Origin of the sequence: Maritimibacter alexandrii, from assembly GCF_005871115.1 — a bacterium.
GTDB lineage: Bacteria > Pseudomonadota > Alphaproteobacteria > Rhodobacterales > Rhodobacteraceae > Maritimibacter > Maritimibacter alkaliphilus.
Genome location: NZ_SWKQ01000013.1, coordinates 1 through 459,434, shown reverse-complemented (window position 1 = coordinate 459,434; position 459,434 = coordinate 1). Strand labels below are relative to the sequence as shown.

Here is a 459,434-nt window from a genome sequence, read left to right as displayed (position 1 = left end):
AAGCAGGCCCGTGACCACCATCCAGAACACACCGACCATGGGGTTGGAGGGTGCAGCATCGCTTGCGTCCGACATGGCGACAAGTGACCCGGAAGCGCGCCGGGGTGCAAGCGCGAAACCGCGATTGACTAATCCGACTGAATTTGTCAGATTTGACTCGTGATCCCCTCCAGCCACCCGCAACCCTCGTCGGGCCAGCCAGAGGTCAGACCGAGGAAAGATCATGAGAAACGCGCAAGAGGCCCGCTCGACGGGCGTGATCGGTGGGGGTGACGGACACCGCGCCCGCACGGAAATCATGGAATTGCTCGCCGAGGCGGGCCTTGGACAGGGATACGGGTTCGAATGGCTACTCGACCGCCTGACGACGACGGAGATGAGCCGATGAACGCGATGTCCAACGAAACCCTCCGCGAAGCGCCCTGTCCGCTCCACCGGGCCGAGGAACTGACGCTGGGCGGCCGGACCGCCAAGATCATGCTGGGCGACGCGCTCTATACCCTGCGCATCACGCGCGCGGGCAAGCTCATCTTGACGAAGTGAGGCGCGGATGGACGGGTCGGTGATCCCCCGTGGCGGCGCGGCCGTCGGCCTGCTGGACGAATTGGGGGCGGTCGAGGCCGGCGCGGTCCTGTGCCTCAGGCTCGTCGGAGGCGCGGCGGATGCGTCGGAGCGACAGGCGTTCGAGGCCGAAACCGGCCCCTACGGCGGGCGCGAGGCGATGTCTGCCATCGGATCGCTTTGCGAGTTGTGCCACCTCTATGGCCGCCGTCCGCTGATGCGCCACCACTTGACGTGCAAATGCCTCGGCGGTGACGAAGCTTGTATCGCGCAGGTCGTGAGTGCCGCGCTCGCAGGCGACCGGGACGATGCGATGCTGATGGCGACCCTGCTGGTGCGCGCCGATCTGGCGCCGAGCCTCGTCTCGCTCGCCGAACGCGCGGGCGTCGCCCTCAGCCGTCTCGCCGCGACGCCGGTGTCGGCGGGTCAGGTGCACTGACCGGGCGGCTGCGTCCGGGTGAACCGGGTCAGGGCAGCGACACGAACTCCTCATCGTCGCCCGGCGGCAGGCGGAACTTGTCCTTGGCCCAGGCCCCCGTCGCCCAGGCCATCTTGGCCTCTTCGATCTTGTCCTTCGACGACGAGACGAAGTTCCACCAGATGTGGCGCGGGCCGTTCAGCGTCTCGCCTCCGAGCAGCATAAGCCGCGCACCCTGCGGCCCTGCCGTCAGTGTCATCGCGTCCCCCGGCCGGAACACCATCATGCGCCCGGCCTCATAGACCTCGCCCGCGACCGCGATGCTGCCGGACAGCACATAGGCCCCCCGATCCTCGTGTTCGTCGGGCAAAGGGATCTTCGCCCCGGCCTCAAGCGTCACATCGGCATAGAACATGTCGTGGAACATCGTCACCGGCGCCCGTTCGCCCCAGCCGCGCCCCATGATGAGCCTGAGCGACTTGCCTTCGCCCTCCAGCACCGGAAGCGCGCCCTCGCCATGATGCTCGAACGAGGCATCGCGATCCTCCTCTTCTTCCGGCAAGGCCACCCATGTCTGAAGCCCGAGCAAGCTCGACGGCGCCGCGCGCGTTTGCGGCGTCGTGCGTTCGGAATGCGCGATGCCGCTCCCCGCCACCATCCAGTTCACCGCTCCGGGCCGGATCATCTGCCGGGTGCCGAGCGAGTCGCGATGCTCGAACTCCCCCTCGACGACATATGTCACGGTGCCGAGCCCGATGTGGGGGTGGGGCTGCACGTCCATCCCGTCGCCGGTGACGAACTCGACCGGGCCGAAATGGTCGAAGAACACGAACGGCCCGACCATGCGGCGCCCGGCGGCGGGCAGGGCGCGGCGCACCTCGAACGGGCCGATGTCACGGCTCCGCGGCACGATTACCGTCTCGATATCGTCCGGCGTCGGGCCGGTGGGCAGGGTGGGGTTCCAGCTCATGTTTCTCTCCTCTCGACTGCTCCCAAAGTGGGGCCGATACGCGAAAGGGAAAAGAAAAACCGGCGCACAGGGGCCGTGCGCCGGTTCGGATGTTCGAAAACGACCCTGACGATCAGAGTTGTTCCATAACCTCGTCGGGGGCCTCGAAGTTGGTCGTCACGCGCTGAACGTCGTCGTCATCCTCAAGCGCGTCGATCAGCTTCATCAGCTTCTGCATCGACTCGAGGTCCATCTCGGTCGTGGTCGTCGGCTTCCAGATCAGCTTGGTCGACTCGGATTCACCGAGTTCCGCCTCCAGCGCCGTCGATACCTCGTTCAGATCCGTGTCGGCGCAATAGATGATATGCCCGTCCTCCGAACTTTCCACATCCATAGCGCCCGCTTCGATCGCGGCCATCATGACGGTATCGGCATCGCCCACCGAAGCCGGATAGACCACTTCGCCCATCCGGTCGAACATGAACCCGACCGATCCGGTTTCGCCCAGGTTCCCGCCGTTCTTCGAAAAGGTCGAGCGTACGGTGGACGCGGTCCGGTTGCGGTTGTCGGTCATCGCCTCGACGATCACCGCCACCCCGTTCGGGCCGTATCCCTCGTACCGGATCTCTTCGTAATCGTCGCCTTCACCGGCCTGCGATTTCTTGATCGCGCGGTCGATCACGTCCTTCGGCACCGAGTTCGACTTGGCTTCCTTCACCGCGAGCCTGAGGCGCGGGTTCTTGTCCGGGTCCGGGTCGCCCATCTTGGCGGCCACGGTGATTTCCTTGGCGAGCTTCGAAAAAAGCTTCGAGCGCGCGGCGTCCTGCCGCCCCTTGCGGTGCTGGATATTCGCCCATTTTGAGTGGCCAGCCATGCATGCCTCCATGCGTATTCATTGCGTCGCGCCTCTATATGTCACCACCCCGGTGGCTCGCAAGCCCGCGTCCCTCTTCTTCGTTTCAAGAAAACCTCGGGAGGTCCGGAGGGCTGGCCCTCCGGTCCCGCACGCGCCACAGGCACAACGACCGGGGGGTGGCGACAGGCCGCCACGGGCTTGGCCGAGCGCAGCGAGGCCCGCCGCGACGGGGCGCAGGCCCCGGCGCAACCCCTCAGCCGCGCTCGTCCTTCGGAGTGCCCACGACGACATGGGTGGTCAGCTGCCGCACGCCGTCCAAGGCACTCACCACATCCGTATGGATCGCCTTGTAGGCGGCAAGATCCGCCGCCTCGACCCGCAGCAGGTATTCCGCCGTCCCGGTTATGTTGTGACACTCGGTGATCTCGGGGCAGGCCAACATGGTACGTTCGAACCGCTCCAGCGCCTTCTTGGAATGATCCGACAGCCCGACCATCAGGAACGCCACGAACCCGGTGCCCATCTTCGTGGGGTCGGTCACAGCGCGGTAACCGCGGATGACGCCGGATTTCTCCATCGCCTGCACGCGGCGCAGGCAGGCCGAGGGCGACAGCCCGACTCGCTCCGCCAATTGTGTGTTGGCGATCCGCCCGTCGCGCTTCAGCTCGCGCAATATTCGATGATCCAGATGGTCCATAGCTGACAATTATTGCAAGGAAATCGCGTTGGAAACACGTATTCGCAATCCCTGGGCGGTCGGCCGATGAAATCATTGCGCCATGACGCACGAACTCCTCATCGCTCTCGTCGGCTTCGCGGCCGTCTCGTCCCTCACACCGGGGCCGAACAACCTGATGCTCATGGCCTCGGGTGCGAATTTCGGATTTCGGCGCACCCTGCCGCATATGCTGGGCGTCGGGGTCGGGTTCACGGTGATGATCGTGCTCGTCGGCGCGGGCCTCATGGCGCTTTTCGACCGCTGGCCGATCCTGCACGATCTGCTCAAGGTCGTCGCCGTGCTCTACCTCGGTTGGCTCGCGTGGAAGATCGCCCATGCCGCCGCGCCGACACAGGCGGGGCAGGAGGCACGGCCGATGACCTTCCTGCAAGCCGCGGCCTACCAATGGGCCAACCCGAAAGCCTGGTCGATGGCGCTGACCGCCATCGCCGCCTATGCGCCCGAGCGCACGCTCGTCGCGGTCGTGCTGGTCGCGCTCGTCTTCGGCGCGGTGAACCTGCCTTCGGTGTCGGTCTGGACCGTGCTGGGCGGGCGGGTGCGCCTGTGGCTGACGGACGCGCGGCGGCTGACGGTCTTCAACTGGACCATGGCCACGCTGCTCCTCGCCTCGCTCATCCCGGTGGTTATGGCGTGACCCGCGCCGCCCGAGGCGCTAAGCCTTTGGCATGACTTTGGATCAGATCATTCTCTTCGGGCTGTTCGTCGGCGTCTTCGCTCTCCTGCTCTGGGGAAAATTCCGCTACGATATGGTCGCCTTCGGGGCCCTGATCCTCGGCGCGATCATCGGCGTCGTGCCCAAGGACGAGGTTTTTTCCGGCTTCGGTCACCCCGCCACGCTCATCGTCGCGCTGGTCCTCATCGTGTCGGCGGGCCTCGTGCGTTCCGGCGCGGTGTTCCTCATCACCCGCACGCTGGTGGACTCGTCGCGCAAGCTCGGCGCGCATATCGCCGTAATGGGCGCGATCGGCGGCGTGTTGTCGGCTTTCATGAACAACGTCGCCGCGCTCGCGCTTCTGATGCCCGTCGACATCCAGACCGCGCGCAAGGCGGGCCGCGCGCCGGGCCTCAGCCTCATGCCTCTCAGCTTCGCGACGATCCTCGGCGGCATGGCCACGCTCATCGGCACCCCGCCAAACATCATCATCGCTTCGATCCGTGGTGAAAGCCTGGGCGAGCCGTTTCGGATGTTCGACTTCGCCCCCGTCGGCGCCCTGACCGCACTGGTCGGCCTCGTCTTCGTCGCCTTCATCGGCTGGCGGCTGATCCCCAAGGCCGAGCAGGGCGGGGCGGCCATCGACCCGATGCAGGATTATTCCGACTACACCGCCGAACTGGTGGTTCCCGACGAGGCCAAGATCGTCGGTAAGCGGGTCGAAGAGATCTACGAGGACGCGGAAAGCAACGACGTCGTGATCCTCGGCCTGATCCGGGACGGCAAACGCAAATACGGCACCCAGCGCACGACCAAGATCGAGGCAGGCGACATTCTCGTGCTCGAGGCGACGCCCGAGGCGCTGGACGAATTCCGCGCCTCCCTGTCCCTCGGCTTCGCCGACACCAAGCGAGAGGAACGGTTGCGCGCGGACGGGGCCGGCCTGTCCAAGATCGAAGTGGTCGTGACCGACGACAGCCGCATCAACGGCAAGACCGCGCAGGCCATCGGTCTGAACTGGCGGCGTCATGCGGTCCTGCTTGGCATCCGCCGGTCGGAAAAGAAATTCCGCTCCAAGATCGCCAAGACCCCGGTGAAAGCCGGCGACATCCTACTCCTCCTCGTCCCCTCGGGGCAGGAGGCCGCTGTGACCGAGTGGCTGGGTGCGCTCCCACTGGCCGAACGTGGCCTCGCCGTGACGCAGGAGCGCAAGGTCTGGCTCGCCATCGGCATGTTCGCCGTCGCGGTCGCGCTGGCCAGTTTCGGCCTCGTCTATCTGCCCGTCGCGCTGGGCGCGGTCGTGATCGGGTTCGTTCTGACCGGCATCGTGCCGTTGACCGAGGTCTACGATCACGTCGAATGGCCCGTCGTCGTCCTCCTCGGCTCGATGATCCCGCTGGGCGCGGCGCTGGAAGCCTCCGGGGGCACGCAACTCATCGCCAATGGTCTCGTCTCGATCACGAATGGCCTGCCGCCCTGGGCCGTGCTCACGCTTTTGATGGTCGTCACCATGTCGTTGTCAGATGTGCTGAACAACACTGCGACGGCCATCGTCGCGGCCCCTGTGGGCATCCAGATGGCGGCGGCGCTCGACAAGAACCCCGACCCGTTCCTGATGGCCGTGGCGGTGGCGGCGTCCTGCGCCTTCCTGACGCCCATCGGGCACAAGAACAACACGCTGATCCTTGGCCCCGGCGGCTATCGCTTCGGCGATTACTGGCGGATGGGCCTGCCGCTCGAGGGTATCGTCGTGGCGACCTCGATTCCGCTCATCCTGATCTTCTGGCCGATGTGACACCCAATGGAATACGCCGATCTCGTCGAAACCATCCTGAAACGCGGCAACCTGACCCTGACGCCCGACGAGGCCGCCGTGCTGGAAACCGCGCCCGACGATTACCTGCCCGCCCGCCGCATCCTCGGCGCGCACGCCTTCAACACCGGCGACACCGCAAAGGCGGTCGAGATCACGCGGGCGGTCTATGAGCTTGAACCCAACCGCGAAAACGCCTCGAACCTGATTTCGGCACTCACCCGCGCCAACCTCGTGGACGAGGCGCTTGCGGTCGCGGGTGATGACAGGACGCCGATCCCCGATGTGCTTCGGGCGAGCTATATGTCCGAGTTGAACGGGCGAAAGGGCAATCTGGAAGAGAACAGGCGCTGGTCGATCCGGGCGCTCGAATTGAAAGAGACCGAAGCGCCGGTCCTTGGCGACCGCCCCGCGCCGGTCACGCATCGCTTCGACCCCGAACGACCCGAGCGCAACATCATCGCCTATTCGCTATGGGGCAATGGCGCGCGATATCTTGAGGGCGCGGTGCGCAATGCCATCGTCGCGCGCTATGTCTATCCGGGCTGGACGCCCCGCTTCTATATCGACGAGAGCGTGCCGGAAGCGGCACGCAAGGAGCTTCGCGCGAACGGTGCCCAGCTTCGCATGGTGCCCTCGTTGCCCGTGAACCGCTACGGTCTGTTCTGGCGCTTTCTGGTCGAGGACGACCGGGACGTGGATATCTACGTCTGCCGCGATGCCGACAGCGTGCCCACGATCCGCGAACGCGTGGCGGTGCAGGACTGGCTGAACTCCGGTCAGCCGTTCCACGTCATGCGCGATTTCCTGACGCATTCCGAATTGGTCCTCGCGGGCCTCTGGGGGGCGCATCGCGGCAATATTCCCGGCATGGGCAAACGCATCCTCGCCTTCGCCAAGTCGCGCGAAAAGGTGCTGAACTCCCGCGTGGACGACCAGTTGTTCCTCCGGCGCGAGGTCTGGCCGTGGATGCGCGACCGGGTCTTCGTGCAGGACAGCGCCTTCGGCTACGGCGAAAGCGCGCCGTTCAGCCCGGATTACCCGCTGCCGGGGCGGATGCACGTAGGTCAGGACGATTATGCCCACCGCGAAGCTCAGGCGCAGCTTCGTGCCGCGAAGGCGGCGGGCTACAGGGTCCGGCGCAAGGATGCGGACGGCTGAAGTCCGGGCCACCACCTTGTGAATAGACAGCGCGGGCCGGCCCCCGCCATGCTGCGGGAATGAAAACGCTCGCCTTGCTCGTCGCCCTGATCCTGTCCGCCACGCCGCTTCGTGCGCAGCCGATCCTCGTCGATCTGGAACTGGCGCTCATGGTCGACGTGTCGCGGTCGGTCAGCTATCACGAGCTGGAAATCCAGCGGCGCGGCTATGCCGCCGCCCTCCGGTCGGATGCGCTGGCGGAAGCGGTGGGTTCGGGCGCGATGGGGCGGATCGCGATCACCTATGTCGAATGGGCGGGCAGTCAGCGCGAGATCGTGCCCTGGACGCTCATCGAATCCCGCGAAGACCTGCACGCCTTCGCCGATGCGCTCACCGTCACCTTCAACCCGACCATGCGCCGGACCTCGATTTCCGAGGCTTTGGCCTACGCGACCGCCGCGATCAATTCGAACGACTACGACGGGATCAGGCGTGTCATCGACGTCTCCGGCGACGGGCCGAACAATCAGGGACGCCATGTGGAAGAGATGCGCGACGCCGCGATTTCGCAGGGCATCGTCATCAACGGCCTGCCGCTTCTCACGCAGGACGGGCTGTGGAGCCTGTGGAGCATCGACGACCTCGACGTCTATTACCGCGATTGCGTGATCGGCGGGCCGGGGGCCTTCGTGGTTCCCGTGCTCGGGTGGGAGGATTTCGCGGATGCCGTGCTGCAAAAGCTGGTGATGGAGGTGTTCATCGGGTCGATCCCGCCCGCCGAACAGATCATCCCCGTGCAATACAACGAAGGCGAAAGCTACGATTGCCTGATCGGGGAAAAGATGTGGGCGCAGCGGTCGCAGGACTGGAACATGCCCTGAACGAAAAGGGCCGAGCGTTGGCCCGGCCCCTTGTTCTGTCGTGTCTGATAAATCCTAGGCGCGAGCGGCGCGGACGAGCTTCAGGATATCCTTGGCCGCTTCGGGGATGTTCGTGCCCGGCCCGAAGATCGCCTTCACCCCTGCTTTCTTCAGGAAGTCATAGTCCTGCTGCGGAATGACGCCGCCGCAGATCACGATGATGTCGCCCGCGTCCTGCGCCTTGAGCGCCTCGATCAGCTTGGGGGCGAGCGTCTTGTGACCCGCCGCCTGTGACGAGATGCCGACCACGTGCACGTCGTTTTCCACCGCGTCCTGCGCCGCCTCTTCCGGCGTCTGGAAGAGGGGGCCGACGTCCACGTCGAACCCGATGTCGGCGAACGCGGTCGCGATGACCTTGGCCCCCCGGTCGTGCCCGTCCTGACCCATCTTGACGACGAGCATACGCGGGCGGCGGCCTTCTTCTTCGGCGAAGGCCTCGACGTCTTTCTGGATCGCGGCGAAGCCCTCGTCGCCCTCGTAGGCCGCGCCATAGACACCGGCCAGCGTTTTGACTTCCGCGCGGTGACGGCCGAATTCCTTTTCCATCGCCATCGAGATTTCTCCCACTGTGGCCCGGGCGCGCGCGGCTTCCACCGCGGCTTCGAGCAGGTTGCCGCCTTCCTTGGCGCGGCGGGTGAGTTCATCCAAAGCCGCGTCGCAGGCGGCCTGATCGCGTTCGGCGCGGATACGCTCCAGCGCCTTCACCTGACCCTCGCGCACGCGCACGTTGTCGACGTCGAGAATGTCGATCGGGTCTTCGTGGTCCTTGCGATACTTGTTCACGCCCACGATGACTTCGGTGCCCCGGTCGATGTCGGCCTGACGCCGCGCCGCGGTCTCCTCGATCCTGAGTTTGGGCATACCGGAGGCGACGGCCTTGGTCATGCCGCCCATCTCTTCGATCTCTTCGATCAATTCCCACGCCTTGTCGGCCAGTTCCGCCGTCAGCGCCTCGACATAGTAAGAGCCGGCGAGGGGATCGACCACGTTGGTGATCCCGGTCTCTTCCTGAAGGATAAGCTGCGTGTTGCGCGCGATCCGGGCCGAGAACTCGGTCGGGAGCGCGATGGCCTCGTCGAGCGCATTGGTGTGGAGCGACTGCGTGCCGCCAAGCGCGGCCGACATCGCCTCATAGGCCGTGCGCACCACGTTGTTGTAGGGGTCCTGCTCCTGCAAGCTTACGCCCGAAGTCTGGCAGTGGGTGCGCAGCATCTTGGAGCGATCGTTCTTGGCGCCCACCTCGGTCATGATCCGGTGCCACAAGAGCCGCGCGGCGCGCAGCTTGGCGGCCTCCATGAAGAAGTTCATGCCGATCGCGAAGAAGAACGACAGACGGCCCGCGAACTTGTCCACGTCCATCCCGGCGTCCATCGCCGCTTTGACGTATTCCTTGCCGTCCGCCAGCGTGAACGCCAGCTCCTGCACGAGGTTCGCGCCCGCTTCCTGCATGTGGTAGCCGGAGATCGAGATCGAGTTGAACTTGGGCATTTCGTTGGACGTGTATTCGATGATGTCCGAGATGATCCGCATCGAAGGCTCGGGCGGATAGATATAGGTGTTGCGGACCATGAATTCCTTCAGAATGTCGTTCTGAATGGTCCCCGACAGCACCGCCCGGTCATGCCCCTGCTCTTCGCCGGTCACGATGAAGTTGGCGAGGATCGGGATCACCGCGCCGTTCATCGTCATGGACACGGAGACTTGATCGAGCGGGATACCGTCGAACAGGATCTTCATGTCCTCGACACTGTCGATGGCCACGCCCGCCTTGCCGACGTCGCCCACGACGCGTTCATGGTCCGAGTCGTAGCCCCGGTGAGTGGCCAGATCGAAGGCGACCGAGACGCCCTGCTGACCGGCGGCCAGCGCCTTGCGATAAAAGGCGTTGCTCTCTTCCGCGGTCGAGAAACCGGCGTATTGGCGAATGGTCCAGGGCCGCCCGGCGTACATCGTCGCCTTCACGCCACGGGTGAACGGGCCGAAACCGGGGAGGCTGCCCATATGCGGCAGATCCTTCACATCGTCGTGGGTATAGACCGGTTTGACCGTGATCCCCTCGAGGGTTTCCCAGTTCAGATCGTCTACGGCGCGGCCCCGCAATTCCTTTTCGGCCAGCGCTTTCCAGTCGTTCTGGTCGCTCATTGGCTAACTCCTTGCATTGCGCCGGAAATCCGGCTCTTTGTTCGCGTGTCTCCCGCCCCTATATTGAGGGCAGAAGGAGAAGAGATGTTCAGAACCGCTGCCTTGGCCGGGCTCGTGATGCTCGCCGCACCTGTCGCCCATGCTGCCGAAGAGGCACCGGAACTGCCGATCATCGAGGCGGGCGAGCACACGCTGTCCGAATTCAAGTGGGAAGCGCGCCCTTTGGTGATCTTCGCCGACAGTCCGAACGACCCCCGGTATCTGGAACAGCTTGCTTTCATCGCCGACCGGCCCGAGCCGCTGATCGAGCGGGACGTGGTCGTCATCACCGATACGGACCCCGACAACCTGTCGCCGATCCGCAAGGAGCTTCGCCCCCGCGATTTCATGATCGTGCTCATCGGCAAGGACGGGCAGAAATACCTGCGCAAACCCTTCCCTTGGGAGGTGCGCGAACTGACCCGTTCCATCGACAAGATGCCGGTGCGGTTGCAGGAAGTGCAGGACCAGCGGCTGGTGCGGTAACGGCGCATCATGGCTCCATCCCCTCGGCCCAGACGAAACGGCTGTGGGGAAGAAGCGTGGGAATCCACGCCTCAAGCGCACCCGTCAGCATCGCCACATTGTCTGGCGACGTGGCGTAGAACGAGACAACGTAGCCGCCAAGGAACCCGCCCGGAATGGTCAGTTGGAACTCGCCTACCTTGACCCAATCCGCGCCGATCCCGTCCTCGAACCAGTGGTCATAGACCAGCGCGACGGGCACGTCGTATTTCGCGGTCAGATCGCCGGTCCAGCCCGGCACCGGGGCGGTGGTGCGGATTTCGCGCGCTTCGGCTGAGGCGAGACCCCAAAGGTCCAGCACATAGTTGTCGTTCTGCCATGCGACATAGCCCAGATCGTTCACGGCCACGTCGGTCTGCAGATAGTCCTTCACGAAACGCGCCATCTGCCCCTGCTGCGTATGGATCGCGCGGGCCGAGGGCGGCAGTTCGAAGAAATGCATGGGCAGGCGATAGGCCAGCGCCCCGCCAAGGATCAGCGCCGCAACCCCGCCGATGGCCAGCGGCGTCACCGCGCCTTGGGTGGCCTTGGGCAGAAGCGCGAGGAACCCGGCGGCGGTCATGACGAGGATGTAGTGCTCATAGCGGTTGAGCCAGCCGATCTGACCCGCCAGCAGATGCGCGGCGGCGGCGGCACCGATGACCAGCACCAGCGCTCCCCAGCGCGTGCCCTTGAGCGGTGTCGCCCGCCACATCAGGAATGAGGCGAGCGCGAGGACGGCGACGAACATCCCGCCCGGCTCGCGCAGGTTCACAAGGAGGATCGCGAGACGCAGCTGGATGAACCCCGGCTCGTCCCCCGGATCGGTCATGCTGAGTTTCGTCTGCACCGACGACGGCAGGGGGTCGAGGCCCTGCGAGACGAGGAAGCCCATGAACATCAGGATCGGCAGCACCGTCGCGGCGGCGGTCGCCAGCCCGTTCCGGCGGCTGCCCGTCAGGAACAGCGCACAGGCGGCGATCAGCCCCGGCGCCAGCCCTTCGATGCGGAACGCGGCCCCGAAGAAGGCGCCGACAAGTATCAGGCCAACCCCGCCATTATCGGAAAAGTGACGGTGGAGGCCCAGAAGCAGCGCCAAAGTCGCCGCCGCATGTAGGGAATGTTCCATTCCGACGAAGGCGACCATCGGCATCATCACGGCGATGGGGCCAAGCACGGCGGCGGCCAGCCCCAGCCAGCGCCATTCGGCGCGCCCATAGCCCGCCTCGACCAGCAGGCGACCCCAGAGCCATGCGGCAAGGATCAGGCCGACGCCGCTCCAGATCAGGGGCAGGTAGCGGTGAAACTCGGTCCCGGCGAAGGGGACCAGCAGAAAGGGAAACAGCGCGGACGAACCGGGGGAGGCGGCTTCGCCAAGGTTCACGCCGTATTCGCCCTCAGCAATCACTTCGGCCAGCGCGAGGTGGATGTAGGGGTCGTCGAGCGGATAATCGAAAACGCCGCCGGTCAGCGACAGGACGATCCCCTGCATCACGGCGAAGATCAGAACCGCGCTCGCCACCGACAGCGCCGAAAGCGGCCAACGGCCTGCGGAAAAGGTCTGCCCGTCGTCGGTCAGGGTCATGCTCATGCCTCGTGCCATTCGTTTTTGGCGCAAGCTAGCACGGTGCCGGGACGCAGCCAGTGACGGGCGCGGCGAAAACCGTGAGGCGCGGCCAAATGGCCGCACAGGTTCACGGATATGTCGCCGCGCCCAGCCATAGGATCATTCGAATTCCATGATCACTTCGTCGACCGCCAGACTGTCGCCGGGGCCTGCGTTGATCTTGGTCACGACCGACTTTTTCTCGGCGCGCAGGATGTTCTCCATCTTCATCGCCTCGATGGTGCACAGCGCCTGACCTTCCTGCACCTCCTGACCCTCTTCCACGTCGATCTTCACGACGAGGCCGGGCATCGGGCAGAGCAGCATCTTCGACGTGTCGGGTGCCACCTTTTCCGGCATCAGAAGCGCAAGCTCGTGGGTGCGCGGAGTGCGCACATGCACGGCCAACTCGGCCCCGCGCGTGCGGATCTTGAAGCCGTTGGTGATCTTGCCGACCTTCAGCACGACCGGCTCGCCGTCCACATCGACATGGGCCAGCTGATCGCCCGGCGTCCAGTCGGACGCGACACGCATCGCGCTGCCATCGTCGAAGTTCACGGTCGACCCCTCGCGGTCCGCGTCGATGGTCACGGGATAGACGGCATCCTGAAGCGACACGACCCAATCGCGGCCCACGGTGCGTTCGTGGTTGTCCATCGTGCCGGAAATGCGCGTGCGCCGGATCTCGGTCACGCGGAACATCGCGGCGCAGGCGGCGGCGATGCGCTTGAGGTGCGCCTCGTCCAGCGTCACGCCTTCGAACCCTTCGGGGTATTCTTCCGCGATGAAGGCGGTGGTCATGTCGCCCGACACGAATTTCGGGTGATCCATCACGGCCGACAGGAACGGCAGGTTGTGCCCGATCCCCTCGACCTCGAAGCTGTCCAGCGCCACGCGCATCGCTTCGATCGCTTCGGCCCGCGTCGGCGCCCAAGTGCAGAGCTTGGCGATCATCGGATCGTAATACATGCTGATCTCGCCGCCTTCGTAGACGCCGGTGTCGTTGCGCACGGCGGTCTCGCCCTCGGGCGCGTCACCTTGCCATTTGCCGTTGGTGACCAGCGGCCCGGCGGCGATTTCCTCGGGCGGGCGGTAGCGGGTCAGACGCCCGATCGAGGGCAGGAAGCCGCGATAGGGGTCTTCGGCGTAAAGCCGGTTCTCGATGGCCCAGCCGTCGATGGTCACGTCGTCCTGCGTGATCGTCAGCTTCTCGCCGTTCGCAACCCGGATCATCTGTTCGACCAGATCGACGCCCGTGATGAGCTCCGTCACCGGGTGCTCCACCTGAAGGCGCGTGTTCATTTCGAGGAAGTAGAAATTCTTGTCGCCATCGACGATGAATTCCACGGTGCCGGCGCTCGCATACCCAACGGCCTTGGCCAGCGCGACGGACTGCTCGCCCATCGCCTTGCGGGTGGCTTCGTCAAGGAAGGGCGAGGGGGCCTCTTCCACGACCTTCTGGTTGCGGCGCTGGATCGAGCACTCGCGTTCGTTCAGGTAAATGCCGTTGCCGTGGGCATCGCAGAGCACCTGAATTTCGATGTGGCGCGGCTGCGTGACGAACTTTTCGATGAAAATCCGGTCATCGCCAAAGCTGTTCGCGGCCTCGTTCTTGGACGACTGAAAGCCTTCGCGCGCCTCGGTGTCGTTCCACGCGATCCGCATCCCCTTACCGCCGCCCCCGGCGGAGGCCTTGATCATCACCGGATAGCCGATCTCGTTCGAGATTTTCACGGCTTCCTCGGCGTCCTCAATGAGGCCCATGTAACCGGGCACGGTCGACACGTTCGCGTCCTGCGCGATCTTTTTCGACGTGATCTTGTCGCCCATCGCCTCGATCGCGCCCTTCGGCGGGCCGATGAAGGCGACGCCAGCGGCCTCGAGCGCCTCGGCGAACTTGGCGTTCTCGGACAGGAAGCCATAGCCGGGGTGCACGGCTTCGGCCCCCGACTGCTTGATCGCGTCCATCACCTTGTCGATGACGATATAGGACTGGTTGGCGGGCGGCGGGCCGATGTGGATCGCCTCATCCGCCATCTGCACGTGCAGCGCGTGGCGGTCCGCATCCGAATAGATCGCGACGGTCTGGATGCCCATTTTCTTCGCGGTTTTCATCACGCGGCAGGCAATCTCGCCCCGGTTCGCAATCAGGATCTTCTTGAACATCTCCTGTCCCTCTCTCTTACGTCTCGTTGGCGGCGCTGCCGCGGGTATGGGGAAGCGGTCGCTCGACGCCAAAGGGCGGAGCGGCAAAGAAAACCCCGGGTTGGCCAGGGGAGGCCAACCCGGGCAGAAGGGGAAGGGTAACGGTTTGACTAAACCAGGCAGAACACCGGGATAGAGCGTCTGCCATGTGTGTGACGGTGCCAGAGGTTTTCGGGGCCGAACAGCGCGAAACGCGCGCCGCGGCCCGATGCGCCAAACCTTGCGCAAATCCTTGGAGGGGAAGCGAAAAGTTGCTCATTCGTCGTCCCAGCCCTCATCATCGAACGCGTCGTCCTCGAACCCGAAATCCGCATCGTCGCTGAAGATTTCGGGGAAACTCGCTTCGGCCACGCGCCGGTCGATCCTGAGCATCGCCTCGTAGCTTTTCGGGTCGAACGGGTCTTCGGCGGCCACGACTTCGCGGCCAAAGAGCCATGACAGGCGCCCCGCATCCAGATTGCCGCGCTCGAACGGCTCTTCGCCGAAATAATCCCACAGCGCGGCCATGAACCCCATGTCGGCGCGCTTGTCGGCATGTTTGCGGTCCGCGAACCGTTCGCGCTTGATAAGCGGGGTCGCGCCCTTCTTGTTCGCGCGGCGCACGGTGAACTGGAAATCCGTGCCCGGCAGACGGCCCGGAAAGCCGCGATGCTTGGTCATGTAGGGCAGGGCCATCAGAACATCTCCCAGATGCAGGTGCCGTCGCGGTAGGAATAGGCTTCGAAAATCTGTGTCACGTCCGGGTCAGGCTCGCCGAATTCCACGGGACGGTCCGAGATGGAAATGACGATCTGCTTCGGTTGCGGCCCTGTGCTCGCGATCCGCTCCAACGCGAAGAACTCGCACAGATACTGCGTGTCCTCGGTCGCGTCGATCACCCCTTCGGCGTCCTTTCTGCCGGGAAGCTCCGGGTCGAGGAACCGGAACCGGATGGTCAGCCCCGCAGGCCCCGGTTCGCCCCAGATGAAGTCGTGGTAGGTCACGGCAGAGCCGGAGGGAAGCGCGATCTCCTCCTGCGCCACGGCGGGCAGCGCGAGCGAGGCCGCAAACGCGGCCAACATGCATCGGACTGACACTGCCAGGCACATCACGCTTCCCTCCCGACATCCCTCAGAGCGGGATGTTGTCGTGTTTCTTCCAGGGGTTCTGGAGCTTTTTGTTGCGCAGCGATGCGAAAGCGCGGCTCACCCGTTTGCGGGTCGAGTGCGGCATGATCACCTCGTCGATAAAGCCCTTCTCGGCGGCGACGAAAGGGTTGGCGAAGCGGTCTTCGTAATCCTTCGTGCGGTGCGCGATCTTGTCCTTGTCGCCCAGTTCCGAGCGATACAGGATCTCGACCGCGCCCTTGGCCCCCATCACCGCGATCTCGGCGGTGGGCCAGGCGTAGTTGAAATCGCCGCGCAGGTGCTTGGACGCCATAACGTCATAGGCCCCGCCATAGGCCTTGCGGGTGATGACCGTGACCTTCGGCACCGTCGCCTCGCCGTAAGCGAAGAGCAGCTTCGCGCCGTGCTTGATGACGCCGCCGTATTCCTGCCCGGTGCCGGGGAGGAAGCCGGGAACGTCCACGAAGGTCAGGATCGGAATTTCGAAGGCGTCGCAGAAACGGACGAACCGCGCGGCCTTGCGGCTGGAGTCGATGTCCAGACACCCGGCCAGCACCATCGGCTGGTTCGCAACCACGCCCACGGTCTGACCCTCGAGCCGGATGAAGCCGGTGATGATGTTCTTCGCGAAATCTTCCTGAATCTCGTAGAAATCGCCTTCGTCCGCGACCTTCAGGATCAGTTCCTTCATGTCGTAGGGCGAGTTCGCGTTGTCCGGCACCAGCGTATCGAGCGACTGATCCAGCCGCCCCGGTTCGTCGAAGAACGGGCGCACCGGCGCCTTTTCGCGGTTGTTGAGGGGGAGGAAATCGACAAGGCGGCGCACTTCGAACAGCGCCTCGACGTCGTTTTCGAACGCGCCGTCCGCGACCGAGGATTTGCGGGTGTGAGTCGACGCGCCGCCCAGTTCCTCCGCCGTCACGACCTCGTTCGTCACGGTCTTCACCACGTCGGGGCCGGTGACGAACATGTAAGAGGTGTCTTTCACCATGAAGATGAAGTCGGTCATGGCGGGCGAATAGACCGCGCCGCCCGCGCAGGGGCCCATGATGACGGAAATCTGCGGTACGACGCCGGAGGCCATGATGTTGCGCTGGAACACGTCCGCATACCCGGCGAGCGAGGCGACGCCTTCCTGAATCCGCGCACCGCCGGAATCGTTCAGACCGATGACGGGCGCGCCGTTCTGAACCGCCATGTCCATGATCTTGCAGATCTTTTCAGCGTGGGTTTCCGACAGCGAGCCACCGAACACCGTAAAGTCCTGCGAAAAGACATAGACGAGACGCCCGTTGATGGTGCCCCAGCCGGTCACGACGCCATCGCCCGGATACTGCTGTTCCTCCATGCCGAAGTCGGTGCAGCGGTGCGCCTTGAAGGTGTCGAATTCCTCGAAGCTGCCCTCGTCCAGCAAAAGCTCGACCCGCTCGCGCGCGGTCAGCTTGCCCTTGGCGTGCTGGCTGTCGATCCGCTTCTGGCCACCGCCCATGCGCGCGACGTCACGGCGATCCTCGAGTTGTTGCAGGATGTCTTTCATGGGGCGGCCCTCCTAGATTTTCGCGCAACCTATCCTTATGCCTTCGCTTTCCCAAATGGAATCCGGCGTATTTGCAAAGCTATTGTGACAGCCGTTTTGCGAATTGAATAATTGCAAATATGTTTGCCCGTGGCGGGCCTGCGTCGATCTTCGGCAACTTCCCGCCGGGATGGCGTGAACACGCCTTTGCGATCCGTTGGGGACTGTGGCCCAAAGGCTTTGTGCGATAAACCCCCGACGTTCGATCATCCACAGGACCGTATGCCCACACAAGCCGACATCATTCAGGCGCTCCAGTTCCCCGGTCTTCATGCTTTGGGCCCGGTGAACACGACGGCAAGCCCGCGCCGCACCGTGACCTACCAGTTCGAGGTGAGCCAGCCGGGCGACCTCTGGTATTCGTATTCCGGGTGGACGGCCTTCTCGCTGGACGAGAAGTCGGTGGTGCGCTTTCTTCTGGAAACGGTCGAGACCTTCCTCAACGTGGATTTCGTCGAGGTGTCGGGGAATCGCGATCCCGACCTCAATTTTGGCAAGGTGACGATGTTTCCCGGCACCGCCGGATTGGGTGGCCCGCAGTATTCCAGTTCCGGCACCCGGATCACGGCCTTCGACGGCTTCGCGGTCTTCAACAACACCATCGACCTGTCGTCGGGTCGACAGAACCTGATCCTGCACGAACTCGGTCATGCGATGGGCCTCGACCATACGTTCGAGGGGGCGCGGCTCGATCCGGCATACGACAACCTGCACTACAGCCTGATGTCCTATGACGCAGATCCGACCCCCAGCATCGACGCCACGATCCGCATGATGGCCTATGACATGCTGGCGCTTCAGGACATCTGGGGCGCGGCGACCTACAACGAAGGGGCCACGAGCTATACCGGTCCGCGTCTCGGGGCGGGCAAGGTGGACGTGGTCTGGGACAGCGGCGGAACCGACTGGATGGATGCCTCCGCATGGGGGCGCCCGGTCCTTCTGGATCTCGGCGAAGGCATGTTTTCGCGCTGGTTCGGCACCGAGGATATGGTCGTGGCCTTCAACACGGTGATCGAGAACGCCCGCGGCAGCGCCTTCGCCGATACCGTCATCGGGAACGATTACGCCAATCGGCTTTACGGCGGCGGTGGCGGCGACCTCGTTCGCGGGCGAAAGGGGGCCGACACCGTCTATGGCGATGCCCAGAACGACGAGGTGCGCGGCGGCTCGGGCGACGACATCGTCTATGGCGGCGACGGGAACGATACGGTTAAGGGAACGCCCGGCGATGACCGGGTCTATGGCGAGGCGGGCGACGACCTCGTGCGTGGCGGGCCGGGCAACGACAGCCTGTTCGGCGGCGCCGGGTCCGACGACCTCAGGGGGTGGCGCGGCAACGACCGGCTCGACGGCGGGCCGGGGAACGACAGGTTGCGCGGCGGCGTGGGCGACGACACCTTCGTGTTCAAGCCCGGATACGATGCCGACACCATCACCGATCTGGGCAAAGGCAACGACCGCCTGATCGTCACCGGCTTCGGAAACGAGGCCGCAGTCATGGCCCTTGCGGTGAAATCCGGCTCGGACGTGGTGATCGACTTCGGCGGCGGTGACGTGCTGACCATCGAGGGCGTGACCCTGTCGGCGGTCGAGACTGCGCTCGACACCTGAGGCACGGAACCTCTCAAATTTGAATGACATTGCCGGGCCCGGTTTGAGGCCCGCTTAACCCCTTTCGCCTTACCCCGTCGCCACGCGGCGGGCGGCTTCCCCCGGTTCGTCCGCGTCGAACCAGAGGAAGAATTCCATGGCGACACCGGCGAAATCGACGATCCTTCAGGCGCTGCAATACCCGATCTTTCAGAACGCGAACGCCATCAACGGCAATGCGCCGGGCAGCCGACAACAGATCACCTTCGCCTTCAACGACGCCGCCTCGACCTTCAGTTTCCTGAACGCGAGCGGTGCTGTCGCCTTTTCCGGTTTCGAGGCGTGGCAACTATCCGAAATACTGGCGGTCCGCCGGGCGCTTGCCCATATCGAAACCTTCCTGAACGTCGACTTCGTCGAAGTGTCGGCATCGACGAACCCGGACATGGACCTCGCCTTCGCCGAATTGGATGACGGCACGGCCGGGTATGGTGGGTGGAAAGCGGACACTTCGGGCAGCCAGATCACGGCCGTCGACAGTTTCGCCGTTTTCGACAGGGATTTCGATATCGTCACCGACCGCTACGGCGTCGTCCTGCACGAGATCGGTCATGCGCTGGGCCTGCGCCACACGTTCGATTCCGACCTGTTGCCGGATCGGTTCGATACGAACAAATGGTCGCTCATGGCCTATGACCGCCATCCGGGGTCGGGCGTTGCCTCCGATGCGATGGGCGTCTTCGACATGCTGGCCTTGCAAGACATCTGGGGTGCGGCGCGCTATGCCGACGACGACACCACATATGTCGGTTCGCGCACCGCCACGACCGACACGATCTTGGACACGGGCGGCACCGACACGTTCGACGCGACCGGCACGCCCCACCGGGTGAAGCTCGACCTGCGCGAAGGCGCGTATTCGCGGTTCGGCCCGGCCTACGAGGATGTCGTCGTCGCCTTCGGCACCGTGATCGAAAACTCGCGCGGCGGGGCGGGCAACGACCGGCTTGCGGGCAATCCGGCCTCCAACCGGATCGAGGGAAATCAGGGCGACGACATGCTGAACGGCAAGCAGGGCGACGACATTCTGCTCGCCGGGGACGGGGACGACCGGCTACGTGGCGGCAAGGGCGCCGACTGGATCAACGGGGGGCCGGGCGACGACATCCTGCGCGGCGGCCCCGGTGCCGATACCTTCGTGTTCAACGGTGGCCGTGACGAGATCCGGGATTTTCAGGACGATTTCGACCGCATCAAGGTGCAGGGTTTCGGATCGGTCGCGGATATTCTGTCCGACACGGATCAGCGCGGCGCGGACATCTGGATCGATCTGGGCGGCGGCCATAGCCTGCTTGTGCATGACGCCACGCGCGCGGACCTGATGGACGGCGATCTTTTCGTCTAGTCCATTGTGCAGGAATGCAGAGCCGGGTCGCGTCTTTCCGCGTTCTGACGCACCGTTTCACCTCGACAGGCGTGAAGCGCCACCGTAACCCTCTCGCATGAGCAGTGCGCCCGAAGTCAGATTTCTCGACCCTTCGACGCCCCCCCACATTCTGACGCTGACGCTGATGACGGGGCTGGCCGCGTTGTCGATGAACGTGTTCCTGCCGTCGCTCCCCGACATGGCGGAGTATTTCGAGACCGACTACCGCGTCATGCAGCTTTCGGTCGCCGTCTACCTTGCGATGAACGCGGTGCTTCAGATCATCCTCGGCCCGGTGTCCGACAGGCTCGGCCGTCGCCCCGTTCTGTTGGCCAGTTTCACCGTCTATGTCGTCGCCACCGTCGGGTGCATCTTCGCGCCGACGACCGGTATATTTCTCGCGTTTCGGATCATGCAGGCCTTCGTGGTCACGGGGCTTGTCCTCAGCCGGGCCGTGATCCGGGACATGGTGCCAGCCGACAAGGCGGCCTCGATGATCGCCTATGTCACGATGGGCATGTCGCTGGTTCCTATGGCCGCGCCCGCCATCGGCGGTATCATGGGGCAGGCCTTCGGATGGCAGTCGACGTTCTGGCTTCAGGCCGTTCTCGGTGTCGCGATCATCTGGCTGATGAGCCGCGACCTTGGCGAAACCCATCCGCGCGGCGAGGGCACTTTGCGCGACCAGTTGCGCGCCTATCCGGAACTGCTGCGCTCGCCTCGGTTCTGGGGCTACAGCGCCGCCGCGATGTTTTCCTCCGGCGCCTTCTTCGCCTATCTCGGCGGTGCGCCCTTCGTCGGGAACGAGTTGTTCTCGATCGAGGCGGGGATGCTCGGCCTCCTCCTTGGGATGCCCGCGGTCGGATACCTCTTCGGCAATTACATCGCCGGGCGGTATTCACCCAAATTCGGCATCAACGCGATGATCTTGGCGGGCGCCATCACGGTTGTGGCCGGCCTGTCGGTCGTCCTTTTGGCCCTGTTCCTCGACCTCGCGACGCCGTGGTTCTTCTTCGGCATGATGAGTTTCGTGGGGCTCGGAAACGGCATGGCCTTGCCCAATGCCAACAGCGGCCTTCTGTCGGTCCGCCCGGAACTGGCCGGCAGCGCCTCGGGACTGGGCGGGGCGATGATGATCGGCGGCGGCGCGGCCATCTCGGCGTTCGTCGGCACGCGGCTGACCCATGAAAGCGGCCCTGACCCTCTGGTGTGGCTCATGCTTGCCTCGTCGGTCTTCGCGGTCCTGTCGGTCGTCGTGGTGATCCGCCGCGAAAAAAAGCTGGCCCTGTCCGCCTGAGCCTTGCCGCGCGCTTTTGCAAAGCGTAACGCTTTTCTTTGCAAAGGGAGGGCGAGATGGCGACACAAAAGCTTTATGCAGGCGTCAAACTGCGTGAGACGCGCACGCGGCTGGGCCTCACGCAAAAGGCGTTCGCGGAAAAGCTGGGCGTCAGCCTGCCGTATCTCAACCAGATGGAAAACAACAACCGCCCCGTTTCGACGGGCGTGGTGCTGGCGCTGGCCCAGGAATTCGGCTTCGACGTGGCCGAACTCTCGACCGGCGACGCCGAACGATTGGTCACCGACATGCGCGAGGCGCTGGCCGACCCGGTGTTCGCCGATGCGGCGCCCCCCATCGCGGACCTGCGCCTCGTGGCCTCGAACGCGCCCGCACTGGCCCGCGCGTTCCTCGAAATCCATCGCGCTTATCGGCAGGGGCACGAACGCCTCGCCTCCCTCGACGAAGCCCTCGGGCGCGAAGGCGGAACCGTGCAGGCGAGCCCGTGGGAAGAGGTCCGCGACTTCTTTCACTACTGCGACAACTACATCGACGCGGTCGACCGAGCGGCCGAGCATTTCGTCCGCGACGCTGCACCCGAAGCGGCGGCCGAGGCCTATCTCGCCCGGCGCGGCGTGTCGGTGGTGCTGTCGGACACCGACCGCATCCGCGGCTACGACGCCGCAGCCGGTGTCCTGACGCTCTCGGCACTCGCCTCGCCCGCGACACGCCGCTTTCAACTCCTGCACCAGATCGCGCTCATCGCGCAGAACGACCTGTTGGAAGCGACGCTCGATTTCGCCCGGTTCCAGTCGGACGAGGCGCGCGCCATCGCCAAGATCGGCCTCGCCAATTATTTCGCCGGGGCCGCGCTGTTGCCATATGCCCGGTTTCTCGAGGCCGCGCAGGCGACCCGCCATGACCTCGAAAGGCTCGCCGATCTGTTCGGCGCATCCATCGAACAGGTGGCGCACCGCCTGTCCACGCTGCAACGACCCGGTGCCAAGGGCATCCCGTTCTTCTTCGTGCGCGTCGACCAGGCCGGGACGATCACCAAGCGCCACTCCGCCACCCGGCTGCAATTCGCGCGGTTCGGTGGGGCCTGCCCCCTGTGGAACGTGCACCGGGCGTTCGAGACGCCGGGGCGGTTCCTGCGCCAACTGGCCGAGACGCCCGATGGGGTCCGCTACATCTCGCTCGCGCGCGACGTGTCGAAGTCGGGCGGCAGTTTTCAGGCCCCGATCCGGCGCTATGCGATCAGCCTCGGGTGCGAGGTGAAACACGCCGGATCGCTCGTCTACGCCGACGATCTCGACGTGACCAACGCCACCGCCTTCGAACCGATCGGCATTTCCTGCCGCATCTGCGAACGCCCCGACTGCCACCAACGCTCGGTCCCGCCGCTGGAGCGAAAACTGCGCGTCGATCCCGATCTTCGCGGCACCCTGCCATACGAGATCGCGCGGTAAGGCGGCTTTACCCTCCGTCGCCCGCCCTCTAGTTTCGGGGCAACGAACAGGGAGCGACATCATGGAAATGTCTGGAAGCCGCACGATTGCGGCAGACCGCGAAACCGTCTGGACCCACCTCAACTCCGCCGAGACGCTCAAGGCCTGCATTCCGGGGTGCGAGGAACTGACCGGAACGCCCGACGAAGGGTTTCAGGCCGTGGTGAAGCAGAAAGTCGGCCCGGTGAAGGCGACCTTCAAGGGCGAGGTGACGCTCGAGGACGTGAACGCGCCCGAAAGCTACCGGATCGTGGGCGAGGGCAAGGGCGGGGTCGCAGGCTTTGCCAAGGGCGGCGCGAACGTGACGCTGACCGAGGTCGAAGGCGGCACGGAGCTGAGTTACGAGGTCGACGCCAAGGTCGGCGGCAAGCTGGCCCAGCTTGGCAGCCGCATCGTCAACGGGTTCGCGAAGAAGATGGTCGACAGCTTCTTCGACCGCTTCAGCCAGATCGTCGAAGAGGGCAAGTCGCCCGACGAGGTCGAGGCCGAATGAAAAACCCCGGCACAGTGGCCGGGGTTCGTTCGTTCATCTGCACCGATCCCGATCACGCGGGCGCGGTCAGCATCCGGTAAAGTTCGTCCTTCAGGCGCGAGCGTTCCTTGCGCATGTCCTCTTCCGCGAACTGATCGGTCGGCTCGACATTGGTCTCGGCGCGATGGATCGCGCGATTGATGTCATGATACGCGTCATGAAGTTTCGCGAAATGCGGGTCCGAGGTCTTGAGCGCCGTGATCTTTTCGGCGTGCTCCGGGAATTCCTCGTGAAGTTCGTGCGGCGTATGGGCCATGTCTGTCTCCTGTCAGCGTGTGGACCGAGACTAGGCCGCTATGTGGTCACTCACTTTGACCCGGATCAAGTCAGTGAAAATTGTCGCCATAGTTCAGGATGAGCGGCACGACGACATCCTCTTCATCGGTCAGGTGCCGGTCGAGGAAGCTCTGGAAATCGCTCTGAACCCCATGAAGCTTGCCCGCCGGATCGCGCGCGTCCTCGCCGTTCTGAAGCGGGCGCAGCACCGCGTTCGTGGCGTCCGCCAGCGCGTTCATGTGATGGGCGAGGGCATGGTGATCGGCGTCCAGCACATCGAAGGCGCGGGCCACGCGGGCGTCCAGTGCGACCATTTGGGGGAAATAATGATGATCCTCGATATTGTGGTGCCCATGCAGCCCTTCGAGGAAAAAGCCGGTGTAACGCGAGGTCGCGGCGCCGAACCGCATCGGGTCTTCTTTTGCGTCCAGATACGCCTGCGTCAGGCCCAGAAGCTCGGTCTGGACCGAGCGGAACTTGCCGTGCATCTGAAGCCAAAAGGCGGTGAGGCCCGAGAAATTCGGGTGCCCCTGCCACATCTCGCGGGGGTAATCGTCAAGCAGCACCTTGAGCTCGGGCGGCAGCCCGTCGCGGGCGTCGAGGGACAGATCGTCGGTCATGTTCCCTAGCTAGGTCAGCGTTGCGCCGTCCGCCAGTCCGGATTGATCCACGACCCCCGGTTGTCGCGCGGAAGGGGTGTGCGCCCGAGCACATGATCGGCGGCCTTTTCGCCCACGAGGATCGAGGGCGCGTTGGTGTTGCCGTTGGTGATACGCGGAAAGATCGAACTGTCGGCCACGCGCAGCCCCTCGACCCCGATCACCCGGCACTCCGGGTCGACCACGGCGTTCGGGTCGTCCTTCGCCCCCATCCGCGCGGTGCCGCAGGGGTGATAGGCGCTTTCGGCATGTTCGCGCACGAAGGCGTCGATCTCGCCGTCCGTGTCGCCGCCGCCCGGCTGGATCTCATGCTTGACGAATTCCTCCATCGCAGGCTGGCGGAAAATCTCGCGCGTGAGCCGCACGGCCCGGCGCCAGTCCTGCCAATCCTCGTCATGGCTCATGTAGTTGAAGGTGATCCTGGGCGGCGCCGCCGGATCGGCCGAGGCCAGCGTGACCGCGCCCCGCGACTTCGACCGCATCGGTCCCACATGCGCCTGAAACCCGTGGCCCTCGGCAGCGGCCTTGCCGTCGTAACGCACGGCGATGGGCAGGAAGTGGAACTGGATGTCGGGGTATTCGACGCCCGCCTGCGACCGGATGAAGGCGCAGCTTTCGAACTGGTTCGACGCGCCGTGCCCCGTCCGGGTAAAGAGCCACTGCGCCCCGACCCAGGCTTTGCCCAAGAGGTTCCAGTAGCGATAAAGCGTGATCGGTTTCTTCGAGGCATATTGCATGTAGACCTCGAGATGGTCCTGAAGGTTCTGCCCCACGCCGGGCCGATCCGCCCGCACCTCGATCCCGTGATCGCGCAGGTGCGCGCCCGGCCCGATGCCCGACAGCATCAGGATTTTCGGCGTGTTGATCGACGATGCGGCGAGGATCACCTCGCGGTTGGCGCGAATGGTCTCGTCCGTGCGCCGCGCGATCTCGACTCCGACCGCGCGGCCCCCCTCGAACACCACCCGTTTGGCCAGCCCGTTGACCAGCGTCACGTCCCACTTCGCCATCGCGGGCTTGAGGTAAGCATTCGCCGCCGACCAGCGCCGCCCCTGCCAGACGGTCATGTCGAAGGCGCCGAACCCCTCCTGCTGGTGGCCGTTGTAATCCTCCGTCACCGGATACCCGGCCTCGCGTCCTGCCGCGACGAAGGCGTGAAACAGCGGGTTCCACTGCCGCGCCTGCTGGACGTGAAGCGGCCCTTGGGTGCCGCGCCAGTCGCTGTCACCTTTGCCGTGCCAATGCTCCATCCGCTGGAAGTACGGCAGCACATCGGCGTAGCCCCAGCCCGCCGCGCCGCTCTCGGCCCAGTGGTCGTAATCCTTGGCATGCCCGCGCACATAGACCATGCCGTTGACGGACGACGACCCGCCGACCACCTTGCCGCGCGGAACGGCCATGCGGCGGTTGTTCAACTGCGGCTCCGGCTCGGACGAGAACCCCCAGTCGTAGCGCGGCATGTTCATCGGGTAGGACAGCGCCCCCGGCATCTGGATGAACGGCCCCGCGTCGGTCCCGCCATGTTCGATCACGATGACGGAATGCCCGGCTTCGCCCAGCCGATACGCCATGGCGCAGCCAGCCGATCCGGCACCGACGATCACATAGTCCGCTTGCATTTTTCAGGCCTTTCGATGCCTAGAACGGGGCTTCCACATCGCCCATCCGCACGTAAACCGACTTCACCTCGGAATAGTGGTTGATGGCTTCCTTGGAGTTTTCGCGCCCGACGCCCGAGGCTTTCACACCTCCGAAAGGTGCCTCCACCGGCGCGTCGTTATAGGTGTTGATGTAACAGGTGCCCGCCTCGAACCCGGCGGCCACACGGTGCGCGCGGGTCAGATCACGGGTGAACACGCCTGCCGCCAGCCCGTATTCCGTGGCGTTCGCACGGGCCATGACCTCGTCCTCGTCCGTGAAATCGAGCACGCACATGACGGGGCCGAAGATCTCCTCGCGCGCGATGGTCATATCGTCGGTGACGTCGGCGAACACGGTGGGCTCCAGATACCAGCCGTCCCGGTCCGCCCGCTTGCCGCCCGCGACCAGCCGCGCCCCTTCCTCGACACCCTTGGCGATGTAGTTCATCGCGATGTTCATCTGCCCTTCGCTGACCATCGGGCCGAAGTTCGTGGCCTCGTCCAGCGGATCGCCCATGACGGCGGTGCCGAGCCGTTCAGCGAGCCGCGACAGGAACGCCTCCTTGATGTCTGTGTGGACGAAGACGCGCGTGCCGTTGGAGCAGATCTGGCCCGACGAATAGAAGTTGCCCAGAATGGCACCCGAGATGGCGTTCTCGATATCCGCATCCTCGAACACGATCATCGGGGACTTGCCGCCAAGCTCCATCGTCACGTGCTTCATGCCCGCCGCGGCCGCCTGATACACCTTGCGCCCCGTCGGCACCGATCCGGTGAGCGAGACCTTGGCGACCCGCTCGTCGCCCACCAGCGCCGCCCCAACCTCGCCCGCGCCGTTCACCACATTGAACACGCCGTCGGGCAGGCCCGCCTCTTTCAGGATTTCCGCCACTTTGAGGGCGCAAAGCGGCGTCGTCTCGGACGGCTTGAACACCATCGTATTGCCGCAGGCGAGCGCGGGCGCGGCCTTCCAGCAGGCGATCTGGGTCGGATAGTTCCACGCGCCGATGCCGACGCAGACGCCAAGCGCCTCGCGCCGGGTGTAGACGAAATCGCCGCCCGGAAGCTGGATATGCTCGCCCGTCAGCGCCCCGGCCAGCCCGCCGAAATACTCAAGCGCGTCCGCGCCCGAGGTCGCGTCGGCTACCAGCGTTTCCTGCAACGGCTTGCCGGTGTCGAGCGTCTCGAGCTCCGACAACTCGCGATTGCGCGTGCGGATCAGGTCGGCGGCTCGGCGCAGGATGCGCCCCCGCTCGGTCCCGCTCATCGCGGCCCATTCCGGCTGCGCGCGTTTCGCGGCGGCAATCGCCCGGTCGACGAGGGTAGGGGTGGCGGCGTGAACGCGGGCGATTTCCTCGCCTGTCGCCGCATAGATCACCGGGATCGGCGTGCCGCTGTCGTCCTCGACATAGGCCCCGTCGATGAAATGGCTGGCGGTCGGTTTCGGGTCGATCATGTCATTCTCCTCGCGGAAAGCGCTGGCTTTCCTCGACTTCGTTCAGGTCCATGTGGTTGCGCATGTAGCGTTCCGAGGCGCGTTGCAGCGGCTGGTAATCCCACGGGTAATAGCTGCCATTGCGAAGCGCGTCGTAGACGACCCAGCGCCGGGCCTGGCTTGCGCGCACATCGGCGTCGAACCGCTCCAGATCCCACGCCGCATCCGCCATCTTGCGGAACTCGGCAAGGAACGGGTTGTCGGGTTCGGTCTCGGCAAGGTTCACGCGTTCCTGCGGGTCGGCCCCCAGATCGAAGAACTGGTCCGGGTCCAGCGCGCAGCGGGTGTATTTCCAGCGGCCCTGCACCAGCGCCACGAGCGGCGCATAACTCGCCTCGGCGGCATATTCGATCTTCACCGGCGTCTCGCGCGCCTGATGATAGGCGACCGGGCACAGGCTTTGCCCATCGACCCACGGCAGAATGTCCGACAGGTCCAACCCGGCAAGCTCGCCCAGCGTCGGCGTCACGTCGAGCGTCGAGACCGGCGTTTCTTCGAGCCGCGGCTCGAACTGGGGCGCGGAGATCATCAGCGGCACGCGGGAGGAGCCCTCGAAGAAGCTCATCTTGAACCACAGCCCACGCTCGCCCAGCATATCGCCGTGGTCCGAGACGAAAAGGATCGTCGCCTCCTGCCGTGTCGTTTCGAGCGCGTCCAGAATTTCCCCGATCTTGTCGTCGAGGTAGCTGATGTTGGCGAAATAGGCGCGGCGCGACCGACGAATATCGTCGTCCGAAATGTCGTAGCTGCGCCAGTCGTTCGCGTCGAAGATGCGTTGGGAATGGGGGTCGTGGTCCGCGTAGTCCATCGCGGGCACCTCGGGCAGCAGATGCGCGCAGTCCTCGTAAAGATCCCAGTATTTCTTGCGCGCCACGTAAGGATCGTGCGGATGCGTGAAGCTGACCGTCAGGCACCATGGCCGGTCGTCCTTGGCGCGGGCGAGGTCATAGACCTTCATCTTGGCGAAATGCGCGACCTCGTCGTCGTATTCCATCTGGTTGGAAATCTCGGCGACGCCCGACCCCGTCACCGATCCCATGTTGTGATACCACCAGTCGATCCGCTCACCGGGTTTGCGGTAATCCGGCGTCCAGCCGAAATCGGCGGGATAGATGTCGGTGGTCAGCCGTTCCTCGAAGCCGTGAAGCTGATCCGGGCCGACGAAATGCATCTTGCCGGACAGCGCGGTGTAATAGCCCGCGCGCCGCAGATGGTGGGCATAGGTGGGAATGTCCGAGCGAAACTCGGCGGCATTGTCGTAGACGCCGTTCCGGCTGGGCAACTGCCCCGACATGAACGCGGCCCGCCCCGGCGCGCAGAGCGGCGAGGCGGTGTAGGCGTTCTTGAACCGCACCGATTTTGCGGCGAGCCGTTTCAGGTTCGGGGCGTGAAGCCAGTCGGCAGGACCATCGGGAAACAGCGTTCCGTTCAACTGGTCGACCATCAGGATCAGGATGTTCGGCTTGGTCATTTGGCCTCCAACAGACGGTCGAGCACGTCGGTCACGCGGGCGACGGCAGAGACGCCATCGGGCGGGGTGCCAAGCGCGTGGCGGATGTAGACGCCGTCGATCAGCGCGGCGAGCGTTTCGGCAATGTCCGCCGCCCGGTCGCCCGCGAGGGGGCGCAGATCATGGATCAGGTTCGACCGCAGACGTGCGTGATAGATCCGCAAAAGCCGCGCCCCGCCCGGATCGCCCTGCGCGTGGACGTAGAAATTCAGCCACGCCGCGATCACCGCAGGCTCGAAATTCCCGGCTTCGAAGGACGCGCGGATGATCGCCTCCAACCGCGCGCGCGGCGTGGTCGCCTGCGCCAGTTCCACGCGCACCCAATGGCCATAAGTCGTCAGGATGTGCTGCATCGCGGCCAGAAGGATGCGGTCCTTGGACCCGAAGTAGTGATGGGCAAGGGCCGGAGACATGCCCGCGCGTTTGGCGATCTTGCTCACCGTCACGTCGAGCGAGCCCATCGCGCCGATTTCAGCAATCGTTGCTTTCACTAGCGCCTCCCGGCGAATAGGCTCCATTCCAACCTTTGGCATAACTCACCCTTGTAACGCGGGCGCCAAAGTGTTCTTCTTTGATTGACTCGTCAATCAATAAAAAACAGGGAGCTATAGAATGACCATCAAGACGACCCTTTCCGCGCTGGCGATCTGTGCCGCTGCGGCCCCGGCTTTCGCGCAATGCGACGAGGTCACGTTTTCGGACGTCGGCTGGACCGACATCACCGCGACCACGGCTGCGACGACCGTGATCCTCGATGCGCTGGGCTATGAAACCGACATCAAGGTGCTGTCCGTGCCGGTGACCTATACCTCGATGGCCGAAGGCGACATCGACATCTTCCTCGGCAACTGGATGCCCACGATGGAAGGCGACATCGCCCCCTATCGTGAGGCCGGCACGGTCGTGACCGTCCGTGAAAACCTCGAGGGCGCGAAATACACCCTTGCCGTGAACAAGGCCGCCATGGACCTCGGCATCGCCGACTTCGGCGACATCGCCAGCCAGCGCGAGGCGCTCGAAGGCAAGATCTACGGCATCGAACCGGGCAACGACGGCAACCGGCTTATCATGGACATGATCGAGGGCAACGCCTTCGACCTCGAAGGCTTCGAAGTGGTCGAAAGCTCCGAGCAGGGGATGCTGGCGCAGGTCGACCGGGCCACCAAGCGCGACGAACCCATCGTGTTCCTGGGGTGGGAGCCGCATCCGATGAACGCCAACTTCGAGATGGGCTACCTGACCGGCGGTGACGAATTCTTCGGCCCCGATCTGGGCGGCGCGACGGTCTATACCAACACCCGTGCCGGCTATGTCGAAGAATGCCCGAACGTCGGCGCGCTTCTCGGCAATCTCAAGTTCACCCTCGCCATGGAGAACGAGATCATGGGCGCGATCCTGAACGATGGTGAAGACCCGACCGATGCGGCCTCCGCCTGGCTGGCCGCGAACCCGGATGCCTGGAAGCCCTGGCTGGACGGCGTGACCACCAAGGACGGTGGCGATGCGGTCGAAGCCGTGACCGCCGCGCTCGACTAAGACCGGACGGGCGGCGGGGGAACCTGCCGCCCTTTCCATATGCGCGCGATCCTCGTCTCACTGCTCCTGTCGTCACCTGCCATGGCGGCCTGTCCGACCAAGGCCGATCTGGCCGAGGGCGTGACGCTCGTGCGCGCCTCGCCCTTGTTCAAGGTGATGTATCGCGAAGAGGATGGCGTTCTGACCGAATACCGCCAGATGTCGCGGCTGGAGGGCGAAGTGCGTCGGGCCTCGACCTACGCCAACGCGCTTGCCGTTGAACAGCAGGAAAGCGCGAACGGCATAATCTCTTTCGACTACATGGCCGATATGGATGCCGCGTTGAAGGTCGACGAGACCGGGGATTTCGCCGCCATGTTCGGGCTGATCGTCGACGGAAAACGCTTCGGCACGGGTCACTATCGCCTGTTTTACGAGGGCGAGGGCCGGGTCAGGATCGGCGACTGCGTCTACGACACATGGGTGCTGCGAAACGAGAACGCGATCGAAGGCATGGAGCCGATCCATTTCCTGTGGGACTACGCGCCCGATCTGGGCGTCGTCGTGCGCACGGAACAGGTCGATCCGCGTGGCCGCACGCTTTCGGTCGTCGAATACGACGGCGCCGTGGTGGGGGAGATCGAATGAAACGCATCACGACGCTCGCCCTGATCGTCGCCGCCGGTCCAGCGATGGCGACCTGTCCCACGCGGGCTGACCTGCGTGAGGGGATCGTGCTGGTTCAGAACGAACCGATCTTCATCCGCGCCGATATCGAACTGCGCCCCGACGGGTTCAACGAAGTGCGCCTCATCACCGATGCCGACGAGGTGAAATCGGTGGTCACCCTGACCTACGACCATGCGCTTGCACCCATGTCGGTGAATGAGGGCGGCGAGGTGCGGCTTCTGTCCTATACCGGCGACACCGGGGCGCTCGACGATCTCGCCCGTCTTGGCGATGTCTCGCTCTCGTTGACCGAGGTTTCGATGGGAGAGGAAACGACGCGCCCGGTGCTGTTCAACCATGTCGGCGACGGCACGCGCGGCATCCTCGACTGCACCTATGACACCTGGACCATCCGGGTGATGGAGGCGGGCGCGAGCGGCGAGATCGACACCCGCGAGGTCGAATATGCGCCCGAGATCGGCGCGATCCTGTCCGAACGGCGGATCACGCCGGACGGGGACGAGACACTTTACGACTACACTTGGATCGGCACATCCGCCGACGTGGCACGATAGGGGGCACATGGACTGGCTCGAAGATACGAAAATCCCGGTCGGCAAGGTGGCGCGCGACGTCTTCGACTGGCTTCAGGACGTGGGCGGCCCGGTGTTCGACTGGATATCCGTCGCGGGCGAAACCATGATCGACGCGATCCTCTGGGTGCTGCAAACACCGCCGCCCCTGTTGATCGTGGCCGTCTTCGCGGTGCTGACGTGGTTTCTGCAAAAGAACTGGAAGATCGTGGTCTTCGTCGTCCTCGGTTTCCTGTTCATCATGAATCAGGGGTATTGGGAGGAGACGACCGAAAGCCTCACCCTCGTCCTGTCGGCCTGCGTGGTCTGCATGGCGATCGGGGTGCCCATCGGGATCGCGGCGGCGCATCGGCCGAAACTCTACGCCGGGATGAGGCCCGTCTTGGACCTGATGCAGACGCTGCCGACCTTCGTCTACCTGATCCCGGCCATCGTGTTCTTCGGCATCGGCATGGTGCCGGGCCTCTTGGCCACCGTGATCTTCGTGCTCCCCGCGCCGATCCGGCTCACGCACCTCGGCATATCCTCGACCCCGATGGCGCTGAAAGAAGCCGCGCAGGCCTTTGGCGCGACGGGGCGGCAACTTTTGTGGAAAGTCGAACTGCCCTACGCGCTGCCGCAGATCATGACCGGCCTCAACCAGACGATCATGCTGTCGCTGTCGATGGTGGTCATCGCGGCCCTTGTGGGCGCCGACGGTCTGGGCGTTCCGGTCGTGCGCGCGCTCAATCAGGTGAACACCGCGCTGGGGTTTGAAAGCGGCTTCGTCATCGTCGTCGTCGCCATCATCCTCGACCGAATGCTGAGGATCGAACGCAAATGACCAATGCCGTGGAATTCGACAACGTCTCGATCGTGTTCGGCGACCAGCCGGATCAGGCGCTTCCGCTCATGGACGAGGGGCAGGACCGCGCCGCCGTGCAGGAAGAGACCGGGCAGGTGCTGGGCGTGCACGACTGCAAGCTCGACGTGGCCGAGGGCGAGATCCTCGTGCTCATGGGGCTGTCCGGCTCCGGCAAGTCGACGCTCTTGCGCGCCGTGAACGGGCTGAACCCGGTGGTGCGCGGTTCGGTGCGCGTGTCGGACGGCGGACAGATGGTCGATGTGACCCATGCGGACGCGGCGACCCTGCGCCATATCCGGCTCAACAAGGTGTCGATGGTGTTCCAGCAGTTCGGGCTGCTCCCGTGGCGCACCGTGCGCGACAACGTCGGGTTGGGGCTGGAACTGGGCGGACAATCGCGGGCCGAGCGCACGGCCAAAGTGGACGAACAGTTGGAAATCGTGGGGCTGACCGACTGGGCCGACCGGATGGTGGGCGAATTGTCGGGCGGGATGCAGCAGCGCGTGGGCCTTGCTCGCGCCTTTGCCACAGGCGCGCCGATCCTTTTGATGGACGAGCCCTATTCGGCGCTCGACCCCCTGATCCGCACCCGGCTTCAGGACGAGCTTCTCGACCTTCAGGAACGGTTCAAATGCACGATCATCTTCGTCAGTCACGATCTGGACGAAGCGTTCAAGATCGGCGACCGCATCGCGATCATGGAGGGCGGGCGCATCGTTCAATGCGGCACCCCGCGTGAGATTTTCACGGCCCCCGCCAACGATTACGTGGCCGATTTCGTGGCCCACATGAACCCGCTCGGCGTGCTCACCGCCCGCGACGTGATGGAGCCGGGCGAGGGCGAAGGGCAGATCGACGCCGCCACCAAGGTGGGCGAGGTGATGGAACGTCTGGGGCAGGGCGGCCCGCTCTCGGTGGTCGAGGACGGCGCCGTGCTGGGCCGCGTTTCGCAATCCAGCGTCCTCGCCCGACTGGTCGATCCGCGCGGGCGCTAGGCACACGGGAAGGTGGGCTTTCATCCGGCGGGGAATCGGTTACGGTTTCCCGACGAGCAGTTCCGAGGTCCTTCGTGCGCAAAACACTTCTGTTTACTCTTGCCGCAACGGTCCTGGCCTCCGGCTGCGCGCGCACCCTGACCCCGAACGAGACCGTTTTCGCCAAGAACCTTTTCGGCGACACGCTGGAGATCGAGGGGATCGAGGTGCTGGCGGGCGCAGGCGTTCTGCCGCTGCCGCGCGACTATCCGGCGCTGCGCGACCCGTCCGAACCGGTCGAGGCGGCCCCGCCGCCGCGCAAGGCGCCCGATGACCTTTGCGTGCGCAAGCCCTCGCCGCGCCGCTACTGGGATTGGCCCGCCGCCTTCGTCCTCGACGACAACATCTATTTTTCCTACCGCTGGTATCCCGAAGATGCCTTCGCGGGCCTGCCCGACAGCGCGCTTTACCCGGTCGCACCGATCATGGCGCATGAGCTTGTCCATGTCTGGCAATGGCAGAACCGCGCGCGCACGAACTACTCGCCGCTGGTGTCGGCCGGCGAAAGCATCGAGTCGAAAGACCCGTATTTCTGGGTGCCGGAAGCGGGGCGCGAGTTCCTGACCTACGGATATGAACAGCAGGCCGCGATGGTCGAGGATTTCGTCTGTTACGTCCTCTTCGATCCCAAGGATGCCAAGGTCGATGAATTGGCCGACATCCTGCGCCCGATCCTGCCCGTCGACACTTTCATCGCCGCCTACGCGCGCTAGGTCGTTTTCGCACCGCGAAGCGTCGGGCCAAATTGCCCGCTTTCCCACGGTTGCGCCATTTTGGGCGCGGACATGGAAGGGAGTCGCGTGATGGCGAAACAAGTGAAAGCTCTGGTTGTCGGGGGCGGTGCCGTGGGCACCTCGATCGCCTATCACCTAGCAAAAGCGGGCTGGTCCGACGTGGCGCTTCTGGAGCGGGACGAGCTGACCTCGGGCTCGACATGGCACGCCGCCGGGCTTCTGCCGCTCTTCAACATGGGCTACGCGACCAGCCACATCCACGACTACTCGGTCAAGTTCTACAAGACGCTGGAAGAGGAAACCGGGCTGGACGCGGGCTTTTTCGTCGTCGGCAACCTGCGCATGGCGCAGACGCAGGACCGGATGGACGAATACCAGCTTTATGCCTCGACCGCCGACACGGTGGGCATACCCTACGAATTCCTCTCGCCCGCCGAGATCAAGGACCGCTGGCCGCTTTTGCGCACCGAAGACCTGATCGGCGCGCTCTTTCACCCGACCGATGGCTACATCAACCCCGCCGACGTCACCATGGCGATGGCCAAAGGCGCACGCCAGCGCGGCGTCGAGATCATCCGCAAGCGGCAGGTGGACAGCTACGAATGGGCGGGCGACCACTGGATCGTGCACGGCACGGTGATGGGCGAGCGGGGCGGGAACCTCGTTCCGACCGATGAAACCTTCGAAATCCATGCCGAGCATGTGGTGACGGCCACCGGCAACCACGCGCAGCGCACCGCGCAGCTCTTGGGCATCAAGATGCCCGCGATCCCGGTCGAGCATCAGTTCATCGTGACCGAACCGGACCCGGCGCTGGTTGAATACCGCAAAACCCAGCCGCAGCATCCGGTGCTGCGCGACGCCGACGCCAAATGGTACGTGCGCGAAGAGCGCGGCGGCTGGATTCTCGGCCCCTATGAAGAAGGTGCGCCCGCGCGGTTCGAGCACGGCGTGCCCGACAGCTTCCGCGCCGATCTGTTCCCGCTCGACCTCGACCGGATCGAGGAAGAATACATGTCGATGATCCACCGCATCCCGTCGTCGGAAACGGTCGGCCTCAAGGACGATTTCAACGGACCGATCTGCTACACCCCCGACGGCAACCCGCTGGTCGGCCCCGCGCCGGGCCTGCGCAATATGTGGCTGGCCGAGGGGTTTTCCTTCGGGATCACCGCCGCGGGCGGTACCGGATACTACCTTGCCCAGATGATGGTCGAGGGCGAGGCCGAGATCGACATGGCCGCGCTCGACCCCAAGCGGTACGGGCAGGACTGGATGACGACCGAATATGCGGCCCGCAAGAACGAGGAATGCTACGACCACGTCTATATCCTGCACCACCCGGACGAAGAGCGCCCGGCCTGCCGCCCGCTGCGCACCGCGCCCGCCTATGACCGGCAAAAGGCGCTGGGCGCGCAGTTCGGCTGCGTGAACGGGTTCGAGCGCCCGAACTACTACGGCCCGCTCGACGCGCCCGACGATTTCGACCACGACGCGCGGTCCTTCCGCCGTGGCGGCTGGTGGCACTACGCCAAGGCCGAAGCGCAGGCGATCCGCGACACCGCAGGGCTGATCGACGCCTCGGCCTTTGCCAAGCACCGTATTTCCGGCCCCGGCGCGACCGCGTTCCTCGACTGGTTCACCACCAACAAGCTGCCGAAAGTGGGCCGGATCAACCTGACCTATGCGCTGACGTCCACGGGCACGACCCGCACCGAATACACCATCGTGCGCGAGGCCGAGGACAGCTATTACCTCGTCTCCGCCGGTGGCGTGCACGCCTATGACGAGGACTACCTCTACAAGGCCATCGAGGACAAAGAGGCCGAATTAGGTCGCATCAACCGCGAAGACGTGACCACCCGTTACGGCGTCTTCGCGCTGGCCGGACCCAACGCCCGCGACATTCTCAAGGAGCTGATCGTGGACGCCGACCCGAACACGGCGCTGTCCAACAAACGCTTCCCGTGGCTCTCGATGCGCAACATCGAACTCAAGATGTGCCCGGTCATGGCGATCCGCGTCGCCTATACCGGCGAACTTGGATGGGAGCTTCACCACCCGATCGAGATGCAGAATTACCTGTGGGATCAGCTGATGAAGGCGGGCGAGAAGCACGGGCTGAAACCCGTGGGTGCCCGCGCCCAGAACTGGCTCCGGCAGGAGAAAAGCTACCGCGCCTTCGGCACCGAATTGGGCCGCGACGCGACCCCGATTGAGGCCGGGCTGGACCGCTTCGTGGACATGGACAAGGACTTCTACGGCAAGGCCGAGATGGCGGCGAAAGGCATCCGGTCCATGTGCGTCACGCTTCTGATCGACGGGCCGGAGGATGCCGACCCGTGGGGCCGCGAGGCGTTGTTCGACGGCGACACCAAGGTCGGGCGTCTGACCTCGGGCGGCTACTCGGTCGCCTTCGGCAAACAGATCGGCATGGGCTATGTGAAGCCCGAACTGGCCAAGGTCGGGACCAAGCTGAAGGTCAAGATGCAGAACCGGCTGTGGGATTGCGAGATCGTGGAGGACAGCCCGCACGACCCGACCAACGCCCGCATCCGCGTGGATGGCTGATGGGTTTCATGGTAGCCTTCGGGGGGTATCCCCGGAGGCGGCCATGCCCGACGACGACCTCATAACCTGCTCCTGCCTGTGCGGCGCGGTTCGGTTCGAGATCACCCGACCGCCGAAGCTGAATTCCTGCAATTGTTCGGCTTGTAGAAGATACGGCGCCCTTTGGGGCTATTCTCCGCCCACGAATGCGCGATTTCTGCAAGGCGAAGACCACACGGTTCCCTATCTGCGCGGTGAGAAATCGCTCGCCTTCCACCATTGCGCGACCTGCGGCTGCATCACCCACTGGCAGGGGCAGGCCGACAATAACCGCGCGTTCAACCTGCGTCTGGCTGACGACCCAGCCGCGATCGACGGCATCCGCATCCGCCAGTTCGACGGGGCGGACAGCTGGACCTTTCTGGACTAGCGAAGCTCGCCCGCCGGAAAAAGCAGCCGCCCGGCAAATCGCTCCAACGGCGTCGCGAGGGTGCGCACGAATTTCACCGGATCGCGGCGAAAGCGCGGGACATGGCCCGCCAGCCCCTGCGCTGCGAGGATGCGGGCGAAGACGGGTATCCAGAACCGGAAGGGCCACGCCGGATCGCCGGTCGGAAAGGCAAGCGCGGCCCCGCGCGCCCAATAGCGGTGCGCGAAGGTCGAGGGTTCCGCCCGAAATGCGGCGCGCTGGGCACGCGGCACGACGAGCGCGAGCACGGGGGCGAGGCCCCAGAGACGCCAGCCGAACAGCCCGTAGTTGACCACCGTCGACGCGTTGCGGTGCGTCGCATGGGCCGCCGGACGGTGCGCCGCGTAATCCGCCAGCGTCCGCGCCACCGCATCCGGCACCTCGCCCGCCTCGGGCGGAAACCCGAAATCGACCGCCAGAGCGGTCACCGCGGGGTCGTCGGCACCAAGCCCGGCGACGGCAAGGTGATAGGCGTGCGCTTCGAGCGCCGCGTCGTTCTGCCCGGCCAGCCCCGGCACGATGTCGGCGGGCGTGAAAGCCGCGCGCCGAAAGGCTGCCGACGCCTGCCGCCAGAACGCATCCCGATCCGATTGCGACCGGGTGCGCACATCGGCAAAGGCCTCGCGGAAGAAAATGATTTCCAGAAATTGCGTCATCGCCACGTTCAGATGCGCGCGCAAAGGGCTCGTGCGGTCGACCGCCCCGGCCTTGTCGAAGCTGTCCACCACCAGCGAGAGGTTTTGCAGAAGGCGCGCGTTGTCCTCCATCGTGCGCGCCCGCCGCATCGTCGACTGCGCCCGCTGGCGATAGCGCGTCGCCTCGACAGCGAGGAGCGAGATCCGGTCCGCGTGCAACAGCGCCTCGACCACGAAAGGCCTCTCCTCCATCTGGGTCAGGGCGAACCGGATACCGTGGTCGTCCAGAAAGGACCGGCGATAGAGCCACAGCCAGAAGTGCCAGCTTTCCAGAATGAAGGGATCGTCGGCCAAGGCGATGCCCGCGCGCGTTTCGGAAAACCGCCGTTCTGCCTCGTCAGGCACCAGCCGCAGCGGCTGGCCCGCTTTGCGCTCCACCGCGTGATACAGCTTTCGCCCGCGCACCATGTCGCTCGCGGTCGTATCGGCGAGCGCGACGGCCCGCGACAGAAAGCCGGTGTCGGGCATCCAGTCGTCGCCGTCGATGAACCAGACATATTCGCCCGTCGCCACCTCCAGCGCCCGGTTGCGCGCAAAGCCCTGTCCGACGTTCTCGGTCAGAACCATCGGCCTGATCCGGGGATCGTCGGCGGCAAGACGGTCGATCACCCGTTGCGCGTCGTCGGGGGACACGTCGTTGACCGTAATGATTTCCAGCGACGCCAGATCCTGCGCCTGAACCGAAGCGATACAGTCCTCGATATAGGCCTCGACCCCATGCACCGGGATAATCACCGAAACGCGCGGCCTATCGGTCTGCCCTGTGTCCGTCGCCATGCGCCGGTGACTCCCTTGTCCCTCGCCAGAACGTCTAGTGGAGCGGGACCGCAAGGCCAAGTCGGGCGGCCCTGTCGGGGCCACGATCCAGACAGCGGCTGCCCATTTTTGCACCATCGCCGCGCATTTGTGCGCCATTGTCGTGCCCGCGCCCCGCAGCGTTCGGTTCTCGGTTGACGCGGAAAACGCGCTAGCGCTCACCTTGACGGGCAGGACGCTTAGGGTTCCGCCGCGCCAAAACGCGGGTCTGGTCCGAGAAGCGTCACCTCTCCGGCAAATTCCGAAGGGGCACACGGCGGGCCAAAATCCCGGGAGACATACTGCGCTGGTTTCGTCCGCGCCCAATCTCTTTGTTCCGCCAGTGGACCGGAACCCGACCAGTCAAAGGCGGGACGCAGAACGGGGAACATCATGACCAAAACGAACATCCTGTCCGCTTGGGCGCTCTCTCTCGGCGTCCTCGGCGCATCTCTTGCTCCGGCTCAAGCCGAGGAAAAGACCGAGTTCAAGGTAGCGTGGTCCATCTATGTCGGCTGGATGCCGTGGGGCTATCTGGAAGACAGCGGCATCATGGACAAATGGGCCGAGAAATACGGCATCGACGTCGAGATCGTGCAGATCAACGACTACGTCGAGTCGATCAACCAATACACCGCAGGCGCCTTTGACGGCGTGTCGGCCACCAATATGGACACGCTCTCGATCCCGTCGGGCGGCGGCGTGGACACCACAGCACTCATCATCGGTGACTATTCCAACGGCAACGACGCGGTGATCCTGAAGGGTGAGGGCACGATCGAAGACCTTGCGGGCAAACCCGTGAATCTCGTCGAACTCTCCGTGTCGCACTACCTGCTCGCCCGTGGCCTCGACAGCGTCGGTCTGGCCGAGCGTGATCTGGACGGGGTCATCAACACCTCGGACGCCGACATGATCGCGGCCTATGCCACCGACGATGTGCAGGCGGTCGTGACGTGGAACCCGCTGGTGTCGGAAATCCTCGGCAGCAATCCCGACGCGACCAACGTGTTCGACTCGTCCGCCATTCCCGGCGAAATCCTCGATCTCATGGTCGTGAACTCGGAAACGCTGGCCGACAACCCGGACTTCGGCAAGGCGCTGGTGGGCGCGTGGTACGAGGTCATGGGTCTGATGGCCGCAGGCGACGAAGAGGCGCTGACCGCGATGGCCGAAGCGTCCGGCACCGATCTTGAGGGCTACAAGGTGCAGCTCGCCGCGACCGAGATGTTCTATGACCCGGCAGATGCCGTGGCGCAGGCCTCGTCCGCCGATCTGCCGACGACCATGACCAACGTCGCCGAGTTCCTGTTCGACAAGGGCATCCTTGGCGAAGGCGCACCAAGCGCAGACTTCGTCGGCGTCGCTTATCCTGACGGTTCGACGAGCGGCGACGCGAACAACGTCAAGTTCCGCTACGACGCCACCTACATGCAGATGGCCGCCGACGGCGAGTTGTAAGCACGCGTCGCGGGGCCGTTCGCGCGGCCCCGCCTTGTCCCAAGGCTGACCCATGCGTCTCATCAACCGATCCCCGGCCCGGCCCCTCGCGGTCGCCCTCGCAGCGGCGCCTTTCGTGGCCGTCGCCATCGCCTATGCCATCGGGTCCGAGATCCGTCTGGCGGCGAACCCTTCGGACAAGCTGCTGCCCGCGCCCGGCACGATCCTCGACACTGCGATCCGGCTCTTCACCGAACCCGACCGCCGTTCGGGCGAGATTCTGCTGTGGCGCGACACCGCCGCCTCGCTGCTCCGGCTCTTGGGCGGTGTGGGGATTGCGGCGCTGATCTCGCTCATCGTCGGGATGCTTATCGGCCTTCTGCCTTATGCCCGGCGCAGCTTCTCGGGCTTCGTCGCGGTCCTGTCGATGGTGCCGCCGCTCGCGCTGCTACCGATCCTGTTCATCGTGTTCGGCCTTGGCGAAACCTCCAAGATCGTGCTCATCGTCATCGGCATCACGCCCTTCATGACCCGCGATCTCAGCCAACGCGTGCTCGACATCCCGCACGAACAGATCGTCAAGGCGCAGACCCTCGGCGCCTCCACATGGGTCATCGCCGCCCGCGTGGCGCTCCCGCAAATTCTGCCGCGCCTCATCGCCAACGTGCGCCTGTCGCTGGGGAGCGCGTGGCTCTTTCTCATTGCCGCCGAAGCCGTCGCCTCGGACGTGGGCCTCGGCTATCGCATCTTCCTCGTCCGCCGCTACCTCGCGATGGACGTCATTCTCACCTACGTCATCTGGATCACGCTCCTGGCCTTCCTCATCGACTGGGCGCTCAGGCTCCTGACCCGCAAGGCGTTTCCGTGGATGGAGGCCGGGCTATGAGTTTCGTCTCCGTCCGCGATGTGTTCCAAAGCTACGGGGGCCGCCCGATCCTCGAACGTGTGAACGTCGAGGTGAACGAGGGTGAGTTCATCTCGATCGTCGGGGCCTCCGGCTGCGGCAAGTCCACCTTCCTGCGCATGTTGCTGGCCGAAGAGCAGCCGACGCGCGGCACGATCACCATCGACGGGGGAGAACCTGCTGTCGAACCGGGGTTGGAGCGCGGCGTGGTGTTCCAGAAATACTCGGTCTTTCCGCATCTGACCGTGCGCCAGAACATCGTGGCGGGCGAGGGATTCCAGACCGCATCAGGCCGCTTGCGTGGGGCCGCGCGCCGCGCCGCGCTGGAACGCGCCGACGCGATGCTCGACCGGATCGGGTTGAACCATGTGGCGGACCAGTATCCGGCGAGCTTGTCGGGCGGCATGCAGCAGCGGCTTGCCATCGGGCAGGCGCTGACCGCGAAGCCGCGCATCCTGCTACTCGACGAGCCGTTCGGCGCGCTCGACCCCGGCACCCGGCTGTCGATGCATCAGTTCCTGACCGAACTGCGCGCCGAAACCAAAATGACCGTCTTTATGGTCACGCATGATCTGGAAGAGGGCTTCAAGCTCGGCGACCGGGTTCTGGTGTTCGACAAGCCGCGCTGGGACCCGCACGATCCCGGAGCCTTCGGCGCGACGATCACTTACGACTTCGACGCACGCGACCGGGGCATCCCGTTCCAGCGCATCCTCGACCTTTACCCTTCGCTGGCGAAAGCCAGTTGACCCGACACGGCACGCGCCCCCGGGCTCCGCGTGTCGCTGAAACCAAGGCCCGCGACTGACGCCGCACTCCGGCATGACGACAGGAGACAGCAATGTTTTCGCCCAAACGCACCCGATCCCACCACCCCCGCGACCTCGCCGCCGCGCATGACGCCCGCGACCGGCGCGCCCATCACCCGGACCTCACCAAGCTTGGCGGATGGAAGGCGATGCAGGCCGAAGCCGACATCGATGGCGACCGCTGGGAGGAAGAAAAGAAATGGGCTCTGCGGATGGGCCTGACCGGCGCGGACAGCATCGAGGACAAGTCGATCCCCACCTTCGCGCGGGGCGAGTTGCCACATTACGCGGGCATCAACACGTTCCTCAAAGCGCCCTATGCCGAGGACGTGCTGGAGGTCGCCCACTACGACGCGACAGTGCTGGGCATCCCCTTTGACGGTGGCACGACCTATCGCCCCGGCACCCGGTTCGGCCCCCAAGGCGTGCGCAAAATCTCGGCGCTTTATACGCCCTACAACTACGAGATCGGCGTCGATCTGCGCGAACAGATGACGCTCTGCGATGCGGGCGACGTGTTCACGATCCCGGCGAACCTTGAGAAGTCCTTTGACCAGATCACGCGGGCGGTGAGCCATGTAGCATCTTCCGGCAGCTTCCCGATCATGATCGGCGGCGACCACTCCATCGGCTTTCCTTGCGTGCGCGGGATCGCCGAGGTGACGTCGAAGAAGATCGGCATCGTCCATTTCGACCGTCACGCCGACATTCAGGAAAAAGACCTCGACGAACGCATGCACACGACACCTTGGTTCCATGCGACCAACATGCCCAACGTGCCGCCCAAGAACCTCGTCCAGATCGGCATCGGCGGCTGGCAGGTGCCGCGCGAGGCGGTGAAGGTCGCGCGCGAGCGGCAGACCAACATCATCACGATGGCGGACGTGGAGAAGATGGGCATCGACAAGACCGTCGAGATGGCGCTGGAGATGGCTTGGGACGGTGTCGACATGGTCTATATGTCCTTCGACATCGACTCGATCGACTGCGGCTTCGTGCCCGGCACCGGCTGGCCCGAACCCGGCGGTTTCCTTCCGCGTGAGGCGCTGGCGCTCGCCTCCGGTGTCGCGAAAGAGGGGCTGTGCGGGCTTGAGCTGGTTGAGGTTTCGCCGCCCTACGACACATCCGACATCACCGCCCTCATGGGCACCCGCGTGATCGTCGACGTGCTCGGCGCGATGGTCAGCCACGGCACGCTGGGCAAGCACAAGGCGATGATCGACAAGCCCGTGCAGTTCCCGCATGGAGAGTTCGAAGGCAAGCGCTGGTCGAACCCGCATCCGCACAAGGTGGGGGGCTGATCCATGCCGCATGACCACCCGCACTATCACGCACACGGCCATCACCACGCACCCGGCCACAACCACCCGCATGACGCCGACCACCTGCATTCGCACATGCACCACCCTGACGAGGCGGCGGACCTTCAGGTGCTCGCCGCCCAGTTCATCGACGGGTTCGTGAAGGCCGCCGACAAGACGAGTTACCTCAAACTCGCGGGCGTGCCGTTCGAGCGTCCGGGGCAGGGCGGCGCGAAGGCGCTGAAACTCGTGGATGTGGAACTGACGACCGACTGGCAGGTCGGCACCGCGTCGCCCAGTTTCGGGTCGCGCGAACTCAGCTATCTGCCGTTCCCCGGCGAAATGGTGCGCGAGCGGACGAACATGTCGCTGATCTACGTCTCGATGGACGAGAAATCCGTGCTCGACTTGCGCGACTTCCTTCATGCCCGCAAGCACGAGATCGAAGCCTGACCTTGCCCAAGGCCCTGCCGACCGCAATAGTGGCAGCGGGGCCTGACGGGACATGGGCATGACGATCAGCGAGACGAGCGGGCTGGGGCGCGACCCCGACACCGAGTACGAAGAGATTTGCCGTTGGCTCGGCGCGATCGAATTCGCGTGGGACATCGAAAAATCGCTCGAATTCGCGCTCTTCCGCACCTACGCGGTGCCGTCGATCTCGGGCCTTCTGGTGCGCACCGGCAAGTTCGAAACCGAGCCGCGCAAACGCTACGACGACACCGAGCTTCTGCTGTCCGAACCGATGGAACACGGGCTGGACTCGGATCGCGGAGCCGAGGCGGTGGCGCGGATCAACGCGATCCACGGCCGCTTCCGCATCTCGAACGACGACATGCTCTACGTCCTGACCACCTTCGTCTGCGAACCCGTCCGCTGGTGCGCCAAATACGCCAAGCGCCCGTTCAGCGACGACGAAGTGCGGGCTTGGACCAACTACTACCGCGCTCTGGGCGCACGCATGGGCATCTCCGGCATCCCGGCCGATTACGCCGCCTTCGACGCTCTCAACCGCGCCTATGAAGGCGCGCAGTTCCGCTACGCCGAGAGCAACCACCGGATCGCCGTCGCCTCGCTCGACCTGCTGCTGGGCTTCTACCTGCCGCGCCCGCTTTTCTCTCTCGCCCGGCCCGCCGCCCTCGCCCTGATGGACGGTCCCCTGCTCCTCGCGATGGGGTTTGAGCCGCCCTCGCGCGGGGTGCGCAAGACGGTGGAGCGGGCGATGGCGGCGCGCAAATGGGTGCTGGGCAAGCTTCCACGCCGCAAGACACCGCGCCTCATCACCGCGCGCCGCCGCCCGACCTATCCCGGTGGCTACGTGATTTCGGAACTGGGCAACGGCCCCCTGCGCGCGGCGGAGTAGGGGCGCTTCAAAACTCCATCCAGATCGTCACCGGCCCATCGTTCACCAGCGACACTTTCATGTCCGCCCCGAACCGCCCTTGTGCGACCTCGATTCCCTGCGCGCGCAACTGCCCTGCGAAATATTCGTACAGCCGCTCGCCCTCGTCGGGTCGCGCCGCCGTGGAAAACCCCGGACGATTGCCCGAGCGCGTGTCGGCGGCCAGCGTGAACTGGCTCACCACCAGCGCCGCCCCGCCCGTGTCCAGAAGCGAGCGATTCATCTTGTCCGCATCATCCTTGAAGATCCGCAGCTTCGCGACCTTGGCGGCCAGCGTATCGGCATTCGCCTCGGCATCGCCATCCATCGCACAGACGAGGATCAAAAGCCCCGCGCCGATCTCACCGACGACCGCGCCATCCACGCGAACGGCGGCCTCGCTCACCCGCTGGACCAGCGCCCTCACAGCTCGTTCGCCCACGGCGGGTTGGCCCCGGCCCGCGACACGGTGATCGCCGCCGCGCGGTTGCCGAGGTCCAGCGCGGGCTTCACCTTGGCCTCGTCCAGTTGGGCCAGCGCCGTCCTGTCGAGCAGCCCGGCCTGCGACAGGCCCGCCAGAAGCCCCGCGTTGAACGTGTCGCCCGCCCCGACGGTATCGACCACCTGAACCCGCTGCGCCTCGGCCCGCACCGAGCCGCCGCGCCAATGGCCGACGACCCCTTTGGCCCCTTCGGTCACGCAGACCAGCGCCGCGCCGTTCGCCAGAATCTCATCCGCATCGGTGCCGAGCCAGTCCATATCCTCGTCCGAGATCTTCACGATATCGGCCACCGCCAGCATCCGTTCGATCCGCGCCCGATAGGCGCGTTCGTCGGTGATGAAACCGGGTCGGATATTGGGGTCGATCATCGTCACCCGCTTGCCCGCCTCGCGCAGCATCAGCGCCTCATAGGCTGCGCCGCAGGGGTCCACGACCAGTGAAATTCCGCCAAAAAACAGGGCCTCGGCCTCGGTGACATCGGGCAGGTCGGCGGGGGTGAGCATCCGCCCCGCCGTGTTCTCGTCATAGAACGCATACCGCGCCTGACCGTCCACCAGCTTGACGAAGGCCAGCGTTGTCGGCCGGTCCGAGCGCACCGCGACGCTCGCATCGACGTGCGAGGCCCCCAGCGCCGTTTCCAGCATCTCGCCGAACAGATCCCGCGACAGGCCGGAGAAGAACGAGGTCTCGACCCCGAGCCGGCCAAGCGCGATGGCGGTGTTGAACACGGCGCCGCCGGGGTAGGGCGCGAAGGCGGGTTCGCCGCCCGTGCTCTCACGCGGCAGCATGTCGATCAGCGCCTCTCCACAGCACAGGATCATGGCAGAACTCCGGGTCGGTTGTTAGCGGTATCAGTCCTAGCGGCCCCGCGCGGATTGCGCAATCACCCGCGCCAGTCGACCCAGTCGTCCAGTGGCGCGCGCGCCGTGCGGAACCCGTTCGCCGGGTGCGCGGTGTCGCTGTAGCCGAACGAGATCACGCACAGCGCCAGCCGATCCTCGCCCAGACCGAAAAAGTCGTGCAGGGCAGGCGAGAATGCCGCCGGGGCCGCCTGTGCGATCGTGGCGATCCCCCGTGCCTCTGCCGCGAGGGTGAAGGCGGTGATAAACCCGCCCGTATCCAACGCGCCGTAGCTGCCCAACTCGCGGCCAGATGAGATCATCGCGACATGCGGTGCGCCGAAGAAGCTGTAGTTCTTCATCATCTCGCGCGCGGACCCCGCCCGGTCGCCCTTTTCGACGCCCACCGCCTCGTAAAGCTGCCAGCCGCAGGTGCGCCGCCGTTCCCGGTGATCGCCCGTGTAGCCTTCGGGAAAGGGAATATCCGGCGCGGGTTTGCCTTTGGCGACGGCAGCACCAAGCGCCTCGCGCAGCCGCTCGGTCTCATCGCCCGAGGTCACGGACACCTTCCACGGCTGGGCATTGCACCAGGACGGCACGCGCTGCGCGGCCAGAAGGATCGCCTCGATCTCTTCCCGCGCGACCTGATCCGGCTTGAACGCGCGGCAGGAGTGGCGGCTTTTCAGGATGTCGAACAGGGTGTCGTAACGGTTCATCTGGTCCTCTCAACGGCACGGCTGCGCGGGCGGCGGTTTACTGCGACTGGCTGGCGAAATATCCCACGACCCCCGCCACGATCAGACCCAGCACCACCGCGATGGTGATCTTGATCCACGACCACGGGCGTTCGCCCTGCACCTTCCCGGTCCGTCCGTTCACCACGAAGCGATAGGTCTTGCCGCGATACTTGTAGGCGGCGAGCCAGACGGGAAGCAGAATGTGTTTGAACGTCACGTCGCGCACGGTGGTGTTCACCGAATGCACCCGCTGGCGATCCCCGCCGATGTCGAATTTCACGTCGCGCAGGATCACCTGATCCATATAGCGCCGCGCCTCGTCATACCCGTCCGGCAGTTCCACCGAATAGCCCTCGGCCCGGTAACCGGCGAGGTATTCCGGGCGATACGGCTCGAGCGCGGCCAGATCCCACGGCGCGAGGTTGTCGGTGAAGCTCTTGGGTAGCGAGCGCGAGGCGAGCACCAGAACATCGTCGAAGAACCGCTTCACGGTCCCCGTCGCAGGCCGCCAGCGCACGCGCTGTTCCTGCACCTGCACCTGCTTGCCGTCGCGCATGACCGTCTTGGTCACGTAATAGACCGTGCCGTGTTCGCCCGTGTACCGCGACTTGGTATCGGCGTCGAAGGTCCAGTAGGGCACGTAGATACCCGACATCCGGCGACCCTTGCGGGCGTATTGCTGCAAGCCGTTGGGGGCGAACCAGAGCTTGCCCAGCCACTTGTTCATCGCCTCATGCGCCGCGCGCTCCTCGACCCCGAAGGGCAGTAGGCCCTTGGGTTTGATGTGGCGATGCACGCCCGTATCCGTCACCACCGGCGTCGCACAGAACGGGCATTCCTTTGCGTGCGTCTTTTCGTCGAACTCCACCTGCGCCCCGCAGTTGGGGCATTTGGCGACGCGGGTTTCCTCGATCTCGGCCTCGGGCAGCTTGGCGTCCAGTGCGGCGCGGAAGTCGAGCTCCTGAATGGCGCTCACATGGCCGCCGTGGCCCTCGATCTTGGTGACGTTGCCGCAATGGTCGCAGACCAGTTCGCCTGCCGCCGCGTTGAACCGCATGTCGGCCCCGCACTGGTCGCAGGGAAAGCGATGCTCTTCCATCGGGCTTACGGTGTCGAGCGGGTTGGTGTCATCCTGCATGGTCGAAACTCACGATATGGGCGATCTGTCGGGCCGAGGCCGAGGTGAAGCGGATCACGTGGCAGAAGATGCGGGGGGCCTCGCCCGCGCGTTGCAGACGGCCCGAAACCGACCCCGCCTTGCCGTGGCTCACCACCTCGGAAATCTCGATCCAGTCGTGATCCGGCGTTTCGGCCCGCGCGGCCTGTATGGCATCGCGCCCGGTGATCCCGGCCCCGAAGCGGTCCCACGACGCGCCTTCGGCCAACAGACCGTCGTCCAGCGCCCCGACCCCCATTAGGGCAAGCGCGATCGCCTCGGTCGTCTGGTTCTTGGGGCTGTTGCCGCAATCCGGCGAGCGGGCGATCCGGGTCATCTGGGCGGCCTGCCTGTGTCTGAGATCGAAAGCATCGGAAAACCTGCGCGCGGGTGTCGTTCGCGACAGGGGTAGCATGGGGGCGCCGAGGCGCAAACCGTCATTGCCGAGGTTGTTGCATGTGGGCGAGGCCCGCCTATCCTGAGCCCAGCCCGAGACCGGAGACCCGATGCGCACCGCCCTGATCCTCGCCCTGCTCGCCACGCCCGCAAGTGCTTTCGCCGAGGACGCGATCTACCGCTTCACATGGCAGGGCGCGGGGGGCTACGCCTTTGAGGGGGCGATGTCCTTCGACGCCGCGAAACTGTCGCTCGCGCGGATTTACGAGGGCGACGTGCAGTGCTTCGTCATCGAAGGGCGCAAAGGCGACCTGCCCGTGGGGCGCTGGGCGCTGGGCATGCTGATCCCCGAAACGACGTGGATTCTGACCTTCGACACCGAAGCCGAGCGGTTCGTTCCCTTCGGTCCCGCCGATCCGATGCCGCAGGCCTGGAACATGGACGGCTACGGCACCGACTGCGGCCCCGAAGGCTTCGGGTTCAACATCGGCAACTACGCGCAGGACATCTGCATCGACGGCACCCTGATCGCCGACAGCCAGATGCCGCCCGCCACGCCGTTTCCCGCCGAACGGGTCGAGAGCTACGATTTTCCCGCGGATGCCTGCCGCCCGTCGATGCTCATGAGCGAGGGGCGCGCGTCGGGTGGTGGGTTTGGCCCCACCCGACAAGCCAAACGCCCGTAGGGTGGGTGCCAACCCACCGATCGTTGCGACGCCTCAGACCGCCGGCGGCGGGGGCGGCGGCATGACCGTGAACAGGGTGGCGAGGTCGGCCACGTCCTCGGCCTTCATCCAGCCATCCTGACCGGCGGTCCAGACCATCGTGTCGCGCGTGACCTCACCGGCCCCGGCCTTTTGCCCCATCGTGGCGCGGCTGAACGGGCCTTTGGTCTCGCCGTTCTCGGCGATGTGCCAGACCTTTTCGGCCGGCGGCGGGGGCGGCGGAGCGGGGCGGGCGGCGGCGGGCGCGGGGGCGGCGCCCCACGGCCCCTGCATGGTCCCGGCACCCTGCGCCATCGCCATGCCCAGACCCATGCCCATCGCCGCGCCCATGCCTTCGGAGGCGGCACCGCCCTTTTGCAGCGCCTCGGCGGCCGACCATTTCATGTGCTCGTCGAGATTGCCCGCCAGCCCGCGCGAGGTGCGCTTGTCCAGCGCCTCTTCGACCGCCGGGGGAAGCGAGATGTTCTCGATATAGAATTCGGGGATCGCGAGGCCGTAATCCGCCACGATCTTGGTGATCTCGTTCGCCACCATCTTGCCCAGTTCCTGCGTGTTCGCCGCCATGTCGAGCACCGGGATGCCCGACCCTGCGATCACGCGGGAAAAGCTCTGCACGATGATGTTGCGGATCTGGAAGCTGACCTCGTCCATCGTGAACTCGCCATCCGTGCCGACGATTTCCTGAAGGAACAGGGCCGGGTCGGTCACGCGCACGGCATAGGTGCCGAAGGCGCGCAGGCGCACCGGGCCGAACTCGGGGTCGCGGCACATGATCGGGTTCTTCGTGCCCCATTTGAGGTCGGTGAACCGGGTCGTGTTGACGTAATAGATTTCCGACTTGAACGGCGACTTGAACCCATGATCCCAGTGCTGAAGCGAGGTCATGATCGGCATGTTGTTGGTTTCGAGCATGTAAAGCCCCGGCGTGAACACATCCGCCAGCTGCCCCTCATGCACGAACACCGCCGCCTGACCCTCGCGCACGGTCAGCTTCGCGCCGTACTTGATCTCGTGGCCTTCGCGCTCGAACCGCCAGACCATCGTGTCGCGGGTATCGTCCGTCCAGTGAATGACGTCGATGAATTGCCCGCTCAGGAAATCCAGAATGCCCATTGTCCCATCTCCCTATACATTGCCGCCCATCAGGTCCGAGGCGATCCGCTCGACGATCGGTCGCGCCTCCCCCTCGGACATGCCGGGGCGCAGGCGTTCATCGTAGAGCATTTCCAAAAGTTTTTCGTCATGAGTCGTGAGGAGGCCGAATTCCTCGTCGTCGTTGAAGATCGACGGGCGGGCCAGCGGATAATCGTTCGAAAGCCCCAAACCCTGCGCCACCTCTTCCTGAATGCAGGACGCGCGCAAGAGGTCGGGGTGTTCCGCCCGGATGATCGCCACGGCCTGATCGTAGGTGCCATCCTGTTCGGGATCGGTCGCGAAGGCGAGGCAGTAGGTCGATTCAGGCAGGTTCAGAACCGTGTTCAGGGCGGTGCGCGAAATGTTCGGCATGATCCGCCGCAGCGTCGGCTCCATCGCGCGGCGTTCGCTTTCCGACAGGATGAAGACGTGGAAATTGCCGCCCCGCCCGACCGAGATCGGGTGGCCGGTGATGCGGCCCAGACGGTTGGCGAAGGCGGCGAGTTCGTTGGAATCGCGCGTGCGTTTCGCCGGACTGACCGAGGGGCCGAACTCCAGCGTCAGGCGCACGGGCTTGGTCCAGCGATGCAGGCGCGACGCGCTTTCGCGGGCGACGAGCGTGCCGCCCTGATCCGCATATTCCTCGTAGAACGCGATGCGCAGGAAATTCCGGGTCAGGTCACGCGCGGTGAACGGCGCGTCCGGCCCGCCGCCATCGGTGCGCAGCAGACCCTGCGAAAGCAGCCCGTTCTGCAACCGCGCGTAGTAGGAGACGAGTTCGGGCGACAGCCCATCCGCCTCGGGCACGTTCGAGGCATCGGGGCGCGGCTCCGGGGCTGGGGCCGTGCGCACGGCCCCGCTGCCCGGCATGTCGCATCCGGACAAAAGACCCGCCGCGACCAGCGCGGCGGGCAGAATGGCTGACTTCAGTTTCAATTCGGTACGGACTCGCCCATGTTATGCCCCGACGCGGTGTCGCGGGCCTTGGCCGACGCGAGCGTTTCTTTCAGCTCGGTCTCCATCTTCTTCAACTCTTCCTCGGCGGCAGCACGTTTCGCCTTGCCTTCGTCCGCGATCTGGAGGCTTTCTTGAATCGTGGCGATAAGTTCGGCGTTCGCGGTCTTGATCGCCTCGATATCGAACACGCCGCGTTCCATCTCCTGCCGCACGACCTTGTTCGATTCGCGCAGGTTCTTGGCATTCGCCGTGAGCAGCTCGTTCGTCAGGTCGTTGGCCTCTTTCACCGCGGCCGCCGCTTCGGCGGACCGCTGGATCGTCACGGCCTGTGCAAGCTGCGTCTCCCACAACGGGACGGTGTTGACCAGCGTCGAGTTGATCTTCGTGACGAGGCTCTTGTCGTTCTCCTGCACCAGCCGGATCGAGGGCAGCGATTGCATCGTGACCTGACGGGTGAGTTTCAGGTCATGCACACGGCGTTCCAGATCGTCGCGGGCCGCGCGCAGGTCGCGCAATTCCTGCGCCTTCATCACGCCCTGTTCCTCGGGCGCGGCATCGACCTCGGCCGCCTTGGCGGGAATCGTCGTCTCGTCCAATTCCTTGATCTTGGCCTCGCCCGCCGCGATGTAGAGCGCGAGTTCGTCGTAGAAATCGAGCGTCTTGTCGTACAGCACGTCGAGCGACTTGATGTCCTTCAGCAGCACATGCTCATGCTTGAGCAGGTTGTCCGTGATCCGGTCGATCTGTCCCTGAACGTCCTCGTAGCGCGCCGCGAACTTGGCCGCGGGCGCGGCCTTGCCGATGATCCGCTCCCAGAAGGTGCGCTTGCGGCGCATGTCCAGCTCGCTGACCGAAAAGCCCCGGATCGTCGTGACGATATCGCGCAAGCTGTCGCCTGCCGGGCCGACATCCTTGTTGCGCACGCCCGACAGCATTTCCTGACTGATGGTCTGCAATTCGGCCTGCGCCGACGAGCCGAATTCGATGATCGACTGGGTGTTGCCCATGTCGAGCTCGCCCATCCGCTTGGTGATCTCGGCCTTCTGGCCCGCATCGGCCGCCTCGAGCGGCACCAGTTCGGTCGAAGGTTCCCGCAGGACCACCGCCGTCAGATCTTCGACGGCCTTGGTTTCGGTGCCCGCTTCCTTGAATGTCTTGTCGTCCATCGCCCTGTCCCTGTTTTAAGAACTGACCACGCCTTCGCGGGCCAGCCGTTCACGCAGCACGTCGATCTCGATGTTCAGATCGGCATGATCGTCGGTAAGCATCTTCTGTGTCCGCGCCGTGAAATTCGTCTCCAGATCGTCGAGAAGCCGCACGTAATCCGCCCGCGCCGCACTGTTGCGCGACTGGCTGTAGATGTCGGCGAACTTCACCGTCGCGTCGCGCGCGCCCATCAGATAGACCGTCAGATACTTCCGGGCCGCCGTCAGATCGCGCGGGTCGTCCTCGATTGTGCGGAACATATGGCGCGCGGTGGCCTGAAAGCTGTCGACCCGGCGCTCGAGCTCGCGGTCGCGGGCACGCAGGATCGCGTCCTTCATCGCGGCAAGCAGTTTCTCGGCCTCGCCCACGGCACGCGCCACCCGGTCGGTCTGGAACTCGTCCACCCCTTCCATACCCTTGTTCTTCATCGGGTCGGGACCGAAGGCCATCACGTGAAGCGCGGCCCCCAGCACCCCGAAGATGACGGCGTTCATCACGCCGCCGCCCATGAACCCCGCGAGCGCGAGACCGAGCCCGGTGGTGACCGACCCGAGGATCTTGCGCGGCGCAGCAGGGCGGCGCGCGATCTTGCGCGCGTCATAGGCCTCGTGTGCCAGCACCCCTTCGCGGGTGAGCCAGGCCGCGAGGATCAGCAGGCCGAAGGCGACAAGGCGCAGGGCCAGACCCGCCGGGTCGAGAAAGAAGGCCGACACCGCAAGGGGCAGGGGGGCCAGAAAAAGGAAGTTCACCCGCCCGCCCGCGCGCGACCGGGTCTGCCCGTCGAACGGGTTTTTCGGCGCGGGCGACGCCTTGTCCGTCCTGTCCGGGCTGTATTTCCCGCCGTACCGTTGGGCCATCAGCCACCCCCCGTGACCGCGACATACAGAATGAGCGCGAGCAACAGCAGGTAGGACAGTTTCTGCAAACCGGAACCGGACACCACGACCCCCTCGGCCGGAAATTCCCATGACTTGTGATAGATATAGGGGCTGCGGGGCCTGCGGGCCAGATGAATCCCGAAAAGGCGGGGAACCTTGCCGATACGCGACGCTCCCAAGCGGAGCGGGCTTGCGCCCGCGCAGGTTTTGCGCGTTTTCGCCGCTGGCGAAACCGCACGGGTGAAGGGGGCCAGCCCCCTTGGACGCATTTGCAGGGCAAATGCGCCCCACCCCCGAGGTTTCTGGAAACAGAGAAGGGATCAGCGTTTGCGCGTCGGCTTACGGCGGCGCACGGGTGTCTTTTTCGCGGTCCCCGTCGGGTCTTTCGGCGCCTCAAGCCCAAGCTGGTCGCGCAACACGCGCCCCTTGACCTCCTCGACCGCGCCCGCCTTGAGCTCGCCCAGACGGAACGGACCATAGGAGATGCGGATTAGCCGGTTCACGGTCAGCCCCACGGCTTCCATCGCGCGGCGGATCTCGCGGTTCTTGCCCTCGCGCAGCCCGATGGTGAGCCAGGCGTTCGCGCCCTGCTGGCGGTCCAGCGTTACGGACATGCCCTGAAACGCCTCCCCGTCCACGGTGATACCCTTGCGCAGTTTCTCGAGCACCGCCTCTTCGGGCTTGCCGTTCACCCGCACGCGGTACTTGCGCACCCAGCCGGTCGAGGGCAGCTCCAGCTTGCGCTTGATGCCGCCATCATTGGTGAGGAGCAAAAGCCCTTCGGAATTGAGGTCGAGCCGCCCGACGCTCATCACCCGTGGCATGTCCTCCGGCAGCTTGTCGAACACCGTCTCGCGGCCCTTCTCGTCGCGCTCGGTGGTCACGAGCCCGGTGGGCTTGTGGTAAAGCCACAGGCGCGGCGCTTCGGGTTTCTCGACCAGCGTGCCGTCCACAGTGATCTTGTCGCGCGGCGTGACGTTCAGCGCCGGGCTGTCGATCACCTTGCCGTTCACACTCACGCGCCCGGCCTCGATCATGCGCTCGGCCTCGCGGCGCGAGGCGACGCCGGCACGCGAAAGCACCTTGGCGATCCTGTCGCCGGGAGGGGTCTTGTCGGTCATGGTCCCCGGATAGGGCGCGGGCCACCCCTTGTCCAGCGGCGCGCGGCGCGCGATGAAGGGGCATGACCGGCTTTCGCTCATACATGGATGCGGCCCTGGACGAGGCGCGCGCCGCCGCCGACCGCGGCGAAGTGCCCGTGGGCGCGGTGCTGGTCGGCCCGGACGGCACCATCGTCGCGCAGGCAGGCAACCGGACGCGCGAATTGTCCGACCCCACGGCCCATGCCGAAACGCTGGTGATCCGCGCGGCCTGCGCCGCCGCAGGATCTGAGCGCCTCCCGGATCACGACCTCTACGTCACGCTCGAACCCTGCCCGATGTGCGCCGCCGTCATCTCCTTCGCGCGCATCCGCCGTCTGTATTACGGCGCCTCCGACCCCAAATCAGGCGGCACCGCCCACGGCGCGCGCGTCTTCAACCACCCGCAGTGCCATCATGCGCCCGACGTCTACGACGGGATCGCCGCCGCCGAGGCCGAGACGCTCCTCAAGACCTTCTTCGGCAAAAAACGCTAAACACCTTTCCGGTCCGAAATATCCCGGAGGGGGTCTGGGGGAGGCTGGCCTCCCCCAGCGGGTCGTGGCGGGCTTGCCCGCCGCGAAACCTCAGATCTCGATGGCTTGCATCACCTCGGGCTCGATCACCTCGACGCCCTTCAACTCGCCCTTCATCACCTCGGCCGACTGCTCGAGCAGCGGGAAGGTGCGGTAATGGCACGGGATCACGGTCTTGAAGTCGAAATACCGCTTCGCCGCGTAGGACGCGCGCGCCATATCCATCGTGAAATGACCGCCCGCACACAGGATGCCGACGTCCGGTTTGTGGATGTCGCCCATCCACTCCATGTCGGCCATGATGTCGGTGTCGCCCGAGACGTAGATCGTGTGACCCTCGCCCGAGATCATATAGCCCGATTCGTTGCCGAGGTAGCGCGGGCCGTCCGCCGTCTGCTCGGACGAGGAATGGGTCGCGTTCACCATCGTGACCGCCACGTTGCCCAGCTTCACGGTGCCGCCCTTGTTGAAGCCTATGACCTCCAGCCCGTGCTTTTTCTCCCAGAACCCCATCAGGTCGAAAATGCCGACGCAGGGGATGCCCTTGTCGCTGCAGATGCCGACCGCCGAATTGGCGTGGTCGAAATGCCCGTGGGTGACGAGCACATGGGTCGCGCCCTCGGTCGCGGCCGCCCACTGGTCTTCGGGCAGCATCGGGTTGCCTTCGAGCCACGGGTCGATCAAGAGAACCTGATCCTCGATTTCGATGCGGAAGCTTGCGTGTCCGTGCCAGATGATCTTCATGGGGATACCTCCTGTTTTGGACGGGAGCGTAACAGGATGGGAGGGGATGTCGATGGACTGGACCGCGCAGATCGACGCCTATTGCGAACGGGTGGGGTTCGGGTTCTGGGCCGAGCCGATCAATGCCCTGACCAACATCGCCTTCCTGATTTCGGGGTTCGTCATCTGGCGCAAGGCACAGGGGCGCGGGCTGCCGCTGGCCGAGGCGATGGCGATCGTGCTTTTCGCCATCGGGATCGGGTCGTTCCTGTTCCACACCTTCGCGACACGCTGGGCGGGGGCGATGGACACGGCGCCGATCCTGATCTTCGTCCTGCTCTTCACCTTCGCGGCCACCTGGGATCTGTTCAGACAGTCGCTGCCGATGGCCGCGATCATAACGCTTCTGTTCTTCCCGTTCATGGCCGTCGCCTATCCCATCGGCAACATCGCGCCGTGGCTCGGCTCGTCGGCCGGCTATATCCCCGTGCTTCTCTGGATCGGCCTGTTCGCGATCATGGCCTCGGGCCAGCTCGCGTGGGATTTCTGGACAGGCTTCGCGCTCCTCGCGCTCTCGGTCACCTTCCGCAGCCTCGACGAACGGGTCTGCGGCCAGCTTCCCATCGGCACCCATTTCCTGTGGCACCTGCTGAACGCTTTCCTTCTCGGCTGGTTCGCCAGTTTCTACATCCGGCACATGCTTGCAGCTAAGGCCCGCCAAGGCTAAACCGCCACGGACGTTTACGGAGGCAGATATGTCGATCGACAAGGACACCGCGCGCAAGGTGGCGCATCTCGCCCGCATCCGGGTCGAGGATGACGCGCTCCCCGCGCTGGCGGACGAATTCAACACCATCCTGGGCTTCATCGAACAGTTGAACGAGGTGAACGTGGACGGGATCGAACCGATGACCTCGGTGACCCCCCAGCGCCTCAAGCGGCGCGAGGATGTCGTGACCGAAGGCGATCAGGCCGACAAGATCCTGCGAAACGCCCCCGATGCCCGCGAGGGCTTTTTCGCCGTGCCGAAGGTGGTTGAATAATGTCCGATCTGAACAAGCTGACCATCGCCCAAGCGCGCGACGCGCTGAAGAAGGGCGACGTGACGAGCGTGGAACTAACCGAGGCCTGCATCGGCGCCATCGATGCTGCGGGTGCGCTCAATGCCTTCGTGCACAAGACGCCGGATATCGCGCTGGAGCGCGCCAAGGCCGCCGATGCGCGCTTGAAAGGCGGTGACGAGGCCCCCGCGATGTGCGGTATCCCGGTCGGGATCAAAGACCTGTTCTGCACGCAGGGCGTCGAAAGTCAGGCGGCGTCGGGCATCCTCGAAGGTTTCAAGCCGGAGTATGAATCGACCGTCAGCCAGAACCTGATCGACGCGGGCGCGGTCATGCTGGGCAAGCTGAACATGGACGAATTCGCAATGGGCTCGTCCAACGAGACCTCCGTTTACGGCAACGCCGTGAACCCGTGGAAGGTGGACGACCGCCAGCTCACGCCCGGCGGCTCGTCCGGTGGGTCGGCCTCGGCCGTGGCCGCCGACCTTTGCCTTGCCGCCACCGGCACCGACACCGGCGGTTCGATCCGCCAGCCCGCCGCGCTCACGGGCACCGTCGGCATCAAGCCGACCTATGGCCGCTGCTCGCGCTGGGGCATCATCGCGTTTGCCTCGTCGCTGGATCAGGCCGGGCCGATGACCAAGAACGTCCGCGACGCCGCGATCATGCTGGAAGCCATGTGTTCGCATGACCCCAAAGACTCGACCTCGGCGGACATTCCGGTGCCGAACTTCGAGGCGATGCTGACGGGCGACATCAAGGGCAAGGTCATCGGTATTCCCAAGGAATACCGGATGGACGGGATGCCGGAAGAGGTCGAAAAGCTCTGGGCCGACGGCACCGCGATGCTGAAGGACGCAGGCGCCCGGATCATCGACATCTCGCTCCCCCACACGAAATACGCGCTGCCCGCCTATTACGTGATCGCGCCCGCCGAGGCGTCCTCGAACCTCGCCCGCTATGACGGTGTGCGCTACGGCCACCGCGCATCGCTCGCCAAGGGCGAAGGCATCGTCGATATGTACGAAAAGACCCGCGCCGAGGGCTTCGGGCATGAGGTGCAGCGCCGTGTCATGGTCGGCACCTATGTTTTGTCGGCAGGCTTCTACGACGCCTACTACAACCGCGCCCGCCGCGTGCGTGCGCTCATCAAGCGCGACTTCGACGAGGCGTTCGATCAGGGCGTCGACGCGATCCTGACCCCCGCGACCCCCGGTCCGGCCTTCGGTCTGGGCGAAATGTCCGAGGCCGATCCGGTCGAAATGTACCTGCAGGACGTGTTCACCGTGACCGTGAACCTTGCGGGCCTTCCGGGCATCTCGGTGCCTGCGGGGCTAGACAAGCAGGGCCTGCCGCTCGGCCTGCAACTCATCGGGCGTCCGTGGGAAGAGGGTGACCTGCTGAATGTCGCCTACGCCCTCGAAGGCGCGGCCGGTTTTGTTTCCAAGCCGGAAAAATGGTGGTAAACGGCCGGAAATCCCTCCGGAGACCCTGAAAACATGCGTAACGCCGCACTCCTTACATCCGTTCTGGCACTGGCCGCCTGCGCCGGACCGATCCCCGACAGCGGGGCGCAGAGCGCGAACGAGGCGACGCTCCCCGGCGCGGCCACGGTGTCGAGCCAGCCGATCGACAGCGAAGGCGCGGCAATCGCGGCGGAAACCTCGCAGGTTCTGGGCCTGAGCGGCCCGGCGACGACGACGACCACTACAGGCGCGCCCCTCAGCGCGATGTCGTCCAGTGCGACGGTGAATGCGGGCACCGCCACGGTGCCGCCCGTCACCTCCGGCGCGGCGGTCGAAGACGGGGCCGTGGCGAACACGGCCGTGATCTCGGACGAGAACAACTTTCAGGCCGTGTCGGAACGGGAATCGATCCAGTCCGACGCCGAGCGTCTGGCCGAGAACCGCGCGCAATACGTGGTGATCCAGCCCACCGAGGTGCCGCAGCGCGAAGGCGGCAACGGCGCATCGGTCGTGAAGTTCGCCCTCGCGACGAACAATGCACGCGGCCAGCAGCTTTACAGCCGTTCGGGCTTCAACGCGCAGGCCCGGTTCGAGCGGAACTGCGCCAAATATTCCCACAGCGATCTGGCGCAGGAGGCGTTCCTGAACGCCGGTGGCCCGAACCGCGATCCGCAGGGGCTCGACCCCGATGGCGACGGCTTCGCCTGTTACTGGGATCCGGCCCCGTTCCGCGCCGCCCGTCAGGGTGCGCCCGAGGTCGTGACCGAATACACCGACCGGGAGACGCTGGGCGATACCCCGCAGTAACGCGATCTGGCGTCCGTCGCCCAATTTCGGGGATCGCCGCGACGGGCTGGTCCCCGAACTCATCGTCATCCATTACACCGCCATGGCCAGCGCCGAGGCCGCGTTGGAGCGGCTTTGCAGCCCGGAACACGAGGTGTCGTGCCACTACCTCATCGCGCAGGACGGGGCGCTGTGGCAGATGGTCGAGGAAGACCGGCGCGCATGGCACGCGGGCCAAGGCGACTGGGGCGGGCGCGGTGACGTGAACTCGCGCTCCATCGGCATCGAATTGGACAATTCCGGCCTCGTTCCGTTCCCCGAACCGCAGATGGCGGCGCTCACCACGTTGATTTCCGACATCCGGGGCCGCTGGTCCATCCCGCTCCACGGCGTGATCGGCCATTCCGATTTCGCGCCCCTGCGCAAGTCCGATCCGGGCCGCCGGTTCGACTGGCGCCGTCTCGCACGCGAAGGTCAGGCGGTCTGGCCCGACCCGACCGATGAGGGGGCGCAGCCCCGCGAAGAGGCGTTTCTCGCCGCGGCCCGGACCTTCGGCTATCCGGTGGGCGAGGGCTTCGGTGCCGTGCTGGACGCCATGCGCCAACGCTTCCGGCCCTGGGCGCGCGGGCCGCTCGACGGGCGCGACATGGCCATCATTCGCGATCTGGCCGACCGCTTCCCCGTTGACCGGGGCGCGCCCGCCGCCTAGATGACCCTCGCGCGGATGGCCGGACGGTCGCCGGTGGCGGGGGCAACTCCGCTACGGGAGGAAAGTCCGGACTCCACAAGGCAACGGTGCCGGGTAACGCCCGGCCGGGGCAACCCGAGGGAAAGCGCCACAGAGAACAAACCGCCCGGGTCAATCGCTGACGCGATGAACCCCGGGTAAGGCTGAAACGGTGGGGTAAGAGCCCACCGCGGGACGGGCAACCGGACCGGCACGGCAAGCCCCACCGGGAGCAATGCCGAATAGGGACCTCGCGCCCCGCGAGGGCAGGGCCGCCTTGGCCCGGAGGTCCGGGTTGGCAGCTCGAGCGGTTCGGTAACGGATCGCCTAGAGGAATGATCGTCGGCACCGGGGCGACCCGGCGTCACAGAATCCGGCTTACAGGCCGTCCGCGTATATCCACGTTTTCCGCGATCAAAAGGCGCGGGCGCACGCCTGCACAGGATGTGCACCGCCCCGGCTGCGCCGGGACGCCGCGGTGGCCGCCCTTGCCGCGCGTCGGTCGTGGCGTGATCCCTGCGGCCTTTGCTGGGGAGGCGTCTGAGGGGCAGGTCTGCCCCCTCAGAGCGCCTGTTCGAGCATGATGCGAGTCGTCTGCGCGTCAAGGACGAGCCACGGCCAGGGCCGTGGTCGCTGGCGCGATCCTTGACCCACAGAAGACTCGCGGGTGCGGGGTGCGAAAAGTAGTGGAAGGGTGGTTGACTCAGGCCCCCGTTTCTATAGAAGGCGGGCTTCAAGGATTTACCCGGGCGGCTTTGCTGCGCCCGATGAGGAGCTGGAAACATGGCGAAGCCGACGACGATCAAGATCCGCCTGAACTCGACCGCGGACACGGGCCACTTCTACGTGACCAAGAAGAACGCACGCACGATGACCGAGAAGATGACCGTACGCAAATACGATCCGGTCGCGCGCAAGCACGTCGAGTACAAAGAAGGCAAGATCAAGTAAGCCCTTCTTGAGCCAAGACGAAAAAGCCGCGCGACCCACCGGGGACGCGCGGTTTTTCTTTGTGCAGACGACATCCGCCCGGACCCCGTTCCAACGACACGAACGAGAGGACCGACAGGATGATCCACCATTGCGAACCCGAAGCGGGGCAACGCCATTCCCCGACGCTTCCCCCCTTCACGCTGCGCCGGGCGCAGCCGGACGACGAGGCCGCGCTGACACGGCTTCTGACCGAAAGCTACCGCGTCCTGCTTGCCCCCGATTACCGGCCATCGGTGCTGGCACAGGCGGTTCCCAAGATCGGCCGGGCGCAGCCGGACCTGTTGATGGCGCCGGGGTATCTGGTGGCCGAGACCGGCGGCGGCGCGCTGATCGGGGCAGGGGGCTGGACCTGGCGCGGACCGGCGGGCGGGGCCGCGCCGCTCGACTGGGGCCATGTCCGCCATGTCGCGGTGCATCCCGATCACGCGGGGTCCGGGGTCGGGGCCATTCTTCTGGAGACGGTGATCGAAGACGCCCGTGACGCGGGCGTCCGGGTGCTTTCCTGCCTGTCGACCCTCACCGCGCGGGGCTTTTACGTCCGCATGGGGTTCAGCGACCAGGGCGAGGTCGATCTGGCGCTGGGACCGGGTCTCAGCTTTCCGGCGGTCCAGATGCGCCGGGTGTTGTAGAACGGCGAAAGGCCGCGCGGGGTCCGCGCGGCCTTTCGTTCGTGTCCGGGTGAGATCAGGCTTCCGAGCCCTGCATCTCTTCCAGGCGGCGTTTGTTCGCGGTGCGGCTCATGACAAGATACATGAGCGCGACGCCGGAAAAGAATGCGCCGACGCCGACAAGAGTGATGGTGGTCATAGTAATCCCTCGTTTACCAAGTTGCCCCTCAGGGTTGCGTAGTTGGTAAATGTGGCGGGAATTGGTCGCCAAAAGGGTGTCATCACGTCGATTGATGCCAATCCATGCAAAAAGGGCCGGTCGCTTGGACCGGCCCTTTGGGGTGTTCTCCGCCTGCGGTTACTCGCGATTGCCGAGGAACTGGAGCAGGAACATGAACAGGTTGATGAAGTCGAGGTAGAGGTTGAGCGCCCCCATGATCGCCGACTTCGCCAGCCATTCGCTGTCCATCGCATGGGCGTGCTGGATGTAGTCGTTCTTCAGCTTCTGGGTGTCATAGGCCGTGAGACCCGCGAAGATCAGCACACCGATCGCCGAGATCGCGAAGTGGATCGCGGGCGACCCCAGGAAGATGTTCACGATCGAGGCCAGGATCAGGCCGATCAGACCCATGATAAGGAACGACCCCCAGCCGGAGATGTCCTTCTTCGTGGTGTAGCCCCAAAGCGACAGGCCCGCGAAGGCGATTGCCGTGATGAGGAATGTCTGCGCGATCGAGACCCCCGTGAAGGCCATGAAGATCCACGAGATCGACATGCCCATGACGGCGGCGAAGACATAGAAGAACAGCTGTGCGCCGGCGGCCGACAGCCGGTTGATCGCGGCGCCGAAGGCGAAAACCATGACCAGCGGCAGGAACATCACGATCCAGCCGAGGATGTTCGGCGACAGCGTCACCGGGTCGCGCAGCAGCGCCTGAAGCGGTTCAGCCGTGCCGAACGCCCATGCCACCCCTGCGGTGACCAGAAGACCCACGGACATCAGCCCGTAGATCTTGTTCATATGGGCGCGAAGGCCCTCGTCGATCTGTGCCGCGCGGGCACCAACACCGGCGCGGACCGTTCTTTGTTCAGCCATTAGCTGCCTCCATGAAACCAAAATCCCAGTCGGGCGACGTAAACCCGAACTCCAGATGAATATTGGCAAGCATGGCAAGGTTTTCAAGCATTTCCGGGGGTCAAATCGACCCCCGGGCTGACAAGTCGGTGAAGTTACCAGTGGTGGCGGGACGGAAGCTCCCAGAACGGCCGGTTTGTTTCCGACCACGCCTGTTTGTGCGTCACGCCGATGTCGTCCAGCAGATGCGAGTCGAGCTTGCCGAGTGCCCGGCGCTGACGGCGCGTGGCGTGCATGGCGAAGAGGACATTCAGGATCGAAACCCTGCGCAGGGGGGCAAAGCCGATACGGCGGCGGGCGATGGACATGGCGTGTTTCCTTCTCGAAATGTAATGCTTTCTGGTCGTTTCATTACGATGCTTGATATCTGCACCGCTTTCGTGAATTATGGAAGCGAATGATTTTGACGATATCCATCAAGGATCGTGATATGGCCCGAAACCTCGACCTGACCGCCCTGCGCGCCTTCGTCACCGTGGCCGACGTGGGCGGCGTGACCCGCGCCGCCGGGCTCCTGCATCTCAGCCAATCCGCCGTGTCGATGCAGCTCAAGCGGTTGGAGGAGTCGATCGGCCAGCCGCTGTTCGACCGGTCCGGGCGATCCATCGAACTGACGGGCGAGGGGGAGCAGTTGCTTTCATACGCGCGCCGGATGCTGGAACTGAACGATCAGGTCTGGGGCAAGCTCACCGACAACGCGCTCGAGGGCGAGATCACGCTGGGGGTGCCCCATGACATCGTGATGCCCGCCCTGCCGCCGGTGCTGCAACGCTTCCATGCCGAGTTTCCCCGGATGAAGGTCACGCTCATCTCGTCCTTCACGCGGGCGCTGAAGCAGGAATTCGTGCGCGGGGCCTGCGATGTCATCCTGACGACCGAGGAGCGTGGCGAGGGCAACGGCGAAACGCTGTGCCATCTGCCGCTCACATGGGTCGGGGCCCCCGGTGGCCGGGCGTGGAAACAGCGCCCCCTACGCCTCGCCTTCGAAGAACGGTGCAAATTCCGCGCCGGCGTGCAATCGGCCCTGGACGCTGCGGGCATCCCCTGGGAAATGGCGGTGACGAGCGAGATGAGCCGCACCATCGACGCAAGCGTGGTGGCCGACCTCGCCGTTCATGCCCGGCTCGCGGGCACCCAGATGGACCCGCTCGAGCCCATCGACCACGGCGGCGCGCTGCCCGATCTGCCGATCAACAACGTCAATCTCTATGTCGCCGAAAGCTGCCGGGGCGAGGCGCATCAGGCGCTTCTGCACATGCTCCGGCAGGCCTATTCGACGATGGCTCAGCCGCGACCCGTGGTGACGACGACCTTGCCGGTGGACTTGCGCGAACGCATGAGCTCATAGGCGTCCCCCGCCTGTTCGAGCGGCAAGGTGGCCCCGACGTGCGGCTTCAGCTTGCCCTCGTCATACCAGCGGATGAGCGTCGCCATGCTGTCCGTCAGCACCTCGGGTTTGAAGCGGTTATAGCCGCCCCAGTAATACCCCATGATGTTGAGGTTCTTGACCAGCAGGTGATTGGCCGGGATCTGCGGAATGTCGCCCGAGGCGAAGCCGACGACCAGAATCCGCGCCTCGGGGTTCGTGGCCCGCATGGCGGCGCGGAACTGATCGCCCCCGACCGGGTCATAAATGACATCGGCGCCCCCGGCGGCCTTGACCGCCTCGCGCAGATCGTCGGTTTCGCTGTCGATCAGCACGTCGGCCCCGGCGCTCTTGCAGACGTCGAGCTTTTCCTGGCCGCGGGCGCAGGCGATGACCTTGGCACCCATGAGCTTGCCGATCTCGATGGCCGTCATGCCGACGCCGCCGGCCGCGCCGAGCACCAGAAGGTTCTCGCCCGGCTGCAACCGCGCGCGGTAGTCCAGCCCGACATGCGACGTGCCATAGGCCACCTGAAACGCCGCCGCATCGGTGAAGGACATCGAATCGGGGATGCGGATCGCCTTGGTCGCCGGGAAGGTGCCGAAGTCCGCAAGTCCGCCGGACCCGCCGCCGACAAGCACGCGCATCCCCGGCTCGAACCCCTCGACCCCTTCACCGACCTCGCGGATGGTGCCGGCCACCTCCATGCCCAGAGTAAAGGGAAGGTCGGGTTTCTCCTGATACTGCCCCTTGGCCATCAACAGGTCGCCGAAGTTCAACCCACAGGCTGAAATCTCAAGCAAGATTTCGCCATTTACGGGAGTTGGCGAATTTGTTTCCACTAACTCAGGGTTTTTGTCGTAAGATACAACTTGATACGCGCGCATGCCGCCCTCCTGTTTGTCGCTCACGCTAACGGCGGCTGCTTTGCAAGGCGAGGGCGACGCTGCGTGATATCGCATGACGAGTTGTCGGGGCCTGTCTTGGCGGCCGGAACGGGGATGGTTTTTGAGAGGGAATCGGTCGACGACGGGTTCCAAAAGCGACTTAAGCCGGTGTTTGCAATTTGCAATACACGTATAAGGCGAAAAATTGAGGGTAAAGGGTTAACCATAGGGTTAGCACGTGACGAGCTGAAATTTCTTTAAGTATCTGGAATAAAACCAGTTTTTAGGCATCCTTGGGCGTGGCCAAAAAGACAGGTTGTGGTTGAATGGAAACTGTAGCTTTCTAATGGGGTTGCGGAGCGTGTTTGTTGGGAGACGTCATCGATGAAGCATCCAGTGGATGTCCATGTGGGAAAGAGAATACGTCATCGCCGCTGGATGGTCGGTATGACGCAGCAACAGCTTGCCGAAAAGGTCGGGATCAAGTTCCAGCAGATCCAGAAGTATGAGACCGGCATGAACCGTGTGTCCGCGTCCCGACTCTGGGATATCTCGGACGCGCTTTCGGTGCCGGTGAGCTTCTTTTTCGAGGGTCTGGAAGGCGGCGCCGAGCGGGAGGCGGAACATGCCTTGCCCGACGACATCCTTGCGGACAAAGAGGCGCTCGAACTCGTGCGCAGCTATTACGCGATCCCCGAAAACCAGCGGCGTCGGCTGTTCGAACTCGCACGCGTGCTGTCCGACGCGGCCTGAAAGCCTTGACGCGCTTGGGGTGACGTTCTACCGCCGAAGGGTGAACCTTTCGGTGCGGGTGACGTGACTTTTTCCGAAGAACAATCCGATCTGATCGCCACGGCTCACGCGATGGCGGATGCCGCGCGGGCCGCCATCCTGCCGTGGTTTCGCAGCACCGCGCTGGTCTCCGACAACAAGCTGGACGACGGGTTCGACCCGGTGACGGAAGCCGACCGGGCCGCCGAGACCGCGATGCGGGCGGTGCTGGCGGATCGGCGTCCCGACGACGGCATTCATGGCGAAGAATTCGGGCGTCAGCCCGGCACCAGCGGTCTGACATGGGTTCTCGACCCCATCGACGGCACGCGCGCCTTCATTTCCGGCTCTCCGACATGGGGCGTTCTGATCGCCGTCGGCGGCGCGGGGGGGCCGGACCTCGGCATCATCGACCAGCCTTACATCGGCGAACGGTTCGTTGGCGGTTTCGGTCTGGGCGAGATGACCGGGCCGCTGGGCACCCGCCCGCTTGCCACCCGTGCCACCGAGGGTCTGGAAGAGGCGACGATCTTCACCACGTTTCCCGAGGTCGGCAACAAGGCCGAGCGCACCGGGTTCCACCGGCTCGCCGGCCATTGCAAGCTCACCCGCTACGGGGCCGACTGCTATGCCTATGCGCTGCTGGCCGCCGGACACATCGACCTCGTGGTCGAAGCGGGGCTGAACGCCTACGACATTCAGGCACCCATCGCCGTGGTCCGTGCCGCAGGCGGGATCGTCACCGACTGGAAGGGCGGGCCGGCTCACGAAGGCGGCCGCGCCCTTGCCGCCGCGAACCCCGCGATCCATGCCGCCGCCCTTGCGATCCTGTCGGACGCCGATTGATGGCGGACTTGACGATCCGCAACATCACCACCGTCCTGACCATGGACGATGGCCGGTCCGAATTGACCGATTGCGACATTCGCATCACCGACGGGATGATCGCAGCGGTCGGTCCCGACCTCGATCCGATGGGCGAGGTGGTGGAGGCGAAAGGCTGCCTCGTCACCCCCGGTCTCGTGAACACGCACCACCACCTCTACCAGACCCTCACCCGTGCCGTGCCGGGCGGGCAGGACGCGCTGCTCTTCGGCTGGCTCAAGACGCTTTACCCGATCTGGGCGCGGTTCGGGCCCGAGGAGATGCGGATTTCGGCCCTCACGGGACTTGCCGAACTCGCGCTGTCGGGCTGCACGCTGACCTCGGATCACCTCTACCTCTTCCCGAACGGCGCGCGTCTTGACGACACGATCGACGCGGCGCGTGAGATCGGGATGCGGTTCCACCCCACGCGCGGCTCCATGTCCATCGGGGAAAGCGCGGGCGGGTTGCCGCCCGACAGCGTGGTCGAGCGCGAAGAGGATATCCTGAACGACTGCATCCGCGTGATCGACGCGCATCACGACGCCTCCGAAGGGTCGATGATCCGCGTCGGCGTCGCGCCCTGTTCGCCCTTTTCGGTGAGCCGGGAACTGATGCGCGACGCGGCCCTCCTTGCCCGCGACAAGGGCGTGATGCTGCACACCCACCTCGCCGAAAACGACGAGGACATCGCTTATTCCGAAGAGATGTTCGGCTGCCGTCCGGGCCAGTATGCCGAGGATCTGGGCTGGACCGGGGACGACGTCTGGCACGCCCATTGCGTCAAACTGGACGGGGCCGAGATCGACCTGTTCGCCCGCAGCCGGACCGGCGTCGCCCATTGCCCCTGTTCCAACTGCCGCCTCGGCTCGGGCATCGCACCAGTGCGTGCGATGCGCGACGCAGGCGTTCGCGTCGGACTGGGCGTCGACGGATCGGCCTCCAACGATGCCGGAAACCTCGTGGCCGAGGCGCGGCAGGCGATGCTCCTGCAACGGGTCGCGCGAGGGGCCGACAAGATGTCGGCGCGCGAAGCCCTTTGGATCGCGACACGGGGCGGGGCCGAGGTGCTGGGCCGCGACGATTGCGGGCAGATCGCGGTCCGCAAGCGCGCCGACATCGCGGTCTGGGACGTTTCGGGTGTGGAATCCGCCGGAAGCTGGGATCCGGCGGCGCTCCTCCTCGCCGGGCCGACACGGGTGAAACACCTGTTCGTCGAGGGGCGTCAGGTGGTGCGCGACGGGTATCTGACGACCATCGACCTGCCCCGCGTGATCGAGACGCAGAACCGGCTCGCCACCGCGTTGGCGCGGTAGCCGGTAAAGTTAGTTTCCGCAGATAACATTTTGGTTTCCCTTGCCATCGTGCCATAGTGCGCGCGCAAGGGGAACGGGATGAGCTACGCGACTTTGGATCACCTCGTGGTCACGACGACCACGTTGGCCAGCGGTGTGGACCATGTGGAGCGGACGCTGGGTCAGCCCATGGACGGCGGCGGCGACCATGCCTCGATGGGCACGCACAACCGCCTGCTCTCGCTCGGCCCCGCCGACTATCTCGAGGTGATCGCCGCGAACCCCGACGCGACTTCGCCCGGTCGGCCTAGGTTCTTCGATCTCGACAACCGCACCGGGCCTCCGCGTCTGACCAACTGGGTCATGCGGGTCGACAATCTGGCCGAAGGTCTGGCCATGGCGCCCAAGGGCACGGGCGAGGGGACCGCGCTTGCGCGTGGCCCCTATTCCTGGCGCATGGCGATCCCGGCGGATGGAAAACTCCCCTTCGACGGGATGTTTCCCAGCCTGATCCAGTGGGACAGCCCGCATCCCGCCCCGGCCATTCCCGACGGTGGTGCGCGCCTTGTCGCGCTGACCCTGTCCCATCCCGACGCCGGGGCCCTGCGCGCCGCCCTCGCGCCGTTTCTGGACGATGCCCGCGTCGAGGTGGTCGAAGGTCCGGTGGGCATGGCGGCCCGTATCCGCACAGGCGAAAACGAGGTCGTTCTGACCTGAGTTTCGCCTGTCTTGCCGGTGTTATCTCTGATTAACTGCCCCCATGTCGCTTTGGACCCGCATCACCGACGCGCTCTCGGCCCTCACCTCCGGCGAAAGCCTGTCGGAGGTGTTTTCGCGCCTGCGCACCCCGCCGGAACGTTCGGCCGGCTTCGCCATTGCCGTCATCGCGCTCGGGGCCAAGATGGCCAAGGCGGACGGCCTCGTGACCCGGAACGAAGTATCGGCCTTTCGTGAGGTGTTCACGATCCCGCCGGAGGAAGAGACGAACGCGGCGCGCGTGTTCAACCTCGCCCGGCAGGACGTGGCGGGGTTCGAACAATACGCCGAACGGATCGCGGGCATGTTCGGGCGTGCCGATCCGGCGCTGTGCGACCTGATGGAGGGGCTGTTCCACATCGCCATGGCCGACGGTCAGTATCACCCGAACGAAGACGCGTTCCTCGAACAGGTGGCGGGGATATTCGGCATCGACGAGCGCCGATTCAAATCCCTGCGCGCCCGCTTCGTGCCCGACGCCGCCCCCGATCCGTATGAGGTTCTGGGCGTCACCCCGGACACGCCCTTGTCCGAAATCCGCAAGGCATGGCGCGCCGAGGTCCGGGCTTCGCACCCCGACCAGCTGATCGCGCGCGGCGTGCCCGAAGAGGCGCTGAAGCTGGCGGAAAAGCAATTGATCGCGGTCAACCGCGCCTGGGAAGAAATCAACGCGGGCCGGGCCTGATGGTCCGCATCGCGACCTATAACGTCGAATGGTTCGACGGGCTGTTCGACGATGCGGGCGGGATGTTGGAGGATGGCGGCTGGTCTGGGCGCCACGACGTGACGCGGGCCGATCAACTGACTGCGCTCGGCATCGTCTTCACCGCGATGGATGCGGATGCGGTGATGATTATCGAGGCCCCGGACGACAACCGCACCCGTTCGACCGTGCGCGCGCTGGAAACCTTCGCCCATGCCTATGGCCTGCGGGCGCGCAAGGCGCTATTGGGCTTCCGCAACGCCACGCAGCAGGAAATCGCGCTGCTCTACAATCCCGACGTGTTCGAGGCCCGCCATGATCCGCAGGGCGACGAGACCGGCAAGAAGGGCACGCGCGATGCCCCCCGGTTCGACGGCGTGTTTCGCTTCGACCTCGACATCGACGCGACCCCCGACCTGATCCGCTGGTCCAAGCCGCCGCTCGAAGTCGCGCTCACGAACCGCGAGAACGGGCGTGTCCTGCGGTTGATCGGCGTCCATGCCAAATCCAAGGCCCCGCATGGTGCCTCCGCCCCGGACGAGGTCATGCGCCTCGCCATCGAGAACCGGCGCAAGCAGATGGCCCAGTGCATCTGGCTGCGCCAGCGGGTGAACGACCACCTCGACGCGGGCGACAGCCTGATCGTGATGGGCGATTTCAACGACGGTCCGGGGCTGGACGAATACGAAAAGCTCTTCGGCCGTTCGGGGATCGAGATCGTGTTGGGCGAAGCCGGGCAGACCGAGCTTTACGACCCCCACGCCCGCCTTGCCGTGTCGCGCCGTGTGGGCGCGATGCCTGTCACAGCAAGGTTCTGGATTCACTCGGAAAAACGCTACCTTCAGGCGTTGCTCGACTATATTATGGTGTCGCCCGACTTGCTGGCCTCGAAGCCCGACTGGCGCATCTGGCACCCGTTCGACGATCCGGTGTGCTACCGCACGATCGAATTGCGCGAAGCCCTTCTGACCGCCTCCGACCACTTCCCGGTTTCGATCGACATCGACCTGTGACCCTTGGCAGGCGGGCGTGCCGCGCCCATATCCTTGGGCATGAAACGGATCACACCCCTCGTCCTCGCCGCGCTTATCGCGGCCGCCCCGGTCGCCGCTCAGGACGACACGGAAAACCGCGAGCTTCGTGAAGGGGCCGAGATGATGTCGGAGGCCTTCAAGCTTCTGCTCGACGGCCTGTCGAAAGAGATGGAGCCGCTGGCCGAAGAGTGGCGCGAGTTCATGGAAGAGCTTGGGGATCTGCGCAACTACGAAGCGCCCGAAAAGCTGCCAAACGGCGATATCATCATCCGCCGAAAGACGCCCGAGCCGGAAGAACCCGAAGGCACGCCGCTCTGATCCGCCTCAATCCTTGATCGTGACGAACGGGTTCGCGCCAAGCGACAGCGCAAGGCTCTGGAACCGCGCTTCCGCGACCTCTCCGAACAACCCGGCCGCCTCGGACTTGATCGTCAAGTGCAACTCCTTGCGTTTCGGGCGCAGGTTGAGCGAGGCCACCTTGTGCGGCTCGTTCACCGCGAACATCGCGCCGAACCGCATGGCCTTGCCGATGGTTTCGGCGCGTTGAATGTCGCGCTCGGTGAGGATCGAAAACGTCTCTTCGAACCGGCAATCCTCGCGGCTGTTCTTGTAACGGTGCAAGAGTGCGAGGCCGAGGAACACGCGCTCCTGATGGGTCAGCCCGCCAAGGTTGGCGCGGGTCACGTTGTCGAAGCACACCTCGTGCCGATAATCCGGGTGCGCCCGCCATGTCACGTCGTGAAGCAGGCAGGCCGCCTTGACCAGCCGCCGCCGCGCGTCCGGCTCATGCGCGACCAACGGTCGGATGAAGGCATAAAGCGATTTGCCGAATCCCGGCATCCGCGCGTCTTTTTTCTCGGAGAACCGGCAGGCTTCGATCAGCGGGTCGCGCTGGCGCAGCCGGTCGGGCATCTGTTCGTAAAGCAGGCCCTCGCGAATGCCATAGGACGACACCGCGATTTCCTTGGGGCGGAAGGTCGTCACCAGCCGTTTGAGCACCTCCGACGCCGTCGGCACCAGCGCCATGCGGGTGGATGACGTGCCGGTGTGGCTGCGCACCTCGTCCAGATCGACCTTGCCGATCCATTTGAGCGTGGTGGCCAGCGTCTTGGGCGCCATGCGGTATTCGTGCAGAACCGTCAGCGGATAGTCGCGCCGATACATATCGAGCCGCGCAATCGCCCGCCACGAGCCGCCGACGAGGTAGAGCCGCTTGTGGCCCGTCCCGATTTCTTCGGCGAGTTCGGCCAGCACGTCGTTGATGTGCTGGCGCATGGCCTTCTTGCCGCCCTTCATGCCCTCGAGCTTGAGCGGACCAAGGCCCGACGAAACCCGCCGCCCGACCTCGCCGTTTTCGATCACGGCAAGCTCCATCGACGACCCGCCGATGTCGCACATCAGCCCGTTCGCATCCGGCCAGCCGAGCAGAACGCCCTGCGCCGACAACCGCGCCTCTTCGCGCCCGTCGATGACGTGGATGTGCAGCCCGGTTTCGCGCAGCAGTTCCTCGCGAAAGTCCGGCCCGTCCTCGGCGTCGCGCACGGCGGCGGTGGCCACGGCGGTCAACGGCGGCAGGTTCATGCCCTTGGCCAGCAACTGAAACCTGAGGATCGCCTTCAGCGCGCGCACCCGGCCTTCGGGGTTCAGACGCCCGGTCTGGTTGATGCCGGCCCCCAGCCCGCACATGATCTTTTCGTTGTAGAAATAGGCAGGCGAACGCGCGGCCCCGTCGAACACCACCAGCCGGACCGAGTTCGACCCGATGTCCACAACGCCCACACGGCTCAGACTGCGGGCGGCTGCATCCTCGAACAGCGGGCGTCCGAAGGGGCCCCAGTTCCGTTCTTCGCTGCCGTCCATCTCACGCTCCCGTGTGGCTCTGTCCGGTTATGGCCTCAGGGGTCCGCTCGCCGCAACCCCTCTCTGACCTGAACGACCCGGGTCCATCGGGGTTCCGGTCGTCCGGTCACATTGGAGCGGGATAGTGGAATTTGTCGATGAGGAAACGCTCGCGCTCGGCCACGGCGGCCACAAGCTCCGGGGTGTAATAGGTGGCAAGCTTGCTTTCGCTCGAAAGGGTCGAATTGCTCCGGGTCGCGCCGACCTGCGTCAGCGCGGCTTCGGCGTCCCCGATCGCACCGATCCGCGCCAGAGTGTCGACCAGATCGGGCATCAGATTGGCGGTCTGAACGAAATGATCGACGTAGCACTGTTCTTCTTCCCAAGCCTTGAGCGCGTCCAGCGTGGCGAGCTTGCGCGAATGCAGGGTGGCGGAATCGAAACACAGAAGTTTGCAGTAGCGATAGGTCAGCAGGCCGGAATGGCGAACCATCCCGCTTTGGCTGAACACGCCCGAGATGAAGGTCGCCCGCTTCGGGTCCAGAATGATCGGAAGCCAGTTTCGGAACCTCTCGACCTCCATCGCGCCATACAGCCTCTCGTGCGCAGTCTTCCAATCGTAGGACAGACTTTGCGCAAGGTAGGTCGGGATCGACAGGGCGGCGGCGCCCCGGTTGATCGACCCGCCCCGCCCGCCGAGCGGGTTGAATTTGGTCAACCGCGTGTAGGGCCCCGACAAGGTGGCGTGCGTCACGCCATAGGCCCAGAGCGAAAGATAGAACGACCACGGATCGCGGATCGTCGCGAACACCTTGCGCGACTGCACATCGGCCTTGGTCGGCTTGCCGTGGTGTTTGTATTTCTGCGGCTTGAACCCGAGCGTCCCAAGCGCCTTTTCCACGGCCACGGTGCCTGTCTTGTTCAGATCGACGTAAAGGAAATCCTCGTGAAGAAACATCTGGCGCTCCAAATCGTGCCGCACGGGGCCGGCGCCCACCATAGAAAAGGGTCTTGGGGGTCGCAACGGGCCATTTGACGAGCGGCCCAGCGTGATCTCAGTCGTGGCTGTGCGCCAGTTCCGGCACGTCCGACGCCCCGGCCGATCCGCGACCCGACAGCGACGGGTATTCCATGAAGAAGCGGTGACAGTTGAACGGGGTCTCGTTTCCGGCAAGGTCGGGCCGCGCGAAGCTGCCGTCCGGCTGCATCACCCAGCTTTGCGCCACATCGTGCATGTTCGCCGCCATGATCTGACTGACGATCTGCGCCTTCACCGTGGGGTTCGTCGTCTCGACCAGCGTTTCCACGCGGCGGTTCAGGTTGCGGCCCATCCAGTCGGCGGAGGACATGAATACCCGGGCCTTTTTCGAGGGCAGGCCGTGGCCGTTGCCGTAGCAGACGATCCGGCTGTGTTCGAGGAACCGGCCCACGATGGATTTCACCCGGATATTCTCGGACAGCCCCTTGATGCCGGGGCGCAGACCGCAGATGCCCCGGATGACGAGGCTGATCTTCACGCCCTTCCGGCTCGCCGCATAAAGCGCGTCGATCACGTCCTCTTCGACGAGCGAGTTCATCTTGGCCCAGATTTCCGCCGGACGCCCGGCTTCGGCATGGTCCGCCTCGGCCTCGATCAACTCGATCAGCTTGGCCTTGAGCGTCAAGGGCGAGATAGCGAGTTTTTCCAGCTTTTCGGGCTGGGCATAGCCCGACAGGTAATTGAACACCCGCGTCGCATCGCGCCCCAGCGCCTCGTCGCAGGTGAAAAGGCTCAGGTCGGTATAGATGCGCGCGGTGATCGGGTGATAGTTCCCGGTGCCATAATGCGTGTAGGTGACCAGATCGCTGCCCTCGCGCCGCACCACGGCCGAGATCTTGGCATGGGTCTTGTAGTTCATGAAGCCGTAGACGACATGTGCGCCCGCGCGCTCCAACCTGCGCGACTGGCGGATGTTCGCGGCCTCGTCGAACCGGGCCTTGAGTTCGACAAGTGCGGTGACCGATTTGCCGTTTTCCGCCGCCTCGCACAGCGCCGACACGATCGGGCTGTCGCGGCTGGTGCGGTAAAGCGTCTGCTTGATCGCCACCACATTCGGGTCCAGCGCGGCTTGGTTCAGAAACCGCACAACGGTGTCGAACGTTTCGTAGGGGTGATGCAGCAGCATGTCCTTCTGCCGGATCGCGGCGAACATATCGCCGTCGTGATCCTGCACCCGTTCGGGGATGCGCGGCGTGAACGACGGCCACAACAGGTCGGGCCGGTCGTCGACCACCAGTTCGGACAGGTCCGAAATGCCGATCAGCCCGTCGACCTCGACGACCTCGTCATCGGTGACATGCAGTTCCCGCTTGATGAGCGTCAGAAGCTCCGATGGCGCATCGGCCGAGATCTTCATCCGAACGACCTCGCCCCGGCGGCGGCGTTTCAGCGCCGTCTCGAATTCGCGAACGAGGTCTTCGGCCTCTTCCTCGACCTCCAGATCGCTGTCGCGCAGCACGCGGAAGGCACAGTGCCCCTTGGCCGCGTAGCCGGGAAACAGGCTCGTCAGATGCAAAAGCAGCAGGTCTTCGAGCGGCAGGAACCGGAGCGCGCCGTCGCGGTTGGGCAGGCGGATGAAGCGGTCGATCTGGTGCGGGATCGGCAAGAGCGCCTGAAGCTTGCGCTTGTCGCCCTTGCGTTCGAGTTGCAGCGCCAGCGCGAAGCCGAGGTTCGGGATGAACGGGAACGGGTGCGCCGGGTCGATGGCCAGCGGCGACAGCACCGGAAACACCTGCCGCAGGAACACGTCGTCGAGAAAGGCGAAATCGTCCTCGTCCAGCGCGTCGCGGGTGCAGATGTGCATCCCGGTCGACGCCATTTCCGACGCGATCGTTTCGAACACCTCCTGCTGGCGCGCCATCAGGTTGCGCGCATCCGCGTTGATGAGCACGAGTTGTTCGGCAGGTGGCAGCCCGTCGGCGCCCGGCGTCGTGTGCCCGGTGTTGGCCAGTTCACGCAGACCCGCGACGCGCACGGTGTAGAACTCGTCGAGGTTCGAGGCGGAAATCGACAGGAACCGAAGGCGTTCGAGCAGCGGAACCCGCAGGTTCTCGGCCTCTTCCAGCACGCGCCAGTTGAAGCCGAGCCAGCTCAGTTCCCGGTTGAAAAAGCGTTTCGGGCCGTCGATGTCGACCGGGTCCATCGTCACGGGTTCGGGGAAGTCCGACTCTAGGAAGTCGGCCAAGATCGGTTGGTCTGTCATATGCGCGGTATCGGGCACTTTCGTAACCTTTCTGTGACGTTATGCGCCCGCGCCCGCATCCTTGTCCAGCAGACGGGCGGCCAGTGCCCGCGTCACGTCGCGTTTTTCCGCCAGCGCCACATCGTCGAGCCGGGCGACGAAATCGCGGGCAGCGGCAAGGGATCGGGGCAGGCGCGGGGCCAGATAGGCGACCAGATTGGGCGAGACGGCGATCTGGCGGTCATCGAACAGCTTGACCAGAACCGCCGAAATGAGCGCCTCGTCGGGGGTTTCGAGCGCCACCATGCTTGTCCCCTCCATCCGGCTGGCAAGGTCGGGCAGGTCCAGCCCCCAGCGCGTCGGCGCCGCGCGCGAGGTCAACAGCAGCGATCCCCCCTCGGCCAGCACGAGATTGTGGAGGTGGAACAGCGCCGCTTCGGCCTCCGGCTGGCCCGCGACGCGGTCGGCGTCCTCGACCGCGACCGAGCGCCCGGCGAGGGCGGCTGTGTCCAGCGTGGCGAGCGTTCCGGCGGGCACGATCTCGGCCCCGGTCAGGGTCGCCCAGACCTCGACCAGATGGCTTTTGCCCGACCCGTCCGGCCCGGTCAGCACCATCTTCGCAGAGGGCCAGTCCTTCCACCGCTCGACGGCGGCCAGCGCCACGGCGTTGGAGTCGGCGATGAAGAAATCCCCGCGGTCCCGCGAAGTCCGCACGGGCAGGTCGAACGTCAACTGATGGGCCATGTCAGGCGTCGTCCTGATCTTCCGGCAGCAGCGCCCCCTCGGACAGGCCCTTGTAGAGCCGCCCCTCCTTGTAGCGCTGGATCAGATAGCGGGTGACCACGCCAAGGGCCGCGGCCACGGGCACGGCGACCAGCATACCCACGAAACCGAAGACCGTGCCGAAGGCGGAGAGCGCGAAGATCAGCCAGACCGGGTGCAGCCCGACCGAGGTGCCGACGAGGTTCGGGGTCAGGATGTTGCCCTCGAAGAATTGGCCGACCATGAAGATGCCCGCGACGATGGCGATGTGCCACCACTCGCCCCAGAACTGAAACAGGGCGAGCCCGATGGCCAGTGCCCCGCCCACCAGCGCGCCGATGTAGGGGATGAAGGTCAGCGCCCCCGCGACCGCCCCCACGATCAGGCCGAACTGAAGCCCGGCGAGCATCAGGGCGACCGCGTAGAAGGTGCCAAGGATCAGGCAGACGGTGCCTTGCCCCCGGATGAACCCCGCCAGCGTCCGGTCGATCTGGCTCGCGAGATCGCGGATCACCGGCGCATGGTCGCGCGGCAGCAGGTCGTCGATGGCCGCGACCATCCGGTCCCAGTCCCACAGCAAGTAGAAGGTCACGACCGGCACGATCACGAACAGAAGCGCGATGTTCACGATCCCCATCGCCGACGACAGCACGGCATCCACAAGCTCGGCGCCCCGGTCCTGAATGGTCTTGCCGATCTGGTCGAGCGATTGGCGCAGCACGCTGTCCTGATCCACCACGTCGGGGAACCGCTCGATCAGGAAGTCGCGCAGGTTCTGCGCGATCTGCGGGGCGAGGTTGATGAGCTGCCCGGCCTGATTGACCAGCGACGGCACGATCAGCAGGATCAGGATCACGAAGACGATCAGGGCGAGGATCGAGATCGTGATCGTCGCCCAGATCCGCTTGAACCCCCAGGCCTCAAGCTTGTCCGCCACCGGGTCGAGGAAATACGCGATCGCCCCGCCGATCAGGAACGGCATGATAACGTCGCCCAGGAACCAGAGCAGCACGAAAAAGACCACCGCGGCGATGGCCCAGTACCGAAATTGCGTGCCGACCGGCAATGCCATGTGTGGTCCCTTGTTCGTTGGCCACAGTCTTGGCGGGTTTGGCCCTGAGGATCAAGCACCGAGGTCGGCTTGCCGCCCGCCCGCCGCCAAGGCTATGTGACGGTATGGAGATCGTGCTCATACACACAGGCGGGACCATCGGTATGGTGCCGTCGCCAGACGGGCTGGTGCCGGAACGCGGTCGCGTCGAACGCGCGGTCGAGGCGCTGATGCCCACCGGCGCGCGGCTCACCACCCACCTGTTCGACCCGCTTCTGGACAGTGCCGACGTCGGCCCCGACGACTGGAACCGGATGCTCGACCTGATCGACGCCCACCCCGACGCCTCGATCCTCGTCACCCACGGCACCGACACCATGTCCTTCACCGGGGCGGCGCTGGCGCAGGCGCTTGCCGGTCGCGACGTGCGCGTGATCCTGTGCGGGGCGATGGCGCCCCTCGGCGCGGGCGAGGGCGCGCGCGCCAACCTGACGCTCGCCGTGGCCACGCTCATCGCCCCCGGCTGGACCGGCGTGAAATGCGCCTTCGCGCAAAAGATCATGGAGGCGGGCGGGCTCATCAAACACGACACGCGCGGCGACGATGCCTTCCGGTCCGTGCCACAGGATCCGGTGGGGCCGCCCGAAACCAGCCGCTTCGACCCAGACCGCAGACTGGCGGTGCTCGCCCTGACGCCCGGCCTGCCGGCTTCCGCGCTCTCGGGCGCGCTGGCGGCGCTGGATGGCGCGGTCCTGCGCGTCTTTGGCGCGGGCACCGTGATGCATGACGCCGAGGTTCACGCGGCCCTCGCAGGTGCCGTCACCCAAGGCAAACGCATCCGCGCCGTCAGCCAGTGCGAGGGCGGCGGACTGGCCCCCGGCCACTACGCAGCCGGCGCCGCGCTCTGGGCCGCCGGTGTCGAAAACGGCGGACGCGAAACGCCCGAGGCGGCGCTCGTGAAACTCTGGTTGGCTGGCTGGCGAAGCTAAAAGGAGCGGACCTCTGGGAAGAGGCCCGCTCCAATGCCGGGGCGGGGACCCCGGCTGGGACAGTCATGGGACTGTTTATCAGACGCGCGAAACCCGGAATGGTTCCCGTTGCCCGTTCGGATTCCCGAAATACCGCTCACCGCCTGGACGAAATCCCGGTCCGGCCCAGAAAAAAAGGAGCGGATCTCGGGTGAGATCCGCTCCGGTGCCGGGGTTAGGGTGCCCCGGCTGGGACAGTCATGGGACATATCCACGACGCATAGACCCCGCCAATGGTTCCCGCCTTCCGGCCCATCTGTCCGCCGCCCCGCCGAAAACGGCCGAAATCCGCCGGTCGTCAAAGCTGCGCCGCGATGGCGTCGGTGTCGATCAGCGACCAGACGCGGCGGATTTTCCCCGCCTCGACCTCGTAAAACACGTTCTCCGTGAACCGCACGCGCCTGCCGTTCACGGGCAGATCGAACAAAAGACCCGCGGGTGTGACGTCGAAGACAAGCCGCGCCGCCACCGTGTGCGGATCGCAGACCAGAAGCGCGATCACGAACCGCAGATCGGGGATCGCCGCCACATCCCGCTCCAGCATGGCGCGATAGCCCTCAAGCCCGATCCGGGTGCCGTTGTAATCCACATCCCTGTCGACGAACGCGCCGAGCCGTGCCCAGTCGCGGGCGTTCAGGCAATCGATATAGCCACGATAAAGCGGTTCGGTGGTCTCGGTCATGGCCCGACTGTGGCGCGCGGTTGCGCGGAAGGAAACCGGACCCGCCAAAGAAAAAGGAGCGGATCTCGGGGGAGATCCGCTCCGATGCCGGGGTTAGGGTGCCCCGGCTGGGACAGTCATGGGACGTCTACACTACGCACGGGGGGCAAAGTTGGTTCCCTCGTGCAGGAAAAAAAAGTTTACGAGTCCCAGTTCTCGTCAGCAGGACGCGCCTTCGCCCGGCATGATGACCGTGTCGATGACGTGGATCACACCGTTGTCGGCGTCGATGTCCGCGCTCACAACCGTGGCGGTGTTGCCCATGCCGTCGGTCAGGGTCACGCCGCTGTCCGAAGCGGTCACGCACAGCGTCGCACCGGCCACGGTTTCGACCGCCGTGGTGCCCATCGCGATGTCGCCCGACATCACTTCGGCGGGCACGACATGGTAGAGCAGGATGTTGGTCAGATCGTCCTTCATATCCGGCTCCAGCAGGCTTTCGACGGTGCCGTCCGGCAGCGCGTCGAAGGCGGCGTTGGTCGGGGCGAACACGGTGAACGGCCCGTCGCTGGCGAGCGTTTCGACCAGACCGGCGGCATCGGCCGCGGCCACGAGGGTCGAAAAGTCGTCATTGCCCGATGCGATCGCGGCGATGGTGTCGGCATTGGCCGCACCAGCGGTGAGAACGGCAAGGGCAGCAGCAGTGGCGAGGGTCTTCATGACAGGTAACCTCCATGTTTGTCTGTCGTCTATGCGAGGCTTACGGCCCGTCAGAACGGCGGGATCATGGCAGTCACGGCTCTGTCACCGGACGTGATGAACCTGTCAGGACACACGCTCCAGAATGACATGGCTGTCCTTCACGGTGTCGATCTCGCCGTCCGGTCCGGTGACCTCGCGGGCCGACAGGCCGACCTCGATTTCGCGCCAGACGTGGCCGCTTTTGGCCGTCGCGGCGCGATCTTCTTCGGGGGTCGGAAAGGCGGGCCGATGGTCGTGATCCGCCATCCGCCATCTGGGCGCGGTGTTGTGCGCGGCGATGACGAGCAGCCCGCCCGGTGCGGTCGCCCGCGCCGCCAGTTCCAGAACGCTCGCCCGGTCGAACGCCATCGGGCTTTGGAAGAACAGCGCCGAGACCAGATCGAAGCTGCCGTCGGGAAACGTCTCGGGCAGCGTGTGACGCTCGAACGTGATGCGGTCGGCAAGCCCGGCTGTCCTCGCGCGGTCCGCCGCGATGTCCAGCGCGGTCTGGGACACGTCGACGCCGGTGACGGTCCAGCCCTTCGCCGCCAGCCAGAGCGCATCGTCGCCCCGCGCGCAGCCGATGTCGAGCGCGCGGCCGGGCACCCGCCCGGTGGCGAGCCGTTCCAGCACCCCCGAAGGTTTGCCGTTCGTCGGGTCGGTCATCGCGCCATAGCGATCTTCCCAGAAGGTTCTCAGGTCTTGCGTCTCGGTCATGTCGGCTCCTTTTCGCTTCTCGTGACTTCATATGTAACGTGAAATCCGTTCCGTCAATATCACGCAACCTCTTTTGTTGCGAAAGCGGGCGCGGTAAGGTGGCGCCATGCGAACCGACAACCGCCTGTCGCGCGTGCTCCACGCGCTCCTCCACCTCGACCGGCACGACGGTCCGGCCACTTCGGACGAGATCGGCCGGATGCTGAACACGAATGCCACGGTGGTGCGCCGCACGATGGGCGGTCTGCGCGACGCGGGCATCGTGGGCTCGGTCAAGGGACACGGCGGCGGCTGGACACTGGCGCGCCCGCTCGACCAGATCACGATGCTGACCATCTACGACGCGCTGGGCGAGCCGTCGCTCTTCGCACTGGGACAGGCGCAGGACGCGCCCGGCTGCCGGCTGGAACAAGCGGCCAACACCGCGCTCGGCAAGGCGCTCGACGGCGCAAGGCGCCGGTTTCGCAAGGAGTTGGAGCGGGTGACGGTCGCCGACCTCAGGGACGAGGCGGGGCCGCCCGACTTTCGCCTCCCGTCCTGAGCTTCAGTTCAGCGCGGCCGCCAGCGCGGCTTTCATCCGCGCCACATAGTCCTTGGACACCGGCGCATCCTTGCGCACCGCGGCGAACCCGTGGAACGCGCCCTCGACCTCGTGAAAATCGACGGGAATCCCGGCGGCGGCGATCCGCGCGGCATAGCCGCGCACCTCGGCGTGGAACAGATCCCGCGTGCCCACCCCGATCCACGCCGGCGGCAGCCCCGCCGGGTCCGCGAGCCGCGAGGGCGACGCGGTGGCGGGCACCGGGCCGTCCACGTCGCGCAGATATCCGTCCCAGGCCCATGTGTTGATCGCGGGGTTCCACATACGCATCGTCTCGGGGTCCGGCGCGGGCCGTGTCCGCGTCGCCTCGTCCAGCATCGGTTCGTGGAGCAACTGGAAGCGGACCGCAGGCCCGCCCCGATCCCGCGCCAAGATCGCAAGGGCCGCGGCCAGCCCGCCGCCCGCGCTGTCGCCGCCCACGGCGATCCGGGCCGGATCGACCCCCGGCGCGGCGGCCAGCCACTCCAACGCGGCATAAGCATCTTCGATCCCGGCTGGATAGGGCCGCTCCGGCGCGAAGGCATAGGTCGGAAGCGCAACCACCGCCCCGATCTCCGCCGCGACCTGCCGCGCGAAATCGTGCTCGGTCACCGGGTTGCCGAAAATCAGCCCGCCCCCATGCAGCCACAGAAGGGCAGGGTGCGGCCCGTCGCCCTCGGGCCGGTAGACCCAGATCCGCCGCCCGCGCGATGACACGGCCTGTTCGACCCGCCGCCCGACAAGCCAGCCGCCGAGCGCCAGCAAAAGACGATAGACGCGCAGCGTGCCCGGCCGCACCGCCTGTTTCGTCAGGCGATCCACATTGCCGAAATCCGGGTGAAACCCGCTCATAGGCCGCCTCCCGCGCCGATCAAACCGCGCGCGGCGTCCCGGCGCAAGCCGGTGTCACTCCACCGGCTCGGAAATCCGACCAGACGCCTCGATCACCAGCGTCTCCAGCCCGGCACCGCCCGCCGCGATATGGTCGAGCAATTGGCGCCGCATCCGGGGTTCCCAGAAATCGTTGATATGGGCCGCGAACCGGTCGAGCTGGTCGTCGCCCGGCTGGGTCTTGAAGAATGTGGCGATCTGGTTGGCCATGATGACCATTTTCTCAGGCGACATGGGTGGCTCCCGCTGTGATCCGGTGCGGATGGGAATAAAGGTCGAAGCTCTCGCCGCGCGCGAAGGCGGCAAGGGTGATCTGCGCGTCGTCGGCCAGACGCAGGGCGTGCGCGGTCGGGGCCGAGGCCGCGACGATGACGGCACACCGGGCTTGGGCGGTCTTCTGCACCATCTCGACCGAGATGCGGCTGGTCAGCACCATCGCCCCCGTGGCCGGGTCGATCCCCGCCCGCGCCAGCGCGCCGATGAGTTTGTCGAGCGCATTGTGCCGCCCCACATCCTCCCGCGCCATGACGATGCCTTGGCCGGGGACCATGAAGCCCGCGGCATGGACCGCCCGCGTCAGATCGTGCAGCGGCTGATGGCGACGCAGGTCATCCGTGGCCCGCGCCACCTCGTCGCGGGCAAAACGCGGGTCCGCATCAACGGCGGGCAGGGGCGGCAGCGCCCCCTCCAGCGAGTCGATGCCGCAAAGACCGCAGCCCACAGGCCCCATCAGCGCCCGCTGGCGGCTGCGCAATTGCTCGGACCTGTCGTCGCGCAGAAGCATCCGCGCCTCGATGCCCCGCTCGAAGGTCAGAACCTCCAACTCCTCGATATCGCCGGGCCGTTCGATCACGCGCTCAGTCAGAGCGAACCCCACCGCGAAATCCTCAAGATCCGCGGGCGAGGCCATCATGACGGCCAGCGTCGTCCCGTCGAAAGTCATCGCCACGGGCGTTTCCTCCGGCAAGGTCCGGGTCACAGTCCGCGCCCCGGTGGACGAGACCGCAAGACCCGGACGGGATTTCGCCGCGTCCGACATGATTACTCCGCTGCGGGCAGAATGCGCCGCGATTGCTCGGCCTGCTCGTTGTACCGCTCCTGCCAGTCGGTGGGCCCGTTGGACGGGCTGACCTGCACCGCCGTCACCTTGTATTCCGGGCAGTTCGTCGCCCAGTCCGAGAAATCGGTCGTGATGACGTTGGCCTGCGTGTCGGGGTGGTGGAACGTGGTATAGACCACGCCGGTCGACACCCGGTCGGTCAGCGTCGCGCGCAGCGTCGTCTCCCCGGAGCGGCTGGCGAGTTTGACGAAATCGCCCTCCTTCACGCCACGCACCTCGGCGTCATGCGGATGGATCTCCAGCACGTCCTCCTCATGCCAGGTCGAATTCGCGGTGCGCCGCGTCTGTGCGCCCACGTTGTATTGGCTCAGGATACGTCCGGTGGTCAGAAGCAGCGGGAAACGCGGCCCGGTCTTTTCGTCCGTCGCCACGTATTCCGTGACCATCAGCCGCCCCTTGCCGCGCACGAAGCCATCGACATGCATCAGCGGCGTGCCCTCGGGCGCGCTGTCGTTGCAGGGCCACTGGATCGACCCCAGCTCGTTGATCCGCTCATAGGTCACGCCGGCGAAGCTGGGCGTCGTCGATGCGATCTCGGCCATGATCTCACGCGGGTGGGCGTAATCCCAATCCGCGCCCATCGCCTGCGCCAGAAGCTGCGTGACCTCCCAGTCGGCATACCCCGCCTTGGGCGCCATCACACGGCGCACCATGTTGATGCGCCGCTCGGCATTGGTGAAGGTGCCGTCCTTCTCGAGGAAGGACGAACCCGGCAGGAACACATGCGCGTAATTCGCCGTCTCGTTGAGGAACAGGTCATGGACGATCACGCATTCCATCGCGGCCAGACCGGCGGCGACGTGTTTCGTGTCGGGGTCCGATTGCAGGATGTCCTCGCCCTGACAGTAAAGCCCCTTGAAGGTGCCATCTACGGCGGCGTCCAGCATGTTGGGGATGCGCAGACCCGGCTCCGGGTCGATGGTCACGCCCCAGGCGGCCTCGAAGGTTTCGCGCACCTCGGGCAGCTTCACATGGCGATACCCCGGAAGCTCATGCGGGAAAGACCCCATGTCGCACGACCCCTGCACGTTGTTCTGACCGCGCAGCGGGTTCACGCCCACACCGGGGCGCCCGATGTTGCCCGTGAGCATGGCGAGGTTCGCGATCCCCATGACGGTCGTGGACCCCTGACTGTGCTCGGTCACGCCAAGGCCGTAGTAGATCGCGCCATTGCCGCCACGGGCGAAAGTGCGGGCCGCTTCGCGCAGCGTCTCGGCCGGAACGCCGGTCAGCATCTCGGTGGCTTCGGGCGAATGCCGCTCCGCGCTCACGAATTCCGCATATTCGAGGAACTCGTTCCAGTCGCAGCGCTCGCGGATGAACGCCTCGTCCATCAGCCCTTCGGTGACGATCACATGGGCCAGCGCCGTGACCACGGCCACGTTGGTGCCGGGCCTGAGCGGCAGGTGATGCGCCGCCTTGATATGCGCGGATTTCACAAGGTCGATGCGACGCGGGTCGATGACGATCAGCTTGGCGCCCTGACGCAGACGCTTCTTCAGGCGGCTGGCGAAGACCGGGTGCCCGTCCGTCGGGTTGGCCCCGATCACGATCACCACGTCGGTGTGTTCGACCGAGTCGAAATCCTGCGTCCCGGCGCTCGTCCCGAAGGTCTGGCCCAGGCCATAGCCGGTGGGCGAGTGGCAGACCCGCGCGCAGGTGTCGGTGTTGTTGTTCATGAACACGCCACGGGCGAGCTTCTGGACCAGATAGGTCTCTTCGTTCGTGCAGCGTGAAGAAGTGATGACCCCCACCGAACGTCGACCGTAAGTTTTCTGTAACGATTTCAGACGTTTCGCGGCGAAACCTATGGCCTCATCCCACGACACTTCCTGCCAAGGTTCGTCGATCGACTCCCGGATCATCGGGCTCAGGATGCGGTCCTTGTGCTCGGTATAGCCATAGGCGAAGCGCCCCTTCACGCAGCTATGCCCCCGGTTCGCCTTGCCGTTCTTGTAAGGCACCATCCGGACAAGTTGATCGCCGTTCAGTTCCGCCTTGAACGAACACCCGACCCCGCAATAGGCGCAGGTCGTGACCACCGACCGCGTCGGCGTGCCCAGTTCGGCCACCGATTTTTCCTGCAAAGTCGCGGTCGGGCAGACCTGCACGCAGGCGCCGCAGGATACGCAGTCCGACGACAGGAAGTCATCCAACGCGCCGCCCGCCGACACACGGCTGTCGAAACCACGACCCTCGATGGTCAGCGCGAAGGTGCCCTGCACCTCTTCACAGGCCCGCACGCAGCGCGAGCAGACGATGCATTTGGCCGGGTCATAGGTGAAATAGGGGTTGGACTCGTCCTTCGGAATATAGCGGAAATTCCCGTCCCCCTCGCGCCGCTTGGCATCGGCCATCGACAGCGCCCCGGTCCCGGTGGGGTCGAAATGGTTGTCGCCCGGCTCATAGCGCACATCGCGAAGGCCTACGGCACCCGCCATGTCCTGCAACTCGCAATCGCCGTTCGCCGAACAGGTCAGGCAGTCGAGCGGGTGGTCCGAGATGTAAAGCTCCATCACCCCCTTGCGGATCTTCTGCACCTTGGAGGATTGGGTATGCACCACCATCCCCTCGGCCACCGGCGTCGTGCAACTGGCGGGCGTGCCGCGCCGCCCCTCGATCTCGACCACGCACAGGCGGCACGACCCGAAGGCCTCCACACTGTCCGTCGCACACAGCTTCGGCACGGTGATCCCGGCTTCATAGGCGGCGCGCATCACGCTCGTCCCCTCGGACACCGTGATCGCGGCCCCGTCGATGGTCAGCGTGACGGGCGCGCCGGTCTTCGCGGGCGTGCCCATGTCGGCGTCGTTCCACGGAATGATGAAGTCCTTCATGGTCTCATCCTTTCTTCGCAAGCGCATAGGCGACGATGGCGTTCGCATGCCCGTGCCCCAGACCGTGCTCGGCCTTCAGCCAGTTCACGATCTCCATATGTTTCATGTCGCCCTTTTCGGCGACCATCCCCAGCCAATGCCCGATCGGCTGGCCGTATGTCTTTTCGATCGACGGAAAATAGGACGCCGGCCCCTTAACGGTCTCGCTCATGCGCCGCGCTCCCGTCTTTCCGGTCCGAAAATATCCCGGGGGTGCGGGGGCAGCGCCCCCGCGCGGGTCGGCTGCGTCAGCAGACGAAACCGGATCATTCCGCCGCCTCGCGCGCACCTGCGAAATCCTCGGGAAACAGCGTCATCGCGGACATCACGGGGTAGGGGGTGAACCCGCCCAAGGCGCAAAGCGACCCATCGGTCATGGTCTCGCACAGGTCCGTCAGCAGCTCTTTCGCCGCCATGTCGCCCGCGGCGATCCGGTCGATGGTTTCGACCCCGCGCACCGCGCCGATCCGGCAGGGGGTGCATTTGCCGCAGCTTTCCACCGCGCAGAACTCCATCGCGAAGCGCGCCATGCCGAGCATGTCGGCGGTGTCGTCGAACACCGTTAGGCCCGCGTGACCGATGAGGCCCCCGGCGCCGTCGAATTCTTCATAGCCGAAGGGCGTGTCGAACTGGTGCGGCGCGAAGTACGCCCCCAGCGGCCCGCCGACCTGCACCGCCTTCACGGGCCGGCCCGAGCGGGTGCCGCCCGCGATGTCGTTCACGATCTCACCCAACGGCAGACCAAAGGCGATCTCGTAAAGCCCGCCGTATTTCACGTTCCCCGCGATCTGGAGCGGGATGGTCCCTTTCGACCGGCCCAACCCGAAATTCGCGTAATGCGCCGCGCCCTTCTCGAAGATCACCGGAATGGTGGCGAGCGAGATGACGTTGTTCACGACCGTGGGCTTGCCCAGAAACCCTTCGAGCGCCGGAAGCGGCGGCTTCGCCCGCACGACACCGCGCTTGCCTTCGAGGCTGTTCAAGAGCGAGGTCTCTTCGCCGCAGACGTAAGCCCCGGCACCGACCCGGATTTCCATGTCGAAGGCCGGGCCTTTGCCCAACAGGCTCGCCCCCAGCAGGCCGTTCGCGCGGGCGACCTCGACCGCGGCCTTCATCACCCGGATCGCGTCGGGATATTCCGAACGCAGATAGACATAGCCCTTGGTCGCGCCCACGCCGACCCCGGCGATGGCCATGCCTTCGATGAGCGAGAAGGGGTCGCCTTCCATAATCATCCGGTCGGCGAAGGTGCCCGAGTCGCCCTCGTCGGCGTTGCAGACGATGTATTTCTGATCGGCTTCGGCTTTCGCCACCGTCTCCCACTTGATCCCCGTCGGGAAGCCCGCGCCGCCGCGACCGCGCAAACCGCTGGCCTTGGCTTCCTCGACCACGCCCAGACCGTCCATATCCAGCGCGCGTTCAAGACCCGTCAATCCGCCGTGCGCCCGGTAGGCGTCCAGATCGAGCGGGTCGATCACGCCGCAGCGCTGGAAGGTGAGGCGGGTCTGGTTCGCGAAGAACGGGATCTCTTCGGTCGGGCCGTGGCCGTCGAGCGTGCCGGCCAGCAGCGCGGGCACGTCCGAAACCGTGACCGGACCGAAGGCATGGCGTACCCCGTCGATCTCGACCTCGGCCAATGGTTCCAGCCATGTCATCCCGCGCGAGCCGACGCGGATCAATTCGACGTCATGTCGGGCGAGCTCGGCGGCGACCTCGTCGGCGCCCAGTGCGCGGGCGACCGCATCCTGCGACAGATAGATCTTCATGCGCCCGCCTCCGAAATCACGCGCTCCAGCTTGGCCTCGTCCAGCGCGCCCACGACCTTGTCACCGATCATCGCGGCAGGGCCGTTGGCACACAGGCCAAGGCAATAGACCGGCTCGATCGTCACCGCGCCGTTGGGCGTGGTGCCGTGCCATGAGATGCCGAGTTTCGTCAGCACCGCGTCCGCCAACCCGTTCGCGCCCAGCGCCTGACAGGCCTCGGCCCGGCAGATTTTCACGATATGCCTGCCTGCGGGCAGGGTGCGGAAATCGTGGTAGAAGCTGATGACCCCATGCACTTCGGCCCGCCCGATGTTCAGAGCGTCCGCGATGGGCTGCACCGCATCCTCGGGCACGTGATCGAAAGCCTCCATCATCGCGTGCAGGATCGGCAGGAGCGGCCCTTCGAGATGGGTGTAGGCCTCGATGACCTCTTGAATCGCGCCGAGATCGGGCGCGGATGCTGGCGAGTTGGCTTGCATGGGTCCTCCGAAGTTGGCGGAGCCATCTCACCGAATGCGCGGTAAATCAATATCGCAGTTCCGTCGGTCGATAGGGTTTTTCTATCAATCGGACAACGCCCGCGCCTCGTCCAGCAGGGCCTGAAGCACCGGGGTCTGCGGTTCCTGATAGGGGGCGACCAATCCGACGCTCGGCCCCGGACGGTCGGACCGGATCGGAACGACGGCCACGTCGCGGCCCAGCGACAGCGAGGCGGCCATGTCGCCCGGCAGGACGGTGGACCAGCCACCCTGTTCGACATGGCTGACCAGCACCACGGTGGAGTTCGATTCCATGCGCACGTTGGGGGTCTGCCCGGCTTCCATGAAGGCGCGGTTGATGATCCGGCGGTTCTGCATGTCGGGGGTGAGCAGGCACAGCGTCCGCGTGCCGATGTCGGTCCACCCGATGTCCGTGCGCCCCGCTGCCGGATCGTCCGGCGCGCAGACCAGCGCGTAATCCTCGCGGTAAAGCTCCTGCACCTGCACCCGGCCCAGGGGTTCGTTGTCGAGGTAGCTCAGGCCCACGTCCGCCTCGAGGTTTTCGAGCATGTTCAGGATCTGGATCGAGGTGCGTGACAGGATGGTGAAGGTCACGTTGGGATGCGCCGCCGAGAACCGGGCCGACAGGCGCGAGGCCCAGGTGAGCGCGGTGGGAATCACGGCGAGGCGCAGGTGTCCGGTCAGCCCTTCGCGCGAGAACCGCATCTCGTCGCGCAGCCGCCGCGCATCCCCGACGATCTGGCGCGCCCAGTCGAGCGCGCGCGCGCCTTCGGGTGTCAGGCCGCCATAGCGTGACCCGCGCTGCACCAGCTTCACGCCGAGTTCGGCTTCGAGTTGCTTGATCCCCGCCGACAACGTGGGCTGCGTGATGCCCAGACTGTCGGCGGCACGTCCGAAATGCTGCTCCTTGGCGAGCGCGATGAACATTTCGAGCTTGTTCAGCATGTTGGAAAAGTAGCATGGAACCGGGCGATATCCATAGGCATTGGCTATCGGGTGCGGGTTTCCTGATCTGTCGCGCGTCCGGCTGCGTAGATAAGGATAGGGACGAATCATCATCCGCCACTATGGTGGGAGTCCGGCTTGGGGGCTGGGAGAGAAACGTATGTCTATATCGCCCGCGCGCCTTCTGGCCGCGCTCATCCTGTCCCTCGTCGCCGGCGCCGTTTCGGCGCAGGATCGGTCGTGGACCTATCTGGGTTGGGCGAACATCACTACGAACGACGGCACGGGTGATTTTCAGGACCGCTGGCAGAGCTTTTCGACCTCGACATCCTTTCTGTTCGGACCCGAGGGCACGCGGGAGCTGCCCTATGCGTTCGGTGACCTGATCGAGGTTCGGCTGGGCACCCAGATCGTGACGCCGGCCAACACCCTGACGCCTGCGCCCGGCGACCGCCGCGCCGCAGGGGCGCTACGGGCCGGTCTGTTCACGCATTTCGCGCGAGGCGGCTGGGATTTCGCGCTCGGCGCCGGGGCCGAGGCCGTCGGCCCGTCGACGCAGGTTCTGGCGCTACAGGACCGGTTCCACAGTGTCGCGGGCTTCGACCGTCTGGCCCCCGGTGTCCTCGCCGGGCAGATCGGCAACGCCGTGCGCCCGATGGGTCACGCCGAAGCGGCCTATGCCATCGCCATCGGGGACGAGATGACGTTCCGCCCCTTCGCCGAAGCGCATGTGGGGCTCGAAGCCTATGCCCGCGTCGGGTTCGATCTGCTGGTCGGGCCCGGCTACAGAAGCGGGGTGATCGCCCGCGATTACGTGAGCGGCCAGCCCTATCAGATCCTGAAGGACGTGAACGAACCCGGCGTGTCGTTCCTGTTCGGCGCCGATCTGGCGCGGGTGTTCTCATCCGCCCTGCTGCCCGAACCCGCCTATACGCTCACGCCTGCGCGCGCGCGGGTGCGTGGCGGCCTTCTGGTCGATGGCGAGGTGGGCAGCGTGTTCTATGGCCTGACCTATCTGTCGCCGGAATTCACCGCCCAGCCCGAGGGGCAATTTGTTGGATCCGTGCAAATCCGCCTCAAGTTTTAAGGCGCGACAGGCTGGCGCAGATCGGGATTGCACAAAATAGTTAACAATTCCCGGCATCCGTGCTATCCCGGCGAATGTGTAACAAACGGTTCGTTCAGAGACCGTGGCACATGAGCAGAAGGCAGGCATACAGGCATGAGAACGGGCATATTGGGCTCGTTCGTCATCTCCTGGTCTCAAACGGAAGTAGACGGTCTCGCACAGGCACCGCGAGACGCGCTGGGCGTTGGGGCAAGCTGGCGGTGGAGCGGACGGGCGATGCGGGTCGATGGACCGCAGGACGTCATCCGGCTGGACCTCGGTGGGAGAGAGGCGGACCTACGTAAACGGGCGGCGCGCAAGGTGCGTCGGTTTCTGAATTCCTGTGACGTTCCCGAGGCGGAGATGCCCAAGGACGACACGCTCTTCGATCTGGGCTTCGTGGTCACGGACGGGTTCGAGAGTTGGCCGGTGATGCTGGTCGATGGCGCGTCGGCCCATGAAACGCTTCTGATGTTTCTGGACGGGCTTCCGCCGTCGGACTGCGATCTTTGGGTCGTGCAGGCGACGATGGAGGCGGCCGAGACGAACCGGTTGACCGACCAGCCGACCGGCGTCATCTGTTTCACCCCCGGCACCCGCATCCGCACCGGCGAGGGCGACGTGGCGGTCGAGGACATTCGCGAAGGCGCCCGCATCCAGACCAAGGACAACGGGTTGCAGGAGGTGCTTTGGGTCGGTGAAAAGCGTATCTCCGGCGCGCGGCTGTACGCCATGCCGGAATTCCGCCCGATCCGCGTGCGCCGGGGTGCGCTGGGCGTCGATCGCCCGGACGGCGACCTGATGGTGTCGCCCGCCCACCGTATGCTTCTCAAGGGCCGCAAGGCGCAGGCGCTGTTCGGCACGAACGAGGTGCTGGTGGCGGCCCGCGACCTGATCGACGACCGGATGGTGACGCGCGATCACACGGTGACGCAGGTGACCTATATCCACCTGCTTCTCGCCAACCATGAAGTCGTCTTCGCCAACGGGCTCGAGACCGAAAGTTTCCTGCCCGAGGGCGAGGCGCTGGAGGCGGTCGAGCAGGTTCAGCGCGAGCGCCTGTTCGGTGCGATGCCGTCGCTTGAAACGCGGCCCGAGGGCTATTCCGCCCCGGCCCGACGTCTTCTTTCGCAGGCCGAGGCGGCGATCATGGGGGCCGGGGTCTGACCTAGCGGCGGTTCGGCTTTTCGTTCACCACACGCTTCACGTGCCGGGCGAAGCCTTTCTCCCGTGCTCGCCGTTCGGCGATGCTTTCGCTGTTGTGCATTTCCTCGGCGGCGAGCTTGCGCCAGCGGGTGAGCCTGTCGGGGTCGAGGTCGCCCGCCTCGATGGCGGCTTTCACCGCGCAGCCCGGCTCGGTCTCATGCGCGCAATCTCGGAATCGGCAGCGGGTCGTCAGCACCTCGATATCCGCAAAGACCGCCGCGATCCCGTCGGCCACGTCCGAAAGCTGGATTTCCCGCATTCCCGGCGTGTCCAGCACCACCGGACCGCCCGCGATGACGTGCAATTCCCGGTGCGTGGTGGTGTGGCGCCCCTTCGCGTCGTCTTCGCGGATGCCCTGCGTCTCGATCAGGTCGCCGCCCGCCAGTGCGTTGGTCAGGGTGGACTTGCCCACGCCCGACGACCCCAGAAAGGCGACGGTGCGCCCCGGCTTGGTCCAGGGGGCGAGCTTTTCGCGCGGCGCATCGCCCCGCGCATCCAGCGCCACCACCGGCACGCGGTCGGAAATGGCGGTGGCCTGATCGACGTAATCCGCCACATCCTCGGCCATGTCGGCCTTGGTGAGCAGGATCACCGGGTCGATCCCGGCCTCGAAGGCGAGGGCCAGATACCGCTCCAGGCGCGCGACGTTGAAATCGGCATTGCACGAGGTGACGATGAAGGCGGTTTCGATATTGGCGGCGATCAACTGCTGGCGCACCTCATGCCCCGCCGCGCGGCGCTGGATCAGGCTTTTGCGGTCCAGAAGCCGGCTCGCCCCCGGTCGTTCGGCGTCATAGAGCAGCCAGTCGCCCACCGTCACCTCGGCATCGGGGGGCAGAACGGCCTCGATCCCGTCGCCGCGCACGGCAAGCCCGCTGCGATGAACGGCGGTGACGCGGACGGGGGGATGCGCCTGCATGTCATCGGCGTCGATCTGTGCGGAAAAGAACGGCTGCCAGCCCAGTGCCTGAAGCGGCGACAGGGCAGGGCGGGGCGCAGGGGCGCCACCGAGAGAGAACTTTGAATAGTCCCGTGTCATTGTCTTGGGGTCTTTCGATACGAAAAGAAGGGAAGGTTTCGCGCACCCCCACCGGGCCACCGATCACCGGCGGCTTGATCTTCGGCGGTCTGTGCACCGGGAGGCCCTTTGCCTCCCTGCCGGATCAAATCATCAAAGCTCCATCGTATCCGGGGTGAGGATAGCCGATCCGCGCAAAAGGTAAAGCGTGGCGCGAAGGCGTTGACTCCTGCCCAAACACGGCTATAAGCCCGCCATTCGGCCCTTTCGGGGGCCGTATTTCATTGGTGTTGGTGGACCCCGCGAGGGGAAACCTGTCAACCCGGATCGCTGGACCCGCAAGGCCCAGTCCGGGGAGAGGACAACGCCCTTTAAAATCGGCCCCAAGACGGGTCCGACGACAAGGCCCACCGGGTTGAGCGACCACCGCGTCCGCAACCCGAAAAGTGGGAACCGGTTTTCGGGGACGTTGCGGAGCCACCTATAAAGGAGATCAGCCGTGACCAAACGCACGTCTGCCAAGTACAAAATCGACCGCCGCATGGGCGAAAACATCTGGGGCCGTCCGAAATCCCCGGTGAACCGCCGCGAATACGGCCCGGGCCAGCACGGCCAGCGCCGCAAGGGCAAAATGTCCGACTTCGGCCTTCAGCTTCGCGCCAAGCAGAAGCTCAAGGGCTACTACGGCGACATGACCGAAAAGCAGTTCCGCCGCATCTTCGCGGAAGCCGAGCGTCTGAAAGGCGACACCGGTGAGAACCTGATCGGCCTGCTCGAGCGCCGCCTCGACGCCGTCGTCTACCGCGCCAAGTTCGTGCCGACCATCTTCGCCGCCCGCCAGTTCGTGAACCACGCGCATGTGATGGTGAACGGCCAGCGCGTGAACATCCCGTCCTACCGCGTGAAGGAAGGCGACGTGATCGAGGTCCGCGAGAAGTCCAAGCAGCTCGCCATCGTTCTGGAAGCTTCGCAGCTGCCCGAGCGTGACGTGCCCGACTACCTCGAAGTCGACCACTCCAAGATGAAGGCGACCTTCGTGCGCACTCCGGGCCTCTCGGACGTGCCGTACCCGGTCATGATGGAACCGAACCTCGTCATCGAATTCTACGCTCAGAACTGATCTGAGCCGACCCGAATGCGAAAGGGCCGCCCGGTTGGGGCGGCCCTTTTTCGTGGCGGCTGGTCCTGTTCGTCATCGGGTCCGGCCCTTCCCCCCGCGGCCCGCATTTGCCATACGGGGGACCAACCCGTGATCGAAGGAGTGCCCATGTCCCACCCCATCTACGCCCGCATCGACGGCCCCGTCATCATGATCGGTTTCGGCTCAATCGGGCAGGGAACCTTGCCGCTGATCGAGCGCCACTTCGAGTTCGACGCATCGAAGCTCACGATCGTCGAACCGAATGAGCCGAACGGGGCGGCGGCGCGGGAGACGGGCTATGCCCATGTCGCGGAAACGCTGACGCGGGACAATTACAAGGTCGTGCTGGGCGGGCTGTTCGAGGACGGCAAGGGGTTCGTCGTGAACCTGTCGGTCGATACCTCGTCGCTCGACCTGATGAAATTCTGCCGTGAACACGGCGTGCTTTACATCGACACCGTGGTCGAACCCTGGGCGGGCTTCTATTTCGATACCGAGGATAACGCGGCGCGCACAAACTATGCCCTGCGCCAGAAGGTGCGGGACGAAAAGGCGGCCAATCCCGGCGGGACGACCGCCGTGTCCTGCTGCGGGGCGAACCCCGGCATGGTGAGCTGGTTCGTCAAGGCCGCGCTTCTGCGGCTGGCCGAAGACCTCGGGGCCGAAGCCGACCCCAAGACGCGCGGCGAATGGGCGGCGCTGATGCAGACGCTCGGCGTCAAGGGCGTCCATATCGCCGAGCGCGACACGCAGGTGCGCACCGAGCCGCGCCAGCCGGGACATTTCGTCAACACATGGTCGGTCGAGGGCTTTATCGCGGAAGGGTTCCAGCCCGCCGAACTGGGCTGGGGCACGTTCGAGCCGTGGTTCCCGCCGAACGGACACCGCCAGAAGACCGGCTGCAAGTCCGCGATCTGGCTGGAACAGCCCGGCGCGAACACCCGCATCCGCACGTGGTGCCCCACCCCCGGCCCGCAGTTCGGTTTTCTCGTCACCCATAACGAGGCGGTGTCGATTGCCGACTATTACACCGTGGGCGCGGGCGACGACCCGGAGTTCCGCCCCACCGTCCACTATGCGTACCACCCCTGCGACGACGCCGTGCTGTCGCTGCACGAGATGTTCGGCTCGGGTCAGGTGCAGGACGTGCATCATATCCTCGACGTGGACGAGATCGAGCCGGGCGGGATCGACGAGTTGGGCGTGCTTCTCTACGGGCACGCCAAGAACGCCATGTGGTTCGGCTCGCGCCTGTCCAACGAAGAGACCAAGGGGCTTGCCCCCAAGCAGAACGCGACCGGGCTTCAGGTTTCCTCCGCCGTGCTCGCGGGCATGGTCTGGGCGCTCGAGAACCCCGAGGCGGGGATCGTCGAGACGGACGAGATGGACCATCGCCGGTGCCTTGAGGTGCAGATGCCCTATCTCGGCCCGGTCGAGGCGCATTACACGGATTGGACTCCGCTGACCGATCGGCAGAGCCATTTCCCCGAAGAACTTGTTGAAAGCGAACCTTGGGCCTTTGCCAACGTGCTGGAACGGATGGGCGCCTGAGGGCGCGCGGTGTAGGGGCTCAGGCCCCGCGCGGCGCGAACAGGATGACGCCCGCGCCGGCGAGGCACAGGGCGGCACCAAGGATATCCCACCGATCCGGGGCCTGACGTTCGACGAGCCACAGCCAGCCCAGCGAGGCGAGGATGTAGATCCCGCCATAGGCAGCATAGGCCCGCCCGGCGAAGCCAGCGGGCGACAGGGTCAGGAGCCATGCGAAGAGGGCCAGCGACAGGATGCCCGGCGCCAACCACCAGACCGGCGCCCCGGACCGTGCCCAGGCCCAGATCGCGAAGCATCCGGCGATTTCGGCGAGGGCGGCGGCAAGATAAACGGCAAGTGTCATGTCTTGGTCCCGATCCGGTGAGGCGCCCTAAAACATTCAAAAAACTGATTGGGTCTTTTCCGGCGGCGCCCGCGTGCTTAGGTGCCGTGAAACAGATCACAGGAGAAACCCGATGAAAACCGAAGACGTGAACGGCAAGACGCTGGAAACATGGACCCCGCAGGAGGTGGCGCAGGGACTTGCGGACGAGACCATCGTGCTGATCGACGTGCGCACCCCGGCCGAATACATGTTCGAAAGCATCGAGGACGCGCTTCTCGCGCCCATGAGCCATATCTCGAAAAAGGCGCTGCCAGCGGGGCTTGGCAAGCATGTCGTGCTGTATTGCGGCTCCGGTATGCGCTCGCGCAAGGCCGCCGAAATCTGTCTGAGCAAGAAATTCGAGAAGATCGCGCATCTCGAAGGTGGGTTCGCCAACTGGAAACAGGCAGGCCAGCCCTATCTCGGGACCGATATGTCCACGGGCGCGCCGCAGGTGAAGACCTCCTGAGGCTCCAAGCCCACAGTCGGCGGGTCGTCTGGCCCGCCGCCCCCCCGAATAGTCTGGCCCCGCGCCCGGATGGTCGCTAAGACAGGGGCCTCAACCCCGGGGATGGAAATGACCAAGACACCCAAGCCGCAGCCCGGCATCATGGACATCAAGCTTTACGAAAGCGGCGCGTCCAAAGTCGATGGCGTCGACAACGTCGTGAAGCTTTCGTCGAACGAGAACCCGCTGGGTCCGTCCGAGAAAGCCATCGAAGCCTATGGGCGGTCCGGTCACTACCTCCACCGTTATCCGAACACGGACCACGCCAGCCTGCGTTTCGCCATCGGCGAGGTGCATGGGCTGGACCCCGAGCGGATCATCTGCGGCGTCGGTTCGGACGAGATCATCACGTTCCTCTGTCAGGCCTATGCGGGTCCGCGCGACGAGGTGATCTACACCGAGCACGGCTTTTCGATGTACAAGATTTCGGCCCGCGCAGCGGGGGCGAAGCCTGTCGAGGTGCCGGAGCGCGAGCGCGTGGTGGACGTGGACCAGATCCTGCGTGCGGTGACCGCCAAGACCCGGATCGTGTTCATCGCGAACCCCGCGAACCCGACCGGCACGATGGTCGGGCAAAAGGAACTCGCCCGTCTTGCGCGTGAACTGCCCGGCAATGTGGTGCTAGTGCTCGACGGGGCCTATGCCGAATATGTCGAGGGCTTCGATGGTGGTGCCTCGCTGGTCGAACGTCACCCGAACGTGGTGATGACGCGCACCTTTTCGAAGATCTACGGGCTGGGCGGCCTGCGCATCGGCTGGGGTTATGCCCAGAAAGAGGTCATCGACGTGCTGAACCGCATCCGCGGCCCCTTCAACCTGTCCTCGACCCAGCTTGCGGTGGCCGAAGCCGCCGTGCGTGACCGCGCGCATGTGGACAAATGCCGCGCTGAGAACGCCCGCCTGCGGGCCTGGATGGCCGAGGCGCTGGCGGAACATGGCGTCCCCTCGGACACCTCCTGCGCGAATTTCGTGCTGGCGCGGTTCACCGATGAGAAAGAGGCCGACGCGGTCGACAACTATCTGAAAGCGAACGGAATCATCGTGCGCAAGGTGGCGGGATACAAGCTGCCCCATTGCCTGCGCATCACCGTGGGGGACGAGCCGTCCTGCCGCCGGGTCGCGCATCTGATCGGCGAGTTCAAAGGGAGCGTGGCCGATGCCGGCTGACGCGCCGATCTATGACCGGGTCGCGCTGATCGGCCTTGGCCTGATCGCCGGGTCGATGGCCCATGCCATGCGGCGGGGCGGTTTGGTGGGCGAGATCGTCGGAACGGCGCGATCTGCCGAAACCCGCGATGTGGCGCGCGAAATCGGCCTTGTGGACCGCGTCGTCGACACCGCCGCCGAAGCGGTCGCGGGGGCCGATCTGATCGTCCTCGCCGTGCCGGTCGGCGCGATGGGCGCGGTCGCGGAAGAGATCGCGCCGCATCTGGCCCCCGGCGCCACGGTGACCGACGTCGGTTCGGTCAAGGGCGCGGTGATCGAGGCCGTCGGCCCTTACATTCCCGAAGGTGTGCATTTCGTCCCGGCTCACCCGCTGGCGGGCACCGAACATTCCGGGCCCCGCTCGGGCTTCGCGTCGCTCTTCGACAACCGCTTCACGCTGATCGTGCCCGCCGAAGGGTCGGACAGGGATGCGGTGGCGCGGCTCGATGCCCTCTGGCGCGGCATGGGCGCGAACACGGAAGAGATGGACGCCGATCACCACGACCTCGTCCTTGCCGTCACCAGCCACACCCCGCACCTCATCGCCTATACGATGGTGGGCGTGGCTGACGATCTGCGCCGCGTGACCGACAGCGAAGTCATCAAGTATTCCGCCGCCGGTTTTCGCGACTTCACCCGGATCGCGGCATCGGACCCGACCATGTGGCGCGACGTGTTCCTGAGCAACAAAGAGGCGACGCTGGAAATCCTCGGCCGCTTCACGGAGGAGCTTTTCGCGCTGCAACGGGCGATCCGCACCGGGGATGGCGAGCTTCTGTTCGACTATTTCACGCATACGCGGGCGATCCGGCGCGGCATCATCGAGGCCGGTCAGGACACCGCCGCCCCCAACTTCGGACGCGAACCGACGACATGAGGTGGGGCAGGGGGATAACCGCGGCGCTCACCGCCGCGCTCTTCGCGACCAGCCTCGCCGCCGAAGCCCCCACGCGCTCGCCCGTGCCGCCACCGCGCCCCGGCGCAGCCACGCCACCCCCGGCGCAGACCCCGAACGACCCGATCGCGAATTTCGTGAACGAGGTGTTCAAGCCCCGCGCGCGCCCCGGCCAGAACACCCGCGTTCAGCAGATGACCGCGGCCCAGTCGCAAAGCTACACCCGCCTCGCGGTCGCCCAATCGCTGATCCCGCCGCGCCGCCCCGACAACCTCGTGCGGCGCAACACCGTTCAGCGCACCGGCATGGCCCAGTCCGGCGATCATGCCCGCGCCGTCACCTCGGCCGCCGGGTCGGTCTGCGGACGCCCCGAAATCAAGGGCGTCAAGCTTCAGTCGATCCCCGGCCGCGTCAACGGATGCGGCATCGAAGAACCGGTCAAGGTCACCTCGGTCTCCGGCGTCGCGCTCTCGACCCCGATCACGGTCGATTGCCAGACCGCCGTGGTTTTCAATGCCTGGGTCGGTCAGGCGCTCGTGCCGCTGACCAAGAATCTGGGCGGCGGTGTGCGCGAGGTGAACATCATGGCGAGCTACGCCTGCCGCAGCCGGAACAACCAGCGCGGCGCGAAGATCAGCGAACACGGCAAGGGTCATGCCGTCGACGTCGGCGGCTTCACCCTCGCCAACGGGGTCAAACTCACCGTCCTCGACCACTGGAACCACAGCCAGCACGGCGACCTGATGAAGCAGTTGCACCGCGTCGCCTGTGGCCCCTTCGGCACCGTGCTCGGCCCGAAATCCGACCGTTTTCACCAGAACCACTTCCATTTCGACACCGCGCGGTATCGCTCCGGCTCCTACTGCCGGTAAAACCGCTCGCATGTGCCCCGCGAAACGCGGTATCTCACCCGCGACACATATGACGGAGGCACAGATGGCGCTGCGCAACGATATCGACCCCGACGGTCTGCTCGAATTTTCCGTGGTCTTCACCGACCGCTCCCTCAACCACATGTCCGCGGCCTTCCAGCAGGTGATGCGCGACATCTCGGCGGGGCTGTGCGAGGTCTACAACGCCGACGCGGTCGCCGTGGTCCCCGGTGGCGGCACCTACGGGATGGAGGCCGTCGCGCGCCAGTTCGCCACAGGCAAACGCGCCATGGTCATCCGCAACGGCTTTTTCTCATACCGCTGGTCCCAGATCTTCGAGATGGGCGCGATCCCGGCGGAAGAAACCGTGATGATGGCGCGCCGCACCGGCAATGACGCGACCGCGCCTTTCGCGCCCTGTCCGCTGGACGAGGTAATCGCCAAGATCGAGGCGGAAAAGCCCGAGGTCGTCTTTGCCCCGCATGTGGAAACCTCCTCCGGCATCATCCTGCCCGATGACTACATCCGCGCCGTGACCGATGCGGTCCATGCGAACGGCGGCCTCTTCGTGCTCGACTGCATCGCCTCGGGCACGATCTGGGCGGATATGAAGGCGCTGGGGGTCGACGTTCTGATCTCGGCCCCGCAAAAGGGCTGGTCGGCGCAACCCTCCGCCGGGTTGGTGATGATGAACGACACCGCGCTCGCCGCCGCCAAGGCCACCAAATCCACCAGCTTCGCCATCGACCTTGGCAAGTGGATCGCGATCATGGAGGCCTATACCAACGGCGGTCACGCCTATCACGCCACCATGCCCACCGACGCGCTGCGCGCCTTCCGCGACGCGATGGTCGAGACCCGCTACTACGGTTTCGACAAGCTGAAGGACGCGCAGTGGGAGCAGGGGCGCCGCGTGCGGGCGGCCCTTGCCGAACGCGGCTTCAAATCCGTCGCCGCACCCGGGTTCGAAGCCCCGGGCGTGGTCGTGGTCTACACCGACAACCCCGAGTTCCAGACCGGCAAGGCGTTTCTGGGCCAAGGCGTCCAGATTGCGGCGGGTGTGCCGCTGATGGTGGGCGAGGGCGAGGGCTACAAGAGCTTCCGTCTGGGTCTCTTCGGCCTCGACAAGCTCTATGACGTCGATGCCTCGGTCGCGCGCCTCGAGGCCGCGCTGGACGCCGTCACCTAATTGCGCATCCGCCAGAGCGCATAGACGACCAGAGCGATCACCACCTCGGTCACGAAGACCAGCCCGGCGGGCCCGGCGACGACGATGCCCATGAGGGCGAAAACGACGACGAGCGCCGACATCAGGAATGTGGCGCTCGCGATCTGGTCTTCGGAAAGGGGGGCCGCGTCGGCGCGGGCCTTGGGGCTTGGGTCAGGCATGGCAGTGCTCCTTTGCTTCGGAACACCGGGCGACGGGCTTCGGTTCCCTACTTCCCGACCGACAGGGTGATGAGGATCACGAACATGATCGGCGTCACGACGACCATGGTCATTCCCACGCCGGGAAGCCCGAACAGCACGAAGGCAAGGACGAGAACGACCACCACCGCCAAGGCGATGAGAAAGCCCCAGATCGCCTGACGGCGTTCGGTCTCGGCGGATTGCGGGTCGGTCATTGGTCTCTCCTGTCTGATCCTGGCGCGGGCTTTCTTCTGACGCAAAATTCCGACATCCGAAATGCGCATTTGTGCCGCGCGTCAGGCGGTCGCAGGTCTTCTCTGTTTCCGGAAACCTCGGAGGGGACGGATTTGCCTGCAAATCCGGGGGAGGCTGGCCTCCCCTCACCGCGACGGCCTGCCATTGGCAGGGCGGCGCAAATCCTGTGCGCCGCAGGCGCGCGATCAGGTCGCCGTCAGACCGGGCCGAGACCTGCGCGCATCACGCCGCGCCGGACCGGGGCGATGTCGTGGACGGCGCGAAGCCCCATCAACCGGACCGCCTGAATGCCGGCCTCGCCGGAGCCTGCGACGCGGTTGAACACGTCGATGACCCGCGCGCGGCGGGCGATGTCGGCGCGCCGCGCGGCGTCGTATTCCGCCAGAACCTCGGGCGCGCCGGGGTCGTCGGGCCGCTTCACCGCGGCCTCCAGAAGTGCTGCGATGTCGTTTAGCGAGGTGTTCAGCCCCTGCGCCCCGATCGGGGGCAGGGCGTGCGCGGCTTCGGCCACGACGGCCACGCGCCCCTCGACCAGCCGGTCGGCGGTCTGCGTGATGATCGGCCAGATCGAGCGGTTGCCCTTCAGGCTCATCCAGCCCAGAAGCCCGGTGGAGCGTTCGAACATCACCTGCTCGAACGCGTCGACCTCCATCTCCATCAACTCGACCGAGCGCGGCCCCTTGTTCATCCACACGATGGCCGAGGCGGGCTGACCGTCCACATCGCCCAGCGGCACGATGGTGAACGGCCCGCCCTCGTTGTAAATCTCGGTCGACACGTTCTCGTGCGGCAGGTCGTGTGTCACGGTGAAGGCAAGAGACTTTTGCCCGTAACGCGTGGTCGTCACGTCGATCCCCGCCGCTTCCCGCAGGGCCGAGAACTTGCCGTCCGCCGCAATCGCCAGTTTGGCGCGCACGGTGGAGCCGTCGGTCAGGGTCACGATGGTTTCGGTCGTCCGGTTCACCAGCCGTTTGAACCCGGTGCCGTACAGCGCGGTGATGCCCGGTGCGTCTTGCAGGTAGCGCCACAGCTCGCGCCGCACGACCCAGTTCATCAGGTTCCATCCGAAAGGTTCGTCCGACATCTCGGAGGCCTGGAAGACCCTGCGCTCGCGCTCCACGGGCGGCCAGCCGGTCGTGTCGATCACGGCCAGCCGGTCGAGCGAGGTCGACAGCGGTTCAAGCAAAGGCCACAGCCCGCAGGCCGCGAACAGGTCGCGCGCGGGTTGCAGAAAGGCGGTGGATCGCAGGTCCGAGCCGTCGAGGTCGGCCTCGGTCACGGGCGGCACCGGATCGGCCATGACGACGGAAAACCCGCGTGCGGCGAAGACGGCCGCGGCCACCTGACCGGCGATCCCGCCGCCCGAAATGAATATGTCTGCGCTGCGTCGTTCCATGCTCAGGATGTAGCCCCGTCACGCGCCGCCGCCAAGCCGCCAAGCTGCGACAGGAAGTCCGACAGGTCGTCGGTATGGTGGTGAATGTGGGCGGCCTTTATCGGCGCCGGGGCGACGTGGACCGTTCGCATCCCCAGTGCGTGCGGGACGGCAAGGTTCCGTGCGTCGTCCTCGAACATCGCGGCGGTCGCCGGGTCCAGCCCATCGGCGGCGAAGACGGCATCGAAGGCCGCGCGGCGCGGCTTGGGCTGAAAGCCCGCGTGCTCGACGCCATAGACCGCGTCGAACACCTCCGACAGCCCGCGCGCGGCGAGCACGTTGCGGGCATAGGGTTCGGTCGCGTTGGTATAGACGATCCGCCGGCCCGGCAGCGCCGCGATCCGGTCCGCCAGAACCGCGTCCGCCTCCAGCCGGTGAAACGAGATGTCGTGAACGTCGTAGAGATACCCGTCCGGGTCGATCCCGTGGACCTCCATCAATCCGGCGAGCGTGGTGCCGTGGCTGTCCCAGTAAAGCGCGCGCAGGCGGTCGGCCTCGGCCCGGTCCACGTTCAGCGTGCGCATCACCCAGTCGGTCATCTTGACTTCGATCTGGTCGAATAGCCGCGCGGAGGGCGGGTAGAGCGTATTGTCGAGGTCGAAGACCCAGGTCGTCACGTGCGAGAAACTGTCGGCTACCATGCCCCCTAGATAATGCGGCACAACGTCGCCCGCGACCCCGAAAGCGCCCCCGCGCTTGATTGTGAGCGCTGACAGGTCATAGTCACCGGACGAACAGGAGGACGCGCGCGTGAAAGAACCCCGAAGCGGGCCCAAGGATGCCTATGAGCTGATCCTCGATGCGATCGACGAAGGTCTCTACAAGCCCGGCGACCGTATGGTGGAAAGCGAGCTTGCCGACCGCTTCGGCGTGTCGCGCACCCCGATCCGCGAAGCGTTGCAGCGTCTGGAGACCCAGAGCCTGCTCAACCGGGATGGCCGTTCGCTGATCGTGGCTTCGCTCGACCATACGCAACTGGCCGAGCTTTATGCCGTGCGGGCCGAGCTCGAAGGGCTGGCCGCGCGTCTTGCCGCGCAACATGCCGCGCCGGAAGAGCAGAAGGTGCTGCGCGCCATGGTCGAGGAAGATCGCGGGCTGGTCGGCGACCCAGCGGCGCTGGCGCGGGCGAACCGTCGGTTTCATCGCCAGATCCACCTCGCCTCGCACAACCGCTATCTGCTTTTGCAACTGGACCTCGTGCACCGGACCATGGCGCTTCTGGCGACCACGTCGCTCGCCGCCGAAGGGCGGTCCGAAGTGGCGCTGGCCGAACACGATGCCATCGTGCGCGCCATCGAAGCGCGCGACGGCGATGCAGCGGACGAGGCGCTGCGCCGCCATATCTCGAAAGCGTTCGAGACCCGGCTTACGATCGACTCGAAATCGGGATGACCTGAGCGGACTGAACCGGGGCAGGCGAGAATTTCGCAAGGGTTTCTTCGACGAGATCGTCGTGGCCGTGCTGGGTCTTGTCCCAGAAGAACGGCTTGCGCACGATCTCGCCCAGCCCCTTGAGCGCGGCGAGCGAGGCGAGCGGGAAGTAGACGTGCAGGGTCGGCACCCAGAGTTTCAGAAACCGTCGCCCCGGTGTCGAGACGGCGATCATCCCGACCGCGATGTTGATCGCCTCGGCGGTGAGGAACGTGGCGAACATGGCCCAGACCACCCAGCCCGGCATGACCTCGGCCAAGGGGTGCGGCAGGCCGAAGGCCAGCAGCCAGTAGGACCAGAGCACGGGGGCGAGGATCAGATGCGACAGGGTGCCGAGGAACACGATCTGCACGCCCCAGAACCTGCGCGCCCCCAGTTCCCGCCACAGGCGGCGCGGGTCGCGCATGTGGACGCCATAGGTCATCGCGTAACCCTTGATCCAGCGTGACCGCTGCTTGATCCACGGCCAGACCCGGCAGTTCGCCTCTTCCTTGGTCACGGTTTCGACCAGCTCGGTGGTATAGCCGAGCCGGGCGAGCCGGATGCCGAGGTCCGCGTCCTCGGTCACGTTATGGGCGTCCCAGCCGCCCAGTTGTTCCAGCACGCCCCGGCGAAAGAACAGCGTCGTGCCCCCCAGCGGCACGGCGAAGCCCATCTTTTCCATGCCCGGCAGGACGATGCGGAACCATGTGGCGTATTCGATGGTGAAACAGCGGCTGAGCCAGTTGGTGCGCGCGTTGTAATAGTCGAGCATCCCTTGCAGGCAGGCGACGCGCGGCGGGGCTTCGGCGAACCGGGCCACGATCCGGTCGATCTGGTCGGGGTCCGGCGCATCCTCGGCATCGTAGACCCCGATGATGGTCCCCCGCGCGAAGTCGAGCGCGAAGTTCAGGGCGCGGGGTTTGGTGCGCACGCCGCCGCGCGGCACGGTGATCTGGCGCATCCACGCGGGCAGGCGCGCGTTTGACAGCGTCTCTTGTGTGAGCGTGTCGTCCTCCTCGACGATCAGGCAAATGTCCAAAAGCTCGCGCGGATAGGTCAGCCGGCCGAGCCGCTTGACCAGACGCCCCGCGATCTCGCGCTCGCGGTAGAGCGGGACGAGGATCGACACCACCGGGCGACGGCGTGGATCGTGCGGCCCGACCACGCGGATCGGTGGCGCGTGCCGATGGCGGCGCGTGTGGACCACGGTCGCGGCCAGCTTGACGCCCGTGTTCACGATCAGCGTCAGGATGGCCCAGCCGGTCAGCATCGCCCACGCGGCGGTCGGCGCGGTGAGGAGGAGGAGCGCCACGGCACCGGCGAGCGTCAGCCACAGACGCGCCGCACCGACCGTATCCCACGTCCGGCAGGACATATCCTCGGCGACCCGCGTTTCGGCCTGAGCGACCATCCGGCGGTGGCGCAGCGATACGAGGGCCGCGTCGACCTCGTTCCCCTGAGCCACGACCATGCGGCACGCCCCGAAGCTCTCTGGCAGACCGGACCGAATGCGAGCGAAGCGATCCGGGCAGGCGCAGGCGATGATGGTGGTGTCGCCGACCCGCTTCCACGGGACGAAGCCAAGGCGCAGGCAGGCGTCCAGCCCCACAGCGTCGATCAGGCGCACGTCCGGCGGATCACGGCGCAGATCGACGAGGGTGGTGTCGTAGACCTTGGCCAGCGCGCGGGCGAGCGTATAGGGCGTGACGAAGCCGCGCGCGAGCAGGACATCCCCAAGCCTGAGCGCGGTGCCGGCCCGTGCCTGCCGCGCCGCCAGCAGGTCTTCGGGGCGCAAGATGCCCATGTCCACCAGCTTCTCGCCCAGCCCCGACTTGCGGGGCGGCGGTTCGAGCATCGGTTCGGGCAGCAGTTCGAGCCGGGGACGATGGATCAGGCGCAGCCGATCCAAGGGGCGCATGGCGATGATCTCGGCACCGTCATCGGTCCGAGGCAGGAATTTCCGCGCCACCTCCGCAAAGGCGAAGCTTCTGTGGGAATTGTCGGTCATCGTTTCCCCGCAACAGCGGGGTCATCCTGAGACCGCTTGGTTAATGTTCGGTTAACACGCGCCCGCCGGGCCGCTGTCAGGCCCGCGCCTGCATCGCGGCCGCAAACCGTTCGAACAGGTAGTAGCTGTCCATCGGGCCCGGGCTCGCCTCGGGGTGATACTGCACCGAATAGACCGGGCGGTCGTCCATCGCGATCCCGCAGTTGGACCCGTCGAAGAGCGACACGTGGGTCTCTTTCACACCGGCGGGGAGTGACTGGCTGTCCACCGTGAACCCGTGGTTCATCGACGTGATCTCGACCTTGCCCGTGGTCAGGTCTTTGACCGGGTGGTTCGCGCCGTGGTGGCCGTGGTTCATCTTGATCGTCTTGGCCCCGAGCGCGAGGGCGAGCATCTGGTGGCCGAGGCAAATGCCGAAGACCGGCATATCGGTGTCGTTCAGCACCTTCTGGATCATCGGCACGGCATATTCGCCCGTCGCCGCCGGATCGCCGGGACCGTTCGACAGGAACAGGCCGTCGGGCTTGTGCGCCATGACTTCGTCCGCCGTGGCGGTGGCGGGCAGAACGGTCACGTCGCAGCCCGCCGAGGCGAGGCAGCGCAGGATGTTGCGCTTCGCGCCGTAGTCGATCGCGACCACCTTGTATTTCGGCTGCTCCAGCCGGGGGTAGCCGTCAGGCCAGGCCCACCGCATCTCGTCCCAGCGGTAGCTTTGCGCGCAGGTCACGTTCTTGGCGAGGTCGAGGCCCACCAGACCGGGGAAGGCCCGCGCCTTGGCGACCAGCGCCTCGAGGTCGAAGTTGCCGTCCGGGTCACGGGCCAGCGCGACATGCGGCGCGCCCTGTTGGCGGATGGCGCGGGTCAGCCGCCGGGTGTCGATCCCGCCGATGCCGATGCGGCCGCGCTTTTCCAGCCAGTTCCACAGCGGTTCCGCCGCGCGCCAGTTCGACGGCTCGGTCGGGTCCCACTTGACCACCATGCCCTCGGCCACCGGATCCTGCGTTTCGTCGTCTTCCGGGTTTACGCCCACGTTGCCGATATGCGGGAAGGTGAAGGTCACGACCTGCCCCGCATAGGAGGGGTCCGTCATGATTTCCTGATACCCGGTCATCGCGGTGTTGAAGCACAGTTCCGCGGTCGTCACGCCCGTGGCCCCGAACCCTTTTCCGTAGAAAACGGTTCCGTCTGCAAGGGCGAGGCAGGCGGTCGGCTTGGTCTTGGTCGGCATGGCAGGCTCCCGGATCGGATCGCGAGAGGTGTTACGGGGGCGGCCCGTCAGCGTCAAGGGGATCGGGCGCTTGTTTCTGCCCCTGCGAAGGTGTAATTTCGGGGCTTCGTGACTGGAACTTTGAAGGGTTTTCACCACATGCGAAACCGGCTGAGCGAAGCTCTGAAGACGGCGATGAAGGAAAAGGATACGAAGCGTCTTTCGACCCTGCGCCTCATCAATGCCGCCATCAAGGACCGCGAAATCGCCATGCGGGGCGAGGGCGAGGACCCGTCCGACCTGACCGATGACGTCATTCTCGGCATCCTCGGCAAGATGGTGAAGCAACGTCAGGAATCGGCGCGCGCCTATGAAGAGGGCGGGCGGCTGGAACTGGCCGAGGCCGAGCGGGAAGAGATCAAGGTGATCGAGGAATTCCTGCCGCGCCAGTTGTCCGACGCCGAGGTCGACAAGGCCGTGGACAAGGCCGTCGCCGAGGTCGGCGCGACGTCGATCCGCGACATGGGCAAGGTCATGGGCGTGCTCAAGGGCAAGTATACCGGGCAGATGGATTTCGGCGCGGTCGGCCCCAAGGTCAAGGCACGGCTGGGCTGAAACCCAAACGGGGGCTTTCGGGTGCCGCGCGTGATCTAAGGTCTTGAAACGCGCGACAATTCGGCCTTCGGAGTGCCGAAAGCTTGACAGGCTGCGGCGCGTTGCGCATTGGCTTTCGGATGACGGACACACAGCGGCATCAGGGGGCGCGTGCGCCGGGCGCGTTTCGGCACGTCCTGCGGCTTGTCGCGCGTGCCGGTCGCGGTCTGGCCCGATCCCCCCGCCGCACCCATGCCGACGATCAGGCCCGCCGGATCGACGACCTGACGCGGGCGACGCAGCGTCTGGAACGGGCGCTGGCCGAACAGGTCGAGGCGACGCGACGGGTCGCCGAGGTGGCGACCCGGCTCGACCGTGTTGAGGGGCTTGCCACGGACGCGATGGAATTCGCGCAGGCCGCCGCCGGAAACAGCGCCGTGGCCGCGCGCCTCGCCACGACGGTCGTGCGGGACGGCCAGCCCATCCGCGTCGGATTTCTGGTTCACAACTACGAGGCTTGGGGCGCGCTCAGGCGCATCCATGCGCTGATGGTCGCGGATGAGAAGTTCGACCCCGTCGTCTTCACGATTCCACGCCGTTTCCCGGGCGCAGACACGTTTCGCGACGAGGACGGCAACAGCGCGGGGCTAACCGCGGAAGGCGTCGCTCACGTTCGGTTGAACGACCCCGAACCCAGCGTCGATGTGAGCCGGATCAAGTCCTTCGACCTCGAAGTGATTTTCCGTCAGTCGCATTGGCAAAAGGACGTGCCGGGCGTGTTCCGCACCGATCTGTTGTCCTTCGCCAAACAGTATTACGTGCCCTATGCCATCACCTCGCTCATCACCGAGGGCGGTGGCATCGTCGAGCATACGCGCAAGGATGTGCTGGCCCGGCAATTCGTGGCGGGCGCCGTCGCCCGTTCGATCGTGGCCAGCCACGACCGGCTGGGCGGCGCCCGGATCACCCTGTCGGGCCACCCGAAGGTGCGCGAGATCCGGACCGCCGAGCCGCACTGGCCCATCGCTTCGACCAACACGACCCGGATCATATGGAGCGCCCATCACGCCATCGACGGGCGCTGGAACGGCTTCGGCACCTTTCCCGAAGTCTGCGACGAAATGCTGGCGCTTGCCCGCAGGCGGCCCGACCTCGACATCCTGTTCAGCCCGCACCCGGCGCTCATCACCCGCATCGACGGGATGACGCCCGCGCGGCGCGCCCGGTTCGACGCCTTTTTCCGGGCATGGGATGCGCTGCCGAACACCGGGCAGTTGCGCAGTGGGCAATACCTCGGCCCCTTCGCGGCCTCCGATCTGCTTGTTGTCGACGGTTTGAGTTTCCTCATGGAATACCAGCTTCTGAAAAAGCCGGTGATCTACCTGTCCCGGCCCGGCAGCTCGCCGTGGAACGCCATGGGCGAGATGGTGGTGGCGGGGACACATGAGCTCCCCTCCGCGCGGATTTCGGGGATCGAGGCGCTGATCGACGGGCTGTGCGACGGATCGGTGCCGCGCAAGGACGCCGCGCAACAGGCGCTGATCGACGAGTTGACCCCGCGTGACGATCCGGCACGTTTCATCGTCGATACGATCCACGACGATCTGCGCGCAGAGGCCCGTCGGGACGAGACCGCGGCAGGCTGACGCCGCCGGTCGGTTCGCATCGGCACAGAAACGCTAATCCACTGTGCATCTTTGCCGCAGGCTTTTCGCCCGCGCGAAAGCGGGGCAGGTTGACACGCGAAGGCCCGCGCGCGATGCACCCGGCATGGGCCGGGACGACCGGCCTTTTTGTTTTTAAGCGTTCAGGACGTCCCATGCCCAGCGATACGATGACCCCAGGCCTTTCCGACGCGCCGGTCGCGCCGGACCATTCCGCGCGCAACCGCGTGGTGATCCTGCTCCTTCTGGTCTCGACCTTCACGATGATCCTGAACGAGACGATCATGTCGGTCGCCTTGCCCCGGCTCATGTCCGATCTCGGCGTGACGGCCAATGCCGCGCAATGGCTGACCACCGCGTTCCTTCTCACCATGGCCGTGGTGATCCCGGTCACGGGGTTCCTGCTGCAACGGTTCCACACGCGCACGGTGTTCATCGCGGCGCTGAGTTTCTTCAGCTTCGGCACGCTTCTGTGCGCCATCGCGCCGGGCCTGCCGCCGCTGGTTCTGGGCCGGGTCGTGCAAGCCTGCGGCACGGCGATGATGATGCCGCTGCTGATGACGACGGTGATGAACCTCGTCCCGCCGGACAGCCGGGGCAAGACGATGGGCAATATCTCGATCGTCATTTCGGTCGCGCCCGCCATCGGTCCCACCTTGTCGGGGATCATCCTGAACCTGCTTGGCTGGCGCTGGATGTTCTGGCTGATCCTGCCCATCGGGCTGATCTGCCTTGCCGCCGGGCTGGCCTGGCTCAAAAACGTGACCGAGCCGCGCAAGGTGCCGCTCGACATCCTGTCGGTGCCGCTGGCCGCCATCGGCTTCGGCGGGCTGGTCTATGGCCTGTCCACCATTGGCGAGGGCCATGGCGAAGAGGGAGGCATGCCGCTGTGGCTGCCGCTCGCCGTGGGGGGCGCCGTGCTGATCGCCTTCATCCTGCGCCAGATCGCGCTTGGCCCAAAGGAGCGGGCGCTGCTCGACCTGCGCACCTTCCGGCACAAGATTTTCACCGTCGCCGTGGTGATGATGGGACTCGCCATGATGGCGCTCTTCGGGATGATTATCCTTCTGCCGCTCTACATGCAGAACGTGCTGGGGATGGAGCCTGTGCAGGCGGGCCTGATGCTTTTGCCCGGCGGTCTTCTAATGGGGCTTCTGGCCCCGGTCGTCGGCCGCCTGTTCGATGCCCACGGTGCGCGCAAGCTGGTCATCCCCGGCTCGGTCGCGGTGGCGGTGGCGCTGTGGCTGATGACGACCTTCACGCCCGAGACCGGGATCGCGATGGTTCTGGCGAGCCATATCACCCTGTCGGCGGGCCTTGCGTTCCTGTTCACGCCGCTCTTCACCTCGAGCCTCGGGTCGCTGCCGCCGCAGCTTTATTCCCACGGCTCGGCGCTGATCGGCACGATCCAGCAGGTCGCAGGCGCGGCGGGGATCGCGCTGTTCGTGTCGGTGATGTCGGTGCGGTCCGCCGCCGGGATCGCGGCCGGGCTGGACGAGGCTCATGCGTTGTCGCAGGGGCTTCAGGCCGGGTTCATGTGCGGCGCCATCGCATCGCTCGGCATGATCGCGGCCAGCTTCTTTGTCCGCCGCCCGCCGGACATGCAGGACGGGGGCGCCCCGATGGGGCACTGAGAGACAATACAAAGGCGCGCCACGGACAAGCCGGCGCGCCTTTTTCGTTTTCCTATGCGGGGCGGGGGAGCCCCGGTCAGTTCCCCGGCCCGCGCCGCGACTTCGCCAGCACCAGCGCCCGCTCGAGCTCCTCGCGCAATAGGGGGCGTTCGTCTTCGGACAGGAACGATCCGATCTCGACCTCGCGGCCATTGCCCTTGAGCGTCAGGTAGTGCTTCACCGGCCCGCCGTCCTTGTGGACCTGCACGCTGACCCAATGCGGGTTGGCGTCCCATTCGGCGTGTTGGCGGCGCGGCCCGGTGCGGCTGAGGTGCATCCGGTCGGTCCAGATCGTCAGTTCTTCGAGGATCTCACCGTCGCGGTAGCTTTTCCCGATGAACCACCAGAGCCCGAAAATCGCGATCAGGCCGGGGCCGAGCAGCCACCACAGCGCCAGCGTGCCGACGAAAGCAGATAGCGGGATCATCAGCATGACGTAGGCGAACCCGATGGCGAATGCGAAGCCGCGTTTCGGGAGCGAGCGATAGGGCCACAGGTGCAGCCGCGCGATGGGCGCACCGCCTTCGGCTTCGCCGGGCGCTTCGAAGGCGGGGGCCTCGCGGATCGGAATGTCCCATTCGTAGGGCATCAGGCGCGCCCCCGGATGCGGCGGAGGAGGGGCCGGAGCACGATGGTCAGCACCAGCCCGGCGACGCCTGCGAGGAAGACGAAGGCCCCGACCTCGCCCACGGTGCCGAACAGGGCGACCCGGTCGGCAGGCGGGATGGTGACGGGGACGAGGCTCGCCGCCCCGCCGATCAGCATCATCAACCCCGACACGACCGTCGGCATCCGGTCCGCGCGCCCCAGCCGTTCCTTGATCGCCTGCGCCACGGTCGCGACGAAGGCCACGGCGATCAGGCTTTGGACGAAAACGGCGAACCCGACGACATAGTAGCTGTCGGTCGCCGACGCGCCGCCCTCCTGCGGCCAGGCGAGCGCCAGCACCATGTAGGCGATCGCGCCCAGCAGCCCGGCCCCGAGCACCAGCGACGCGCGCAGGCCCAAGATGGCCGCGACGAGCGCGGGCAGGGGGATCAGGATCAGAAAGGCGGGGGCAGGCAGCATGGTCTCTCTCATGAAAAAGGCCCCGGCGTTTCCACCGGGGCCTCAGGTCTCAGGTCGTCAGGCCCTTAGTGAGCGTGCGACCTGTCCCAGTCCTCGCGCTTCGGGAGCTGTTCGAAGGTGTGCTCCGGCGGCGGCGAGGGCAGCGTCCACTCGAGCGTGTCCGCGTATTCGTTCCAGTAGTTCTTCTCGGTGATCCGGCGACCGGCGGTCAGCGTGTAGATCATGATGCCGAAGAAGAAGATGAACGAGGCGAAGGACAGGAACGCACCCATCGACGAGATCTTATTCCAGTAGGCGAAGGCCTCCGGATAGTCGATGTAGCGGCGCGGCATACCCTGACGGCCCAGGAAGTGCTGCGGGAAGAAGGTGAGGTTCACACCGATGAAGAACAGCCAGAAGTGGAGCTTACCGGCCCATTCCGGGTACTGACGGCCCGACATCTTGCCGATCCAGTAGTAGATCCCGGCGAAGATGGTGAAGGCCGCACCCATCGACATGGTGTAGTGGAAGTGCGCCACGACGTAGTAGGTGTCGTGGTAGACGCGGTCGACACCGGCCTGCGACAGCACCACGCCGGTCACGCCGCCGATGGTGAACAGGATCAGGAAGCCGAAGCCGAAGAGCATCGGCGTCTTGAACTCGATCGAGCCGCCCCAGAGGGTCGCGATCCACGAGAAGATCTTGATCCCCGTCGGCACCGCGATGACCATCGTCGCCAGCATGAAGTAGGACTGCTGCTGGAGCGACATGCCCACGGTGTACATGTGGTGCGCCCAGACGACGAAGCCGATGACGCCGATGGCGATCAGCGCCCAGACCATCGGCAGGTAGCCGAAGACGGGCTTTTTGGCGAAGGTCGCGAAGACGTGGGACACGAGGCCGAAGCCCGGCAGGATCACGATGTACACTTCCGGGTGGCCGAAGAACCACAGGATGTGCTGGTAGAGGATCGGGTCACCACCGCCCGACGGATCGAAGAAGGTCGTCCCGAAGTTGCGGTCCATGAGCAGCATGGTGATGGCACCGGCCAGAACCGGCAGGGCCAGAAGGATCAGCCATGCGGTGACGAAGATCGACCACGAAAAGAGCGGCACCTTGAACATGGTCATGCCCGGGGCACGCATATTCAGGAAGGTCGTGATCATGTTGATCGCACCGAGGATCGACGAGGCGCCCGAGACGTGGACCGCGAAGATCGCGAGGTCCATCGAATAGCCGCCTTCGGTTGTGGACAGCGGCGGGTAGAGCACCCAGCCCACACCGGAGCCGAGCTGGTCGTTGCCGCCCGGAGCGAGCAGCGAGGCCACACCCAGCGACGTGCCGGTGACGTAGAGCCAGAACGACAGGTTGTTCATCCGCGGGAACGCCATGTCCGGCGCACCGATCTGAAGCGGCATGAAGTAGTTGCCGAAACCACCGAACAACGCCGGGATGACGACGAAGAACATCATCAGGACGCCGTGATAGGTGATCATCACGTTCCAGAAGTGGCCGTTCGGCGTACATTCCGCGCCCGCATCGGCGAACAGGCGGAAGCCTTCGAGACACATATGCTGGACGCCGGGGTCCATGAGTTCCAGGCGCATCAGCACCGTGAAGCTGACCGAAATCAGGCCGACGAGCGCCGACGTGATAAGGTACAGGATGCCGATATCCTTGTGGTTGGTGGACATGAACCACCGGGTGAAGAACCCGCGGGTATCTTCGTGGTCATGGCCCTGGATGGCTGCGTCCGCCATTGAGGTCTCCCTTAGCTGTCCAAATCCAGGGGGATTCCCCCCACGGAATTGGGACGTGTTTACTGCGACATTTTGAACAGAGCAACGCTCAGGGCGATCAAATCTTCGCCTTTCTGCATGTATTGCAACGGGAAAAGCGCCTTGAGAACAGAGCCTCACGCCGATTTCGGGCAATTTGTCGCATGGGGCCTTGTTTGATCCGGGTCAAGGACGGGACCGAGACCGGGCGCCCACGTGATCCGCGATGAGGGCCGCGATCGGCTCCAGCAACGGCCGCGGAAGTTCATGGCCCACGCCCTCCAGCGGTTCGAGCCGCGCGCCGGGGATGTTGCCAGCCAGCGCCCTGCCTTTCGCGAAAGGCAGGATCGGGTCTTCGGTGCCGTGAATGACCAGGGTCGGGAGCGTGATGCGCGCATAGGCGCCTGCCCAATCGGACACCACTTCAAGCGCCGCATGGTTGAAGAGGGTCTCGAACCCGTCCCGGCGGCCCAAGTCTCGCGCAATCCGGGCCGAGATGTCATCGCGCGCGAACGGATAAGCGGACCCGGCGCAAAGCCTTGCGATTTCAAGCAGGAACGCACCAACCGCGGCCCGGTCCGCGATGTCCAATGTCGCCAACCCGACGAAATGCGCAAGAAATGCCTCCGAGATCGGGGGCAGGTCGGCGCCGTCCCAGCCCAGAGGCTCGGACGCGATCAGCGTCAGGGTCCGCACGCGGTCCGGGTGCCGCTCGGCGACCATCTGCGCGATGTAGCCGCCCAGCGACATGCCGATGAGATCCGCCTCGGCGCACCCGTAGGCGTCCAGAATGGCGATGATATCGGTGGCCATGTCATCGACGGTGTAGCCGGGATCACCGGCGGGAAACTGCGACGACTGTCCGGTGTCGCGGTGATCGAAGCGGATCACGAACCTGCCGTGCGCCGCCAACGCCTTGCAAAACGCTTCCGGCCACTCGAACATCGAGGCATTGGCCCCCATGATGAGGAGTAGCGCCGGGTGCGCCGGGTCGCCGAATGCCTCGGACGCCAGTCTGACGGGACCATTTTCAACGATCCTGATGTTCACGTGCGCCTCGCTTGGTTGGGCCGGATGTCGGATTGGACGCCGCCCATTCGTCATCCGTCAAGTCGCAGGGGCCACGGGTTTCATCACCCGACACGAAAAAGCCCCGCCGGGGTGTCGGCGGGGCTTTCGTTGGCCGTCAGGGCAGGGAGAAGATCAGGAGCCTTCGCCCTCTTCCATTTCGCCTTCCGAGAAGGTGGCGAGGTAGGCGGCGACATCTTCGCCGTCCTTCAGCTTGAACGTCATCTTCGACTTCGCGCCGTCATCTTCGAGGTAGGCCTGAAGGAAGGCTTTCGGGTCGGCGAGGTATTCGACCATGTTGGTCGTGTCCCACACGAGGCCCGCTTCACCGGCGGCCACGATGTCGTCGCCGTAGTTGAAATCTTCATACGACCCGGCGGTGCGGCCGATCACGCCGTAGAGGTTCGGGCCGGTGCGGCCACCCTTCACGATGTCCTCGTCCGCCGACGAGATGGCGTGGCAGGATTTGCACTTGCGAAAATCGCCTTCGCCCGCTTCGGCGTCGCCCATCACGGCGTGGCTTTCGGCAAAGGCAGCGGCGCCCGACAGGGTCAGGATGGCGGCGGTGGTCAGGATGGCTTTCATGGCGTTCCTCGTGGTTTGCGTTCGCAGATGGTCCGGGGATTCGGTGCACCGGTCTCCCCAACCTTGGCCGCACCATGCAAATGTTGCAATTGTCTCGCAACCGGGCGGTTGGTCGCAGTGGCGGCTTATGGCCTGACGCGGCTTGGAGTTGGGCCAACGGATGACAGCGGCGGAGAGTTCCAGACCCGATCGCTCCCGTCGCCACCGGCCCGCAGGCCCGGGCGACGCGGACGCCCCCATAGACCCAGCCCCGGAAGTCGCGTAAATCAGAGAGTGGCGGTCTTGGATCGCGGTATTTTATGCAAGTCTATCTCAGGAATTGATATGCGCACCTTCGTCGCCCTTCTGCCCTCCGCCCTCGCTCTCGCCGCCTGCTCGTCGCCGTTCACGAACGCGGCCATCGGATACAATGCGATCCTGAACGAGATATCGGCGGCCCAGCAATCCGCCGACCAGTTGCCCGTGTCCGGCACGGCCACCTATGCGGGTTACCTGCTGCTCGCGGCCTATGACAACACCGGGGCGTCGGACGATTTCATCGGCGATGTCGACATGGACGCGACCTTCACCGCCGCCGGCGCGACGCTCGACGGGCAGGTCACGAATTTTCAGGACAATGCCGATGAGCAACCCGTCGCGGGCACTCTGCGGCTCAACAACGGGGTGTTGGACCGCACCGCGTCGCTGACCAACCCCGACAATCCGGGCACCCAGCACAGCTTTTTCGTGAATGCGGATGGGACGCTGACCAATCAGGCGGGCGATACCTTCGCCTTCGACTCGGTGATCTACGGCGACGTGGTGGGCACGGACGGGAGCCTTCTGACCGGGCAGGTTTCGGGCGACGCGGTCATCAACGGCGTGACCGAAAGCGCGGGCGGCACCTTCGCGGCGCGCGCCGAATAGGCGCCTCAGGCCGCCGGGGCCCCTTCGAACACCGTATCGAACGTCGCCTTCAGCGCCACGTCCAGATCCTCCATCGTCACCGGAAGGCCCAGATCGACGAGCGAGGTGACACCGTGTTCGGTGATCCCGCAGGGCACGATCCCGGTGAAATGGTCTAGGTCGGGGTCCACGTTGATCGAGATGCCGTGGAAACTCACCCATTTGCGCAGGCGCACGCCGATGGCCGCGATCTTGTCTTCGGCCTCCTGCCCGGTGACCGTCAGCGGCTTGTCGTCGCGCACGACCCAGACGCCGACGCGCCCGTCGCGAATTTCGCCGGTCACGTTGAACTGGTCGAGCGTCGCGATCACCCAGGTCTCCATCTGCTTGACGAAGGCCCGCACATCGCGCCCGCGCGCGCCGACGTCGAGCATGACATAAACCACGCGCTGACCGGGGCCGTGATAGGTATATTGCCCGCCGCGCTTCGTCTCATAGACAGGGAAGCGGTCCGCATCGACAAGATCGGCCGGCTTGGACGAAGTGCCGGCGGTGTAGAGCGGCGGATGCTCGACCAGCCAGATCAACTCGCCCGCCTCGCCCGCGGCGATGGCGGCGGCTCGCGCCTCCATGAACGCGACCGCCTCGTCGTAATCGGTCAGCCCTTCGGTGATCTTCCATTCGACCATGCGCGTTACGGGAGAAGCCCCGCCTCCTTCACCGCTGGCACATAGGTCCGGCTCACCGGAATGTCACGCCCGTCCGAGAGCGTCAGGATCGCCCGCGCCCCGTCGCGCCGGGCCGCCGTCACCTCGCCCGTCGCGACCCAGTGCGAGCGGTGGACCTGCATCCCGGCCACGGCCCCCGTCTCGTCCATCGCGTCGGAGAGCCGCATCAGGAGCAGATCGGTCCCCGTGCTGGTCGCCACCTCGACATAGTGATCCTGCACCGAGATCGAGATCAGCCGCCCCCGTTTTTCCAGCGGCAGCCGGGCCAGCAGGCGGGGCGGGGCCGGGCTGGCCGTGGCCGCCGCGCCCTTCATCTGGCCCTCGGCCGCGCCCGTCACATGGCGCTGGATGCCGACGAAGGCCGCCGCGATGATGATCGAAATGACGATGACGTTGGTGCCGAGGATCAGGATCGCGTCCAGTTCGAAGAATTCGGTGCCGAAGACCGCGCCGTTCAGCACGATGAGCAGGGCGAAATTCACGAAGCCCGCGACCGCGCCCGCGACGATGACCGCCGGCCACATGCCAACGCGCCGCGCCCGCAGGGTTTCGGCCACGATCGTCGCCGATCCGCTGCCCGCGAAGAACCCGATGGCCGCGATCACCACCCAGTAGACCAGCCGGGGCAGGGTGCGCATGACGTCTTCGGTGCCGAACGGCCCCGCCAGACCGAGGATCAGGCCGACCGCCACGATGCCGATCCACGCGCCCCGGCTCGTCACCAGCATCTGCAACTCGCGCCGCGCAATCTGATAGGGGGTCTCGCTCAAACCATCCGTGCCTCGTGTCGTCCGGGCGCAGTTTCCCCGCTCGGGCAGGCGGAGACAAGCGCCGATCCCTTGCGAACGGCCCCTCGTGTTGTATCACGGGGTCAGGGCGAGGGGATCAGGACAGTCGATGAGAATCTACATCCAGACGATCCCGAAATCCGGCACCTATTTCATGGCGGCGTTCCTGAGCGAGCTCGGGTTCAACGACACCGGGCTGCACGTGGGCCTCGACCATGTGCTGCGCACCAAGGATTTCGACCTCAAGACCAATGTCGAAACGCCGGGCCGGACCCGCGCGATGCAGCCCTATGCGCAGACCATCCTCGGCCTTGCCCCCGGCGACGCCGCGTTCGGCCACATGCCAGTGGGCCTGCATCCGATCAAGTTCCCCCGCGTGTTCTTCGTCTGCTGCTATCGCCACCCGCGAAAGACGCTGGTGTCCGAGTTCGTCGATTTCCGCTTTCGGCGTCAGGACGTGCCGTGGATCAAGCCGTCCGAGATTGCCGACGACCGCGTGGCCTTCGCGACCTACCTGCGCAAATGCGGGCCCGAGCAGATGGACAAGTGGCGCGACCTTCTGCGGGTCAGGCGCCTCGTCACCCTTCGCTGGCCGGGCTTTTCCGCGCGCCGCTATGCCTTCGTCAATTTCGACGCGATGCTCGCCGACCCCGCGGTGCCGCGTGCGCTGGCTGAACGACTCGGCGTCGATCCCCAACGCGTGCCCGACGCGATGGCGGCGGCGCGGACGGCCGAGACCAAGACCAAGGCCACGGGCCTCACACTCGACCGCAACGCCTTTTGGTCGGACGAGGCGGAGGCGGCCTATGCCGCGCTCAGGGCCGAGGCGCGCGTGCGGCGGGCCAAATCGCTGGGCCTGACGCTCTGACGATTGCATTTCACGCTTCGTGAACCGCAAAACCCCTGATTTCACGACGCGAGAGCGCCATTCACGCAAGCGAACTGGCCCGGTGCAGCGCGGCCTGTCACCACCGTCTCCAGACGCAAACCAACGCAACCGGAGATACCAGATGTTCGACCTGACCCCGCTTCTCGAAGCCCCGACCGCCGTCCAGATTCACGCCTTCGCGGCGCTGGAGGCGGTGCTGCTGACCCCCATCGTCCTCTTTCGCAAGAAGCGCGACATGATCCACCGAATCTCGGGCTATATCTGGGTGACGAACATGCTGATCGCGGCGTTTTCGTCGTTCTGGATCATGGAAATTCAGCTTGTCGGCCCGTTCAGCCCGATTCACGCCTTGTCGCTTTACGTGATCTTCAACGTGGTCAACGCGGTCCGCCACGCGCGGCGCGGCAACATCCGCGCGCATATGGGCATCATGCAGGGCACCGCGCTCTGGGGCCTCGGGATCGCGGGCGCCTTTACGCTGTTGCCGGGCCGCCGGATGAACGAGGTCATTTTCGGTCCGAGCATCGACGACGGCGTCAGCCTTGCCGTGCTGGCCTCGGTCGTGATGACGGTGGGGGCTGTGATCTACATCGTCCGGCGCGCCCCGCGGGCCGCGACGTGAGGGCGGGGGAGGGGGTTTTTCGCAGAACCTGCACTTACCCCCTTCACATCCCCCGAATCCCACGCTATGCAGCGCGCCACCAAGCCAAGACATTGCGGTCGTGGCGGAATTGGTAGACGCGCAGCGTTGAGGTCGCTGTGGGGTAACTCCCGTGGAAGTTCGAGTCTTCTCGACCGCACCATCTCTCCCCCTCGGGGAGAACGACAAAGCCCCGCCATTGGCGGGGCTTTTGGTTTTCCAGGGCTCGCCCGCTCAGTGCAGGTTGTGCCGCCGCTGCGTCTCGTTCGCGATCCAGGCGTAAGTCTTTTCCATGCCCGCGCGCAGCGTCTCGGTCGGCTCCCACCCCAGCTTTTCGCGGATCAGCCGGTTGTCGGAGTTGCGCCCGCGCACGCCTTCGGGGCCGGGGATGTTGTGGATGTCGATGGATTTGCCGGACAGGTCGATCACCATCCGGGCGAGATCGTTGATCGAAATCATCTCTTCCGACCCGATGTTCACCGGACCCTCGAAGTCGGACCTGAGCAGCCGCGTGGTCCCCTCGACGCACTCATCGACGTAAAGGAACGACCGGGTCTGAAGCCCGTCACCCCAAACCTCGATCGTGCCGCCCTCGGGTGTCATCGCGACCTTGCGGCAGAGCGCGGCCGGGGCCTTTTCCTTGCCGCCGTCCCAAGTGCCTTCGACGCCGAAAATATTGTGATAGCGCGCGACGCGGCATTCCATCCCGTAGTTGCGGTTGTAGGCCAGATAAAGCCGTTCCGAGAACAGCTTTTCCCACCCGTATTCGCTGTCGGGATTGGCCGGATAGGCGCTGTCCTCGGCACAGTTCGGGTTGTCGGGGTCGAGCTGGTTGTGTTCGGGATACATGCAGGCGGACGAGGAATAGAACACCCGCTTGATGTTGCGCTTGTGGCAGGCGTCCAGCACGTTGAGGTTGATCGTCGCCGAGTTGTGCATGATGTCGGCGTCGTTCTCGCCGGTGAAGACATAGCCCGCGCCGCCCATGTCGGCGGCGAGTTGATAGACCTCATCGAAGCGTCGGTCGATGACGCGGCGCACCACCTCCTGCTCGCGCAGATCGCCGATCACGAAATCGTCCGCTTCGGTCTCGGCATGTTCGTGGAATTTCAGATCCACGCCGCGCACCCAGAACCCTTCCCGCTTCAGGCGTTTGACCAGATGCCCGCCGATAAAGCCGCCGGCGCCGAGAACGAGTGCAGATTTCATGATGTCCGTCCAGATAATGAATAATTTGATGGGCGAGAGTAGTGCGTTCTGCGGCAAGCGCAAGGTTGTATGCGCGGGGGAGGGATGGCGCGCGCGGGGCCGTTAAGTATTTGTGATCGGCGGCGCACTCTTATATTTCCATCCGGGACCGCTCGTGTGTTCGATTTATATTTCGGGTGCCGCCGTCATGCGCGTAGCGGGGCAGGGGTTGTGGTTCGGTCTGATTCCCATTGCCTTTACGGCCTTGGTGAGTTGAAAATGGTTAATATTTGGTTAACGTCATCTGAATAATTTCGCCTGTCGTTGCAAGTTTTTTCGCGGCCCAGATGTGTGGCGCGAAAAACTTTCTAAAATTCAATCGATCACGTTGACCATCCCGAATATATACGCCAGCCTAGGTGTGGGAGCAGCCGGGGTGAGTCATCTCATCGGGCTTTGACATTTGGATATTCTGAACATTCTGACACGGGTGCGGTCGCGTGGCGCCGCGTTCAATATCAGTGGGCTTCGGCTTCTCGACGACACCGAAACGCAACCGCGCGGGGCACGGACGACCGCGCAGCCGCAGACGGTTACGACGCCTCTTCCCCGGATCAGGCCCGAAGGACGACCGGGTATCAGCCTCGTCTCCTGCGTGCGCAATCGGATCGACAACCTGAGCGAAGCGGTGAAAACCTGGATCGCGCTCGACGAACTCGACGAAATCCTGATCGTTGACTGGTCGTCGGACGAACCCGTCGCCCGCGCACTGGCCCGCCGCCGCATCCGCGACAAACGCCTGCGGATCGTGCGTGTCGAGGGGGAGGACAAGTGGACCCTGTCCTATGCCTATAACGTGGGCTTCCGGCTTTCGCGTCACGACCGGATCGTCAAGGCCGACGCGGATATTCAGATCGAGCGGGAATTTTTCGCGCGCAACCCCTTGCCGGACAAGGGGTTCGTCGCGGGCAACTGGCGGCGCGTGCCCGAGGATCAGGCCCATACCAACGGTTTCTTCTATATCGACCGCGCGCATCTGGCCCGTGTCGGCGGTTTCAACGAATTCATCACGTCCTACGGCTGGGACGACGACGATCTTTATCGGCGTCTGGACGAGGGTGGGCTGACGCGCATCGACGTGGACCCGATCACGATCCATCACCTGCCGCATGGCGACGCCGAGCGTCTGGACCGCGACGTTGCCCCGGCAGGTGATACGGCGCTCGACCAGATCCGGCATGACCCGCATTTCGGCATCCGCCGCAACCAGCATCTCGTCGAACTCATGCCGATGTGGCGCTCGCACCTCGCGCCGCTGCCGATGTCGCATACCGTCGCCTCGGACGGGACGGAAACGCTCGAACGTCGCGCGCCGCATCCGAATGCCGTGCCGCCCTTCGTGAACCAGCGGGTCGACGATTCCGCGCTTCGGGTCATGGCGTCGTGGCGGTTCGGGCCGGGGGTGCTTGGCCTGGACGAAACCGCGCTGACACGCCTGCTGGCAAGGCCCGCCGCATCCATCACCGCCGAGACGGTGAGCGAAGCCCTCGCGTTGCAGGAGGCCGCGCTGCGCGACAACCCGTCGCCCGCCTATGTGCCCCACCGCACGCGGCTGTTCATCGACACCCAGCACGGCCTCGGCAACCGCCTGCGCGCCATGGCCTCGGCCGCCACCATCGCCGATGCGACGGGGCGCGAACTGGTCGTTGTCTGGCACCCCGACCACCATTGCGAAGCGCGTCTGACCGACCTTTTCGACTATGACGGCGCGGTGATCGAAGACAGCTTCATCGACGACGCCACCCGACTGGGCGCCCATGTCTACAACTACATGGAGATCGAGGAGGGCGCTGAAAAGAACGTGCCTGTGGACCTGAAATGGTCCGGCGACATCTATGCCCGCTCGGCCTTCGTCTTGAACTGCGAGGTCGCGAATTGGGAGGCCGAGAACGCCTTACTGCGCGCCATGACCCCCGCGGCGCATGTCCGCGATCTGGTCGCCGGGGTCCGCGCACCGAACGATGTCTCGGTCCACGTGCGGATGGTCGGCGGCGCGAAAGACGCGCATCTCAGCTACGAATCCGGGGAGGAGTGGAATGCCGAAAGTCAGGCGACCATCGGGTTCTGGCGCGAGAAAAGCCATTTCTCGGCTTTCCTCAAGCGGGTGGAGGCGCTTCGGGCCGAGGGCGAGGCCGACCGGATCTTCGTCGCCGCCGACTCGCCCGAGGCCTATCGCGCCTTCACCGACACTTTCGGCGAAAAGGTCGCCTACCTTCACCGCGATCTCTACGACCGCTCGCCCGACCAACTGGCCTATGCTCTGGCAGATGCGATCCTGCTGGGTCGCGCGCCGCGCCTGCTTGGCTCGACCTGGAGTTCCTTTACCGAGCTTGCCCTCCGGCTGGCGCCCGCAAGGCCGGTGCAGGAAATGAGCGGAAAGGATTTCTGATGCTTCTCGCCAACCAAAGGGTCATGCGGCCCACCCGGATGGACCGGTCCACGCACCCGCGCTACCATGGGGCAACCGCCCCGGCACCGGAGGGCTCGCCATGCTGACCCCCGTCGCGGACCGTCGTGTCCGCCACCTCAAACCGCCCGCGTTCATCCATCTGTTTAAGGCGGCGGGCACGTCGATCCAGATCCAGATGCGCACGGTTCTGGGAACCGACGCGGTGCCCAAGATCAACGATTCCCGCAGCTTCGTCGCCGATGTCGGGGCCGCGCTCGACGATCCTTCGGTCGAAATCATCTGCGGCCACTTTTCGTTCGCGCGGATCAATCAAGCCTATCTCGCGGCCAACAAGGGCTCGCCCGTCTGCTTCACCTTCCTGCGCGACCCGGTGGACCGTCTGGTGTCGAGCTACAATTACTTTCGCGAAACGGCGGGCGAGAAATGGCACGATCAGGCCGCCGCCATGAGCCTTGACGATTTCGCGCTGTTCCTGCTCGACAACGATCCACGCGCGATCTGCAATCACCAGTGTCAGGAATTGTCCGCCGACCATACCCCGACCTTCGCCGCCGCCCGCGCCAATATCGAAGCGCATTTCGCCTTCGTCGGCAGCGTCGATGAGATGGAGGCCGCCAATCGCGTCGCGCAGGACTGGCTCGGCCTCAGATGGGATGCGGGCAAGCGGCTGAACGTGTCGAGCCACGGGGTCACTCGCCGGCGCCTGTCGCCCACGGTGCGCGCGCGTGTCGCGGCGGCCACCGCCGAGGATCAGGAACTCATCGCCTTCATCCGCGATCGCGGCTGTTTCGTGGGGCAGGCGGCCGAACGGACCGCGAAAAGCGCCTGACGATCAGGTCGCGGCCAGCACCGCGCGCGCCTTGGCGCAGTCGTCGTCCATCTGTTCGATGAGCGCGTCGAGGCTGTCGAACCGTTCCTCGGGCCTGAGATAATCGACCAGCGCGACCGAAATGTGCTCGCCGTAAAGATCGCCTTTGAAGTCGAACAGGAAGGTTTCGATGTTGGGAAGGTTCTCGCCGAAGGTGGGCCGCACGCCGATCGACGCGGCCCCGCCGTATTCCCCCGCATGGGGGCCGGTCAGCACGTCGGCCTTGACCGCGTAGACCCCGAACCTGGGCGGGTGCAGCCCGGCGATGGACATGTTGATCGTCGGATAGCCCAGATCGCGCCCCCGCTGATCGCCGCGCACGACAGTGCCGTCGATCCGGTGCCAATGCCCCAGCATTCGCGCCGCATCGCGGGGCCGACCCTCGCTCAGCGCCTGGCGGATCGCGGTCGACGAGATTTCGACGTCGTCGTCATGCATCAGCGGCGCGACGGTCACGCCGAACCCCATCTCTCGCCCCAGCGCGACAAGCGTGTCGACATTGCCCGCGCGCTTCGCCCCGAAGTGGAAATCCGCCCCGACCACGACGTGCCTCAGGCCGAGCCCATCGACGATGACCCGACGGGCGAAGTCCTCGGGCGTGAGCGCCGAGAGCGTGTCGTTGAAAGTAAGTTCATACAGCTTTTCGACGCCCAGCCAGTCCAGCCGGTTCGCCCGCGCTTCGGCATTCATAAGCCGGAACGGATCGCCGCCGGGCGCGAAATACTCACGCGGATGCGGCTCGAACGTCATCACGCCGAGCGACGCGCTCAAGGCCGCCGCCTCGCGCCGCGCGATGTCGATGACGAACTGATGGCCCCGATGCACGCCGTCGAAATTCCCGATGGCCACCGAAGCGCCCCGGTCCTGCTGTTCGACGAACTGAAAATCCCGAATGATCCGCATATGTTGGGAGTAGCCGCGCCGTGCGTGCCCCGCAAGCCGCAAAAGGCGCACGGCTTGCCCCTTCTCTGTTTCCTAAAACCTTCGGGGGGCGCGCGAAGCGCGCGGGGGCAGACAGCCCCCTCGCACCTCACCGCCGACCCGATCCGGCGAGGTCGCCGCCCGCGAGCGTAGCGCGCCACCGCGACGGGGCGTCAGCCCCGGCGCAATCCTTCAGCTCAGTTCCGACAGCCGCGCCAGCGCCTCGCGCAGCTTGGCGGCCTCGTCCTCGCGGGCGTCGAGGTTGCCTTGCGCCTCGGCCACCACATCCTCGGGGGCGTTCTCGGCAAACTTCGGATTGTTCAGACGGCCCTTCAGCCCCCCGATCTCCTTCTCGAGCTTGCCGATGCTCTTCTCCAGCCGCGCCTTTTCCTCGTCCACGTCGATGATGTCCGCGAGCGGCAGGGCGAAGGTGCCGCCCTCGACCGGGATGGTCACGCAGCCCTTGGGCAGGTCGGCCATCTCGGTCACGCTGTCGATCCGCGCGAGCTTGAAGATCAGTGTCTCGTTGGTGGCGAAGGCGGCCCGACCCGCGGCGTCGAGATCGCGCAGGATCATCGGGATCTTGAGCCCCGCCGGCACGTGCATCTGGGCGCGGGCCGAGCGCACGTCTTCGATCAGCTTCACGACCCAGTTCATCTCCCGGTCCGCATCCGCGTCGATCAGGCCGGCGCCGTATGTCGGCCAGTCCTGATGGACGAGCAGCGTGTCGCGCGTGGCGATCTGGCCCCAGAGCTCTTCGGTGATGAAGGGCATGATCGGGTGCAGCAGGATCAGGCACTGGTCGATGACCCAGGCCATCGTCGCCCGGGTTTCGGCCACGACCGCCGCATCATCGGATGCCAGAAGCGGCTTGGCGAATTCCAGATACCAGTCGCAGACCTTACCCCAGACATAGGCGTAAAGCCCGTTGGCCGCGTCGTTGAAGCGGTAGGCGGTGATCGCCTCGTCCACCAGTTCGCGCACCCGCGCGGTCTCGCCCACGATCCACTTGTTCACGGTCGCGTTCACGCTGGCCGGATCGAACCCCGGCACCGGCTTGCAATCGTTCATCTCTGCGAACCGCGCCGCGTTCCACAGCTTGGTGCCGAAGTTGCGGTAGCCCTTGATCCGCTCTTCCGACAGCTTCAGCACGCCGCCGATCGCCGCCATCGAGGCGTTGGTGAACCGCAGCGCATCCGCGCCGTATTCGTCGATGATTTCCAGCGGGTCGATGACGTTCCCGGTCGTCTTCGACATCTTCTTGCCCTTCTCGTCACGCACGAGCTGGTGAAGGTAGACGGTGTGGAACGGCTCTTTTTCGACCACGGCAAGCTGCATCATCATCATGCGCGCGACCCAGAAGAACAGGATGTCGAAGCCCGTGACCAGAACGTCCGTGGGGAAATACTTCGCCAGTTCCGGCGTCTCTTCGGGCCAGCCCAGCGTCCCGATGGGCCACAGCCCGGACGAGAACCAGGTGTCCAGCACGTCGGGGTCGCGCCAGACCGGATAGACCAGCTTGGAGGGGTCCTGATCGACGGTATAGGTGGCGAGCGTTTCGGCCAGCACGTCGATGGCCTCTTTCTTGTCGGCCACTTCGACGATGCGCATGTGGCTGATCGGAACCGGCGTGTCCGCGATCTCGTCCATGAAGGCATCGACGACGCCGTCGAAGCTTTCGGCGGCGTGATGCACCTCGCCCCGGTGGACGAGGCCGCCCATCAGCACCTTGAGCATTTCGATCTCGTCCAGATCGCCGTCGGCGCTGACATAATCCTCATAGGACAGGTCGAGCCCGTACCAGACCGGGATCTGATGCCCCCACCAAAGCTGGCGCGAAATGCACCACGGTTCGATGTTTTCGAGCCAGTGGTAATAGGTCTTCTCGCCGCTTTCGGGGATGATCTTGGTGCGCCCCTCGCGCACCGCGTCCAGCGCCGGGCCGACGACCTTTTCGGCGTCCACGAACCACTGGTCGGTCAGCATCGGCTCGATGACCACTTTCGAGCGGTCCCCGAACGGCTGCATGATCGGCTTGTTCTCGACGTAAGGCACCGTCTCGCCTTCGTCGTTGGTCGTCGTGACCGCCAGCCCCTCGGCATTGATCTGCTCGACGACGCGCTCGCGTGCCTCGAACCGGTCCAGACCGCGCAGATCGTCGGGGACGAGGTTCAGGGTATCGACTTCGGCCCCGGTGAAAGCCGCGCCGTTCGCGATCTCCTGCGCGCGGGTCGCACAGGTTGCATAATCCTCGCCATCCGCGCGCATCTGCCCGGCCATATCCATGAGCCGGTACATCGGGATGCCGCCGCGCGTGGCGACGCCGTAGTCGTTGAAGTCATGCGCGCCGGTGATCTTGACCGCGCCCGAGCCGAAGGTCGGGTCCGGGTAGTCGTCGGTGATGATCGGGATCAGGCGGCGATGCTCTTTCGGCCCGACCGGAATTTCGCACAGCTTGCCCACGATAGGCGCGTAGCGTTCATCCTTGGGATGGACCGCGACCGCACCGTCGCCCAACATAGTTTCGGGCCGGGTCGTGGCGATGGAGATATAGTCGCGCTCTTCGGTGAGCACGACGTTCCCGTCCTCGTCTTTCTCGACGTATGTATAGGTCTCGCCGCCCGCGAGCGGGTATTTGAAGTGCCACATGTGGCCCTGCACTTCGATGTTCTCGACCTCCAGATCGGAAATCGCGGTTTCGAAATGCGGGTCCCAGTTCACCAGCCGCTTGCCGCGATAGATGAAGCCTTTCTGATACATATCGAGAAAGACCTTGATGACCGCGTCATGGAAGTTTGGCGAGTTCTCGTGCCCGGTGCGCGGGTCGCCATCGGCCCCGGCCATGGTAAAGGCGTTGCGATCCCAGTCGCAGGAGGCGCCGAGGCGTTTGAGCTGTTCGACGATGGTGCCGCCGTATTGCCCCTTCCACTCCCACACCTTGTCGAGGAACGCCTCGCGCCCAAGTTCCCGGCGCGAGGGCTGTTGCGTGGCGGCCAGCATCTTTTCGACCTGAAGCTGCGTGGCGATGCCTGCGTGGTCCTGACCGGGCTGCCACAGCGTGTCGAACCCGCGCATCCGGTGCCAGCGCACGAGGATGTCCTGAAGCGTGTTGTTGAACGCATGGCCCACGTGCAGCGCGCCCGTCACGTTGGGCGGCGGGATCATCACGGTGAAGGTCTCATCGCGCGAGGCATTGGCACCGGCGGCAAAGGCTTTCGCCTCTTCCCACTGTGCGGAAATACGCGGCTCGGCGGTCTTGGCGTCGAAGGTCTTGTCCATGGCCATGGGTTCATCCCCGTTCTTGGGTGGCTTCGGTCGCAGGCGTGATAGCGGCTGGCGCGGCCAAGGGGAAGGCGGCGTTGCCAAATTGTGCGGGCTGGCGCCCGCGCTGCTTTGTGGTGCCTGTGGGCTTGGCAGCGCGATCAGCCGGGTGGCGGCAGAGGCGTTGGCCGTGGGCTCACCTCAACGGCGGCAGGTAAGGCTGCGCGTCGGCGCGGGATATTCCGCGCCGGAAGGTGCTCAGGTGATGACATCCGGGGCGTCACGCCCGGTGCGTTTTTCAAGCTCCGCGATCTGATCCGCCGCGCGCGCCACCCGTTCGAGCGCCTTTTGCGCGTCTTGGGCGAGGTTGCCGGCGGGTTCTTCGTGGTTTTCAAGGTAGAGCCGGATCGTCGCGCCCTGCGTGCCGGTGCCGGAGAGGCGCAGAACGGCGCGCGCGCCGCCTTCGAAATTCAGAATGATCCCCTGTGCCGTGGCGCGCGAGCCGTCGACCGGGTCGGTATAGTCGAAATCCTGAGCTTCGATTACGGTGAGGCCTGCGAAGCTTTTGCCCGGCAGCGTTTCCAGCCGGCCGCGCAGGTCGTCCATCAGCGTGTTCGCCACGTCGCTGTCCACCGCCTCATAGTCGTGGCGCGAGTAATAGGTGCGGCCGTATTCGGCCCAGTGATCGTCCATGATCTCCTGCACCGACTGTTTGCGGGCGGCGATGATGTTCAGCCACATGAGCACGGCCCAGAGCCCGTCTTTCTCGCGCACGTGGTTCGATCCGGTGCCGGCGCTTTCCTCGCCGCAGATCGTGGCGCGGCCCGCGTCGAGGAGGGTGCCGAAGAACTTCCACCCCGTCGGGGTCTGATGCGCTTCGACGCCGAGTTTCGCGGCCACCCGGTCCGCCGCGCCCGAGGTCGGCATGGAGCGGGCGATGCCCGCGATGCCGCCTGCATAGCCGGGGGCGAGGTGGGCATTGGCCGCGATCACGGCGAGGCTGTCGGAGGGCGTGACGTAGATGCCGCGCCCCATAATCATGTTGCGGTCGCCGTCCCCGTCCGAGGCCGCGCCGAAATCGGGGCCGTCCGGGTCCATCAGGTGATCGACGAGATCCTTGGCCCAGACCGGGTTCGGGTCCGGGTGGCCGCCGCCGAAATCGGGCGAGGGGCGGCGGTTCACGACGCTGCCGTGCGGTGCGCCGAGACGCCGTTCGAGGATCTCGGCCGCGTAAGGCCCGGTGATCGCGTGCATCGCGTCGAATCGCAGCGTGAAGCCGCGCGAGATCAGGTCGCGGATCGCATCGAAGTCGATCAGCGTCTCCATGAGCGCCGCGTAGTCGGCCACCGGGTCGATGACCTCGATTTCCATGTCGCCCAGTGCGAAGCGCCCCTCTTCGGTGATGGAGGGGGCGTCGTCCTGCGCGATGTGGTATTCTGTAAGCGTTTTCGTCTGCTCGTAGATCGCGTTGGTGATCGCCTCGGGCGCGGGGCCGCCGTTGGGGATGTTGTATTTCAGGCCGAAGTCGCCCTTGGGGCCGCCCGGATTGTGGCTTGCGGAGAGGATGAAGCCGCCATCGGTTTCGTACTTGCGGATGAGGTGGGAGGCGGCCGGGGTCGAGAGCAATCCGCCGCGCCCGACGATGACCTTTTTCACGCCGTTCGCAGCCGCCATCCGTAGCATCTTGGCGATGGCCACATCGTTGAAGTAGCGCCCGTCGCCGCCGATGACATAGGTCTTGCCCGCCGGTTCGACCACGTTGAACATCGACTGGACGTAGTTTTGCAGGAAATCGGGCTGCGAAAAGACCTCGGTTGTCTTGCGCAGGCCCGAGGTGCCGGGCTTCTGTCCGTCGATCGGTCGGGTGGCGCGCGTCTTGATCTGCATGGTCCTGAAATTCCCTGTCAGCCCGAGCGTTGGATCTTTGTAGACAGGTGTATCAACGTCTCTGACCCTTTTACACCGTCAATCTCGCCGATGACGTCCAGCGTGCGGTCCAGCGCCGCCGTTGTGGGCGCGGCGAGCGTCAGCACCAGATCGGCGCGGCCAGAGGCGGTGTGCGCCGCCTCGACCTCGGGCATCCGGTCGAGCCGTTTCACGACCGCAGGCGTCGCGCGCGGGTCGAGCGACAGAAGGACGGTCGCCCGGATCTGACCGGCCCGCACCGCGTCGCCCAGCCTGAGAGCGTAACCCGCGATCACGCCGGTTCGTTCCAGCCGTTCGAGCCGGGCCTGCACGGTCGAGCGGGCGAGACCGAGGTCACGGGCGAGCGTGGCCACTGGGGTGCGGGCATCCTCGCCGAGCCGGGCGAGGAGGTGGCGGTCGGTTTCGTCCATCTGTCGGCCTTTTCGTCGTTATGACGGAAGAAAACCACGAAACGCCCGATGTGTCGCTATGAATCGACGGAATTCGGCCCCACGCTTTTGGGTAGAAAAGCGAACAGGGGCAACGACATGAGCAGGTATTCCCGCATCTGGGCGACAGAGATCGACCATCTGCGCGCCACCACGCCGGATCATCCGGTTCTGTATTTCTCGCCTGAAACGCTGGCCGAGACCGCGCGGCGGTTTCGCGAGGGGTTTCCGGGGCTGGTGACCTATGCGGTCAAGGCGAACGACAATCCCGGCGTGATCGACACGCTGGCGCAGGCCGGGGTGACCAGTTTCGACGTGGCGTCGCCTGCCGAGATCGCACTGGTGCGCGAGGTCGTGCCCTTCGCCACGCTGCATTACAACAATCCGGTGCGCAGCTTTCCCGAGATCGAGGCGGCGGTCGCGGCCGGCGTCGCGTCCTATTCCATCGATGGGTTCGGAGAGCTGGAGAAACTCAAGGGCCGTGTGCCGCGAGGCGTCGAGGTTTCGGTGCGTCTGGCGCTGCCGGTCAAGGGTGCGGCCTATGATTTCGGGGCCAAGTTCGGGGAGCCGCCCGAGGGTTGCGTCGACCTGCTGCGGGCGGTCGTGGCGGCCGGATACGTGCCCGCGATGACGTTTCACCCCGGCACCCAATGCGAAGATCCGGCGGCCTGGGCGCGTTACATCGAAACCTGCGGCGAGATTTCGCGACAGGCGGGCGTGCCGCTTGCCCGGCTGAACGTCGGCGGAGGCTTTCCCTCCGACCGCGGCACGGGTGCCCGGCTGGAACCGATCTTTGCCGAAATCGCGGGGGCCGTCGCCGGGGCCTTCGGCGACACCCGGCCGCATCTGGTGTGCGAGCCGGGGCGGGCGATGGTGGCCGAGGCATTCTCGCTCGCCGTGCGGGTCAAGGCGATCCGGGGCTGCGGATCGCTGTTTCTCAACGACGGGATTTACGGACTTCTGGCCGAGGTGCCGATCATGGGGCCCTATGGCCGGATGCGCGTCGTCGCGCCGGACGGGACGCCGCGTCGGGGCGCGCCGTCGCCGCGTGTTCTTTACGGGCCGACCTGCGATTCCCTCGACCGGCTGCCGGGCGAGGTGGCCTTGCCCGCGGACGTTTGCGAAGGCGATGTGCTGATATTCGATGGCATGGGGGCCTATTCGACCGCGACCAACACGCGGTTCAACGGGTATGGTGCACATGAAATCGTGACGGTGCGCCGGGGTGGACATCGCGCCACGCAAAGCTAGTGTCACCCGCGTAGTCGCGCGGGAGTCACCATGGAAAAGTTCGGCAAGGCCCAATCCTTCACTCGGCTTGAGGATGTTCGCTTTCTGAAAGGCGAAGGGCGGTATATCGACGATGTCGCACCCGAAAACGCGTATTTCGGATATTTCCTGCGCTCTCAGGTCGCCCATGGCACGATTGCCGAGCTGGGTCTGGACCACGCGCGCGACCTGGACGGTGTCCATCTGATCCTCACCGCCGACGATCTGGAGGCGGCGGGCGTGGCGCTCGATATGTGGTCTTTGCGCATGACCAATGTCGACGGGACCAAGGGCGCGGCACCGAAACGGCCGCCGCTGGCAAAGGGCAAGGTGCGCTTCGTGGGCGAGGCGGTGGCGTTCATCGTGGCCGACAGCATCGACGTGGCCAAGGACGCCGCCGAGATGATCGAACTCGACATCGACGAACTGGACCCGCATCTGGAAATCGCGCCCGGCGGCCCGCTGGTGCATGACGACGTGCCGGACAACCTCGCCTATGACTTCGGGATCGGGGATCGCGACGCGACCGAAACGGCGATTACGGACGCCGCCCATGTGGTGACCTGCGAGGTGGCCGATACGCGGGTCGCCGCCGTGTCGATGGAGCCGCGCGGGGCCTATGCCGAGCCGATCGAGAACGGCCGGATGCATTTCGCGTTTTCGGGTCAGGGTGTCTGGGGCCCCAAGGGCCAGATCGCCAAGGCGCTGGGCATGGACGAGGACGATCTGAAGGTGACGACCCCCGACGTGGGCGGCGGTTTCGGCATGAAGGGGCAGATGTATCCCGAATACATCGTGCTGGTTCATGCCGCGCGCGTGCTGAACCATCCGGTGCGCTGGATCGCCGATCGCTCGGAATCGCTGCTGACCGACAACGCGGGCCGGGCATTGACCCACACCGCGACACTGGCCTTCGATACGGACTTCAGGATCACCGCCTACAAGGTCGAAAGCCTGTCGGACCTCGGCGCCTACAACGGCCAGTTCGGTCAGGGCATTCAGGCGCAATTGTTCTCGCGCGTGCTGACCGGGGTCTATGACATTCAGACCGCGTGGCTGAACACCAAGGGGATCTATACCAACACGGTTCAGGTCGACGCCTATCGCGGGGCGGGGCGGCCCGAGGCGATTTACCTGCTCGAAACGATGATGGACCGCGCCGCGCGCGCGTTGGGCATCGACCCGTGGGATATCCGGCGCCGCAACTTCATCGCGCCCGAAGCCTTCCCCTATGACACGATCGTCGGCGAGACCTATGACGTCGGCGAGTTCAACAAGGTGCTGTCGCGCGTGGCCGACGAGGCCGATCTTCAGGGCTACGCCAAGCGGCATGAGGACAGCGAGAAAGCGGGCAAGCTGCGCGGAATCGGGTTGTGTTACTACATCGAGTCGATCCTCGGTTCGCCCGAAGAGGACGCGACGCTCGAATTCACCGAAGACGGGCGGGCGCTTTTGTATGTCGGGACGCAGTCGAACGGGCAGGGGCATGAAACGGTCTATGCCAAGTTCCTGTCGGACCAGACCGGCATCCCCGTGGACCGGATCGAGATCGTGCAGGGCGACAGCGACCGGATCGCGCGGGGCGGCGGCACCGGGGGGTCACGCTCGGTCACCGTGCAGAACAACGTGACGCTTCAGACGGTCGCCAAGGTCGTCGAAGGGTTCAGCGCGTTTCTGGCCGAGGTCGAAGAGGTCGCGGTCGAGGATGTGAGCTTCGATGACGAGGTGTTCCGCATCAAGGGGTCGAACCTGACGCCGACGATGCTTGACGCGGCGGCGCTGGCGAAAGCCAAGGGCCGCGACGATCTGCTGCGCACCACCGAGACGGCCAAGCTGCCCGCGCGGTCGTTTCCGAACGGCGCCCATGTGGCCGAGGTCGAGGTGGACCCCGAGACCGGCGTCACCCGTCTGGATCGCTACACCGTGACGGATGACTTCGGGAACATGATAAACCCGTTGCTCGTTGAAGGTCAGGTGCATGGTGGCGTGGTTCAGGGCATGGGTCAGCTGATGATGGAGCAACTCGTGACGGATGAAGACGGTCAGGTTCTGACCGCCTCGTTCATGGACTATGCCATGCCGCGTGCCGACAACACGCCGTTCATGAAATTCACCACCGAACCCGTGCCCTCGACCGCCAACGTCATGGGGATGAAGGGCTGCGGCGAGGCGGGCACGGTCGGGTCGATGGCCGCTATCGGCAACGCGATCACCGATGCGCTGTGGCAGCGCGGTGTGCGCGATCCGCAGATGCCCTATACGCCCCTGCGCGTCTGGCAGATGCTGAGGGACGCCGAGTGATGGTTCCGGTGCGGTCATGTCGCTGAAGACCCGCCTCAACCGGGCGCTTCACGGGCTGACCGACGGCGGGTTCACCCGCTTTCGTAAATGGCTGCGCGGCCGGGTGCTGTCGGCCAGCGCCGACACGCCGGCACGCGAACCCGTCACCCATGTCATTGTACTCGATGGCACCATGTCCTCGCTCGATCCGGGGGAAGAGACCAACGCGGGCCTCGTCTATCGCTTGATGGACGAGGTGCGGCGGTCCGGGCATGGCGCCAAGATCTCGGTCTACTACGAGGCGGGCATCCAGTGGCGCGGGTGGAAATCGGCGTGGACGGTCGCGACCGGAAAGGGGATCAACCGGCAGATCAGGCGGGCCTACGGCGTGCTGGCAAGCCGGTATCGTCCGGGCGACAAGATCTATCTCTTCGGGTATTCGCGGGGCGCCTTCGCGGTCCGGTCGCTGTCCGGCCTGATCGGGCGAGTCGGGCTTTTGAAGGCCGAACATGCGACCGAGCGCAACGTGTTGCAGGCCTATCGCCATTACGAGGCCGAAGAGATCAGCGACGCCTCGCGCGCGTTTTCTCAGGCCTATTGTCACGAAAGCACGACCATCGAGATGATCGGCGTCTGGGATACGGTGAAGGCGCTGGGCCTGACCTGGCCGCTGATCTGGCGGCTCTACGAGAACAAGCACAAGTTCCACGACGCGAACCTCGATCGCCACGTGCTGCACGGCTATCACGCGCTGGCGCGGGACGAGACGCGGTCGGCCTATGAACCGCTCATCTGGGAGACGACGGGGGAATATCCGGGCCGGGTCGAACAGGTCTGGTTCCCCGGCAGCCACGGCGACGTGGGCGGGCAGATCGGCACGTTCAAGGCGGCGCGCCCCCGGTCTTTCGTGTCTTTGCACTGGATGCTGGGCAGGGCGGAAGCGGTCGGGCTGACGTTGCCCGAAGGCTGGCGCGCGCGGTTCCCGCCGAACCCGGACGCGCCGTCGATGGGCACGTTTCACGGCTGGGGAAAAATCTTCGTCCTGCGCGCGAAACGCAAACGGGGCCGCGATCCTTCGGAGCGGGACTGGGACCCCGAGATGCCGGACCCGATCGACCCGATCACGCCCGAGGCGACGCAATCTGCATGACGATGCAGGTGGTCGATCCGGTGGCATAGAGCTTGCCGTCCGCGACCCCACGGATTTCGCCGTTCGCGACGCCGGTGGAGCGGCCGCTGTGCTGGGTGGTGCCGATCGCCTCGATCTCGGTGCCGAGAGGGATCGGGCGCACGATGTTGATCTTGTATTCGAGCGTCGTATAGGTCGACCCTTGGGGCACCGTGGTCATCACCGCGCAGGCCATGCAACTGTCCAGCAGCGTGCCATACCAGCCGCCATGCACCGTGCCCATCGGGTTGCAGAAGTCGAAGGTCGGGGTGCCGCGAAACACCACGCGGCCCGCGTCGACCGCGTGCAGTTCATAGCCGAGGGTGGCGCCGATGGGCGGGCCAGGCAGGTCGCCCGACAGGATACCGCGCATGTAGTCGAGGCCCGACATCGACAGGGCCTTGTCGGGGGTCACGAGGTCTTCGATCCGGGTTGCGCGGTTCATGGGCGGTCCTCCTCGGCACAACCTTTCGGGATCGGATCATGCGGGCAAGTCTGACGTGGGGTCGCGACCCGGTCATTCGTCCGGGAAGGTGCCCAGATCGGATTTCACGATATGGTCAATCAGGATCGGCACCACGCCGTTCAGGCTTTGCTGTCCGATGAAGTTCGCGCCTGCCTCGCGCAGGACCGCCATGATCGGCTGGCCGTCCCATTCGATCATGCCGCGCAGGTCCATACGGGCGTTGCCATAACAGCCGCCGCCCGAGCGTTCGGCGTCGATGAAAAGGTGCAGGGTCGTCTTGGCGTCGTCGCCTTCGGTGAAAGCGATCCCCTGACCTTCCAGCGCCGCCTTGGCGATCCCCGCCGCGTCGGCGGCCGATGTCCAGCATCCGTCCTCGGCGGCGTCCTCATAGGAAAAGCCGACCGGGCTGATGTTGGCCTTGGTATAGGGGTGAACCTCTTCGTTCTGGGCGAAAGCGGGCAGGGCGAGGGCCGTGAGGCCGGCAAAAATAAGAACAATTTTCATTGGGCAAATCCGTTCGGGTTGAATGTCCTGCCCAGTTTCCATAGGTCTCGTGCCGCATGTCAATCGCGGGGGCCTTCCCTTTGCAGGTGCAGCGAAAATTTTTCGCACACGACACGTTGACAGGTCCGTTTCACACCCCTAGCTATGCGCCGTTAGCACTCACCCCCGGTGAGTGCTAATACCGGACAACGAGAGTTGAGGAGCCTCTGAAATGGCATTTACTCCCCTGCATGACCGCGTGCTCGTCGAGCGCGTCGAAAGCGAAGAAAAGACCGCTGGCGGCCTGATCATCCCCGACAGCGCAAAAGAAAAGCCCGCTGAAGGCGTGGTCGTGGCCGTTGGCGCCGGCGCCAAGGACGAAGATGGCGACCGCATTTCGATGGACGTCAAAGAAGGCGACAAGATCCTGTTCGGCAAATGGTCGGGCACCGAGATCACGCTCGACGGCAAGGAAATGCTGATCATGAAAGAATCCGACATCATGGGCATCATCGCCTGATCGTCGGACCCGGATATTCAAGGATAGGAGCTAATCATGGCTAAGGACGTCAAGTTCGATACCGATGCCCGCAACGCGATGCTGCGCGGCGTCAACACGCTCGCCAACGCTGTCAAAGTGACCCTCGGCCCCAAGGGTCGTAACGTGGTCCTCGACAAGTCGTTCGGTGCCCCCCGCATCACCAAGGACGGTGTGTCTGTCGCCAAAGAGATCGAGCTGGAAGACAAGTTCGAGAACATGGGCGCGCAGATGGTCAAGGAAGTGGCCAGCCGCACCAACGACGAAGCCGGTGACGGCACCACGACCGCCACGGTTCTGGCTCAGGCCATCGTGACCGAAGGGATGAAATCGGTTGCCGCCGGCATGAACCCGATGGACCTCAAGCGCGGCATCGACCTCGCCACCACGAAAGTCGTGGAAGCGATCCAGGCGGCTGCCCGCCCGGTCAACGATTCCGACGAAGTCGCTCAGGTCGGCACCATTTCGGCCAACGGCGAAACCGCCATCGGCCGCTTCATCGCAGACGCGATGCAGAAAGTGGGCAACGAGGGTGTCATCACCGTCGAAGAGAACAAGGGCATGGAAACCGAAGTGGATGTCGTCGAAGGCATGCAGTTCGACCGTGGCTACCTGTCGCCCTACTTCGTCACCAACGCCGACAAGATGATCGCCGAGCTGGATGACTGTTTCATCCTGCTGCACGAGAAGAAGCTGTCGTCGCTTCAGCCGATGGTTCCGCTGCTCGAGCAGGTGATCCAGTCGCAGAAGCCGCTGCTCATCATCGCCGAGGACGTGGAAGGCGAAGCCCTCGCCACGCTCGTCGTGAACAAGCTGCGCGGCGGTTTGAAAATCGCTGCCGTCAAGGCTCCGGGCTTCGGCGATCGCCGCAAGGCCATGCTTCAGGACATCGCCGTTCTGACCGGCGGTCAGGTGATCTCGGAAGACCTCGGCATGAAGCTCGAGAATGTCACGATGGACATGCTCGGCACCGCGAAGACGATCAACATCTCGAAAGAAGAGACCACCATCGTCGACGGCGCTGGCGACAAGGCCGAGATCGAAGCCCGCGTGGCCCAGATCCGCACCCAGATCGAAGAAACCTCGTCGGACTACGACCGTGAGAAGCTGCAGGAACGCGTGGCCAAACTGGCTGGCGGTGTTGCCGTGATCAAGGTCGGCGGCATGACCGAAGTCGAAGTGAAAGAGCGCAAGGACCGTGTGGACGATGCTCTGAACGCGACCCGCGCTGCCGTGCAGGAAGGCGTGATCGTGGGCGGCGGTGTCGCTCTGGTTCAGGGCGCCAAGGCGCTTGACGGTCTGGAAGGCGCGAACAGCGACCAGAACGCCGGTATCGCCATCGTGCGCCGCGCGCTGGAAGCCCCGCTGCGTCAGATCGCCGAGAACGCCGGTGTCGACGGTGCCGTTGTCGCGGGCAAGATCCGCGAAAGCGACGACGTCAAGTTCGGCTTCAACGCACAGACCGAAGAATATGGCGACATGTTCAAGTTCGGCGTCATCGACCCGGCCAAAGTGGTTCGCACCGCTCTGGAAGACGCGGCCTCGATCGCTGGCCTGCTCATCACCACCGAAGCGATGGTGGCGGACAAGCCGGAAGAAAAAGGCGCCGGCGGCGGCATGCCCGACATGGGCGGCATGGGCGGCATGATGTAAGACGTTTTTCCGCTCAAGCGGAAAAGCGGCTCGCGAGAGGTGTGCGGCGCTGGGCGCCGTGCACCGGAAGCGTCCAGACTGATTTCGGAAAGGGCCGGGCACTCGCTCGGCCCTTTTTCGTTGCGCTGCGTCATTTTCGCGGACGTCTTAAAACCGTCATCGGCAATGCCTATGTGAAGGCGTGTAACATTCAGCACGGGGGACAGACCATGCTTAGACAATTCATTCTTCTGGCGGCCATCGCTTTGGCGACGCCCGCGGTCGCGCAGGACGGCGGCAGTTTCACGCTGGGCGGCGACGCTTATCAGGCCGGGCGCACGGTGGACGTGGGCGGCACGGTGGACGGCGACCTGTTCGCAGCGGGCAACCGGGTCGAGGTCGACGGCGAAGTGACCGGCACGGTTCACGCCGCAGGCCGCGTGGTCGCGCTCGACGGTGCGGTGGGCGGCAACGTCTATGCCGCCGGTATGGACGTTGAGGTCGACGGGCCGGTGGCGGGCAATGTCACCGCCATGGGCAACTCGGTCACGCTGGACGACGAGATCGCGGGAAACGTGCGCGCCATGGGCGGTGACGTCACCGTGGGCGGCACCATCGCGGGCAGCGCCATTCTTGGCGGCGAAGCCATCGTCGTGGATGGCGAAATCGCGGGCGACCTGTCGATTGCCGGGGCCAATGTGGACTGGGGCGATGCCGCCACGGTCGGCGGCACGATCCTGTATTATGCCGAGGATGCGGACGATGTGAACGTGCCCGAAAGTGTGGCCCCCGCCGAACGTGTCGAGTTCCGGTCGATGGAAGGCTGGGAAGACGACATCGAGGAAGCGACCGAACAGGCCCGGCCCGGCTTTTGGGCCAAGCTTTCGGGCCTCTTCGGTGGTGTGATTCTGACGACGCTGGTGGCCACGCTTGTCGCCGCTCTCGCGCCGAACTTCACCATGACGCTGCGCGAAGGTGCGCTCGCCTCGCCGCTCAGGAGCCTTTGGATCGGTGCGCTGGGGCTGTCGGCGGCCATCGGCTCGACCGTGGTGCTCGCCATGACCGGGATCGGCATCTTCATCGCGCCGCTCGCCATCGCTCTGGCGGTCGCGCTGGGCTTCATCGGCTACGTGATCGGCGCGTATCTGCTGGGGGTCTGGGCCGTGGACGCGGTGGGGCAGGGCCTGCCGGACAGCACGCTCGACCGGGCCATCGCCGCCTTCGTCGGTGCCGCGATCCTCGCCCTTGTCGTGCTGATCCCGTTCATCGGCTGGCTCGCGGTCTTTGCCGTGCTGCTGATCGGCGTCGGGGGCCTGATGATCCGGCTGTTCGGCCCGCGCTTCTACGCGGAGGCCTGATGACACGGCTCGCCACCCTTGCCCTGATCCTGTCCGCGCTGGCCCTGCCGGCGCGGGCAGAGTGCGTTGTGCTTCTGCATGGCCTCGCCCGCACGCCCAACTCCATGCTGGTCATGGAAGAGGCGCTGACCGAAGCCGGGTATCAGGTGGTGAATCAGGACTATCCGTCGACCGAGGCGCCGATCGCGCAGCTGGTCGAAGAGGCCGTGCCGCCCGCCGTCGCCGCCTGCGGCGACCAGAAGGTGCATTTCGTGACGCACAGTCTGGGCGGTATCCTCGTCCGGGCCTGGCTCGAGGACAATCGCCCGAACGACATGGGCCGCGTGGTCATGTTGGCCCCGCCCAACCAAGGGTCCGAGATCGTTGACCGTTTCGCGGATTTCGAACCTTACGGCTGGCTCATGGGGCCGGCCGGTCTGCAACTCGGCACCGGGCCGGACGCGACGCCGAACCGGCTGGGCCTGCCGCAGTTCGAGCTTGGCGTTATCGCAGGCAACCGTTCGCTGAACCCGATCCTGTCGTCGATGCTGGCGGGCGAGGACGATGGAAAGGTCACGGTGGACAGCACGCGGATCACGGGCATGGCGGATCATATCGTGCTGCCGGTCACGCACACGTTCATCATGTCGAACCCCACGGTCATCGCGCAGGTACTGCTGTTTCTGGAAAACGGGGCCTTCGATCACGACATGACCTTCGTCGATGCGGTCGAAGAGATCGTGGACGAGATCGAGAACAACTGAACACCCCGTCGCTTGACCGCCATGACGCCGCCCGATAGGGCCAAGGCGACCCAAAGGAGTGACCGACATGCCCACATGGACCGCGCTGACCACGCTGGAAGGCAAGACGAATGCCGACGCGCTGGGCGAGGCGATGGAAGCTCTGACCCCCGAGCCGACCGGGGTCGGCGTCTTCGAACTCGAAGACGACAGCGGGTTGTGGGAGGTCGGCGGCTATTTCACCGAGGAACCGGACCGGGCCGGGCTCGCGCTTCTGTCCGCGATGCACGGGGCGCGGGATTTCGTGGTGTCCGAACTGCCCGAAGTCGACTGGGTGGCTCATGTGAAGCGGGAATTGCAGCCGGTCGAGGCGGGGCGCTTCTTCGTCTACGGCGCGCATGATGCCGACCGCCTACCGCAAGGCAAGGTCGGGCTGAAGATCGAAGCGTCGATGGCCTTCGGCACGGGGCATCACGGCACGACGCTGGGCTGTCTGCTGGCTCTGGACCGGATTGCGAACCAGGGTGTCGTCGCGCGCAACGTGGCGGACGTCGGGGCGGGCACCGCCGTGCTCGCCATGGCGGCGGCGAAGATCTGGCCGAACCCGGTCATCGCCTCGGATATCGACGAGGTCGCCTGCGACGTGGCGCGGGCCAATGTCCATGCGAACGGGGTCGAGGATCGTGTCCATGTGGTCGAGGCGGCCGGGTTCGATCACCCGGACCTGAAATCGGCCAGCCCCTTCGATCTCGTCTTCGCCAACATCCTCAAAGGGCCGCTCATCAGCCTTGCCCCGGACATGAGCGAAGCGGTCGCACCGGGCGGGCGGGCGATCCTGTCGGGCATCCTGAACCCGCAGGCGGACGAGGTCATCGCGGCCTATGACGCGGCGGGGTTCAGCGTCGACCGGCGCGACGAACATGGCGACTGGACCACGCTCACGCTTTTGCGATCCGCGTAAAATCGGACCGTTGCTGTCATATTGCAGCCTGAATTAAACGTATGATCCAAGGCTGTAACATTCAGCGCGAAGGCAGACCGCCATGGCGGACATGCAGCAAAAACATTTCTCCGATCGCGTCCAGCGCATCGAAAAGGGTCACCGCAACCTGAACAGCGGCTACGTTACGCTCGTGGAGCGGAACGGCGTTCTCGTGCCCGTCAAAAAGGTCCGGGCGCGGCGCGGCTTTCCGTGGCGGGGGTTGTTCCTCGTCCTCATCGTGTTCCTGCTGTTCAAGGCGTTCCTGCTGGCCTACCTCGGCCCGGTCACCTACATCGACCAGCACGCCAAACTCGAAGCCGGCGGGCTTGTGGAACAGGCGGGCGCGTGGCTTTTGCGGCCTGATGCGGCGACCGTGTATCTGTCGGGCGTGCTGGCACCGTTCGTGGAGATCGCTCAGGGCTTTCTCGCCCTGACGTTCTGACAGGCTACGACAGGTCGATTTCGACCAGCCCCAGCTTGCGCGCGCTTTCCGTCGACAGGATCGCGGAATTCAGCCCCTCGGAAATCTGGAAGGTGCGGATCGCCTGACGTGTCGCCTCGTCGAGTTCCCCGTGCGGATAGTCGGCATAAAGCCCGCGCGCGGTCAGGGCGCGCTGGATGGATGCGATGAATTCGGGCGTCCAGCGGGGAGGGCAGGGGGTTTCGAAATAGATCTGCTCACGCCCGTCGACGATCCGCGCCTCGGTGACGGTTTCGTATTTGGCGGGCGTGATGATGTTGCCGTTTTCGGCGATCTTGGCCTCTTCCACCAGCCGGTGTTCGGTGACCTGCTCGACCGTGGCGGGGGTCACGTCCTTGCCGTAGCAGGCGCCGGGGCGCGCGCCGGGCGGGCCCATGGTGAAGTCGGTGATGATCTGTTCGTCGCCGAAATCGGCGCGCGTCACCTCTTGGCGCGGCCCGGTCTTGGCACAGGCGGCCAGCGTGATGGACAGGGCCAACATGGCCCCGGTGGTGCGGACTGTTACGCGATTCATACTGCTCGTGGTCCCGTTTGCGGGTTGTTTGGCCGGACAATAGCGCGATTTGTGGAATCGGGCTAGCCCCGCTGAACCTTCCCCCCGACCTCCCATGCCTCGGTGCGGACCGGGGTGGAGGCAGGCGGCAGGGCGAGGCTGTCGAGCATCCACGAAATATCCTCGACCGTGTCCGCGACCACGTGACCCACGCCGCTTTGCCGCTGGATCTTGCCGGTGACACGCAGGCAGCGCCCGGCGACCACGGCGCGGCGGAAGCGTTCGTAGACGGCACGCCAGACGACGATGTTGGCAATCCCCGTCTCGTCCTCGAGCGTGATGAACACCACGCCGTTCGCCGTGCCGGGGCGCTGGCGCACAAGGACGAGGCCCGCGACCGTGACCCGCGCCCCTTCATGCGGACGGTCGAGCATCCGGTGGGGCACCGCATGGGGCGGGCGCGGCCAGTCGCGGGGGCCGAAGCGGGACAGGAGCGGGGCGGCGGTCATGTGAACAAAATAAGAACAAAGACGATCTCGGTGCAAGGTGAAACTTGGGCGAACCGGGCTGGACCCTCGTCCCGCCCTTGGCTAGAACACCGCGGACTGTGCATTCGGAGACCAAGATGGCGAAGATCACCTATATCGAGCACGACGGCACCAAGCACGAGGTCGACGTGGCCAACGGGCTGACCGTGATGGAAGGCGCGCGCGACAACGACATTCCGGGCATCGAAGCCGATTGCGGCGGTGCCTGCGCCTGCTCGACCTGCCATGTCTACGTGGCCGAGGAATGGGTCGGAAAGCTCCCCGCGAAAGAGGCGATGGAAGAGGATATGCTCGACTTCGCCTTCGAACCCGACCCGAACCGTTCACGCCTGACCTGCCAGTTGCAGGTGACCGACGCGCTGGACGGTCTGGTCGTCCAGATGCCGGAAAAGCAGATCTGATCCTGCGAAGCGGAGCGCGCCGACGCGCGCGCTCGGTCTCTCGGCCCCGAGGGCCTCGGGCCGCCCGGACCGGCGGTCACGTTTGCGTTGAGGGGCCACGCGACGCTGGCGTTTCGACAGGCGCCTTGGCACTGAAGACAGAGATCATCGGGAGGTCGTCATGAAAGCCATCTGGATCGCGCTCGCGCTTTCGGTGTCCGGTCCGGCCATCGCCAAGGAGATCGCGGGGGCGCGCTATGTCGAACCGACCGATGCCTATGGCCATGGCGCGGTGAAGAACGGCGAATATGCCGGGCTGAGGATCGACTATGACGACGGCACCCACAACGTGATCCGGTTCGACGGTGCCGTGTTCGAAGACACCGCGCCGCGCCTGCATGACTTCGACGCGGACGGCACGCCCGAGGTGGTCGCGGTGCTGTCGGGCTTTCGCGTGGGCGCGATGGTGCAGGTGTTCGATTTCGACGGAGACTGGGCACGGCCCATCGGAAACACCAATCCGATCGGCCAACGCCATCGCTGGCTCGCCATCGCGGGCATCGCCGATTTCAACGGCGACGGGCATGACGATATCGCCTATGTCGACCGCCCGCATCTGGCGCGCACCTTGCGCATCGTGACCGTCGGCATGGCGGGCGGGGCCGCAACGCTCGCGCCCTATGCCAGTGCCGAGGGGCTGTCGAACCACCTGCTCGGCACGCCCGAGATCGAGGGCGGTGTGCGCGACTGCGACGGCGCGGTGCCTGCGGTCCTCACCGCGAATGCCGACTGGACCCAGGTGGTCGAGACGGTCTGGCAGGACGGGCGGCTGATGTCGACCGAGGTCGGCCCCTATCGAGGGCCTGAAAGTTTCACGCCACATCTTGCCTGTGAGTGATTTCGCCCCGGGCTGACGCCCGGGACGACCCGCTGGAGGGGCATCGCCATTGTCTCTCGGACCAATGGCGCGACACTGGCGATCCCTCCAGACCTCCGCACGACAGCTGGAGGGGCCAGCCCCTCCAGACCTCCCCGAGGTATTTTCGGACCAGAGAAGATCAGGGGCGGGTCGTGTCGTGGGCGTGCATCTCTTCGAGCGTCGTGGCGAGTGCTGCGGCCTTGACCCGCGGGCGTTTGCGCCACGGCCAGTTGCCGTAGGTCAGGATCGCGCCCATCGCCAAGAGCACGATGGTGGGGATCGCGGCCGTGGCGAGACGCTCGCCGGAGACGCCGGTGGCCAGCATAGAAATGCCCAGAATGCTGCCGAAGAGGAGCGTGCCCAACCCGATGAGGAACATGCCCCAGCGCCCGCCGCGGATCACGCCGAGGGCCACGAGTTGTCCGGGCCGGGCCTGATCGAGGGCGCGCAAGGTCGCGGCACAGGCGGCAAGGTGGGTGCGTGCGTCGGGATCGGCGCGGTAGACGCGGGCCGAGGCGTTGTAGCCCAGCGAGCAGCGTCCGTCGGCCGTGTAGAGGTCGAGCCGGACGATCCGGTTGCCCTTCAGGACCTGATTGACGAGGGCGGCGTCCTCGACATCGCGCAGGTCGAGCGTCCAGTCACCGTCGAGCCGGGCGGTCGTACCATCGAGCGTGAGCGTGTCCTGTTTCGCCAGCAGCGCGGGCTTCCAGGTGAAGCTCTGCGCGGTCATCAGAGCGCGCGCCAGCCGATGTCGGAGCGGTTGAACCCCTCGGGCCAGTCGATCCTGTCGACTATGGCATAGGCCGTGTCGCGCGCCTCTTGCAGGCTGTCGCCGCGCGCCGTGACGTTGAGGACGCGGCCGCCGTTCGCAGTGATCTTGCCGTCCACGTCGCGGGTGCCGGCATGGAATACCATCTGTTTCGACGTCTCCTCGATCTTGTCGAGGCCGGAGATGACCGAGCCTTTTTCATAGGCACCGGGGTAGCCGTTGGCGGCCATCACGACCGTCATGGCGTGGTCGTCGGCCCAGTTCACCTGACGATCCGCCAGACGCCCTTCGGCACAGGCCAGCATCAGGTCGAGCGCCTGCGCACCCAGCCGCATCATCAGCACCTGACATTCCGGATCGCCGAAGCGGACATTGTATTCGACGAGGCGGGGCTGGCCATTTTCGATCATCAGCCCTGCGTAGAGCACGCCTTTGTAGGGCATCCCGCGGTCGGCCATGACGCGCATGGTGGGCGCGATGATTTCGTCCATCGCCTTTTGCGCGATCTCATCCGTCAGGACCGGGGCGGGGGAGTAGGCACCCATGCCGCCGGTGTTCAGCCCGGTGTCGCCGTCGCCCACGCGCTTGTGGTCCTGCGCCGTGCCGATGGGCAGCAGCGTTTCGCCGTCCGACAGGATGAAGAACGAGGCTTCTTCGCCCGTCATGAATTCTTCGATCACGACCTCGGCCCCGGCGGCCCCGAATTCGCCGCCGAACATATCGTCGATGGCGGCAAGCGCGGTGTCTTCGTCCATCGCGACGATCACGCCTTTACCGGCGGCCAGACCGTCGGCCTTGACCACGATGGGCGCACCCCGTTCGCGGATGTAGGCCTTGGCGGGAACGGCATCCGTGAACCGGGCATAGGCGGCGGTGGGGGCGGAGGCTGCATCGCAGACCTCTTTCGTGAAGCTCTTGGAGGCTTCCAGCCGTGCGGCGGCCTGTGACGGGCCGAAGGCGAGGATGCCAGCGGCCTCAAGCGCGTCGGCCACGCCTGCGGCCAATGGCGCTTCGGGGCCGATGATGACGAAGGTGATCGCGTTCACGTTGCAGAAGTCGACGACCTTTTCGCCGTCTTCGATGTCGATCTTGGCGCATTCGGCGATCTGGGCGATCCCGGCGTTGCCCGGTGCGACGATCAGCTTGTCGCATTTCGGGTTCTGCATCACGGCCCAAGCGAGCGCATGTTCGCGGCCACCGCCGCCCAAGATGAGAATGTTCACCGCAAATCGTCCTTCTGCTAGTCAGTGGGGGAATACCCATGCCGGGGCCGAGGGGCAAGGATGCGAAAGCGCCAGTTGTATGAGCGGATTTCGATGCACGATTTCGGTCCGGACGGGCGCCATGCCTTCGAGGCGCTGCTCGGCGCGCAGGAAAAGCTGGGGGAGCGGGAGGCGGCGCTCTGGGTGCGCGAATACCTGCGGTTCGTCTATCTGACCCAGTTGACCAATGCGCCGCTGACGCCATCGGTCAGGGTGGATGCGGTCTGGCATCTGCACCTGTCGCAGGCCGAGGAGTATTGGGAACGCTTCTGCGCCGGGGTTCTGGGCAAACCGCTGACCCATCGCGAGGCGACGGGGGCTGGGGAGGCCAAGCGGCATGGCGAGCAGTATCTTCATACCCTTGCGCTTTACGAGCAGGAGTTCGGGGAACCGCCCGACACGATCTGGGCGCGCAAACGCGCGCGGCGCTACGTGTCGCCTTTGCTGATCTTCGGCAGCGGTGGGGTCCTGCTGTTTGTCGTGGGCGCGGGCGTCGGCAACGGGCCGATGATCGCGGCGGGCGTCGTGGCGCTGGCGGTGGGGGCGGTGCTGGCGACCCGGCACCGCGACAGGCGCGGGCCCGCGAGTTGTGCGGCGGCCTGTGGCGGGGCGAGCTGCGGCGGGGCCGACTGCGGCGGCGACTGAAGGGCGGCGAACCGGCGGCGATCGGCCGGGTGCATCGCGGGGCCGGAACAGACCGCCGCGACTGTCCGTTGGTGTGGCGACACGAACGAACAAAGGAGGACGTCATGTCCGAACTGAACGGCAAGAAAATCGCCATCCTCGCCACCAACGGTTTCGAGCAGTCCGAACTGGAAGTGCCGCTGGAAAAGCTGAAAAAGGCCGGAGCCGAGGTCCATGTCATTTCGCCGGAAGCCGAGGAAATCATCGGCTGGGACGAAAAGGACTGGGGCCGCGCGGTCAAGGTCGACAAGGTTCTGGGCGACGCCAAGGCCTCGGACTACGACGCGCTGGTGCTGCCGGGCGGTCAAATCAACCCGGACCTTCTGCGCCTGAACACCGAGGCGCTCGCATTCATCCGCGCGTCCTTCGCGGGCGGCAAGACCATCGCGGCGATCTGCCATGCGCCGTGGCTTCTGATCGAGGCTGGGATTGCCAAGGGGCGCCACATGACCTCGTACCCGTCGGTGCGCACGGATGTCGAGAATGCAGGCGGCAAATGGGAAGACAGCCCGGTCGTGACCGACAACGGGATCGTCACCTCGCGCAACCCCGACGACCTCGACGCCTTCTGCGACAAGATCATCGAAGAGATCAATGAAGGCACGCACCACCGTCAGGCCGCGTGATCTTTCCTTCGGCGTGCGGGTCGGGCATGGTCTGCCCATGTCCGACCTGATCGAAGATTTGGAACCGGGGGGCAATGCCCCTGAATTCACCGTCTCGGAGCTGTCCGGGGCGGTGAAACGCATGATCGAGGGCGAGTTCGGCCATGTCCGGATTCGCGGCGAGGTCGGGCGCGTGTCGCGGCCCCGGTCTGGGCACATCTATCTGGATTTGAAAGACGATCGCGCGGTGATTTCCGGCGTAATCTGGAAGGGCGTGTCGGCACGGCTTGTCACCCAGCCCGAAGAGGGGATGGAAGTGGTCGCCACCGGGCGGCTCACCACGTTCCCCGGCCAGTCGAAATACCAAATCGTTATCGACGACATCGCGCCTGCGGGTGCCGGGGCGCTCATGGCGATGCTGGAAAAGCGCAAGGCGGCGCTGACGGCGGAGGGCCTGTTCGCGCAGGAGCGCAAGAAGCCGATCCCGTATCTGCCGGAGATCATCGGCGTCGTCACCTCGCCCTCGGGCGCGGTGATCCGCGACATCCTGCACCGCTTGCGCGACCGCTTTCCGCGCAAGGTGCTGATCTGGCCGGTGGCCGTGCAGGGCGAACGCTGCGCGCCCGAGGTGACGCGGGCGATCCAGGGCTTCAACGCGCTGACGCCGGGGGGCGCTCTGCCGCGCCCGGATCTCATCATCGTCGCACGTGGCGGCGGCTCGGTCGAGGATCTGTGGGGCTTCAACGAGGAAAGCGTTGTGCGCGCGGCGGCGGCGTCGGACATCCCGCTGATTTCCGCCGTGGGGCATGAGACCGATACGACGCTGATCGACTACGCCGCCGACCGGCGCGCGCCCACGCCCACGGCGGCCGCCGAGATGGCGGTCCCGGTGCGGCGCGAGCTGATGGCGTATACGGCCGAGTTGGGGTCGCGCCTGACCTCGGCTCTGACGCAGGGCATCACGCGGCGGGCGCAGCGGCTGACGGACATGTCGCGGGCGCTGCCCCGCGCCGAGACGCTGCTGGAGACGCCGCGTCAACGGCTCGACCGGGCAGGCGACCGGCTGCCTGCGGCGCTGATCGCCAAGGTGCGCGGGGAAGAGGTTCGGCTGAACCGGGCATCGGGCGGGCTGCGCCCCTCGGTGCTGACGAACCGGGTCACGGTGCTGCGTGAGCGAGTCGCGGATCGGGCTGGGCGGCTGGGCTATGCGCTCGCGCGTCCGGTTGAGGCGGGCAAGCGTGATCTGGCGCGGCTGGCACCACGGCTCGACCCCGCCCGGATCGACGAGGCGCGGTTGCGCAAAGAGCGGGAGTTCGAGGCGCTGTCCGCGCGGCTGTCGCGGGTCGGCACCGGGCAGATCGAAGGCTGGCAGAAACGGCTGGATGCGTTGGAGCGGATGCGAGTGACGCTTGGCTATACCGAGACGCTAAAACGCGGCTATGCGGTGGTGCGGGGCGATGGTGACGTGGTCACGACGCGCGAAGCGGCGGCCCATGCGGGAGCGTTGGAGATCGAGTTCCATGACGGACGGCTCGACGTGATCGGCGGGGGCGGCGGATCCGCCAAACCGACGGCAAAGACGAAAAAGTCCAAGGATGAGCCGCCGGAGCAGGGCACGCTCTTCTAAAACATCGGAAAAGTGCTAGGCGCGCGCGGCGGCGAGGGCCTGCGGCAAGGCCTCGGCGAAAGCGTCCATATCCTCGGGGTGGCCGACCGACACGCGGATGCAGCGATCCTCGGGCGCGGCGAAGGGCATCCGCACGAAGATGTCGCGGGCGACCAGTTCGGCCAGAACCCGGCGCGCGAAATCGCCGTCCGCGCCACAGTCGATGGCGACGAAATTGGTGGCGGAGGGAAGCGACGTCAGACCGTTCTCGCGCGCGATCTCGGCAAGGCGGTCGCGGGCGGCCGACACTTTACCCTGCACCTGCGCCAGCCACGCATCGTCATGAAGCGCGGCCAAGGCACCGGCCTGTGAAATGCGGGCCATGCCGAAGTGATTGCGGATCTTGTTGAACGCGGTGATGAGCGGCTCGGCCCCGATGGCGTAGCCCACGCGCGCCCCGGCCATGCCGTAGGCCTTTGAGAAGGTGCGCATACGGATGACGCGGGCGTCGTCCGGGTCGATGGCGGGGGCCGTCCCCTCGGGCGCGAATTCGAGATAGGCCTCGTCGAGCACCAGAAGCGTACCGTCGGGCACCGCGTCGATCATGCGCTGGATCGTGGCCGCATCGTGCCACGTGCCCATCGGATTGTCGGGGTTGGCGATGTAGACGAGCTTGGCCCCGACCTCGGCCGCCTTGGCGATAAGCGCCTCGGGGTCTTCGTGATCGTCACGGTAGGGCACCGTCACCAGTTCGCCGCCGAAGCCGGTCACGTGGTAGTTGAAGGTCGGGTAGGCGCCGAACGACGTGACGACCTTGTCGCCTTCGCCCACGACGAGCCGGACGAGGTAGCCCAGAAGCCCGTCGATCCCTTCGCCGACGATGATGTTGCCCGCGCCGACGCCCAGCCGGTCGGCCAGCGCCATGCGCAGGTCGTAGGAGAGCGAGTCGCCGTATTTCCACGTCTCGGAGGCTTCGCGCGACATCGCTTCGATGGCCTTGGGCGAGGGGCCGAAGACGCTTTCGTTCGCGCCGATGCGGGCCTTGAACGGTCGGCCCCGCTCACGCTCGGCGGTCTCAGGCCCGACGAAGGGGACGGAGGCGGGCAGACGGTCGACGAGTGCGGTGTAGCGGGGGCCTTGTGTCATGGCGGCATAATCGTTGAACCGACAGCCAACGGCAAGCCGTCGCGTGCGCGCCCGGTGTCGGATCGACCCCCGAAAAGCGGTGGCGTCAGTCGAACTTCTTCGACGGGGCGAGCACGGTGGCCTCGCCCTTCAACACCGGTTTGCCCGCGACCGTGCATTCTGTCTTGAGCTGCACCCGGCGTTTGCCGTGGTCGATCTCCATCACCGTCACTTCGGCGCGCACCACATCACCGGGACGGACGGGACCGAGGAACTTGAGGCTCTGGCCCATGTAGATCGTGCCGTGGCCTGGAAGCTGCTCACCGATCACCGCCGAGATGAGCCCGGCGGTCAGCATCCCGTGGGCAATACGCCCTTCGAAGATCGTGTCCATCGCATAGGCATCGTCGAGGTGCACGGGATTCCGGTCGGTCGAGACTTCGGCAAACAGCTCGATATCGCGATCCGTCACCTCTTTCATGAGGTGGCGCGACATTCCGATTTCGAGGTCCTCGATGCAAATCGTGCCTCGGGGGAAGTTGTCCAACATGGAATCCTCCGGGTAATTTTAGACGCGCTTTTTGCGACGCTCGGCAACAATATTACTTTGCGGGTGCAGAAACAAGAGCGAAAAGGCCGCAGTTCCGGACCTGCTGTCGCAAGCCGAACGCGCTGGTCGCCGGAAAAGTTCGCAGGTTTGCTTAACGCAACATGCCGATGGCGAAGGTCGGAGTGACCCGCTCGCCCTCGACATAGGCGGCAAGCGCCTGCGCATCCGGGTCGGTCACGGTCCTGGTTTCGGCCCGCGCGAGCCCCCCGGTGATGAAGAGCGAATCGATGTCTTCGCCCAAAGCACCCTTGATGTCGGTCTGAATCCCGTCGCCCACGGCGAGCATCCCTTCCGGGCCGACGTTCCGTCCGAGCGCGGCGAGGCGCCGGCGGGCGAGATCGTAGATCGGCGGATGCGGTTTGCCGAAGTAAAGGCTCTCGCCCCCCATTTCGGTATACATCCGCGCGACGGCCCCCGCGCACCATTCGCGCACCTCTCCCCGGTCCACCACAATGTCGGGGTTGGCGCAGAGCAGCTTCAGCCCCTTCTGCTTGGCATAGAGCAGATCGGGCCGCCAGGTCTCGGGATCGGCGGAGGGGTCGTCGGGGCCAAGGCAGACCAGCCCTTCGGCCTCGGCGATGCCGACACGCTCGACCGCGACCGGGTCGTCGATGATCTCCATCTCGCGGAAAAACCCGTCGCCGGGCTGTTCGCCCATGACATGCACCTTTTGCCCCACGGCGCCGGTGAAAAGCGCGGCGCGCGCGGCGTCACCGGAGGAAGCGATGGTGTCCCAGCAATCATCCGGCAGGCCGAACCGGGCCACCTGTACGGCCACCGCGTGACGGTCGCGGGGCGAGTTGGTCAGCAGCACCACGATCTTGCCAGCCGCGCGAAAGGCGCGCAGGGCCGGGATCGCCTCCGGATAGACCTTCACCCCGTCGTGGACGCAGCCCCACAGGTCGCACAGCAGCACGTCGTAACGGTCGGAAATGTCGGTGAGCGACTGGATGATCTGGGTCACGGGGATTGGCCTCGTCCGGGTTGCGTCACGGCGATGGGTAAGGGGCGCGCTTCGGGGGATCAAGCGCATTGCGCCCCGGCCCGTGGCGGATCGCCGCAATCGGGGGCAGGGGATACACTTCGGCGCGGGCAAGTCATATCTAGGAAAGTGAATATGATTTGGAGGCCAAGATGGCAGACACAACAAGACGCTTCGTGATGATCGGCGGGGCCGCCGCGGCGCTTGCCGCCGTGACCGGAGTTTCGCTTATCGCCGGCGGCAAGCCGGGCTTCGAGCAGCGGTTCATGACGGTGGACGAGATGAAAGCGACCGGCGGGCTGATCGTCGACATCCGCACCCCGCCGGAATGGGCCGAGACGGGCGTGATCGACGAGGCGGTGCTTCTCACCTTCACCGACCCGGACCGCTTTCTGGCGCAGGTCGGCCCCGCGCTGGCCGATGGGCGCGACCTGATCCTGGTCTGCCGGTCGGGCAACCGGACGCGCGCGGCGGCGCAGGCGCTCGAGGGGCGGATCCCGAACCGGATCGTGTCGGTCGACGGCGGGATGAAGCGGGTGATCGCGGGTGGTTACCGGACGGTCGCGCCGGGCTGACGCGCCAAAGAAAAAGGGCGCCACACCGGGCGCCCTTTTGGGGCTCTGACCGACCGCCTCAGAGGGCGAGGTTCGGGATGATCTGCTTCTTGCGGCTCACGATGCCCGGCAGAACCGCCGTGTCGCCGGACACGGAGGTCGAGAAGCTCTTTTCGCACAGCGTCTTGACCAGATCGTTGGGAACAAGCAGCGTCGCCTCTTCCTTGAGGATGTCCACGACGAAGAGCAGCACCTGATCGACGCCGTCTTCTTCGGCGACCGTCACCATAGTCTCCATCAGGCTGTCCTTGCGGCCCATCGGAATATCGGGCGCGGTGGTTTCCAGAACCGAGACGCGGAATTTCTTGCCGCCGACTTCGTATTCCTTCGAGTCCATGCGCAGGAGTTCCGCGTCGGAATAGGCCGACACGTCCGACTTGGCCGCGAACATCTCGGCGGCATAGTCGGGGATCGACACACCGAGTTCGGAGGCGAGCGTCTTGGCGACCTCGATGTCACGGTCGGTGGTGGTCGGCGAGCGGAATTCCAGCGTGTCCGACAGGATGCAGGACAGGGCCAGTGCGCGGATTTCGTCCGGCATCTTGGCGGTGTCGTCGCCCATCAGGTCGTACATGATGGTGGCGGTGCAGGCGACCGGGCGGATGGTGATGTCGATCGGACCCTTGGTTTCCAGCCCGCCGACCAGCTTGTGGTGGTCGATGATCTGCACGACGTCGGCGTCGTTGATCGCGGCCGGAAGCTCGGCGGGGTTGTTGGTGTCGACGATCACGCAACGCTGGCCCGGCTCGACCTCGCTGATGATGTCGGGCGTCGACTGGCTCCAGCGCTCCAGCACGAAGGCGGCTTCGGTGTTGGGCTGACCCAGCAGTACGGCCTTGGCCTGCTCGCCCTTGATCTCGTTGAGGTACCAGGCCCAGATGAGCGGCGAACCGGTGGAGTCGGTGTCGGGCGATTTGTGACCGAAAACGAGGGTTGTCATACGGGTGCATCCCTTTGAGCGTTGAAAATTTCGCGCGACCTATAGCGATGTGGCCCGCGGATGTCACGACCCCCTTTGCCGCATGGGCCGCGCAGGGTATCACGGGGCATGGGCAGGGTGACTGAGACGGACCTATACCCGCCGGTCAAGGCGTGGCTCGAGGCGCTGGGATACGAGGTGAAGGCCGAGATCGGCCCGGTCGACGTGATGGCGGTGCGCGCAGGCGGCGATCCGGTGGTGGTCGAGCTGAAGGCGGGTTTCTCGCTGACGCTTTTGCAACAGGCGGTGGCGCGGCAGTCGGTGACCGATATCATCTACGTGGCCGTGCCGCGCTGGTCGGGCAAGTCCGGTTGGCGGGCGTTCAAGGGCAATGTGGGTTTGTGCAAGCGTCTGGGGGTCGGCGTCCTCTCGGTGCGGCTCGAAGACGGGTTCGTGCAAGTCCACGCCGATCCGACCGAGTTCCGCCCGCGCAAGTCCAAGACCCGGCGCGACCGGCTTCTGTCCGAATTCGCGCGGCGCGAGGGCGACCCAAATCTGGGCGGCAGCCGGGGTCGGGTGATGACCGCCTATAAACAGGAATGCGCCCGGATCGCCGCGCATCTGGCCGCCTCCGGCCCCTGCAAGGGCGCCGAGATCGCCAAGGCCACGGGCGTCACGAAAGCGACCAGGATCATGTATGTGAACCACTTGGGTTGGTTCGCCCGCGTCGACACCGGCACCTACGACTTGACCGAAAAGGGGCGCGCCGAGCATTCCGCCTGACGCGCCCCTCTTCTCTGGTCCATAAATAACTCGGAGGGGGTCCGGGGGAGGCAGGGCCTCCCCCGGCGAGTCGACCGCTTCAGCGGTCGAAACCTCAATTCGTGATGATCGTCTTCACGTTCACGAATTCCTTCATGCCGAAGCCGCCATGCTCACGGCCATAGCCTGAATCCTTCACGCCGCCGAAGGGCATGTTCGGGGTGGCCACGTTGAAGCCGTTGATGAAGACCATCCCGGTGTCGAAATGCGACCGGGCGAGGTTCACGGCATAATCCTCATCCTGCGAGAAGATGCCGCCGCCCAGGCCGAAGCGGCTGTCGTTGGCGATGTGCATCGCCTCCACGTCGTCCTTGGCGCGGATGACGCTGGCGACGGGGCCGAAGAGTTCCTCGTTATAGGCGGGCTGCCCCGGCTTCACGTCGGTCAGAACCGTGGCGGGGTAGTAATACCCTGTGCGATCCGGGATCTCGCCGCCGCATGCGATGGTCGCCCCCTTGTCGACCGACTTGGTCACCTGCTCGTGCAGCGTGTCACGCAGGTCGCCGCGCGCCATCGGGCCGAGTTTCGTGGATTTCTCGCGCGGATCGCCCATTTTCAGCGCCGACATCGCCTCGACATAGGCCTTCACGAAGGCGTCGTAGTTCTTCTCGGTCACGATGAACCGCTTGGCGTTCACGCAGGTCTGGCCGTTGTTGTAGATGCGCCCGACGACGCAGGTCTTCACGGCAAGGTCCAGATCGGCGTCGTCCAGCACGAGGTAGGCGTCGTTGGAGCCAAGCTCGAGCACGGTTTTCTTGATCGCGCCGCCTGCGATGGCCGCGACCTTGGCGCCCGAGGCGGCAGAGCCGGTCAGGGTCACGCCGCGCACGCGGTGGTTCTTGATGATCTCGTCCGAGGTGTCGTGGTCGATGACCAGCACGGTGAACAGGTGTTCCGGCAGGCCGGCCGCCTCGAAGACGTCGCGCAGGAACAGGCCCGATCCGGTGCAGTTCGACGCGTGTTTCAGAAGCACGCCGTTCCCGGCCATGAGGTTCGCGATGGCGTAGCGCACCGCCTGATAGGCGGGGAAGTTCCACGGCTGGATGCCGTAGATCACGCCCTGCGGCTGGTAGGTGATGACACCGCGCTCGCCATTGGCGACCTCGCGCACCTCGTCGGCCAGCTCCTCGGGCCCCTGTTCGGCGGTCCAGTCGCAGATCGCCGCGCATAGCTCGATCTCGGTGTGGCCGTCTTCAAGCCGTTTGCCGGTTTCGTCGGTCATGAGCGACGCGAAGTCGTCCGAGCGATCGCGCAGCGTGGCGCCGATCTTCGAGATGATCTCGGCACGGCTCTCCTTGCTCGTCTCGCGCCAGTGGAGGAACGCCTCGTGGCAGCGTTCGACGGCGGCCAGCGCCTCCTCCCGCTCCATGATCGGATAATCTTTCAGGGGTTGCTCGGTGGCCGGGTCGACCGTGGTGATATAGCCGGATTTGGCAGCGTCTTTCATGGGCGTGGTCCTTTCGGGTTGCCTTGGACCTGCCAACGGAAAAAGGCCGCGCCCTGTTCCGGGTCGCGGCCTTCACGTGTTCCTGAGCGGGTCGGGTCAGGCGACCTGTTGCAGCGCCACCTTGGGCGTCACGCCCAGCGCGTGAACGATGTCGCGCGTGATGTCGGTCTTGTTCAGCGTGTAGAAGTGCAGGTCTTCCACGCCTTCTTCCATCAACTCGGTGCAAAGCTCGGTCGTCAGCGAAATCGACAGCAGCCGCTCGCGCCCGTCGCGCTCGGCGCGCAGGAAGGCATCGTCGAGGTAACCCGGCACCGGCGTGCCGCAGCTTTTCGCGAAGTTCTTGACCCCGGTCCACGACTGGATCGGCAGGATCCCCGGAATGATCGGGGCGTCGATCCCGGCTGCCGCGCATTTGTCGCGGAACCGAAGAAAGGTTTCGGCCTCGAAGAAGAACTGGGTGATCGCGCTGGTCGCGCCCGCGTCGATCTTGCGCTTGAGCCAGTCGACGTCCGCCGTATCCGACGCCGCCTCGGGGTGCGGGTCGGGGTAGGCGCCGACGCGGATCTTCATGTCGCCGCGCGCCGCGATGGCTTCGATCAGTTCGACCGAGTTCGCGAAGCCGTCCGGATGCGGGACAAAGCCGTTCGACCCTTTGGGCGGGTCGCCCCGCAGCGCGACGATCTCGGACACGCCGACACGGGCGTAGTTGTCGATGATCTCCATCGTCTCGTCGCGGGTCGCGTTCACGCAGGTCAGGTGCGCCGCGACGTTCAGGCCGTAGTTCTTGTGGATCGTCGCGACGACATCGTGGGTCAGTTCGCGCGTCGTGCCCCCGGCGCCATAGGTCACCGACACGAAAGACGGGTCGAGCGGCGCGAGGTCACGCACGGTATCGGACAGGCGAAAGGTCGATTCGATGTTCTTCGGCGGGAAGAATTCGAACGAGATGCGGGGCGCTTTCATGGCGATAGATTCCTCTTGGTGTTGAGGTGAACCTAGGGCCTTGGCCTTCGTGAGACAAATTCATAATATTCAGAAAGAATATGAGGATCGCTCACAATGTATCTCGAATTTCGTCACCTGCGCACCATCCGGGCCATTCACGAGGCTGGGGGGCTGGCCCGCGCCGCCGACATGCTGAACATCACGCAGTCCGCTTTGTCCCATCAGGTCAAGGGGTTGGAGGAGCAGGTCGGGATGGAACTGTTCCAGCGCCGGTCGAAACCGATGAAGCTGTCGCCGGCGGGCATGAAGCTGCTCCGCCTCGCCGAACGAATCCTGCCGGAGATTTCGGCGGTCGAGGAAGAGTTTCGCGCGATGCAGTCGGGCCGGTCGGGGCGTATGCACATCGCAATCGAGTGCCACGCCTGTTTCGACTGGCTCTTCCCCGTGCTCGACGGGTTCCGCAGCGCCTGGCCCGAGGTGGACGTGGACATCCGGATGCGGCTGGCCTTCGACGCGATCGAGGCGCTGAGGCGGGAAGAGGTGGATTTCGTCATCTCCTCCGATCCGGTGAGCCTGCCGGGCGTCACCTTCACGCCGCTCTTCGACTATGAGCCGATGTTCGTCTGCGCCGCGAACCATCCGCTTGCAGACCGCACGTGGATCGAGGCCGGGGATTTCGCGGAAGAGGTCGTGCTGCATTACCCGGTGGAACGGGCGAAGCTCGACATCTTCACCCAGCTTCTGACCCCGGCGAGGGTCGAGCCGAGGGGCACGCGGGGCGTGGAACTGACCGAGGTGATCCTGATGCTCGTCGCCGCCGGGCGCGGAGTGACGGTGCTGCCCGACTGGGTGCTGGGCAAATACCGCTCGAACCCGGATTACGCGGTCCGGCCGATCACCGAAGCGGGGCTGAACAAGCGGATGTATGCGGCGACGCGGGACGAGGACGTGTCAAAACCCTTTATCGCGCACATGATGCGGCTGGCGCGGACCGAGCCGGTAAAACTTCAACGGGCATAGGGGCTTGGCCGCATAGGGGCGCTGCGGCTGGGCCTAAGCGGGCGCTTAGACCGGCCCGACTAAGCCCCCCGCCAATGGCTCGCCGCGGGTGATCGGCAAATCTGGAGGGGACCGGCGGGCGCTGTGCCTGTCGGGCCACCGAAAGGACCCACACGATGAAAAAGATCACTCTCACCCTCGCCGCGCTCGCTATCGCTGTGCCTGCCGTCACCTTCGCAGCCGACGATGACGACGCGTCGATGGCGACGATGCCGGATCTCGCGGCGGGCACGATGCTCGGCACCGACGAGGCCTCGATCCGCAACGCGCTGACCGCACTGGGCTTCGACGTGCGCAAGATCGAAAAAGAGGACGGCCGCATCGAAGCCTACGTGGTCAAGGGCAAGATGACCGCCGAGGTCTATGTCGACCCGACCACCGGCGCGGTCGTGCAAGGCGGCGACGATGACTGAGGTCGCTTCGACGACCTCCGGGGCGCGTGATCGGCGCGCCCCGGACGGGGTGACCACCGTCAAGGTCTGGGACCCGGTCGTGCGCATCACGCATTGGGGCGTGGCGGCGGCGGTTCTGGGCTGTTCCTTTCTGTTCGAGCCCGAGGGCAAGAGCGCGGGCCTGCACCAGCTTTTCGGCTACGTCGGTGTCGGGCTCGTCGTCCTGCGGCTTTTGTGGGGGCTCGTCGGGCCACGCCATGCGCGGTTGTCCAGCTTCCCCCCGAACCCGATGGCGGCCCTCAGGCATCTGACGGACTTGCACCGGGGGCGGCGTCACGTGCATCTTTCCCATAACCCTGCCGGGGCGCTCATGGTCTATAACCTCTGGGCCTCGGTCATCGCGATGGGAGTGACGGGATACATGATGGGGACGGTCGCCTATTTCGGTATCGACTGGGTCGAGGAAGCGCATGAGGTGATCTATGGCTGGATCATGGTTTCGGTGGTGCTTCACTTCGCGGGTATCGTGCTCGATACCGTGTTGACGCGCGTGCCGCTGGTGCCTGCGATGATAACGGGCCGCAAGCGCGTGCCGACGGATCGCCTCGGATGACGGCGGTGGCCGTCAGCGATCGCGCCAGAACGGGGCGGCGGGCAGCGTTGCTTTCCGCCGTCATCGTCGTCCAGACGCTCTGCGCGATCTTCTTTCTGGGCGACGTGATCGGCGACCTTGTCGGCGACGGACAATTCGAAGGGCCGCACAAATGGGTCGAGATCGTCGCGGGGCTTGCGATGGTCGGCGGTGTGGCCTTTCTGATCTTCGAGCTGCGCCGGGTGATGAACCGGGTCGCGATCCTCGAGAACGCCACGCGGGCCGCGCAGGGCGAGATGGCCGAGGTCATCGGGGCGTTTTTCGACGAGTGGAACCTGACGGCGAGCGAGCGGGACGTGGCGCTGCTGATGCTCAAGGGCATCGAGAACGACGAGATCGCGCGCATTCGCGGCACGGCCTCGGGCACCGTGCGCGCTCAGGGCGCGGCGGTGTTTCGCAAGGCGGGGGTGGACGGGCGGCCTCAGCTCTTTTCGATTTTCATGGAGGAGTTGCTGGCGGGCGAATGACCGTTACGTCGCCGGGTGCAGAAGCCGCCACCAGATGAGGGCGGCGAGGGCGGCGAGCAGGCCCACGGATATGGCCGCGCTGATCCATTGCGACCGGGCGGCCGCCTTTTTCTCATAAAACGTGCGCGGCGTGATGCCCCGGCTGGCCATGACCGCCTGAGCGGCAAGGTTCACGCAGACCACGTTCACGGCGAGAAGCGTCGCGGCGCCCACGGCAAGGGTGGGCTGGCCAAAGCCCACGAACAGTCCGATGGCCGCGGTGGGCGGCAAAAGGGCGACGGCGACCATGACCCCGACAAGGGCCGACGACAGGCCGGATACCTGCGAAAGCGCGGCAGCGGCACCGGAGGCCAGCGCGATGGCCATACCGTCGAACCCGACCTCGGACCGGCTCATCAATTCCTTCGCGGCGAGGTCCGGGGGCCAGATCAGCCCGATGGCGAGGCTGAGCGCCAGCACGATCGCGACACCGACGAGGTTGGTCATGAGCGCCTTGCCCATCAGCTTTCCGTCGCCAAGGGCGATGCCCACGGCAAGGGCGAGGTTGGGGCCGAGCAGGGGGGCGATCACCATCGCGCCCACGACCACGGCCACGTTGTCGGCCAGCATCCCGAAGGCGGCCACGATTGTCGAAAGCACGACGAAGGTGATGTAATTCCGGTCGGCACGCGCATTGCGCCAGACGCTGTCGTAAATCTCTTCGCGCGTGCGGCCCGTCGAGGCGAATTCGCGCCGTTCCTTGGGCTCTTCCTTTTCGTCCTCCTCCTCGACACGGGGGATCGTCGCTTCGATGGGCAGCAGGGTGATGCGCCAGTCGTCTTCGTTCTCCGGTCCGAACACCGCCTGCATCCGGTCGAGCAGGGTCTGGCGGTCGTCGTCATCGGCGAGGATCAGAAGAACGGGATCGCCGGGCGGATCGGTCGCCTCCAGCACGCGCAGGTCGATGACGCCCACGTCGCGGATTGCCCGCACAAGGTAGGTCAGCGTGGATTTCGGTGCGGTGACGAGGATCTGGCGCGTGGTCATGGGGCGACAGTAGCCAAGCCCCGGCCACTGTCCACCTTCCGCGTGGCGTCAGGCCTGCGAGACCTCGCTGATCCCGAACCGCTTCCGGTCTTCTTCGGTCAGTTGTTCCACCAAGGGGCCGATCTCGTCGTCGATGTAGTAGGTCCTGGGTTCGTCCGCGAAGGCGGCGTCTTCGAGCGGCGCATCGCACAGGATGTCGAAAACGCGGGTCTCGACCATGACGGTGCCCCCGATCTTGAACGTGACCTCGATCTGAAACGTCTTGTCTTTGCCCTTGAACCGGCACGGCTCCTTGAAGGTGAGCGTGTCGCGCCGTTTCATCGGGGGCGGCGGGGGTTTGCGCTCTATCTCGCCGATGGGAATACAGCCCTTGCCGCACTGTGGCACGGCGGCGTTGCGCGCGGTGAGTTTGCGATTGATCTGGGCCAGAAGCTCGGCGGCCATCGTCTCCCGCGTCTTGGACGTTTCGATGACGAGCCGTTTGGCTTCGATGGACGGTGGCACGATCGGAACGTACCGCTCATCCAGCACCAGATCGCCAACCACTTTCTGTCTGTAATGTATTTTCGGTGTGCGGCAGTCAGCGGCCATTTTCAAATCCCCCATTCTCCAAAGAATGAGCGAAGGATAACACGGAAATGGCTTGTTCGCCTATTTTGGCCCCGGCGCGCCCCTTGGCATCGCGCCCGCCCGCGCGTATAGCGCCCTCTGAACCAAGGAGCCCCGGACATGCAAGGCAGCGCCAATCTCAACGTCATGATCAAGGCCGCGCGCAAGGCGGGTCGGTCGCTGGTCAAGGATTTTCGCGAAGTCGAGAACCTTCAGGTTTCGATGAAGGGCGCGGGCGACTTTGTGAGCCGTGCGGACATCGCCGCCGAAGAGATCATCAAGAACGAGTTGATGGAAGCGCGCCCGAACTACGGCTGGCTCGGCGAAGAGGGCGGCGGCGAAGAGGGTAAAGACCCGACGCGGCGCTGGATCGTCGATCCGCTCGACGGGACCACGAACTTCCTCCACGGCCTGCCGCACTGGGCGGTGTCCATCGCGCTCGAGCACAAGGGCGAGATCGTCGCGGGCGTCGTGTTCGACGCCGCGAAGGACGAGATGTTCTTCGCCGAGAAGGGCAACGGCGCATGGCTCAACGACCAGCAGCGTCTGCGGGTGTCGAGCCGTCACAAGATGATCGAGTCGATCTTCGCGACCGGCGTGCCCTTCGGCGGGCGGGGCGATCTGCCCCAGACCTTGCAGGACCTCGCGCGCCTGATGCCGACCTGCGCCGGTGTGCGGCGCTGGGGGTCGGCGGCGCTCGACCTCGCCTATGTGGCGGCGGGGCGCTACGACGGGTTCTGGGAACGGCGCCTGAACGCATGGGATATGGCGGCGGGCCTTGTCATCCTGCGCGAAGCGGGCGGTCTGGTCGAACCCATCGACCCCGAGGGCGACATCCTGTCGGGCGGTGACGTGATCGGCGCGAACGAAGCGATCTTCGACAGTTTCGCCAAGATCATCCGGGACTGACCGGCCCCGAACGTCCGTTTTACCACGTCTTAGGCATCACTACGGCACAATTGCGCCGCGTTTTGACGCCATCCTGTCTCGAAGCAATTCGAAGGGGATGTGTTGCAATGCGTATCGCAAGAAGGCTGCTGCGGCCTTTTTTGAAGGAAGAGGATGGGGCTGTCACCGTCGATTGGGTCGCACTGACCGCCGCGATCCTGATGCTTGGCCTGTTCGCAGGCTTTTCCGTCACCAGCTCGGTTCCGACGCTCGCCAACAAGCTGAGCGAATTCGTCTCTGGTCGGTCGGTCGGGCCGGAATAAGAACCGGGCCTGACCCCTGACTATCGCCGGCGGCGGACCGCAGGCACGCTCGATGATGAGAAGCGATATTGCGCGTCGGGATGCGGCGGGTGCCCGTGCGTGCGGCGCCAGAACTCCGGCCCGCCTTCGCGCAGCCACTTGGGCAGCACCCAGACGAACCCTACGATGAACCCGCCGACATGGGCCATATAGGCCACCCCGTCGCCCGGCATCGTCGCGCCGTTGAATAGCTGGAGCGCGAACCACAGCCCAAGCATGATCCACGCGGGCATCGGGAAGATCTTGAAGAAGACGATGAAGATGAAGAGCACATCGACCCGCGCCTTGGGAAACAGGAGCAGGTAGCCGCCCATCACCCCGGCGATGGCGCCCGATGCGCCGACCATCGGAATGCCCGAGGACGGATCGGGCAGGATCTGGAACATCGCCGCCCCCACACCGCTGGCGAGGTAGAAGACCAGAAAGCCGAAATGGCCCAGCTCATCCTCGAGGTTGTCGCCGAAGATCCACAGAAACAGCATGTTGCCCGCAATGTGCCAGAAGCCCGAATGCAAGAACTGCGAGGTGATGAGCGTTTCCAGCCCGTTGCCCGACGTGATCCGCTCCGGCACGACGCCCCAGGTCCAGAACGCCTCGCCCAGCGCCCGGTCGTCGAGGCCGAGCTGGCCCAGAAAGACGACCACGTTGATCGCCACGAGGATGTAGGTGACGAAAGGCGTGCGTTCGGACGGGTTGTGATCGCGGATCGGAAACATGGGTGCAGATGGCCCCATGCGCGCGGGGGCGTCAAGCGGCTCGCGCGTGCGTGACTTGACGGGATCGTCCGTGCGGCGGACGGTTGGACATGCGGTTTCTCGTTCCACTCCTCGTGGCGACACCGATCTGGGCCGATACCTGTCCCGAAGGCCCCGATACCGGCGACGCGCTGGCGGCCCTGATCGCGGAAGGGCAGGCCGCCCAGACCTATATGGTCGCCCGCGACGCGCTGCGCGATATGTGGTCGCTCTGGCAGGCGCCGCCGGACAAATGGTCGGGCGAGCTGCTGGACGTCGGCCTCGAACGGATGCGCGTGGCCGATTACGAGGGTGCGCAGAAGGCGTTCGACGCGCTGGTCGAATACTGCCCGACATGGGCCGAGGCGTGGAACCAGAGGGCCTTCGTCTATTTCCGGCAGGAAGACTACGCCGCCTCACTTGAAAATATCGAGCGGGCACTGGAGATCGCTCCGCGCCATATTCCGGCGCTGTCCGGCAAGGGTGTGACGCTTCTCAAGCTGGGGCGCGAGGACGAAGGGTATGATGCGCTGAGGGCGGCCGTCGATCTTCACCCCTGGTTGCCGGAACGCGGTTTGATCCCCGAGCTTTACGGCGCGCCGCGTTAGGGCGCGAGAATCATTGCCCCGACCCCCCATGTCGGGTTTTCGTAATCGCCACCACGAAGGGGAGGCGGCGATGGACAGCACGGCACCGGCATCGGATGGGATCGAGGGCGTCCGCCTGAACGACAGCCCCGGCTGGCATTACCTGCTGCATGAATTCGAGGCGCTCTATCGCCACGGCTCGGCGGGCGGGTCCAAGGCGATCCGCAGCCACCGCCGCAAGGTGCGTGAAACGCTGTCGTCTGTGGTGGATGGCAACCCGCTGGTTCATCCGCGCCCGCCCGAGACCAAGCCGGTGACGGCGCATCTGCACCGGGCCTTCGACCTTGGCGCGCGCACGCCGATGTTCGGACTGAGCCGCGCGTTGGAGCGGATTTCGCCGCTGCTCACGTGGGAATACGGCTATGCGAAGGTGCCGCCGCACCTCGCCCGGAAATACGCCTATTGCGAGGTGCTGGGGCCGCGCGGCCCCGTCGTGACCGAGCGGATCACGCTGGGCTTCGTCCTGTTCGCGCCGCGCACAACCTATCCCCAGCACAGCCACCACGACATCGAGGAAAGCTATATCTCCATCGCCGGCGCTTGGTCGGAAAACCAGCTTGCGGTCTATGCCCCCGGTTCGCTGATCCTGAACAGGCCGGGCGAGGAGCATCGGATCACCACGGGCGACGACGACCCATGTCTTCTGGCCTATGCCTGGGTCGGGCCGACCGACCGGCTGACGGACCCCGGCATGAAGTTCTCGAAAGCCCGCAAACGCGCCGAACAGGGCATCTGACGGCCTTTCCTCGCCCGCGCGGCTGGGCTACGGTCCGCGTCGCTGGCCCGCGTGGTGGAATGGTAGACACTGGGGACTTAAAATCCCTTGGCCTGAGTGCCGTGCCGGTTCGAGTCCGGCCGCGGGTACCAGCGATATCAAAGGTTTGCTTCCATTCCGCTCGTCGCGGCGCCGCAAGAGGGGCCGCATTTGACATCCGCGCGCTCGGTCACCACCTTCGGCCCATGTGCAATGATCGACTGCCCCCAAGCGCCGCGGCCACCGTTCCGGTCGGTGCGCCCCGACTGTTCGCCGAAATGACCATGCGGGGGGTGCGATAATGGAAGCGCGCACGATCGCCCTCATCTTCATCTCGCCCTTCGTCGTGGCCTTCATCTATGCCGGTATCCACGAATTCCTGCGCTACAAGTCCGAAGGCCGCACGAATTACGGCCTCGTCTACGACGAAGAGACGGGCACGACCCATGTGACCGGGATCGCCGAGGACGAAGAGCCCTACGACCCCGAAGATTTCGACCCGAGCGACTACAACGACCCCGAGGTCGGCGCGGGACCGGAGGATCGCAAGACCTAGCCGATGTCCTCGTGACCGACGGTCGCGTGATGCCCCGCCCTTTTGCGCCGCATCTGCGCGAAGGTGGAGAGCGCCACGATCAAAAGCGCGGCCAACCCTGCCGTCAGCGCGATGGGACGGGTCAGGAACACGCCGAAATCACCGTCGCTCAGCAGCAGCGTCCGCCGCAGATTCTCTTCGATGGGGGCGCCGAGGATCAGGCCAAGGATCAGCGGGACGACATCGAACCTCAACAGGATCAACGCGAAACCGGCGAGGCCGAAGACCAGCGTCATCCAGAGGTCGAAGGTGGAGTTGCCCACGCTCATCACACCGATGCAGGTGAAAAGCACGATGCCCGGAAACATGAGCGGGTAGGGGATTTGCAGGAGCCGCACCCAGATCCCGATCAGCGGGATGTTCAGGGCGACGAGGATGACCATGCCGATCCAGAAGCTGACGATGAGCCCCCAGAACAGTTCCGGGTGGCTGGTCATCACCATCGGGCCGGGCTGAATGCCCTGAAGCATGAGGGCCGCGAGCAGCAGCGCCATGACCGCATCGCCGGGGATGCCCAGCGTGAGCGACGGGATGAACGCGGTGCCGATCCCCGCGTTGTTGCAGGCCTCGGGGGCGGCCAGCCCCTCGACCGCGCCGGTGCCGAATTTCTCGGGCGTCCTCGAGACGCGCTTCTCGACCGCATAGGCGATGAAGGTGGCCATGCCACCGCTGGTGCCGGGAAGCGCGCCGAACGCCGCCCCCAGCCCCGAGCCGCGCAGCATCGCGGGCCACGAGGCGCGCCATTCGGCACGGGACGGCAATTGATCGCGCAGGCGAAGGCGTTGCTTGACCGGCGAGACGGCGGACTTGCCGATGCTCGACATGACTTCGGTGAGGGCGAACAGGCCCATCGCCACCGGGATCAGCCCGACGCCGTTCGACAGTTCGGTCATGCCGAAGGTGAAGCGTTGCAGCCCGGTGTTCACGTCGGTCCCGACCGTGGCCAGCAACAGGCCCAGCACCACCATCGCGAACCCCTTGAGCGGCGAGCCGCGCCCCACGCTGGCGGCGGCCACGAGGCCCAGAACCATGAGCATGAAATACTCCGCCGGGCCGAATTTCAGTGCGAAGGCCGACAGGGCCGGGGCGAAGAGCATCAACAGGATGATGCCGACGGACGACCCCCAGGCGGAGGCGATGCACTTGATGAACAGCGCGACACCGCCGCGCCCCTGTTTGGCCATCGGGTATCCGTCGAGCACATCGACAGCGGCCGCCGGATGCCCCGGCACGCCGATCAGGATCGAACATGTCCCGCCCCCGAAATCCGCGCCGAAATACACGCCCGCCAGCATGATGAGGGCACCGTCCACCGGCAGGTAGTAGGTGAACGGCAGAAGGAGCGAGATCGTGATGAGCGCGCCCAGTCCGGGCAACACGCCCACGAGCGTTCCAAGCAGCACGCCGATGAAGCAATACCACAGGTTCGTCAGCGTGAATGCCTCGCTGAACCCGAGCAGGAGATGATCGAAGAACATGGTGATCTTTCCGGTGCGTCAGAACGCGAAGGCGCGCAGCGGCATCCCGAGGGCGACGATGAAGACGAGCCAACTGATCCCGGCAAGGCCACCCGCGAGAAGGACGAGTGTCAGAGGTTTGGTGCGCGGGTCGGCGAACCCCGCCGTCAGCACCAGCAGGAAGGCGGCAGGCACCATGCCGAGCGGGCGGATCGTCAGCGCGAAAAGCGCGACCGACAGGGTGACGAGCGCCACGGCACGCACGTTGACGCGCGGCACCGCCGCTTGGTCGAGTGATTTGCCGAGGGCCGCGGCGGCCACACCCAGCCCGCACAGCGCAAGGCAGACACCGAGCACGACGGGAAAGAAGCCCGGCCCCATGTTCGCGGGCGTTCCGATGTGTTGCGAGGTAAGCGCCTTGAGCGCCGCCCCACCGCCCAAGAGGGCGAGCAGGGTGCCGCCCGCCAGTTCACGCGCCCGTTCGACGGTCACGGTCATGCCGATGTCTCCTCCCCTTCCTTGGCGCGGGTGGCGAGCCAGCGCGTGACCCGCGCCATCGCCTGACCTGCCGCATCGAACCGATACTTGGTGAAGCCGTGCGGCATCTCGGCGAACACGTCCAGCGTCACCGGGCATCCGGCACTTGCGGCGCGTTCGGATGCGCTCAGGGCTTCGCTGAACAGCCCCTCGCTCGCGCCCACGATAACATGGATCGGTGGCAGGTCGTCGAACCTTCCGAACACCGGCGAGGCCCGCCAGTCGGCCCGGTCCGCGTCGCCCATGTAAAGCGCGATCATGTCGTTGCCCATCTCGCGCGTCGCGATGTCCTTGCCTGCGTTGAAGTCCCAGCTTTCGCCGGACAGGGTAAGGTCGACGAAGGGGCTGATGCAGCTGATCGCGAAGGGCATGGGCCTGCCTTGGTCCCTGAGCGTCATCGCGGTGGACAGGACGAGCCCGCCGCCCGCGGATTCCCCGACCAGCGCAAAACGCCTGCCGTCGGCCCCCAATGCGGATGCCACCGCGACCGCGTCTTCGACGGCGGCCGGGAAGGGGTTTTCGGGCGCCTGCCGGTACGCGGTCGCAAAGACGCGGCACCCGGACCCCAGCGCGATCTCGGCCGCATTCGCGCGGCCAAGGTCGAGGCTGCCACGAATGTAGCCGCCGCCGTGAAAGAACACGAGCACGTCGTCCGAGGCGTCGGGGCCGGATATCCATTCGCCTTCCACACCACCCAGCGCGCCGGGTTCGACGGCGACGCCCGCCGGAACGGGCCGGAAGAACGGGTTCTGCACCATCTTGGCGGTGGCCGCGCGCAGGGCCGCGATATCGCCGCTCGCCCGGTAGCTCTGAGCGAACTTCACGTCTTCGAGCATCTTGCGCACGACCTCGATATCCCCGTCGGTGACGGGGATATCGGTCCTGATGATCTTGGCGCTCATTGCGCGAGGCTCACGCCGAGGCTTTCGATCAGATCGGCTGCGGCCGGGGATTCGTCCGCGATGAAGCTCGTGAATTCCTCGGGTGTGCTCAGGACGGCCTCGTAGCCGTTCGGCACGACGATTTCGGCTTCGAAGGCGGGGTCCGAGATGACCTCGGCAAAGGCCTCGTAGATCGCCATCTTGATTTCGGACGGCGTGCCGCCCGGCACCGCGATCCCGGCGATCGAGTAGATTTCCAACTCGGGAAAGCCGACCTCGGCAAAGGTCGGGACGTCCGGCAGCGCCGCCTGACGTTCGGCCCCGTTCATCGCGAGCATCCGCAGCTTGCCGCCTTCGCCGAACCGGGTGGCGAGCACGGTGCTGGCCACGGTCGCGTCGATCTGACCGCCGAGCATGTCCTGAAGCATCTGGCCGCCGTTGGAATAAGGCACGTGTTTCATCTCGATCCCGGCGGCGGTGTTAAGCTTCTCCATCCCGAGGTGCATGATGTGTCCCACCCCGAACGATCCGAAGGTGCCGGTGCTTTCCTTCATCTGCGCGATGAACTCGTCCGCAGTCTGGGCCTCGATGGACCCGCGCACCAGAAGGCCGAACTGGACGTTGAACAGCTGGCTGACGGGTTCGAGGTCGGTGGCCGGATCGTAGGGGAGCGACGCGTAGAGCGCCGGGTTGTTCAGGAAGGTCGATTCGGTGCCGGCGAAAATCGTGTAGCCGTCCGGGGCGGCCTGCGCGACGGTGTTGGCCGAGATGACCTCGTTCGCGCCGGGGCGGGTGTCGACGACGACCGGCTGGCCCCATTTTTCCTGAAGTTTCTCGGCTGCGGCGCGCATGACGGCGTCGAAGGCGAAGCCCGGATAGGCGTGAATGATGGTCACGGGCTTGGACGGATAGTCCTGCGCGAAAGCGGCAGGGGCGATCAGCGTCGCGGCGACGGCGGCGCGGACGATCTGTGTGAACGTGCGTTTCATGGTGGTTCCTCCTGAGGGGCGAGCCGTCCTCCCGGTCTCGCTTCGGCCTCGGACATTAGCGGGACTCGGATGGGTCTTCTTGACATTTTGGGACAGGCGGTCAGGTGCCCGCCCGCGCCGCCGCCCGGCTGTCGCGCGGCGTCTGGCCCATCGCGTCGCGATACCACCGGCTGAAGACCGCCGGGCTTTCGAACCCGACGAGCAGCGCGATCTCGGCCATCGAGCGATCCGTGCTCACCACGTATTGCTGCGCGAACTCCCGCCGCACGTCATGGAGCAGGCCCGAGAACGTCAGCCCCTCGCGCGACAGCCGCCGATGCAGGGTGCGCCGGTCGATGCCGAGAAGCCCGGCGATCCGGTCCGCCCGCGCCTCGCCCTGCCCAAGCGTGAGCACGATGAGCTGGCGCACGCGGTAGAGAAAGACCTCGGGCGCGCTTTGCACATCCGCGAGGATGGCGCGCGCATCCTTGTCGAAGGCCGGGGCCGCCCGTTTGAGCGACAGCGACAGGTCCGCGCGTTCCAGCACGATGGCGTTGTATTCCTGCTCGAACTCGGGAACCTGCCCGAAATGCGCCAGATAGGTTCGCTCCGGCAGCACGCGGGCATGGCGAAACAGGATGCCCGCCGGGCGCCAGTCCGGGCCGAGAATCCATCGAAACATCTCGCGCACCCCGGCCACGATCATCTCGGCGCTCTGGCGCGACAGGCGATGGTCGGTGGTCAGCAATTCGATGGCATGGACGATGGTGTCGCCCATGTCGATATTGGTGAGGTAAAGCGCGTTCGAATGCAGGTGAAACGCCTGCGCGATGGTTTCCAGCACGTCGCCCAGCGTTTCCTTTTCCCGCAGGAAAAGCGCCACCGGCCCGAGGTCGGGCATCTGCCGGAATTCGGCCAGCCGCAGCCCGAAATCGGGCATGTCGAGCATCCGCGCGGCGGTTTCCAGAAGCGCCGTCGGCACCTCGACCGGCACACGGGTATCGCGATCCAGCGCGGATTCGAGCGGATAGCCCGCCGCCGAAAAGACCTTGGCCGGGTCCTGACCGAGATGGGTCAGGAAGCGCGTGTAATCGAGAACGAGGGTGCCGCGGATATTGGCCGACATGGCGCGATCATGACCGGGCGGCGCGCCCGCGTCAAAACGCATCGGCCTATGGCGTGACTTGGCGGTAGCTTGGGAACGGTCCAACTCGGCAACAGTCGCGGAAAACAGCAGCGCCACGCCGGCAGGGCACTGGCGGGCCTGCCGGGAATACGACACTACTGACGATCGGGATGGAACCTCTGCGCGCCGGTGATCCGGCCGCGTCGTTCGAAGGAGCGCGGGTGAAATGTTGACCTATCTGCGCGGGATCGCCGTGGCGATTGCCGTGACCCTTGCCGCCGCGACGCTTCCGGGTGCGGCCCGTGCCCAGATCTCGGGCCTGTGCGATCAGGTGACGGTCGAGTATTTCAGCAAGTTCTGGCACATCAAGCCGCCCATCCTCCGCCCGCTGAACGAAGAGATGAACGCGCGGCAGATCGCCTGCGGCAACGTCTATCGCCTGTCGCCGGAGTTCGATCTGGTGGTGTCCTACGGCGGGATGGTGTTCCTCAACAGTTTCAACGCGCAGTCCTTTTCGCTGGGCGTGAATTTCGAGGTCCAGTATCGCCCCGATGTCCTTGGCGATTTCGGCCTGTATGGCGGTTTGGATGCCGGGTTCATCTACGGCTATCAGGGGTTCCTGCGCCCCGACCTTCTGATCGGTCCCCTGCGTGCCGGGGCGATCGCCAAGGCCGGGTTCCTGTATGACGTGCCTGATACGAACCTGACCGCTTTCGCCGGAGTCCGTTACGTGCCCGCACGCGGGCGCAACGGCAGCGGCATTTTCGCGCCGGGGATGGGCCTGACCTACCACTTCGACTGACGCGGGCGACCCGGTCGGGGTCATCCGTCCCGGCGGGCGCGGGCGCTGCGTCAGCGTGGGCCTTTGTGGGCCGGCCCTCCGCGCGGTAGGATGGGGCGAGGCAAGCCGGCTCCGGGCCTTCGCTCGGCAAGGCTGCGGCGAAGGCGAGGGGACGCGCCATGAAGGATGCCCCGAAAGATGCCCGCGCGGGGGCCTACGCGGTCGCCGCGACGCTTGCGGCGGTGGCCGAGGAACTGGACGCCTTGCCGGACCATCGCGGTGCCCGCGTCCATGTGCTCTTCGCCCACCTCTACCGCTACACGACCGCACGATGGCTGGGCGCGCTGGACGGTGCGGTCGAGGCAGAACTGGCCTACCGCGTCATCGGGCGGTTCTACGATCTCTACGCTTCCGGGGTGCTGGTCTGCCGCGATGCGCCGCTTGGCGAGGTGCCGAAGCCGTGGCGGAAATACCACCGGGTCGCAAGGCGTCTTACCCTGTCCTCACCGATCTTCCTGCACCTCGTTCTGGTCTCGCTCGCCGCGCGGGCGCATATCCGGCACGACCTCGGCCCAGCGATCCATGCGGCGGTGAGCGGCTTGCCGGAGGGGCCGGATCGGGCGCGGCAGGTCGAGGCCCTGTTGCGGTCGCGCGCGTCGGGCGAGGCGTTCATCGCGGCGGCCCGCGATTTCATTGCGCATTTCGCGGATCATCCCAGCCGCTGGCGGCGCATCTGGCTGCGCCTTTATGACCGTGGAATCGTGGGGCTGCGGCCCATCTGGCTGTCCACGCTTCAAGGTTGGCGGCAGCGTTCTTATGCACAGACCACGAAAAATATTGAACCAGATCAAAGTGGCGTCGCACCATATGGCTAGGATGGCCACATGGCGAACGGGATGAACAGGGTCTTTCACACCACCGCAATCACCAAGGTCTACAGGACCGGGGAGGTGGACGTGCACGCGCTGCGTGGCGTGGATGCAGAGCTTTACACGGGCGAATTCACCGTGTTGCTCGGCGCGTCGGGGTCGGGCAAGTCGACACTTCTCAACATTCTGGGCGGCCTCGACCATGCGAGCGCCGGGCAGGCGTGGTTCCGCGATCAGGAATTGACGGCGATGAGCGAGCGGGAGCTGACGCGCTATCGCCGCGAGCATGTCGGGTTCGTCTTTCAGTTCTACAACCTCGTGCCCTCGCTGACGGCGCGTGAAAACGTGGCGCTCGTGACCGAGATCGCCAAGAACCCGATGAAACCGGAGGAGGCGTTGGAGCGGGTGGGGCTGACCCACAGGCTCGACCACTTTCCGGCGGAAATGTCGGGGGGCGAGCAGCAGCGTGTCGCGATTGCGCGCGCGATCGCCAAACGGCCCGAAGTGCTCCTGTGCGACGAGCCGACCGGGGCGCTGGATTCGAACACCGGGGTTCAGGTGTTGGACGCCTTGGCGAAGATCAACGCCGAGCTCGGCACCTCGACCATCGTCATCACCCATAACGCGGGCATCCGAAAGATGGCGCACCGCGTCGTGCATTTCGCGGACGGCAACATCGCGCAGGTGGTGACCAACGACAGCCGCATCGCCCCGTCCGAAATCGAGTGGTGACGATGCGCGCGCTGGACAAGAAGCTCTTTCGCGACATCCGCAGGCTCTGGGCGCAGGCGCTGGCCATCGCCGCCGTGCTGTCGGTGGGGGTCATGATTATGGTCATGGCCTTCGGCACCCAGCGCAGCCTGACCGAGACGCGCGACACGTTCTACGATCGGGCGCGGTTCGCCGATATCTGGTCCTCTGCCGCGCGCGCCCCGAAAACGCTGGTCGAAGAGATCGCGTCCATTCCCGGTGTCGCGCGGGTCGAAGCCCGGATCAGCCAGTTCGCGGTGCTCGACCTGCCGGATATGTCCGATCCGGCGATGGCGCAGATCCTTTCGATCCCGGCCTCGGGCGAGCCCGTGATGAACGCGCTCATCGTCAAGGAGGGGCGGCTGCCCGGTTTTGGCCGTCGCGACGAGGTCGTGGTGAACGAAGCCTTCGCGCTGGCCCATGACTATGGCCCCGGCGACGGTTTCTCGGTCACGCTGAACGGCCAGAAGCGCGACGTGCGCATCACCGGCGTCGTCCTCAGCCCCGAGTTCATCTACACCATCGGCCCCGGCTCGATCATGCCCGACGACGAACGCTTCGGCATCCTGTGGATGGCCGAAGACGTGATCGCGGCGGCCTTCAACCTGTCGGGTGCCTTCAACTCCGTGACGCTGTCGGTCACCCGCGGCACCGATCTGGAGCCGGTCCGGGACGACCTCGAAGCCCTGCTGAAACCCTATGGCGGCACCGGGTCTTATGCCCGCGATCAGCAGGTCTCGAACGCGTTTCTGGACGGCGAGTTGGAGCAGCTCGACGTCATGGCGCGGATCGTGCCGCCGATCTTCCTCGTCGTGAGCGCGTTCCTCGTGAACATGGTGCTGGGCCGGCTCATCCAGTTGGAGCGCGAACAGATCGGGCTATTGAAGGCGCTGGGTTATTCCACCGGCGAGATCGCGGCGCATTACCTGAAACTGTCTCTGGGGATCGGGGCCATCGGCGTCGTCATCGGCTGGCTGATGGGGCTGGCCGCGTCACAGGCGATGGCGTCGGTCTATGTCGAATACTTCCACTTCCCCTATCTGGTCTTCGTGCAACGCCCGAGCGTCTACGTGATCGGGGCCGCCGCCGGCCTTCTGGCCGCGCTCGTCGGCGCGATGATGGCGGTGCGCCGCGTCGTGGGCCTGTCGCCCGCCGTGGCCATGTCGCCGCCCGCGCCCACGCGGTTCCGCCGGGGCCTGTTCGACCGGCTCATTCAGGTCATGCGCCCGCAGCAGCCGACCATGATGATCCTGCGCGCCATCGGGCGCTGGCCGCTCAGGGCCGCGCTGACCAGTCTGGGGATCTCGATCTCGGCGGCGATCATCGTCGCGGGGCTTTTCATGTTCGACAGCTTCGACGAGCTGCTCGACGTGGCCTTCGTGCAGGCCAACCGTCAGGACGCGATCCTCGAATTCGCCATCGAACGCCCCGAGGCGGTGCTGGACGCGGTCGAGAACCTGCCCGGCGTGATGCGGGCCGAGGGCAGCCTGTCGATCCCCGTGCGTCTGCACCACGGCCACCTGACCCGCACCATCGGGATCGAGGCCGCGCGGCCCGGCAACGACCTTGTGCGCGTCTTCGACGGCGACGACCGGGTCGAAGTGGCACCGGAGCACGGGCTGGTGCTGGCAAAACGTCTGGCCGATCATCTGGACGCCGACATCGGCGACATCCTCGAGGTCGAGTTCCTGCAAGAAGGCGACACCCGCTACCGCGTGCCCATAACCGGCACCGTGGCGCAGTTCTTCGGCCTCTCCGCCTATATGGACCTGGAGACCGCGAGCGGGATACTCGGGCACATGCCGCGCCTGAGCCTCGCCAATGTCGAGATCGACGACGCGCGGCGCGAGGAATTGTTCGAGGCGATCAAGGCCAGCCCCGCGATCTCGGGCATCACCTATATGTCCGAGGTGCGGCGCGGCTTCGATGAAACCATCGCGGAAAGCGCGGGGATCACGCTGACGGTCTATACCTTCATGGCCGCACTCATCGCCATTGGCGTGGTCTACAACTCGGCCCGTATCCAACTGTCGGAACGCGCCCGCGAACTGGCGAGCCTGCGCATCCTCGGCTTCACCAAGGGCGAGGTGAGCTACATCCTTCTGGGCGAATTGTTCATCCTCACGCTGGTCGCGATCCCCGTGGGCCTCGTCATGGGCTACGGCATGGCGGCGGGCATGGTCGAAAGCTTCAAATCCGACCTCTATGCGCTGCCGCTCATCGTGACCGATACAACCTACTGGCGTGCCGCGGGCGTGGTGGCGGGGGCCACCATCGTCTCGGCCCTGATCGTGCGGCGGCGGATCGACCGCATGGACCTCGTCGCCGTGATGAAAACAAGGGAGTGACCCCATGAAACTGAGAACCATCGTAATCGGCGCCGTGGCCGTGGCGGCCATCGGAGGTGCGGTCTGGGTGTCGATGCAGCCTGAGATCGTTCCGGTCGACATGGCCGAGGTGACGGCGGGCCCGATGGAAGTCACGGTGAACGCCGACGGCACCACGCGCGTGCGCGACGTGTTCGAAGTGGCGGCCCCCGTATCGGGCACCGTCGGGCGCTCGCCGGTCAAGGTCGGCGACACGGTCATCAAGGGCGAAACGGTCATCGCGCGGATCGAACCGGGCGAGCCTGCGTTCCTCGACGAACGCGCCCGCAAGCAGGCCGAGGCGGCGGTGGCACAGGCCGAAGCGGCGCTCGCGCTGGCGAAGACCCAGATCACCGTGGCCGAGGCCGATCTGAACAACGCGCAGCGTCAGCTCAACCGCGCCTTCGATCTGCACGAACGCGGAACCACGTCGGATGCGGCGCTCGAAACGGCCGAAACCGCCGTCGACATCGCCTCGGCGCAGCTCGACAGCGCCCATGCCACGGCGGACATGCGGATGAGCGAGGTGGCGGCGGCGCGCGCCGTTCTCACCCAGCCCGGCGAGCGCACCCTCGACGAAGAAGAGGCCTGTTGCGTCGATATCCGGGCACCCGTGTCGGGCAAGGTGCTGTCGGTCACCTCGACGTCGGCCCGGCCGGTGACGGCGGGAACCACGCTCCTGACCATCGGGCCGACCGACGATCTGGAAATCGTCGTGGAACTCCTGTCGACCGACGCGGTGCGCCTCGCCGCGGGCGCGCCCGCCCATATCGAACGCTGGGGCGGGGACATGGCGCTCGACGCCGTCGTGCGCGAGATCGAGCCTGCGGCCTTCACCAAGGTCTCGGCGCTGGGCATCGAAGAGCAGCGCGTGCGCGTGGTTCTGGACTTCGCGGACGGCGTGGATGTGCCGCCGCTCGGCCACAACTTCCGGGTCTACGCCCGGATCGTGGAATGGTCCGCCGACAATGCCCTGCGGCTCCCGATTTCGGCGCTTTTTCGCGACGGGGCCGACTGGGCGGTCTTCGTCGTCCGGGATGGCACGGCGCACCTGACCTCCATCGACATCGGTCAGCGTAATTCGGACGAGGCCGAGGTTCTTTCGGGTCTCGAGGCGGGCGACAGGGTCATCACCCACCCCTCCGACCGTGTCGCGCAGGGCACGCTGGTCGAGGCGCGCGCGGCAGGCAACTGACCCCGGTCCACCTCTTCTCTGTTTCCCAAATACTTCAGGGGGTCAGGGGGACTGGTCCCCCTGCCGCGGCGTCCTGCCGCAAGGCAGGGCGGCGCTAGACCTGTGCGGGCGCAAGCTCGCTCTGATCGGGAACGCGGCCTATGGGCAAGACCCACGCTGCTGTGGCAGGGTCGCGCCATGACACGTCTCGACACCGCCCGCGATATCCTCGCCACGCTCATTGCCTTTCCGACCGTCTCGTCGGACAGCAATCTCGACATGATTCACTGGATGGCGGACTACCTCGAACGCCATTTCGCGCGGGTCGAGGTGCTGACGAATGCCGACGGCACCAAGGCCAACCTTTTCGCCACCATCGGGCCGGAAGGCGACGGGGGCATCGTGCTTTCGGGTCATTCCGACGTGGTGCCGGTGGCGGAGCAGGACTGGTCCTCGGACCCGTTCGAGATGCGCGAGGCGGACGGTCTGCTTTATGGGCGCGGCACCTGCGACATGAAGGGGTTCATCGCCTGCGCGCTCGCCATGGCGCCCTACTACGCGGCCCGCGATCTCGACCGTCCGATCCATTTCGCCTTCACCCATGACGAAGAGGTGGGCTGTCTCGGGGCCGCCGATCTGATCGCCGCGCTCGAGGCGCGGGGGGTGAAACCGGCCATGGCGATCATCGGCGAGCCGACCGAAATGCGGATCATCGAGGGGCACAAGGGCTGCTGCGAATACACCACGCGCTTCACCGGGCTAGAGGGGCACGGGTCCGACCCGGATCAGGGGGTGAACGCGGCCGAATACGCCGTGCGCTATGTCTCGCGCCTTTTGGAAATCCGCGAAGAGCTCAAGACCCGCGCGCCCGAGGGCAGCGCGTTCGAGCCGCCTTGGACCACGCTCAACATCGGCGGCGTTCATGGGGGCGTCGCCCACAACGTCATCGTCGGCAAGGCCGAGGTGGAGTGGGAGTTTCGCCCCGTTGTGAACGAGGACATGGATTTCGTGAAATCCGAGATCGAGGCTTACGCCCGTGACGTGCTGCTCCCGGCCATGCAGAAGGTCGAGCCGCGCGCGCGTATCCAGACCGAGGTGATCGGCGAGGTCGCGGGGTTCGAGCCGATGGAGCGCAACGCCGCGCGCGATCTGGTCATGAAACTCACCGGTGCGAACACCGCCGGGCTCGTGCCCTTCGCAACCGAGGCTGGGCTGTTTCAATCGCTGGGCTGCGATGTCGTGGTCTGCGGCCCCGGGTCCATCGCGCAGGCGCACAAGCCCGACGAATTCGTCGCACTGGACCAGTTGACCGCCTGTCTGGACCTGCTCGACCGTCTGATTTGAGGATTCCGTTAACCAATTTGGCGGACAGTGGACCTAATGGGGGAGGAACGTCGTTCGGATAGGTCATGTCCCGGATCGTTTGTGTCTTGATCGCCCTTGTTTTTGCCGTGCCGGCCCTGTCGCAGTCACGGGAAGACGGGCCTGCGGTCGAAATCTGCGCCATGAACCCTGTGGGGCATGTGGTGCCGGACGGCCTCCACCCCGCGTCAGAGCGGTTTCGATCCCCGGACAGATGGACCCTGTGCCCGGACTGCCCGGCACCCACGGACGAGGGCGTTCAACCCCTAGCCTCTGCCGACGCAGCGACAGCGGTTCTTTTCAAACCGGGCGGTGCGCCCTTGGCGCCTTTCGCCCGTCCGGTCGAGCGGGACTGCCAAAGCTACGATCTGGGCGTGGTCCCGTTCATCGCGCCGCATCCTTCGGCGGATGCCGAATGGACGCTTGAGGAGAGCCGCCGCAGGCTCGAAGCGCGGTATTGTCCCTATGACACCGAGGACGGAAAGCTGTGCCTGTCTTTCGTCTGCACGCCGGAGGAAGAACAGTGGATGCTTCTGGCCGAAGGATCGGTCGAGGGGCTCGACGTCACCGAGGCGCTTGAACTGGAACTCGACGTCCGGGTCGATGGGGCCTTGGCCGGGTATCTGACCCTGTCGGCGCGCGCCGGGTTCGAGAACGCGTTTTTCGCCGTCTACGTGCGGCAGCTCGACGACGAGCTTCTCGGCGCGCTGCGCAGGGGGCAGGCCGGGACGTTCCGGGTTCGGGCCATGAAGCAGGAGCGTGAGCTGGGCATGACGCTGGATGGCTCGTCGCGGGCCTTGGGCGCGGTTCTGGGCAATTGCGGCGATCTTCAGCGGCTCGCGACGCCCGACACCGCGCCGGACCGCTTCGTTCTGTTGAACGGCCCCTCGACCGAGGCGGCGATGGACGCGGCCCGACAGGCGCTGGACGACCGGATCGGTCGGCTGCTCGCGCTGGAGGGGGCACCGGACCCCGACGTGCGCCGCGCGGTCGCCGTCCAGTTGCCGGACGGGTGGCGGTTCGTGGATGCGCTGGTCGGTCCTTCGCCGGAACTGGGATACTCGAATTTCGCGCGATACTTCCTCGTCAAACCGCCGAACCGCGATTGGGTCGTCTTCGATCCGGTCGAGAACCCGCCCCGCATCTACATCGACCGAAAGCGCCCGATCGGGGCCTGGCCCAACCTGCTTCTGACCACGGCGGAGCGGGATCTCACGATCTACGAGCGGTGGTATTGGGACGGCTCGAATTACCTTTACCGCGAAACCATCCCACAGTAGCCACGCGGCCCCTGGTGCGGATGCGACATGGCCGATGTCGCGGGCTGACCTTGCGTCACCTTGCGGCCCGGCCTGAGTCTCACGGGAAATTCATGTCGATTCCGTGCGCATCGCGGGCCGCCGCCGCAACAATGCACAAGCCTAGGGCAGGGCATGAGAAACTTCGTGTCGCTTTCGGTATCAATAGGTTCGTGTCTGAGCAAACGCTCATTTAATGCCCAAAAGCCTGTTGAAATCCCGAGGTCAATCGTGTTGGCTTTGATCAAAACCAAAAACAAATGAAATCCGACAGGGATGTAAGGGGGTCTTTTGGCCAGCCAAGAGGGAAACGACGGTTTCGTCGTATTTGATCGCGTTCAGAAATCCTATGACGGCGAAACGCTCGTCGTGAAGGATCTGAACCTGTCCATTGGGAAGGGCGAGTTCCTGACCATGCTGGGGCCCTCGGGGTCTGGCAAAACCACCTGCCTGATGATGCTCGCGGGGTTCGAGACGGCGACGCACGGGGACATCCTCCTCGGCGGTCAGCCGATCAACAACATCCCGCCGCACAAACGCGGGATCGGGATGGTGTTCCAGAACTACGCGCTGTTTCCGCATATGTCGGTGGGCGAAAACCTGTCGTTCCCGCTGGAAGTGCGCAAGATCGGCAAGTCCGACCGCGAGGAAAAGGTCAAACGCGCGCTGGACATGGTTCAGATGGGCGATTTCATCAACCGCCGCCCGGCCCAGCTTTCGGGCGGTCAGCAGCAGCGGATCGCACTGGCCCGCGCGCTGGTGTTCGAGCCCGAGCTGGTGCTCATGGACGAACCGCTCGGCGCGCTCGACAAGCAACTGCGTGAGCACATGCAGTTCGAGATCACGCGACTGGCCCACGACCTTGGCATCACCACGGTCTACGTGACCCACGACCAGACCGAGGCGCTGACCATGTCGGACCGCGTGGCCGTGTTCGACGATGGCCGCATCCAGCAGCTCGATCCGCCCGATGTTCTGTACGAAGAACCGAAGAACAGCTTCGTCGCGCAGTTCATCGGCGAGAACAACACGCTTGAAGGCGTCGTCAAGGAAATCACGGGCGATACCTGTGTCATCCAACTGGACGACGGCGAAGTGATCGACGCCAAGCCCGTGAACGTGTCCGAGGTCGGCCAGCGCACGCAGGTGTCGATCCGCCCCGAACGCGTCGAATACAACAGCGAGCGTCTTCAGAAAGGCGCCCATACGCTCAAGGCCGAAGTGCTCGAGTTCATCTACATGGGCGATATTTTCCGCACGCGGCTGAGGGTCGCGGGCAACGAGGATTTCATCATCAAGACGCGCAACGCGCCCGATCAGGTCAAGCTGAAGCCGGGCGAGCAGATCGAAATCGGCTGGTTGCCGGAAGACTGCCGCGCGCTCGATTGATACCGAGACACCCCTGCGCCGCTCGGGCGCGGGTGGGATGGAGGGCGGGCTCGCCCGGCTCTGCCTCTCCGGAAACCCAAAAAGGGCGAATGACTGGGAGTAACTCTATGCAACTCAAGACCCTCCTTCTGGGCTCTGCCGTGGCAAGCATCGGCGGTATGGCCGTCGCTCAGGACATGACGTTCGTGTCCTGGGGTGGTGCCTATCAGGCGAGCCAGCAAAAGGCCTATGTCGAGCCTTACCTGGCCGACCATCCCGATATGTCGATCACCTGGGACGAAAGCTCGGCCGAAGCCGTGGCCAAACTGCGCGCCATGAACGAAGCCGGTAACATCACCTGGGATCTGGTCGACGTCGTGGCCGCGGACGCCATCCGCCTGTGCGACGAAGGCCTCGCCATGGAAATCGACTTCGACGAGATGCTCGCCGAAGGTGACGACGGCACCTCGGCCGAGGACGACTTCGGCGATCTTCTGGTGTCGGACTGCTTCATCCCGCAGATCGTCTATTCGACGACCGCGGCCTACCGCCCCGACCTTCTGCCCGAAGGCGCGCCCGCGCCGGAGTCGATCTGTGCGATGTTCGACACCGAGACCTATCCGGGCAAGCGCGCGCTCGAGCAGCGCCCGATCAACAACATGGAGTGGGCCCTGCTCTGTGACGGTGTCGCCAAGGAAGACATCTACGACGTTCTCGAGACCGAGGAAGGTCAGGATCAGGCGTTCGCCAAGCTCGACACCATCAAGGACGACATCATCTGGTGGTCGGCCGCCGCCGAGCCGCCGCAGCTTCTCGCCGACGGCGAGATCGTGATGGGTTCGTCCTACAACGGCCGCTGGTTCTCGGCGATCGAAGAGCAGGATCAGCCCTTCGAGATGCTCTGGGACGCGCAGGTGTTCGACCTTGACGGCTGGATCATCCCGGCCGGTCTGCCGGAAGAGCGTCTCGAGCCGGTGCTGGACTTCGTGCGCTTCGCGACCGACACCCAGCGTCTTGCCGATCAGGCCGCCTACATCTCCTACGGTCCGGCCCGTCAGTCGTCGGCGCCGCTCGTGGGCGACCACGCCGAGCTGGGTATTCCGATGGGGCCTCACATGCCGACCGCACCGGAGAACTCGCAGAACGTGTTCGTCTACAACTACACCTGGTGGGCTGATTACCGCGACGACCTGGACGCCAAGTTCCAGGCCTGGCTCGCCCAGTAATCTCACCTGACACCATCGGGGAGGGGCTTTCGGGCCCCTCCCACCCCAAACGCCAAGGACAAAGATCATGAGCGACGCGACCGAGACTTCCGGCCCGATGCTAGCCGCCGACGGGCGGCCGCTGAAGGCGAGCCTCAACCGGGCCCTGCGTCGGCAGAAATTGCGCGCCCTGATGCTGATCGCGCCGCTTCTGATCTTTATCCTCGTGGCCTTCATCGCGCCGATCGCGGACATGCTGTTCCGCTCGGTCGAGAACGGGATCGTCGCGGAAACCCTGCCGCGGACCGTCGAAGCGATGGACGAGTGGGACGCCGATGCAGAACCCGTGCCGGGGGAAGAGGTCTATTTCGCGCTGTTTCGCGATATGTTCGTGGCCTCGGAAAAGAAGATCCACACCCGGCTCGGCTCGCGGCTCAACTACGAGACGACGGGGATTTCGTCGATCTTCCGGCAATCTGGCCGCGAGGTCGAGGACATCGCCGAAATCTATGAGGATCAGTTCGACGATCTGAACGAGAACTGGACCGAAGAAATCTTCTGGGCCGAACTCATGGGCGATCCCGACTGGTTCGCCGAAGCTTCGGCCACCGAGGACGGTCCCGGCCCCGATTTCGTGCTGAAAGAGGGGATGGAGGACCGGCTCCCGCTGACGACCGAAGCCTATCTGGCTTTTGCCGAATTCACCCAGACCGAGGACGAGGACAATCCGGCGTCCGAGAATGTCTGGCCACTGGTTCACGCCATGCTCTATCACGACCTCACCGGGGATGCCGCGATCGACGGATACACCGGGTTCGGGTCGGAAGAGTTGCAGGCGGCGAAAGAGGCGGTCGCGGAATTCGAAGCCGTGAACTACAAGCAAGCCTTCCTCGACATCGACGAAGACTGGGGCAGCGCAGATGTGATGCAGACCATCAAGGTCTACTCGCCCACCTATACGCCCGGCTATTTCCTGACCGCCGTCGATCTGCAACTGAACCCGGAAGGGGTCGAGGCGCAGCCGGACGATCAGGCCATCTACCTCAAGCTGTTCTGGCGCACGGTCTGGATGTCGCTGACCATCACCGTAGCGACGATCCTTCTGGGGTATCCGGTGGCGTTCCTGCTCGCCAACCTGCCGATGCGCGTGTCGTCGCTTCTGATGATCCTCGTGCTCCTCCCGTTCTGGACCTCGCTCCTAGTGCGGACATCGGCCTGGAAAGTGCTGCTGCAACAACAAGGCGTCATCAACGACGTGCTCGTCTGGTCCGGGCTGATCAACGAAGCCGGGCGACTGGTGATGATAAACAACCAGTTGGGCACGATCATCGCGATGACGCACATCCTGCTGCCGTTCATGATCCTGCCGCTCTATTCGGTGATGGCGACCATTCCGCCCAGTTTCGTGCGGGCGGCGAAAAGCCTTGGCGCGACCAACGTGACCGCCTTCCGCCGGGTCTATTTCCCGCAGTCGGTGCCCGGGATCGGGGCGGGGTCGATCCTCGTCTTCATCCTCGCCATCGGCTACTACATCACCCCCGCGCTGGTCGGCGGCACGACGGGTATCTTCATCTCGAACCGGATCGCCTATCACATCTCGTCCAGCCTCAACTGGGGTCTGGCGGCGGCGCTCGGGACCATCCTTCTTGCCGCGGTGCTCATCCTTTACTGGGCCTATGACCGGATCGTGGGCATCGACAACGTGAAGCTGGGGTAAACCATGACGGACGCGACTGTGAACGACACCGGCGACGAGCTGATCCTGGACAAGGGCGAGCCGCCCATGTGGGGCTTCACCGTCCCGGTGGTGGCTGTCTTCGGGGGCTTCTTCGGCTTTCTCGCGGGCAACACCAACGACGCGGGCCTGATGGGCTTCATCCTCGGCCTGATCTACGGCGGCGCGCTTGGGTTCATCCTGAACAGCTTTGTGCCGAACCGGACGGCCGGGCGCTGGGTGGTGATCGGGCTGACCGCCGTGCTGGGCTTCGTCCTCGGAAAATGGGGCGGGGCCGCCGCAGGCGCCATCGTCGGCGCCGTGATGAGCTGGGTCGCCTACTGGATCGGGCGCGGGCATTACCGGGACGGCGTGCCGATCTACGCCACCGCCGGTCAGACGCTGTGGCACAACACCTATCTGTTCATCTGCGGCTTCATCTTCTTCTTCTTGATCGCGCCGATCCTCACGATCATTCCGCTGTCGTTCAACGCCGAGAACTTCTTCACCTTCACGCCCGAGATGCTGTCTCTCAGCCCCGAAGGCTACAGCCTGAAACACTATCAGGACTTCTTCACCAACTCGGACTGGCAAAGCGCCATGTGGAACTCGCTCAAGATCGCGCCGATGGCGACGATCCTCGCGGTCGGGTTCGGGACGCTGGCGGCCATCGGTCTGAGCCAGCCGCACGTCCCGTTCCGCCGGGCGATCATGGCGATCCTCATCAGCCCGATGATCGTGCCGCTCATCATCTCGGCCGCCGGGATGTATTTCTTCTACAGCCGCGTGAACCTTCAGGGCACCTATCTGGGGGTCGTGCTGGCCCATGCAGCACTCGGTATCCCCTTCGTCATCATCACGGTGACCGCGACGCTCGTGGGTTTCGACCGGTCATTGACGCGGGCCTCGGCCAACCTCGGGGCGGACCCGGTGACCACGTTCCTGCGCATCCAGATGCCGCTCATCCTGCCGGGCGTGATCTCGGGCGGCCTGTTCGCCTTCATCACCTCGTTCGACGAGGTGGTCGTGGTGCTCTTCGTCGGGTCCGCGCAACAGAAGACGTTGCCATGGCAGATGTTCATCGGTCTGCGCGAGCAGATCAGCCCGACCATCCTTGCCGTCGCCACGATCCTTGTCGTGATTTCCATCGCGCTGCTCACCACCGTCGAGCTTCTGCGCCGCCGGTCTGAGCGGATGCGGGGCCTCGCGCCGAGTTGATCGCAACGGTTTCTTAACCTTTCTGACGCATGCCGTTCACCATGGGGCGGGGGGCCTTGAAGCCCCCCGGAACCATGACTAGGCTCTTGTAGACGAGCCGTCCGGCTCGCACGAACGGGCCGTCCGGCCCAGGGAACAGTCAGAGGCAGGCGACCATGAAAGACCCCATTGATACCTATATGAACACCCTCGTACCGATGGTCGTGGAACAGACCAGCCGGGGCGAACGGGCCTATGACATCTTCTCGCGCCTGCTGAAGGAGCGGATCATTTTCCTCAATGGACCGGTGCACGACGGCATGTCGTCGCTGATCTGCGCGCAGCTTCTGTTCCTCGAGGCCGAGAACCCGTCGAAAGAGATCGCGATGTATATCAACTCGCCCGGCGGCGTGGTGACATCGGGTCTCTCGATCTACGACACGATGCAATACATCCGGCCCAAGGTGTCGACCCTCGTGATCGGTCAGGCGGCGTCCATGGGGTCGCTTCTGCTGACCGCAGGCGCGCCGGGGATGCGCTTTTCGCTGCCCAACAGCCGGATCATGGTGCACCAGCCCTCGGGCGGCTATCAGGGTCAGGCGACGGACATCATGATCCACGCGCAGGAGACCCAGAAGCTCAAGGACCGCCTGAATTCGATCTACGTCAAGCACACCGGCCAGAAGCTCAAGGCCGTGGTGGACGCGCTTGAGCGTGACAATTTCATGGACCCCGAGCAGGCGAAGGACTGGGGCCTGATCGACGAGATCCTGGAATCGCGCGGCGACGCGCCGGAATAGGATTGTTTCGCCCCCGCGACCGTGACCAGAATCGCATTGCGGGGGCAGGGACGCTGCCCTAGACTTGGGCAAACCAGGATGGAACGGCCCTAATTATGGGGCAATGAGGAGCGGGGCATCGGCCCCCGAAAGGCGATATGGCGAACAATTCCTCCGGTGGTGACAGCAAGAACACCCTCTACTGCTCGTTCTGCGGAAAGAGCCAGCATGAGGTGCGAAAGCTGATCGCGGGTCCGACGGTGTTCATCTGCGATGAATGCGTCGAGCTCTGCATGGATATCATCCGCGAGGAAACCAAGGGGTCCGGGCTGAAATCGACCGACGGTGTGCCGACGCCGCAGGAAATCTGCGGAGTTCTGGACGACTACGTCATCGGTCAGTCCCACGCGAAGCGCGTGCTCTCGGTCGCGGTGCACAACCATTACAAACGCCTCAATCACGCCGCCAAGCATGGCGACGAGATCGAACTGGCGAAGTCCAACATTCTGCTGATCGGCCCCACGGGCTGCGGCAAGACGCTGCTCGCGCAGACGCTCGCCCGTATCCTCGACGTGCCCTTCACCATGGCCGATGCGACCACGCTGACCGAAGCGGGTTACGTGGGCGAGGATGTCGAGAACATCATCCTGAAACTGCTTCAGGCGTCGGAATACAATGTCGAGCGGGCGCAGCGTGGCATCGTCTATATCGACGAGGTCGACAAGATCACGCGCAAGTCCGACAACCCGTCCATAACCCGCGACGTGTCGGGCGAAGGCGTGCAGCAGGCGCTTCTGAAGATCATGGAAGGCACGGTTGCCAGCGTTCCGCCGCAGGGCGGCCGCAAGCATCCGCAGCAGGAATTCCTGCAAGTGGACACGACGAACATCCTGTTCATCTGCGGCGGCGCTTTCGCCGGTCTCGACCGGATCATCGCGCAGCGCGGCAAAGGCTCGGCCATCGGCTTCGGTGCCGACGTCAAGGACGAGCAGGCCCGCAAGATCGGCGAAGTGTTCCAGGAACTCGAACCCGAGGATCTGCTGAAATTCGGCCTGATCCCTGAATTCGTCGGTCGTCTGCCGGTGATCGCGACGCTGGAAGACCTTGATGAGGACGCGCTGGTCACGATCCTGACGCAGCCGAAGAACGCGCTGGTCAAGCAATACCAGCGCCTGTTCGAGATTGAGGATGCCAAGCTGACCTTCACCGACGACGCGCTGCTGGCGATTTCGAAGAAGGCCATTCAGCGCAAGACCGGCGCACGCGGCCTGCGGTCGATCATGGAGGACATCCTGCTCGACACGATGTTCGATCTTCCGGCGCTCGAAGGTGTGGACGAGGTCGTGGTGAACGAAGAGGCGGCGAACACCGACGCCAAGCCGCTCATCATCTATGCCGAGGACCGCAAGGAAGGCGCCAGCGCAGGCTGAGGATCGCCGAACCGAGAGTTTTCAGGGCCACCCGAAGCCGGGTGGCCTTTTTCGTGGGAGAGAACATGGACCGCAAACACATCACTTCCGGCTCGCCCTTCGAAGCGCAGATCGGCTATTCCCGCGCGGTTGCGGTGGACGGCTGGGTCTTCGTCTCGGGGACGACCGGCTACGACTACGCCACGATGGAGATGCCCGCCGACGTGGCGCAGCAGGCCGCCAACGCGCTGGCGACCATCGGCAAGGCGCTGGCCGAGGCCGGAGGGAGCCTCGACGATGTCGTGCAAGTGAAATACATCCTGCCCGACGGTAACGATTTCGAAGCCTGCTGGCCGGTTTTGTCCAAGGCCTTCGCGACCGCGCGACCCGCCGCGACGATGATCGAGGCCCGGCTGATGAACCCCGAGATGAAGATCGAGATCGAAGCGGTCGCGCGGGTCAGTCGGTAAGCGAGACGAGGATCGTCCGGGCGCGATCCGTCACGCCGTCCGCCAGCCGATCCCATGCCACCATCACCTTTTCATAGGCCGAAGCTTCGCCGTCGGTTTCCTGCGAAAAGGCGCCGAGGTCGGCGTAGGCCTGCATGGTGTCGTCGGTCATGTGGCGCGCCGATACGGTGACCACTCTGGCCCCCGAAATCTGAATATCGCCGGTGTTCAGCCCGGTTCCGCCGAGCTGGAAGGCGCCGATGAGAACCGCACCTGCGGTCAGGGCACCCAGATTGTGAAACTCGAACATTGGGGTCTCCTTAAAAATACAGATAAAATGCGGGAAAAACTTGCGCGACAATCTTGCCCAAATGATGGCATTGTCGCGAAAATTGAACGAAACGGTCCAGCGGCGTCCGCTTGGCGACCTTCGGCCCAGAGCGGCCAATCGGGCTGGACCTTCCCGGGTGTTTGAGCCATACGGGAAAGGCAATATCGGAGGCATCCCATGCGGTTCATCCTGTCCCTTCTGACCTGGTGGCACGAAGAAACACTCGGCACCCGTCTCTACACCTGGCGCAAAGGCGTGAAGGTGGGCGAAGACGCGCAAGGAAACGAGTTCTACCGCAACAAGGACGACAGCAAACGCTGGGTCTGCTACGCGGGCGAACCCGAGGCGAGCCGCATTTCCGCCGACTGGCACGGCTGGCTGCACCGTACCTTCGACGACAACCCGGCGAACAGCCCGCTGGCCCACAAGGATTGGGAAAAGCCGCACGTGGACAACATGACCGGCACCGCGATGGCCTATGTGCCCGCCGGGTCCATCCGTCGTGAAAAGCCCGTGGAACGGTCCGACTACGAGGCGTGGCAGCCGGAATGAGCCGCCCCGCGCGGGGTCTGGGGGATCACGCATGATAAGCCGCAGCGAGATTGCCGAAACCGTCACCGGCGGCGTCGTTGTGGCCGTGGCGATCGGGTTCCTGATCTACGCGGGCGGTGCGATCGGCTGGTTCGGCGCGGGCGATGCGACCCAGAACTATCGCGTGTCGCTGGTATCGGCCAAGGGCATCAACGTGGGCTCGGACGTGCGCGTCGCGGGCGTCAAGGTGGGCCGGGTCAGCTGGCTCGCCCTCAACCCCGAAACCTTTTCCGCCGAGACCGAATTGACCGTGGACCCGAAATTCGCCTTTCCCGAAGACAGCCTTGCCGTCGTGTCCTCCGAAGGGCTGCTCGGCGGCAATTACGTCGAGATCATTCCGGGCAATTCCGCCTTCCCGCTCTCGACCGGCGGGCGGTTCCGCACGGCGGCGCCCGACATGAACCTCATGGATTTCATCATCGACCAGCTTGGGAGGCAGTGATGCGCCTGACCTTGGCCCTTGTTGCCGCAGTGCTGATAGCCGCGGCCCCGACGCTTGCTCAGGATGACGGGCAATTCGAACCGCTCGACGTGATCGAAGGCGAACCGCCCATCGACACGCCCGAGGATCAGGTGTTCGAAGAGGACGTGCCGTTCGACGAATATGGCAACCCCATCGACCCCAACGCACCCCTGCGCGAGGGCGAGGGGGACACGGTTACGACCGTGCAGGAGGGCCCGGAAGTGACGCAGGGCACCGGCGCGGTTCTGCGTGGGCTCGACAAGCTTGCGGGCACCTCCATCGACCTGAACCTCGCCACCGGCGAGACCGGCGAACTGGGCTGGCTACAGGTGACGATGGCCGAATGCCGCTATCCCAACGACAACCCGCAGGGCGACGCGTTCGCCCATCTGGTCATCCGCAACGGAAACGACGAAGAGCCGCTGTTCGACGGTTGGATGATCGCCTCGTCCCCCGCGCTGTCGGCGCTGGATCACTCGCGCTTCGACGTCTGGGTGATGAACTGCACCACCGAGTGAGGGTCGGGCAGGGGGCGCGACAGGATGTCGGCTTCACCGTCCGAAAGCGCGGCATCGAGCATGGCGTGATAGCGGGCCCGCGGCACTTCGATGCCGCCGAGCGTGGCCAGATGCTTGGTGATGAACTGCGTGTCGAACAGGGTGAAGCCGGTCTGGGCGAGGTGCACCACCAGCGTCGCCAGAGCGATCTTCGACGCGTCCCGGCGGCGTGAGAACATCGACTCGCCGAAAAACGCCCGGCCCAGCGTGACACCGTAGACCCCACCGACAAGCGCCTCGCCCTCCCACAACTCGATGGAATGGGCCCGGCCCATGGCGTGCAGTTTGCGGTAGCCGTCGAAGATCGTGGGGTTGATCCAGGTGGTCTCACGGTCCGCGCAACCCTCGACCACACCCTCGAAAGCCTCGTCGAGCGAGGCCCGGAACGGCGCTTTGCGGATCGTTCGGGCAAGCGAGCGGGACAGGCGGAACCTGTCCAGAGGCAGAATGCCTCTGAACCGGGGGTCGACCCAGAACACGGTATCGTCGCCCGCGTCTTCGGCCATGGGAAAGATGCCCGAAGCATATGCGTGCAGGAGAATTTCGGGTGTCAGCCTGTCCCTGGGACCGGCCATTCCGTCAGCTCATGTTCTCCGCCAGCCAGTGCTCCAGCCAGTGGATGTCGTAGTTGCCGGTGAGGATGTCTTCCTCGCCCAGGAGCGCGTGGAACAGCGGAATCGTCGTTTCGATCCCGTCGATCACCAGCTCGCCAAGCGCGCGGGCCAGCCGCGCCAGCGCCTCGGGCCTGTCGCGGCCGTGGACGATGAGCTTGCCGATCAGGCTGTCGTAATAGGGCGGAATGGAATAGCCGTCGTAAAGCGCCGAATCCATGCGCACACCCAGACCGCCGGGGGCGTGATACTGGGTGATCTTGCCGGGGCTGGGCGAGAAATTGGGCAGCTTCTCGGCATTGATGCGGATCTCGATGGCGTGGCCGTTGATCTGAAGATCGTCCTGCGTGAAGGACAGGCCCAGACCCTCGGCGACGCGGATCTGCTCGCGCACGAGGTCGACGCCGAAGATGCCTTCGGTCACCGGATGCTCCACCTGAAGCCGCGTGTTCATCTCGATGAAATAGAACTCGCCGTCTTCGTAGAGAAACTCGATGGTGCCCGCCCCGGCATAGCCCATCTCGGCGATGGCGTCGGCGCAGATGCCGCCGATGCGCGCCCGCTCTTCGGGGCTGATCGCGGGGCCGGGGGCCTCTTCGAAGACCTTCTGATGGCGGCGCTGGAGCGAACAGTCCCGCTCGCCCAGATGGACGCCGCCGCCCTTGCCATCGCCGAAGACCTGCACCTCGATATGACGGGGCTTCTGGAGATACTTCTCCATATAGACTTCGTCGTTGCCGAAGGCCGCCTTGGCCTCTGACCGGGCGGTGCGGAAGGCGTGTTCCAGCTTGGCCTCGGACTCCGCGACCTTCATGCCGCGGCCACCGCCACCGGCGGTCGCCTTGATGATGACCGGGTAGCCCATCTCGGCTGCCACCTTGCGGGCGGTCTCGATGTCGGGCACGCCGCCAGCGGAGCCGGGGACGACCGGGATGCCGAGTTTTTCGGCGGTTTCCTTGGCCGTGATCTTGTCGCCCATCATGCGGATATGCGCGGCGGAGGGACCGATGAAGGTCAGGTCGTGATCCTCGACGATCTGCACGAAGTTCGCGTTCTCGGACAAAAAGCCGTAGCCCGGATGGATCGCCTGCGCGCCGGTGACTTCGCAGGCCGCGATGATCGCGGGGATATGCAGGTAGCTCTGGCTGCCGGAAGCCGGGCCGATACAGACGCTTTCATCGGCCATGCGCACGTGCATCGCGTCGGCGTCAGCGGTGGAGTGGACCGCCACGGTGGCAATCCCCATCTCGCGGGCCGCGCGAATGACGCGAAGGGCGATTTCGCCCCGGTTGGCGATCAGGATCTTGTCGAACATCCGAAACCCTTACTCGAGGATCATCAGGGGCGCGCCGTATTCCACGGGCGACCCGTCCTCGACCAGAATGCGTTTGACCGTGCCCGCGCGCGGGGCGGGGATCTGGTTCATGGTTTTCATCGCCTCTACGATGAGAACCGTGTCCCCCTCGGCCACCTTGTCGCCGACCTTGACGAAGGCGGCCGCACCGGGTTCGGGCGAGAGATAGGCGGTGCCGACCATCGGCGAGGTGACGGCACCGGGATGCTTGGCCGGGTCGTCCTCGCCACCCGACGACGGGGCGGGCGCGGCTGCGGGGGCTGCGGGTGCATGGGCGGCGGGGGCCGGGGCCGGCGCGGGGGCTGCCGCGTACTGCGTCACGACTTGTCCACCACGGGCCACGCGGACGTTGAGCCGGTCGGCCTCGCCGTATTCGCGTTTCACTTCGAGTTCGGTGAGGTCGTTCTCACGCAGAAGCTCGGCAAGGGCCTGAATGAAGGCCACGTCGCTATCATGGGAATTCTTGGTCATACCGTCCTCGAGCCTGGTTCCCCCATCTGTCGCGGGGGCATATCACTCCTGCTTATAGGACGGCAGGCGGGGGGAGAAAAGCACCCCCATGCGTTTTGGTCGGAATAGGCGGCACGAAACAGGGGCCGACGCGCGGGTGGCGACGGGCCGCAAAAGGCGCTCTTGGGTCAGTCGGCCGTGTCGTCGCGCACCGCTTCGGTCTCGTCAGCACCGGCGGGCTCATCAGCGGCGGGCGGTGTTTCGGCTTCGGCCTGCCCCTGCACGGCGGGGGAATCGCGTTCCTGCGACCGTTCGGCCTCCATCCGGGCGAGTTTCTGTTTCAGATCGCTTTCGACTTCGAGCAGGCTCACCTCGAACGACGGGGGCGGTCCGGCGGGCCGCTGTCCCTGCGCGACAGCGCGCCTTAGTGCGATGATGTCGCGCGATGCGCTGGCCTGACTGTCCTGCTCCGGGTGATCGCGTGCCTCCGACCGCGCGTCCGACAGGGTCGGCTTCGCGTCGATCTTGTGGATGGCCACCGGGCGCACGTCATGCACCGGCATCGCGAATGCGGCTTTTGCGCCCAAGGGGGCTGGTCCGGAAATCTCCATTTCCATGCTCCGACTACGGTGCCCCCACCGTATGCGTCTTCGCATACTTTGCCTGCCAGCTGTCCTTGTCCACAGAATCCGGCGTGGGTGGTTAACTGTTGGTTAACGCGTCGGAGTCAGGGCGGAGCGGTAGAGATGCGTCAGAAAACGGCGTGCATCGTCGAAATGGTCCGAGTTGCCGGTCTGCAGGATGCCGCGCACCTGAATGTCGAAATCGGCATAATGCTGCGTCGTCGCCCAGATCGAGAAGATCAGGTGGTGGGGGTCGACGGATGCAAGTCGTCCGGCGTCGGACCACGCCCGGATGACCTTGGCCTTTTCGTCCACCAGCTCTTTCAGCTCGCCCGTAATCATGTCCATGATACGCGGCGCTCCCTGCACGATCTCGTTCGCGAACAGGCGGCTTTCGCGCGGCAGTTCCTGCGCCATGTCGAGCTTTCGCAGCGCATAGGCGAGGATTTCCTCGACCGGATCTCCGGCCTCGTCGAGCGCGCGCAGCGGCTCCAGCCAGTCGGTCATGAGGTGAGAGAGCAACTCGCCGTGGATCGCCTCTTTCGACGGGAAATAATACAGCAGATTGGGCTTCGACAGCCCCGCCGCCTGCGCGATCTGATCCAGCGTCGCCCCCCGGAATCCATGCTGCGAGAACACGTCGAGAGCAGCCTCGCGAATGGTTTCGCGGTTCCTGCGCTGGATGCGCGTGACAGGCTTGGCTTGGTTCATCGATGTCTCCGTGGTCCCGGCCGGAAGGATAGATTGCATGGATTTGACCAGATGATCAACGACTACGGGACTTTACGGACTGGCGCGTGGCGCGGTGGACGCATAGGCTCTGCCGTCGGGAGGACGAGGATATGAACCTGGCATTGTGGTTGGAGCGGGTCGCGGCGGTGCATGGCGACCGGCCGGCGTTGTTCACGGGCGAGACCTGCGTGGCCGACTACGCGGCCTTTCGCGACCGGGCTGTTGGCGTGGGCGCGGCGCTGACCGAGCGGGGGATCGCGCCCGGTGACCGGGTGGCGATCTTCATGAAGAACGTGCCGGAATACCTGATCGCGCTTTACGGCATCTGGGTCGCGGGGGCGGCGGCGGTTCCGATCAATGCAAAGCTCCACCCGCGCGAGGCAGCCTATATCCTCGACGATTCCGGGGCACGGGCGGTGTTCGCGACCGACGGGCTGGCCCAAGGGCTGGCCGAGGCGACCGCCGTGCCGATCATCGCGATGGACGATCTGTCGGCGATGGCCGTGCATGCGCCACGTGCCATCGAGCCGCGCGCGGGCGACGACCTTGCGTGGCTGTTCTACACCTCCGGCACGACGGGCAGGCCCAAGGGCGTCGTGCTCACCCATGAGATCCTACAGGTCGTCTCGCTGTCCTATCTCGCCGATGTGGACGAGGTGTCGGTGGAAGACGGGGCGTTCTACATGGCACCGATGAGCCACGGCGCAGGGCTTTACGCGCTGGTTCACGTGCTCAAGGGGGCGCGTCACATCTGTCCGGCCTCGGGCGGATTCGAGCCGGCGGAATTGCTTGATGCGGCGCAACGGATGGGACCGCTTCACATGTTCATGGCGCCGACGATGGTCCGGCGGATCACCGATGCGGCCAGCGCGGCGGGGGACCGCGCCGAGGGGATCAAGACGATCGTCTACGGCGGCGGGCCGATGTACGTGTCGGATATCGTCGAGGCGGTCGACTGGTTCGGACCCAAGTTCGTGCAGATCTACGGGCAGGGGGAATGTCCGATGGGGATCACGGCCCTGTCGCGCGACGAGGTGATGGACCGCACGCACCCACGCTGGCGCGAACGCCTTGCCAGTGTCGGCCGAGCGCAATCGGTGGTCGAGGTGGCCATCGGCGACGCGGAGGGAAGCCCGGTTGCACCTGGCGACACGGGCGAGATTATGGTGCGGGGGCAGGTGGTGATGCCGGGCTACTGGCGTAATCCCGAGGCCACCGCGAAAACGATCCGAAACGGCTGGCTGATGACCGGGGACATGGGCACTCTCGACGCGGACGGGTATCTGACGATGAAAGACCGCTCGAAGGATGTCATTATCTCGGGCGGGACCAATATCTATCCCCGCGAGGTCGAGGAGGCGCTGCTCACCCACCCCGCCGTGCGCGAGGTGTCGGTGATCGGCAGGCCGAGCGCGGAATGGGGGGAGGACGTGGTCGCCTTCGTCGTCGCGACGGGCGTGGACGAGGCGGCGCTCGACGCGCATGTCCTTGCACAAATCGCGCGTTTCAAGCGGCCCAAGGCGTATTTTTTCACCGATGACTTGCCGAAAAACAACTATGGCAAGGTTCTGAAAACCGAGCTGCGGGAGCGGCTGAAGGAGATGACTTGATGACTTCACTGAACGGAAAAACGGCGCTTATCACCGGATCGACCAGCGGGATCGGGCTGGGCATCGCGCTGGAACTGGCCCGCGCCGGGGCGCGCGTCGCGCTCCATTCGCTGCCGGGCGACAAGGCCGCCGACGAGGCCGTGAAGCAGGTGCAGGCCGCCGGATCGCCGGAGGTGAAGTTCTTCGGCTCCGACGTGTCCAAGGCGCAGAACGTGCGCGACCTGATGGAAGAGGTCGAAGGCTGGGGGCCGATCGACATCCTCGTGAACAACGCGGGCATTCAGCACACCGCCCCGATCGAGGATATGCCGGACGAGAAATGGGACGCGATCATCGCGATCATGCTGTCGGCCTGCTTCCACACGATGAAGGCGGCGCTGCCGAAGATGGCCGAACGGGGCTATGGCCGTGTCGTGAACATCGCCTCGGTTCACGGGCTGGTCGCGTCCAAGGAAAAGACGCCCTACGTCGCGGCCAAGCACGGGCTGGTGGGGCTGTCCAAGGTGGTGGCGCTGGAATACGCCTCGAAGGGTGACCCGAAAAAGGGCGGCGTGACCGTGAACTGCATCGGACCGGGCTTCACCGAAACCGCCCTGATCGAAAGCCAGATACAGGCGCGGGCCGATCTTCACGGTGGCGACCGGGACGAAGGCATTGCGGACCTTCTGTCGGAAAAACAGCCGTCGCTGCGCATGACGCAGACCTCGGACCTTGGCGCGCTCGCCGTGTTCCTGTGTTCGGACGCGGCCCATAACCTGACCGGCGTCACGATCCCGGTGGATGGCGGCTGGACCGCGCAATAACGATTTCATTGAACCGAAACGGGTGCCCGTCGCACTCTCTCCCATGAAAGGAGAATAGCGGCGATGGACACCCGTATCCGGGCGCTCGAGGCGTATCTCGTCGCCTCGGCCCGTGCCGGGGACACCCGCGCGCTGTCGCGGCTGGTCGAGCTTCGCGGTGGGCGGCTCATGGCTCATGCCGTGCGGCTTCTGGGCGACCGGGAGGTTGCGCGCGACGTGGTGCAGGAGGCGTGGGTGGAAATCCTGCGGGGGCTTCGCACCCTGCGCGACGACCACGCGTTCCTGCCTTGGGCGCTCAGGATCGTCACCCGCCGTGTCGCGCGTGAGATCCGGCGGCGCCAGCGGGGCCGGGCGTTGGAGGCGGCGGTGGCGTCGGAAACCGATCTGTCGGTGGACGAGGCCGGACCCGTCGCGTCGGACGCGGCCAAGGTGCGGGCGGCGATTGCCGCGCTCCCCCGCGATCAGGCGGCGACCGTCGCGTTATTCTACCTCGAAGACCTGTCGGTGGGCGAGGTCGCCACGGCACTCGACGTGCCCGTGGGGACCGTGAAGACCCGCCTCATGCATGCGCGGCGCAAGCTGCGCGATCTCTTGGAAGGAGAGGATGATGAACAAGATTGATCGGATGATCGAAGAGGCGCTGTCCGAAGAGGATCGCGCCATTGCCGAGGCGACGGCGGAACGCGGCTGGTTCGCGCTCGCCCTCGGCACGTTCCGGGGCAAGTTGGGCTGGATCACATGGGTCGTGATGATCGTTCAGACCACGATGTTCGGCTTCGCGGTCTGGTGCGGCTTTCGCTTCTACGGCGCGACCGATGTGCTGACGGCGGTGAAATGGGGCATCACGGCCGCGGTGCTGGCCCTCATGGCGACCGTTCTGAAACTCAGCCTCATGCCGCAGATTCAGGCGGATCGTATCCTGCGCGAACTGCGCCGGGTCGAGTTGATGATCGCGAAGCGGGACGTGGGCCAGTGACCCAGACCATCGCCTTGATCGCCGGGCCGTATCTGATCGTCACCGCGATCGGCTTCCTCGTGTCGCGCGGGTTTTATGAGCGCATGGTGCTTGGCAATGCCAAGGCCGACCCGGTGCTTCTGAACCTGTCCGGTGCCGTGCATTTCGTCGTCGGGATGGTGATCCTGGTCAATCACTGGCAGTGGAACGGCCTTGGCGCGATCCTCGTGTCGCTCCTCGGTGTTGCCGCCGTGGCCAAGGGGGCATCGCTGATCGCCGTGCCGGAGCTGACGCTCAAGACCCCCAAGACGGTGGGGCCGACCCTGACGATGAGCGCGGTTGGCTTCGCCCTGTGGGGGGCCGCACTGTTGTGGGTCGCCATCGCGACATGAAAACCCCCGATCCGTCAGACGGGTCGGGGGCGTGCACTCTAAAGCAAAAGGGTCCTGAAATGAGTGTCGAAACACTTAAGTGATCCGACACCTCTCAATATTACACGATTCTTACCATTCGGTCAAGAAATGAGCAACCTTACGTCCGGTTGGCCCGGGGTCGCGAAATAAAATGACCGGCGCATGAGGCCATGCGCCGGTCGGTGGCGTCGGAATGACGCCCGCGAGTGGTCTTGGTCTTACGAACCCGAAGCGGCGCGCAGGCTCGACGTGGAGTCGATGACTGTGGCGGTTTCGCTGTCGAATTCTTCCATCGCTTCAAGATCGGCTTCGGTGTAGCCGGTGATCATGAATTCGGTGACTTCACCTTCGTCGGAGGTTTCGTTCACCGCGAGGTGCTCGAGGTCGATGGCGACGTCATGTTCGCCGATGCCCAGGAACCCACCGATACCGATGACGGCCCAGACCTTGTTGTCGAGCATGTAGAAGTTGTCGACTTCGCCGACGTCGTTGCCGTCCTGCGACACGACGTTCACGCCGATGAGCGAGGAAATCTCGACGTCAGCAGCGGCTTCGAGGTCGGAGTCCATGGCGCTGGCATCGGCCGACATTTCGCCGTCGATTTCGCCATCGACTTCGGCTTCGGCGTCAGCCGCCATTTCTTCCATCTCGTCGCCGGCTTCTTCGGCGGCGTTCTCGGCGTCGGCGGCCAGTTCTTCGGCGCCTTGCTCGATGTCCTCAGCGGTGTTCTCGGCCGCATCGGCCACGTCTTCCGCCGTGTTTTCGATCGCTTCGCCGGTCTCTTCAGCGGCGGTCTCGATGTCCGATTCCAGCTCGGTCTCGGTGTCCATCTCGGCGTCGGCGGTCATGTCGTCACCGGTCGCCTCCATGTCGGTGGAGGTCGAGGTGTCGGAGTTCATGGTCGTGCCTTCGGTCGCCACGTCACCGGTCACTTCGGTGTCGGTCGAAACGTCCTGCGCAAAGGCCGAGCCGGCCACGAGGACGAGCGCGGCAGCAGACGTCATCAGGGTCTTGTTCAGCGGTTTCATATTCAAATCTCCTAGTTGTCGTGGCGCGCTCACGCGCCTTGTCACTCCAATGCGATGGTTGCGAGATTTGTTCCGGCCTGAAAAAGATTTGCGATTAGTCACTTAGAAATCGAATTTTTTCAAATGGTTGTGAGTTTGTCGCGAGCAACGGCGGGGTGCCTTGGGGGATGTCACAGACGAAAAAAGGCCGACGCGCGAAGCGTCGGCCTGAAGGTGAGACCCCGCAGAACGCGGGGCGCTCGGGGAGAGGGTCAGTCCGGCTTGCGGTTCGCGATCAGCTCGTCCACCACCGAAGGGTCGGCCAGCGTCGAGGTGTCGCCAAGCGCGCCGTAGTCGTTCTCGGCGATCTTGCGCAGGATGCGCCGCATGATCTTGCCGGAGCGGGTCTTCGGCAGCCCCGGCGCCCACTGGATGTAATCCGGCGAAGCGATGGGGCCGATCTCGGTCCGGACCCAGTTGCGCAGCTCGGTCTTGAGATCGTCGGTGTATTCCTCGCCTTCCATCAGGGTGACATAGCAGTAGATGCCTTGCCCCTTGATCTCGTGCGGGAAGCCGACGACGGCGGCCTCGGCCACCTTGGCATGGGCGACGAGGGCGCTTTCGACCTCGGCAGTGCCCATCCGGTGACCAGAGACGTTGATGACGTCATCCACCCGGCCCGTGATCCAGTAGTCGCCATCGGCGTCGCGGCGGCAGCCGTCACCGGCGAAGTAGTAGCCCTTGTAATCCGAGAAATAGGTCTTCACGAACCGCTCGTGGTCGCCGTAGACCGTGCGCATCTGGCCCGGCCAGCTATCGGCGATGCAAAGCACGCCCTCGCAGGGGGACTCGGCGATCTCGGTCCCGGCCTGCGGGTCGAGCACCACGGGCTGCACCCCGAAGAACGGCTTCATCGCCGCGCCCGGTTTGGTCGCATGGGCGCCGGGCAGGGGGGTCATCATGTGGCCCCCGGTTTCGGTCTGCCACCACGTATCGACGATGGGGCAGTTCCCCTTGCCGACGACGTCGTTGTACCAGTTCCAGGCTTCCGGGTTGATCGGCTCGCCCACGGTGCCCAGCACCTTGAGGTCGGACAGGTCGTATTTCGTCACCCACTCGGTCCCCTGACCCATGAGCGCACGGATCGCGGTCGGGGCGGTGTAGAACTGGTTCACCTTGTGCTTTTCGCACACGGCCCAGAACCGGCCCGCATCCGGGTAGGTCGGCACGCCCTCGAACATCAGCGTCGTCGCGCCGTTGGCGAGCGGGCCATAGACGATGTAGCTGTGGCCCGTGACCCAGCCCACGTCCGCCGTGCACCAGTAGATGTCGCCGTCGTGGTAGTCGAACGTCACCTCGTGCGTGAGCGCGGCATAAAGCAGGTAGCCGCCGGTCGTGTGGACGACGCCCTTGGGCGCGCCGGTCGAGCCGGAGGTGTAAAGGATGAACAGCGGATCTTCGGCGTTCATCGGCTCCGGCGGGCAATCGGCCGAGGCGTTCGCCATCAGCGCGTTGTAGGAGTGATCCAGCCCGTCCTTGAGGCCGACATCGGCGCCCGTGCGCTCGACCACGAGGGTCTGAACCTCGCCGCAATGCTCGCGCGCCTTGTCGACATTCGCCTTGAGCGGCGTGGCGCGGCCCCCGCGCGGGGCCTGATCGGCGGTCACGATGAGCTTGGCGTCACAGCCGGACACGCGGGCGGCCAGCGCCTCGGGCGAGAAGCCCGCGAAGACGATGGAATGGATCGCACCGATGCGCGCGCAGGCCAGCATGGCATAGGCGGCTTCGGGGATCATCGGCATGTAAAGCACGACCCGGTCGCCCTTGCCGACGCCCAGCGACTTGTAGACGTTGGCGAGCTTGTTCACCTGCTCGGACAACTCGTTGTAGGTGATGTGCTTGTCGACGTTCGGATCGTCGCTTTCCCAGATGATCGCGGTCTGGTCGCCGCGGGTGGCAAGGTGCCGGTCGACGCAGTTCGCCGCCACGTTGATCTCGCCGTCTTCGAACCACTTGATCGAGACGTTGTGGTAATCGAACGAGGTGTTCTTGATCTTGGTCGGCGTCTTGATCCAGTCGAGCCGCTTCATGTGTTCGCCCCAGAAAGCGTCGGGGTCGTTCACCGATGCGGCATACATCTCGTCATACTTCGCCGCATCGACATTGGCGTTCTTTACGAAGTCATCGGATGGGGCGTAGGTCTTGTCGGACATGGTCGGTCCTCCTCCTGCCGGTCGTGTTCTTGGAACGGGCGCCCGGAACAGGCGCCCGTGATCTGGCGGGTGCGAAGCGCCCCTCCCGGCGCGTCGCGGGTCCGGCTCAGATGGCCAGGTATTCGTGACGCAGAGCTTCGTTGTCGAGCACCTCTTTCGCGGTGCCGTCGAAGACCACGGTGCCGGTGTCGAGGATCACGGCACGGTCGGCGAGTTCCAGCGCCCGAACCGCGTTCTGTTCCACCAGCACGGTCGTGATGCCCTGCGCCTTGATGACATTCAAGGTCTTCTCGATCTCGTCGACGATGACGGGGGCGAGACCTTCGTAGGGCTCGTCAAGCAGCAGAAGTTTGATATCGCGCACCAGCGCCCGGGCGATGGCGAGCATCTGCTGTTCGCCTCCCGAAAGCGTGGTGCCTTCCTGCTTGCGGCGTTCGCCGAGGCGCGGGAACAGTTCGTAGACGCGTTCCAGCGACCAGCCGATCGGCGGTGCGATCTGGGCCAGTTGCAGGTTTTCTTCCACCGTCAGACCCTGAATGATGCGACGATCTTCGGGCACGAGGGCGAGGCCGTTCTGCGCCGCCTCGTGGCTTTTCATCTGGTGCAGCGGCTTGTGGTCGAGCCAGATTTCACCCTGCGTGACCATCGGGCTGCCGGTGCGCGCCAGCGCCCGCAGCGTCGAGGTCTTGCCGGCGCCGTTGCGGCCCAGAAGGGCGAGGATTTCGCCTTCGTGGACGTTGAAGGTCACGCCTTGGACGATGTAGCTCTCGCCATAATAGGCGTGAATGTCCCAGCAGGAAAAGAAGGCCGGGGCCGTGCTGGCGTGGTTGGCGTTGTTCGAATGATCCACGGGCTCGCGGCGCTTGGCCTCTCCGACGACTTGTTCGTTCATGTCCTTCATCCCCCTTACGCGGCCTCACCGAGATAGGCTTCTTTCACCTTCGGATGGCCCTTGATGTTCTCGGGCGTATCCTCGACCAGCGGCGTGCCTTGGGCCAGCACCGTGATCCGTTCGGCGAGCGAGAAGACGACGTGCATGTCGTGCTCGATGATCGCCATGGTGATGTCCCGTTTTTCCTTGATCTCCTTGAGGAGGTCGATGGTGTTGTTGGTGTCGGCGCGCGCCATGCCCGCCGTCGGTTCGTCGAGCAGCAGAAGCCGGGGTTCCTGCGCCAGACACATCGCCATCTCGAGCCGCCGTTTGTCGCCGCGCGACATCGAGGCCGCGTGCATGTGACGCTTGTCGATCATGTTCACGTCGGTGAGCATCTGCTCGGCCTGTTCGACGATATCGCGCTCATGCGCCACGGTTTCGAACGGGTGCATGCGGAACGCGCCGTCACGCTTGGCGAAGCACGAGATCATGACGTTTTCCATCACGGTCAGGTCGCCGAAGATCTCGGGCGTCTGGAACACGCGGGAAATGCCCATCTGGTTGATCTGGTGCGGCTTGAGACCCAGCACCGACTGGCCGTTGAACATGACCGATCCGGTGTCGGGGATCAGCTTGCCCACGAAGCAGTTGAGCAGGGTGGACTTGCCCGCGCCGTTTGGCCCGATAATGGCGTGCACCGTGTTTTCCTGAACCGAGAGGTTCACGTCCGAGAGGGCTTGCAGACCGCCGAAGCGTTTGCCCACGTTCTTGACTTCAAGGATACCCATTGGAGTTTCTCCTTATTCCGCGGGCTGCGTCTGGGCTTCCGCCCCGTCGCCCTTGGAGCGACGGTTGCGGACGGCCTTGGCGATGCGCTGGCCACCTTCGACAAGGCCACCGGGCAGGAAGATGACGACGAGCATGAAGAGCAGGCCGAGCGTCAGGTGCCAGGATTTGCCGACGAAGAAGTGGCTGAGGCCGATGAGGAAATCTTCGATCCCGTCCGGCATCCACGCGAACCACTGGTGCAGCATGTTGTCGTTGATCTTCGAGAAGATGTTCTCGAAGTATTTGATGAAGCCTGCGCCGAGGATCGGACCCATCAGGGTGCCGGCCCCGCCGAGGATGGTCATCAGCACGACTTCGCCGCTGGCGGTCCACTGCATCCGCTCGGCGCCCGCAAGCGGGTCCATCGAGGCCATGAGCGCACCGGCGAGCCCGGCATACATGCCCGAGATCACGAAAGCGGCAAGGGTGTAGGGGCGCGAGTTGAGGCCGGTGTAGTTCAGGCGCGTCTGGTTCGTCTTGATCGCGCGCAGCATCAGGCCGAAGGGCGACCGGAAGATGCGGAGCGACAGGTAGAAGACGAGGATCGCGACGATGGCGCAGAAGTAGTAGCCGTTGTTGAAGGTGAACTCCCACCCGCCGACATTGAGCTTCGCGCTTTCGTTCATGACGATGCCGAAGAAGTGCGGCGAGGTCGGGCTGTTCTCGCCCATCAGGACCTGCGGATCGTTGGTATAGACCTGAAGGCCGGTTTCACCGTTGGTCAGCGGCGTCAGCACCGAATAGGCGAGGTTGTAGCTCATCTGCGCGAAGGCGAGCGTGAGGATCGAGAAGTAGATCCCCGAGCGGCGCAGCGACACGTAGCCGATGAGCAGGGCGAAGAGGGCCGAGACGATCACCGCCAGCAGGATGCCGGGGACCACGTTGTAGCCCAGAAGCTTGTACATCCACACGACCGAGTAGGAGCCGACACCCAGAAAGGCCGCGTGGCCGAACGAGAGGTAGCCGGTAAGGCCGAAGAGGATGTTGAAGCCGATGGCGAAGATGCCGAAGATCGCGAACCGCTGCATCAGGTCCGGGTAGCCCGCGTTGAACGTGGCCATGCCGGAGCCTTCGGGAAACGGCTGGAGCAGGATCGGCGTGACCAGCGTCAGGAAGACGACGATCAGCAGGAAGGTGGTGTCTCGTTGTGACAGACCGAGCATTTTCATGGTCTTATTCCTCCATCACGCCGGCACGGCCCATGAGGCCCCGCGGACGGGTGAGCAGAATGATGATGGCGACGAGGTAGATGATGACCTGGTCGATGCCGGGAATGAGCGACTTGATTTCGTTCATCGAAGCGAAGCTTTGCAGGACACCCAGCAGGAACCCCGCGGCGACGGCGCCGGGCAAGCTGCCCATGCCGCCGACGACGACCACGACGAAGGAGAGCACGAGGAAGTCCATCCCCATGTGATAGTTCGGTGCCAGAATGGGCGTGTACATCACCCCCGCCATGCCCGCGACCGCGGCGGCGAGGCCGAACATCAGCGTGAAGCGTTTGTCGATGTTGATGCCCAGAAGCCCCACCGTCTCGCGGTCGGCCATACCGGCCCGCACGACCATCCCGAAGGTGGTGAACTGGAGGAACGAGAACACCGCGCCGATCACGATGGCGGCGAAGAGGAAGTAGACCAGACGCCAGTAGGGATAGATGATGACGTTCGGGTCGAAGCCGAGCAACACGCCGAAATCCATCGACCCGGAGAAGGCATCCGGTGCCCCGGTCTGGATCGGGTTGGCGCCGAAGAAGTACTTGATGAGCTCCTGAAGCACGATGGCAAGGCCGAAGGTCACGAGGATCTGGTCGGCATGCGGGCGCTTGTAGAAGTGCTTGATGAGGCCGCGTTCCATGACGAAGCCGACGAGCAGCATGACGGGAATGGCGAAGATGATGGCCAGCGGCACCGACCAGTCGATCAGCCAGTCACCGACATCGGCGCCGAACCAGGCCTCGACGTAAGGAACCTCGACCTTGAGCGGGTTGCCCAGGAAGTCCTTTTTCGTCGGGTCGATCTGTTCGAACGACAGGTTGAAGATCCGCTGAAGCGTGACGGCGACGAAGGCGCCGATCATGAACAGGGCACCGTGGGCGAAGTTCACGACGCCGAGCGTGCCGAAGATGAGCGTGAGCCCGAGGGCGATCAGCGCATAGGCCGAGCCCTTGTCGAGCCCGTTCAGAATTTGAAGAATGATGGCGTCCATTGTCCCCACCGGTGCTGCATAAGGGTGTGTGAAACGAACGCGGCGCGGGTCTTGCCGCCCACTGCCTGCGCATGAGTGTAGGGCGGGGATGTCCCCGCCCTACGAAGGGTCTGACGATTACGCGCCGTCGTTGCACTCGCCGAGCGAGGCTTCGTCGCCACCGAACATCGGGTGGTTCGGCTCGTACATGACCTGATCGACCGGCGTGACTTCCACGATTTCGAGGGTGTCGTACTCGGTGGTCGGGTTCTCGGCGCCTTTCATGACCAGCACGTCCTTGAAGCACTGGTGGTCTTCGGCGCGGTAGAGCGTCGGGCCGTTGCCCATGCCGTCGAATTCGAAACCTTCGAGGGCTTCGGCCACGGCGCAGGGGTTGAACGAACCGGCACGGGTCACGGCGTCGGCATAGAGCAGCGTCTGCACGTAGCAGGTGTGCGCCGAACCCGACGGCGGACGGCCGTACTTTTCACCGAACGACTTGACGAAGGCCTGCGTGCCCGCGTCTGTCAGCTGCCAGTTCCAGTTCATCGAACCGTACACGCCCTTGATGTTCTCGCCGGCACCGGCGGCCATCAGTTCGGAGTAGAGCGGAACCACGATTTCGAAGTTCTTGCCGTTGGCTTGCGCGTCGCGCAGGCCGAACTGGATCGACTGGGTGAGCGAGTTCACCATGTCTCCGCCGTAGTGGTTCAGGATGAGCACGTCCGCGCCCGAGTTCAGAACCGGCGTGATGTAGGACGAGAAGTCGCCCGCGCCGACAGGCGTCATCACGTTGTTGACGGTTTCCCAACCCAGCGCCTCGGTGGCGTTCTGGATCGACTCCTGCTGGGTCCAGCCCCAGGTGTAGTCGGCGGTCAGGTGATAGGCGCGACGGTCGGTACCGTAGGCGTTCTTCAGCACCGGAGCCAGAGCGGCGCCCGACATGTAGGCGTTGAAGAAGTGACGGAAACCGTTGGCCTTGCGGTCCTTGCCGGTGGTGTCGTTGGAGTGGGTCAGACCCGCCATGAAGATGATGCCGGCTTCCTGGCAGAGGCCCTGAACGGCCACGGCCACGCCCGAGGACGAACCGCCGTTGATCATCACGACGCCGTCTTTTTCGATCATCGACTTGGCCGAGGCGCGCGCGGCGTCCGACTTGGTCTGGGTGTCGCCGGTCACGAAGGCCGCTTTCTTGCCCAAGATGCCGGTCCCGTCGAGCGCCTTCGACGAGAAGGTGTTCAGCATGCCGCCGTCGCCTTCGCCGTTGATGTGCTGGATGGCGAGTTCCTGCGCGCGCAGTTCGTCGAGGCCTTCTTCTGCGTAGGGGCCGGTCTGCGGCACGTTGAAGCCGAAGGTCACGGTGTCACCGGTCGGCTCGTTGGTGAACGCCATCGCGCCGGAGGTGAAGATCGTCGGCATCGCAAGGCCGGCGCCGGTCACGGCACCCGTCTTGAGAAGCCCACGACGGGTGAAGTTCGATTTGGACATGAATATCCTCCCGTTTGGAAATGACGACATGGCCTCCCCGCACATGCCGTGTGCCTTTTTACAGGCTGTGGGCATTATGACGTTGGGTCAGAAAATTCCGCAACAAATGGTTCAGATGTAACAATTTTTTTGTAAACAAATGAACTGATACCATGGTATACCTGTAAACAAATTTTCGCGCAGGTGCAGAAAGCATCGGAAAACCAAGGAAAATTTCATGCCTCAGTCCCGCCTGACCGGAAGCCGGATCCGCGAGCGTCGGCTGGCGCTGGGCACGCGTCAGGCCGACTTGGCCCGCGCCGTGGGGGTGTCGCCCGCATACCTCAATCTGATCGAACACAATCGCCGCAGAATCGGCGGCAAGTTATTGGTCGATCTCGCGCGCGAACTGAACACCGAGCCCGCGCAACTGTCCGAAGGCGCGGGGCAGGCGCTCGTCAATGCCCTGCGCGATGCCGCCGCCCGGTTCGAGAACGTCACACCCGAACTCGACCGGGTCGAGGAGTTCGCGGGCCGGTTCTCGGGCTGGTCGGCGCTCGTCGCGACGCAGGCGCGCCGGATCGAGGATCTCGAACGGGTGGTCGAGACGCTGTCGGATCGGCTGACCCACGATCCGCACCTTGCGGCCTCGCTCCACGAAGTGCTGTCAACGGTGACCGCGATCCGGTCGACCGCCGCGATCCTTGCCGAGACCGAGGACATCGACCCGGACTGGCAGTCGCGGTTCCTGCGCAACATGCGCGAAGAGGCGCAGCGCCTGTCATCGTCGGCCGAAGGGCTGGTGACCTATCTTGAGGCGGGCGCGGATACCCGCGAGATGCAGGTCTCGGCGGTCGACGACCTTGCCGCCTATGTGGGCGAGGCGGGCTATCATTTTCCCGAGCTCGAAAAGCCCGCCGTGGGCGAGGGCGAGATCGGGCTGATGCTCGAAAAGGCCGGGCCGCTGAGAGACAAGGGCGCGCGCGACCTCGCCCACCGGATGCTGGTGCGCTATCTGGCCGATGCCCGCGCCATGCCGTTGAGCGCGTTTCGGACCTCGCTCGCCAATACGGGCGAAGACCCGGCGCGGGTCGCCGACGGCTTCGGCGTGGGGCTGGACGCGGTGCTGCGGCGCATGGCCAGCCTGCCGACGGCCGATGACGAACCGGGGCGGGGCCTCGTGGTCTGCGACGGGTCGGGAACGGTCACGCTGCGCAAACCGCTCGAGGGTTTTCCGCTGCCGCGGTTCGGTGCGGCCTGTCCCCTGTGGCCCCTCTATCAGGCGCTGGCCCGCCCGGCGCAACCCATCGCGCGGGTGGTCGAAATGCCGGGCACGGACCCGAAGCTGTTTCTGTGTCGCGCCCTCTCGGTTCCCCGCCCGGCGGCGACTTTCGACGCCCCACCCATTCATGAGGCGACGATGCTCATCGAACCCGTCGAGCACACCTCCGGCCCGGTGCTCAGGGTCGGCGCGTCCTGCCGGATCTGCCCGCGCGAGACCTGTTCGGCGCGGCGCGAACCGTCGATCCTGGGCAAGCAGAGCTAGCCGGTCTTGGCCGTCCCCGCTGCTCGTGCGCACGGTATCGCGCGGCACCACGCGGTCGCCACCGTCCCAAGCCCCTGTTCTGCTTTGACTTTGCACCACCCTGAGGCGATAAACGAGAAACGCGGGCTCAGGGGGAGGGCCCATCGGGGGAGTTTATGGCGAAACAAGTTCTGCTGATCGAGGACGAGCCGAACATCATCGAAGCGATCTCATTCATCCTCAGCCGTGATGGCTGGTCCGTCTCGACCCATGCCAACGGCGAGACGGCGATGGATGCGGTGCGACGGCACACGCCGGATGCGCTGGTGCTCGACGTGATGCTGCCGGGCCGCTCCGGATACGAGATTTTGCAGGATCTGCGGGCCGACCCAGAGATGGGCACGCTGCCCGTGCTGATGCTGACCGCGCGCGGCCAGAAGAAGGACCGGGAATTGGCCGACAAACTCGGCGCGACGCGGTTCATGACCAAGCCGTTCTCCAACGCCGAGGTCCTGACCGTCTTGCGCGAGATGACCGGCGGGGCGTGAGGCGCGGATGACGCGACGCCCGACAACCTTCCTTGCCCGTGACACCTACCGCCGTCGCCGCCTGATCGACGCGCTTCGCGTGCTGCCGGTGCTGGGGCTGCTTCTGTTCCTCGTGCCGCTTCTTGGCTCCGGCACCTCCGAACGGTCGACGGCCTATGCCGGGATGTATTTGTTCGCCGCGTGGCTGGTGCTTATCATCGGGGCGTCTTTGCTGGTGCGTGCGGTGGCGCGCTCGCCCGGTGGCGTCGCCTCGGACCCGCTCGAGCCGGGATCGGTCGAGGACGAGGACTGAGCATGGTCGGCTTCAACCTGCTGATCGCCGTCAGTCTGGCCTATGTCGGTTTCCTGTTCCTCGTCGCGTTCTGGGGCGACCGGCAGGCGCGGACCGGGCGCGGCGGCTGGCTGCGTGCGCCGATCATCTACACCCTGTCGCTTTCGATCTATTGCACGGCCTGGACGTTCTATGGCGCGGTCGGCTACGCCGCGCGGTCGGGGCTGGAGTTCGTGACCATCTATCTCGGCCCCACCATCGTCATGGTCGGCTGGTGGTGGGTTCTGCGCAAGCTGGTCCGCATCGGGCGCGCGCAACGCATCACCTCGGTCGCGGACCTCATATCCTCGCGCTACGGCAAGTCGAACCTTCTGGGCGTGATCGTCACGCTGCTCGCCGTGATCGGCACGACGCCCTATATCGCGCTTCAGCTTCAATCGGTGGTCCTGTCCTATTCGGTCTTCGCCCAGCAAGGCGGGGATGCGGCGGCCGATCCCGAGGCCACCGCGCTTTGGGTCGCTGTCGGTCTTGCCGCCTTTACCGTGCTTTTCGGCACCCGGAACCTCGACGCGAACGAGCGGCATCACGGCGTGGTCACCGCCATCGCGGTCGAGGCGGTCGTGAAACTCGTGGCCCTGCTGGCGGTCGGCATCTTCGTGGTCTGGGGCGTGACGGGCGGCCCCGGCGCGATCGCCGAGACGATCCATGCCTCGCCCATCGCCACGTGGGAACTGGACGGACCGCGCTGGGCCACGATGATCTTCCTGTCCGCCGCCGCGTTCCTGACCCTGCCGCGCATGTTTCAGGTTCTGGTCGTCGAAAACGTGGACGAAAAACAGCTCGCCACCGCAAGCTGGGCGTTTCCCCTGTATATGTTCCTGATGAGCCTGTTCGTGGTTCCCATCGCGGTCGTGGGTCTGAGCGTCCTGCCGGCTGGCGCGAACCCGGACCTTTTCGTTCTGACGGTGCCCCTGCATTTCGATCAGGGCGGGCTGGCGATGCTCACCTTCCTCGGCGGATTCTCGTCCGCGACCTCCATGGTCATCGTGGCGGCCATCGCGCTGTCCACCATGGTGTCGAACCACATCGTCATGCCGATCTGGCTGTCGGCGCGCATGGGCGGGGCGGCGATGTCGGGGGATGTGCGCCATGTCGTTCTGGTGTCGCGCCGCTTGTCCATCGCCGCCGTTCTCGGCCTCGGCTGGTTCTATTACCACCTGTCGGGCGGGGGCGAGGCGCTGGCGGCCATCGGCCTGATCTCGTTCGCGGGCGTGGCGCAGGTGCTTCCGTCGCTGATCGGCGGGCTGTTCTGGCGCGGGGCGACCCGTGTGGGCGCCGCCGTCGGCCTGATCCTCGGCTTCACGATCTGGGCCTACGCGCTTTTCCTGCCGTCCTTCGGCGAGGGCGTGATGACCGCGCGCTTCATGGCCGAGGGGCCTTGGGGCATCGACTGGCTGCGCCCGCAGGCGTTCTTCGGCATCGAGGGGATGGACCCTGTGGTTCATGCGATCTTCTGGTCGATGGCGCTCAACACCGGCGCGTTCATCGCCGGGTCGCTGGTGTCGTTTCCGCGCCCGATGGAGCGGCTTCAGGGCGCCCAGTTCGTCAATGTGTTCGAACACAGCCGCACGGCTCAGGGCTGGTCGCGCGGCAATGCCGAGGCCGAGGATCTTCTGGTCATGGCGCAACGGATCATGGGCGCGAGCGAGGCGCAGAACCTGTTCCATGCCGAAAGCGCGCGGCAGGGCAAGGAAGGGTATCTGCCCGATACCACGCCCGATTTCCTGCGCATTCTCGAACGGGAACTGTCCGGCTCGGTCGGGGCCGCCACGGCGCATGCGATGGTCGGCCAGATCGTCGGCGGTGCCTCGGTCTCGGTCGACGACCTGATGGCCGTGGCCGATGAGACGCAGCAGATTCTGGAATATTCCTCGCAGCTCGAAGCCAAGTCGGAAGAACTGGTCCGCACCGCTCGCCAGTTGCAAGAAGCGAACGAGAAGCTGACGGCCCTGTCGATCCAGAAGGACGCGTTTCTGAGCCAGATCAGCCACGAACTGCGCACGCCCATGACCTCGATCCGGGCTTTTTCCGAGATCCTGAAGGAAGGCGGGATGGAGGATGCGGATACCCGCAAATATTCCGGCATCATTCAGGACGAGGCGATCCGCCTGACACGGCTGTTGGACGATCTTCTGGACCTGTCGGTGCTTGAGGCCGGGCAGGTGACGCTGAACATGCAGCCGGGCAACCTTCAGGCCGTGCTGGACCGGGCGGTCTCCGCGGGCGCGACCGGGCGGGATGGCCGCACGCTCGACATCCGGCGGACCCCGGCACGCGAGGATGTGACGATCGAAACGGACACGGACCGGCTGAGTCAGGTCTTCATCAACCTGATCGCGAATGCGCGCAAATACTGCGATGCGGCCCATCCGCGTCTGACCATATCGGTCGCGCAGAACGCCAAGCGGGTCGAAGTAGATTTCATCGACAATGGCACGGGAATTCCGGCCGAGAGCCAATCCATGATCTTCGAGAAATTCTCGCGCCTGTCGGATCAGCAAAAGGCGGGCGGGGCCGGTCTGGGCCTTGCGATCTGTCGTGAGATCATGTCGAAGCTCGGCGGATCGGTCACATACCTGCCGGGGCAAGGCGGTGCTGCCTTTCGCGTGACCCTGCCGCGTTAACCTTCACCCTTTGTCAACCTTGTGCTGCGAGTGTCGGGGACGGACACCTTTGCCCGTGGCACAGGATATGAACACAGACGAACGCCCCAGCGCGATGCAGCGCAAGGCGGGGGCGGGACGACCGCCGCCCGAGATCGGCGCGCCCACGGCGGCGCGTATTCTGCGCACGGCCATCATGCAGGCGGGCGAGGATGTGGCGGGACTGTCCATCGTCGCGGGCCAGCCCGATGAGGTGCGCACGACCCTTGCCCCGATCGTCGAGGGGATCGGGGAACACGCGCTCATCGCGCTGATCGAGGGGCCCGAGGGTCGCTATGGCCTGATCCTCGTCGATCCGGACACGCTTGCGGCATTGATCGAGATACAGACCACGGGCCGGGTCGTTCCGCGCCCCGCGACCGCACGACCGCCGACCCGGACGGACGCCATCATGTGCGCGGATTTCATCGACCGCGTGCTGGAATTGCTCGAAGACCGGACGGCGGAGGCGGATATCGACATCGCACCGGCGCTGGGCGGGTTTCGCTACGCGCTCGCCCTGTCAGAAGCGCGGGCGATACCGATGACGCTGGACGACGTGCCCTACCGGCGGTTCCACGTCTCTCTCGATCTCGGGCGCGGAGCGAAACAGGGCACGCTCGATGTGATCCTGCCGTTCAATGCGGCCCCGTCGGGTGCCGCTGCGGCGACGAACGCCGACCCGGCGGGGTTCACGCAGGCTCTGGCCGAAGTGGTCGGTGAGGCGGAAGTGCTGCTGCGCGGCACGCTTCACCGTTTGCAGATGCCGCTGGCCGAGGTGGCGGGGCTTTCCGTGGACAGCGTCATCCCCATCCCGCGCGAGGCGCTGGGGCAGGTCGCGATCGAGGATATCGACGGGCGCACCGTGAAACACGGGCGGCTGGGCATGTCGGGTGGCCATCGCGCGATCCGCATCGGCGCGGTCGCCGAGGCGGAACCGCAGATGGACGCGCCCGCGCGCCCTGCGAAACCCGCCGCCCTGCCGCCGGTCGACTCGTTGCCGGACCTGCCGGAAGGTGGCGATGTGCCGGATTTGGGGGATGTCGCGGATCTTGGCGCGCTCGGTGACACTGGCGATCTGCCCGATCTGCCTGATCTGCCGGACTTACCCGATTTGCCGGACCTTGCGGACCTGCCCGATCTGCCCGACTTGTCCAATTCCGACAACCCGCTCGACCTTTCCTGACCGTCTGGCAATCCCGTCTTGACCAAGATCAAGGCGGCGGGACAAACTTGGGCTATTGATGCTCCTGTTTATAGGGGAGACACCATGCCCGACGTCGCGAAATACCGCCCAATACTCGAAGCCCGCCTCGCGGAACTCGACACGCGCCTGCACGAGATCGATGATGAACTCGACAGCCACCAGTCGAAGGACTGGGAAGACCTGGCGACGGAACGGGAAGAAGACGAGGTGCTCGAGCAGATGGGGCAATCCGGTCAGGCCGAGATTGCCCAGATCAAGGCCGCACTGACCCGTATGGACGAAGGCGAATACGGCTATTGCGTGCAATGCGGGGCCGAAATCGCCGAAGCGCGTCTCGACCTCGTGCCACAGGCGCCGCTCTGCGCGACCTGCGCGTCCAAGACAGGCTGACGCAACTATTTTGCTGCTTGGTTCAGAGGAAGGAACCGGGAGGATACTATGAAGGACGAATTGATGAACACGGCCCGCACGCTGATGGACGACATCGCGGCGGACCCGGTGAACTGGCGTATGTGGGAGGACCGCCTGCGCCAGACCATCGCGATGCATGCCGAATACGGGCTTGAGCTTCCGGCACAGCTTCGGGTCTATGCCGATTGGCTGCGGCAGGACGACGACGAAGACCTGTTCGAGAACATGCCGGTCTGACGGCGGCCTTCGGATTACGAAAAATTTGCATTGGAGCCGCCTGCGGCCTAGTTTGCTGTAACAATTAGGCAAATCGGAGCGGTAGCGCCGCATGGACGCGGGACCGTCAGGGGCAGAGAAGGTCAGGTGGGAACGACGCGAAGGCGTCGCGGTTCTCACTGTCGCCAATCCCCCGGTCAACGCGCTTGTCCAGCCGGTGCGCGCGGCCCTGCTCGAAAGCGTCGAACGCGCCGAAGCCGACCCCGACGTTTCCGCCATTCTGATCCAGGCCGAAGGGCGCACCTTCCCCGCTGGCGCCGATGTGCGCGAGTTCTCGGTCGCGGCCGGGGAGCCGACGCTTGCCGACCTGTGCCGGACGATCGAGGACTGCACGAAGCCCGTGGTCGCGGCGATCCACGGCACGGCACTGGGCGGCGGACTGGAACTGGCGCTGGCCTGTCATTACCGCATGGCGCTCCATGACGCGCGGTTTGGATTTCCCGAGGTGTCGCTGGGGCTCGTCCCCAATGCCGGTGGCACCCAGCGTTTGCCGCGTCTCGTCGGAGCGCGGGTGGCGCTCGACCTCCTGACCACCGGCAAGCCCATCGACGCGAACCGTGCTCTTGCCGCCGGGCTCGTCGACAAGATCGTTCAGAAAAACCTCGACAAGGCCGCCTTCGGGTCGGCCCGCAACTTCGCCGAAAGCGGCGTCCCACCGCGCCCGACCCGCGACCGCACCGAAGGGTTCGGGCAGGCCAGACCCTATCTCGAAGCCGTCGCCGCCCGGCGTGCCGCGATGCAGGGCAGTGCGGGCGAGGCCGGGATCAGGGCCGTGGAACTGGTCGAGGCCGCGCTTCTCGTCCCGTTCGACGCCGGGCTGGAGATGGAACACGCGGCCTATGACGACCTCGTGAATTCCGATGCGGCGCGGGGTCTGCGCCACGCCTTCCTCGCCGAACGCCGGGCCGGGCGGTTTCCGTCACTGGCCGGGGTGGCGGCGCAGCGGGTGTCGTCCGTGGGGGTGGTGGGCGCAGGGGCGCTGGCCCGAGATGTGGCGATGGCCGCCCTCAAGGCCGGGGTGCCGGTGACCGTCGCGCTGGAGGACGACACCGCGATCACGCGTGTCCGGGGCCGGATCGAACGCGCCTTCGGCGACGCGGTCGAGGCGGGAACGCTCAGTGGCCGGGACCGCGACGACCGGCTCAGGCGGTTGAACACGGCAGACGACTACGGCGCCCTCGACGACATGGACGTGATTATCGAGGCATTGGCCGAGGACAGCGTGCGAAAGACACAGGCGCTGGGCCAACTGTCGCAGATCGCCGCGGGCCATACGATCTTCGCCAGCTCGACGGCGGAATGCGATATCGAAACCCTCGCAGGCGCGTCAGGGCGCCCGGATCGGTTCGCCGCGATGCATTTCATCGCACCCGCCGATGCCAACCGGCTGGTCGAAATCGCACCGGCGCGGGGCACCCGGCCCGAGGCGCTGATGACGCTGATCCGGCTGGCCCGCGCGATGGGCAAGGGGCCGGTGCTGACCGGGGCGCGGCAGGGGCTGGTCTACAACAGGATGCGTCAGGCCTATTACGCGGCGGCGGCTTTGGTGGTCGAACAGGGTGCCTTGCCCGCCGAAGTCGATCTTGCCATGCGCGGCTACGGGATGCCGCTTGGCCCGTTTCAGGCGCAGGACGTCGCCGGGATCGAAGCGGTCTGGGGCCTGAACCTCGATGCCTGCCCGTCGGAACTTCCCGCACGGATGATCGAACAGGCTTGGTATGGCCAGCGCACCGGACAGGGGTTTTACGACTACCGGGGCGAGGACGGGGTGGGGCGACCCTCGACTGACGTGACCAACATGATCCGGGCATTGCGCGATTATCGCGGGATCAGGCCACAGGTGTTCGAGAAAGAGGACATTCGACGCCGCTGCCTGTTCGCGATGGCGAACGAAGGGGCGCGGCTCGCCGCGGCGCGGGTCGTGGACCGGCCCTCGGATATCGACGCGGTGATGCTGCTGGGGCTGGGGTTTCCCCGCGAAAAGGGTGGCCCGATGCTGGCCGCCGACCTCGCCACACCGCTCGAGGTGCGCAAGGACTTGTCGGCCTGGGCGTCCGAGAACCCGTTCTGGACACCGGTCCCGCTGTGGGACGAGCTTGTGAAGCACGGGCGCCGGTTCGAGACGATCGGAAAGGCCTGAGGCCGGTTCAGGCGAGGATGACGCCGACCACGACGAGGATCAGCCCGAAGGCTGACAGCATCAGCGAGCCGAAGTTCAGGATCATCGCGCGGCGCACGGTTTCGCGCAGCGCCTCGTCGTCCTGCCCGGAGCGTTTCGCCTTGAGCACGCGCAGGGCGCTGAGGATCAGGCCGACAAGGCCCACGGCGGAGATGACCGCACCGATGATGATGAGAAGTTCCATGCGCTGCCTCTAGCGTGGGCAAGGCGCTGCCGCAAGCGAGAAGGGGTCTTGATGGGCGGTGGCGATGCGACTAGCAAGAGGGTCCACCAGACCGAGCGAGGACAGCATGATGGACGTGATGGACGAGACCGAAGGCACCCCGAGCAGCTACCGCGTGACGGCGGACGAGTTGCGCCAGTTCATCGAGCGGTTCGAGCGTCTGGAGATGGAGAAAAAGGACATCGCCGACCAGCAGAAAGAGGTGATGGCCGAGGCCAAGGCCCGTGGCTACGACACCAAGGTCATGCGCAAGGTGATCGCGCTGCGCAAGCGCGAGCCCGACGACATCGCCGAGGAAGAGGCGGTTCTCGACATGTACAAGCAGGCGCTCGGCATGAGCTGATCCGCGATCCGGTCGGTCGGGCCCGGTGCGCCGGACGACCGATCAGGCGGTGATGAAATTCACGCCGGGAATCCGCGCGATTTCCAGCATGTCGTCTTCGTAGGAGGCCGAAAGCTCCTCCACCAGTTCCGCGGTCCAACCCGGCAGATTGATCTCTTGCTCGACCGCGTCTTCGATCGCGTATTTGTCGAGAAAGGCGGCGAGCACCCGGCGGCGCTGGATCTCGTTGGTCGGCTGGTTCTCGGCCATGTAGGCGCGCAGGCGCTTGACCCCTTCGCGCTCCATGATCTGCGCGATGATGTCCAATCCGCCCTTGAACAGCACGCGCATGTCGATGGCGGTGATTTCGTGCATGACCTCGGGCCAGATCAGAGGCGTATCCTCGTTGCACCAGACGGTGATCTGGCAGTCCGGGTTCTCTTCGCGGATGTCCTTGATGATGTCGGACCAGACCATGCCCATCGGGTTCAGCTTCGACATGACTTCGCCCCGGTCGATGTCGGTGTATTTCGTCAGAAAGGCCGGAACGAAGGTCGCGGGGTCGCGCACGGCAAGGAAGAACTCGACCTTGTGGTCGGGGAAGAGGTTGTGGAGCACGCGCGCCTTTTCGGCCGCCGCCGGATAAAGCATTCCATCCTCGAGCGCGCGGCGCGGGCCGCTGATGAAATTGTCGAAGGAAAACACCAGCCGATCCGGGTCCGTGCCGTCGAGGATCTGCTCGAGCACCATGTCCTGCGTTTCGAGCGACGCGGGCTTGCCGGCGAGCTTGACCGCCACATCGGCCAGAAGCTTGCGGTAGCGTGACGGACCGGGAACGGCGACGCCCTGTTCGGTGAAGATCTGGTTGTTCTTGACCAGCGATTTGACGAGTTGATCTTCGTCAGTGCAATGGGCACCGATGTGGAATGCAATCTGCATGAGTGGTTCGGGCCGTCCTTTCGGTAGTGGGCCAATTTATAGCGGGAATTCTGGACAGTTAAACCGGAAATGGGATATGCGGACCGGGCGATGGTTGAGCGAAATGGTCAAGTTCTGACGCGCCCGAAAGGCCTGCGAATGCCCAGCCGGTGGTCGGTGGGGGCCGTGCTGATCGGGCTGCTTGTCGTCGGCCCGATCCTTGCGGTGGTCTGGATGGCGTTCAACCCGGCCGAGAACGTCTGGCCGCATCTCATCTCGACGACGCTTCCACGCTACTTCACCAACACCGTGATCCTCGCCCTGTCGGTCGCGTTCCTGTCCGCCGCTGTGGGCACCGGGGCCGCGTGGCTGATCGTCATGTACCGGTTTCCGGGGAGCCGTTGGCTGGAGTGGCTGCTGCTCTTCCCTCTGGCGATCCCCGCCTATGTCGGGGCCTATGCGCTTGTCGATTTCCTCGAATATTCCGGCCCGGTGCAGACCGCGTTGCGCGGACTGTTCGGGTGGGAGAACGCGCAGGCCTATTGGTTTCCTGAGATCCGCTCCATCGGCGCGGCGATCATCGTCCTGACCGCCGCCCTGTCGCCCTATGTCTACCTTCTGACCCGCACCGGGCTGCGCGAGCAATCGGGCGGGGTGTACGAGGTGGCGCGGGCGCTGGGGTCGGGCCCCTTCGGGCGCTTCTGGCGCGTCGGGCTTCCGCTGGTGCGCCCCGCGATTGCCGCCGGGTCCGCCATCGTGATGATGGAGACGGTCTCGGATTTCGGCACCGTCGATTTCTTCGCGGTGCAGACCCTGACCACGGGCATCTTTACCACATGGCTGGAAATGGGCAACGCGGGCGGGGCCGCCCAGATCGCCATGGTCATTCTGGGGCTCGTCCTCGTGCTGGTCGCCATCGAAAAGGTCAGCCGGTCGAAAAGCCGGTTCTACCGGCTCGAACGCCAGCAACGCCCCGTCGATCCGGTCGCCTTGACCGGCTGGCAGGGGTGGCTTGCGACCCTGTTCTGCCTTGTCCCCTTCGCCGTCGGCTTCATCCTGCCTGTGGGCGTGCTCCTGTGGCACGCGGCGCACAATGCCGAGGAATGGCTGTCCGCCGGGCTGTTCCGCGCCCTCGGGCATACGGTGGCGGTCGGCGGCAGCGCGGCGGTGGTGACGGTGACGCTTGCGCTGTTTCTGGTCTATGGCGTTCGCCTGACCGGGTCGAAGCTGCCGCGCATGGTCATGCCGGTCTCGACGATCGGCTACGCCGCGCCCGGTGCCGTTCTGGCGGTCGGCATCCTGATCCCCTTGGCCGCGCTCGACAACACGGTCGCCGACGCGGTCTATGGCCTGACCGGGTTCGATCCGGGCCTGCTGTTGACCGGCACGGCCTTTGCCATGGTCTTCGCCTACTGCGTCCGGTTCTTCGCCATCGCCCAGAACGCGGCGGATGCCGCGATGGGGCGGGTGTCGCCATCGCTGCCGATGGCCGCGCGGTCGCTGGGCCGGTCGGCGGGCGGGGCGCTGCGCGAGGTCTATGTGCCCCTGATGCGCGGCTCGGTTGGGACCGCGCTTCTGCTCGTCTTCGTGGACTGCGTGAAGGAGTTGCCCGCGACGCTTCTTCTGCGCCCGTTCAACTACAACACGCTCGCTACGCGGGTCTATGAAAAGGCCTCGCTGGAACAGATCGGGCAGGCGGCGCCCGCGGCGATCCTCGTCATTCTCGTGGGGCTCGTGGCGGTCGGTTTCATGGCGCGCGCGAACCGCTGATCGCGGATTGACAGCGCGACGGGGCGGCCCTATCTGCGCGACCGATGCGCCAGCGAGCGCAGCGTGACGCCCGCCGCGTGGCCGACCGGCAGATGAGTGGGCCCCTTGGATGAAAACCGATGGCAGGAATGCTGTTTCCCTCGGGCGACCCCGCCGCCGACCGGCGCGCGAGCTATGCCGAGACAATGGCCCATCTGGGCGATATGGACGCGGCGATCGACGTGTTGTCCGGCGCCCTTGAGATCGCGCCGGGCTGGGCGGCAGGCTGGTTCCGGCTGGGCGAATTTCACGACCTTGTCGGAGATGGCGACGCCGCCGTGACGGCATGGGGCCGGGCCATGACGCTCGATCCGACCGACCCGTTCGGGGCGGGCCTGAAGCGCGATCTGGCGCGGGCTGTTCCGCTGGTCGACACGATGCCGCCAGCTTTCGTGGAACTGCTGTTCGACCAATATGCGCCGCGTTTCGAGACGTCGCTGGTCGAAAAGCTGGACTATCGCGGGCCGGACGAGATCATGTCGGCGCTCGCCGTCGCAGGTTTGGACCGGGTCGAAAGGGCGCTCGACTTGGGCTGCGGGACCGGGCTTATGGGCGAGCGACTGCGGGGGATCAGCGGTTGGCTCGAAGGCTGCGACCTGTCGGCCCGGATGCTGGCCGAGGCGGACGCCAAGGGCATTTACGACCGGCTCGAAAAGCGCGACATCGGCGCCTTGGACCTTGGCGGTGCGCCGTTCGACCTGATCGTCGCCGCCGATGTGTTTGCCTATCTCGGCGCGCTCGAACGGGTGGTCGGCTGGTGTGCGGGGATGCTGGCACCGGGCGGGCGGCTGGCGTTCACCGTCGAGAAGGCCGACACGGGCGTCGTCCTGCGCGAAAGCCGCCGCTTCGCCCATGGTCCCGACTACATCGCCCGCCTGCTGGCCGATGCCGGTTTCGCCCATTTGAGGATCGAAGATTGCGTCGTCCGTCTGGACCGGGGCGCGCCCATCGCCTCGCTCTGCGTCGTCGCCACGGGGTTGGAGGCGAGCCGCAACGCGGGCGAAGAGGATCGCGCGTCGCTCCCGGCCTGAGCGACCGGGCGGTGCGGGCTTGCGCCCGCGCGGTTTTTGCGCCGCCCCGGCGAGGCCGGGTCGACGCGGTGGGGGAGGCCAGCCTCCCCCAGCCGGCCTTGCGGGGCAAGTCCGGCCCCCTCCGAGGTTTCTTGAAACGAAGAAGGACGCGGGTCAGGCGTGGAGCGCGCGGATCGCCGTCGACAGATCGACGGTGCCGATCAGCTTGCCGGTCTCGTCGGTGACGCCGACGGTGCGGTCCGGGGCTTCGTTGATGACCGGCATCGCTTCGTCCAGCACCATGTCGCCGTCGACGGTCGGCCCGTCGAACCCGTTCGGGGCGGCCGTGGCGAGACCGTAGAGGCGGATCACCTTGGCGCGGTTGATGTCCTTGGTGAAGTCCGCGATGTAGTCGTCCGCCGGCTTCAACACGATCTCCTGTGCGTCGCCCTCTTGGATGAGCGCGCCGTCGCGCAGGATGGCGATGTTTTCGCCGAGGCGCAGCGCCTCGTCGAGATCGTGGGTGATGAAGATGATGGTCTTGTGAAGCTCGTCCTGAAGCTCGAGCAGGATCGACTGCATGTCGAAGCGGATGAGCGGGTCGAGGGCCGAGAAGGCTTCGTCCATCAGGAGGATTTCCGCATCGGTGGCCAGCGCGCGGGCGAGACCCACGCGCTGCTGCATCCCGCCCGATAGCTGGCCCGGATAGTGGCGTTCGTAGCCCGACAGGCCAACGCGGTCGATCCAGTGCTGGGCGCGTTTCTTCGCCTCGCTCTCGTCCACGCCCTGAATCGTCAGGCCGTATTGCACGTTCTCTTCGACCAGCCGGTGCGGCAGGAGGCCGAATTTCTGGAACACCATCGACATCTTGAACCGTCTGAGGTCGCGAAGCTGGTCGTCGGACATCTTCATCACGTCCTCGCCGTCGACGAGGATTTCGCCCGCCGTCGGTTCGATCAGGCGGTTGACGTGACGGATCAGGGTGGACTTGCCGGACCCCGACAGGCCCATGATGACCTGAATGCGCTTCTCCGGGATATCGAGCGACACGTCCTGAATGCCCAGCACGTGATTGTGCTTGTCCAGAAGCTCGGGCTTGCCCATGCCGTCCTTGACCAGCGGCAGTACCTTTTTCGGGTTGTTGCCGAAGATCTTATAGAGGTTCCGGATCTGAACCTTGATGTTTTCCTCAGTCATTGCCACGTCCCGTCCGATAGGCCTGAAGCCGTTTGCCGTAGGTCTGCGAGACCCGGTCGAAGATGATCGCCAGCGCCACGATGGCGAGACCGTTCATGAGGCCGAGCGCAAGATACTGGTTCGAAATGGCGCGCAACACCGGGACGCCGAGCCCCTGCACCCCGATCATCGAGGCGATGACGACCATCGACAGCGCCATCATGATGGTCTGGTTCACGCCCGCGAAGATGTTGGGCAGCGCCAGCGGCACCTGAACGCCGAAGAGTTTCTGCCGGGGCGAGGCGCCGAAAGCATCGGCGGCCTCCATCACGTCGGCATCGACCAGGCGAATGCCGAGGTTCGTCAGGCGCACGATCGGCGGGATCGCGTAGATGCACACGGCGATGAGGCCCGGCACCTTGCCGATGCCCAGAAGCATGACGACCGGGATGAGATAGACGAAGGACGGAATGGTCTGCATCACGTCGAGGATCGGCGTGATGATGGACTGCATCCGGTCCGAGCGCGACATGAGGATGCCGATGGGAATGCCGATGGCGATGCAGAGGATCGTGGCGACCGAGATGATGGCGAGGGTGGACATCGTATCCTCCCACATCCCGAACACGCCGATCAGGACGAAGGCGACGACCGAGCCGATCGTGATCTTCCAGTCCCGCGCGCCAAGCCAGGCCAGCCCGCCGATGACGAGCAGGATGATGGGCCATGGCGTCGCCTGAAGCAGATCCTCGAACCAGACGAGGAATTTCAGAAGCGGATTGAAGAACGCTTCGAGCGCCTCACCCGTGGCGCGCGTGAATTCGCGGAAGTTGCCGTCGATCCACCGGCGCATGGCCGACAGGTCGGCCCGCCCGAGCGACGGGAATTCTGTCAGAAATTCCATCCCTGTTCCCCTTCTGAGGTCATTGTTCTTGAATTGAAAAAGGGCCCGCGTCCGGCGCGGGCCCTTTTCCTGTCACGTCGCGATCAAAGCGCGTCCTTGACCTTGGCGGCCACGTCTTCGCCGACCCACTGGGTCCAGATGTCTTCGTGGGTCATCAGGAATTCGAACGCGGCGTCTTCGCCGGTCGCCTGATTTTCGTTCATGAACACGAGCATGGCGTTCATCACGTCACCCGGGAACACGCGGGCCTTGAAGTAGTCGGCCGCGACGCCGCCCTTTTCCATGAAGTCGTCGGTCACGACCGTCTCGACCTCGGACACCGTCCATGCGGTCGGCTGCGGGTCCTGACAGTCCTGCTCGGCCAGCGCGATGCAGCCGTCCCAGTTTTCGCGGCCGGCGAACTCGGCCTCGAACGGCAGCATGACCATGTTGTATTTGCCGATCATCGAGGTGGGCGACCAGTAGTAGCCGAACCACGGCTCGCCCCGGTCGGCGGCTTTCGCCATCGACCCGTCGAGGCCCGCGGCCGAACCCGGATCGACCAGCACCCAGCCTTTTTCTTCCATGTCGAAGGCGCGGAAGAGGTTGGCGTTCACGAGCTGACAGCCCCAGCCCGCCGGGCAACCCACGAAGGCGCCTTTGCTTTCGTCTTCCGCGTAGGGGAAGAGGTCGGGGCGTTCGAGCAGTTTCTCGACGGTGTCGAGTTCCGGGTGCTCTTCGGCGAATGCGGGCGTCACCCACCAGCCTTCGCCAAGGCCGGTGATCGGGCCGTCGTTCAGCGCGACGAGCGAGCCTTCTTCCTTGGCGGCCGACAGCGGATCGCGCACAGCGTTGATCCAGAGTTCCGGTGCCACGTCGGGCTCGGCCTTTTCGCTCATCGATGCGAAGGTCGTGGTGGTCGCGCCCGGGATGAGCGAGACGTCGCAGCCATATCCTTCTTCGAGGATGATCGCGTCGACATTGGCCATGAGTTCGGCCGAGGCCCAGTCCATTTCCGCAATCGACACGTCTCCGCATTCCTGCGCGAAGGCGGCCGAGCCGAAGCAGACCGAAATGCCGAGCGCGCCAAGCACGCCGAGTGTTTTGTTAGTCATGAGGGTCTCCCTGTGAAATCGTTCGTTTGGGTGTCTCTTCCCGTCCCAAAAGCGACATCATCTTCTCTTCATGTCGCAAACAGATCATAGGCCTTTGGCATTGTAAACAGCCCGTACACTGGCCTGTTTGCGCTATCCGGTCATTTGGGCACAGGCTGGGCAAATTTTCAAAGGAAACGTGAGGTATCGGCAAGAGCGCGGACTTGATTGCGCGCCGCACTCGGTCTAAATCGCGCAAGGCGCCCCTATAGCTCAGCTGGTAGAGCAACTGATTTGTAATCAGTGGGTCGGGAGTTCGAGTCTCTCTGGGGGCACCATTTATTTCTAATAAGTTATTGAAAAAAGAGGGTTATGGACTTTGGCGCTCCTTGAGTCCCCCTGTCAGTCCCCCCCACAGGTCCGCGCTGTCGCCTGGTTTTGGGTCCATCTCGAGTAACGCGAAGGCGAATTGATCGGCGAAACCCAGCTCCGCTTCAGTGGTCAATTCCCAGACCCGAGCCCAAAATCGTTAGCAGGTTTTGCGGTGAATCCTTTTCGGGCGGCCGCGCGGTACCCCTCCAGGCCCAAGTCCCAGCCCAGCGGCGCTCTGATTTTGTCGACCTTTCGCGCGGCCCGGTCGTAGCTCTTTTCTCGCTGAGAAGGGTTGTCCTTCACGTGCCCAGCGCCGAACGTCCGGCGCCCGGTCGTCTGTCACGGTGTTCTTTGTGTTCCAGTGTCAGTGTCGTCCGCTTCCGAGCCCGCCCATCGCTCACCTCCGGTTTTGCCGAAATCATAAGCCAGTTTTGACTACGATCCATTGTGGAAAGTCAGCTTTCGACCCGAAGAAATCTTTCGGGACGCGTTTACGGCAAATGGAAGCCTTTGCTCTGAAGTTGTTCGACCACCAACCTTGCGCCGGATGCGTTGAAATGGCCGTAGTCCCACGTAAGCGGGTAACCGGACGGAGAGAACAAAGTGCAATTGTCGTCAGGGCATACAGCTTCGATCACCGAGTAATACTCCACAGGAATATCGGACAGACTCCGGGCCATGTGCTCGTCAATTTTCTTGATTTCCGCCCACCGTGACATGAAGCCCTGAATGTCGGAACTACGCCGTGGCAGATACTTGGCCAAGAGCAGCTCAGGAAGCGGATGGTCATATTCAACGGTTTGCCCCAACACGACCAAACGATCCGCGTAAGCTCCTAGTGCGGCAACCGTTGGCTCAAGGTTCTCATATTGACCATTGCGCCATCTGGCCGACAGCACGATTGCATCGAACCGATGGTCGGGAAGCACGTCGCGAAAGAATGCGTCATACATTTCAACGCAGTTCTTGCGCCCGACGGACGCAACAATCGGACGACAACCCGACCTTATGAGGGTGCTTACTTTGACTGCCGGGAACGCATCCTTGATCGCCCAAACCAGATGATCTGCATGGCTGTCGCCCATGACCAAGACATGTTCTTCGTTTTTGGAAAACCGGTCGCACTCTGCACCAGTCTCGATCACCACCTTAAAGTCACAAAAGACCGATTGGTCGTCTGCTTCTTCTCGATCCAGCTTCTTGGACAGCTCTCTTCCGGCCTCTGAAATCCGGGCTGGCGCTCCATCGGACAGGACGAAGCCGAGCGGGATTAAGGCCACCATACAGACCACCCCTGCCGATGTGACCAGAACCTTCGAATTTCCGGTGCTTTTCTGTCGGAAAGGCTGTTCGACAAACCGCCAGCTCAATTGAGCCATTGCCCACGCGAACAGAAACAGAAAAATGCTTTGAACCAACGATAAGCTGGCACTTTGGCTCCATGTCAGGAGCAACACCAAAGGCGGCCAGTGCCAAAGGTAAAGGGAGTAGGAGATTTTACCAAAGTAACGTAGCGGGCGAATGCTCAGGAGGTCCGCGACATACGTCCTTCGGTCCGAAGGCCAGATCAGCAGGGCCGCTCCGACGGTCGGCAGTAGCGCCGAAAAGCCGGGATAAGAGGCGTCCGGTTCTATGAGGAGGATGGCGGCAAGAATGAAGAGGAGTCCGGCAGCCTTCAATACACCCGGCCATCTATGACCGTGGAGGCTGGGCAGGAACACCAGAAGCCCGCCCGTCGCCAATTGCCAAGCCCGTGTGGGAAGCATGAAAAACGCGAAGGTTTCGTAATCTCCGGTAAGAATGCGGATGCTGCCAAAGCTCAGAGCAATGAACAATCCAATGACCAAGAGCGCGGGCTTTCCCCACAGGCCCCAATTGCGATGAAGCAAAAGCAGCGCCATCGGCCATAGAAGATAAAACTGCTCCTCGACGCCGAGTGACCAAGTGTGAAGTAGTGGCTCACTATGGGCTTCGCGCGAAAAGTATCCTGACGTCAGCCAAAAGTAGACGTTCGACACGCCGAAAAGGGCAGAGATGGCTTGCTTGCCAAGTAAGACAAGAGTTGGGGGCGATAGAAGGACAAGGCCGCCTGCCACTGTGAAAAGCACGACCGCGACCAGAGCGGGTATGATGCGACGCGCCCTTCGGGCGTAGAAGGCTGAGAATTGGAACTGACCGGCAACGATCTCGCGTGCGATTATGCGGGTTATCAGGAAGCCGCTGATTACGAAGAAGATATCGACGCCAACAAAACCCGCAGTTCGACCGTTGCTGTAGTGAAAAAGGATTACGGCAAATACCGCCAGAGCGCGAAGGCCTTCGACGTCTGGCCGGAAACTGGTGTCGAGCTTTGGAGGCGCCATTGCACGGTTTCCTTTCATTACCAATCATCGCGCCGGGAGCCATGTGGCTGGCTTGATCGAGTATCAATACGCGATAGTGGGTCACTGGCCGAATACAACGCCCTATGCAAGTTCCTGCGCTGGCCGATGGTCTCAGTTTTCGGCGCATATCTGCATTGACCGAGTTGAGTCTGAGCACCCGCCTGAGGGCGTATAGATATGCCCAAGAGCGCCTTTGCCTTCTAGGACGCTTTTGGATCGACCTCTAGGCCAAGCGCCGCCGCGTAACGCATGACAATGGAAAGACGATTCACCGCCTGCCACGTGGTGTCGGCCTTGTCGTGCCGGATGGGCGAAACGATGTCGCGAAGGTCACGTTGGTCGATCTCGGAAAACGGCATCTTGCCCAGCTTGGACAGAACGTGGAGTTCGAGCAGGCTGAAACACCGGCCCGCTTTCCGGTCGCGCTTCAATTCGGCCTTGCGGCTTTCGAATGCATCGCGGGCAAAGTCTCGCAAGACATTCTGATTGCTCTGGGCGACCGCCTGTTGCCGCTCACGTTCTTTGATAGCGTCCTTGCCGCTTCGATCATCGCACCGATGCCGACACGGGCCCCGCGACAAAATATTAAGGCCAATCGGCGAAGCCCGATGCGCGGCTTTCGGCGGTGCCGGCCTGTGCGAGCGCCTGTTTGCGGAAGGCGCCCGGCGTTTCTCCGGTCATCGACTTGAAGACGTGGTTGAACTGACTGGACGACGAGAAGCCGAGCATGACGGCGATGCGTTCGGCGGACAGCGCGGTGCGTTGAAGCAGGACGCGCGCTTCGTGGATGGAGCGTTCGCGGATCAGGCGGGCAGGGGGTTTGCCGACGGTTCGGACGCACAGGTCGTGAAGCCTGTCGTAGGTGATCCCCATCGCCTCGGCATAGTGCTGCGCGCTCCACCGGGCGCGGAAATGCGCCTCGACGAGATTGCGGAAGCGGTTGATGTCGCCGATGCCTTGCCGACGCGCGCTCTGGGGCGTCACGTCGCGGTCGACGCTGCGCCAGAACAGCACGAGGAGAAGCCGGATATAGGCTGAGACGGCGATTTCGCTGCCGAACTGGGGCGTCGTCGCCTCGGCGGTGATGCGCCCGAACAGAGCGTCGAGGCGCTGGCCAAGGGAATCCGACCGCTCGAACGTGGCGACGAGGTGCTGGGCCGCGAACATGCGCAGGTCCGGCCCTTCGGCGGCGAGGCCGATGGCGTCCTCGAAGATCGGGGTACCGAAGAACAGGTAATACCCGGCCCCGCCCGCGCCGATCCTGAGACGGGTGTGTTCGTCCAGCGGCCCCCACCGCATCGCCGGGCCGGACATCTCGAATTCGCCGTCCTGCGTTTCGGCGACGGCCTGCCCGCTGTCGAGGTAGAAGACGAACCAGTCGTGCTGCGCGGCGGTCGACCGGGCGGCGACGACCCGTTCCTGAAGCCCGCATTCGATATGCCCCGCGCGGAACCGTGAGAGCGGCGAATCGAACATGGGCGTCTCCAAAATCTGCGTTTCGGACCCATCTTACCCATTTTTTGATAATTCATGCCCATTTTTCAGCATTATTTTTCTGCGAAAGCTCGGTCATGCTGTCTGTCACGGTCACGGTGGGGAACGCTGCCGGACCCAGGGAGGATTATGTTCGAAGCCAAGCTTCATATCCGCAGCGCGGGTGTCGACGCACGTGACGGCGCCGTTTTCGAGCGGCTGTCGCCGGTCAGCGGCAACCCGGTCACGCGCGCCGTGGCCGCCGGGCCGCGCGATGCGCAGGACGCCGCGAATGCCGCCGCCGCCGCCTTTCCGATCTGGCATGCGATGCCGAACGACGAAAAGCGCGCGCTCATGGGCCGGGCGAGGGACGCGCTGATCGCCCATACCGAGGAATTCGTCGAAATCGCGCGGGAAGAGCTGGGCTCCACCCCCGACTGGATTCGCTTCAACGTCGCGATTGCGGCGGATGTATTCAACGAAGCGATGGCGATCCCCGACCTCGTGACCGGGTTCGAAGAGGTGTCGGAGCGGGATGGCGTGCGGTCCACCACGATCCGCGAGCCGGTGGGCGTCGTGCTGGCCATCGCCCCGTGGAACGCGCCGGTGACGCTGGCGGTGCGGGCGATCGTCTGGCCGCTCGCCTGCGGCAATACGGTGGTGTTCAAGGGCAGCGAGCTTTGCCCCATGCTGCATTCGCGGATCGTCGACGTGCTGTGCGAGGCCGGGTTGCCCGAAGGGGCGCTGACTTCGGTGATCCACGCCCCGGAAATGGCGGAAACCGTGGTCGACGCGCTTGCCGCGCATCCGGCGGTGCGGCGCATCAACTTCACCGGTTCCTCACGGGTCGGCCGCCGGGTGGCCGAAATCGGGGCGCGCTACCTCAAGCCGTGCCTGCTCGAGCTGTCCGGCAAAGCCTCGCTCATCGTGCTGGAGGATGCCGATATCGAGGCGGCGGCGCTGGCGGCGACCTACGGCGCCTATTTCAACCAGGGCCAGATCTGCATGACGACCGAGCGGGTCGTGGTGGTGGACGAGGTGGCGGACCGCTTCCTTGCCGCGATGGAGGCGCAATGCGCCGACCTGCTCGCGCGGCGCAACGGGGCCAAGGTGGGCGATCTCATCAGCGCGGATGCGGCGCGGCGGGTCGGTCGGTTGATCGACGACGCGCTGGCGCGTGGTGCCACGCTTGTCGTCGGGGGCGAGGTGTCGGGGGCCTATGTGCAGCCCACCCTGCTCGACCGGGTGACACCCGAGATGCAGATCTATTCCGAGGAAAGTTTCGGACCCATCGCCGCAATCGTCCGGGTCGAGGACGAAGCCGAAGCGGTCTCGGTCGCGAACGACACGCAATACGGCCTCGTCGCCTCGGTCTTCACCGCCGACGAGGCGCGCGGACGCGCCATCGCGCGGCGGCTTGAAACCGGGGTCTGCCATATCAACGGGCCTACGGTCTACGACGACCCGTCCAAACCATACGGCGGCGTCAAGACATCCGGCTATGGCCGCTTCGGCGGGACCACGGCCATTCAAGAATTCACCGAGCTCCGGTGGATCACCGTCCAGGAGCCAAGATCCGATTACCCGTTCTGGACGTAATCAAAACGCGCGGGATGCGCGAACTCAGGGAGGAGACACATGAAACGGAGAACTTTCTTCAAGGTGACGACGACGCTGGCCGCGACGCTGATGGCCGGTGCCGCTTTCGCACAGGACAACATCATCGTAGGCGCGGTCGCGCCCAAGACCGGTCCGCTGGCCGGGGGCGCCGCCGTGACCCATTGGCCGAACATCAAGCTCTGGGTCGACGAGGTGAACGCGCGCGGCGGCCTGAACGTGGGTGGCGAACAGCGGATGCTGGAAGTCATCGAATATGACGACCAGACCAACCCGGCTGAAACGATCAAGGCGGTGCAGCGTCTCGCGACGCAGGACAATGCCGACATCATCCTCGCGCCCTATTCCACCGGCCTGAACATCGCCGCTGCGCCGATCTTCGATCGTCTGGGCTTCCCGCAGATCACCTCGTCGGCGGCGACCGACCAGATCGGTGAGCTGTCGGGCCAGTTCAACGACATGTTCTTCCTGCTCGGTCGCTCCACCGACCTTGCCGAGGACGCGGTCGAGGTGCTGTCGGACCTGCGCGAAGCCGGCGAGATCGGCAACCGCGTGGCGATGGTCAACGTGGCCGACGCCTTCGGGATCGAGCTGATGGCGGTCGCCAAGCCCGCGGTCGAGGCTGCGGGGTTCGAACTGGTCTATGAGACCTCGTATCCGCTGGGCACGCAGGATCTGTCGCCGATCATGAAGGCGGTCAAGGGCGCGGACCCGGATGCCTTCGTCGCATGGTCCTATCCGCCCGACACCTTCGGGCTGACGGAACAGGCGATGATCGAAGAGCTTGACGTCAAGGCGTTCTACACCGCCGTCGCAACCGCCTTCCCCGCATTCGCCGGACGCTTCGGCGCCGCGGCCGAGGGGGTCATGGGGATCGGTGGCGTCAACACCGCTTCGCCGGAGTTCATGGACTATGCCGCGCGTCACGAGGCCGCGACCGGGGCCAAGCCGGACTACTGGGCGTCGGGCATGATGTATGCCTCGCTCCAGATCCTCGAAGAAGCGATCGAAACCACCGGCACGCTCGACATGGCCGAGGTGACCCAGTTCATCAAGGACAACGCGTTCGAGACCGTGATGGGCACCATCGACTTCGACGATCAGAACTCCAACACCGCCTACTGGACCGTCGGTCAGTGGCAGGGCGGCGAGTTCAAGGGGATCAAGGAAACGGGCCGCGATGGCGCCGTCGAGCCGATCCTCAAGACCGGCTGGGAATAACCACTCACGACATTGGCGGGTCCGGCGCGTGCCGGTCCCGCCTCTCTATTCGGAGACGTCATGGACATCCTCATCACGGGTCTCATCCTCGGCGGCACCTATGCGCTCATCGCGCTGGGGCTGAACCTGCAATACGGTGTGTCGCGCATCATGAACCTCGCCAATGGCGAGATGCTCGTGATCGGCGCCTTCGCCGCCTTCACTCTGTTCACCGTGGGTCAGGTCAGCCCGCTCTTGACCATCTTTCTGGTCGCGCCGCTGGCCTACGTGCTGAACTGGCTGATCTACCGGATCATGCTGCGGCCCTTGGTGAAACGCGCCAAGAACCGCGGGATGCTCGAGGTTGACGCGATCCTGACCACCTTCGGTCTGTCCTTCGTGATGGTCGGCATCATGATCTGGGCCTTCGGGGGCGACTATTTCAGCTATTCCTATCTGGCGCGGCCCATCACCGTGTTCGGTGACAACTACGGCCTGAACCGCGTGGTGGCCTTCGTCTGCGCCGCGATCCTGTGCGCGGCGCTGTTTCTGTGGCTCAACGTCTCGCGCGCCGGGATGGCCATTCGCGCCGTCGCCGTGTCGCCGGAAAACGCGCGGCTCGTGGGTATCGACGTGCCCAAGCTATCGGCCCGCGCCTTTGCGCTGGGCGGCGCGGTGACCGCCGTGGGCGGGGCCGTGATCTCGACCTTCCTGACGCTCGACGCCTCGACCGGCGTGATGTTCACCATGAAGGCGCTCATCATCGTCATCATGGGCGGGGTGGGCGACGTGCGCGGCACGATCCTCGCCGCGCTGGTTCTGGGCGTGGGCGAAACCTTCGTCGCCTCCGTCATCGACCCCGGCCTGACGCTCGTCGCGGCCTACGCTCTCTTCATCCTGATCCTGCTGTTCCGTCCGCAGGGCTTCTTCGGAAGGAAACCGACATGAAGACGCAGGATTGGAAAAACCTCGGCTGGAGTGCCGCGCTTCTGGTCGTCGCCGCGCTCCTGCCGCTCACGAACGACGGCTACCTGATCTCGCTCGGCGTCTCGATCGCGATGTATACGGTGCTGGCGACAAGCTGGGCCCTGTTCTCTGGCCCGACGCATTACATCTCGCTCGCCACCGCCGCGTTCTTCGGGATCGGCACCTATGTCATGGGGTCGGGGATCGAGCATCTGCCCTACTGGGTGCTTCTACCCATCGCCGGACTGATCGGCGGCGTGATCGCCGCGCTCGTCGGCCTCGCCACCCTGCGGCTCTCCGGCGTGTATTTCGTGATCTTCACGCTAGGGCTGGCCGAAATGACGCGCCAGGCGGTGACCTGGTATCAGAACCAAACCGGGCACAAGGGCACCTATGTTCTGACCGAACTCACCGATCCCGACATCTACTGGCAGCTTCTGGGCCTCGCCGCGCTCGTGTTCCTGCTCGGCTGGGCCATCGGCCGCTCAAAGCTCGGCTTCGCGTTGCGCATCATCGGGGATGATGAGGATGTGGCGCGGCATGTGGGCATCAACACGGCGCTCTCCAAGATCGCGCTCTTCGTCGTCTCGGGGGCCACGGCAGCCATCGTCGGTGCCATGATCGCGCCGCGCTATATCTACATCGAACCCGCCACCGCCTTTACGCCTATGCTCTCGTTCCAGGTTGTCATCATGGCGCTTCTGGGCGGCACCGGGCGGCTCTGGGGTCCGCTCGTCGGCGTCATTCCCTTCACGCTGTTGTGGGAGGCGATCTCGTCCTCCTTCCCGAACCAGACGACGCTTCTTCTGGGCCTCAGCTTCCTCACCATTGTCTATCTGCTGCCCGGCGGCTTCGTCGGCCTCTACGACCGGCTCAGGGGCCGCGCGAAAAAGCGGAGTGCGATGGCATGATGGCGAATACGGTCATATCGCTGCGCGGCGCGACCAAGCAATTCGGCGGTCTGGTCGCGGTCGACAACGTCAGCTTCGACGTGCGCGAGCATGAGGTGCTGGGTCTGATCGGCCCGAACGGGTCGGGCAAGTCCACGACGCTGAACCTCATCTCCGGCGCGCTGCCCGCGACGGATGGCGAGATCAGCTTGCGCGGCGGCACCATCACCGGGCTGCCCGCCCGCCAGATCGCGCGCAAGGGCGTGTCGCGGACGTTCCAGCTCGTGCGGCTCCTGCCGTCGATGAACGTGCTTGAAAATGTCATGGCGGGCGGCGTCTTCGGCCACCGTCGCCGCTGGGGGCAGTCTGCCGAGCGTCACGCGATGCAGGTGCTCGAAAAGATCGGCATGGCGGACAAGGCCAAGGCGCATGTCGGCCAACTGACCTATATCGACACCAAGCGGGTCGAACTGGCCCGTGCGTTGTCGGGCGAGCCTGAGGTGCTCTTGCTCGACGAATGGCTCGCGGGGCTGAACCCGACCGAACTCACCGAAGGCATCGACCTGATCCACCGGCTGCGCGACGAGGGGCGCACGATCATCCTTGTCGAGCACGTCATGGATGCGATCCGCTCGCTTTGCGACAACTGCGTGGTCATGTCCTCGGGCAAGAAAATCGCGGAAGGGACGACGGACGACGTGCTGTCGGACCCCGAAGTCATCCGCGCCTATCTGGGGGACGACGATGCTTGAGGTGAAGGGACTTTCCGCCGCCTACGGCCAGCACCCGGCGCTGAACAAGGCCTCCGTGCGCGTCGGCAAGGGCGAGATCGTCGTCATCCTCGGCGCGAACGGCGCGGGGAAATCGACGCTTTTGAAGGCGATCAGCGGCATCTGCGAGGGCAAGGTTACGGGATCGGTCCGCATGAACGGGCATGAGCTCGTCGGGATGAAGCCAGACCGGATCGTCGAAGAGGGCATAGCACTGGTGCCCGAAGGGCGCGGCATTTTCGGTGATCTGACGGTCGAGGAAAACCTCACGCTCGGAGCCTATTCCGAACGGGCCAAGGATGCCGAACGCACCAACCTCGACCGGGTCTATGCGCTGTTTCCCAAGCTTCTGGAGCGGCGCAGACAGGTCGCGCGCACCATGTCGGGGGGTGAGCAGCAGATGGTCGCCATCGGCCGCGCGATGATGTCGAACCCGGCTATTCTGACGCTGGACGAACCCTCGCTCGGCCTGTCGCCGCTCTTGTCGAAGGAGCTGTTTCAGAGCCTTGGGGCGGTGCGCGACACGGGGATCGGGATTTTGCTCGTCGAGCAGAACGCCAAGGCATCCCTCGCCATTGCGGATCGGGGATATCTGCTCGAAAACACCGAGATCATTCATGAGGATGCGGCGGCGAGCCTCGCCAAAGACCCGGCGGTGCAAAAGGCCTATCTGGGCGGTGCGGCGGCCAAGGGCGGGGCGGGCAAGGCCAAGCCCCAGGCCAACGCCATGCCTGCGCCAAGCGCCCCGCGCCCGGCAAAAGGCCCGTCGCCCTCGGATATCGCGGCTCAGGCGATGAGTGGTCTGGCCCCGGCGCGGCCCGCCAAGCCCGCGCCCGCGCCGGAACCCGCCCCGCGCCCGGCACCGCCACCGGCCCCGCCGGTCGCCAGACCCGCGCCACGGCCCGCGCCCGCCGCGACGCCAACGGCCACAGGCATCGACACGGCCAGCATCGTCGCCAAGGCGGCGAGCCAGTCGTCGCGAAAGGGCGGCGCGCCCGCGCTTCCGCCGCGCCCCGCACCGATGCCGGAGCCTCCGAAACCCGCCCGCGCAAGCCAACCGACCCGGCCCATGCCGGACCTCGGCCATCACAGCGACCGGCTGCGCGAAGTGCTCACCGAAATCGAAACCGCCGCCCAACGGGCCCGCGACCGTTCGCGCACCCGCACCCGCGGCAAACCCTAAGGGAGAGGAGGCATCATGCTCGACAGTCCCAACACCGCGCCCAACATCAAGGGCATGTATATCGACGGCCAGTGGACGCCCGCGTCCCGCACCTTCGACGACCTGAATCCATCCGACAATTCGCTCTACGCCCGCATCCCAGACGGCTCGCCCGAGGATACGCGGCGCGCCATCGCGGCGGCCAAGGCGGCGTTCCCGGCGTGGTCGGGCCTCGCCTTCCACGAGCGCGCGCACTACCTGCTCAAGATCGCGGAGGTCTGGGACCGGCGTCAGGGCGACTTCATCAACGCCGCCGTGCAAGAGGGCGGCGGCTGGTTCGGCAAGGGCGTGTTCGAGGCAGGCTACGTGGCCGAAGTGTTCCGCTCGGCCTCGGCGCTATGCTATCAGAACATCGGGGAAGTGCTCCCCTCCGAGCACCACAAGTTCATGATGGCCACGCGCTTTCCGCTGGGGGTCGTCAGCGTCATTTCCCCGTGGAACATGCCCGGCATCCTGACCTCGCGCGGCTTCGCGGCGGCGCTGGCGGTGGGCAACACCGTGGTTCTGAAACCGTCCGAAGATACGCCATACGCAGGCGGATTGTATTTCGCCGAAATCCTCGACGAAGCGGGCATCCCGCCGGGGGTGTTCAACGTCGTGACCTGTAGCCGCGAAAGCGTGGGCGCCGTGGGCGACGAGATGATCGAGAACCCGACCGTGAAAGCCGTGTCCTTCACCGGATCGACCGCCGTGGGCCGCCACATCGCGGCCAAGTGCGGGGCGCATCTGAAAAAGGCCTGCGTCGAACTCGGCGGCAAGGATTCCATGATTATCATGGATGACGCCGACCTCGACCACGCCGCCAAGGCCGCCAATTTCGGCTCGTTCATGCATCAGGGTCAGGTCTGCATGTCGACCGAGAAAATTCTGGTGCAGGAGGGGGTCTATGACGACTTCATGCGCCAATTCCTCGCCCGTGCCGCCAAGCTCAAGACTGGGCACACGAAGGACAAGGACAACGTGATCGGCCCGCTGGTGAACACGCGGCAGGCGCTGCGGGTGAAAGCCCTGATCGACGATGCCGTTGCCAAGGGCGCGACCGTCGAACTGGGCGGTAACGCGTGGGACAATTTCGTCGAACCCACGGTGCTGACCAACGTCAACGCCGACATGGACATCTGGCATGACGAAACTTTCGGCCCCGTCGTCATCGTCGCCCCGTTCCGCACGGAAGCCGAGGCGATCGCGCTCAACAACGACACCGAATACGGGCTGACGGCGGCGATCATGACGCGGGACGAGGCCAAGGCCCTGCGCATGGCCGAGCATATCGAAACCGGCATCTGTCATGTGAACTGCCAGAACATCAACGACGAGCCGCACGTGCCGTTCGGCGGCACCAAGGCCTCGGGCGTGGGTCGCTATGGCGGGCGCTGGTCGCTCGACGCGTTCACCGAGTTGCGCTGGATCACCCTCGACCGTGGCGGGCGTCATTTCCCGCCGGTCTTCTGAGAAAGGATACGCCATGACTGCGATTGGATGGATCATCCTCCTTGTCATCGTCGCCGCCATTCTGATCGCGCTGGCCGCGTGGTTCTATGAACGGGCGACGAACGAGATCAGCCTTGTGAAAACCGGGGTCGGGGGGCGCAAGGTCGTCATCGACGGCGGCACGCTGGCGATCCCGTATTTCCACGAGATCAACCGCGTGAACATGCAGACGATCCGCATGGATGTGGTGCGGCGCGGCAATTCCGCGCTTATCACCAAGGATCGGATGCGCGTCGACGTGGGGGCCGAGTTCTATGCGTCGGTCGTTCCCGAGCCCGAAGCCATCGCGCGCGCGGCCCAGACCCTTGGGCGGCGCACGTTCCAGCCGGATGAGCTTAAGGCACTGATCGACGGCATGATGATCGATGCGCTGCGCACGGTCGCGGCGCAGATGACGATGGACGAGTTGCACGAAAACCGCGCCGAGTTCGTGCGCGAGGTGCGCGACATTCTGGGCGAAACGCTCGGGCGCTACGGGTTGCAACTCGACAGTGTGTCGCTGACGGATTTCGACCAGACGCCGTTCAATACGCTGGATGAGACGAACGCCTTCAACGCGGTCGGGATGCGCAAGCTGGCCGAGGTCATCGCCAAGTCGAAACGCGAACGCGCCCAGATCGAGGGCGACAGCGAGGTCGAGGTACGACGCACCGCGATGGAAGCTTCGCGCCGTAAGCTGGAGATCGATCTTGAGGAACGTCGGGCCGAGATCGCGCAGGCGCAGGAGGTCGAAACGCTGATGGCCGCGCAACTGGCCGAGGTGGCGAGCCGCAAGGCCGATGCCGAACGCTCGGCCGCCCACGCGCGCATTCGGATGGAACAGGAAATCCAGTCCGCCGACATCGCGCGGGAACTGGCGATCCGAGAGGCCGAGATCGCACAGGAGCGCGCGCTTCAGATTGCAGAGCAGGAGCGGCAGATCCAGATCTCCGCCAAGTCGCAGGAAGAAAGCCGCGCCCGTGCCGAAGCCGACACGGCCCGCGCCGAGGCGGTGAAGGCCGAAGAAGCGATCCAGACCGCGCGCCAGATGGCCGAGGCCGAGCGGCGCAAGGCCGTCGCGCTTCTGGCGGCCCAGCAGGACGCCGAGACGGCTGCGACCCGCGCCCGTATCGCGGCGGAAAGCGACAAGGCGACCGCCAAGGACCGGACCGAGGCCAAGCGCGAGGAAGCCGAAGCGATGAAGCTTCTGAAACTCGCTGAGGTCGAAGCCGAAGCCGCGCGGATCAAAGCCCAGAACGCCCGCTCCGACGCGCTCGCCGCGCTGGAGATGGAGAAGATGCGCCTCGACGCCATGCCGGGCATCGTAAGCCAGATGGTGAAGCCCGCCGAAAAGATCGACAGCATCACCATCCACAACGTGAACGGCCTTGGCGCACGCGGGCAGGGTGGCGGCGAGCGCACCGAACCCGGCTCGCCCGTCTCGCAGATCGTGGATTCCATCCTCGACCTCGCGGTGTCGGCCCCGGCGATGAACCGGCTGGGCGAGGTGATCGGCGGCCATGTCGCCAGCAAGGACGACACCGGCAAGGGGAACTAGGAAAGGGTCGGGGGAGCGGGCCGCGCAAGCCTGCTCCCCCGCTTCATAGCTACATCCATGTCTTGAGGGCGCAGTGCAACTGGCGGACGAGCAAAGCCGCCTTGTCCACGCCGAGACGTCGCCCTAACGCCCCTGATAGACGGGCTTGCGCCGTTCCATGAAAGCACGCGGCCCTTCGCGGGCGTCTTCGGTGGCCATCACGCGATCCATCGCGCGGGTTTCCAACGTGTAGCCCTCCGCCAAGGGCCTTCCGATGGCTTCCGTCACCACCTGCTTGATCGCTTCGACCGCGACCGGGCCGTTCGCGGCGATCCGGTGCGCGATGTCCAACGCGGCGGGCAGCACCTCGGCGACGGTAACGACCCGGTTCACCAGCCCGAACGCCGCCATTTTCGCGACCGGCACCGTGTCGCCGGTCAGGAGCATCTCCATCGCCAGCGGTTGCGGCAATTGCCGCGTGAACCGGGCGAGCGCCCCGGCAAAGGGAATAAGCGCGTGCTTGGCTTCGGGCAGACCGAACACCGCGTGGTCGGCGGCGATGCGAATGTCGGTGCCGAGCATCAATTCGAAGCCGCCCGCCAGACAATGCCCGTTGATCGCCGCGATGACGGGTTTGGGAAACGTCTCGCCCTTCAGACTCGCCCGGAACACGAGCGAACGGTCGGCGATGATCCGGTCGTCCCATTCGGTTTCGGGCGCACGCGCCCCCGACAGCAAGGGCAACGACAGCTCGAGGTCGCCACCGGAGCAGAAAGTCTTGTCGCCCGCTCCGGTCAGAACGACCACGCGAACGGCATCGTCTTTCGCCAGTGCATCGAACAGGTCGGCCAGCCGGCAGATCAACTCGGGCGACAGGGCGTTGTGCCGCTCAGGCCGGTTCAGCGTGGCGACGGCGACCCCGTTTTCGATCTCACAGGTCAGAACGCTCATGCGCCGGTGACCGTGAAACTGATCGGCATCCCTTCAAGCGCGGCGCGCATATCGTCCAGCCGCGCGGCGGGGACGGTGACGCGGGTGTCCAGCTTGTCGCCCACCTCGATCTCAGGGGTCAGGCCCAGCTTCTCGCCCGCGCTGGCGATGGCCCAGCGGATCGCCTCGGCGCGGAGCGTGGGCTTGAAGATCTTGCCGACCGGGGTCAGCGGCATGGCATCCACCGTGCCGATCCGTTTGGGCAGCGCCACCGGGTCTTCGATCCGGTCTTTCAGGAACGCGATCAACTCGCCCTCGCCGGGGGTCCATCCGTCGCGGGTCATCACGAAGGCGACGGGCAACTCGCCCGCGTAGGAGTCCGGCATCCCGACGGCGGCGGCGGCTTCGACATTCGGGTGGGCCAGAAGCGCGTCTTCGATCATCTGCGGGTCGATGTTGTGCGCGCCCCGGATGATGACATCCTTCTTGCGACCCGTGATGAACAGCCGCCCGTCGGCGTCGAGCGTTCCGAGGTCGCCCGACACCAGCCAGCCACCGTCCAGAAACGTGCCCGCGTTCCGGCTTTTCTCGGAATACCCATCCGCCACGTTCGGGCCGCGCACGGCGATGATCCCGGTCTCACCGGGCGCGAGGATCTTGTCCGGGTCCGCCTCGCCGTCGGTTTCACCGAAGATCGCAACCTCGGAGAAGGGCAGGCGCAGACCGCAGGATTGCGGTGTGCGGGGGCCGTGCACGGGTTCGACCGCGATGGCGCCCGCGCTTTCGGTCATGCCAAGAATGTTGCGCACCGGCACGCCCAGCGTCGCCTCGGCCGCATCCGCGAGTTCCGTCGGCAGGGGCGATCCGCCTGCAAGGAACCAGCGCAGGGACGAAATGTCGGCGTCCACAGGCTGGCCCTTGACCGCGCCCAGCAGCGTCGGCACCAGCCCCAGAACGGTGATGCGGTAGCGTTCGACCTGCTGCCAGATCCGGCCCATGAACGCGGTGTTGCGCATCCCCAGACGGCCCGGAACGATCAGCGTTCCGCCCGCCGACAAGGTGGACAGGCCATAGACAAACGCTCCGGCAACGTGGAACAGCGGATAGCCGTTCACCACCACGTCATCCGGGCCCAGATCGTGCATCAGCACGCAGGAGCGGGCGACATGCGCCTCGTTCAGTCTAAGGTGCTGCACCATCTTCGGCGCGCCCGTGGTGCCGCCGGTGTGGTAATAGGCGGCAAGGCTGCGCTCGTCACCGTGCACCTCGATCGGCTCGCCGGGTTCCGCGATCAGGTCTTCAAGCACCCCGTCCGCGCCGGGCGAGGGGGCGTCCGCATCGCAGGCGAGGATCGGCAGGTCGATCCCTTCGGCGCGCAGGGCAGGGACAAGGGTGGACCAGTATTCAAGCTCGTCGTTCACGCCCATGACCACCACGCAGGCGGCGTTTGCAGCGCGGATCAGGGCGGCGACGTGATCCGGTTTCAGCATCGGATTGATCGGGCAGGCGCGCCCCGCGATCTGCGCGCCCCAGAGCGCGACCTGACCGCTGATGCTGTGCTGCGTCAGGATCGCGACCGACCGATCCGGCGTGACGCCCAGCCCGCGAAACACCCGCGCGGCTGCCATGATCCGATCCGCGAATTCGCGGTAGGTCACGACAGTATCGCGCGCCGGGTCCGAGGCGTCGTTCACATAGCGGACCGCGAAGGCGTCGGGCCGTTCCTCGGCCTGCGTGCGGATCATGTCCCACGGCGTGCGCAGGGGATAGACCGCGTCGAACCCGCGCGCCTCGAGCGCCTTGATGTCGTCCAGCGTCGCGATCATGACGCACCTCCGAAATTTGCCCTCAGGGTCCGGTCCACGCGGGCGAGCAGGTCAAGAAGTGTCGCCTTTTCCGCCGGCGTCAGATCGGCGGTGACCATCGTCTCGTGCGCCGTCACCTCGTCCTCCAGCCGGGCGAGGTTCTCGGCCCCGGCTTTCGTCAGGAACACCCGGCGCACCCGTTTGTCGGTGGTCGATTTCTTGCGCTCGACCCAGCCTTCGCGGGTCAGCGTTTCAAGGATCGGGACGAGAGACGAGCGGTCCAGATAGATCGCCTCGGCCAGCCGGGTCTGGGGGATGCCGGGGTTCGCCTCGACGATCTTGAGCAGACCGAAATAACGCGGGGCCGACCCGTGGCTCGACATTTGCTGTTCGAAGCTCTTGTAGGATGCGATCTGAAGCAGACGGATCTGGTATGACACCGAGTTTTGCAGCATCCCCGGCACCGTCAGTTCGGCCACGTCTCGCATCAGCGTCTCGGGCATCAGTTCATGCTCCCCGGCAGGAACAGCACCAGCGCCGGGAAGGCGATGAGCAACAAAAGGCGCAGGACGTCGACCGTGACGAAGGGCAGGACGCCCTTGAAGATGGTGGGCAGGCTCACCCGGCTGGCGATGGAATTGATGACGTAGACGTTCATTCCCACGGGCGGCGTAATCAGCCCCAGTTCCACCGTCATCACCACGATCACGCCGAACCAGACCGGATCGAAGCCAAGCTGGGTGATGACCGGGAAGACGATGGGTACCATGAGGATGATCATCGCCATCGCGTCCAGAAAGCAGCCCATCACGAGGAACAGGAGCAGGATCAGGAAGAGCGTGCCGTAGCGCCCGCCGCCGATGTCGACGAGGAATTGGGTGAACTCCTGCGGGACGCGGGTGATGGCAAGGAAGTATCCGAAAAGCGTCGCTCCGATCAGGACCACGTAGATCGCGACCGAGGTGCGCAGCGCCTCGACCAGACTGTCGAGAAGTGTGGCCCAGGTCAGCCGGCGACGCAGGAAACCGATGATCGCGGTCAGGAGCGCCCCGGCAGCGGCGGCCTCGGTCGCGGTGACGATGCCGAAATAGATCGACAGGATCACGGCGATGAACAGAAGCCCTACGGCCCAGACACCGCGGAGTGACGCCATCGCCTCGGCAATCGTGAACGGCTCGGCGGCGGGCAGGGTGCGGCCATACCAGAACCGGACCGTGAGCATGTACATGAGGACGGCCAGAAGGCCCGGCACGATCCCCGCGATGAACAACGTGCCGATGTCGGTTTCGGTGATGAAGCCGTAGATTGCCAACACCACGGACGGCGGGATCAGGATGCCCAGCGTGCCGCCCGCGGCGATGATGCCCGTTGCGGCCTCGTCGCCGTAGCCTGCGCGCTTCATCTCGGGATAGGCGATCTTGGTCATGGTGGCGGCGGTGGCCACGGACGAGCCGCAGATCGCCGCGAAACCACCGCAGGCCCCGACCGAGGCGAGGCCGAGACCGCCGCGAAACCCGCCCAGCCACGCGCGCCCTGCGCGGAACAGTTCCGACGACATGCCGGAATTGGTGGCGAGCACGCCCATCAGCACGAAGAACGGGATAAGCGTCAGGTTGAAATCGGTGATGGTCGAAATCGGGGATTGCGCCAGCAGGTTCAGCGCTGGCTTCATGTCGATCACCACGGCGAAGCCGCCGATGCCGACGATGCCCATCGCGATCCCGATGGGAACGCGCAGCGCCATGAGGGCGAAGAGGACGACGAAACCGCCGCCTGCGATCAATTCGTTGCTCATGGTTTCTGATCCTCGAGAAGCTGTTCGTCGATCCCGTCGAACTCCCCAAGGTCCGTGCCTTGGCGACCGATCAGCCAGAGCCGGACCAGCGTGGTGAACAATGCGGCCATGAGGCCGACCCAGATGGCGAGGAAGAAGGGCCAGTGCGGCAGGCGCAGGTCCATCGTCGCGTCGCCGCCATTCATGGCCGACATCACGCGGCCCCAGATCTTCCAGCACAGAAGCGCGGTAAAGCCGGCCAGCACAGCCCATGCGAAGCCGTTGATCCAGCGGCGCGTGCTGCGCCCGACGGCCTGAGCCAGCAGATCGACCTTGATATGCGTGCCGTGAAAGCCAAGGCTCGCCATGCCCCAGCCGATCGCGACACCCAGAAGCAGCCGCGACACGTCGAAGGCGTCCGGCAGGGGGCGCGCGAAGCCGTAGCGGCCGATGGCCGAGGCGACGATCAGGATCGTGACGAGGCCGAGCAGGGCCCCTGCGATCCGCTCGATGAACAGGATGGCCCGACTGAGGCCGCGGGCGGCGCTGGTGGAATCTGTCTGCATGATGACCTGCAAGGTTCGGGCGCGCGAGGAGGCCCCGCGCGCCCGGTTTCGCCTTAGTAGTCGGCGCCCATTTCGACCAGCTTGGCCTTGTAGGCTTCGAGGATCGCGTCGGCGTCATGGCCACGGTCGGCCACGGCGGCCTTCCACTCGTCGATGAGCGGCGCGGCGGCTTCACGCCATGCGGCGACCTCTTCCTCGGTCGGCGTGTTGAAGGTCTGGTTCTCGTCCGCCATCAGCTTTTCCTTGGCGGCCATGTCGTCGTCGTACCAGCCCTGCGCGACCTTGCCCGACCATTCCGGGGTGCAATGGTCGTCGATCACGGCCTTGTTCTCGTCCGACAGCGAATTGTAGCTGTCGAGGTTCATGATCAGAACCTGCGCCGACAGGTAGAACGGCATGTCGAGGTGCACGGGCACTTCTTCGGTCAGGTTGAAGTCGTACATCGACCCCCACGGGAAGGTCACGGCCTCGGCCGCACCTTTCGACAGGGCTTCACGCACTTCCGGGGCGGGCACCTGCACGGGGCCACCGCCAAGCAGCGACACGAAGCGCGCCATCGTGGCGTGGGCCGGGCGCACGTTCTTGCCCGAAACGCCGTCCGGGCTGGTCACGTCGACCTGCGTGTGGAGCGCGCCGGGGGCGTGCGGGTGAACGAAGCAGACTTTGACGTCGCCCATTTCCTGCTCGGCCCCGTTGGCGGCATACCATTCGTGGATCGCCATCGCGCCCTTGACGCTGTCGTCGGCCATGAAGGGCACTTCGGTCAGCGCGTAGATCGGGAAGCGGCCAGCGGTGTAGCCGGGGTTGACGTAAGACAGATCGACGATGCCGTCCTTGGCCATGTCATAGTGATCGGGGGCGCGGCCAAGCTGCTGGGCCGGGTAGATGTCGATCTGGATGCGACCGTCCGAGGCCTCCATCACGGATTCGGCCCAGGGATTGATCCCCTTGGTCGCCGGCGAGATGGTGGGCGGCACCCAGTGCGACAGGCGGAGCGTAACCTCCTGCGCGGTCAGGGTGGCCGGGGCCATAACGGTCAGGATCGCGCCAAGCGCGACGTAAGTCTTTTTCATGATATCCTCCCTACGAGTCCGGATTCTCGGATCTCAAGAATGATGGATATCAAACAAACTCCAAAAATCAACAGGAATTGCGCGGGCTACCCGTCGAGGCGTGTTCAGAAATGCGCCTTGGGTTCGTCCGGTTTTCCGGCGGCGAGGGCGAGCAGCCCGCCCACCAGCGCAAAGCCGATCGGGAACATGGTGAAGACGCCGAAGCCGAAGGCGTAATACATCAGCCCGCCCGCGACAATCAGCAGGATGCCGCCCCACAGCGCGCGCACCTTGGCCATCGCACCGCCCGCGATGGCAAGCAGCGGGGCCACGAAGCTGGACATACGCAGAAATTCCTCGTTCTGAACGAAACCGAAGGCCTCGCCGATCTCGACATTGGCGCGAACGACCTCGGTGTAGCCGTAGTTGAAAAACCCCACCACCATGGCGATCAAACCGCCGATAATCCCCAGCATCAGGGCTGCGTTGCGCATCGTGCCTGCCTCTTTCGTTCTGTTCGATGGGCTATGAGATAGGGATTGCCTGCGGGCGGTATCAAGGTTTGGCGGGCGAGGTCACCCGGCGGCCAGCGGGTCGGCGCGGCTGTCCTTGACGGTCAGCGCCCGCGTCCCTGCCGTGCCCGCCCGCCGCTTCCAGTCGGCGGCCCAGGCGAGAACGACCAGCGCCACGGTGCCCGCTGGGATGTAGAGCCACGGGATCAACACGTTCTCCGGCTGCCACGCGATCAGGGTCTGGCCGACGTAGGACAACAGCGCACCGGCGGAAAAGATCAGGAGGCCCTGACGGCCCATGACCCGTAGCGGTTCCCCCCAGCGTTGTGCGGTGAGGGTCGTGACCACGGGCAGGCAGGACACCACGTAGACCAGCGCAAGCGCATGGGTCATGCGCAGGAACGGCAGATATGTCTTGTCGTGGGACGTGATGTGGAACGGAAATCCCTGACCGGCGAGCCATGCCATCCCACGGTTCATCGCAGGCCCGAACTCCGGCACGTAGCGCCAGGCGAGCACAAGGGCGAGCCAGCCCGCCGCGATCCAGAACAGCGCGCGATTCACCGGCACGAAGCGTTCGCCCCGGCGGAACGCGATGCCGGTCAGCAACCCGACGACGAAGATGAGCTGCCACGCGAAAGGGTTGAAGAACCAGCCGCCCGCGTTCGGATAGGCCGGAAGGTTCCAGCGCCAGAGCCCCGTGGCGAACCACAGAAGAACCGAGCCGACCAACAGCAGGCGCGGCGCACGCTGGCCGATCAGGATCGCGAAGGGCGCGGCCAGCAGCAGCACCGAATAGGCCGGCAGAATGTTCATATAGCCGATCTGATGTCCCAGCGTGACTATGCCGATGATCGCCTGCGCCGTGTTCTGGAACACCTGCTTGAGGTTGTTCTTGGTCAGAAGCTCGACCAGCCCCAACGCCTCGGCCCCCAGCGCGAAGATCGCGATTCCGGCCACGGTGAGGAAGATATGCGACAGGTAGAGCACCCAAGATCGCTTCCACATCGGCGCGATCGCGGGCCACAGCCCGGTGTCGCGCCATGTGGCGAAGCGGCCCGAATAGGCGATCCCGGCGGCGATGCCGGAGATGATGAAAAAACTCTCGGCGGCGTCCGAGAACCCCCAATTGCGGATCGTCGCCCAGTGCTCATAGGGATTGCCGGGCACGTGATCGACGAAGATCATCCACAGCAGAAGGCCACGGAAGAAGTCGATCCGGCTGTCGCGCGGGCGGCGCGTCTGTGTCTCAGGCCGGGACATGCCGCCCCTCCGGTTCTGCCTGTGTCACCGGGGCTTTCCGATCTTCGATGCCAGCCCGCCAGCGCGCGTGAATGGCGCGGTAGTCGGCGACGACGCGCGGCACTTTCCGTTCTTCCGGCACGCCGAAATGCAGACCGCCCACGGGTTGCGACGACCACGAGATCAGGACCGGGGCCGCGATCATCGGCAGCGTGACGGGGAGGAGCCAGAGCATGAGCGTCGGCGCGAAGGATGCCGTGGCGAGAAGGGCGGCAAGCCCCGTGACCTCGATCCAAGCGGACGACCGCAGCGCCTGTCCGAGTGTCAGGGCACCTTCGCCGCGCGCGTGCGATGGCCAGCCGCCATCCTGCCCGGTCACGACCTGAAGCACCGCGCGGGTCTGGAACATGAGCATGATCGGGGCGAGGAGGGAGGTCAGCAGGATCTCGAACAGAACCGACCCCGTCGCCCGCGCCGCACCGCCGAACCCGCGCGCGCGGCCCGTCGCGATGGATTTCACAAGGATCGCCACCTTGGGCATGATGAGCAGCCCGACGATACCAAGCACCAGTGCGGTGATCTCGCGTGTGCGGTCGGACGGGAACACCGGGAACAGCTGATAGGGGTCTGGGAAATAGTCCGGCTCGGGCGCGAACACCGTACCCGCGACGGTCGAGATCAGGAACAGCGCCCAGAGCACCGAAACGAGATAGGCGAAAATGCCTTGCAGGAACACGTAGCGGCTCCACCCCGCAAGACCGGGGGCGGCGAGCAAGCGGATGTGTTGCAGGTTGCCCTGACACCAGCGCCGGTCGCGCTTGGCATAGGCCAGCACGTTTTCAGGGCCTTCCTCGTATGACCCTTCGATCCGGCTGTCGGCCTTCACCTTCCATCCGCCACGGGCGAGCAGCGCGGCCTCGACGTAATCATGCGACAGGATGTGACCGCCGAAGGGGGGCTTTCCCGTCAGTTCGGGCAGACCGCAGGAGGCCGCGAAAGCCGAGACGCGGACAATCGCGTTATGGCCCCAGTACGGCCCGGTCGCGCCCTGCATCCGTTCCAGCCCGCGCGTGAAGACCGGGCCGTGGAAGGCGGACGCGAATTGCATGGCGCGGCCAAAAAAGCTTTGCGCCCCCACGATGCGCGGCAGGGTCTGGAGCAGGCCGAGCCCCGGGTCCGCTTCCATCCGCGCGATCATCTCGCGCAGCGCCGCGCCCGACATCAGGCTGTCGGCATCCAGCGTCACGGCATAGTCATAAGCCCCGCCGGAACGCCGGATGAAATCTTCGACATTGCCTGCCTTGCGGCCCCGGTTGTCGCTTCGGTTGCGGTAGAAGATGCGGCCCGCGCCCTGCGTTTCCGCGATCAACATGCGAAACGCCGCCTGCTCGGCGGCCTGTCCGTCCTGCGACCGGGTATCGGACAGGATCACGATATCCAGATCGAGTGCCGCATCGCGGATCGACCCGTCCATGGCGGCGATCCGTGCGAAGGTGGAGACCGGGTCTTCGTTGCAGATCGGGACGAGCACGGCGGTACGCGGCGTCGTGGTGAGCGCGGGCGCGGCCCCCGCCCTGCGCGGCCACAGGCCCATCAGCGCCAGCGCCGCGCCCCATGCCAGCCATCCGGTCGTGACGAGGATTAAACCGCTGCGGATCGCGTCCCAAATCTGGAACCCGTCCTGCAACGCCGCATCCGTCACCAGCACCGTCGCGGACACGGCCGCCAGCACCGTAAAGCCTAGGGCCACGGCGCGCAGCCGGACCGTTGTCGGGTCCGGCGGGAGATGGGTTCGGGGTGTCATGGGAAAACGTCGTTCAGATGCGCTGGCGCGGAAGGATCATCCTGAAGATCTGACCCAGATCCAGTCGCACCACGGGGGTTTCAAGAACCTGCGGGGGCATGTCGAGCGGGGCTTCGGGCGGCGCCCAGCCCTCTGGCTCGTCCGAAATCATCGCCCGGACCGGCCCGTCGTTTTCCCACACGTCTTTCATTCGCTCACCCATTGGTACAGCCATGTCTCGCTCAAGATCCGCCCATAGCCCGTGAGGACCGCCTGCAACTCCATCGAGCCGTCGCCCGGCACCGCCTCGATCACCAGACGCCACAGGTCGGTGCCCTCGACCGGAGACAGGATCGCCTGCGAAAGCTCGCCGCGCAGAACCGTCACTTTCGGCTCAATGTCCGCATCGCGGGGAAGTTCCGCCAAAAGCCCGCCGTCGAAGTCGATGACGAACTTTTTGCGGTCCGTGGTGCCCTTGACGCCCGCGACGCCGCCTTTTCCGACACGGGTGCGCAAAACGCGGGCACGCTCGGAAGCGCGGTCGCCTTGGGGCGCCAGACCCCAGTGCAGACGATAGCTGAACTCGAACGCGTCGCCCTGACGTGCCGGACCATCCGGCACCCAATAGGCGACGATGTTGTCGTTCCCTTCGAGATCCGAGGGAATCTCGAGCAGCCGGACGGACCCGCGGCCCCAGTCGCCGAGCGGCTCGACGATCAGCGACGGGCGGCGCTCGTAATGCGCCTGTGCGTCCAGATACTGATCGAAATCCCGCTCGCGTTGGATCAATCCGAACGATGCCGGGTCTTGTGCGGCCAGATAGGAGTTGCCGAGGCGCGACGGGTTCACCAGCGGGCGCAGGTAAGTGTCGCCCGCGCGGGTGTTCAGGATCAGGTGGTCGCTGTCGTGAACGGCGGGCCGGAAGTCGTCGAAGGCCCCGGGATCGGCCCCGCCGAACAGGAACATCGACGTCAGCGGCGCGACGCCAAGCTGCTGCACGTTCTCACGCATGAAAAGGCGCGCGGTCACGTCCACCGTCGTCGTTTCGCCCGGAGTCAGGACGAAGCGATAGGCCCCCGTGACGGATTTCGACCGAAGCGCCGCGTAGAGCGTGACCGACGCGTCACCTTCTGCGGCTTTTTCCAGCCAGAACTCGGTGAAACGCGGAAACTCCTCGCCGTCCGGCATTCCGGTGTTCACGGCCAGACCACGCGCGGACAGGCCATAGACGTTGCCCCGCCCCAGTGCACGGAAATAGCTCGCGCCCAGAAAGGCCGCGAGTTCGTCATAGTGATCGGCGCGGTTGAGCGGCGTCATCAGCCGGAACCCCGCGACGCCCGCCATCTCGAAATTGTCGGGGATCTCGGTCTTTACGTCCGAATAGTCGAAATCGGCGGTCGTGAAGCGCATCGGCACGGCCTGACCGTCCGTGACCTCGTACAGATGGACGGGTTCGTTGAAGAGCCAGCCGAGATGGAAAGCGTTCAGATGGAAGGGCGCGTTCTCGGTCTCGGTCCACCGCGTCCGGTCACGCCGGAAGCGCACCCGCTGGTAGTCGTCGTAGTCGAACTCGGTCAGGAACCCGGTGATCTGTTCCGGGGCCTGCGGCGCGCCGGTCGCCGCCGTCTGCATTCGTTCCGAAAGCCAGTCGAAGCTGAAGGGCGTGGTGGGTGAGGCCTCTGGCACCGCCTCGACGGCGTCTTGGGCAAGGCTCCGCAAGGGCCATGCCATCGGTGCGAGGGCGGCGGTCGACAGCAGTCCGGTCAAGACCTGGCGGCGTGTGCTGCGGGCGCGAAGGCCGCGAATCGCCTGGGTCAATTCTCACTCCACAACTTCCTGAGTTAGCGTAGGAAATTCTAATGCCGCAGTGCGGAACGCAAGGGGCATTTTGTGGAGGGTGGCGAGAGTTGGCGAGTTTTTGATCGCAATTCGGCGGAGGTCTGCCTGTTTGCTGGGCAAAGGCTGCGGCGCGTGACAGCAAGGGCCCGCGCCGCCACCGTTGTCAGTTGAGCCTGTGGCCTGTTTCCGGTTCGAAATACGACACTTTGGCAAGGTCGAAGGCGAAGGTGTGGACGTTGCCCGCCGCCGCCTCGGTCTCGGAATGCATCCGCGCCGTGACGGGTTTGCCGCCCAGATGCGTCATCACATAAGTGTCGGCCCCGGCGGGTTCGACGATATCGACGCGGCAGTCGGCCTGTTGCACCGTCTCGCCATGGCGGAACCCCGGTTCTGCGATGTCCTCGGGCCTCAGCCCCACGATCACGTCTGCAGGCAGGTCTTTTGCGCGCGGGTCGTTCAGCACGATCGGTTCGCCTTCGCGCCGCGCGATCTCGATGGTGGTGCCGCCCCCGTTGGTGCGCGCCTTGGCCGGGATCAGGTTCATGGCGGGCGAACCCATGAAATCCGCGACGAAGAGGTTCGCGGGCCTGTTGTAGATCTCGGACGGCGAGCCGATCTGCTGGATCACGCCGGCTTTCATCACGACGATCTTGGTGGCCAGCGTCATGGCCTCGATCTGGTCGTGGGTCACATAGACCATCGACGCACCGAGGTTCTGGTGCAGCGACTTGATCTCGGTCCGCATCTCGACCCGCAGCTTTGCGTCGAGGTTCGACAACGGCTCGTCGAAGAGGAACAGCTTCGGATCGCGCACCAGTGCACGGCCCATCGCGACGCGTTGACGCTGCCCGCCCGACAACTGGCCGGGGCGGCGGTTCAGAAGCGGTTCGATCTGCAACTGTCGCGCCACATCGGCGAGCTTACGGTCCTGCGTCGCCTGATCCACGCCGCGCACCTTCATCCCGAAGGTGATGTTCTTGGCGACGCTCATCGTCGGGTAGAGCGCGTAGGACTGGAACACCATCGCGATGTCGCGGTCCTTGGGGCTGACATTGGTCATGTCGTCCCCGCCGATGGCGATGGACCCGCCGGAAATCGGCTCCAACCCCGCGATGCAGTTCAGAAGCGTGGACTTGCCGCAGCCGGAGGGGCCGACGAGAACAAGAAAATCGCCCGGCTCGATCGCCACGTTGATGTCCTTGAGGATCTCTACCGAGCCGTAGTTCTTGTAGAGATTGCGGATGTCGAGAATGGGTGCCATTGGGTCAGCCTTTCACGGAACCGGCGGTCAGACCGCGGATGAAGTATTTGCCTGCGACGACATAGACGAGAAGGGTGGGGAGCGCGGCGATGATCGCAGCGGCCATGTCCACGTTGTATTCCTTCACGCCCGTCGTTGAATTGACGATGTTGTTGAGCGCCACGGTCACGGGTTGCGTGCCCGCCTGACTGAACGAGACCCCGAAGAGGAAGTCGTTCCAGATCTGGGTGAACTGCCAGATGATGCTGACCACGATGATGGGCAGGCTGAGGGGCAGGAAGATCGACCAGAAGATGCGCAGGAACGTGGCCCCGTCCACCTTGGCGGCCTTCACCAGCTCCTGCGGGATCGTGACGTAGTAGTTGCGGAAAAACAGCGTCGTGAAGCCGATGCCATAGATCACGTGGACGAAGATCAGCCCCGGGATCGTCCCGGCGATGCCCATCATGCCGAGCAGGCGCGCCATGGGCAGCAGAACCACCTGGAACGGGATGAAGCAGCCGAACAGCATCAGCGCGAAGATGATGTTGGCCCCCTTGAACCGCCATTGCGCGATGACATAGCCGTTCACGGCCCCGAGCAGGGTCGAGATGACGACACCGGGCACCGCGATCAGCACCGAGTTCCAGAAGTAGGGGCGCACGCCCTCGCACTGGATGCCGGTGCAGGCCTCGGACCAGGCCGTGCGCCACGCGTCGAAGGTGATTTCGCGGGGCAGGGCGACGAGGTCGCCGGTGCGGATCTCTTCGAGGCTCTTCAAGGACGTGGTGACCATCACGAAGAGCGGCAGAAGGTAGTAGACCGCGAACAGCGCGAGGATGATGTAGAGCCCCCAGCGCAGGGCGGACTTGCCAAGCGCGCTTTGCCTGCGGGCGGGAGAGAAAGTCGCATCAGTCATGCTTCGTCACCCTCAGTTCCGAGTAGAGGTAGGGCACGATGATCGCGAAGACGACGAGCATCATGATCATGGCCGAACTTGCCGCCTGACCGATGTCGCCGCGCGAGAACGCCATGGCATACATATACGTCGCGGGCAGATCGGTGGCGTAACCCGGTCCGCCGCCCGTAAGCGCGATGACGAGGTCGAAGCTCTTGATCGCCAGGTGGGCGAGCACGATGAAGGCCGACAGAAAGATCGGAGCCATCGAGGGAATGATGATCGCGGTATAGACTCGCCATGTCGGAATGCCGTCGACCTGCGCGGCCCGGATGATCTCGGTATCGACCGATCTGAGACCAGCGAGGAACAGCGCCATGACGAAGCCGGAGGATTGCCATATGGCCGCGAGTATGATCGCGTAGATCGCCCTGTCCGGGTTCACCAGCCAGTCGAAGGTGAAATTCTCGAACCCCCAGCCCTGCACCATGTTCTGCACGCCCAGACCGGGGTTCAGGATCCATTTCCACGCGGTCCCGGTCACGATCATCGAAAGCGCCATCGGGTAGAGATAGATCGTGCGGATCGCGCCTTCGGTGCGGATGTTCTGGTCCAGCAGGATCGCGAGGATCAGGCCCAGAACCATCGAGATGCCGATGTAGAGGCCCCCGAAGATGTAAAGATTGGTGATCGCCGTGTCCCAGCGCGGCGAGTCGAACAGGCGTTCATACTGGATGAAGCCTTCGATCTCGTATTTCGGCAGGAGACGCGAGCGGGTGAGCGACACCCAGGCGGTCCAGCCGATGAAGCCATAGACGAAGATCAGGACGGCGATGAAACTGGGCGCCAGCACGATCTTGGGCAAATGGGATTCGAACCACTTGGCCATGTATTCCTCCCCCTGAATGAACCCGCCCCCGAAGGGGACGGGTCCGGTGTTCGGGTGATGTCAGATCACATCGAGTTCGCGACGGCGTCGGCGAGCATCTGCACCGCTTCATCCGACGACATGTCGGAGTTGAAGTGGGCCGTCACCACGTCGGTGATCGCACCGGCCTGCGCGCCGCGCAGCGCCATGCCATGCGCGTAGCTGGGCAGGAGCGAACCGCTTTCGGACGAAGCCGCCATATCCTCGGACGAGGTCACGGCGCAGCTGTCGAACTCGTCCAGCGACACGTCGGTGCGGGCCGGGATCGAACCTTTGTTGAGGTTGAACACCTTCTGGAAGTTCTGACCGACGATCAGCTCGGCCAGAAGCTCCTGACCCGCGCGCTTGTCGTCGCCGTCCACTTCGAACATCGCGAAGCTGTCGACGTTGTAGAGGAAGCCGTCACCGGGGGTGGAGGCGCAGAGGAAGTCTTCGCCCGGCACTTTACCGGCGGCGAGGAATTCGCCCTTGGCCCAGTCACCCATGATCTGGAACGCGGCTTCGCCGTTCATGACCATCGCCGTGGCGAGGTTCCAGTCGCGGCCCGAGAAGTTGTCGTCGACATAGCCGCGCAGGGTGCGCATCTGGTCGAAGACGGCCTTCATCGTGTCCGAGGTCAGCGCCTCGGTGTCGAGGTCGACCAGCGCGGACTGAAAGAACTCCGGCCCGCCAAGGCCGAGCACGACGGTTTCGAACACGGTTGCGTCCTGCCAGGCCTGACCGCCATGGGCGAGCGGGGTGATGCCCGCGGCCTGAAGCGTTTCGGCGGCGGCGTTGAATTCTTCCCAGGTCGTCGGCATTTCGATGCCGTTGGCTTCGAGCACTTCGGCATTGGCCCAGATCCAGTCCACGCGGTGGACGTTCACGGGGGCCGCGCACCAGGTGCCTTCGCATTTCATGTGGTTGGCGATGGAGGCGGGCAGCACGTCGGCCCAACCCTGTGCCTCGGCGACGCTCGAAATATCGGCCAGCACGCCTTCTTCGTACCACTCCTGAATCGCCGGGCCCTTGAGCTGGACGGCGGTCGGCGCGTTGCCGGCGAGCACGCGGGCGCGCAGAGCGGTCATGGCGGCGTCGCCACCGCCGCCCGCGACGGGCATGTCGGTCCACGTCCCGCCGTTCTCGGCGAATTCTTCCTGAAGAACGGCGACCGATTTGGCCTCGCCGCCCGAGGTCCACCAATGCAGGACTTCGGCCTGCGGTTCGGCTTGGGCCATGCCCGCGACGGACAGGGCGACGGCAGAGACGGCCGCGAATGCGGTGTATTTCATCTTGAGTTCCTCCCAGATATCGCTGCCCTCCATGACAGCGCTATCATGTATCCTGCGCTCGGCGCCGTGCCCCGATCAAGGGGCCGCTCCCGCACCCGATGTTGATTTCGGCGCGGTTTGTTACAGGCTGTTACGCGGGCGTTGCATTTGGTGCAGGCTGGCCGGAAAGATCGCCGGGGAGGAGGACGCACGGTGACGATACCCAGACTTCTCGTCGTGGACGACGACGCCGACATGCGCGGGATGATGACCGAGTTTCTGCACAAACACGGCTTCATCGCCCACGGCGCCAATTCGCGCGACGACATCAAGGCCGCGCTCGCGGCGGGGCGGGTCGACATGATCCTGCTCGACGTGATGCTGGGCGACGAGAACGGGGTCGAGATCTGCCGCGATCTTAGGCGGGACGAAGACGTGCCGATCATCCTCGTCTCGGCGCTCTCGGCGGACCATCAGCGCATGGCAGGGTATGAGGTCGGGGCCGACGACTATATCGCCAAACCCTTCAACCCGGATCTTCTGATCGCCCGGGTCAAGGCGGTGCTGGCCCGCACCCGTCGCGCGGCGTCGCTCTCGCATCGGCGGCGGACCAAGGTGTTTCGTTTCGCGGGCTGGACCTATGACGCCAAGCGCGACGAGGTCATCTCGCCCGATGGATATCAGGTGTCGCTGTCGCGGCGCGAACACGCGCTGCTTCAGGCTCTGCTCGCCAATCCGTTCATCCCGCTGACCCGGGCCGAGATCGCGGCGACGCTGGACGTGACCGGCGAGGGCGTGCACGAGGACGAGGCATCGGGGCGGGCCATCGACATGCTCGTGGGTCGTCTCAGGTCCAAGATCGAGGATGATCCCAAGGCCCCCGTCATGCTGCGGACGGAACGGGGGGTGGGCTATGTGCTGGCCGTGGACGTGACGGCGGAAGACGCGTGAGCCTGATCCGGCCCAGCCTGCGCAACGGGGCGGTCGCGATGGTCTTTGCCGCCTTCGCGATCGGGCTGGTCGCCGCCTGGATGTGGTCCACATCGAACCGGAACTGGACCGGATACCTCGACCGCGCGCGCGTGACCGGCGTGCTGCTTTACGACACGCTGACCGACGGACTGCCGCCGCCGAACGGCCTGAGCCTCGAACGCCTCGCGCCGGAAGATGCCGCCCGCGCCGACGCGGGTGACTTTTCCGCCCTCAGTTTCGCCCCCCGCCCGACACGGGTGTCGCTCGCCTCGATCCTGCCGGACACCACCGAGGATGCCGGACGGGCCGGTCTGAGCCTTGCGGTCCTGTCGCGCGACGTGCGCTATCAGGTCAGCGACATCACCAAGTCCGAGGGCCAGAGGTCCGCCGAAACACTCGGGCTGCTGGTCCGCCTAGTCGCACGCTATTGCAGTGACGCGGTGATCCTCGCGCGCGCCGGGGCCGGGCCTTGGGTCGCCGTATCCGGCGACGGGCTTTGGACCTGCGACGCCGCCCCGACCGACCTGCGCCTTCCGGCCGTGTTTCTGTCGGTGGTGACGCTTGCGATCCTGTTCACGGTCTCGGTCAACACGGCGGGGCAGTTCACCGCCTTCGCGGACCTGCTGAAAGGACGACGAAGGATCGGCGAGCGTGACCTTTACGAGATCGAGGGGCCGCAGGAACTGCGCGAGATCGTGACCTCGGTGAACGCCTATCTCGACGCCGAGCGAAAGCAGTTGGAGAACCGGGCGGTTGTTCTGTCGGGCGTCAGCCATGACCTTGGCTCGCCCGCCACGCGCCTGAGACTGCGCGCGGCGCTGATCGAGGACGAGGCGTTGCGCGGAAAGTTCGAAACCGACATCGACCGCATGACCGGGATGATCGAAAGCGTGCTCACCTACACCCGCGCCGAGATGGACGCCGAGGATGCGCGCCAGTTGTCGCTTCTGTCGCTGGTCGAGGCGACCGTGGCGGATTTTCAGGATGTCGGCCATCCCGTGACCTTCGAGATGGAGGAGCCGACGGCCGCCGCGACCCGGTCCCTGTTCACGGGCAAGCAGGGGCGGGGGGCGCTGACCGAACGCCAGCGCGTTCTCGTCACGGGGCGCCCCATCGCGCTTGCCCGTGCGCTGTCCAACCTGATCGACAATGCGCTGAAATACGGGCGCCGGGCACACGTCTCGCTCGCCGTCGCGTCGGATCGCGTCGTTCTGACGGTCGAGGACGAGGGCAGCGATATGTCGGTCCCGGATGTCGAGGCGGCCGTGGCCCCGTTCAAGCGCGGCACGAACACCGAAACGATTTCGGGCTTCGGCATGGGGCTGACCATCGTCGCGACCGTGGCGGAACAGCACGGCGGTCGGCTGTTCTTCGAGCGCGGAGAACGCGGTCTGCGCGCGCGGTTCGAGATCCTGCGCGCTTAGGTGGTTTGGTCATACCGAACCAGTTCTTGCGAACAGGTGAGTCCGTTAGGTGTCTCGCTTGAAATAATCGAACATTCTCGGGAACAGGGACGACCTCGCGGGCTTATCGCGAAGCCTCCGTTCCACGCGACGGGTCTCGCTGCAAGAACCACCGAAGCTGGGGATTCCACATCACGTTCTGCTGAATCCCGTTCGGCAGGCTTGGCGCATGGCGCAAGTCCCGTAAAATGGCTGCGATAACAACGATTCACCCAAAGAGGGGATCGGGGAGGTCGGAGCATGGGACAGTCGCATTCGATCTGCGCGCACGAGGGGTCGGCGCTTGCCTCGCATTTCCCGAAGAAGCAATTTTCGCGACCGCGATATGAATGGAGTTTTTATGTTTGACCAGATCACCCGGCGCGCATGTGGGGCTGCGGCGGGTTGCTTGATCGCTTTGGTGGCGCACGCTGCCGTCGCCGAAGGGATGACCGAAGCCGATGCCGCGACGCTTGCCGCCCAATGGGAGACCTACAATCAGGACTCGGTCGGGTCGGTCATCGAAATGGCACCGATGCGGACGACACAGGAAACTGTCGCGGCGGATGGGACCACCTATCGCCTGACCTCGCTGCATCCGGGCGTGAACCGCTGGTATCTTCTGGAAATTCAGGCCGAAGGAGCGGGTGCGCAACGGTTTCATTTCGAGAACGCGGATGCGCAGACCTGGACCCTGACGCTGACCGACGGCGATCAGCCCGCACTCAGCATCGCGGGCCTTGGCAGTCAGGACAGTTGCACGCCTTGGACGGGCGAACCTTCGGCGCTCGCGACAGCGGCGGGGAGCGGGCTGCCCTATGCGCCGCTCTGCGGGCAGAAAATCTACCTGCGCAACAAGGTGTCGGGCAGCCGCACCAACCGCGAGGCCGTGTCGGATTTCCTGCGTGAAAACGTGGTGTTCGGCGACAAGCTGGTGAACCTCATCAAGGGCACGTTCTTCGAGGACGCGTTTCTCGAAAACGCCGAGACGGTCGAGGATGGCGATGCGGGCGATGCCGTCGCCGCGCTGGGCACGGCGGCGCTGGACCGTCAGCCGGTCATGCGCCCCAACATGTCGATCGAGGTCGAGGGTGCCGAGGGCGGCATGGAAGCCGGGGCATGGTACGCGGTCGAGGGCAACGAGGGCGTCTATTCCAGCGTGATGAAGCCCGCCTATATCGCCAACAGCATTCTGTCCGAACGCAACGGCGCCAACTGGCTCGACGGGGTCGAACAGAACGCCGACGTCTACCTCGTCGCCTTCGATCTTGGGAAATTCGAGGTCGGGTATGAATTGGGCACCGATCACCCGGGCCTTGGCTGGTCCTCCCGCCCGTCGCGGTCGGGCAGCGACTGGCAACTGGCGGGACCCGACGGATTCAACCGCCCCGACCCGCTGGTGCGTAACGGGATGCTGTCGCCGTCGCTGACCAGCCGCGCGGTCGCGGCCTTCGCCGGGGGGTTCAAACGCGATCACGGCGCCTACCGCTTTTCCGACTACGCGACCTTCAACCGGGGGCACCATTACGGCTTTCTGTCGAACGGCGTGACCTTCAGCCGACTGATCCCGAACCTCGCCACGCTCTATGTCACGCTCGACGGCGAGGTGGGCATGAAGACGTGGACCGAGGCCGACAACGAAATGGTCCCGAACCTGATCTATGCCCGCCAGAACGGCGTGGCCGTCGTGGACCGCGACCCCGAAACGGGGCAGGCGGTGCCGGGCGACCGGGTGAGTTCCTGGGGCGGCGGCAACTGGTCCGGCTCGGCGGATGCGCAACTGCGCACCCTGCGGTCGGGCACCTGCCTCAAGACCGCCGGCGGGCGTCAGTTTCTGCTCTACGCTTATTTCTCGTCGGTGACGCCCTCGGCGATGGCGCGGGTGTTTCAGGCCTATGACTGCGACTATGCGATGCTTCTCGACATGAACTCGCCGGAGCTCACTTACCTCGCGGTCTACAAGCAGAATGCCAATGGTGACGGTCTCGAACCGATGCACCTGAACCGGTACATGGCCGAAAGCGATCCCTGGGGCGACAACGGTCGCATCCCGCGGTTCGTCGGCTTCGCGGACAACCGGGATTTCTTCTACATACTGCGAAAGGAATAGGAAGATGCGGAAAGCGATTGCGGCGCTGGGACTGGCTCTGACGGTATTTGCGGGCGGTGCCGGGAGCGCCGCGACGTTGGCCGAGAACAACGAGGCGATGTATCGCCTCATGATGGAAAAGCGCGGTGTGACGGCCGCGCAGATCTCGCGCATCCGCCAGATTTTCAATTCCACGGGCCGGACCGGGCAAGGCAACCCGGCGGTCACGCGCCACCCGATGACGCCGCAACAGGCCGCCGCCAAGGTGCCGGGCGACCCGTATCAGTATTACCGCAACGCGCAATTCGAACGGATCTGCGGGCGCAAATACATGGCACCGCTTTACGATCCCGCGACGCAACGGCCCGAGGATGCGACGGTCTGCGTCGATATGTTCGAATACCCGAACGTCCCGATGGCCTACCCGGTGACATGGATTTCGGCCCGCAACGCCGCGCTGACCTGCGCTGCGGAGGGCAAACGCATGGGTGACGCCCATGAGTGGGAGGGGGCTGCGGCCGGTGCGCTTTTGGAGCCCGATTACCGCTTCGACCTCGGGTCACACGGTGCGATGCGGTCCTGGCACAACGCGAAATGGGGCCAGTCGAAGAACTGGACCTATGGGCCGCAGTGGCGGCGGGGGATCTGCGCGCAGGCCTCGTCCAAGACGCCGGGATGCAACGGGGGCAGCTGGTCGGGCTGCGGGTCGAACACCTATCCGGTCGGCAGCTTTCCGAACTGCAAATCGGCGCTGGGCGTCTATGACCTCGAAGGAAACGCGGCCGAGCACATGAACCTGCCGCTCAACCCGAGCCAGATGGCGAGCCGGGGGTCGCAGACGCTGGGCGTGACCGAGATGAAGGGAAGCTGGTTCATCTGGGACAGCGTGCGCGCGCATGAGGAATGGGCGCGTTGGCGCGCGCCGTTCTGGCACGGCACGCAGGTGATGTCGAACGGCAGCCACTCCAACTACCACCTCGGGTTCCGGTGCTTCCGCGATATTCGCTGATCGGGCGTTAAAAAATGGAGCGAGCTTCGCTCGCGCATGGGGAGCCCGTCGCCTGCGGCGCCGGGCGATAGGGGGCGCTGCCCCCCGCCGCTGCGCGGCGTCCCCCGAGGTTTTTTGAAACAGAGAAGAGGGACGGGGCTGGCGGCCCCGAACGAAGAAGGCCGCGCTGGTGTGGCGCGGCCTTCGTGCGTTCTGGTGTCTAGCGTCAGCGCGAGGCGACGCGGATCACCGGGCCCGGCATCGGGCCGTCGCTGTTCAGCAGATAGGCATAGCGGCCCGAAGACAGCAGGTCTTCGAGGTCGACCGCGCGCCCGTTCAGATAGGCGGTGCGGCTGACCAGACGAATGCCGTGGCTGTAGTCGGCATAGCTCGCCCCGTGGACCGTCGACACCGGCTGGATCGGATTCCCGTTCGAGCGGTGCCAGCCGTAGATGGCGACGCGCCCCGGGTTCGAGGCCATGCGGTTGGCCATGACCACGTCTTTCTTGTGGCCCGAGATCAGGCCCATCCGACCGCCACGCTGGGCTTCGATGGTCTGGTTGTGCTGCACGAAATAGGACGTCGACGACATCTGCGGCCCGGCCTGCATCGGCTTGGGGCTGAGTTTGACCGACGCCTGCGCGTAGATCGCATCGACCATGCGCGAGGTGGGCAGCATCATGCCGAAGCGCCCGGCGATCGAAGCGGCCGCAGGCAGGCCCAGCGGCACGCGGACGAAATCGCGGTCGGAACCGAGCGCGAGGTAGTCGGGCGTCACGCAGACCACGATCTCGGTCGAGGCCCCGCGCGAGTCCTTGCCGCGGATGACGACCGGACGGAGGTCTTGCAGGAAGCTCGGCATGTTGCCGCGCGCAAGCTCGTTGATGATGGCGTTGTCGCGGTTGCCGCCGCTGCCGTTGCCGACGGCGGCCATGAAGTCACTTCCGGTCGGTGCGCCCGCACGGCGGTTCGGCATGTTGCGGGCGTGGTTGCGGCCGCAGCCGTTGCCGGAGACGCGCGACGAGGCGACGAAGGACGGATCGGGTTCCGGCGTCGGTTCCTGCGCCTGCTGGCGGGTCGGCGCAAAGGCCGTGCGCAGCGCATCGGGCAGCGCGCGGGGGCGCGGCGACGACGGCACGGCGAGGACCGAGGTCGAGTTCATCGTGGAGGTGGTGAACCCGTCGAGGTCGTTGTCGGCACCGGCCACCTGAATGACCTCGGCTGCGGGCGCCTCCGGTGCCGCCACCGGCGCGAAGCCTTCGGGGCGCAGGCGCGGGCGGATCGAGGCGGTCACGGCAAGGTCGGACGGGTCGACCAGCATCGCGGCATCGGCAAGATCGGTCGCCGGCGCGGCCGGAACCGGATCGGGCACCTCGGCCGTGGCGACCATGCGGTCGGCCGGCGCGGGCTGTTCGTTGGCGTCCTCGGTCATCGCGACTTCCCGCTCAGGCTGGACGAGCGACGACCCGGCGCGGGTGTCCGCGTCGGTTTCGCTCAACCGGGCGAGGTCTTGCGGCGACGGCGCGGCGGCCTCGGCTTCCGGTGCGGGAAGTTTGGGCGCTTCGGCCGCTTCGGTAAAGCCCGCAAGTTCGACCTGCGGTTTTTCCGGTGCGGTCCCTTCGTCGAGGCGAAGCCCGCTCAGAACCCGCTGGGTCTGGGAGGCGAGGTCGCTGTCGACGACCTGCGGCGCGGAGGCGGCCGGCTCGGTCACGACGAAGGCCGAGACATAGGACGGATAAAGGGTATGGACAGCGAACAGGCTGCCCCAGGCGGAGACGACCAGGCCAGCCAGAACCCCCACAGCGGCAAGCGCGTGGACGGGTTGAGGACGCATGCGTACAGGCGCGGTGTCTTTAACATCGTGTGTGTGTCGGATCATGGTCCGCGCTCGTACTGTCCCTTCGTTAAGATGACAATAAAGCGGGTTCCGCCGATGTGGGAGATTTTTGCCGACTGGGCGGAATCTTGCCTCGATGAGTGGCTGATAAGCAAATCACCGCACCGAACTGCGACAGGCCGTCGCAGCTTGGGCCGCATTTCCAGTCGATCGCGCCTAGGCCAGCACGCCGACGGCGAAGAGAACGGCGCAAATCGCCACGAGATATCGACTCGCCCGGTCTGTCAGGGCGAAAACCACGGGATCTTCGTTCACGAGGCCCCGGTGGGCGAGAAGAACGATTCGGCTGATCCAGAACAGGAGCACCAGACCGACACCCCAGAGGGCCATAGGCTCGGCATACTGCGCGCGCACCTCGGCGGTGTCGAGATAGAGCGCCAGCACCAGCACGGCGATGAAACCCGATGCGGTGGCGATCATCGCGATGATCGGGCGATCCTCGACCGTATAGGCGCGACCTGCGGCGGCCTTGGCGGCCCCGCGTGCGTCAAGCTCGACGAGTTCCGCCAGACGTTTCACGGCGGCGAGCGAGAGGAACAGGAAGATCGAAAAAGACAGAAGCCAGACCGAGGGATTGATGTCGGTCGCGGCGGCGCCCGCCACGATCCGCACCGTATAAAGCATCGCGAGCACGACGATATCGAGCGCGAGCATCCCCTTCAGCTTCATCGAATAGGCCGTGGTTAGCACGAAATAGCCCGCAAGAACGATGGTCAGCGCCGGGGTCACGAGAACCGCGATGCCGAAGCCCGTGACGAGAAGCGCGATCAGCATCGGCGCGCCGAACCTGACGGGAAGCCGCCCCGAGGCGAAAGGGCGATTGCATTTGGTCCGATGCTTCCGGTCCGCCTCGAGGTCGGCAAGGTCGTTCAGCACATAGACCGCCGACGCGACGAAACCGAAAGCGAGGAAGGCGAGCAGGGCGCTCAGAAGCGTGTCCGGCGCAAAGGCATGGGCGGCCATGAGCGGCAGAAAAACGAGGATGTTCTTGACCCACTGATGCATCCGCATTTGGCGAAGGATTTCGCTCAAGAGCGTGATGGCGCGCTCTCGCGGCACGTCGCTTGCGGGCGCGTGGCCGGTCTGGGTCCGGTCGAAGGCCTTGAGATGCGACGCAACGGGGCCCGCGAGTTCCGGCATTCCGGCGTCGGCCAGAACGACCTCGCGCCCCTCGGCGCGCGCCGCCTTGCAGCCCGCGATCACGTCGGGGTCGTAGGGCAGGCGCTTGGGGTTTGGGTAACGGCGGTGCTTGCGCAGATGCAGGCTGCGGATGTCGCGCGAGACGTTCCACCAGAACACCTCGGCCCCCAGATTGCCCCGCAACAGGTCGCGGTCGAGGTCCACGATGAACGGTTCGGTCGACGGGCGGAGTTCTTTCTGCATGGTGCCGTGGCTTGTCTTGAATCGCTCATTCGACTGTGGCCAAGCCGTTTTGAGGTGACAATCTCATAACGAGCGGACACCCTGACCGGGGGCGTGGTGTAGACTTGGTGTCACGGTCCGGTTAGCAATTTAGTGTCATTTCATAGGGGATTGTCGTCTTGAAAGGTTTCGCAGTCATCGTCGCCGCAACGCTGACCATTCCGGGGGTCGGTTATTCGCAGGACACGCCGGACGGGTCGGACGAAAAGACCCCGTCGGTTCAGGTCGGCGACACGACGGCGGAGATGACAGGCGGTGTGGCCGCCGGGGGGGATGACGCGCCCTCTGCGAGCGGGGCGAACACGGCCAAGGATCGCGATGGCGAAGGTCCGGCGGCGCCGACGCTCGGCGGGCCGCAGGTTCAGAAAACGGACGCGGCACCGGACCGTCCGTCGGGCATCTTGAACGGCGTCGAGCCGCGCCGGGCCGACAAGGATGGTGCCGATGTCGCGGCCTCACCCGATGTGGATGGCGAGACCGAGGCGGGCGATGCCGATGTCACGGTGACGGGTGGCGAGGAGGCGGTCGCGCAATCCGCCGACGATGCAGAAACCGACGTGGAAGCCGCGACGGACATGACGCCTGACGCCGCGGCGCAGGCCGAGGCCCCGGAGCAACCGGACACCGAGGCCGAGGCGAGCGTGGAGGACGAGGCCCCCGAAAACCCGGCGACCGAGAGCGCGGAAGAAGTCACCGAGGCCCCCGAAGACGCGGCGACCGAGAGCGCGGACGAAGTCACGGAGGCCCGCGAAGACGCGGCGACCGAGAGCGCGGAAGAAGTCGCGGAGGAACCCGAAGCGGCGCCCGAACCGGACCGCTACGACATCGCCGCGCAGGAATGCATCGACATCGCAGGCCCCGCGAATGCAGGTGTTCCTGCCGCTGCGGTCGATGCCGCATCGCAAAAGGAAACGCTGGCACGGGCGGCAGAGGCCTGCCTGATGGCGGCCGAAGCGGAAGATGCCGATCCAGAAGTTTTGTTTCACGCCGCATCCATCGCACAGGCGCGCGGGCAGGCGGGGGCGACCTTCGACCTGCTCACCCGGTCCGCCGAGGCCGGGCTGGGCGCCGCCGAAACCCGGCTGGGGGACTATTTCCTGTTCGGCGTCGGCCCCGAAGGTCAGGACATCGCCAAGGCGGTCGGACATTATCAGGCCGCCACCGAGCGGGGCGACGCCGCTGGCATGACGACGCTGGCCCTTCTGTATCAGGTGGCGCGCGGGGTTCCGCGCGACCCGGCGCGCATGGTCGAACTGATGACCATGGCCGCCGACAAAGGCTATCATTTCGCGCAATACCGGCTCGCCCAGACATACCTGAACGGTGACGGCATTCCGGGACGGGCCGACGCGGCGCTGGGCATTCCGGACACGACGCGGGCGGTCAGGTATTACACGATGGCGGCGGATGCCGGGAACCTTTCGGCGGCGCTCGAACTCTCGTCGCTCTATGCCGATCCCAACTCCGGGTTGCCCGACGACCCGGAGGAGCAGGTGCGCCTGACCCGAATGGTGTCCCAGACCGGCCATCCGCCCGCAATCGCGATGATGGGCGTGTTCTATGAAACCGGGCGCGGCGTCGAATATGACCCGGCGATTGCCGCCGGGCTTTATGTGCGGGCGATGGAAAGCGGCAAGCTGGACTTCGGTGACCTTCGCAACGGCGCGCCCGGCACCTGGGACCGCGACACCGCGCTGGAATTCCAGAAGATCCTTCAGGCGCGCGGCCTTTACGATGGCGCACTCGACGCGATCGTGGGGGGCGGAACGGCGGCGGCCGCCCGCAAACTGGCAGGGAACTGAGCGACAGACGCCCGGACGGGCCATATGTGGTGGCCGCCTTTGCGCGGCCCGCTACATTATGCCCTGGGCGCTACATCCTGCTATCCCGTTCTAAACAATCGCATATCTCGAGTAAATTTTGAGGGAATCACTTTTTGGGGTTACCCTTGGGTCAGGTCCCGGACCTTTTAGAACGCTACTTTATTTCAACATGCCGTTTCAGGGGGGAAATCGCATGGGCAAGTCCAATAGTAATTCCAAGAAAAACGACAAATCCAACCGGCGCGACGACGACCACCACCAGTCCCGAAACGGCCACGACGACCACGACGCACGGGGGCGCGAGGCCGACCACGACAGACGCGGACCGGAGATCGAGATCGGCACGCGCCACGATGACGTCATCGACAAATCGGACGCTTCGCGCGGGCAGGTCATCGTGGGACGTCAGGGTGACGACGACCTGACCGGGTCGGATTTCCGGGACATCATAAACGGCAACCGCGGCGACGACCGGGTCGAAGGCGGCGGCGGCAACGACTTCATGAATGGCGGCTCGGGCACCGACACCGCCGTCTTCTCAGGCTCGATCCTCGACTACACGATCAACTCGAACTGGTGGCGCAATGTCATCACCGTGCGCGGGCCGGACGGCTGCGATACGCTCGTCGGGTTCGAGATTCTGGAGTTCGACGATTACACGTTCGAGATCGGGGGGGAGAACCCGCCGCTCGTGGTGTTCGATGACGCGAGCGCGCCCGAAAACGGGACGACCACGCTATCGGTCTCGGTCTACGACATCGGCGGAACCGGCGCGACGATCCTGTCGGCGAGCCTGTCCGACACGGACGGCCAGCCGGGAACCGGCACCGTCACGGTCGGGGCCGGAACCCCCATCCCGACCTCGGGCGGTATGGACGCCCAAAGCTATGACCTGACCTTCGATCCGGGCACGGCCTTCGACTACCTGTCCGCCGGGGAAAGCGTCGTGGAGCAGATCACGCTGGTCATCGACGATGGGAGCGGGGGGACGACGACGATCACCTCGGACCTCACCATCGAAGGTCTGAACGACGGCATTTCGATCACCTCCGGGCCGCAAGGCGCCACCGTGACGGAGATCGCCGACGGTGCGCCGGGCGAGGGGACCGCGACGCTGAACGCCGCCGGGTCCATCGACTTCACCGATGTCGATCTCAACGACAGCCATGTTGTGTCGGTCGTGCCGGGCGCGTCGGGCTATCTGGGGGCCTTCGCGATCCTCCTTACGGATTCCACGGGGTCCGGGGCCGGTTCGGTCGGGTGGAGCTTCGATGTCGCCGATGCCGCGCTCGACGGGCTCGCCATGGGCGAGACGCTGGTGCAGACCTACGCGGTGACGCTGGACGACGGGCAGGGCGCTACCGCGACCGATACCGTGACGATCACGCTCGTCGGTGAAAACGACGCACCCACGCTGGATGCGGGCACTGCCGAAGCCTTCGAAGGGGGCGGGCCGGTCGATGTGGACCTCGCCGCGCTGGCGGATGACGTGGACAGCGACGACGACGCGACGACGCTGACCTACCTGCTGGGCGCCTTCGCCGGGCCGGGCAGCGTTTCGCTGGTCGGTTCGACGCTGACCTTCGATCCGGGCAGCGACTTCAACGCGCTCGCCAACGGGGAAGAGGCCGAGGTCGATGTCGAGGTGATCGTGGTGGATGCCCACGGCGCCAGCACCAGCGCGACCGTCACCGTCACCGTGATCGGCACGAACGAGGCGCCGACGGCACTCGCCGACACGGCCAGCACCGATGAAGACGACGCCGTGCTGGTGTCGGTGCTCGACAACGACAGCGACCCGGATGCGGGCGACACCCTGAGCGTGATCGCCGTGTCGGTCACCTCGGGCGGGGGAACGGCCGGCATCGTCGGCGATCAGGTCGAATGGACGCCGGAGGGTGACTATAACGACCTTGCGGTCGGTGAAACGGCCACGGTGGAGCTGTCCTACACCATCGCGGATCAGGCGGGCGAAACCTCGACCGCGACCGTGACGATCACCGTCTTGGGCACCAACGACGGCCCCGTCGCGGTGGACGACGCGGCCTCGCCAACGCCGATCCTCGAAGACACCGTGGATGTGTCGTTCAGCCTGACCGCCAATGACAGCGACCCGGATGGCGATCCGCTGTCGATCCTCGGCATCGACGACACGGGAACGCTGGGCGACGTGAGCGTTGATGCCAACGGGACGGATGTCACCGTCGGGATCGCGGGCAACTTCGACTTCCTCGCGGTGGGCGCGACCTACATCGACAGTTTCGACTACACGGTGACGGATGGAAACGGGGGGACCGATACGGCCACCGCGACCGTCACGGTCGAAGGCGAGAACGATGGGCCGGTCGCCAATGACGACAACCGCACGCTGGGAGAATCCGGCTCGATCTCGGTCGCGGTGCTCGCCAACGATACCGACGTCGATCTGGGCGATACCCTGTCGGTCATCGGCGGCGTCAAATACACGCCGGGCGGCACCGGCGATATCGTGGGCGATCAGATCACCTTCGATACCTTGGGCGACTTCGAATACCTCGGCGCGGGCGAAAGCGTCGACGTGCTGATCGGCTATGTGATGGAGGACAACCACGGTGCCAGCGACAACGCGCTGGTCACGATCACGGTCCTTGGCGAGAATGACGGTCCGACGGCGAATGACGACACCGCGACCGTCAACGAAGACGACCTCGTCGCCACGGCGATCAACCTGACCGGAAACGATACCGACGTCGATCTCAGCGACGATATCGAGGTTCTGTCCATCGACACCACCGGCACGTCGGGCATCGTCATTTCGACCGGCGATGGCGATACCTTCACCTATGATCCGTCGGGACAGTTCGAGGCCTTGGGTGCTGGCGAAAGCGCGGTAGACACCTTCACCTACACGGTGACCGACGGAAATGGCGGGCAGGATAGCGCCACGGTCTCGGTCACGGTGATGGGTCAGAACGACGGACCCTCGGCCGTGAGCGACAACAACGCCGGCGCTGCGGTGGTCGAGGCCGGCTACGCCGACCCGGTCGGACAGGACAGTGCCGCGGGCAATATCCTTGCCAACGACAGCGACGTGGATGCGAATGACGTGCTCGCCGTCGTGCAGGTGTCGTCCGGAACCGGCGAACCGGGGTCGGACATGCCCGTCACGACCTTCGTGCAACTCGTTCTGGGGCGCTACGGCCTTCTCGCCATCGGGCCGGACGGTGATTGGACCTATACGCTCGACAATACGGATTCCGATACCGAAGCCTTGGTTTCCGGCGAAATCGCGCAGGAAACTTTCACTTATACGATATCGGACGGGAACGGCGGAACGGATACCGCCACGCTGACCATCGACATCAACGGGGCCGATGATAATCAGGCGCCCGTCGCGAATGACGACGTCTATTCGACGGACGAGGATTCCCCGGTCGGCATCCCCCTCAGCCTCCTGTCGAACGACAGCGACGCGGACGGGGATGTGCCGTTCGTCTATTCGATCAACGGAACGGTGCTGACGGGCCCGACGACGATCAACACGACGCATGGCGTCGTATCTTTCAACGGGACGTTCTTCAGTTACACCTCGGACCTGAATTACTCGGGGCCCGACAGCTTCACCTATGAAATCTCCGACGGAATTGCGGTGTCCAACACGGCCACGGTCGATATCGACATCGTTCCCGTCGCGGATGACCCGGTGGTGGTGCCTCAACCGCTCGCCATCGGGACCGAGGATACCGCGGGGCTCCTCGGCCTCGTTGCGGATCTGTTCGACACCGACGGGTCCGAGACGCTTCAGCTGCGCTTCAGCGGTATGCCGGCGGGCTCGGTGTTCAACATCGGATATGCGGATGGCCCGGAATGGGTGATCGAGGGCACGGATCTTGCATCCTTGCCCGGCCTCACCTTCACGCCGCCGCCGGATGCCTTCGGCCTCATCCAGTTCCAGGTGGATGCGATTGCGACCGAAACGGCGAATGGCGATCAGGCGACGACCACCCGGCTCATCTCGGTCGATGTGGCGCCGGTGAACGACGCTCCGGTGGCCTTCGACGACGCCTTCACGGTCGCCGAGGGCGCGGCGCTGGTCGGCGCGACGCTGTTCACACCGTTCTCGTCCACCCCGCCGCAGGATTACGACATCGACAGTGCGGGCATTTCCGTGATTTCAGTCGCCGGTGGCGCATTCTCCGGTGAAACGACGCTGCTCTCGGGCTTTGGCAACCTGACCGTCCGGGCCGACGGCACGCTCGACCTCGACACCGCAGGGTTCATCGGGGCCGAACAACTGGGTGTGGGCGAGACCGGGACGATCACCTTCGACTACACGATCACCGATGGCGACGGCGGAACCGATATCGCGACCGCGACCGTGACCATCGTGGGCGCGAATGACGGCCCGGTGGCCGAGGACGACCTGTTCAACGGCGATCAGATCGGTGCGACGGGCAACGTGTTCAATGACAACGGGTCCGGGGCCGACAGCGATGTCGACGCCAACGACGTGCTGACGGTCGTCGCCGTGAACGGGGTCGACACGCAGGTGGGGCAGGAGCTTATCCTGCTGTCCGGCCAGACGGTGCAGGTGAATGCTGACGGCACGTTCGCGTTCAGCTCCAACGGGTTCTTCGACGGGCTGGGCGTCGGCGAAAGCTACACCGCGCCGATCCTGACCTACACCGTGTCGGACGGACAGGGCGCGACCGATACCGCGACGATCTCGATCTCGATCGCGGGGCAGAACGACGGGCCCGTCGCCGTGGACGACGCGTTCATCACACCGGAGAACGGCGCCTACACCGCGGACCTGTTCCGGCTCGGCCAGATCAGCCCGGTGCAGGACTACGACCCCGACATCACCGACAGCTTCACGCTGACGGAACTGAACGGCTCGGCGGCACCGTCGATTACGCTCGCCTCGGGGGCAGAGGTCACGGTCGTCGACGCGACCACGGGCGACGTGTTCTACAACCCGCTGGCGGCCTTCGATTACCTCGGAGTGGGCGAGACCGCGACCGACAGCTTCACCTACACGATCGAGGATGAGAACGGGGCGACCGACACGGCCACCGTATCCGTGCAGATCGTGGGGGCGAACGACGACCCGGATGCGGTGAACGACAGCTTCACGGCGCTGGACACCGGCGCGGACGAAGACACGCCCATCACCTTCGCGGCGGCGGACCTTCTGGGCAACGACAGCGACATCGACGGCGACACGCTTGAGATCGTCGCGGTGTCGCCAACGGGCACCGCAGGCGGCACGCTCGCGCTGAACCCGGACGGGTCGGTGGATTACAGCCCCGCCGCCGCGATGCAGGGGCTTGCCGCAGGCGATATCCTTGTCGAAACCTTCACCTACACCGTAAGCGACGGTAACGGGGGGAGCGACAGCGCGACCGTTTCGTTCGAGATCGCGGGCGTCAACGATGCGCCGGAGATGGCCGATCAGTCGGAGACGACCGATTACGAAGTCGCGCTGAACGCGACCCTCAGCGGCTTCGACATCGACGGTGACAGCCTGACCTATGCGCTCGTGCCGGGTGAAGGGCCGGACAACGGCACCATCGTGGCCAATCCCGACGGCAGCTACGTCTACACCCCGAACAGCGGTTTCTCGGGGTCGGATTCATTCCAGGCGCTCGTGTCTGACGGAACGGCCTCCGACACCGCGACGATAACGGTGGACGTTGGGCCCTATACCACGACGGGCGGGCAGACCGCCGAGGTCGAAGTGTTTGACACCGGGCAGATTTCGGTCGACCTGTCGTCGCTTTCCGGGTCGCCCAACGTGAACGTCATGTTCGTGATGGACAGTTCCGGCAGCGTCGGCAGCAGCGGATGGGAACTGACGAAAGACGCCGTCTCGGGTCTGATGACCGAGTTGGACACGCAATTCACCGGTACGGGCGTGAATTTGGATTTCGCGGTCATCAACTTCTCGAATACCGTCCAGCGCGAGATCGAGTTCACCGATACCTTCCCGGTTTCGACCATGACGGCGCTTGTGGATACGCTTTCGTGGATCAGCAGCACCACCGCCACGGGCGATGCCATGCTGGCTGCGGCAAGCATGTTCTACGACCAGACGGCCAGCTCGGATAACAACTTCATCTACCTCATCACCGACGGTGTGCCGTATCCTCTGGCCGCGCAGGAGACACGGATCGATCAGGCGGACACGGCCTTGCGGGCCTACGGCGTCACGACCGAGGTCGTGGCGGTCGGCAATTTCCAGACGGGCAACGTGGAGCAGTTGGACACGGACGGGACCATCCTTGCCGTCTCGTCCTTCTCCGATCTGCTCGACAGCGTCGGCAATTCCGCTCTGTTCCAGCTCGAGGTGTCGGACGCGACGGTGTCGTTGGTCGCGGATGCGACGGATCACGGGCAACTGGCCGGACTGCCGGACTTCTCGACAACCGCCGAAGGGCTGGCGATCAGTCTCGCCGAGATTTCCGGCATCGCCGAGTTGCTTGGCAGGTCGAACACGTTCACCACGTCGGTGACGGTCGACCTCGACCCGACGACGACGGGTGACGAGATCGTGCTCACCACGATCAAGACGCTCGGCGTCAAGGCCGAGAGCGTGAATCAGGCCGGAACCTCCGAAGCCGACCTGATCTTCGGGTCCGACGAGGGCGACACCCTTGGCGGTGCTGCTGGCGACGACATCCTGATGGGCTTCGACGGGGACGACATCATCTTTGGTGGGGCCGGCAACGACATCGCCACCGGGGGCTTGGGTGCCGACCAGTTCGTCTTCGACGCGGAACCGGGGACCGAGACCGACGTGGACACCATCCGCGATTTCGAGCTTGGGGTCGATGGCCTCGACCTGCTTGGCGGATTGACCATCGCGAGCGTGGCCGACGTCGATGCCGACGGCGACAGCACGGTGGACGATACGCTGGTCACGCTGTCGAACGGCGCAAAGGTGCAACTGATCGACGTCAGCGGCATCGTGTCGTCGGGCGATCTGCTCTGGTGATCTTTGGCGTCACGCCACAAAAAAGGGCCCCGCGGGGCCCTTTTTCTTTCGGTCGGTGCGGATGCGCTCAGACGATCGTCGCTTCGGTCTTGGAGCGCAGTTCGTCCTCGGTCACGTCCGGGGCGAGTTCCACGATCTTCAGACCGCCCTCGACCACGTCCAGCACGCCCAGATCGGTGATGATCCGGTCGACGACGCCCGTGCCGGTGAGCGGCAGGGTGCATGACTTGAGCAGCTTCGTCTCGCCCGCCTTGTTGGTGTGATCCATCACGACGACGACCTTTTCGACACCGGCGACAAGGTCCATCGCGCCGCCCATGCCCTTGACCAGCTTGCCGGGGATCATCCAGTTCGCGAGGTCGCCGTTCTCGGCCACTTCCATCGCGCCGAGGATCGCGGCGGCGATCTTGCCGCCCCGGATCATGCCGAAAGACATGGCGCTGTCGAAATAGGACGTGCGGTTGAGTTCGGTGATCGTCTGCTTGCCCGCGTTGATGAGGTCCGGGTCTTCCTCGCCTTCGTAAGGGAAGGGGCCCATGCCGAGCATCCCGTTTTCCGACTGAAGCGTGATGTCCTTGTCGCCCACGTAGTTGGCAACCAGCGTCGGGATACCGATCCCGAGGTTCACGTACATCCCGTCTTCGAGTTCCTGCGCGGCCCGTTCGGCCATCTGGTTACGATCCCAAGGCATTATGCGTCCTCCCGGCTGCGCGTGGTGACTTTTTCGATCCGTTTCTCGTGCTCGCCCTGAATGATGCGGTGCACGTAGATGCCGGGCAGGTGGATGTGGTCGGGGTCGAGCGCGCCGCGCTCCACGATCTCTTCCACCTCGACCACGCAGACCTTGCCGCACATGGCCGCCGGCGGGTTGAAGTTGCGGGCGGTTTTGCGGAAGACGAGGTTTCCGGTGTCGTCGGCCTTCCACGCTTTCACGATGGACAGGTCCGCGAAGATGCCTTCTTCGAGGATGTAGTGCTCGCCGTTGAACACCTTGACCTCTTTGCCTTCGCCGATCTGGGTGCCGTAGCCGGTCTTGGTGTAGAAGCCGGGGATGCCGGAACCGCCGGCGCGCATCCGTTCGGCCAGCGTGCCCTGCGGGTTGAATTCGAGCTCCAGCTCCCCCGCCAGATACTGCCGCATGAATTCCGCGTTCTCGCCGACATAGGACGACATCATCTTCTTGATCTGGCGGGTGTCGAGCAGCTTGCCCAGCCCGAACCCGTCGACACCCGCGTTGTTCGAGGCGACCGTCAGGTTCTTCACGCCGCTTTCGACCACGGCGTCGATCAGAAGCTCGGGGATGCCGCAAAGGCCGAAGCCCCCGGCAGCGATCAGCATGTCGTCACGCAACAGGCCATCGAGCGCGGCCTTTGCGTTGGGGTACACTTTTTGCATATCCGTTCTTTCTCTTTCGTGAAAACGATGGACCCTGCGGCTGGCCCGATGGTCTCTCCTCCCCCGGCGACCGTCCGCCAAACTCGGCGGGACACTACCGGGGGGGCACATCGGGTTCAAGTTCCTGACCCTACGTAAAAATACGAATGCTGCGGGTGCAAGAGCGAGTTTTGACAAACCAGACGGGTGAACCGCGCCGGTTTGCAACCCGCAACTCGGCCCGGCTGGCGAAAATGTCATGGAAATCCGTTTGGTTTCCGGGCCATGACCCCCTATTTCTTGAGGAAACGAAAAAAGAATACATACCGCCAACGGGGACGACGGATGGGAGACGGGAGCAATCTGCTTGTAATCATTGCGCTATTGCCGTTTATCGGCGCGCTGGTTCCAGGCTGGATGATCCGGGCAGGCAGAAACGCCTGCGCAACATTTACAGCAGTGCCGACGGTGCTCGCGCTGGTCATGCTGGGCATTCTGGCCCCGGACGTGATGCGGGGCGAGGTCATACAGGCGCGGTTCGAATGGCTGCCGCAGCTTGGCCTGTCGGCGTCTTTCTTCCTCGATGGTCTGGGTCTGCTCTTCGCGGGCATGATCCTCGGTGTCGGGCTGCTCATCATCCTGTATGCGCGGTTTTACCTGTCCGGCGACGATCCGATGGGGCAGTTCTACACCTATCTGCTGCTCTTTCAGGGCGCGATGCTGGGCATCGTCCTGTCGGACAACATCCTGCTTTTGCTGGTCTTCTGGGAGCTGACGTCGCTGTCGTCCTTCCTGCTCATCGGATATTGGAAGCACCTGCCCGAGGGGCGTCAGGGCGCGCGGATGGCGCTGGCGGTCACCGGATCAGGTGGGCTTGCCATGATCGGCGGCATGCTGATCCTCGGCAATATCGTGGGCAGCTACGACCTGACCGACATCCTTGCCTCCGGTGACCTCATCAAGTCGTCGGACTGGTATCTGCCCGCGCTGATCCTGATCCTGCTGGGCGCCTTCACCAAGTCGGCGCAGTTCCCGTTCCACTTCTGGCTGCCGCACGCGATGGCCGCGCCGACGCCGGTGTCGGCCTATCTCCACTCGGCCACGATGGTGAAGGCGGGCGTGTTTCTCATGGCGCGGATGTGGCCCGCGCTCGCGGGCACCGAGGCGTGGTTCTACATCGTCGCGACCGTGGGTCTGATAACCATGGTTCTGGGCGCGGTCATCGCGCTGTTCAAAGACGATCTGAAGGCGCTTCTGGCGTTCTCGACGGTCTCGCACCTCGGCCTGTTGACCATGCTTCTGGGCTTCGGCACGACCGCCGCCGCCGTCGCCGCGGTCTTTCACATTATCAATCACCTGACCTTCAAGGCCGCGCTCTTCATGACCGCCGGGATCGTGGATCACGAGGCGCATACGCGGGACATCAAACGGCTCGGTGGGTTGGCGAAACTCATGCCCATCACCGCGACGATTGGAACAATAGCGGCGCTGTCGATGGCGGGGATTCCGCTTTTCAACGGGTTCCTGTCGAAAGAGATGATGCTGGAAGAAGCGTCGCATACGTACTGGTTTGAAAATCCGTGGATCGTGCCCGCGCTCGCCACGCTCGGCGCGCTGTTCTCGGTCGCCTATTCGCTGCGCTTCATCTTCCACACTTTCGGCGGGCCGGTGCGCGACGACTATCCGCACAAGCCGCATGATCCGCCCTTCGGCATGTATGCGGCCCCCGCGCTGCTTGTCGTGCTGGTGGTCGCCATCGGCGTGATGCCGTTCCTCGCCGACAACCTCGTCGCGGTCGCGGCCTCGGCGGTGGCGGGAGAGGCGCTGCATCCGCATCTGAAAATCTGGCATGGCGTGACCCCGGCGCTGTTCATGTCGCTCGCGGCCATCGGTGGCGGGATCGTTCTGCTGCTCATCCACCGCCCGCTCGACCGGGTGTGGATCACGGCACCGCGCCCCGAGGCGAAGGTGATCTTCGACAAGCTGCTGGCGCTGCTGGTCGGCGCGACGCGCTGGATCACAGAGGTGACGCACAATCGGTCGATCACCCGTTACCTCGCGATCTTCACCGTCGCATCAGTCGCACTGGGCTACGCCGCGTGGACCGGGGGCGGCATGTCCGCGCCCAGCCGCGAGATGTTGCCGGTTCCGCCGCTCGTCGGTCTTGGGTTCGTTCTGCTGATCGTCGGCGCCGCTTCGGTCGTGCTGTTCCATCGCAACCGCTTCCGCGCCCTCGTGGTTCTGTCGATCATCGGGCTGATGGTGTCGGCCGGCTTCGTCTATCTCTCTGCCCCCGACCTCGCGCTCACGCAGATTTCCGTCGAGACCGTGACCATCATGTTGCTGTTGCTGGCGCTGCATTTCATTCCGAAAGAGACGCCAAGGGAAACGCGCGTCGGCAAGAAGATCGCCGACGGGGTCGTCGCGCTTGTCGCGGGCACGGGTGTGGGGGCGCTGGCCTATGCCTTCATGCGCCGCGACGTCGATACGATCTCAGGCTTCCACCTCGACAACTCCTATGCGGGCGGTGGTGGCAACAACGTGGTCAACGTGATCCTCGTCGATTTCCGCGGTTACGATACCTACGGCGAGATCATCGTGCTGGGGATCGCAGGTCTCATCATATACGCGCTGATGCAGGCGCTTTTGGGTGGCCCCGCCGGGCGCAAGCTGCGCAACACCGATTTCACGCGCGATCTGTCGCGGGACCGCCACCCGCTGATGATGGTGGTCGCGACCCGTGTGATGATGCCCATCGCCGTCATGGTCGGGATCTACATTTTCCTGCGCGGCCACAACTATCCGGGGGGCGGGTTCGTCGCCGGTCTGGTCATCGCGATTGCGCTGCTCATGCAATACATGGCCTCGGGCTTTGCCTGGACACAGTCGCGCCAGCGTATTCAATATCACGCGATGATCGGCTTCGGCGTGGTCATCGCGGGGCTGACGGGGGCCGGGTCGTGGTTGGCCGGAAAACCGTTCCTGACCTCGGCTTTCGGGTATTTCGAGTTCCCGCCCATCGAGGAATTCGAGCTCGCGACCGCCGCGCTCTTCGACCTCGGCGTGTTCCTGACCGTGCTGGGTGCGGTGATGCTGATGCTCTTCAGCCTCAGCCGCATCGCGCGCTATGCCGGGCAGTCCGTGAACCTCGAACCGATGGACTACGATCCTGCCGACAGGGTGAAACCGCTCGAAGGGGGGAAAGAGTGACATGGAACTGATCGTCGCGACCTCTGTGGGTGCCATGACCGCTGCCGGGGTCTACCTGATCCTGCGCCTGCGCGCTTTTCCCGTGATCCTCGGGCTGGCGCTGCTGTCCTACGCCGTGAATGTGTTCATCTTCGCCTCGGGGCGGCTTTCGGTGAACCTGCCGCCGATCCTGAAATACGGCGACGCCTCCTATACCGATCCGCTGCCGCAGGCGCTGGTGCTGACCGCAATCGTGATTTCCTTCGGCATGACCGCCGTTCTCGTGATGATCGCCATCGGCGCATTTCTCGAGACCGGGACGGACAAGGTCGATATCGAGCGCGGAGACGAGGATGAGGAGGAGCCGGTGAAATGACCCACTGGATCATCGCCCCCGTCATCCTGCCTGCGCTGCTGGCGCCGATCATCGGCTATGTCATGCGATACGACATCCTGATCGCGCGGATCGCTTCGATCGTGGGGACCATCGGCCTTGTCGCCATTGCCGCCGGGCTGTTCGCAAGCGCCGCCCCGGGCGAGACCTTCGTCTATCGGCTCGGCAACTGGCCTGCGCCCTTCGGGATCGTGCTTGTGCTCGACCGGCTGTCGGCCCTCATGGTGCTGCTCACTTCGGTCCTCGCGCTCATCGTGCTCGTCCACGCCGTCGCGTCCAACTGGGATCAGAAGGGGCTGCATTTCCATGCGCTGTTCCAGTTTCAGCTCATGGGCATCTCGGGTGCCTTCCTGACCGGGGACGTCTTCAACCTGTTCGTGTTCTTCGAGGTGCTTCTCATCGCCTCCTACGGTCTGATGATTCATTCGGGCGGACGTGAGAGGATGCGGGCCGGCTTGCAATACGTCATCATGAACCTTGCCGGGTCCACGCTGTTCTTGTTCGCGCTGGGCACGCTTTACGCGTCCACCGGCACGCTGAACATCGCCGATCTCGCCGTGCGCCTGCGCGAAATTCCGGTCGAGGATGCGGCCATCGTGCGCGTCGCCGCGATGCTCCTGATGATCGTTTTCGCGGTCAAGGCGGCCCTGTTTCCGGTGCAGTTCTGGTTGCCGGGAACCTATGCCAACGCGCCCGCGCCGGTGGCGGCGCTGTTCGCGATCATGACCAAGGTGGGGGCCTATGCCATCATCCGCGTCCACACGATCGTCTTCGGTCCCGACATTCCGGCGACGGGCGACATGGCCGGTCTGTGGCTGTTCGCGGCCGCCATCGTGACCGTGGGGATCGGGGCCTTCGGCGTGCTCGGTGCGCGCCGGTTGATGCCGCTGATCGCGTTTTCGGTTCTGGGGTCGATGGGCACCCTGATGCTCGCCATTTCCGCCTTCACCCCCGGCGCGACGACGGCGGCGCTTTATTACCTCGTTCATTCGACATTCGCCGCCGCCGCGCTGTTCCTCATCGCCGATCTCGTGGTGACGCGCCGCCCCGGCGACACGCTGACCACGCTGCCCGCCACGGTTCAGAACGGCCTGTTCGCCGCGCTCTTCTTCGGAGCGGCCATCGGCATGGCGGGGATGCCGCCGTTGTCGGGGTTCCTCGGCAAGCTCTTCGTCCTCGACAACCTGCGCGACCCGGCCGAGATCGGCTGGGCCTGGACCGCGATCCTTGTCGGCTCGCTCTTCACGATCGTCGGCTTCGCGCGGGCCGGATCGGCGCTGTTCTGGAAATCGACCGCCTTCGTCCTGCCGGAGAACGTGATTTCCGAAGACGAGGAAAAGGAAGAGGTTCCGATCACCCGCGACCCGGCCAAGGCTTGGGAAGTCGCCCCGACCATGGCGGCCATCGGCATGTTGGCGGCGCTGTCGATCTTCGCCGGCCCCGCCGCGCGGTATTTCGAACTGACGGCGGATCAGTTGTTCGACCGCAACGCCTATGTGTCGGCGGTCCTTGAAAACCCCGATGGGCTGAAGCCCTATCCCGACGATCATCACGGCGAGGAAGATGCGGCCTACGACGAAGACGCCGCGGAGCACGATGACGACGGGTCTGCGAAAGACGGGGGACACTGATCCATGCTGAGACGCCTGATCCCCCACCCGATCGTCAGTATCCTGCTTCTGATCGTCTGGATCCTGCTCGTGAACAAGGTCACGGTCGGCAACATCGTGCTGGGCGCGTTCCTCGGCCTCGCCGTGCCGGTGTTCACCGCGCCCTATTGGCCGGACCGGCCCAAGGTGCAAAAGCCGTTCAAGGTTCTGGAATACGTGCTGGTCGTGCTTTGGGACATCATCGTCGCGAATGTCGAGGTCGCGCTCATCATCCTGTTCAAGCCGAACAAGAAGATCGAAAGCCACTGGGTCAACGTGCCGCTCGAACTGACCTCGGCCGAGGCGATCACGGTGCTCGCCGGGACGATCACCATGACGCCCGGCACCGTGTCGGCCATGCTGTCGGCGGATGGCGGAAACATTCTGGTCCATTGCCTGCACACGAACGACCCGGACGCGGTGCGTCAAGACATCAAGCACCGCTATGAGCGGCGATTGAAGGAGATTTTCCCATGATCGACATGGCGCTGTATTTCGCGATGGGCTGCTTCGGGGTCGGCCTGTTGTTCAACCTCTACCGCATCGCCGTCGGCCCGCAGGCCGCCGACCGCATCCTCGCGCTCGACACCATGGTCATCAACGTGATCGCCCTGATCGTGCTCTACGGCATTCAGGGCGGCACCGCGACCTACTATGAGGCGTCGATGCTGGTCGCGATGGTCGGTTTCGTGTCGACGGTCGCCTATTGCCGCTTCCTGCTGCGCGGCGACATCATCGAGTGAGGGGCTGAGATGGAGATGTTCTACGAAATCCTGATTACGGTCTTTCTGGTCCTCGCGGGCATCTTCGGCCTCGCCGGGTCGTTCGGCCTGGTCAAACTGCGCGACACGATGCAGCGGCTTCATGCTCCGACCAAGGCGACGACGCTGGGGGTGGGCAGCGTGTTGATCGCGTCGATGCTGTATTTCGGGCTCATCAAGGGGCAACTCAGCTTTCACGAGTTGCTCATCACGATCTTCCTGTTCCTGACGGCACCGATCACCGCGAATTTCATCGCCAAGACCTATATGGCGATGAACATGAAGCCCGAGGACATTCCCGAAACCGAGCGCGCCTATGGCTGGGCGATCTTCGAAGATCCGCCGCAGCCGGTCGTGATCGACGACGAGGGGCAGGAGGGGGCCTGAGCGCCCTCAGACCTCGCTGAGTTCCTTGGCGTGCATCCAGTCCGCGTGGCGCGGCGCTTTCTTGGTGCGCGACCATTCTTCGAGCATTTCCCATTTCACGTCGTTCAGCCGGGCGAGCATCTCATCTTCCGCCGGGTCGGGACAGGCGAGTTCGATGCGGTGACCGTTCGGGTCGAAGAAGTAGATCGAGTGGAAGATCGAGTGATCGGTGACCCCGAGCACCTCGACCCCTTTGGCCTCCAGATGCGTCTTGGCGTCGATCAGGGCCGGGCGGTCGGCCAGTTTGAACGCGATGTGCTGAACCCATTCCGGCGTGTTCGGGTCGCGGCCCATGTCCGGTTTCGTCGGCAGTTCGAAGAACGCCAGCACGTTGCCGTCGCCCGCATCGAGGAAGACATGCATGTAGGGGTCCGGTTCATGGGTCGAGGGCACGTGATCCTCGGCGATGGCGAGGATGAAATCCATGTTCAGCATCTTGCCATACCACTCGACGGTCTCTTTCGCATCGCGGCAGCGATAGGCGACGTGGTGGATTTTCTCGATCTTCATGGCGTGTCCTCCGTCCGTATTCCACGCTTATCGTTGCAAATGCAACGATTGTCAATCCGCAAACGTGAGGGGTTAGGGGAGAGGAAACGCCGTGCGCTTATCGGAACGGAATTCCCGATCCGCGCATCTTTGCATTCGCCCGTGTCGCTCCGGTGTGCAGAATGTCCCTTTTCGCACGTGGAAGGGCGTTGACCTGCGGTAACGGGAATTGTCTCTACGGCGAGACGCGAAAAACAGAAGAGAGACCAAAATGACCGCCTTTGTCCTGACCGTTCGTTGTGCCTCCCGCCGCGGGATCGTCGCGGCGATTTCGGGTTATCTCTTTGAAAAAGGCTGCAACATCACGGATTCCGCGCAGTTCGACGATGCCGAAACGGGCCGCTTCTTCGCCCGCATCACCTGCGCCCCCGAAACGGGGACCGAGCTGGAAGACCTCAAGGAAGGCTTCGCCCCGATCGCCGAGGAATTCGGCATGGAGTGGGGGATGCACGACACATCCGAGCGGATGAAGGTCATCATCATGGTGTCGAACTTCGGCCATTGTCTGAACGATCTGCTCTATCGCTGGCGCATCGGCGCGCTGCCGGTCGACATCGTGGGCGTGGTGTCGAACCACATGACCTATCAGAAACTCGTGGTGAACCACGATCTGCCGTTCCACCACATCAAGGTGACGAAAGAGAACAAGCCCGAAGCCGAAGCCCGGCTGATGGACGTGGTGACCGAGTCCGGTGCCGACCTCGTCGTGCTGGCGCGCTACATGCAGATCCTGTCGGACCGTCTTTGCAAGGAAATGTCGGGGCGGATCATCAACATCCACCATTCGTTCCTGCCGTCGTTCAAGGGGGCCAACCCCTATAAGCAGGCGTTCCAGCGGGGCGTGAAGCTGATCGGGGCCACCGCCCACTACGTGACCGCCGACCTCGACGAAGGCCCGATCATCGAGCAGGACACGGTGCGCGTGACCCATGCGCAAAGCCCCGGCGATTACGTGTCCCTCGGGCGCGACGTGGAAAGTCAGGTTCTGGCCCGCGCGGTTCATGCGCATATCAACCGCCGCTCGTTCCTGAACGACGACAAGACGGTGGTCTTCCCGGCCAGCCCCGACAGCTACAAATCCGAGCGGATGGGCTGACACGGGGACCGGCCCTCGCGCTTGACGGGGCAGGGACGGCGGGCGATGCAGGGGCATGACATTGCCCTTCATCACCGCCGAAACCGCTGACGCCCTCCTCACATGGCCCGCCGTGGTCGACGCGCTGGCACATGGTCACACGTTGCCGCGCGCCGACGTGGGCGACCTGTTTCTCGGGCCGCCCACGGGCACGCTGATGAGCCGCGGCGCCTATATCGAGGGGCTGGGCTACGGCGTCAAAACCTTCACCGTGACCGATGGGAACGCGGCGCGGGGGTTGCCGACCGTGCAGGGTGCGATGCTGGTGTTCGACCCCGACACCGGGACGCCGACCGGGATCATCGACAGCGCGCTGGTGACGAAATGGAAGACGGCGGCGGATTCCGCGCTTGGGGCGCGGTTGCTTGCGCGACCCGACAGCCGACACCTCGTCATCGTCGGCGCGGGCACCGTGGCGGCAAACCTCGCCGAGGCCTATGCCGCGATTTTCCCGGCCCTCGAAACCATCACGATCTGGGCGCGGCGCATGGAACAGGGCGAGGCGCTTGCCGCAGACCTTACGCACCTTGGCCCCGCCGTTCGGGCGGCGGAGGATCTGTCGCAGGCCGTCGCGCAGGCCGATATCGTGTCGTCGGCCACGATGGCGCGGTCGCCGGTGATCTGCGGTGAATGGCTCGCCCCCGGCACGCATGTCGATCTGATCGGTGCCTTTAAGGCGGACATGCGCGAAGCCGACGATGTGGTGCTGACACGCGGCACCCTGTTCGCCGATGCCCGCGCCACGACGCTGCACCATATCGGCGAGTACAAGATTCCCTTGGAGGCCGGGATCATCACCGAAGACGATCTGCGGGCGGACCTTTACGACCTGATCTCGGGCCGCGCGTCGGGCCGGGCGTCCGAGGACGAGATCACGGTCTACAAGAACGGGGGCGGCGCACACCTCGACCTGATGACGGCAAGTGCGATTTCGGCTGTCGTTTCCGGCGGATAGACCGCGCGAGGCAGGTCAGTTCGCGTGTTCGCGCACCACGTAGATGATCATCAGCGAGATGCCCCAGATCATCACGGCGAAGCAGAAGAAGACCAGCGTCGTCTGAAGCCGTTTGGGATAGAGCGACTGCTCGGGCAGCGACGGTTTCACAAAGGAGGCGAGATACCGCTGCTGCTTGTCGGCTTCGAGCCGCGCACCCTCGCGGGCGGCGAGTGCGGTCACATAGGCCTGCCGCAGGAATTCCATGTCGACGGCCAGACCTTCGTAGATGCCGAGCCGTTCGGACATGCTCAACTCTGCGTTGCCCTCTGCAAGATCGCCACTTTGTGAGGTGTTGGCGGTGCCGGTGCCCAGCCGCTGGCGCTGTTCTTCCAGTTGCCGCTCCATCGACTCGATCTCGGTTTTCAGAACCCGGACGGTCGGCGCATCTTCGCTCAGATAAGTGAGGAGCGAGTTCAGCCGGGCGCGGGACGAGGAAAGCTGGCCCTCAAGCTGTGTCAGGAGTTCGATCTGCGCCCCGGCGGAGGCTTCGGGGTCGACATCCTGCCGTTCGTCGCGGAAGGCGACCATCGCCTGACGATGTTCGTCGAGCTGCTGTTCGATCCGGGCGACTTCGCGTTCGGCGCTGGCCATGGAGTCGAACCGGGCCTGTTCGGACACTTCGTTCACGAGGTCCGAAGCGACCTCGAGGATCGCCGCCGACAGTGCTTGCGCGCTTTCCGGATCGAAGGTCTGCACCCGAAGCGTCAGGATCTGCGAGGCGGTGTCGAAATAGATATCCACCCACCGATTCAGATACTTGCGCAGTTCTTCGGCGGTCGGATCGGCCTTGAGCTTGGTAAGGAAGTCCGCCTGTTCGGTGTGGTAGATCTCGACCAGATCGACCTTGTCTTCCAACTGGTCGACCAGATCGCGACTCTCGATGAAATCGACCAGCATATAGCTGTCGCTCATCGTGGACCCGGCGCTGGTCATCGTCGTCATCATGCTCAGGAGGTCGCCCGAAGGCACCGTGCTGGACGGCGAGCGCACCGCGAACTTGGCTTCGACGGCATAGCGGTCGGCCGCGAAGTGGAAGAAGTAGAGGGCGGTCAGCGCCGTCGGGATGACGACGAGGAACAGAAAGCTGAGGCGCGTCAGCCACCGGCGGCGGGCCTGTGCCCGCATCGACCGCTTCTGGGCCTCGTTCGCGTTCAGGACATGCACTTTCTGCGGCGCGGGCTTTTTGTCCGGCGCAGGCTTGGTGTCTTCGTTGCGCTTTTGGGTCTGCGCGTCAGGCGACATTGGCATTGTCCATGTGTAAACCGTTTCTATCTAGGCATAATCCCGTGGCCTCGCAAGCCTCACGAGATATGGCGTCTCACGCTTCGTTGAGCTGCTCATACCTTTTGATCGCGTCTTCGATGTCCTCGTAATACGTCATCTTGCCACTGTCGAGAACGAGGCCGGTCTGGCAATACTCGCGCAGGTTGTTCATCGAATGGGACACCATGACGAGGCGAGAGTAGGGGAGGCGGTCCTGAAAAGCCTTCTTCGACTTGGCTTTGAACCGGGCATCGCCGACCGCCATGATCTCGTCCACGAGGTAGACCTCGAAATTGACGGCCATCGACACACCGAAGGCCAGACGAGCGCCCATGCCGGAGGAATAGGTCTTCACCGGCTCGTGGTAGAACTGACCGAGTTCGGCGAAATCCCTGACCTTCTCGACCATCTCTTCGGTGTCCTGACCGTAGATCCGCGCGACGAAGCGCACGTTCTCTACCCCCGACAGCTCGCGGTGGAAGCTCCCACGAAAGCCGAGCGGCCACGAGATCGTCTTGTTGCGCCGGATGTCGCCCCCGTCCGGCTCTTCGATCCCGGCGATCATGCGCAGGAAGGTCGACTTCCCCGCCCCGTTGCGCCCGAGGATCGCGATATTGTCCCACGGCAGCGCCATCGAGACACCGTTCAGAATGTTCCGACGTCCCCCCTTGATCGTGTAGGACTTCGAGACGTTCTGAAGCTCGATCATGTTGTCTTGAATCTTGTCAGCCATTCGCCCACGAACCCGAAAAAGTTGAGACAACACACCCAGGTGAAGAGATAGAGAAGGTTGATGTCCGGCGCTGAATAGTCCGCAAAGTACCCGACACGAAACCCCTCAACACCGTGAACCAGCGGATTCCACCACAGAATCATCCGGTATTGCGTGGGGATGCTCGACAGCGAAAAGAAGATGCACGAGACGAAGAACGCCGGCCCCATGATGATGTGATACAGGTTCTGCGCAGACGGCAGGAACCGCTTGATGACGGCCAGCGACAGCCCCGCGCCAAGCGCCATGAGCGCGAGTAATGCGAGGGGCAGGGCCATGAGCGGCACATGCTCGGGCGGCGGCACGTCCATGAAGGTGATCTGGAAGCCAAGCACGATCGCCATGACCAGAATATTGGTCGCGAGGTCCAGAACCAGCCGGGCCAGAACGGCGTCGATCGGTTTGACCATCGGATAGTTGAACAGCGCCCGGTTCGCCTCGAACGCGTTCATGATATAGGCGGCGGTGTTCCTGAACATATTGAAGGACAGGACGCCGGTGGCGAAGAACAGCGCAAACTCGGCCCCGCTTCCGTCGCTTCCGCCCCTGAACTCGCGAAACAGGATCGTCAGGATCGTGATCTGGAGCACCGGCTCGACGATGGCCCATGTGTAGCCCGCCTTGGACCGGCCGTGGCGCACGCGGGACTCGCGTAATACGAGTGCCAGGATCACTCGGATATGGGTCGTTAGTGTTTTCATGCTCTTCCCAATGACATGGCGGGTTTGCCGCCGAGTGATGCGCCCGTGCACCATATGCGGTTGACATAGCTGGGCGAAACACGGTGAGTTTGATAGACAGCCGGAAAGAGTTCGTCAAAACACGATGTTGGACTTGGAAGATTGGGTAGATATCTCCATTAAGGCACGATAACAGATGCCGTTCAAAATCGTAGCAGACGAATCCGAACACGAATCGGACTAAGATAGGGGCCTGGGAATTCGGCCGATGGATGCCACTTACATAATTGGACAGGCCTGTCGACTGCCGGGAAGCCCGAACGTCGCAGCCTTTCGGACCCTCTTGCAGGAGGGTCGGTGCGCTGTCAGCGAAGTGCCGCAGGACCGCTTTGCGCACAGTCTTTTCATGAACCCCAAGCAGGGCGTGGCAGGCAAGTCCTACACGTTCCGCGCAGGTGTCCTCGACGACATCTGGGGATTTGACCTTTCCGTTTTCAAATTTTCGCCGCGCGAAGCGGTTCAGATGGACCCGCAGCAACGCCTTCTTTTGCAGGTGGTTTGGGAAGCGATGGAGGACGCGCGCCTCGATTCCTCCAAACTCGCGGGCAAGCGCGTGGGCGTCTATGTCGGCGCCTCCAGCATGGACCACGGCTCGGTCCTCGGGCGCGACCCGTCGCTGGTCGACAGCTACCTGATGACGGGCAACACCCTGTCGCTGGTCGCCAACCGGATTTCGCATGGCTTCGATCTGCGCGGCCCGTCGTTCGTGGTGGATACCGCCTGTTCCTCGTCGCTGGTCGCGATGGATCAGGCGCGCCAAGCCCTGTCGCGGGGCGATATCGACACCGCGATCGTGGCCGGTGTGAACCTTCTGCTGTCTCCGTCGAGCTTCGCGGGCTTCTCGGCCGCACGCATGTTGTCGCCCACCGGGCTGTGCCAATCCTTCTCGGACAAGGCCGATGGCTATGTTCGGGCCGAGGGTTGTGTTGCCATGGTGCTACAGAATTCGTCGGACGTTCCGGTGACCGCCAAGGCGCGCGTCGTGGATTCCGAGACGAACGCCGACGGCTATACGATGAACGTGGCGCTTCCGGCGGAAGAGGGGCAGTACGAACTGCTCGCCCGGCTTTACGACCGTCAGACGATCACCCCTGACGATCTGTCCTTCGTCGAGGCGCACGGCACCGGAACGCTTGTCGGTGACCCGATCGAGGCCCACGCCCTCGGCCGCGCCGTGTCCAAGCACCGCAAATCGCCGCTGCCCATCGGGTCGGCCAAATCCAACGTCGGCCACCTCGAACCCGCGTCCGGCATGGTCGGGATGCTCAAGGCGCTCATCGCGATGGAGGATCGGCGTCTGCCGCGCTCGCTCCACGCCGAGAACCTGAACCCGCATATCGACTTCGACGAACAGAAACTCGTGCTCGCGCGCGACAGCGTCGATCTGGGGGACGGCCCGCTGTTCTGCGGCGTCAGCTCCTTTGGTTTCGGGGGCGTGAACGGTCACGTGATCCTCGAAGGCGTGACCCCGCCCAAGGCCACCGCCCCGGCGGCCCCCACCAGCCCGGACCGCATCTTCGTCACGTCGGCCTTCAGCGACGGGGCGCTCAAGGATCTCGCGACCGCCTATGCCGACCGCATGGAGGCGCCTGCGGCGCTGAACCCCGGCGCGCTTCCCGAACAGGCGTGGCACCAGCGCGGCCTGCATCCCAAACGTCTTGGCGTTCTGGCCGAGGATGGCGCGCAAGCCGCCGAGGCGCTTCGCGCCTATGCGGCGGGACAGAAAGACCCGCGGTTCGTCGCCTACGAAGGCCGCCAGCGGGACGAAGCGCCGGTCTTCGTCTATTCCGGCAATGGCTCGCAATACCTCGGCATGGGCCGCCTGCCGTTCCGCAAGGATGCGGACTACCGCGCAGCTTATGAGGAATTCGACGCGCTCTTCACCGAGATGATGGGCTGGTCGGTCATCGACAAGATGAACTCCGAGACGCTGTCGCAGGAATGGGGCGACTGTCGCGTCATTCAGGGCCTCGTCATCGCCGACCAGATCGCCCAGACCGTCGCACTCGCCAAGCGCGGCATCGTTCCGGCGGCGGTCATCGGTCATTCCGGCGGCGAAGTCGCTGCTGCCTGGGCCGCGGGCGCTCTGTCGCTGGAGCAGGCCGCGCATCTGGCGGTGAGCCGCAGCCGCACGCAGTTGCAGTTCGCTGGCACCGGCACGATGGCGGCGCTGCAAACCAGCGCCGAACAGACCCGTGCGCTGCTCGACGAATTCGGCGATGCCGATATCGAGCTCGCGGCGATCAACTCGCCACGCAGCGTCACACTCGCAGGCCCCACCGAACCGCTCAAGGCGTTCGCCAAATGGGCCAAGCGCACGCATCGCCAAGCCTGCGTGATGCTCGACATCAACTACCCGTTCCACAGCGCCATCCTTCAGTCCTCGGAAGCCGAGCTGAAGGAAGGCCTGTCCGATATCGTGCCGTCGGAAAGCCGCGTGCCGATGTTCTCGACCACGACCGGCGCGCTGGTCGACGGCACCGACCTGACCACCGACTACTGGTGGGCCAACGTCCGTCAGCCGGTGCAGTTCAAGGCGGCGGTGGAAGCCGCGCGCGATGCCGGATACTCGGCCTTCCTCGAAGTCGGCGCACAGCCGGTTCTGCCGAACTACATCACCGACTCGCTCGACGACGACGCACGCCACTGCGCCGTCGTGCATACGCTTGCCAAGAACGACCCGGAAACGGCGAACCCCGTGGCCCGTGCCGCCTTGCGCGCCGTTCTTGCGGGCATTCGCACGGAAGAGAACGCGACGTTCGCGGCGACCACTGGTCCGCTGGTCAGCCTGCCCCGCTATGCCTTCCAGAATGAGGAGCTGCGCGCCACCAACAGTCAGGAACTGAGCAAGCTTCTTGGCACCGATGGCGAACACCACCCGCTTCTGGGGGCGCCGCTCGCCGGTGAATCCGGTGTCTGGCGCCGCGATCTGGACGACAACCTCTTCCCCGCGCTGGCCGATCACAAGGTGGGCGACAGCGTGCTCCTGCCGGGCACCGCCTTTGCCGAAATGGCCTATGCCGCCGCCAGCGTCGAGGCCAAGGGTCAGACCGTCGAAATCTACGACATGGACCTGTTCGCGCCGATCGTTCTGTCGACCTCGACCGGAGTCGAAATCCAGACCGAGGCCGATGCCAATGCCGGCACGATCCGCATCATGTCGCGCGCGCGGCTGTCGAAAGACGCCTTCCGCGAGAACATGCGCGCGCGCTTCGTCATGCACAGCAAGCCCCCGGTCGCACCCGCGCTGGACGCGCCGGGCGAGATTGCGCCGAACGAGGATATCTCGAACTGGGTCTATGAGGATGCCGAACGCATCGGGCTTTATTACGGGCCGAATTTCAAGGGCTTGAAGCATGCCCGCCGGAATGGCGACGACATCGACGTGATCTTGCGCGAGGGGCTGACCATCGCGTCGGACCCGGCCATCCACGGTTTCGATCCGGCCCAGCTCGATTGTCTTCTGCATGGCCTCATCGCGATCTCGGCGAACACCGACTTCGCGGATGCCCGTCAGGCGCTTCTGCCGGTCCGTATGGGACGCATTCAGGTTCACGCGCCGGGCGTCGAACTCGTGTCGGGGCGCATCCACCTGCGCCGTTGGGGGGATCAGTCGATCCATGCCGACGTGGTGGGCTTCGGTCCGGCGGGTGAGGTCGTGGTCGAGGTCGAAGGCCTGCGCCTGCGCGCGACACAGATCATTCCGCAGATCAATTTCGCGCGGCAGGCGTTCCATGTCGAAGCGCGCCCGATCCTGTCGGAGCCGGGTGTCATCGCGACCGACATCGTCGAAACGGCCCTGAACACGGCGCTCACGCCCGAGGAGGCGGACGACGACGCCCTTCTTCTGCTGGATGCCGCGGCGCAACAGGCCGTGTGGAGCGCGTTCCGCAAAGTCGTGGGCAAGGACGGTCTTTACAAGATGCGCCGCCCCGAGGAAGGCGTCGAGGGCAGCCTGATCGACGTTCTCGCCCGTCTCGACCTTGCATGGCAGGGCGCGACGCATGGCGAGTGGCATATCGCCGAGGACTGCGACCTGCCGGATGCCGACCTGATCGGTCAGGCGCTGCTCGAAGAACGCCCCGACCTTATCGGTCTGATCGCGCTGATCCTGCGTCTGCCTGCGGCCTTGGACGACGTCCTGTCGCAGATCGCGAACGACAATCCCGCCCCGGAACCCGAAGTGCTGTTCGGCCGTGAGGCCGTGCAGGCGCTCGACGCCGGGCCACACGTCGCGCGCCGCGATCGCCTGATCGCCGCCGCACTCGACAGCATCGTGGCACGGGTGCCGCGCACCGAGTCGATCCAGATCGGCGCGATGTCCGGTTTCGACCTGCTCCAGCATTCGATCAAGGGCGATCATCCCGGTCTCGAACGGGTTCAGATCATGTCCGCCGATGGCGAAGAGGGCATGGTGTCGGTCCAGATGCGGGCCGTCAAATGGGGTGAAACCGCAGAACTCGATGTCGTGCTGGTGGACGACCCGCTCCAACTTTTCGAAGACTGGATGGACGAACGTCTGAAAGGCGTGCTTGCGCCGACCGGCGTCGTCATGGTGGTGGTTCCGGCGATGTCGGCGTTCCGCCGTGCCGTCATGCCGTCGAAATCGAACCTTGTCCGGCGCGGCGACGTGGACCGGCTCGTGGCGCAATTGACCGAGCTTGGCCTCGAAACCGTTCTGCAACAGGATCTTCCGGATGGCGCCGCTGGCGGCACGCTGGTCATGGCCAAGCTGGCCTCCGCAGCGACGGAAGCGGCGCATGTCGCCCCCGACGAGGTCGCCAAGAGCGATCTGGACCTGTGGACGAAGGCAATCACGCATCTGCACGGCCCCGTCACCAAACGGGACGGTGTGATGACGGTTCTCGAACCCGAAGCCGCCGCCGCTCCGCTCGTTCTGTTCGGGGCCACGGGCGCGGACGAGGGCGAACTGGCGGACCGTGTCCTGTTCGCACGCGATATCGTGGCCGAAGCGGTCGCCGAAAATCGTGGCGTGCTCGCCGTGCTGCCGAAAGGCGCGCAATATGCGGGTGGCCCGGTGTCGGACCCGGTTCAGCACGCCATCTGGGCGATGTTGCGGACAGCTGCGAACGAAAACCCCGGCGTCGCGATCCATGCGATCGACGCGTCCGGCAGCGATATCTCGGTCCCGGCGTCGCTGGCCGCGCTGCTGTCGCGGATCGAAGCCCACGCGCCGCGTGAAAGCGAGATCGTGCTCGCCGAAACCGGCGTTCTGGGGCTGCGCGTCGAAACCGGCCTGCCGCTCGCGGATGGTGCCGTGACGCAATTGTCCGGCGACGGAAAACTCAGCACGCGTCTGCGCAAGTCCGTGACGGGCCGTCTGGACGCCCTGTCTTGGGAAAGTTTCGAGCGCATGGATCTGGCCGACGACGAGGTCGAGGTCGAGATCGCGGCCACCGGCCTGAACTATCGCGACGTGATGTGGTCGATGGGCCTTCTGCCCGAAGAGGCGCTGGAAACCGGGTTTGCCGGGCCGACGCTCGGTCTGGAATGCGCCGGGCGCGTGTCGCGGGTCGGCCCGGGTGTGACCGAATTCAAGGTCGGCGACCCCGTCGTCGCCTTCGGTCCGTCCTGTTTCGCATCGCATATCGTCAGCCAGTCCAAATGGCTTTCGAAGCTTCCCGAGGGCGTGTCGTTCTCGCAGGCCGCGACCCTTCCGGTCGCCTATTTCACCGCCTATTACGCGATGGTGACGCTCGGCAATCTTCAGCCGGACGAAACCGTCCTGATCCACGGCGGGGCCGGCGGTGTCGGCCTTGCGGCCATCGCCATCGCCAAAGACATCGGCGCGACCGTCATCGCGACCGCCGGCAGCCCGGTGAAGCAGCAGCTTCTGCGCTCGATGGGTGTCGAGCACGTCGTCTCGTCGCGTGAATCCGGCTTTGCCGCCGCCGTGCGCGAGATTACGGGCGGGCAGGGGGTCGACGTCGTCCTGAACTCGCTCGCGGGTCAGGCGATGGAGCAGAGCCTTGCACTTTTGCGACCCTATGGCCGGTTCCTGGAGCTTGGGAAGCAGGATTACTATACGAATACCGGCATTGGCCTGCGGCCGCTGAAGAACAACGTGGCGTACCACGGGATCGATGTGGACAGCCTGCTGGCCGACCGTCCGGATATCGCGAGCCGTGAATTCCGCCGTGTGATGGCCGGGATCAGCGAAGGCCGCTATGCGCCGCTGCCGTTCACTGAATTCTCGGGCGGCGACGTGATCGAAGCCTTCCGGTTCATGCAGCGGTCCGGCCATATCGGCAAAGTCGTGGTGCGCCCGAACGACGTCGCGACGGATTGGGAGCCGCTGTTCCGCCCGCGTCCGGGTGGCTGGTTCGTTCTGGCCGGTGGGCTTGGCGGTATGGGGCTCGAAACCGCCAAATGGCTGGCGAGCGGGGATCTGACCCACGTCGCGCTGCTCGGGCGTCGGACCGAGATGGACGCCGAGACCAAGGTGCTGGTCGACAAGATCGAGCGCAGCGTAGATGAATTGCGTGTCGTGTCCTGCGACATCACCGATCTGGACAGCCTGAACGCTGTTCTGGACGACCTGCGCAAGGTCGCGCCGATCCACGGGGTGTTCCACACGGCGATGGTGCTGGAAGACCGCGCGATGGGCGACATCGACCGGGCGCAGCTCGACAAGGTTCTGCCGGTCAAGACCAAGGGCCTCGCCAATCTCGACGCGGCGACGCGGGACGACGATCTTCAGGTCTTCGTGGCCTACACGTCGCTTGCCAACCTGATCGGCAACCACGGTCAGGCAGCCTATGTCGCCGCGAACGCCTATCAGGAATCGCTGATCGAGGCGCGGGCCGCGACCGGGCGTCATGCCCGCGCGATGGGCTGGGGCGCGATCACCGATGTGGGCTACCTGCGTCGCGATACGGCCAAGCGCAACATGCTGCTCCAGATGTCGGGCAACGTGAAATTCTCGGCCGATCAGGCGCTTCGGGCACAGGAATTCGCGCTGACGCAGAAGGTGCGGGGCAATGTCCTGACCGTGACGCCGATGGGCTGGGGCCCGTCGATCGGAACGCTCGGCAACCTGCGTCGTCCGACCTTCGGCCTCTTGCGCCGGATGGGCGAGGCGGGCGGATCGTCGCAGAGCCTCGGCACGCTGCGCGCCGACCTCGAGGCGCTGCCGTTCGACAAGGCCGTGAAACGCGCGACCGCCTATCTCAAGACCGAGATCGCTTCGATCCTGCGGGTGCCGGAAAACACGCTGTCGCCGACCCGTCCGCTGGCGGAATACGGTATGGACAGCCTGATGGGCGTGGAACTGACGCTGGCGGCGCAAAAGGTGCTGGGTGACGATCTTCCGGTGCCGTCGCTGGGCGACGATCTGTCGATCACCAAGATCGCGGGCATTTTCGTGACGCATATCCAATCCGGCGCTTCGGCGGACGGAGGCGGGAACGAAGCCGCATCGGCGGTCAAGACCCTCGCCACGCAGCACATGGGTTCCACGCGGAGCGAGGCGGCGGAATGACCTCTGGCTCGAATGCCCTGTCGGGTGACGCGCGCGCGCGGGCGCTGAGTGCCGCGCGCGCCGCACAGAAAAAGCCGTCGAACAAGAGCGGCCCGATCATCGACCACAAGCCGAACCCGTCGTTCGACCAGCTTGCGGGATACAAGGAACGGCTGGCGCTGCGCCAGATTTCCAAACTGCACGATCTGGGCGACCCGAGCTTCCGACAGCATGACGGGCATCCGGGCGCGATTTCGCGCATCGAGGGCCGCGACGTCATCAACTTCGGCTCCTATGACTACATCGGCCTCAACGCCGATCCGCGGCCTGCGGAAGTCGCGAAAGCGGCCATCGACACCTATGGCGTGTCGGCCTCCGCCAGCCGCCTGACGGCGGGCGAACGCCCGATCCACCGCGAACTCGAAGGCAGGCTGGCGGCGCATTACGGCGTCGAGGATGCGCTGACCTTCGTGTCGGGCCACGCGACCAACGTGTCCGCCGTGGCGACGGTCGTCGGCAAGGACGATCTGGTCATTTACGACAGCTACATCCACAACTCCGCCTCGGTCGGGGCCACGCTGTCGGGTGCGACCCGCCGCAGTTTCCCGCATAACGACATGGACGCGCTCGAAACCATCCTCGCCGAAACGGCAGGGCGGTATCGCTATACGCTCGTGCTGGTCGAGGGGCATTATTCGATGGACGGGGATATTCCCGACCTTCCGCGCGTGCTCGACCTGAAGAAACGCTTCGGGTTCTGGCTGCTGGTCGACGAGGCGCATGGCCTTGGCTGCATCGGCAAGACCGGCGGCGGAATGCGCGAATACTATGGGCTGTCCGGCGACGAGGTCGACATCTGGATGGGAACCCTGTCCAAGTCGCTCGGGTCGACCGGCGGATATCTGGCCGGCAGCGCGGCGATGATCGACGCGATGAAATACGAGGCGCCGGGATCGGTCTATTCGGTCGCGCTCGCGCCTGTGCTGGCCGCCGCCGCGAACGAAGCGATCCAGATCATGCATGCCGAACCCGAACGGGTGGCGCGGCTTCATGCGCGGGGGTCGTTCTTCCTCGACGTCGCCAAATCGCTTGGGCTGGACACGGGGGCATCGGTCGGGTCTTCGATCACGCCGATCATGGTGGGGTCTTCGCCGCTCGCCGCCGCCGCATCCAAGGTGCTGTTGGAAGAGGGGATCAATGCCCTTCCCATCGCCTTCCCGGGCGTGCCGATGAATCAGGCGCGGCTCAGGTTCTTCATCACCTCGGAGCATACCGAGGACCAGATCCGTCACTCGCTGACCACGACGGCTGAAATCCTCTCGCGGCTCCGGGAAGGGCCCTTGCAGGATCTGATGAAATCCCTATCCAACACGTTCTGAGGACAGGCGGCCCTGCGGTCGCGAACGAGACCGGGGGCAGGGGATGACCGCTTACAGACTGCAAAACGTGATCGGCCCCGATTTCGGCCGCCCCGCCGTGCTTTACCGCGCGACGGGCGAGGCGGTCGATGGCCCGATGCCCTGGTCGATGGCGGCGGGCGACACTTTCGATTTCGACAGTTATTTCAACGCCTTCTTCCCGGATGTCTGGCACCGTCACACCAAGATCGGGCGCGTCGGGCTTGAGGTTGCGGCGACCGGACCGATCCGGGTCGTCGTCACGGCCCATGGCGCGCAATTCGCAACGCTTGCCGACACCGCGCTCGACGGGTCGGGGGTCGTCTGGCTGGACGATCTGCCCAAGACCGGGCGGGTGAGTTTCCGGGTGGAGGCGGAGGCGGACACCCGACTGACCGATCTGGGATGGGTCACGGACGTTCCGCCCCTGCACGCGCCCACGCTTTCGGTGGGTCTGTGCACCTTCAACCGCGAAGAGCAATTCGCGGTCACGCTGGCGGCACTTGCACAATTGCAAGAACAGAATCCGGCGATCCTGCATATCTGGGTGGCAAATCAGGGCAAGACTTTCACGAATCCGACAATCGCCGAAATCGACAAGCGGGAAACCGTTTCGATCCTCGAACAGACGAACCTTGGCGGCTGCGGCGGCTTCACCCGCACAATGGTCGAAGCGACATCGGTCGCCACGCCCGCGACACACCACCTGCTTATGGACGACGACATCATCCTCGACCCGCGCGTGGTCAACCGGGCGCTCGGATTCCTCGCCTATGTCGAGGGCGAGCTGGCGGTCGGCGGACAGATGATCGACCTCGACGACCCAACGATCCTGCGCGAGCTGGGCGCGAAGCTCGACCCGGAGCGGTTCGTTCAGTCGATCGGGGAGAACTCCGATCTGACCACGCCCGAAGGGCTGGCGCAGTTCCACGACACCCCGCGCATCGACTACAACGCTTGGTGGTTCTGCGTGATCCCGACCGCGACCATCAAGCGTCTGGGTCTGCCCACCCCGATCTTCATTCGTGGCGACGACATCGAATACGGCTGTCGGATGGCCGCGAACGGGGTCGAGACGATCTGCCTGCCCGGTGTCGCGGTCTGGCACGAAAGCTTCCACCACAAGACGAGCGACTGGCTGACATATTACGACATGCGCAATCGCCTGTTCGTGGCGAGCCTTTATCCGCAGCTTGTCTGGCGCCCGGCGTCTTACTACCTGCTGGGCTTCGTCGTCGTGTTCATGTTCCAGAACCGCTACCGCGCGGCGGACATGAACATTCTGGCCATTCAGGACGTGCTGGCGGGGCTGGACACGGCGCTGGGCGCGGACAGCGAAAGCCGCCACATGGCGCTGATGGCGCAATTGAACCAGCTTGCGCCTTACCCTGAGCTTGCGCCCGACGCGCTGCCCGACACCGAGGAAGGCACGCTGGAACCGCTCGATACCTCGATCCCGTCGATGGTCTGGATGTCGGTGCGGGATTTCGTGTTGTGCACCGTGAATCCGCTTCTGCGCCCGTTCCGCAAGCCGCGCCGCTTCCCCTATGTGCCGATGCCCAACAACGTCGGCGCGCGGGACTACATCGCGCCCAAGACGCCCGAAGCCGAGGCTTACGTGCTCTACAAGGCGCGGCCCGCGCGGCTCTGGTCGGTCATGACGCGCACGATCTGGGTCAGCTTGCGCTACGGGTTGAAGCCACAGGCGCATTTCGACGACCTCGCAAGGGCGTTGGAGGCGAACCGGACGCGCGAGTACTGGCAGGCGCTGTTCGACCTGCCGCGCGACAGGTTCTGAGCTCAGGCGGGGAGGCGGTCGCGGGCGACGTCGGCCACGCGGGCGGCCACGGCCTCGGGCGTCCCGTCGCCGTCGATGACCACGCATCGCCCCGGTTCGGCCTTGGCGAGTGCAAGGAAGCCCTCACGCATCTGAACCTGTAGGTCGGCCCCGAAATCCTCGAACCGTTCTTCGGTTCCGTTGCGGCCCTTGGCGCGGGCATGTCCCGTCGTCGGGTCCATGTCGATGATGAATGTGAGGTCGGGCTCGCGCCCGATCATCAGCCTGTGCAGGTCATCGACGACCTTGCGCAGACCCGGGCCGCGCAGGCCCTGATACATGCGGGTGGAATCCGCGAACCGGTCGCATATCACGATCTTGCCCGCCGCGAGGGACGGGTCGATCAGCCGTTCCAGATGGTCGCGCCGTGCGGCGGTAAACAGCAGGATCTCGGTTTCGGCGGACCAACGGTCCGGGTCGCCTTCGAGCACGAGACGCCGGATTTCCTCGGCCCCCGGCGAACCGCCGGGTTCGCGGGTGGCGACGACATCACGGCCCTCGGCCTTCAACGCTTCGGCCAACAGCCGCGCCTGTGTCGACTTTCCGGACCCGTCGATCCCCTCGAACGTAATGAAATGGCCCGTCATCGGGGTCAGTTCACCGCTGGTTCTTCGGTGGCGGCGTCTTCGGCCTCGGCCCCGGCGCCGATACCCGCCAGATCGCGGGCCATCGAAAACACCTGTCCTGCCGCCGTGGTGAAGCGCGGCAGGAAGCCGGCGGCGGCGACGTCATCAGCGGCGACGAGCGGGATGACCGTATCGCTCATCCCCTCGCGCACGATGGTGAAGGTCGCGATCTCGTCACCCTTGGAGATCGGAGCCTCGACAGGCCCGCTCCATGTCACTTCGCCCTTGATGCCTTCATGCGCGGTCACCGGGATCAGCAGTTCGACGTCTTCGGGCGCGGCCAGTGCGACGGTCTGGGCCTCGCCGAGCCACACGGGGATTTCCGCGATCACCTGACCGCTTTCCACCGCCGTGCGCATCACGAACTGACGGAAGGCGAAGTTGATGATCGCCGCGGATTCCGACCGGCGCGCGGCTTCGCTGTCGAGACCGGAGACCACCAGCACCACCCGCCGGTTGCCCTGCATGGCCGAACCGACGAGGCCATACCCGGCTTCCTGCGTATGCCCGGTCTTGAGCCCATCGGCCCCGAGGCCGAGGTCGAACAACGGATTGCGGTTGAACCTATTGTCCGGTGCGCGCCCGTCATAGGGGAATTCTTCGATCCCGAAGTAGTGGTAATACTGGGGGAATTCCTCGATCAGGCGTTCGGCCAGAATGGCAAGGTCTTCGGTGCTCATGCGTTGCGCGGGATGCGGCCAGCCGGAGGCGTTTCCGAAGGTCGAATTCTCCATCCCCAACGCGCGCGCCCGCTGGGTCATCATCGAGGCGAAGGCATCCTCGGTCCCGCCCAGCCCTTCGGCGACCACCACACAGGCGTCGTTGCCGGACAGAACGATGATCCCCTTGATAAGCTCTTCGACCGTGGGGCGATCCTGCGTCGTCAGGAACATGGTCGATCCGCCCATGTCCATCGCGCGCTGGCTGACGTTGAACTGGGTGTCGAGCGACACGCGACCGTCCTCGAGCGCCTCGAACAGCATGTTCAGCGTCATCAGCTTCGACATCGACGCGGGCGGCAGCGGCACTTGGGCGTTTTTCTCCAAGAGCACCGTGTTCGTCGTCAGATCGACGACATAGGCCGAACGCGCGCTGGTCTCGAATGCGAATGCGGGAAGGGCGATGACGCCCGCCAAAAGCGTGGTGAGCAGGCGGGCCGTGACGTGGCAGCGTCGCATCTGTTTGTCCTCGGCTGGCCCGGCGATCCGGGCGATGGTCAGTTGGTGACGTAGTAGGCGTCGGTGAAGCCCAGATCCTTGATCTTCTTCAGAAGCTGGGCGCGTTCGGCGCTGGTGCCGGCCGGACCGACGATGACTCGCCAGAAATCCTTGCCGCTCATCTTACCCGGCTTGATCGTCGGCACCATCCCCGCGCGGCGCAGGCTCTCGGAGGTGTTATTGGCGTTCTGCTCGACCGAGAAGATGCCGATCTGGATATAGGGTTTCGACAGGTTCGAGGCAGGCGCGGTGCGTTGCGGGGCCGTGGTTGCGGCCGCGACGGTCGAGGACGTGGTCGTGGGCTGCGCGACGGGCTTGCCCTCGGCCTCGTCCAGCGCGCGGGCGGCTGCGGCGAGCGGGTCGAGCGGCTTGGTCTCGACGGTCGGCGCTTCGGCGACCTCGGTTTCGATCGTGTCGGTTTCGCCCGCGTCTTCGGGTTGGTTTTCGGGCACCTCTTCGCGCCGCAGCGCGGTCACGTTCAGGTCAGCGGGCTGTCCTGCGAGCATACCCAAGGCATCCGCCGCATCGGACGAGACCTGAATCTTCGGCCCCGGTTGCTGACGCTCGGGCCTGTAGAGCACGCCGACCACGAATTTGGAGTTGGCGGTGTTGCGGATGATGACGCGCTCCGGGTCTTTGGCATCTTCATGCGCCACCCAGACACCGCCCAGGCTCGGGCGACCGTCCCAAAGGCCCTTGTCGGCGACCTGAAAGACCTCGGGGGCTTCGACATCGCGCTCGACCGTCCGGGTCGACCGGCTGGTGGTCGTCGTTTCACCGTCGGGTTTGGATTGCAGGAAGCCGGGGAGGTCGGCCCCGTCTTCACATCCTGCCAGCACGAGCGCGGCGCACAGTCCGATGACCAGCCGCCCTGTCGTCCGCATATGCATCACGTGTCTTGCCCCTTGTTGCGGGGTCATGCTTCCAGACCGCCGCGCTGCCCGCCTCGCGCCTATGGTGCGCGTTTTGCGGGAGTGTAACCTTTCGACGGGGCCAAGAAAAGCCCGACGGACACGATGCGCGAGTTCCGGCGCGTCAGAGCGTTCGGTCCAGAAATTCGTCGGTCGCGTCCATGATCGCGTCCCACTCGGGACGGCCGGGCAGGGGAACATGATTGCGCCCTTCGAAGATCCGAAGCTCGGCCCCCGAAATGCCCGAGGCGATCTGACGGGCCTGTTCGCAGGGCTGGACCGCATCGTCTTGCATGTGAAGCACGAGCGTCGGGGCCTGCACCTGTGAGAGCAACTCACGCACATCGAAGCCGTCGATCGCCATCCGAAGCGCCGCCGCCATGTCGGGGTTCGCCGAGGCGAGCTGCATCTCGGTCATACTGGCGATCTTCTCCTGATCCGCATCCGGCATGTAGAGGGTCGCGAAAGCCGTCGCGAAGGCCGAGCCGTGCTGCCCCCAGCCCTCGCGCAAAAGTGTCAGAACGGCATCCGCACGCGCCCGCTCCGCCTCCGTCGCGCCGACACGCCGCCCGGTGCAGAAGCCGCCGTATAGCACGAGCCGCGAAACGCGGTCGGGACAGGCCGCGGCAAACGCGATGGCGACGGGAACGCCCTGCGAGGCCGCGAAGATCGGGGCGCAATCCGCCCCCGCCGCATCCGCCACGGCGGTTAGGTCCGCGACCATCGCGTCGAGCGTGAGGGAGGGCGGATGCGGGTCCGACAGGCCGGTGCCCCGCTGGTCGTAGCGAACCAGCCGCCGCCCGGTCGCCAGCCGATCCAGCATCGGGCGCCAGACCGGACTGCTCCAGTCCCGTTCGAGATGCGTCAGGAAATGCCCCGCGCGCAAGAGGACCGGACCCGCGCCGCTGGTCGCGAAAGCGATCCGAGTTCCGTCCTGCGATGTCGCGATGCGGATCGCCTGCCGTTCGCCCGGTTTGGTGTCCCGCGCCTTGAGCTGCGCGTTTTCGACCTGCGCGACGAACCGGAACCCGCGCCTCGGCACCGTCTGAAGCACCATCTGGCGCGCTCCGTCATCGCCGACCGCGCGGCGCACCGCGTTGATCCGAGATGAAATCGCCGCATCCGACACGATCCTGCCGTTCCAGATCTCGTCGATGATCCGGTCACGACCGATCAGGAGACCCGGGTTCGAGGCGAACAGAACCAGTAGGTCGAACACCTGAGGTTCGAGCGCGATCACCGACCCGTCGCAACGGAATTCGTGTGCGTCGGTGTCGATTTCGCAAGTGCCGAAACGCAGGGCCATGACACACCAAACCACCAGACAAGGTGCTCGGGCAACGCTCTTGGCGTGTCTCAAGCGGATCTCAAGGGTTTCTCAAGGTCATCTTCAAGCGCCGGTCGCGGCCCTTTGCGATCCTCGTGACGGACATCACGAAAGGAAACGCCATGCACATCGACCCCCAGCACATCGTCCGCCACTCCGCCGACGGTTCCATCGACACCGCGCATTACCTTCGCCGAGGGGCGGAGGCCCGATCCGCCGTCGCATGGGCCACGATCGACGCCCTGCGCCAGCTCCTCGCCCGTGGCTTTGCGCCGGTCAGGAAGCGCGTGCAAACGAAGCGCACAACCGCGCTACCGGCAGAATGACACGGCACACCTTCCAGAATCGCCCCGCCCGGTCTATCCGATGCCCCTGTCGGAGGAGTGGCAGAGTGGTCGAATGCACCGGTCTTGAAAACCGGCGTGCGTGAAAGCGTACCGTGGGTTCGAATCCCACCTCCTCCGCCACCCACCCCCGTCTCATTCCCCCAGTGACGCCTTGCGCCGATTTCCCGCGATATTTCGGGCGTTTGGCTGCGCGCTGCCCTATCTGAGACGCACCTTTCCAGCCATTCCCGTCCCAATTCCCGCAGGTGTCTCTGTTCGCCCTTTTCGCGGGTTCGGTTTTGGCTGGGTTTGGCTGTTAACAGGGAATTAACAGGGAATTCTCCATTTCTAGCGCTGATTTCGCGCGATTCCGCGGATTCTCGCCCGGGATAGGCGCGTGTTTTCAGAGGTTTGCGGGGCAATTCCCTGTTCTTTTCAGAACAGGGAATTCCGATCCCGTGATCAGGGAATCCATTAGGTGGAAACAGGGAAAGACGTGGCAAGAACAGGGATCCCGTTTCAGCCGACTGTTCAGCGGAAGCCGGGCGCACCCAGCTCGGGCAAACCGCCATCGTCCTCTTCGTCGGCATCGGGGGGGAGGTCCGCCCAAAGCAGGGTCACCGCATGACCGTCCCGACCGACGCGGGTCTGTTCGAACATCTCGATCTCCGGGCGACGCGTCCAGGCTGCCGCGTGGGTCTCCCGGAACGTCGTAATGCCCCGGTCCCCTTTCGAGACCACTTTGAACGCCTGGCTGATCTTTGGCAGAGGATCGTTCTTATTGAGCGCGAGGTACGGGAACGCGTCTCCTCGAATGGAATAGCGCACCCGGCCCTCGTGCGACCAGATCGCGGCCAGGGGCTCGTCCCGGCGCTCGACCATGCGCCGGATACAGGCCTCGCGGCTGAGGTCGAGGGCGCGGCGCAAGTGCTGAGCGTCTTGCAGGTCCGGGTCGCGAGAGAGGTGCCGGTCGAACATGGCGGGCGGGGCCAGGAGCTCGATCGCGAACCGGTTGGCCTCGGCCTCCTGACGCAGCTCCCTGCGACCTTCGCGGGTCTCGCGCATGTCACGGGGCGTGCAGCGAAAGCTGGTCTCGCTTGAGACCTCGTGGCGCTCGAGCAAGAAATGCCCGAGTTCATGAGCGATCGTGAAACGGGCGCGTTGGTGTCCATAGCGGCAGTTTGCAAGGATCACGCCGTCGCTGCGGACCCGGTCCGTCAGGAGCATGCCCTCGAACCCGTCGAACCTGTCGATACGGACCTCCGAGATGTCGAGACCCCGGGCGATCTCGACGACCGGAACCGCCGTGGTCACCGGGCCCAGCTGGGCGTGCAGGCGTGCCGCCAATCGCTCAGGCGCGTGGATGTCCGCGAGGTCGATCCGGTCGAGCGCCAAGGCTCAGGAGCCTTCCGAGGACCTGGCCTTCATCGACGCGATCAGTTCTTCGACGATCGCCCGGTCCCGCTTGGAGAGGCTCTCCAGGTCGCGGTGCATCCGGCCGACCTTGATGTCTTCGGGCGCGGGCTCCGGCGCCGTGCCGGTCAGGACGTCGATGCTCACGCCATAATGGCTAGCCAGTTTGCGCACGAGCTCGAAGGACGGGTTGCGGCTGCGGCCTTTCTCCAGCTCCCAGACATGGGCTTTGGAGACGCCGACGGCGTCCGCGACCTGCTGCAATGACTGGTTCGAGGACTGACGCAGTCTCATGAGACGTTCCCCGATCTCCATGGCTCCCTCCGTTCACCGTGTCTGACGGTGGTATACGCCCAGATTGACCGGAGTGCAAATGTAAGATATATCGAACGACATGGGCAGGCAGAGCCGATTCTGTCGAATGAGCAGTAAACGGAGGTCAAGAATGACCCGAGACAAGATCGAATACGTCGCCCTGGGCGATCTCACGCCATGGGCGCGCAATGCGCGCACCCATTCAAGGAAGCAGGTGCGCCAGATCGCGGCCTCCATCGAGACCTTCGGGTTCACCAACCCGGTTCTGATCGACGAGCGACGCACGATCCTTGCAGGCCATGGCCGGGTCGCGGCCGCACAGCTTCTCGGGCTGGGCGAGGTGCCGTGCCTACGGCTGGATCACATGAGTGAGGCGGAAAAGCGCGCCTATGTACTGGCGGATAACAAGCTGGCGCTGAATGCGGGCTGGGACGAGGATCTTCTGGCGGCGGAGCTGGGGGCCCTGATGGAGGTGGAGCTCGACTTCGACATGGATGTGACGGGGTTCTCGATCCCGGAGATCGATGGGATCCTGGAGGCCGTGGCACCACAGGAGCCGGACGATCCGGTGGACGAGGTGATCCCGGAGGAAGCGTCGCGGCGGGTGCATCCCGGCGATGTCTGGCAGCTTGGGCGCCATCGCCTGATGTGCGGCGATGCGCTGGACCCGGTGGTGGTCGGGGACCTGATGGCGGGTGAGGTCGCGCGGATGGTGTTCTCGGACCCGCCCTACAACGTGCCGATCGACGGGCACGTGGGCAACTCCGGCAAGGTGCAGCATCGGGAGTTCGCGATGGCGTCAGGCGAGATGAGTTCAGAGGCCTTCACCGGATTCCTGACGACCGCGCTTGGCAACATGGCGGACCACGCGGTGGAGGGGTCGATCCACTTCCTGTGCATGGACTGGCGCCACATGGGCGAGATGCTGGCCGCGGGAGAGGCGATCTATGACGAGCTGAAGAACCTTATCGTCTGGGCCAAGGACAACGGGGGCATGGGGACGTTCTACCGCTCACGTCACGAGCTGATCTTCGCGTTCAAGAAAGGCACGGCGCCCCACGTGAACACGTTCGAGCTGGGACAGCACGGGCGGTACCGTACAAATGTCTGGCAATACCGCGGCGTGAACACTTTGCGCGCCGGCCGGATGGAAGAGCTGGCCCTGCATCCGACCGTGAAGCCCGTCCAGATGATCGCGGACGCGATCCGCGATGTCTCCGGGCGGGGTGAGATCGTGCTCGACCTGTTCGGCGGATCGGGCTCCACCCTGATCGCGGCGCAAAAGACCGGGCGGCGGGGCTACCTGTGCGAGCTCGACCCGATCTATTGCGACCGGATCGTGGCCCGTTGGGAAGCCTATGCCAAGGATGAAGCAGAGCAGGTGGTCTGCGGTTGGTCTGCGCCTGCGGCACGGCTGGAGGCCGCGGAATGACCAGGGTCAAGCAGACACTTCCGGCGGTTCGGCCGGGCGCGTCATACGAGGTGGGTTATGGCAAGCCGCCGGTGGCCTCGCGTTTTGCGAAGGGACAGTCCGGCAACCCGAAGGGCCGACCCCGCGGGGCGAAGTCGAAGCGGCCGGCCCTGAACGAGGAGCGTCTCAAGGACATCATTCTGGATGAGGCTTACCGCGACATCACCGTCCGCGACGGGGGCCGCAGCGTAACAGTTCCGATGGCGCAGGCGATCGTGCGTGCGATGGCGGTCAACGCGGCAAAGGGGCAGCACCGGGCCCAACGCCTGTTCGCCGAGATGCTTGCGGCAACGGAACGGCAGAACAAAGCCCTGGCGGATGAATGGCTCGAGACGGCCATCACCTACAAGGTCGAATGGGACCGGGAACTGGCCCGCCGTGAGCGGCTCGGGATCACGGATTTGCCCGCGCCCTTGCCGCATCCGGATCAGGTTAAGATCGACATGGAGACGGGGCGCGCCTGGATCGACGGGCCCGCCACGAAGGAACAGGTGGCGCAACTGGAGGTCTTGTGGGCGCGCCGTGAGGATTGGCTGCGGGAGGTGGAGGGTCTCGAGCGGTTGCTTGAAACAGAGGGTGACGAAGCCGTGCGAGCTGCCATCGAGAAGGACCTCAGACGAACGCAGAAGACTCTTGCGATCATGGATCGGTTGCTGGGCTGAGGCGCGCGCGCAATCGCATCAGACCCCAAGGGCGCGTTCCTGCGCCTGCCAGTCGAGCGGGAGCGGCAGGCGCACCAGTTTGGTGAGGGTACAGTCCGGGGGCTGTGTGCCGTCGAGAATGGCGGTCTGGATCTTCGGAGAGAGGAAGGCAAGCTTGGCACGTGTGCGCAGGAAGGCCTCCGAGCATCCCTCGGCCCGCGCGATCTCCGCGAGGGACGTGCCAGCGGCAAGCGCGCGCGTCCATCGGTGGGCGCGGATCAACATGGTCTGCAAATGCCGATCTGGTTCCGATTGCGCCTCGCCCACCACGATCTTCGTCTCGACACCGCGCCGTCGGATCTGAAGCGGCGCGAAAAGAGTTGCGAGTTGATGCCGGTCCCATCCCGTACCACCTCTTCAAACTTTCGAGCCATACCTCGGGCTCTCACCCCAATGGCCGATGAACAGAAGTGCCGTGCGCGGCATCCTTCGTTCAGCATCAAAGGGATGCGGTAGCAACCAAACACTGGATCCGACGTGGCAATAGTCAGGGCAACTGCTCGGTAGACGACCGGGGGCCTGGACATGACCGGGCTGTTTCGGGCTGGCGGCGATGTTTGTGGGGATAGCGCTATGGAGCTGGCGACCTTTCGTCCGTTCGGCAGTCACACATCATGGGTCCGGTTTGATTTCGGAAGGAACGGAATATGCGGATCGAAACGAGAACGGCACTGAGCAGGCTAAATGCGAGCTCTTTGCCCTTCGTGGGCATGGTGGCGACTTGTCTTGACGTCGGGCGGTGCGATTGCGGAAGGCGGCTTGGGTGGCTTGGTCGGACACATAGGCAGTACACTTGGCGACAATGCTGTCGGTAACACCGTCGGGTCCGTCGGTAGCGCTGTAACGGGAGTTGGAGACGTTCTCGACGGCGGCACGTCGGACGGTAGCGGCGGTTTGGGCAACGGCCTCGGCGACGCGATCGGCGGTGGACTGGGCGCGGTCACAGGTGGCGCTGTCAATACCGTGGGCGCCGTCCTCAGCGGCTCAACCTCTGGAAACGGCGGCTCGAACGGAGGGTCCAATGGCGGCTCGAACGGCGGCTCGAACGGCGGGTCCAACGGCGGCTCGAACGGCGGGTCCAACGGCGGCTCGAACGGCGGGTCCAACGGTGGCGCGAACGGCGGCTCGAACGGCGGCTCGAACGGCGGGTCCAACGGTGGCGCGAACGGCGGCTCGAACGGCGGATCCAACGGAGGCTCGAACGGCGGGACGGGCGGCTTCACCAACAACGGCACGACCGGCACGAATTCAGGTGCGGTCCTCGGGGCGAATGCCCGGAACGGGACCGGAAACTTCGGCTCAAATTGCCAGCCCATGGGGGAAGGAACCTTCAACAGTTTCGCGGCCGTGGATGCTTCCCGGACTCGAATTGGCCAAATTCAGGGTGTTGTTTTACAAGGTGACACCATTGTCAGTGCTCGGTTCGTGACCGACCGTGGCGTGTTCGGAGTATCGCGCTGTATCACGATTTCTGGCGGGTCCATCACCCCTGTCGGTAGCAGCGTGGTCTTGCCGGTGTCGCGCACTCAGTTGTCTCAGAAACTCGGCGGCTAACCCGGTTAAGATGCCGCACTGGCCACTCGGACAACAAGCGATGGCGCGCCTAAGTGGGCGCGCCGTTTTCCGTTCTAAGGTTTCGGCTAAAATGAAGGGCCTGCTCGTTCCCGAAAGCTCAACTCGATGAAAGTTGTAGTGCTTTGGTTGGAAGGGTTTCAGCCGCCATACGAATGGCCCTGAATGGCACGAGTCGCCGATTGATTAGTTACGGCCCGCACTGTCTGCTGAACGCGTGACGACCGGTTCGATCAGGGCAAGAGGAGCGGGCGAGACGTCGGCGCATCCCTCCGCGCCGGACAGGACTGAACGGAATGGTCAAAGCCAGCGAAAGCGGCATATGCTACCACTCAACCCGGGCCATTCCTGACGGGCACCGTAGTTCCGATCCCGAGCCCTAAGGCTTGACCAATCAGCTGGGCCGGTCGTCACTCCTTCCTCCCGCAACTTCATGATCTTTCGGATAATGCGAAGGATTGGTCGAACGTGCCAAAGCCCCGAAATTGAACGTTTTCCACTTTGACTGCGTCCAATCGGTCAGGATTCCATGACCATCAGCGGGGTTTACAAGCTGTCCTCGATACGGTTTTTCTAAACCTCAATCAAGAATAGAAGAATTGCTAGGCCCCTCCAGAAGGGCGTCAATTATCGAGTTTTTCGTTGCCCAAGAAAGCCATACTGCGTGAATTTGTCGAGGAGCCAGGCCATGCGATCGACCCGTGATCAAGATAGAAGTCTTCGCGTTCGGTTCGTGGGAATCTCTGCGTTGACGCTACTTTTCGAAGTGGTCTCCGTCGTCTGGATTTACCGAAACGGAGGCTTCCTGACACCCGGTCAGGCCGCAACCGTAATGCTCGTTGGGTCCACCGCGACCACCTTATTGATCTATTTGCTCGTGCTTTCCCCCGAAAGAATCGATCGTCGCATCTCGGCCCCGGATATGCAGCGGGTTGCGCGCCCGGTCGATCAAGAGGAGGAGAAGGGCCAGATACTTTCATATCTGCAAGAGGATTGGGGACTGTCAAACGCGGAAACCGAAGTGACCTTGTTCGCAGTTAAAGGGTTCTCCAACAAAGAAATTTCCGAGCTTCGCGGGTCGAGCATCGCAACGGTTAAAAAGCAGCTTAGTAGCGTCTACCGTAAATCGGGGATGGAGAACCGGTTTCAGCTTATTGCCTATGTGAACGATGAAGCGATAACTGCTGGCTTGTCCGCTTCCCGCTCGGCCGGCGAATAGGACGCCTAGTATCGAAGGTTCAGACCTGTTCGGCGGAGTCGGGCTCCGTCGTAGGTGTGAGCGCTTCGATAAGATCTTCGACCGCCCATGTTGCCAGTTGCTGTCGGCTGTTCACTCCGGATTTTCGGAAGATAGCTGAAACCTGGGATTTCACCGTGGATTCCGTGGTGCCACGCAGAGATGCGATCTCCAGATTCGAAAATCCTTTGACGACGTAGAGCGCGATATCCTTCTCGGTCGGCGTAAGCTCCCATTCGTCGAATTGGCTCAATAGATGCTCGTGGAACTCGCCAGCGGCTGCATTCATTCGGCGCTCAGCCTCCATCATCCGTTTATGGCCTTCGCGAAACAACAGCATGCCGCTGATGACACCGAGGAGCATGCCGAGAGCGGCGAGCAGTTCGATCGTTTCGAGCACTGACCATGGCAGGAAATAGAGCGGGATACCCAAAAGGTCCGACAGGGTCTTGCCCAGGAACAGGACAGTGCAGAACACCTGAAAGATGACGATGGATTGAAGCGCGGCGACATGGTTTCTCCACGCCGACTTGGAGCCGGACTTCGGCTTGGGAACTGCCTTGACCTCTGCGGGCGCTGCGATCCGCCTGTATTCCATAAAATCATTCCCCGAATATGACGTCTCTCAAGACCATTCCAGTCGCCTGCGAAATGACGATCTCACGCCTGATATGCCCCTTGGTCGCCTGCACCATGATCCGATTGAGAAAGGTCCGGTCGACCCGCGTGACTCGGTAACCATCCGCGTCGAGCATGTTGATTGTCTGGATATAGGCGTTCCTCTGGTCGCCCTGTGCGGTCGACCAGGTTGTTTTGCCCGATTGTGCCTGCAGCGCAGACGGAGTCGAACATGCCATCAGACATGCAACAGCTAGGGCCCACGCCCACTTGCGTCTTGTTGGCTTCACTTTCACCACTCAACCCTCAAATGGGACACGGCCCCCACGGATCGGGGGGCGGATGGTCGCCATGTGTTTAGTCACCCTAGCAGGGTCGGTCGTACGACCCGGATACTCCTTTGGGTCCATAGGCGGCCTTTTCCGACGGAAGTCCGATGTGCCTTCAGGCAACAACGCCCGAAGCTTGAACTGCCACCCGAGAAGGGTGTGGTAGCAATCAGCGATGGAACACAGGGTGGGGGCGCTCGGAACCGTTCGCGAAAAAAACGAGCGGTCAATTCCGCCGGCACAGGCATGAAAGAGATTTGTATTGGATCATAAGTTCAAGGTGCGGAGAATGGTTTTTCCCAATGTCCGCCGCTCGCGGACACCGTCGATTGCCAGCCGGACCCCAACAGCCGTCGCTACCTTCGAGAAGGGATCCCTAAAATGACGAAACATAATAACTCGAACGAAAGACACCGGGGTGTCGGCTTGGGCAAGCGACTTGCGCTGACCACCATTTTGACGATGAGTCCGGTCTTGGTATGGGCCGAGGGTGGTTTGGGCGGACTTGTCGGTGATGTCGGCAGTGCCCTTGGCGACAATGTCGTCGGCAATACCGTAGGAGCCGTCGGCAGCGCCGTCACGGGTGTTGGCGATGTCCTCGATGGCGGTTCGACCGATGGCGGGCTCGGAAATGACATTGGCGCTGCCCTAGGAGGAAATGCGGTTGGCAATGTCGTCGGCGGGACCGTAAGCGGCGTTGGGACTGCACTTAGCGGCTCAAATGGATCTAATGGCGGATCTAATGGCGGCAACAATGGCGGTTCGAATGGTGGCAGCAATGGTGGATCAAATGGCGGATCGACCGGGGGCAGCAATGGTGGCGGCAGCACCGGCGGTTCGACGTCGGGTGGTGTGGCCAATTCCGGGCCCGGCGGTGTCCCGCTGAGAGACCCGGAAACCGGCCGGCTTTATGCGACCACCTGTCAACCGATGGGCACGACCACATTCAACAGCTTTGCCGCGGTTGACAGCTCGCGCACACCGGTGGGACAGATCCAAGGCGTCGAACTGCAGGGTGACCGGATCGTCAAAGCCCGCTTCTTGACGAGTAGTGCGATTTTCGGCGCCCGTCGCTGCATCACGATCTCGAGCGGCGAGATCGCAGCGCGGGGCAGCAGCATCGTCCTCCCGATATCGCAGGCCCAGCTGTTTGCGCAAATCGGCGGCTGACAATGATATCCATCGCCGGGCAACCGCCTTGCCCGGCCCCACCTGGGAGCGCAGTTATTGGACTGCGCTCCACTTTTTTGCCAGGGGTACGGCCCATACACTCTCCCGATGACAAGATAGTACTTAGGATGGATACGTCTTTGGCCGACCAGCATGGTCCGTAGGGCTTCGGTTCTACACGCGGCGTATCCAACCCAATGCTGATTGTTTCGCTAACGTGAACAGCGAAGATGCGTTCAGGTGATGGCTGGATTGGTGGACCCCAATTCGGCCCGGGGGCCTCGAAACGCGATGTTCCCCAATCAATGAACGGCAAGGCTGCGCCGCATCCGAACCCCAGCACGCCTCAGGGCTCTGGCGATAGGTCGGAACAGCCAAAAGACATCGCCCCCCGGCGCCCCCGCGCCGAGACCTTCGGGCGGAGTTCGCTGCCAGCCATCACTCAGACGCTGCCGGGCACCACGCTCTGCGGAACGAGGCACAAGGAAGGGCCAAGAAGGATGAAGGATTTCAACGTTTCCCACTTCGAAGAACGTGGTCGCAGTCCCATTGCGCCAACTACCGACGTTCCGGGCGGCTGGATCGCCACGCTGTTGCGAGCAATCACAACCACATCGGCTGATGACGTCAATGGTGTGCGTCATGCTGGGGTCCCATCGCATATCGTCGAAGAACGCTGGGGCAAGCATCTCTCGCTTCACACGATCGAACGGCTTGAGAAGTCAGACGTCGTCGCCTGTGGCGCGTTCGACGACACTGAGCGCAGCCACATCGCCGATATCGGTGCCTATGGCCGCACGTTCCGCACGTTCGACACGCAACGTGACGTGGCGGCATACCTGAACCGGTCTTTTGCCTCCCGCCAACTCGTCATTTTTCAGGTCCGAGACTTGATGGGGGCGATCGACCGACTTGAGGAATTCCGGTGCCGGTTTCCTCAGGCTGCGGTTGTGCTCATCTGCCCCGAACTGGCGCGCAACGATTTCACCGGCGAAAGGCGCACGATCTGTGACGCCTCGCTGCGCAGAGCCGATGGACGTGCGAGCATCGCGATGGCCGTCACTGTGGCGCTCCAGAACCACAGCGAATACCTTGCGCGGGGCATTTATTGAATGCGTGGCCAGCCTTGCGCATGCGCCCTCTCTTCCGCGTGCCGGGCTAACAGGGGGGGCTGCCTTAACTGGCGGCTCCCCTAGCCTGAAAGACCTATCGTGGCCGGCGTATTGTGTGCAAAATGATATCTTGACCGGGACCCTTCGTTTGAGACATCACCTCCGCCTTTTGAAGGCGCGGGTGTGCATCTGCCTCTCGGCCATTGCCACCGCAACAACCATGCCGGTGCCGCTTACGGCGGGGGAAATGGTACTCTCGCAGTTCGTGTTTCGGGATATTGATCGTGATGGTGTTTACGAGTTGGGCGAGCCGCCGATCTCTGGCGTGCCCGTTCGTCTGACGCGGCCTGGCGCTGAGCCGGTGATCGTCGAGACAAATCTCGCTGGTTTCGCAAATTTCCTCATGTCCCCGGGTAGGGGCCATATTTCCGGCCCCGGCGAAATCAGCATAGAGGTGTTGTTGCCCACCGAATTGATGTATCCGGTTGACCCGATCCCATACTCGACGCAAATCCTAGCGCTACCAGCCGCCCCAGGCGGACTAGTAGCAGAGGAAACACCGCCCTTCGTCGGGCTGGCCCCACGCCTTGGTCTGTCGATTGCAGCCGATGCGAATGACGAGGTGACTTGCACTTCTCAAGAGGGCATCGAATGGCAGGCCATCGAGGCCAGTGATGGTCGACACTGCCCCGTTTCGCCTGGGAGGTGGACGGTCCGCTGGCGTAACCGGGCAGAAATCAAAAAAGTGCAAGTCGAGGTCGACCATTGGCCCCTACGAGTGCCAAAGCCCATCGAAGATGCTATCCCCTCTGGGGAGCCCCTCACGATCATCGATTTCGACGACCTGATTACGTCAAACACGCTCGTCGAAGTGCCGACTGGTGTCGCTGACATGCACTGGCAAAACTTCGTGGCGACTCACCGCATGTATTACGAGGGCGCAGGATACATCAACGGCACCACATCGGGAGAATTTGCCGCCTACACGTCGTCGGGACATACGGCCCGCATGTGGTCCGACAGTCCGTTTGATCTTGTGTCGGTAAACCTGACGATCGCCTGGCCTGCAGGTCTTGACGCACAAATCGTCGTCGAGGCATTTCGCAATGGCGTGCTCGTAAGTGAAGACCGCTTTCGTGGGTCACACATCTCACCGAAACGTTTCGCTCCCAATTGGTCGGGTATTACAGAACTCCGTATCTGGCATGAAAGCTACTGGCAGGTCGTGATCGATGATCTAACCTTAAAGTAATCCGCCGGCCGCACGGGCATGGAAGCATTGCTCTGAGTCACGGCAGCTTCCATTCTCGCGGCAAGAGCGTCAGTACGCCGCGCATCAGACCCCAAGGGCGCGTTCCTGCTCCTGCCAGTCGAGTGGGAGCGGCAGGCGCACCAGTTTGGTCAGGGTAAAGTCCGGTGGCTGCGTGCCGTCGAGAATGGCGGCCTGTATCTTCGGAGAGAGGAAGGCGAGCTTTGAGCGCGTGCGCAGGAAGGCCTCCGAACAACCCTCGGCCCGCGCGACCTCCGCGAGGGACGTGCCAGCGGCAAGCGCGCGCGTCCATCCGTGGGCGCGGATCAACATGGCCTGCAAATGCCGATCTGGGTCCGATTGCGCCTCGCCCACCACGATCTTCGTCTCAACACCGCGCCGTCGGATCTGAAGCGGCGCGGACAGAGTACCCAACGCCGGATCGAGATCATCGGCGGTAATGCCCAGCCTCGCTGACAGCGCCGTGAGGTCGAGGGTGATCCGGATCTCGCTGCGCGTCAGATAGCCGTGGTCGACCAGGGCCGCCGCAACCTGACCACGGGTGCCTTCGAGACCCTGCTGCAAGCTGGCGATGGCTCTCCCGATCTCGTCGGCCATGGCGGAATCAGGCCGGGCAAGCAGCCGATGCTCCCTGCGTGCCCGTTCCAGGTGCGCGATCAGCAGGGCCAGGACGCGCGCCTCGAGCGCGGCGGCCGGCAGGCGCCAGCCGGTCGGGTCCGCGCCCCCCGAGACCAGGCGGTTGGAGACATAGTAGCGCAGACGACGACCGGCCTTGGTCGTGTGGGTCGGCGTAAGCCGGTCGCCGGTCTCGTCGCGCAGCTTGCCCGTGAGCCAGGCCGGCGACGGGGACGTGGTCTCATTGGTGTCCGAATGACCGCCTCGCGTGCGGGAGCGGCCGGAGCGTGTCTGCAATAGGGTTTGAACGCGCTCCCAGAGCGCGTCGTCGATGAGGGCGTCGTGCTGCCCGGGCCAGACCTTGTCCTTGTGCCGGATCCGGCCGCAGTAAAGCGGATTGCGCAAGATGTGATAGATCTGCCCGCGCGAAAGCGGCTTGCCGCCTGTGACCACGTCTTTGGTGCTCTTGCGTTCCTTGGACCGAAGACCTTCACGCCTCGCGGCGTCTTCGACCCGGCGCAGGCAACCGTGGTCGGCATAGAGTTCAAAGAGACGGCGGACCGTTCGGGATTCCTCGGGATTGACCCTGAGTACTCGTGTGGCACCGTCAGGAGGTCGATCATACCCAAGAGGCACGTTGCCCCCCATCCAGAGCCCCTTCTTCTTCGAGGCAGCGATCTTGTCGCGGATGCGCTCGGCTGTGACCTCGCGTTCGAACTGGGCAAAGGACAGGAGCACGTTGAGGGTCAGCCGTCCCATCGACGACGATGTGTTGAAGGCCTGCGTCACGGACACGAAGGAGCAGCCTGCGGCCTCGAGCCGGTCGACCAACTTCGCGAAATCCGCCAGCGAACGTGTCAGGCGGTCGATCTTGTAGACGACGACCATATCGACCCGGCCGGCGTCGATCTCGCCCAAGAGCCGCTGCAGGGCAGGGCGCTCGAGTGTGCCCCCGGAGATCCCGCCGTCGTCGTAGCGGGCAGGCAGCCTCTTCCAGCCCTCGTGGCGCTGGCTGGCGATATAGGCCGCGCAGGCCTCTTGCTGGGCATCGAGCGAGTTGAAGTCCTGATCGAGCCCCTCGTCCGAGGACTTCCGGGTGTAGATAGCGCAGCGGATCGTAGTCCTGGTCATGTTCGGCTCTTTCCTGTGAGGCCGAAGAACCTCGGCCCGGACCAGTGTGCCCCGGTGATCTCCCGCGCGATGACCGAGAGCGACCGCCAGGTTTTGCCGTTCCACGCAAAGCCCTCCTCGGTTACATCGACCACATGGGTGACGCCGTTCCATTCCCGCAAGAGCCGCCCACCGGGTTTGAGGCCGGGCGTGGTTGCCTTGCGCTTGGCCTCTCCCGAACGTGCGTTCAACCTGACCAGTACATGTTTTGGCAGGCCACCCATCTGTCGCGCCTGAACTTCGAAGGCGAGAAAACGGCGGAGGAAGTTCTGGCTCATCCCCTTGGGGACAGGGGATTGGAAAACCTCCGACCAGACCGCGACAAGCGCGGCCCGGTCCATGGTCTCCATTTCCTCTACGCGGATCATTCGGTTGCCGCGGGCGACGCCGTGATCCGGTAGCGCGCCGCGCCCCCCTTGCCGTCGCTCGGGGTGGAGCGTTCAACGGTGTGGCCCGCCTTGCGAAAGCCGCTCAGCGCCGCCCGCGCCGAATGCGCCTGCCACCCGGTCGCCTTGCAGATCGCGTCCAGCGTCGCACCGTCCGCCCGCTCCAGCATCGCGCGGACCTTGTCCTTCTTCGTCTGTTTGGGTTTTGCCATGGTGTTCTCCTCTGGTTGCCGGGCCGGTCCAATGCCGCCCCCGGTACCGAGGCGCGCCCGGAGCGGCCGGGCGTGTGACCACTGACGCTCTGTTCGCGTGGGTAGTCCAGTGGGAAACGGGTGTTTAAGGAACTGATAGGTGGGCGGGAAGCGGTCATTCGCTGCGGCTTGAACCAATGTCGGCATTGTTGGGCCTCACACGCCGGGGGGACAACGCGCTCGGTCAGAACCTTCGCCAGATCGCGACCGTGTCGGCGCGTCGCCACCATCACGTTCATTTCTTTACGACCAATGCCGGATGTCTACCTCGCCAGTATCGTGTTATTTTGACGCTGGAACCACGAGGAGGAGCGCCGTTTTGCTGGAACATGCACTCGTTCTGGATTCTTTGGGGTCGCCGATCCGGCACCAGCAGAAGACGCATTCAGCTGATTGGGACGAAGTGGAGGACTTCTGCCGGTCGGTCTATATGCGATATCGGGTGCGGCCTTTGGATCGCTTGTCCCTGCCGGATGCGACCATGATTTCGGCGAAGGCGGGGTGTGTGACCATGACCCGGTTTGCCTACGGCACGGGTATCCACCTTGACCGGTTCGATCCTGACGCCGGAAACATCCTTGTTCTGAACACCTTGCGCGGGGCACTGGATCATCAAACCGATGGTGGTTCTATTGAAACCGGGGCCGGCGAAAGCTTCGTCGTAGATTGCTCCAGGGCTGAATACTGGCTGGAGGGTGATCCCGACCATATGCAGCTGAACCTCACGATCCCGCATCAGGCGATGGTTGAGACGGCCGAGCGGTGGTTCGGTTTCGTGCCGGATGACCGCCTGTGGACGAGCCGCGTCAAAATTGGCGGCCCCAACTCAGCCTGGCCCGCGCTGCTCGATTATGCCACCCGTGCGTTGACGCGCGAGGGCGAAGTCTCATCCGACGCAGTGTTGGCGCGGCATATCGAAGAGATGCTTTGCGTCGAACTTCTGCGACAGTGGGCATCGGCGGCCGGGTTGAGCCTCGAAACGGGGGCCCGCTGTGCAGCTCCCGCGTACGTTCGCGCAGCCGAAGAGATCATGGAAGCCGAAGCGCGCGAGGCGCCTTCAATCGGCGATGTGGCCAAACGTGTCGGCGTTTCTGCGCGGACGCTGTCTGGTGGATTTCGGAAGTTCCGGGGCGTATCGCCCCGAGCTTTTCTCGTGGCGCGGCGGCTTGAGGGCTTTCGCCAAGATCTCGAAACGATGGCTGAAGATGTGACCATCACCGCGATCGCGTCCGACTGGGGCTTTTCGAACTTCGGTGCGCTGGCTGGACGGTATCGCGACCGGTTCGGAGAAACGCCGTCGCAGACTCGTGGTCGCTCGGCGAGACGCGTCCGCCGACACTGATTTGGCTTCCGAAATCGGACAGACCATGCCGGTCGCAGACAGCGCGCACGCCCGATGTCCCGCATTCTCCCCTGCACGTCTTCAAGGGAGGAACCAATGAAGGACATCAACACAAACGATCTGAAAGCCCGCTGTGACGCCGTTCTGAATGGACTGGTCACCGGTCTGTCGCGTGTGCCCGGTGTTGTCGCGATGGCGACGGACCGCAATGGCGACATCTATTCCGGCGCGGCTGGAGAGCGGCGTCTGGACGGCGAGCCAATGACCGAGGACACGGTCTTCGCCATTTTCTCGACCACCAAGGCCATCGCGGGCACGACAGCCCTGCAATGTGTCGAGGAGGGTCTGTTGGACCTCGATGCTCCTGCGAAGAACTACGCCCCGGCCATCGGTGCGTTGAAGGTGATCGACGGGTTCGACGCGGACGGAACCCCCCGCCTGCGCGCCCCGAAAAGCGACGTCACGACCCGCCAGCTGATGCTGCACACGGCCGGTTTCGGCTATGACTTCTTCAACGAGACCTACAAGCGCCTCGCCGAAGAACAGGGGCAGCCCTCAGTCGTCACCGGAAGCCGAGCCTGCATCGAGACGCCGCTGCTGTTCGATCCGGGCACGAAGTGGGAATACGGCACAAACATCGACTGGGTCGGACAGGTCGTCGAAGGCATCCGTGGCAAACGCTTGGGCGAGGTCATGAAAGAGAGGATTTTCGACCAGCTCGGAATGCAGGATATCGCCTTTACCCGGACGCCTGACATGAAGGAGCGGACCGCGACCATCCACGCGCGGGGCGAGGATGGCGGGTTGACCCCGATGGACGATTTCGCACTACCCGATGATCCCGAAGTCCACATGGGGGGTCACGGGCTGTACGCGACCGTGCCGGAATACATGAAGTTCATCCGCATGTGGTTGAATGAAGGTGCCGGTCCGAACGGGCGGGTCCTGAAACCCGAAACCGTTGAATGGGCCGTGCAGGGCGCGCTTGTCCCGCCGCAGAAGGTTACCATGTTGCCCGGCGTCATCCCCTCGCTCTCGAATGATGCAGAGTTCTTTCCGGGCATGCCCAAGGACTGGTCCTACACCTTCATGGTTAACGCCGAAGAGGCCCCGACCGGGCGCCCAGCAGGAGCTATCGGCTGGGCCGGGCTGGCGAACAGCTACTACTGGATTGATCGGAAAAACGGGATCGGCGGCTACTGGGCAACGCAGATCCTGCCGTTCGCAGATGGGGTATCCTTTCCAGGGTATATGGATTTCGAGAGCGCGGTCTACGCGGCCCTCTCGGGGTAATAGCGGCATTTTCCTGCTAAGCTGAAGGACGGGGCGCATGCGCGCCCCGTCCGACTTGCCGGTTTTCACGCCTTAGGTAGGTTATGAGATAACGAAGCCATTGGGCGGAAAGCTGCCGTTCGCGGCACTCGCAAGCTATCGAGCTGCCTCGAACGTTAGCTGACATTGGCGTCGCGCATACATCCGCACGCAAAGGCTTCTTGTGCCTTTGACATTTTCAACAGCTAACTAAGGAATAGGCTTCCGTCATTGACCCAGCACTTGTAGCCTTCTGATTTTGATAAGTATGTTTTGCGAGATAGGGCAATACGGTGATGTCGGACAGCGCGAGTATTGAGAAAAGCGACGATACTGTCCCTCAACGAATTCTGGCGTGGTCGGAGAACCGCCCGCTATGGCAACGCGATGCGCTGCGCCGCATTGTCCTGAACGGCTATCCGGACGAAGAGGCGTTCGAGGAATTATTGGCGCTTTGCAAGAAAGAGCATGGCGATCAGACGGTGACGCTGGCAGCCAAGCCACTCTCGAAGGACCATTTGCCGGTTGATCCTGGTGCCGGCGAGTCGATTTCCCTGTCCGGCATCGCAAATGTTTCTGGTGTCAACCAGCTCGCAACCGGCCAGACCCTGAACTTCGAAGAGTCGGGACTGACCATAGTTTACGGGCAGAATGGCACCGGAAAATCTGGCTATACGCGGATTCTCAAGAAGGCTTGTCGCTCACGACATGCCGGCGAGATCATGCCTGATGTTTACAGCGTTTCACCGACGCGCACAGCAAAGGCCGATCTGAAAATTACCCGTACCAGCGGCGCAGCGGAAACGGTCGCATGGGAAGATGAGGGCGAGTCCGCAGAGATGCTTTCCGCCATCACGGTCTTCGACCGGGATGCGGCTTCGGTACACGTTCAGAAGAAGAACGAGGTTTGGTTTCGCCCCTTCGGCCTTGATATTCCGGATGACCTCGCCGGTGTCTGTCAGGAAATTAAGGCACGCCTGACAACCGAGAGAGAAACACTGGAGCAAAAGCGTAACTCTGTTTTCGTCAATCCGATCTGGTCAAGCCGCTCTGCGCTCGGCAAAGCCCTGTCTTCGCTTCGTCATGATACCGACATCGCCGCCGTAACGCCCAAGACAGCCTTTTCGGATGCGGACGAAGCGCGCCTTTTCAAGCTTCAGGCCGATCTCGCTCAAGACCCCGCCGTGGCGGCGCAAGCGCAGCGCGACTGCGCGGCTCAGCTCGATCAACTGGAATCCTATTTGAAGCGGATCGAGCAGGCGTTGAATGACGAGGCCATTCAGGCGCTTCATGCGACGAAAAAAGGTGCTGACGACATGCGCATGGCCGCCAACACGGCAGCGCATGATGCATTTTCCGGATTGGCGCTTGAGGGCGTTGGTGAAACCGTCTGGCGGACTCTCTGGGAATCCGCCAGAGCATATTCGCAAGTGGCGAAGGGCGCTGGTACAGCGTTTCCACCATCGTCGGGAGATATCTGCGTTCTGTGTCATCAGGAGATTGACGAGCCCACCGCCGCGCGGATGCTTGGCCTTGAGGACTTCATCAAGGAGGACACAGAAAGCAAAGCGGCAGAGGCCGAGCGTGTCTTCAAGGAAGCAGAGCAAAAATTTCGCGCTGTGGTCGTTCACGTAAACAAAGTCTCTGCGGCCTATCGAAGTTTGAAAGCCGGCAACTTCGCGCTCGCAAGGCAAGTGCTGAGATTCATCGCGCTTGCGCGGCGTGTGCAGGTGCAGACGCTTGCGCAGCTCTCCGGCGAAGATGTTCCAGATCCGCTGGCTTTACCTGAATCCGTCGCGGAAGCCGTAAACACCGAAGCTGCGCAGACACGCGCCTATGCGGCTTCTCTCGATGACGCATCCGGCGGCGAAGCACGGGAAGCCGTGCTCAATGAACAGGCAGACTTGCAGGACCGGAAACAAAGTCACGAATTGCTGGATATTGCGAAAACAGAGATCGCGAGGCTCGCAGAGCTAAAGCGCATTGAAGACTGCTTGCGCGACACCGCCACCACGGCGATCACGCGGCTCGGGAACGAAATCGCCGACAATCTTATAACGCCGCGTATGCGTGACCGGTTTCAACAAGAGATTGTCGCGCTGGCTGGTAATCGGGTGCGGGTCGAGGTCGTGCGCTCGGGGGGGAAATTCGGTTCACCGCAATACGAGGTGAAGCTCTATGCCAACCCCAAGGCCAAGGTCCATGATGTGCTCAGCGAGGGCGAGCAGACGTGCGTCGCATTGGCTTCATACCTTACCGAACTAGCCAACGCATCACACACATCAGCGCTTGTGTTCGATGATCCTGTTTCTTCGTTAGATCATCGCTGGCGCTCAAAAGTCGCCAGGCGCCTGGCAAAGGAATCCGGCGTGCGGCAGGTTATCGTGTTCACGCATGACATGATCTTCGTAAATGATTTGGCCCAGTTGGCTTCGGAGCGAAATACGCCGACTGCACTGGCACATCTCACACGCGGACAGGATGTCGTCGGCATCGTCAATAGGGATTTGCCTTGGACGGCGTCTAGTATTCGAGACCGGATTGACAAACTTGAAAAAGAAGCCCGCGACGCAAAGCGCTTGTTTGAAGCGAATGACGACGAAAGTTACAAAACGGCAGTATCTTCTCTCTACAGTCGACTGCGAGCGACTTGGGAGCGGGCGCTAGAGGACATTGTATTTGCCAATGTCGTGATGCGTCACCGCGATTACATAGACACCAAAAATTTAAAACGTGTCACAGCCTTGGAAGAGGCTGATGTACAAATTTTCCAAAATGGATTCAAAAAGTGCTGCGACTTCGTCGATGCACATGATCCTTCTCGTGGCCATGATCCCGAGCCACCGGAGCCATCCGAAGTCATGGCCGACATCGAGTCGTTGAAGGACTGGTCTGAAGGTTTGCGCACCAAGATGAACCGGGTTTCTTGACGAGATAGTAACTACGTCATGGCTCTTTCAGAAGGCCGTCCGCTTTGCCTTTGATATCAATACATCTTACGAAACAATCAACTAGTACTCAACGCACTTGAAGGAAAGTCGAGCTATGCAACAGGCGACTAGGCAGTATGTCCCCCTCCAGCCACTCGCCGAACAACACTGCATCGCGGCCAAGCTCGATGCCCTGATGGCCCTCTGCGACCAGCTGGAGGCCAACCTCACCGCCATTACCCGCAGCAAACACCTCGACTCCGTGCTGCACGAGGCCCTGGAGCTTGCTGTAGAAGCAGTCGACGCATGACCAATATTCAAGCGGTTCACCAGTTCTTTCCAGTCGGCCAGGGCTTGTTTGCCACCGGTTCGGTTGAGTTCTGGCCGCCCGCACGACGACCCCGCCGAGTTGTAAATACTGGCGGAACGCCTAGGCCGGCTCCAGTGGGGCCATATCGCTGGGTCTATGACTGTGGTTCCAGTTCGGGAAAGCGGCTGGTCACCAACGCGATCGACGATCTGAAACATGATTGCCAAGGTGAGAAAATCGATCTTCTCACCCTGTCGCATTTCCACAATGACCACATCAGCGGTACTGTTGAACTACTGAATAGGATAGGTGCCAAGACGTTAATGCTACCGTGGGCACCCTTGTGGTACCGCCTGCTGATCGGCTTTGAACAAGGGCTGAGGGCAGAAGACCCCGAGATGTTGTTCTATGTCGACCCAGTGCAATACTTCATCCAGGAGGCGGGTGACGGGTTTGAACAGGTCCTGTTCGTTATGCCCTCTAACGAAGATGGGCCGCCATTCTCGACCGAACCGACAGCAGCCCCCGAACCGCCCGAAGACTTAGACGACCCCGAGAAGCCGTCCGGGCCCGGCGAACCCGTTTCGTTCGGAGATCTGGAAGGGGCATACGGTCACTTGGACCATCGCATTCGGATGCTTCGACCAGGTAAAGCAATTTTCATCCATAAGGTTTGGGAATTTCTGCCCTACAATGATCCCGCTACAGAACCTGATGACCCATTCGGGTTTGCGTCAAAAGTGGAATCGTTTCGAGGATCGCTGCTGAACCGCAACCAAGACGAACGGCAAAGCGCTCTTGATGAACTGAAGACGCTCTATGAGATGACCTTCGGTCGTGGGGCGACCATGAACAATGTCAGTCTAATGCTTTATGCCGGTGCAGTTGGCCCTTGGACGGGGCAGAGGATCTGCAATTGCGAATGCTTGTATCACCGACTTATCGGCGCTTGCAGCTGTTGGAAGGATCACGAAATGAGAGGTGCGATCCTGCTAACCGGCGATGGGAACCTGAATAGTGCCGCGAAATGGGAAAATTTGGAGAGTTACCTTGATGCGCGCCGCGCAAGACGCGTTAGCGTATTTCAGGTTGCGCATCATGGTGCTAGGGCCAATTGGCACGATGGCCTTGCAGCACGTGTTGCGCCGAAGACAAGCGTATTCAGCTCTGAGCCACGCCATAGTTACGGCCACCCGCACGCAGAAGTACTGCGAGATTTCTGGACGTTCGGACCAATCCAAGTGGATCAGCTGTCAGGTTTTTCATTTCGAGTTTATCTGGAGCGTTGAATTGGGTGCGTTTAAATAGACTTTGCATTAATCGGCGCGCAGCGACTATCCGAAGCGTCTGCACATCGACGTTTAAGCCGACAAAATGCTGCGCCCTGTAGGAATGGCCGCAATGGCGAACCTCATTGCAGCATTGTGAATTGATGGGCAAGGTCGGCTTTGGGCCGAAAGCCGCCATTGGGGTGTTGTCAAAGGAACTTGGCTTGAGGTGGGGCAGGGGGTGGCTAGCGTTCGAGCATGTCCAAACCAAGTCCCTTCCGGTACTTCAAGACGTCGCCCGAGATCATCCGTTTGGCTGTGATGCTGTACGTTCGGTTCCCGCTCTCCCTCCGCAATGTGGAAGACCTGCCCCATGAGCGCGGGATCGACGTGAGCCATGAGACCGTCAGGTACTGGTGGCATCGGTTCGGGCCGATGTTTGCGGCCGAGATCCGCAAGCGCCGGATTGACGGAATGCGGTCCAGTCGCTGGCGCTGGCACCTCGGCGAGATGTTCGTGAAGATCAACGGGGAACGGCACTATCTTTGGAGGGCGGTCGACCATGAAGGAGAGGTCCTGGAGAGCTTTGTTACCAAGACCCGGGACCGGAAGGCCGCCCTGAAGTTTCTAAAGAAAGCAATGCGCAAGCATGGCGGGCCGGAGTCGATCGTAACCGATAGGCTCCGGTACTACGGTGCTGCCTTGAAAGAGCTCGGAGCCGATACGCGGCAGGAAACGGGCCGCTGGGTGAACAACCGCGCCGAGAACTCGCATCTACCGTTCCGACGACGCGAAAGGGCCATGCTCCGGTTCCGGGGCATACGAAGTCTCCAGAAGTTCGCCTCCGTCCACGCCTCCGTCTCAAATCATTTCAACCAGGAACGCAGCCTCTCAAGCCGACCCGTTTTCAATGCCAACCGCGCCGCCGCTCTGACCGAGTGGCGTGGTCTCTGCGCGGAACAAGGGACAGCAAACCTGCCCTAGCTGAGACTGGTTCGATTTAGTCTGCCAGCACCGCCATTTGCCCCTATTTCTGTAGGCGCAGTCCTTGTATCCCTGTTTTCTGCCGTTTTTCCGTCCACATGGGCTATGCCATCTGCCAGAGATTCGGTCGAAATACCGAGAGTTGGCGATTTCTGCGTGGTGACTCTGTAGGCACCATCACGCGCTTCGGTTGACCAAGACGAGTTCAAACTCGTCACACGGCGCCCTCTACCCGCCCAGCCCGGTCACAGGTCAGTCAAGGTCCCCAGTGCGCGTTCGGCGGCGAAGGCGATGGTTTCCGACAGGGTGGGGTGGGCATGGATGGTCAGGCCGATGTCTTCCAGACGTGCGCCCATTTCGATGGCCAGCGTGACCTCGGCCAGAAGTTCCCCCGCGTTGCGGCCCACGATGCTGGCCCCGAGCAGGCGATTTGTGGCCGGATCGTAGACCAGTTTGGTCAGCCCCTCCCGGCCGCCCGACGCGAGGTTGCGACCGCTGGCCGCCCAAGGAAAGGATGTGGCCTTGACGGTGCGGCCTTCGGCCTTCGCCTGCGCCTCGGTCAGGCCGACCCAGGCGAGTTCCGGGCTGGTATAGGCGACCGACGGGATGAGCGTGGTCTCGAGCGCGGCACGGTGGCCGGCGATGACCTCGGCGGTGATGTGGCCCTGATGCGTGGCGCGGTGGGCCAGCATCGGGTTGCCCGTGACATCGCCGATGGCGAAGATGCTGGGCACATCCGTGGCACCTGTGGCATCGGCTTCGATCACGCCACGATCCGAAACACTCAGCCCGACCGCCTCGGCCCCGACCTTGTCGCCATTGGCGCGGCGGCCGACGGACTGGATCACGGCCTTGGCCTTGATCTGGCCCTCGAATGCGCCGGTGCAGGTCAGGGTGACGGTGGCCTCGGTCGTGGCGACCTCGGTCACCTGCGTGCCGGTGTGGATGGTGATGCCCTCGGCCTCCAGTGCGTTACGCAGGATGGCAACGGCCTGCGGGTCGGCCCCGGGTGCGATCTGGTTGGCGAGTTCGACGACGGTGACCTCTGCGCCAAGCGCGGAATAGACCGTGGCCATTTCCAGCCCGATGATGCCGCCGCCGACGATGGCGAGGGTCTTTGGCACGTCCCTTAGCTCCAGCGCGGAGGTGCTGTCCCAGATGCGGTCGTCCTCGGGCCAGCCCGGCAGTTGCACGGGGGCCGAGCCGACGGCGATCACCGCTTTGTCGAAGCGGATTTCGGTGCCGTCGATCTCGGCGCTGTTGGGTCCGGTCAGAGTGGCTTTGCCTTGCAGGGTCGTGACCTTGCGGCGGCCCGCCAGCCCGGTCAGCCCGCCGGTTAGGTGCCCCACGATCTCGTCCTTCTTCGCCCGCAGAGCATCGAGGTCGAGTTTCGGCTTGCCGAAGGAGATGCCCCAATCGGCCATGTGCTGCGCTTCGCGGATGATTTCGGCGGCATGCAGAAGGGCCTTGGACGGAATGCAGCCTTCGTTCAGGCAGACCCCGCCCAGCCGGTCGCGCGCATCGACGAGCGTGACGGAAAGCCCCAGATCGGCCGCGCGGAAGGCACAGGCATAGCCGGCCGGACCTGCGCCGATGACGAGAAGATCGGTGGTGTCAGTCATGGCACCCCTCAGACCAGCATGTTGCGGGGATCTGCGATCAGGCCCGCGTAGTGGGTCATGAACCGGGCCGCATCGGCACCGTTGATGACGCGGTGGTCGTAGGACAGGTCTAGCGGCACCATCGGGACCGGGCGCGGCGTGTCGCCATCCCAATGGGTCACGGTCTCGGTCCGCGTGATGCCGAGGATCGCCACCTCGGGCGGGTTGACGATGGGAGTGAATGCCGTGCCGCCGATGCCACCCAGATTGGTGATGGTCATCGACGCACCGCCCATCTCGTCCTGCCGGACCTTGCGGGCCTGGGCGCGACCGGCGAGATCGGCGATCTCGGCCCCGATCTGCCAAAGTCCCTTGCGGTCCGCGTCCCGGATCACCGGCACCATCAGGCCATGCTGCGTGTCCACGGCGATGCCGATGTGAACGTAGTCCTTCAGCACGAGGTCTTCCCCATCCGGCGTCAGCGAGGCGTTGAAACGCGGGAAGGCCCGCAACGCACGGGACAGGGCGACCACGTGGAAGGCCAGCGCGGTCAGCTTGACGCCGCGCGCCTGCGCCTCGGCCTTCCAGCTTTTTCGCAGCGCCTCGATGGCCGAGACATCGGCGCGCTCGTGGTGGGTCACCGCCGGGATGAGCGCCTGCGCCGCCGCGAGGTTTTTCGAGGCCACCTGCGCGAAGCGGCTCATGGGCTCCTTGGTGACCGGCCCATACTGGCCGTGATCGACATCCCAATACGAGGTATCCCCAGCACTCGCCGCAGGACGAGCACTCCCGGAGATATCCTCGGCACTGATGGTCGTTCGGCCGAGCTTTCGGGCGAGGGCGTCGATGTCGACTCCCTGTTCGCGGGCGAGACGGCGGGTGGAGGGGCTGGCAATCGTGTCAGACATATTCGCCCCCTACCAGTCGGCGGAGATGTATTGGGTTTCCATGAACTCGAGCATCCCTTCGTGGCCGCCTTCACGCCCCAACCCGGATTGCTTGGTCCCGCCGAAGGGCGCAGCCGGGTCGCTGACCAAGCCCCGGTTCAGGCCGACCATGCCGTAATCCAGCCGTTCGCAGACCTGTAGGGCGCGTTTGAAGTTTTCGGAGAAGACATAGGCGACAAGGCCATATTCGGTGTCGTTCGCCCGGCGGATCACGTCCGCTTGGTCGGTGAAGGTCTGGATCGCGGCGACGGGGCCGAAAATTTCGTCATGAACGCAGTCGGCGTCTTCCGAGACATTCGACAGAACCGTGGGCGGGTAGAAGTAGCCCTTACCCCCTGGGACGTCGCCGCCGCATTCGACCTTGGCCCCCTTGGCTACGGCATCGGCCACGAACGCGGCCACCTTGTCGCGGGTATCGGCGTTGACCAATGGTCCCACGTCCACCGACGGATCGGTGCCGTCCCCTACCTTGAGCGCGCTCATGCGCTCGGCAAGGCGCTTGGTGAACGCCTCGGCGATGTCCGCGTGCACGTAGATGCGGTTGGCCGCGGTGCAGGCTTCGCCCAAGTTGCGCATCTTCGCGAGCATCGTGCCTTCAATGGCGGTGTCCATGTCGGCGTCTTCAAAAATCACCACGGGCGCGTTGCCGCCCAGTTCCATCGCCGGTTTCAGCACCTGATCGGCGGCACCTTTCAGCAGCTTTCGACCCACCCCGGTGGAGCCGGTGAAGCTGACCACACGCACGCGCGGGTCATGCAGCATGTGATCGACCAGCGCGCCCGTCCGGCGCGACGGCAGCACGTTGACCAGCCCCGGCGGCACGCCGGCCTCTTCGAGGATCGGCATCAGCGCGAGCATGGTCAGCGGCGTTTCCGAGGCGGGTTTGATGATGACGCCACAGCCCGCAGCCAGTGCCGGGGCGATCTTGCGGGTGCCCATCGCCGCCGGGTAGTTCCACGGCGTGACCAGCACGGCGAGACCCGCGGGCTTGTGCTGTACGACGATGCGGGCACCGCTGGACGGGGCGTGGGTAATCAACCCGTCCGCGCGTACCGCTTCCTCGGCGAACCAACGGAAGAATTCGGCGGCGTAAGTCGCCTCACCCTTGGCGTCCGTTCCGGCCTTGCCGTTTTCCAGCGTGATAAGATGCGCGAAATGGTCGAGTTTCGCGGTCATCAGTTCCCACGCCTTGCGCAGCACCTCGGAGCGTTCACGCGGCGTGCGCGCGGCCCAGTCGGCCATCGCCTTTTCGGCGGCGTCCAGCGCGGCATCGGCATCGGCGATATCGGCCGAGGCGACGGAGGCCAGCACCTCTTCGGTCGCGGGGTTTATCACGTCGAAGCGGTCGTCGGTCTTGCGCCATTCGCCGTTGATGTAGAGATCGGTGTAGTCCATTTCGGTCTCCGGTCAGATCAGAGCAGGTGGCGGAGCGGCTGCTCCACCCGGCCTGCGAAGTCGGAAAGTAGCTGGATCGCCGCGCGTGCATCCATGTCGGCGGCCTTGCATTCCAGCGTGAGGGTCAGCCCCGCACCCTGCGCGGTGAGCGTGAGAACAGGCGAATCCTCGCCACCCAGATCAATCCCCCTCAGCGATGTGCCACGCAGGTCGCGGATGGTCAGCGCCGGGGTGTCTTCGGTTTCGGATACGCCGGACAGGGCCCGGCTGGCGGCCAAGGCGTAGGTGGTCGACTGGCCGAACCGTTCGACAGCTACCGGGGCGCCGGCGGGCAGAGAGGCGGCGGCGAGCCCGGCGATCACCGCGTCGGGATTGATCGGGCCATGCGCCTCGGCGATCCAGTCGGTGAAGGCTGGAAGGCCATCGTGCGCGATCTCGGCCACGAGCCGGCGCGTTGCGGTCGGTGCAGCGGATGCAGGGGCCGCATCGGGCATGGCACGCAGCGTGTCGAGGTCGGCCACATGGTAGGGCTGCGGATGGCCCGCCTTGGCCAGACGTTCAAGGTCCAGCCCCTGTTCCATCGCAAGGCGGCGCGCCTTGGGCGAGGCAAGGATGCGGTCGCCTGTGGCGGCGGCGGGTTTCGGCGCAGGACGTTTTTCTGCTTGTTCAGGCGGCGTCGCCTCGGCGGCGGACGTCTGCTCCGCCTTGACCGAAGGCGTCGCCTTGGCGCTGCGGGCTACGGCGTTGTCGGGCTTTTCGGCGCTGATGATGGCGACGGCGGTGCCCACGGGCACCTCTTCACCGGCCTCGGCCAGTGTCGCCGCAAGGTAGCCGTCGCGCCCGGCCTCGACTTCCATTGTGCTCTTGTCCGTCTCGACCTCGAACAACACATCATCGGCGGACACCGCATCGCCCGGTGACTTGTGCCAACTCACGAGCAGGCCGGAATCCTGCGCCATGCCAAGCTGCGGCATGGTGACGGCGTGACCTTCGGGCAGGTCATCCGCGGCTTCTTTCGGTGCAGTTTCGGCGGGGGCCTGCGACGGGGCGGGGGTGTCGTCCTCGGCACTCTCCGAGATGCGGGCGATGACGGCGCCCACCGGCACATCCTCGCCTTCGCCCGCCGTCACACCCGTAAGGAACCCGTCCGCCTGCGCCTCTACCTCCATCGTCGCCTTGTCGGTTTCGACCTCGAACAGCGCGTCGCCCTTCGACACGGCCTCGCCGGGCGACTTCAGCCAAGACACGATCTTGCCCGCGTCCTGTGCCATGCCCAGTTGTGGCATCGTCACGTCATGCGGCATGGATAAGCTCCCCGGCGCAAAGCTTGCGCGCGTTTTCCACCACACGCTCCGGCGTCGGCACGGTGATGTCCTCGAGCGCGGGGCTGAACGGCACCGGCACGTCCATCGCGCCCATGCGAAGCACCGGCGCGTCGAGATGGTAGAACGCCTTTTCATTCAGACGCGACGCGATCTCGGCGGTGACGCCGTAGCTTTGGTGGCCCTCGTCGATCACGATGGCGCGCGAGGTCTTCTTCACGCTGTCGAGAAGCGTCTTTTCATCCAGCGGCACGATGGTGCGCGGGTCGATGACCTCGGCTTCGATCCCTTCCTTCGCGAGCATCTCGGCGGCCTTTTCGGCCACCTGCACCATCGAGGATGTGGCGATCAGGGTGATGTCCTTGCCTTCGCGCTTCACATTCGCCTCGCCGAAGGGGATCAGGTATTCCTCCTCCGGCACCGGGGCCTTGTCCTGATACATCAGCTTGTCTTCGAAGATGACGACCGGGTTGTTGTCGCGGATCGCGGTCTTCATCAGCCCCTTGGCCTCGTAGGCCGATGAGGGCAGGGCGACCTTCAGCCCCGGAATATGCGCGACCAGCGCCTGAAGCGACTGGCTGTGCTGCGCCGCCGAGCGGCGGGTCGCGCCGAGGTTCGTGCGCAGGACCATCGGCACCGATAGCTTGCCGCCGGACATGTAGTGCTGCTTGGCCGCCTGATTGCAAAGCTGATCCATCACGAGGTAAAGGAAATCGCCGAACATCAGGTCCACGACCGGCCGCGCGCCGGTCATCGCGGCACCCACGGCGAGGCCCACGAAACCGGGTTCCGAGATCGGCGTGTCGATGACGCGGTTGGTGCCGAATTCCTCGACAAGCCCGGACAGCACCTTGAACGGCGTGCCGGCCTCCGCCACGTCCTCACCCAGAATGAAGACGGTCTCGTCGCGCCGCATTTCCTCGGCCAGGGCTTCGTTCACGGCCTGGGACAGGGTGATTTCTCGCATGGTCATTCTCCTCAGTCCGCGTAGACGTGCATGTCGACCTCGGACGCGTCCGGGTAGGGCGCGGCCTCGGCATAGGCGACGGCGTCGGTGGCATCCTTTTCGATCTCGGCATTCATCGCCTCGATCTCTTCCTCGCTCGCGATACCCTGATCGACGAGGTAGGCGCGAAACCGGATGATCGGATCGCGGTTCTCGCGCCAATCCTTTTCTTCGTCCTTGGAGCGGTAGTATTCGCGATTGATGTCGCCGACGTGGTGGCCGTGGTAGCGGTAGGTTTCCAACTCGACGAAGAACGGACCCTCGCCCTTGCGACAACGCGCGACGAGCTTTTGCGTCAATTCGTTCACCGCGAGCACATCCTGCCCGTCGACCTTGTGCGCCTCGATCCCGAATGCCTCGGCCCGTGCGGTGATCGAGCCTGCCGCGATCTCATCCGTCCGGGTATATTCGGAATAGCCGTTGTTCTCGCAGGCGTAGATGACGGGCAGGTTCCAGAGCGCGGCCATGTTCATGACTTCGTACATCAACCCCTGCGCCGTTGCCCCATCCCCGAAGAAACAGACGGTGACGTCGTCCGACCCCTGAAGTTTCGCCCGCAGGGCCGAGCCGGTGGCGATGCCCATCGATCCGCCGACGATGGCGTTTGCGCCGAGGTTCCCGTGGCTTTGGTCGGCGATGTGCATCGATCCGCCCTTGCCGCGGCAATAGCCCTCTTCCTTGCCGAGGAGTTCGCAGAACATTTCCTTGAATTCCGCACCCTTGGCGACACAGTGGCCGTGTCCCCGGTGGGTCGAGGTGATGCGGTCGTCGTCCGTCAGCGCCTCGCAGATACCGACCGCCACGGCCTCTTCCCCCGAATACATATGGGTGAGGCCGGGCATCTTGGCGGAGAGGTAAAGCTGGTTCGCATTGTCCTCGAAGGTACGTATACGCACCATCTGGCGATACATGCGCAGGTAGTCCTCGGTGTTGGTCTTGGATTTCGCCATGATGTCCTCCCGAAGGTGGGGTTCACCCACCCTACGATACGCCCGTAGGGTGGGTGCGAACCCACCGATCAATAACGGTTCGCGATGGGCAGTTCTTCGGCGGGGAAGAGGCTGATGACTTCGACCCCGGTCTCAGTCACCACGACTTCCTCTTCGATCCGTGCGGCAGAGTATCCGTCGGCGGCGGGGCAATAGGTCTCCAGCGCGAACACCATGCCGGTCTGGATCTCCATCGGGTGCTCGAGGCTGACCGCGCGGCTGATGATCGGCCGTTCGTGCAGCGCGAGGCCAAGGCCGTGGCCGAACTGCAACCCGAAGGCGGCGTCTTCGTTCGGGAACCCGAATTCCTCGGCCTTGGGCCAGAGCTTCGCCACCTGATCGGTCGTCACCCCCGGCTTGATCGCCTGAATCGAGGCGTCGATCCATTCGCGCGCCTTGACGTAGGCATCGACCTGCGCAGGGGTCGAGCGTCCGATGTTGAACGTTCGGTAATAGCAGGTGCGATAGCCCTGATAGCTTTGCAGAATGTCGAAAAACGCCTGATCGCCGGGGCGGAACAGCCGGTCGGTGAAGTTGTGCGGATGCGGATTGCAGCGCTCGCCTGAGATCGCGTTGATCGCCTCGACGTCGTCCGACCCCATCTCGTAGAGCATCTTGTTGGACAGGGCGACGATGTCGTTCTCGCGCACCCCCGGTTTCAGCTCTTCGTAGATCATGTGGTAGACGCCATCGACCATGCTGGCCGCCTGCGTCAGAAGCTGGATTTCGTCCCAATTCTTGATCTCGCGCGCCGCAAGCATGATCTGCTGGCCGTCGACGACATGCAGGCCCTCTTCCTGCAACGCGTGGAACATGGCGGTTTCAGCGTAATCGACGCCCACCGGCATGTCCGCCATGCCCGCCTCCTTGATGAGGCGCGCGATCTCCTTGGCGTATTTGCGCATGAGCCCGAATTCCGGCGGGATCGTCCCGCGCATCCCGACGACGCCGGCGAGGCAGTGGTCAGGCTCCAGCCAGTCGGAATAGCGTTTGTGGTGCATCGCGGCCGAGCCGAAGTCCCAGACATAGGGGCTGTCGTCCCCGGTCAGGAGGCAGAAACGGCACATCTTGTCGCGTTCCCACTCGCCGATCTTGGTGGCCGAGACGTATCGGATGTTGTTCACGTCGAAGAGCAGGAGCGTCCCCGCATTCGAGGCCTGAAGCGCCTGACGGGTCCGGGCGAGCCGGTAGCGGCGCAGGCGGTCGTGGTCGATCCTGCGTTCGAAATCCACCGACATGTGGCCGGACGCGGGGAGGCGGTCGCGCCACTCCCAGTTCGGTTCGAGGTCTTGTGGGGTGAGCATGTTTGGCAGCAAGGCGCGTGACATTGGGGTCTCCTCCGGGGTCGCGCTGCGACCCTCATTTGTCTTTTTGAATTTGAAATCAGTGCGTTACTGGATGCACCAGCCGCCATCGATGTGGATCATCTGGCCGGTCATGTAGTCGCTGTCGTTACTGGCGAGGAACGAGGCGGTTCCGGTGATGTCCTCCGGGTAAGACACGCGCTTGATCTGAAGCGCGTCGCGCACGATGTCCTCGTAGGCCTGCCCCTCGCGTTTCTTGAACCCGATATCGACGAGGTCTTTGTCGAGCTGTTCCCACAGCGGCGTGACCACGACACCGGGGGCGTAGCCGTTGACGGTGATGTTGTGCTCGGCAAGCCCGATGGCACCGCAATGCGTGAGTGCGAGGCAGCCGTATTTCGATGTGCAATAGACGGTCACGTCGACCAGCGGCTTGCGGGACGCGATGCTGCCCACGTTGATGAGCTTGTAGGGATGATCCTCCATCGGACCCTGCGCGATCATCTGGCGCGCGGTTTCCTGCATCCCCAGCCACATCGCCTTGGTGTTCACGTTCATGATCATGTCCCAGTTGTCTTCATCGATATCCATGAAGAACCGGGGCTTGTTCAGGCCCGCGTTGAACAGACCCACGTTGATCGACCCGAAGGCGTCGACCACGGCTGCGACGGCGGCTGCGTTGTCTTCGCGCTTGGTCACGTCCATTTTGACCGAGATCGCCTTGCCGCCTCCGGCTGCGTTGATCCGGTCCGCGACGACCTTGGCCTCGTCGCCGTCCAGATCGCCGATGCAGACGTTCGCGCCCTGGGCCGCGAAGGCCTCGGCATTGGCCGCGCCCATACCGCGGGCGGCGCCGGTGATCAGGATGTTTTTTCCCTTCAGGCGATGTGGGTCCATGGTGTCCTCCCTAGGTGACCGGTGTTCGTAAAATGGCCTCGGCCTTGGCCTGCGCGCTGGCGAGCGCGTCCGCCGGGCTGACCAGCCCGCGCAGCATGTCGTGCAACTCGTTGCCGCAGACGGTGATGATGTCGGAGATCTGGGGCACGGGCGGGCGCGGCCAGAACTGAAGCTCGTCGCGCCAGGACATCTGGTCGACGAGTTCGAAGATCGGTGACAGCCGCCGCACCTCCGGGTCCGCGCCGACCGAGTAGCGGGGCGCGGTTCGGCTGCCTTCCTGTGCGTAGAGCTTCTGCGCGGCGGGCGCGGTGAAGGCGATCAGCGCCTCCACCGCGTCCGGGATGCGCTCCTCGGCGAGATTGGCGGGGATGCAGAGCGCATAGCCGCCCACGGGCGCGATGGGCGCGCCTTCGGGGCCGTGCGGATGCGGCAGGTAGCCGGTGTTGCCATGCGCCGCGCAGGATTTGTCGAGTTCGAAATAGGGCGCGAGCAGGGTGTAGCCATAGGCCATCGCGACCGATCCGGCGGCATAGGGGCGCACGCGCTCATACCACGACATCGACAGGATATCGGGCGGCGAGAACTGCATGAGCTCCATCAGATATTCCGCGGCTTCACGGGCGCGCGGCGAATCGAGCATCGGCCGGAAATCTTCGCGTTCGAGGTGATCGGCGTCGTAGCCGCCCGCGATCTCGGGCAGGTCGATGATCGGCTGACCGAAAGCGGCGCAGGTCATCATGAAGGTATGGCCGAGCGCCGTGCCGCGGGCCGCGTTCCATGCCACGCCATAGCGCCCCCGGCGGGGATTGTTGAAATGCCGCGCCGCCTCGATGACACGTTCGATCGTATGCGGTGGTCCCAGCCCGGCCTCGGCGAACCAGTCCTTGCGATAGAACATGAGCTCGGGCGTCGTCTGGCTCGGCACGCCATAGGGCACTTCGTCCCAATGGGTCGCGCGCCAGCCGGCTGTGTGGAAATCGCTGGGCTCCAGCCGCGCCACGTCCATCACGTCGGGCAGGGGGCGGATCACGCCCTTCTTCACGAACTCGCCGAGCCACGGCAGATCGACCGCGATAAGGTCGTAGCGGCTTCGGCTTCGGGTGGCGTTGCGCAACGCCTCTTCGCGCAGCCTGTCGATGGAAAACGCGCGTTGGTGGATGTCGGTGCCGACGATCTGCTCGAACTGGCGCTTCAGGTTCTCCATGACCATGAAGGTCGGGTCACCGTGGACCAGAATCCGCAGGCCGCCCGCGAGCTTGAGCGACTGAGGCAGGGCGCGGGGCGGCGCGATCATCGTCTGCCCCGGCTGGTAGGAGCCGCCGAAATAGTAGTCTCGGGCGCCATCGGTTCGCCGCGCGCCGCCATAGGCATCCTGCGCGATTCGGTCGATCCGGTCCGCGACCTGGCTGAAGACCTCGAACAGGTGCGCGCTGGGATGAAGCGAGACGCTCTTGCCCGATTTGGTGCGCGGGCGCTGTTCGATGAAACCCGCGTCCATCAGCTCGCTCAGCTTCCGGGTGCCGGTGGCATAGGGCACGCCCGAGGCCGAGACCATCGCAGAGGGCGAAACGACGCGGCCCTCGAAATGGCTGTGGAGCAGGTGCAAGAGCATGTTGAGATGAGGATTCGCCGTGCTCGGCTCGATCCCGTTGTCGATCTCGGTCGAAATGCCCTGAAGCAGCGTGACAACACGCAAAACATCCGGACTGTCGACCATCGCCGCGACGGCTTTGGCGCTGACCGGGCCATTCTGTCCAGAATGAACAAGTTTCACGGGGTCGTGATGCATTGGGTCCGTCTTTTGCGTGTTGCGGGTCGGTCGACGTTTGTTTGTCATGTCCGTCCTTCCGAAGTTGTCCAAAATGGGAGGGCTGGCGTATCGCCATTTTATCCAAAATGGATACCATGCTTTTCAGATTGAACAAAAAGGGGGCGTCCAACCCGCGACAAAATCGCGCTCGATGGAAAACAGGTTGCAAGGGGCGTCATGTCCCGGGCTGGGAGGACAGCCGCAATCGTGACAACATAAGTTTGGGAGGACCAATCACATGAAGATCTCGACCAAGTTTGCGCTCGTTTGTTCGACCGCGATGCTGGGCACCGCCGCCTTTGGCGAGGCGCACTCGAGCTACACAATCGGTATCACGCAGAACAACGTGGGCGTGGACAGCTACCAGACCACATACGAACAGGCCTTCATCGCGGCGGCCGAGGAAAACGACGCCGTCGAGGTCGTCGTGCTCGACGCCGGTGGCGACGTGGCGCGCCAGATCGCGCAGATGGAAGACCTCATCCAGCAGGAAGTCGACGCGATCATCATCTGGCCGACGAACGGCGAGGCGGTGATCCCGGCGGTGCGCAAGGCAAGCCAGGCGGACATTCCGGTGATCGTCACCAACTCCAACATCGCCGAGCAAGGCTTCGACTTCGTCGCCTCGTTCTCGGGCCCGGACAACATCACGCAAGGCGCCCGGTCGGCGGAAATCATGTGCGACCGGTTCAAGGCGCAGGGCATCGAAGGTGAAGCACAGATCGTGCAGATCTCGGGCCAGCCCGGTTACACCACGGCCATCGAACGGGCCAAGGGCTTCGAGGATCGCCTTCCGGAAGTCTGCCCGGATGTGACGCTGGTGGAAACGCAGCCGGGCGACTGGAACCGCGAAAAGTCGCAACAGGTCATGGAAGCCTTCCTCGTCAAATACGACGACATCGACGGCGTCTATGCCGGTGACGACAACATGGGTGTCGGCGCACTGAACGCCGCCAAGGCCGCCGGACGCGCGGGCGACATCACCTTCGTCGGGGCCACCAACTTCGCGGTCGGCTACGAAGCGATGGCCGCGGGCGAATACTGGGGCTCGATCTACCAGTCGCCGGTCGACGACGCGGAAGCCGCGCTTCAGACCGCGATCGACGTGCTCGACGGTAAGGACGTGCCGTTCCTGAACTACTTCGATACGCCGAAGATCACGCAGGACAACATGGACGAGTTCACCAAGCCCGTCTTCTGATCTCCTCCCCGGATGCGCGGGGTGCCCCGGCGCCTCGCGCATCCAGTTTTGTTTTTTCCACGTAGTGAATTCGAAAGGGGCGCACATGGCACGTGTCGCTGGACGGTCCTGTATCGTGACGGGCGCAGCCCAGGGAATCGGGAGAGCCATCGGGGAGGCGCTTCTGGACGAAGGGGCCAATGTTTGTTTCGCCGATATCAATGGGGACAAGGTCGGGGCCGTGGCCGACGCGAACGCCGAACGGGCCGCGCAGACCGGGGCCCGCGTGACCCACGCCGCCGTCGACGTGACGGACCGGGAACAGGTCCGGGCCATGATCGATCACACGGTGTCGCTGTTCGGACGCCTCGACGTGAAGTTCAACAACGCGGGCGTCAACAAGCCGATGAACTTTCTTGACGTGACCGAGGACAACTGGAATTTCGTCATGGGTGTCAACGGGTTGGGTTGCATGATCGGAATGCAGGAGGCCGCGCGCCAGATGATCGCACAGGGACGGGACGACGACGGCATGGCCGGCAAGATCATCAACACCGCCTCCGTCGCCAGCAGGCAGGGCTTCGACAATGTGGCGCCCTACTGTGCAAGCAAATGGGCGGTGGTGTCGCTGACCCAATCGGGTGCCCGCGACCTTGCCAAGCATGGGATCACGGTGACCGGCTTCGCGCCGGGCGTCGTCGCCACCGAGATGTGGGAGCAGGTCGATCAGGACCTGATGAGCATCGGCGCGGCGGAACGGCCCGGTCAGGCGATGGAGGAGTTTTCCGCCGAGATACTCAAGGGGCGCGTCGCGACGCCCGCGGACGTGACCGGAACGACATCGTTCCTCGCGGCCCGCGACAGCGACTACATGACGGGACAGATCGTAATGATCGACGGTGGCATGACACTGGTGTGACGTGCCGGCCATAGGGAGGACAACATGGCTGAATTGACGAGGAAGGGATTGCAGGGGTTCCTGGCGCGGCAAGGCATTCTTGTCGCCTTCGCGGTCTTCATGATCGCCTTCGCGGTCGCCAATCCGCGTTTCATCGACATCGACAACGTCTTCGGGGTGATCCGTTCGTCGGCCATTCTTGGCGTCATGGCGCTGGGCGTCACCTTCGTGGTGATCGGCGGAAACCTCGACCTGTCCGTGGGGTCGATGATGTCGTTCTCGACCATCGTGGTGCTCGACCTGCACGACAAGATCGGCCCGACGCTCGCCATACCGTCGATGTTCGCGATGACGCTGGCGCTTGGCGCGTTCATCGGGATTCTCGTGGGCTATCTCAAGCTCAACTCCCTGATCGTCACCTTGGGTATGCTGTCCGCGATCCACGGCCTGACGCTTACCTATTCCGGCGGCAAGAACATGGACATCGCCGACAAGTCGGGGACGTGGTTCAGCGTGTTCGGACAGGGGAGTGTGGCGGGGTTGCCGATGCCGATCCTGATCTTCGCGGGGCTGGCGATCGTGCTCAGTATCATCCTGTCGCGCACGCCGTTCGGGCGAAAGGTCTACGCGGTGGGCGGCAACGGGGTCGCCGCGACGTTCTCGGGCATTCCGCGCGCGCGGGTCGTGTTCATGACCTATCTCATGTCGTCCTTCTGCGTGGCGACGGCCGGGTTGATTCAGGCGAGCCGGTCGCTGGGAAGCCAGAACACCGTGGGGCAGGGCATGGAGCTTGAAGTTCTCGCCGCCGTGATCCTTGGCGGGGCCTCGCTCCTCGGCGGGTCCGGCACGATCTTCAAGACGGTGATCGGCGTGCTCATCCTCGGCTTCATTCAGAACGGTCTGTTGCTGTTGGGCCTTGCCTTCTACGCGCAATACATCGTGACCTGGATCATCATCATCCTCGCGGTCTGGCTCGATATCGCAGCCAAGCGCGGCGGGTTGTGGTCGCGGATCGCGTGAGGAGGGGACGATGAAAAACGAAACCCGAGCGAACCTTATCAAGCAAGGCGCGATCTGGGCCTTCATCCTGGTCGAGCTGGCCTTCTTCTCCATCGCGGGAGAGTTCCTGTCGGTGACCGAGACGGCCTTCATGGATTTCGACAACATGCTCCTGCTGCTCAAGCAGTCTGCGCCGATCGGGATCATCGCGCTCGGCATGACGATCATCATGATCAACGGCAACATCGACCTGAGCGTCGGCGCGACCTTCGCGCTCGCCGCCATCGTGTTGCTCGACAGCATGACATGGCCGTTCATGCAGACGCTGGGCAACTGGGCCATCCCGCTCGCCTGGCTCTTCGCCCTCGCCACCGGGGTCGTCCTTGGTGCGATCAACGGGCTGATCGTGTGGAAGACCGGGGTGGACGCGTTCATCGTCACGCTCGGTTCGATGCTGGGCTACCGTGGACTCGTCTTCATGTACAACGGCGAGCAGCCGACCAGCCACCTCAACTGGACGCTCGTCGATTTCGCCGAGGCGCAGTTCTTGGGCCTGCACACCGCGACATGGTTCCTGCTCGGCGCGGCGATCCTGCTGTGGCTGCTGATGACGCGGACGGTGCATGGCCGTAACGCCTATGCCATCGGCAACAACCGGGATGCGGCCGTCAACGCGGGCATCCGCGTGGGCCCGCATTTCCTGTGGAACTTCATGCTGATCGGCTTCCTCGCCGCGCTCTCCGCCGTCGTCTTCTACTCCGAAAGCGGATCGGTGAACCCGAACGACGGGATGCTCTACGAACTCTGGGCGATCACCGCCGTCGTGCTGGGCGGCACCAAGCTGTCGGGCGGCTACGGCTCGATCATCTCGACGCTCGGCGGCGTCATAGCGATCCAGCTTCTGCGCAAGGGTCTGGGCCACATCGGGGCGGATACCGAAACGGTGAACCTCGTCATCGGTCTGATCCTGATCGCGGTGCTGTTTCTGGATCGCCAGCTCAATCGCAAGGGCAAAGAGGAGCTTAGAACATGACCGACCAGACGCCGGCCCTGCGCCTCGAGGGTATCGTCAAGACCTTTCCCGGCGTGCGCGCGCTTGACGGTGTGTCCCTGACGGTCATGCCCGGAGAGGTCCACGCGTTGATGGGCGAGAACGGCGCGGGAAAATCCACGCTGATGAAGGTGCTGGGCGGAATCCTCGCGCCGAACGAGGGCCAGATCTTCATCGAAGAGCAGCCCACGGTCATGTCCTCGCCGATGAACGCCAAGGCCAAGGGCGTGGTCTTCATCCATCAGGAACTCAGCCTCGCCGATGAACTGACGGTGGCCGAGAACATTTTCCTTGGCGAACTCCCGAAGAAAAGCTTCGGGCGTGTGGACTGGCAGCGGCTTTATGACGAGACGGACGCGATCCTGAAGACCCTCAACGTGGGGTTCGCGGCCCGCACCCGGGTCGGCGACCTCTCCATCGCGAACCAGCAGATGGTCGAGATCGCGCGCGCCCTGACCGTCGAGCCCCGTGCCGTGATCTTCGACGAACCGACCGCGTCGCTCACCGATGCCGAAAAGGTCGTGCTGTTCGAGGTGATCGCCGACCTTCAATCGCGCGGCGTGGGGGTGATCTACATCTCTCACCGGATGGAGGAGATCTTCAAGATCACCGACCGGATCAGCGTCCTGCGCGACGGCCAGTATCGCGGCACGCTCAACACCGCCGAGACGAATGAAGAAGAGGTGACGCAGTTGATGATCGGGCGCACGCTCGACCTGTCGCGCAACGAAAGCACGCATGAACTGGGCGAGGTGGCGCTGGAAGTGCGCGGGCTGAGTTGTGGGGGCCTGTTCGAAGACGTGAGCTTTTCGGTCCGCCGGGGCGAAGTCGTCGGGTTCTACGGCCTCGTCGGCGCCGGACGCACGGAAATCGCCGAGACGCTCTTCGGCCTGCGTGAACCCTCCGCCGGGACGATCCACCTCGCCGGGGAAGAGGTCAGCATTCATTCGCCTGCGGACGCGATCAAGCGTGGCATCTCGCTGGTGCCGGAGGATCGAAAGGGCCAGGGGCTGATCCTCGGAATGAACTGTCGCGACAACATGACCTTGCCGCAGGTCTCGGACCTGACCGCGGGCCCCTTCGTCAGCGACGGGGCCGAGGTCGCGATCTTCGATCAATACCGCGACAAGCTCGACATCCGCACCCCGGGCTGGCGGCAGCTCGTCGGCAACCTGTCGGGCGGCAACCAGCAGAAGATCGTGATCGGGAAATGGCTTTCCATGAGACCCGAAGTGCTGATCGTGGACGAACCGACGCGGGGCATCGACGTAGGCTCCAAATCCGAAATTCACAACTTGATCCGCGAGCTGGCCGCACAGGGCTACGCGGTCATCGTCATCAGCTCGGAAATGCCCGAGGTGCTGCACGTCTCCGACCGGATCGTCGCGATGTTCTCAGGCCGCGTGATGCGCGAATTCACCGCCGAGGAAGTGACCGAGGACAGCCTGATTCAGGCGATTTCGGGTCTGACGGGGAAGACGGCTTAGGGACGGTGGTCAGGTAGCGGCGGGTAGGGTGGCTACGTCGGGAATGTGCCGCCGTCTGGTGCAGGGTTTCGTACTTTTGGTGAATATCCGAAAGGCAGGCTGCGTCTGACGCATCACTACAACGGATAGAATACCCGCGAGAGACCGGGTGGAATGTGTCCTGTTCTGGAAATGGGATCGCTGAAGCTTGCCAGAAACTCACGATGCGTCGGGAAACCATCCAGTTGGATTAGCCAACCATTGCGGATGTATTATTGTGTAGCGACGGCAAATGCTTTGCCATGCGCCCGCGTCTCGCGCCCGTGGGGTGGCGCTACCGTGTTTCGTTCAGCAATGACGCTGCGCATGAACCCGAAGGTCGGCGGTTTTACAACACAGCACTTCGCCCCCCTAGACGAGCATTTCGGTGAACAGACCGTACAGACGCATGTGATGGCTGCATACGCGGCCAAGGGGATTGACGACATCGGTGAAGCGCAGCGGCTCGCGTTCGACTATTTTGCCATGGACAAGGACGACTTCATGAAGGGTGGATGCCGGGTCGAGGCACAGAGTTCCGGCGGCAGGCGACACCACAATCTTATGCGGACATCGTCGAAGCAATCGGCAACACGACGCAGGAACAGATTGTCCGCGACGACCGCGAGCAAACTAATGTCCTTGTCCTCGCAGGTCCGGGTTCCGGCAAGACCCGCGTCTTGGTGCATCGGGTCGCATACCTTGTCAGGATTAAACGCGAGGACCCAAACGGAATTCTTGTCCTTCCTATAATCGTCATTCGGCCGCCGAGATCCGCGAGCGACTTCGGCGGCTTATCGATGACGATGCACGGTTCGTAACGGTTCTGACCATCCATGCACTTGCCATGCGGCTTGTAGGGGCGAGCTTCGCTGGACGTAAGGGGGCCGAAACTCCAGATTTCGACACCCTTCTGGCCGATGCCACCCGCCTCCTGCGCGGTGACGGTTTGGACAGGGTTGAAGCTGAAGCCATGCGCGAAACCCTGATACAGGGCTACCGCTGGATAATGGTGGACGAATACCAGGACGTGGGTCCGGAAGAATACGGGCTCATCTCGGCGGTCGCTGGGCGGAGTATCGACGATCCCGATCAGCGCATCAGCCTGTTTGCGGTGGGCGATGACGATCAGAATATTTACGCATTCGCGGGAGCCTCTGTTCGGCACATTCGACAGTTTGAAGGAGACTATTCGGCGAAACCCGTTTTCCTCACCGACAATTATCGTTCATCGCAAAACATCATCACAGCCGCGAATGCCGTCATCGAAGGGTCTCGCGAACGCATGAAAACGGGCCACGGGATCACCGTAGACCGGTCCCGGCGAAAAGAGCGGCCCGGTGGCGTGATGGAACGGCTCGACCGGGTGGCGCGTGGCCGGGTTCAGATTCTCTGCTGTCCGTCAGGCAACGATGCGCAGGCGCTCGCAGCCTTAAACGAGATGATACGGCTGTCCGGGCTGGTTCCGGACTGGAGCTGGAAACGCGCGGCGATCATTTCGCGCGACCGGCAAAAACTCCTGCCCGTGCGCGGATTTGCGGAAGCTCACGGAATCCCGGTGGAAATGGCGAATGAGAATTTGCCCGGCGTCTGGCGTAAGCGTGAAATGCAAGCTTTCATCGGGGCACTGCGGGAAGGTCATGGCCGGATGGTTACCTTGGGTGCCCTGACGGATATTCTCAACGCTATTCCCGCCAGTCGTTGGACCGACCGCATCGGTGAAGGCATCGGCCAGCTTGCGCGCGAAACCGATGGAAAGGCACTGCCCTCAACGGACCTGATCGAGTGGTTCGCGGAATGGTCACGGGATACGTGGGGAGAACTGCGTGGGCTGAAGCTTCTGACCGCTCATCGCGCCAAGGGGCTCGAGTTCGATGATGTTGTGATCCTCGATGGCGGTTGGGAAAAACCGTCACGCAACGAGAATGAGGATGCGCCTCGACAGCTGTTCTTTGTCGCCATGACCCGCGCGCGCCGCAACCTGATCGTAATGAGCAATGACAATCACGAATACCTGCCGACAAAATCCCCAGCTGTCGTGACACGACATGTCGTGGCGGACATGAGCGCCATGCCCGGTCCACGCCGCTTTTTCCAGTCGCGCGAGATGAAGATGGTCGATCTTTCCTATGCCGGGCGCCAGAACCATCGCCACCCTGTTCACAACGCGATCAGCACGGCGCGGGTCGGGGACCCGATCCGGCTGACCCGCATGGGTGATCGCTGGCAGATCGAAGACATGCGCGGACGGCCTCTTGGGCGGATGGCAAGAGCCTTCAAGCCACCGGCGAACGCCCAGTTCACGGATGGCCAGATCGCCGCGATCATTCGATGGGGAAAGGCCGACGCGGACGAGGCGTTTCACCACGTCTTGCATCAGGATGAATGGGAGGTCGTGGTGCCGGAGCTGGTCTTCCAACTGATGAGCGGGCGCTGATTCGTGGACCCAGACTCGCGCCAAGAAGCGCGAAAATGCAGGAAGCTGGACTTTGCAACAGAGTTGCGGAAGAAAAAATGTGCGCTCGCAGAAGAACTTGCGTGGGTAAAGGGCAGACGGATGAGATCCCGACGAGGTGTTTGTGAAGATCAGCGATGAGTGGAAAGACGCGGGAGAGTACGCTCGGTCATCAGGGCGAGTTGCTCGGACGTTTTGTGGTGTAGATCGTCGACTTAACGGGCCTCTGTAGCTTTGAAACAGAAGCTGCGTGCGAGCACGGGCACACAGAAGAGATTGTGACTGGCCAAATGCGGTCGCGCGCGGTCGCGCAAAAAACCTAAAGTCCGTTGTTCAGCCTACGTGTGATCTCGGGCTCGACAGCCCGGCGGAATCTACACACCTGCGGGTCCGGCGAGAGAGAGCAATTCTCCGGTTCCGGCGCATGTAAAGTCTCCAAGAGTTCGTCGCCGCGCACTCTTCCTCTCAAACCACGCAAACTAGACCGCAGCCTACACGCACACCCGAAGGCGACGTCATCCGCCAGCTTCTCTCACCTTCCTCAGATGTCGAAACGCTGGATGTTCACGTCCAGCGTCGACCAATCCCCCAGATAAACCTCGTCCTGCCGGAATGCGTTGGCACCGACGAACAGGGATGTGTCGTTGGTCCAGGCGAATTCGCCGGGCGGGATGAAACCGACACGCTCCTCGCCGTCGACCGCGAGATAAAGCTCTTGCCCCTGCGCCTGCGCTTTGAACGTGAAAGGGCGACCGACCGGGCAGGGGCAGGGCAGGATCGCGCTGGTTTCGTAGTCGTCGAAGGAACGGTATAGGCGGAAGACCAGCATTTGCCGCTGGCTGTTGAACCGAATGAACCAGCCGGCGCCGTCGGTCCGGTGCCTCGATGCGACGTGGACCAGAAGTTCGTCGACCTCACCGCCGAACATGGCGCTCCCGTCCGCGGCAATCGTCGGTGCGTCGCGGTAGACATGCGACTGAAACAGGAGCCGGCGGTCGATGTCATCGGGGCTGGCTGGCTCGACCGGAAACCTGTTCTCGGCGCCCGGGCGCACGAAGGCCGTGGTCCCGACACCCGGACCGATGAGCGACCTGTAGACGTTGCGAAATTCCACGGGGCCTGCGCTTTGGCCCGTGACGCGGGCCAGCCAGTTTCCGTCGATGCGGGTCGGGAAGTCCTGCGGCAGGTCGAAGCGTCGTAGGCCCGGCGGCATGGCGAAGGCCGACAGGCCTTTGGTGGGGTTCATCTGCGACAGGAGCGCGTCCCACACATCGGCTGGCAATTTCAACGCGCCGATCTCCGGCGCACGGGTTCTCGTATCGTCCTGCGAACGCCAGTCGGGCTTGGGGAAAACCCCCTCCTTCAGTAGCCGGTCATGCGCGGCCAGGATTTCGTCCATTTCGGCTTCTCCGATGAGCGAGAAGCTGCGGTCGAGCGTTTCCATCTGCGCTTTCAGGCGCTCGAACACCACCGTGTTGAAGGCACGATCACCCCGGCCCATCGCCTTGGATATGAGCATCGCGGCCGCGAAGATATCCGGCAGGGACTCGTTGCGAAGGGCAGGGGGCGGCAGATCCAGATCATTATGATCCACGCCGATGATCCCTGCGATCCAGGGCAAGATGCCGCCCTGATCGCGCATGTCGTCATAGTCGATCCGATGCACGCGGGCGACGTTGTCAGGACGGGCGAGGATCTCTTCCACGCGATCCCAACAAGCCAGTCCCTGCACACAGAGTTCGTAGAAGAACCGTTTGGGATTGTGGCTCCAGTCGTTTCGCGGGTTCGCGGCAAGTTCACGATAGTAGGATGCGAACCACGGCCCGAAATCACGCGGCACGAAGGCGAATTCGATGGGCAGGTCGCCGAAAATCTCGGCCAGCAGATCGACGACGTTGCCCTGTCTCCAGAACCGCAGCGATACGATGTTCTCGGCAGAGATGACCAGCGTCTTGATCGGGCGTCCGAGCGACATGATCTCGGCGCAGAGTTCCGGGTAAAACCCGCCGTCGTGAAAGATATGGTTATCGACGAAGGCCGCGTGTCCCGGTGTGCGTTCCCGCCGGATCGTCCGTTCGCGTCGGGCGCCGATCACCGGATAGTGGACGCCCCGTTCGATCAGCGTGAAACGATTGCGCTCCATCGTGGCCTGCGCGTAGGACGTTCCGGTCTTGGTCGGCCCGACGTGGATCACGACGCGTTCGACGAGGTCGCCGAGCTTCACGTCCGTTCCCTCCTCCGGGCCGAACCGTGCGCCGCGATTGAACGTCAGGTAGCGGCAGAAAATCTCTTCCGTCGCCCCGCGTTCTTCCGACCAGATCGCGAAAAGTTCCGAAATGGACAGCCGCTGGTGACCGATGATCTTCAACGCGCGGTCCGTGTCTGCGCGGCGAACGAAATACCAGAGCAGGTCCAGCAATGCTTCGGCGGTGTTCTGTTCCGCGCCCACGCTGTTGGGCACCAAGGTGTCGTCGAGATAAAGGGGCAGATCGAACTCCGGGAACGTCCTGAGTGCCGCGAAAAGCGCTTCGATCTGCGCGCGCGACGCTGCCCCGTCTTGACCGGTCAGGAACTTCCCCCAGTAGGACACGAGGTTCTGACAATAGATGATCGTGTTGGCCCGAAGGAAGCGGTCTTCGATCTTTCCCGCCGCGCGGGCTTGGCTCAGGATTTCACCAACGAGCCGACAGTGTTCGGTGAACAGCGCGAGCTGGTGGTCGTTGATGGTGCGAACGACCGAGCCTTCGCGCGCGAAATGGTCGAGGACATGCAGCTTCGTGACCGCGATCCGGGCGGCGGCGATCAGCACGGTCAGGACGAACGGGCGGTCTTCGCGCTGCGGCAAATGCTCAGAGAACCGGATGTCGGCGGTGTCGAGGAAGTCGCGGCGGTACAGCATCTGCCAGCAACTGCTGACATTCGCCAGTTCCGGCCAGTCGCGAAGCGTGACGACACCGGCTCCGGGCACCGCCACCGGGCGCGACGGCGTGCGGCCGCCATCGAGACGCGTGGTCGAATAATGGCCGCAAACGACCTCTGCGTCCTGTGCTTCCGCGGTCGTGACCCAATCGCCCAGCACGGTATCGGACGAGAAAAGGTCGTCGCTGTCGAGGAACGCGATGTATTTGCCGCGCGCCCTGTTCAGGCCGATGTTGCGCGCGGTCGACTGGCCACGGTTTTCCGGCTGGGCCTCGATATGGAACGGGAACGGCGACCGGTCCTTCAAATCGGTGAGGATGTCGACGGTTTCGTCTTCGCTGGCGTCGTCCACCACGATCAGCTCGACCCGAATTCCTTTCTGGGACAGGACCGATTCAATCGGCGCGGTGACAAAATGGGCCGAATTGTAGGTCGGCATGATGACGGAAACGTCGATCTCGCTGTTCATCTCACCCCTGGGGTTCTGGCCCCGTGTTTTCGTTGGCGCTGTTCGGGCGCTTCGCACATCCCGTGCGCCCCGCATCATTGCGGCAAGCCCGCCCCCGCGCAACCGTCTGGCACCGAATTTCGCCTGCTGGTCCAATGTCCCACGCGCGCACGGTGAACGTCACCCGTTGAATGCGTCCGCCGCATGTCGGAAAGTCCTGTCCAAGGCCACCGAACGTCGATGAACCGCTGTCGAGGGAGTAACGCTTGCCCGTCTGCTATCTGCACATTGGCGCATCGAAATGCGCGAGCACCTCGATCCAGCGCGCGTTTCAAAAGTCGCGTGAGTGGTTGGCGGAAGGAGGGGTGATCTATCCCAAGTCCGAGAATGCGCGACACGATTTTCTGGTCACGCTGCACCATGCGGACCCTCTCGACCTGAACCTGCACAAACGTTCCGGTCTGGGTCTGGGGGCGGTGCGCGCGCAGGCTGAAGCGCAGCGGGACGCGTTCGAAGCGTTGATTGCGGCCAATCCCGAGAAGGACGTGTTTTTGTCGAGCGAGTTGCTTTTCGACGAAGCGCACAATTTGGATCTTGGCGGCCTGAAACGATATCTGGACGGGCTGTTCGACCGGGTCATCGTGGTCGCACTTGTGCGCGATCCGTTGGATTGGACGAACAGCCGCGCACAGGAAAACGTCAAGAGCGGTGGGCTGACACTGGAGGACGTTGCCGAGAACCTCGTGCTCCCCCGTTTCGAAGGGATCGAACTTTTTCGCGATGCGTTCGGGTCCGAGGCGCTGCGCGTTCGCCCGATGGAAACGCTTGGCAACGAGGACCGGTCACTCACGCATGCCTTCGCCGCATGGCTGTTCGGAGATGATCGGATCGCGCATCACTTGCCCGATCTGTCGATCAACGAGAGCGTTCCACTGGAAGGTTTGATGATCGCGAGCGAAGTCAACAGGTTCGCAGGGTATGCGTTGGGGCATACGAAAATGGCCTCAGGCGGCGCGGGTTCGATACGTGGATTGACCGCTCAGGATTTCCGCAAGATCGGACGAACGCGATTTCGCCTTCCGGCCGCACGCGTGGCTCAGGTGCTTCCCGGGTTGCAGGCCCAGTACGACTACCTGAACGGGACATGGGGCGCTGGCTACGCGCCACCCGACCTGTCGAAATTCGAAGATCCAGTCGCAGTTTGGGATCAGGAAACGCTGACCTCCATCGGCGTCGCCATGAACGACCTTGGCCAAGCGTTGCTGCGATCGCGGGCCGAAAACCTCAAGTTGCGAACGAAAGACTGAACACGATCAGAACCGGCGAAGGGCCCGCGTGACGTCCCGACGCAATGCGAGCCGTCGTTTGCGCTTGTCACCTAGCACGAGCCGCCCAAGGCTTGTCGGCCGCCCGTTCAGATACAGCGGCAGCATCAATTCGAGAGCAAGCTCCGAACGATTGAGCCAGCACCAGATCATCAGCACCCGGTAGACCGCCAAACGCTCCCGCCCGGTCAGGCCGACGGGCCCAAGCGCATCCAGAAACCCTTTCAAGATCCGCCAGTTCGTCAGGATCGGCCTGCGAGATGTTCCGCCGCGGTTCCACGACAGCCGGTCCTGTTGCGTTTTCTGCCCGCGCGTCGAGGTCAGCGGATGATCCCGATTGAAAAAGAGCGGTTCGGGCACGATCCGCGAACGCCCAAGCAGCGTGATCGCGGCGAGGAACACGCGGTCGGAGGCGATGAAGTCCCCATGAAGTGGCGTCCGCTCCATCACCTCGCGCCGGATCAGCCCGAAAATGGGCGAGTTGTTGCGGGCCAGCGGAAGAACCCATCGCGCAAAGCGGCGTACCGGATCGTCGCTGTCCACGTCGATCTGGTCGAGAAAGCACATCGTCTGCACGCCGAACCCGTTGATCCGTATCGTCTGGCTATGGGCAAGGATGCAGGTCGGATCATCGTCCAGCACCGCGACCATCCGCTCCAGAAACTCGGGGGCCAGGAGGTCGTCATGCGCGTGCCACTTGAAATAGGGCGCGCGGCTCATGCGGAACGTCATGTCGTAATTCGCGCAGGCCCCGAGGTTCGAGGGCTGGCGGTGATAGCGGATGCGCGGGTCGGCGTCCGCATAGCGTCGGCAGATCGCCCCGGTCCCGTCGGTCGAGGCGTTGTCGCAGATGATGAGCTGGAAATCGCGAAAGGTCTGCGCCAGAAGACTGTCGAGCGTCTCGGCAATGTATTTCTCGCCATTGAAAACCGGAAGGCCGATCGACACGCGCGGAAGATCGTCGGCACCCATCGTCAGTCCACCAGATGAAGCTGCGGGTTGCATCCGAACGCCGAAAGGGTCGCCGCGATTTCGCCCGAGTAGACAGGGTTCATGACGACGACATCGGTGACGCCGCTGAAATCCGCGTCTTCGGGCAGGTAGACCGGGATCGCGCTGCCGGGCAGAAAGGTGTTCCGTTTCAGCGGGTTGATGTCGATGGCGCAGGCGATGGCGTCCTCCAGACCCGTGAAATTCAGGAACGCGACCGCTTTCGATCCCGCACCCCAGATGATCGGGGGCCGCCCGGCGGCGATCAGGGACGCAAGCGCCCCACGCGCGTTCGCGATGGTGGTTTCGAGGCGGGTCTGGAACCCGGTGAATTGGGCAATGTCGGGCGACGTGTTGACGTTCGCGGCGGCGCCCGCACGGGCGATCACGCCAAGGTGCTGGTCGCCGTATGTGACGAATGTCTCGACCACCTCCAACCCCGCACGGGCGCAGGCGGTGTGAAGGGCGGGGGCGGTGAAGTAGTTCACATGCTCGTAAATGATGTCCGCAAAGAGCGTGCGATCGTAGATATGCGCCACGTTGGGGACTTGCAGGAACACGAGCGTTTGGTCCGAGCGGCCCGCACAAACGGCCATCTCGCGCAGAAGGTCCACGGCGTCCACGACGTGCTCCAACGTCATCTTGCAGGTGATGAGCGCGACCGGGTCTGCCAAGTCCTCGGCCCTGAAAACGCGCGGGATGAGCGTGGCCTGCTCCACCTGAACCCGGTCGAAATCGAGCGCGGGGTCGACGCCGATCAGGGGCCTGTCCGACACCTCGGCAAAGGCCGCGAGGAATTCACCTTGGCCGCAGCCCACATCCAGAACGGCCCCGGACCCGGCCGCACGCCCGTTCAGGTCCGCGACAAGGCCGCGCATGTATTCAGCGAAGGTTTGGGAATGGGTCTGCGTGGATTCGTAGGCGGTGTCGTAGGAAACGAGGGCGGCATCGAAGGCCGAATTGAAGGCGAAACCGCAGCCTCGGCAAAAGACCAGCGCGATGGTCCCGCGCGGCTCGGCAAGGGCAGTCGCGCGGTCATGGATCAGGCGAACGGCGTGGGCCGGGACGTTTTCGGCGCGGGGGCCTGCCATCAGGTCGCGCCCCTCACAAACCGGGCAAGTATGCGCGGCGGAGGTCATACCAGCACGGGATCGGGCAGGGGGATGATGAACCGGCCCGCGAACCCCGCCTCATCGCGGAGCTGGCGCATAATCTCGTCCGCGAAGTTCCACGCGAGGATGAGGATGGTATCCGGGGCGTCCTGCATCAGCGCGTCCCGCGACACGATGGCCAGATCGGTGCCGGGCATATAATGCCCGTGCTTGCGGGCGTTCAGATCCGCGACGACCCCCAGCCGGTCCTTGTCCAGACCGCAGAACGCCAGCTGCGTTGTCGCCTTTCCTGCCGCAGCATAAGCGCGGACCCGGCGCCCCGCCGCAATCTCGGCGTCGATGAGGGCGCGCAGCCTGCCGCGCACCGCGCGCGCTTCCACCCCGATCCGTTGGGCATACGCAAGCGTATCCTGACCCTTTTCTCGCTCTGCTGCGATCAGCGCCTGCGCGGCAGGACCGTCGGTGTCGCCGTGGCGGATGAATAGCCGAAGCGACCCGCCGTGGATGGGAAGCCGCCAGACATCGGTAAGGCAAAGCCCGGCGTCGCGAAACAGGCGCGACAGGGTGCCGACGAGGAAATAGCACAGGTGCTGGTGATAGATCGTATCGAACGCCCGCCCTCCGACGAGGTTCGCGAAATACGGCACCTCGATCACGGCCATGCCACTTGGCTTCAGGATGGTGGCGATCCCGGCCACGAACCCGCGCAGGTCCGGCACGTGGGCGAGCACATTGTTGGCAAGAAACAGGTCCGCTTTCACGCCGTCGTCCGCCAAGTCCTGCGCCACGTCGCGCCCGAAGAATTCCACCCGCGTGTCGATGCCGTAAGTCGCCGCAACCTTGGCCTGGCCGTCCGCCGGATCGAACCCGATCGTGCGCGCCCCGACGGCGGCGAAATGGCGCAAGAGGCAGCCATCGTTGCTCGCCGCCTCGATCACGGTGGCGTCCGGCCCGATGCCGAACGTGTCGATCAGGTGTTCGGCGCTGGCTTCGAAATGGGCCGAGAGGTGCGGGGAGACCGAGGAATAATAGGGGTAGTCATCCGCGAACAGGTAATCGGGATCGACGTCGAGGCTGAGTTGCGTCAGCCCGCAGGTGCCGCAATGCACAAGCTCCAAGGGAAGCTTCGGGGCCGGATCGACCGAGTGGGGCTTGGCCGCGAGCTTGTCCGAAATCGGCGTGGACCCGAAAGACGCGACCTCGCGCATCCCGTCCTGCCCGCACACGCGGCACGCCGTTCTGAGCGTGAAAGCCGGGGCGCTCATGCCGGCACCAGACGCAGATCGGACGTGAGCCGGCCTGCCTCCCGCAGGGCGAGCAGTTGCGCGATCCGGCCATGGAACAGCGCCCGAAGCCGCGCCTCGTCCAAGTCCCCGACTTTCGCGACGACCTGCGCGATCCCGCGTTCCACAGACCATGTGGGCGCGAAGCCCGGCAAGCCCGTCTCGGCCTTCGAGCAATCGACCCGATAGGACCGCGTATCCGTCACCGCATCCTCTGGCATCTGGATGTCGCAGCCACCCATGAGCCGCGAGATTTCGCGGGCAAGGTCGATGATCATCCAGTTGTCTTGGGTGCGCCCGATGTTGAACACCTCACCCGAAACCGTCCCGCCCGGCGCCTCGAGCGCCGCAAGGAAGCCCGCGCACATATCGCCCACATGGACCATCGGCCGCCACGCCCGCCCGTCGCTGTTCAGCCGAAGCTGACCGTCCAGCCGGGCCGAGGCGACGAGGTTGTTCACCACAAGATCGAAGCGCACCATGTCGGACCAGCCATAGGCCGTGCCGAACCGAAGCGAGACGGGCGCGAAATCGGGGGTGGCGAGCGCGGCGATGTCGCCCTCGGCCCGCAGTTTGGAGACGCCATACGCCGTGACGGGGTTCGGCACAGCACCTTCGTCGATCATCTCGTCGCCCTGACGGCCATAGACCGAGCAGGTCGACGAGAACACGAAGCGCGGCACCCCGGCGCTGCGGGCCTTGCAGGCGAACAGAGCGGCTTCGCGGTGATTGACCTGATGCGTCAGGTCCGGATCGAGGTTCGACAATGGATCATTCGACAAGGCCGCCAGATGGACGACACTATCGAAACCGACCAGTGCGCTTTCGGAGATCGAACGGAAATCCTGCCGGACGACGCGGCTCCGCCCCGGCAAAGGCCGCACCTCGCAGCCAGCGAACAAAAGCGAGTCCATGCGCGTGACGTCATGACCCGCAGCCTCCAGCATCGGGATAAGGGCGGCGCCGACATACCCTTCCGACCCGGTGACAAGAATCTTCACGCGCTGGCCCCCCGCGTTGCGGCTAGAAACGCGTCTTCGACAAAAGGCAGATCTTCGGGCCGGTCCACACATTCCCACCATCCGGGGTGGCGATAGGCAAACGCCTGCCCACGCGCGATGAGCTCCTGCACCGCCCCCGTTTCCCAATCGGTCTGCCCTGCGTGAAGCAGGTCGAAAACCGCAGGCTCCACCACGAACACCCCGCCGTTGATCCATCGGTCGGGGTCGATCTGTTTTTCCCGAAGGCCGGACAGGCGCGATCCGTCCAGATCGAGGACCCCGAACCGCTCGCGCCCATGAACCGCCGCCACCGTCATCAGACCACCATGCGCGGCATGGAACTTCAGCATCGCGTTCAGGTCGATGTCCGACAGCCCGTCGCAATAGGACAGCACGAAGGTTTCCTTGCGCAGATGGGGCTCAAGCGCCAGAAGCCGTTCGACCTTGCTGGCATCGGCCCCGGTGTCGAGACTTAGAACGTGGGGCAGGGCAGAGGGGGCGCGATCCGCGTGCCGGGCGTCCGCCGCGTGCTCCAGATCCCGCGCACCGTCGAAATAATCGCGCACGATCTGGGCTTTGTAGCCAAGGGCAACGACGAAATCGCGAAACCCGTGCCCGACGGCATGATCCAGAACGCGATGAACGACGGGCCGACCGCAGACGGGTAACATCGGCTTCGGTTGGTTTTTCGAAAGTTCCCCGAGACGGGACCCTCGACCGCCCGCCAGCACGACAAATTGCACCCAGCCCTCTTTTCGCAGATATTGGGCCGCGGCGTTGTCGCAGGGCCTTGCGAACCATAAAAAGACATGCTGGTCCAGACAACGCCGAAAACGGAAAAAGCGTTGGGAAAGCCTTTCATCGCATGACATTCGTTGGTGGAGCCTACGTATGATTTGCCCGGAGTGCCCGCATGGACGAGCTTGAACGATTTTCCCGCGACCGCGAGGCAGCGATCCAAAACTACGAACAGGACACGCCGTTTCAATCGAACTCGCTGGCGTGGGTGCTGGAGGCGATGTCCAAGCGCTACGTCTACAATTTCGATTGGCTGGGCCGCCCGATCATCCAGTATCCGCAGGACCTTCAGGCCATGCAGGAGATCGTCTGGCAGACCCGCCCCGACGTCATCATCGAGACAGGGATCGCCCATGGCGGCTCGATCATATTCAGTGCGTCGATGCTGGCCTTGCTCGACTATACCGATGCGGCGGCGGCAGGGCGTCCGTTGGTTCCCGGCCAGTCGGACCGGAAGGTGATCGGCATAGACATCGACATTCGCGCCCACAATCGGCCCCTGATCGAAAAGCATCCCCTAGCCGGGCTGATCACGATGTACGAGGGCTCGTCGGTCGATCCTGTCATCGCGAAGAACGTCCGCGCCGCCATACCGGAGGGCGCGCGGGTCATGGTCTGCCTCGATTCCCACCACGAAGAAGCGCATGTGCTGGCCGAACTCGACACCTACGCGACCCTTGTCACCCCCGGATGCTACTGCGTGGTGCTCGACACGTTCATCGAGGATGCACCGCCCGGGTTCATCGCCGATCGGCCCTGGGACGTCGGCAACAACCCGAAGACGGCCGTTCACAAATGGCTGCCGGCAAACCCCGCGTTCGAGATCGACCGACAGCTTGCGCGAAAGCTCATGATTACCGGCGCACCGGACGGATACCTCAAACGCGTTGAATGATCCCGGCTGCGGTCTCGGGCGGTCGAACTTTGAGAAAGGGCAGAGGGCCGTTGAGGTATTGGCTTGCCTCGACGGGACTCCATCCGGCGCTTTAGGACGCAACCCGAGATCATTCGTCCCGCGGTGTTTGCGTAAGGCCGATCGCTTGCTCCAGGAATGCGTTCATGAGGTCAGCAAAGAAAGCTTCCGAAAACGGTGGGATTTCCATCGCTCGCCAATGTTCCGGCAGAGGTCAACGCCCGATTGCCTCTGCTGCTTTGCCGACGGTTCCTTCCGCCCGACCCAAGCTATCGAACCAATCAGCGGATCACTTTGGCGACAACTGCTGCTCCTCGATGGGCGGCGGCTCCATCGCTCCGGTCATGATCGCCACGGCGTCGGACATCGAGTAGTTTTCGGGGTCGATCACCGCGTGCCGTTTGCCGAGCCGGTGGATGTGGATGCGGTCCGCCACCTCGAACACATGCGGCATGTTGTGGCTGATCAGCACGATGGGAATCCCGCGCGAGCGTACGTCCTTGATCAGCTCCAGCACCCGCCGGCTTTCCTTGACGCCCAACGCGGCGGTGGGTTCATCCATGATGATGAACTTCTTCGCGAAGGCCGCAGCGCGGGCGACGGCGACGCCCTGACGCTGGCCGCCGGAAAGGGTTTCGACCGCCTGATTGATCGACTGCACCGTCATAAGGCCCAGTTCGGTCAGCTTCTCCCGCGCGATGCGCTGCATTTCCGGTTTGTCGAGCATCTTGAACCAGCTGCCCATGATGCCGGGTTTGCGGATCTCGCGCCCGACGAACATGTTGTCCGCGATGGACAGGGCGGGCGACAGGGCGAGGTTTTGGTAGACGATCTCGATCCCCTTGTCGCGCGCCTCGATGGGCGATGAGAAGTGGACCTTTTCCCCGTCGATGACGATCTCGCCATCATCGGGTTGCACAGCCCCGCAGATCGCCTTGACGATCGACGACTTGCCCGCGCCGTTATCCCCGATGACCGCCAGAATCTCGCCCGGATACAGGTCGAAATCGGAGTGGTCGATGGCGGTCACGCGCCCGTAGCGTTTGACGATGCCGCGTCCCTTGACGATGGGTTCGATGGTTTGCGTGGTATCGGACATCAGCTCGAAACCTTTCTGATCCATTGGTCGATGGCGACCGCGATGATGATGAGCCAGCCGATGGCGAAGACCTGCCAGAGCACGTCCACCTGTGCGAGCCGCAGGCCCGATTGGAACACGCCGACGATCAGCGCGCCGAACAGCGCCCCGAGGATCGAACCCCGGCCACCGAAAAGCGAGATGCCCCCGATCACGACGGCGGTGATGGATTGCAGGTTGCCCTCGTAAAACGATGTGGGCGAGATTGACCCGACGCGGCCGATTGAAGCCCAGGCCCCGATGGCGGCGACCAGTCCGGCCAGCGCGTAGACCGAAATCAGGGTGCGGTCGGTGCGGATGCCGGCAAGTTCCGCGGCCTCCTTGTCGTCACCGATGGCATAGACGTGGCGGCCCCAGGCGGTCTTGTTCAACAGATACCACAGCACCGCGAAGACGATCACCATCAGGATCGACCCGAAGGTGATGCGGGCCGATCCGACCGAAATGGCCTGACCGAAAATCTTGAGAAGCGGCGCGGTGTTGTCGATATCCTCGCCCCGGATCGACTGTGCGCCGGACAACCAGAGCATCAGCGCGTAGAAGATGTTCCACGTCCCCAGCGTCGTGATGAACGGCGGCAGTTTGATCTTGGTGACGAGAAACCCGTTCAGCAGCCCGGCCCCGATCCCGCCGCCGAAACCGATCAGCAGCGCCAGCGGGGCAGGCACGCCAAGCTCCACCGCCAGCTTGCCGGAGATGACCGACATCAGAACCATGATCGCGGCCACGGACAGGTCGATCCCCGCCGTCAGGATGACAAGGCTTTGCGCGGCGGCGAGAATGCCGATGATCGAGACCTGCTGAAGGATCAGCGACAGGTTGAAGGGCGAAAAGAACCGCTCGCCCGCGATCAGGCCGAAGATAATCACGCTCGCGACCAGCACGATGACGGGGACCATCGTGGGGTTGCCGTGCAGGAAATGCTGCGCCTTGGCGACGAAGCCCTTTCGCTCGTACACGAAGGACGCGACGTTCGCGTCACTGCTGTCCAGCGTGTTTTCGAAATCCTGTCGGTTCCGGGTGCTCTTCTGAACATCGGCCATGCGTATCCTCCCTGCGGTCCCGAATGGTAACACGGGGACCGGCGAAACAGGTGGTAATTTCGGGAAAGTAGGTCGGGGGGCGATCCAGCCGCCCCCCGTGTCAGTGGGTCAGCCCCAGCAGAGTTCCAGCGCCTCTTCGGAGGTGATCGACTCGATGCCGTCCACCGGCTGGTCGGTCACGAGCTGGACGCCCGTGTTGAAGAAATCCAGCCCTTCGCTGTTCTCGGGCTTGGAGCCGTCGGCGGCGAAGGCGGCGATCGCTTCGATGCCCTTGGAGGCCATGAGCAGCGGGAACTGCATCGAAGTCGCGCCGATTACGCCAGCGGCGACATCGCGCACGCCGGGGCAGCCGCCGTCGACCGAAACGATCAGGGCCTGATCTTCGAGACCTGCGGATTTGAGCGCCTCATAGGCACCGGCCGCGGCGGGTTCGTTGATCGTGTAGACCACGTTCACGCTGGGATCGATCTGCATCAGATTTTCCATCGCCGTCCGGCCACCATCGGCGTTGCCGTTGGTCACGTCGTGGCCGATGATCCGGTCGTCATCCTCGTCACCGATGTCGGTCGGATCCTTGATGTCGATGCCGAAGCCCTGAAGGAAACCGCCGTCGCGCAGATAGTCGACCGAAACTTCGGACGGGTTCAGGTCGAGCAGCGCGATCCGGGCGTTCGCCGGGTCGTCGATGGTGGCGGCGGCCCACTGGCCGATCAGTTCACCCGCTTTGAAGTTGTCGGTGGCGAAGGTGGCGTCGGCCACATCTGCGGGCTCGAACGGGGTGTCGAGCGCGATCACCAGAAGCCCGGCGTCGCGGGCCTGACCGATCACCGGCGCAAGGGCGCGGCTGTCGGACGGGGTAATCAGGATGCCTTTCGCGCCGGAGGCGATGCAGGTTTCGACCGCAGCGACCTGAGTTTCGACGTCGCCGTCGATCTTGCCGGCGAAAGTCTGAAGCTCGATCCCGTTCTCCTCGGCGCCTTTCAGAGCGCCTTCTTTCATCTTCACGAAGAACGGGTTGGTGTCCGTCTTGGTGATGAGGCAAGCGCCGACCGGCTCATGCGAAGCGGCCTGCGCGGCGCCCGCGACGAGAGCCAGCGCCGACGCGGCGGACGCGAGTTTCAGGGTGTGCGTGAATGCGGATTTCATGACCATCCTCCCAGAAGTCAAAGTGAATACCAGAGCCGAAAGACCGACCCCACAATTCGCAAAAGGCAATGATTCTGGGCGACCTGTCAATAAATAAATCAATCTGATTTACTATTGACAGGACCGGCCCAATTTCCGACCTTTGGCGCCAGTTCGTGTGGGAGGCGCGCGGAGCGGAATGAGTAAAAGCGCATTTAATCAAGGTGTTGATGACGGGCAGGTCGGGGCGGGTGTGCTGACCGCCGCTGTGCGCGGCTCCAACCAAAGCGGGATGCGTGCCCATAATGAACGCCTCGTGCTGACGCTCCTGCGCCAGCGCGGCCCCCTTGCCAAAGCCGACATCGCGCGCACGACCGGGCTGTCGGCGCAGACGGTTTCGGTGATAATGCGCGCACTCGAAAGGGACGGTCTGCTCACGCGCGGGGAGCCGCAGCGCGGCAGGGTGGGGCAGCCCTCGGTGCCTATGGCCCTCGCGGCGGACGGTGCATATTTCCTTGGCCTGAAGGTCGGGCGAAGGAGCCTCGACCTCGTTCTCATCGATTTCGTGGGGCGTGTCGAAGGCCGGGTGCATATCACCCACAAGTTCCCGACCCCCGAGGGCGTCGTGCGGTTCGCCAACAGTGCCATCGACCAGCTTCTGGGCCAGTTGACCGGACCTCAGCGCGCCCGCGTGTCCGGTCTGGGCATCGCGATCCCTTTTCAGCTTTGGGACTGGGCCAAGCCGCTTGGTGTGAAACCGGGAGAGCTGGCGGAATGGCGCGACCGCGACGTCGAGCGCGAAATCGCGGAAAACTGGGATTTCCCCGTCTACCTCAAGAACGACGCGTCGGCGGCTTGCGGCGCCGAATTGGTCTTTGGCGAAAAAGACAGGCCCAGCGACTTCCTCTATTTCTTCATCGGATTCTTCGTCGGCGGCGGGCTGGTGGTGGACAATGCGCTTTATACCGGACGGACCGGGAACGCTGCCGCACTTGGGTCGATCCCGCTTGGGATGAGTGGTTCCCAAACCCGTCAGCTGGTTGATGTCGCCTCGCTCGCATCTCTGGAAAACGCACTTATCGCGGTCGGCGGAAACGGAGACATGATCTGGGAGAACCCGAAAAGCTGGTCCGTGCCGGACGCCATCCTCGATCGCTGGATGGACGAGGCGTGCGAGGGGCTTGCCTACGCCATTCTCTCCGCAGTCTGTCTGATCGATTTTCCACAGGCGATGATCGATGGTTGGCTGCCTGATGACATCCGGGCGGAGATTGTGAAACGCACGCGTGACCGTGTCGCAACCGCCAATCTCGCCGGTATCGCTACGCCGGATGTCCGTTCAGGCACCATCGGTAGCGATGCACGGTCCCTTGGTGCGGCCAGTTTGCCGCTGTCCGAGCGTTTCCTTGTGGATAAAGATGCGTTCCTGATGCGCTGAATTGCAGTGCGGAGTGGTTGGTTTCGTTGTTGTGCGCGGTGGCTAGCCGCGGCCTCGCTGCGGTGGAGGAACACGAGGCGCGTGTGGCTTGTCATTGATGCCCTTGAGCAGCCAAACACAAATGCCGGACCCGCACAAACAATCGCACCGGAAGGGTCGGCCTAGGTCTCGAGGGTTGCCAATGCGGTGCGAAGGTCGTTGGGCAGGGCGACCGGTCGGCGGCTTTCTGCGTCGACGCAGACATGCACGAAGTAACCTTCGGCGGAGGTCGCTTGATCGTCGTTTCGGAACAGCCCGATCTCGTAGCGCACCGAACTGCGGCCCACATGCGTGACCTTCAACCCGGCGGTCACTGTGTCGGGGAATACGATCTCGCCGGAATAGCGGCATCCGCTTTCCACCACGAGGCCGATGGTCTCGCCCGATTTCGGGTCGAGAACCCCGTGCTCCATCATCCAGCCGTTGACCACCGTGTCGAACATCTCGTAATGCACGACGTTGTTGATGTGGCCGTATACGTCACCGTCGCGCCAGCGCGTCTGAAGCGTGCGGAATACCGGGTAATCCTCCCGCGTCGAGGGCGCCGAGCGGTCGGCCATCACCACGCCTCGCGGTAGATGGCCAGCGCGTCGGCCTCGCTCACGTCGCGGGGGTTGTTGACGAGCAGACGCTGCTGGAGCATCGAATCCGCGGCCATTTTCTCAAGCGCGGTTTCGGGGATTCCGACGTCGCGCAGGCGCGTTTCCATGCCCAGTTTCGAAGACAGCCCGGCAAGTTCGTCGATGAAGACGGTGCACAGGCGATCGGCGTCGTTGCTGCGTTCGAGATACGGAAAGGCATCGTGGGCGATTTCGGCATAGAGGTCCGCAGCAACCGGCGCGTTGAAGCGCAGGACGTGGGGCAGGACCAGTGCGTTCGACAGGCCGTGGGGCACGTGGAATGTCCCGCCGATCGGATAGGCGAGCGCGTGGACGGCGGCCACGGGCGAATTGGCAAAGGCCTGACCGGCCAGCATCGAACCCAGCAGCATCGCGCCGCGCGCTTCGACGTCGGTTCCGTCCATCACGGCGGTTTCGATGTTCGCGCCAAGCAGCCGAAGTGCTTCACGGGCGAGGAGCTTTGACACCGGGTTGTTGTTGGCGCTCTTGGAAGCATAGGCTTCAATCGCGTGGACCATCGCGTCGACGCCGGTGGCGGCGGTGATCGCGGGCGGCAGGCCAAGCGTCAGTTCGGCGTCCAGAACCGCGATGTCGGGCAAGATCACGGGGGAGGAGACGCCCCGCTTTTCCTCTTCGCCGACCGTGATGATCGACACCGGCGTCACTTCGGACCCGGTCCCGGCGGTCGTGGGAACGAGCACCAGCGGAAGGCGCGGTCCCTTGGCGTTCGCGACGCCCCATGCCGCGTCGAGGTCTTCGCCGGAGCCAAGGAGAAGCGCGGCGAGTTTGGCCACGTCAAGCGACGAGCCGCCCCCGAAGCCGATCACGCCGGTCGCGTCCGCTGCACGTCCCGCCTCGGTCGCGGCCATCAGCGTGGCGAGGCTGGGGTCGGCCTCGACCCGGTCGAAAACCGTGACCGCCACCCCAGCGTCTTCGAGGTCGGCCAAAGCGGGGTCGCACAGTCCGAGCTTGCGCAGGCCGGGGTCGGTGACGAACAGGCAACGCTCGCCCACGGTCGGCTTGGCGAGTTCGCCCATGCCCGCCGCCGCGCCGGGCCGGAAGACGACGGATTTCGTCGTGTTGAACGTGAACGGTGCGATCATGGTCCTCCCTCCATCCCGGTGCGATCCGGGTCTTTTTATCCGCGGTCGGGCGCGGTGCCATCCCCCTTTGCGCCGGGGGCCGTGTCCCCCGACTGCAATCGCCGCGTAGCGAGGATGCGCCGGTCGCGCCAGCTTTGGGCGTCGGGGATCGTGCCCACCGGCTGTCGGCGGGTCATTTCGTCGTTTATCTTCGCGACGAGGTCGGGCCCCCAGTCGTAATCGGTGCGGGCGTCCGCGCCCATTTTCTTCATCATCCCTTCAAGCTGACCGACGAAGCCGGCAAACCCTTCGTGGGCATTGAGATGGGCCGTCATGAAGGGCCCGATCGAGGCCCAGCGAAGTGCGAGCCCGCTGGTCATCACCCGGTCGATATCGGCCGCGCTGCAATACCCTTCGCCCACCAGATGCATCGCCTCGGCGACCAGCGTGTATTGCAGGCGATTGAGGATGAACCCGTCGATTTCCTTATTCACCGTGATCGGTTCCATGCCCGCCTCGGTATAGAATCGGCGCGCCCGCTCCACGGTTTCGGGCGCCGTCAGTGGCGTGGCACAAAGTTCGACCAGTGGGATGTGAGACGGCGGATTGACCGGGTGACCGACAAGCGCGCGCTCGGGGTGCGGGATGTCGCCAAGGAATTGCGACCCCGGCAGGGCCGATGTCGACGAGAGGAGCAGGCAGTCGTCGGGCGCAGCCGCGCCGATCTCGTCGAAGAGCGCACGCTTGATGGCAAGGTCTTCGCGAACGCTTTCCTGCACGACCTCGGCGCCGGACAGCGCCTCACCCAACGACCCGGCCACGCGGATGCGCGCACGGATGTCGGCAGGTGCCTCGCCCGTCGGCATCTCGCGGCCAAGTTGTTCGAGCGTCGCCTCGATCCGGGGCAGGGCGCGGGCGGCGATGGTGTCTGCGTCAGCGTCGTAGAGGACGACCTCGTGGCCCGCGCGGGCGAACACCGTGGCCCAGCCGCATCCGACCGTTCCGACGCCGATGCAGACGACCCGTGCCATGGTCAGCTCACCGGATCGTCGATCTCGGACCACTTCGCTTCGAAGTCCCAGATGCGTTGGAAGCCGATCAACTGGTTGAACTCGGAAAAATCGAACAACTCGATGTTGGGGGAGTTCGAGGTGCCTTCGGTCTTCAGGACGTTCAGCGCACGTTCGGCCGCCGCGGCGGCGGCGAGGCCGGTGAGCGACGGGAAGATGGCGAGGTTGTACCCCATCTTCTCAAGCGCCTCGGCGGTCAGGATCGGCGTCTTGCCGCCATCGGCCATGTTGGCCATCGTCGGCGCGTCGATCAACTCGTTCGAGCGGCGCATTTCGTCCTCGCTCTCCAGCGCCTCGACGAAGACGACGTCGGCGCCCGCGTCGCGGTAGGCCAGACCCCGGTCGATCGCCCCTTGGAACCCTTCCACGGCGCGGGCATCGGTGCGCGCGATGATAAGCGTCTCGGGCGACTGCCGCGCCTCGCAGGCGACCTTGATCTTGTTGACCATGTCCTGCGTAGGCACCACGCGCTTATAGGGCGTGTGCCCGCATTTCTTGGGAAATTCCTGATCTTCAAGCTGAATGCCCACGGCACCCGCAGCCTCGTACCCGCGGACGGTGTGGTCGACGTTCAGAAGACCGCCATAGCCGGTGTCGGCATCCGCGATCACGCCCGCCTTCACCGTGCGGCACAGCGTTTCCACGCGGCCCACCATGTCGGTGTAGGTCGCGATCCCGGCGTCGGGGATACCTTGCTGGGACGCGGTGCCCCAAAACCCGGAGGAATAGACGAAATCGAAGCCGACCTTGTTGCTTACGACGGCGGTGATCATGTCGTGGATGCCGGGGGCCACAACGAATTCGCCGCGCTCGAGCACGGCTTTCAGGCTGGGTCGGGTCATTCTTGCTCCAACGTGTTGAGATAGTCGATGACGTCGCTTTCCGAAACGACGTCGCCATATTTCGCGTCCATATCGAAAAGATTGGCTTCGTGCGGGGCTTCGTGCCGGTCGCCCACGGCCTCGCGCGGGATGATCGGGATGAAGCCGTGCGAACAACTGTCGATACAGGTGGCGCGCACACAACCACTGGTCGTGACGCCCGTGTGAATCAGCGTGTCCACGCCCCAAGACGCGAGCGTCGAGGCGAGCGAGGTGCCGAAGAAGGCGCTTGGGTATTGCTTGGAAATGACCAGTTCGCCTTCACCGACCTCCAGCCCCTTGGGCCAGTCGCCCATCGGGTTGCCTTTGATGAAGTTGCGCAGGGGCAGGGCCTTTTGGAAGAACCGCCCCCCGTCCTTTCCTCCGGCCTGATAGACGACATTGGTATAGATCACCGGGACGCCCTTTTGCCGCGCCACTTCGCGAATGCGCAGGGCGGAGGCGAGCGCATCGTCCACATCGGCATAAAGCTCGCAGGCTTCGTTGAAGTAGCCCTCGACGAAATCGATGAAGATGAGCGCGGGCTTCCGTCCGAAGCCGATCCGGTTGCCGTAGGCGCGTTTGTAGTTTTCGACGAGGTCCGATTCCGTGCTCATCAGGCTGCGTCCTCCTCCGATTTGATCTGTCCGAATTGCTCGGGCGCGAGGACGAGCCAGGGCGTCTCCCGCGCGCGGCGTTCTTCGTAGGCCGCGAGGGCTTCGGCGTCGTCCGTCAGGATCGCCCCGATCTCGTCCAGACCGGCCATCAGCGCGCGCTTGCGGTTCGCTTCGATCTCGAAGGCGATGGCCGTGTCGCCCACCCGGATCGTCTGCGAAGGCAGGTCGACTTCGACCTCTTCACCGGCTCGCGCGGCTTTTTCCATGCGCGCCATGTCCTCGCCCTGAAGGCGGATCGGCAGCACGCCGTTCTTGAAGCAGTTCGCATGGAAGATCTCGCCGAAGCTGCGCGCGATCACGCAGCGGATGCCGAGGTCGGCAAGCGCCCAGACCGCCTGTTCGCGGCTCGACCCGGTGCCGAAGGTCTCGCCGGTGACGAGGATCTGGGCCTTGTCATAGGGCGGCTGGTCGAGAACGAAGGGTTCGTTTCCACCGCGCCGTTCGTTGAACGCATACCGCCCAAGCCCGTCGCGTTCGAGCAACAGCAGGAACCGCGCCGGGAAAATCACGTCGGTGTCGATCGCATCTTCCATCAACGGGGCGGCGACGCTTCGCAGTTTCGTCAGTTTTTCCATCGTTACAGATAGTCCCTCACGTCGGTGATATGCCCGGCAATCGCCGCGGCGGCGGCCATCTGCGGGCTCATCAGGTGGGTGCGCCCGCCGATCCCCTGCCGCCCCTCGAAGTTCCGGTTCGACGTGGACGCGCTCCGCTCTCCCTTGGACAGGCGGTCGTCGTTCATGCCCACGCACATGGAACAGCCGGCGTCGCGCCATTCGAAGCCCGCCGCGAGGAAAACGCGGTCCAGCCCTTCGGCTTCGGCGATGGCCTTGACCGATGCCGATCCGGGCACCGCGATGGCACGAATGCCCGGCGAAACCTTGCGGTCGGTCAGAACCTTCGCCGCGGCGCGCAGATCCTCGATCCGGCCATTGGTGCAGGAGCCGATGAACACCGTGTCGATGGCCACGTCGGACAGCCGCGTTCCGGGGGTGAGCCCCATGTATTCAAGCGTCTTGCGCATCTTCTCGCGCTTGCCGTCGTCCTGAAGCGTCTCGGGGTCGGGCACCACGCCGTTGACCGGCAGGGTGTGCTCAGGTGTCGTGCCCCAGGACACCTGCGGCTCGAGCGTCGAGGTGTCGAACGTGATCTCGCGGTCGAAAACGGCGTCCTCGTCGCTGCGCAGCGACATCCAACTGGTCACGGCGGCATCCCAAAGCTCGGCCTTCGGGGCGAGGGGGCGGTCCTTGAGATAGGCGATGGTCTTTTCGTCGGGCGCGACCATGCCGACGCGGCTGCCCGCTTCGATGGACATATTGCACAGCGTCATGCGGGACTCCATCGACAGGTCGCGCACGGTCGAGCCTGCGTATTCGATGGCATAGCCCACACCGCCCCCCGTGCCGATCTTGGCGATGAGGGCGAGAATCACGTCCTTCACGGTCACACCGGCCGGCAGGCCGCCCTCGAGGTTGACGCGCATGGTTTTCTGCCGGCGTTGGCGCAGGCTCTGGGCCGCAAAGACGGTGGCGCATTCGCTCGCCCCGATGCCGAACGCGATGCAGCCGAAGGCACCATGGGTGCTGGTGTGGCTGTCACCGCAGACGAGGACCGATCCGGGCAAGGTGAAGCCGAGTTCCGGGCCGATCACGTGAACGATCCCGTGCCGGTCACCCTCCATCGGGAGATAGGTGATGTCGTGGCGCTTGGCGTTCTGCTTCAGCCGGTCGACCTGCGCCTGAGCCAGTTCGTCCGCGAACCGGCGGCCGTCACGCTTTGTCGGGACGGCGTGATCGGCCACGGCGACATGGGCTTCGGGTCTGCGCACCTTGCGCCCCTGCTTCTCGATGGTGGCGAAAGCCTGCGGGCTGGACACCTCCTGAACGAGGTGCCGGTCGACATACAGGAGGGCTTCGTCGTTGCCGTAATCGGTCACCACGTGCTGATCCCATATCTTCTGATAAAGGGTGCGAGGGCACATTACGTTTTTCTCCTCAAAGGCAATGGCTTACGGTTCCCTCCCGGCAGTTTCGCGACAGGGGGCGCCACCACTTTTTTCCTTGATCTTGGGTGGACCTTACTATTTCATGAATACGCATTCAACAGAAAAGCTGCCTCACTGAATCAAGTAGGCGTAAACAGCAACAGGGAGAGCATCATGAGGCTCGGAGTCGATGTGGGCGGTACGTTTACCGACCTGCTACTTCAAGATGACGCGGCGAACAAAACGTACCGGGCGAAAACGCCCTCGACGCCGCAGGACCAGTCGATCGGCGTCGCCGAAGGGGTGCGCCTGATCTGCGAAAAGGCGGGCGTGAAGCCGTCGGACATCTCGCTCGTCCTGCACGGGACGACGGTCGCCACCAACGCCGTGCTCGAAGGCAAGGGGGCCCGTGTCGGCCTGCTGGTGACCGAAGGGTTCGAGCACACCCTGCACCTTGCGAAATCGTGGACGCCCGGTCCGCTGTTCGGCTGGATCGTGATGGACAAGCCCGATCCGCTCGCCGCACTGAAGGACACACGGGGTATCCCCGAACGGGTCGACGCGCGCGGCAACGTGGTGCGCGAACTCGACGAGGCGAAGGCGATCGAATTGATCGACGACCTCTGCGGATCCGGCATCGAGGCTTTGACGATCTCGCTCATGCACTCCTACGCCAACCCCGCGCACGAACGGCGGTTGCGCGAGCTTGTGCAGGAGCGTTTCCCGGACATGACGGTTTCGCTGTCCTCCGACATTCTGCCGGAATTCCGCGAATACGACCGCGCGATCACGACGGTCATGAACGACTACGTGCGCCCGATCATGACGCGCTACCTGTCGCGCATCGAACAGCGCCTGAAAGAGGTCGGGGTCGAAAGCCGCCTGCATATCGTTCGCTCGGACGGCGGGCTGATGAGCGCCGAGGCCGCTGCACAACGGCCCGTCCACACCGTGTTGTCCGGTCCGGCAGGGGGCGTCACCGCCACCGCGATGACCGCGCGGCGCACGGGGATCAACAAGCTTCTCGCGTTCGACATGGGCGGTACATCCACCGACGTGTCGGTCATCATCGACGGCAATCCGATGATCTCGCGGTCGACCGACGTGGGTTATTTCCCGGCCAAGGTGCCGACGCTGGACGTGCGCAGCGTGGGCGCGGGCGGCGGCTCCATCGCCGAGGTGTCCGAACTGACCACCTCGCTTCGCGTGGGTCCGCGCAGCGCGGGCGCGATGCCCGGCCCGGTCGCCTACGGGCGCGGTGGCACCGAGCCGACCGTTTCCGACGCGAACGTGATCCTGGGCTACCTTCCCTCGCGCCTTCTCGGCGGTGACATGACGCTGGACGTCGACGGCGCGCGCGAAGCGGTCGCCAGCATCGGCAAGAGCATCGGCCTGTCGCCGGAAGACGCGGCGCAGGGCATTCTCGACATCGCGAACGAAGTGATGCTGGGCGCCTTGCGCGTCATCACCGTGCAGCGCGGTCTCGACCCGCGCGACTTCGGCATCGTCGCCTTCGGTGGCGCCGGACCGCTCCACGCCAACGCCATGGCGCAGGTGCTGGGCTGCTACCCGGTTGTCGTGCCCCACAACCCCGGCGTTCTGTCGGCGCTGGGCTTCCTCGAAGCCGAGTTCAAGAACGAATTCGTTCAGACCCTGATCGGCTCGGTCGCGGGTATGAACGACGGCAAGGTGTTCGAGCATTTCGCCGACCTTCGCGGCAAGGCGCTGGAATGGCTCGACGAGCAGGAGGTCGAAAAGGCCGACCGCGGGCTCAAATACACCATGGACCTGCGCTACGAGCAGCAGGGCTTCGAGGTCGAGATCACGGTTCCGTCCGAGATGATCGACAAGGCGGACGGGCTGGACACCGTGCTCAAGGATTTCCACGAAACCCACGAGCGTCTCTACGGTGTGCGCTTCGACCTGCCGATCGAGCTGGTGGCGCTGCGTGTCGTCGCGACCGGGGCGACGCCGCCGGTGGAATACACGATGCCCGAGGACGGCACGACCGACGTGACCGAAGCGATCATCGAAACGCAGCCCGCGTATTTCCACGGCGAATGGATCGACACGCCGCATATCGACCGGGACCGGCTTGCGACCGGCGCGCGGATCGAAGGGCCGGCGATCGTGCGACAGTACGATACCACGACCGTCCTGCTACCGGATCACTATGCCGAGGTCGACGAGACCGGCAACCTGATGATCTGGCCCACCAACAAGGGAGAATGATCCAATGACCAAGAAACTCGACCCGATTACACTCGACCTGATCGAGAACGCGCTTCTGAACGCGCGGTTCGAGATGGACAGCGTCGTGACCCGCGTTGCGCTTTCTCCGGTGATCCGCGAACAGCACGACGAGTTCCCGATGATCTGCAACCCCGCGGGGCAGATGGTGGTGGGCCAGTTCGGCTCCTACATCCCCGAGATCGTGGAGCAGTACAAAAACAACATCAACGAAGGCGACATCTTCGTCTGGAACGACCCCTATGCCTGCAAGGGCTCGATCTCGCACAACAACGACTGGTGCGTGATGATGCCGATCTTCCATGAGGGCCACCACGTCGGCTACAGCTCGATTTTCGGGCACATGGTGGACACGGGCGGCAAGGTGCCCGGTTCGATGCCTGCGGATGCCTACACGATCTGGGAAGAGGGGCTGCGCGTTCCGCCGGTGAAGATCTACGAGGACGGCAAGCTCAACGAGGGCGTCCTCCAGATCATGCTGAACAACAGCCGCACGCCCGACATGAACCGCGCCGACCTCATGGCGCTCATCGCCGGGTGCCGGACGGCGGCCAAGCGGGTGCAGGAAATCTGCGACCGTTTCGGGCGCGACAGCTACCTGACCGCCTGTGACGAGCTGATGTCGCGCACGCGCGAAGCGATGCGTGTGCTCATCTCGAAATACATACCCGAAGAGCCGGTGACCTTCACAGATTACGTGGATGACGACGGCGTGGGCAACGGCCCGTTCAAGCTGCACCTTTCGATCTACAAGAAGGGCGAAGTCGCGGTCATCGACTGGACCGGGACCGACGATCAGGCCGAGGGGCCGATCAACTTCCACATCCACGAAGGTCTCTGCAAACTGTTTTTCGGCGTCTACATGATTATGGCCTTCGATCCCAAGATCATGTTCAACGAAGGGTTCTACGACCTGTTCGAGATCATCCTTCCCGAAGGCAGCCTTCTCAATCCCAAGTTCCCGGCCGCTCTGTCGAACCGTCTGAACACGCACACGCGGTTCTTCGACTGTCAGGCGGGCGCGCTGGGCCAGCAGGCCCCGCACCTTTCGATGGCGGCGGGCTACGGCACCAGCCCGCACTTCATCTTCACCGGGACCGACGAGAACGGAAAGTATTTCCAGCTGATGGAGCTTCTGTTCGGCGGTGTTCCGGGCCGTCCGCGTGACGACGGTCTGGACGGACACGCGTGGTGGCCGCTCTTCAGCGCGACGCCCATCGAATACATCGAGAACTACTACCCGGTGATCGTGGAGCGTTACCGCCCGGTGCAGGATGCCGGTGGGGCCGGTCTTCACCGTGGCGGTGCCGGGATCGAGAAGGTGTATCGCGTGCTCGCCTCCGGTTCGATCTCGATCCACGACGACCGCGAGGTGGTGCCGCCCTGGGGCATCAACGGCGGCCTGCACGGCGGCACGTCGAGCAAATGGGTCGTGCGCGCGGGCAAGGACGAGCCCGAGCGCATTCCGTCCAAGACCGACAGCGTCAAGGTCGAGCCGGGTGACCGCATCATCTTCATCACCGCCGGGTCCGGTGGCTGGGGCGATCCGCTGGAACGGCCCGTCGAGAAGGTGCTGAAGGATGTGCGCGACGGGCTGGTGTCACGCCAGAAGGCCGAGCGCGACTACGGCGTTCTTATCGGCGAGAATCTGACCGTGGACGAAAACGGGACCGAGGCTTTGCGCAAGTCCCAGCGCAAGGAGCGGGGCGAACCGGCACCGTTCGATTTCGGCTTCATCCCCGGCGTTCACGAAGCGGCTGAATAAGGCCCTTTGCGGTGGGCGTGCCTAGCGCGCCCACCTTCCCATTCCGGGCACGGTGTGGCCCGGGATCAGATCGCCGGGGATCACCCGGCGTTGTGCTTCGGCCCCTTTCAGGTCTTCCGGCGCGGCCTTCAAAAGTTCGAGCGTTTCCGCGACCATCCGTTCGACCGGCTGACGCACCGTCGTCAGGCTGTAGGGCGCGCGCTGCCCCTCCCGTATCCCGTCGAACCCGGCGAGCATGATGTCATCGGGTATCTTCAGGCCGAAGTTCTCGTTCAGCGCGTCGGCGCAGCCGATCGCCATGATGTCGTTCACCGCGAAGATCGCGTCCGGGAAGCGCGGACCCGGCCCGTTGAAGCGGCGGATCATGGCGTTTCGCGCGCCGGAATAGCTCGATTCACCGTCGACCTCTTCGATTTCGACCCCGGCGACCCCGTCCACGGCGGACCGGAACCCTTGGACCCGGTCGATGCTCGTCGAGCCCTGCGGATCGCCCCGCACGATAAGGATGCGCCGCGCGCCCGCAGCCGCCATCAGCCGACCCAGAACCGCGCTCCCCTCGAAGTTGTCGCACTGGACCCCGGACAGTTCGGACCCGACGACGCGGCGGTTGAACATGACCACCGGGATGCCCAGACCTTCGCTGAGTTTCACGAGTTCCGATGACATCTGGGCCGAGGTGACGACCAGCCCGTCGATGGGATAGCGCATCGCCTGCATCATCACGTCGTCGCTGTCGCGCCCGTCCTGCACCGAGAAGGCGAGGACTTGGCGATGGGTGCGCTGGATGGATTCCACGAACACCTGCAACGTCTCGGAATAAAAGGGATTGTTCAGGTTGCCGCTGATGACCGCGACCATGTTGCTGCGCTTCGACGACAGGCTCGACGCGAACACGTTCGGCACGTAGTTCAGCTCTTTCGCGGCGGCCAGAATGCGGTCGCGCTTTTCCTTCGTGATGCTCGCACCGGGCGTGAAGGCGCGCGACACGGCTGGCTGTGACACGCCCGCAAGTTTGGCCACGTCGAAGGAAGTCACCCGTGATTTAAGACGTGCCATCGCTACAAAATACCTTTTCCGTCCACCACCGCGCCGACCGGGGCCAGCGCGGATCACTCTCTAATGGATTGCACGCCCCGAGGCGATCATATTCTGCACCCATGCCACGGCCCCTTTTCTGGCGGCAATCCCTGCATCCGAATTCAAGGCTCGGGGAGAAAGCCAAGAATGCATGATTGACAATGAATCGAATTCTGAGAAAGATGTGAATGCGTATTCAAGTCAACGACGAGTCGACCAAAACGACCGCGACGCACATCAACGGCAACAGGGAGATACACATGACACACTCCAAGACAATCAAGGGCCTGGTATCGGCGCTGGCGCTTTCGGTCGCCGGTACGGCGGCAAGTGCGCAGGACGCCTCGGAAGGCATCGCACGCGCTCAGGAGGCCCTCGCGCCTTACCTCGAACAGCCGGTTTTCACGGCACCGGGCGACCCCTTCGACATTCGCGAATGCGCCGCGGACCGCAAGATGCTGGCGATCCCGAACAGCAGCGCCAACCCCTTCCTCAAGGGGATCATCGACCGCATGAAAGCGGTGGGTGAGGACATCGGGCTCGAAGTCGCAGAATGGGAAAACCAGGGCCAGCCCAGCCAGTGGGTGCAGGGCTTCGACTTCGCGATCCGCGACGGATTCGACGTCATCAACCTGATTTCGGGCATCTCGCCCGATACGGTCGTGCCGCAGATCACCGCCGCCAACGAGGCGGGCGTGAAAGTGACCACGTCGCATTTCTACGACCCCTCGGATACGCCGAACGAACTGCTGTCCTCGACGCTTCCGGTCGGTTTCAACGAGATCGGCAAGATCCTCGCCAACTGGGTCACGGTGAACACGGATGGTGCGGGCAAAGTCCTTCTCGTCGTGTCGCGTGAAGTGCCGCCCACCATTCCGCTCGTCGACGGGTTCGAAAGCGTGCTCGCCGAGAACTGCCCGGATTGCGAAATCGTGCAGGAGGTCAACGTCGGCGTGGCCGAATGGGGCACCAAGATCCAGTCGTCGGTTCAGTCGGCGCTTCAGGCCAACCCCGAGATCGACGTGATCGTGCCGATCTACGATTCCATGTCGCAGTTCGTCGTCCCGGCTCTTCGCCTGACCGGCAACCTCGGCTCGGTGAAGGTCGCGACCTTCAACGGCACGCCCTTCGTGCTCGACTACATTCAGGAAGGCTCGGTTTCGATGGACATCGGCGAAAGCCTCGACTGGATCGCCTATGCCACGGTCGATGCCAACATGCGTGACCTGTGCGGTCTGCCGGTGCCGGAGAAGCTGAACGTGCCGTTCTACATCTTCGACGAAAGCAACGCCGAGATGGCAGGCACGCCCGCGCAGTTCGACACGGGTTATGGCGACGCCTACGTGTCGGGTTTCCGTGAGCTCTGGGGCCTGAACTGATCCCCATGACAACCGAGCAGATCTCTGCGCGGAACGATCGGGTGGCGTCGACACAGACGCCACCCACGCTTCGCCTGGAGAACATATCCAAGACATTCCGCGCGACCCGTGCGCTGGACAGCGTCTCGCTGACCATCGAGCCGGGCGAGGTGCATGGGCTTCTGGGAACCAACGGTTCCGGCAAGTCCACCCTCATCAAGGTTCTGGCAGGGTTCCACGCCCCCGATCCGGGCGGTTCGATGCAATTCAACGGGCGCGACGTTCCGCTGCCGCTGGACCCTTCGACCTTCCGCCGTCTCGGGATGAGTTTCGTGCACCAGAACCTCGGCCTCGTGCCGTCGCTTACGGTGCTCGAAAACCTCCGCCTGTCGCAGATCGCGCTCGGCAAGGGTCGCCGGATCAACTGGCGCAAGGAACGCGCGGCGGCGCAAGAGACGCTGGACCGCTACGATGTGGACGTCGAACAATGGCGCCGGATCGACGAACTCAGCGCCGTGAACCGCGCGCTCATAGCGATCATCCGGGCCTTCGAGGAAATCCGCGAGGAATGCGAGCGCACGGGTGAACCCGGCCTCGTCCTGCTGGACGAACCCACGCCGTTCCTGCCAAAGGAAGGCGTGGACCGGCTGTTCCAGCTCATGCGGCAGATCGCCGATCATGGCTCCGCCGTCACCTTCATCTCGCATGACATCGACGAGGTGATGGAGATCACCGACCGCGTGACAATCCTGCGCGACGGCAAGGTGTCGGGCGAAATCGAAACTCGCGATGCGAGCCGGGACCAGATGATCGAGATGATTATCGGCCGCTCCCTCGCCAGCGCTGCGCCCCCCGTTCACGTCGCGCGCAAGTTCGAACCGATGGCCCGGCTGAAGGGCCTGTCGGGCGTAGGTATCCCGACCTGCGACATCACGGTCGGGAAGGGCGAGATCCTCGGGCTGACCGGGCTGATCGGCTCGGGCTACGACAAGATCCCCTACCTCGTCTTCGGCGCGGATTCCGCGCATTCGGGCGAAATGACGCTCGACGACGGCAAGCACTTCGACCTGCGCTCAATGACACCGGCAGCCTCCATCGCCGAAAACATCGCGCTTCTGCCCGGTGACCGGGACACCAAGAGCGGCGTCGGCAACATGAAGGTGTTCGAGAACATGCTTCTGCCCGACATCGGCGGTTACGTGCAGGGCGGGTTTTTGCGCAACGGCCAGATGCGGCGCGAGGCGAAGGCGCTCGGAGAACGCTTCGAGGTGCGCCCGAACGACCCGGAACTGAACCTGGGCAACTTGTCTGGCGGGAACGCTCAGAAGGTTCTTATCGCTCGGTGGCTGAAACGCGAGCCGAGGCTTCTGTTGCTGGACGAACCGACGCAGGGCGTCGATGTCGGCACGCGCGCCAACATCTTCAAAGCGGTCAAAGAGGCCGCCGCCAAGGGTATGTCCGTCATCTGCGCCAGCTCCGATGCCGAACAGCTCGCCGAGCTGTGTGACCGCGTGCTCGTCTTCGCGCGCGGCCGTATCGTCGATGAGCTGGCCGGCTCGCAGGTCGACAAGGACAACATCACGCAAGCCTGCTATTCGTCGCTGGGCACGGCCGAGGGTCGTGCACAGGACGCAGCGGGCCAAGACAAGGGGACATCATGAGCACGTCCACGGAATCCGCAACGCCACGCAAGAAGTCCAATGTGAACGCCATGCGGCTGTTCGAACGCTACGCGCTGATCCTCGTGTGGTTTCTGCTGATCGCAGGGTTTTCCATCGCCATGCCGGAATCCTTCCTGCGCTGGGGCAACTTCTCGATCCTCTTCGCCTCCTATGCGCCCGCCGCGCTTCTGGCGCTTGCGATCATCATTCCTCTCACATCGGGGGACTATGACCTCGCCGTCGGGGCGACGATGACATTGTCGTCCTGCATGATCGCGGTCTTGAACTCGTGGATGGATGTGTCGATCGAGCTTTCGATCCTTCTCGCCCTTTTGGGCGGGCTCGCGGTCGGCCTCTTTCATGCGCTGTTCATCGTCTATTTCCGCATTCACTCTCTGGTCGTGACACTGGGCAGCACTTCGCTCATTTCGGGCGTCGTTCAGTGGTTCACCAATTCCTCGACCATCGGCGGCATCGACAACGCGTTGATCATGTGGGTGGTCGGCGGACGGCTGTTCGGCGTGCCTTACGCCTTCTACTACGCGTTCGCGGCGGCAATCGTCCTGTGGTATGTCTTCGACTTCACACCGCTCGGCCGACGGCTTCTGTTCGTCGGGCGTGGGCGCGAAGTGGCGCGGCTGAACGGCATCCCGGTGGAAAAGATGCGCGTGGGCGCGCTCGTCGCCTCGTCCGTCGTCGCCGCGCTCGCCGGGGTGCTCTATGCGGGCGTCCTCGGGTCCGCCGACCCGTATTCGGGGCTGAACTACCTGCTCCCCGCCTTCGCCGCGGCCTTCCTTGGCTCGACGACGATCATGCCGGGACGGTTCAATCCGTGGGGCACTATCGTCGCGGTCTATTTCCTCGGTACCGGGATCACCGGCCTGACCATGTTCGGCATTCCGCTGTGGGTCACAAACGTCTTCAACGGCGGCGCACTGATCCTCGCCGTGACGATTTCGCAGCTGACCCGCGGGCGCGAGGCGTCCGACATCGGCTAAATCGCGAGCGCAGGACGCCTGTCAGCGGGCGGGTTTCTGAGGGGGGGTCGGGCTCTGCCGAGGGCCCGCGCCTGCTGAGGGTCAGGGGGCTTACCGTTGGCCCACATCGGAACCCGACGGTTTCGCTGCACTGACGACGTGTCCCGGTCTTCTCGCGGCAAAAGCTACGAGAAAAAACGGCGTTGAAAGACTGGCTTCAGCACAGTCGATTTGTAATGGGAAGCCAAGACGCACCGCCTGCTGTTTCTTACGGCTTTCAACACGTCTGATGATCGGAAGCACGGGCCGGGGCAAGTTTGCGCGGAGTCTTCGAACCAAACGTCGGCGTGCGAACACCTGCCCCGAAGGTGTCCCGGCACTTGGCTCGCCGAATACCTTCAGGTTTCCCCCTCAACCCGCTTGCGCCCCGAATGCGTCCAGTCGGGTTCGACGGTCTCGCGGGGTGCCGTGAGCGCGGTTTCGCTCAGGTATTTGGTCGAAGACCAGCCGCCGTCGACCGCTAGGATCTGACCGTTGATCCATGCCGACTGCGGTGAGGACAGAAACCAGATCGCGTTCGCGATGTCCTCGACCGTGCCCCATCCGGCGGCGGGAGTCATGTCGGTGTTCATGCGCCGGAAGGCCTCGACCTCCAGCCGCGCCTCGGTCATCGGGGTCGGGATCACGCCCGGCGCGACCGCGTTCGAGCGCACGCCGGATGACCCATATTGCGCCGCCATGTGCAACGTAAGCGCATTCAGCCCGCCCTTGGCCGCCGAATAGGCCCCACCGCGCAATCCGCCGACGAGGGAGTAGGTCGAGGATACATTGACGATGGTCGCCGTTTCGCCGAAGGCCGTCAGCGCCTCCCGGCACAGGCGGAACGGTGCGCGCAGCATGAGGTCGAGAAACCGGTCGAGCGTGTCGTCATCGGTGGAATGCACCGGCTCCGGGCTGCCGACGCCCGCGTTGTTCACGAGGTGATCGAGGCGCCCGAATTCGTCCATCGCCAGCGCCACGGCCCGTTTCGGCGCGTCGTCATCGGTGATGTCGGCGGCGAGCGTCACCATCGGGGCGGGGAGGTCGGCCAGACTGGCCCGCGCGGCGTCGAGTTTCGATGCGTCCCGGCCCACGCCGACCACGGCGACGCCGTTTTCGAGGAATGCGCGCGCGGTGGCGAGGCCGATACCGCTCGAGGCGCCGGTGACGATGGCTGATTTCATGCGTTGTCTCCATAGGGCGCGAGCGGTGCGGGCAGGCTCAGAAGATCGGCCGGTCCGATGAACTGCGCAAGCACATGGGCCTGTTTGAGAAAGAGATGGGCGTTCGCCTCGGCGGAAAAGCCGATGCCGCCGTGAATCTGGATGCCGGTGCGCGCGTTGTCGAGCGCGACGCGCGGGGCGAGACGGGTTAGGGCGGCGACCTGAAAGCCCGCGTCCGGGTGACCGTCGCAGAGCGCAATCGCGGCCATGTCGAGCAGGGCCGACACCATCTCGATCCCCAGCGTCATGTTGGCGGCATGGTGCTTGATCGCCTGAAACGTGCCGATGGGTTGACCGAACTGCTCGCGGATCTTGGCATAGTCGACCGCCAGATCACGCGCGCCGGTGGCGACGCCCAGCAGTTGCGCGGCGGCAAGCAGGCGGGCGAGGTCCGCGTCCACGGGCCGATTGGTGCCGGTGCGCGCCATCTTGGCGACGGGCAGACCCGCGCCGAGCGGGGCGGTCGTCTTCGGGTCGGTGACGGGCGAAAGGCCGAAACCGCCGTCCACCCGTATCACCGCGTGATCCGCGCCCTCCGGGTCGATAAGTGTCCACGTTCCGTCGCCCGCGACGCCGACACAGGCGGTCACGTCCGCGTCCAGCCGCCGCGCGATGGCGGTGGCGAGCGCGCCGGGGCCGACGAGGTGACGGCCCAAAGCCACGTGCAGATGGGCCTCTTCCACGATGCTGAAGCCCGCGCCCCCCACCTCCTCGGGCAGGGCGAGCGCGAAGGCCCCGAAGTCCTCCAGCGGGCCAAGGTCGTCACCGCCCATCCCCTCTTGCAGACGCGCCACCGGGTAGTGGCTGTCGAGCATCGCCTGCGCGGCGACAAGGATCTGGCGCAGGTCGTCGCCGGGGGTCAGATCGAAACTCATACCCGGGCCTCCCTCGGCAGGCCGAGGATGCGCTCGGCGATGATGTTGCGCTGAATTTCCGCGGTGCCGCCCGCGATCGTCTCGGAATAGCTTTCAAGGTAGCCATGCGTCCAATGGCTGTCGGTCAGACCGTCGGGGCCGAGCACGTCCATCGCCGCACGCTCGATCCGCTGGGCGAGTTCCGCGAAGGTCAGCCGCACGAGCGAGCCGTCGAAGGGCGTGTCCGGGTCGCGCAGGGCCGTGCGATAGGTCATGGCCCGCACCCCCGCCGCCTCGGCCCGCAGCTCGGCAAGGCGTTCTGCGGTCGCGGTGCCGGGAGTGGGTCGGGCAAGTGCGATCAGCTCTTCGACCTTGACCGACAGGTCGAGTTGCAGGGCCATCGCTGCCGTGCGCCGTTCGAAGGCGAGCGTCGTCATGGCGACCGACCAACCGTCGTCCACCTCGCCCACCACGGCGTCCAAAGGAATGCGCACGTCGTCATAGAACACCTCGGCGAAATGCGTGTCCCCCGCCATGTTGCGGATCGGGCGGACCGTGATGCCGGGGAGCGTCATGTCGCAGATCACCCAACTCAGCCCCTTGTGGCGCTTCGATCCCGGATCGGTGCGGATCAGAAGCTCCTGATAATCCGCGATGTCGGCGTAGCTTGACCAGATCTTCTGGCCGTTGACGACAAGATGGTCGCCCTCGATCCGCCCCACCGTCTTGAGCGAGGCAAGGTCCGAACCTGCGCCGGGTTCCGAAAACCCCTGACACCAGATCGAACGACCATCGAGAATGCGGGGCAGGTGAAATGCCTTCTGGGCTTCGGTGCCACGCGCGAACACGGTCGGCCCGGCGTGGTTCAGCGCGACGAAGGTGCAGTCGAGCGGTGAGGGCGCGCGGGCACGGGCATATTCCTCGTACCAGATCAAAAGCCGCGCAGGCGACAGACCGTGCCCCCCGTATTCCTTGGGCCATGCCAGCCCGGACCACCCCGCAGCCGCGCATTTTGCCAGCCAGTCGGTCGCGTATGTGCGCGAGGCCTGCCCTTCGCGCGGCGCAGGCTCGGCCGGGCGGTTGTGGATGAGCCAGTCCCGCGCTTGCGCGCGAAACGCCTCGTCCTCGGCCGTCGGGTCAAGCTGCATCGCATTCATCCACAAAATTCCATATCGTGGGATCGTAGAATTGCATGTGGCTGTTTCCTCCCTCTGTCCGACTTCCCGGCTCGGCCATAGGCTATACGCCTGAAAACATCTTGGTCAAGCCGGGGGCTGTTGACATGGGGCAGGTCGGGCGGCATTTTCAATTCCGCCGCGCGGGCCAGAAACTGTCCCGCATAATGGGAGAGCTTTCGATGGACTTCACATGGACAGAGGAAAACGACGCCTTCCGCGCGCGGGTGCGTGACTTCCTCGACGGTGAGTTGCCCACCAACTGGGACGAAATCGCGCGGCACGGGCCGGGTTCGCGGGAACAGACCGAGTTCTCGCTCGAATTCTGCCCCAAGCTCGCCGAGGCCGGATTGCTCGTCCCCCACTGGCCCGCCGAATGGGGCGGCGCGGATCGTCCGACATGGGAGCATTTCATCATGGGCGAAGAGATGTGGGCGGTGGGCGAGCCGCGCGGCGGGCAATACATGAACGTCAACTGGATCGGCCCGGTCCTGATGCGCTACGGCTCGAACGCGCAGAAGGCGCAGTACCTTCCCGACATGGCGGCGGGCCGCGCGATCTGGTGTCAGGGGTTTTCCGAGCCCGGTGCGGGGTCCGACCTCGCCTCGCTGCGCACCAAAGCGATCCGTGACGGCGACGATTACGTCATCAACGGCCAGAAAATATGGACCTCCTATGCAGGCATGGCCGACACCTGTTTCCTGCTCGCGCGCACCGGCGGGGCCGATCAGGGGCGCTCGGCTATCGCGATTTTCCTCGTCCCGATGGACACGGCCGGAATCGAGGTCCGCGCGATCCCCAGCCTCATCGGCCACGGCGACATTCACGAGGTCTTTTTTACGGACGTGCGCGTCCCGGCCTCCTGCCGTCTTGGCGAAGAGGGCGAGGGGTGGACGATCATCTCCTACGCGCTGGCCAACGAACGCGTCGGAATCCCGCGCTATGAAATGTCGTCTCAGGTGCTCGACGTGATGGTCGGCGAACTCAAGGCGCGGGGCGCCTTCGGCAATGCAATCGTGCGCGCCAAGGCGGCCGAGGCTGCGGCGGCCTGCGAAGCCGCGCGGCTTTTGGTTTACCGCGTGGTGGACGAGCGGGCGCGGGGCGTGCCGCCGGGCACCGCCGCCAACCTCGCCCGCGTCGCGGTGGTCGAAGCCGACCATGCGGTGACGGATTTCGGGATGGATTTCTTGCCCGACTGTTTCTCGGGAGACGGCCACGCCGGGATGCTCGCCCACCACGAGCGCGCCATCGTCACCGGCATCGCGGCGGGGGCGGCTGAAATTCAGCTGAACCTCGTGGCCCGCCGCCACCTCGACCTGCCGAAAGGAGCCTGACCATGCATCTTGCGTTCAACGAAGATCAGGCGACCTTCGCCACCGTGCTCGCCCAGATGCTGGGGGATGAGGCCGAGACCGGCTTTCACACCGTCGCGGATTGGGGGCGGTTCGATTATGGCACGGCGCTGGATGCGCGGCTCGAAGAGGCCGGGTTCTATGACGCCGCCGCAGAGCCGGACCTCGGCACCGTGGCCGCCGCAGCGATGGTGCACGAGGTGGCGCAAGTCCCGGTGACGGTCGAATGCGCCGCCTCGGCGCTGCTGCGTCCCTTCCTCGGCGGTGACGTGCCGCGCCCGCTGGCCGTCGTGGTCGATGACGCGCCCGGTGCGATCCGGTTTCTGCCGCAGGCGGGGGCGCTCCTGTCGATCACAGACGGGGCGGTGCGGCTCGCGAGGCTCGACGGTCAGGTGTGTGAGGTGGCGAGCCTCTTTGCCTATCCGATGGGTGAGGTGGCGAGTGACACGTTGGACTGGACCGATCTGGAGGTCGATGCCGCGCAAGTCCGCACGCTCTGGCAGATCGCGCTGGCCGCCGAGCTGTCCGGTGTCCTAGCCGGAGGCCTGTCCTCGGTCCTCGCCCACGTGCGCGAGCGGACCCAGTTCGGTCAGGCCTTGGGCAGTTTTCAAGGCGTGCAGCATCGCCTCGCGACCGATGCGGTCTGGCTCGAAGGCGCGCGGCTCCTCATGCTCAAGGCCGCGTCCAGCCGCTCGGCGCAGGATGCGAGCCTCGCGCTTGCTCATGTCCAGAACCACGCCACGCGCATCGGTTATGACCTGCACCAGTTCATGGGGGCGATGGGCCTGACACTGGAACACCCGTTGCACCGCTGGACCTACCGCGCCCGCGCGCTGCGGGCCGAAATGGGTGGCGCACCGATGGCCTTCCTCGACTATGCTGAGGCGAGATGGAGGGCGGCATGAGCGAACTGCCGGAGTTTGAAACCTTGCTGCTGACCCGCACCGGGCGGCGGCTGACGATCACTATGAACCGGCCCGAGGTGCTCAACGCCTTCGGTGGTCCGATGCACTCGGAAATCATCGACGCTCTGTCCTTCGCACGCGACGACACCGGAAGCGACGTTCTGGTCATCACCGGAGCGGGTCGTGCCTTCTCGGCAGGCGGCGACATCGAGGGGATGCGCCGCGTCATCGACGAGCCGACCCTCTTCGACAAGGAAGCCGCCGAGGCCAAGGCGCTCATCTTCACGCTGCTCGACATCGACAAGCCCGTGGTGGCGCGGATCAACGGCGCGGCCATCGGGCTGGGCGCGACCATCGCGTTGTTTTGCGATGTGACCTTTGCCGGTGAAAGCGCCAAGATCGGCGACCCGCATGTGGCCATCGGTCTGGTGGCGGGTGACGGTGGCGCGATCATCTGGCCCGCGCTCATCGGCCTGCACCGCGCCAAGGAATTCCTGCTGACCGGCGAAACCCTGACGGCGGCCAAGGCGGGCGAGATCGGGCTGGTCAATCACGTGGTCGCCGACGATGCGCTCGACGCCGCCGTCGACGGGTTCTGCGACAGGCTGATCGCCGGGGCGCAGCCTGCGATCCGCTGGACCAAGACCGTCATGAACATGGAGCTGAAGCGGGTGGCCCATGCGCTGATGGACCCCGGCATCGCTTATGAATCCCTTTCCGTGCGCACCGAGGAACACAAGGCCCGCATCGATGCCTTCCTCGCCAAAGCCCGCGAGAAACGGAAATGAGCAGGATCGACGAGCGGATGGCGGGGCTCTCCCGCGACCGTCACCGCGCACCGCGTCGTCCCGGTCTCGGCGAGATCGCGCTGGACCTGACCGCGCAAGACCCCGACCCCGAAGTGATCCGCGACGGCGAACGCCGCCTCACACGTGGCGACATGCTGGACATGGCGCTGCGCCTCGGTGGCGCCTTCGAGCGGATGGGGCTGACCCCCCGCGCGCCCATCGCGTTCCAGCTTCCGAATTGGTGGGAGGCGGCGGTCATCAACCTCGCCTGCGCGCTGTTCGGCTACCGGATCGTGCCGCTTCTACCGATCTACCGAAAGGCCGAGTTGCAGGTGATCCTGCCCGCTTGCGGGGTCGAGGCGATCTTTCTGCCGCCCGCCTCGGACAAGGTCGATCACCCGGCCATCGTGGCCGCGCTCGATGCGCCGCCCGCCCATGTCGTGACCGTGCGCGGCGACGCGCCCGGCGCGGCCCGGTTCGACGATCTGGTCGCAGGTCCGCCCGCCGAGCCGCGTCTGCCGGACAGCCGGGACGCCAAGATCGTCATTTTCACGTCGGGCAGCACCGGGCGGCCCAAGGGCGTGATCCACACCCATGACAGCCTCGATGCCGTGGTGCGCAACACCGCCGGGTTCTGGTCGCTCGGGGCTGAGGACGTCATGTATGTCCCGTCGCCCATCGGCCATATCGGCGGGTCGATCTATGCCTTCGAGTTCCCTTGGATCACCGGCTGCCGCACGGTGCTTGAGGATCGGTGGGAGCCTGCGCGCGCCGTGGCCCGGATCGACGCCGAGGGTGCCACGTTCATGGCCGGGGCGACGCCGTTCCTGACCATGCTTCTGGAGGCGGCGGGACAGGCGGGGTCCGACCTGCCAAGCCTGCGCCGCTTCGTCTGCGGTGGGGCCAGTGTGCCGCCTGAATTGGTGCGCCGCGCGCTTGCCGCATGGCCGCAGGCGATCGTCTCGCGCGCCTATGGTTCGACCGAAGTGCCGCTGGCGTGCCCCGGCATCCGCGACCGGGCCTCCGCCGAGGCTCATGCGGAAACCGACGGCGAAATGGCCCTCGACCTGATGCTGGACGAGGGCGAGATCTGCGTGCGCGGACCGCAGATGTTCGTGGGCTACCTCGACCCCGAGGATGACGCGGGCGCTTTTACCCAAGACGGCTTTTTTCGCATGGGCGATCTGGGCCGGATCGTGGACGACCGTTTCATCGTCATCACCGGGCGCAAGAAAGACATCATCATCCGGAAGGGCGAAAATATCAGCCCGCTGGAAATCGAGAACGCGCTGCTCGCGCACCCGCTTGTCGATCAGGTCGCCATCGTCGGCGCACCGGACCCGGAACGCGGTGAAATGGTCGTGGCCTTCGTCGTGGCGCGCGACGGCTTCGATTTCGCGGCAATGACCGATCACCTCATGGCCGCCGGATTTGCACGGCAGAAGTTTCCCGAACGTCTCGAACGGCTCGAGGCGCTGCCGATGAACGCGGTGGGAAAGGTGCAGAAACCTGACCTGCGGGCCAAGGCGGCGGCGCTGGTCACGAAGGCCTAGGTGCGGTTCGGCGCGTGCAGGCGATGTTCGGTGCCGATCGCGCCGGGCGAACGGAAGGCAAGACCAGAATGAAAGACGGCAATCAGGACGGAACTCAGGCGATCCGGCGCGCGGCGGCGATCCTGAAGCAGATCGCGCATGTGTCTGGCGACGCGCCCAAGACCCTGCGCACGATTTCCGAAGCCGTGGGTCTGCCCCGCTCGACCACCCATCGCATCCTGAAAAGCCTCACCGACACCGGGCTGGCCGCCTACAACGCCGACACCCGCCGTTACGAGGTGGGGATGCTCAGTTACGAACTCGGCCTCGCCGTCAGCGACCGGGTGCTTGGCCTCGCCCCGTGGACGGCCTGCGTGGACCGCGTAGCCGAACGCGCGAACGTGACCACCTATCTGATGCGCCGCTCGGGGTTCGAGGCGGTGTGCATCCACAAGGCCGAGGGCCGCACCGTGATCCGCGTGATCCCGGTCGAGGTGGGGCAGAGGCGCTATCTGGGCGTCGGGGCGGGGGCCACCGCGCTTCTCGCCGGGCTGCCGGACGCGACCGCCGAACGGGTGATCGCGGCCATCGCACCGGAGTTCGACGCCTTCGAAAGCCTGAGCGCCGACAGCGTGCGCGACGCGATGGACCGCGCCCGCCGCACCGGATTTGCGGAAAGCCGGGGGCGGGCCTATCGCTCGATCTTCGGGTTGGGGCGGGGCATCAGGGCCTTCTCGGACCAGCCGGACCTTGCCATTTCCATCGCCGTCCATGCGCAGGATGTGAACGACACCCGTATCGAGGACTGGAAGCGGATCATTTCGGAAGAGATCGACGCGACCGAGGACCGGATCGGGCCCGTCGGTTAGGTCGGGCCGCGTGCGACGTGCCGAATGAACATTTCGGCAAGGTATGTGGCATCGTCGGCCAGCCTGTCCGTATGACCGTCCACGATGGCCTGAATGCTCATACCGCTGATCGTACCTGAGATCATGCGCGCGCTCTGGTCGATGTCGATATCGGGAAGCAACTCGCCCATGTCCTGCGCCTGTTTCAGGTAGCTGCGCAGGTTGGCGTGATAGGCCGCCTGAAGCGACGCGACACGTGGTTGCAGGTCCGGGCTCGCGCCCATGGATTCGACGATCAGGTGATACAGGGCGATGGCGCTGTCGGGCATGTCGCGCACGGCGTCGAGTTGCAGGCGGATGCGTTCGGCCAGCGCCGCGCAGCCCCGGCGGTCGCCCACACGCTTTTCGACATGGCGCAGGAAGCGGTCCTCGATCGCGTCGAGCACGGCGATCAGGAGGGCGAGCTTGGTGCCGAACCGCTGCACCGGGAGGCCCTTGCTGTAACCCGCATCGAGTCCGATCTGTGCGAGGTTCGCGCCGGAGATGCCCTTTTTGCGGATAAGCGCCATGGCCGCGCGCAGCATCCGGCGGTCGGATTCCTCGCGCCGCTCTTTCTTGGGGCCCAGTTCAACGCTCGCGTTCATCGAAGTGTCCTTTCACGCGTTGCGCCTTTTGCCACCGGGCGCGCAGGGTTCGCAAGCCGCGCCGCTCATCGCATCGTGCTGGCGCCGGGCAACCACGTCACGATGCCCGGCACGAGGATCAGAAGGATCACCACCGCGATGGCGGTGAGGGCGAAGGGCAGCACGCCCAGAAACACGGTGCCGAGGGAAATGGGCTTGCCGAGGTTCGCCTCCGGGTCCGACGCGATCCGGTGGACGATGAAGGTCAGGATACCAAGGGGCGGGGTCAGCAGCCCGACTTCGGCCATCACGACAAGAAACACGCCGAACCAGAGCGGATCGACGCCGACCGAGATAAGCGGTGAGAGCAGCACGGGGATGGTGAGCAGCATCATCGCCAGCGTGTCCATGAACATGCCGAGGATCAGGTAGGCGACGATCAGGATGAACAGAAGCTCAATGCGTCCGAGCCCGAGCTCCGCGATTTCGGTCGCGATGAAGTTGGGCACCTGACTTAGCGCCATGGCGCGGGTCAGGACGGCAACGCCGACGATCAGCAGAAAGACCGAGGCGGTGCCGGTCAGCGTGCCGATCAGGGACTCTCGCAGCATTCGGATCACGGCGCGAAACCCGCCTCCGGTGCGAAACAGATGGATGGCGCCAAGGGTCAGGGCGGCGAACATGCCGCAGACCCCGGCCTCGGTCGCGGTGAAGATGCCCGCGAACAGCCCGCCGATCACGATGGTGATGACGATGGCGATGGGGATGACGTCGAGCGCCGAGCGCCAGCGCATCCCCCATGTCACGTCCGACATATCGACACGCGGGGCAAGGCCGGGGCGCAGCTTGGCGCTGACCACGATCATCGCGGCGAAGGCAAAGGCGAGGAGCAGGCCCGGAATGACGCCGGCCAGAAGCTGTTGTCCGACCGGCAAGGACGCGGCCCCGGCATAGACGACGAGCAAAAGACTGGGCGGGATGATCTGCCCCAGCGTGCCCGCTGCGGCGACGCTGCCTACCGCCAATTGCGGGCTGTAGCCGGATTTCAGCATCTCGGGGATCGACACGCGCCCCAGCGCATAGGTGATGCCGATGGTGCTCCCGGAACTCGCAGCCAGCGCCGCGCCCGCGAAATTCGTGGCGACCGCCAGCCCGCCGGGCATCCAGCCCAGCCACACGCGCGCCGCGCCGAAGGCCGAGGTCGTGAGGCCGGATTTCCACAGGATCATGCCCATCAGGATGAACATCGGAATGACGGACAGGGACCACGACGCGGTCGCGTCGAAGGCCACGCTTTCCATGGTCGAGCGCACGACCCGCGCGCCCGACAGGCTGTAAAGCCCGATCACGGCGGCGCCCAGCATGGCGACCCCGACCGGGATGCCCATGAGCAGAAGCACGATGGACAGAAGAACGATCAGAAGCCCCACGATCTGTTTCGGAAGATCGCCCGCGAGCATCAGGTAAAGCGACCCGCCCGCGACGATGAGCGCGATGACGAAGATCACGACGCCAACGCGCGAGGCGGGGCGGGACAGGGTGGCGGCCTCGGCGCTCATACGGCCTCCCCTTCGGCATGGACCGTGTCGGGCAGCGGATAGCGCCCCGAGAAATAGCGAAAGCTGGTGGCCGCGGTTTGCAGGGCAAGGGCCAGAACCCCCGCGGGGGCCATGAACATGGTCGGCCAGACGGCGACCGGCGGGCTGGACGACGTGGTCTTGCCGAAAGCGGCCGCATCCATCGCCTCGTTGAACGCATGATACGCCAGCACCAGAAGCAGAACGGTGGCGATCAGACCGAAGACCCCTTCGACCATCCGGCGCATCGTTGCCGGAAGCGTGTCGAGCAGGATCGTCACCTTGATATGTTCCTGCTTCCATTCGGTGAAGGCGAAGGCCATCAGCGTGAGCGTGGGCATCCACCAGTTCTGGGTGTATTCCAGCGTGCCGGGGAAGGGCCGGTTCATCGCCGCGCGCCCCGTCACGTCCACCAGCACGTTCACGGCGAGGAGCACCAGCGCGACCCCTGCGATCAGGGCGAGGGCCAATGCCAAGCCGTCGACAAGCCGCAACAGCGCGGGGTCGGTCGGCCCGGGGCCGGTCGGGTCAGCGGGTCGGTTCACGTCGGTCATGATGTTTGAAATCCTTCACCCGAAACGGCGGCGAAGCAAGGGCGGCCCGCCCCAGCTTTGGGGGGCGGGCCGGAGAGGTTCAGTTCATAAGGCCGGGCGTGACCTCGGAATTGAACTTCTCGTAGAAGTTCGACAGGTCCACCTCGGACAGTCCGGCGAAGGCGTCCACGATGGCCTCGGGCGTGCGCTCGGCAACTTCGTAACCATCGGCGACCAGCGCCTCGGTCCAGTAGGCGATGCGCGCCTGATAGTCGTCGACGAAGGCCTGCGGATCGCTCACGCTATCCGGCGCCGTGTCGGCCAGACCCGCGACATAGGCCGCGCGCTGTTCCTTGGCGATGGGCTCCAGCGCCGAGACGTCGTTCGTGTGGATCACGTCGCCCGCGGCGATCAGCTCGCCCGCCTTGGCTTCGATGTCCATGTAGCCTTCCCAGATGTCATAGGCGGCCTTCACGTTGGCCTGCGTGATGAAATCCTGAAGCTCTTTCGGAAAATCGTTCCAGACGTCGAGGTTCATCACCCAGGTCGAGGCCTGAAGCTGCGCCATCGTCACCGGCACGTATTCCGGCGCGACGTCCTTCAGCACCAGCCCGTCCGCATATTGGTTCGGGTTGATGACCATGCAGTCGAACACGCCCCGTTGCAGGCCCTCATAGGCCTCGCCCCAAGCGATGGACACGGGCGTCATGCCGAGCGCCTCGGCGGTCTGCGACCAGACGGCACCGATGGCGCGGGCGCGTTTGCCCTGCGCGTCCTCGGGGGTCGAGATCGGCGTGTTGCACAGCAGGTTGTAAGCGGGCGTCGCCGTGGCTTGCAGCACCTTCACGTTGTGGCTGGCGTATTCCTGCGTCAGCGGCTCGAAGGTCAGCACGGTTTCCAGCGCGGCTGCACCGCCCGCCGCCACGTCATGCACGGTCGAGCCGGACAGGGCGGCACCCATGCCGAAAAGCCACGATCCCACGGGCAGTTCCTGCGGCATGTAGGACGGGATGATAAGGCCGATGTCGGCCACCCCGTCGCCCACGCCCGACAGCGTGTCGAGCGCACCCAATAGGGACGAGGACCAGTAGTTCTCGAACGTGATCTTGCCGCCGGTGAATTCGGTGATCGATTCCTCCCACGCGACCATCGCCTTGCCGAAGTTGGCGTTCTGGTCGCCCGAGAAGTCGGCGAGTTTCAGGGTCATGGGCTCGAGATTGTCGAGCCATTCCTGCGCTGTGGCCTGCGACGTGACCGACATCGCGATCAGCGCGACGGCGGACACACTTGTCCAAGTCTTGAATGTCATCAGTTCCTCCCTGTGCCGTCTCCGGCGCTTGTCCTTGTCGCGGTGTGGGCCGCGATGTCAGGAACGCTAGCACCTCCTACTTTGTGGGACAAGATTTCATGCTTGGCTAATTCACTGGTAAGCGAAAAATTTTGTGTGAACGCGGGGTGGGGCGACATATCGCCATGATTTCATGAATTATTCGTGCGGACACACTTCTTCCAGCCTGCGACGACCAGTGTCTCGAAACATGAGATGACGCCGATTTTGTCCCGCTATATGAGATGGAGGCTTACGCCGTCGCAAAATACGGGACGGCTCACCACATCGCGACGAAGTCGGGGTCGAGGCGCACGTCGATCAGAAACGGCGCGGTGCGGGGCCTGTTTTCGAGAGCCTCCGGGAGCGCATCCAGATCGCCCGCGCAGCGGATCGCGACCCCGTCGCCGCCCAATGCGCGGGCGACGGTCGTGAACTCCGGCCAGTCGAACAACGTGATCGCGGGGTCGAGCTGCTTGTCGCGAAACTGGATATGCTCGGCCCCGTAGCTCCCGTCATTGAACAGCACCACGATCAGGTCGAGGCCCGCGCGCACCGCCGAATGGAACTCGGCCAGATTGCCGAGCATGAAGCCGCCGTCACCGCAGAACAGCACGGTCGGGCGGTCCGGCCGCATCACCCCTGCGCCGACGGCGGTGGCAAGGCCAAGCCCGATGGCCCCGAAACTGGCCGAGGTCACGTGGTCGCGGGGGCCGGGGGCTGTCAGCAGGCCATAGCTCTTGACCATCCAACGGCCCGCGTCCGTGACCAATGTGCGATCCGAGGGCAGGATGTCGTTCAGCCGCGCCAGCGTGGTCAGGAAATCCACCGAACCGTCGCGCGGGGTCGTTGCGGTCGCGGGTGGGGGCATGTCCAACCCCTGAGCGGGCAGATCGTTGGTGAAGCCCGAGCCGGGGATGTCCGCCTCGTCGATCCAATACCGAAACGTGTCGGCCACGCTCGCCGGATCGCCCAGAATCGACACATCCGCAACCGCGCCGGTGCCGAGGTCGCAGGCCCGGTCCGCGATCTGGATCACGCGCTTGTCCTTGACGAAAGCGCCCTGCGCCGTCGTGTGGAAATTGAGCGATGCGCCGAACGCGATGATGCAGTCCGCGCCCATGATCGCATCGGTCGCCTGCGGCGTGCTGACGGTGCCGCAAACGCCAAGCGCGTGGTCCTCGCCCCGAAACAGATTCTTGGCGCGCATCGTCGTGGCCACCGGCGCCTCGATACGGCGGGCGAGCGCGAGCAATGCGTCGCGCGCGTCGATGGCCCCGCGCCCGGCCAGCACCACGGGCCTGCGCGCGGCGGCGATCATGCCGACCGCGTTGTCCAGCGCGTCGCCCTCGATCTCGGTCTTGGGTAGGGCGGGCACGTCCCAGCTTACGTCATGGCCGTCGACATCGGACCATTGGAAATCGGCGGGCATGTTGAAGGCGATGGGCCGCCGCTCGGCCTTGGCACGTCGCACGGCGCGCGCCAGATCGTCGAGGGCCGTTTGCGGGCTGCGCATCTGCTCGAACCCCGCGCCCGACGACAGGATTACCGCCTTCTGGTCGATGTTCTGAAGGTTCTCGCGGTCGTGCACCGGCGTGTCGCCACACAGGAGCACGATCGGCGTATTCGACCGCACCCCCTCGGCAAGCGCCGTGACGCAATTGGTCAAAGCGGGGCCGTGGGTGACGGTGCAGAAGCCGACTTCGCCTGTCAGCATCGCAGCGCCGATGGCCATGAGCACGGCACCGTTTTCGTTCGCGGCGGTGACGTAATGCGTGCCGTCCAGCCGCGCGTAGGCATCGACGAAATAGGCGTTGGCATCGCCCACGACGCCGAAAAGATGTGTCACGCCATGGACCGCGAGACTGCGGGCGAGACCCGCGAACAGGTGATTGGGCATGTCGACTCCCGTGGCCGCCTGAGCTGGCGCCTTGATTTCGCTAACTCACGGATTAGCGAAATTCGCCGGGTCGGGCAATGGAGACGTTCAGGAGGTTTGTCCGATCTGGGTGGAACGAGTGGAGGCGCAGCGGTTGTCTCTCCGGCCTGACCCATCCGCGACGCTTACTTTGCCAGCCGTAACGTGAAGCAAGATCAAAGGCTTATCCGCTACAGTTGTAGCGGCCTGAAACAGTTGGCACAGGTTCGGGCAGGCTTCTCACCGCCGAGCTGTGAAACCGAAGTTTCTCAGATGCGAGGGCGAGCCGGCCAAGGCGCAACCTCGACCCGCTGCCCCCGCAAAACGCCCGGTGAGGGACGCTATTTCGGCGCGACGAAAGCGGGTGAACCTGCTCTTGCCCGGACCCGTTCGAGAAGCCCCGCCACCGGCAGCCTACAAGGTCCGTTTCGAAATTCCTGTTGACATCGCAACAAATCCTGACGAACGTGATGAACGTGCCGGAGAGGGAAACCGGCCAAGGGAGGACATCATGAAAGTCAGTTTTACCGGCCTTTCGGCCGCCGCTCTTCTGTTGCTCGGAACCAGCCTCGGTGCGCAGGCCGACACGATCAAGGTCGGCGTCGTCGCGCCGTTTTCGGGGCCGTTCGCGCTCTACGGCAAACAGTTTCAGGAAGCGATCGAAGTCTATCAGGCCGAGCACGGCACCACCGCCGGCGAGCACGAGATCGAGTTCATCTACAAGGACTCCGGTGGCCCGAACCCGGATCAGGCGCGCAGCCTGACCCAAGAGCTTCTGATCAAGGAGCAGGTGGATTACCTTGCAGGCTACGTGTTCACGCCGAACGCGATGGCCGTCGCCCCGCTTCTCGACCAGTCCGAGACGCCGCTGGTGATCTTCAACGCCGCCACCAGCGCGATCAACGCGCAGTCCGACTTCTATCTGCGCACCAGCTACACGCTCTGGCAGGTTTCGATGCCGCTGGCGGAATGGGCCTATGAACAGGGCATCCGCTCGGTCGTGACGACAGTGACGGATTACGGCCCCGGGATCGACGCCGAGAATGCCTTCGTCGCGGCCTTCACCGAGGCCGGGGGCGAGGTGCTGGATTCGATCCGGATGCCGCTGTCGACCACCGACTTCACGCCGTTCATCCAGTCGATCCGCGATCAGTCGCCGGATGCGCTGTTCACCTTCCTGCCCGGCGGCCCGCCCACCTTCGGGTTCACCAAGACCTATAACGAAAACGGTCTGCGCGACGAGGGGATCATGTTCCTGGGCACGGCCGAGACGGAGGAATCGAACCTTCAGGCGTTCGGGGATGCCGCCATCGGCCTCACCACCGCCTATCACTACTCCGCCGACCACGACAGCGACATGAACCGGGCTTTCATCGCAAAGAATCTGGAGTTGCACCCGGACTCGGTGACCAACTGGGCGACCATCGGGGCCTATGACGGCACGCACCTGATCTATGAAATGGTCGAGGCGGCAGGGTCCGACGGCCCGGCGGCGATCGAAGCGGCGAAGGGGCTGGAATGGGAAAGCCCGCGTGGCCCGCTGGTCATGGACCCGGAAACGCGGACCGTCGTGCAGAACGTCTATATCCGCGAAGTCGAGCGCGACGAGGAAAGCGGCCTTCTGGTCAACCGTGAGAAGGGCGTGATCGCCACCGTGGGCGATCTCGGCTGGGGCAAGTAAAGGACGGGGCAGGGCGCCTTCGGGCGCCTTGCCTGACCGGCAGCAGGGCAGGCGATGTCGCTCATTCTCAACATCCTGATCGACGGGGTCGCCTATGGCATGATCCTGTTCATGATCTCGGTCGGCCTGTCGGTGACGATGGGGCTGATGCGGGTCATCAACCTTGCCCACGGCGGGTTCGCCATGCTGGGCGGTGTCGTCGCCCACGTTCTGATGAGCGAGGCGGGCGTCGGATACGTTCCGGCCGCGCTTCTAAGCATCGCGGCCACCGTCGCGCTCGCCTGGCCGCTGGAGCGGCTGATCTATCGCCGCATCTATGGGTTCGGCGACTTGCAGCAGGTGCTGGCGACCATCGGGCTTACGTTCCTTATGATCGCGACCGTGAACCGCCTCCAAGGCTCCACGCTGCTTGCGCTGCCGTTGCCCGGCGGGCTTGCGCAGTCGGTGGACCTTGGGTTCCGCACGCTGCCACTGCACCGCATCGTCGTGATCGGGGTCGGCGTCGCGGTCATCATCGGGCTGTGGCTGCTGATCGACCGGACCCGGTTCGGAATCCGGCTGCGCGCCGCCGTGGACAACCGTGCGACGGCCGGGGCCATCGGGATCAACACCGGCCTGATCTATTCCGCGACCTTCTGCCTTGGTGCCGGCCTTGCCGCCCTCGGCGGTATCCTCGGGGCTGAGATGCTGCCCATCGAGGCCTATTATCCGCTGCGCTACATGGTGCTCTTTCTGGTCGTCGTCGCCGTCGGCGGCATGGGGTCCATCGCGGGAAGCTTCGCGGCCGCGCTGGGCCTCGGACTGATCGAGACAGCATCGCGCTACCTCGTGCCCGAATACGGGACGATCTTCTATTTCGCCTGCATCATCGTGTTCCTCGCGGTCAGGCCCAAGGGTTTGTGGGGGCGGCTCGCATGACACGTCTCGCCCGTATCCCCTTCGCCGCCGAGGCGCTTCTGGTCCTCGTCGTGATCGCGGCCTTCTTCGCCTTCCCCTACAATCTCGCGTTCGTGACGCGCATCCTCATCATGGTGCTCTTCGTGCTGTCGATCGACCTCGTGCTCGGGTTCGCGGGGATCGCGACACTGGGTCAGGCGGCGATGTACGGCACCGGGGCCTATGCGGCGGGGCTGTTCGCGGTGCATGTGACGGCGGCGCCGCTTCCCGGTCTGGTGGTCGGGATGGTGGCCGGTGCGATCCTCGCCGTCGTGTCGGGTCTGGTGCTCATGCGGACCAAGGGCCTGACGCTTATCATGCTCACCATCGCGGTGGCGCAGATCTGCCATGAGATCGCGAACAAGGCGCGCGACGTGACGGGCGGGGCGGATGGCCTGCGCGGTATCCGGATGGAGCCGGTGCTGGGCCTGTTCGAGTTCGATTTCATCGGTCGCACGGCATATTGGTATGTGGCGGTCGTGGTGTTCGTGGTCTTTCTCGCACTGCGCAGGCTGGCCGCCGCGCCGCTTGGCCTGTCGCTGCGCGGCATTCACGAAAGCCCCGAACGCATGACCGCCATCGGCGCGCCGGTCTACCGCCGTCAGGTGCTCGCCTACACTCTGGGTGGCGGGATCGCCGGTATAGCCGGGGCGCTGGCGGCGCAGGTCACCCAGCTCGTCAGTCTCGAAGTCTATTCCTTCACGCTGTCCGCCGAGGCGCTCATCATGCTGATCCTCGGGGGCACCGGGCGGCTGTGGGGCGCGATCGTGGGCACCGTCCTTTTTATGACTGTGCATCATGTCGCGGCCAGTGCCGATCCGTTCAACTGGCTGTTCCTGATCGGGTTCCTCGTCCTCGGCGTCGTCTTTTTCCTGCCCGGCGGGATGATCCGGCTTCCGGCGGCGCTCATGCGGTTGGGGAGGCGCTCATGACCACCGGGCTTCAGGTGCGCGGGCTTCAGAAACGGTTCGGCGGGATCGTGGTCGCCGACGACATCAACGTCGACCTGCCATCCGGCGCCCGCGTCGCGCTGATCGGACCGAACGGGGCGGGCAAGACGACCTTTTCCAGCCTCATCACGGGCAAGCTGACCCCCAGCGCGGGCGAGATCACGCTGGACGGGCGGGACATCCGCCCGATGGGCGAGGCCGAGCGGGTGCGGGCGGGCATCGCCAAGACGTTCCAGATCACCACGCTGTTTCGCGACCTCACGGTGCGCGACAACCTTCGCCTTGCCGCGCAGGAACGCGATGGGCGGGCGCGGGCTTGGTTCCGACGCGCCGACAGCTGGTCCGATGTCGAGGACGAGATCGCCGCGCAACTCGCGGCCTTCCGGCTCGCCCCCTTGGGCGACAAGCGCGTCTCCGACCTTGCCTATGGTCAGCAGCGGTTGGTGGAAATGGCGATGACCCTGATGCTCAAGCCACGCGTCCTGATCTTGGACGAGCCGGCGGCCGGGGTTCCGTCGTCCGACAGCCACCTGATTACGGATGCGATCGAACGGCTGCCCGACGACCTCGCCGTGCTCATCATCGAGCATGACATGAAGCTGGTGTTCCGCGTCGCGCGGTCGATCATCGTTCTGGTGAACGGGCGCATCCTGACACAGGGCGCGCCGGAAGACATCGCAGCGGACCAGCGGGTGCGCGACCTGTATCTGGGGGCGCATCATGGCTGATCCGGTGCTCAAGCTCGAAGGCGTCGTGTCGGGATATGGCGATACCACGGTGTTGCACGGGATCGACCTGACGGTTGGGCAGGGCGAGCGGGTGGCGATCATCGGCCGCAACGGCGTGGGAAAAACCACGCTCCTGTCCACCGTCATGGGCCTGACCCGGCTGCACGCGGGCCGGGTCATGTCTGCGGGCGTCGATGTCTCGACACTTGCGCCGCACAAACGGGTGGGGGCCGGTCTTGGCCTTGTGCCCCAGACCCGCGACATCTTCCCCTCGCTGACGGTGGAAGAAAACCTGCTCGCGGGCCTGCGCGGTGACGCACGGATCGACGAGGCGTATGAGATGTTTCCGCGTCTCGCGGAACGCCGCACAAACGGCGGCGCCCAGCTGTCCGGCGGCGAGCAGCAGATGCTCGCCATCGCGCGCACGCTTCTCGGTCAACCGCGCCTGTTGATGCTGGACGAGCCGCTCGAAGGGCTGGCCCCGGTGATCTGCGACATGCTCATGGAGACGTTCGAACGGATTGCGGCGGACGGCACACATACCGTTCTGCTGGTCGAGCAGCACACGGAACTGGCGCTGGACTTCGCGGAACGTGTCGTGATCCTCGACGCGGGCGCGGTGGTCGAGGATGCGACCGCCGAGGCGCTCCGGGCAGATCCCGCACGGGTCGAACGCCACGTCGGGGTCGGGATGCTGGCGGACTGAACCTGTCGCCCTTGACAGTCGGCCCGCCATTGGACAGTTCGAGGTGACGATCTACGCGGGGCCGGTGCATGGCGAAAGACGACAAATCCAAAGACGGAGCGGGCCGCTGCCCGGAAGCACGGATTTCCAGCCCGACGCGGCTGGGCAAGGCCGGTCATCGCGTTATCGACATCAACACCTACATTCCCTACTTCCTGTCGCCGGTGAACAACGCGCTCTCGTCGGGCGCGTCGGCCCAATACCTGCGCGACTACGGGATCGGGATCGTCGACTGGCGCGTGATCTCGATGCTCGCCATCGAACCGGGCATTCCTGCCTCCCGCATCTGCTCGGTCGTGTCGCTCGACAAGGGCGCGACGAGCCGGTCGCTCGCCAAGCTGGCCGAGGTCGGTATGGTCACCTTCGAGACCTTCGAGAACGATCCGCGCCGCCGGAAATGGACGTTGAGCGAGGCAGGGTACGTGATCCACGACACGATCCTCGCCGCCGCGCTGGAGCGTGAGCGCAAGCTGATCGCGGGCGTGGACCCGGACGATCTGGAGGCTTTCCTGCGCGTGATCCGCATCATGCGGCGCAACGTCGACGACCTTTAGGTCGCACGGCGGGGACTGCCCCGTCTTCCGGTCTCACTCCGCCCGGAAACGCCGGACAAGCTCTTCGGGGATCGGCGCAGATTTCAGTCCGCGCTCCGGGTCTTTCACGGTCCAGACGCGGGTTTCGACCCCTTCGACACAGACCTTGCCGTTCTTCGTAAGCGTATGACGAATGTCGAAGCTACGGTCCTTCACTTCGGCCACTTCCGTCGTGATCTCGATATCGTCGCCGTAGCTGCACGGTGCCTTGAACGTCGCACGGGTGTCGACGAGGGGGCAGCCCGCCGCGCCGAATTTCGCCAACATCTCCTGCTTGGGCCACCCTGCGGCTTCGTAGAGCATCGAGGTGCCGTGGTCGAACCAGCGGAAGAACTGCGGGTTGAACACGATGCCCGCCGGGTCGCAATCGCCCCATTCCACACGGCGCTTGAGGGTGTTCGACAGCATTATTTGTTCCTTTCGTCGAAGACGCGTTTCGCCTTCATTTCGGATTTCGGCAGGGTGTTCGGCGTCACCACCTCGACGGCGCAGCGGATTTCGCAACGCGAGCGGATTTCCTTGGCCACCCGGTCGGCCACGTCGCTTTCGTGTTCGACCAGCACCCGCATGACGTCGAGGCCGTCATCCTGCGTCGTCAGCCGGATCTGGAATTCGTCGCCGGTACCGGGAACGGCGCGCACCGCCTCTTCGATCTGGACCGGGAAGAACTTGATGCCGCGCAGGTTGATGAGGTCGTCGGAACGGCCGGTCATGCACCCCAGCCCGCGAACGTGATTGCGGCCACAGGCACAGGGTTCACGGCTGAGGCGGGTATAGTCGCCCACGAGGAAGCGAAGCTGTGCGGAGCTTTCCGAGTTGAGGTTGGTGCAGACCGTCAGCCCGCGCTCACCTTCGGCCACGGGGCTGAGGGTATCGGCATCGACGGTTTCCCAAAGCTGGATGTCTTCCATGAAGTGAATGAACGGCTCGTCGCCTTCCTGATATTCGGGGCAGGAGTAGCCGCCGCAATGGGGGGAGGCTTCGGTGCAGCCGTAGAATTCGACCGCTTTGGCCGCCCACAGGTCTTGCAGCCGTTCGAGCGTGCCGGAAACGCCTGAGAACGGCTCGCCCCCCGTGACCATCCACTTGATCGACGTGGCCGCCGGGTCCATCCCCATGTCCTGCATCACGCGGCCCAGATACAGCGCGTAGGACGGGGTGCAGACGAGGACGGTGGGTTTGAAGCGGTCGATGAACGACGCGCGCGCGTGGCCGTCCACACCGCCACCCGGCACGACGGGCAGACCCATCTTGGCCAGCGTGTATTGCACGCCCCAGGCGAACACATGCGGGCCGAAGCCGACCATCGGGATCGCGCTGTCGCCCTGACGCAGCCCGCCGGAATACAGCGCGCGGGCGTTGGCCTGTTCCCAATACTGGCGGTCGAAATGGGTGTAGCGGAAGACACGGGGCACACCTGTCGATCCCGAGGATGAAAACAGCATCCAACCGCGGTCGGCCCAGTCCTCGTCCGAACAGGTCGTGTAGGTGCCGTAGGGCGGATGTTCGGTCGCGTCCTCCATCATCTCCTGCTTGGTGACGATGGGCCAGTTGGCGATCAGGCTGTCGCCGTCTTTCAGGTCCGTGGGGGCCACGCCCAGCTTGTCGAACCGGCGGCGGTAAAAGGCGCTGTTTTCATAAAGAAACGGGGCGACGGCGGCGATCTTTTCGTTCTGGACCGCTTCGATCCGGTCGCGCGACCACGTGTCCTTTTCCGACCAGTATTCCGGCGTGACCGGCGTCGAGCGATCCTCGTGATACGTCTCGAGCACGGCTTTCCATGTCTTGCGCGTCTCGTCCGCGCGGGCGCTTGGGTGCGTCATGTCATCCTCCCTGACAAAAGGCTCCGGCGGCCCTCCCGCCGCCGAAGCCCATGGCTCACGCTTCTTCGAGCGATCCGCGCTTGATGCCGATGTCGGAGCGGTAGCTCTGCGCCGCTTTCGAGATCGGGCTCGGGGCCACGGTCGCACGGATGCGGACCTGCCGATGCGGTTCGATGTTGCCTGCCGAGCGCGATCCGCCACCGTCCTCACCCCAGATCAGCACGACCTCGGTGCCCGGTTCGGCAAAGGCCACGTCAACGGAAGCGATCGACATCATCGCGCGTTCGTTGGTGGTGTAGCCGGGATAGGTCGCAAGGCCGATCAGGTTACCGTCGGTGTCTTCGACGCGGTCGTAATGCATCCGTGCGATGGCGGCCAAGGGCATGGTGATGGGAAGCGGGTTCACCTCGCCGGTATCCTCGAGCATCGACTGCTGCACGCCCATCACATCCTCGGCGTTCCACACCAGCGTCACCTTGCGGCGTTTCTGCTCGGTCCCCATCGCCTCCAGCGCGTCGCGCCCGATGAAGTCGTGGTCGAACTTGATGATGTGGCCGTAATTCACGTCATAGGGCGTGAGGTAATAATCCTCGATGTTCTCGGAATAAAGCGACCCGCCGAGCGACATCCGCATGGAGGCGTTCTTGGCGCTCATCCAGTCGCGATAGCCCTTGGTGCCTTGTCCGGTATAGACGGCGGATACGGGAACCGCCCACCAGCCGCTTTCGATCACCGTGGTGAAATAGGCGATGGAGCCGACCATGCGCAGGCCGTATTTCTCGCCCGCCGTCATCAGGAGCTTCTTCACGGCGCGGTAATCGTCCCACGGCCCGGAAATCTCCAGCCCCGGCATCCCGCCCATCGAGTGACGCATGCCGCGCGCGGTGTAGTCGCCCAGCTTGATCTCGGCGGATTTGAAGAACTTGATCTCGGGCAGGGGGCCGCCGTTCAGCTCTTCCAGCAGTTCCCACGCCTTCGGACCTTCGACCTGAAAACGGTAGAATTCGCGCCGCTTGGCCTTGTTCAGCGTCCACATCGGGTCGCTTTCGGTCGTCACGTCGAAATCCAGCACTTCGGCGTTGTATTCGACCCATTCGGTCGTCGCCGGGTTGCCCACGACCATGTAGTCGTCTTCGCCCATCCGGTAGAGGATCGCGTCACCGATCAGGTAACCTTCGGGCGAGCAGCAGACGAGTTGCTTGGCCGCGCCGATCTCGAAGGTCTTGAAGCTGTTGACCGACAGGTATTGCGTGAAGGCCAGCGCATCGGGGCCGCGCACATGGGTCGAATTCATGTGGTAGCTCTGGTCGTGCATCGCGATGGTGTTGCGCCATGCCCATTGTTCGTCGCGCCACGTGGTGAATTCGGGCCGCACGCCGTCGCCCGGCATCATCTGGCTGTAGATCGTCATCGCCGCCTTGGGCGCATTGCGAAACAGATGATCGGTGACGTTGGGAATGGTTTCGAGCAGGTCGGAAAGCGACTGCCCCGTATCTTTCTGTGCCATGGTATCCTCCCTCTTGGCCCGACATCGTATCGCATCTCGTGACCAGTTCGACTCGAGACTAGCGGTCTGTTGCGATGTCAACAAGTGCACCTTGTCGATTTCGGGTTGTGATGTCAACACATCTTTCCTCGGCTGCACGTCCCGGAACGGGCGTCAGGAAACTTTAAGTGGAGAGGTTGGGTCGCCGGATTGCGTCTGCGCCGGACCCGACCGACGCTTCGATCCCGCGCGCCTGTTTCACACCGTCCGCGTCACGGCCCGGATTGAGTGGCTCTGTCTTTGCGCCCTATACAGGGCGATGAACATGCCGTGGCAGTGGTCGGGCGGAAGGGTCTTCGTCAAAGTTTGCTTCGGCTTCAGGCTTCGGCGGAACCAAGATGAAACGGCAGGTCGCCCTGCCTATGAAAACGGAAACACGGATGAAAGACATCGAAGACATCTTCGCACAGGCGACCTACCGCCGCGATGGCGCACGTGTTTATGGAGCCCCGAACTGGGACAGCACGGCGGTCCTTGTCTGCAACATGCAACGGTGCTGGACGGTCCCGACCGGGCCGTTCTATCGGTTGCTTCCCGGACAGGACGACGGTTTTTTCCTTCAGGTGAACGACTTCGCGACGCGTGCGCGGGACCGCGGGGCGAAGATCGTCTGGCTTCGGACCAAGACGGGACCGATCGGCGCGGATGACTATTGGTCGACCTACCTCGATCATTTCGTTGGTCCGCAGAACCGCGGCCCGGCGGTCGAGGCCCTGTTGCCGGGCAGCGAGTCGCAAGACCTCGATCCGCGCATGACCGTCCAGTCAGGGGACTGGATCGTCGACAAACCACGCTTCGACGCGTTTCTGAAGACCGGCCTGGACGAGCGTTTGCGCGACGATGGGGTCGACGGCGTGGTCGTCGTCGGGACCGCTACCAATATCTGTTGCGAATGCACGATCCGTTCCGCGATGGGGCGCGATTTCGCGACGTGGATGCCGCACGATCTGGTGTCCGCGCCCACGGTCGACGGCCATGTCGCAGGCCTCAGGTCGGTGGCGCAGAGCTTTGCGGAAATCTCGGACAGCGCACAGCTTTTCACGGATTGACGCGGCCAACGTGACGCCCGGTCGAGGGCGCCGCCCGGCCCGAAACTTCTCGAAATGCCGCGATTTTACGCAGGCGTGCGTGCATGGCGTGCACCGCGTTCCGTCGTTGCGCGTTCTGCGCTTGTCCGGGGGCATCCCCCCGGCGACGGAGGGGAAAAACCGTTTGACGCATCAAACCGTGATCGCATTACATAAAATGAGATCGCAGTTTGGGGAATCATGTCACAGGGGACGCTCACACTTTCCACGGGTTTCGAGGGCGGCAGCGCGCTTCCCGTCAGCGTGAGCGGCGAGACCCTGCGCATCCGTCTGCGCGCCGATGCGTCCGGATCGGACATGAACTGGTTCTACTTCCGCATATCGGGCGCAGCCGGGCGCAAGCTTCGGGTCGTGATCGAGAACGCGTCGGACTTGTCGCGCCTTGCGGGGCGGGACGAGGTGCCGGACTGCTGGACCGGGTATCGGCCCTTCGTCTCCGCGAACCGGCGCGACTGGACCCGATGCGATGCGGATTATGCGGACGGCGTCTTTACCATCAAGACCCCGGCGGTCGCGGATACGGTCTGGATCGCCTATTACCCGCCATTCCCGATGGACCGGCACGACGCGATGGTCGCGGCTGCGGTCTCGGATGCGCGATGTCGGCTCGAACGCCTTGGGGTGACGCCGCAGGGCCGCGATCTCGACCTGCTTCGGATCGGAACGCCGGGGCCGGGCAAGCCGAAGGTCTGGATCATGGGCCGCCAGCATCCCTCGGAAACGATGGCGGGCTTCTTCGTCGAAGGGCTCCTCGCCCGGCTTCTGGATCCGTCCGACGCCTTGGGCCGCGCGCTGTGCGACGCCCTCGACATCTTCGTCATGCCGACCGTCAACCCGGACGGATGCGCCATGGGCAACACCCGGCTGAACGCGCGCGGCATGAACCTGAACCGGGCGTGGGACGGGACCGATCCCGAAACCGCGCCCGAGGTCTCGATGATCCAGACCCGGATGCGTGCGGAAGGGGTGGATTTCTGCCTCGATGCCCATGGGGACGAAGAATTGCCCTATGTCTTCCTCGGCGGTCCCCTTGAGATTCCGTCGCGCTCGGCGCGTCTCGATACGCTGTTCAAAGACTTCGGGCAGGCATTGGAGCGGTCCTGCCCGGCCTACAGCATGGATGACCCTTATCCGGGCGGCGCACCGGAAACCGCCGATCTGCGCATGGCGTGGAACGCGATTGCCGAGGAATTCGACTGCCTGTCGATCCTTCTGGAAATGCCGTTCAAGGACACCCATCGCGACCCCGACCCGGAAATGGGTTGGAGCCCGGCGCGATGTGCCGATCTGGGGCGGTCGATGCTCGATGCCATAGATGCCGTCAGGCGGAGGTTGCGGTGATGGACGATCAGACGACATCGGAGGCCAAACTCTCCGGTCCGGGGCCGGTCAACGAACGGATCGTCCGTGATCTCAGAACCCGCCTGATGCGGGGCGAGCTTGCGCCGGGCGAAATCCTGACGCACCGCAAATTGGCCGAGCAACTGGACGTCAGCCCGATGCCGGTGCGCGACGCCCTGCGCCAGCTTGTCGCCGAACGCGCGCTCGAGGTCGCCAACGGGAACCGCTCCGTGGCCGTCCCACGGCTCAACCACGCCAAACTGCATGATCTGAAAACCATTCGCGAAGGTGTCGAAGGGCTCGCCGCGCGTCTGGCCGCCGAACGCTGGAAACCCCACGAACTCGCCCAGATCGAGGCCATTCTGGCGGAAACCTCGGACGGGGCCGGATCGCCCGATGCGTCCAGAAACCAGCGGTTCCATTTCGCCATCTATGCGGCGTCGCAAAGTCAGGTGCTGCTGCCCCTGATCGGGAGCCTCTGGCTTCAGTTCGGTCCCTATCTGCCGCGCGCCGGGCAGCTGGCGGGCGGCAAGATCGGGGCGGGCGACAAGTATCATCGCGAAATCGTCGAGGCCCTTCGCGCCCGCGACGCGGACGCCGCCGAAGCGGCGATCGTCGCCGACATCGGGCAGGCGATGGACCTCCTATTGACCCATGGTCTCGGTGACACCGGGAGCGGGGGGTAGAGCAATAACAGATCGCCCCAAGGCGACATTCTTTTCACCCAGAGAGGTAAACTGACATGACTGAGACACGACACGACACTTCGGCGCCCGGCGGCCTGAACCGGCGCACCTTCCTTCAACTCGGGGCAGGGGTGGGGCTCGTCCTGACGCTGCCAGCGGGCCGTGCCTTCGCGCAAGGCGCCGATACGCTGACGGTCGCGATTCCGGCCGACCTTGGCGGTTGGGACCAGGATTTTCTCGCCTTCGACACCATCGGCCTCGCCGTGATGAAGAACACCTATCCTTACATGATCGACTACCCGGTCATGGATCTGGAAGGGGGGCAGGTCTTTGAAACCGAAGGCGTTCTGCCGCTCTATGCCGAAAGCTTCGAGCCGAACGAAGACGGGACGGTCTGGACGCTCAAACTCAAGCAGGGGATCAAGTTCCCCTCGGGCAACGAACTGACCGCCGCGGATGTGAAATGGTCAAAGGACCGCGCCTTCGCCGCACAGGCCAACGTCGCCGGTATCTACCGCATCCTCGGTCTGACCGAGCCGGATCAGGTGAAAGTCGTCGACGATTACACCGTCGAGTTCACTCAAGGCACCGCCTCGGCCATGTCGACGCAGATCCAGATCATCTCGCTTTACGTCTACGACAGCGAGCTTCTGAAATCCCACGCGACGGACGAAGACCCGTGGGCCAAGGAATGGGCCAACGTGAACCCGATCGACGGCGGCGCCTATAACGTGACCGAATATCGTCCGGGCGAGGAAATCGTGCTGGAAGCCAACCCGGAATTCCCCGGCGAAGCACCGGGCGTGAAGAACATCCGGTTGCAGGTCATCCCGTCCGCCGCCAACCGCCGTCTGCTGCTCCAGAACGGCGACGTGGACGTGGCGCTCGCGCTGCCCCTGCGCGACGTGATGGATATGTCCGAGGCTGAGGGCGTCAAGCTGTTGTCGGCCCCGAACAACCAGCTTGTCTTCGTGCCGATGAACACCACCATCGCGCCCTTCGACAATCCGGCGGTGCGCAAGGCGATGGCCAAGGCGGTGCCTTATGATGCGCTCATCAAGTCGGTCTACTTCGACGAGGCGCGCCGCGTGAAAAGCGTTCTGCCGCTGGAAATGCCGGGCTATTCGGAGGCGGGGTATCCGTTCGACACGGACTTCGAGGCCGCCAAATCCGAGCTGGCCGAAGCGGGTTTCCCGGACGGGTTCGAAACCTCGATCGTCATCGTGTCCGGCGACACCGAAGCCGAGCGGATCGCGGTCCTGCTGCAAAATGCCTTCGGTCAGGTCGGCGTCAAGTTGAACATCGAGAACGTCGATCCGGCCACGATGCAGACCCGCCGTCAGGAGAAATCCGCGCCGCTTCAGGTCGCCGCTGGTCAGTTCTGGGTCAACGACTTCGAATACCTCGGGGCCACCGCGCTTAGCCCGACGGGCTTCCTCAACTACGCCAACTACAACAGCGAGAAGATTGCCGAACTGCTCGGCTCGCTGGCCGGTGTTCTGGACGAAGAGACGCGGATGGGCATCATCGACGAGGCGCAATCGGTTCTGGCCGAGGATGTGCCGTGGCTGGTGTTGGCGCAGCCGAACTTCATGCTGCCGGTGACCGAAGGCGTGGAGGGCTGGGTGCAGCCGGTCGATGGCCTGTTCCGCCTGCGTTACCTGACGGCCTGATCCAGACCGATGCGCGTCGCCGCTTACGTCCTGAAAAGGCTTCTTCTGCTGATCCCGGTTCTCATCGGGGTCAGTCTGATCGCCTTTTTCCTGATCCGCCTCCTCCCGGGCGATCCGGTGCTTCTGATCGTCCCCGAAACGGCGACCGAGGCGGACATCGCGGCGGCGCGTGAACGGCTGGGTTTGGACCAGCCGATCCTGACGCAATATCTCAGCTATGTCGGCGGCGCGCTGACGGGGGATTTCGGAACGTCGATCACGACGAACCGCTCGATTTCCGCCGATCTGGCGCAGCGTATCCCGCTGACGCTTGAGCTTCTGATCTATTCCATGGCCGTGGCGCTGGTCCTCGCCGTGATCGGCGGCGTGGCGGCGGCACGGCACTGGCACAAGCTGCCCGACAAGGTTCTGCGCTTCGCCGCGCTCTTCGGCAACTCGGTGCCGGAGTTCTGGCTGGGCCTCATGCTCATCCTGCTTTTCTACCAAGGGCTGCACGTCGCCCCGCCGCCATCGGGCCGGGTGGACATGAACCTCGCCGTCCCCACGCACACCGGCTTTATCCTGATCGACACGCTGATCGCCGGGAACGGCAAGGCGTTCCTGTCGGCCCTTCATCATTTGATGCTTCCGGTCGCCACGCTGGCGATCACCGTGACCGCGCCGCTCCTGCGCTCTGTCCGCGCCTCGGCGCTCGAGGTGCTGGCGAGCGACAATTACCGCTGCGCCGCCGCCCATGGCCTTGCCCCGCGCGTTCTGCGCCAACGCTACCTGATGCGCCAGACGCTGACGCGGCTGCCCGCGCTTTCGGCCATCGTCTTCGGCAACCTTCTGGGCGGGTCGGTCCTGATCGAATACGTCTTCTCGTGGCAAGGGCTGGGGCAATGGGCGCTGCGCGGAATGCAGGTGCGTGACTACCCGGTCATTCAGGCCTTCGTCCTCGTCGCCGCGACCACCTACGTCCTCATCTTCCTGCTGGCCGATGTCATTCAGGCCGCGCTCGACCCACGGGTGAAGATGTGAGCGCGATCCTCGCCCTCCCGCGCCGGATCGTCCGGCTGCCGTCCATGGTCCTCGTGGGCCTCGCCATCCTTACGCTGGTCGCGCTCGCCGCCATCTTCGCGCCGTGGCTGACCGGCTGGGGGCCCGAGGAGATGGACATGATGTATTTCCTCGAAGGGCCGATGCCCGGTCACTGGCTTGGCACTGATGCCAACGGCATGGACGTGCTGAGCCGAATCCTGCACGGCGCGCGCATCGACCTTGGCGTCGCCATCGCCGCCGTCGCCATCGCCGTGACGCTCGGCACGCTAGTCGGCCTGATCTTCGGCTATGCGGGCGGATGGGTCGATCACGTCGGCATGCGCGTGCTCGACATGTTTCAGGCGTTCCCTGTGTTCATCCTCGCGCTCGCCGTCGCCGCGATCCTTGGCAATTCGATGATCAACCTGATCCTGACCATCGGCTTCATCAACGCGCCGCCCTATGCCCGCCTGATCCGTGCCGAGGTGCTGTCTTTACGGAATCGCACCTTTGTCGAAGCGGCTGAAGCGGCGGGCAATTCGCACATCTCGATGCTGTTTCGGCACCTCCTGCCGAACGCGCTGACCCCGATCCTCGTCATCGCGCCGCTCAACTGTGGCTGGGCAATCCTGATGCTGGCCTCGCTGTCCTTCGTCGGCCTCGGCGTTCCCGTGCCGGGGGCCGAATGGGGCGCGATGATTTCGGCGGGCGCGGCGGACATCGTGGGCGGGCGCTGGTGGACCGCGACCTTCCCCGGTATCGCGCTGTTCATCACCGTGCTGGGCTTCAACCTCGTGGGCGAGGGCCTTCAGGAGAAGGGGGTGAAGCGATGAGCGCCCTTCTGGACATCCGCGACCTCGCCGTGACCATCCCGACAGCCGAGGCCGAGGTGGAGGCGCTGCGCGGCGTGTCCCTGTCGCTGGCGCAGAACGAGGTCGTCGGCATCGTCGGTGAAAGCGGCGGGGGCAAGTCGATGATCGCGCGGGCGGTGACGCATATGCTGCCGGGGGCCGCGCGGATGACCGGCGGGATCGAACTGGACGGGCGGGACGTGGCCACGCTCGCCGGGCCGGACCTGCAAGCCTTTCGCGGCGGCGACGTGGCGCTTTGCTTCCAATCGCCGCGCTCGGCCCTCAGCCCCACGCGCACCGTGGGCAAGCAGATGGCTGACCGCTTTCGCGCCCATGCGCCCGGCGGTGACCTGCGCGCCCGAGCAGTTGAGGCGTTCAAGGCCGTCGGCCTGCGTGAGCCTGAGCGCCAGATCGACCGCTTCCCGCACGAAATGTCCGGCGGCATGTGCCAGCGCGTGATGATCGCGCTCGCGCTCGCCTGTTCGCCGCGCGTGCTGATCGCGGACGAGCCGACCACGGGGCTGGACGTCACTCTGACCGGAGAAATCCTTGATCTGATCGCAGCGCAGGCGCGGGATGGACGCGGGGTTCTCATCATCTCCCACGACATTGCGGCGCTGTCGAAAGTCTGCGACCGGCTTGTGGTGATCGAGGCGGGGCGGATCGTCGAAGACGGACCTACGGGCCAAGTGATCGGAACGCCGAAAGACCCCTACACTCGTCGCCTGATCGACGCGGTGCCCGACATTCGCCGGAAACGTGCCGTGACCGACGAAAAGCGCGGCGAAACCCTGATGGTTCTGTCCGACGTCGGCGTGACCTATCAGGGCCGGTTCGGGCGCAATCGCAAACCGGCGCTGGCTGGCGTGAACCTTGAAATCCGCAAGGGCGACACCATCGCCATCGTGGGCGAGTCCGGCTCAGGCAAATCCACCCTGTCGCGCACCATCATGGGGATGCTGAAGCCGACCACGGGCCGCGTCGATTTTCGCGGCACCGACATCGCGCGGCTGTCCTTCGGGCGCAAACGAGGCCTCCGGCGGCATATGCAGATGGTCTATCAAGACCCGCTGGATGCGCTCAATCCGCGCATGAGTGTCGAGGATATCGTCTCCGACCCCCTGCGCCTTGTCGAACGCGACGCCATGCGGCGGTCGGCGTTGATCGACCGCGCCCTGACGGAAGTGGGTTTGGACCCGTCCTTCCGCACCCGTCTGCCGCACGAATTGTCCGGCGGGCAGGCGCAGCGCGTCGGCCTTGCCCGTGCACTCGCTATCGACCCGGACCTTGTGGTGCTGGACGAACCGACCTCGGCGCTCGACGTCACCGTGCAGGCCCAGATCCTGACGCTGATCCGCCGCCTGACCGAACGGCGTGACCGGGCCTATGTGATGGTGTCCCACGACCTCGCCACCGTGCGCGCGCTCTGCGACCGGGTGGTCGTGGTCGACGCCGGGCGCATCGTCGAGGACGGCCCGACCGAACAGATTTTCACCGATCCGAAATCCCCCAAGACGCGGGCGCTGCTGGACGCCGCGCCGCATCTTGCCGATAGACCAAAGGAAGACGCATGAGCACTGACTACCGGATCGCCGTCGACATCGGCGGCACCTTCGTGGACGCGGTCGAACTGGACATGGCCACGGGTGCCTTCCGGTTCGAAAAGGCGCCGACCACGCCCGCCGCCCCCGCCGAGGGCGTGCTGGACGCCGTGGGCCGCCTGCGCGAAAGCCTGTCGGACGTGTCGATGTTCATTCACGGCACCACGCTGGGCCTGAACGCCGTGCTGGAGCGGCGCGGGGCCAAGACCGGGATCATCACGAACGACGGGTTTCGCGACATCTTCCTCGTGGGCCGGGGCAATGTGCCGGACGCGCACATGTACGACTTCCAGTATCAGCGGCCCGAAAGCCTTGTGCCGCGTCGCCGGATCGCGGGCGTGGTCGGGCGGCTCGACTACAAGGGGCGCGAGATCACGCCCTTGGACGAGGATGGCGTGCGCGAAGCCGCACGGCTTCTGGTCGAGGATCACGGGGTCGAGGCCATCGCGGTCGCCTATCTCTTTTCCTTCCGCAACCCGGCGCATGAACAGCGGTCCGCCGAAATCATCCGGGCGCTCTATCCGCAGGTGAAGGTTTCGGTCTCGTCCGACATCACCCGTGAGCACCGGGAATATGAGCGCACATCCACAACCGTGCTCGACGCCTACATCCGCCCGATCTTTGAACGCTACATTGACGAGCTGCGCGCGGCGCTGACCTCGCGCGACTTCAAAGGCCGGTTCGCCATCATGCGTTCCGGCGGCGGGGCGATGTCGGCGCAGGCCGCCAAGACCTCGCCCACGCAGACGGTGCTGTCCGGCCCGGCGGGCGGGTTGGTCGGCGGCGCGCTGATCGCGGAAATCCTTGAACGGCCCGACCTCGTGACCTTCGACGTGGGCGGCACGTCGCTCGACGTGTGCCTGATCGAAGGCACCGTGCCGCAGGTCGCGCATGAGGCCGCGCTTGAGAACCTGCCGCTCCTCATTCCGACCTATGACATCCGCACGATCGGCGCGGGCGGCGGGTCCATCGCGGCGATGGAGGCGGGGCTGCTCAAGGTCGGGCCGCGCTCGGCCTCCGCCGTTCCGGGGCCGATCTGCTACCGGCGCGGCGGGACCGAGCCGACCGTGACCGACGCGGCGCTGGTGCTGGGCTACATGGACCCCGAGAGCTTTCTGGGGGGCCGCATGACCCTTGACGCAGACGGCGCGCGTGAGGGCATCGAAGCGCAGATCGCCGGGCCGCTGGGGCTGGACGCAACGCAGGCCGCCGCGCGGATCTATGACGTGATGGTCGCAAAGAACATCGGTGCCGTGCGGCAGTTGACCGTGGAACGGGGCCGCGACCCCGCCGATTTCTCGCTGCTGGCCTTCGGCGGCGCTGGCCCGCTCATCGCGCCGCTTGTCGCGCGCGAGATGGGGCTGGCCGAATGCATCGTGCCGCTGCTGCCCTCGGGCTTTTCGGCCTGGGGGATGCTGGGGGCCGACATCGTTGACGATTTCGCCCAGACCGACCTGACTGTGCTGGGGCAGGGCGACCTGTCCACCGTTGCCGACAAGTTCAATGCGATGGAGGCGGAGGCCGCAGCCTCGCTCGAAGCGCAGGGCGTGGGCACGGGCGACGCGCTGATGGAGCGTCAACTGGAGCTTCGCTATCTGGGCCAGGAGCACGCGCTGACCCTGACGGTCGGGGCTACGCTGGACGAGGCCGACCTGACCGCCCGTTTCGCGGACGCCCACCGCGCGCTTTACGGTCACGCGATGGAAAGCCCGGTGCAGGTGCTGACGACCCGCGTGCGTGGGATCGGGCGGACCCGCAAGCCGACGATGGTTAAGGCCGACGCGCCCGCGACGCCCCCCGCGATGCCCGCCCCGACCGCCACGCGCCCAGCCTACTGCTTCGCCCGGCGCGAGATGGTCGATTTCGCGGTCTACGCGCGCGACACGCTCCCGGCCTTCGCGGCCTTCCACGGTCCCGCGCTGGTGGACGAAGGCACCTCCGTCACCGTCATCCACTCGGATCAGTCGGTCGAGGTGAACGCCTACGGCCACCTCGTCATCACGCAGGAAGGAGACGCGGCATGACCACGGTAGACGGCGCCTTCACCGAGATCGTCCAAAGCTATCTGTCGGCAGCGGCGAACGAGATGAAGGCCACGCTGGTGCGCACCAGCTTCAACCCGGTGATCTACGAAGTGCTCGACTTCGGGATCAGCGTCTATGACGACAAGCTGGACCTGATCGCGGAAGCGCCGGGGCTGACGTTCTTCCTTGGCGCGAACGATTACGCGGTGCGCCGGGTGCTGGACTATTACGGGCGCGAGAACCTGAAAGAGGGCGACGTCCTGATCTCGAACTACCCCTACTGGAACGGCGCGCACGCGGCGGATGCAACGCTGATGGCCCCGGTGTTCGACGAGGACGGCAAGTTGTTCTCGGTCATGCTGATCCGGGCGCACTGGATGGACCTTGGGGCGAAAGACCCCGGATATGTGCTCGACAGCACCGACATGCACCAAGAGGGGCTGGTGTTTCCCGGCACCAAGGTGTTCTCGGATGGCAAGCCCGTGCAGGAGATCATCGAGCTTATCAAGTTCAACAGCCGGATGCCCGAACACGTGCTGGGCGACCTGAACGCCCAAGTTGCGGCGCTGCGCACGGGCGAGCGGCGGCTCCACGAGATCCTCAAGAAATTCGGGCGCGCCGATCTGGAAGCCGCGATTGCCGCGATCCAGACCCACGGCGAGACGATGACCGCCGAGGCGCTGAAATCGCTGCCCAAAGGAAGCTGGAGCGCCGAGGACATTCTGGATGACGACGGGATCGGGGACGATCCGGTGCCGATGAAGGTGACGGTCACGATCACCGACGACGATTTCACGATCGACTTCGATGGCTCTTCGGGCGCGGCCAAGGGGCCGATCAACATGCCCTTCGGCGCGACGCAGGCGATCTGCAAGACGGTGTTCAAGTCGCTGACCACGCCGCACCACGTCTCGAACGCGGGCCAGATGCGCGCGCTCAAGGTCAAGGCCGAGGAAGGCACGCTGTTCCACGCGAAATACCCCGCGCCGACCTATACGCTCTGGACCGGGATCGTGGCGCTGGAGCTTGTGTTCAAAGCTATCGCGCAGGCGATCCCGGATCGGCTGGCCGCCTCGTCGGGTGGCGATGTGCCCGGCTTCATGATGATCGGCACGCACCCGGACACGGGCCAGATGTTCGCGATCTCGAACAACGAAGCCTGCGGTTGGGGCGCAAGTCCAGATCACGACGGGGCAAGCGGGCTTTTGCACCTGTCCGAGGCCATCGTGCGCACCACCCCGCTCGAGGTGATGGAGACCAAGACAACCATGCTCATGGAGCGGGTGGAACTGACCCCCGACAGCGGCGGGGCGGGGACGCACCGCGGCGGCGCTGGCGTGACACGGGTGATCCGGTTCCTGGATGACGGCGAATTCCTGACCGTTGTGAAAAAGACGAAAAGCCCGCCATGGGCGCTGAATGGCGGGGTGCAGCCTGCGGCGAACCGCGTGACGCTGTTCCCCGGCACCGACCGCGAACGCGACGTGTCCACCCAACGCACGCCGGTCAAGGCGGGCGACCGTATCCGGGTCATGTCGGCGGGCGGCGGCGGTCATGGCGACCCTGCTGGACGTTCCCGCGAGGCCATCGCGGCAGACATTGCCGAGGGCTACGTGACCCTTGCAGCGGCCAAGCGTGACTATGGGTATGAGCCGGATGCCTGATCCCGCCCGCGATATCGACGGGGCCGAGGTGGAAATCCTGCGCGCCCGCCTTGGCTCGGTCGCCGAGGAGATGCGCACGACGCTCAAGCGCACCGCGTTCTCCCCGGTGATCTACGAGGTGCTCGACTTCGGGATCAGCGTCTATGACGCGAACCTCGACCTGATCGCGGAAGCGCCGGGGCTGGCGCGGTTCCTTGGTGCCAACGATTTCGCCGTGCCGACCGTGATCCGCCACGTCGGCGCGGACACGCTGAACCCCGGCGACGTCGTGGTCGCGAATTATCCTTACTGGAACGCCGCCCACGTCTCGGACGTCAGCCTGATCGCGCCGGTCTTCGTGCCGGGGCGCGATGCGCCCTTCGCCTATCTTTGCGTGCGGGCGCACTGGATCGACATGGGGGCCAAGGACGCGGGCTACGTGCTCGACTCGACGGACATGCATCAGGAGGGGCTGATCCTTCCGGGGCTGAAACTGGTCAAGGGCGGCGTGCCCGACCGGGAATTGTTCGAGCTGATCCGCTTCAACAGCCGGATGCCGGACGTGCTTATGGGCGATATCGAGGCGCAGCTTGGCGCGTTGAAGGTGGGCGAGCGGCGGCTCGTCGCACTGGTGGGCAACTTCGGCGTGGACCGGGTCGAGGCCGGGATCGCCAAACTCATCGCCTATGGCGAAGACGTGGCGCGCCGGGCGCTTGCCGATCTGCCGGAAGGTGAGTGGGAGGCTGAGGACTGGATGGAGGGCGACGGGATCACCGACGACCCGATCCTGATGAAGGTTCGCGTCACGCACCGGAACGGTCGCATGACCATGGATTTCTCCGGCTCCGCGCCGACCGCCAAAGGCCCCGTGAACCTGCCGCTCGGGTCCACGATGGCCACGGCCAAGGTGGCGTTCAAGGCGCTGACCTCGCCGGGAATGCCCACCAACGCGGGCCACATGCGCCCGCTCGATGTGATCGCGGAACCGGGCACGATCTTTCACGCCGAATACCCCGCGCCGACCTATACCCAGTGGACCGGGCTAATCGCGCTGGAACTGATCTACGCCGCGCTGGCCAAAGGGATGCCGAACCGCGTTCAGGCGTCCTCAGGCGGCGACGTGCCGGGGTTCATGATGATCGGGACGCACCCCGACACGGGCCAGCCTTTCGCGCTGTCCAACAACGAAGGCGTTGGCTGGGGCGCGACGGCGACCCATGACGGCAAGGTGGCGGGCAGCCACCTGACCCAGACCGTCGTGCGCAACACGCCTGTCGAGATCATGGAGACGCGCACAGCGATGCGCGTCGAACGGCTGGAACTCAGGGCGGGCAGCTTCGGAAACGGCGAGTATCGCGGCGGGCCGGGGATCACCCGCGACATCACCTTCACCGCGCCGGGCGAGTTCCTGTCGATTGCCAAAAAGACGCTGACTCGGCCCTGGGGCCTGAATGGCGGGGGCGAGCCGGAGCCGACCCGGTTCACCTATTTCCCCGGCACGGACCGCGAGCGGCGCATCGGCACATGGCGCACCCGCGTCGAACCCGGCGACCGGGTGCGGGTCGAGACGGCGGGGGGCGCGGGTTATGGCGATGCCGCCCGGCGCGACCCGGAAGCCGACGCTGCCGACCGTGCCGACGGACTGACGGAGGAGACCGTATGACAGACGATACATTCGAACTTTACGACCTGCGCGTCGAAGTCGTCCGCTCCGGCCCCGGCCAAATCTATTGCGGGCAGGAAGGCGACTATTTCGAACTGCGCGGCGAGATGCTGCATCTGCCCGAGGGACAGGGGTTCTCGATCTACTCCCTGTCCGCCGTCCTGCCGCTGCTCGCCGCCAAGCAACGCGAAACCCACCCGAACGACTGGATGAGCACGGATGCCGCCTGTGCCTGTCCCGACCCGAATTGCCCGACCCGGCTGCGCATCACCCGGATCGGAAAACGCACATTCAGCCATGCCGCGACGACCGCCGTGCCGCTGACCGAGACCGAGGAGTGAACATGAGTGACATGGAACGCGCCGAGATGGGCGATGGATATTCCATCAGCCGCATCATCAAGGGGGGCTGGCATCTGGCCGGTGGCCACGGGAAGATCGACGAACGCCAAGCCGTGCGCGAGATGTATGCCTACATGGAGGCCGAGATCACCGCCTTCGATTGCGCCGACATCTACACCGGTGTCGAAGACCTGATCGGCGCGTTCCGCCGTGATGCCAAGGCTAACGGGCGGACCGACCTGCTGGACAGGCTCAAGGTCCATACCAAATGCGTGCCCGACCTCGACAAGCTCGCGACGATCCAGAAACGGGACGTTGAGGCGACCATCGACCGTTCGCTTCGCCGTCTGGATGCCGAGCGGCTCGACCTCGTGCAGTTTCACTGGTGGGATCTGGGGGTGCCGCGCTACCTTGAAGTGGCCTCGTGGCTGTCCGAGATGCAGGCGGCGGGCAAGATCGACCGGCTCGGGACCACAAACTACAACACGGACTGCATGATCGCGCTGGACGGTGCCGGGTTCGACATGACTTCGATCCAGCTTCAGTATTCACTGATCGACCGCCGCCCGCGGAAACGCATGGTCGATTTCTGTGCCGCCAAGGGCATCAACCTCTTGTGCTACGGCACTGTCGCGGGCGGGTTCCTTTCTGACAAATGGCTGGGCGTGGACGAACCGACCGGGGCGCTCGAGAACCGGTCGCTGACGAAATACAAACTCATCATCGAAGACATCGGCGGGTGGGACGTGTTCCAGTCGCTTCTGCGACTGCTGCGCGACATCGCGGACAAGCACGACACCGACATCGCCTCCATCGCCATGCGCGCCATGCTGCTCGAGCCGCAAGTGACGGCGATCATCGTGGGGGTGCGACACGACGGCCACCTCGGCCGCCACGCGCGCGTGTTCGACATCGCGCTCGACGACGAAGATCTTGCACGGATCGAGGCCGAGCTCGACCGTCACGACGTGGTCGATGGCGACGTCTACGACGTCGAGCGCGACCGAGACGGCCGCCATGGCCGGATCATGAAATACAACCTGAACGAGGCCTGACATGACCCTTTCGATCAGCGGCAACATCCCGCAGGGGCGCATCAACGTGATCGACGCCTCGGACCCGTCCAACATCCGGCTGTCCCTGCCGAAAGACCCCGGAACCCCGTTCTTCGCATGGTATTACTTCCGCGTCTCGGGCGCGCGCGGCGTGCCGCTGACCTTCGTGTTCGAGGACATCGAGGCCAGCGTCGCCAACCGTATGGACAACCGCGACGATGTGGAGGACGCCTGGACCAACACAGGGCCGCTGGTCAGCGAGGATGGCGAGACCTGGTTTCGCGTGCCTGCCGTTTCGGATGGCGAGACATGGACATTCAGCTACACGCCCAAGGGCGACCTCGTCACATTCGCCGAGTTTCCGCCCTTCGGCCCCGAACGCGATCAGGCGCTGACCTACCGGGCGCTGAAAGACCCCGACGTGCGGCTCGAGGTGATCGGCCAGTCGGTTCAGGGCCGCCCCATCGACCTCCTGACCTTCGGCACGCCCGGACCCGACAGGCCGAACCTTTGGATCACCACGCGCCAGCACCCGTCCGAGACGCAGGGCGGGTTCTTCCTCGAAGGGCTGTTCGACCGATTGCTCGACCCCTATGACGCCGCCGCGCGGGTGCTGCGGGAACAAGCGGTGCTCTACATCGTGCCGAATGCGAACCCCGACGGAAACGCGCTCGGGCTGTCACGGGCCAATGCGGCCGGTGCGAACCTCAACCGGGAATGGGAAAGCCCGGATCCCGAACGCGCCCCGGAAGTGGTGGCGATCCGTGAGCAGATGCTTGCACGCGGTCTGGATTTCTTCCTCGACGGTCATTCCGACAACGAGTTGCGCTGCAACTTCATCTGGCCGTCCGAGAATGTTCCGACATGGACGCCCGACCGTTGGGACATCTTCCGGACCTTCGAGACGGCGCTGGACGCGGCGTCGCCCGACTATGAAACCGGACACCCCTATCCGGGCGGTGCGGCGCCCGCCGTTGCCGATCTTGGCATGGCATGGAACTGGGTCGGCGCGGCGTTCCCCAAATCCCTTTCGGTTCTCTTGGAACAAGCCACGAAGGATACCACCTTGCACCCGATGGCGGGGCAGGGGTGGCTCCCGCAACGGGCGCGCGGACTGGGGCGCGATATCGTGCCCGCTTTGCTGGCCGTCGTCCCGCATCTCAGCCGGCAAGGACGCGCCGAACCCTACTGACCGGACCGCCGCGACCCCTGCGGATTGGCGCGGTTCATCGGATTGGCGGTGATCCTGCCCGCAACAGTCCGTTTTCAGCTTGGGCAACCCTCCGGCCACCCTGTTTCAGAACACGTCGAAACGGCTTTATTTCAAGGCCACCCGCGCCACCGGACCGGGCGGTCGGCACGCACAACGGGCAGGCGGCGTTCGCCGGATGTTCGACCCGCGCGGCCTTTTCTTGCGGATCTGACAAGCAACACCCGGCGGCGTCAAATTCACGCTTGATTTCAAAATCTTGCGTCGCGCGCCGCCCGATCGGCCCGCGTGGGAGCTCGAAATCGAACGGGCCGTCGCGCCCACCCGGCCGGACGCGCGAGTGTTGACTCGCCAATCGGTTCTAGCGCAGCGTGAAGGCGAACCACGAGGAATCGCTAAGTATTTTGACGGCGGCCACCCGGACAGGGCGGCTCTCGTGGTGGTCTCTCTGTGGCTCATGACTTGATTGATTGCGGTCCGGTCCGCGCATGTCGCGCGATCCGGGAAAACGAATTTCAGGAGGTATGGCGGCCATGCTGCAACTCAAACATCCGGGCGTCTACACTCAGGAACTGCCAAGTGGCGTGCGGCCTATCACGGGCGCGTCCACCTCGGTCGCGCTGTTCGTCGGCCCCACGGTGACCGGGATCGACGACAGGCCGATCCGTATCTTCAGCTTCGCGGATTTCGAGCGCGCGTTCGGGGGCCTCAGCCAGACCTCGAACCTGTCCTATTCCGTGCTCCACTTCTTCGCCAACGGCGGGTCCGAGGCCTATGTCCTGCGGGTGCCGCCGGAGGGGGCCGTCGCGGCCTCAAGCGGGTTCAAACGGGCGGATACGGACACCCAGACCTCTCTCACCGTCACCGCCCTGTCCTCCGGCGCGGCCTCGAACGAGATTTTCGTGGCTTTCGACGCCTTCGGGATCGAAGCCGACCCCTTCGGCGAAGACGGGGATGCCAAGCGGTTCAACATGACGATCACCGACCGGGCCACAGGCCGCGTCGAGCGATTTGGCGACATCTCGACCTCGTCGTCTTCGGCCCGCTTCGCACCGCTCGTGGTGAACGACGCGGGCCTCGGCTCGCAAATCGTCGGCGTCGAGGTGAACGGCATCGACAACCCCGCGCCCGAAACGACCGGGTCGGTCTATGCGATCGGGACCGCCCCGACCCCGGGCACCTTCGGTGCGGACGTCAAGGTCAAGCTGTCGGTCACCTTCCCGAAAGCCGACGGCACCCCTGATCCGGCGGCCTCGATCGACGGGCACGAGATCACGGTGTTTCCGTCCGGTAAGGCCCAGCCCGCCACGCCGCTCGAACTCGCCAAGAAACTGACCGCCGCCATCGCCGGTGCGATTGCCGAGAACGAACCGCTCAAGGCGAAAATGGGTAACTACGCGGTGGTCGCGACGGCGGAAGAGGGCGGCGCGTTCCTGCGCCTGATGTTGAGTGCCCCGGTCGGCTCGGCCACGCAGGCCCGGCGCACGGACGGGACCGTCACCCTTTCCGCGCCCACATCCGGCACCAACCTGATCGCGACCTACGGGCTCGACGCCAAGACCGAAGGTCCGTCGCGCTACCAACTCGGCGCGAAATACCCGGCGGCCCATGTGAATGTGAGCGGGCTGGTTCCCGGCGCGACCGGACAAAGCCACGGGCAGCCGACATCGGACGACTTCAAGTCTGCGATCACGGCGTTGGAGGAACCCGACCCGTTCTTCAACATCCTCTGCCTGCCCGACATCGTGCGACCCAGTCCGGGCGACCCCAACGCGCCGCAGCATTCCAATTACGGCGCGGTCTATGGCGAGGCCGCGCGCATCTGCGACAAGAAATTCGCCTTTCTCCTGATCGACCCACCGCCCGACGTGACCACCTATTTGGGGGCCGAGGCGTGGAAAAGCGGGCGTTTCACCTTCGCTTCGGAACATGCGGCCGCCTATTTCCCGAACATCCGGGTGGACGAGCCGCTCGTGCCCGGCAGCATCCGGACGCATCCGCCGTCGGGCGCGATTGCGGGGCTTTATGCCCGCACCGATGCGGAGGCGGGCGTCTGGCAGGCACCAGCCGGGACCAAAGCGGTTCTGACCGGCGTCTACGGCCCGGCGGTGGACCTGTCCGACAGCCACCACGGCGTGCTCAACCCCGTCGGCCTGAACGTGATCCGCAAATTCCCGATCTACGGAACGGTCGCATTCGGGTCGCGCACGGTGGACGGCGCCGATGCGAAAGGGAGCGAATACAAATACATCCCCGTGCGGCGCACCGCGAACTACATCCTGCGCTCGCTGTCCGAGGGGCTGCGCTGGGCGGTCCACCAGCCCAACGGCGACGAATTGTGGTCGCAGATCCGCGTCAACGTGAATGCCTTCATGCAACGGCTGTTTCGCGCGGGTGCCTTCAAGGGCGTCACGGCGCAGGAGGCGTTCTTCGTGGCCTGTGACGCATCGACGACGCCGCAGAGCGACATCGATCTTGGCATTGTCAACGTGGTGGTCGGGTTCGCGCCGCTGAAACCGGCGGAATTCGTCGTGATCTCACTTCAACAGATGGTCCAGGCAGCGGAATAAGGAGCGGACGGCATGGCACAATTTTCGGTAAACGCGCGGCGTCTCGACCCCTACAAGAACTTCAAGTTCCGCGTGAAATGGGATGGCGATTATGTCGCGGGGGTGTCCAAGGTCTCGACACTGAAGCGGTCGACCGAGGTCATCAAGCACCGCTCCGGCGGCGATCCATCGACCTCGTTCAAGGCGCCCGGACGCACGGAGTATGAGCCGATCACGCTGGAACAGGGGGTCACCCATGACCGCCGGTTCGAAGCCTGGGCGAACAAGGTCTGGGCTTATGGAACCAAGCCGGGGGGCGAGGTGTCGCTGGATGATTTCCGAAAGGACATCATCATCGAACTGATGAACGAGGCGGGGCAGGTCGTCATGACCTACAACGTGTTCCGGGCCTGGGTTTCGGAATACGAGGCGTTGCCGGACCTGGACGCGAATGCGAACGCGGTGGCCATCGCGAAAATCAAGCTTGAGTATGAAGGGTGGGCACGTGACCGCGCGGTGGTCGAGCCGAAGGAGCCGACCTTCGCAACGCCATGACCCGACGTGATCTGACTGCGGCCGATGTTCTGGACGCTTGGCGCATCGGTGATCCGGCCCCGCCCCATCTGCGTTTGGCGCGGTTGATGGCCGTGTTCGTGCCGGGCGAAACGCTTAGGACCGATACGCTGGGCGCGCGCAACCAGCGTGTGATCCGGCTGGGCCGCGCCCTTCTGGGCGATGCGCTGGAGGCGCGTCTGACCTGCCTGTCCTGCGGGACCGAGATCGAATTCGCGGTACCCGAGGACGCGATCTTGTCAGCCTCGGTGCCGGACCCGGACACGGTCGTCGCGGTCACCGTCGACGGTCAGGTGCATCGGTTCCGCGTGCCGACCATGGCCGACCTCGATGCCGCAGTGGATGCGCTGGATCTGACCCGGCGCTGTGCGCTGGACGATACGCCCTTTCCCGAGGCGGGTCTGCCCGCGCTGGAGGCGGCTTTCGCGTCCCACGATCCGGCGGGGGACATCCGCATCGACACGGCCTGTCCCGAATGCGGGGCCGAGACGGAGGCGAGCGTCGAACCGGCGGGTTTCGTCGCGGCAGGCATCGACCGGCTGTACCGCGCGCTCCTGACCGAAGTCGATTGTCTGGCGCGCGTCTATGGGTGGACCGAGGGCGAAGTCCTCTCGCTGCCGACCGACCGGCGGCGCGCCTATGTCGCCATGGTGACGGCCCGGGCGGCGCAGGCGCGGGTTCCGGGCCGGAGGGTTCTGGGATGAGCGGGTATTTCAACGCTTTGCGCCGCGCGGCGACCGGTCGGCCCGGCGACGCCGCGCCCCGCGTGCCGTCCCGGTTCGAAGGGGGCATCGACCGGGGTGGCCCTGACGGGATGCACTTCACCGAAGAGGCGGACGAGGACACAAGGCCGGACGCGACTTCACTGCCTGCACCCAAGACGCCGCCGCACACGGTCAGAACGTCTAAGGCCGACGACCCACTGCAGACCTTGCCGCACGCGTCAAACGACGCGACCGCGCCATCCGTTCGGACGGCGGAGACGGTTGCAACTCCGGTGTCCCCGCAGGCAGTCGACACCGAAGTGGTGCCGCAGGAGACATCAGTTCCGACAACGGCAGAGCAGGATGAACGGTGGACCGCCCCCGCGCCGCCAATGCCCGCGACCGAGGCCGAAGCAACACCGGAACCGGAAAGCCCGACCGAACCCGCACCCGCCGCGCAGGACGTTGCAAAACCGACCGAAGCCTCGGCTCCGCCGGGCGAAGAGCCGCACGCCCAAGACGAACCGACCCCGATCCACGAAACCGACGAGGGTGACTTGTTCACGTACCTGCTCGAGCAGCTTGGAACGCTGTTCGTTCCCCCGGCTGCCGAGGATGACGGCCCAGCCCCGTCGCCGCTGGCCGAGGCGCGGGTGACCCCCGAACCCGTCATCGTCGAAATCGGACAGATCGACATTCGCCTGACCGATCCCGCCGCGAAACCCGGACCCGCGCGGACCCCGCGCCCGACGACGCATTCCCCCGTCGCGCTCGACGATTACCTCGAGACCCGGGGGCGGCGATGAGCGTGCCTTTCGCCGTACCCGCCACGACCTTCGTCCTGAAGGGGCTGATCGAAGCGCGGTTGAAGACGACCTATGGCAGCCATACGCCGCCGCCGGTCACGATCGCGCCGCCGCCCCGCCCGGCGACCACCAATGCGGTGAACGGCACGACGCCCGCCGAAGCGGCGGGGCTGATCCTCTACCTATATCAGGCCGGACCGAATACCGCCTACCGCAACCAGTTCGAACCCCATGTGACCTCGCAGGGGGCACGGCGAGCCCCTTCGCCACTTGTCCTCGACCTGCATTACATGCTGGCGGCCACGGGATCGGGGCTGGAGCGTGAGGTGCTGCTCGGCACCGGCATGTTCGCGCTTCACAACGTCGGGATTCTGTCGCGCCCGCTGATCGCCTCGGTCCTTCATGGCGTCGCGGCCTCGGAGTCCGGCAGCTTCATGGATGGCCTTTACGCCGAGCCGCTCGACACGGCCGAAAGCCAGCCCGAGGAAATCTCGATCTCGCAGGAGCCGGTGGACGTGGATCAAGCCACGAAGCTCTGGTCTGCGCTTCAGTCCCCGCTTCGACCGTCGGCCTTCTACAGGGTTCAGGCGGTCTTCCTCGTGCCGGATGAGGCCTATCCCGACCCCAACACCGTGGATGAGGTGAATATCGCAGTGGTGCCGGACCCGGTTCGGGCGGCACAGTGGGGCAAACAATGAGCGCCCTCGTGTCCCTCGCCGGGCGGCTGACCGCCGACGCGCTGGCCGCTTCGGCCAAGGGCGAGGCGCTTCCCGGTTTCGCGCCGTTTCATGCGGCATTGGAGGCGGGAGAGGGGGCGGCGCTGGCCGATCTTGCCGAGACCTTCGATCTGGCGCCGGGCGAACTGGAACTCGTCGCCGTCCTTCTGGCCTGCGCGACCTCGGCCCCGGTCGCGCGCGAGGTGGCTGAGGCCGCAGGCGGTTTGAGCGGTTGCCCGGTCTGGCTGGCCGGCGCGCTGATCGGGGATCTCGCGCCCGAGGCGCTTTCTGCCAGCCACGCCCTGCGCCGGTTCGAGATCGTCGAGATGAGCGACGGGTCGCGCGCGGCGGCGCGGCTGACGCTGGCTGACCCTGTGCTCGACCGACTGATCGGCGCGCCTGTGCGCGACACGCTCATCGCGGCACGGATGTCTCCGGTCGGCGCGGGCCGGTCTGGGGGCGCATTGGCTGGCTTGCGGTCGTGTCTGTCGCGGCGCGGGCCGGATGGGATGCCGCCCGTGGTGCTCGCCGGAGCGATCGAGACCGGGCGGGTGGCCGGTGGGCTTTCCGGGCTGGGTCTCGACCCCTGGACTTTGATGGCCTGCGACATCCCCGACGATCCCGGCGCACGGGATCGGCTTGCGCGGGTCTGGAGCCGCGAGGCCGCGCTCGACCGGCGGGCGTTGATCGTGCAGGCGGGCGAGGGCGCGCGCGCCGGGCTGCAAGCCTTTTGCGACCGGATCGCGGGGCAGGTGGTCGTCACCGGGCCGGTTCATGCCGATGGGTTCACCCGCGCGGTGATGGTTCTGCCCGACAGCGCGCCGCGCCGCGCAGACGCGATGGTCTGGGCAGCCGCCCTCGGCCCAGAGCGGGCCGACCGGGTGGGATCGCGCGCCCTGGCCCGCGTGGCCGGGCATTTCGCGCTGGGCGATGCCGACATACACACCGTGGTCGCGCGCGCTGTGGACGAGATCGACGCGGCCCAGGATGACGACGGCGCAGCGGCACGGCTCTGGCACCATGCGGCGCGGGCACATCAGGTGCGGCCCCTTCCGGGCACATCGCTGCGCGAGCCGGTCTTTACCTGGGACGACATCGTGCTCCCCCGCCAGATCGAGGGCGAGATGCGCCGGATCACCGCCCATGTGCGCCATGCGACCGACGTGTTCGACGATTGGGGTTTCGGGCGCAGCATGGGGGGGCGGGGCCGGGGCGTCGCGGTTCTGTTCTCGGGCCTGTCGGGCACCGGCAAGACGATGGCCGCCGAGGTTCTGGCCAGCGCGCTCGACCTCAGGCTGATGGTGATCGACCTGAGCCAGATCATCTCGAAATACATCGGCGAGACCTCCAAGAACATTGCCGCCGCATTTGCCGAAGCCGAACGGAGCGGTGCGGTCATGGTCTGGGACGAGGGCGATTCCGTCTGGGGCGCACGTGGGCAGGTCGGGTCGGCCACAGACCGGCACGTGAACGCCGAGACGGGCGACCTTCTGGCCCGGATCGAGGCGTTTCAGGGTTTCACCGTGGTCACGACGAACATGCGCGAGTCCATCGACCCGGCGTTTCGTCGCCGTTTCAGGTTCGCGTTGGATTTCCCGCTGCCGTCGGCCACCGAACGGCTGACGCTATGGCAAAAGGCGTTTCCGCCTGCCGCGCCGACCGCCCGGATCAACCTTCACGCGCTGGCCGACCTGCCGCTTTCGGGCGGGGCCATTCGCAATGTCGCGCTCAAATCGGCCTTCGCGGCAGCGGATCAGGGCGGGGCGATCACCGAAACGATGATCGAAGCGGAACTGGCGGCGGAACTGGCGAAAGAGGGCAAGCCCGCCCCCGTCATCCGCTGGGGGGATATCGTGCAATGAGCGACGCCCCCCTCACCATCCGCATCGGGCGACTGACCGTCCACGGCGCGTCGGGCATCGTGACACGGCGAGAGGCCGACCGCATCGCCGGGTGTCTGGCGCGCGATCTTGCTCCGGCGCTCTTGCAGGCCACGGCGGCGGGCCTGCCTCGTGACCCGGCGGTCGCTGCGGTGGCGGGCGCCGTGCGTTCGGCCCTGTCGCGCGCGGGCCTGACCCTGCCGGAGGGCGAGACATGAGCGGGCGGCGGATGGACCCGGTCACGCGCCCCGTGCCGGCCAAGCCCCAACTGGCCCCCGCCGAGGCCCGCTCCGCGCCGCCGATGGCCGCATTCGCCCCGACCTGCGCGGGCGGCGGGCAGGCGATCGGGGCCGACCTGCGCGGACGGCTGGAGGCGGCGTTCGGACGGGATCTCGGGCATGTGCGCGTCCATGACGACGCGCGCGCCCATGATGCGGCGCGGGCCTTGGGCGCCAATGCCTTTGCGACCGGCTCGGACATCGTGTTCGGGGCCGGACGGTATCGCCCCGACACGCGCAGGGGCACGGCGCTGATCGCGCATGAGGTGGCGCATGTGGTGCAGCAGGCCGACCGTCCGCTGGCCAGCGGCGGGCCGACCCCGACGGATGGTGAAACACTGGCGCTGGAACGGGCCGCGGACGGCGCCGCCGCTGCCTTTGCCGCGGGGCGGCCCATGCCCGCGCTCGGCGCCGCGCACCCCGGCACGATCCAGCGCCAGCCGGAGGGTGAGGCCCCAGCGCCGATCACGGACAGCCCGGCAGCGCAGGCCCCCGTGCGTCTCCCGCCGGGGATGAAGGTGGTGCGCGACGTGCCTTTCGGCGATGGCCGTGACGAGCTGGTGGTGCAACTGGACAGCTTTGCCCTGCCGCTCGAAAAGGGCATCGGGCCTTGGGTCAAGGACGCGCACGACCGTGCGGGCGGCGCCGGGCGACTGGTCTTCACGCCCCTTTTCAACGGCACCGATCCGGAGCGGGTTTCGGCGTTCAAGGAAGGCAGCGAGAAATACAAGAAGATCTGGCTGAACAACTTCGGCTTTTCCTCGGAAAAGGCGCTGTCCGAGGCGTTTCTGAAGGCGGGCGAGAGCGATCCGGTGGTGGCGACCGCGCTGAAGGCCAAGGGGGTGGACAAGACGGTCAGGAACCTCGGCAAAGGGCTTGGAAAATCCGGCTGCGACATCGACCACATCGTCGAGAAGCAGATGGGCGGCACATCGGTTCCCTCGAACCTTCAGATCCTCGATGCGACCAAGAACCGCGAGTCTGGGAGCAATACGTTCAACAAGCTACTGGAGGTCGTGGATGCGATCCGGGCGCCCGACATGCGCGGTAGCGAGGTGCGCAACATCCAGATCCGGCTTGGCCATGTGACCGTGCCCACGGGAACCGACGACCCGAGTTTCCATATCGAAAACATGCTGCGGGCGGGCCGGATCAAGGGCACGATGCCTGAAAGCGCGACCGCGGGCAGCCCATTGGCTCTGGTGGCCGGGGGTGTGACCGAAGTGATCCGGGTGGCCGAAACCGGCGTCACGCCCATCGACAATTCCGCCAAGCGCCTGATCCCCGGTGTGCGGATCAAGTCCTACGAACGCGGGGCCGAGGGCGCATGGTCGAAGTCGGACAAGGTCTCGGGGCGTCTGGATTCGCTCGCCAAGAAACGGTCGGGCGCGGACACGCCGGAGGTAGACCTGATCGCCGAGATGGCCACCGGACCGGTGCCCGACAGTGTCGCCGCAGGCGAGATGCGCAACCTCAGGCTGAGGCCCGGCGCGAATGAAAAGATCGAGTTCTACTACCCCTATCTGTCGCCGGGATACCTGAGCTTCGCGCCGCTCGACGCGAAAGGCGGATTGAAGGCCAAAGGAACGATCAAATCGACCGTGCCGATGCTGGGCGACATCGCCGTGGAATATTCGGCGACACAGGACGGTGGCGAAAAACTTGCGGTCGTCGGCGCTCTGGGGAAGGACGCGCTGACGGCGCCCGGCAAACTCTTTCGCTTCACCGAGGGGGCGCTGGAACTGGACCTGATGCCGGAGTTCGTGCCGCGCGGGTCCATCGGGTTCGAGATCGGCCCTGCCGAAAACCCCATCGCGACCGGCAAGCTGGAGGCGGGCCTGATCGGTGGGGCGTTCAACGTGACCGGAACGCTGGTTCCCGCGATGGGGCTTCCGGGGATCGACGCCGCCGAGGGGAACGTAAGCTACACCTCGGGCGCGGGCTGGGCCGGATCGCTCAAGGCCAAATCGTCGAAGATCAGGGGCGCGCGCGTCGATGCCGAGATCGGGTTTCGTGAGGGCGATGGCGGCATCGCCGTATTCGCTAGTGGCGGCCTGAGTTTCGGGCTTGGCGGCGCGTCGGTCGATATGAAACTGGACTACGCGGACGAACAGCTGGTCTATTCCGGCGGCGCGACGGTCACCGACCCTGTGCCGCTCGTGAAATCGGTCGCCTTGCACGGCACCTATTCCGAGGGCGAGGTCATCCTGACCGGAAACGCCGGGGTCGAGGTCCGGGGCGTGAATGCCGGGCTGGAAATGACCTATCGCCGCAAGGACGGCGAAGAGGGCACGTTCAGCGGGACCGGCACGACCCAGCTCAAGGCGGGCAAGGCGACCGGGACGATCACCGTGACGCTGCACCCGGATGGCGTCATCTCAGGCACGGGGCTGATCGCCTATCAGCTCAACGATCACCTCCGCCCCGAACTCGGCGTCGAATTGGAGCGCAGCGGTCGGGTGAAGCTGAAGGGCGGGGTGAGCGTGGACGACATTCCACTAAGCCCGGCGTGGCCCAAGGATGGCAAGGCGCTGAACACGCTGTTCGAAGCCGGGGTCGAGATGCCGTTTCCCCTGCCGCCACCTCTGACCTTCATCAACGCGACGGCGGGGATCAGCGGCGCGGTGCGCTTCGGCTACCAGCTAGGCCCCATCGCGCTGAAAGAGGTGACGTTCGAGGGATCGCTCTATCCCTTCGAGGCCGAGATGGAGGTCAAGGCAGCCTTGAGCGGCAAGATCACATTGCCGGGCTCTCTGGACCTCGAAGGCGTCGTCGAAGGGTCGATCGGGGCGGAACTTGCCAAGGGGGCCGTGGGGGTGAAGGGCAAGCTGGCGGTCGTGCCGGGACTGCATCTGAACCTCGATGCCTCCACGCCGTTTTTGGCCGATTACGACAAGGACGGGCTGGCCCTGTCCGTCGCCGCACAGGCGAAGCTGGCGATCACCGGAACCGTGGGGTTCGAAGCCGCGATCGAGGGCTATGCGGCCTACGGCCTAATGAGCCACGAGATCCGCGAGAAAATCGCGGAATACGGCCCGGTGAACATCGGGCCTGAATTGACGCTGCATCTGGGCACGCTGTCTCGGACGAAGGACGGGACCATCACGCCGCCCAGCCTGTCCGAAATACGCATCGATCCCGCCATCGACCCCAAGGCGTTCATGAAACAGTTCACCGCCGAAGGCACCGGCCAGAACAAGGTCACGGTCACTGAAAAGGTGCCGGATGCGACCGAACGGCTCAAGCGTGGGCTGGAAGAGGCGAAGGGCCGGTCGGTGGCCGGCCCGAGCGGCCTCGGCTTTTCGACGTTGGAGTAGCAGATGGTCGCGTTGTCCCAATCCCCCCGTGCGCTGAAAGGTGGCTTCGTCGTGATGGACGGCGACGGCAAGGCGGTGATCCGAACCATCGTGTTCCAGTTCAATCCCGACAGCCTGACGCGGCGACTGACGCCCGCGGGGGCGCAGTCCGGCGCCGAAGGAACCGCGGCGCTACGACTGACCGGCCCGCCGCAGGAAACCCTGAGCTTCGAGATCGAACTGGACGCGACCGACAGTTCGGTCGCCCCGGGCGGTCCCGTTCTGGCCCCGGGCGAGGAAGGGATCACCGCCGATCTCGCCCTTCTCGAAGTGCTGATCTCGCCCAAGGTGGACGACATGGTGGCGGGGCACGAGATGGCGATGCGCGGGGCGTTGGAAATCCTGCCCCTGCCTTCTCCGCTGGTGCTTCTGGTGCTGGGGCCGAACCGGGTGCTGCCGGTCAGGATCACGGATGTGTCGGTGACCGAGGAAGCGTTCGACACCAACCTCGACCCGATCCGCGCGCGTCTGTCCATCGGCACCTCGGTTCTGACTGTGGACGATCTGGCCTGGGGAACGAAGGGGGCCGAGCTTTACATGGCGGCGCTGGCGCGGCGCGAAAAGCGGGCCGAGGGGAAGGGCGGCGCATTGTCGGCGCTCGGCCTGTCGGGAACGCCATGAGGGGAGAGAACGCATGAGCGATCCGGTCCTGCCGGCCAGCCGTTACTACACCACGCCCGTTCGCGTCGACGAAGGCGAAGGCGGGGATGGCGTGCCGTTTCTGGGCCGGCGGATCATCCCCGCGCGTGATCGGTTCGTGCCTTTGGGCCAGGTCGATCTTGCGGGCGACGAGCGGATCGACGCGCTCGCGGCCGAGCGGATGGGCGACCCTCTGCTTTACTGGCGCATCGTGGATGCGGACGGGGCCGACGACCCGGCGCGGGTCACGTCCGAGCCGCGAAAACGGCTGATGCTGCCCTTGCCACTGGAGGCGTCCGGCGATGGCGACACTTAAGGGCGTCTCCCTCTCGCTCAGGATCGGGCCGCTCGCCACCTCGCTTGCGCCCGAGCCATTGATCGCGGCCTTGGAAAGCGCCGAAGTGACCGAGGCGACGGGGCGGCGGTCGGGATACCAGATCACCTTCACCTACGGAAAAACCTCGCCCATCGCGACGGAATACCTACCGTCCGGCATGCTCGACCCGATGAACCGCGTGATCCTCGTCGCGACGCTCGACGGGGTGTCGCGGGTGCTTGCCGACGGGCCGATCAAGCGCCACGACATCACCGCCACGCGCCAGCCGGGGCAGAACCGCCTGACGCTGACGGGCGAGGATATCACGGGCTACATGGACCTGATCGACTTCACCGGATTTCCGTTCCCGGCGATGCCGCCCTTCGCCCGCGTCGCGCTGATCGTCGCGAAATACGCGATGTATGGCGTCATCCCCATGGTGATCCCCTCGCCGTTCTCGGTGGTCGCGTCCCCCACCGAGAAGATCGCGCAGCAGCAGGGGTCGGACTTCGCCTATGTGTCCAAACTGGCCTCGGACGCGGGCTATGTCTTTTACATGAAGCCGGGGCCGGAGGTCGGGACCAACACCGCCTATTGGGGCCCCGAAGTGCGGGTGGGCACGGCACAACCGGCGCTGACGCTCGATTTCGACCAGATGTCCAACCTCGACGAGATGAGCTTCAGCGTCGATGCCAACGTCGCCGAGCTTGCGTTCGGGTTCGTGAAGGCCGGCAATTTCTCGGTTCCGGTCCCGGCGCCGCCGGTGGGCATATTGAAGCCGCCACTGGCCGGGCGTCCGGTCGTGCCCGGCAAGACCCGGCTTCTGGAAACCGAACGGCTGAGTGCACCCGAAGTGGCGGGGATGATCCTGTCCGGCACCGCCAAGGGCGATCCGGTGCTGGCGAACGGAACCATCGACCTCGCGCGTTATGGCCAGCCGCTCAACGCCCGTCAACTGGTGGGCCTTCGCGGGGCCGGGCGGACGCACGATGGGGTCTGGTATGTCTCATCCGTCACCCACTCGCTCACGCGCGGCGCATGGCGCCAATCGTTCCAACTCGCCCGCGAGGGCCTGATGCCACAGAAAGAGACGGTGACCCCATGACCGACGGACCCAAGTATTTCGGCAAGTACCGCGCGACGGTTCTGAACAACATCGACCCGCAGAACCAGGGCCGGATCATGGTTCAGCTCGGCGACAAGTACGGCGCGTTCCCGTCCACCTGGGCGATGCCCTCCTTTCCCTTCGCGGCCAAGGCGATGGCGGGGATGGTCGCGCTGCCGCAACTCGGCGCAGGTGTCTGGGTCGAGTTCGAGGCGGGCGATCCCGACTACCCGATCTGGTCGGGGGGCTTCTTCCCCGAGATCGGCGGTTTCCCGGCGCTGGCGCTGGCCGGAGCGTCGCCGGTGACGCCCAACATCCATTTCCAGACCACGACCGGAACATCGGTCACGCTGTCGGACAATCCCGCGCAGCAGGTTCTCATCAAGACCGCTACCGGGGCGCTCTTCATGATGGGGGCGGCGGGCACCACGATTTCGAACGGGCAGGGGGCGACCATCGTGATGTCCGGCCCTTCGGTCATCATCAACAACGGCGCGCTTGTCGTGACCTGAAGCCGGGGGAAGGGAACATGCCGGGACCGATACTTCACGCCAACACGATCGCCACCTGCCCGCACGGGGGCACGCTGACGATCCTCCCGAAGAGCCCGCGAGTCACCTTGTCCGGGCAGCCGGTCGCGGTGCTGACCGATCCGGGGATGGTGGCGGGCTGCGCCTTTACCCTGCCCAACGGCAAGCCCCAGCCCTGCCTCACGACGCGCTGGATCGCGGCGTCCACGCGTGTCACCTCGCTGGGCCAGCCCGTGCTCATCAATCCCCTCTCGGCCCTGTGCCTGTCGGCCGAGCAGATCCCCGGCGGGCCGCCGATCATCTCCGGCTCGCAGACGCGGGTGGTCGCGCAATGACCCGTCTGGCCTTTCCCTTCGGTCCCAGTGCCGAGGGCCGTGCGGCGACGCATCCGCCGGGCAGCGCCGCCCATGTGCGCGACATGCTGCGGCTCGTTATCCTGACCATGCCGGGCGAGCGGGTCATGCGGCCCGCCTTCGGCTCGCCCGTGCGGCAGATGCTTTTCTCCGGCGGTGGCGGGATCGCGACCGAGGCGCTGGCCGCCGCGCTGGAAGCCGGGCTTCAGCAGGAACTGGGGCACCTGATCGTGATCGAGCGCCTGAGCGCGACCTTCGACGGCGATGCGGCCCGGCTCGACGTGGACCTGGCCTATCGGCTGCGCGCGACCGGGGCCAGCGACACCCTGACCGTGTCGAAGGCGCTTCCATGATCGGCGCACGCTACACCTGTTGCGACCCGGGGCGCCGGGCGGCGGTGGCGGCCGCCGAAGGCCTGACGGGTATCGACTATGTCGAGGTGGCGGTCGGGCGGACCGTGGCGGACCCGACGGAGATCCGCGTCAGACTCGTCTCGCCGCTCCCATTGCCCGGACCGGCGCTGACCGGTCAGAATTTCGCGATCACCGGGGGTGTGCGGTTCCCTGCGCCCGTTGTGGCCCCGGCTGTCGAGACGTTGAAGAACCACCAAAGCGTCCTTGGCTACCGCCTGACCCTGCCGGGCGGGCAACCCACCGATTTCTCGACCTATTCGCTTTCCATCGTGCGGGCGGCGGGCGCGCGCCGTCCACCGGACGGCTTCGACCCCCGCCTCTCCTCGGTCGAGATTTCGTTCAAACGCGATTGCCCGACCGACTTCGATTGCGTGCCGGAGGACGGCACCCCGCCGCAGAGTTTCGCCAACGAGGCGCTCATCATCGACCGCACCGCACGCGACTGGCCCGCGCTCCGGCGGCAGCTTTTGGACCGGATGGCCGAACTGGTGCCGGGGTTCGCGGGGGCCGAGGCCGCGGATTTCACGACCACGCTGGTCGAGGCGCTGGCCTATCGGCTCGATCAGCAAAGCTACCGGCTGGATTGGATCGGGACCGAAGCCTTGCCCGCCACGGCCCGCGAGCCAAGGTCGCTGGTGCGCCACGCACGGCTGGTCGATTACGTCCCGCCGCAGGGGGCCAGCGCACGCGTGCCGGTCGCGGTGACGCTCGGGTCCGGCGGGCCGGAGGGCGCGGTGATGCCCGCTCGGACACCTGTGCTCGTCCGCCAAGGCGACGCGCCGCCGGTGTTGGGGATCCGTGACTATGCCGCGCGACTTCAGGGCGAGGTGCCGGTGGCGTTCGAGACGTTGGCGGATCTGCCGCTCTGGTCGTGGCGCAACGCGATCGGGTTTCACACGTGGTCCGATGACGCCTGCCTGTTGCCGCGCGGGGCGACGCAGGCGACGCTGGTCGATACCGGGGGCGGCGCCGGGCCGATCCGGGCGGGTGACCTGCTCGTTCTGGTCGAAACGGTGGCGCCGGATACCGGGCTTGCCGCCGATGCCGATCCGCAGCGTCGGCACATGGTGCGCGTGACCCGCGCCGAGCCAGAGGAAGACCTGCTCGCCCCTTCGTTGCGACTGGTCACTGTGACATGGGGGGCGGCAGACGCGCTCCCCTTCGACCTCGTGTTGTCGGCCCGACCCGACGGGGCGAACGCGGCGCGGGGGGCGGTGGCCTGCGCTGCGGTGCTGGGCAATGTGACGCTGGCCGATCACGGTGCATCGCTGCCGCCGCCCGAGCATCTGACCGGCGTGGCGCAGGGTGAGGACGTGCCTGTGGAGGCGACCCTGTCCGCGACCGCCGACAGCCTTCGCCCGGTCCTGACCCCGTCGGAGCCCGAACCGGGGTTCGTCTGGCGGCCCAAGCTGGACCGGGCCGATCTGTCGCGGATCGCATCCGTGGACATGACGGCGCCCCCCGACACGGTGCCCGCCGCCGCCCTGATGAAGGTCACGCCCGAGGCGGCATTGCCCGCGCTCGATCTGCACGACGATTTCTCGATCTGGCGGGCGCGGCGCGATCTGGTGTCGGCGGGCGCGTTCGAGCGCGGCTTCGTGGTCGAGACGACCATCGACGGGCGGGCGGCTCTGCGCTTCGGCGACGGCGTAAACGGGCTGGAACCGGCGCCGGGGTCGACGATTCGGGCGACGGCTCGGATCGGGGTCGGGACACGCGGAAACATCGGGCCGGGCGCGTTGGCGCACTGCGTCCTACCCGTGCCGCTCGAAAGCGCGGCGATCACGATCACCAACCCGCTCGCGGCATCCGGCGGGGCCGATTCCGCCGATGCCGCCACGATCCGCGCCAGCGCGCCCGAGGCGTTCCGGGTGCAGGACCGGGCCATCACGCCCGCAGATTACGCCGAGGTCGCCAAGCGCCACCCCGAGGTCGTCAACGCGACCGCCATTGCCCGCTGGACCGGCGCTTGGCAGACCATGATGATTTACGTCGACCGCGCAGAGGGGCGACAGGTCGATCCGGGTTTCAGGCGCGAGGTCGAAGACTTCCTCGACCGCTACCGGATGATCGGCTGCGACGTGGCGGTCCGCGCTCCACGTCCCGCACCGCTCGACATCCATCTCGAGATCTGTGTGGCACCGTCGGCACTGCGGTCCGAGGTGGCCATGGCGGTGCGCACGGCGCTGCGGCCCACAGGCCCGACAGATGGCTCGCCCGGCTTTTTCCATCCGGACCGGCTGACCTTCGGCACGTCGCTCTACCTGTCGGTGCTGGTCGCGACGGTGATGGCGGTCAAGGACGTCGCCAGCGTGACGCCGCGCCGCTTTCAACGGCTGGGCCGCCGCGATGCAGGCGAGTTGCGCGCCGGGGTCATCCGGCCCGCCGAAGCGGAAATCCTCGAACTGGCGGACGACCCGAATTTCCCCGAACGCGGGCGGCTGACCCTGAACATGGGAGGCGGACGATGAGCGAGCGTTGCGTCTGTGACGATATCGGCTGCGGTTGCTCCGAGGGGGCGGCCACCTCGATGCCCGTGGGCGATCCGACCGTCTTTCGCCACGGGGCCATCCGGGAGCGTATGGAGGACCGCATCGGTCGGGTGCGCATCGGCACTTCCGCCCCGCTTGCGCCGCTCACCACCCGCGACCCCGCCGACCCCGCTATCGCCCTTATCGACGCCTTCGCGGTCGGGTTGTCGAACCTTGCTTGGAACGCGAACCGCCTGTGGCAGGACGGCTGCCTGAGACTGACGACCGATCGTGACGCGCTGGTCGCATTGGCCGGATTGGTCGGCTATACGCCGCGCCCGGCGATCTCCGCCGTGACGACGCTGGCGTTGACGGTGGACGAGACCGAGGGGGCGCCGGACCGCGTGACGGTGCCGAGGGGGCTGAAGTTCGCGACCGTGCCGGGGCAGGACGAGATGCCCGTGACCTTTGAGGCGGATGAGGATGTGGTGGCTCTGCGCGCTCTCAACACCCTGTGGCCCCTGCGCACGCCCGAAATGCCGATGGTCACCGTCGACACCGAAAAGCTCGTGCTTGCAGGCACGGCGAGCGGCGTTCGCGCGGGTGACATTGTGGCCGCTCAGATCACGCCGTCCAATTGGCTGGTCGCAAGCGTGACCGAGGTCGAGCGACCCGCGCCGACGCCGCTGGAGGGCGGTGCGCCGGGCGAGATGACGCCAGCGGTGGCCATCCTCACGCTGGGCAATCAGCGCCGCGTGATCGCCGAAGACGCGGCGGGTATCGGTGCCGACCCTTTGACGGTCGTGGTCCTCGGCGACAAGGCGACCGGGTTCGGCGCAAGCGCCCCCGACATCGCCCTGATGTCCGACGAAGTGCGCAAGGCAAAGGGCGACACGGGCGAGAAGGACGCGACCGAGTGGAAGAATTTCGTCCTGTCACGAGACGGGACCGCGACGGGGGGATCGGTGGATCTGAACGCGGCCTACGCCAAGGTCCGGGCCGAAGGGCTGGCGCTCTTCTCCTATCCCAACAAGGTCCGCATCGCACAGGACGGCACGCCCTACCTTCCCGGCACCGACGGGCGGCGCCCCGAAGCCAACCCGGATGTGCCGGAGGGCTACGACGTTCACGCCCCCCGGCACGAACGGCTGACGCGCATCGTCTCGACCCGCGACCGCGCACGCAGCGATTTCGCGATGGCCGCAGAGGTCACCGAGATCGCGGTCGAGGGTGTCGATCTGAGCACGGCTGAGTTCAGCTTCCGCGACCGGCTGCGCGACACGACGATCCGGCTCGAGACCGGGCGCGAAGCGATGGTGGTCGGCCTGAAGGACGAGGGGCTGCCGCGCGACGGCGCGCGTGACCGGATCGAGGTTCAGGGCGTTCTGGAGGGCCTGTCACCGGGGCGGCGGATCATCCTCGAAGGCCCGCTTTTCGGCACAGGTTCCCATGGCGCCGAAGTCGCGGTTCTGGCACGGGCCGAACCGGGACCGGGGATGACGACGCTGGTGTTCACCGCGCCGCTCGCCAACACCTTCCACGCCGCCGGGTTGCGGCTGCGGGGCAATTGCGTGTCCGCGTCTCAGGGCGAAACCACGATCCCGGCGACCGAGACGCTGGGCACCGCGAACCCGGCCCGTACCCTGCAACGCTTCGCGCTGGGCACCGGACCGCTGGCCCATGTGCCTGCGCCGGGCGCGCGCGCATACGCCCCCGCGCTCGACATCCGCGTCGGAGGGCGGCTTTTCGACGAAAGCGACACGCTCCTCGGCAAGACCGGGGCGGACCGGACCTACCGCGTTCATCCGCCAAAACCCGGTGGGCGCGGCACGTCCGAGGTGCAGTTCGCTGGACGATTGCCGGGCGGGGGGCAGGCGGTGACCGCCGCCTACCGCACCGGGGGCGGGATCGCGGGCAATGTGGGTGCCGGGCGGATCGAAACGATTATGACGCCGGTTCTGGGCCTGAAATCCGCGACGAACCCGATCCCCGCGACCGGCGGGTCGGACCATGAGGTCATCGAAGACATCCGGGACGCGGCCCCCGCTTCGGTGCGGGCCTTGGACCGGGTCGTCTCGCGCGGGGATTATGAGGCCTTCGCGAGCGGCTATCGCGGTGTCGGAAAAGCGATGGCAACGGTGCTGCGCGACGGGATGCGCGAGGTCATGGTCATCACCATCGCGACGACCGAAATTGCGCCGCCCGTGCCCGGCTCGGCCCTGCCCACCGATCTGGGCGCGGCATTGCGGGCCGCCGGACCGCCCGGACGGGCCATTAGGATCGAGGGTTTCGATGCGCTGGAGGTGTCCGTGACGCTCGCCCTTGCCCATGATCCCGCGCTGGACCGTGACACGGTGGAGGCGGCGATCCGCGCCAAGCTGGCGCAGGCGTTTTCGCCCGCCGCACGCGCCTTTGGCGCCGCGCTCCACGCGTCCGAGGTTCTGGCCGCCGCGCAGGCCGTCGAGGGTGTGGTCGCATTGCGGGTAGTCACGCTGTCCTCGGCGGCACCCGGCGGCTTCAGCCCGGCGCAGGCGCGGCTGCCCTGTCCGGTTCCCCGGTTCGATGGGCGGTCGTTCCGGCGAGGTGGGCTGCTTTACCTCACCGCCGACACGATCACGTTCGAGGAGATGGTGCCATGACCTCCACCCGGTCCCCCGAGATCACGCAGGAGCGGCGCGACGATGTGGCGGCGCGGCTTTACGCCCTGCTTCCGGCCGACATCCGGGCCGAAGACGCGGCGCAGGGCCGGGCGCTCCAGGCGTTCATCGCTGTCCTCGCGCAAGGCAGCGCCGAGATCGACCGCGAGCTTGATCGCTTCCATGACGCGCTGTTCGTCGAGACGGCCCCGGAGGACGCTTTGACCGAACTGGGCGCGCTGGTGGCGGCGGAACCGATGAACCCCTTGCCACAGGGTGCCGGCTGGAACGCGCGCGCTTTCATCGCGAATACGATCCGGTATCGCCGTGGCAAGGGCACCGCACGGGTTCTGGCCGCGCTGGCCGCCGATATCACGGGCGAAGGCGCTCAGGCGGTCGAGGTGTTTCGGCGGCTGGTCCGGTTGCAGCATCTGGCGGACCTGCGCGGCGATCGTCCCGGCCTTGCCTTGCTTGTCGACGGCGAGACGCGGGCGCGGGTCGGCACGGCGCAGGATGCGCTGCCGCGCCTTTCGGACCTGCGGTCGATTGCGCACGCAGGAGGGCGGGGCTTCGTGCCGTCGGTGGGGCTGCACCTTCTGCGCCCGGTCGTCCCGGTCTTCGCCGCCCCGGACACACGCGGCCTCGACCGTGACGCGTTGCCCGCCGAAGACGTCGCCGCGCTTCCACCGATGCAGCCTTGGCCGGTGGGCGAACCTCCCACGCAAAAAGCCGGGTATTTTCAACTCGCGCCGATGCCGGGCGAACCGATCCGCCTCTTTAACCCCGACCGCCGCAGCGACGGGGATGAGGCGACGGGTGGCAGCGTTCGGCCCGAACGGATGCCTGATCGGCTGCGCCGCCTGCCGCTTCACCGCGAAACCGACGCCTTGCGCCGGGCCTATGCGAAAGGGGAGGGCGGGACACCTGTGGCGGGCCAGTGGTTCGACCCGCTGAACCCGGCCTTCACGCTGTTCATCCGGGCAAAAGGGGAGACCACCTTCCGTCAGGTTCCGGCGCGGGAAGTGCTGATCGCCAACTTCGACGAAGCGCCCGCAAAGCGTCCCGCCCCAGAGCGGGCCTACGAATGGGTGCGACCCGGCGAAACGGTCGCCTCCACGGGGGCCGCGCCGATTGCCGCGGCCTTCGATCCGGTGACGGGGCGGCTCGTGCTGCCCGTGGGTGTCGAGGCCGATGAGGTGCGTGTCGCCTATGCCACCGGGATCGGGCGGCCCATCGGGGCCGGGCCGCATGAACGCAACGCCCCGGATGTGCCGTTCGAACTGGTGGACGGCGCGGGGCGAACCCATTTCATCCGCATCGTCGACGGGTCTCGTGCGAGCGAACCGGAGCCGGGCAAAGCCGTGCGCCGGGTCGAAACCCTGCAACAGGCGCTGGCCGACTGGAGCGCACATGGCGACCGGCCCGGCGCCGTCGGGGTCATCGTGCTGGCCCGATCCGACCGCGATGCCCGCACCGCGAACCTGACGATCAAGACCCATCCCGGCACCGAACTGACGCTTGTCGCCGCCCAATGGCGACCGCAGGTGGCGCGTCCCGGCGTGCCGGTGGAGGCGAACCGCCACGGCTATCTCGTGCGGCGGGAGCGGATGTTCACGCTGGCCGCCGCCATTCAGGTCGAGCCAAGCCGCGCGCCCGGCACCGGCCCCTCCAACGCGGAAGAAATCGGGACACTGACGCTTGACGGGATCGCCTTCACAGGCGGCATCACGACCGCGCCGCATTCCGTCAGTGCACTCGCCCTGCGTCATTGCAGCATCCGGGCGAAGCCGACGCGCGCCGCGCTGAATGTCCGGCCGGGCCAGCCGATTTCCGTGACCATCGAGGACTCGCTCATAGACCATGCCCGCATCTGGAGCTCCAGCAAGTACGGCGATGCGCGTGGGAGCCGGGTCACACTGCGGCGTTCCATCGTCGGGGGCACGCCGGGGATGTCGCTGCATTTGAAAGCGCCTCAGGCCGACGTGACGGTCTGCGACACGACGATTCTGGGCCATGTCGAGGTCGGCACGCTGGACGCGACGAATACGATCTTTGCGGGGAGCCTGAAGGTGATCCGCCATCAGGTCGGCTGTATGCGGTATTCCTACTCCGCCACCTCGCAGGCGCTTCCGAAACGGTTCCGCTGCCAGCCCGACCTTGCGTTACAGGCGGCGCGATCCGAGGGGCGGGTGTCGGCAGCACAGGCCGAGGCCATCGCGATGGGACTGGCGCCCGTATTCCATGACACCGACCTTTGCGAACCGATGGTGGGGGTTCTGCATCCGTTGACCGACCCCGGCATCCGTGCGGGCGGCGAAGGGGACACGGAAATGGGGGCCTTTGCCCCGACCGGCACTCCGATCCGGCGCGCGAACCTGACCCGCGCGCTTGACAGTTACCTGCCCTTCGGCGCCGAAGCCGAGATTTTCGACAACAGCCTTTCCAGCTCCGCAATGTATTGGAGACATCGCCCATGACCATTCGCAACGATGCTTCGCGTCACCTGTTCCGGCCCGAGGACAAGCGCGCCCCGCGCCGGGTCGTCCCGCGTCAGGGTCAGGTGCTTCTGGACACCGACCTGTCGCACACCGCCGAGTTGCCGCTCTACCGGATCGAACGGGAGACGGCCGAGACGCTGGGCCCCGACGACCGGCTCTTGGTGACGGGGCGTGCGTTCGAGCCGCGCAAGTCGGGGCAGTCCATAGAGTTTTCGCGCGGCGCGGCCTATCTGGCCGGCACGCGGATCGAGAACCCCGAGAACGTCACGCTTGGCGGGCAGCCGAACCCTGTCGACCTGCAATCCGCCCCCGGCGACACTTTCGCCTATGTGCTCAAGACGGTGGAGCGTTACGTCGATCCGGTCGAGGACGCGGCCTATGCCGACAAGGCGCTTGGCGATGCCGAGGCCGCCGGACGCGCGATGCAGGACTGGCAGATCCTGATCCTGCCGCTGCCCGACAAGACGCAATGCGCCAATCTGATGCACACCGACGTCTGGCGCGGCATGGCGAGCCATTCCACCGGGCGGCTTTCCGTCGATGTGGCCGCTGCGGCGACGGTGGCGGACCCCTGCACGATCCTGCCGGAGGGCGGTTTTTCCGGGCTCGAGAACCTGATGTACCGGGTGGAGGTGCATGGCGGCGAACCCGTGGCCGAACATGCACCGGACGACGGGCGGGTTTACGGCCTGAAGGGGCTGAAGCTGAAAGTGTCCCGACGCAATGCCTCGACCCTCGTGCGGATCGACGAGATGTCCGGGGCCGAACTGCGTGTGTCGCCCCCCGCCCGCGACCCGAGGACGTGGTTCGCGCCGGGCACCTATGCCGAGATCGTCACGCCGCAGGACGACATCGACCCGACCGCCGCGCAGGCGGTCGAGGGTGGGGCCGGGCGGCTTTTCGCGGTGACGCGGGCGACCGAGGATCGGGTGACGCTGGCCGCCACCCCTGCCGACATCGCGGCGACCGGGGCGCTGGGCAACGGCGACTGGTTCCTCAGGCTCTGGGACCGGATGCCGGACGGTGCGGGCGTTGTCGTTGTCGAAGATATCGACAATGACGGGCGGTCCAAGCCGCTGGACATCGGGCTCGGCCTGTCGCTGACCCTTGGCGGGGGCGAGGATGCGGTGTTCCGGCGCGGCGATTTCTGGACCTTCACCGCACGGGCGGACGGCAGTATCGACTGGCCCGAAGGCGCGTTCGAGGTGCCGCACGGCCCGTGGCGCAAGTACGCGCCGATCGGGATCTTCGGAAGTGGCCACCCCGATTTCAAGGTCGAGGATTGCCGGATCATCCTTCCGACCCTGTCCGACCGGATACTCGCCTATCAGGGCGGCGACGGCCAAAGCCTGTTTCCAGAGACCGAGGACAGGTTCCAGCCCTTGCCGGGCAAGCTGCGCCTTGCCGTGATGCGCGGCGAGCGACCGGTGCCGGGTGCCCGGATCGAATGGTCGTCGGTCGACGATTTCCCGGCCGGGCAGATCGAAGGTCAGGGGATCAAGCCCTCGGACCCGGCGGTGACCTATGCCGATGAACAGGGGCGGGTGGAGGTGACTTGGAGCCTCGACATCGGGGCTGCGGAAAAACCGCACGGCCTGCGCGCCACCTTGGACGGCGGCGCGGGGCCGGGCCAGTCGGTGATGTTCACCGCCGATGTGAACACCGCCGCGCGCACGCTCTACCGCAACGACGATGCCGCGTGCCCGGACCTGAAAGGCGTGCGCACGGTGCAGGAGGCCATCGACGCCCTGTGTCAGCGCGCGGTCGCCGCGCCGGACCTTCCCCGCGTCATCGCGGTGAACTGGCCCAACGACGGGTTCGTCACGATCAAGGATTTCATGGCCGACGGCCTTCGGTTCACCTTCAACGAGCGGCTCGACCGCAACTGCGTGGAAGCGGAATACGCATGCTGGGTGAAACTCGTGATGGCGAACGACGCCGCCCAAGGCACCGGCGCGCCCCCGATGCTCGAAGTCGTCATGGTCGGGGAACTCGCCTTTCTGAAGAAGAGGGACGAGGAGACGAATGAAAAGATCGACCGCCACGTTCTGATCTGGACGCCCAAGGCGGACGCGGCGAACCTCGAAGGCGTCATGAAAGAGGCCGGATTCGCATGGGTCGCCGGAACCAATTCGTTCCGTGTGCTCGTGCAACTCGACGCCTCCACCATCTATGCCAGCGACAAAACCGGGACGGCGCCCCGGCATATGAACGGGTCGGTGTCGACCGAACTCACCGGAAGCCCTGCGCGGCACGGCTTCCGGCTCGACGAGGACGGAAACATCGCGGCAGGCGATGCGACGACGAGCTGCGATTTCAAAAGCTGGTTCTATCTGACCGAATAGGGGCGACCATGACATACGACTTCGATTTCACAGACTGGACACCGGGATCGGTGCTGACCAATTTCATGCTGTCCAGCAGCCCCGCGAACATCTGGGACAAGACCGGCAAGGGGGCCGTTTTCGGAACCGGGTTCGTGGACATCAACGGGACGACGGTGACGAACGGGCAGGCAGAGATGCATCCGGCAGGGCATCACCCGTCGATGCAGGGCCAGTATGCCGAAGCGAACCGGTTCGCCTTCGTCTACACCGCGCCACGCCACGTGACCTTGAGCCGGCTCGCGTTTCGCTGCGTGGATGCGGGCGGCAACGCGAACCTGTCGGTGAACGGCCGGTTTCTGTCCGTCAGCGACATGCATCAGGTCGACGGCGTCGATTTCGACGGCGCGCTGGCTTCCGTCGCCGTGGACAGTTCGGTGCCGGGCCATCCGGTGCTGACCGTAACCTTGACCGGCGTGATCTATCCGAAGAATTTCTTCGGCCATGTGGTGTTCGGCGGGGCCGAGCTTCTCGTGGACCGGGTCACCTGCGACGAGGCTTGAGGGCCGGGCTGATACCCGATGCGGGGCTCACAGCGAGTCGATGTCGAGGTAGAGTACGACGTCCTGAAAATCGTCGTCGCTCGACCCGAGCCGCATCTGATCTTCGAAGCCGATCCGGATCGCGCCCCGTCCATCGGACGAAATGCCGGAGACGACATGGTGCGCGCCATCTGGGTTCAGCGTCGGGTCGTGGCTGAAGAACACCCGAAGGCCGTCGAGCGCGGCACCGTTGCTGGCAAGATGGAAGCCGCCCGACCCGTCGGGCCGAAACGAGAAGGCGTCGGCATCGAACACGCTGGCCTCGATCTGGCGTGCGCCGTCCTTGATGAGGAAGAACCCGATGTCGTTCTCGGTCGTGCTGACGGACAGGGCAATCGGCCCGGTGGCCGTCCAGGCATCGCGTGCCAGAATTGCGACATGGCCGAGATTGCCGGACGGGTCGATTTCGTAGATGCCCACGCTGTTGCGGGCCGAGGACAGCGCCCCCGCCTCGAACGTGACCGTCATGTCGCCGATATTGTGCCCGGAAAAGAACGCCGGGGACATCACGCCGTTGATGTCGTCAGGGTCCACCCTCGCGCCCTCAGACAGGTCGGGAAGGTGCGCCTCGAAGGTGATCGTGGTGCCGTCGGCGCCGCGTGAAACAAGAAAATCGCCGTCCGCGAGCGGGGGAAGCGTGATGCGCCCTTCGGGTGTTCCGTCCCCATCGACGTCGACAAGCAGGGTGCCGTCGATATCCACCGACACGTTCGCCCGGGTGAACGAGCGGTCGGTGATGAGGATGGCGTCGTCCGCGCCGAAGCCGGGGATCGTGTCGCCGAGCAACGTGTCCAGCGTGCCCGCGATCAGGTTGCGCCCCGGCAGGAGGGTCAGTTTCTCGGCCTCGCTGGCGGTCGCGACCCGGTTGGCCGGCCCGTCCCCCGCCACCACGTCGAGCACCAGATCGGCGATACCGCCCGCCACTATCCCGAGCGAGGTATGGGCGACCGAAACCGTCAGCGCGCCCTGAGCCACCGACATGGCCTGTTCCGGCGGCAGGTAGACCCGTCCTTCTGTCTCGCCGTGGGCGATGTGGATGCGGGCGAACAGGCCGTCGAACGCAGGGGCGGCGGCCCCGGAGAAGGCAAGATCGACGAATTGCGGCCCCACGGACGGCGCGTCCGTCGTCAGCACGATTTCGAGGAGCGTGTCGCCGGTCTCATAAACCCCGGGCGCCGGGCTGCTCAAAACGCCGCGCACGGCGCGGGAACGATCCACCGTCACGTCGAGCAGGAAAATCCCGGCCTCGCCGAAGTCGGATCGGGCGAACTGGCGGTCCCGGTCGTAGACCTCCAACCGCACCTGATCCGTGGTCGCGTCGCTGCCCGAGGTGTGGACATAGGCGACCCGTTCGGCGGCGAGATCGGCAAGGCTGAAGACGCTGCCCTGATCCAGAAGCGTGGTGCCGAGGGCGATGAACCCGATCTCGGGCCGGTTCGCCACGCGCAGGAACACGTCCTCGGGCGCGCTGTCGCTGTCGGTTACGGGAATGTCGCCGACGCTCAGAACGATGCCGGTGTTCGCCAGCACGCCGACCGCTGCCGACCCGGCCCCCAGCACGGGTGCCGTGACATGGCCGGTGACGGTCGGGGTCAGCATGTCCGGGGCAGGGCGCGGCGCGGGGTTCGTGCCCACCGGGTCGAAGTCGGTTTCGGTCTCGGTCGTGCCGTGGATCGGTGACGAGGCGATGCGATGCTCGTGAACCACGAGGTCTTGCAGAGATATGTCGAGGGGGATCGCGCCTGCGCTGTCCGAGACGACGAGATCGACGTCGCGCAGCGTGCTGACGACTTCGCCGCGCGCGCCGGACACGCCGAAGTTGGGGTCGAAGTAACTCGTGACATTGCGCACCGTGCTTGCGGTTTCGGCGACATCCACCGCGCCCAGTGCCGAAAAGTCGAAATCGACCGCACCGCGCGACAGAAAGCGATGCACCCCATCCTCGCCCATGCCTTCGAACACGAAGGACTCGATGCTCGCGAATGCGAGGGTGCCGATGATGCCGCCGCCCGTGTCGAGATACTCGATCCGGCCGTCGGTCGTCGTGTCGAACACCACGTTCAGGCCTGCCGGAATGACCCGAGCGCCGCTGTCCAACTCGTCTGCGAACAGATAGTCGCGCAGGCCGGACCGCACACCGCCGGGGGCGATGAAATCCGGTGACGTGCGGAAGAGGCCGCTCAGATCGACGCGCAGCGTATCGGTGTCTGCGCCACCTTCGACGCGCCCCGTGACCATACCGCCCCGATTGGCGATCACCGTGTCCGATGTGAAGTTCTGCGGGTCGAGATACCTGTTGGTGGCGATATGGATGATGTCGTCGCCGTCGCCCGCGTCGAGCGTCAGGTTGCCCGCGAGCTTGGTCAGCACATCCGCGCCGGCACCGCCGTCGACCGTATCGTCACCGGCACCCGCGGCCACGATGTCGTCGCCGTCCCCCCCTTGGAACGTGTCGTCGCTTTCGGCGATGAAGTCGAAGCCCGAGGCGGTGTCATGGGCGCGGAAGTAGTGGTCGATGATGATGTCTACGCCGTCGCCGCCCTCGGCCCAGACGCTCGCCCGCTGCCGGCCGAGGTCCGTGTCGCTCAATTCGACGCGGATCACGTCATGCCCGGTGCCGCCCGCGACTTCGGTCAGGGCCGAGGCCGCCACGGCAGCGGCATAGTCGGGCTGGAAAATGTCGAGCCAGATCGCCTCGCTCACCGTGATCCGATCGTCGTCCGCGCCCCCGTCCAGACGCGAAAAGGCCTGACCGATCAGCTCGTCGTTGCCGTCACCTCCAAAGGCCTCGCCGGTGAATTGCGTGAGTTTGAGGATGTCGTTGCCGGTTTCGCCGAAGATCGACACGCCGCGCTGGGCGGGCGGCAGAAAGTCGAAGAAATCCCCGACGACTTCGAGCCAGTCGTTCCCGATCCCGCCCGAGATCGTCTTGCCCGAAATCCCGTTGTCGGCCATGCGCACGGTCGCGGAATCGTCGCCGTCGCCCGCGAGCAGTCCCCAGCCGATTTCGGTGAGCCCGTTGGTGCCGCGCGCCACGATGTCGTCACCGTCGCCGAGGACCAGCATCATCGCCCCGCCCCCCTGCATCCGGTCGTCGTCCGCGCCCAGATCGACGAGGCCGACACCGCTGATCGGATCGAAAGGCGTGGATGAGATCGGCGCGCCCACGTCTTCCACCCGGTCTGACCCCGCCCCGGTGCGCAACGTCGTGACGGTGCCGCCGCCTGACAGCGTGGTGAACACGCGGTCGTTGTCCTCGCCCGTGTCCACGATGGCGCCCGCGCTATGGAACACCACCTCGATCGTGTCGTCGCCCGTGCCGCTGGTCACGCTCCCGATCGCCTCGATGTAATCGTTGCCGGGTCCACCTTCCTGCACGACGGTCGCGACCGCAGGTGCTTCGCGCAGAATGTCGTCGCCTTGGCCGCCGCGCATGGTGATCGTGTCGCCGGCCGTGAAGCCCGAGAAATCGCCGCCGAGCACCCGGATCTCGTCATTTCCGGGGGTGCCTTCCGCGTCCGGGTCGGCCAGCGTGACGAGCACGGGCGACCCCTCCGGCACCGGCACCTCCCGGATCAGTGTCAGCTGGTAGGGCAGGTCGAACGGGCCGGTCGTCAGCGTGACCTCACGGCTCTGGCTGTCGAGCTTGATGACGTCGAGGAAGTTCAGTCCACCGTCCGGCACCTGCTCGGCCCAGAGCGCCTCGGAGACGAAGTTCGAGATGACGGCGTCGGGCGAGAACACCTCGCCGGGGTTACTGAGCGAGACCGTCTTGATCTGGAACTTCGCCTGCCCGGCGGTCGCGCTTAGCGACATGACCGGGGCCAGCCTTAGATCGCTGGTGAAAGTCCCCGTCATGCTAAATTGCACGGTCGGGCGTTCGCCGGGTTCGAGCACGTCGAGTTCAGCATCGGAGAATGTCATCGGGTCCGACAGGGTCGCGATCCGCGTCACGTCACCGACCGTCACCTGATACTCGATCTCGCCCGGTTCGAACCGGATATCCTGCAACAGCTCCAGCCCGAGGTTGAAGGTGGAATCGAAGACGACCACCTCGGCATTCGGGGCCAGCGGCAGGGCGTCGTAGGCGTCCTTGAGTTTGTCGCGAAGTCGCGCGGGTATGGCGAGGTGCTTGAGCGTCGTATCGAAGACGTCGACCTCCAATACGTCGATGAACCCGAAAAGCTCCACGTATTTCGCCAGCGCCTCGCCCCCGATACCGCCGGTCGGCACGGTGGCGGCGACGAAGGCGCCGAGGGTCTGCGCGAGGGCGTCAAGGTCGAATTGCGCGTCGATCAGCGGGCCGGATTTGACCGTCAGGTCGATGACGGGTGCGCCGCCCGACGTCCCGGCACTCTCGCCCGGTGCGTAGGCTACATCGACGGGCGTCGCGTTGAGCGGGTTCAAAATGATGTCGATCAGCCCATCGACCGCCACGATCTGCGTGTTGCTGGCCATGTCGGGCAGGTAATCGGCGGTGTCGAACAGCGTCAGCCGCCATTCCTCGCCGGTCGCATCGGCAAGGCTGACCGAGCCGGAGCCGATGTCGTAGCTTTCGCCGGTTTCGAACCACGGCAGATGGGCCTTTACGTTCGAATAGTCGACCTGACCGTCGAGGTAGAGTTCGGCCTTGAGATCCGAGGTGAACACCTCGCCGGTGAACTGCGCCGCCGCGGTGTTGCTGCCGAAGGCGAAGGTGACATCGGCGTCGTTCAGCCGTTCATGGTCACCGAGGTAGAAGAGGTTGAGATCGTAACTCACCGCGCCCGTGTTCAGGGCCGAGGCCGGGGTATAGACGACGCCGGTATCGAAGCTGGCCGTGGCGGACCCGCTGACGAGGCCGGACCCTTCGGGGATGTCGAACAGATCGAAGCTCGGGTCGATGAGGTCGGCCAGACCCAACCTGTATTCCGCCTCGGACAGGGCCGCGAACAGGTTGCCGCCCCTCAGGCTCGAAAATGAAATGTCGAATGTATCGAAAGCCCGCAGGCTCGTTAAATCTGACAATGGGCCCCCCGGCTCGAATGCTCCGTTCCAATAGCCTGAAACAATTCGGTAACTATGGCCCGATAACCGGGTTCGATCAAGGAAGCGGTCGCCGGAACGCCTGACGGTTTGCCGGGGGTGAGAGAACGCTCAGCGCGCCCCGTGTTCCGGATCTGCGCGCTCTGCGTTGACGCACGTGCCGCCCGTCCCGTGAGCGATTGCCTGCGCGGGCATCACTTGCGCGCCTGCCACGCCGGCGACCGCACGCGCCCCGGCGAGCGCGACGTTTTCCCCGTTGACCGAAACCGGAACATACCTAAAACCGATCCTGCAATGATATTTCAAGCCAACACCGCCGACGTTCCGGCCAGCATCGAAGTTGACCTTTGTATCGTCGGAGCGGGCGCGGCGGGCCTGACCCTAGCGGACGAGCTTGCCGGGACCGGCCTGAAGATCGCCATTCTCGAAACGGGGGATATAGGCCGCGACAAGGACGCGCAGGTCTTTTCGGATACGGAAAGCGTCGAGAAAGCCGTGCCGCGCAACGCGCGGATACGGCAGTTCGGAGGATCGACGACCGCCTGGTCCGGCAAATGGCTTCCGTTGATGCCCGAAGACCTGAAAGGTGCCGCGTGGATCGAGCGGAGCGGTTGGCCGATCACGCCGGAGGAGTTGGCGCCTTATTACGAGCGCGCCTCGCGCCGTCATAAAGGTCCGGCGCCCGAGGACTTCGCGCAATGGACCGCCCCGACCGAAGGCGACGCGGACGCGCGGCGGCTGAAGCCCGCTTCGGTCTATTGGCTTGGGAAGAACCAACTCGATTTCGGCCAGACCGTCGGCAAGGTCGCCGCGAACAGCGAAACGATCGCGGTCTATCTGAACTGCACGGCGACGGAAATCGTTCTGACCGACGATCATTCGGGTGTCGCCGCGCTCAAGGCCCAGACCCTGCGCGGCAAGACCTCGTTTCAGGTGATTGCGCGCGATTATGTTCTGGCATCGGGCGGTATCGAAAACGCAAGGCTACTGCTGGCGTCCAAAAGCCAGATCGAAGGCGGGGTCGGGAATGCCCACGACAATGTGGGGCGGTTCTACATGGACCACCCCAGTGGGAATGTCGCGAAAGTCGTTCTGGCCCCCGGCAAGACCTTTCCCGACGATCTCGGCATGGCGATCCCGTCGAATGGGCGCGACCGGATGGACATCGGCTCCTACATGGCGCGGCGCATTCGCGAGAAGGGGCGGCTCGTGAATGCCTATTTCGTCTGGCGACCGGCGCTCGACGTGGTGCCGACCGACGATATCCGAAAGCTGTTTTCAACGCTCGTGCTGATCCGCCATCGCCCGACACAGTTGAAACTCTATCGCGAGCTTTTGCGCGATGTCTTCAAGGTGCCAAAGGGCCTTGCGGTGCGGTATCTCTGGTTCCTCCTGACGAAGAAGGCAGGGCTCAGGGGGCCGGACCGGACCTTTCAGATCAATTATCACATCGAAATGGCACCGGACCCCGAAAACCGGGTCACATTGTCGGACACCCCCGATCCGCTCGGGCATCCTCTTGCGAAAGTCCGGTGGAAGGCGTCTGAGGCCGAATTGCACTCGGTCCTCGAACTGCACGACGAACTTCAGGCCCTGCTCGCGGAGACCGGCGCGGGTATGCTCATCTGGACGGCGGGGCAAAGGCCCGAGGCCGCGGACCTGCCCTATTCCAGTGCATCGCATCACATGGGCACGACGCGGATGGGCGCGCGGCCAGAAACCTCGGTTGTCGATCCGGATTGCCGCGTGCATGGTATCTCGAACCTGCATATCGCCGGGTCTTCGGTGTTTCCGACCGGCGGCTTCGGCAACCCGACATTCACAATCGTGGCCCTGTCCATTCGTTTGGCGGACCGCCTTAAGGAAAAGCTGTTATGACACCGAAAATCTCTATCGTGGGCGCAGGCACGCGCGTCAGGTCGACGGTTCTTCCCGCCATCCTTGCGCTGGGCGACACGGTCGAGTTGGCCGGCATCCATTCCCGCAAGCCGCGGGCCGTGCCCCTGCCGGACGGCAGCGAGGTGCAGACGATCACGTCGTTGGAGGCGAAACACTTTGACGGCGTCGATATCGTCATCGTCGCCGTCAAACCGGCAGCGATCCGAAAGGTGCTCGACGCCCTGAACGCGGTGCCGGGGAAAAAGACCATGTCCGTCGTCATGGACACGCCGCCCCTTCGCTTGTCCGACCTCGTCAAGTCGCGCATGTTCCGGGGCTTCAAATCGGTCATTGTCGGGGAAGACTGGATCAAGCTGTCGCCGATCCTCGCCATCCGCGATCTTGTCGCCAGCGGTGCGATCGGTGACCCGAAACGCGTCACGCTCGATCGGATGAGCTATCGGTACCACGGGCTTGCGACCTTGCGGGCGCTTGCGGGGTCGCGCTGGTTTCGCTCCATGAAAGCGACCACGAAGAACGGCAAGGCCGCCTATGACATCGTGACCGGCAACGGCGTGCGTTGCGTCACAATCATGCCGCGCGACTACGACAACGGGGTCATCTCGGTCAGCGGCACGACGGGCTGGGTTTCCAACGATCCCGGCTTCGACGGCGAAGGCACCGGCCACGTCCTCGGCTTTCCGCAAGACCCGTCTGGCTGGCATCAGCCGACGACGCTCGACGGAACGCCCCTGCCGTCCGATCCGGTCGAGGACCATATGGCATCCCTGCCGCTGGCCTATCTCGAGGATCCGTCCATGATAAACCGGCTGAAGATCCGGGGGTATGCGCGGCTGATCGAAGACCTGATCGCCGGCAAGGTGGAGTACGACATCACCGATGGCCTTTACGATTTCGTCGCCACGACGGTCGTCGAGCGTCTGAAGCGGTTCCGCGATTTCGGCGCGGGCGGCGGTCAGACCAGCCTTCTGCGTGCCGTGCTCGCACGGCGTGGATAGGAGCCTTTGGTCGCGACCGAAACGCGCCTGCGCCTCTTCATCGCTGAGGCCCTGCCTATGATTTCAACGACCGGGCCAGCCCCCTTGCCCCAGTCATCCGACGTCGGATTTCGTCATTTAACGATCCCGTGCTAACCTGAACTTGCCGTGCGTTTTCACGGTTCGGGTCGGGACTCGAGGGGGATTATTGTATGACGTCCGTTCTTCGGCACTTGCCATTCGTCGTCGCGGCGTGGGCCTTTACGCTTTCGACACCGCTAATTGCACAGAACAAACCCAGCGATTTCCCCGGGTTGAGCGACGCGCGGGCCGCGATCAAACAGTATCTGCCGACCCGGCAGATGTTCTGGATTCTGTTCGACGCGGGGCAGGGCAACACGCCCTATGTGGCTTACTGCAAGGACTACGTGGGTGCGAAATCCGAGATGCAGGGGCGTGTCGTCGCGGCGCGCAACAACTCGCGCGCGCTGTCGTTCTTCACGTCGATCACCTCTCGGCAAGCGCAACTTCTGCCGCCCGACATGCTGGACATGGCGCTCGAGAACGACATCATCGACTGCGTGGGGTTCGGTGGCGATCCGGCCCCCGGCGCGGCGACCGGCCAGGCGAGCGCGGCGATCTACGACGAAGGCGAAATCCGCCGTGTCGCGCAGTCGCTCGGCGCGCCGTTGGACGACGACACCTTCTATCAGCGCCCCGGCGTGATGGACTGGTATCTCTACCGGGTGTCGAACGGCGATGTGCTTCAGACCCAGCAACTGCTCCGCTCTTTCCGGATCGAGGGCCAGCGCCGAAACCAGCCCGTCTTCGATCATTTCGCAGGGTTCCTTGCCGTGCGCGCCTATGAGCGCGTGGCCGATCCCACGATCCTCGCGCAGGCGGGCGAGGGGCGTGCCGCACGGGGGGAGTGCCGCGATATGGTCGAGTTCTGCAAGGGCATCCAGATGGAGCTCAGGCGCATGGGCCTTTACACCGGGGCCATCGACGGGATTATCGGCAGCGGCACGCAGGCCGCGATCCGCCGCATCGCCGCGACGCGCCCCGCCGCGAACCCGGCGGATCTGATCGATATGAACGACATGATCGGACCGCCCGGCGGCACGCCGCCCGCAGCCACGCCGACGCCCGAACCCGCGCCGACCCCTGCTCCTGCCGCGACCGAAACGTCAGGCGCCGACGACCTGCTGGGGGCAGGTAGCCTCGATGACTTCTAGGTCGGTCATCCGGGCGGCGTTTGCCTGCGTCATCCTCGCGGTGGCCCTGTTCGCAAGCCTGCCCGCGACCGCACAAACCCGTTTCGCGAGCGTGTTGGAGGGCGTGGGCCGACCGAATGCGGTAAAGATCAGCTACCCTGTCGATCCCTGCGGCGACCTGTATGCCGCGCTGTCGTCGCGGCTTGCCGAAACCGAGCTTCGGTTCGACGGTGGCGTTCTGGATACCGAGCCGTTCTTTCTGCACTTCTGCAACGAGAAGAAGGACGAATGGGTGGGCCGGATCACCGACGCCGTCACCGGCCCCATCACCGACGTCCAGACCCAGATCAACGCGGCCGTCGACCGTCAGGTGGCCGAACTGACCGGCGGGTTTTGGAAATTCGTGGCGGAACAGCTCTACGCGATCCTCCCGCCCGAGGCGCAGGCGAAATACGCGCCGGGGTCGCCCGAGATGGACGCGATGGCGGTCGAGTGGCTGAACGACGCCCCGGCGGAAGCGCAGGCCTATGCGTTGGCCTATTTCACGACCGGAGAAGACCGGGCATGGCTGTTGTCGGCATGGAAAACCTATGTCGATCTGACGAACGGCCAGTCCGCCGAAATCATCGCGGGGCTGCGCGGTCTGGCGGATACGGCACAGACCCGCGTGAACCAACTGCTTCGCGCCGGGCAGGAACTGGACGCCTCGCCCCCTGACACGCCGACCGCCGACGCCTTGGAAAAGGTCGGGCTGTCCGGCGAATGGATGGACAGGTTCAAGGCGAACGAAGGGCAATTGCGCGCGATCAACGAGACCTATCAACTCGGTCAGGCGGCGGCGGTCATTTATTCCGCCGTGGGCACGAACGAGCCGGTCAGTCAGGTTCAGGGCTTTCTCGGCCTCATGCGGATCGGGGGCGAAGTGGCCGGCACCGTCGGCGGACCGCTGACGCAGTTCATGGGCGACATCGTCATCGCCTATGTTGATGCGGCCGAGCAACTGCTGGCCGCCACACTGGCGCTCGAACAGAAGATCAACCAGCGCAACGGCTTTTGCCTTGGGGTCGGCGTGCCGTCGCGTGACCCCAAAGCGCAGTATTTCAACGACAAGGGACTGCTCGCCTGTCCGATGAAATACGGCACATGGCCGTTCAAGCACATCTACGTCACGCAGGGCGCGCAAGACGCCACCTACTATTTCTACAACGGCACGACGTTCCTCGAAGGCACGAATGGCACGGGGCGCGCAGGGGTTCTGGCGGCGATGGACCTGATCGACGCCGGTGCCGAGCTTGGCTATCCCATCGTGCGCGACCCGGACGATCACGTGAACCTGATCGGGTCGGTCTACAACACCTCGCCGCCCGGTGGCCCGCTGGCTTTGATGGAGGAGGCGCGCGACATCGTCGACGAGATCGAGGGCGGTATGGCTGCCCTGCGCACCCTCGTCGCGCCCGGCGACCGCTGTTCGCTCGACCAGATCGTCGGTGCCGCCGCCGCCGCGGTGGGTGAGACGCCCGAGGCGCTGGTCCGCCCCCTCGCGGTCGGAGGCGACAGGCTGGCCAAGGTCATCGCCGCCTCCTTCGTCGCGTTCGAGGGCGGCTTCGGCCCCGGTGTGCAACGCGGCGGCGACGCGATGGAGACGTATCTGGACCTCGCCGACAGGATCGGCGGTCTGTCGGTCGTGATCCTCGAGGGCCGGGTGCGTGACGAAAACGGGCGACCGGTGCCCGGCGCGATCCTCGACGTGTCGGTCGCGAATGGCGAAGAAGTGCGCGGATGCGAGGCGTGGCAGGCGAATGCCGCGGGCCGCTTCACCATCACCGCCTTGTCCGCCGGGTCTTTCCCGGTCGTTTCGGCCTCTGCCGAAACAGCGTCGGGGCGCGGGCCGACCGAACGGTTCCGGCGCGGCTATGTCCGGCGCAACGCGCTTTTCTACGAGCGTCGGGACGGCGGCACGACCGCGCGCACGGACATCGTGCTGACGGTGCCCATGCCGCAAGCCGAGACCCCCGAGACGGGGGCCAAGCCGCCGGAGCCCGCATCGCCCCCCGTGACCACCGGAGAGCCGGAGCAACCCGAACCGGATACCCCGGACTCCGAGGTTCTGGCTGCCTGCCTCGCCCTCGAACGCGGCATCCTTGAAACCGAGGCGCAGCTTCTGTCCGGCACCACGCCCGCTTTCAACCGTGTCGCCCAACGCCTCGATCCCCATGCCGGGGCGACGGGGCAGGGCGCGCTGTGTGACCCGCCGCTTGCCGACCGTCTCGCCGATCTGCGCAATCGCGTCGCGCAGGCGGAACGTGTGGCCGACGCGGCGCGGGCGGCCTTGGCCTCCTGCGATCAGGCGGCCCTGTCGCGTGCGGCGGCCGAAATCGCGGGGCTTTCCGGGGTGCGGCTGACGGCCCTGTCCGATCAGGTCCGGCAAGCGTCATCGCTCATCGCGACCTTCGAAACGGCGCGCGCCGACTACCGCGTCAACCGGCTGGCGCCCGCACGGTCCGGGCTGACCCGTGTCCTCGGCCAGTCGCGCGGCGCCACGCCGCCCCTGTGCCCGGCCTATGCGGACCGCGCCGAACAGGGATTGGAGCAGATCGCCACGCTGGAGGCGTTCTCGGCGCAGGTCACCGATGCGATCACCGTCTGCGACACCGCGCTCATGGATCGGCTGGCGGCGGCTAGCGCGGGGCGGGACCATCCGCTGTTTCAGGTCGAAATCGACAGGATCGCCGCCGGCAAGACGCTCTGCGCGCAAGCGCGTGCACGGGAGGAAGCGGATCGGGTCGCGGCGCAGGAGGCGGCCTGTAACGGCTTCCTCGCCCGCTTGAACAGCGCCCGGGCCGACTACCGCGACAACAAACTGGTCCCGGCCCAGACTGCGCTGGCCGAACTCAAGACCGACCTCTTGGTGCGGGGTCGGCAGTGCGACGGGCTTCTCGACCGGGTCGATCTGGGCCTGTCCAACATCGCGAAACTGAGGGGTCTGGAACGCGACCTGACATCGGCGGTCGCCGGGTGCGACATGGCGCGACTGGATGAGATCGAGGCGACAGCACGATTCGAAGGCCACCTCTGGTTCAAGACCGCGTTGGGTCGGATCGCAGCGGCGAAGCAGGACTGTGCGACCCCTGCGGCACCGCCCACCGTGTCGGACCCTTGTGCCGAGTTATCGCGGATGGAGGGCTATGTGACCACGGCGGTGGATCGGTCCAATTGGTCCGAAGCGCGCAGCCTTTTGGACGAGGCATTGGTGCTGGCCAACATGGACGAGGCGCTGACCTACTGCCCCGAACAGCGCGGCCGCGTGCAAGGGGCGGTCGCGGCCGTCGCGACCATCGAAAGCGCGCTGGCCGAGGTCGACCGCGCGGTCGGCACCTGTTACGGCGATCTTGCGGCGCTTGCCGCGCGGCTCGACGAGATCGCGTTCAACGTCGCCGCCCTCGACCGGGCGCGCACGCGGGTGGCACAGGCACAGCGCGACTGCGCGCAGGCCGTGGAACAGTCGGTCACCCGAACCCCGCCGCCCACGACCAGCCGCCCGACGTCGGGCGACAGCGACGACCTTGACGGGCGCTGGCGCGGCTCCGGCCAGATCCTCATTACCGGGGACGGAAAGACCTTTCCGTGGCCGATCAACGTCGACGTCACGGTGCGGAATGGCGTGGCGACGGGCAACCTGTTGTTCGAGAGCGACCAGATGCCGATCACGGGCCGGGTGTCGCGCGACGTGCTCGAGCTTCAGGGCACCATCACGAAAGACGGCGTCACGCTGTCGGTGGATTACGACGCACGGGCGCGCGGTAGCACGCTCGAGGCGCAGGGGTCGGTCCGGATGCCGGACATGGTCTGCGCCATGTCTGGGATCGGCGCGGCCATTGGCGGTGCGATCGCGGGGGCCACGTCGCTTGGCATGATCGAAGAGGACGAGCCGGAAGAACCCGATTGCCCGACCGCGACCTATACCTCGGACTGGACCGCGCGGCGCTGACGGCTTCTCGGGCTCAATCGTCCTGCGACGACGGGCTGATCGACACGCGGTCGGCCAGCCGGTTGTGCAGCTTTTCGAGCACCCGAAAGAACGCTTCCAGATCGTCCTCGGCGATGCCTTCGACGATTTCGTCGTTGAGCGGCATCGACAGTTCGCGGATCGAGGCGATCATGGCATGACCCTTGGAAGTCAGCGTGATCGCGTTCATGCGCCGATCGCCGGGCACCCGTTCCCGTTCGAGACAGCCCTGTTTTTCGAGCGACTTGACCAGCTTGGCGACCGCCGATTTCTTCATGGCGAGGTTCTCGGCCAGATCGTTCTGCGAAATGCCGGGGTTCACCCAGATCAGGCTGAGGATGCCGATGGAACCGGATTCAAGCTGGAGCGGCCCCCGGATCGACGCGCCGAAGGACCGCAGCATGGAATGCAGGTTGCGCGTCATGAACGGCAGGTCCCGCGCCAGCGGCCCCAGAATGACCCGGGTTCTGGCTGATTTCTGGTTATCGCTCACTTCGCGTCCTCCACGTTCCAGCAACGTCTCCAATCTGCCGGGCGATTGCAAGTGATTGACGCAGCAAGACAGTTCATTTAGTGAACGATATTGTGAGGGAGGACACCGTGCGAACAGGCGTTTTCGGCTTCGGCGCGCCATATGGCGTATTCGCGTCAATCGGTCTGGTGCCGGTCGATGTCACCCTTCACCGCACGCAAAGCCCCACAGCCGCCGACCGTTACATCGAACCGTTCATGGACCCGTTCGCGGCCTCGGTCCTGCGTGGCATGGTGGCCGGGGAATTCGACGATCTCGACGCGATCATCTTTCTGCGCGACAGCCCCGGCGCGATGATCGCCTGCCAATATGCGTTCGAGCTTGCCCGCCGGGGGGTGATGCCCGCCCAGGCCCCGACCCCTATCATGCTCAACATCCTGCCTGCGGATCATGCGGCGGCGGATCGCTTCAACCGGGCCGAGCTCGACCGGCTGACCGAGACGCTGTGCCGCCTCGGATGGGTCGCCGAGCCGGGGGCCGAGGGTCACGCCGGCGGGTTCGATTTCCTCGTGCAGGCCCAGTCCGCGGGGGAGGTCTCAGGCGAAAACGCGTTCGACACAAGGGCCGGGGTCGCGGCGGGTAGGATGGCGAAGGCAGCGCCTTACGCGGCCCAAGGGCCGAGGTTCGCCCTGTTGGGCGCACCCCTCGGAAATGGCGTTCTGCACGCGGCGCTCGACGCGTTGGGCACGCTCGCCATTGACCAGCAGGCTCTCGATCAGGCTCACGCAGCGCGGGGCACGGACCTGACCGCCGCGCTTCGGGCACAGGCCGCGAACCCGTTCGCAGCGCGGCAGCCGAAGCCGCTCTACCTTCCCGCCGTCGCCGACCTCCTGAGCGAACACCGGATCGACCGCGTGGTCTGGCAGGTCGACGCGCATGACGATCTCTGGGGGTGGCTGATGCCGCAGGTGCGCGCACTCTGCGCCGATCTGGGCGTCGGCTTCACCGATCTGGGGTTTCTGCCGCGCTGGCCGGAGCCCCGTGACATCGTGATCGGGGAGCGCGTCTGATGGCCTATGAACCGCTCGCCCTTTCCGCCGAGGCGATGGGATACCAGCGCGATTGGACCCGGTCCCTGCGGTCGCGGATCGAGAACGGGGCCAAGTTCGCCTTCGTCAACGCCGACACGCCGCATGAGATTTTTCACGCGATGGACATGCCGGTGGTCGTGAACCAATGGTGGTCGTCCGTGATCGCGGCCAAGCAACTGTCCACCTACACGCTGGATCGCGGCGCTGCGATGGGGTTTCACGACAGCCTTGCGAAATACTCGGCCATGGGCGTGATTTCCGCGCTGGACGGCGACCCGGACAAGCAGCCGTGGGGCGGATTGCCCGATCCTGCGATCCTGTGTGCCCGGCAGTCCTCGGACGACCAGCAGCGATTGTTCCAGATGTATGCGGACAAGGCCGGGGCGCGTCTGGCGCTTCTGCATTCACCCGCAGCGGCGGAGAACCTGAACGACTGGTGGGTGCGGGCCCGCAACGATTGGGAGGCGCTTTACGGCACCGCACGGCTCGACCTGATGCAGGCGCAGATCACCGACCTGATCGCAGACGTCGAAGAGATCACCGGGCGCAGGTTCGACCACGAAGGCTTCGGGGCCTACATGGAGCAGATCGAGAAGCAGGAGCTGATCTTCGAAGAGGCGAGCCGGATGATCGCGGCGGCCGAGCGGATGCCGGTCAGGATCGGCGAGCAGATTCCGAACGTGATGATCCCGCAGTGGCACCGCGGCTCGGATTGGGCCGTGGGTCATGCCGAACGGTTCCGCGACGCGGTGGGCGAGCGGATCGCGGCGGGGCGCGCGGTGGTCGATGACGAACGCGTGCGCATGATGTGGATCGGCGCGGGGCTGTGGTTCGACACCAAGTTATACACCGCCTTCGAAGAAGAGTTCGGCGCGGTCTTCGCGTGGTCGATGTATTTGCCCTTTGCAGCCGACGGGTATGTGCGGCGGTCCAAGGGCGACTATCTGCGCGCACTCGCCGCGCGGGTGGTGACGATGAACGAGCAGTTGCATCAGGCACCCTGGGCGAATGCGTGGCTGGTGAAACAGGCGCGCCACTACCGGATCGACCTTGCCGTGGTTCTGGTGCCCGAAGCCGACCGTCAGTCGGGCTATGCCACCAACTTCATCACCGAGGACTTGCGGGAAGCCGGGGTCGAGGTCGTCGAAATCCACGCCGACATGGTGGATGCGCGCAAATGGAACGGCACGCGCGCCAAGGCGGATGTGATCGACGGCATCCGCCGTGTGCGGGGTGCGACATAATGGCATTGACAGGCCGATAATAGTTCACAAAGATACATAAATAGGGAGGACGCGTTTTGACACGTGCGCTTGAGGGCTACACCGTCGTCGATTTCAGCCACGTCGTGGCCGGTCCCCTTGCGACTCATTTCCTCGCCCTGAACGGTGCCCGCGTCATCAAGATCGAAACGCCCACCGGCGACCTCCTGCGCAATTACTCACCCAATCAGGAAGAGTGGGGCATGGCGCCCGCGTTTCGCGGCATCAATATCGGCAAGGAAAGCGTATCTCTCGACCTGAAGGCCGCCGATGGGCTGGCGGCCGCGCAGCGGCTGGTCGCAGAGGCCGACATCGTGGTCGAGAATTTCCGGCCCGGCGTGATGGAGCGGCTCGGGCTGGGATACGAGGCGGCCAAGGCGCTGAACCCCGGCGTGATCTATTGCTCGGTCTCGGGCTTCGGCCAGACCGGCGAGATGCGCGATGTGGCCGCGATCGACCAGATCGTTCAAAGCCTGTCGGGGCTCATGAAGCTGTCGGGGAACGAGGGCGATCCCGCGATGCGGATCGGCTTTCCCATCGTCGACACATATTCCGGCCTGCTCGCGGCCTTCGCGATCCAGACCGCGATCATCCAGAAGGAACGCGGAATGGTCGAAAGTCAGAACGTGGATGTGGCGATGCTGGACGCGACGCTGGTCATGCTGTCCTCGGTGGTCAATCCGCTTCTCATGGCCGGGCAGCAGCACGTGCGCACCGGCAACCGGGGGTTCAGCCGGTCGCCGACCGCCGACACCTTCGCCTGCAGGACGGGTGAGATCACGGTGGGCGCGGTCGAGGATCACCACATCGCCAAGATGCTGGACGTTCTGGGCGTGGCGCACCTGCTGGACGATCCGCGCTTCGCGACCCGGATCGACCGGCTGCGAAACGCGGATGCGATGCGCGTTCACCTCGCCGCCGCGTTCGAGACCCGCGACGCGGCCGAATGGGAGGACGCGTTTCGTGCGGCGGGTCTGTCGGCGGCGCGGGTCATGGATATCGCGGAAACGGTGGCGATGCCGCATCTGGCGGAGCGTGACCTGTTCCTCGACATCGCGGGCGACAGGGTGCTGAACGCGGGCTTCCGGCTTGCGACCGGCGGGCCGGGAACCGAGCAGGGGGCACCCGAACTGGGCGCCCAGAACGAGATAACAGCAGAGACGGCGGTCTGAACCGCTCACATTCAACGACCTTCAGGGAGGAGAACATGAAGGATTTCATCAAGACCACGGTGCTTGGCGCCCTGCTTGCGACCGCAGGCAGCGCGGCTTTTGCCGAAACCGAGCTTCGGCTGTCGGTGGAAACGCCGCCGGGCCACGTTCGCAACCTTGCAGCCGAACGCTGGGCCGAGGCGATTTCCGAAGCCTCGGGCGGCGAAATGACAGTCGAGGTGTTCCCGGCGGCGCAGCTTTACAAGTCGGCGGACGCGATCCGGGCGCTCGCCTCGGGCGCGCTGGATATGTCGATTCAGGCCAACGTGACCATGAGCCAGTTCGAGCCCAACCTCTCGTTCTCGATCCTGCCGCTCTTCTTCGGACGCACGGCGGAGGAGGCCAACGCGATCCTGAACGGACCGATTGCCGACGAAATGGGCGAGATGCTGTCGAAAAAGGGCATCAACGTGCCGGGGGCGGCCTTCCTGTTCGCGCCTCAGCACACGGCGTTCACCACCGAAACGGCCGTGGACAGCTATGACGATCTGGCGGGCCTGAAACTCGCCACCCCGCCGTCGCCGGTCGTGGTTGCGGTGCTCAAGGAAATGGGCGGCTCGCCGCAGGCCGCGCGCCGCTCCGAGATCCCGCTGCTTCTGAGCCAAGGCCAGATCGACGGCATGGGCGGCGTGACGGAGCTGACCATCATCGGTGGCAAGCTGTGGGAATCCGGCATCAAGAACGTCTTCGCGGACAATGCGGGTTGGGGCTTTTACATGCCTGTCGTGTCGCAAGCGACGATGGACAAGCTGTCCGATGACCAGCAGGCGATCATCCGCGACACCTGGGCCGAAGTGGGTCAATGGGCGGCGGCCCACGCCGCCGAAGAAATGGCGTCGGCGCGCGAGACGCTGGCGGCGAACGGCGTGACCGTGGTCGATGCGGACCCCGAGATGGTGGCCGAAAAGCGGACCGCGCTGATCGAGCTTCAGGACAAGATCGTGGCCGATGGCGGCATGGATGCCGACTTCATCGGCCGCGTGACCGAGGCGCTCGACGGCTCGATGTGACAAGGCTTTCGCGCCGCTTCCGACATGGGGGCGGCGCGACCGTAATTCCGACAGGTATCGAATGATCCCCCGAATTCTCAACCTGTGGTCTCGGGTCGAGACCGTTCTGATCGGCGCTCTGCTCATCATCGCGCTCGCGGTGTTCCTTGGCGGCGGTCTCCTACGGATCGTCGCCCCCGCCTATGCGGTCGACTGGGCCACCGAGGTGTCGATCTACTTCATCATCTGGGCCACCGTGCTGGCAGGCGCCGCCATCGTGCAAGAGGATCGTCACCTGCACACCGAGGTGTTCATCGCCGCCCTCAGCCCCCGACTGCGGCGGGTGCTTGGCTGGGCGATGTCGATCCTGTCGATCGTCTTCATTGCGATCATGCTGATCTACGGCTGGCAGGCTTACGAATTCGCCAACCTTCTCGACGAACGCTCCGGCTCGTCCCTGCGCGCGCCGCAGGGGTTCGCGGTGTTCCTGCCGTTGCCTTTGGGCATGGCGCTGATCCTCATTCGCTGCGCGCTCATGCTGATGAACGGCCAGCGCCCGTTCGGCCATCTGTCGAACGCGCCGGACCGGGGGGAATAATCGATGGACGCCTTTATCGGGCTCGGGGGCATGCTCCTCCTCATGGCGCTCGGCGCGCCGATCTTCGTGGCGCTCGGCGCGACCGCGATGATCATGATCGCGATCGAAGGGCGGCCCCTGATGGATGCCGCCGCCCATACGGTCTCCGGCCTCAACTCACCCACCTTCGTTGCCGTGCCGTTCTTCGTGCTCGCGGCCACCTTCATGCAGAAGGGCGGGATCGCGCGGATCATCATCGACGCGGCGGAAACATGGGTCGGCCATTTCAAGGGCGGGCTGGGGCTGGTCGCGGTGATCGCGACCACGCTGTTCGCCGCCATTTCCGGCTCCTCCGTCGTGACCGCGATGGCGATGGGCACCTTCCTGATCCCGGCCATGGTCGCGCGCAACTACGACAGACCGTTCGCGCTGGGCCTCGTCGGCGCGTCGGGCACGATGGGAATCCTGATCCCGCCGTCGCTGTCGATGATCCTCTACGGCCTGATCGCCGAGGAAAGCGTGCCGCGCCTGTTCATCGCGGGCGTCGTGCCCGGCCTGATTCAGGCGATGCTGCTTGCCGCGTGGGTGATGTTCTATTCCCGGCGCAAGGGCTATGCCTCCGGCGTGCGTGCGACGCGGGAGGAGTTCATCCGCAAGAACCTGAAGGCGATCCCCGCCGTCGCGATCCCGCTCTTCGTCTTCGTGGGCATCTATTCCGGCTACACCACCGTGACCGAAAGCGCGGGCGTCGCGGCCGTGGCCAGTATGCTGGTCGCCGTCTTCGTCTACCGCGAAGTGTCGCTCAAGGACGTGTTCGCGATGACCGCCGAGGGGATGAAAGCCGCCTCGGCCGTGTCGTTCATCGTCATGTTCGCGTTGCTCTTCGCCCACTGGATCACTGGCTCGGGCGTGCCGACGAAACTGGTCGAATTCGCCATCGGGCAGGACCTGAAGCCTTGGCAATTCCTGCTCGCGCTCAACATCGTGATGCTCGTGCTCGGCATGTTCCTCGACGCCATCGCGGTCATGCTGATCGTGACGCCGATCATCCTGCCGGTGCTGGGGCCTTTGGGCATCGACCCGGTGCACTTCGGCATCGTGCTGATCGTCAACATGGAGATCGCGTTCCTCACCCCGCCGATCGGCCTGAACCTCTTTGTTCTGTCGTCGATATCGAAGGCGCCGATGTCGGAGGCCATACGCGGCATGATCCCGTTCGTCCTGATTATGGCGTGCTTCCTCATCCTTATCACCTATGTTCCGGAGATCACCCTATGGCTGCCGAACAGATTGATGAACTGAGGTCCGTCTGGGACCCGCACGACCCGGAGACCATCGAGACCTATCCGGCGGTCTGGCGCGCGCTGCGCGAAAGCCACCCGGTCGCGTGGAGCGACAACTGGGGCGGGTTCTTCACCGTGATGCGCTACGACGACATTCTGGCGGTCGAGAAAGACCCCGAGACGTTCACGGCGACCAAGCTGTCCATCGTGCCCGCGTCGCCGAAGCTCGGCCTGCCGCGCCTGCCGCTGCAAAAAGACCCGCCCGAAAGCGAGCGGTATCGCAAGGCGATGAACCCGTCTTTCAAGGCCAACAAGATCAAGACCTTCGAGCCGCAGTTGCGCGACCTCGTGGAACGACTGGTGGCGGACGCGAAGGGGGCAGACGCAGCGCAGGTCAACTTCCCCGGACAGATCGGGGAACCGATGAGCCAAGGCTCGCTTGGCTTGATCGTCGGCTTCGACACCGAGGAGTCGCTTGAGATCGGGCGGCTGTCGGCGACCTATGTCCACGCGATCCAGAACCGCGACATGGGCACCGCCGCCCGCATGTCCAAAGGCGTCGATGCCTTCGCCATCAAACTGGCCCAGAGCCGGATGGAGGAGCCGCGCGACCCGGAGGAGGACATGGTCTCTTCGATCATGGCCTATCCCGGCAAGGGCGAGCCGTTTTCCGAGACCGAGCTTGCGGGCATGGTGCGGCTGCTTTTGGTCGGCGGGCACATCGCGTCGCGCTGCCTGATGAATTCGCTGGCGTGGCACCTGGCCACCAACCCTGAGCACACACAGCTTCTGCGCGACGAGCCTGAGGCGAAAGCGACCTTCCGCGATGAAATCTTGCGGTTCTATCCGGCGAACCAGAGCCTTGCCCGCGTGGCGACCAAGGACACGGTGCTCAACGGCACGTTCATTCCCAAGGGCACCCCCGTCGCGATGAACTATGCCTCGGCCAACCGCGACCCGCGCGCCTTCGACGACCCCGAAACCTTCGACCCGCGCCGCAGCCCGAACCGGCACATCACCTTCGGCTACGGCACGCATATGTGCATGGGGCAGGCGATGGCGAAATTGCAAGTGGACGCGATGACCGACGTCCTGATCGCGCAGCCCGGATTGAAGGTCGTGGGAACGCCGACATGGGGCCGCTGGACCGAATTCGGCATCAACACCCTGACGCTCGACATGCGAGGTGACGCATGACCCACAAGGTGGATTTCAAGGTTCCCGAAACCGAGGATTTCGATAGCCCGCACGCGCTCTTCGCCGAGTTGCGCAGCCATTGCCCGGTCGCGTGGAGCGACGACATGGGCGGGTTCTGGGCGGTGACGAAGCACGCCGACGCGAAAGCGGTGCTTGAGAACTGGCAGATGTTCACCACCACGGTGCAGAACGTGGTGCCGCGCGTGGCGACGACCCAGCGCCGCCCGCCGCTTCACCTCGATCCGCCCGCGAACACGCCCTACCGCAACGCGATCCAGCGGTTTCTGACACCGGCCCGCCTGTCCGAGTGGGAGCCGCGGCTCGAAACCATGGTCGCGCGCTTCCTCGACCCGTGGATCGCGGCGGGTGGGGGCGATATCTGCAAGGACTTCTCGTTCCTTCTGCCCATCGCGCTGCTTGCCGAGTTCTTCAACCTGTCGCCGGACAAGGCCGAACTGATCCGCGAGGTCGGGGCCGAATTCAACATGGCGCTGCAACGGCAGGACTTCGACCTGCTGCGCCAGAAGTCGGACGAGCTTTACGACATCGCCGCCGACCTGATCGCGGACCGCCACGCCAACCCGCGCGACCCCGACCAAGACCCGACCGCGAGCCTGCTTGCGGTGCGTGTCGATGGCGAACCGCTGGCCGACGACTTGATCCTCGGCGCGCTCCGGCAATTCCTGTTGGTCGGCATCATCGCGCCCACGACCTTCATCGGCTCGATGGCGGTGCATCTGGCACGCCATCCCGAACACCACGCCGAGCTTACCGAACATCCCGATCTGGTGCCCGAGGCGCTCGAGGAACTTCTGCGCCTTTACACGCCCTATCGCGGCTTCGCCCGCACGGCGCGAGAGGATACCGAGATCTCGGGCTGTCCCATCGCCAAGGGCGACCCGGTCGCCATCGTGTTCACCTCGGCCAACCGGGACGAGGAAGTGTTCCCCGAGGCCGATACCTACCGGCTCGACCGCGAAGCGCGCGACCTTCTGACCTTCGGCCGCGGTCCGCACATGTGCCCCGGCGCCCCGCTGGCCCGCGTTCTTTTGCGCGAAACGCTGCGGCAGTTGACGCAAAAGACCCTGCGCCTCGAACAACGTGGCGGGATCGAAATGACCAATTGGCCGGAATACGGCCCCCTCAGCGTGTCGTTCGATGTGATTGTGTAGGGGAGAACGAGCGAGCTGGTCGTGTCAGGCGCTCGGCCCGCGCGGTGCCACCCGGACCCCGCAAGACGAGACTGCGCTTACCGCTGGTTGGCTCAACGGTAAGGCTTCGCCGAACGCGCTCCATTCCGCCTCACCGCCGGACGGTGTGCCGATGACTTGTGCAATCCCGCTGTTCATTATCCAAAAGGTTAATCGCAAAGTTATTGCGGGATCAGATACGAGCCTTACACTCTCCGTATTGGGTGAGTGCTAAGTAGGCGCCATTTTCCGGCGTTTTGACACTTATTTTATCAATGAATTTGCGGGAGGGCGCCTCATGGCCGCGCGTATTGTCGATCTTTCCTTTCTGACCCCGTCCTTGGGATTCACCGTTCAGGGTGACCTTGCGGGCGATTTCGCCGGTTTCAGCGTCTCCGCCGCCGGGGACGTCAACGGCGACGGTCTGACGGACTTCGTCATCGGGGCGTCCGGTCAAGACGCGGGCGGCTTCGGCGCTGGAGGCGCCTATGTGCTCTTCGGTCGCAACGACGGGTTCTCGGACATCGACCTTAGCAGCCTGACCGCCGGCGATGGCTTCTTCATTCAGGGTCATTCCGTCGGGGACACCGCCGGATTTGCGGTCTCCGGCGCGGGGGACGTGAACGGCGACGGGTTCTACGACGTGATCGTCGGGGCCTATGGCAACGATGCGGGCGGGACGTCCGCCGGGGCGGCCTATGTGATCTTCGGCAAGGGCACCGCGTTTTCGACGGTGGACCTGAGCACGCTTCCCCTGACCGACGGGTTCACGATCATCGGTGACGACGCGGACGACTTCGCCGGTCGCGCCGTCTCCTCCGCAGGCGATGTGAACGGCGATGGGATCGACGATTTCATCGTCGGTGCCTCCTACGGCGATGATGGCGGCGCCTTCGCTGGTGAGGCATATGTGATCTTCGGCAAGACTACGGGCTTTTCGAACATCGACCTGTCGTCCTTCGCGGCATCCGACGGCTTCATCATTCAGGGCGACGAAGCGGGCGATCACGCCGGGATTTCGGTCTCTTCCGCCGGTGACATCAACGGCGACGGCTACGGCGACATCGTGGTCGGCGCCGTAAATGGCGATGACGGTGGCACGCAAGCGGGCGAGGCCTACGTCATCTTCGGACGCAACGTGGGCTTCACGAATATCGACCTGACCGGGCTTGCCCTGTCGGACGGCTTCATCATTCAGGGCGACACAGGCGGAGATTTCGCCGGTCGATCGGTCTCGGGTGCGGGCGACGTGAACGGCGACGGCTACGACGACATCATCGTGGGGGCCTATGGCGGCGACGACACCGCTTCCTCGGCAGGCGAGGCCTATGTCCTCTTCGGCAAGGCCTCGGGCTTCACGAACATCGACCTGACCGGCCTGGCGGCGAGCGACGGGTTCATCCTGCGCGGCGGCGCGGCGGGCGACTTCGCCGGATACTCGGTCGCCAACGCGGGCGACGTCAACGCGGACGGCTACGACGATATGCTCATCGGGGCCTACGGTCAGAATGACGGTGGCAACAACGCGGGCGCGGCCTATGTCGTGTTCGGCAAGGCTTCCGGCTTCGGCACGGTCGACCTTGCCGCGCTCGGAACCGGCGAAGGCATCGTCATCACCGGCGACGAGGCCGACGACCTGGCCGGTCAGGCGGTCGCGGGGGTGGGCGACGTGAACGGCGACGGCATCGACGACGTCCTTATCGGGGCGTCCGGCGGCGACAACGGCGGTGCGGGCGCTGGCGAGGCGTATGTCGTCTACGGCGGTTCGGCGACCGGCTTCGGGGCGCGTGTCGAACTCGCCTCGCTGGTCGGAGACTACGGGTTTTCCGTTCGGGGCGTTTTCCCCGAGATGCAGGTGGGTTGGGCCGTGTCCGGAGCAGGCGACATGAACGGCGACGGGATCGACGATTTCGTGGTCGGTTCGCCGCATCCCGGTCTCGGCAACGGCGCCGCCGATGTCGTCTACGGTCGGGTCGGCGGATACACCGACTCCGACATCATCCCCTTGGCTGCCTCGAACGGTTTCCGGGCGATCGGCGAAGCGGTCGACGATTGGGCCGGTTACGCCGTGTCCTCCGCAGGTGACGTGAACGCGGATGGGTATGACGACCTGATCGTCGGCTCACCCCACTATGGCGGCAGCGACGAAGGTCGCGCCTATATCATCCATGGCGGCGTCGGTCTTGCGCCCTGGGGTGGGGTCACGCGCAACGTGATCCTGAACGGGAACGGCAACGCGAATGCCGGTTTCTCTGTAGCGGGTGCCGGAGACTTCAACGGAGACGGCATTTCCGACGTGATCGTCGGTGCTCCGGCGAACGATGACGCGGGCAACGACGCGGGCGAAGCCTATGTGCTTTTCGGCGGTGTCGGCGGCATCGCCAATCTCACCCTGTCGGATACCGGCGCGCTTACCCCCGATAAAGGGTTTGCCATCTGGGGCGATGCGGCAGGTGACCTTGCCGGGTTCGACGTGGCACGCGCGGGCGACGTGAACGGCGACGGGTTCGACGACGTCCTTGTCGGCGCGTTCTACGGCAGCGACGGGGGCGCGCTCGCAGGCGAGACCTACCTTATCTTCGGCACGTCCAGCGGGATCGCAGACATCGACCTGACCGGACTGTCGGCGTCGATCGGGATCATCATTCAGGGTGACGCCGCTGGCGATCGGCTGGGCACCAGCGTCTCCTGGGCGGGTGACGTCAACGGCGACGGCTTCGACGATATTATTGTCGGTGCCTATGCCGGGGATGACGGCGGCGTCGATGCGGGCGAAGCCTATGTCCTGCTGGGCAAGGCGTCCGGCTGGAGCAATATCGACCTGTCCAGCCTCTCATCCTCCGACGGCTTCAAGATCGTCGGCGGCTTGGCTGGCGATGGCGCCGGGGTCAGCGTCTCGAGCGCCGGGGACATCAACGGCGACGGCTTCGACGATATGGTCGTCGGCGCGCGCGGCGTGGATATCAACGGCACGGAATCCGGCGCAAGCTACGTCATCTTCGGAAAGGCGTCCGGCTTTTCGGACATCGACCTGGGCGATCTCGCCCCGTCCGAGGGGTTCATTATCGTCGGTGAAGCCGACAGTGACTGGAACGGTCATGCGGTGTCTGCCGCTGGCGACGTGAACCACGACGGGCTCGACGACCTGATCGTCGGGTCGCCCATGAACGATGAATACACGACGAATTCGGGCAAGGCCTATATCATCTACGGACGGCGGGCGTCGTCCGAGGTTACGCTGACCGGCACCGACATCGGCCAGCGGATACTCGGGGGACATCTGGACGACATCCTGAACGGCCTTGGCGGCGAGGACGATCTTCAGGGGGGTGACGGGGACGACACGCTCGACGGGGGGGATGACGATGACCGGGTGCTGGGGGGCACGGGTTCGGACACGCTCAGGGGCGGGGCCGGGCGCGACTGGGTTCGGGGTGGCGACGACGGCGACATGATCGAAGGTGGGGATGACCGCGACTGGCTGTTCGGTGACGACGGCGACGACGATCTCGACGGGGGCGAGGGCGCGGACCGGCTCGAGGGCGGCGCGGGGGCCGATGACCTCGACGGCGGGGTCGGGGGCGCGGATCTGGCGGTCTACAAGAAGTCCGCGGCGGGCGTGACCGTCGATCTCGGCGCGGGCACCGGCACGGGCGGCGATGCGCAGGGCGATACGCTCACCGGCATCGAACGGGTGATGGGGTCTGACCATGGCGACACGCTTACCGGCGACGCGAATGCCAACCTGCTCATCGGGCGCGGCGGCGACGACGTGCTGACGGGCCTCGGCGGGCGCGACAAGCTGCGCGGCGACGCGGGTGAAGACGAGCTCTACGGCGGCGACGAGCGCGACGTGTTGGAGGGCGGCGCCGACGACGACATCCTCGACGGCGGCGATGGCGACGACCGGCTCACCGGCGGCGCGGGGGGCGACGACATCGACGGCGGCGCGGGCGAGGACACGGCGCTCTACACCGGGTCGGGTTCGGGGGTGACGATCAGCCTCGCGGCGGGCTCGGCCTCGGGCGGCGACGCGACGGGCGACACGCTGACGGGCATC

414 protein-coding genes, 4 tRNA genes, 1 other RNA gene, 1 pseudogene and 1 riboswitch (1 of these 421 running past the window's edge) are annotated in these 459,434 nt (G+C 65.0%); of the genes and pseudogenes, 237 read left to right on the top strand and 183 right to left on the bottom strand.

Features of this window, described 5'->3' with window-relative positions:
* On the bottom strand, positions 1-75 hold the beginning of the coding sequence (locus FCT00_RS14810) for a DMT family transporter (protein WP_138423617.1). Its footprint begins 837 nt before the window's first position; the window shows 75 of its 912 coding nt (coding positions 1-75); it begins with the start codon at positions 73-75; its stop codon lies off the left edge, out of view.
* A 148-nt stretch (positions 76-223) separates the two neighbouring features.
* Here FCT00_RS14810 and FCT00_RS21495 point away from each other — a divergent pair, with 148 nt between their 5' ends.
* From FCT00_RS21495 to FCT00_RS14800, 3 genes are read left to right on the top strand one after another with little or no spacing between them, the layout of a single operon-like run.
* The gene (locus tag FCT00_RS21495; protein ID WP_171043001.1) at positions 224-388 is read left to right on the top strand and encodes a hypothetical protein; all 165 of its coding nucleotides are present in this window, start codon (positions 224-226) and stop codon (positions 386-388) included.
* Positions 385-543: a hemin uptake protein HemP gene (gene hemP, locus FCT00_RS14805; RefSeq protein ID WP_008330633.1), complete on the top strand. Its 159-nt coding sequence runs from the start codon at positions 385-387 to the stop codon at positions 541-543. The genes FCT00_RS21495 and hemP overlap by 4 nt, the downstream gene beginning before the upstream one ends.
* 7 nt (positions 544-550) lie before the next feature.
* Positions 551-1,000, top strand: coding sequence for a hypothetical protein (locus FCT00_RS14800; RefSeq protein ID WP_138423616.1), 450 nt, complete (start codon positions 551-553; stop codon positions 998-1,000).
* A gap of 28 nt (positions 1,001-1,028) precedes the next feature.
* On the opposite strand, the gene FCT00_RS14795 is transcribed toward FCT00_RS14800, so the two are convergent.
* The 3 genes from FCT00_RS14795 to FCT00_RS14785 form a co-directional block, all read right to left on the bottom strand.
* Positions 1,029-1,949: a pirin family protein gene (locus FCT00_RS14795; RefSeq protein ID WP_138423615.1), complete on the bottom strand. Its 921-nt coding sequence runs from the start codon at positions 1,947-1,949 to the stop codon at positions 1,029-1,031.
* Positions 1,950-2,061: 112 nt separating this feature from the next.
* Complete coding sequence (locus tag FCT00_RS14790) at positions 2,062-2,802, bottom strand: YebC/PmpR family DNA-binding transcriptional regulator (RefSeq protein WP_008330627.1); 741 nt, start codon at positions 2,800-2,802, stop codon at positions 2,062-2,064.
* Positions 2,803-3,037: 235 nt separating this feature from the next.
* Positions 3,038-3,481 carry an Lrp/AsnC family transcriptional regulator gene (locus FCT00_RS14785; RefSeq protein ID WP_138423614.1) on the bottom strand — a complete coding sequence of 148 codons (444 nt, stop codon included), beginning with the start codon at positions 3,479-3,481 and terminating at the stop codon, positions 3,038-3,040.
* A gap of 82 nt (positions 3,482-3,563) precedes the next feature.
* On the opposite strand from FCT00_RS14785, the gene FCT00_RS14780 reads away from it, so the two are divergent.
* Genes FCT00_RS14780 through FCT00_RS14765 form a run of 4 tightly spaced genes read left to right on the top strand, consistent with a single transcriptional unit; the run spans position 3,564 to position 8,009 of the window.
* Complete coding sequence (locus FCT00_RS14780; protein ID WP_138423613.1) at positions 3,564-4,157, top strand: LysE family translocator; 594 nt, start codon at positions 3,564-3,566, stop codon at positions 4,155-4,157.
* 31 nt (positions 4,158-4,188) lie between these two features.
* Positions 4,189-5,970 (top strand): SLC13 family permease, encoded by a 1,782-nt coding sequence (locus tag FCT00_RS14775; RefSeq protein WP_138423612.1) that lies wholly within the window; start codon positions 4,189-4,191, stop codon positions 5,968-5,970.
* Positions 5,971-5,976: 6 nt separating this feature from the next.
* Positions 5,977-7,149 carry a hypothetical protein gene (locus FCT00_RS14770; protein WP_138423611.1) on the top strand — a complete coding sequence of 391 codons (1,173 nt, stop codon included), beginning with the start codon at positions 5,977-5,979 and terminating at the stop codon, positions 7,147-7,149.
* A 59-nt stretch (positions 7,150-7,208) separates the two neighbouring features.
* Positions 7,209-8,009, top strand: a complete 801-nt coding sequence (locus tag FCT00_RS14765; RefSeq protein WP_138423610.1) for a DUF1194 domain-containing protein — start codon at positions 7,209-7,211, stop codon at positions 8,007-8,009.
* 54 nt (positions 8,010-8,063) lie between these two features.
* Here FCT00_RS14765 and scpA read toward each other — a convergent pair whose 3' ends face one another.
* A complete protein-coding gene (gene scpA / locus FCT00_RS14760) occupies positions 8,064-10,190 on the bottom strand; it encodes a methylmalonyl-CoA mutase (RefSeq protein ID WP_138423609.1) in 2,127 nt (708 codons plus the stop codon).
* An 84-nt stretch (positions 10,191-10,274) separates the two neighbouring features.
* Between scpA and FCT00_RS14755 the strand changes: the two genes are divergently transcribed.
* Positions 10,275-10,715, top strand: a complete 441-nt coding sequence (locus FCT00_RS14755) for a DUF4174 domain-containing protein (RefSeq protein ID WP_008330616.1) — start codon at positions 10,275-10,277, stop codon at positions 10,713-10,715.
* A gap of 7 nt (positions 10,716-10,722) precedes the next feature.
* On the opposite strand, the gene FCT00_RS14750 is transcribed toward FCT00_RS14755, so the two are convergent.
* The 5 genes from FCT00_RS14750 to FCT00_RS14730 form a co-directional block, all read right to left on the bottom strand.
* Positions 10,723-12,318, bottom strand: coding sequence for a hypothetical protein (locus FCT00_RS14750; RefSeq protein ID WP_138423608.1), 1,596 nt, complete (start codon positions 12,316-12,318; stop codon positions 10,723-10,725).
* 141 nt (positions 12,319-12,459) lie between these two features.
* Complete coding sequence (locus tag FCT00_RS14745) at positions 12,460-14,505, bottom strand: acetyl-CoA carboxylase biotin carboxylase subunit (protein WP_138423607.1); 2,046 nt, start codon at positions 14,503-14,505, stop codon at positions 12,460-12,462.
* A 294-nt stretch (positions 14,506-14,799) separates the two neighbouring features.
* Positions 14,800-15,204 (bottom strand): hypothetical protein, encoded by a 405-nt coding sequence (locus FCT00_RS14740; protein ID WP_040885582.1) that lies wholly within the window; start codon positions 15,202-15,204, stop codon positions 14,800-14,802.
* 14 nt (positions 15,205-15,218) lie between these two features.
* Positions 15,219-15,605 carry a DUF6497 family protein gene (locus FCT00_RS14735; protein ID WP_008330611.1) on the bottom strand — a complete coding sequence of 129 codons (387 nt, stop codon included), beginning with the start codon at positions 15,603-15,605 and terminating at the stop codon, positions 15,219-15,221.
* Between the two features lie 49 nt (positions 15,606-15,654).
* Positions 15,655-17,187 (bottom strand): acyl-CoA carboxylase subunit beta, encoded by a 1,533-nt coding sequence (locus FCT00_RS14730; protein ID WP_008330610.1) that lies wholly within the window; start codon positions 17,185-17,187, stop codon positions 15,655-15,657.
* 261 nt (positions 17,188-17,448) lie between these two features.
* Between FCT00_RS14730 and FCT00_RS14725 the strand changes: the two genes are divergently transcribed.
* From FCT00_RS14725 to FCT00_RS14705, 5 genes are all read left to right on the top strand, one after another.
* Positions 17,449-18,840 carry a M10 family metallopeptidase C-terminal domain-containing protein gene (locus tag FCT00_RS14725; protein ID WP_138423606.1) on the top strand — a complete coding sequence of 464 codons (1,392 nt, stop codon included), beginning with the start codon at positions 17,449-17,451 and terminating at the stop codon, positions 18,838-18,840.
* 136 nt (positions 18,841-18,976) lie between these two features.
* Positions 18,977-20,224: a M10 family metallopeptidase gene (locus FCT00_RS14720; RefSeq protein ID WP_138423605.1), complete on the top strand. Its 1,248-nt coding sequence runs from the start codon at positions 18,977-18,979 to the stop codon at positions 20,222-20,224.
* A 97-nt stretch (positions 20,225-20,321) separates the two neighbouring features.
* Positions 20,322-21,542, top strand: a complete 1,221-nt coding sequence (locus FCT00_RS14715; protein WP_138423604.1) for a multidrug effflux MFS transporter — start codon at positions 20,322-20,324, stop codon at positions 21,540-21,542.
* 56 nt (positions 21,543-21,598) lie between these two features.
* The gene (locus FCT00_RS14710) at positions 21,599-22,990 is read left to right on the top strand and encodes a helix-turn-helix domain-containing protein (RefSeq protein WP_008330604.1); all 1,392 of its coding nucleotides are present in this window, start codon (positions 21,599-21,601) and stop codon (positions 22,988-22,990) included.
* Between the two features lie 61 nt (positions 22,991-23,051).
* Complete coding sequence (locus FCT00_RS14705) at positions 23,052-23,522, top strand: CoxG family protein (RefSeq protein WP_008330603.1); 471 nt, start codon at positions 23,052-23,054, stop codon at positions 23,520-23,522.
* 52 nt (positions 23,523-23,574) lie between these two features.
* On the opposite strand, the gene FCT00_RS14700 is transcribed toward FCT00_RS14705, so the two are convergent.
* The 6 genes from FCT00_RS14700 to betI all read right to left on the bottom strand — a co-directional run bounded on the left by FCT00_RS14700 (position 23,575) and on the right by betI (position 29,674).
* On the bottom strand, positions 23,575-23,817 hold the full coding sequence (locus FCT00_RS14700) for a YdcH family protein (protein ID WP_008330602.1): 243 nt from the start codon (positions 23,815-23,817) through the stop codon (positions 23,575-23,577).
* A gap of 70 nt (positions 23,818-23,887) precedes the next feature.
* Entirely contained in the window at positions 23,888-24,457 is a 570-nt protein-coding gene (locus FCT00_RS14695; protein ID WP_008330600.1) for a hemerythrin domain-containing protein, read from the bottom strand.
* A gap of 14 nt (positions 24,458-24,471) precedes the next feature.
* Positions 24,472-26,115 carry a choline dehydrogenase gene (betA, locus tag FCT00_RS14690; protein ID WP_138423603.1) on the bottom strand — a complete coding sequence of 548 codons (1,644 nt, stop codon included), beginning with the start codon at positions 26,113-26,115 and terminating at the stop codon, positions 24,472-24,474.
* Between the two features lie 19 nt (positions 26,116-26,134).
* Entirely contained in the window at positions 26,135-27,592 is a 1,458-nt protein-coding gene (gene betB, locus FCT00_RS14685) for a betaine-aldehyde dehydrogenase (protein ID WP_138423602.1), read from the bottom strand.
* Position 27,593: 1 nt separating this feature from the next.
* Entirely contained in the window at positions 27,594-29,102 is a 1,509-nt protein-coding gene (gene betC / locus FCT00_RS14680) for a choline-sulfatase (RefSeq protein ID WP_138423601.1), read from the bottom strand.
* Entirely contained in the window at positions 29,099-29,674 is a 576-nt protein-coding gene (gene betI / locus FCT00_RS14675; RefSeq protein WP_138423600.1) for a choline-binding transcriptional repressor BetI, read from the bottom strand. Before betI ends, betC begins: the two co-directional genes overlap by 4 nt.
* Positions 29,675-29,753: 79 nt before the next feature.
* Here betI and choX point away from each other — a divergent pair, with 79 nt between their 5' ends.
* The 8 genes from choX to FCT00_RS14635 all read left to right on the top strand — a co-directional run bounded on the left by choX (position 29,754) and on the right by FCT00_RS14635 (position 37,510).
* Positions 29,754-30,677 carry a choline ABC transporter substrate-binding protein gene (gene choX, locus FCT00_RS14670; protein ID WP_138423599.1) on the top strand — a complete coding sequence of 308 codons (924 nt, stop codon included), beginning with the start codon at positions 29,754-29,756 and terminating at the stop codon, positions 30,675-30,677.
* A gap of 39 nt (positions 30,678-30,716) precedes the next feature.
* Entirely contained in the window at positions 30,717-31,304 is a 588-nt protein-coding gene (locus FCT00_RS14665; protein ID WP_008330589.1) for a hypothetical protein, read from the top strand.
* Positions 31,301-31,900, top strand: a complete 600-nt coding sequence (locus FCT00_RS14660; RefSeq protein WP_138423598.1) for a hypothetical protein — start codon at positions 31,301-31,303, stop codon at positions 31,898-31,900. The genes FCT00_RS14665 and FCT00_RS14660 overlap by 4 nt, the downstream gene beginning before the upstream one ends.
* A gap of 7 nt (positions 31,901-31,907) precedes the next feature.
* A complete protein-coding gene (gene choW, locus FCT00_RS14655; RefSeq protein ID WP_008330587.1) occupies positions 31,908-32,741 on the top strand; it encodes a choline ABC transporter permease subunit in 834 nt (277 codons plus the stop codon).
* On the top strand, positions 32,738-33,757 hold the full coding sequence (choV, locus tag FCT00_RS14650; protein WP_008330586.1) for a choline ABC transporter ATP-binding protein: 1,020 nt from the start codon (positions 32,738-32,740) through the stop codon (positions 33,755-33,757). Before choW ends, choV begins: the two co-directional genes overlap by 4 nt.
* A gap of 74 nt (positions 33,758-33,831) precedes the next feature.
* Positions 33,832-34,509: a hypothetical protein gene (locus FCT00_RS14645; protein ID WP_008330585.1), complete on the top strand. Its 678-nt coding sequence runs from the start codon at positions 33,832-33,834 to the stop codon at positions 34,507-34,509.
* Positions 34,510-34,599: 90 nt separating this feature from the next.
* Positions 34,600-37,101 (top strand): GcvT family protein, encoded by a 2,502-nt coding sequence (locus FCT00_RS14640; protein WP_138423597.1) that lies wholly within the window; start codon positions 34,600-34,602, stop codon positions 37,099-37,101.
* A gap of 43 nt (positions 37,102-37,144) precedes the next feature.
* A complete protein-coding gene (locus tag FCT00_RS14635; protein ID WP_138423596.1) occupies positions 37,145-37,510 on the top strand; it encodes a GFA family protein in 366 nt (121 codons plus the stop codon).
* On the opposite strand, the gene FCT00_RS14630 is transcribed toward FCT00_RS14635, so the two are convergent.
* On the bottom strand, positions 37,507-39,021 hold the full coding sequence (locus FCT00_RS14630; RefSeq protein WP_171042999.1) for a glycosyltransferase family 2 protein: 1,515 nt from the start codon (positions 39,019-39,021) through the stop codon (positions 37,507-37,509). The two genes, FCT00_RS14635 and FCT00_RS14630, sit on opposite strands and share 4 nt — an antisense overlap.
* 207 nt (positions 39,022-39,228) lie before the next feature.
* Positions 39,229-39,338, top strand: a riboswitch (guanidine-I (ykkC/yxkD leader).
* Positions 39,339-39,432: 94 nt separating this feature from the next.
* Between FCT00_RS14630 and FCT00_RS14625 the strand changes: the two genes are divergently transcribed.
* From FCT00_RS14625 to FCT00_RS14600, 6 genes are all read left to right on the top strand, one after another.
* A complete protein-coding gene (locus FCT00_RS14625) occupies positions 39,433-40,500 on the top strand; it encodes a putative urea ABC transporter substrate-binding protein (RefSeq protein ID WP_138423594.1) in 1,068 nt (355 codons plus the stop codon).
* A gap of 52 nt (positions 40,501-40,552) precedes the next feature.
* Entirely contained in the window at positions 40,553-41,365 is an 813-nt protein-coding gene (locus tag FCT00_RS14620) for an ABC transporter permease (protein ID WP_138423593.1), read from the top strand.
* The gene (locus FCT00_RS14615) at positions 41,362-42,132 is read left to right on the top strand and encodes an ATP-binding cassette domain-containing protein (RefSeq protein ID WP_138423592.1); all 771 of its coding nucleotides are present in this window, start codon (positions 41,362-41,364) and stop codon (positions 42,130-42,132) included. Before FCT00_RS14620 ends, FCT00_RS14615 begins: the two co-directional genes overlap by 4 nt.
* Positions 42,133-42,224: 92 nt before the next feature.
* Positions 42,225-43,493, top strand: coding sequence for an agmatinase family protein (locus FCT00_RS14610; protein WP_138423591.1), 1,269 nt, complete (start codon positions 42,225-42,227; stop codon positions 43,491-43,493).
* Between the two features lie 3 nt (positions 43,494-43,496).
* Complete coding sequence (locus FCT00_RS14605; RefSeq protein WP_138423590.1) at positions 43,497-43,946, top strand: hypothetical protein; 450 nt, start codon at positions 43,497-43,499, stop codon at positions 43,944-43,946.
* A gap of 58 nt (positions 43,947-44,004) precedes the next feature.
* On the top strand, positions 44,005-44,856 hold the full coding sequence (locus FCT00_RS14600) for an oxygenase MpaB family protein (RefSeq protein ID WP_235889099.1): 852 nt from the start codon (positions 44,005-44,007) through the stop codon (positions 44,854-44,856).
* Between the two features lie 7 nt (positions 44,857-44,863).
* Here the strand turns inward: FCT00_RS14600 and dtd are convergent, their stop codons facing one another.
* From dtd to FCT00_RS14575, 5 genes are all read right to left on the bottom strand, one after another.
* On the bottom strand, positions 44,864-45,301 hold the full coding sequence (dtd, locus tag FCT00_RS14595) for a D-aminoacyl-tRNA deacylase (RefSeq protein ID WP_138423588.1): 438 nt from the start codon (positions 45,299-45,301) through the stop codon (positions 44,864-44,866).
* Positions 45,298-46,197, bottom strand: a complete 900-nt coding sequence (locus FCT00_RS14590; protein WP_138423587.1) for a carbohydrate kinase family protein — start codon at positions 46,195-46,197, stop codon at positions 45,298-45,300. The genes dtd and FCT00_RS14590 overlap by 4 nt, the downstream gene beginning before the upstream one ends.
* A 62-nt stretch (positions 46,198-46,259) precedes the next feature.
* Positions 46,260-46,931, bottom strand: coding sequence for a nitroreductase (locus FCT00_RS14585; RefSeq protein WP_138423586.1), 672 nt, complete (start codon positions 46,929-46,931; stop codon positions 46,260-46,262).
* Positions 46,932-46,968: 37 nt separating this feature from the next.
* A complete protein-coding gene (locus FCT00_RS14580) occupies positions 46,969-48,090 on the bottom strand; it encodes a TFIIB-type zinc finger domain-containing protein (protein ID WP_138423585.1) in 1,122 nt (373 codons plus the stop codon).
* The gene (locus FCT00_RS14575) at positions 48,080-48,445 is read right to left on the bottom strand and encodes a hypothetical protein (protein WP_138423584.1); all 366 of its coding nucleotides are present in this window, start codon (positions 48,443-48,445) and stop codon (positions 48,080-48,082) included. Before FCT00_RS14575 ends, FCT00_RS14580 begins: the two co-directional genes overlap by 11 nt.
* A gap of 169 nt (positions 48,446-48,614) precedes the next feature.
* Here FCT00_RS14575 and FCT00_RS14570 point away from each other — a divergent pair, with 169 nt between their 5' ends.
* Positions 48,615-49,190 (top strand): hypothetical protein, encoded by a 576-nt coding sequence (locus FCT00_RS14570; protein ID WP_138423583.1) that lies wholly within the window; start codon positions 48,615-48,617, stop codon positions 49,188-49,190.
* Between the two features lie 33 nt (positions 49,191-49,223).
* Here the strand turns inward: FCT00_RS14570 and FCT00_RS14565 are convergent, their stop codons facing one another.
* The 5 genes from FCT00_RS14565 to FCT00_RS14540 form a co-directional block, all read right to left on the bottom strand.
* Positions 49,224-50,342 carry an SPFH domain-containing protein gene (locus FCT00_RS14565; protein ID WP_138423582.1) on the bottom strand — a complete coding sequence of 373 codons (1,119 nt, stop codon included), beginning with the start codon at positions 50,340-50,342 and terminating at the stop codon, positions 49,224-49,226.
* A 12-nt stretch (positions 50,343-50,354) separates the two neighbouring features.
* Positions 50,355-51,299: a DUF2927 domain-containing protein gene (locus tag FCT00_RS14560; protein WP_008330562.1), complete on the bottom strand. Its 945-nt coding sequence runs from the start codon at positions 51,297-51,299 to the stop codon at positions 50,355-50,357.
* Entirely contained in the window at positions 51,296-52,486 is a 1,191-nt protein-coding gene (locus FCT00_RS14555; protein WP_008330560.1) for a toxic anion resistance protein, read from the bottom strand. The genes FCT00_RS14560 and FCT00_RS14555 overlap by 4 nt, the downstream gene beginning before the upstream one ends.
* A 15-nt stretch (positions 52,487-52,501) precedes the next feature.
* Positions 52,502-53,383 carry a 5-bromo-4-chloroindolyl phosphate hydrolysis family protein gene (locus tag FCT00_RS14550; RefSeq protein ID WP_008330557.1) on the bottom strand — a complete coding sequence of 294 codons (882 nt, stop codon included), beginning with the start codon at positions 53,381-53,383 and terminating at the stop codon, positions 52,502-52,504.
* 341 nt (positions 53,384-53,724) lie between these two features.
* Complete coding sequence (locus FCT00_RS14540; protein ID WP_040885577.1) at positions 53,725-54,525, bottom strand: pseudouridine synthase; 801 nt, start codon at positions 54,523-54,525, stop codon at positions 53,725-53,727.
* A 62-nt stretch (positions 54,526-54,587) separates the two neighbouring features.
* Between FCT00_RS14540 and FCT00_RS14535 the strand changes: the two genes are divergently transcribed.
* Positions 54,588-55,040, top strand: a complete 453-nt coding sequence (locus FCT00_RS14535) for a nucleoside deaminase (protein WP_138423581.1) — start codon at positions 54,588-54,590, stop codon at positions 55,038-55,040.
* Positions 55,041-55,130: 90 nt separating this feature from the next.
* Here FCT00_RS14535 and FCT00_RS14530 read toward each other — a convergent pair whose 3' ends face one another.
* Positions 55,131-55,823 (bottom strand): metal-dependent hydrolase, encoded by a 693-nt coding sequence (locus FCT00_RS14530; protein ID WP_138423580.1) that lies wholly within the window; start codon positions 55,821-55,823, stop codon positions 55,131-55,133.
* Between the two features lie 46 nt (positions 55,824-55,869).
* On the opposite strand from FCT00_RS14530, the gene FCT00_RS14525 reads away from it, so the two are divergent.
* From FCT00_RS14525 to FCT00_RS14490, 8 genes are all read left to right on the top strand, one after another.
* Complete coding sequence (locus FCT00_RS14525) at positions 55,870-56,529, top strand: ceramidase domain-containing protein (RefSeq protein ID WP_235889097.1); 660 nt, start codon at positions 55,870-55,872, stop codon at positions 56,527-56,529.
* Between the two features lie 28 nt (positions 56,530-56,557).
* Complete coding sequence (gatC, locus tag FCT00_RS14520; protein ID WP_138423579.1) at positions 56,558-56,845, top strand: Asp-tRNA(Asn)/Glu-tRNA(Gln) amidotransferase subunit GatC; 288 nt, start codon at positions 56,558-56,560, stop codon at positions 56,843-56,845.
* Complete coding sequence (gene gatA / locus FCT00_RS14515) at positions 56,845-58,329, top strand: Asp-tRNA(Asn)/Glu-tRNA(Gln) amidotransferase subunit GatA (RefSeq protein WP_138423578.1); 1,485 nt, start codon at positions 56,845-56,847, stop codon at positions 58,327-58,329. The genes gatC and gatA overlap by 1 nt, the downstream gene beginning before the upstream one ends.
* 33 nt (positions 58,330-58,362) lie before the next feature.
* Positions 58,363-59,136: a RodZ family helix-turn-helix domain-containing protein gene (locus FCT00_RS14510; RefSeq protein ID WP_138423577.1), complete on the top strand. Its 774-nt coding sequence runs from the start codon at positions 58,363-58,365 to the stop codon at positions 59,134-59,136.
* 82 nt (positions 59,137-59,218) lie between these two features.
* Positions 59,219-59,824 (top strand): N-acetylmuramoyl-L-alanine amidase, encoded by a 606-nt coding sequence (locus FCT00_RS14505; protein ID WP_235889095.1) that lies wholly within the window; start codon positions 59,219-59,221, stop codon positions 59,822-59,824.
* Positions 59,825-59,835: 11 nt separating this feature from the next.
* Positions 59,836-60,239, top strand: an RNA gene (gene rnpB, locus FCT00_RS14500) — RNase P RNA component class A.
* Between the two features lie 386 nt (positions 60,240-60,625).
* Positions 60,626-60,793, top strand: a complete 168-nt coding sequence (rpmG, locus tag FCT00_RS14495; RefSeq protein WP_008330537.1) for a 50S ribosomal protein L33 — start codon at positions 60,626-60,628, stop codon at positions 60,791-60,793.
* Positions 60,794-60,912: 119 nt separating this feature from the next.
* Positions 60,913-61,464: a GNAT family N-acetyltransferase gene (locus FCT00_RS14490; RefSeq protein ID WP_138423575.1), complete on the top strand. Its 552-nt coding sequence runs from the start codon at positions 60,913-60,915 to the stop codon at positions 61,462-61,464.
* Positions 61,465-61,519: 55 nt separating this feature from the next.
* On the opposite strand, the gene FCT00_RS21765 is transcribed toward FCT00_RS14490, so the two are convergent.
* From FCT00_RS21765 to FCT00_RS14480, 3 genes are all read right to left on the bottom strand, one after another.
* The gene (locus FCT00_RS21765) at positions 61,520-61,642 is read right to left on the bottom strand and encodes a hypothetical protein (RefSeq protein WP_008330532.1); all 123 of its coding nucleotides are present in this window, start codon (positions 61,640-61,642) and stop codon (positions 61,520-61,522) included.
* Between the two features lie 159 nt (positions 61,643-61,801).
* The gene (locus FCT00_RS14485; protein ID WP_138423574.1) at positions 61,802-62,539 is read right to left on the bottom strand and encodes a Bax inhibitor-1/YccA family protein; all 738 of its coding nucleotides are present in this window, start codon (positions 62,537-62,539) and stop codon (positions 61,802-61,804) included.
* A gap of 134 nt (positions 62,540-62,673) precedes the next feature.
* Positions 62,674-62,886, bottom strand: a complete 213-nt coding sequence (locus FCT00_RS14480; protein WP_040884623.1) for a DUF1127 domain-containing protein — start codon at positions 62,884-62,886, stop codon at positions 62,674-62,676.
* A gap of 122 nt (positions 62,887-63,008) precedes the next feature.
* On the opposite strand from FCT00_RS14480, the gene FCT00_RS14475 reads away from it, so the two are divergent.
* Positions 63,009-63,926: a LysR family transcriptional regulator gene (locus FCT00_RS14475; RefSeq protein WP_008330510.1), complete on the top strand. Its 918-nt coding sequence runs from the start codon at positions 63,009-63,011 to the stop codon at positions 63,924-63,926.
* Here the strand turns inward: FCT00_RS14475 and FCT00_RS14470 are convergent.
* Positions 63,863-64,831: an NADPH:quinone oxidoreductase family protein gene (locus FCT00_RS14470; RefSeq protein WP_138423573.1), complete on the bottom strand. Its 969-nt coding sequence runs from the start codon at positions 64,829-64,831 to the stop codon at positions 63,863-63,865. The genes FCT00_RS14475 and FCT00_RS14470 overlap by 64 nt on opposite strands.
* 384 nt (positions 64,832-65,215) lie before the next feature.
* On the opposite strand from FCT00_RS14470, the gene FCT00_RS14465 reads away from it, so the two are divergent.
* From FCT00_RS14465 to FCT00_RS14435, 7 genes are all read left to right on the top strand, one after another.
* On the top strand, positions 65,216-65,584 hold the full coding sequence (locus tag FCT00_RS14465; RefSeq protein WP_040884619.1) for a helix-turn-helix domain-containing protein: 369 nt from the start codon (positions 65,216-65,218) through the stop codon (positions 65,582-65,584).
* Positions 65,585-65,647: 63 nt separating this feature from the next.
* Positions 65,648-66,448 (top strand): histidinol-phosphatase, encoded by an 801-nt coding sequence (gene hisN / locus FCT00_RS14460; protein ID WP_138423572.1) that lies wholly within the window; start codon positions 65,648-65,650, stop codon positions 66,446-66,448.
* The gene (locus tag FCT00_RS14455; RefSeq protein WP_138423571.1) at positions 66,448-67,782 is read left to right on the top strand and encodes an 8-oxoguanine deaminase; all 1,335 of its coding nucleotides are present in this window, start codon (positions 66,448-66,450) and stop codon (positions 67,780-67,782) included. The genes hisN and FCT00_RS14455 overlap by 1 nt, the downstream gene beginning before the upstream one ends.
* A gap of 78 nt (positions 67,783-67,860) precedes the next feature.
* A complete protein-coding gene (locus FCT00_RS14450) occupies positions 67,861-68,478 on the top strand; it encodes a VOC family protein (RefSeq protein ID WP_138423570.1) in 618 nt (205 codons plus the stop codon).
* A 43-nt stretch (positions 68,479-68,521) separates the two neighbouring features.
* The gene (locus tag FCT00_RS14445) at positions 68,522-69,202 is read left to right on the top strand and encodes a molecular chaperone DjiA (RefSeq protein ID WP_138423569.1); all 681 of its coding nucleotides are present in this window, start codon (positions 68,522-68,524) and stop codon (positions 69,200-69,202) included.
* Complete coding sequence (locus tag FCT00_RS14440) at positions 69,202-70,233, top strand: endonuclease/exonuclease/phosphatase family protein (RefSeq protein WP_138423568.1); 1,032 nt, start codon at positions 69,202-69,204, stop codon at positions 70,231-70,233. Before FCT00_RS14445 ends, FCT00_RS14440 begins: the two co-directional genes overlap by 1 nt.
* Before the next feature lie 39 nt (positions 70,234-70,272).
* A complete protein-coding gene (locus FCT00_RS14435) occupies positions 70,273-70,572 on the top strand; it encodes an AAA+ family ATPase (protein WP_138423567.1) in 300 nt (99 codons plus the stop codon).
* Between the two features lie 6 nt (positions 70,573-70,578).
* On the opposite strand, the gene FCT00_RS14430 is transcribed toward FCT00_RS14435, so the two are convergent.
* The 5 genes from FCT00_RS14430 to FCT00_RS14410 all read right to left on the bottom strand — a co-directional run bounded on the left by FCT00_RS14430 (position 70,579) and on the right by FCT00_RS14410 (position 77,148).
* A complete protein-coding gene (locus FCT00_RS14430; RefSeq protein WP_008330501.1) occupies positions 70,579-72,114 on the bottom strand; it encodes a Ppx/GppA family phosphatase in 1,536 nt (511 codons plus the stop codon).
* Between the two features lie 106 nt (positions 72,115-72,220).
* On the bottom strand, positions 72,221-73,051 hold the full coding sequence (locus FCT00_RS14425) for a hypothetical protein (RefSeq protein WP_138423566.1): 831 nt from the start codon (positions 73,049-73,051) through the stop codon (positions 72,221-72,223).
* 97 nt (positions 73,052-73,148) lie between these two features.
* Positions 73,149-75,335 (bottom strand): RNA degradosome polyphosphate kinase, encoded by a 2,187-nt coding sequence (locus FCT00_RS14420; protein ID WP_138423565.1) that lies wholly within the window; start codon positions 75,333-75,335, stop codon positions 73,149-73,151.
* Between the two features lie 39 nt (positions 75,336-75,374).
* Complete coding sequence (locus FCT00_RS14415) at positions 75,375-76,058, bottom strand: P-loop NTPase family protein (protein ID WP_008330498.1); 684 nt, start codon at positions 76,056-76,058, stop codon at positions 75,375-75,377.
* Position 76,059: 1 nt separating this feature from the next.
* Positions 76,060-77,148, bottom strand: coding sequence for an AI-2E family transporter (locus FCT00_RS14410; protein ID WP_008330497.1), 1,089 nt, complete (start codon positions 77,146-77,148; stop codon positions 76,060-76,062).
* Between the two features lie 104 nt (positions 77,149-77,252).
* Here FCT00_RS14410 and FCT00_RS14405 point away from each other — a divergent pair, with 104 nt between their 5' ends.
* Positions 77,253-78,116: an asparaginase domain-containing protein gene (locus FCT00_RS14405; RefSeq protein ID WP_138423564.1), complete on the top strand. Its 864-nt coding sequence runs from the start codon at positions 77,253-77,255 to the stop codon at positions 78,114-78,116.
* Positions 78,117-78,453: 337 nt separating this feature from the next.
* Here FCT00_RS14405 and FCT00_RS14400 read toward each other — a convergent pair whose 3' ends face one another.
* The 3 genes from FCT00_RS14400 to FCT00_RS14390 form a co-directional block, all read right to left on the bottom strand.
* Positions 78,454-78,837 carry an ester cyclase gene (locus FCT00_RS14400; RefSeq protein WP_138423563.1) on the bottom strand — a complete coding sequence of 128 codons (384 nt, stop codon included), beginning with the start codon at positions 78,835-78,837 and terminating at the stop codon, positions 78,454-78,456.
* A 198-nt stretch (positions 78,838-79,035) separates the two neighbouring features.
* Positions 79,036-79,536: a fasciclin domain-containing protein gene (locus FCT00_RS14395; RefSeq protein ID WP_008330494.1), complete on the bottom strand. Its 501-nt coding sequence runs from the start codon at positions 79,534-79,536 to the stop codon at positions 79,036-79,038.
* 105 nt (positions 79,537-79,641) lie between these two features.
* Entirely contained in the window at positions 79,642-80,274 is a 633-nt protein-coding gene (locus FCT00_RS14390; protein WP_138423562.1) for an SAM-dependent methyltransferase, read from the bottom strand.
* A 106-nt stretch (positions 80,275-80,380) separates the two neighbouring features.
* Here FCT00_RS14390 and FCT00_RS14385 point away from each other — a divergent pair, with 106 nt between their 5' ends.
* Positions 80,381-80,815 (top strand): RrF2 family transcriptional regulator, encoded by a 435-nt coding sequence (locus tag FCT00_RS14385; RefSeq protein ID WP_138423561.1) that lies wholly within the window; start codon positions 80,381-80,383, stop codon positions 80,813-80,815.
* A 3-nt stretch (positions 80,816-80,818) separates the two neighbouring features.
* On the opposite strand, the gene FCT00_RS14380 is transcribed toward FCT00_RS14385, so the two are convergent.
* The 8 genes from FCT00_RS14380 to FCT00_RS14345 all read right to left on the bottom strand — a co-directional run bounded on the left by FCT00_RS14380 (position 80,819) and on the right by FCT00_RS14345 (position 88,952).
* Complete coding sequence (locus tag FCT00_RS14380; protein ID WP_138423560.1) at positions 80,819-81,706, bottom strand: alpha/beta hydrolase; 888 nt, start codon at positions 81,704-81,706, stop codon at positions 80,819-80,821.
* A 54-nt stretch (positions 81,707-81,760) separates the two neighbouring features.
* Positions 81,761-81,979, bottom strand: coding sequence for a formate dehydrogenase subunit delta (locus tag FCT00_RS14375; RefSeq protein WP_138423559.1), 219 nt, complete (start codon positions 81,977-81,979; stop codon positions 81,761-81,763).
* The gene (gene fdhD, locus FCT00_RS14370; RefSeq protein WP_138423558.1) at positions 81,969-82,784 is read right to left on the bottom strand and encodes a formate dehydrogenase accessory sulfurtransferase FdhD; all 816 of its coding nucleotides are present in this window, start codon (positions 82,782-82,784) and stop codon (positions 81,969-81,971) included. Before fdhD ends, FCT00_RS14375 begins: the two co-directional genes overlap by 11 nt.
* A gap of 2 nt (positions 82,785-82,786) precedes the next feature.
* The gene (fdhF, locus tag FCT00_RS14365) at positions 82,787-85,702 is read right to left on the bottom strand and encodes a formate dehydrogenase subunit alpha (protein WP_138423557.1); all 2,916 of its coding nucleotides are present in this window, start codon (positions 85,700-85,702) and stop codon (positions 82,787-82,789) included.
* 4 nt (positions 85,703-85,706) lie between these two features.
* Positions 85,707-85,913, bottom strand: a complete 207-nt coding sequence (locus tag FCT00_RS14360) for a DUF4287 domain-containing protein (RefSeq protein WP_008330487.1) — start codon at positions 85,911-85,913, stop codon at positions 85,707-85,709.
* Between the two features lie 94 nt (positions 85,914-86,007).
* The gene (locus FCT00_RS14355; RefSeq protein ID WP_138423556.1) at positions 86,008-87,507 is read right to left on the bottom strand and encodes a formate dehydrogenase beta subunit; all 1,500 of its coding nucleotides are present in this window, start codon (positions 87,505-87,507) and stop codon (positions 86,008-86,010) included.
* The gene (locus FCT00_RS14350; RefSeq protein WP_138423555.1) at positions 87,504-87,986 is read right to left on the bottom strand and encodes a formate dehydrogenase subunit gamma; all 483 of its coding nucleotides are present in this window, start codon (positions 87,984-87,986) and stop codon (positions 87,504-87,506) included. Before FCT00_RS14350 ends, FCT00_RS14355 begins: the two co-directional genes overlap by 4 nt.
* 84 nt (positions 87,987-88,070) lie before the next feature.
* Positions 88,071-88,952, bottom strand: coding sequence for a LysR family transcriptional regulator (locus tag FCT00_RS14345; protein WP_008330484.1), 882 nt, complete (start codon positions 88,950-88,952; stop codon positions 88,071-88,073).
* 160 nt (positions 88,953-89,112) lie between these two features.
* On the opposite strand from FCT00_RS14345, the gene FCT00_RS14340 reads away from it, so the two are divergent.
* A complete protein-coding gene (locus FCT00_RS14340; protein ID WP_138423554.1) occupies positions 89,113-90,039 on the top strand; it encodes a lipid A-modifier LpxR family protein in 927 nt (308 codons plus the stop codon).
* A gap of 258 nt (positions 90,040-90,297) precedes the next feature.
* Positions 90,298-91,227 (top strand): Hint domain-containing protein, encoded by a 930-nt coding sequence (locus tag FCT00_RS14335; RefSeq protein WP_138423553.1) that lies wholly within the window; start codon positions 90,298-90,300, stop codon positions 91,225-91,227.
* Between the two features lies 1 nt (position 91,228).
* On the opposite strand, the gene rsgA is transcribed toward FCT00_RS14335, so the two are convergent.
* Positions 91,229-92,305, bottom strand: coding sequence for a ribosome small subunit-dependent GTPase A (gene rsgA / locus FCT00_RS14330; protein ID WP_138423552.1), 1,077 nt, complete (start codon positions 92,303-92,305; stop codon positions 91,229-91,231).
* Positions 92,306-92,783: 478 nt separating this feature from the next.
* Here rsgA and rpsD point away from each other — a divergent pair, with 478 nt between their 5' ends.
* Positions 92,784-93,404 carry a 30S ribosomal protein S4 gene (gene rpsD, locus FCT00_RS14325; RefSeq protein WP_008330480.1) on the top strand — a complete coding sequence of 207 codons (621 nt, stop codon included), beginning with the start codon at positions 92,784-92,786 and terminating at the stop codon, positions 93,402-93,404.
* 147 nt (positions 93,405-93,551) lie between these two features.
* On the top strand, positions 93,552-94,976 hold the full coding sequence (locus FCT00_RS14320; protein ID WP_138423551.1) for a homospermidine synthase: 1,425 nt from the start codon (positions 93,552-93,554) through the stop codon (positions 94,974-94,976).
* Positions 94,977-94,995: 19 nt separating this feature from the next.
* Here the strand turns inward: FCT00_RS14320 and FCT00_RS14315 are convergent, their stop codons facing one another.
* Complete coding sequence (locus FCT00_RS14315) at positions 94,996-95,319, bottom strand: YnfA family protein (RefSeq protein WP_138423550.1); 324 nt, start codon at positions 95,317-95,319, stop codon at positions 94,996-94,998.
* A 112-nt stretch (positions 95,320-95,431) separates the two neighbouring features.
* Between FCT00_RS14315 and FCT00_RS14310 the strand changes: the two genes are divergently transcribed.
* From FCT00_RS14310 to FCT00_RS14290, 5 genes are all read left to right on the top strand, one after another.
* Positions 95,432-95,809 (top strand): rhodanese-like domain-containing protein, encoded by a 378-nt coding sequence (locus tag FCT00_RS14310; RefSeq protein ID WP_008330477.1) that lies wholly within the window; start codon positions 95,432-95,434, stop codon positions 95,807-95,809.
* A 108-nt stretch (positions 95,810-95,917) separates the two neighbouring features.
* The gene (gene hisC, locus FCT00_RS14305; protein ID WP_040885572.1) at positions 95,918-97,015 is read left to right on the top strand and encodes a histidinol-phosphate transaminase; all 1,098 of its coding nucleotides are present in this window, start codon (positions 95,918-95,920) and stop codon (positions 97,013-97,015) included.
* Entirely contained in the window at positions 97,005-97,931 is a 927-nt protein-coding gene (locus tag FCT00_RS14300) for a prephenate/arogenate dehydrogenase family protein (protein WP_008330473.1), read from the top strand. The genes hisC and FCT00_RS14300 overlap by 11 nt, the downstream gene beginning before the upstream one ends.
* Entirely contained in the window at positions 97,928-98,821 is an 894-nt protein-coding gene (locus FCT00_RS21680) for an extensin-like domain-containing protein (protein WP_235889093.1), read from the top strand. Before FCT00_RS14300 ends, FCT00_RS21680 begins: the two co-directional genes overlap by 4 nt.
* A 64-nt stretch (positions 98,822-98,885) precedes the next feature.
* A complete protein-coding gene (locus tag FCT00_RS14290) occupies positions 98,886-100,010 on the top strand; it encodes an aminotransferase class V-fold PLP-dependent enzyme (protein ID WP_235889091.1) in 1,125 nt (374 codons plus the stop codon).
* Here FCT00_RS14290 and FCT00_RS14285 read toward each other — a convergent pair.
* The 4 genes from FCT00_RS14285 to FCT00_RS14270 all read right to left on the bottom strand — a co-directional run bounded on the left by FCT00_RS14285 (position 100,007) and on the right by FCT00_RS14270 (position 102,562).
* Positions 100,007-100,210, bottom strand: coding sequence for a hypothetical protein (locus FCT00_RS14285; protein WP_008330470.1), 204 nt, complete (start codon positions 100,208-100,210; stop codon positions 100,007-100,009). The genes FCT00_RS14290 and FCT00_RS14285 overlap by 4 nt on opposite strands.
* A gap of 47 nt (positions 100,211-100,257) precedes the next feature.
* Positions 100,258-100,446, bottom strand: coding sequence for a hypothetical protein (locus tag FCT00_RS14280; protein ID WP_138423548.1), 189 nt, complete (start codon positions 100,444-100,446; stop codon positions 100,258-100,260).
* A gap of 236 nt (positions 100,447-100,682) precedes the next feature.
* On the bottom strand, positions 100,683-101,882 hold the full coding sequence (locus tag FCT00_RS14275; RefSeq protein WP_138423547.1) for an FAD-dependent monooxygenase: 1,200 nt from the start codon (positions 101,880-101,882) through the stop codon (positions 100,683-100,685).
* Between the two features lie 2 nt (positions 101,883-101,884).
* A complete protein-coding gene (locus tag FCT00_RS14270) occupies positions 101,885-102,562 on the bottom strand; it encodes a pyrimidine 5'-nucleotidase (protein ID WP_138423546.1) in 678 nt (225 codons plus the stop codon).
* Between the two features lie 109 nt (positions 102,563-102,671).
* Between FCT00_RS14270 and FCT00_RS14265 the strand changes: the two genes are divergently transcribed.
* Positions 102,672-103,313, top strand: a complete 642-nt coding sequence (locus tag FCT00_RS14265) for a GntR family transcriptional regulator (RefSeq protein WP_008330466.1) — start codon at positions 102,672-102,674, stop codon at positions 103,311-103,313.
* On the opposite strand, the gene FCT00_RS14260 is transcribed toward FCT00_RS14265, so the two are convergent.
* Together FCT00_RS14260 and carA are read right to left on the bottom strand one after the other, a co-directional pair.
* On the bottom strand, positions 103,288-105,342 hold the full coding sequence (locus tag FCT00_RS14260; RefSeq protein ID WP_138423545.1) for a glycosyltransferase family 2 protein: 2,055 nt from the start codon (positions 105,340-105,342) through the stop codon (positions 103,288-103,290). The genes FCT00_RS14265 and FCT00_RS14260 overlap by 26 nt on opposite strands.
* A gap of 76 nt (positions 105,343-105,418) precedes the next feature.
* Positions 105,419-106,570, bottom strand: a complete 1,152-nt coding sequence (gene carA, locus FCT00_RS14255) for a glutamine-hydrolyzing carbamoyl-phosphate synthase small subunit (protein ID WP_138423544.1) — start codon at positions 106,568-106,570, stop codon at positions 105,419-105,421.
* 138 nt (positions 106,571-106,708) lie between these two features.
* Here carA and FCT00_RS14250 point away from each other — a divergent pair, with 138 nt between their 5' ends.
* The 3 genes from FCT00_RS14250 to FCT00_RS14240 all read left to right on the top strand — a co-directional run bounded on the left by FCT00_RS14250 (position 106,709) and on the right by FCT00_RS14240 (position 110,441).
* Positions 106,709-107,164 (top strand): GatB/YqeY domain-containing protein, encoded by a 456-nt coding sequence (locus FCT00_RS14250; protein ID WP_008330463.1) that lies wholly within the window; start codon positions 106,709-106,711, stop codon positions 107,162-107,164.
* A gap of 119 nt (positions 107,165-107,283) precedes the next feature.
* Entirely contained in the window at positions 107,284-108,789 is a 1,506-nt protein-coding gene (locus FCT00_RS14245) for a hypothetical protein (protein WP_138423543.1), read from the top strand.
* A gap of 173 nt (positions 108,790-108,962) precedes the next feature.
* Positions 108,963-110,441 carry an MDR family MFS transporter gene (locus tag FCT00_RS14240; protein WP_138423542.1) on the top strand — a complete coding sequence of 493 codons (1,479 nt, stop codon included), beginning with the start codon at positions 108,963-108,965 and terminating at the stop codon, positions 110,439-110,441.
* A 76-nt stretch (positions 110,442-110,517) separates the two neighbouring features.
* Here the strand turns inward: FCT00_RS14240 and FCT00_RS14235 are convergent, their stop codons facing one another.
* The 5 genes from FCT00_RS14235 to FCT00_RS14215 form a co-directional block, all read right to left on the bottom strand.
* On the bottom strand, positions 110,518-111,069 hold the full coding sequence (locus FCT00_RS14235; RefSeq protein ID WP_008330459.1) for a DUF2244 domain-containing protein: 552 nt from the start codon (positions 111,067-111,069) through the stop codon (positions 110,518-110,520).
* Complete coding sequence (locus FCT00_RS14230; RefSeq protein WP_138423541.1) at positions 111,069-111,548, bottom strand: hypothetical protein; 480 nt, start codon at positions 111,546-111,548, stop codon at positions 111,069-111,071. Before FCT00_RS14230 ends, FCT00_RS14235 begins: the two co-directional genes overlap by 1 nt.
* 65 nt (positions 111,549-111,613) lie before the next feature.
* Positions 111,614-113,287 carry a cytochrome c oxidase subunit I gene (locus FCT00_RS14225; protein WP_138423540.1) on the bottom strand — a complete coding sequence of 558 codons (1,674 nt, stop codon included), beginning with the start codon at positions 113,285-113,287 and terminating at the stop codon, positions 111,614-111,616.
* 204 nt (positions 113,288-113,491) lie between these two features.
* Positions 113,492-114,355 (bottom strand): alpha/beta fold hydrolase, encoded by an 864-nt coding sequence (locus FCT00_RS14220; RefSeq protein ID WP_138423539.1) that lies wholly within the window; start codon positions 114,353-114,355, stop codon positions 113,492-113,494.
* 153 nt (positions 114,356-114,508) lie between these two features.
* The gene (locus FCT00_RS14215) at positions 114,509-114,958 is read right to left on the bottom strand and encodes a c-type cytochrome (RefSeq protein ID WP_138423538.1); all 450 of its coding nucleotides are present in this window, start codon (positions 114,956-114,958) and stop codon (positions 114,509-114,511) included.
* 324 nt (positions 114,959-115,282) lie between these two features.
* On the opposite strand from FCT00_RS14215, the gene FCT00_RS14210 reads away from it, so the two are divergent.
* Positions 115,283-115,864, top strand: coding sequence for a hypothetical protein (locus FCT00_RS14210; protein ID WP_138423537.1), 582 nt, complete (start codon positions 115,283-115,285; stop codon positions 115,862-115,864).
* Between the two features lie 5 nt (positions 115,865-115,869).
* Here the strand turns inward: FCT00_RS14210 and lipB are convergent, their stop codons facing one another.
* Complete coding sequence (gene lipB / locus FCT00_RS14205) at positions 115,870-116,532, bottom strand: lipoyl(octanoyl) transferase LipB (protein ID WP_138423536.1); 663 nt, start codon at positions 116,530-116,532, stop codon at positions 115,870-115,872.
* Between the two features lie 5 nt (positions 116,533-116,537).
* Complete coding sequence (locus FCT00_RS14200; RefSeq protein WP_138423535.1) at positions 116,538-117,341, bottom strand: LytTR family DNA-binding domain-containing protein; 804 nt, start codon at positions 117,339-117,341, stop codon at positions 116,538-116,540.
* Positions 117,342-117,468: 127 nt separating this feature from the next.
* Here FCT00_RS14200 and FCT00_RS14195 point away from each other — a divergent pair, with 127 nt between their 5' ends.
* From FCT00_RS14195 to FCT00_RS14185, 3 genes are all read left to right on the top strand, one after another.
* Positions 117,469-118,227, top strand: coding sequence for a hypothetical protein (locus tag FCT00_RS14195; protein ID WP_138423534.1), 759 nt, complete (start codon positions 117,469-117,471; stop codon positions 118,225-118,227).
* A 142-nt stretch (positions 118,228-118,369) separates the two neighbouring features.
* Positions 118,370-118,870 carry a DUF2306 domain-containing protein gene (locus FCT00_RS14190; protein WP_008330446.1) on the top strand — a complete coding sequence of 167 codons (501 nt, stop codon included), beginning with the start codon at positions 118,370-118,372 and terminating at the stop codon, positions 118,868-118,870.
* A gap of 94 nt (positions 118,871-118,964) precedes the next feature.
* Positions 118,965-119,051 (top strand) — tRNA-Leu (locus FCT00_RS14185).
* Between the two features lie 71 nt (positions 119,052-119,122).
* On the opposite strand, the gene FCT00_RS14180 is transcribed toward FCT00_RS14185, so the two are convergent.
* Positions 119,123-120,097 carry an NAD-dependent epimerase/dehydratase family protein gene (locus FCT00_RS14180; protein ID WP_138423533.1) on the bottom strand — a complete coding sequence of 325 codons (975 nt, stop codon included), beginning with the start codon at positions 120,095-120,097 and terminating at the stop codon, positions 119,123-119,125.
* Between the two features lie 442 nt (positions 120,098-120,539).
* Here FCT00_RS14180 and FCT00_RS14175 point away from each other — a divergent pair, with 442 nt between their 5' ends.
* Positions 120,540-122,525 (top strand): glycosyltransferase, encoded by a 1,986-nt coding sequence (locus tag FCT00_RS14175; RefSeq protein WP_138423532.1) that lies wholly within the window; start codon positions 120,540-120,542, stop codon positions 122,523-122,525.
* Between the two features lie 100 nt (positions 122,526-122,625).
* A complete protein-coding gene (locus FCT00_RS14170) occupies positions 122,626-123,375 on the top strand; it encodes a sulfotransferase family 2 domain-containing protein (protein ID WP_138423531.1) in 750 nt (249 codons plus the stop codon).
* A 3-nt stretch (positions 123,376-123,378) separates the two neighbouring features.
* Here FCT00_RS14170 and FCT00_RS14165 read toward each other — a convergent pair whose 3' ends face one another.
* From FCT00_RS14165 to FCT00_RS14150, 4 genes are all read right to left on the bottom strand, one after another.
* Positions 123,379-124,317: a bifunctional riboflavin kinase/FAD synthetase gene (locus tag FCT00_RS14165; RefSeq protein ID WP_138423530.1), complete on the bottom strand. Its 939-nt coding sequence runs from the start codon at positions 124,315-124,317 to the stop codon at positions 123,379-123,381.
* 210 nt (positions 124,318-124,527) lie between these two features.
* Complete coding sequence (locus FCT00_RS14160) at positions 124,528-127,620, bottom strand: valine--tRNA ligase (protein ID WP_138423529.1); 3,093 nt, start codon at positions 127,618-127,620, stop codon at positions 124,528-124,530.
* Between the two features lie 234 nt (positions 127,621-127,854).
* On the bottom strand, positions 127,855-129,483 hold the full coding sequence (locus FCT00_RS14155) for an alpha-D-glucose phosphate-specific phosphoglucomutase (protein ID WP_138423528.1): 1,629 nt from the start codon (positions 129,481-129,483) through the stop codon (positions 127,855-127,857).
* A gap of 17 nt (positions 129,484-129,500) precedes the next feature.
* Positions 129,501-129,932 carry an Lrp/AsnC family transcriptional regulator gene (locus FCT00_RS14150; protein WP_138423527.1) on the bottom strand — a complete coding sequence of 144 codons (432 nt, stop codon included), beginning with the start codon at positions 129,930-129,932 and terminating at the stop codon, positions 129,501-129,503.
* A gap of 117 nt (positions 129,933-130,049) precedes the next feature.
* On the opposite strand from FCT00_RS14150, the gene FCT00_RS14145 reads away from it, so the two are divergent.
* The 3 genes from FCT00_RS14145 to FCT00_RS14135 are packed head-to-tail and all read left to right on the top strand — an operon-like array spanning position 130,050 to position 134,649.
* Complete coding sequence (locus FCT00_RS14145) at positions 130,050-131,201, top strand: type III PLP-dependent enzyme (protein WP_171042998.1); 1,152 nt, start codon at positions 130,050-130,052, stop codon at positions 131,199-131,201.
* 30 nt (positions 131,202-131,231) lie between these two features.
* On the top strand, positions 131,232-133,520 hold the full coding sequence (locus FCT00_RS14140; protein ID WP_138423525.1) for a xanthine dehydrogenase family protein molybdopterin-binding subunit: 2,289 nt from the start codon (positions 131,232-131,234) through the stop codon (positions 133,518-133,520).
* Positions 133,521-133,536: 16 nt separating this feature from the next.
* Entirely contained in the window at positions 133,537-134,649 is a 1,113-nt protein-coding gene (locus FCT00_RS14135) for a DUF2235 domain-containing protein (RefSeq protein ID WP_138423524.1), read from the top strand.
* On the opposite strand, the gene FCT00_RS14130 is transcribed toward FCT00_RS14135, so the two are convergent.
* Positions 134,621-135,112, bottom strand: coding sequence for a PaaI family thioesterase (locus FCT00_RS14130; protein WP_138423523.1), 492 nt, complete (start codon positions 135,110-135,112; stop codon positions 134,621-134,623). The genes FCT00_RS14135 and FCT00_RS14130 overlap by 29 nt on opposite strands.
* Before the next feature lie 72 nt (positions 135,113-135,184).
* The gene (locus FCT00_RS14125) at positions 135,185-135,637 is read right to left on the bottom strand and encodes a hypothetical protein (RefSeq protein WP_138423522.1); all 453 of its coding nucleotides are present in this window, start codon (positions 135,635-135,637) and stop codon (positions 135,185-135,187) included.
* 211 nt (positions 135,638-135,848) lie between these two features.
* Between FCT00_RS14125 and groES the strand changes: the two genes are divergently transcribed.
* The 6 genes from groES (at position 135,849) to FCT00_RS14095 (ending at position 141,290) form a co-directional block, all read left to right on the top strand.
* On the top strand, positions 135,849-136,136 hold the full coding sequence (gene groES, locus FCT00_RS14120; RefSeq protein WP_040884603.1) for a co-chaperone GroES: 288 nt from the start codon (positions 135,849-135,851) through the stop codon (positions 136,134-136,136).
* A gap of 33 nt (positions 136,137-136,169) precedes the next feature.
* Positions 136,170-137,807 (top strand): chaperonin GroEL, encoded by a 1,638-nt coding sequence (gene groL, locus FCT00_RS14115; RefSeq protein ID WP_040884601.1) that lies wholly within the window; start codon positions 136,170-136,172, stop codon positions 137,805-137,807.
* Positions 137,808-138,016: 209 nt separating this feature from the next.
* A complete protein-coding gene (locus FCT00_RS14110; RefSeq protein ID WP_138423521.1) occupies positions 138,017-139,144 on the top strand; it encodes a polymer-forming cytoskeletal protein in 1,128 nt (375 codons plus the stop codon).
* Positions 139,144-139,887, top strand: coding sequence for an alpha/beta fold hydrolase (locus FCT00_RS14105; RefSeq protein ID WP_138423520.1), 744 nt, complete (start codon positions 139,144-139,146; stop codon positions 139,885-139,887). The genes FCT00_RS14110 and FCT00_RS14105 overlap by 1 nt, the downstream gene beginning before the upstream one ends.
* A 67-nt stretch (positions 139,888-139,954) precedes the next feature.
* Entirely contained in the window at positions 139,955-140,827 is an 873-nt protein-coding gene (locus tag FCT00_RS14100; RefSeq protein ID WP_138423519.1) for a 50S ribosomal protein L11 methyltransferase, read from the top strand.
* 91 nt (positions 140,828-140,918) lie between these two features.
* Entirely contained in the window at positions 140,919-141,290 is a 372-nt protein-coding gene (locus FCT00_RS14095; protein WP_212748018.1) for a hypothetical protein, read from the top strand.
* 4 nt (positions 141,291-141,294) lie between these two features.
* Here the strand turns inward: FCT00_RS14095 and FCT00_RS14090 are convergent, their stop codons facing one another.
* The gene (locus tag FCT00_RS14090; RefSeq protein ID WP_138423517.1) at positions 141,295-141,843 is read right to left on the bottom strand and encodes a peptidoglycan-binding domain-containing protein; all 549 of its coding nucleotides are present in this window, start codon (positions 141,841-141,843) and stop codon (positions 141,295-141,297) included.
* A gap of 62 nt (positions 141,844-141,905) precedes the next feature.
* Positions 141,906-142,331: an OB-fold nucleic acid binding domain-containing protein gene (locus FCT00_RS14085; protein WP_008330412.1), complete on the bottom strand. Its 426-nt coding sequence runs from the start codon at positions 142,329-142,331 to the stop codon at positions 141,906-141,908.
* Between the two features lie 116 nt (positions 142,332-142,447).
* Between FCT00_RS14085 and FCT00_RS14080 the strand changes: the two genes are divergently transcribed.
* A complete protein-coding gene (locus FCT00_RS14080) occupies positions 142,448-142,771 on the top strand; it encodes a 2Fe-2S iron-sulfur cluster-binding protein (protein WP_008330410.1) in 324 nt (107 codons plus the stop codon).
* A 160-nt stretch (positions 142,772-142,931) separates the two neighbouring features.
* Positions 142,932-143,648, top strand: a complete 717-nt coding sequence (locus tag FCT00_RS14075) for an FG-GAP repeat domain-containing protein (protein WP_138423516.1) — start codon at positions 142,932-142,934, stop codon at positions 143,646-143,648.
* A 160-nt stretch (positions 143,649-143,808) separates the two neighbouring features.
* On the opposite strand, the gene FCT00_RS14070 is transcribed toward FCT00_RS14075, so the two are convergent.
* Together FCT00_RS14070 and purD are read right to left on the bottom strand one after the other, a co-directional pair.
* A complete protein-coding gene (locus FCT00_RS14070) occupies positions 143,809-144,399 on the bottom strand; it encodes a hypothetical protein (RefSeq protein WP_138423515.1) in 591 nt (196 codons plus the stop codon).
* Positions 144,399-145,661, bottom strand: coding sequence for a phosphoribosylamine--glycine ligase (purD, locus tag FCT00_RS14065; protein ID WP_138423514.1), 1,263 nt, complete (start codon positions 145,659-145,661; stop codon positions 144,399-144,401). Before purD ends, FCT00_RS14070 begins: the two co-directional genes overlap by 1 nt.
* Positions 145,662-145,721: 60 nt before the next feature.
* Between purD and FCT00_RS14060 the strand changes: the two genes are divergently transcribed.
* The 3 genes from FCT00_RS14060 to xseA all read left to right on the top strand — a co-directional run bounded on the left by FCT00_RS14060 (position 145,722) and on the right by xseA (position 148,616).
* Positions 145,722-146,345, top strand: a complete 624-nt coding sequence (locus FCT00_RS14060) for a hypothetical protein (RefSeq protein WP_138423513.1) — start codon at positions 145,722-145,724, stop codon at positions 146,343-146,345.
* A gap of 104 nt (positions 146,346-146,449) precedes the next feature.
* The gene (locus FCT00_RS14055; protein WP_138423512.1) at positions 146,450-147,010 is read left to right on the top strand and encodes a type 1 glutamine amidotransferase domain-containing protein; all 561 of its coding nucleotides are present in this window, start codon (positions 146,450-146,452) and stop codon (positions 147,008-147,010) included.
* Between the two features lie 37 nt (positions 147,011-147,047).
* Positions 147,048-148,616, top strand: coding sequence for an exodeoxyribonuclease VII large subunit (gene xseA, locus FCT00_RS14050; RefSeq protein ID WP_138423911.1), 1,569 nt, complete (start codon positions 147,048-147,050; stop codon positions 148,614-148,616).
* Between the two features lie 15 nt (positions 148,617-148,631).
* Here xseA and FCT00_RS14045 read toward each other — a convergent pair whose 3' ends face one another.
* The 3 genes from FCT00_RS14045 to FCT00_RS14035 all read right to left on the bottom strand — a co-directional run bounded on the left by FCT00_RS14045 (position 148,632) and on the right by FCT00_RS14035 (position 151,294).
* Positions 148,632-149,741 (bottom strand): pyridoxal phosphate-dependent aminotransferase, encoded by a 1,110-nt coding sequence (locus FCT00_RS14045; protein WP_138423511.1) that lies wholly within the window; start codon positions 149,739-149,741, stop codon positions 148,632-148,634.
* 85 nt (positions 149,742-149,826) lie between these two features.
* On the bottom strand, positions 149,827-150,270 hold the full coding sequence (locus tag FCT00_RS14040; protein WP_008330399.1) for a MaoC family dehydratase: 444 nt from the start codon (positions 150,268-150,270) through the stop codon (positions 149,827-149,829).
* Positions 150,271-150,421: 151 nt separating this feature from the next.
* Positions 150,422-151,294, bottom strand: a complete 873-nt coding sequence (locus FCT00_RS14035; protein WP_138423510.1) for a TIGR01459 family HAD-type hydrolase — start codon at positions 151,292-151,294, stop codon at positions 150,422-150,424.
* A gap of 170 nt (positions 151,295-151,464) precedes the next feature.
* Between FCT00_RS14035 and FCT00_RS14030 the strand changes: the two genes are divergently transcribed.
* A complete protein-coding gene (locus FCT00_RS14030) occupies positions 151,465-151,887 on the top strand; it encodes a rhodanese-like domain-containing protein (RefSeq protein WP_138423509.1) in 423 nt (140 codons plus the stop codon).
* Between the two features lie 58 nt (positions 151,888-151,945).
* On the opposite strand, the gene FCT00_RS14025 is transcribed toward FCT00_RS14030, so the two are convergent.
* Positions 151,946-152,866, bottom strand: coding sequence for a manganese-dependent inorganic pyrophosphatase (locus tag FCT00_RS14025; RefSeq protein ID WP_138423508.1), 921 nt, complete (start codon positions 152,864-152,866; stop codon positions 151,946-151,948).
* Between the two features lie 108 nt (positions 152,867-152,974).
* Here FCT00_RS14025 and FCT00_RS14020 point away from each other — a divergent pair, with 108 nt between their 5' ends.
* On the top strand, positions 152,975-153,628 hold the full coding sequence (locus FCT00_RS14020; RefSeq protein ID WP_138423507.1) for a DUF2161 domain-containing phosphodiesterase: 654 nt from the start codon (positions 152,975-152,977) through the stop codon (positions 153,626-153,628).
* 94 nt (positions 153,629-153,722) lie between these two features.
* Here the strand turns inward: FCT00_RS14020 and FCT00_RS14015 are convergent, their stop codons facing one another.
* On the bottom strand, positions 153,723-155,114 hold the full coding sequence (locus FCT00_RS14015) for an NAD-dependent succinate-semialdehyde dehydrogenase (RefSeq protein WP_138423506.1): 1,392 nt from the start codon (positions 155,112-155,114) through the stop codon (positions 153,723-153,725).
* Between the two features lie 96 nt (positions 155,115-155,210).
* Entirely contained in the window at positions 155,211-156,077 is an 867-nt protein-coding gene (gene metF, locus FCT00_RS14010) for a methylenetetrahydrofolate reductase [NAD(P)H] (protein ID WP_008330386.1), read from the bottom strand.
* Between the two features lie 96 nt (positions 156,078-156,173).
* On the opposite strand from metF, the gene FCT00_RS14005 reads away from it, so the two are divergent.
* The 4 genes from FCT00_RS14005 to FCT00_RS13990 all read left to right on the top strand — a co-directional run bounded on the left by FCT00_RS14005 (position 156,174) and on the right by FCT00_RS13990 (position 158,629).
* The gene (locus FCT00_RS14005; RefSeq protein WP_138423505.1) at positions 156,174-157,079 is read left to right on the top strand and encodes a LysR family transcriptional regulator; all 906 of its coding nucleotides are present in this window, start codon (positions 156,174-156,176) and stop codon (positions 157,077-157,079) included.
* 155 nt (positions 157,080-157,234) lie between these two features.
* A complete protein-coding gene (locus FCT00_RS14000) occupies positions 157,235-157,531 on the top strand; it encodes a PepSY domain-containing protein (protein ID WP_138423504.1) in 297 nt (98 codons plus the stop codon).
* The gene (locus tag FCT00_RS13995) at positions 157,524-158,123 is read left to right on the top strand and encodes a cytochrome b/b6 domain-containing protein (RefSeq protein WP_138423503.1); all 600 of its coding nucleotides are present in this window, start codon (positions 157,524-157,526) and stop codon (positions 158,121-158,123) included. The genes FCT00_RS14000 and FCT00_RS13995 overlap by 8 nt, the downstream gene beginning before the upstream one ends.
* Positions 158,120-158,629, top strand: a complete 510-nt coding sequence (locus FCT00_RS13990; protein WP_138423502.1) for a helix-turn-helix transcriptional regulator — start codon at positions 158,120-158,122, stop codon at positions 158,627-158,629. Before FCT00_RS13995 ends, FCT00_RS13990 begins: the two co-directional genes overlap by 4 nt.
* 3 nt (positions 158,630-158,632) lie before the next feature.
* On the opposite strand, the gene FCT00_RS13985 is transcribed toward FCT00_RS13990, so the two are convergent.
* A complete protein-coding gene (locus FCT00_RS13985) occupies positions 158,633-159,655 on the bottom strand; it encodes a TIGR00341 family protein (protein ID WP_138423501.1) in 1,023 nt (340 codons plus the stop codon).
* Between the two features lie 48 nt (positions 159,656-159,703).
* A complete protein-coding gene (locus tag FCT00_RS13980) occupies positions 159,704-160,186 on the bottom strand; it encodes a hypothetical protein (protein ID WP_138423500.1) in 483 nt (160 codons plus the stop codon).
* Positions 160,187-160,384: 198 nt separating this feature from the next.
* Between FCT00_RS13980 and FCT00_RS13975 the strand changes: the two genes are divergently transcribed.
* Complete coding sequence (locus FCT00_RS13975; RefSeq protein ID WP_138423499.1) at positions 160,385-161,173, top strand: inositol monophosphatase family protein; 789 nt, start codon at positions 160,385-160,387, stop codon at positions 161,171-161,173.
* Between the two features lie 107 nt (positions 161,174-161,280).
* Positions 161,281-161,475, top strand: a complete 195-nt coding sequence (locus FCT00_RS13970; RefSeq protein ID WP_008330378.1) for a hypothetical protein — start codon at positions 161,281-161,283, stop codon at positions 161,473-161,475.
* 20 nt (positions 161,476-161,495) lie between these two features.
* Here the strand turns inward: FCT00_RS13970 and FCT00_RS13965 are convergent, their stop codons facing one another.
* The gene (locus tag FCT00_RS13965) at positions 161,496-162,230 is read right to left on the bottom strand and encodes a rhomboid family intramembrane serine protease (protein ID WP_008330377.1); all 735 of its coding nucleotides are present in this window, start codon (positions 162,228-162,230) and stop codon (positions 161,496-161,498) included.
* Between the two features lie 89 nt (positions 162,231-162,319).
* Here FCT00_RS13965 and FCT00_RS13960 point away from each other — a divergent pair, with 89 nt between their 5' ends.
* From FCT00_RS13960 to FCT00_RS13945, 4 genes are all read left to right on the top strand, one after another.
* The gene (locus FCT00_RS13960; RefSeq protein WP_138423498.1) at positions 162,320-162,856 is read left to right on the top strand and encodes a tetratricopeptide repeat protein; all 537 of its coding nucleotides are present in this window, start codon (positions 162,320-162,322) and stop codon (positions 162,854-162,856) included.
* Positions 162,857-162,926: 70 nt separating this feature from the next.
* Positions 162,927-163,631 (top strand): dimethylsulfonioproprionate lyase family protein, encoded by a 705-nt coding sequence (locus FCT00_RS13955; protein ID WP_008330373.1) that lies wholly within the window; start codon positions 162,927-162,929, stop codon positions 163,629-163,631.
* 45 nt (positions 163,632-163,676) lie between these two features.
* Positions 163,677-163,762, top strand: a tRNA-Leu gene (locus FCT00_RS13950).
* A 188-nt stretch (positions 163,763-163,950) separates the two neighbouring features.
* A complete protein-coding gene (locus tag FCT00_RS13945; protein ID WP_008330371.1) occupies positions 163,951-164,205 on the top strand; it encodes a hypothetical protein in 255 nt (84 codons plus the stop codon).
* On the opposite strand, the gene FCT00_RS13940 is transcribed toward FCT00_RS13945, so the two are convergent.
* The 5 genes from FCT00_RS13940 to FCT00_RS13920 all read right to left on the bottom strand — a co-directional run bounded on the left by FCT00_RS13940 (position 164,202) and on the right by FCT00_RS13920 (position 169,213).
* Complete coding sequence (locus tag FCT00_RS13940) at positions 164,202-165,722, bottom strand: tripartite tricarboxylate transporter permease (protein WP_138423497.1); 1,521 nt, start codon at positions 165,720-165,722, stop codon at positions 164,202-164,204. The genes FCT00_RS13945 and FCT00_RS13940 overlap by 4 nt on opposite strands.
* An 18-nt stretch (positions 165,723-165,740) precedes the next feature.
* Positions 165,741-166,199 (bottom strand): tripartite tricarboxylate transporter TctB family protein, encoded by a 459-nt coding sequence (locus FCT00_RS13935; protein ID WP_171042996.1) that lies wholly within the window; start codon positions 166,197-166,199, stop codon positions 165,741-165,743.
* Positions 166,196-167,140 (bottom strand): alpha/beta hydrolase, encoded by a 945-nt coding sequence (locus tag FCT00_RS13930; RefSeq protein ID WP_138423495.1) that lies wholly within the window; start codon positions 167,138-167,140, stop codon positions 166,196-166,198. The genes FCT00_RS13935 and FCT00_RS13930 overlap by 4 nt, the downstream gene beginning before the upstream one ends.
* On the bottom strand, positions 167,137-168,108 hold the full coding sequence (locus tag FCT00_RS13925) for a Bug family tripartite tricarboxylate transporter substrate binding protein (RefSeq protein WP_138423494.1): 972 nt from the start codon (positions 168,106-168,108) through the stop codon (positions 167,137-167,139). Before FCT00_RS13925 ends, FCT00_RS13930 begins: the two co-directional genes overlap by 4 nt.
* 100 nt (positions 168,109-168,208) lie before the next feature.
* Complete coding sequence (locus tag FCT00_RS13920; protein ID WP_212748017.1) at positions 168,209-169,213, bottom strand: AraC family transcriptional regulator; 1,005 nt, start codon at positions 169,211-169,213, stop codon at positions 168,209-168,211.
* Between the two features lie 226 nt (positions 169,214-169,439).
* Here FCT00_RS13920 and FCT00_RS13915 point away from each other — a divergent pair, with 226 nt between their 5' ends.
* The 14 genes from FCT00_RS13915 to FCT00_RS13850 all read left to right on the top strand — a co-directional run bounded on the left by FCT00_RS13915 (position 169,440) and on the right by FCT00_RS13850 (position 185,955).
* Positions 169,440-170,015 carry a hypothetical protein gene (locus FCT00_RS13915; protein WP_138423492.1) on the top strand — a complete coding sequence of 192 codons (576 nt, stop codon included), beginning with the start codon at positions 169,440-169,442 and terminating at the stop codon, positions 170,013-170,015.
* Between the two features lie 158 nt (positions 170,016-170,173).
* A complete protein-coding gene (locus FCT00_RS13910) occupies positions 170,174-170,869 on the top strand; it encodes a hypothetical protein (RefSeq protein WP_138423491.1) in 696 nt (231 codons plus the stop codon).
* 9 nt (positions 170,870-170,878) lie between these two features.
* Positions 170,879-171,595, top strand: coding sequence for an ABC transporter ATP-binding protein (locus tag FCT00_RS13905; protein WP_138423490.1), 717 nt, complete (start codon positions 170,879-170,881; stop codon positions 171,593-171,595).
* Between the two features lie 2 nt (positions 171,596-171,597).
* Positions 171,598-173,961, top strand: a complete 2,364-nt coding sequence (locus FCT00_RS13900; RefSeq protein WP_235889088.1) for an ABC transporter permease — start codon at positions 171,598-171,600, stop codon at positions 173,959-173,961.
* A 4-nt stretch (positions 173,962-173,965) separates the two neighbouring features.
* Positions 173,966-175,174, top strand: a complete 1,209-nt coding sequence (locus tag FCT00_RS13895) for an efflux RND transporter periplasmic adaptor subunit (protein WP_138423488.1) — start codon at positions 173,966-173,968, stop codon at positions 175,172-175,174.
* 177 nt (positions 175,175-175,351) lie between these two features.
* Positions 175,352-176,497, top strand: coding sequence for an acetylornithine deacetylase (gene argE / locus FCT00_RS13890; protein WP_138423487.1), 1,146 nt, complete (start codon positions 175,352-175,354; stop codon positions 176,495-176,497).
* A gap of 338 nt (positions 176,498-176,835) precedes the next feature.
* Positions 176,836-177,795 (top strand): hypothetical protein, encoded by a 960-nt coding sequence (locus FCT00_RS13885; protein ID WP_138423486.1) that lies wholly within the window; start codon positions 176,836-176,838, stop codon positions 177,793-177,795.
* Positions 177,796-178,104: 309 nt separating this feature from the next.
* Positions 178,105-179,202, top strand: a complete 1,098-nt coding sequence (locus tag FCT00_RS13880) for an ABC transporter ATP-binding protein (protein ID WP_008330341.1) — start codon at positions 178,105-178,107, stop codon at positions 179,200-179,202.
* A 107-nt stretch (positions 179,203-179,309) separates the two neighbouring features.
* Positions 179,310-180,407 carry an extracellular solute-binding protein gene (locus FCT00_RS13875; RefSeq protein WP_138423485.1) on the top strand — a complete coding sequence of 366 codons (1,098 nt, stop codon included), beginning with the start codon at positions 179,310-179,312 and terminating at the stop codon, positions 180,405-180,407.
* A gap of 67 nt (positions 180,408-180,474) precedes the next feature.
* Entirely contained in the window at positions 180,475-182,103 is a 1,629-nt protein-coding gene (locus FCT00_RS13870; RefSeq protein ID WP_138423484.1) for an ABC transporter permease, read from the top strand.
* A 66-nt stretch (positions 182,104-182,169) separates the two neighbouring features.
* A complete protein-coding gene (locus tag FCT00_RS13865; RefSeq protein ID WP_040885556.1) occupies positions 182,170-183,318 on the top strand; it encodes an ABC transporter permease in 1,149 nt (382 codons plus the stop codon).
* A 155-nt stretch (positions 183,319-183,473) separates the two neighbouring features.
* Positions 183,474-184,097: an ATP-dependent Clp protease proteolytic subunit gene (locus FCT00_RS13860; protein WP_040884587.1), complete on the top strand. Its 624-nt coding sequence runs from the start codon at positions 183,474-183,476 to the stop codon at positions 184,095-184,097.
* Between the two features lie 137 nt (positions 184,098-184,234).
* The gene (clpX, locus tag FCT00_RS13855; protein ID WP_008330326.1) at positions 184,235-185,506 is read left to right on the top strand and encodes an ATP-dependent Clp protease ATP-binding subunit ClpX; all 1,272 of its coding nucleotides are present in this window, start codon (positions 184,235-184,237) and stop codon (positions 185,504-185,506) included.
* A gap of 65 nt (positions 185,507-185,571) precedes the next feature.
* Positions 185,572-185,955, top strand: a complete 384-nt coding sequence (locus FCT00_RS13850; RefSeq protein ID WP_138423483.1) for a RidA family protein — start codon at positions 185,572-185,574, stop codon at positions 185,953-185,955.
* Here the strand turns inward: FCT00_RS13850 and FCT00_RS13845 are convergent.
* Positions 185,945-186,244 (bottom strand): hypothetical protein, encoded by a 300-nt coding sequence (locus tag FCT00_RS13845; RefSeq protein ID WP_138423482.1) that lies wholly within the window; start codon positions 186,242-186,244, stop codon positions 185,945-185,947. The two genes, FCT00_RS13850 and FCT00_RS13845, sit on opposite strands and share 11 nt — an antisense overlap.
* A 198-nt stretch (positions 186,245-186,442) precedes the next feature.
* Between FCT00_RS13845 and FCT00_RS13840 the strand changes: the two genes are divergently transcribed.
* From FCT00_RS13840 to FCT00_RS13830, 3 genes are read left to right on the top strand one after another with little or no spacing between them, the layout of a single operon-like run.
* Positions 186,443-186,817, top strand: a complete 375-nt coding sequence (locus tag FCT00_RS13840; protein ID WP_138423481.1) for an NADH:ubiquinone oxidoreductase subunit NDUFA12 — start codon at positions 186,443-186,445, stop codon at positions 186,815-186,817.
* Between the two features lie 31 nt (positions 186,818-186,848).
* Positions 186,849-187,298 (top strand): MlaD family protein, encoded by a 450-nt coding sequence (locus FCT00_RS13835; RefSeq protein WP_171042995.1) that lies wholly within the window; start codon positions 186,849-186,851, stop codon positions 187,296-187,298.
* The gene (locus FCT00_RS13830; RefSeq protein WP_138423479.1) at positions 187,298-187,837 is read left to right on the top strand and encodes a DUF2155 domain-containing protein; all 540 of its coding nucleotides are present in this window, start codon (positions 187,298-187,300) and stop codon (positions 187,835-187,837) included. The genes FCT00_RS13835 and FCT00_RS13830 overlap by 1 nt, the downstream gene beginning before the upstream one ends.
* On the opposite strand, the gene aat is transcribed toward FCT00_RS13830, so the two are convergent.
* The 5 genes from aat to FCT00_RS13805 all read right to left on the bottom strand — a co-directional run bounded on the left by aat (position 187,792) and on the right by FCT00_RS13805 (position 191,625).
* Positions 187,792-188,451, bottom strand: coding sequence for a leucyl/phenylalanyl-tRNA--protein transferase (gene aat / locus FCT00_RS13825; RefSeq protein ID WP_171042994.1), 660 nt, complete (start codon positions 188,449-188,451; stop codon positions 187,792-187,794). The two genes, FCT00_RS13830 and aat, sit on opposite strands and share 46 nt — an antisense overlap.
* A 4-nt stretch (positions 188,452-188,455) precedes the next feature.
* On the bottom strand, positions 188,456-189,802 hold the full coding sequence (gene accC / locus FCT00_RS13820; RefSeq protein ID WP_138423478.1) for an acetyl-CoA carboxylase biotin carboxylase subunit: 1,347 nt from the start codon (positions 189,800-189,802) through the stop codon (positions 188,456-188,458).
* A 9-nt stretch (positions 189,803-189,811) separates the two neighbouring features.
* Positions 189,812-190,312: an acetyl-CoA carboxylase biotin carboxyl carrier protein gene (accB, locus tag FCT00_RS13815; RefSeq protein WP_138423477.1), complete on the bottom strand. Its 501-nt coding sequence runs from the start codon at positions 190,310-190,312 to the stop codon at positions 189,812-189,814.
* Positions 190,313-190,479: 167 nt separating this feature from the next.
* A complete protein-coding gene (locus tag FCT00_RS13810) occupies positions 190,480-190,902 on the bottom strand; it encodes a hypothetical protein (RefSeq protein WP_138423476.1) in 423 nt (140 codons plus the stop codon).
* Between the two features lie 102 nt (positions 190,903-191,004).
* A complete protein-coding gene (locus tag FCT00_RS13805; protein ID WP_138423475.1) occupies positions 191,005-191,625 on the bottom strand; it encodes a TetR family transcriptional regulator C-terminal domain-containing protein in 621 nt (206 codons plus the stop codon).
* A gap of 131 nt (positions 191,626-191,756) precedes the next feature.
* Here FCT00_RS13805 and FCT00_RS13800 point away from each other — a divergent pair, with 131 nt between their 5' ends.
* The 5 genes from FCT00_RS13800 to FCT00_RS13780 all read left to right on the top strand — a co-directional run bounded on the left by FCT00_RS13800 (position 191,757) and on the right by FCT00_RS13780 (position 195,406).
* Positions 191,757-193,256 carry an AMP-binding protein gene (locus FCT00_RS13800; protein ID WP_138423474.1) on the top strand — a complete coding sequence of 500 codons (1,500 nt, stop codon included), beginning with the start codon at positions 191,757-191,759 and terminating at the stop codon, positions 193,254-193,256.
* Positions 193,256-194,059, top strand: a complete 804-nt coding sequence (locus FCT00_RS13795; protein WP_138423473.1) for a 3-hydroxybutyrate dehydrogenase — start codon at positions 193,256-193,258, stop codon at positions 194,057-194,059. Before FCT00_RS13800 ends, FCT00_RS13795 begins: the two co-directional genes overlap by 1 nt.
* A 63-nt stretch (positions 194,060-194,122) precedes the next feature.
* Positions 194,123-194,680, top strand: coding sequence for an RNA polymerase sigma factor (locus FCT00_RS13790; RefSeq protein ID WP_138423472.1), 558 nt, complete (start codon positions 194,123-194,125; stop codon positions 194,678-194,680).
* Positions 194,667-195,035 (top strand): DUF6768 family protein, encoded by a 369-nt coding sequence (locus tag FCT00_RS13785; RefSeq protein ID WP_138423471.1) that lies wholly within the window; start codon positions 194,667-194,669, stop codon positions 195,033-195,035. Before FCT00_RS13790 ends, FCT00_RS13785 begins: the two co-directional genes overlap by 14 nt.
* A complete protein-coding gene (locus tag FCT00_RS13780; protein WP_138423470.1) occupies positions 195,032-195,406 on the top strand; it encodes a hypothetical protein in 375 nt (124 codons plus the stop codon). The genes FCT00_RS13785 and FCT00_RS13780 overlap by 4 nt, the downstream gene beginning before the upstream one ends.
* Before the next feature lie 239 nt (positions 195,407-195,645).
* Here FCT00_RS13780 and FCT00_RS13775 read toward each other — a convergent pair whose 3' ends face one another.
* From FCT00_RS13775 to FCT00_RS13745, 7 genes are all read right to left on the bottom strand, one after another.
* Entirely contained in the window at positions 195,646-196,455 is an 810-nt protein-coding gene (locus tag FCT00_RS13775) for a PRC-barrel domain-containing protein (protein WP_138423469.1), read from the bottom strand.
* Between the two features lie 251 nt (positions 196,456-196,706).
* On the bottom strand, positions 196,707-198,647 hold the full coding sequence (gene acs, locus FCT00_RS13770) for an acetate--CoA ligase (protein ID WP_008330301.1): 1,941 nt from the start codon (positions 198,645-198,647) through the stop codon (positions 196,707-196,709).
* A gap of 106 nt (positions 198,648-198,753) precedes the next feature.
* Complete coding sequence (locus FCT00_RS13765; RefSeq protein ID WP_050772029.1) at positions 198,754-199,539, bottom strand: ABC transporter ATP-binding protein; 786 nt, start codon at positions 199,537-199,539, stop codon at positions 198,754-198,756.
* A 14-nt stretch (positions 199,540-199,553) separates the two neighbouring features.
* Positions 199,554-200,309, bottom strand: coding sequence for an ABC transporter ATP-binding protein (locus FCT00_RS13760; protein WP_008330299.1), 756 nt, complete (start codon positions 200,307-200,309; stop codon positions 199,554-199,556).
* A 12-nt stretch (positions 200,310-200,321) separates the two neighbouring features.
* The gene (locus FCT00_RS13755) at positions 200,322-201,512 is read right to left on the bottom strand and encodes a branched-chain amino acid ABC transporter permease (protein ID WP_040885552.1); all 1,191 of its coding nucleotides are present in this window, start codon (positions 201,510-201,512) and stop codon (positions 200,322-200,324) included.
* Between the two features lie 10 nt (positions 201,513-201,522).
* The gene (locus tag FCT00_RS13750) at positions 201,523-202,554 is read right to left on the bottom strand and encodes a branched-chain amino acid ABC transporter permease (protein WP_008330297.1); all 1,032 of its coding nucleotides are present in this window, start codon (positions 202,552-202,554) and stop codon (positions 201,523-201,525) included.
* Between the two features lie 117 nt (positions 202,555-202,671).
* On the bottom strand, positions 202,672-204,021 hold the full coding sequence (locus tag FCT00_RS13745) for a substrate-binding protein (protein ID WP_008330296.1): 1,350 nt from the start codon (positions 204,019-204,021) through the stop codon (positions 202,672-202,674).
* 217 nt (positions 204,022-204,238) lie between these two features.
* On the opposite strand from FCT00_RS13745, the gene FCT00_RS13740 reads away from it, so the two are divergent.
* The 8 genes from FCT00_RS13740 (at position 204,239) to FCT00_RS13705 (ending at position 213,080) form a co-directional block, all read left to right on the top strand.
* Positions 204,239-205,546 (top strand): XRE family transcriptional regulator, encoded by a 1,308-nt coding sequence (locus FCT00_RS13740; protein WP_138423468.1) that lies wholly within the window; start codon positions 204,239-204,241, stop codon positions 205,544-205,546.
* A 155-nt stretch (positions 205,547-205,701) separates the two neighbouring features.
* Positions 205,702-206,073 carry a response regulator transcription factor gene (locus tag FCT00_RS13735; RefSeq protein ID WP_008330293.1) on the top strand — a complete coding sequence of 124 codons (372 nt, stop codon included), beginning with the start codon at positions 205,702-205,704 and terminating at the stop codon, positions 206,071-206,073.
* A gap of 7 nt (positions 206,074-206,080) precedes the next feature.
* Positions 206,081-206,365: a hypothetical protein gene (locus FCT00_RS13730; RefSeq protein WP_008330291.1), complete on the top strand. Its 285-nt coding sequence runs from the start codon at positions 206,081-206,083 to the stop codon at positions 206,363-206,365.
* A gap of 2 nt (positions 206,366-206,367) precedes the next feature.
* The gene (locus FCT00_RS13725; protein ID WP_008330284.1) at positions 206,368-209,028 is read left to right on the top strand and encodes an ATP-binding protein; all 2,661 of its coding nucleotides are present in this window, start codon (positions 206,368-206,370) and stop codon (positions 209,026-209,028) included.
* A 67-nt stretch (positions 209,029-209,095) separates the two neighbouring features.
* Positions 209,096-210,232, top strand: a complete 1,137-nt coding sequence (locus FCT00_RS13720; protein WP_138423467.1) for a FliM/FliN family flagellar motor switch protein — start codon at positions 209,096-209,098, stop codon at positions 210,230-210,232.
* Between the two features lie 84 nt (positions 210,233-210,316).
* Entirely contained in the window at positions 210,317-210,643 is a 327-nt protein-coding gene (locus FCT00_RS13715) for a TraR/DksA family transcriptional regulator (protein WP_138423466.1), read from the top strand.
* A gap of 48 nt (positions 210,644-210,691) precedes the next feature.
* The gene (locus tag FCT00_RS13710) at positions 210,692-210,901 is read left to right on the top strand and encodes a hypothetical protein (RefSeq protein ID WP_008330278.1); all 210 of its coding nucleotides are present in this window, start codon (positions 210,692-210,694) and stop codon (positions 210,899-210,901) included.
* Between the two features lie 91 nt (positions 210,902-210,992).
* A complete protein-coding gene (locus FCT00_RS13705) occupies positions 210,993-213,080 on the top strand; it encodes a 3-hydroxyacyl-CoA dehydrogenase NAD-binding domain-containing protein (protein ID WP_138423465.1) in 2,088 nt (695 codons plus the stop codon).
* Between the two features lie 7 nt (positions 213,081-213,087).
* On the opposite strand, the gene FCT00_RS13700 is transcribed toward FCT00_RS13705, so the two are convergent.
* On the bottom strand, positions 213,088-213,303 hold the full coding sequence (locus FCT00_RS13700; protein WP_008330275.1) for a hypothetical protein: 216 nt from the start codon (positions 213,301-213,303) through the stop codon (positions 213,088-213,090).
* 106 nt (positions 213,304-213,409) lie between these two features.
* Between FCT00_RS13700 and FCT00_RS13695 the strand changes: the two genes are divergently transcribed.
* Entirely contained in the window at positions 213,410-213,685 is a 276-nt protein-coding gene (locus tag FCT00_RS13695) for a DUF2312 domain-containing protein (RefSeq protein WP_008330269.1), read from the top strand.
* A gap of 42 nt (positions 213,686-213,727) precedes the next feature.
* Here the strand turns inward: FCT00_RS13695 and FCT00_RS13690 are convergent, their stop codons facing one another.
* Entirely contained in the window at positions 213,728-214,603 is an 876-nt protein-coding gene (locus FCT00_RS13690) for a hypothetical protein (protein WP_008330267.1), read from the bottom strand.
* Positions 214,604-214,693: 90 nt separating this feature from the next.
* Here FCT00_RS13690 and FCT00_RS13685 point away from each other — a divergent pair, with 90 nt between their 5' ends.
* On the top strand, positions 214,694-216,352 hold the full coding sequence (locus FCT00_RS13685) for an ABC transporter permease (RefSeq protein WP_050772028.1): 1,659 nt from the start codon (positions 214,694-214,696) through the stop codon (positions 216,350-216,352).
* A gap of 119 nt (positions 216,353-216,471) precedes the next feature.
* Entirely contained in the window at positions 216,472-217,422 is a 951-nt protein-coding gene (locus tag FCT00_RS13680; RefSeq protein WP_235889086.1) for a methyltransferase, read from the top strand.
* A 153-nt stretch (positions 217,423-217,575) separates the two neighbouring features.
* On the opposite strand, the gene FCT00_RS13675 is transcribed toward FCT00_RS13680, so the two are convergent.
* The 3 genes from FCT00_RS13675 to FCT00_RS13665 form a co-directional block, all read right to left on the bottom strand.
* Positions 217,576-218,598, bottom strand: a complete 1,023-nt coding sequence (locus FCT00_RS13675; protein WP_138423464.1) for a quaternary amine ABC transporter ATP-binding protein — start codon at positions 218,596-218,598, stop codon at positions 217,576-217,578.
* Positions 218,591-219,481: an ABC transporter permease gene (locus tag FCT00_RS13670; RefSeq protein ID WP_008330261.1), complete on the bottom strand. Its 891-nt coding sequence runs from the start codon at positions 219,479-219,481 to the stop codon at positions 218,591-218,593. Before FCT00_RS13670 ends, FCT00_RS13675 begins: the two co-directional genes overlap by 8 nt.
* An 83-nt stretch (positions 219,482-219,564) precedes the next feature.
* The gene (locus FCT00_RS13665; RefSeq protein WP_008330260.1) at positions 219,565-220,575 is read right to left on the bottom strand and encodes an ABC transporter substrate-binding protein; all 1,011 of its coding nucleotides are present in this window, start codon (positions 220,573-220,575) and stop codon (positions 219,565-219,567) included.
* A gap of 241 nt (positions 220,576-220,816) precedes the next feature.
* Between FCT00_RS13665 and FCT00_RS13660 the strand changes: the two genes are divergently transcribed.
* Positions 220,817-220,892 (top strand) — tRNA-Thr (locus FCT00_RS13660).
* Positions 220,893-221,417: 525 nt separating this feature from the next.
* Here FCT00_RS13660 and FCT00_RS13655 read toward each other — a convergent pair.
* The 3 genes from FCT00_RS13655 to FCT00_RS13645 form a co-directional block, all read right to left on the bottom strand.
* Positions 221,418-223,214, bottom strand: coding sequence for an acyltransferase family protein (locus tag FCT00_RS13655; RefSeq protein WP_235889134.1), 1,797 nt, complete (start codon positions 223,212-223,214; stop codon positions 221,418-221,420).
* A gap of 296 nt (positions 223,215-223,510) precedes the next feature.
* Positions 223,511-223,786, bottom strand: coding sequence for a phage integrase central domain-containing protein (locus tag FCT00_RS13650; RefSeq protein ID WP_138423462.1), 276 nt, complete (start codon positions 223,784-223,786; stop codon positions 223,511-223,513).
* 109 nt (positions 223,787-223,895) lie between these two features.
* The gene (locus FCT00_RS13645; protein ID WP_008330257.1) at positions 223,896-224,786 is read right to left on the bottom strand and encodes an AraC family transcriptional regulator; all 891 of its coding nucleotides are present in this window, start codon (positions 224,784-224,786) and stop codon (positions 223,896-223,898) included.
* Positions 224,787-224,933: 147 nt separating this feature from the next.
* On the opposite strand from FCT00_RS13645, the gene FCT00_RS13640 reads away from it, so the two are divergent.
* The 8 genes from FCT00_RS13640 to FCT00_RS13605 are packed head-to-tail and all read left to right on the top strand — an operon-like array spanning position 224,934 to position 234,476.
* Positions 224,934-226,382 carry an aldehyde dehydrogenase gene (locus FCT00_RS13640; RefSeq protein WP_138423461.1) on the top strand — a complete coding sequence of 483 codons (1,449 nt, stop codon included), beginning with the start codon at positions 224,934-224,936 and terminating at the stop codon, positions 226,380-226,382.
* Between the two features lie 39 nt (positions 226,383-226,421).
* Positions 226,422-227,621, top strand: coding sequence for an amino acid ABC transporter substrate-binding protein (locus FCT00_RS13635; protein ID WP_008330255.1), 1,200 nt, complete (start codon positions 226,422-226,424; stop codon positions 227,619-227,621).
* 60 nt (positions 227,622-227,681) lie between these two features.
* Positions 227,682-228,548 (top strand): branched-chain amino acid ABC transporter permease, encoded by an 867-nt coding sequence (locus tag FCT00_RS13630; RefSeq protein WP_138423460.1) that lies wholly within the window; start codon positions 227,682-227,684, stop codon positions 228,546-228,548.
* Positions 228,545-229,477: a branched-chain amino acid ABC transporter permease gene (locus FCT00_RS13625; protein WP_138423459.1), complete on the top strand. Its 933-nt coding sequence runs from the start codon at positions 228,545-228,547 to the stop codon at positions 229,475-229,477. Before FCT00_RS13630 ends, FCT00_RS13625 begins: the two co-directional genes overlap by 4 nt.
* Positions 229,477-230,208, top strand: a complete 732-nt coding sequence (locus tag FCT00_RS13620) for an ABC transporter ATP-binding protein (protein ID WP_008330252.1) — start codon at positions 229,477-229,479, stop codon at positions 230,206-230,208. The genes FCT00_RS13625 and FCT00_RS13620 overlap by 1 nt, the downstream gene beginning before the upstream one ends.
* A complete protein-coding gene (locus FCT00_RS13615; protein ID WP_138423458.1) occupies positions 230,201-231,409 on the top strand; it encodes an ABC transporter ATP-binding protein in 1,209 nt (402 codons plus the stop codon). The genes FCT00_RS13620 and FCT00_RS13615 overlap by 8 nt, the downstream gene beginning before the upstream one ends.
* Before the next feature lie 15 nt (positions 231,410-231,424).
* Complete coding sequence (locus tag FCT00_RS13610) at positions 231,425-232,900, top strand: aldehyde dehydrogenase family protein (RefSeq protein WP_008330244.1); 1,476 nt, start codon at positions 231,425-231,427, stop codon at positions 232,898-232,900.
* Between the two features lie 13 nt (positions 232,901-232,913).
* On the top strand, positions 232,914-234,476 hold the full coding sequence (locus FCT00_RS13605; RefSeq protein ID WP_138423457.1) for a flotillin family protein: 1,563 nt from the start codon (positions 232,914-232,916) through the stop codon (positions 234,474-234,476).
* A 123-nt stretch (positions 234,477-234,599) separates the two neighbouring features.
* Here the strand turns inward: FCT00_RS13605 and FCT00_RS13600 are convergent, their stop codons facing one another.
* The 15 genes from FCT00_RS13600 to FCT00_RS13535 all read right to left on the bottom strand — a co-directional run bounded on the left by FCT00_RS13600 (position 234,600) and on the right by FCT00_RS13535 (position 250,295).
* Positions 234,600-235,406: an enoyl-CoA hydratase/isomerase family protein gene (locus tag FCT00_RS13600; protein WP_138423456.1), complete on the bottom strand. Its 807-nt coding sequence runs from the start codon at positions 235,404-235,406 to the stop codon at positions 234,600-234,602.
* Positions 235,403-237,211, bottom strand: coding sequence for an AMP-binding protein (locus FCT00_RS13595; RefSeq protein ID WP_138423455.1), 1,809 nt, complete (start codon positions 237,209-237,211; stop codon positions 235,403-235,405). The genes FCT00_RS13600 and FCT00_RS13595 overlap by 4 nt, the downstream gene beginning before the upstream one ends.
* On the bottom strand, positions 237,208-237,693 hold the full coding sequence (locus tag FCT00_RS13590; RefSeq protein WP_138423454.1) for a MarR family winged helix-turn-helix transcriptional regulator: 486 nt from the start codon (positions 237,691-237,693) through the stop codon (positions 237,208-237,210). The genes FCT00_RS13595 and FCT00_RS13590 overlap by 4 nt, the downstream gene beginning before the upstream one ends.
* The gene (locus FCT00_RS13585) at positions 237,693-238,985 is read right to left on the bottom strand and encodes a TRAP transporter large permease (RefSeq protein WP_138423453.1); all 1,293 of its coding nucleotides are present in this window, start codon (positions 238,983-238,985) and stop codon (positions 237,693-237,695) included. Before FCT00_RS13585 ends, FCT00_RS13590 begins: the two co-directional genes overlap by 1 nt.
* On the bottom strand, positions 238,982-239,530 hold the full coding sequence (locus FCT00_RS13580; protein ID WP_138423452.1) for a TRAP transporter small permease: 549 nt from the start codon (positions 239,528-239,530) through the stop codon (positions 238,982-238,984). The genes FCT00_RS13585 and FCT00_RS13580 overlap by 4 nt, the downstream gene beginning before the upstream one ends.
* A gap of 53 nt (positions 239,531-239,583) precedes the next feature.
* Positions 239,584-240,603 carry a TRAP transporter substrate-binding protein gene (locus tag FCT00_RS13575; protein ID WP_138423451.1) on the bottom strand — a complete coding sequence of 340 codons (1,020 nt, stop codon included), beginning with the start codon at positions 240,601-240,603 and terminating at the stop codon, positions 239,584-239,586.
* Between the two features lie 104 nt (positions 240,604-240,707).
* Entirely contained in the window at positions 240,708-241,076 is a 369-nt protein-coding gene (locus tag FCT00_RS13570; RefSeq protein WP_008330229.1) for a hypothetical protein, read from the bottom strand.
* Between the two features lie 81 nt (positions 241,077-241,157).
* The gene (locus FCT00_RS13565) at positions 241,158-242,357 is read right to left on the bottom strand and encodes an OpgC family protein (RefSeq protein ID WP_138423450.1); all 1,200 of its coding nucleotides are present in this window, start codon (positions 242,355-242,357) and stop codon (positions 241,158-241,160) included.
* The gene (mdoH, locus tag FCT00_RS13560) at positions 242,344-244,140 is read right to left on the bottom strand and encodes a glucans biosynthesis glucosyltransferase MdoH (protein WP_138423449.1); all 1,797 of its coding nucleotides are present in this window, start codon (positions 244,138-244,140) and stop codon (positions 242,344-242,346) included. The genes FCT00_RS13565 and mdoH overlap by 14 nt, the downstream gene beginning before the upstream one ends.
* A 13-nt stretch (positions 244,141-244,153) precedes the next feature.
* A complete protein-coding gene (locus tag FCT00_RS21490; RefSeq protein ID WP_171042992.1) occupies positions 244,154-244,330 on the bottom strand; it encodes a hypothetical protein in 177 nt (58 codons plus the stop codon).
* Entirely contained in the window at positions 244,327-245,850 is a 1,524-nt protein-coding gene (locus FCT00_RS13555) for a glucan biosynthesis protein (RefSeq protein WP_235889132.1), read from the bottom strand. Before FCT00_RS13555 ends, FCT00_RS21490 begins: the two co-directional genes overlap by 4 nt.
* Before the next feature lie 271 nt (positions 245,851-246,121).
* The gene (locus FCT00_RS13550) at positions 246,122-247,219 is read right to left on the bottom strand and encodes an ABC transporter ATP-binding protein (protein WP_008330214.1); all 1,098 of its coding nucleotides are present in this window, start codon (positions 247,217-247,219) and stop codon (positions 246,122-246,124) included.
* A 4-nt stretch (positions 247,220-247,223) separates the two neighbouring features.
* Positions 247,224-248,117, bottom strand: a complete 894-nt coding sequence (locus FCT00_RS13545) for a carbohydrate ABC transporter permease (protein ID WP_138423447.1) — start codon at positions 248,115-248,117, stop codon at positions 247,224-247,226.
* Complete coding sequence (locus tag FCT00_RS13540) at positions 248,110-248,985, bottom strand: carbohydrate ABC transporter permease (protein ID WP_008330210.1); 876 nt, start codon at positions 248,983-248,985, stop codon at positions 248,110-248,112. The genes FCT00_RS13545 and FCT00_RS13540 overlap by 8 nt, the downstream gene beginning before the upstream one ends.
* Positions 248,986-249,050: 65 nt before the next feature.
* Positions 249,051-250,295: an ABC transporter substrate-binding protein gene (locus tag FCT00_RS13535; protein ID WP_040885543.1), complete on the bottom strand. Its 1,245-nt coding sequence runs from the start codon at positions 250,293-250,295 to the stop codon at positions 249,051-249,053.
* 192 nt (positions 250,296-250,487) lie between these two features.
* Here FCT00_RS13535 and FCT00_RS13530 point away from each other — a divergent pair, with 192 nt between their 5' ends.
* The 4 genes from FCT00_RS13530 (at position 250,488) to FCT00_RS13515 (ending at position 255,786) form a co-directional block, all read left to right on the top strand.
* Entirely contained in the window at positions 250,488-251,225 is a 738-nt protein-coding gene (locus FCT00_RS13530; protein WP_138423446.1) for a response regulator transcription factor, read from the top strand.
* Positions 251,222-252,670 (top strand): sensor histidine kinase, encoded by a 1,449-nt coding sequence (locus FCT00_RS13525; protein WP_235889084.1) that lies wholly within the window; start codon positions 251,222-251,224, stop codon positions 252,668-252,670. The genes FCT00_RS13530 and FCT00_RS13525 overlap by 4 nt, the downstream gene beginning before the upstream one ends.
* Before the next feature lie 466 nt (positions 252,671-253,136).
* Positions 253,137-254,798 carry a hypothetical protein gene (locus FCT00_RS13520; protein ID WP_235889082.1) on the top strand — a complete coding sequence of 554 codons (1,662 nt, stop codon included), beginning with the start codon at positions 253,137-253,139 and terminating at the stop codon, positions 254,796-254,798.
* A gap of 4 nt (positions 254,799-254,802) precedes the next feature.
* Positions 254,803-255,786, top strand: a complete 984-nt coding sequence (locus FCT00_RS13515; RefSeq protein ID WP_008330199.1) for an SUMF1/EgtB/PvdO family nonheme iron enzyme — start codon at positions 254,803-254,805, stop codon at positions 255,784-255,786.
* A 205-nt stretch (positions 255,787-255,991) separates the two neighbouring features.
* Here FCT00_RS13515 and FCT00_RS13510 read toward each other — a convergent pair whose 3' ends face one another.
* Positions 255,992-257,599 (bottom strand): hypothetical protein, encoded by a 1,608-nt coding sequence (locus FCT00_RS13510; protein WP_138423444.1) that lies wholly within the window; start codon positions 257,597-257,599, stop codon positions 255,992-255,994.
* 219 nt (positions 257,600-257,818) lie between these two features.
* Positions 257,819-259,045, bottom strand: coding sequence for a UbiA family prenyltransferase (locus FCT00_RS13505; RefSeq protein WP_138423443.1), 1,227 nt, complete (start codon positions 259,043-259,045; stop codon positions 257,819-257,821).
* A gap of 158 nt (positions 259,046-259,203) precedes the next feature.
* Between FCT00_RS13505 and FCT00_RS13500 the strand changes: the two genes are divergently transcribed.
* Both FCT00_RS13500 and FCT00_RS13495 read left to right on the top strand, forming a co-directional pair.
* Complete coding sequence (locus FCT00_RS13500) at positions 259,204-260,886, top strand: tetratricopeptide repeat protein (protein ID WP_138423442.1); 1,683 nt, start codon at positions 259,204-259,206, stop codon at positions 260,884-260,886.
* Positions 260,887-261,100: 214 nt separating this feature from the next.
* Positions 261,101-267,883 carry an Ig-like domain-containing protein gene (locus FCT00_RS13495; protein ID WP_171042991.1) on the top strand — a complete coding sequence of 2,261 codons (6,783 nt, stop codon included), beginning with the start codon at positions 261,101-261,103 and terminating at the stop codon, positions 267,881-267,883.
* Positions 267,884-267,950: 67 nt separating this feature from the next.
* On the opposite strand, the gene FCT00_RS13490 is transcribed toward FCT00_RS13495, so the two are convergent.
* Together FCT00_RS13490 and FCT00_RS13485 are read right to left on the bottom strand one after the other, a co-directional pair.
* Positions 267,951-268,574 (bottom strand): 3-oxoacid CoA-transferase subunit B, encoded by a 624-nt coding sequence (locus FCT00_RS13490; protein WP_040884570.1) that lies wholly within the window; start codon positions 268,572-268,574, stop codon positions 267,951-267,953.
* A complete protein-coding gene (locus FCT00_RS13485; RefSeq protein ID WP_008330182.1) occupies positions 268,574-269,278 on the bottom strand; it encodes a CoA transferase subunit A in 705 nt (234 codons plus the stop codon). Before FCT00_RS13485 ends, FCT00_RS13490 begins: the two co-directional genes overlap by 1 nt.
* 324 nt (positions 269,279-269,602) lie before the next feature.
* On the opposite strand from FCT00_RS13485, the gene FCT00_RS13480 reads away from it, so the two are divergent.
* The 6 genes from FCT00_RS13480 to FCT00_RS13455 are packed head-to-tail and all read left to right on the top strand — an operon-like array spanning position 269,603 to position 275,637.
* Positions 269,603-272,467, top strand: a complete 2,865-nt coding sequence (locus FCT00_RS13480; protein ID WP_138423440.1) for a monovalent cation/H+ antiporter subunit A — start codon at positions 269,603-269,605, stop codon at positions 272,465-272,467.
* 1 nt (position 272,468) lies between these two features.
* Positions 272,469-272,822 carry a Na+/H+ antiporter subunit C gene (locus FCT00_RS13475; protein ID WP_008330177.1) on the top strand — a complete coding sequence of 118 codons (354 nt, stop codon included), beginning with the start codon at positions 272,469-272,471 and terminating at the stop codon, positions 272,820-272,822.
* Positions 272,819-274,471 (top strand): monovalent cation/H+ antiporter subunit D, encoded by a 1,653-nt coding sequence (locus FCT00_RS13470; protein WP_138423439.1) that lies wholly within the window; start codon positions 272,819-272,821, stop codon positions 274,469-274,471. Before FCT00_RS13475 ends, FCT00_RS13470 begins: the two co-directional genes overlap by 4 nt.
* A 3-nt stretch (positions 274,472-274,474) precedes the next feature.
* Positions 274,475-274,966 carry a Na+/H+ antiporter subunit E gene (locus tag FCT00_RS13465; RefSeq protein ID WP_138423438.1) on the top strand — a complete coding sequence of 164 codons (492 nt, stop codon included), beginning with the start codon at positions 274,475-274,477 and terminating at the stop codon, positions 274,964-274,966.
* A complete protein-coding gene (locus tag FCT00_RS13460; RefSeq protein WP_008330172.1) occupies positions 274,963-275,232 on the top strand; it encodes a K+/H+ antiporter subunit F in 270 nt (89 codons plus the stop codon). Before FCT00_RS13465 ends, FCT00_RS13460 begins: the two co-directional genes overlap by 4 nt.
* Positions 275,233-275,241: 9 nt before the next feature.
* Complete coding sequence (locus FCT00_RS13455; protein ID WP_008330170.1) at positions 275,242-275,637, top strand: Na+/H+ antiporter subunit G; 396 nt, start codon at positions 275,242-275,244, stop codon at positions 275,635-275,637.
* Between the two features lie 6 nt (positions 275,638-275,643).
* Here the strand turns inward: FCT00_RS13455 and FCT00_RS13450 are convergent, their stop codons facing one another.
* A complete protein-coding gene (locus tag FCT00_RS13450) occupies positions 275,644-276,186 on the bottom strand; it encodes a VOC family protein (RefSeq protein WP_138423437.1) in 543 nt (180 codons plus the stop codon).
* 250 nt (positions 276,187-276,436) lie between these two features.
* Between FCT00_RS13450 and purU the strand changes: the two genes are divergently transcribed.
* Together purU and FCT00_RS13440 are read left to right on the top strand one after the other, a co-directional pair.
* Positions 276,437-277,321, top strand: coding sequence for a formyltetrahydrofolate deformylase (gene purU / locus FCT00_RS13445; protein ID WP_008330167.1), 885 nt, complete (start codon positions 276,437-276,439; stop codon positions 277,319-277,321).
* Positions 277,322-277,376: 55 nt separating this feature from the next.
* A complete protein-coding gene (locus FCT00_RS13440) occupies positions 277,377-278,315 on the top strand; it encodes an ornithine cyclodeaminase family protein (RefSeq protein WP_138423436.1) in 939 nt (312 codons plus the stop codon).
* Between the two features lie 15 nt (positions 278,316-278,330).
* Here the strand turns inward: FCT00_RS13440 and FCT00_RS13435 are convergent, their stop codons facing one another.
* The 3 genes from FCT00_RS13435 to FCT00_RS13425 all read right to left on the bottom strand — a co-directional run bounded on the left by FCT00_RS13435 (position 278,331) and on the right by FCT00_RS13425 (position 281,093).
* Positions 278,331-279,599: a hypothetical protein gene (locus FCT00_RS13435; protein ID WP_138423435.1), complete on the bottom strand. Its 1,269-nt coding sequence runs from the start codon at positions 279,597-279,599 to the stop codon at positions 278,331-278,333.
* Between the two features lie 76 nt (positions 279,600-279,675).
* Entirely contained in the window at positions 279,676-280,353 is a 678-nt protein-coding gene (locus FCT00_RS13430) for an ABC transporter ATP-binding protein (RefSeq protein WP_235889080.1), read from the bottom strand.
* Positions 280,326-281,093: an ABC transporter permease gene (locus FCT00_RS13425; RefSeq protein WP_161600684.1), complete on the bottom strand. Its 768-nt coding sequence runs from the start codon at positions 281,091-281,093 to the stop codon at positions 280,326-280,328. The genes FCT00_RS13430 and FCT00_RS13425 overlap by 28 nt, the downstream gene beginning before the upstream one ends.
* A 247-nt stretch (positions 281,094-281,340) precedes the next feature.
* On the opposite strand from FCT00_RS13425, the gene FCT00_RS13420 reads away from it, so the two are divergent.
* From FCT00_RS13420 to FCT00_RS13410, 3 genes are read left to right on the top strand one after another with little or no spacing between them, the layout of a single operon-like run.
* Positions 281,341-288,633, top strand: coding sequence for a type I polyketide synthase (locus FCT00_RS13420; protein ID WP_138423434.1), 7,293 nt, complete (start codon positions 281,341-281,343; stop codon positions 288,631-288,633).
* Complete coding sequence (locus FCT00_RS13415) at positions 288,630-289,991, top strand: aminotransferase class I/II-fold pyridoxal phosphate-dependent enzyme (RefSeq protein ID WP_138423433.1); 1,362 nt, start codon at positions 288,630-288,632, stop codon at positions 289,989-289,991. Before FCT00_RS13420 ends, FCT00_RS13415 begins: the two co-directional genes overlap by 4 nt.
* Before the next feature lie 43 nt (positions 289,992-290,034).
* The gene (locus FCT00_RS13410) at positions 290,035-291,807 is read left to right on the top strand and encodes a glycosyltransferase (RefSeq protein WP_138423432.1); all 1,773 of its coding nucleotides are present in this window, start codon (positions 290,035-290,037) and stop codon (positions 291,805-291,807) included.
* 2 nt (positions 291,808-291,809) lie between these two features.
* Here the strand turns inward: FCT00_RS13410 and tmk are convergent, their stop codons facing one another.
* The 4 genes from tmk to FCT00_RS13390 form a co-directional block, all read right to left on the bottom strand.
* Positions 291,810-292,433: a dTMP kinase gene (gene tmk, locus FCT00_RS13405; RefSeq protein WP_008330151.1), complete on the bottom strand. Its 624-nt coding sequence runs from the start codon at positions 292,431-292,433 to the stop codon at positions 291,810-291,812.
* 5 nt (positions 292,434-292,438) lie between these two features.
* Positions 292,439-293,650, bottom strand: coding sequence for a D-alanyl-D-alanine carboxypeptidase family protein (locus tag FCT00_RS13400; protein WP_138423431.1), 1,212 nt, complete (start codon positions 293,648-293,650; stop codon positions 292,439-292,441).
* Positions 293,651-293,688: 38 nt separating this feature from the next.
* Positions 293,689-294,579, bottom strand: coding sequence for an SPOR domain-containing protein (locus FCT00_RS13395; protein WP_008330148.1), 891 nt, complete (start codon positions 294,577-294,579; stop codon positions 293,689-293,691).
* 145 nt (positions 294,580-294,724) lie between these two features.
* Positions 294,725-295,906: an alpha/beta fold hydrolase gene (locus FCT00_RS13390; protein ID WP_138423429.1), complete on the bottom strand. Its 1,182-nt coding sequence runs from the start codon at positions 295,904-295,906 to the stop codon at positions 294,725-294,727.
* A gap of 116 nt (positions 295,907-296,022) precedes the next feature.
* Between FCT00_RS13390 and FCT00_RS13385 the strand changes: the two genes are divergently transcribed.
* Together FCT00_RS13385 and FCT00_RS13380 are read left to right on the top strand one after the other, a co-directional pair.
* Positions 296,023-296,253, top strand: a complete 231-nt coding sequence (locus tag FCT00_RS13385; protein WP_138423428.1) for a hypothetical protein — start codon at positions 296,023-296,025, stop codon at positions 296,251-296,253.
* A gap of 51 nt (positions 296,254-296,304) precedes the next feature.
* Positions 296,305-296,394: transfer RNA gene (locus FCT00_RS13380), tRNA-Ser, on the top strand.
* A gap of 390 nt (positions 296,395-296,784) precedes the next feature.
* Here FCT00_RS13380 and FCT00_RS13375 read toward each other — a convergent pair.
* Positions 296,785-297,648, bottom strand: coding sequence for an ImmA/IrrE family metallo-endopeptidase (locus tag FCT00_RS13375; protein WP_138423427.1), 864 nt, complete (start codon positions 297,646-297,648; stop codon positions 296,785-296,787).
* 3 nt (positions 297,649-297,651) lie between these two features.
* The gene (locus tag FCT00_RS13370; RefSeq protein ID WP_008328454.1) at positions 297,652-297,981 is read right to left on the bottom strand and encodes a helix-turn-helix domain-containing protein; all 330 of its coding nucleotides are present in this window, start codon (positions 297,979-297,981) and stop codon (positions 297,652-297,654) included.
* Positions 297,982-298,111: 130 nt separating this feature from the next.
* On the opposite strand from FCT00_RS13370, the gene FCT00_RS13365 reads away from it, so the two are divergent.
* Both FCT00_RS13365 and FCT00_RS13360 read left to right on the top strand, forming a co-directional pair.
* Entirely contained in the window at positions 298,112-299,413 is a 1,302-nt protein-coding gene (locus FCT00_RS13365; protein ID WP_138423426.1) for a site-specific DNA-methyltransferase, read from the top strand.
* Positions 299,410-300,114, top strand: coding sequence for a DUF5681 domain-containing protein (locus FCT00_RS13360; protein WP_138423425.1), 705 nt, complete (start codon positions 299,410-299,412; stop codon positions 300,112-300,114). The genes FCT00_RS13365 and FCT00_RS13360 overlap by 4 nt, the downstream gene beginning before the upstream one ends.
* An 18-nt stretch (positions 300,115-300,132) precedes the next feature.
* On the opposite strand, the gene FCT00_RS13355 is transcribed toward FCT00_RS13360, so the two are convergent.
* Complete coding sequence (locus tag FCT00_RS13355) at positions 300,133-300,378, bottom strand: hypothetical protein (RefSeq protein WP_212748016.1); 246 nt, start codon at positions 300,376-300,378, stop codon at positions 300,133-300,135.
* 669 nt (positions 300,379-301,047) lie between these two features.
* On the opposite strand from FCT00_RS13355, the gene FCT00_RS21485 reads away from it, so the two are divergent.
* Positions 301,048-301,707, top strand: coding sequence for a hypothetical protein (locus FCT00_RS21485; RefSeq protein ID WP_171042990.1), 660 nt, complete (start codon positions 301,048-301,050; stop codon positions 301,705-301,707).
* Between the two features lie 766 nt (positions 301,708-302,473).
* Positions 302,474-302,944 carry a helix-turn-helix transcriptional regulator gene (locus FCT00_RS13345; RefSeq protein WP_171042989.1) on the top strand — a complete coding sequence of 157 codons (471 nt, stop codon included), beginning with the start codon at positions 302,474-302,476 and terminating at the stop codon, positions 302,942-302,944.
* A gap of 19 nt (positions 302,945-302,963) precedes the next feature.
* Here the strand turns inward: FCT00_RS13345 and FCT00_RS13340 are convergent, their stop codons facing one another.
* Complete coding sequence (locus FCT00_RS13340) at positions 302,964-303,560, bottom strand: response regulator transcription factor (RefSeq protein ID WP_138423423.1); 597 nt, start codon at positions 303,558-303,560, stop codon at positions 302,964-302,966.
* A 4-nt stretch (positions 303,561-303,564) separates the two neighbouring features.
* Positions 303,565-303,879 carry a hypothetical protein gene (locus tag FCT00_RS13335; protein ID WP_138423422.1) on the bottom strand — a complete coding sequence of 105 codons (315 nt, stop codon included), beginning with the start codon at positions 303,877-303,879 and terminating at the stop codon, positions 303,565-303,567.
* Between the two features lie 411 nt (positions 303,880-304,290).
* Between FCT00_RS13335 and FCT00_RS13330 the strand changes: the two genes are divergently transcribed.
* The 3 genes from FCT00_RS13330 to FCT00_RS13320 all read left to right on the top strand — a co-directional run bounded on the left by FCT00_RS13330 (position 304,291) and on the right by FCT00_RS13320 (position 307,443).
* A complete protein-coding gene (locus FCT00_RS13330) occupies positions 304,291-305,079 on the top strand; it encodes a hypothetical protein (RefSeq protein ID WP_138423421.1) in 789 nt (262 codons plus the stop codon).
* A gap of 305 nt (positions 305,080-305,384) precedes the next feature.
* Complete coding sequence (locus FCT00_RS13325) at positions 305,385-306,191, top strand: hypothetical protein (RefSeq protein ID WP_138423420.1); 807 nt, start codon at positions 305,385-305,387, stop codon at positions 306,189-306,191.
* A 130-nt stretch (positions 306,192-306,321) separates the two neighbouring features.
* Positions 306,322-307,443, top strand: coding sequence for a hypothetical protein (locus tag FCT00_RS13320; RefSeq protein WP_040884323.1), 1,122 nt, complete (start codon positions 306,322-306,324; stop codon positions 307,441-307,443).
* Between the two features lie 84 nt (positions 307,444-307,527).
* On the opposite strand, the gene FCT00_RS13315 is transcribed toward FCT00_RS13320, so the two are convergent.
* The 3 genes from FCT00_RS13315 to FCT00_RS13305 are packed head-to-tail and all read right to left on the bottom strand — an operon-like array spanning position 307,528 to position 309,844.
* Entirely contained in the window at positions 307,528-309,207 is a 1,680-nt protein-coding gene (locus FCT00_RS13315) for a recombinase family protein (protein ID WP_138423419.1), read from the bottom strand.
* The gene (locus tag FCT00_RS13310; RefSeq protein WP_268920928.1) at positions 309,204-309,596 is read right to left on the bottom strand and encodes a DUF2924 domain-containing protein; all 393 of its coding nucleotides are present in this window, start codon (positions 309,594-309,596) and stop codon (positions 309,204-309,206) included. Before FCT00_RS13310 ends, FCT00_RS13315 begins: the two co-directional genes overlap by 4 nt.
* Before the next feature lie 14 nt (positions 309,597-309,610).
* The gene (locus FCT00_RS13305; RefSeq protein ID WP_138423417.1) at positions 309,611-309,844 is read right to left on the bottom strand and encodes a DUF3489 domain-containing protein; all 234 of its coding nucleotides are present in this window, start codon (positions 309,842-309,844) and stop codon (positions 309,611-309,613) included.
* Between the two features lie 358 nt (positions 309,845-310,202).
* Here FCT00_RS13305 and FCT00_RS13300 point away from each other — a divergent pair, with 358 nt between their 5' ends.
* From FCT00_RS13300 to FCT00_RS13275, 6 genes are all read left to right on the top strand, one after another.
* Positions 310,203-311,225 (top strand): AraC family transcriptional regulator, encoded by a 1,023-nt coding sequence (locus FCT00_RS13300; protein ID WP_138423416.1) that lies wholly within the window; start codon positions 310,203-310,205, stop codon positions 311,223-311,225.
* A gap of 96 nt (positions 311,226-311,321) precedes the next feature.
* The gene (locus FCT00_RS13295; RefSeq protein WP_138423415.1) at positions 311,322-312,518 is read left to right on the top strand and encodes a serine hydrolase domain-containing protein; all 1,197 of its coding nucleotides are present in this window, start codon (positions 311,322-311,324) and stop codon (positions 312,516-312,518) included.
* Positions 312,519-312,832: 314 nt separating this feature from the next.
* Positions 312,833-315,466, top strand: coding sequence for an AAA family ATPase (locus FCT00_RS13290; protein WP_138423414.1), 2,634 nt, complete (start codon positions 312,833-312,835; stop codon positions 315,464-315,466).
* Between the two features lie 115 nt (positions 315,467-315,581).
* Positions 315,582-315,776 carry a restriction endonuclease subunit S domain-containing protein gene (locus FCT00_RS13285; protein ID WP_138423413.1) on the top strand — a complete coding sequence of 65 codons (195 nt, stop codon included), beginning with the start codon at positions 315,582-315,584 and terminating at the stop codon, positions 315,774-315,776.
* Positions 315,773-317,065 carry an MBL fold metallo-hydrolase gene (locus tag FCT00_RS13280; RefSeq protein WP_138423412.1) on the top strand — a complete coding sequence of 431 codons (1,293 nt, stop codon included), beginning with the start codon at positions 315,773-315,775 and terminating at the stop codon, positions 317,063-317,065. Before FCT00_RS13285 ends, FCT00_RS13280 begins: the two co-directional genes overlap by 4 nt.
* A gap of 237 nt (positions 317,066-317,302) precedes the next feature.
* Positions 317,303-318,028, top strand: coding sequence for an IS6 family transposase (locus FCT00_RS13275; protein ID WP_138423411.1), 726 nt, complete (start codon positions 317,303-317,305; stop codon positions 318,026-318,028).
* A 245-nt stretch (positions 318,029-318,273) separates the two neighbouring features.
* Here FCT00_RS13275 and lpdA read toward each other — a convergent pair whose 3' ends face one another.
* From lpdA to FCT00_RS13230, 9 genes are all read right to left on the bottom strand, one after another.
* Positions 318,274-319,650, bottom strand: coding sequence for a dihydrolipoyl dehydrogenase (gene lpdA, locus FCT00_RS13270; RefSeq protein ID WP_138423410.1), 1,377 nt, complete (start codon positions 319,648-319,650; stop codon positions 318,274-318,276).
* Positions 319,651-319,658: 8 nt separating this feature from the next.
* A complete protein-coding gene (locus tag FCT00_RS13265; RefSeq protein WP_138423409.1) occupies positions 319,659-320,537 on the bottom strand; it encodes a 2-oxo acid dehydrogenase subunit E2 in 879 nt (292 codons plus the stop codon).
* A 9-nt stretch (positions 320,538-320,546) separates the two neighbouring features.
* On the bottom strand, positions 320,547-321,971 hold the full coding sequence (locus tag FCT00_RS13260; RefSeq protein WP_138423408.1) for an NAD-dependent succinate-semialdehyde dehydrogenase: 1,425 nt from the start codon (positions 321,969-321,971) through the stop codon (positions 320,547-320,549).
* A 17-nt stretch (positions 321,972-321,988) separates the two neighbouring features.
* Positions 321,989-323,275: a biotin/lipoyl-containing protein gene (locus FCT00_RS13255; protein ID WP_138423407.1), complete on the bottom strand. Its 1,287-nt coding sequence runs from the start codon at positions 323,273-323,275 to the stop codon at positions 321,989-321,991.
* Positions 323,265-324,260 (bottom strand): alpha-ketoacid dehydrogenase subunit beta, encoded by a 996-nt coding sequence (locus FCT00_RS13250; RefSeq protein ID WP_138423406.1) that lies wholly within the window; start codon positions 324,258-324,260, stop codon positions 323,265-323,267. Before FCT00_RS13250 ends, FCT00_RS13255 begins: the two co-directional genes overlap by 11 nt.
* A gap of 11 nt (positions 324,261-324,271) precedes the next feature.
* Positions 324,272-325,249, bottom strand: coding sequence for a thiamine pyrophosphate-dependent dehydrogenase E1 component subunit alpha (locus FCT00_RS13245; RefSeq protein ID WP_138423405.1), 978 nt, complete (start codon positions 325,247-325,249; stop codon positions 324,272-324,274).
* Between the two features lie 68 nt (positions 325,250-325,317).
* The gene (locus tag FCT00_RS13240) at positions 325,318-326,616 is read right to left on the bottom strand and encodes a M24 family metallopeptidase (protein ID WP_008330134.1); all 1,299 of its coding nucleotides are present in this window, start codon (positions 326,614-326,616) and stop codon (positions 325,318-325,320) included.
* A gap of 63 nt (positions 326,617-326,679) precedes the next feature.
* Positions 326,680-327,489: an SDR family NAD(P)-dependent oxidoreductase gene (locus FCT00_RS13235; RefSeq protein WP_008330133.1), complete on the bottom strand. Its 810-nt coding sequence runs from the start codon at positions 327,487-327,489 to the stop codon at positions 326,680-326,682.
* A 10-nt stretch (positions 327,490-327,499) separates the two neighbouring features.
* Complete coding sequence (locus FCT00_RS13230; RefSeq protein WP_138423404.1) at positions 327,500-329,326, bottom strand: ABC transporter substrate-binding protein; 1,827 nt, start codon at positions 329,324-329,326, stop codon at positions 327,500-327,502.
* 211 nt (positions 329,327-329,537) lie between these two features.
* Between FCT00_RS13230 and FCT00_RS13225 the strand changes: the two genes are divergently transcribed.
* The 7 genes and pseudogenes from FCT00_RS13225 (at position 329,538) to FCT00_RS13200 (ending at position 337,369) form a co-directional block, all read left to right on the top strand.
* Entirely contained in the window at positions 329,538-330,500 is a 963-nt protein-coding gene (locus tag FCT00_RS13225; protein WP_008330131.1) for a sugar ABC transporter substrate-binding protein, read from the top strand.
* An 85-nt stretch (positions 330,501-330,585) separates the two neighbouring features.
* A complete protein-coding gene (locus FCT00_RS13220) occupies positions 330,586-331,398 on the top strand; it encodes an SDR family NAD(P)-dependent oxidoreductase (RefSeq protein WP_138423403.1) in 813 nt (270 codons plus the stop codon).
* Positions 331,399-331,422: 24 nt separating this feature from the next.
* The gene (locus FCT00_RS13215) at positions 331,423-332,397 is read left to right on the top strand and encodes an ABC transporter permease (RefSeq protein ID WP_040884557.1); all 975 of its coding nucleotides are present in this window, start codon (positions 331,423-331,425) and stop codon (positions 332,395-332,397) included.
* Positions 332,398-332,407: 10 nt separating this feature from the next.
* On the top strand, positions 332,408-333,409 hold the full coding sequence (locus FCT00_RS13210; RefSeq protein WP_138423402.1) for an ABC transporter permease: 1,002 nt from the start codon (positions 332,408-332,410) through the stop codon (positions 333,407-333,409).
* A complete protein-coding gene (locus FCT00_RS13205; RefSeq protein ID WP_008330127.1) occupies positions 333,406-334,914 on the top strand; it encodes a sugar ABC transporter ATP-binding protein in 1,509 nt (502 codons plus the stop codon). Before FCT00_RS13210 ends, FCT00_RS13205 begins: the two co-directional genes overlap by 4 nt.
* A gap of 668 nt (positions 334,915-335,582) precedes the next feature.
* Positions 335,583-336,064, top strand: a pseudogene (locus tag FCT00_RS21795) (UvrD-helicase domain-containing protein); the annotation flags it as partial.
* 153 nt (positions 336,065-336,217) lie between these two features.
* Positions 336,218-337,369, top strand: a complete 1,152-nt coding sequence (locus FCT00_RS13200) for a 3'-5' exonuclease (RefSeq protein WP_328591400.1) — start codon at positions 336,218-336,220, stop codon at positions 337,367-337,369.
* A 559-nt stretch (positions 337,370-337,928) separates the two neighbouring features.
* Here the strand turns inward: FCT00_RS13200 and FCT00_RS13195 are convergent.
* Positions 337,929-340,775 (bottom strand): glycosyltransferase family 2 protein, encoded by a 2,847-nt coding sequence (locus FCT00_RS13195; RefSeq protein ID WP_171042988.1) that lies wholly within the window; start codon positions 340,773-340,775, stop codon positions 337,929-337,931.
* Positions 340,776-341,119: 344 nt separating this feature from the next.
* Between FCT00_RS13195 and FCT00_RS13190 the strand changes: the two genes are divergently transcribed.
* Positions 341,120-342,061 (top strand): hypothetical protein, encoded by a 942-nt coding sequence (locus FCT00_RS13190; protein ID WP_138423400.1) that lies wholly within the window; start codon positions 341,120-341,122, stop codon positions 342,059-342,061.
* Positions 342,062-342,067: 6 nt separating this feature from the next.
* On the opposite strand, the gene FCT00_RS13185 is transcribed toward FCT00_RS13190, so the two are convergent.
* From FCT00_RS13185 to FCT00_RS13165, 5 genes are read right to left on the bottom strand one after another with little or no spacing between them, the layout of a single operon-like run.
* Complete coding sequence (locus FCT00_RS13185; RefSeq protein WP_171042987.1) at positions 342,068-343,051, bottom strand: glycosyltransferase family 2 protein; 984 nt, start codon at positions 343,049-343,051, stop codon at positions 342,068-342,070.
* 2 nt (positions 343,052-343,053) lie between these two features.
* The gene (locus FCT00_RS13180; protein ID WP_171042986.1) at positions 343,054-344,160 is read right to left on the bottom strand and encodes a class I SAM-dependent methyltransferase; all 1,107 of its coding nucleotides are present in this window, start codon (positions 344,158-344,160) and stop codon (positions 343,054-343,056) included.
* Positions 344,161-344,204: 44 nt separating this feature from the next.
* The gene (locus tag FCT00_RS13175; protein WP_171042985.1) at positions 344,205-345,446 is read right to left on the bottom strand and encodes a class I SAM-dependent methyltransferase; all 1,242 of its coding nucleotides are present in this window, start codon (positions 345,444-345,446) and stop codon (positions 344,205-344,207) included.
* Entirely contained in the window at positions 345,443-346,465 is a 1,023-nt protein-coding gene (locus FCT00_RS13170) for an NAD-dependent epimerase/dehydratase family protein (protein ID WP_171042984.1), read from the bottom strand. Before FCT00_RS13170 ends, FCT00_RS13175 begins: the two co-directional genes overlap by 4 nt.
* Positions 346,462-347,337 (bottom strand): nucleotidyltransferase family protein, encoded by an 876-nt coding sequence (locus tag FCT00_RS13165; protein WP_138423395.1) that lies wholly within the window; start codon positions 347,335-347,337, stop codon positions 346,462-346,464. Before FCT00_RS13165 ends, FCT00_RS13170 begins: the two co-directional genes overlap by 4 nt.
* 41 nt (positions 347,338-347,378) lie before the next feature.
* Here FCT00_RS13165 and FCT00_RS13160 point away from each other — a divergent pair, with 41 nt between their 5' ends.
* Positions 347,379-348,158, top strand: coding sequence for a cephalosporin hydroxylase family protein (locus FCT00_RS13160; protein ID WP_138423394.1), 780 nt, complete (start codon positions 347,379-347,381; stop codon positions 348,156-348,158).
* 307 nt (positions 348,159-348,465) lie between these two features.
* Here FCT00_RS13160 and FCT00_RS13155 read toward each other — a convergent pair whose 3' ends face one another.
* The 3 genes from FCT00_RS13155 to FCT00_RS13145 all read right to left on the bottom strand — a co-directional run bounded on the left by FCT00_RS13155 (position 348,466) and on the right by FCT00_RS13145 (position 351,503).
* Positions 348,466-349,299 (bottom strand): ATP-binding cassette domain-containing protein, encoded by an 834-nt coding sequence (locus FCT00_RS13155; RefSeq protein ID WP_138423393.1) that lies wholly within the window; start codon positions 349,297-349,299, stop codon positions 348,466-348,468.
* The gene (locus FCT00_RS13150) at positions 349,275-350,357 is read right to left on the bottom strand and encodes an ABC transporter permease (protein ID WP_138423392.1); all 1,083 of its coding nucleotides are present in this window, start codon (positions 350,355-350,357) and stop codon (positions 349,275-349,277) included. The genes FCT00_RS13155 and FCT00_RS13150 overlap by 25 nt, the downstream gene beginning before the upstream one ends.
* 108 nt (positions 350,358-350,465) lie before the next feature.
* Entirely contained in the window at positions 350,466-351,503 is a 1,038-nt protein-coding gene (locus FCT00_RS13145) for a sugar ABC transporter substrate-binding protein (protein WP_138423391.1), read from the bottom strand.
* Between the two features lie 271 nt (positions 351,504-351,774).
* On the opposite strand from FCT00_RS13145, the gene FCT00_RS13140 reads away from it, so the two are divergent.
* Positions 351,775-352,920 carry an ROK family protein gene (locus tag FCT00_RS13140; RefSeq protein WP_235889129.1) on the top strand — a complete coding sequence of 382 codons (1,146 nt, stop codon included), beginning with the start codon at positions 351,775-351,777 and terminating at the stop codon, positions 352,918-352,920.
* A 161-nt stretch (positions 352,921-353,081) separates the two neighbouring features.
* Here FCT00_RS13140 and FCT00_RS13135 read toward each other — a convergent pair whose 3' ends face one another.
* The 7 genes from FCT00_RS13135 to leuC are packed head-to-tail and all read right to left on the bottom strand — an operon-like array spanning position 353,082 to position 359,249.
* Positions 353,082-353,519: an acyl-CoA thioesterase gene (locus tag FCT00_RS13135; protein WP_138423390.1), complete on the bottom strand. Its 438-nt coding sequence runs from the start codon at positions 353,517-353,519 to the stop codon at positions 353,082-353,084.
* Complete coding sequence (locus FCT00_RS13130; protein ID WP_138423905.1) at positions 353,519-354,679, bottom strand: iron-containing alcohol dehydrogenase; 1,161 nt, start codon at positions 354,677-354,679, stop codon at positions 353,519-353,521. Before FCT00_RS13130 ends, FCT00_RS13135 begins: the two co-directional genes overlap by 1 nt.
* A gap of 38 nt (positions 354,680-354,717) precedes the next feature.
* The gene (locus FCT00_RS13125; protein ID WP_138423389.1) at positions 354,718-355,692 is read right to left on the bottom strand and encodes a 3-hydroxyacyl-CoA dehydrogenase NAD-binding domain-containing protein; all 975 of its coding nucleotides are present in this window, start codon (positions 355,690-355,692) and stop codon (positions 354,718-354,720) included.
* 2 nt (positions 355,693-355,694) lie between these two features.
* Positions 355,695-356,573 (bottom strand): isocitrate lyase/PEP mutase family protein, encoded by an 879-nt coding sequence (locus FCT00_RS13120; RefSeq protein ID WP_138423388.1) that lies wholly within the window; start codon positions 356,571-356,573, stop codon positions 355,695-355,697.
* Positions 356,570-357,208 (bottom strand): isochorismatase family protein, encoded by a 639-nt coding sequence (locus FCT00_RS13115; protein WP_138423387.1) that lies wholly within the window; start codon positions 357,206-357,208, stop codon positions 356,570-356,572. The genes FCT00_RS13120 and FCT00_RS13115 overlap by 4 nt, the downstream gene beginning before the upstream one ends.
* Positions 357,208-357,843: a 3-isopropylmalate dehydratase small subunit gene (gene leuD / locus FCT00_RS13110; protein WP_138423386.1), complete on the bottom strand. Its 636-nt coding sequence runs from the start codon at positions 357,841-357,843 to the stop codon at positions 357,208-357,210. The genes FCT00_RS13115 and leuD overlap by 1 nt, the downstream gene beginning before the upstream one ends.
* Before the next feature lie 2 nt (positions 357,844-357,845).
* On the bottom strand, positions 357,846-359,249 hold the full coding sequence (gene leuC / locus FCT00_RS13105; protein WP_008330112.1) for a 3-isopropylmalate dehydratase large subunit: 1,404 nt from the start codon (positions 359,247-359,249) through the stop codon (positions 357,846-357,848).
* Positions 359,250-359,426: 177 nt separating this feature from the next.
* Here leuC and FCT00_RS13100 point away from each other — a divergent pair, with 177 nt between their 5' ends.
* A complete protein-coding gene (locus tag FCT00_RS13100; RefSeq protein WP_138423385.1) occupies positions 359,427-361,484 on the top strand; it encodes a hydantoinase/oxoprolinase family protein in 2,058 nt (685 codons plus the stop codon).
* A 4-nt stretch (positions 361,485-361,488) separates the two neighbouring features.
* Complete coding sequence (locus FCT00_RS13095) at positions 361,489-363,267, top strand: hydantoinase B/oxoprolinase family protein (RefSeq protein ID WP_138423384.1); 1,779 nt, start codon at positions 361,489-361,491, stop codon at positions 363,265-363,267.
* 21 nt (positions 363,268-363,288) lie between these two features.
* On the opposite strand, the gene FCT00_RS13090 is transcribed toward FCT00_RS13095, so the two are convergent.
* Complete coding sequence (locus tag FCT00_RS13090) at positions 363,289-364,323, bottom strand: LacI family DNA-binding transcriptional regulator (protein WP_008330109.1); 1,035 nt, start codon at positions 364,321-364,323, stop codon at positions 363,289-363,291.
* Between the two features lie 281 nt (positions 364,324-364,604).
* On the opposite strand from FCT00_RS13090, the gene FCT00_RS13085 reads away from it, so the two are divergent.
* The 3 genes from FCT00_RS13085 to FCT00_RS13075 are packed head-to-tail and all read left to right on the top strand — an operon-like array spanning position 364,605 to position 368,361.
* Positions 364,605-365,723 carry a sugar ABC transporter substrate-binding protein gene (locus tag FCT00_RS13085; RefSeq protein WP_235889072.1) on the top strand — a complete coding sequence of 373 codons (1,119 nt, stop codon included), beginning with the start codon at positions 364,605-364,607 and terminating at the stop codon, positions 365,721-365,723.
* Positions 365,724-365,764: 41 nt separating this feature from the next.
* A complete protein-coding gene (locus FCT00_RS13080) occupies positions 365,765-367,363 on the top strand; it encodes a sugar ABC transporter ATP-binding protein (protein ID WP_235889070.1) in 1,599 nt (532 codons plus the stop codon).
* Entirely contained in the window at positions 367,360-368,361 is a 1,002-nt protein-coding gene (locus FCT00_RS13075; RefSeq protein WP_008330106.1) for an ABC transporter permease, read from the top strand. Before FCT00_RS13080 ends, FCT00_RS13075 begins: the two co-directional genes overlap by 4 nt.
* A 377-nt stretch (positions 368,362-368,738) precedes the next feature.
* Here the strand turns inward: FCT00_RS13075 and FCT00_RS13070 are convergent, their stop codons facing one another.
* The 3 genes from FCT00_RS13070 to FCT00_RS13060 are packed head-to-tail and all read right to left on the bottom strand — an operon-like array spanning position 368,739 to position 371,604.
* Positions 368,739-369,563 carry an SDR family NAD(P)-dependent oxidoreductase gene (locus tag FCT00_RS13070; RefSeq protein ID WP_138423381.1) on the bottom strand — a complete coding sequence of 275 codons (825 nt, stop codon included), beginning with the start codon at positions 369,561-369,563 and terminating at the stop codon, positions 368,739-368,741.
* Positions 369,560-370,477 carry an acyl-CoA dehydrogenase family protein gene (locus tag FCT00_RS13065; RefSeq protein ID WP_138423380.1) on the bottom strand — a complete coding sequence of 306 codons (918 nt, stop codon included), beginning with the start codon at positions 370,475-370,477 and terminating at the stop codon, positions 369,560-369,562. The genes FCT00_RS13070 and FCT00_RS13065 overlap by 4 nt, the downstream gene beginning before the upstream one ends.
* The gene (locus FCT00_RS13060) at positions 370,474-371,604 is read right to left on the bottom strand and encodes an acyl-CoA dehydrogenase family protein (protein ID WP_138423379.1); all 1,131 of its coding nucleotides are present in this window, start codon (positions 371,602-371,604) and stop codon (positions 370,474-370,476) included. The genes FCT00_RS13065 and FCT00_RS13060 overlap by 4 nt, the downstream gene beginning before the upstream one ends.
* 209 nt (positions 371,605-371,813) lie before the next feature.
* On the opposite strand from FCT00_RS13060, the gene FCT00_RS13055 reads away from it, so the two are divergent.
* The 5 genes from FCT00_RS13055 (at position 371,814) to FCT00_RS13035 (ending at position 377,077) form a co-directional block, all read left to right on the top strand.
* A complete protein-coding gene (locus tag FCT00_RS13055) occupies positions 371,814-372,965 on the top strand; it encodes an acyl-CoA dehydrogenase family protein (RefSeq protein WP_138423378.1) in 1,152 nt (383 codons plus the stop codon).
* 2 nt (positions 372,966-372,967) lie between these two features.
* Complete coding sequence (locus tag FCT00_RS13050; protein WP_138423377.1) at positions 372,968-373,888, top strand: acyl-CoA dehydrogenase family protein; 921 nt, start codon at positions 372,968-372,970, stop codon at positions 373,886-373,888.
* Positions 373,885-374,676 carry an enoyl-CoA hydratase/isomerase family protein gene (locus FCT00_RS13045; protein WP_138423376.1) on the top strand — a complete coding sequence of 264 codons (792 nt, stop codon included), beginning with the start codon at positions 373,885-373,887 and terminating at the stop codon, positions 374,674-374,676. The genes FCT00_RS13050 and FCT00_RS13045 overlap by 4 nt, the downstream gene beginning before the upstream one ends.
* Complete coding sequence (locus tag FCT00_RS13040; protein WP_138423375.1) at positions 374,673-376,229, top strand: AMP-binding protein; 1,557 nt, start codon at positions 374,673-374,675, stop codon at positions 376,227-376,229. The genes FCT00_RS13045 and FCT00_RS13040 overlap by 4 nt, the downstream gene beginning before the upstream one ends.
* A 68-nt stretch (positions 376,230-376,297) precedes the next feature.
* Entirely contained in the window at positions 376,298-377,077 is a 780-nt protein-coding gene (locus tag FCT00_RS13035; RefSeq protein WP_138423374.1) for an IclR family transcriptional regulator, read from the top strand.
* Here the strand turns inward: FCT00_RS13035 and FCT00_RS13030 are convergent.
* From FCT00_RS13030 to FCT00_RS13010, 5 genes are all read right to left on the bottom strand, one after another.
* Positions 377,074-377,700 (bottom strand): TetR/AcrR family transcriptional regulator, encoded by a 627-nt coding sequence (locus FCT00_RS13030; RefSeq protein ID WP_008330046.1) that lies wholly within the window; start codon positions 377,698-377,700, stop codon positions 377,074-377,076. The genes FCT00_RS13035 and FCT00_RS13030 overlap by 4 nt on opposite strands.
* 65 nt (positions 377,701-377,765) lie before the next feature.
* On the bottom strand, positions 377,766-379,238 hold the full coding sequence (locus tag FCT00_RS13025; protein WP_138423373.1) for a TRAP transporter large permease: 1,473 nt from the start codon (positions 379,236-379,238) through the stop codon (positions 377,766-377,768).
* Positions 379,235-379,810: a TRAP transporter small permease subunit gene (locus tag FCT00_RS13020; RefSeq protein ID WP_008330042.1), complete on the bottom strand. Its 576-nt coding sequence runs from the start codon at positions 379,808-379,810 to the stop codon at positions 379,235-379,237. The genes FCT00_RS13025 and FCT00_RS13020 overlap by 4 nt, the downstream gene beginning before the upstream one ends.
* A gap of 79 nt (positions 379,811-379,889) precedes the next feature.
* Entirely contained in the window at positions 379,890-381,098 is a 1,209-nt protein-coding gene (locus FCT00_RS13015) for a C4-dicarboxylate TRAP transporter substrate-binding protein (protein WP_235889067.1), read from the bottom strand.
* A gap of 298 nt (positions 381,099-381,396) precedes the next feature.
* Positions 381,397-383,016 carry a thiamine pyrophosphate-binding protein gene (locus FCT00_RS13010; protein WP_138423372.1) on the bottom strand — a complete coding sequence of 540 codons (1,620 nt, stop codon included), beginning with the start codon at positions 383,014-383,016 and terminating at the stop codon, positions 381,397-381,399.
* Between the two features lie 529 nt (positions 383,017-383,545).
* Here FCT00_RS13010 and FCT00_RS13005 point away from each other — a divergent pair.
* The 6 genes from FCT00_RS13005 (at position 383,546) to FCT00_RS12980 (ending at position 388,628) form a co-directional block, all read left to right on the top strand.
* Entirely contained in the window at positions 383,546-384,715 is a 1,170-nt protein-coding gene (locus FCT00_RS13005; protein WP_138423371.1) for an ABC transporter substrate-binding protein, read from the top strand.
* 54 nt (positions 384,716-384,769) lie between these two features.
* The gene (locus FCT00_RS13000; protein WP_138423370.1) at positions 384,770-385,633 is read left to right on the top strand and encodes a branched-chain amino acid ABC transporter permease; all 864 of its coding nucleotides are present in this window, start codon (positions 384,770-384,772) and stop codon (positions 385,631-385,633) included.
* The gene (locus tag FCT00_RS12995) at positions 385,630-386,583 is read left to right on the top strand and encodes a branched-chain amino acid ABC transporter permease (protein WP_008330037.1); all 954 of its coding nucleotides are present in this window, start codon (positions 385,630-385,632) and stop codon (positions 386,581-386,583) included. The genes FCT00_RS13000 and FCT00_RS12995 overlap by 4 nt, the downstream gene beginning before the upstream one ends.
* A complete protein-coding gene (locus FCT00_RS12990; RefSeq protein ID WP_138423369.1) occupies positions 386,580-387,329 on the top strand; it encodes an ABC transporter ATP-binding protein in 750 nt (249 codons plus the stop codon). Before FCT00_RS12995 ends, FCT00_RS12990 begins: the two co-directional genes overlap by 4 nt.
* Positions 387,322-388,035, top strand: a complete 714-nt coding sequence (locus FCT00_RS12985) for an ABC transporter ATP-binding protein (protein WP_138423368.1) — start codon at positions 387,322-387,324, stop codon at positions 388,033-388,035. Before FCT00_RS12990 ends, FCT00_RS12985 begins: the two co-directional genes overlap by 8 nt.
* A gap of 68 nt (positions 388,036-388,103) precedes the next feature.
* Positions 388,104-388,628 carry a MarR family winged helix-turn-helix transcriptional regulator gene (locus tag FCT00_RS12980; protein ID WP_138423367.1) on the top strand — a complete coding sequence of 175 codons (525 nt, stop codon included), beginning with the start codon at positions 388,104-388,106 and terminating at the stop codon, positions 388,626-388,628.
* 33 nt (positions 388,629-388,661) lie between these two features.
* Here the strand turns inward: FCT00_RS12980 and FCT00_RS12975 are convergent, their stop codons facing one another.
* Genes FCT00_RS12975 through FCT00_RS12965 form a run of 3 tightly spaced genes read right to left on the bottom strand, consistent with a single transcriptional unit; the run spans position 388,662 to position 391,997 of the window.
* The gene (locus tag FCT00_RS12975) at positions 388,662-389,075 is read right to left on the bottom strand and encodes an acyl-CoA thioesterase (protein ID WP_040884534.1); all 414 of its coding nucleotides are present in this window, start codon (positions 389,073-389,075) and stop codon (positions 388,662-388,664) included.
* Positions 389,075-390,490, bottom strand: coding sequence for a phenylacetate--CoA ligase family protein (locus tag FCT00_RS12970; RefSeq protein WP_138423366.1), 1,416 nt, complete (start codon positions 390,488-390,490; stop codon positions 389,075-389,077). Before FCT00_RS12970 ends, FCT00_RS12975 begins: the two co-directional genes overlap by 1 nt.
* Before the next feature lie 55 nt (positions 390,491-390,545).
* Positions 390,546-391,997, bottom strand: a complete 1,452-nt coding sequence (locus FCT00_RS12965; protein WP_138423365.1) for an aminomethyltransferase family protein — start codon at positions 391,995-391,997, stop codon at positions 390,546-390,548.
* Between the two features lie 419 nt (positions 391,998-392,416).
* Between FCT00_RS12965 and FCT00_RS12960 the strand changes: the two genes are divergently transcribed.
* The 32 genes from FCT00_RS12960 (at position 392,417) to FCT00_RS12805 (ending at position 432,942) form a co-directional block, all read left to right on the top strand.
* A complete protein-coding gene (locus tag FCT00_RS12960) occupies positions 392,417-393,085 on the top strand; it encodes a cysteine hydrolase (RefSeq protein ID WP_171042982.1) in 669 nt (222 codons plus the stop codon).
* A gap of 219 nt (positions 393,086-393,304) precedes the next feature.
* Entirely contained in the window at positions 393,305-394,465 is a 1,161-nt protein-coding gene (locus tag FCT00_RS12955; protein ID WP_138423363.1) for a M14 family metallopeptidase, read from the top strand.
* Positions 394,465-395,151: a GntR family transcriptional regulator gene (locus FCT00_RS12950; RefSeq protein WP_008330028.1), complete on the top strand. Its 687-nt coding sequence runs from the start codon at positions 394,465-394,467 to the stop codon at positions 395,149-395,151. The genes FCT00_RS12955 and FCT00_RS12950 overlap by 1 nt, the downstream gene beginning before the upstream one ends.
* A 56-nt stretch (positions 395,152-395,207) precedes the next feature.
* Entirely contained in the window at positions 395,208-396,824 is a 1,617-nt protein-coding gene (locus tag FCT00_RS12945) for an ABC transporter substrate-binding protein (RefSeq protein WP_138423361.1), read from the top strand.
* Positions 396,825-396,833: 9 nt separating this feature from the next.
* Positions 396,834-397,844 (top strand): ABC transporter permease, encoded by a 1,011-nt coding sequence (locus FCT00_RS12940; RefSeq protein ID WP_138423360.1) that lies wholly within the window; start codon positions 396,834-396,836, stop codon positions 397,842-397,844.
* Entirely contained in the window at positions 397,841-398,677 is an 837-nt protein-coding gene (locus FCT00_RS12935) for an ABC transporter permease (protein ID WP_138423359.1), read from the top strand. The genes FCT00_RS12940 and FCT00_RS12935 overlap by 4 nt, the downstream gene beginning before the upstream one ends.
* Complete coding sequence (nikE, locus tag FCT00_RS12930) at positions 398,674-400,269, top strand: nickel ABC transporter ATP-binding protein NikE (protein WP_138423358.1); 1,596 nt, start codon at positions 398,674-398,676, stop codon at positions 400,267-400,269. Before FCT00_RS12935 ends, nikE begins: the two co-directional genes overlap by 4 nt.
* Positions 400,266-402,320, top strand: a complete 2,055-nt coding sequence (locus tag FCT00_RS12925; RefSeq protein WP_138423357.1) for a hydantoinase/oxoprolinase family protein — start codon at positions 400,266-400,268, stop codon at positions 402,318-402,320. The genes nikE and FCT00_RS12925 overlap by 4 nt, the downstream gene beginning before the upstream one ends.
* A complete protein-coding gene (locus FCT00_RS12920) occupies positions 402,317-403,984 on the top strand; it encodes a hydantoinase B/oxoprolinase family protein (protein WP_138423356.1) in 1,668 nt (555 codons plus the stop codon). The genes FCT00_RS12925 and FCT00_RS12920 overlap by 4 nt, the downstream gene beginning before the upstream one ends.
* Positions 403,977-405,626, top strand: a complete 1,650-nt coding sequence (locus FCT00_RS12915; protein ID WP_235889065.1) for a hydantoinase B/oxoprolinase family protein — start codon at positions 403,977-403,979, stop codon at positions 405,624-405,626. Before FCT00_RS12920 ends, FCT00_RS12915 begins: the two co-directional genes overlap by 8 nt.
* Positions 405,623-405,967 (top strand): TIGR04076 family protein, encoded by a 345-nt coding sequence (locus FCT00_RS12910; RefSeq protein ID WP_008330019.1) that lies wholly within the window; start codon positions 405,623-405,625, stop codon positions 405,965-405,967. Before FCT00_RS12915 ends, FCT00_RS12910 begins: the two co-directional genes overlap by 4 nt.
* A gap of 2 nt (positions 405,968-405,969) precedes the next feature.
* Positions 405,970-407,022, top strand: a complete 1,053-nt coding sequence (locus FCT00_RS12905; protein ID WP_235889064.1) for an aldo/keto reductase — start codon at positions 405,970-405,972, stop codon at positions 407,020-407,022.
* A gap of 1 nt (position 407,023) precedes the next feature.
* Complete coding sequence (locus FCT00_RS12900; protein ID WP_138423355.1) at positions 407,024-408,214, top strand: M14 family metallopeptidase; 1,191 nt, start codon at positions 407,024-407,026, stop codon at positions 408,212-408,214.
* Between the two features lie 551 nt (positions 408,215-408,765).
* Positions 408,766-410,802, top strand: a complete 2,037-nt coding sequence (locus FCT00_RS12895) for a phage tail sheath C-terminal domain-containing protein (RefSeq protein WP_171042981.1) — start codon at positions 408,766-408,768, stop codon at positions 410,800-410,802.
* Positions 410,803-410,814: 12 nt separating this feature from the next.
* On the top strand, positions 410,815-411,336 hold the full coding sequence (locus tag FCT00_RS12890) for a phage tail protein (RefSeq protein WP_138423353.1): 522 nt from the start codon (positions 410,815-410,817) through the stop codon (positions 411,334-411,336).
* Complete coding sequence (locus tag FCT00_RS12885; RefSeq protein WP_138423352.1) at positions 411,333-412,058, top strand: hypothetical protein; 726 nt, start codon at positions 411,333-411,335, stop codon at positions 412,056-412,058. Before FCT00_RS12890 ends, FCT00_RS12885 begins: the two co-directional genes overlap by 4 nt.
* 293 nt (positions 412,059-412,351) lie before the next feature.
* Positions 412,352-412,864, top strand: a complete 513-nt coding sequence (locus FCT00_RS12880; RefSeq protein WP_138423351.1) for a hypothetical protein — start codon at positions 412,352-412,354, stop codon at positions 412,862-412,864.
* Positions 412,861-413,562, top strand: a complete 702-nt coding sequence (locus FCT00_RS12875; protein ID WP_138423350.1) for a DUF4255 domain-containing protein — start codon at positions 412,861-412,863, stop codon at positions 413,560-413,562. The genes FCT00_RS12880 and FCT00_RS12875 overlap by 4 nt, the downstream gene beginning before the upstream one ends.
* Entirely contained in the window at positions 413,559-415,442 is a 1,884-nt protein-coding gene (locus FCT00_RS12870; RefSeq protein ID WP_138423349.1) for an ATP-binding protein, read from the top strand. Before FCT00_RS12875 ends, FCT00_RS12870 begins: the two co-directional genes overlap by 4 nt.
* Positions 415,439-415,678, top strand: a complete 240-nt coding sequence (locus FCT00_RS12865) for a hypothetical protein (RefSeq protein ID WP_008330003.1) — start codon at positions 415,439-415,441, stop codon at positions 415,676-415,678. Before FCT00_RS12870 ends, FCT00_RS12865 begins: the two co-directional genes overlap by 4 nt.
* Entirely contained in the window at positions 415,675-419,055 is a 3,381-nt protein-coding gene (locus FCT00_RS21605; RefSeq protein WP_212748010.1) for an eCIS core domain-containing protein, read from the top strand. The genes FCT00_RS12865 and FCT00_RS21605 overlap by 4 nt, the downstream gene beginning before the upstream one ends.
* Before the next feature lie 3 nt (positions 419,056-419,058).
* On the top strand, positions 419,059-419,715 hold the full coding sequence (locus FCT00_RS12855) for a hypothetical protein (protein ID WP_138423348.1): 657 nt from the start codon (positions 419,059-419,061) through the stop codon (positions 419,713-419,715).
* Between the two features lie 13 nt (positions 419,716-419,728).
* On the top strand, positions 419,729-420,049 hold the full coding sequence (locus FCT00_RS12850; protein ID WP_138423347.1) for a LysM domain-containing protein: 321 nt from the start codon (positions 419,729-419,731) through the stop codon (positions 420,047-420,049).
* Positions 420,036-421,154: a hypothetical protein gene (locus FCT00_RS12845; protein WP_138423346.1), complete on the top strand. Its 1,119-nt coding sequence runs from the start codon at positions 420,036-420,038 to the stop codon at positions 421,152-421,154. The genes FCT00_RS12850 and FCT00_RS12845 overlap by 14 nt, the downstream gene beginning before the upstream one ends.
* On the top strand, positions 421,151-421,666 hold the full coding sequence (locus FCT00_RS12840; protein WP_008329988.1) for a phage baseplate assembly protein V: 516 nt from the start codon (positions 421,151-421,153) through the stop codon (positions 421,664-421,666). The genes FCT00_RS12845 and FCT00_RS12840 overlap by 4 nt, the downstream gene beginning before the upstream one ends.
* A 17-nt stretch (positions 421,667-421,683) precedes the next feature.
* Entirely contained in the window at positions 421,684-422,019 is a 336-nt protein-coding gene (locus FCT00_RS12835) for a hypothetical protein (protein ID WP_138423345.1), read from the top strand.
* The gene (locus FCT00_RS12830; RefSeq protein WP_138423344.1) at positions 422,016-422,390 is read left to right on the top strand and encodes a GPW/gp25 family protein; all 375 of its coding nucleotides are present in this window, start codon (positions 422,016-422,018) and stop codon (positions 422,388-422,390) included. Before FCT00_RS12835 ends, FCT00_RS12830 begins: the two co-directional genes overlap by 4 nt.
* A complete protein-coding gene (locus FCT00_RS12825; RefSeq protein WP_138423343.1) occupies positions 422,387-424,921 on the top strand; it encodes a baseplate J/gp47 family protein in 2,535 nt (844 codons plus the stop codon). The genes FCT00_RS12830 and FCT00_RS12825 overlap by 4 nt, the downstream gene beginning before the upstream one ends.
* Positions 424,918-427,560, top strand: coding sequence for a baseplate J/gp47 family protein (locus tag FCT00_RS12820; RefSeq protein WP_138423342.1), 2,643 nt, complete (start codon positions 424,918-424,920; stop codon positions 427,558-427,560). Before FCT00_RS12825 ends, FCT00_RS12820 begins: the two co-directional genes overlap by 4 nt.
* Positions 427,557-430,034 (top strand): hypothetical protein, encoded by a 2,478-nt coding sequence (locus tag FCT00_RS12815; protein ID WP_138423341.1) that lies wholly within the window; start codon positions 427,557-427,559, stop codon positions 430,032-430,034. Before FCT00_RS12820 ends, FCT00_RS12815 begins: the two co-directional genes overlap by 4 nt.
* On the top strand, positions 430,031-432,400 hold the full coding sequence (locus tag FCT00_RS12810) for a DUF6519 domain-containing protein (RefSeq protein WP_138423340.1): 2,370 nt from the start codon (positions 430,031-430,033) through the stop codon (positions 432,398-432,400). Before FCT00_RS12815 ends, FCT00_RS12810 begins: the two co-directional genes overlap by 4 nt.
* Before the next feature lie 8 nt (positions 432,401-432,408).
* The gene (locus FCT00_RS12805) at positions 432,409-432,942 is read left to right on the top strand and encodes a hypothetical protein (protein ID WP_138423339.1); all 534 of its coding nucleotides are present in this window, start codon (positions 432,409-432,411) and stop codon (positions 432,940-432,942) included.
* 27 nt (positions 432,943-432,969) lie between these two features.
* Here FCT00_RS12805 and FCT00_RS12800 read toward each other — a convergent pair whose 3' ends face one another.
* A complete protein-coding gene (locus tag FCT00_RS12800; protein WP_138423338.1) occupies positions 432,970-437,988 on the bottom strand; it encodes a cadherin-like domain-containing protein in 5,019 nt (1,672 codons plus the stop codon).
* A 312-nt stretch (positions 437,989-438,300) separates the two neighbouring features.
* Between FCT00_RS12800 and FCT00_RS12795 the strand changes: the two genes are divergently transcribed.
* From FCT00_RS12795 to FCT00_RS12780, 4 genes are all read left to right on the top strand, one after another.
* The gene (locus tag FCT00_RS12795) at positions 438,301-439,884 is read left to right on the top strand and encodes a GMC oxidoreductase (RefSeq protein ID WP_138423337.1); all 1,584 of its coding nucleotides are present in this window, start codon (positions 438,301-438,303) and stop codon (positions 439,882-439,884) included.
* Positions 439,881-440,903 carry a Gfo/Idh/MocA family oxidoreductase gene (locus FCT00_RS12790; RefSeq protein ID WP_138423336.1) on the top strand — a complete coding sequence of 341 codons (1,023 nt, stop codon included), beginning with the start codon at positions 439,881-439,883 and terminating at the stop codon, positions 440,901-440,903. Before FCT00_RS12795 ends, FCT00_RS12790 begins: the two co-directional genes overlap by 4 nt.
* 191 nt (positions 440,904-441,094) lie before the next feature.
* Positions 441,095-442,117: a peptidoglycan-binding domain-containing protein gene (locus tag FCT00_RS12785; protein ID WP_138423335.1), complete on the top strand. Its 1,023-nt coding sequence runs from the start codon at positions 441,095-441,097 to the stop codon at positions 442,115-442,117.
* On the top strand, positions 442,107-446,084 hold the full coding sequence (locus tag FCT00_RS12780) for a hypothetical protein (protein WP_138423334.1): 3,978 nt from the start codon (positions 442,107-442,109) through the stop codon (positions 446,082-446,084). The genes FCT00_RS12785 and FCT00_RS12780 overlap by 11 nt, the downstream gene beginning before the upstream one ends.
* Positions 446,085-446,097: 13 nt before the next feature.
* On the opposite strand, the gene FCT00_RS12775 is transcribed toward FCT00_RS12780, so the two are convergent.
* A complete protein-coding gene (locus FCT00_RS12775) occupies positions 446,098-446,595 on the bottom strand; it encodes a MarR family winged helix-turn-helix transcriptional regulator (RefSeq protein ID WP_171042980.1) in 498 nt (165 codons plus the stop codon).
* 107 nt (positions 446,596-446,702) lie between these two features.
* On the opposite strand from FCT00_RS12775, the gene FCT00_RS12770 reads away from it, so the two are divergent.
* From FCT00_RS12770 to FCT00_RS12730, 9 genes are all read left to right on the top strand, one after another.
* Positions 446,703-447,644 carry a hypothetical protein gene (locus FCT00_RS12770; RefSeq protein ID WP_138423332.1) on the top strand — a complete coding sequence of 314 codons (942 nt, stop codon included), beginning with the start codon at positions 446,703-446,705 and terminating at the stop codon, positions 447,642-447,644.
* A complete protein-coding gene (locus FCT00_RS12765) occupies positions 447,644-448,909 on the top strand; it encodes a 2-hydroxyacyl-CoA dehydratase family protein (RefSeq protein ID WP_138423331.1) in 1,266 nt (421 codons plus the stop codon). Before FCT00_RS12770 ends, FCT00_RS12765 begins: the two co-directional genes overlap by 1 nt.
* Before the next feature lie 56 nt (positions 448,910-448,965).
* Entirely contained in the window at positions 448,966-450,099 is a 1,134-nt protein-coding gene (locus FCT00_RS12760) for a CaiB/BaiF CoA transferase family protein (RefSeq protein WP_138423330.1), read from the top strand.
* A 35-nt stretch (positions 450,100-450,134) separates the two neighbouring features.
* Entirely contained in the window at positions 450,135-451,148 is a 1,014-nt protein-coding gene (gene dctP, locus FCT00_RS12755; RefSeq protein WP_138423329.1) for a TRAP transporter substrate-binding protein DctP, read from the top strand.
* 61 nt (positions 451,149-451,209) lie between these two features.
* Complete coding sequence (locus FCT00_RS12750; protein ID WP_138423328.1) at positions 451,210-451,725, top strand: TRAP transporter small permease; 516 nt, start codon at positions 451,210-451,212, stop codon at positions 451,723-451,725.
* 3 nt (positions 451,726-451,728) lie between these two features.
* Entirely contained in the window at positions 451,729-453,006 is a 1,278-nt protein-coding gene (locus FCT00_RS12745; protein WP_138423327.1) for a TRAP transporter large permease, read from the top strand.
* Positions 452,979-454,184, top strand: coding sequence for a cytochrome P450 (locus tag FCT00_RS12740; RefSeq protein ID WP_138423326.1), 1,206 nt, complete (start codon positions 452,979-452,981; stop codon positions 454,182-454,184). The genes FCT00_RS12745 and FCT00_RS12740 overlap by 28 nt, the downstream gene beginning before the upstream one ends.
* Positions 454,181-455,356 (top strand): cytochrome P450, encoded by a 1,176-nt coding sequence (locus tag FCT00_RS12735; protein ID WP_138423325.1) that lies wholly within the window; start codon positions 454,181-454,183, stop codon positions 455,354-455,356. Before FCT00_RS12740 ends, FCT00_RS12735 begins: the two co-directional genes overlap by 4 nt.
* Positions 455,357-455,672: 316 nt before the next feature.
* Positions 455,673-459,434: beta strand repeat-containing protein (locus tag FCT00_RS12730; protein WP_138423324.1), on the top strand; the 3,762-nt coding region annotated here is incomplete at its 3' end.

Bases quoted from the DNA above. Each gene is read 5' to 3' on its own strand.
- FCT00_RS21495 (WP_171043001.1), top strand. From the start codon at position 224: ATGAGAAACGCGCAAGAGGCCCGCTCGACGGGCGTGATCGGTGGGGGT.
- hemP (WP_008330633.1), top strand. From the start codon at position 385: ATGAACGCGATGTCCAACGAAACCCTCCGCGAAGCGCCCTGTCCGCTC.
- FCT00_RS14800 (WP_138423616.1), top strand. From the start codon at position 551: ATGGACGGGTCGGTGATCCCCCGTGGCGGCGCGGCCGTCGGCCTGCTG.
- FCT00_RS14795 (WP_138423615.1), bottom strand. From the start codon at position 1,949: ATGAGCTGGAACCCCACCCTGCCCACCGGCCCGACGCCGGACGATATC.
- FCT00_RS14790 (WP_008330627.1), bottom strand. From the start codon at position 2,802: ATGGCTGGCCACTCAAAATGGGCGAATATCCAGCACCGCAAGGGGCGG.
- FCT00_RS14785 (WP_138423614.1), bottom strand. From the start codon at position 3,481: ATGGACCATCTGGATCATCGAATATTGCGCGAGCTGAAGCGCGACGGG.
- FCT00_RS14780 (WP_138423613.1), top strand. From the start codon at position 3,564: ATGACGCACGAACTCCTCATCGCTCTCGTCGGCTTCGCGGCCGTCTCG.
- FCT00_RS14775 (WP_138423612.1), top strand. From the start codon at position 4,189: ATGACTTTGGATCAGATCATTCTCTTCGGGCTGTTCGTCGGCGTCTTC.
- FCT00_RS14770 (WP_138423611.1), top strand. From the start codon at position 5,977: ATGGAATACGCCGATCTCGTCGAAACCATCCTGAAACGCGGCAACCTG.
- FCT00_RS14765 (WP_138423610.1), top strand. From the start codon at position 7,209: ATGAAAACGCTCGCCTTGCTCGTCGCCCTGATCCTGTCCGCCACGCCG.
- scpA (WP_138423609.1), bottom strand. From the start codon at position 10,190: ATGAGCGACCAGAACGACTGGAAAGCGCTGGCCGAAAAGGAATTGCGG.
- FCT00_RS14755 (WP_008330616.1), top strand. From the start codon at position 10,275: ATGTTCAGAACCGCTGCCTTGGCCGGGCTCGTGATGCTCGCCGCACCT.
- FCT00_RS14750 (WP_138423608.1), bottom strand. From the start codon at position 12,318: ATGACCCTGACCGACGACGGGCAGACCTTTTCCGCAGGCCGTTGGCCG.
- FCT00_RS14745 (WP_138423607.1), bottom strand. From the start codon at position 14,505: ATGTTCAAGAAGATCCTGATTGCGAACCGGGGCGAGATTGCCTGCCGC.
- FCT00_RS14740 (WP_040885582.1), bottom strand. From the start codon at position 15,204: ATGACCAAGCATCGCGGCTTTCCGGGCCGTCTGCCGGGCACGGATTTC.
- FCT00_RS14735 (WP_008330611.1), bottom strand. From the start codon at position 15,605: ATGTTGGCCGCGTTTGCGGCCTCGCTCGCGCTGCCCGCCGTGGCGCAG.
- FCT00_RS14730 (WP_008330610.1), bottom strand. From the start codon at position 17,187: ATGAAAGACATCCTGCAACAACTCGAGGATCGCCGTGACGTCGCGCGC.
- FCT00_RS14725 (WP_138423606.1), top strand. From the start codon at position 17,449: ATGCCCACACAAGCCGACATCATTCAGGCGCTCCAGTTCCCCGGTCTT.
- FCT00_RS14720 (WP_138423605.1), top strand. From the start codon at position 18,977: ATGGCGACACCGGCGAAATCGACGATCCTTCAGGCGCTGCAATACCCG.
- FCT00_RS14715 (WP_138423604.1), top strand. From the start codon at position 20,322: ATGAGCAGTGCGCCCGAAGTCAGATTTCTCGACCCTTCGACGCCCCCC.
- FCT00_RS14710 (WP_008330604.1), top strand. From the start codon at position 21,599: ATGGCGACACAAAAGCTTTATGCAGGCGTCAAACTGCGTGAGACGCGC.
- FCT00_RS14705 (WP_008330603.1), top strand. From the start codon at position 23,052: ATGGAAATGTCTGGAAGCCGCACGATTGCGGCAGACCGCGAAACCGTC.
- FCT00_RS14700 (WP_008330602.1), bottom strand. From the start codon at position 23,817: ATGGCCCATACGCCGCACGAACTTCACGAGGAATTCCCGGAGCACGCC.
- FCT00_RS14695 (WP_008330600.1), bottom strand. From the start codon at position 24,457: ATGACCGACGATCTGTCCCTCGACGCCCGCGACGGGCTGCCGCCCGAG.
- betA (WP_138423603.1), bottom strand. From the start codon at position 26,115: ATGCAAGCGGACTATGTGATCGTCGGTGCCGGATCGGCTGGCTGCGCC.
- betB (WP_138423602.1), bottom strand. From the start codon at position 27,592: ATGATCGACCCGAAACCGACCGCCAGCCATTTCATCGACGGGGCCTAT.
- betC (WP_138423601.1), bottom strand. From the start codon at position 29,102: ATGACCAAGCCGAACATCCTGATCCTGATGGTCGACCAGTTGAACGGA.
- betI (WP_138423600.1), bottom strand. From the start codon at position 29,674: ATGCCAAAGGTTGGAATGGAGCCTATTCGCCGGGAGGCGCTAGTGAAA.
- choX (WP_138423599.1), top strand. From the start codon at position 29,754: ATGACCATCAAGACGACCCTTTCCGCGCTGGCGATCTGTGCCGCTGCG.
- FCT00_RS14665 (WP_008330589.1), top strand. From the start codon at position 30,717: ATGCGCGCGATCCTCGTCTCACTGCTCCTGTCGTCACCTGCCATGGCG.
- FCT00_RS14660 (WP_138423598.1), top strand. From the start codon at position 31,301: ATGAAACGCATCACGACGCTCGCCCTGATCGTCGCCGCCGGTCCAGCG.
- choW (WP_008330587.1), top strand. From the start codon at position 31,908: ATGGACTGGCTCGAAGATACGAAAATCCCGGTCGGCAAGGTGGCGCGC.
- choV (WP_008330586.1), top strand. From the start codon at position 32,738: ATGACCAATGCCGTGGAATTCGACAACGTCTCGATCGTGTTCGGCGAC.
- FCT00_RS14640 (WP_138423597.1), top strand. From the start codon at position 34,600: ATGGCGAAACAAGTGAAAGCTCTGGTTGTCGGGGGCGGTGCCGTGGGC.
- FCT00_RS14635 (WP_138423596.1), top strand. From the start codon at position 37,145: ATGCCCGACGACGACCTCATAACCTGCTCCTGCCTGTGCGGCGCGGTT.
- FCT00_RS14630 (WP_171042999.1), bottom strand. From the start codon at position 39,021: ATGGCGACGGACACAGGGCAGACCGATAGGCCGCGCGTTTCGGTGATT.
- FCT00_RS14625 (WP_138423594.1), top strand. From the start codon at position 39,433: ATGACCAAAACGAACATCCTGTCCGCTTGGGCGCTCTCTCTCGGCGTC.
- FCT00_RS14620 (WP_138423593.1), top strand. From the start codon at position 40,553: ATGCGTCTCATCAACCGATCCCCGGCCCGGCCCCTCGCGGTCGCCCTC.
- FCT00_RS14615 (WP_138423592.1), top strand. From the start codon at position 41,362: ATGAGTTTCGTCTCCGTCCGCGATGTGTTCCAAAGCTACGGGGGCCGC.
- FCT00_RS14610 (WP_138423591.1), top strand. From the start codon at position 42,225: ATGTTTTCGCCCAAACGCACCCGATCCCACCACCCCCGCGACCTCGCC.
- FCT00_RS14605 (WP_138423590.1), top strand. From the start codon at position 43,497: ATGCCGCATGACCACCCGCACTATCACGCACACGGCCATCACCACGCA.
- FCT00_RS14600 (WP_235889099.1), top strand. From the start codon at position 44,005: ATGACGATCAGCGAGACGAGCGGGCTGGGGCGCGACCCCGACACCGAG.
- FCT00_RS14590 (WP_138423587.1), bottom strand. From the start codon at position 46,197: ATGATCCTGTGCTGTGGAGAGGCGCTGATCGACATGCTGCCGCGTGAG.
- FCT00_RS14585 (WP_138423586.1), bottom strand. From the start codon at position 46,931: ATGAACCGTTACGACACCCTGTTCGACATCCTGAAAAGCCGCCACTCC.
- FCT00_RS14580 (WP_138423585.1), bottom strand. From the start codon at position 48,090: ATGCAGGATGACACCAACCCGCTCGACACCGTAAGCCCGATGGAAGAG.
- FCT00_RS14575 (WP_138423584.1), bottom strand. From the start codon at position 48,445: ATGACCCGGATCGCCCGCTCGCCGGATTGCGGCAACAGCCCCAAGAAC.
- FCT00_RS14570 (WP_138423583.1), top strand. From the start codon at position 48,615: ATGCGCACCGCCCTGATCCTCGCCCTGCTCGCCACGCCCGCAAGTGCT.
- FCT00_RS14565 (WP_138423582.1), bottom strand. From the start codon at position 50,342: ATGGGCATTCTGGATTTCCTGAGCGGGCAATTCATCGACGTCATTCAC.
- FCT00_RS14555 (WP_008330560.1), bottom strand. From the start codon at position 52,486: ATGGACGACAAGACATTCAAGGAAGCGGGCACCGAAACCAAGGCCGTC.
- FCT00_RS14550 (WP_008330557.1), bottom strand. From the start codon at position 53,383: ATGGCCCAACGGTACGGCGGGAAATACAGCCCGGACAGGACGGACAAG.
- FCT00_RS14540 (WP_040885577.1), bottom strand. From the start codon at position 54,525: ATGACCGACAAGACCCCTCCCGGCGACAGGATCGCCAAGGTGCTTTCG.
- FCT00_RS14535 (WP_138423581.1), top strand. From the start codon at position 54,588: ATGACCGGCTTTCGCTCATACATGGATGCGGCCCTGGACGAGGCGCGC.
- FCT00_RS14530 (WP_138423580.1), bottom strand. From the start codon at position 55,823: ATGAAGATCATCTGGCACGGACACGCAAGCTTCCGCATCGAAATCGAG.
- FCT00_RS14525 (WP_235889097.1), top strand. From the start codon at position 55,870: ATGTCGATGGACTGGACCGCGCAGATCGACGCCTATTGCGAACGGGTG.
- gatC (WP_138423579.1), top strand. From the start codon at position 56,558: ATGTCGATCGACAAGGACACCGCGCGCAAGGTGGCGCATCTCGCCCGC.
- gatA (WP_138423578.1), top strand. From the start codon at position 56,845: ATGTCCGATCTGAACAAGCTGACCATCGCCCAAGCGCGCGACGCGCTG.
- FCT00_RS14510 (WP_138423577.1), top strand. From the start codon at position 58,363: ATGCGTAACGCCGCACTCCTTACATCCGTTCTGGCACTGGCCGCCTGC.
- FCT00_RS14505 (WP_235889095.1), top strand. From the start codon at position 59,219: ATGGCCAGCGCCGAGGCCGCGTTGGAGCGGCTTTGCAGCCCGGAACAC.
- rpmG (WP_008330537.1), top strand. From the start codon at position 60,626: ATGGCGAAGCCGACGACGATCAAGATCCGCCTGAACTCGACCGCGGAC.
- FCT00_RS14490 (WP_138423575.1), top strand. From the start codon at position 60,913: ATGATCCACCATTGCGAACCCGAAGCGGGGCAACGCCATTCCCCGACG.
- FCT00_RS21765 (WP_008330532.1), bottom strand. From the start codon at position 61,642: ATGACCACCATCACTCTTGTCGGCGTCGGCGCATTCTTTTCCGGCGTC.
- FCT00_RS14485 (WP_138423574.1), bottom strand. From the start codon at position 62,539: ATGGCTGAACAAAGAACGGTCCGCGCCGGTGTTGGTGCCCGCGCGGCA.
- FCT00_RS14480 (WP_040884623.1), bottom strand. From the start codon at position 62,886: ATGTCCATCGCCCGCCGCCGTATCGGCTTTGCCCCCCTGCGCAGGGTT.
- FCT00_RS14475 (WP_008330510.1), top strand. From the start codon at position 63,009: ATGGCCCGAAACCTCGACCTGACCGCCCTGCGCGCCTTCGTCACCGTG.
- FCT00_RS14470 (WP_138423573.1), bottom strand. From the start codon at position 64,831: ATGCGCGCGTATCAAGTTGTATCTTACGACAAAAACCCTGAGTTAGTG.
- FCT00_RS14465 (WP_040884619.1), top strand. From the start codon at position 65,216: ATGAAGCATCCAGTGGATGTCCATGTGGGAAAGAGAATACGTCATCGC.
- FCT00_RS14455 (WP_138423571.1), top strand. From the start codon at position 66,448: ATGGCGGACTTGACGATCCGCAACATCACCACCGTCCTGACCATGGAC.
- FCT00_RS14450 (WP_138423570.1), top strand. From the start codon at position 67,861: ATGAGCTACGCGACTTTGGATCACCTCGTGGTCACGACGACCACGTTG.
- FCT00_RS14445 (WP_138423569.1), top strand. From the start codon at position 68,522: ATGTCGCTTTGGACCCGCATCACCGACGCGCTCTCGGCCCTCACCTCC.
- FCT00_RS14440 (WP_138423568.1), top strand. From the start codon at position 69,202: ATGGTCCGCATCGCGACCTATAACGTCGAATGGTTCGACGGGCTGTTC.
- FCT00_RS14435 (WP_138423567.1), top strand. From the start codon at position 70,273: ATGAAACGGATCACACCCCTCGTCCTCGCCGCGCTTATCGCGGCCGCC.
- FCT00_RS14430 (WP_008330501.1), bottom strand. From the start codon at position 72,114: ATGGACGGCAGCGAAGAACGGAACTGGGGCCCCTTCGGACGCCCGCTG.
- FCT00_RS14425 (WP_138423566.1), bottom strand. From the start codon at position 73,051: ATGTTTCTTCACGAGGATTTCCTTTACGTCGATCTGAACAAGACAGGC.
- FCT00_RS14420 (WP_138423565.1), bottom strand. From the start codon at position 75,335: ATGACAGACCAACCGATCTTGGCCGACTTCCTAGAGTCGGACTTCCCC.
- FCT00_RS14415 (WP_008330498.1), bottom strand. From the start codon at position 76,058: ATGGCCCATCAGTTGACGTTCGACCTGCCCGTGCGGACTTCGCGGGAC.
- FCT00_RS14410 (WP_008330497.1), bottom strand. From the start codon at position 77,148: ATGGCATTGCCGGTCGGCACGCAATTTCGGTACTGGGCCATCGCCGCG.
- FCT00_RS14405 (WP_138423564.1), top strand. From the start codon at position 77,253: ATGGAGATCGTGCTCATACACACAGGCGGGACCATCGGTATGGTGCCG.
- FCT00_RS14400 (WP_138423563.1), bottom strand. From the start codon at position 78,837: ATGACCGAGACCACCGAACCGCTTTATCGTGGCTATATCGATTGCCTG.
- FCT00_RS14395 (WP_008330494.1), bottom strand. From the start codon at position 79,536: ATGAAGACCCTCGCCACTGCTGCTGCCCTTGCCGTTCTCACCGCTGGT.
- FCT00_RS14390 (WP_138423562.1), bottom strand. From the start codon at position 80,274: ATGACCGAGACGCAAGACCTGAGAACCTTCTGGGAAGATCGCTATGGC.
- FCT00_RS14385 (WP_138423561.1), top strand. From the start codon at position 80,381: ATGCGAACCGACAACCGCCTGTCGCGCGTGCTCCACGCGCTCCTCCAC.
- FCT00_RS14380 (WP_138423560.1), bottom strand. From the start codon at position 81,706: ATGAGCGGGTTTCACCCGGATTTCGGCAATGTGGATCGCCTGACGAAA.
- FCT00_RS14375 (WP_138423559.1), bottom strand. From the start codon at position 81,979: ATGTCGCCTGAGAAAATGGTCATCATGGCCAACCAGATCGCCACATTC.
- fdhD (WP_138423558.1), bottom strand. From the start codon at position 82,784: ATGTCGGACGCGGCGAAATCCCGTCCGGGTCTTGCGGTCTCGTCCACC.
- fdhF (WP_138423557.1), bottom strand. From the start codon at position 85,702: ATGAAGGACTTCATCATTCCGTGGAACGACGCCGACATGGGCACGCCC.
- FCT00_RS14360 (WP_008330487.1), bottom strand. From the start codon at position 85,913: ATGAGCGAGACCGTTAAGGGGCCGGCGTCCTATTTTCCGTCGATCGAA.
- FCT00_RS14355 (WP_138423556.1), bottom strand. From the start codon at position 87,507: ATGAAGATCTATCTGTCGCAGGATGCGGTCGCCCGCGCACTGGGCGCC.
- FCT00_RS14350 (WP_138423555.1), bottom strand. From the start codon at position 87,986: ATGCAAGCCAACTCGCCAGCATCCGCGCCCGATCTCGGCGCGATTCAA.
- FCT00_RS14345 (WP_008330484.1), bottom strand. From the start codon at position 88,952: ATGCTGAACAAGCTCGAAATGTTCATCGCGCTCGCCAAGGAGCAGCAT.
- FCT00_RS14340 (WP_138423554.1), top strand. From the start codon at position 89,113: ATGTCTATATCGCCCGCGCGCCTTCTGGCCGCGCTCATCCTGTCCCTC.
- FCT00_RS14335 (WP_138423553.1), top strand. From the start codon at position 90,298: ATGCGGGTCGATGGACCGCAGGACGTCATCCGGCTGGACCTCGGTGGG.
- rsgA (WP_138423552.1), bottom strand. From the start codon at position 92,305: ATGACACGGGACTATTCAAAGTTCTCTCTCGGTGGCGCCCCTGCGCCC.
- FCT00_RS14320 (WP_138423551.1), top strand. From the start codon at position 93,552: ATGTCCCACCCCATCTACGCCCGCATCGACGGCCCCGTCATCATGATC.
- FCT00_RS14315 (WP_138423550.1), bottom strand. From the start codon at position 95,319: ATGACACTTGCCGTTTATCTTGCCGCCGCCCTCGCCGAAATCGCCGGA.
- FCT00_RS14310 (WP_008330477.1), top strand. From the start codon at position 95,432: ATGAAAACCGAAGACGTGAACGGCAAGACGCTGGAAACATGGACCCCG.
- hisC (WP_040885572.1), top strand. From the start codon at position 95,918: ATGACCAAGACACCCAAGCCGCAGCCCGGCATCATGGACATCAAGCTT.
- FCT00_RS14300 (WP_008330473.1), top strand. From the start codon at position 97,005: ATGCCGGCTGACGCGCCGATCTATGACCGGGTCGCGCTGATCGGCCTT.
- FCT00_RS21680 (WP_235889093.1), top strand. From the start codon at position 97,928: ATGAGGTGGGGCAGGGGGATAACCGCGGCGCTCACCGCCGCGCTCTTC.
- FCT00_RS14290 (WP_235889091.1), top strand. From the start codon at position 98,886: ATGGCGCTGCGCAACGATATCGACCCCGACGGTCTGCTCGAATTTTCC.
- FCT00_RS14285 (WP_008330470.1), bottom strand. From the start codon at position 100,210: ATGCCTGACCCAAGCCCCAAGGCCCGCGCCGACGCGGCCCCCCTTTCC.
- FCT00_RS14280 (WP_138423548.1), bottom strand. From the start codon at position 100,446: ATGACCGACCCGCAATCCGCCGAGACCGAACGCCGTCAGGCGATCTGG.
- FCT00_RS14275 (WP_138423547.1), bottom strand. From the start codon at position 101,882: ATGGAACGACGCAGCGCAGACATATTCATTTCGGGCGGCGGGATCGCC.
- FCT00_RS14270 (WP_138423546.1), bottom strand. From the start codon at position 102,562: ATGGTAGCCGACAGTTTCTCGCACGTGACGACCTGGGTCTTCGACCTC.
- FCT00_RS14260 (WP_138423545.1), bottom strand. From the start codon at position 105,342: ATGACCGACAATTCCCACAGAAGCTTCGCCTTTGCGGAGGTGGCGCGG.
- carA (WP_138423544.1), bottom strand. From the start codon at position 106,570: ATGCCGACCAAGACCAAGCCGACCGCCTGCCTCGCCCTTGCAGACGGA.
- FCT00_RS14250 (WP_008330463.1), top strand. From the start codon at position 106,709: ATGCGAAACCGGCTGAGCGAAGCTCTGAAGACGGCGATGAAGGAAAAG.
- FCT00_RS14245 (WP_138423543.1), top strand. From the start codon at position 107,284: ATGACGGACACACAGCGGCATCAGGGGGCGCGTGCGCCGGGCGCGTTT.
- FCT00_RS14240 (WP_138423542.1), top strand. From the start codon at position 108,963: ATGCCCAGCGATACGATGACCCCAGGCCTTTCCGACGCGCCGGTCGCG.
- FCT00_RS14235 (WP_008330459.1), bottom strand. From the start codon at position 111,069: ATGCCCTACGAATGGGACATTCCGATCCGCGAGGCCCCCGCCTTCGAA.
- FCT00_RS14230 (WP_138423541.1), bottom strand. From the start codon at position 111,548: ATGCTGCCTGCCCCCGCCTTTCTGATCCTGATCCCCCTGCCCGCGCTC.
- FCT00_RS14225 (WP_138423540.1), bottom strand. From the start codon at position 113,287: ATGGCGGACGCAGCCATCCAGGGCCATGACCACGAAGATACCCGCGGG.
- FCT00_RS14215 (WP_138423538.1), bottom strand. From the start codon at position 114,958: ATGAAAGCCATCCTGACCACCGCCGCCATCCTGACCCTGTCGGGCGCC.
- FCT00_RS14210 (WP_138423537.1), top strand. From the start codon at position 115,283: ATGCGCACCTTCGTCGCCCTTCTGCCCTCCGCCCTCGCTCTCGCCGCC.
- lipB (WP_138423536.1), bottom strand. From the start codon at position 116,532: ATGGTCGAATGGAAGATCACCGAAGGGCTGACCGATTACGACGAGGCG.
- FCT00_RS14195 (WP_138423534.1), top strand. From the start codon at position 117,469: ATGAGAATCTACATCCAGACGATCCCGAAATCCGGCACCTATTTCATG.
- FCT00_RS14190 (WP_008330446.1), top strand. From the start codon at position 118,370: ATGTTCGACCTGACCCCGCTTCTCGAAGCCCCGACCGCCGTCCAGATT.
- FCT00_RS14180 (WP_138423533.1), bottom strand. From the start codon at position 120,097: ATGAAATCTGCACTCGTTCTCGGCGCCGGCGGCTTTATCGGCGGGCAT.
- FCT00_RS14170 (WP_138423531.1), top strand. From the start codon at position 122,626: ATGCTGACCCCCGTCGCGGACCGTCGTGTCCGCCACCTCAAACCGCCC.
- FCT00_RS14165 (WP_138423530.1), bottom strand. From the start codon at position 124,317: ATGCGGATCATTCGGGATTTTCAGTTCGTCGAACAGCAGGACCGGGGC.
- FCT00_RS14160 (WP_138423529.1), bottom strand. From the start codon at position 127,620: ATGGCCATGGACAAGACCTTCGACGCCAAGACCGCCGAGCCGCGTATT.
- FCT00_RS14155 (WP_138423528.1), bottom strand. From the start codon at position 129,483: ATGCAGATCAAGACGCGCGCCACCCGACCGATCGACGGACAGAAGCCC.
- FCT00_RS14150 (WP_138423527.1), bottom strand. From the start codon at position 129,932: ATGGACGAAACCGACCGCCACCTCCTCGCCCGGCTCGGCGAGGATGCC.
- FCT00_RS14145 (WP_171042998.1), top strand. From the start codon at position 130,050: ATGAGCAGGTATTCCCGCATCTGGGCGACAGAGATCGACCATCTGCGC.
- FCT00_RS14140 (WP_138423525.1), top strand. From the start codon at position 131,232: ATGGAAAAGTTCGGCAAGGCCCAATCCTTCACTCGGCTTGAGGATGTT.
- FCT00_RS14135 (WP_138423524.1), top strand. From the start codon at position 133,537: ATGTCGCTGAAGACCCGCCTCAACCGGGCGCTTCACGGGCTGACCGAC.
- FCT00_RS14130 (WP_138423523.1), bottom strand. From the start codon at position 135,112: ATGAACCGCGCAACCCGGATCGAAGACCTCGTGACCCCCGACAAGGCC.
- FCT00_RS14125 (WP_138423522.1), bottom strand. From the start codon at position 135,637: ATGAAAATTGTTCTTATTTTTGCCGGCCTCACGGCCCTCGCCCTGCCC.
- groES (WP_040884603.1), top strand. From the start codon at position 135,849: ATGGCATTTACTCCCCTGCATGACCGCGTGCTCGTCGAGCGCGTCGAA.
- FCT00_RS14110 (WP_138423521.1), top strand. From the start codon at position 138,017: ATGCTTAGACAATTCATTCTTCTGGCGGCCATCGCTTTGGCGACGCCC.
- FCT00_RS14105 (WP_138423520.1), top strand. From the start codon at position 139,144: ATGACACGGCTCGCCACCCTTGCCCTGATCCTGTCCGCGCTGGCCCTG.
- FCT00_RS14100 (WP_138423519.1), top strand. From the start codon at position 139,955: ATGCCCACATGGACCGCGCTGACCACGCTGGAAGGCAAGACGAATGCC.
- FCT00_RS14095 (WP_212748018.1), top strand. From the start codon at position 140,919: ATGCAGCAAAAACATTTCTCCGATCGCGTCCAGCGCATCGAAAAGGGT.
- FCT00_RS14090 (WP_138423517.1), bottom strand. From the start codon at position 141,843: ATGAATCGCGTAACAGTCCGCACCACCGGGGCCATGTTGGCCCTGTCC.
- FCT00_RS14085 (WP_008330412.1), bottom strand. From the start codon at position 142,331: ATGACCGCCGCCCCGCTCCTGTCCCGCTTCGGCCCCCGCGACTGGCCG.
- FCT00_RS14080 (WP_008330410.1), top strand. From the start codon at position 142,448: ATGGCGAAGATCACCTATATCGAGCACGACGGCACCAAGCACGAGGTC.
- FCT00_RS14075 (WP_138423516.1), top strand. From the start codon at position 142,932: ATGAAAGCCATCTGGATCGCGCTCGCGCTTTCGGTGTCCGGTCCGGCC.
- FCT00_RS14070 (WP_138423515.1), bottom strand. From the start codon at position 144,399: ATGACCGCGCAGAGCTTCACCTGGAAGCCCGCGCTGCTGGCGAAACAG.
- FCT00_RS14060 (WP_138423513.1), top strand. From the start codon at position 145,722: ATGCGAAAGCGCCAGTTGTATGAGCGGATTTCGATGCACGATTTCGGT.
- FCT00_RS14055 (WP_138423512.1), top strand. From the start codon at position 146,450: ATGTCCGAACTGAACGGCAAGAAAATCGCCATCCTCGCCACCAACGGT.
- xseA (WP_138423911.1), top strand. From the start codon at position 147,048: ATGTCCGACCTGATCGAAGATTTGGAACCGGGGGGCAATGCCCCTGAA.
- FCT00_RS14045 (WP_138423511.1), bottom strand. From the start codon at position 149,741: ATGACACAAGGCCCCCGCTACACCGCACTCGTCGACCGTCTGCCCGCC.
- FCT00_RS14040 (WP_008330399.1), bottom strand. From the start codon at position 150,270: ATGTTGGACAACTTCCCCCGAGGCACGATTTGCATCGAGGACCTCGAA.
- FCT00_RS14030 (WP_138423509.1), top strand. From the start codon at position 151,465: ATGGCAGACACAACAAGACGCTTCGTGATGATCGGCGGGGCCGCCGCG.
- FCT00_RS14025 (WP_138423508.1), bottom strand. From the start codon at position 152,866: ATGACAACCCTCGTTTTCGGTCACAAATCGCCCGACACCGACTCCACC.
- FCT00_RS14020 (WP_138423507.1), top strand. From the start codon at position 152,975: ATGGGCAGGGTGACTGAGACGGACCTATACCCGCCGGTCAAGGCGTGG.
- FCT00_RS14015 (WP_138423506.1), bottom strand. From the start codon at position 155,114: ATGAAAGACGCTGCCAAATCCGGCTATATCACCACGGTCGACCCGGCC.
- metF (WP_008330386.1), bottom strand. From the start codon at position 156,077: ATGAAAGCGCCCCGCATCTCGTTCGAATTCTTCCCGCCGAAGAACATC.
- FCT00_RS14005 (WP_138423505.1), top strand. From the start codon at position 156,174: ATGTATCTCGAATTTCGTCACCTGCGCACCATCCGGGCCATTCACGAG.
- FCT00_RS14000 (WP_138423504.1), top strand. From the start codon at position 157,235: ATGAAAAAGATCACTCTCACCCTCGCCGCGCTCGCTATCGCTGTGCCT.
- FCT00_RS13995 (WP_138423503.1), top strand. From the start codon at position 157,524: ATGACTGAGGTCGCTTCGACGACCTCCGGGGCGCGTGATCGGCGCGCC.
- FCT00_RS13990 (WP_138423502.1), top strand. From the start codon at position 158,120: ATGACGGCGGTGGCCGTCAGCGATCGCGCCAGAACGGGGCGGCGGGCA.
- FCT00_RS13985 (WP_138423501.1), bottom strand. From the start codon at position 159,655: ATGACCACGCGCCAGATCCTCGTCACCGCACCGAAATCCACGCTGACC.
- FCT00_RS13975 (WP_138423499.1), top strand. From the start codon at position 160,385: ATGCAAGGCAGCGCCAATCTCAACGTCATGATCAAGGCCGCGCGCAAG.
- FCT00_RS13970 (WP_008330378.1), top strand. From the start codon at position 161,281: ATGCGTATCGCAAGAAGGCTGCTGCGGCCTTTTTTGAAGGAAGAGGAT.
- FCT00_RS13965 (WP_008330377.1), bottom strand. From the start codon at position 162,230: ATGTTTCCGATCCGCGATCACAACCCGTCCGAACGCACGCCTTTCGTC.
- FCT00_RS13960 (WP_138423498.1), top strand. From the start codon at position 162,320: ATGCGGTTTCTCGTTCCACTCCTCGTGGCGACACCGATCTGGGCCGAT.
- FCT00_RS13955 (WP_008330373.1), top strand. From the start codon at position 162,927: ATGGACAGCACGGCACCGGCATCGGATGGGATCGAGGGCGTCCGCCTG.
- FCT00_RS13945 (WP_008330371.1), top strand. From the start codon at position 163,951: ATGGAAGCGCGCACGATCGCCCTCATCTTCATCTCGCCCTTCGTCGTG.
- FCT00_RS13940 (WP_138423497.1), bottom strand. From the start codon at position 165,722: ATGTTCTTCGATCATCTCCTGCTCGGGTTCAGCGAGGCATTCACGCTG.
- FCT00_RS13935 (WP_171042996.1), bottom strand. From the start codon at position 166,199: ATGACCGTGACCGTCGAACGGGCGCGTGAACTGGCGGGCGGCACCCTG.
- FCT00_RS13930 (WP_138423495.1), bottom strand. From the start codon at position 167,140: ATGAGCGCCAAGATCATCAGGACCGATATCCCCGTCACCGACGGGGAT.
- FCT00_RS13925 (WP_138423494.1), bottom strand. From the start codon at position 168,108: ATGAAACGCACGTTCACACAGATCGTCCGCGCCGCCGTCGCCGCGACG.
- FCT00_RS13920 (WP_212748017.1), bottom strand. From the start codon at position 169,213: ATGTCGGCCAATATCCGCGGCACCCTCGTTCTCGATTACACGCGCTTC.
- FCT00_RS13915 (WP_138423492.1), top strand. From the start codon at position 169,440: ATGTTGACCTATCTGCGCGGGATCGCCGTGGCGATTGCCGTGACCCTT.
- FCT00_RS13910 (WP_138423491.1), top strand. From the start codon at position 170,174: ATGAAGGATGCCCCGAAAGATGCCCGCGCGGGGGCCTACGCGGTCGCC.
- FCT00_RS13905 (WP_138423490.1), top strand. From the start codon at position 170,879: ATGGCGAACGGGATGAACAGGGTCTTTCACACCACCGCAATCACCAAG.
- FCT00_RS13900 (WP_235889088.1), top strand. From the start codon at position 171,598: ATGCGCGCGCTGGACAAGAAGCTCTTTCGCGACATCCGCAGGCTCTGG.
- FCT00_RS13895 (WP_138423488.1), top strand. From the start codon at position 173,966: ATGAAACTGAGAACCATCGTAATCGGCGCCGTGGCCGTGGCGGCCATC.
- argE (WP_138423487.1), top strand. From the start codon at position 175,352: ATGACACGTCTCGACACCGCCCGCGATATCCTCGCCACGCTCATTGCC.
- FCT00_RS13875 (WP_138423485.1), top strand. From the start codon at position 179,310: ATGCAACTCAAGACCCTCCTTCTGGGCTCTGCCGTGGCAAGCATCGGC.
- FCT00_RS13870 (WP_138423484.1), top strand. From the start codon at position 180,475: ATGAGCGACGCGACCGAGACTTCCGGCCCGATGCTAGCCGCCGACGGG.
- FCT00_RS13865 (WP_040885556.1), top strand. From the start codon at position 182,170: ATGTGGGGCTTCACCGTCCCGGTGGTGGCTGTCTTCGGGGGCTTCTTC.
- FCT00_RS13860 (WP_040884587.1), top strand. From the start codon at position 183,474: ATGAAAGACCCCATTGATACCTATATGAACACCCTCGTACCGATGGTC.
- clpX (WP_008330326.1), top strand. From the start codon at position 184,235: ATGGCGAACAATTCCTCCGGTGGTGACAGCAAGAACACCCTCTACTGC.
- FCT00_RS13850 (WP_138423483.1), top strand. From the start codon at position 185,572: ATGGACCGCAAACACATCACTTCCGGCTCGCCCTTCGAAGCGCAGATC.
- FCT00_RS13845 (WP_138423482.1), bottom strand. From the start codon at position 186,244: ATGTTCGAGTTTCACAATCTGGGTGCCCTGACCGCAGGTGCGGTTCTC.
- FCT00_RS13840 (WP_138423481.1), top strand. From the start codon at position 186,443: ATGCGGTTCATCCTGTCCCTTCTGACCTGGTGGCACGAAGAAACACTC.
- FCT00_RS13835 (WP_171042995.1), top strand. From the start codon at position 186,849: ATGATAAGCCGCAGCGAGATTGCCGAAACCGTCACCGGCGGCGTCGTT.
- FCT00_RS13830 (WP_138423479.1), top strand. From the start codon at position 187,298: ATGCGCCTGACCTTGGCCCTTGTTGCCGCAGTGCTGATAGCCGCGGCC.
- aat (WP_171042994.1), bottom strand. From the start codon at position 188,451: ATGGCCGGTCCCAGGGACAGGCTGACACCCGAAATTCTCCTGCACGCA.
- accC (WP_138423478.1), bottom strand. From the start codon at position 189,802: ATGTTCGACAAGATCCTGATCGCCAACCGGGGCGAAATCGCCCTTCGC.
- accB (WP_138423477.1), bottom strand. From the start codon at position 190,312: ATGACCAAGAATTCCCATGATAGCGACGTGGCCTTCATTCAGGCCCTT.
- FCT00_RS13810 (WP_138423476.1), bottom strand. From the start codon at position 190,902: ATGGAGATTTCCGGACCAGCCCCCTTGGGCGCAAAAGCCGCATTCGCG.
- FCT00_RS13805 (WP_138423475.1), bottom strand. From the start codon at position 191,625: ATGAACCAAGCCAAGCCTGTCACGCGCATCCAGCGCAGGAACCGCGAA.
- FCT00_RS13800 (WP_138423474.1), top strand. From the start codon at position 191,757: ATGAACCTGGCATTGTGGTTGGAGCGGGTCGCGGCGGTGCATGGCGAC.
- FCT00_RS13795 (WP_138423473.1), top strand. From the start codon at position 193,256: ATGACTTCACTGAACGGAAAAACGGCGCTTATCACCGGATCGACCAGC.
- FCT00_RS13790 (WP_138423472.1), top strand. From the start codon at position 194,123: ATGGACACCCGTATCCGGGCGCTCGAGGCGTATCTCGTCGCCTCGGCC.
- FCT00_RS13785 (WP_138423471.1), top strand. From the start codon at position 194,667: ATGAACAAGATTGATCGGATGATCGAAGAGGCGCTGTCCGAAGAGGAT.
- FCT00_RS13775 (WP_138423469.1), bottom strand. From the start codon at position 196,455: ATGAAACCGCTGAACAAGACCCTGATGACGTCTGCTGCCGCGCTCGTC.
- acs (WP_008330301.1), bottom strand. From the start codon at position 198,647: ATGTCCGACAAGACCTACGCCCCATCCGATGACTTCGTAAAGAACGCC.
- FCT00_RS13765 (WP_050772029.1), bottom strand. From the start codon at position 199,539: ATGAACGAACAAGTCGTCGGAGAGGCCAAGCGCCGCGAGCCCGTGGAT.
- FCT00_RS13760 (WP_008330299.1), bottom strand. From the start codon at position 200,309: ATGGGTATCCTTGAAGTCAAGAACGTGGGCAAACGCTTCGGCGGTCTG.
- FCT00_RS13755 (WP_040885552.1), bottom strand. From the start codon at position 201,512: ATGCTCGGTCTGTCACAACGAGACACCACCTTCCTGCTGATCGTCGTC.
- FCT00_RS13750 (WP_008330297.1), bottom strand. From the start codon at position 202,554: ATGGACGCCATCATTCTTCAAATTCTGAACGGGCTCGACAAGGGCTCG.
- FCT00_RS13745 (WP_008330296.1), bottom strand. From the start codon at position 204,021: ATGTCCAAATCGAACTTCACCCGTCGTGGGCTTCTCAAGACGGGTGCC.
- FCT00_RS13740 (WP_138423468.1), top strand. From the start codon at position 204,239: ATGCCTCAGTCCCGCCTGACCGGAAGCCGGATCCGCGAGCGTCGGCTG.
- FCT00_RS13735 (WP_008330293.1), top strand. From the start codon at position 205,702: ATGGCGAAACAAGTTCTGCTGATCGAGGACGAGCCGAACATCATCGAA.
- FCT00_RS13730 (WP_008330291.1), top strand. From the start codon at position 206,081: ATGACGCGACGCCCGACAACCTTCCTTGCCCGTGACACCTACCGCCGT.
- FCT00_RS13725 (WP_008330284.1), top strand. From the start codon at position 206,368: ATGGTCGGCTTCAACCTGCTGATCGCCGTCAGTCTGGCCTATGTCGGT.
- FCT00_RS13720 (WP_138423467.1), top strand. From the start codon at position 209,096: ATGAACACAGACGAACGCCCCAGCGCGATGCAGCGCAAGGCGGGGGCG.
- FCT00_RS13715 (WP_138423466.1), top strand. From the start codon at position 210,317: ATGCCCGACGTCGCGAAATACCGCCCAATACTCGAAGCCCGCCTCGCG.
- FCT00_RS13710 (WP_008330278.1), top strand. From the start codon at position 210,692: ATGAAGGACGAATTGATGAACACGGCCCGCACGCTGATGGACGACATC.
- FCT00_RS13705 (WP_138423465.1), top strand. From the start codon at position 210,993: ATGGACGCGGGACCGTCAGGGGCAGAGAAGGTCAGGTGGGAACGACGC.
- FCT00_RS13700 (WP_008330275.1), bottom strand. From the start codon at position 213,303: ATGGAACTTCTCATCATCATCGGTGCGGTCATCTCCGCCGTGGGCCTT.
- FCT00_RS13695 (WP_008330269.1), top strand. From the start codon at position 213,410: ATGATGGACGTGATGGACGAGACCGAAGGCACCCCGAGCAGCTACCGC.
- FCT00_RS13690 (WP_008330267.1), bottom strand. From the start codon at position 214,603: ATGCAGATTGCATTCCACATCGGTGCCCATTGCACTGACGAAGATCAA.
- FCT00_RS13685 (WP_050772028.1), top strand. From the start codon at position 214,694: ATGGTTGAGCGAAATGGTCAAGTTCTGACGCGCCCGAAAGGCCTGCGA.
- FCT00_RS13680 (WP_235889086.1), top strand. From the start codon at position 216,472: ATGGCAGGAATGCTGTTTCCCTCGGGCGACCCCGCCGCCGACCGGCGC.
- FCT00_RS13675 (WP_138423464.1), bottom strand. From the start codon at position 218,598: ATGACTGAGGAAAACATCAAGGTTCAGATCCGGAACCTCTATAAGATC.
- FCT00_RS13670 (WP_008330261.1), bottom strand. From the start codon at position 219,481: ATGGAATTTCTGACAGAATTCCCGTCGCTCGGGCGGGCCGACCTGTCG.
- FCT00_RS13665 (WP_008330260.1), bottom strand. From the start codon at position 220,575: ATGACTAACAAAACACTCGGCGTGCTTGGCGCGCTCGGCATTTCGGTC.
- FCT00_RS13645 (WP_008330257.1), bottom strand. From the start codon at position 224,786: ATGTTCGATTCGCCGCTCTCACGGTTCCGCGCGGGGCATATCGAATGC.
- FCT00_RS13640 (WP_138423461.1), top strand. From the start codon at position 224,934: ATGTTCGAAGCCAAGCTTCATATCCGCAGCGCGGGTGTCGACGCACGT.
- FCT00_RS13635 (WP_008330255.1), top strand. From the start codon at position 226,422: ATGAAACGGAGAACTTTCTTCAAGGTGACGACGACGCTGGCCGCGACG.
- FCT00_RS13630 (WP_138423460.1), top strand. From the start codon at position 227,682: ATGGACATCCTCATCACGGGTCTCATCCTCGGCGGCACCTATGCGCTC.
- FCT00_RS13625 (WP_138423459.1), top strand. From the start codon at position 228,545: ATGAAGACGCAGGATTGGAAAAACCTCGGCTGGAGTGCCGCGCTTCTG.
- FCT00_RS13620 (WP_008330252.1), top strand. From the start codon at position 229,477: ATGGCGAATACGGTCATATCGCTGCGCGGCGCGACCAAGCAATTCGGC.
- FCT00_RS13615 (WP_138423458.1), top strand. From the start codon at position 230,201: ATGCTTGAGGTGAAGGGACTTTCCGCCGCCTACGGCCAGCACCCGGCG.
- FCT00_RS13610 (WP_008330244.1), top strand. From the start codon at position 231,425: ATGCTCGACAGTCCCAACACCGCGCCCAACATCAAGGGCATGTATATC.
- FCT00_RS13605 (WP_138423457.1), top strand. From the start codon at position 232,914: ATGACTGCGATTGGATGGATCATCCTCCTTGTCATCGTCGCCGCCATT.
- FCT00_RS13600 (WP_138423456.1), bottom strand. From the start codon at position 235,406: ATGAGCGTTCTGACCTGTGAGATCGAAAACGGGGTCGCCGTCGCCACG.
- FCT00_RS13595 (WP_138423455.1), bottom strand. From the start codon at position 237,211: ATGATCGCGACGCTGGACGACATCAAGGCGCTCGAGGCGCGCGGGTTC.
- FCT00_RS13590 (WP_138423454.1), bottom strand. From the start codon at position 237,693: ATGCCCGAGACGCTGATGCGAGACGTGGCCGAACTGACGGTGCCGGGG.
- FCT00_RS13585 (WP_138423453.1), bottom strand. From the start codon at position 238,985: ATGAGCAACGAATTGATCGCAGGCGGCGGTTTCGTCGTCCTCTTCGCC.
- FCT00_RS13580 (WP_138423452.1), bottom strand. From the start codon at position 239,530: ATGCAGACAGATTCCACCAGCGCCGCCCGCGGCCTCAGTCGGGCCATC.
- FCT00_RS13575 (WP_138423451.1), bottom strand. From the start codon at position 240,603: ATGAAAAAGACTTACGTCGCGCTTGGCGCGATCCTGACCGTTATGGCC.
- FCT00_RS13570 (WP_008330229.1), bottom strand. From the start codon at position 241,076: ATGCGCAACGCAGCCCTGATGCTGGGGATTATCGGCGGTTTGATCGCC.
- FCT00_RS13565 (WP_138423450.1), bottom strand. From the start codon at position 242,357: ATGTCCCGGCCTGAGACACAGACGCGCCGCCCGCGCGACAGCCGGATC.
- mdoH (WP_138423449.1), bottom strand. From the start codon at position 244,140: ATGACACCCCGAACCCATCTCCCGCCGGACCCGACAACGGTCCGGCTG.
- FCT00_RS21490 (WP_171042992.1), bottom strand. From the start codon at position 244,330: ATGAAAGACGTGTGGGAAAACGACGGGCCGGTCCGGGCGATGATTTCG.
- FCT00_RS13555 (WP_235889132.1), bottom strand. From the start codon at position 245,850: ATGGCATGGCCCTTGCGGAGCCTTGCCCAAGACGCCGTCGAGGCGGTG.
- FCT00_RS13550 (WP_008330214.1), bottom strand. From the start codon at position 247,219: ATGGCACCCATTCTCGACATCCGCAATCTCTACAAGAACTACGGCTCG.
- FCT00_RS13545 (WP_138423447.1), bottom strand. From the start codon at position 248,117: ATGACTGATGCGACTTTCTCTCCCGCCCGCAGGCAAAGCGCGCTTGGC.
- FCT00_RS13540 (WP_008330210.1), bottom strand. From the start codon at position 248,985: ATGGCCAAGTGGTTCGAATCCCATTTGCCCAAGATCGTGCTGGCGCCC.
- FCT00_RS13535 (WP_040885543.1), bottom strand. From the start codon at position 250,295: ATGAAATACACCGCATTCGCGGCCGTCTCTGCCGTCGCCCTGTCCGTC.
- FCT00_RS13520 (WP_235889082.1), top strand. From the start codon at position 253,137: ATGACCGAAGCCGATGCCGCGACGCTTGCCGCCCAATGGGAGACCTAC.
- FCT00_RS13515 (WP_008330199.1), top strand. From the start codon at position 254,803: ATGCGGAAAGCGATTGCGGCGCTGGGACTGGCTCTGACGGTATTTGCG.
- FCT00_RS13510 (WP_138423444.1), bottom strand. From the start codon at position 257,599: ATGCGTCCTCAACCCGTCCACGCGCTTGCCGCTGTGGGGGTTCTGGCT.
- FCT00_RS13505 (WP_138423443.1), bottom strand. From the start codon at position 259,045: ATGCAGAAAGAACTCCGCCCGTCGACCGAACCGTTCATCGTGGACCTC.
- FCT00_RS13495 (WP_171042991.1), top strand. From the start codon at position 261,101: ATGGGCAAGTCCAATAGTAATTCCAAGAAAAACGACAAATCCAACCGG.
- FCT00_RS13490 (WP_040884570.1), bottom strand. From the start codon at position 268,574: ATGCCTTGGGATCGTAACCAGATGGCCGAACGGGCCGCGCAGGAACTC.
- FCT00_RS13485 (WP_008330182.1), bottom strand. From the start codon at position 269,278: ATGCAAAAAGTGTACCCCAACGCAAAGGCCGCGCTCGATGGCCTGTTG.
- FCT00_RS13480 (WP_138423440.1), top strand. From the start codon at position 269,603: ATGGGAGACGGGAGCAATCTGCTTGTAATCATTGCGCTATTGCCGTTT.
- FCT00_RS13475 (WP_008330177.1), top strand. From the start codon at position 272,469: ATGGAACTGATCGTCGCGACCTCTGTGGGTGCCATGACCGCTGCCGGG.
- FCT00_RS13470 (WP_138423439.1), top strand. From the start codon at position 272,819: ATGACCCACTGGATCATCGCCCCCGTCATCCTGCCTGCGCTGCTGGCG.
- FCT00_RS13465 (WP_138423438.1), top strand. From the start codon at position 274,475: ATGCTGAGACGCCTGATCCCCCACCCGATCGTCAGTATCCTGCTTCTG.
- FCT00_RS13460 (WP_008330172.1), top strand. From the start codon at position 274,963: ATGATCGACATGGCGCTGTATTTCGCGATGGGCTGCTTCGGGGTCGGC.
- FCT00_RS13455 (WP_008330170.1), top strand. From the start codon at position 275,242: ATGGAGATGTTCTACGAAATCCTGATTACGGTCTTTCTGGTCCTCGCG.
- FCT00_RS13450 (WP_138423437.1), bottom strand. From the start codon at position 276,186: ATGAAGATCGAGAAAATCCACCACGTCGCCTATCGCTGCCGCGATGCG.
- purU (WP_008330167.1), top strand. From the start codon at position 276,437: ATGACCGCCTTTGTCCTGACCGTTCGTTGTGCCTCCCGCCGCGGGATC.
- FCT00_RS13440 (WP_138423436.1), top strand. From the start codon at position 277,377: ATGACATTGCCCTTCATCACCGCCGAAACCGCTGACGCCCTCCTCACA.
- FCT00_RS13435 (WP_138423435.1), bottom strand. From the start codon at position 279,599: ATGTCGCCTGACGCGCAGACCCAAAAGCGCAACGAAGACACCAAGCCT.
- FCT00_RS13430 (WP_235889080.1), bottom strand. From the start codon at position 280,353: ATGGCTGACAAGATTCAAGACAACATGATCGAGCTTCAGAACGTCTCG.
- FCT00_RS13425 (WP_161600684.1), bottom strand. From the start codon at position 281,093: ATGAAAACACTAACGACCCATATCCGAGTGATCCTGGCACTCGTATTA.
- FCT00_RS13420 (WP_138423434.1), top strand. From the start codon at position 281,341: ATGGATGCCACTTACATAATTGGACAGGCCTGTCGACTGCCGGGAAGC.
- FCT00_RS13415 (WP_138423433.1), top strand. From the start codon at position 288,630: ATGACCTCTGGCTCGAATGCCCTGTCGGGTGACGCGCGCGCGCGGGCG.
- FCT00_RS13410 (WP_138423432.1), top strand. From the start codon at position 290,035: ATGACCGCTTACAGACTGCAAAACGTGATCGGCCCCGATTTCGGCCGC.
- tmk (WP_008330151.1), bottom strand. From the start codon at position 292,433: ATGACGGGCCATTTCATTACGTTCGAGGGGATCGACGGGTCCGGAAAG.
- FCT00_RS13400 (WP_138423431.1), bottom strand. From the start codon at position 293,650: ATGCGACGCTGCCACGTCACGGCCCGCCTGCTCACCACGCTTTTGGCG.
- FCT00_RS13395 (WP_008330148.1), bottom strand. From the start codon at position 294,579: ATGCATATGCGGACGACAGGGCGGCTGGTCATCGGACTGTGCGCCGCG.
- FCT00_RS13390 (WP_138423429.1), bottom strand. From the start codon at position 295,906: ATGGCCCTGCGTTTCGGCACTTGCGAAATCGACACCGACGCACACGAA.
- FCT00_RS13370 (WP_008328454.1), bottom strand. From the start codon at position 297,981: ATGGAGATCGGGGAACGTCTCATGAGACTGCGTCAGTCCTCGAACCAG.
- FCT00_RS13365 (WP_138423426.1), top strand. From the start codon at position 298,112: ATGACCCGAGACAAGATCGAATACGTCGCCCTGGGCGATCTCACGCCA.
- FCT00_RS13360 (WP_138423425.1), top strand. From the start codon at position 299,410: ATGACCAGGGTCAAGCAGACACTTCCGGCGGTTCGGCCGGGCGCGTCA.
- FCT00_RS13355 (WP_212748016.1), bottom strand. From the start codon at position 300,378: ATGTTGATCCGCGCCCACCGATGGACGCGCGCGCTTGCCGCTGGCACG.
- FCT00_RS13340 (WP_138423423.1), bottom strand. From the start codon at position 303,560: ATGGAATACAGGCGGATCGCAGCGCCCGCAGAGGTCAAGGCAGTTCCC.
- FCT00_RS13330 (WP_138423421.1), top strand. From the start codon at position 304,291: ATGACGAAACATAATAACTCGAACGAAAGACACCGGGGTGTCGGCTTG.
- FCT00_RS13325 (WP_138423420.1), top strand. From the start codon at position 305,385: ATGAACGGCAAGGCTGCGCCGCATCCGAACCCCAGCACGCCTCAGGGC.
- FCT00_RS13315 (WP_138423419.1), bottom strand. From the start codon at position 309,207: ATGACCAGGACTACGATCCGCTGCGCTATCTACACCCGGAAGTCCTCG.
- FCT00_RS13310 (WP_268920928.1), bottom strand. From the start codon at position 309,596: ATGGAGACCATGGACCGGGCCGCGCTTGTCGCGGTCTGGTCGGAGGTT.
- FCT00_RS13305 (WP_138423417.1), bottom strand. From the start codon at position 309,844: ATGGCAAAACCCAAACAGACGAAGAAGGACAAGGTCCGCGCGATGCTG.
- FCT00_RS13295 (WP_138423415.1), top strand. From the start codon at position 311,322: ATGAAGGACATCAACACAAACGATCTGAAAGCCCGCTGTGACGCCGTT.
- FCT00_RS13290 (WP_138423414.1), top strand. From the start codon at position 312,833: ATGTCGGACAGCGCGAGTATTGAGAAAAGCGACGATACTGTCCCTCAA.
- FCT00_RS13285 (WP_138423413.1), top strand. From the start codon at position 315,582: ATGCAACAGGCGACTAGGCAGTATGTCCCCCTCCAGCCACTCGCCGAA.
- FCT00_RS13280 (WP_138423412.1), top strand. From the start codon at position 315,773: ATGACCAATATTCAAGCGGTTCACCAGTTCTTTCCAGTCGGCCAGGGC.
- FCT00_RS13275 (WP_138423411.1), top strand. From the start codon at position 317,303: ATGTCCAAACCAAGTCCCTTCCGGTACTTCAAGACGTCGCCCGAGATC.
- lpdA (WP_138423410.1), bottom strand. From the start codon at position 319,650: ATGACTGACACCACCGATCTTCTCGTCATCGGCGCAGGTCCGGCCGGC.
- FCT00_RS13265 (WP_138423409.1), bottom strand. From the start codon at position 320,537: ATGTCTGACACGATTGCCAGCCCCTCCACCCGCCGTCTCGCCCGCGAA.
- FCT00_RS13260 (WP_138423408.1), bottom strand. From the start codon at position 321,971: ATGGACTACACCGATCTCTACATCAACGGCGAATGGCGCAAGACCGAC.
- FCT00_RS13255 (WP_138423407.1), bottom strand. From the start codon at position 323,275: ATGCCGCATGACGTGACGATGCCACAACTGGGCATGGCACAGGACGCG.
- FCT00_RS13250 (WP_138423406.1), bottom strand. From the start codon at position 324,260: ATGCGAGAAATCACCCTGTCCCAGGCCGTGAACGAAGCCCTGGCCGAG.
- FCT00_RS13245 (WP_138423405.1), bottom strand. From the start codon at position 325,249: ATGGCGAAATCCAAGACCAACACCGAGGACTACCTGCGCATGTATCGC.
- FCT00_RS13240 (WP_008330134.1), bottom strand. From the start codon at position 326,616: ATGTCACGCGCCTTGCTGCCAAACATGCTCACCCCACAAGACCTCGAA.
- FCT00_RS13235 (WP_008330133.1), bottom strand. From the start codon at position 327,489: ATGGACCCACATCGCCTGAAGGGAAAAAACATCCTGATCACCGGCGCC.
- FCT00_RS13230 (WP_138423404.1), bottom strand. From the start codon at position 329,326: ATGACAAACAAACGTCGACCGACCCGCAACACGCAAAAGACGGACCCA.
- FCT00_RS13225 (WP_008330131.1), top strand. From the start codon at position 329,538: ATGAAGATCTCGACCAAGTTTGCGCTCGTTTGTTCGACCGCGATGCTG.
- FCT00_RS13220 (WP_138423403.1), top strand. From the start codon at position 330,586: ATGGCACGTGTCGCTGGACGGTCCTGTATCGTGACGGGCGCAGCCCAG.
- FCT00_RS13215 (WP_040884557.1), top strand. From the start codon at position 331,423: ATGGCTGAATTGACGAGGAAGGGATTGCAGGGGTTCCTGGCGCGGCAA.
- FCT00_RS13210 (WP_138423402.1), top strand. From the start codon at position 332,408: ATGAAAAACGAAACCCGAGCGAACCTTATCAAGCAAGGCGCGATCTGG.
- FCT00_RS13205 (WP_008330127.1), top strand. From the start codon at position 333,406: ATGACCGACCAGACGCCGGCCCTGCGCCTCGAGGGTATCGTCAAGACC.
- FCT00_RS13200 (WP_328591400.1), top strand. From the start codon at position 336,218: ATGAAAACGGGCCACGGGATCACCGTAGACCGGTCCCGGCGAAAAGAG.
- FCT00_RS13195 (WP_171042988.1), bottom strand. From the start codon at position 340,775: ATGAACAGCGAGATCGACGTTTCCGTCATCATGCCGACCTACAATTCG.
- FCT00_RS13185 (WP_171042987.1), bottom strand. From the start codon at position 343,051: ATGGGTGCCGACGATCTTCCGCGCGTGTCGATCGGCCTTCCGGTTTTC.
- FCT00_RS13180 (WP_171042986.1), bottom strand. From the start codon at position 344,160: ATGGCAGGCCCCCGCGCCGAAAACGTCCCGGCCCACGCCGTTCGCCTG.
- FCT00_RS13175 (WP_171042985.1), bottom strand. From the start codon at position 345,446: ATGAGCGCCCCGGCTTTCACGCTCAGAACGGCGTGCCGCGTGTGCGGG.
- FCT00_RS13165 (WP_138423395.1), bottom strand. From the start codon at position 347,337: ATGTCATGCGATGAAAGGCTTTCCCAACGCTTTTTCCGTTTTCGGCGT.
- FCT00_RS13160 (WP_138423394.1), top strand. From the start codon at position 347,379: ATGGACGAGCTTGAACGATTTTCCCGCGACCGCGAGGCAGCGATCCAA.
- FCT00_RS13155 (WP_138423393.1), bottom strand. From the start codon at position 349,299: ATGGATCAGAAAGGTTTCGAGCTGATGTCCGATACCACGCAAACCATC.
- FCT00_RS13150 (WP_138423392.1), bottom strand. From the start codon at position 350,357: ATGGCCGATGTTCAGAAGAGCACCCGGAACCGACAGGATTTCGAAAAC.
- FCT00_RS13145 (WP_138423391.1), bottom strand. From the start codon at position 351,503: ATGAAATCCGCATTCACGCACACCCTGAAACTCGCGTCCGCCGCGTCG.
- FCT00_RS13140 (WP_235889129.1), top strand. From the start codon at position 351,775: ATGCGTGCCCATAATGAACGCCTCGTGCTGACGCTCCTGCGCCAGCGC.
- FCT00_RS13135 (WP_138423390.1), bottom strand. From the start codon at position 353,519: ATGGCCGACCGCTCGGCGCCCTCGACGCGGGAGGATTACCCGGTATTC.
- FCT00_RS13125 (WP_138423389.1), bottom strand. From the start codon at position 355,692: ATGGCACGGGTCGTCTGCATCGGCGTCGGAACGGTCGGATGCGGCTGG.
- FCT00_RS13120 (WP_138423388.1), bottom strand. From the start codon at position 356,573: ATGACCCGACCCAGCCTGAAAGCCGTGCTCGAGCGCGGCGAATTCGTT.
- FCT00_RS13115 (WP_138423387.1), bottom strand. From the start codon at position 357,208: ATGAGCACGGAATCGGACCTCGTCGAAAACTACAAACGCGCCTACGGC.
- leuD (WP_138423386.1), bottom strand. From the start codon at position 357,843: ATGGAAAAACTGACGAAACTGCGAAGCGTCGCCGCCCCGTTGATGGAA.
- leuC (WP_008330112.1), bottom strand. From the start codon at position 359,249: ATGTGCCCTCGCACCCTTTATCAGAAGATATGGGATCAGCACGTGGTG.
- FCT00_RS13100 (WP_138423385.1), top strand. From the start codon at position 359,427: ATGAGGCTCGGAGTCGATGTGGGCGGTACGTTTACCGACCTGCTACTT.
- FCT00_RS13095 (WP_138423384.1), top strand. From the start codon at position 361,489: ATGACCAAGAAACTCGACCCGATTACACTCGACCTGATCGAGAACGCG.
- FCT00_RS13090 (WP_008330109.1), bottom strand. From the start codon at position 364,323: ATGGCACGTCTTAAATCACGGGTGACTTCCTTCGACGTGGCCAAACTT.
- FCT00_RS13085 (WP_235889072.1), top strand. From the start codon at position 364,605: ATGACACACTCCAAGACAATCAAGGGCCTGGTATCGGCGCTGGCGCTT.
- FCT00_RS13075 (WP_008330106.1), top strand. From the start codon at position 367,360: ATGAGCACGTCCACGGAATCCGCAACGCCACGCAAGAAGTCCAATGTG.
- FCT00_RS13070 (WP_138423381.1), bottom strand. From the start codon at position 369,563: ATGAAATCAGCCATCGTCACCGGCGCCTCGAGCGGTATCGGCCTCGCC.
- FCT00_RS13065 (WP_138423380.1), bottom strand. From the start codon at position 370,477: ATGAGTTTCGATCTGACCCCCGGCGACGACCTGCGCCAGATCCTTGTC.
- FCT00_RS13060 (WP_138423379.1), bottom strand. From the start codon at position 371,604: ATGCAGCTTGACCCGACGGCCGAGGACGAGGCGTTTCGCGCGCAAGCG.
- FCT00_RS13055 (WP_138423378.1), top strand. From the start codon at position 371,814: ATGGACTTCACATGGACAGAGGAAAACGACGCCTTCCGCGCGCGGGTG.
- FCT00_RS13050 (WP_138423377.1), top strand. From the start codon at position 372,968: ATGCATCTTGCGTTCAACGAAGATCAGGCGACCTTCGCCACCGTGCTC.
- FCT00_RS13045 (WP_138423376.1), top strand. From the start codon at position 373,885: ATGAGCGAACTGCCGGAGTTTGAAACCTTGCTGCTGACCCGCACCGGG.
- FCT00_RS13040 (WP_138423375.1), top strand. From the start codon at position 374,673: ATGAGCAGGATCGACGAGCGGATGGCGGGGCTCTCCCGCGACCGTCAC.
- FCT00_RS13035 (WP_138423374.1), top strand. From the start codon at position 376,298: ATGAAAGACGGCAATCAGGACGGAACTCAGGCGATCCGGCGCGCGGCG.
- FCT00_RS13030 (WP_008330046.1), bottom strand. From the start codon at position 377,700: ATGAACGCGAGCGTTGAACTGGGCCCCAAGAAAGAGCGGCGCGAGGAA.
- FCT00_RS13025 (WP_138423373.1), bottom strand. From the start codon at position 379,238: ATGAGCGCCGAGGCCGCCACCCTGTCCCGCCCCGCCTCGCGCGTTGGC.
- FCT00_RS13020 (WP_008330042.1), bottom strand. From the start codon at position 379,810: ATGACCGACGTGAACCGACCCGCTGACCCGACCGGCCCCGGGCCGACC.
- FCT00_RS13015 (WP_235889067.1), bottom strand. From the start codon at position 381,098: ATGACATTCAAGACTTGGACAAGTGTGTCCGCCGTCGCGCTGATCGCG.
- FCT00_RS13010 (WP_138423372.1), bottom strand. From the start codon at position 383,016: ATGCCCAATCACCTGTTCGCGGGTCTCGCCCGCAGTCTCGCGGTCCAT.
- FCT00_RS13005 (WP_138423371.1), top strand. From the start codon at position 383,546: ATGAAAGTCAGTTTTACCGGCCTTTCGGCCGCCGCTCTTCTGTTGCTC.
- FCT00_RS13000 (WP_138423370.1), top strand. From the start codon at position 384,770: ATGTCGCTCATTCTCAACATCCTGATCGACGGGGTCGCCTATGGCATG.
- FCT00_RS12995 (WP_008330037.1), top strand. From the start codon at position 385,630: ATGACACGTCTCGCCCGTATCCCCTTCGCCGCCGAGGCGCTTCTGGTC.
- FCT00_RS12990 (WP_138423369.1), top strand. From the start codon at position 386,580: ATGACCACCGGGCTTCAGGTGCGCGGGCTTCAGAAACGGTTCGGCGGG.
- FCT00_RS12985 (WP_138423368.1), top strand. From the start codon at position 387,322: ATGGCTGATCCGGTGCTCAAGCTCGAAGGCGTCGTGTCGGGATATGGC.
- FCT00_RS12980 (WP_138423367.1), top strand. From the start codon at position 388,104: ATGGCGAAAGACGACAAATCCAAAGACGGAGCGGGCCGCTGCCCGGAA.
- FCT00_RS12975 (WP_040884534.1), bottom strand. From the start codon at position 389,075: ATGCTGTCGAACACCCTCAAGCGCCGTGTGGAATGGGGCGATTGCGAC.
- FCT00_RS12970 (WP_138423366.1), bottom strand. From the start codon at position 390,490: ATGACGCACCCAAGCGCCCGCGCGGACGAGACGCGCAAGACATGGAAA.
- FCT00_RS12965 (WP_138423365.1), bottom strand. From the start codon at position 391,997: ATGGCACAGAAAGATACGGGGCAGTCGCTTTCCGACCTGCTCGAAACC.
- FCT00_RS12960 (WP_171042982.1), top strand. From the start codon at position 392,417: ATGAAAGACATCGAAGACATCTTCGCACAGGCGACCTACCGCCGCGAT.
- FCT00_RS12955 (WP_138423363.1), top strand. From the start codon at position 393,305: ATGTCACAGGGGACGCTCACACTTTCCACGGGTTTCGAGGGCGGCAGC.
- FCT00_RS12950 (WP_008330028.1), top strand. From the start codon at position 394,465: ATGGACGATCAGACGACATCGGAGGCCAAACTCTCCGGTCCGGGGCCG.
- FCT00_RS12945 (WP_138423361.1), top strand. From the start codon at position 395,208: ATGACTGAGACACGACACGACACTTCGGCGCCCGGCGGCCTGAACCGG.
- FCT00_RS12940 (WP_138423360.1), top strand. From the start codon at position 396,834: ATGCGCGTCGCCGCTTACGTCCTGAAAAGGCTTCTTCTGCTGATCCCG.
- nikE (WP_138423358.1), top strand. From the start codon at position 398,674: ATGAGCGCCCTTCTGGACATCCGCGACCTCGCCGTGACCATCCCGACA.
- FCT00_RS12925 (WP_138423357.1), top strand. From the start codon at position 400,266: ATGAGCACTGACTACCGGATCGCCGTCGACATCGGCGGCACCTTCGTG.
- FCT00_RS12920 (WP_138423356.1), top strand. From the start codon at position 402,317: ATGACCACGGTAGACGGCGCCTTCACCGAGATCGTCCAAAGCTATCTG.
- FCT00_RS12915 (WP_235889065.1), top strand. From the start codon at position 403,977: ATGCCTGATCCCGCCCGCGATATCGACGGGGCCGAGGTGGAAATCCTG.
- FCT00_RS12910 (WP_008330019.1), top strand. From the start codon at position 405,623: ATGACAGACGATACATTCGAACTTTACGACCTGCGCGTCGAAGTCGTC.
- FCT00_RS12905 (WP_235889064.1), top strand. From the start codon at position 405,970: ATGAGTGACATGGAACGCGCCGAGATGGGCGATGGATATTCCATCAGC.
- FCT00_RS12900 (WP_138423355.1), top strand. From the start codon at position 407,024: ATGACCCTTTCGATCAGCGGCAACATCCCGCAGGGGCGCATCAACGTG.
- FCT00_RS12895 (WP_171042981.1), top strand. From the start codon at position 408,766: ATGCTGCAACTCAAACATCCGGGCGTCTACACTCAGGAACTGCCAAGT.
- FCT00_RS12890 (WP_138423353.1), top strand. From the start codon at position 410,815: ATGGCACAATTTTCGGTAAACGCGCGGCGTCTCGACCCCTACAAGAAC.
- FCT00_RS12885 (WP_138423352.1), top strand. From the start codon at position 411,333: ATGACCCGACGTGATCTGACTGCGGCCGATGTTCTGGACGCTTGGCGC.
- FCT00_RS12875 (WP_138423350.1), top strand. From the start codon at position 412,861: ATGAGCGTGCCTTTCGCCGTACCCGCCACGACCTTCGTCCTGAAGGGG.
- FCT00_RS12870 (WP_138423349.1), top strand. From the start codon at position 413,559: ATGAGCGCCCTCGTGTCCCTCGCCGGGCGGCTGACCGCCGACGCGCTG.
- FCT00_RS12865 (WP_008330003.1), top strand. From the start codon at position 415,439: ATGAGCGACGCCCCCCTCACCATCCGCATCGGGCGACTGACCGTCCAC.
- FCT00_RS21605 (WP_212748010.1), top strand. From the start codon at position 415,675: ATGAGCGGGCGGCGGATGGACCCGGTCACGCGCCCCGTGCCGGCCAAG.
- FCT00_RS12855 (WP_138423348.1), top strand. From the start codon at position 419,059: ATGGTCGCGTTGTCCCAATCCCCCCGTGCGCTGAAAGGTGGCTTCGTC.
- FCT00_RS12850 (WP_138423347.1), top strand. From the start codon at position 419,729: ATGAGCGATCCGGTCCTGCCGGCCAGCCGTTACTACACCACGCCCGTT.
- FCT00_RS12845 (WP_138423346.1), top strand. From the start codon at position 420,036: ATGGCGACACTTAAGGGCGTCTCCCTCTCGCTCAGGATCGGGCCGCTC.
- FCT00_RS12840 (WP_008329988.1), top strand. From the start codon at position 421,151: ATGACCGACGGACCCAAGTATTTCGGCAAGTACCGCGCGACGGTTCTG.
- FCT00_RS12835 (WP_138423345.1), top strand. From the start codon at position 421,684: ATGCCGGGACCGATACTTCACGCCAACACGATCGCCACCTGCCCGCAC.
- FCT00_RS12830 (WP_138423344.1), top strand. From the start codon at position 422,016: ATGACCCGTCTGGCCTTTCCCTTCGGTCCCAGTGCCGAGGGCCGTGCG.
- FCT00_RS12825 (WP_138423343.1), top strand. From the start codon at position 422,387: ATGATCGGCGCACGCTACACCTGTTGCGACCCGGGGCGCCGGGCGGCG.
- FCT00_RS12820 (WP_138423342.1), top strand. From the start codon at position 424,918: ATGAGCGAGCGTTGCGTCTGTGACGATATCGGCTGCGGTTGCTCCGAG.
- FCT00_RS12815 (WP_138423341.1), top strand. From the start codon at position 427,557: ATGACCTCCACCCGGTCCCCCGAGATCACGCAGGAGCGGCGCGACGAT.
- FCT00_RS12810 (WP_138423340.1), top strand. From the start codon at position 430,031: ATGACCATTCGCAACGATGCTTCGCGTCACCTGTTCCGGCCCGAGGAC.
- FCT00_RS12805 (WP_138423339.1), top strand. From the start codon at position 432,409: ATGACATACGACTTCGATTTCACAGACTGGACACCGGGATCGGTGCTG.
- FCT00_RS12795 (WP_138423337.1), top strand. From the start codon at position 438,301: ATGATATTTCAAGCCAACACCGCCGACGTTCCGGCCAGCATCGAAGTT.
- FCT00_RS12790 (WP_138423336.1), top strand. From the start codon at position 439,881: ATGACACCGAAAATCTCTATCGTGGGCGCAGGCACGCGCGTCAGGTCG.
- FCT00_RS12785 (WP_138423335.1), top strand. From the start codon at position 441,095: ATGACGTCCGTTCTTCGGCACTTGCCATTCGTCGTCGCGGCGTGGGCC.
- FCT00_RS12780 (WP_138423334.1), top strand. From the start codon at position 442,107: ATGACTTCTAGGTCGGTCATCCGGGCGGCGTTTGCCTGCGTCATCCTC.
- FCT00_RS12765 (WP_138423331.1), top strand. From the start codon at position 447,644: ATGGCCTATGAACCGCTCGCCCTTTCCGCCGAGGCGATGGGATACCAG.
- dctP (WP_138423329.1), top strand. From the start codon at position 450,135: ATGAAGGATTTCATCAAGACCACGGTGCTTGGCGCCCTGCTTGCGACC.
- FCT00_RS12750 (WP_138423328.1), top strand. From the start codon at position 451,210: ATGATCCCCCGAATTCTCAACCTGTGGTCTCGGGTCGAGACCGTTCTG.
- FCT00_RS12745 (WP_138423327.1), top strand. From the start codon at position 451,729: ATGGACGCCTTTATCGGGCTCGGGGGCATGCTCCTCCTCATGGCGCTC.
- FCT00_RS12740 (WP_138423326.1), top strand. From the start codon at position 452,979: ATGGCTGCCGAACAGATTGATGAACTGAGGTCCGTCTGGGACCCGCAC.
- FCT00_RS12735 (WP_138423325.1), top strand. From the start codon at position 454,181: ATGACCCACAAGGTGGATTTCAAGGTTCCCGAAACCGAGGATTTCGAT.